Origin of the sequence: Bradyrhizobium huanghuaihaiense, from assembly GCF_007830635.1 — a bacterium.
Taxonomy (GTDB): domain Bacteria; phylum Pseudomonadota; class Alphaproteobacteria; order Rhizobiales; family Xanthobacteraceae; genus Bradyrhizobium; species Bradyrhizobium huanghuaihaiense.
The window spans coordinates 219,173-546,052 of record NZ_VLLA01000003.1; the positions used below are offsets into that span (position 1 = coordinate 219,173).

Here is a 326,880-nt window from a genome sequence, read left to right on the forward strand (position 1 = left end):
TGCGTCACGCCATCGGCGTCGGATCAGGCACCGATGCACTCAAGCTGCCGCTCAAGGCGCTCGGCATCGGCCATGGCGACGAGGTCATCACCGCCGCCAACACCTTCATCGCCACGGTCGGCGCGATCGCAGAGACCGGCGCGACGCCGGTGCTGGTCGACTGCGACGATTCCTTCTGCATGAACGTCGACTACGTCGAGGCCGCGATCACTGAGAAGACCAAGGCGATCATGCCGGTCCAGTTGACCGGCGAGGTCACCGACATGGGCAAGCTGATGGCGATCGCCCAGCGCCACAACCTCCCCGTGGTCGAGGATGCCTGCCAGGGCATTCTGTCCGAGTTCGCCGGAAAGCGGTCCGGCACCCACGGCATCGCGGCCGGCTTCTCCCTGCATCCACTCAAGAACCTCAACGTCTGGGGCGATGCCGGTGTCGTCGTCACCAATGACGACGGCATGAACGAGAAGCTCCGCCTGATCCGCAACCACGGCATGAAGAACCGCGACGAGATCGCGATCCTCGGCTGCAACTCGCGGCTCGATTCCTTGCAGGCCGTCGTCGGCAACTGGCTGATCGGCCAGACCAGCGAGATCACGCGCCGCCGGATCGAGAACGCGGCCTATTACGATGCGGGCCTCGCCGGTCTGCCCGGCCTGCGCGTGCCGCCGCGCCGTCCCAACGTGAAGCACGTCTATCATCTCTACATGGTGTTCGCCGAACGGCGCGACGAGCTCTACAAGTACTGCCTGGACAACGGCATCGAGGCCAAGATCCACTATCCGATCCCGCTGTATCAGCAGGAGGGCCTCAAGCATCTCGGTTACGCGCCGGGCACGTTCCCGGTCACCGACCGCCATGCCAAGGAAGTCATCAGCTTCCCCGTCGATCAGCACCTGACGCGCGCCCAGCAGGACCGCGTCATCGAGACCGTCAGGAAGTTCTGCCATGGACGCTGACACCGGCCGCCGGCGCATCGGTTACGTCAATCTTCCCGCGCAGTTCGAGGAAGAGCGCGCCGAGATCATGCAGGCGGTGGAAGGCGTGTTCCAGCGCGGCGATTTCATCGGCGGAGCGGCGGTCGCAAAGCTCGAGGACGAATTGTCGGCCTATCTCGGCTCGCCGCATGTGGTGACGCTGAACTCCGGCACCGATGCGCTGATCCTCGCCATGCGGGCGCTCAACATCGGTCCCGGCGACGAGGTCATCACCCCGCCGAATTCGTTCGTGGCTTCGACCGCAGCGATCATCGCGGTCGGCGCCACGCCGGTCTTTGCGGACGTGCTGCCGGACCAGAATATCGATCCGGCCGCCGTCGAGGCGGCCGTCACGCCGCGCACCAAGGCGATCATGCCGGTGCATCTGACCGGGCGTATGGCCGACATGAACCCGCTGATGGCGATCGCGAGCAAGCACGCTCTCGCCGTGATCGAGGACAGCGCGCAGGCCGTCGGCTCGACCTATGACGGGCGCATGAGCGGCACCATCGGAACGTTCGGCTGCTTCTCCGCGCATCCGCTGAAGAATCTCAATGCCGCGGGGGATGCAGGCTTCCTCGTCACCGCCGACGCCGAGCTCGCCGCACGAATCCGCCGGCTGCGCAATCACGGCCTGATCAACCGCAGCGACGTCCAGGAATGGGGTCTCGTGTCGCGGCTCGACACGCTGCAGGCCGAGGTGCTTCGCATTCGCCTGCGCCACCTGCCCTCGGTGATCGAACGCCGGCGGCGCAACGCCGCGCAATATCGCGCCGAGCTCGCGGGCCTGCCGCTGTTCATCCCGCCCTGCCGCAACATCGAGTTCAACACCTTCCACACCTTCGTCGTGCAGACCGACCGTCGCAACGATTTCCAGACCTATCTGGCCGATAAGGGCATCGAGACCGCGATCCACTATCCGGTCCCGATCCATCTGCAGCCGGCGGCAGCGCATCTGGGTCACGGTCGCGGCGCGTTTCCGGTGACCGAGCGGCAGGCGGACCAGATCCTCACCCTTCCCATCAACCAGTTCCTCTCGGCCGCCGATATCAGCGATATCTGCGCGACCGCCCGGGAGTACTTCGCATGACGGATACGGACTTCCTCGAGGCCGATGAGCAGGCGCTGGCGCAGCGCTTTATCGACAATGGCTTCGTGACCACGCCGGCTGACGACCGCGCCGGGCTCGACCGCATCCAACGGCACGCCGCAGAACTGGCCGCCGACTATCTGAAGCTGCCGCACAGCAACGATCCCTATGCGATGCTCGACAGCATCCATACGCGCGTGAGCGTCGACGATCTCAACGGCCTACGGCTGCACGTCTTCAACGGCCTCAACGCCGAGGCCTGGTTCCGCCCGACCTATTTCCGCCTGGCTCGCTCGACGATCGAAACGATCGTCGGGAACGAGCTCTGCATGCAGCGCCGCGTCAATCTCAGCATCCAGATGCCCGGCGACGATTCCTCGCTGCTCGCCACCCATTCCGATGTCTGGTCGGGCGACTCGCCGTTCGAGGTCGTGGTGTGGGTGCCGCTGGTGGATGTCCACCACACCAAAGCGATGTATCTGCTGCCGCCGTCGCTGAACGGCGACATGCAGGACCGGATGGCAAGCCTGCGCAGCGCCGAGGAGCTGTACAAGACCATCAAGCCCCACGCGACCTTCATCGAGATTCCCTACGGCCACGTGATGCTGTTCAACCAGACCCTGATGCACGGCAATCGCGTGAACGAGGAAGCCGGCACGCGCTGGAGCATGAACTGCCGGTTCAAGAGCATCATGTCGCCGTACGCGGACAAGCGCTTCGGCGAGTTCTTCGAGCCGATCCTGCTGCGTCCGGCGACGCGCGTCGGCATGCAGTACAAGCTGCCGGGAGGTTTCCATGGCTGAGCGAGCCGGCCACCGCGGCTATATCGGCGCCCGGCCGCTGAACGGCAGCCGCACCCCGCAGCACGTCCAGAACATCGTGATCCGCGACTATGCGCGGCGCAAGAACCTGCAATATCTGCTCAGCGCGGTCGAGCACATCATGCCCGGCAGCTACATGGTGCTCGAGGACATCCTGGACGAGCTACCTCGCCTGAACGGCCTGATTCTCTACAGCATCTTCATGCTGCCGCCCGACGAGGCGCGGCGGCGGCAGATCTACGACCGCGTGCTGCGCGAGGGCTGCGATCTGCACGCGGCCGTCGAAGAGATCACGCTCTCGTCGCCGAAGGACATCCAGGCGGTCGAGGACATCCTGCTCGTCAACAAATTCGCGACCATCCTGTGACGATGCCGCGATCCGGTTAACGACCATGGCCGAGGTCAACCTGCTCCAGCCGATGCACGCGTCGACCAAGCGGAACTACGTTCAGCGCGTGGTCGAGCATGACAAGGCGGAATCGGCGACCGTCGCCCGGCAATGGGGACGCGACTATTGGGACGGCGACCGCCGCTACGGCTATGGCGGATATCGCTATGACGGAAGGTGGCGCCCGCTCGCCCAGACCCTGATCGACCGCTACGGCATCAAGCCCGGCGTGAGCGTGCTCGACGTCGGTTGCGGCAAGGGCTATCTGCTCTACGAGTTCACCCAGCTCGTCCCCGACATCACGATCGCCGGCATCGACATCTCCGACTATGGCATCGCCAACGCCAAGGAGGAGGTGCGGCCACACCTGAGGGTCGGCAGCGCCGTCGAGCTCCCCTACCCCGACCACGGCTTCGATCTCGTCGTGTCGCTCGGCGTGCTGCACAACCTTCCGCTCGAGGACGTCTTCCGCGCGGTGCCCGAGATCGAACGGGTCGGACGCGGCACCTCGAAATATCTGATGGTGGAATCGTTCCGCAATGAGCGCGAGAAGGCGAACCTCCTCTACTGGCAGCTCACCTGCCTGAGCTTCCACGGTCCGGAAACATGGGCCTGGATCTACGACAAATGCGGCTATCGGGGCGACCATGGGTTCATCTTCTTCGAATGAGACGGCGCGTTCGCACCCGCCGACCTCGCTGCGCGCGCAAAATCCGGAAGTCTACTATTCCGACGACGCAATCGTCACCGCGGACGATGCCACGATCGCGGAGCTGAAGCGCATCGCCGCCGGCAACCCGCGCCTGCGCAGCCGCCTGTGCACGCATCCCGATCCCGCCTCCGGCCTGCACGAGATGCTCATCGTGCATCATCGCGAGGCCTATGTCCGGCCCCACAAGCATCTTGGCAAACCTGAATCGTTTCACGTGATCGAAGGCACCGCGCAGGTCGTGATCTTCGAGGACGACGGCCGCATTCGCGATGTGCTCGAGATGGGGCCTTATGGCCAGGGCAAGCGCTGCTATTACCGCATGCCGGAAAAGGTCTTCCACTCGATCCTGATCACCTCGGAATGGCTGGTGTTTCACGAAACCACCGCCGGCCCGTTCGACCCCTCCCGCACGGCATTCCCCGATTGGGCGCCTGATGGCAGCGATGTGGCCGCCGTGCAGGACTACGTGACAAGGACTGGTACGCTCGCCACCGAGCATCTGGCGAAAAAATAGACTCCGACCGCTATCGCTGCTCGACGATCCCGCCGCGAATGATCGAGGACGACACCAGCCAATGAAGCCGCCTGCAAAAGCACTGGTTACTCTGGCCAAGTTCGCTGTCTCGATCGGTATTCTCGTATTGCTGCTGCGTGCCCAGGATTTGTCGTCCCTGAAAGCCGATCTTCTCGCTGTCAAATTGGACATGCTGGCACTTGCAGTGCTGCTGCTGTTCCTCCAGACCTTCGCGCTCTGTCACCGCTGGATCCTGATCCTGCGCGCCATGAACGTGCTCCTGGATTGGCTGCCCGGCTGGCGCATTCTCATCATCAGCACCTTCTTCAATCAGGTGCTGCCCGCGGGCGGTGACGCGGTCCGCATCTGGATGCTGCGGCGTCACGGCGTTCAATGGTCGCCAACCATCAGCAGCATCGTGGCCGATCGCTTCCTCGCCCTGTTGGCGCTTGGTGTCGTCATATTGGCAGGAATGCCGTTCCTGCTGTCACGAGTCAGCGATAACTCGCTCCTGTTCGCGATTCTCATCGTTCTCATAGTCGCGTGTTTCGGCCTGATCGCCCTGCTCACGCTGGATCGCTGGCCGCCCCGCATCATCACGGCCCTGCCGGAACGGATCGTGCAGTTTGCAATGCTGGTCAGGGCTCCACTGGCGGCTGAAGGGCGTGGGACGTTGATCGCGGCTGCCATCGTCATCCACCTGATCACGATGGCAGCCTGTTACGTCCTCGCGATCGGCCTCGACGCGCCACTCTCCCCGCTTAGTGCATTCGTTCTTATTCCGCTTGTCATTCTGTCGTCCGCGGTTCCGATCTCGATCGGAGGCTGGGGCGTGCGAGAAGGCGCAATGGTCGCTGCGCTTGGCCTGACCGGGATCGCATCCGACAAGGCGCTCGCGATATCGGTTTTGCTCGGCCTCGGCGGCCTGATCGTGGGACTGTTCGGCGGCCTGGTGTGGCTAGTCGCACCCGAGCGCGCCAATTTCAGCACGGACCACGCAAGGGCCGTCGCCGAACGGACTGACGCCGCGTCGGTTTAGCAATGGGCAACAGCGGACAAGATCAAGCTATGGGAGCTGCCAAGGTGCACTTGCCCACCAGCCTCGAGGCGTGGCTGTGGCGCGTGCTTATCTTCGCGCCGGCCGCTGTTTCGATCTGGTGCCTAAATCGGCCCGATACTTACCGGGCGCTGGTGTTCGAGGGCGGTTGGGCAACGCGATTCTACGTTATCGCCTGGATCATCCTGACACCGTATCTCGGCTGGCTCGTCACGGCGACCGGCCGCCTGACGTTCTCCCTCATCAAGCACGAATCCGCTCGGCTCGTCGACGAATTCTTCGTCGGCGCGGCCACGCTCATATTGACGGGATTTGGGTTCGGCGTTCTGTCACTTCTATATCCGCAAATCGTGCTCGGGTTATCGATCGCTATTCTCTTGTGGGATATGCGAAGCGTCTGGAGACCGCAGAAACTCGCGCTAACTGTCCCGCTGATCGCGACATCGCTGCTCGGTCTTTGGCTTCTGGCAGCGGTGTTTCTGGATCGCGCCGTCATACCTGACGTCATTTCGACCGACGTTCAGCAGCTCTATGCACCCTATCTTGCGGAGGTCGCGAGAAATCACAGCATCTGGCTTGCGGACGACAACCCCATCTTTTCCGACTTCGAGATCGGCCACGGAAACGGGCTGCATTTGTGGCTGGCGACGTTTCTGCCTCCGCACGTCGCCCAGATCATTTCATTTCTCTACTTCGTCGGTATCGGTGCGGTCATTTTCGAGCTCGCCCGCCTCATTCTGCCATTGCAGTTTCTGGGACGGCGGTGGCAAGCCGCAACGGTACCGATTGCACTCGGCCTGGCAATTCTCGGCCTTGCTTGGCCCAGGACCATGCCGAGCGTCACCCCCGGTCTCCACATCATGGAGTTCGGAAAGTACCACCTTCAGACAGCGGCGTTCTTCGTCTATTTCCTGCTGGTTGTCATTCGGTCCTCCCAAGATCGAGACAGGCTTGCCGCCGGCATTTGCGCCTTTGCCGTTGCCGCTTCCTATCCGCTCTACGTCGCGCTTGTCTTCTTGATTTCGGCGTTGGGGGTGCTCGCCAAGGCGCTTCAGCGCGACCTATCCGGCGTCATGACAGGCGCGCTGCTCGGAGTGGGAGCGATCGCTGGGTGCACACTGGCCTTCTCTTTCAACTATCTTTACCTCGGAATCCCGGCAACCAACCCATACTCGCTGTTTCGGAGCATCGCATCGGTAGAGCGCTTCTCGCAATTCGGCAGCCTCGATATTCTAGACTACTTTGTGCTGACGCAGTCGCTGGAGGTCAGCGACTTCCTCGGCAAGGCGGGCTTGTTCGCTTTCTTCAAGCAGATCAAGTCCATTCTCCTGGTTGCTATTCTTCTCGCGACGACGACTTTGGCCGTAGCTTTCATCGACTGGAAGCTGTTTCCCGATCGCTCCGACATCTCGAAGTCGCGGACGCTGCCCAATCCCGCTGGGGCTTTGATCGTTATCGCCTACTTAGCCAGCGTCCGGCTCCTGGATATGACCTTGAACATTCCGAGCCTGACCAGACTATCCATTCATGCCAACGCACTAATCCCGCTTGCGACCGTCGCAATCGCCTGTTGGGCCCTACTCATCGTTCGGCGACTGACCCCGATTTGGTTCGCCGGGCGCCACGCTCCTGATGTAGCTGTCCTGGCGCTCTTGATCGCCTGCGCCTGGACGACCGCTTCGTATCCGTGGCGCAGCTTCAGGGATGACGGTGCCATTGCTTTTGCGACCGGGCGCCCGCTTCGCCAGATGCCGCGTGTTGAGGTAGACTGGCAACGATGTGACGTGCTGCAGCAATCGACGGGCTCTGATCGCATTCTGCCCCTCAACGGCTATCGCGCGATGGTGCCATGCTATTTCTCGCCCCTGCTCACGCGCGGCAAGGTCATTCATACCTATCAGAGCGATGTCGCGCGCAATTTCGAAAAGATCGCGCTGGGAACTGCAGATACGGCAGAGTCCGCACTTCGTGCGTTGAAAGTGAATCTCTTTTACGTCCAGAAGGAGAATTGCGATTTTTGGCTAAATGGGTTCTCTGATCTCTTCCAGAAAGACGAACTGGCGAAGCGCTTTACTGTTCGCATCGAGACCCCGGACTACTGGCTGTTGACGTGGCAGAATGGCGATCAACCGATGCGTCCAGATGCTGAGACCGAAATCTCGACGCTAAGAGCGAGATCGAAAGATATCTACCGAGAAGCTTATGGCGTGGAACCATTTGAAGCAATCAAGCACCGTCTGCCATCAAACAACACGCGCAGAGATCTCAAGCATCTCGAGCAACTCTCTAAGTGCCGCTGAAGGGTTGGCAATTTGACGGCGGGAAGCGATCCTGCACGGAGACTTCGGATGCATTTCAGCAGATACCTGTCTTGGGGCGGGCCCCGCTGGCAAGCGAGTGCGCGGGCCGCCTTGATGACAGCTCCCTTCCTCATCGCCGCGTTCGGCCTTTTGGTGAAGATTCCTCCCGAGGTCCAATTTTTCAGCGGCGGCTTCCTCACAGCGTGGAACAGCTTGTGTCTCGCTATCCTCGCTCCCTATGTCGCTCTCGCGTTTGTCGGAATGGGGGCCCTGCTCGTTAGCCCGCTCGCCGACGAGGATATCTACCTCGACACCGCCGACTTGCTCGTGCTGCAATTCTTCGGCGGCGCGGCTCTCTGCAGCTTGATTGGCGTTTGCCTCGGTGCGGCCGGGTTGCTCTTCCCGTGGATCACCGTCCCATTCCTGACGGCTATCATAGCCTGCTACCTTGCGCGGCAGCTGGCTCGACCATCCAGCGGCCATTGGACACCATCTACGGCAGCCGAATGGCTGCTGGTCGGGATGCTGGGTTTATCCGCCCTCGTACTCCTGCTCGTGAAAGGCGTTGTGCTCGACGCGACCCGCGGTGATATTCCACAGCTTTATCTTCCGCTTCTCGCCGACCTGCAGAACCGGCATACGCTTTGGCTCAATCCCGACGAACCGAAGCTGTTCTGGTTTTTGCTCGGCCGCGGCCATGGGGCCGATATGTTGCTTGTGAGCTTCGCAGGTCCGATGGCTCATCAAGTGCTTTCCGTTGTTTACTTGCTGTCCATCACTGCATTGGTCCATCGCATCGCAGCGCGACTCACAAGGGGCTGGATATTGCCGGGCTGCGCGACCTTGATCGCAATGTGGTCGAGCTTTATCGGACTGGAAACTGGACGCTTTCACTACGAGACAGGAGCCTTCCTCCTGTTTGTATGTTGGGGCGGGCTGCTCTATGCCACCACAAAGGTTCGCGTGATCTTCCGCGCCTTGGTGCCGGCCGTTATATCCATCGCGATCATGATCCCCCAAGCGGCAATCATCGCCGCAGCGTTCTTGATGGCGGGAGCGGGAGCCGGCTGGTTCGCTCACGGCCCACGCGGTATGGTGCGGCCGCTCGTGGTGGCCGCAATCGGCCTTGGCACAGCGGCTCTTAGCCTCCTGGTCAATCAGATCTATCTCGGCATCGCCGAGGTGAATCCGATCGGCGTGTTCATGCCTCTCATCAACGTCGAGCGCTTTCGTCAAATCTCCAGCTTGGACCTCATGGTCTACGTGAACAACGCGCAGGGCATCAAATATGCCGGATTTTCGATGCTCGACGTCGTGGCCGCGGCGCATCGCTTCTGGACGGTGCTCTCCGGCTTGTTTTTTGCGGCGAACTTCTGGGCATATCCTGTCTTCATTGTCGCATGCGCCGCCTTGCTTGGCGTGCGGCGACCACAGGGGAACGGCCCCTTCGCCATCGGCCTGGGTCTCTCTCTGCTCGCCGTAGTCTGCCTCATCACTCTCACTTCGCATGGAAGTCTCGAGCGCATGCTCGCTTTCCGGTCGGTCGCAACGCCTCTGATTGCCATTGCAGTGATAGTGCCCCTTGCCGGCGTCTTTCGACGATACCGATTGCAAAACCATGTCGGCTCCCTGCCTGCTGCGACAATTGCGATCTGTCTGGCGGCCTTGGTTGCAACTGTGGTGGCAAGGTCGCAGGGCGAGATAACCCGGGCGCGCGTCGGGGGTGCCTTGGCATATGTCACTGGTCGCATCGGTTTGGTTGGCACCTCCCCTTCCTTTGACGATCTAGATCCTCGCCGCTGTCTGGAGGTCTCACGCCACGTTCCGTCCGGCTGGCACATCCTGCCCGTCAATTCCGCTCTGCGCTTCCTGCCGACCTGCGCCGAATCCCCTCTCCTGCCATCCGGCCGGGTGGTCGACACCCTGCATCCGGTGTTCCTGCCTGACTATGGAGACGTTCTGCTCGGACCGCCTCCGCTCAGCATCGCCGCTTTGCGCCGGCACGAAGTGAATGCCTTTTACATCGAGAGCAACAGGCTCGATTTCTGGGCACACGGGCAGAGCCCGCTTTTTGATCCAGATAGCATGCAGCGCAATCTAGACGTGCTCCATGTCGGAGCAGACTACATATTGCTGACGTGGAAGGGTTTGGGAGTCCAAATGAGCGACGCACAAGTTGCAGCAATCACCGAGCTGCGGAACCGCAGTCGTGTGACCGGAGGAAGCAAAGAGTATTGGGAGGGTATTGCAGTGCTTGCCGCATGGCGATCCCGGCAACACTCTACCAAGCATGAAGAATAGCGCCTTGCGGATGTGCCGCACGGCAAGGCGACGCCGACGGTTTCGCGAGGCCGGCCTCACGCAAGATTGTCACTGCAAAATCCCGTCGAATCGGCTCTTTTTTTCACGCGTCCGTCGATCGGATAGGGTACTTGCGAACAGTGCGGGACCTTAACTTATCAATTGAGGTGAACGCTGGGGCCCTATATAGCCGTACAATGCCAGTTGCGGGCCGTAATGGCTCGGGGCCACAACTTCAGAACGTTTCCTGCAAAGAGCTAGACCCGTGACCGATCATTGCCGCCTCTGCCATTCGACCGACCTCCGACCGGTCATCGACCTCGGATTGATGCCGATTGCGCATCGGCTTCGACACAGCCGGAACGAGCAGGACGAACGGTACCCGTTCGAGGTACTCGCCTGCGGCGAGTGCGGTCTGCCCCAGATCGTCAAGCCGATCGACCCCGACATCCTGTATCGGCAGTTCAACTACAATTTCAGCAGCTGGAAGCCTGAGCCGCACCAGGTCGACGAGCTCGATACGATCGCGAAATTCTCGAAGCACCAATCCGTGTTCGAGATCGGCTGCAACGACGGCCTGTTCATGGACAAACTGCGCGAGCGCGGCGCGAACGTCCTGGTCGGCGTCGAGCCCAACCCGGTATCGGGCAAAATCGCGCGCGAGCGCGGCATCAAGGTCTATGCCGATATGATCAGCCCGGCGATGTGTCACGACGCCGTGGAGCAGGCCGGCAAGTTCGATCTCGTCGTATCGCGCCAGGTGCTGGAGCACATCGTCGATTTCGAGAACTTTTTCGATTGCGTGAAGATCGCGCTCAAGGACGACGGGCTGCTGTTCATCGACGTGCCGGATTTCGCACCCGGCTCGACGGCCGGAGACCTCTCCGTCCTTTGGGAGGAGCACGTCAGCTATTTCACCGAGCCGACCCTGCTCGCCCTGCTGGCGCGCCACGGCTTCGAAGCGGTGTCCGTGAAGAAGTATAATTTCAGCGGCGGCAGCCTCGCGATCGCGGCCCGCCGCGCCGCGCACCAGGTGACGCCCCCGCCCGCCCCGGCCGGCGTCGGTGAGAAATTCGGTCAGCGCGCGAGGGAGTATGGCGCCCGCCTGCGACCGATTCTCGCCAAGGCCCGCGCCAGCGGCGCCGAGATCGCCATCTATGGCGCCGGCTGCCGCGCCTGCACCTTCACCAATGCGCATGAGCTGGCGGATCTCATCGACCTCTCGGTCGACGACCAGAAGGAGCGCCAGGGGCTGTTCCTGCCGGGCACCGGGATCCCGATCCGCTCGCCGGAGGATCTTACCGGCAAGTCGAACGCGCTCGTCTGTCTTCTGGCCGTGAACCAGGAGAACGAGGCCAAGGTCAGCAGCCGGCTGCGCGAGAACGTGAAGCGCCCGCTGCACATCGTCTCCATCTTCGCGCCCTCCGATATCTGGAGCGAGCTCGATCGCCTCGAAGCGGCCGCAGGGTCGCGGCATGGCTGACGACAAGCTCTTCAACTACTACGAACGTCAGGACGTCCTGCCGACGTTCGGGAATTTCAAATCGGCCGCCGAACTCGACGCATATGCCAGCCAGCGGCGCGAACTGTTTTCGGACAAGCTCGTGCTGCCGCCGCGGCTGTTCCGCGACGCCGAGGTGCTCGAATTCGGTCCTGATTCCGGCGAGAACGCCCTCGTGTTTGCCGGCTGGGGCGCGAACATGACGCTCGCCGAACCGAACCGGCATGCGCATCCGAAAATCGAGGCCTATTTCGCGCATTTCGGCCTGACCGATCGTCTGCGCAAACTCGCGCTGGCCGATGTCGAGGGGTTTCACAGCGATCGGCGTTTCGACATCATCGATGCCGAAGGATTCATCTACACGGTGCAGCCGAGCGAAAAATGGCTCGGCATCTTCCACCGGCTGCTCAATCCGGACGGTTATGCCGTCGTTTCCTATTACGAACGCTATGGCGGCTTCTTCGAGCTCGCGCTCAAGGCGATCCATGCCGCAGGCAAGGCTCTGACGGGCCGACCGGCGCTGGAAACGGCGAAGTCGCTGTTCGAGGCGAAGTGGAACAGCATTCCGCACACCCGCAGCTTCGAATCCTGGCTGATGGACGTGCTCGAAAATCCGTTCGTCCGATACCGGTATTTCCTCGATTCGGGCGCCCTCTGCACGGCGGCGCATGAGCAGGGGTTCGACATCCATTCGGCATGGCCCGCCTATCGTGACAGCCTGGACGTCTACTGGCACAAGAAGGTCCTGCCGGCGGACGAGAAGCTGCGTCGCGCGACGCGCCACCTCGACCGCAGCCGCCTGAGCTTCCTCGGCGGACGGAAGCTTTATCTGGTCGGCCAGGCCGACGCGGTGAGCGCGATCTCGGCTTCGATCGAAGCGCTGGTGCTCGATGTCGACAGGATGATCGACGAGCCCTTCGGCGACAGCCTGCCGCGCGTGATCGCGAGCCTCGCTTCGTTGCGCGAGACGATCCTGACGACGGACATTCTCGCCGACGATGCTTCCGACATCGAAGCCATCACGGCGACGCTCGACAGCTTCCATCGCATCTTCAGCGCGATCGGGCGGCGCGATGCGTCCGCGATCGCAGCCCTCACCCAGTCAGACCCGGCGTTCATCAACACCTGGGGTCAGCCGGCGCATTTCCTCGTCGTCCGGAAGCGCCTCGAGGGATCCTAGCCAGTGAGGCCAGGCATTGGCATGATCGGAACGGGCATGGTCGGCCAGATGTGCCACCTCGCCAATTTCGCTGCCAATCCCGCCTGCCGCGTCGTCGCGATCGCCGATCTCCGGCCCGATCTGGCGGCCGCCGCCGCGCAGAAATTCGGCATCTCGCGGATCTACGGCACGCACCGCGAGCTGCTCGCGGATAGCGAGGTATTCGCCGTCGTGGTCGTGACGAAGCGCCGCGCCACCGGCCCGATCGTGCTGGACGCGTTGAACAGCGGCCGGCACGTGCTGTCGGAGAAGCCGATGGCCTACACGACGGCTCAGGCTGCATCGCTGGTCGAAGCTGCGAGGCGCCAGCACCTCGTCTACAGCATTGGCTACATGAAACGTCACGACGCCGGCGTAGCGCGCGCGCTGGACAAGCTGACGCGCTTGCGCGCAGACGGCTCGCTCGGACGCATCGTCGGAGCAAGAGGCTGGTGCTTCGGCGGCGATACCGGCCGATCGCACGACAACTTCGTCATGACCGGCGAAACCCGGCCGGACGGGCTCGAGCTCTGGCAGGATGGTCCCGACTGGATGCCGGGCACACTACGGCCCGGCTACGACAACTTTCTGAACGTGTTCAGTCATATCATCAACCTCGCGCGCTACCTGCTCGGATCATCGCCGACGGTCGCCGATAGCTTGGTCGAGACCTCCGGCACTGCGACGGTGACGCTCGACTTCGGGGGCGTTGCCTGCGCGCTGCAGCTTGCGAACGGGTCCGAAGGTCCGTGGCGAGAGGGACTGAGGATCGAGTTCGAGCGCGGCGCGGTGACCATTGAATTGCCCCCGCCCTTTGCCGAGCAGGAGGCGGAGGTCATCCTCGACCAGGGCGACCAAATCACGCGCTTGACGGGCGAAGGCAGTTGGGCGTTCCGGCGTCAGGCCAATGCGTTCGTCGCCGACATCGTCGAGCGAAGGACGCCACTTGCATCCGGCGCAGATTCGGTGACCGACATTGCGCTTGCCGAGGCGATCTGGAAGCGGCAGGTCAGCGGCTAGGCATCGCATCCGCTTTCGGGCGATCGAGCGGTACTATGCCCGCGATCGGACCCGGCTTTATGGTCACCTCCGCAAGTTGCCGCAGAAGCTGTGATACGTCGCAACGCGACAGCAGACGGCACGCGTAGTACTTGCGCACCAGAGCCTGGTTCGGCGCCGCGCCGGGACCCGGCTGGAACAAGATCGTCGCCTGCGGCCCGGACGGATCGAAATGACGGAACGCGCTTCCCGGCGCCGTCCGCGCCATTTCCATTTCCTGGAGGATGGTCGGCCGCTCGGCCCGCAACGCAAATCCGAAGAAGGGTTGATCACCCCAGGCCAGGCGGAGCATCCCGGTGACCTCGGCCAGGCCGAACGGCACGTGCCGGGACGGGTAATCGACGAAACCATCATCGATCGCAAAGACCGTTGCTGCCGGCTGTGCGCGGTTCGCAAGATCGTTCGCAAGGGCTTCCTGCTTGAGGGTCCTCGCCTGCATGAAGATGTATGTGTTCAACAGCAGGCCGATCGACAGCACCGATCCAGTTCCGAACACGAGCGCGAAGGCTGCCTTCGGACCGATCACGTGTTCGACCCATCGCTTGAGACCGAGAAGGACCAACGCCGATGGCAGGCCGAACATCAGCAGATGACGGCTCTCATAGAAATGCAAGCTGGAGGGCCGCAAGCCGGCGACCAGATAGGGAAACGACAAGGCGAGAAACAGCACGACGGCGAGCAAGAGCGGCGCGGCAACCGTATACTTCGCGGTGGTCGGCCTCGCCTCGGACCACCACAACAACAAGGCCGCGCCGACGAGGAGCGCGGCCACGACGAGCGGCGCCGGTGCCTGGATTGTCATCTTGAGCGCGCCGACCACGATGTCCCAATAGCTCGTGATGAAAAACGCTTTCCAGCCGTTCGCCAACTCGCCGAGCGTCGGGAAATGGGCGCCATAGTGCTGCGCGTACACGCCGATCCGCTTGAACCAGACGTTGAGCGCGCCCCAATAGACCAGAGGAAGCACCATCAATTCCGGATAGCCCAGAGCGCAGCGCCAGGCTGCGAGCCATGTGCGGCGAACGAAGCCGTGCGTAGCGTCCCCGTTCCGCCATATCGCAACGAAGAGACCGAGCACCACGAAGGCATAGAGGACGATCGTCGAGTTGAGCGCGAAACTCAGAAGGAATACCAGCGCGGCGGCGACGCGAAGAAGAACGCGTCGCAGGCCATGAGCACCGAAGGCGAGCGTCAGGAGCCACGCGCCGACGAACAGGAGCCCGAAGCTGAGCACGTAGACCGCATTCGCCTTGCCCGCCCAGAGCTGATAGCCGGGATAAGTCCAGACGATCAGCGCGAAGCCGACCGCCTCGGCGCGATCGAGCAGATCCAGCCGCGTTGCGGTCAGCACCAGACAGGTGGCGCCGAGGAGAATTCCGGCGAAGGCCAGCGCCACCATCACGGCGACCGGCGCACCGGTCCAGTTGGCGATGGTATCGTAGCTGTAGAAGACCGGGTGGCCGGCACCGGACAGGAGAAAATCGATGTCGATCATGTAGTCCGGACGCGGCTTGAGCACCAGCCAGTCGTCCATGAAGAGGCCGTCGTTCAGCAGCATCGGCGCATGCGCGACCAGCAGCAGCGCCAGCAGAACGACTGTCGCGCGCAGCATTGTGCCGGGAGGGGAAAGGGAACGCATCGGCGGCAAGAATTCGCATGCCTATCTGAGCGCCGCAAGGGCCGAATGACCGGATCTCGATAGGTCATTGACCCCAAAAATCCGACCTCCTATAGACACCGCACAGGCTGGTCGGCACCAAGGCGTCCAAGGCGTCCAAGGCGATTTTCCGCGATGAACTTCCTTCCGGGCCCGGCGCAGACCACTGCGATCTGTCTCAGTGTCGCGCTTCCGCTGCTGTTGCTGTGCTACGCACGTATCACTGCCATTCGCGGAGCTGGCCGCCGTTTTCGGCTCGGCTGTCTCAGCGTGGTGGTACTTTTTGTGATCGCCTGCATCGCAATTCCGGGTCCAAGGCATCTCGACGACGTGGTCAGCGGCCTCTTCCTCCTGGCGACGGCGATGATGCTTTGCTACGTCCTGTTCAGCCTGCTGGCCTGGGGCTTTACCCTGACGCTGCTCACGGCGCTCGCCCGGGCCGGATCTCCCCTCACCCTGGAGCAATGGGCTGCGGCCTACATGCAGGGCGGAGATCTCGGCACCTTCGCGCACAATCGATTGAAGCTGCTGATCGGTTCGGGAATGGTGATGATGGCCGGCGGCAAATTGGCGCCAACGGCCAAGGGGCTTGCGGTGGCGCATTTCGTCAAGTTCGTTCGTTTCTCAACCGGGCTTGGATAACGTCACGATGTCATTCGCTGTCGGTTTCATCGCTGCCGTCGCCTTTGCCGTGCTGGCACCTGTCCTGCAATTCGTCGCGCGCGCTCGGGCATGGTCGCTTGCACCGGTGATCGTGCTCGCGATCACCGCCGTCGCTTCGCATCTTCTCGGCGTGCTGCTCGGCATCTTGACCGTTCCGCAATTCCGCTATTGGGACGCCGCATCGATTTTCGGCTTTGGCGTCATGGGTTACGTTTTCGCTTTCGGCGCAGTCTACAAATCGGTCTCGCTGGACATCCTGCTGGGTCTTGCCGAACGGCCCGAGCGGACGGCTCCGCTGTCGGACGTCGTGGAACGGCAAGTTCCAGCTCTATTCCGGGGGCGGACCGGGATCTTGATGGACGGCGGTCTGGTCGAGCAGGTCGATTCGCGGTTTGCCGTGACGGCGGCAGGGCAGATCATGGCCGGCCGGATCGGGCGCCTGCGGCGTGCCTTTGGCATCGGCGATACCGGGCTATACGATTTTGTCGACTAGTTGTTGCCCGAATGCAACGCACTTGCGTTGACCTGGTTGACGGGACCGATATTGTCGGCCGCGTTTCGATCACCTAGAGTTGTGGGTGGGGTTCCAACAGTACCGAGTGGCCGGCGACGGGTTATATTATGACACCTTCCAGGGCGGCAAAAAGGCTTACGATCGTCATCCCTGCTCTGAACGAGCAGGACAAGATCGCCGACACCATCGACGGCGTGCTGCCGCTTGCACGCGAGCTGCTGGACGATTTCGAGATCTTTCTGATCGACGACGGCAGCACCGACGCCACCGGCGCGATCATGGACGAATTCGCGGCCAGCGACCGCCGGATCATTGTTCATCATAACGCCGAGCGGCGGGGTGTCGGCGCCGGCTTCGAATACGCCCTGTCGCGCGCGAAATTCGATTCCATCACGCTGATCCCCGGCGATCACGCCTTTCAGAACGAAGGCATTGAGAGGATGTTCAAGGCGGTCGGCGCCGCCAACATGGTGATCACCCACCGCGACAATCAATCGGACCGTTCCGTCAACCGCTCGATCCAGTCGCATTCGCTGCGCTTCATCCTGAACTGCCTGTTCGGCTTCTGGCTGTCGGACTACCACAGCATGATCGTCTACCCCGTGAGATGGCTGCGCCAGATCGCGGTCAAGGCCGACGGTTACGGCTATCAGATCTGTGCGTTGATCTCGCTGCTCCAGCTCGGCCTTACCTATGTGCAGGTGCCGGTCAGCCTGAATGCGGAGTTGAAGGGCTCTTCCCGTGCGCTGCGGCTGCGCACCTATTTCGAGCTCGGCGGGACGATCTTCTCGCTGCTCCGCCGCGTTCCCATCCGGGACGTCGATCTCAGCCAGATTCCCGCCGAAGCCGGCCGGACCTCCGCCCGCTAATCCACCGGCAAGGCCTGCTGTGGCGGACAACAGCCGCCACCGGGCTTACTTATCCCTGCCCCGCCAAAATTCGACCTAAGTGATTGATTTTGCTGGCAGGAGTGGCAGGGCTCGAACCTGCGACCCCCGGTTTTGGAGTTCGCGAAGGGACGTTAGGCCTAGTTGGGCCAGGGCCGACCAGTGTGGTTAGTCGCGATTTTCGGACCGAAACGAGCCTTTTGGCACGGTTTGGTCCGTTTAGTTCTTCGGGGCCGGATCGAGTTTGGGTCCAAATTTGGGTCCAAACCCTTGGCGCGTGGCGGGAAGCAGACTTTGCTCTAATTCAGATCGCCGCACAAACAGCGCCCTCTCCCCTTCTCGCTCAAGTAGAACGAAAGTCTCGGATGACAGTTATACGGGTATGCTGGGAGGAATCAGTCGGCTAGGCTATGGAAGCTAGGAAAAAGGGGTCTGGCCCCATTAAGCTAGTTTTTGAACGGGACCTTAAGCGCGACGACGCTTAATCAATACCCCACCGCGGGAGAAGGGAGGAGAACATGTCGACGACAAAGCACTTAGTCGCGCTCCTCAACTCCCATATCGACGGTGATGTGGAGCAGTTCCTTTCGATCGCCCTTCAAGTAGCTGCGCAAGAGGCCCGTCAAGGACGTTCCGAGGAAGCCGACCAACTCAAACGCTTGGTCCAGAAGGCCCGTAACCAGCAGCGTAGCGGTCGTCCGGCCGGCGGCCAGACGCCTATCCCTCTCGCGCGTCCACGCGGTGAGCTACAGGGCCTCGTCGAAAGCACCTATCCGAAGATCACCCTAGCCAGCATGGTCCTGTCGGAGGACGTGCGCGAGCGTCTAAGCCGCATTGTGCGTCAGCAGCATGAGCGAGCCAGGCTGCGCGACCATGGGCAGGCCCCTACTACTCACATGCTGCTGGTCGGGCCGCCAGGCACGGGCAAGACCATGACAGCATCCGCGCTGGCAGGTGAACTGCACCTGCCCTTGTTCACCGTTCGGCTCGAAGCGCTGTTCAGCCGTTACTTCGGCGAGACCGCCGCGAAGTTGCGCCTCCTCTTCGATCAGATCGCGCAAACGCGCGGCGTCTACCTGCTGGACGAGTTCGACGCGATCGGCTCGCGTCGAGGCGATCCGAATGACGTCGGCGAGATCCGCCGCGTACTTAACTCTGTGCTCGCCTTCATGGAGGAGCCGAACTCGACAGATAGCCTCGTGCTCGCGGCCACCAACCACGTTGCGATCCTCGACGAAGCGCTGGCGCGGCGGTTCGACGAGGTGATTGAATATAGCTATCCGGATCGAGCGGGCGCGCGCGCCATTATCGAGCGACGACTTGGCAACTTCAAACTGAACGGCTCATGGGCAACCGTCGAGCCCGCGCTCGAGGGATTGAGCCAAGGTGAACTCGTTCGTGCGGCAGATGCTGTCGTTAAGGACGCTATTCTTGAGGGCGCCTCGAAAGCGTTGCCTGCTGCCCTCGCGCGTGCGCTTCAAAATCGTCAGACCCTCAAGGGCAAATTCCACCGGCGTTAGCGAGACCCTTTGTCTGCCGGACGGGATGAAACATTCATGCTCAAGGGTTAGCTTCAAATGGCGGGGGCCGACGAAGAAGATTACGGGGCGCGCGATCGTCCGCACATCTCAATCAACGCATTTCGTGAGGCGACACAGTACGAATACCCGTCGCGCAGGCAGGAACGAAGGCCGCTGCGGGAGGATTACGCTGCGCACGCAAACGCCCTCCTCAATCAGCTAACGCACGCATTGGGAGGCCTGCCGGCGCCACCCGCCGATACGCGCTTACAAATCGAAGGGCTGAAGCCGGGCACGGTGATTGAAATTTCGACCCGCCCGCCCGAAGACGGGTCACGCACCAAAGCGGCGAAGGTACCGGCAGCGCTGGATTTTCCAACGCAGGACATCGTTGTTCTGCGAACCGAGCGGCGGGACGATCGTACCGAGAGCGCGCTCGTGTTCGTACCTGATGACGCCCGCACCTTTCTCCAAGGACGCATCACGAATTACGGAAGCGATCCAGGCAATGCGCGGCGCCCTGATCTCGATCGTTTTGAGGTCGTCGAAACGATCGCTTCCGTCTCCGTCCGGTCACTTTTCGTCGGTGATGTCGATTTCACTGTCCCGGACGTCGTCTGGTGGGAGTTCTGGGTTCGAAACGGACCGAGCTGGGCCGACAGAGTTGCCGAGCGAGCCCGCGCTGCCGAACTCGATGTGCACGCCGATCGCCTCTTCTTCCCCGATACGACCGTTGTGTTCGTTCACGGCGCAGCGAGCGTGATCGCTGCTTTCGCGTCGCGAGTCCCTGGAGCTATCAATGAAATTCGGCGTGCACTTGGGACTATCGAGCCCTTCTTGGACCGGAGCGGCCCGGGATTGGACCAGCACGATTGGGTGGCTGAACTTGCCCAACGTGTGGTACGGGCGCCAGACGACAAATCTGTAGTGTGCGCGCTAGACACTGGCGTCGCTGCCGACCATCTGCTGATCGTACCAGGTCTAAAAGGCGCATGGGCTTACGACGCAGCTTGGCAAACGGATGACCACGCCCCAGATGGTGGGCACGGAACGGGTATAGCCAGCCTTATTCTTTACGGCGATCTCGAGCCGCATATGAACGGAGCGCAGCCCGTCGAGCTGACACACGGCGTGGAATCCATGAAGCTGCTTCCACCGAAGGGCTTTCCTCCTACCAAGCCGCCGAGCTACGGAGTGGTCACCCAAGGCGCCGTAGCTCAGGTCGAGATCGAACGCCCGGGCGTGATCCGCTCCTTCTGTCTCGCGAACTCAGCGATTGATTTCTCATCGAGCCGGCCATCGACATGGAGTGGAGCACTCGATCAGGTCGCGGCAGGCTCAATGCCTGGCGATGCTGCTCAGGGTCTGCCCGCATCCGCAGCGCCTAAGCGGTTCATCATCGTGGCGGCCGGCAACGTAGCCGGAGGAATGTTGGCTGACGTCGTTCCTTCGCAACCCCTCGAGGATCCGTCACAGAGTTGGAATGCTCTGACGATCGGCGGCATCACCCGCAAGGATCAGATACCGGCACCGCCACCGGCATTGGAGCCCGTCGTTCCCGCCAACCATCGCAGCCCTTTCAGCCGCGGGTCTCAATCGCTTCCCGACGATTTGACACCGATCAAACCAGAAGTCCTGTTCGAGGCCGGCAACATGCTGTCTGACAACAGCGGATTTTGCGGATGGCACCCCGCAGTCTCATTGCTTGCGGCCGGATCAGACGTGGTCGTCGAGCCCTTAGTGCCTTTCTGGGCGACTAGCGCCGCAGCCGGAGTGGCAGGCAACTTTGTTGGTCAGCTTCAAGCAGCCCTGATGGAACTGTGGCCCGAAACGCATCGGGCGCTTGCCATCGATAGCGCGACTTGGCCACAGCCAATCCGGAAAAAGCTTATCGGCACGGGAGCTCACTGGAAGACGACAAACTCGAAGGCTGATAGGCAGAAAATCCTTCGCGAGGTGGGCTACGGCGTGCCGGACATCGGGCGCGCGATCTTATCGGCCCGTAACGACGTGACGTTAGTCGCTGAAGCGGAAATCCAACCTTACGCTGTCGGTAAGGATGGGCGAACCGGCGTGTTCAACGAGATGCATTTCTATGATCTGCCCTGGCCGCGGGCGGCGTTGGAGCAGCTCGAGAACGAGATCGTCACCATGAAGGTGACGCTCTCGTACTTCATCGAACCAAATTTGACGGGTCGCGCAGCCACGCGGCCCGACACCTATAGGTCTTTCGGCTTGCGTTTTGCAATGAAGAAACGCACCGAAACCGACGCCGCATTCCGAGCGCGCATTAACGCTGCGCAAGACAGGGACGGAACGACCGCTGATAAGGAGGCCGACTGCTGGCTACTCGGCCCGAAGGCTGTACAAGCCGGGTCGCTCCACTGCGATCTATGGCGCGGGCACGCGGTCGACTTAGCTGGCCACGATGCAGTTGCAGTTTATCCAGTCGGCGGTTGGTGGAAGTCGCACTTAGGACAGCAACGCGTGACTGACAAAGGACGCTACGCTCTCGTTATATCTATCGCCGCGCCGGAGCATGCGATCGATTTATATACAGAGATCGAGAACGCGGTGCAGCTCAAGGCTGACGTCGAAATACCGGCAGGCTGAACGGAGGATTTCGCGAAATGTCGGCGGCACCATCGCCTGAAAATATTATGGAGGCCCTCAACGACTCCGGCTACCTGATGGAGCAGGAGGTCGCGACTGTACTCGAAGGGCTGGGCTACCACGTGCAGACTAATTTTCCCTTTGAAGATATCGACGAGGGTAAATCGCGCGAGATGGACGTGCGCGCGATCAAGACGATTGCACGCAACGAGGCGCGCAAGCTCTCCTGCGTGTTCGAGATTATTGTCGAGTGCAAGAACAGCAGCAACCCGTTCGTATTCATAGGCCGACCGAAGACCGCAGCGGATCAGCGCTTGGCCCCGGAAGAATACGTGTTCTTCACGCGATGGTACGAGACACACAAACCGGTGGGGAAAGGAGGTAGCAGTGTGCAGTTGACGGAGCCGTTCCATCATCTCGGCTTCCCCAACGTGCACTATGCTTATCAGCGTCCCGAGAAGGCGGTGCAATTCTGTCGGGTTGATCGCAAGGGGAGCGGCTGGCATGCAAACCATGCCGGCCTGTACGACGCAATCTTCTTTCCTATGGCCAAGGCCGTCAGCTCGCGAATGAAGGAGATACCGAGAGAGCCGCGCCACGACGAATGGCGCTATCTATGGTTTTTTGTCCCGCTAGTGGTGGTGAGCAGTGACATTTACTGGGTGGACTCGATGCAGCAAGCCCCAACGCCGGAGGTCCGACCGTACGTGACTTTTAGGCGGCAACTGCGCAGTAAGACGCTCAACGGCTCGTTCTCCGTCGACTTTGTTCGGCAGGACTATCTTGCCTGGTTCGACACCGCATGCCTCGGCCGGATCGCGGAACACGCGGCAATGCTTGTAAACGAAGAGCCGGATCTCGTATTAAAAAAGGAAATTGCTTGGGACGACGCGAGGTAGATGTGGCCGCAACGCAGCGCCACTGCGTACGATCAATCTCCGCGCCTCTCGCCCACAGTGAACGTCGTAGCCAGGAAAGGCCAACAAATGGCAGCGCGCGATCGCTTCGAGCTTAATATCACGTGTCCGAATTGCGGAGCAAACGGTGAAGCCAGGGTGTCCGAAGACGATTATCCGTTCATGCGCAGTCCGCGCTTCAGCGTCGACGAGTTGCCGGCGGAATTCGAGGTGGTTAAACGAGCGGCCCATCGGCAGGACGTGCTCCTTGTTCATACCCCATGCAAGGTGAAGTTCACCTTCTGACGTCACCGAATGCGCCGACAAACCGCTGGTTCGGTTATGGTCGTTTATCCACACCCACCAGCCGCAGTGGCTCTACCGCAGCGTCTCCCCTACATTTCGACAATTTGCCAGCCTTCTCTCAATCCGTCTTTATCCCTCTCATGTCCGCCGCTCGCATTATCAAGCCGCCCCCTATGTCGGGAGGCGATCGAAAGTACTTCGCACGAGAGATCCATAAGGCGGAGATGACCTTTGCACATCTCCTTGAGGAAGCCGCAACGGCTCACGCGGTCGCGGACGCCGCGCGCGCCAAGGCTTACGCCCTCGACTGCGTTGCCTGGAATACAGCCCTTTTTATTGGTGAACTGGACCACACCTCCCCCACGATCGCGGCGGCGATTGAGGGCGGGTTTCCGCTGCTCGAGGTGCGCTGCGAACACTGCAAACACACAGAGATGATCGATCTCGCATTGGTGGTGCAGCCTCGCGATCGGCAGGTCGCGCTAATGCGGAGCTATCTCTACTGCAGTCCCTGCCAGCGCACCGTCGGAAAGAAGTGGCGGCCAGAGCTGATCGGCCTGCGCCCGCTCGGCGATCCGCAGCCCGCCGCCCCATCTAGGCGTACCAAGAAAGCCTCCTGACGATGTGCAACCTCTACAGTGTCACCACCAACCAGGCGGCAATTCAGGCGCTGTTCCGCGTCGTCAATCGCTACGTTGGTAATTTGCCGGCAATGCCGTCTGTCTTCCCCGACTATCCTGCACCCGTGGTTCGCAACGGGGACGGCGGTGAGCGCGAGCTCGCGATGATGCGCTGGGGCATGCCGCCGCCCCCGCGGGTCGGCGGCCCGCCGGTGACGAACGTGCGCAACACCAGCTCTCCGCATTGGCGCGCCTGGTTGAAGCCGGAGAACCGCTGCCTGGTGCCTGCGAACAGCTTTTCCGAGTACGCTCCGGAGCCTAACCCTGCGACCGGCAAGAAGGACGTCGTTTGGTTCGCCCTCGCCGACGAACGACCCTTGTTCGCGTTCGCAGGCATTTGGACGACGTTCAACGGTGACCGCGGGACAAAGTCGAAACCGGTGCCAGGCCCGCATCAAGTTTACGGGTTTCTGACGACGGCACCGAATGCGATCGTCGAGCCGATCCACCACAAGGCCATGCCAGTCATCCTCACCACCGACGAGGAGCGCGACGTCTGGATGCGCGCCTCATGGGACGAGGCCAAGGCGCTGCAGCGCCCCCTGCCCGACGATGCGCTTCGGATTGTGGCGCGTGGAAGCGCCAAGGAAGATGTTGCGACTGGTGCGCAATGACCCGACTGTCCACCGCCTTTATTTTAGGAATTCTGCTTTCTGAGCCGCTCGCGGCTGCAGAGAATATCGTCGGCCGCGCAAGCGTAGTTGACGGAGATACGGTCGAGGTTCACGGCACGCGCATTCGATTGTGGGGAATTGACGCACCTGAGAGCGATCAGCTTTGTCGCGGTGGCGATAGTGAGCTCTATCGGTGCGGGCAGAAAGCCGCCACCGCCTTGGCTGGCATTCTTTACGCGATCCCCCGCCCGCTCACTTGTATCCCGCGGGATCAAGACAAGTACGGGCGCGTCGTTGCTGAGTGCAAGCTCGGAGATCCCGGGCCAGACATCGCGCATTGGATGGTCTCGCACGGATACGCCCTCGATTGGCCGCAGTACTCCTCTGGCCGATATGCACAAGCGCAACGACGCGCGGAGAATGCGAGCGTCGGCATGTGGGCCGGCAGCTTCGTCGAACCACGGCGATATCGGTCCTGTGTTAAGGCGGGCGGACGTCCCTCACAATGCTCGGACTTGCAGCCTTCCGGTAGTCGCGGGCGCACAGGCCGCGTGAACAGTTGGCTGCGCGAAGGAAACCAAAGCGGAGAGATAAAATGAGCACCTGTCCTATATGTGGCACGAAGGCAAACGAACTTCCTAAGACAGGAGATGCAGAGGGTTACGATTGCCCGCGTCATGGACGGTTCAAGGTATCGGACAGAGTACTTCGATCGGAGCAGAGAAGAAGTGTGGGCGAATGGGAAGCAGCATTGAAGCGGGCTACAGATCATGCCAAGCCGGATGAATTACCGCTCATAACGACGTATCATCTGCAGCCATGAAACTTGCGACCGAACGCTCTTTTTCCGACCCTGAAGTTGCGGCCCGCAAGTTGGTCGAAATCGTCGCGGGCATCGAGCCGGTCGATGGACGCATCCATATTGAGAAGATCAACGCGCCGTTTCTGTTCACGCTCAAGGGCCGCGCCAGTGAGTTCGGCGCCGGCCTCGCCTACGCCGTCGACGAAGGCTGGCTGATGCTCCACGAGAGCGGCACCTATGTGAAGCTGCTCGCCCCCGGCGAAGACCTGCTCGCGAAATAACGCCGCCTGTCTGGCGGTGGAACGAATTTTCCGGAGCAGCATTTTACCGCCATGCCGCGCTATTTTTTCCACGTCACTCACGAACATAAGCATATCGACGAGCAAGGAGAGGAACTCCCCGACAAGGATGCTGCATGGAAGGAAGCGACCGTGACTGCTGGTCAGATGTTGCAAGGCCTGGACGGTAGGCTGGCGCCCGGTCGGGAATGGCGGATGGAAGTCACCGACGAATTACAGAACACGCTTTACGTTCTGCACATCCACGCCGAAAAGCCCGGCGACGCCTGATGTTTCGCAGTGGGCCTGATCGATTCTCTCGTAAAAAGCGGAGCATAGCCGAGCGGCGCCGCCATGAAGTTACTGAGGTTATGGGCCCGGGATCCTAGGCACACCGGGCCCGCTTTGTTTCGAGGCCGCCTGTCTCGGATAGCCGCCAGTGGGGCTCGACATCGCCTGCAGACCCGCCTCGATTGCAGCGATGTCGCGGTCTGCCGCGCTATTCAGGAACGAAGGTCTCCTGATCAGATTATCAGTCCCGCCAGGCTCGCCGCCGAGACTGGCGGAGCGGCCCCGGCCCACCTCAAAAAGCCCCCCCCTGCAGCCGGGGCCGTCTCTCCGACCTCAGTAGTATCGGAGTGTGCGTATGCGTTCCTCGCCCTCGATCGTGCCGGCCGATCGCCTAGACCGCGACATCTACCTGGTGCTCGAAGATTTCGGTGCCCGCGCCGGCTGCGCCTGGCGAGAGACCGACGAAGCTGACACGGATCTTGAGACCGTCCTGCAGGACATTCTGTCCGGCCAATATGCCTATCCGCTTCGGATTGTGTGCTTCAATCCGATCGAGGGCTGGTCGCGCGATGCGACCTCGGCCATCGCCGACGCGCTGGCGGAGCGAGCCGCCAATACCGACGCCGAGGTCTCTCCGGCCCTGCAGGACTTCATCCACGCCAACTCGACCCGGCCGTTTAACGTGCAGCTGACCCTCCCGCTGCGCGGCGTCGCGTGATGGCTATCGAAGGCAAGCCGATCGGCCACGCGCAGGATGAGCCCGAGCACTTCATCCGCTGCACGATCTGCGGCGAGCCTCTCGACATGCGCGACCTAGCTCAGGTCCTTGACCATCTGCACGAGCAGAACGTCGAGGAGGAGCCGACGTTCAGTGAACTATTCATCGTCACGAAAGTGGGTTGGTCTCGAAAGCCGACGAAGTAGTGTTCTTAAGCTGGCCACAGCATAAGACTTACCAACCACACCGCGACTGAGCAGCAGACCGCAATTCCAAGGTATGGCAATGCATTTGTCATCGGTGCCTCGCTGCAATCCCGACGCTCAAAAAGCCGACTGCTAGATTGGCATATTCGCGGGCGGATGACTATCTGCTCCGCATGTTAAACGCATTCGAGTTCTGCCTGCCGACGGCCGCCAAGGCCGTGCCTGACGGCCCCGACTGGCTCCACGAAATCAAATATGACGGTTACCGGCTGCGCGTCGAGCGCAAGGGCAAGTCCGTTCGGCTGCTCACCCGCAACGGCCACAACTGGACCGACTGCTACCCCTGGATCCTCCAGGCCGCGCTCAAGAACCGCGAGCAGAACTTCGTCATCGACGGCGAGGCTGTCGTGCTGGGCGTCGACGGTGTCGCCGACTTCAACACACTGCACTCTCGTAATCACGACGACGAGGTGCAGCTCTACGCCTTTGACATCCTGATGCTAGGCGGCGAGGACCTGCGACCCCTGCCGCTCTCGATGCGCAAAAACCAACCTCGCGCGCCTACTGCGCGGTCACCCAGAAGGCATGTTCGTAGCGCCATTTGAGCTTGGCGAAATAGGCCCGGACCTATTCCAGGCCGCCTGTCGCATGGGCCTCGAGGGTCTGGTTTCAAAGCATCGCGATAGGCCATACCGGGGTGGCCGGCAGAAGCACTGGATCAAAGTGAAGAACCGCAGCCATCCAGCAATGGATCGCGAGCTGTAGAAGTTCGTGGAACCGACAAAAGCAGCGCTACGTTTGATTGCCATGGCGATGAAGCAAGTCCGAGGCTGGTTGACCAATATCGGCGTGCTTGCCGCGCGGCCAGCCGCGTTCGTGGTGTTTTTGGCTTATGCCGCGCTTTGGGTCGTCTTCGGCAATGGCCTAGAGTGGCATTCGCCCGCCACTCTCGCGACATGGGGAATGACCCTCGTGATCCAGCGCGCCGAACACCGCGACACGCAAGCCATTCACGCCAAGCTCGACGAACTCCTGAAGGTTCATGGCGACGCCAAGAACTCGCTTATGACCATCGACGACAAGGACGCTGAGGAAATCGAGCGGGAGCGAGCGCTGGTCCGTAGGTCGTGAGCTACTGACCTAACGGATCACGTTGATCGCTCTTCCATTCGGGTTCCAGAATTAACCCGCAACTGCGACATCAAGCTTAATTCGAGACATTGATTGCAGCAAAGCTGCGGGGCGCTAGCTTCTCACGGCCGGACATTGCCCTTGGTCCGGGTCCCCAATGCGAAGCCGTCGCGCCAATATATTCGACGCGGCGGCTTCGTTTGATTGCAGGTCCATTCTATTTGAAACAGCAGTCAGACCGCGGCAAACTTGACCTTATCGAGATGCGTCGGCAACTCACGGCCTTGCGCTCGCAGCACTCCGACAACCTTGCGATAGCATCGCTACTGAACCGCTTCCTCGTGAAGGTTGCATTCCTCTCGGAGCCTACAGACCCGAACCACGAACGGCACCTCCGATCTGAGTTTGCACAGACGCTGACGAAGGTGGAGGCGATCACCTCGCGCAGGCCATCAGCGAAGCGACCAGTAACCACTAAGCGATCCAAGTAACGCTAACGATCGTATCTCATTGCGCTTGCCGGCGGGCGCGCCGATGCTGGATGCAGTCGCGAAGTCGCCCTTGTTTCGCGTATTGGCGCCTTCGCGGCGAGGGGTCACCGGCCCTTCAGCCGGCGACCCCGCCCAGTGCTGCGATTGATGGCGGACGTGTCACGAACCGCGGTCCGGAGCGTAGTTTCAGGGCGGACAGGCCCTCATAGGCTGGTCTTACCGTCGCGATAAACTTGGCGCGTTGAGCCGATGGCTCGTAGGGTATCGCAGGGCAATCACCGACAGGGTCACCCAGACGCGCGTGTTGGGTGCTCGCAGCGGCCCACCTGTTCGTTCACAGACCGTCAACGCTCTGGCATTACTCTGAGCGACTGCCTGAAGGCCACGCGGGTGGTTCATGAGTGAGGCGGAACAGCGATCTGATAGGCGGGTTGTTTTCGAACGGCCAATCGAAGCTCGGTTGATGGCGATCGACGGCACATGGCAGCGCGCCTGCAGAATTCACGATGTTTCCGAATTGGGTGCCAAGCTGGTGATTGATGGTGCGGTGACAGATATCGGACAGAAGGAATTCTTCCTCGTTTTGTCACCCGTGGGCTTGGCTTACCGACACTGCGAACTCTCCTGGGTGAATGGTGAGTTCGTGGGCGTTCAGTTTCTCAACCGGGTTAGAGCTTCGAAACGAGCGCGCCGCGGCGAAACTTTGGTCAAGTAAACATCCGGCATAGGGCTCGTTTTGGTGCCGATCGAGTTTATTAACAAAGGTCGTGCGATGATGCTAGCATTGTGCAAGATCATTTGAAGCAGGGCGTTGCAGAAGGTAGCAGCGCGGGCTGCGCCCCGCGCAGATACACGTTCACACAGCATCACCGACAGTTTCTCTGCTACCTGAAGCTGGAAAACTGGACGCCTGCATCAAGGCTTCCCGACATGCCTCGGACAGCGTTGGCGCTCCTCCGCGATGAACTGATCGAGATCCTCGCGCGCAACGACATCAAGCTGTATCGAATGACGCAAAAGGGCGCAGATCGTCTTGCCGCACACGCCGCTGATAGGGATACCTATGTCGCGAGCCCTCCAATCGATCGTTGCTGGCTACGTCAAAGTTAAAAATCGGCGCGCGCTCGAGGGACTGTTGGCGCATCGCCGTGGGATGCTGGCCCAGCTTCAGGCGGTCACCGCCATCAACGCCTCCGCCTCGGTTCAGACCGTCGGGGACGAGATCTCGATCATTGAGGCGGGGTTGGAAGAGTTGAAGCTACCGCCCGGGTCGCTACCGGAGAACGAATGGGGCTAGTCGGGGTGGGCTGTCCGCGCCCCCTGGGTGACGCATCGGCTGCGTTCAGAACATGTTCGCGAGCCGATCAAGCAGCTCTTCCCAACCGCCCGGGTCATAGACGACCAATTGAAAGTCGCCGGCTTTCGACCATCGTATTTCGAGCACCTTGCGACCGACGTGACGGACCTGAATTCGTGAGAACTCATAGGGTCGCCCAGGTCTTGACGGAGTGACGTAGGAGCCCGACAGGCCGCACGATCGAACTCGCGCAGGTACTTGTTCTCACCCTCGACAGCGATGAAGGGTAACGCCACGAGTGTAGTGCTCCAACAGAAACGCCTGCTACGATTTGTAGGTGTCGAGGACTACAATCTGTAGCGGATCACACATTTCGTAGTATAGCGAAGCTCATCCGCTTTCGTTTAAGACGATGATGCGCGAAAACAATGCCGGGGGTTACATGAGGGCCAATCAAGTTTCCGTTCTAGCGATGATGCTGTTCGCTGGGACCGTCTGCGCTCACGCGAAGGACGAACGCCAAATTGTGGGGTCTTGGATCGTGAGCAACAACGAAGACCGTTTTGGAAAAGGTGGGACGTTCGTCGCTGCGGTGCTAGATCAAAATGGCGGGACAGCTCTGGCAGTTCGCTGCATCGAAAAAGACCTGTCAATCGCCGTGATCGATAGCTCCCAGGATCCGAAACCTCTCAAAGTGGGTACGGCATACGTTGTGAAGATGCGGACCGATAAGGAACCAATCATGACTACGGCTGGTAAGGCGATCGGCGATCGTTTGATCCAGTTCGACACTCAAGCCGACATGGTTCGGACCATACGCAAGGGACGAGAGACAGCAATCCGTTTAGAGAATGACAACGGTGTGTCGCGGACCCTCATCTTTCCGACTAAAGGAAACATGAAGGCTCTCGCTCGCGTTGCAGATGAGTGCAATCTCGACTGAAGGGATCGGTATACCTATCACGGGATGAGCAGTCCACAGAGCTCCAGCAACTCGGGCGGCGCGGTGCGAAGCGAGAGCGCCCCCCTCCACTTTACGAAGGTCAGCGGGTGCGGGTTGCGAAGCACAAACGCAAAGTGATTAGGCGCGTACCAGCGGCTCGGGTGGGGCTGGACGCAATCGACAATCTCGACCATGCCGATGACGCCGCTGCGCGGCTGCTCGCCCGTCAGACGGACGGCAAAGCGCCTCTCGATGTCGGCCGGCGTGATGTCGTCCGGACCCTCGGACGCATGAATGAGCACCGGTCCTCGATAGGAGGTCTTCCAGGAGCGGTTCTCAACGTCTTTGAGCGCGATCGCGCCGGTCTGGACGTCGGTCGCGCCGGTGATGATCAAGCTCGCCCAGGGCTGTCGTATCGAGATAATCTTCATTGAACGAGCAGACTAGCGGCTGACCTCGCGAAGCCAATGGAAAAGCCACAGATTAGACAGAAAAATTTACTACTAATACTTGCGATTGAAAGGTGATGCGCGCTATACTGAGGATTATTCGTCTGGCTCGAAGTAGTCCAAGTCAATCTTCTTGACCTCGACCGTCCGCTCAATTCGGACACCGACGTTGTACTGCACCATGAGCTTCGCGAGCTCTTGCCCGTCGATCAGCACAATGCGTAAGTGTGGGATTGTTCTAGGATAATCTACAGCTCCTCTAGAAAAGGCGCTCGTGGTGACAAACACCCCTTTTGTCGCACCTTTCCCAACTAACGCACCAGCGAATTGCTGAATTTGCTCGCGGCCGATTGTGTTGGCGGCAGCATAACGCTTTGCTTGAACGTAGACGACGCCGAGGCCGAGAGCATCCTCGTTGATTACGCCATCAATGCCTTCGTCGCCTGGTCTACCTAACCGCTGCACGACGCGGCCTCTCGAACCCCCATACCCCATCGCAACCAGCAGATCGACAACGAGCCTCTCGAAAAATGCTGGCGATTGCTGCGCAATCCGATCAAGGAGCTGAGCTTGTAGGTCTTCAGATATCTCAGCCTCGGCCTCCTGAATGAGCTCTTCAGGGGTTGTCCTAGCATCTATCACGTCGACGTTAGTGGCCGCGGTTTCCTCGGGAGCCGCAGGCCCGGCGTCGCGCGGTCTCTGAAACGCCAGGAATTCCGCAAATTGCCGCAGAACCGTATTATCTATCCGCGTTGGATTTTGCTCGAGTAGCTGCTTGCCGCGCGCGGTAATTCGAAAGTGTGACCTTCGTGTACGTTCAAGAGCGGCGGCTTTGACCAAATAGACCTGGGCCCAATATACCCGGTTTGAGAAGACTGTCTGCGACCCACTCCGCAAGGGAGTTAGCCGCTCTTCATCTGTCAAGCCCAACTGTTGCGCTAAGGCTTCAATAGCATCTCGCACGTTCTTTTCGTTCCCGTCGGAGCAAAAAGCCAGTAGCGGTCGCATCAGTGATTGATAGTCCGGAATTGCCACGAAAGCTCACCTATTTGGTGGATAATCGCGATCTCGCTCGAGATCTTTCCGACATGGCGGTATCCACATCAGCCGCGTCGATCGAGAACCGGATTTTTTCCATACCAGCCAAGCATATCCAGTCGCGGTGGACGCCTTGCGATCTAGCCGCCCCTTCACCATCGGAACGCGCTCCGCGTATTGAGCGCAGATAGCCGGGGGCGTCGTCTCGAACAAATTGCGGTATCGGCCGACGCTCTCGATGAAGACCGTGCGGACGAGGACAGCAACCCCTTCCCTGGCGACGATGAGTGAACGCTGGACAAAGTCCTCAGCCAACCTGAACGGCGGGTTGGTGATTACCCAATCCACGGCATTCGCCTCGTAGGGGACGTCGAGATAATTCCTCACCGACCCATAGCCGTACTTGTAAGCGTCGGAGGAGCGCACCTCGCGAAAGTATTCCTTCAGCACCTTGGCCATGTGACCGGCGCCGCACGCTGGTTCGAGGCAGCTCAGCTTCTTGAACGGACCGAACTCGGCCAGCACATGCTCCATGAAGCCGCGCGTGGCCCACGGCGGCGTCGGAAAGTCGTCAGGACTGTCCGCCGCCTCGGTGCGCTGCGCCATGACGGCGTGCGATCGGTTCTGCATCCCCTCTTCTCCCGCCCCTCGACTAGATTCGGTCTAGCAGATCATACAATTGTTGCTTGAAATAGACATTCGCTTCCTCGACCAGATCGTAGACCGGAAAACCGAAGTGATCGTTAAGCTCGGGTCCGACCAGAGAATACGGCCTCGGGATCGAGCGCCGGCTATAATAGAAAATAATCTTCGCTTCGGCCCTTTCAGCCTTGTACCCTGCAAGCTCGCCGTAACTCTTGAGCAGCATCTGAGTGACGATCAGATCCCTCCTGATTGACCGGATCTTGCCGGCGTCGAACTTCCCAAAGCCTCTTTTGACCTCATAAGCTCGGAGCGTTTGGTCAGCGCTGTCGAAGACCATCATGTCAATTTGGAGCGTGCGGATGCTCTCGCCGTACGGCAACAAGGCCATATCCGCCTGGTGCCCGATGAGCTGATCTGCGGCGTGCGAAACGCGGAAAGCATCTTCTCTCCAGACCTTGTGCCGATTGCTTTCGCGAAGGCTCTCCAACATGGCACGCTCGAGGATCGTGCCATGGCGCTTGTAGGCCGAGCTGATGATGCTGGTCTGTCGGGAATACTTCTCGCCGGCGATGGGATCTGTTTCGAAGTCAGCGGACGCCAGCGTAGAGATTGTCTGATCGACGATCGGCTTTACTCGGTCGATATAACTCATGGAAAGATCGCAGGTTCTGAAAAGATGCTGCAACCTTACATTTAGCGGCGACGACCGCGCAGAATTTGTAAAGAGATGGTTAATTACTCTCCACCCAACCCGCGGATGCGTTACCAGGGCCGACGACCCGGTTAAACCTCTATGGCTTCTATCCGGTCCTCCTGTTTCTATCGAAGGCTCAGCAGGCTCACCAATTTGCGAGCCTATCTTTTGTCTGGTCCGAGAGGACGAACTTCCGTTTCGATTGGTCGATCACGTGGTTCGCCGATCTGAGCGGCGCGATCGAGCGCCGCTAGTACCTGACTTGGATGAGTGAGCTCGCTTCCATCGAAGATGAAACCCGGACCCTTGGCATCTGCTAATCGCATTTTCCAAAGCGCGATGGGACGTATCGGAGCCTCGGCAGGATGGAAGGAAATCTGTTCGAATGAGGCTTTGTGACACCGGATGTTTGGAAGCGGCGCCATGCGCCTGATGACCCCGCGCCCATTGCCGACATCTTCGACCGCATCCGGATCGCCGACAACCGCACCGTTGTCGGACCGCACCCACAAACTGAGGCGTTTGGAGCTCAACTCTTGACGTGCTCGTCCTGGATGAGCGCGTGCGAGCACGTGAGCTGAGACCAGCGGTTCAAGATCATCTGGCAAGGCTGCATTGATTGTGACGTCCTCGATCGCTGCAGTCGCTATCTCACGGAGCAACGCGAGGGTTTCACTATTGATCCGTGAAAGCTCGTTGACGATCCGGTTGGCTAGCTCACCGTTTGCTGCCCGCCTTCGCTTGTAAGTCTCGCGGAGTCTGGCGCTCGCTTCAGCAGCGTCCTCGTTCGCTACTTCGCGGCTCAGCTCCTCGATGAGCACCGTCAGGCGATCCTTTTCCATGGTCCGCCAGTCGGAATCATCCTTCCATTGAGCGAAGGCCTCGCGGCCTGCCTTACTGGCTTCGCCCTTGGCTTCCGCAAGCGTAGCGAGGCTGTTTTCATTCTCGATCAACTCGGTGCGCGCTCGCTCGAGGAGCGCCCGCCGATCGTTCAAATTCTCAAGCATCCTAGACACCCAGCGTTGGAGGAAGGGGAAGTCGGCGCCGCCGGATACCACAAGCAACCCGGCGGCGCATTCGACTGCGAGGCCATGACAGTCGGGCGAGCTGCGATCATTGCTTCGAGGCGGACTGTGCTCCGATCGCGCTCAGGCACTGAGGTGATCAGATTTGCGATGCTCGCGGCAAGTTCGTCGTCGCGCGGAAATGCGCGCCGGTCTCTACTCGCAAGCCAACATCGCCGCCAGAAGCTGTACGTCCGCTATGCCCCTGAACCCGGTTCAATAACGGACTTCAGCGAAGGTCCGATTTGGGCCATAACCGGACAACAGTGAAGAAGACGCGACGGTTGATGATCGTTCGTGCAACCGAATCCTTCAGTTCTTCGGAAGCACGCGTGGCGAGGAATGGTGATGGGCGATACACCATTCATTCCCTTCCTTGGTGACGAGCATGCTGAAGCGTGACGGCCCCGGGACTGGCTTGCCATCGACCATACGAGTGAAAGTGTAGAAACCGGCGACCACGGCGGCGTTATCGTTGATTGTTATCGTGCGCCGCTCTTCAATTGTATTCGTATTCCCACTTCCTTTTATCGGTGTGAAATACTTTATTATCGCTTGCGTCCCCTCGGAGATGATCGGGCTGACAGTTCCGAGAAGGATTGCGGTCGGACAATAGGTCCTAGCAATCACCTCTGGATCGTTGGTGCCATACGCTGCTGACCAACGGTCCACCGCCGCGTTGGCATCTTCCAAAGGGCCAGCCAAGGCTAGCGTGGGCGACATCAGCATCATTGCAACAAACGCGACATGAAGAAGTTGTATCACTTCCGTCTCCATTAGCTATGAGTGCGGCCGTCTGTGCGTCATTACAGCACGGGCAGCCGCAACCGGCTAGTCGTTGGCACGCATTCACCATGACTGCTACGGGTCAAGAACGCCGTCTTGAAGGTCGGCCGATTGCTTCTGGTCTACCTCCAAGAGCCGACAACCGGCTACACCGCCCGAACTTCGCGTTCGGGCCAACAGCCGACGCTGATCCGCTCGCTATTCGACCAGTTCATCCGTCGCGGCCAATAGCGTGGGCGGCGGGGTGATCCCGAGCCGCCTTGCAGTCTTCATATTGATGACCAAGGTGTATTTAACTGCTTGCTCGAACGGTAGCTCTCCCGGCTTCGCGCCCTGAATGATCTTCGCGACCTGGAAGCCTGCTCGCCGCAGCATATCTTGAAGATCGTTTGAGTATGACATCAACAATCCGCGTTGCGCCCAGAAGGGATAAACGCCACACGTCGGCTTTTCAGATTTTGTTAGAGATGTCACAACGCGAGGAATATCGAAGTTCATTCTGGGGTCGCCCGAAATGTAAAATGCGCTGACGTTATCCCGCAGTCCCGCCGATACAGCGCTGTCGAAGTCATCGAGTGTCCGGATTTCATAGTTCAGAAACTCGAAGCCAAAATGTTCTGACACCTTTTGCAAGGCTTTACGCTCGGAAAGCGCCAGATTTCCGGCAGTGACCGGGGTTACACTATCCGCGAAGTGGATCATCCCGAGGCGCGCAACGCTCGGCACTAATTCCTTGAAAAAGCCGATGCGTTTTGTGGTGAGGGCCTCTTCGCCGCCCACAGCGTTCATAGTGTTGCCCGTAATCATTCCACCTGGTCTTGCATAGCTTTCAGCAAAGCCCATTGCGATCGGATCGGCAGCAAGACCAGTAACGACCAGTGGGATATCCGGCGCTTCCTTGCGGGTCGTGTTTAGCGCGCTCAGTGAGGCTACAACAACAAAGACCCGAGGCTTCAACTCCAGTAGCTCTCTTGTAAGCTCAGGTATTCGCGACAAATTCCCGTTCGCGAAACGTAGTGCGAGAGTATAGTCAACACCCTCGACAAGCCCGACTTGTTTGAGACCCGCGCGCAGGTCAAGTGTTCTTTCGGTGGCCATTTCTTCTGTGAAGGGTGTTATGAACGCAACGAGAGCCGGGGTTGCGCGCCGCTGCGCCCGCGCAAGCGATGGCCAAGCAAATGACGCTCCACCAGCTAACTGCAAGAATTCCCGGCGCCTCATGGCGACAATCCCCCTGCAACGGTTTTGCCTTGGTCATCAAATCATAGAGAGTGGCCATCTGCCAGCACGGCAGAAGTTCAAATTGTCGGCTTCGGGTCAAGATGCGAAGAACTCAACCTGAGCAAATCTGGTCCGCTGTGCTTCGCTTAGCGGACTGAACCAGGTGCGCTGCTGCTTCGCTGATGGTCACGACCGGTAATGCTCCGACCTGTCGTAAGGTTTCCGTCGACATTTCCTAGTTCCACGTGAGCGTTAGACACCGCCTTGCGCTTCTCGGCCAACGTCGCCGGTGTTTCCCTTCGGCGGTATCACCTCGCGGAAACGAGCAAGATTGCGTATCGGCACGCTCATCAGGAATGGCAGAGCAACGACCTCCCAGAGGTCAGCGTTGCTCTTCTTTTTTCGGCCGTAACCATTTGGGTGAAGTCCAAAGACGTGCGCTTGACAGAGCCTGCGCATTTGGCTCTCGGATACGCCCGCGACGTGCGCGGCCTCCTTTAGCTCCAAGGTATGGAGCTCCCCGGGCGAGGCCTGCTGGCGTGCACGGAGCAGCCCAAGAACTACCTCTAGCTTGGTGATCAGCGTCTCGTCGGACGCCTCGAAACTCATTCCGTAGCCTCCAAATCGAGCTGTGGGAGCGCGGGATGATCGGCTAGCGCGAAGAGCCTGCGCCGCCGATAGCTGCCAATGACGGTGACACGGCCGCTCCCGACGAGCCGCCGCAGGGCTCGTCGGGTGGCCCACAACCGCGGCGGCGGGGCGGTCCGGTGCCAGCCTCGACGCGTCACGAGCCGGGCGTCGTAGACGCTAGCAGCCAGCTCGGCAGCGCTCATTCCGTCGTGCTCAGCGAGAATGGCGAGGATGCGCCTAGGCAAGCGTCGGTTCGGGCGGGAAGCGGTACCGAAACTGACGGAAAGCGCTGACATTACTGGCTCCCCAACCGCGAAACGAAACTGGGATTTTTGAAACCCCAGATACGCTTATTTACCGGGCCCGTCGCGCTCGCATGGCCTTCCAGAGGAATAGAGTTTCTACCTTTTTTCCACATCAGATTGCGGCGTGTTTGCGTTGCCGAGCTCGCTGGTGCGGGTTCGCAGGTCACGGTGGGGAGAGACTGGGCAGGCATCGCACCGCCGCCAGCGAGCGGCTCAGATGTAGACCTGCGATCGGTCGCAGCGCCGCTGGCGGCGGTTTGTTCAACCCGCTGCTCGACAGCTCTCTGCGACCGCGCACCTGTAGGTGCGCGGTCCAGTGACAAATGTGACGCATAATGACAGGTCTTCCGTATAACTCTTATGCGCGCGCGTGAATGTCCGGATAAATGAGGGAACCCGTCACAATCCGTCATCTGTCACCTGATCCGTCATCGTGATGGCTGATCCTCAACCCGCGAAAGAAGCGGACCGCGCCTGAACGGCCGGATTGGAAACCTCGCTTTTGCATCGTCATGGAGAAGGATTTGACGGTGCCGGGTTTCTCGCCGGCCTGCGACGCGAAGGCCTTCCAAGACGCGTAGAGCTTCGCGGTCGCCTCCGTGAGGCGATCGTTGGTTACTTGTACGTCACAGGATGACGACAGCCAGTGCCCGAACAGGTCTTGATCCTCGAAGTAGGCGGCAGTGGCAGCGACTACGCTCTGCGGTCGCGTGAGCCGATTGCGTTGCCAGTCGAGACACCCGTCGATCATCCACCGAAGGATTGCCGGCCATTCGCCGCGGAGCCGCTCAGTCAGTCCCAAATCGGGCTTGGTCGGCTTGTGTAGGAACGGGACGATATTGAAGCGGCGCCGGGTCGCGGCATCAACGTTGGCGAGCGTCGGTTGGTGATTTCCGATGATCGTCAACTTGAATTCCGGCTCGAACGTGAAGAAGTCGCCGCGCATGAAGCGCGCGGTGATCGCATCGCCGCCCGTCAACTGTTTGATGCGGTTCTCCGCCCAGGCGCGACCGTGCTCAGTCTCGCTCGCAGCGACCAACCGTGCACCCCGGAGCATTGCTAGCTCAGTCGGGTGTCGGTCGTGGTTGCTGGCGGTGAATGTGTCGGCAGGTGCGACGACCGCGTAAGCGCCCATGATGCCGACCAGCGTGTTCAGAAAGACACCCTTGCCGTTGCCTCCGTCGCCATAGCAGAACACCAAGGCGTGCTCTGACACGTCGCCGGTGAGACAATAGCCCGCCCACTGCTGCAGAAAGAGAACTGCCCCCGCGTCGCCGTTCGTCGCTTGATTTAGGAAGTCAATCCAGATCGGACAGTCGGCGGTCGCGCTCGGCGCGACTGCCGATATCCTCGTGATCCCTTCCTCGGGTCGACTGCGTCGTAGCGCTCCATTCCTGAGATCTACTGTGCCGTTCGGGGTGCCGAGAAGGTAGCGGTCGATATCCCAGGCAGCAGATGTGACGGCAAAGGCCGGGTCACTTTTTGCGTACCTTTCAACCCCGCTCGCGAAGGCGTTCTTTCTCACCTCGCGGAGCTGCTTCGCCTCACCTGTCTCCGTGATCTCTCGTGCAAGCACGCGCACAAACTCGAAGGCGACATCAGTCTCATCACGTTGCCAATGTGATCCCGACCAACAGTACCAGGCGCGGGCGTGGTAACAGTAGCGGAGGCGCCCGACATATCGTTGAGCAAACACTCGGGCGATGCCGTCTTGAGTGACGGTCCTCTCAAGTTGATGGTTCTCCGCTGCGATTTCGTCCGGCTTGATGTCGCTGATTGGAATGACGACAGGCTTCGCGTTGACGATGGCCTGCGAGAAGCGCGGATCCCGTTTTGTGTTCATGCCGCCCCCGGCGAATTATTGATGTTCGGAAAAGCGCGCGCCCAGAGTTCGCCCGCGAATTCGTAGATTTCAGCCTCGATCTCGCTGCACTCGACGCCGATGTCCTCGAGCCGATCCCACTCCATACCTAGACGGTCCAGGAGGAAGTGCTCGACCGCATCGGGTCCGATACGGGACATTTCGCGAGACAGCCGCGCTACCAGATGGCGGTCGCGCCGCAGCGGGAAAGCGTGCACGCGCGCAGTCATGTCGGCTCAAAAGCTCTCTTCCATGGCAGGTACGTGGTCGGCCGCGCGCTCTTTCGGCGCGCGGGGAGATCCGAGCTGCTTCATCCATCTCGCGACCTCGCCAAGTTGACGCTCGGCTTCGATGACCTCGTCGAACGACAGGCCACCCGCGAGATCGCTCTGCTCGTGTTGTTCACAAAAGGATGAGAGCTCGCGCACCAAGCCGAGCAACTTGCCGGCGCGGCGATAGGGGCTGAGAAGGCGTTCACTCATTCTCGGTCCTTTACTGGCGGAGAGAATGCGCCGCCCCAGGTCGTGGACACCCTGGGGCGGCGCTGTGCCGCGCGCGGCGTACTTCCGGCCACGCGGCGGCTGCGCCTGCGTCGGAGACTGTGACGACGCGGCAGCAATGCTTAGATCGCGCCGATCTCTTTCAGCATCCGGTCGAAAGCGGCCTTCGGGACCTTCATGAGCTTTCCGAACCGAGTGACAGGAATGTCCCCACGCTTCGCAGCTTCGTACGTGGCGTTGCGCGTGAGCCCGAGCATCTGCCCAGCCTCCGGCCAAAGCTCATAGGTGAGACGTGGGACCTCTTGGGCGGGACCGTTCTGGCCCCCCTGCTCCAAGCTCCGTTTCATGCTGGCTGCTCTCGAATTTTGGTGGTTCACCAAATATTCAGTGATTGAGTGGAAAAGCAAGGTTTATTTCTGGGCAACCACCAGAAATCGTGCTAGTCGGGGTTGGCTATGCGCAGTTTGACCAGTTTTCTGCCTGATCTGGTCCCGATATTCGGGATATCAGAACAGGCGATCTATGAGCGCCAGCGCGCGCTCGTCCGGATCGGCATGCTCGCCGCGCCAAAGGGGCGCGGTCGCGGGAGCGGGGTCGAGGCCACCCCGGGAACCGTCGCTCGTCTCCTGGTGGCGGTTCTAGCGACCGATAATCTGTCGGACACGGATGAGCGGGTCCACAAGCTTGCTCTCGCCCCGTTCACTGCAACCGACAAGCGGGCCTCCAAATCGGGCGGCGCCAAGTGGGACCGATGCCCTTGGACCGGTGCGCAGACGTTCGTGGACGCTCTGGCTTTTTTGCTATCGCCGGAAGCCCCTATTCTGCCTGCGCCCAAGCCGGGAGCTCACACATCCGTTCGCGTCTATCGAGGAAGTCTCGGGGCGAGTATCGGCTTCGTTTGGTCTCGCCGACCCGGCAAAGGCCGAAGTGAGTTCGGTCAACCTGATTACGCCGCTAACAATCGGATCAAGGTCGAGGCGCAACTGCCCTTCGAGGCTCTCCGAGCTATTCACCAACGATTGAATTTTGGAGAACGGGATGAGCACGCCTCCCAGCCATAAGCGGCCCTCACGGCGATCCCACGGCGACGGGAGCATCGATCGCCGAGGCGAAGACGTTTACCGGTTGCGATACCGCGTCAACGGGCAGCGGTTCACCAAAACCTTTCACGGCAGTCTGAGCGAGGCGCGCAAGGAATTGCGCGCCCTTCTTCGAGCCGGCGATACCGGACAGCACGTCGATCCAAGCAAAATGACGGTCGGGCAATGGATCGATCAATGGGTCTCCGCCGGCGCGCCTGGTCGAAGGAAGAAGAAGGTCGGCCAGCGCACTCTCGAGCGATATGAAGAGCTGCTCCGAGTTCACGTCAAACCCAAGCTCGGCGAGAAACGGCTGCAGAGGCTACAGGCCACTGAGATTGACCAGCTCTACAATGAACTGGATGCCCTACTCGACGAGGAGGGTGAGCGCGCGATCGCGCCGATGACGCTGCACCACGTGCACGTCACCTTCAATTCTTGCCTTTCGACTGCCGAGCGAAAAGGCCTGATCAGCACCAATCCTATGCGCCGGGTCGAACAGGTGCCCTCAGGCGGCGAGAGCGATCACGGACTTGCTCTCGACGAGGCCGATCTCGCTAAGCTGGTGACCGGCTTCAAACCCACTCCAGCGATGTACGCTCCCGTCGCGGTCGATGCCCAGACCGGCGTCCGCCGGAATGAACTGCTGGCCTTCCGATGGGCTGACTTCAACGAGGAACAGAAGACGCTGAAGGTCGAGCGCGCCCTCGAAGTGACGAAGAAATTCGGGGTACGGTTTAAATCACCCAAAACCTGGCGGGGACTGCGCACCATCGCGCTGGATGACGCGACCGTCGCGGTCTTGGTGGCTGAACGACAGACGCACCAGCGCCTGATTGCGAGCATCCCAGAGGGGACCGACGTCGACCTGTCCTTAGTCCGATTGCCCGATGAGGCATTGATCTTCCCTGCCCTGCCGGAACTCACCAAGCCCCGGGACCCCAGCGCGTTCTCAAAGCAGTTCCGCCGCGGAGCGGATGCGCTCGGGTTTGACGGCTTCGAATTCCATCATCTTCGGGGGACCCATTCCACGCTCTTGCTGGACAAGGGCGTGCCCGTCCATGTAGTGGCGGAGCGCATCGGAGATGACCCGGCGGTGCTGCTTCGAAACTACGCCAAGCGGAAGCGCAAGCAGACCGCAAATACCTCAATGCTGCCGGTCATCAACGCCCTAACGTTGGGAAATTCTGAGACCTGACCGCGCTTGGGTCCAAGTTGGGTCCACGTTCTCAGTGCGTTCGGCAAATATGTCAGCTAAGTTATTGATTTTACTGGCAGGAGTGGCAGGGCTCGAACCTGCGACCCCCGGTTTTGGAGACCGGTGCTCTACCAATTGAGCTACACTCCTACGAACCTGCGTCGCCGCGGCTCAGGGCCGCTTTCAAGCACAGGGCACGACCGGATTGCAAGGGAGAAGCGCACAAGGGCGGCTTGTTCACACCGCGACTTCTGGGCGACAGTCCGTCCCGAACGATAAGAACAACCCGGGAGCCCGCATGAACGCCGCCCAAGCCGCCCATAATCCCGCCGTCGCAGCCCAGACGCCGCCTTTGCCGGAAGCCAGGCCCGAGACGCTGGGGCTGTCCCGCCCCCGCCTCCAGGCCATGTCGGACGCCTTCAAGCGCGAGGTCGACAAGGGGACCGTCCCCGGCATCACGGTGCTGGTGGCGAGGGGCGGCCAGGTCGGCTGGTTCGAGGCGCTCGGCAGGCAGAGCCCAGCGGGCGCGGCGCCGATGGCGCGCGATTCGATCTTCCGGATCTTCTCGATGACCAAGCCGATCGTCTCGGTTGCGGTCATGGCGCTGGTCGAGGACGGCCACCTCCTGCTGGGCGATCCCGTGGCCAAGTTCATTCCGGAGTTCGCCGACCAGAAGGTCGGCGTGGTCAGCGGCGGCAGGCTGGAGCTGGTTCCGCCCAGGCGGGCGATGACGGTGCAGGACCTGCTCCGCCACACCTCCGGCCTCACCTATGAGCACCAGGGTGACGGTCCGGTACACAAGCTCTACCAGGAGTCCCGCGTCCGCAGCCGCAAGATCAGCAATGCCGAGCACGCGGCGCTGGTGGCGAGCTTCCCGCTGGTCTGCCATCCCGGCGACGAGTTCAACTACAGCCGCTCCACCGACATCCTCGGCCGCATCATCGAGGTCATCAGCGGCAAGTCGCTGGGCAGCTTCCTGACCGACCGCGTCCTGGCGCCGCTGCAGATGGCCGAGACCGGCTTTGCGACCTCCGGGGCCAGCGCCACCAGGCTCGCCGAGCCGTTCGCAGCCGATCCCTGGACCGGCGACAAGGTCGCGCTGTTCAACATGCTGGAGCAGCCGGTGATGGAATCCGGCGGCGGAGGCCTGGTCTCGACCACGATGGACTATGCCCGCTTCGCGCTGATGCTGCGCAACGGCGGCACGCTCGACGGCAACAGGATCATCGGCCGCAAGACGCTGGAGCTGATGGCGTCCGATCATCTCGGACCCGGCGTTCCCACCAATGGCACGCTGCTGTCGCCCGGCCACGGTTTTGGTCTGGGCTTTGCGGTGCGCCGCGAGGCCGGCATCGCGCCCTTCCCCGGCAGCGTCGGCCAGTATTTCTGGAGCGGCATCGCGGGCACGTTCTTCTGGATCGACCCGAAGGAGGACCTGTTCGCGGTGTTCATGAGCCAGGGGCCAGGACAGCGTGACTTTACGCGGACCTTGGTGCGGGATTTGGTTTACGCGGCGGTGGAGTGAAGTCTCGTGCCCCGGACGCGCTGCAACGCCCTTAGCGTTGCTGCGCAGAGCCGGGGCCCATGCCTCCGCGATCCCGCCCTCTCACCTTCTGGGTCCCGGCTCAGCAGTGCGGTACTACGCACCGCACTGCGTCCGGGACACGAGGCCATCAGCTGATCGTCGCGCCGCCGTCGATCACCATGGTCTGGCCGGTCATGAAGTCGCCGGCCTTCGAACCCAGGAACACGGCCGCGCCGGCGATCTCGTCGGGGATGCCGATGCGCAAGAGCGGCGAGCGCGAGGTCGAGGCCTTCAGGTTCTCCGGATTGTCCCACAGCGCTTTCGCGAAGTCGGTCTTGATCAGGCCGGGCGCGATGCAGTTCACGCGGATGTTGTGCTTGCCGTATTCGCAAGCGAGGTTGCGCGCGAGCTGCATGTCGGCGGCCTTCGAGATCGCGTAGGCGCCGAGGATGGTTGAGCCCTTCAGGCCGCCGATCGAGGAAACGATGATGACCGAGCCGTCCTTGCGCTCGATCATCTGCGGCACCACCATCGAGATCAGCCAGTTGTTGGCGACGATGTTGTTGTCGAGGATCTTGCGGAACTGATCGTCGGAGATGCCGGCGAGCGGGCCGTAATACGGATTCGATGCCGCGTTGCAGACCAGCACGTCGATCTTGCCGAAGGCGCGGTTGCTCTCGTCGACGAGGTCTTGCAGATTCTCCTTCGACGAGATGTTGGCGGCGACCGCGACCGCGGTGCCCTTGCCGAACTTGTCGTTGATGCCTTTCGCCACCTGCTCGCACACGTCGGCCTTGCGCGAGGAGATCACGACCTTGGCGCCGTGCTCGGCCATGCGCTCGGCGATCGCAAGCCCGATGCCCCGCGTCGATCCCGTGATGACAGCGACTTTCCCCTTCATGTCGAACAAGGTCATGTTTCTCTCCCAGATTTTGATTTTCGTAGGCGACGTCATTCCGGGACGGTCCGTAGGACCGGACCCGGAATCTCGAGATTCTCAGGTGCGCAATTGCGCACCATAGTTCGATGCTTTGCATCGCCCCGGAATGACAACTTAAATCACGCGAGCTTCTTGACCTCCGGTCCTGCCGGCTGATGCATCGCCGCATGCGCGTCATCCGCGATCCACGGTTGCTGATTGACCATCGGCAGCCGCCAGACGGTGCGCTCCGGGCTTGCGAAATAGTCGAGCCGCGTCACCGACACGTTGTCGATATCGAACGCGAGCCCCTGCTCCGGCAAGTCACCGAGCGCGAGCCCCACCGCGGCTTTGATGGTGCCACCGTGCGCGACCGCGATAATGTCCTGCCCCGCCGCCTCGATGTTGATGCGCTCGATGGTACGGCGGGTGCGGTTGTAGAGATCCATGAAGCTTTCGCCGCCGGGCGCCGGCTCGTTGATGTCCGCGAACCAGCTGGTGCCGACGGGACGGCTGGCAATGAACTGGGCGCGGTTCATGCCCTGCCAGCGTCCGAGATTTTGCTCGGCGAGGTCCGCTTCCCATTTCATCGAGGCAGGCCGCGGAAAGCCGGCCGCCCAGATCGCTTCGGCCGTCTGATGCGTGCGCTGAAGATTGCTCGAATACCAGACCGCCTTGCGTGGCAGCACTTTGGCAACAGCATTGAACACATAGGTGTCGCTGGTGTCGCAGGCGATATCGCTCTGCCCGTAGATGTTGCCGCCGTCATTGCGCACCGGCGCGTGACGGACCCACCACCACCGTGTCATGACCACATTCGGCTTGTCTTCGGCTGCCATCGAAACCCTTCCATCCCGTCTGATGTCGCTGTACGTGAGTAGGCAACGTGTCTCAAGACACTTTACCGTTTGAAATCTTGTTTGAAATTCCGCCGCGCGGCAAGCGTCGCGAGGCCACCACAAGGGAGAAGCGCATGGGTCGTCTGCAAGGCAAATCCGTCATCATCACCGGCGCCGGCAGCGGCATCGGTCGTGCGGCCGCGCTGCTGTTCACCAAGGAAGGCGCAAAACTGATCGCCGTCGATCGCACCGAGGCAGTGAACGAGACCGTCGCGGAGATCAAGAAGGCCGGCGGTGTCGCGGAAGCGATGGTTGCCGATGCCGGCTCCGAAAAGGACGTGATCGCCGTCATCGACAAGGCGGTGAAGACGCATGGCCGGCTCGACGTGATCTGGGCCAATGCCGGCGTCTCCGGCGGGCTCGTCCCGCTCGCCGAGCAGACCGTCGAGCACTGGCAGGAGATTTTGCGCGTCAATCTTATCGGACCGTTCCTCGCGGTGAAATACGCGATGCCGCATATGGTGAAGCAGCAATCGGGCGCGATCGTGCTCACCGCCTCCGTCGCAGGCCTCAAGGCCGGCGCGAGCGGGCATCCGTATGCGGCGAGCAAGGCCGGCGTGATCAGCCTGGTGCAGACCACGGCCTATTCGCTCACCGGCACTGGCGTGCGCATCAACGCGGTCTGCCCCGGCCTGATCGAAACCGGCATGACCAAGCCGATCTTCGACCGCGCCAAGGAGCGCGGCACCCAGGACAAGATCGGCCAGCTCAATCCGCTGAAGCGCCCCGGCCAGCCGCACGAGCTCGCGGCGATGGGACTGTTTTTGGCAAGCGACGAGGCTTCGTATGTCAACGGCCAGGCGTTCCCGGTGGACGGCGGCCTCACGGCATCGATGCCGTATACGGGGAAGCCGGTTTAGGCACGTGCTCTCGTGTCCCGGACGCGACGCAGCGCGCAAGCGTTGCGGCGCAGAGCCGGGACCCAGAGTGCCGCAAGCATGGGCCCCGGCTCTGCAGCGCACCGTCGAAGAGACGCTGCGCTGCGTCCGGGGCACGAGAGCGGAGTTGTCGCGCACATCGACCCCGTCATTGCGAGCGCAGCGAAGCAATCCAGAGTCCTTCCGCGGAAAGACTCTGGATTGCTTCGTCGCAAGGGCTCCTCGCAATGACGGAGTGTGGGGTGACGGCATAGCTTCTTCAATTCGCGTTTCCCTCGCAGACACAGCTTCGCATCCTCGCGGCATCTTCCGCCCGAGCTTTGCTTGGCTGCCCCCAGTGAAAGAGGGCGCAGGGAAGACCGGGTGCCGGCCGGGCACCCACGGTCCACTGTGCGAAAGGTGGCAACAAAGAATTTGCACAGCGGCATACAGGTGAAGCCAAACATCCGGCCTTCCCTGCGCAGTGGTTTTACGGCTTATGTCGTGATCTCCCCGGGGAGCGATGCACTATTGCCCCGTCGCCGTGCGGATGACTGATGCGCGGACCCGGTCGGGCCGCAACATCACCGCAAGACTTGACGCACAGACCCCGGGCGTCAGGACCACACGATTTTGCCGTACGTGAACCGCACCTGTCGCTGGCGCGAGGACTTCGCTCACAGTTGCCTGCCCTGCGAAGCTTTTCGCGCCGGTGCAACTCACGTCCACCGCCGCCCGGCCCGCGTTCGTGACGATCGCGATACGCCCCTCTTCCTTGGGCCGGGTTGCGCAAACTATCCGTCAATTCCGAATTTCGGTAAAGTAGAATATTTTCGGCGAGCGGTCTCGACCAATGGATGGCGTGTTTTGCCCGACGGGCAACACAAGGAATTGTAGCCCGGATGAGCGAAGCGACATCCGGGATTCACGGCACGAGCCTTCCCGGATGTCGCTACGCTCATCCGGGTTACGGAACTGTGTTGATTTGCCCGACCGCCCATCGCATTGGTATGGTTCCTGCAGGCAACTCAGCCTCTCCAATCTCCTGACAAGACCGTGACAATGCCAAGCTCAAGACCCGACCGTATCCGAAAACTCCTCGCCGACCTCGTCGGCTTCGACACCATCAGCGACCGCACCAACCTGCCTCTGATCGCCCATATCGAGAGCTATCTTGCCGCGTTCGGCATCAAGGGCGAGCGCATCACCGACGAGACCGGGCAGAAGGCCGCGCTGTGGGTCACGATCGGGCCGCAGGACCAGCCGGGCTTCGTGCTGTCGGGCCACACGGACGTGGTTCCCGTCGTGGGCCAGGACTGGAGCCATGATCCGTTCAAGCTCATCGAGCGTGACGGCAAGCTCTACGGCCGCGGCACCACCGACATGAAGGGCTTTGTCGCGGTGTGCCTCGCCATGGCGCCGGAGATGCTGGAAGCCAGGCTCAAGACGCCGATTCATCTGGCGATCTCCTACGACGAGGAGATCGGCTGCGTCGGCGTGCGGCCGATGCTGCACGAGGTCGCGAAGAAGAAGGTAAGGCCGCTCGGCGCCTTCATCGGCGAGCCGACCCAGATGCAGGTTATCATCGGGCACAAGGGCAAGCACGGCGTCCGCGCCACGTTCCACGGGCTCGCCCGCCACTCCTCGATCGCGCCCGACGGCGTCAATGCGATCGAATATGCAGCCGAGCTGATCGTCGAGATTCGCCGCCGCGCGGTGGCGCTCGCGGCTGCGCGATCGACGGACAGCCTCTACGACGTTCCGCACTCGACCCTGCTCACCAGCATCGTGCATGGCGGTGCCGCGCTGAACATCGTGCCCGACACCTGCGCGGTGGATTTCGAATGCCGCGGCATCGGCATCACCGAGTCGCGCGAGGTCACGGATGCGATCGTCGCCTGGGCCAAGGCGGAACTCGAGCCGGCGATGAAGGCGAGGCATCCGGACTGCGGCATCGATTTCGAGGAGATCCTCGACTATCCCGCGCTCGACACCGCCGCCGACGCGGCCATCGTCACGCTGGCCAAGAGCCTTGCAGGACGCAACGACCACGCCAAGGTCGCCTTCGGCACCGAGGCGAGTTTGTTTGCGAGCATGGCCGACATCCCCTCGGTCGTGATCGGCCCCGGCGCGATCGCCCAGGCGCATACGCCTGATGAGTTCGTGGAGATGGCGGAACTGGAGAAGTGTGCGGGGTTCGTGGAGAGACTGATCGCGCATTGCGCGAAGGGGTAGTCTCGTCATTGCGAGGAGCGAAGCGACGAAGCAATCCAGACTGTCGCCGCGGAAAGACTCTGGATTGCTTCGCTTCGCTCGCAATGACGAGAGTGTGTGGGAACAGAGCGCTGCGCCTCACCGCTCTTGCAAGGCCAGCCTGACACCGACGGCGCAGTAGATGGTCCCAACCACCTTGCCCTGCCACTTCACCACGGCCGGGTGGCGGCGCAGCAGATTGCCGAGACGGCCGGCGCCGACGGCGAACACGACGGTGCTGAGCAGGCCAAGCAGCACGAAGACGGTGCCGAGGATCGCAAGCTGAACTGCGATCACACCGTGCTCCGGCCGCACGAATTGCGGCAGGAAGGCGAGGAAGAACAGCGCCGTCTTGGGATTGAGCACTTCGGTCAGCACGGCCTGCCGGAAGGCGCGGCCCGCCCCGATCGTGGTGGCGCCGCCGTTCAGCTCGATCGGCGCCTTGTCGAGCATGGCGCGAATGCCGAGATAGATCAGGAACGCCGCGCCGGCATATTTGACGATGCTGAAGAGCAGCGCGGATGTCGCAATGATCGCCGAGAGGCCTACGATCGCCATGCTGGTGTGGATCAAGTCACCGGCCGCAATCCCCGCGCCCGTCGCGATGCCCACCCTCGTTCCCGAGCTGACGGCCCGCGCCATGGTCAATAAGGTCGCCGGACCGGGAATGAAGACAAAACCGAGGACGATGAGGACGTACGTGATGAGCGTGGTGTGATCGATCATGCGCGGGTCTCACGTGGCTTGGGCGCACACAGAAATACAAGGACACGGTCGCTTGCGAAAGGCGCTGACACGGCGTGAATTGCGAGTCTCGTATTCCGCCTCCTCGTCATTGCGAGCGCAGCGAAGCAATCCAGACTGCCCGCCGCGGAAAGAATCTGGATTGCTTCGCTTCGCTCGCAATGACGGTGGAACGAGCTCGCCTCATCACAGCTGTCATACCCCGGCTTGACCGGGGCATCCAGTACGCCGCGGCTTCTCGGTTCGTACACTGGCGTCACTGGAATAGTGGATTGCCCGCTTTCGCGGGCAAAATAGCGACGCGCCAAAGCAAAAAAGGCGCGGCCATCGACCGCGCCTTCGCTAGTCCTACACCGCGCCCGCCTTCTGCGCGTACTGCCATGACGCCTGCGACAGCGGCACGGTGCGCTTGGCTGACTCCAGCGCCTTGGCGTTGGCGGCGGTGCCGTCGCGGATGCGGCCGGCGATGCCCTGGGTGATGCCGGCGAGGCGGAACAGATTGTAGGAGAAGTACCAGTTGAGGTCAGGCACGCTCACCCTGGTGACGTTGCAGTAGATCTGCGCGGCCTCTTCCAGGCTCGGAATGTTGAGCGCCTTGAGGTCGACGCCCTGCAAGCCCGGCATGATCCACTGCATGAGCAGATAGGTGAAGTCGGCCATGGGATCGCCGAGCGTCGACAGCTCCCAGTCCAGCACGGCCTGAACGCGCGGTTCCGTTGCGTGGAAAATCATGTTGTCGAGGCGATAGTCGCCGTGGACGATCGAGACGCGCGCCTGCTCCGGCACGGTCTTGGGCAGCCATTCGGCGACCTTCTCGAACTCGGGAATGTGCTGCGTTTCCGAGGCCCGATACTGTTTGGTCCAGCGGTCGATCTGCCGCGCGAAATAATTGCCGGGCTTGCCGAAATCGCCGAGGCCGATCGAAACAGGGTCGAACATGTGGAGTTTCGCCAGCGTCTCGATCTTGCTGGTGAAGATCTTGCGGCGCGCGTCGGCATCCTGGCTCGGCAGCGTCGGATCCCAGAATACCCGGCCCTCCTCCATCGACATGATGTAGAAGGCAGCGCCAATGACGCTGTCGTCCTGGCACAGCGCATAGGCGTGCGCGACCGGAAAGCCCTGCTTTCCAAGCGCCGCGATGACGCGATACTCGCGATCGACCGCATGCGCCGACGGCAGCAGCTTGCCGAACGGCTTGCGGCGCATCACGTAGGAACGCTTCGGCGTGTTGAGGCGATAGGTCGGGTTGGACTGGCCGCCCTTGAACTGCAGCACGACCAGCGGGCCTTCAAAACCTTCGACGTTCTCGCGCATCCACGCCTCGAGGCGCAGCTCGTCGAAACGATGCCGCTCCTCGACCGGCTTGGTGCCCGAGAACTCCTCGTCTTTCCTGACGCCGTCAGCCACGGTGACGCTCCCTCTTCAGTCCTGACCATTTCAGGTCGAGCATGATCCTAGCGGGCCACAGCTGATGCACTTGCGTCAAGCCGTCGTCCGCCGTGGATCATGCCCCGTCGTTTCTTCAAGTCGGGAGCGCCGCTTGGGCTCCCCCTGTCAATGACTGGGAGAGTTTGCATACTTCCGAAGTTCAAGTCTGGCAATGGCGCGATTGTGCACCTCGTCCGGACCGTCGGCGAGACGAAGCGTGCGGATGTGGGCGTAGTCTTTGGCAAGGCCCGCCTCATCCGAGACGCCGGCGCCGCCAAAGGCCTGGATCGCCTGATCGATGATCTTCAAGGCCATGTTGGGGCCTGCAACCTTGATCATGGCGATCTCGAGCTGCGCGGTCTTGTTGCCGACCTTGTCCATCATGTCGGCGGCCTTGAGGCACAGCAGGCGGTTCATCTCGATGTCGGTGCGGGCCTCGCCGATACGCTGCTCCCACACACTGTGCTCGATGATCTTCTTGCCGAACGCGGAGCGCGAGGCGAGCCGCTTCACCATCTTCTCCAGCGCCTCCTCGGCCTTGCCGATGGTGCGCATGCAGTGGTGAATACGGCCCGGGCCGAGGCGGCCCTGCGCGATCTCGAAGCCGCGGCCTTCGCCGAGCAGGATGTTCTCCTTCGGCACGCGCACGTTCTCGAGCAACACCTGGGCATGGCCGTGCGGCGCGTCGTCGAAGCCGAACACGGGCAGCATCTTCTCGACCTTGATTCCGGGCGTGTCGAGCGGAACCAGGATCTGCGACTGCTGCTGGTGCTTGGCGGCCTTGGGATCGGTCTTGCCCATCAGGATCGCGATCTTGCAGCGGGGATCGCCGACGCCGGACGACCACCATTTGCGGCCGTTGATGACGTAGTGATCGCCGTCCTTCTCGATACGCGTCTCGATGTTGGTGGCATCGGACGATGCGACTGCGGGTTCCGTCATCAGGAAGGCCGAGCGGATCTCGCCGTCCATCAGCGGACGCAGCCATTTGCGCTTCTGCTCCTTGGTGGCGTAGCGCATGAACACTTCCATATTGCCGGTGTCGGGCGCGGAACAGTTGAACACCTCGGAGGCCCAGGTGATGCGGCCCATCTCTTCCGACAGCAGCGCGTATTCGAGATTGGTCAATCCCGCGCCGCGGAATTCATCATCTTCATGCTCGTTCGGCGGCATGAACATGTTCCAGAGGCCTTCGGCCTTCGCCTTCTTCTTGAGGTCCTCCAGCACCGGGATGACCTTCCAGCGCTCGCCGCTGCGATCCTGCTCGTCATAAACAGGGACCGCCGGGCGCACGTGCTTGGCCATGAAGGACCGCACGCGGTCGAGCCATTCCTTCTGCTTGGGGGACAGGTCGAAATCCATGGGACGCTCCTCGTTTCTCTCTCGTTGGTCCTTTTGCGCCGGACTGTCCTCCCGCCGCGCGCGGCCCGCAAGCGCGAATGCGCAAACTTGCGAGCGCCCCGGAACCCAGCGCAGTTGCGAACGAGTCCCGATTGCGGATTGACTTTTCCCGGCCTTCAAACGATAGTTTCATACAACTGTTTGAATTGCAACTCCCTCCCCGAGGGCACCCATGGCCAGCGATCATACGAGGTCTGCCATTCTCGCCGCCGCCGAACGGCTCTATGCCGATCGCGGCTTCGGCGACGTGACGCTGCGCGACATCGTCGCGGAGGCCGGCGTCAACCTCGCCGCGGTGAACTATCATTTCGGCTCCAAGGACGAGCTGATCGCAGAATTGTTCGTCACCCGCTCGATCGCCACCAACCGCGAGCGTTTGCGCGAACTGAAGGCGGCGGAAGAAGAAGGCGGCGGCCGCGCGCCGATCGAGGTGATCTTGCGGGCGCTGGTCGGGCCGACCTTGCGGGGCTGCCTGGGGCCTGAGAACCAGCGCTCGACCGCAGCGCGCTTCATGATCCGCGCCTCGATCGAATCCGTGCCGCCGATCCGCCGCATCAAGAACCGCGAGATCGACCATTTGCGCAAATTCGCCGGCGCGATGCGCAGGTCCCTGCCCGACCGCAACGACGTCGATATCTATTGGGGCCTCAACTTCGCGCTCGCGATGGCACACCACACCATTCGCGAGAGCGAGCGCCTGACAAAGCTGTCGGAAGGCAAATGCGACCTCGACGACGTCGAGGACGTGGTCGCGCGCGTCGTCAGCGTTGCGACGATGGCGCTGACGGCGGGACGGGCGGAAGCGAAGGCGCCGTCAAAGGTGGCGGCGCGCTAGACCTCACATCATCGCGATGCAGTCGATCTCGACGTCGAAGGGACCAAACCATTCCGGCGTGCAGACGAAGATCCGTGCCGGCGGATCGTGCGGGAAGTAGCGCGCATAGACCGCGTTGAATGCGGCGAAGTGTTTTGTCGAGGTGCAGTAGACGTTGCACTTCATGACGTTGTCGAGCGAGGCGCCGGCCGTCTCGAGGCAGAGCTTCATCTGCTCCATGATGATCTCGCTCTGGCGCTCGATCGGAGCGGCGGCGATTTCGCCGGTCTCGGGATCGAACGGCGGCAGCCCGGCCACGAAGATCATGTTGCCGGCGCGCGTCACCGGCGAGGTCGGCGCCTTCCAGCGATCGAGAAACGACGAGATCGGTTCGACGCGGAGCGCTTCGCGTTTCATGGCGGCCACCTTCGATTGGAGCGAGACTGACGCCTTGCTACATCATTCTGCAGCCGGCATGCTTCGCTTAGGCTCGAAGTGTGGTTGCGGGAATTACGCCCGCCGCGGCATCTCCTCGGCCTCTTCCTTGGCGAGCAGCAGCAGCATCTCGATGCCCATCTCACCTTCCTGCGGCGAGCGGATGAACTTTATTTCGTCGGCGCTTTGCCGCAGTGCGGCAATGATGGCGACGGCCTGATTGGCGGTTGCCGCCTCAGTCGCCAGAATGGACTTCTGGTTCTTGGACTGAAACCCGATGGTGTAGGACATTCGTTCCCTCCCGCGCTCACGTGAAGAGATCGAATCAGAGTCGCGCGCCGAGTGGAAGCCTGTGCGACTACGGACCGGGATTATCTGGGGATTGCGCGCAAGCTCCACGCAAGGCCGCGCGAACGCCACGTTGTCGTCACCAGTCTCTGGTTAGCGATCCGATGCCGACACAGCGTTATGCCAGCCCCAGCATGGCACGCACATCTTCCGCCGTCGCAACGCTCGCACCGAGGCTCTTCACGATGCCCGCGGCATGCGCGACCAACTCGGCATTGGTCTTCGCCAGCACGCCCTTCGACATATAGAGATTGTCCTCCATGCCGACGCGGACATGGCCGCCGAGCAAATAGGCCTGCGCCACCATCGGGAATTCGGCGCGGCCGATGCCGAAGCCGGACCAGATCGCGCCCGGCGGCAGCAGGCTGCGGGCATAGAACATCGTCTCCGGCGTCGCCGAGAAGCCGTACTTCACGCCGAGCACGAGCGAGAACAGGCCCGGGCCCTTCAGCGTGCCGTCGGCGAACAGGTCGCGCGCCAGATGGCAGTCGCCGGAATCGAACAGCTCGATCTCCGGCAGCACGCCGGCGGCCTTCATCCGTTCGGCCATGATGCGGACGTTGCGCGGCGTGTTGATCACGACCTCGCCGCCGGAATTCATGGTGTTGAGATCGAGCGTGCAGATGTCGGGCTTGAGCAGCTCGATGTGCTCGACGCGCTTCTCAGGGGCAAGCAGCGTGGTGCCCGGGCCGGCGACGCGGGGGTCTTCGTGCGAAGGAACAAAACGTCCGCCGGGACCGGTCGTCAGATTGATGACGAGGCTCTTGTTACGGGCACGGATGCGCTCCATCACCTCGCGGTAGAGATCGATCTCCATCGAGGGACGTCCCGTTGCGGGATCGCGCACATGGATGTGGGCGATGGCAGCACCGGCTTCCGCGGCCTCCAGCGCGGATGTCGCGATCTGCTCGGGCGTGATGGGGAGGTACGGCGACTGCTCGGGTTTTGTCAGGTTGCCCGTGATGGCGCAGGTGATGATGGTTTTGGCGGTCATGCGCAGTTGTCCGATCTTGCCGTAACTTTAGGAGCGCGAGCCTGTCTTACCCTCCCCTGGAGGGGGAGGGTCGGCGCGAAGCGCCGGGGTGGGGTGATCTCTCAACACGGGCAGCGTCCGACGCGGAGAAACCGTCACCCCACCCCGCTGCGCATTCCGCTTCGCTGCATGCGCATCGACCCTCCCCCTCCAGGGGAGGGTAAGAGCGCGTCAGATAATCCCCTGCTGCTTCAATTCCTCGATCTTCCCGGCATCATAGCCGAGCTTGCCGCCGAGCACCTCCTGTGTGTGCTCGCCCAGCAGCGGCGGCGCGCGGTAGTCCTTGACCGGAGTCTCTGAGAAGGTCAGCGCGTTGCGGATCAGCGACAGCTCCGGCTCGAACTTGTGCTCAGTCTTCACCCGCATGCCGCGCGACTGGACGTGCGGGTCGGAGAACACCTGCTCGAAATTGTTGATCGGCCCCGAGGGCACGCCGGCCTCCTCCAGCTTGTCCAGCCAGTACGCCACCGGTTTTTTAAGAAACAAGCCGGCGAAGATCGCCATGATCTCCTTGCCGTGCACGACGCGGTCGTTGTTCTTGATGAAGCGCTTGTCATTGGCAAGCTCAGGCTCGCCGAGCACGGCACAGGTGCGCTGGAACTGACCGTCATTGCCGACCACCAGCATCAGCTCGCCGTCGGTGCAGCGGAATACGCCGGCCGGCATGCCGCCATTGCCCCAGGTGCCGCGGCGCGGCGGGGTCTTGCCGTTGACGAGGTAGATCTGCAGCCAGTGCGACAGCGATGCGATCACGGTATCGAACAGGCAGACATCGATGTGCTGTCCCTGCCCGTCATTGGCGTCGCGATTGTAGAGCGCCGACAGAATCCCGATCGAGGCATTCATGCCGGTCATGTAGTCGACGATCGACGGGCCGACCTTCATCGGGCCCTCCCCCGGCTCGCCGTCGATATGGCCGGTGACGCTCATCAGCCCGCCCATCGCCTGCAGGATGGCGTCATAGCCAGCGCGCGGCGCGTAGGGGCCGGTCTGGCCGAAGCCGGTCACCGAGCAATAGATGATGCCGGGGTTGATCGCCTTGATCGTCTCGTAGTCGAGCCCGTAGCGCTTGAGATCGCCGACCTTGTAGTTCTCCATGAAGACGTCGACGTCCTTGGCGAGCTCGCGGATGATCGCCTGCCCTTCCGGCTTGGCGATGTTGACCGTGACCGATTTCTTGTTGCGGTTGGCGCAGAGATAGAACGAGTTGTTGTTGTTCGACTTGCCGTCGGGATCGGTCAGGTAAGGCGGGCCGAAGGCGCGCGCGTCATCGCCGGTGCCCGGCCGCTCGATCTTGATCACCTCCGCCCCGAGATCGCCCAGCATCTGGGCCGACAAGGGCCCGGCAAGGACGCGCGTGAGATCAAGGATCTTGATGCCTGAGAGCGGCAAGGCCGACATGTCGGTTTCCTCCGGGAACTGGTGTTGGCGCGGTGGCTCCAGCCAGGCCGCGCTCCCTGCGGATACACCATTTTCGCGCCCTGAGCACTGCGCTCCGGGCATAAGGGCATCCGCGCGCCGGCAGCGGGAGCGACCGTGCTGAGAATTTCCGTGTCGCGAATATAGCGTCAGGTCGCTGCTGCGGCCGCGACCTGCGGCCGCCGGCGGCCGAGCAGGACCAGGATCAGCACCGTTGCGCAGGAGCAGACGAAGGTGAGACCGAGCGCACTGCGGCTGCCGTACTGGGTGAGCAGGCCGGCCAGCAGCGGCGGAGACAGCGCGGAGGCGAGATTGAGCGGCAATGCGATCATCGACATCGCCTTGGCGAACTCGGCCTGGTCGTAAAACACCAGCGGGATAGTCGCCCGCGCCACCGCCATTGCGCCGCTGCCGGCGCCGTAGAGCAGGATGAAGACGGCGACTGCCCAGGTCGCCCCTTCGCTCATCATCAGAAGAAGCATGGCGACGGGCAGCGCCGTGCCGGCCACCAGCCCGGTCGTGATGCCGTCCCACCGCCCGCCGCCGAGGAAGTCGAGCCCACGGGCGCTGACCTGGATGACGCCGAGCATCGAGCCGAACGCGACCGCCTGGGCCGGCGCCAGCCCCTCCGCCCGCAGCAGCTCGATGAACACGGCACCGAGGCCGAAATTGACGAAGGCATTGAGGGTGATCGCGGAGACCACGAGGCCGAAGGTGCTGCGCGCAACCGGCGGCGCATCCGCGTGCCTTGCCGGCACCGGGCCCTCGTCCTTCGCGACGCTCCGGCGCGGCGCGGCCAACGCATAGAGCGGGAGCGAGACCACGATCAGCATGGCGGCGTAGACGAGGCACGTCCAGCGCCAGCCAACGAGACCGTTCAGGAACGATGTGGCCGGCCAGAAGATGCTGCTCGAAAGTCCCGTCACCAGCATGAGCGCGCCGATCGCGCTCTTGGCCTGCCGCCCGGCGACCTCGTTGAGCATGATATAGGCACCGGTCGAGAGCGTGGCGCTGCCGGCAAGGCCGAAGACGATCCAGGCGGCGAAATAGAGGGCCGGGTCGCGCGCGAAGAACAGAAGCACGAATCCGGGCACGCTGACGACCGTGCCGATCATCATCACCTTGCGCGCCCCATGCCGCGCGAAAGCCTTGGCGAGCCAGGGCGCGCACAGTCCCATGGTGACGTAAAGTGTCGAGGTGCCCGCAAACACCATCGGCAGGCTCATGCCGAGATCGGCGGCAAGGTCGCGGCCGATGATGGGCGGAAGGCCGATCGTTCCCCATCCAATGAGCTGGGTGATTGCAAGCACCAGCAGGACCCCGATGAGCCTGCCGTCAGATTTCAAGAACCGCATTCCAAACGTCGCCTGCCCCAGCTGCGTGCCTGTGCACAGACCCGTCATAGCGGGAGTCTTGGCGCAGCGGAATGCCGGCCGCCGAATGGCAGTCGGCAGCCTTGAGCATGTCAGGAGGAGGCAGTAGCCCCTATCCCGCGAGCCCGAGCAAGGATCGCGCCTCGGCCGCGGTCGCAACGCGCCGACCGTGGCGCGCGACCGCCTCGCAGGCGACGGTCACGAGCTCCGCGTTGCTGGCGGCGAGCCGCGTCTTGTCGATCCTGATATTGTCCTCGAGCCCGGTGCGAACCGCATCAGCGCCCCGCGCGAGCGCCCAGCCCATGACCTCGGCTTGGTGCCGCCCGATCCCGGCAGCAGTCCACGTCGCTTTCGGAATCAGGCGCTTGAGCTCTGCCAGAAGGATGTCGAGGACGTGCTCGTCGGCCGGCATCGCGTTCTTGACGCCCATGACGAACTGCACATGCGGACGTGCGTCCATCAGCCCCGCCTCGATCAGGCGGCGGGCGCCATGCAGATGCGACAGATCGAAGATCTCGATTTCCGGCCGGACGTCATTCGCCTTCATGCCGGTGGCGAGAGTCTCGACCAGGGCGGCGCTGTTCTCGTAGACGATGGTCGGAAAGTTCACCGATCCCGTGGACAGCGAGGCCATGTCCGGCTTGAGATAGAGCGATGAGCCGCGCGCCGAGGGATCGCGTCCGCGCCCGCCGGTCGAGAACTGAACGATCATCCCCGGACAATGTATCCTGATGCCCTCCTGCACCAGCGCAAAGCGTTCAGGATCCGAGGACGGCGTCTCGTCATCGTTGCGAACATGAATATGGGCAAGCGTGGCGCCGGCCTCGAAGGCCTGGTGGGTCGATTCGATCTGTTCGGACGGCAGGATGGGCACCGCCGGATTGTCCTTCTTGCGCGGAACGGAGCCGGTGATAGCGACAGCAACGACGACGGGGTTCATCCCTGGACCTCATGATGATCGCGCTCGCGCGCGCCGAGTTCGACTAGGCAGTTACATAACAAGTCGAGCCCTGCCGCTGCAAACATCATCGCTCGCAGCGGCAGGCTTTCTTACGTCAGCGTCAGGTCTGAACTGCGGCCGCTCCGCCCGCAGCTTCCGCACGCTGCCGCTCATAGTCGGCCTGTGGCATCGGAACGGCCTTGGGGTTGCCGAGATCGTCGATGCGGATCCGATAGGTTTCCCGGGCCGAGACGGCCGCCAGCGCCGCGATGACCGTGATGCCGAAGGCGATCGCCCCCACCGTCAACGGGATGTTGTCCGAGCCGGGAGGCGCCACGGTCGCAAACAGGGCGGGAAGCAACGCGGTGATGGTCGTACCGATGTTCTGCGAGATCGCCATCGCCGACACCCGGGTGCGGGTCGGAAACAGCTCCGGGTAGAAGCTCGGGAAGATCGCGTTGTAGCCCTGGTAGACGACGCCCCACATCAGCAGCGACAGCAGGATCGCAAGCGGCACGTTCCTGATGCTGATCGCATAGAGATAGCCGAAGGCCAGCAGGCCGGAGAGGAGCGCACCCACGACGATCGGAGGCTTGCGGCCGACCTTGTCGGAGAGATTGCCGACGAAGGGAATGACGAAGATGGCCAGCATATTTCCGAGGACCGGGATCCACAGATAGACGTCCTTGGCAAAACCGATGCCATAGGCCGGCTGGACCGCATAGGCCGCACCGAAGATGGTCGCAACGACGGGGATGACGTTCATCAGGGCCATGCAGATGACCCTGAGCATGTCGCGCCAGCTCAGCTTGATGGCCTGGACGATGGGCGACCGTGGCGTTTCTCCCCGCTCGCCCTCTCGGGCGAAGGCGGGGGTTTCGTCGACTTCGCGGCGAATGATGTAGCCTGCGACGATGACGAAGAAGCTGAGCAGGAAGGGAATCCGCCAGCCCCAGCTGTTGAAGGCCTCGGTCGGCATGTAGGCGGCCAGCGGCAGGAACACGGCTGCCGCGAGAATCTGTCCGGCCTGCACGCCCTGAAGGGCGAAGCTCGCGTAGAAGCCGCGCCGACCGAACGGCGCGTGCTCCAGGATCATCGAGCTCGCGCCGGAGATTTCACCGGCAACGGCAAATCCCTGCACGAGGCGCAGGATGACGAGCAGGATCGGCGCGAGGATGCCGACCTGGTGATAGGTCGGCAGAAGGCCGACGGCCATGGTCGAGATGCCCATCAGGAACATGCAGACGATGAGCACGGTCTTGCGGCCATGGGTGTCGCCCCAATGTCCGAGGACGAAGGCGCCGATCGGACGGGCCACATAGCCGACGCCATAGGTCGCCAGCGAAGCGATGATGGCGACGGTGGGATTTTCCGACGGGAAGAAGATTTGCGGGAAGATCAGCGAGGCGGCAGTCGCGTAGATGAAGAAGTCATAATATTCGAGAGCCGAGCCAATCCAGCCGCTCGCAGCAGCCTTCTTGGACTGACTCCTGTCGTGGATCGCGCGAGTCGTGGTCATCTCAGAAATTCCTCCACTGGGTTTATCGACGTCCCGTTGGCGGGCTTCGGTCGAAATCGGACAGCACTCTCCGGACGCTCCGCGGAGCTTCGCGGAGCGCTTGTCATTGCCGATGGCTGTCTGATTGGTCCCAACAATAGGCTTTCGCCGGGCTAACACAATTACCCAGTTATGCGATAAACCTAACATGATGTTATCAAGGCCGGAGCGACCGTCGGGGCGGCGATAGGCGCGCGGACCCCCATTGGCACGCCGCCGCGAGAAATCACTCCGGCGGATTGAACAGCGTGGGTGGTTTGGTCGGGTGATGCGCTTTGAACGAGCTGGCCGTCGGGGATCGCAAGCGGCGTGCTCGCCGGTTGTGTCTTCGGTCGCGGCAGAGGTCGTTGACCTTCGCCGGATGCGCGACATCAGGAGCTCCGCCGAGGCCATCGAGACGCCGACCCGCTGCGGCATCCAGATCTCGCGCTCTTGGCGCCGGTCTATCCGCTTGATCCCTTGAAAGCGGCCCGAGAACATCTATATGACCTCCATGCACCATCCAATGGGATGGTTAGAATGGAAGTTTAGCTATGGCCAATAATGTGCATGAGCTGCGACCCAAGGCTCCCGACACCGAGAAAATCACGATCAACCTTGGCTATGTCGACCTCGGTCATGTCGATCTCATGGTGCGGGAAGGGTTCTATTCGAACCGGACCGATTTCATCCGGACAGCAATCCGGAACCAGCTCGAGCGCCACGTAGAGGTCGTCAGACAATCCACGGCCCGGAAGAACTTGGACCTCGGGCTGCGCAACTACACTCGCGAGGATCTCGAAGCGGCGCGCCGCGCCGGCGAGATGCTGCAGATCAATGTTTTGGGCTTAGCCACCATCGCCCAGGACGTCACTCCCGAGTTGGCTCGCGCGACAATCGCGTCGGTCTCGGTGCTGGGGGCCCTTCACGCCACTCCCGCGGTCAAGGCCGCTCTCGCCGACAGAATGAGGTGAACGATGCTGAATCAAGACATAGTCCGCGAAGCAACCCGCCTTACGCGTGCCGGCCAACTGGTCGAGGCCACCGCGCTCCTGCAGCGCATGCTCCAGGGCGGTAGCGCTCCAAGACCGGAATCTCGCAACGCCGCTCAGGCTCGGCTTCCGCCGCTCGATCCGCTTACCATCGACGCCACGGCCGACGTCGTCGAGGAGCGGGAAGCTCCGCAGATATCGCCGGCCCGCTCTGCTCAGGGACGCAGACGCTCCTTACCGCTCGACGGCATGCGAGATTTTTCCGGGCTTGGCCTGCGAAGTCCGATCACGCGCGCTCCTCTGTCCTCATCGGACATCGCGCCCGAGGGCACACGGTTTATCGCCGGTACCTTCAGCAACGCCGCGGGAAGCCGGACCTACAAGCTGTTCATCCCAAGCCGCTGTCAGGGACAACGGCTTCCCCTGATCGTCATGCTTCATGGCTGCACCCAGTCGCCGGACGATTTCGCGGCCGGCACCCGGATGAACTTCCTGGCGGAAGAGCAGAATTGCTATGTGGTCTATCCTGAGCAGCCGAGCGGAGCCAACCAGTCGAAGTGCTGGAACTGGTTTCGCACCGGCGATCAGCGTCGCGGCGGGGGCGAGCCCTCGATGATCGCCGGTATTACCCGCCAGATCATGCGCGACCATGCGATCGATCCGAAGCGCGTATACGTCGCGGGTCTGTCGGCCGGCGGGGCCGCCGCCGCGATCATGGGCGCAACGTATAGCGACCTGTACGCGGCCGTCGGTATCCATTCAGGCCTCGCGTGCGGGGCCGCGAGCGATCTTCCCTCCGCGTTCGTCGCCATGCGACAGGGAGGCGGCTCCAAGGCAAACGCGGATGGCAAAACTTCTGTGCCGACCATCGTTTTCCATGGCGATCGCGACACTACGGTGCATCCAAAGAATGGTGATCAGATTATCGAGCAGTCCGCCAGGGCAACGAGGCCGACGACGAAGGTACTTCGCGGACGCATACCCCACGGCCATGCCTATACTCGCACCGTCCTGATCGACGGGGCCGGTCGGGCGATCTCCGAACACTGGAACATCGATGGCGCCGGACACGCGTGGTCAGGCGGCAGCCCCGCCGGGTCCTACACTGATCCGCAAGGGCCGGATGCGACGAGGGAAATGCTGCGCTTCTTCCTCGAGCATTCGCTCGGTGGGTAGTCTGGCTTCAATAAGGGGCGCTCAGGTTGTCCTCGAGCACGTCGCAGAGCTTTCGGATCAGCTTGGCGTCGCCGAAGCCGGCCTCTATCCGCCAGCGCGGCGCGCCACAAAGCTCGATTGATCAAGGCGACGCCTCCGCCCGATCCGATGCTACCGGCACCGACAATGTCCTCCGGACGATAGGGCTGCTGCAACATCAGGGGCACCGGGCGGGGCGCGACGGGCGAGGAAACCGGTCGCATAGATCACCGGGAGTTTGGTATATCCTCTCGGCAACGTTCGGCGATCTACAATCCGTCGATGCCCCGTTCAGCTTGAGGTTCGGTCACATGGTTACCTATGCAGATGCGCCGGGAATGGCGGATGCCGTGGCGGCGCTGGCGCTCGCCGCACCGGTGAGGACCGCGTAGGCTTTCTTGTTGCAATGCGGGCGTCCAATGGCCCACAAGCGAAGTCAGGCTATGTCAGCTTCCCTACCGCCGTCGGGAGCATAGCAGACATCCAGTGCAGCGTGATTGACGGGTACACGCCCTAGCTTCCCAGCGCATTCTCGCCGGCTTCGCGACCGGGCACGCTGACATGCACCTCATGTCCCTCGCGCAGTGCCAGCGACGCCGCCGCGACCGCCGACTCGAAAGCGGCTTCCTTGGTGGCGTATCTGCTCTTGACGTCGCCGTCATGCAGCACGCCCCATTCGTCCTGCACCGGCACGATCGCGTATTGAGCAAGGCCCATGGTCTCCTCCTCCAGCTCTCCTAATATCCAGGCACTATCGCTGCGTGAGCTGCGGATGCGTCGCGCTCACCCGCCACACCGTGTTGCCGCTGTCGTCGGCGACCAGCAGCGCGCCGGTCTTGTCGATGGCGACGCCGACAGGACGGCCGCGCGCGTGGTTGTCGCTGTTCAGGAAGCCGGTGACGACGTCCTGTGCCGGCCCGCTCGGCTTGCCGTCGCTGAACGGCACGAACACGACCTTGTAGCCGTTCAGGTTCTGCCTGTTCCAGCTGCCGTGCTCGCCGACGAAGGCGCCGCCGCGATAGGCGCTCGGCAGGCTTGTGCCGGTGTAGAAAGCCATTCCCAGCGGGGCGACATGCGAGCTCAAGGCGTAGTCGGGCACGATCGCCTTGGCGACGAGATCGGGCCGCTCCGGCTTGACGCGGGGATCGACGTGCTGGCCGTAATAGCTGTAGGGCCAGCCATAGAAGCCGCCGTCCTTCACCGAGGTCATGTAGTCGGGCACGAGGTCGGGGCCGAGCTCGTCGCGCTCGTTCACGACCGTCCACAGTGCGCCGGTCTGCGGCTCGAAGCTGAGGCCGTTCGGATTGCGCAGACCGCTCGCAAAGATGCGCCAGCGGCCGCTGTCGCGATCGACCTCGAGGATGGCGGCGCGATTGTGCTCGGCTTCCATGCCGTTCTCGGTGATGTTGCTGTTGGAGCCGACGCCGGCATAGAGCTTCGAGCCGTCGGGGCTCGCGACGAGGCTCTTGGTCCAGTGATGATCGATCGGGCCGCCCGGCAGCGGCGTAAGCACCGTGCCCGGCGCGGTGATCTTGGTATCGCCTTCGGTGTAGGGATATTTGACGATGGCGTCGGTGTTGGCGACATAGAGATCGTTGCCGACCAGCGCGACGCCGAAGGGCGAGTTGAGATGGTCGAGGAAGACGCTCTGCATATCGGGCACGCCGTCGCCGTTCGTGTCACGCAGCAGCGTGATGCGATTGCTCTCGCCGGTATCGCCGCCTGACGTCGCCCAGGCCTCGACGTAGCCGATCACGATTTCCTTGGGCCGCTTGATCGGAGCTCCCTTCGGCGCCTTGGATTCCACCACCAGCACGTCGCCGTTGGGAAGCACGTAGAGAAAGCGCGGATGCTGCAAGCCCGTTGCGAAGGCCTTGGCCTGCAAGCCCTGTGCGACCGTGGGCGTCTCATCCTTCTTCCAGCCGACGATGCGCGCGATATGCATCGGCGGCAGCAGGTATTGCTGAATCTCGGGGAGCTTCGGGTTGGCGCCGATTTGCGCATTTGGATCGCCGCTGCCGTCATTGCAGCCGGCGAGGCACAGCAGCGAGGCGCACCAGAGCGCACGGGCAAGCATGGACGTCATCGCGCAACTCCCACGCCGTGACGATAGACCATGGCCCAGCCGAGCCAGCCGGTGACGGGCAGGATCAGCACGGTGATCACCGAAAGGATGAGCCCGGTCGGCCACACCGAGGTCCAGCCATCGCGCGTGTGGATCAGGGCATTGAAGGTCGCGAGAACCAGCGCCAGCGCGTTGCCGAGCAGATGCGGCCAGGCCGGCGGCTGCGCGCGCACCAGGCGGTTGCCGAGGAAATCGGTCAGGCCCGCGATCGCCGCCAGCACGCCGAAGATGACGCCAACGAGCAGCAGCCAGGCGGAGAAATTCGCCCACATGATCTCGGCGCTGACGACATAGGCAATGTCAGTCAGCAGCGCCCCGATGAAGCACGCGATCGGAATCGGCACCAGCATCGGATGAATCGGATGGCCCGCGATTTGCGCGGTGCTGCGCACACGCACGTCTTGCTGCACGGTCGGCCTCGTGTGACTCTCGCCCTGCCCGACCGGCCAACTCGCGCTTGCGGCGAAGGTTCCTGCTGCAGCGCGGTCACTGCGCGCCCGCCTGATACGCCGCATATGCGCGCGTCAAGCCATCGTGAAGCGACGTCGTCGCGCGCCAGCCGAGCTTGTCGAGGCGGCTGACGTCGAGCAGCTTGCGCGGGGTGCCGTCGGGCCGCGACGTGTCGAAGGAGATCTCGCCGCTGTAGCCGACGATGTCGGCGACGAGGCGCGCGAATTCGGCGATGGTGATGTCCTCGCCGGTGCCGATGTTGACCAGTTCCGCGCTGGAATAGGTCTTCATCAGGTGCACGCAGGCATCCGCCATGTCGTCGACATAGAGGAACTCGCGCCGCGGCGTGCCGGTGCCCCAGACCACGACGTTCTTCGCGCCCGACACCTTGGCCTCGTGGAAGCGGCGGATCAGGGCGGCGACGACGTGGCTCATTTCGGGGTGATAATTGTCGCCGGGGCCGTAGAGATTGGTCGGCATCACGCTGATGAAGTCGCAGCCGTACTGGCTGCGATAGGCCTCGACCATCTTGATGCCCGCGATCTTGGCAATCGCATAGGGCTCGTTGGTCGGCTCCAGCGGACCCGTCAGCACCGAGTCCTCGCGCAAGGGCTGCGGCGCCAGCTTCGGATAGATGCAGGAGGAGCCGAGGAACATCAGCTTCTCGACGCCGTTCTGATGCGCGGCCTGGATCACGTTCGCGGCGATCGCGATGTTGTCGTAGATGAACTCGGCGCGCAGCGTATCATTGGCGACGATGCCGCCGACCTTGGCGGCAGCAAGAAACACCACCTGCGGCCGCAACCGCGCGAACCAGTCGAACACCGCGGCCTGGTTGCGCAGATCGACCTCGCGCCGACCCACCGTGACAAGCCTGACGTCTTCCCGCTCGAGCCGGCGCACAAGCGCGCTGCCGACCATGCCGCGATGGCCGGCGACGTAGACGCTTTTGCCCTTGAGCTCAAACGGTAGGCTTGCCATGGCCTGCATCCCGCTTCGCCTCGGCCAGATCGCTTCTCATCATCTCCGCGACGAGCTCCGCGAACGTCCGCTTCGGCGTCCAGCCGAGCACCTCGCGCGCCTTGCTGGCATCGCCGATCAGGAGATCGACCTCGGTCGGGCGGAAATAGGTCGGATCGATCTTCACGACCGTCTTGCCGCTCTTCTCGTCGATGCCGGTCTCCTCGACGCCCTTGCCGCGCCAGACGATGCGGCGACCGACCTGCGCGAACGACAGCTCGACCATCTCGCGCACCGAGTGCATCTCGCCGGTGGCGAGCACGAAATCATCCGCCTTGTCGGCCTGCAGAATCCTGTGCATGCCCTCGACGTAGTCCTTCGCATGGCCCCAGTCGCGCTTGGCCTCGAGATTGCCGAGATAGAGCGCGTCCTCGAGCCCGACCTCGATGCGCGACACGCCACGCGTGATCTTGCGGGTCACAAACGTCTCGCCGCGGATCGGGCTCTCGTGGTTGAACAGGATGCCGTTGCTCGCGAACATGCCGTAGGCTTCGCGGTAGTTCACCGTGATCCAGTAGCCGTAGAGCTTGGCCACGCCATAGGGCGAGCGCGGATAGAACGGCGTCGTCTCCTTCTGCGGGATCTCCTGCACGAGGCCGTAGAGCTCGGAGGTCGAGGCCTGGTAGAACCGCGTCTCCTTCTCCATGCCGAGGATGCGGATCGCCTCCAGCAGGCGCAGCACGCCGATGGCGTCGGCATTCGCAGTGTATTCCGGGCTCTCGAAGCTGACGGCGACGTGGCTTTGGGCTGCGAGATTGTAGATTTCCGTGGGGCGGATCTGCTGCACCAGGCGGATCAGATTGGTCGAATCCGTCATGTCGCCATAGTGCATCAGGAACGGCACGTTGCCGACATGCGGATCCTGGTAGAGATGGTCGACGCGCGCCGTGTTGAACGAGGACGAGCGCCGCTTGATGCCGTGCACGACATAGCCGAGCGACAGCAGATATTCGGCGAGATAGGCGCCGTCCTGGCCGGTCACGCCAGTGATGAGAGCGATCCGCTCAGCCATATGTGCCACCCACTCCCAACACACCTCGAGGGGCCGCCGGCTTCCCGTTCCGGCCGCTGTCCTTCTCTGACAGATCGGCCGCCGGGGTCAACCCAATATGGGGAAAGGGTTACCGGCCTTCTTGGCCTGACGATGGTCCCGGATCGCCGCTTTCGGCATTTTAAGGCAAGAGCTTCGGCGCGTGAGGACGGCCCGCAGGCTCAATGCGCGCCGCGACAGCCGCCACAGCGGGCGAGATCGCCGCCTTCGATGATGTGATGCTGATATTCGGAGATCGCGCGATTGGCCATCCGGATGCGATTGGTCTGTCCTTCGTCAACCATCGTGGCGACGCGCTGCGCGAGGAATACGCACGCCTCGAATTCATCCCGGATCGCCCCCGTGCGCGCGAGAAAGTCCCACGCGATATCATATGCCTGCTCGGCGGCCGCATTGCGGTAGTCGCTGAAGATGATATGCGTCATCAAATCACACTGTCATTCGACTGCCTTCATTGCCGCAACCGCAACCCGGCCCGATCGTTCCTAAGCTGCCTCCGCCCTCAACCTCCATTGTCCCGTTGCAACAAGTGTGTTCCGAGCGTGGACCCGGCTGACGATTAGGAACGCCCCGCCGGTCCCCACCGTTCAACTGGATGACGCGATATTCCTTCAAGATCTCGAACGGCGGTGACTTCTCTGACAGCGAAGAGCTGCCGAATGATCAAGAAGCCTGGCATCAGGCGCTCCGCACCGTGAGGGACATTGAATCCACGCTCAACCCCAACGGAGGCGATTGGTCCCTCGTTGTCCACCGGGAGGGTGATCCGCTCTACCGCATCGATGTGCGGGCCCAAAAGCTCAATTAAGTGCTGGGACTGAGATGCAGATAGGTCGGGTCGAAGCCCGCCAGCTCTTCCATCTCCCTGGGCTTGAGGATGTGAAACTCTGATCTGCTCACCGTTACCAATCCCTCCTTCCGGAGGTTTTGGAGCACCCGGTTGGTATGCACCACCGACAATCCCAGGCAATCTCCAAGGTCGGCCTGAGTAATGGGCAAGCCGAACTCCCCATTTCGCGTATGACCGATTGCCGTGAGCCTCCGATGCAGTTCAATCAACAGGTGGGCCATTCTCGGTGTCGCCTCCCTTCGTCCGACATTGACGATCCATTCCCTGAAGATCGCCCCGTCGATCAGCGTTTCGCGCCACAGGGCCGCTGCCAGGTTCGGGCGTCGTTGATTGATCACCCTCAGATCGTCGTGGGAGATGAAACCCAGGTTGCAACGCGTGACGGTGACAAGGTCATGATCCATGACCTTGAGATGAAGGCTTTGAAGGTCAGGGATTTCTCCCGGGATGTGGATGGAGAGAACCTGTCGTTCTCCATCCGCCGTCGTCTTCGAGCGGAACGCGAATCCATCCGCGATCAGGCAACAGTCAGTGGGCCGCTCTCCGTCGGCCACGATGATCTGGCCAGCGTCGAGATGCCGCTCGCGAATCCGAAGGCTCTGAATGGCGCGGATGTCATCGGCATCCAGGTCGTTGGACACGGTCAGCTTCGTGATCAATGCGGCAGCGAGGTTTGCCGGCATCGGATGCTCCTTTTCGAGACCCGACATGGTGCAAACCACTCCGGCCTGTCAGGGGGGAGCGCTACACTCTCAGCACCGGCGCCCGAGACTATCTGCCGATGATGTAAGACAACGCAACGTTATAAGATCGTTCCAAAATGCCCCATCGAGCAAGTTTTGGAGCAAAATCATAACTTTGATCTGCCTCTGGCTAGGCCCCACCGAGCGTGTGCATGACCGGCCGAAGTTCGGCACCATCATCGAGGTCGAGCGTCGCCAGCGTGATCGGGAGCTTGAAGCGTCTCGGTCCGGCGCTTCCGGGATTTAGATAAAGGATGCCGTCGGCCGTCCTGATGCTCGCGCGATGCGAATGGCCGTAGATCACGGCATCGATGCCGTCGGGGGCAGGCTTGCTCTCGAGTTCGGTCAGATCATGCAGGACATAGAAAACGTACCGGCCGAGGCGCACGGTTTCCGTATCCCGATAGTTCCGTGCCCAATCGCCGCTATCGACATTGCCGCGGATGGCCGTGACAGGCGCGATCCTGCGCAGCCCCTCGAGCACATGCTCGGCGCCGATATCGCCGGCATGAATGATATGCGCGACCGCGGCAAAGCAATGCTCGACCTCCGGCCGCAGCAGCCCGTGCGTGTCCGAAATCACCCCGATTGTCGTCACAGCACTCTCCTGGCGTCCTGCCGATGCCCTGCCCGCGCTTAGGAACCACGACAGCGCGCCCGCATTGCCCGCACATCTAACGGGAGCACACGGATGGGCAATAGCGGTGTTGGCATGTTTTTGGGAGACGTCTCGGCCACGGCGTTGTGGCTTTGGTTCATCGGCGCGTTCGTCCTTGGCGCTGTGATCTGGTACGGCGTCAGACGATCGGGACATCTGCGCCGCAGCGAGCGGGCGCAACTGGACCGGAACACGGAAGCGGCGCAGCGCCGCGATGATCCACAAAAGCCGATGGCAAGGTGATGGAGCCCCGAAGCCGGGGACGGTCCAATGCGTGAAGACTTGCGCGATCGCAACGGGCCGCAGTAGCGCTGCGAGCAACCAATCGAGACAGAATAAGCAGTTGAAATCATTGGAGCGGGTGAAGGGAATCGAACCCTCGTATTCAGCTTGGAAGGCTGCTGCTCTACCATTGAGCTACACCCGCGTTGGCGATCCCCTAACACGGCCGGGCGGCGGTCTCAACTGCCTCTGGACGGTCTTTCCCGCGTCAAGAACGATCCTGTTCCCGGCTCTTCGCCTCACCCCTTAACGGCCGGGTGATCCCGCCCTATATTGAAATCTCCCGAAACCAACGAAAGGAGGTGATCCAGTGTCTTATCTCAAGCGCTGTCACCTCGCTGGGATCGCCCGCTAGGCTTTGAAAAGGGCTTGGCATCGGGGCGTTCTCAGCCCTGGACCAGCGAGCAAGAAATCGGGCGCGACGGGGCCTCCCCGCCGCGCCTTTTTCGTGCGCCGGCGCCGCTCAGGCCGCCGGCTCGCCCGCAAGGACCTCGCGAATCTTCTCCGAGAGCTCCGACTTCCTGTATGGCTTCTGAAGCAGCGCCACGCCGGGATCGAGATGCCCTTCATGGACGATGGTGTCGTCGGTATAGCCGGAGGTGTAGAGCACCTTCACCCCCGGCCGGCGGAGCCGGACGGCCTCGGCCAATTCCCGGCCATTCATGCCGCCGGGCATGATGATGTCCGTGAACAGGAGATCGAATTTGGCGCCCTGGTCGACCAGTGCAAGCGCGGATGCGCCGTCCCCGGCAGCGAGCGTGCGATAGCCGAGGCTGCCGAGCTGGGCGATGACATAGCCCTGCACCAGCGGATCGTCCTCGACCACGAGGATCGTCTCATGCCCGCGCGCTGCGGCGAGCGCGTGAACCGGCGCCGTCCTGGCCGGCGCCTCGCCCTCCGACCGCGGCAGGAACAAGCGCACCACCGTGCCGCGCCCCTCCTCGCTCTCGATCGCGACGGTGCCGCCGGTCTGGCGGGCGAAGCCGTAGACCATGCTGAGCCCGAGGCCGGTGCCGCGGCCGACGCCCTTGGTGGTGAAGAACGGCTCGAACACGCGCTCACGGATGTCGGCCGGAATGCCGTGGCCGGTGTCGCTGACTGCGACCATCACGAAGGCGCCGCGGACGACATCGCCCTCATCGGCCCCTTCCGTGCCGTCGAGCTCCCGGTTCGCGGTCTCGAGCGTCAGCCTGCCGCCGCCGGGCATCGCGTCACGCGCGTTGACCGCGAGATTGACGATCGCGGACGAAAGCTGCGACGGATCGACCATCGCCGACCAGGCGTCGTCCGCGAGCCGGGTCACGATCTCGACATGCTCGCCCAGGATCGGCTTCAGCAGCTTCGCGGTCTCCAGCACGAGGGCGTTGACGTCGATCTCGCGCGGCTCGAGCGGCTGGCGGCGCGCGAAGGTCAGGAGCTGCGAGGTGATCTCGGCGCCGCGTGTGGCGGCATCGTCGATGAGCTGCGCGATGGCGGCGAACTGGGGCCTGTCCGCGAGCCCCTCCTGGATGATCTCGATGGTGCCGGTGATGACGGTGAGCACGTTGTTGAAGTCATGCGCGACGCCGCCGGTGAGCTGGCCGATCGCGTCCATCTTCTGGGATTGGCGAAGCCGCTCCTCGGTCTCGTGCTGCGCAGTGAGGTCGGTGGCGGAGCCGCGATAGCCCATGAAGCGTCCATCTGACGCGAACACCGGCTGGCCGTTGACGCTGAAATGGCGCACGCGTCCGCTCGCATCACGACCGCGATATTCGAACTTCCGGAACGGCTCGTGACGATCGAGCATCGCCACGTGCGCGCGCCATTTCTCCGGCTCGGCGTCGCGGTCGAAAGCGGCGTCGATGCGGCGCTTGCCGATCAGCGCCTTGTGGGCCATGCCGAAGGCGCCGGCCCGCTCCGATATGTAGGTGAACCGATGATCCGGTCCGGTTTCCCAGAACCAGTCGGAGGCGGTCTCGGCATAGTCGCGGAAGCGCTGCTCGCTCGCGCGCGCGTCTTCTTCGGCGCTGCGGCGGATCTTCAGGTCACGCTCGAGATTGGCGTTGGCCTCGCGCAGCTCGTCATAAGCGCGCTCGAGATTGGCGCACATGGCATTGAAGGCGACGACCACCTTGTCGAGCTCGTCGGGATCGTAGGTCGGACGGCGCTCCAGGTGCAAAGCCGGCGGCGGCCGCGCCAGATTGTACTTGCTGACGAAGTCGGCGATGGCAACCAGATGCCGCGTCACCAGCAGATGGAACATGTAGATGATGAACAGCGAGACGAGAAACGTCTTCGCCGCCTGGCTCGCCAGGATGATCAGGGCACGGTTCATCAATTGCTGGTAGACCTCGCTCAGCGTCGCCTCGACGTGAAGCACACCGATGGTGCGCACGGCCCCCTGCATGGTGGTGGTCAAAGGATAGTCGCGCGTCACGATCGAACGGGTGTTCGGCTCGCCGACCGCGACACGGATCGGATTGGGACGATCGGCGATCTCGCGCACCTCGGCGGCGCGGATGTCGGGCAACCGCAGGATACCGTCGAGCAGGAGCCTGAGCTGGTTCTGATCGAGATTCCACAGGCTCTCGCCAAGGCTGCCGGTGGTGCTGCGGCCGATCTCGTCGAGCCGCGTCTCGATGACGCCGACCTCTCGGTTGTAGTCGAGATAGAGCTGAAGCGCGGTCAGCACCAGCGTGACGACCGAGGAGAACAGCAGCACGGCGGCCAGCAGGCGCGGCCCGACGCCGCTGCGCGACCAGTTGAAGATCCGCGACAGCAGCGCTCCGATCATCGCCGGCGCGAATGCCGCGCCGATCCCGCTCAAATCCTGCTTCGCGGCTGCCGGGGCGACGGCGCGGCTGCGCTTGGAATCCTCATTACCTGAGTTACCCATGCACCATGTCCCGGAAATGGCGGCACTGCTCCGGCCGGCCGGCCGCGGCCGCGAGCAATTCGACAGTTGAGATTCTCTTCACGCGAGGCGCGTTGCAATCCTGTCGGCCCATGGGCGGCTTGAGGTCGGCAGGGTCATATCTTGCGCCCAGCAGCAGGATTCCCGCGCAAGCTACCACTTCGCGTGCTAGAATGACATCGGTGAAAGTCCGGAGTCGCCTCACCTCGCAGGCGAGCGTTGATCGTTACGGCCGGGCTCCCGCGCGACCCCCGGTAGATCGCGCGGGCCTCCGAATCCAGCGGTAGCAAGGCCCGACCAAGGAGAAGCGTGATGTGGCGGATTGCCGTCGCCTGGCTGTCTTTGCTCGCAGCCGCTCCATCGCAGGCGCAGGACCTGATCCGGCTGGCGCGCATCGCCGACATCCCCGATCAATATGTCGGCGGCGAGATGCTGCGGGCTGTCTACGCCAAGCTGAACATCAAGCTCGAATTCGAGGACGTTCCCGGCAAGCGGGCGCTCGCACTGTCGAGCGCGGGCGAGGTCGACGGCGAGATCCAGCGGATCGGGACGCTCTCCCGTGACTATCCGACGCTGGTCCAGGTCACGCCGGCGATCAACTACATCGAGCCCGCGGTGTTCACGACGAAGCTCCATTTCGATGTCGCCGGTTGGGATTCAATTCGAGACTACAGCATCGGCATCGTTCGCGGCGTCGGCTCATCGGAGGCCGGCACGCGCGGCATGGCCCGCGTTACGGCGACGACCAGTCTGGAGAGCATGATCAAGATGCTCGACGCCGATCGCTTCGACGTGATGGTCACCGACCTCTTCAGCGGGCTCGTCGCCGTGAGGAAGCTCAACCTGCAGGCCAGGATCTACCCGCTCTCGCCACCGCTCGGGCGCATCCACATCTATCACTATCTGCACGAACGCCATCGCGCTCTGGTGCCTGAGGTCGGCAAGGTGATCGCGCAGATGGAGGCGAGCGGCGAACTGGCAACGCTGCGTGAGAGGCTGGTCAAGCAGATCCTGAGCGCACCGTAACGGTGCCGGCTCAGGTTGCGCGAAGCCGTTCGCGAAAGGCGACGGCGGCAATCAGTACGCCGACGCACCAGGCCACAACTGCCCGGTGAGGCTCTTCGCCGAGCAGCACGGTGAATATGCTGGTGATCAGGCATGGCGCGATCGCGCTACCGTTCCGGCTCGCCAGCGAGAGCAGGAACGGCATCGCAGCAATCGATATTTGCAGGACGCTCATTCGCGAAGCCTGTCTCGCCAGAGACTTCAGAAGCCGCAGACATTGCGCGGGTGCTTGCCGCGGCGGCTCTCGACAATGCGCTCGCCACCATTCTCGGCCGAGCTGCCGTAATAACGGTGGTGACCGCTCTGGTCGTGCAGATCGGCCGGTGCCGATTGGGGCGCCCGCCGCGCGTCGCAGATGATCTTGATGGACTGACCGGACATTGCCGCCTCCAAATTCCTCAGCCTTCTTGGTGGTCATCAGTCGCATCGGCTTCAGGCGGCGTTCACACCGGCCGGTCGCAATCGGGTTTCAGGATGGTTTCGTCGAGGCCTGCGCGACGCAATATTTTGTTGAGGGGGATTGTCGGCCGCGGGCATGGTGGTACGTCCTTTGGACGCGCGCAGCAAAATCAACGAGGTGACGATGTTTTACGCGATCCTGGCCTATCATGTGGAAGACGAGCTTTTGTCCTGGACGCCGGAGCAGGATGCCGCGGTGGTGGCCAAAGTCATCGAGGTTCAGGCGCCGCTGCGGGCCAGCGGCCACCTTGGGCCCGCCGCCCGCCTGGACGACACAAAAAAGGCTCGCACCTTGCGCGGCCCCGGCGCGGGCATGGTGCTGGACGGCCCGTTTGCCGAGACCAAGGAGCAGCTTCTCGGCTTCCACCTCGTCGAATACGATACGGATGAGGAGGCGATCGCCGCGGCGCGGAAGCTGCGCGAGGTCAACCCGACCGCGGTCTACGAAATCCGCCCGGTCAAGCTTTACGTGCCGTCCGATGGGTTCGGCGCGACAAAGGGGTGAGCCAGCGTCTTACACGTCCGTCCTGGCCGGCGCGGCATAGAAGCGCTGGATCAGCAGCCCGCCGAAAGCGATGAACCATACGAAAGGCGCGACATGCGGCGCGAATGCCGCCACGATCGTGCCCGGGATGAACACGAGCAGCGGAAACAGCGAGGCCATGATCTCGTGGCGCCAGCCACCCAGGATCGTCCACCACAGCCAGGCATTAAGCCCGGCGATCGCGGTCAGATGCAAACCGTAGAGCACGGCGACCGCACTGCTCATGCCGTAATTGGTGTAAAGGCCGTTGGTCACCGGTAGCAGCACGATCGAGAGCAGGAAGAACAGGTTGAGGATCACCACGCCGCGGCTGCCGACCGGCTGGCGCGCCAGCCGCCGGTGATGACTGATCCAGAACACGCCGGCGATGATGAAGCTGAGCGCGAGGCCGGCGAGCTTGCCGGAATAGACCTGGGCAAGATCGCTCCAGCCGGGTGCGCTGGTGAACACGGCGGCCTTGGGCAGATCGTAGGCCAGAAGCGTCATGGCGACGCCGAAAATGGTGTTGCTGAGTGACTCCAGCCGTCGCATCTCGAATTGGTCGGGCTTGAGCTCGGTCATGCCGGGCATGCTCTTCTCGGGCTGGAACCTTGGGCCGCCTTTCCCCCTAAATCCTAATTCCGGTTCCGTCCAGCCGCATTGCGATTCGCGCCGGGATCGCCGACTCTTGGCCTTTCACCGGGGCGATTCGTGGCAACATATCTGGACACGCTCAATGCGGAGCAGCGCCGCGCCGTCGAGCATGGCGTGGCCGATGGCGCGACCGTGGGAAGCCCCCTGCTCGTCATTGCCGGCGCCGGCTCCGGCAAGACCAACACCCTGGCGCACCGGGTCGCGCATCTGATCGTTGCGGGTGCCGACCCGCGCCGCATCCTGTTGATGACGTTCTCCCGCCGTGCCGCAGCCGAGATGGCCGGCCGGGTCGAGCGTATCGCCCGCAAGGTGTTAGGGGAGAACAACGCCGCGATCATGCGCGACGCGCTCACCTGGGCCGGCACCTTCCACGGCATCGGCGCGCGGCTCCTGCGAGAATATGCCGAGCGGATCGGTGTCGATCCCGCCTTCACCATCCACGACCGCGAGGATTCCGCCGACCTGATGAACCTGGTCCGGCACGAGCGCGGCCTGTCGAAGACCGAGAGCCGCTTTCCGGCCAAGGGCACCTGCCTGTCGATCTACTCGCGCTGCGTCAACGCCGAGATGGAGATCGAGAAGGTGCTGGGGGTACACTATCCCTGGTGCGCCGGCTGGGCCGCCGAGCTGAAGGGCCTGTTCGCGGCTTACGTCGAGGCCAAGCAGGCCCAGCACGTGCTCGATTACGACGATTTGCTGCTGTACTGGTCGCAGATGATGAGCGATGCGCTGATCGCCGACGAGATCGGCGGCCGCTTCGATCACGTGCTGGTCGACGAATATCAGGACACCAACCGCCTGCAATCCTCGATCCTGCTGGCGCTGAAGCCGGACGGCCGCGGCCTCACCGTCGTCGGCGACGACGCGCAGTCGATCTACTCGTTCCGCGCCGCCACCGTGCGCAACATCCTGGAGTTTCCGCAAAGCTTCTCGCCCCGCGCGGAAATGATCACGCTCGACCGCAACTACCGCTCGACGCAAGCCGTGCTCGCGGCCGCCAACGGTGTCATTGGCCTGGCGCGTGAGCGCTTCACAAAAAATCTCTGGACCGACCGCAACTCCGGACAGAAGCCGCAGCTCGTCACGGTGCACGACGAGGCCGACCAGGCCCGCTACATCGTCGAGGCTGTGCTGGCCAACCGCGAGCAAGGCGCGCTGCTCAAGCACCAGGCGGTGCTGTTCCGGACGTCTTCGCATTCGGGGCCACTCGAGATCGAGCTGACCCGCCGCAACATCCCGTTCGTGAAATTCGGCGGGCTGAAATTCCTCGACGCTGCCCACGTCAAGGACGTGCTGGCCTTGCTGCGCTTCGCCGAAAATCCGCGCGACCGCGTCGCCGGCTTCCGCATCCTGCATCTGTTGCCCGGCATCGGCCCTGCGACCGCACAGCGCGTGCTCGACCAGATGGCGGAGAGCATGGACCCACTGCACGCACTCGGCCAGCTCCCGGTACCGCCGCGCACGGGCGCGGACTGGACCGACTTCGTCCGCACGGTCGAAAACCTGCGCTATTCGGAATGGCCTGTAGATCTCGAACGCGTGCGGCTCTGGTACGAGCCGCATCTGGATCGCATCCACGAGGATTCCGAGACACGCCGCGCCGATCTGATGCAGCTCGAGCAGATCGCCAGCGGCTATGCCTCGCGCGAGAAGTTCCTGACCGAGCTCACGCTCGATCCGCCGGATGCGACCAGCGACAAATCAGGTCCCCCCTTGCGCGACGAGGATTACCTGATCCTCTCCACCATCCATTCCGCCAAGGGCCAGGAGTGGAAGTCGGTGTTCGTGCTCAACGTCGTCGACGGCTGCATGCCATCCGATCTCGGCGCCGGCACCAGCGCCGAGATCGAGGAGGAGCGCCGCCTGCTCTATGTCGCGATGACGCGCGCCAAGGACGATCTCCACCTCGTCGTGCCGCAGCGTTTCTTCGTCCACGGCCAGGCCGCCAAGGGCGACCGCCACGTCTACGCCTCGCGCACCCGCTTCATCCCGGAATCCCTGGTCTATCTGTTCGAGCGCAGCGCCTGGCCGAAGGCCGCTCCGGGCGCGGCGCGCACCGCGGCGCAAGGGCCGAAGATCGACATCGGGGCGAAGATGCGCGGGATGTGGCGGTAGTTACGCGCCCAGCCTGTCGAACTGGACCTTGCCTGCCTTCATCACCAGCGGGATGTGCTCGCCCTGGCCGAGCAGGCAGGCGACGTCGCGCAGCGGGTTGCCGTCGACGACCAGCAGGTCCGCCAGCGCCTCGGGCACGATACGGCCGAGCTTGCCCTCCATGCCGAGCACCTCGGCGCCGATCAATGTCGCGCTGGCGATGACGGTGCGCGGGCCGAGGATCTCGGCGCGAATGCGGAATTCGTCGCTCTGCAGGCGCTGCGACGGCCCGAGCAGGTCGCTGCCAAACCCCATCTTCACGCCGGCGTCGCGATAGATCGCGAGCGAGCGCAGGCCGGCGTCGCGGACATCGGCGATCTTGGCCACGCTCTCCGGCGGCAGGCCATATTGGGCGCCCTCGTTGGCCAGCGCCTCGTAGGTGACGAGCGTCGGCACCACATAGGCACCCTGCTCGGCCATCAGCCGCGCGGTCGGAGCATCAACCAGATTTCCGTGCTCGATGGTGCGCACGCCGCAGCGGACCGCGCGCTCGATCGCCGCAGCGGTGTAGGCGTGGGCAAGCACATAGGTCTGGCGCCCGCGCGCCTCCTCGACGATGGCGCGGATCTCGTCCTCGGAGTAGCCGAAGGCGCCGACCGGATCGGTCGGTGACGCGACGCCGCCGGAGGCCATGATCTTGATCTGGTCGGCTCCCATCTGGAGCTCTTCGCGCGCGGCCTTGCGCACACCGTCGACACCGTCGGCAACGCGCGCCAGCGCACCGACACGCACGCAGCAGGGACATGGCGCGTCGCTCGCGAGGTAATCGGAACGTGCCCGCATGTCGCCATGCCCGCCGGTCTGGCTGAGCGCGCGGCCGGAGACGAACAGCCGCGGTCCGTCGGTCAGGCCGGTGTCGATCGCCTGCTTCAACGCGTGGCCGGCGCCGCCGGCATCGCGCACGGTGGTAAAGCCCCGCCGCAACATACCGCGCAACAGCAGCGTCGAGCGCAGCGTTACCAGCACGTTCGGCATGTGCACCTGTTGCGCCAGGTTGAGCTCGACCGCGATGGCATGCACATGCAGGTCGATCAGGCCAGGCATCAGCGTCTTGCCCTTCAGATCGATGGTGCGATCGGCAGCCACCTGGATCGGACGGTCCGAGACCTCCTTGATCAGATTGTCTTCGACCAGCACGTGCTGTCCCTCCTGCAAGTCCGGCTGGAGCGGGTCGAGCAGAGCGGCGTTCTTGAAGTGGATGCTGGGCATCGCGACAGTCCTGTCAGAGATCGGCCGGCGCGAGCAGCGCCGGCAATGTGAGCTGGGCAAAGGGAAGGCACGCGGCGACATCATCTTCGCCGTACCACCCCGCCTCGTGAAGCAGATTGAGGGAGCCGAGCGTGCGCCCGCGCCAGCGCACGGGCATGTTGAGCACACTCTCGCAGCCCAGCGAAGCGATCAGCTCGTGGTCGGAGAAGACAGTGCGCAGATCGTCCCGCGTATAGCCGATATAGGCCTCGCCACGGTCGAGCACGGCTTCGGTCCACGGGCCCAGCGCGAGGCGCTTGCGTCCGCCGGTCGGATAGGGACCGGGCAGATTGGAGTAGAGCCGCGCCACCTCGCCGGTCGCCTCGTCATAGGTCAGGATCGTGAACAGCTTGTGCCCGATCGCCGACTTCATGGCTTGGTCCAGCGCCACGAACAGCGCATCCGGCTGATCCACCCTGCCCTGCGCCGCCGCGACGGCGCAGAGGAGCGGATCGGCCTTCAGTTTCGTCCGCGTCATGCCACCTCACCCGCCGCAATTTCCTCCAGCGAGCGGCCGCGCGTCGGCACCCCCATCAGCACGACGGTGACAGCCCCGAGCAGCAGCACGGTAGTCGTGACGCCGAACACGCCGCCGAAGCCGAAGTTCGGATAGAGATAGCCGACCAGGATCGGCGAGACGATCGCGCCGATGCGGCCGATCGCGGAGGCGAGCCCGGCGCCAGTAGTCCTGACCGGCGTCGGGAACACCTCGGCTGTATAGGCATAGACGCCCGCATAGGTGCCGTTCATGAACAGGGACAGGAAGATTCCCGCCGCCATGATCTGCTGGTCGCTCTGCGCGAAGGCAAGCCCGAGCGCGCTGATGCCGCCAAGCACCATGTAGGTCGCGATCGTCGCCTGCCGGCCGATGCGCTCGTTGAAATAGGCGGCGCTGAAATAGCCGGGAATCTGCGCGCAATAGATCGCGATCGAATAGGCGAAGCTCTTGGTGATGCTCATGCCGTTCTGGACCAAGAGGCCGGGGATCCAGACGAAGAAGGAATAATAGCTGAAGGTGATCGCCAGCCACATGATCCAGGTCATGACGGTGATGCGCGCCTGGCGGGGCGCCACAAGCGCCGCGAAATTGGCCAGCAGCGTGCCACCGGTCCCGGTGGGTGCCGCGACTTCGACGACCGGCGGCGGCAGGGCACGGCCTTCGCGCGCAAAGCTCGCCTCGATCCGGTCGAGCACGGCTTCGGCTTCCTTCTCCCGTCCCCTGCTCTCCAGCCAGCGCGGCGATTCCGGCAGCGCCCGGCGCCACCACAACAGCATGACGACCGGCACCGCGGTGATCACCAGCACGATGCGCCAGCCGTTGTCATACGAAGGCACGATGAAGTAACCGAGCAACGCGGCGGCGACGAAGCCGAAGGAGAAGAAGCCGGCGAGCGCGCCGGTGAAGCTGCCGCGGTAACGCCGCGCCACGAACTCCGCGAGATAGGGCGCGATGATCGCGCTCTCCGCGCCGGTGCCCATGCCGGCGACGACGCGCGCGGCGAAGAAGGACGGCCATGCGTCGACCATCGCGCTGACGATGGAGGCCGCGCAATAGAGCGCCAGCGCCGACATCATCACCGCACGGCGGCCGATGAGGTCGCCCAGCGTACCCGCCAGCAACGCGCCGAACAGGAAGCCGATATAGGTGCTGCTGCCGAGCACGCCGATCTGCACGCTCGTCAGATTCCACGCCGTGCGCAGCACCGGCAGGATGAAGGCCAGCACCGCCGCGTCCATCGCGTCGAACATGTAGCCGAGCCCGCCCATCAGCAGCAGATGCGTGTGGAAGCGTGCGAACGGAAGGCGCTCGATGCGCGCCGATATCATCGACATGAAAGTCCCCCTCTGATGTCACGGGCCCGGCGCGCCGCTCGGGAGGGAACCATAGACAAAGTGACATTATCGTCATAATTTATAATCATGATCTGATATATCACCATGGTGAATGTTCGTGTCGTTCCGCGCGCTCGACCTCAACCTTCTGAAAGTCTTCGAGGCGCTGATGACCGAGGGCAGCGTCACGCGTGCCGCAAATGCGTTGCGGATGACCCAGCCCGCCGTCAGCAACGCGCTCGCGCGGCTGCGCGATGCGCTCGGCGATCCCCTGTTCGTGCGCGCCGGCACCGGCATCCGCCCGACCCAACGCGCCGTGGTGCTGTGGGAGCCGATCGGCGAGGCCCTGGAAAGCGTCCGCGGTGCGCTCGACGAGCAGGTGTTCGATCCCGCACGTGCACAGACCGAATTCAGCCTGTCGATGTCGGACTACGTCTCCTCGCTGGTGATGCCGAACCTGCTCGCCCATCTCGGCAAGGTTGCGCCGAAGTCGCGCGTCCACACCGTGCCCAACACCGTCGTCGAGATCGCCGACCAGCTCGAGGACAACAGGGTGGACTGCGTGCTCAGCGTCTATGTCAACGAGGCGCAACAGCCGGCCGCCATTCGCTCGCGCTCGCTGTGGACGGTCGACTACGCCTGCTTCATGCGACGCGGCCATCCGCTCGCCGCCCAGAAACGGCTGAGCACGCGCACCTTCCTCAACGCAGGACATGTCGACGTGAGCCTCGCCGGCAAGACCATGCCGTCCTACGACCTCTTCCTCGCCTCGCGCGGGCTGTCGCGCAATCTGGTCGCGACCGTCAATCATTACAGCGCCGCCTACGAGGTCGTGCGCCAATCCGACCTGATCGCCGTGCTGCCGAGCGACCTGCGCTCGCAATCCCGGCACGCGCCACAGCTGCACGCCATGCCGCTTCCGCTCAAGGCGCCGCCGCGGATCGTCAGCCTGTTCTGGCACCAGCGCAACGACACCGTGCCGGCGCAGCGCTGGCTGCGCGAAACCCTGGTCGAGATGTTCGCCAGATCCGACTGAGCCCACCGGTTCGATGAAGAATCGGAAACGATGGCTTTCCCGGATCAGCATTGTCGGAGCCGCCTCCCCGCCATAGCTGCACGGCGACTATTTCCCTCCCATGACGGGCCTTTCGCGCCCCGCAGAGACCTCACCGATGACCGCACCGCTCGAATTCGGACTGGACACCTTTGGCGACGTCACCAGGGACGCCTCCGGCGCGATGCTTCCGCACGCACAGGTGATCCGCAACGTCGTCGACGAAGCCGTGCTGGCCGACGAGCTCGGGCTCGACTTCATCGGCCTCGGCGAGCATCACCGCGCCGATTTCGCGATCTCCTCACCGGAGACCGTGCTCGCCGCGATCGCCGCGCGCACAAAACACATCCATCTCGGCTCGGCCGTGACGGTGCTGAGCTCGGACGATCCGATCCGCGTGTTCCAGCGCTTTGCAACGCTCGACGCGCTTTCGAACGGCCGCGCCGAGGTGATCCTCGGCCGCGGCTCGTTCACTGAATCCTTTCCGCTGTTCGGCTTCGACCTGCGCAAATACGAAGAGCTGTTCGAGGAGAAGCTCGACCTGTTCGCGGCACTCTTGTCGCAGCAGCCGGTGACCTGGCAGGGCAAGCTGCGTCCGCCGCTGAGGGACCAGCTGGTCTATCCGCCGGTCGAGAACGGCCGGCTCAAGACCTGGATCGGCGTCGGCGGCAGTCCGCAATCGGTGGTGCGTGCCGCACATTACGACCTCCCCCTGATGCTCGCGATCATCGGCGGCGATCCCGCGCGCTTTGCGCCCTACGTCGATCTCTATCACCGCGCCTTCAAGGAGTTCGGCCGCCCGGCGCAGCCGATCGGCGTGCACTCGCCCGGCTACGTCGCCGAGACGGATGCACAGGCGCGCGAGGAGCTGTGGCCCGATTACAAGGCCATGCGCGACCGCATCGGCAAGGAGCGCGGCTGGCCGCCGATGGGCCGCGACGAATTCGTGAACGAGGCCGAGCACGGCTCGCTCTATGTCGGCTCGCCGGAGACGGTGGCGCGCAAGATCGCGAAGACCGCGAAGGCGCTCGGCATTTCGCGGTTCCAGCTGAAATATTCTGCCGGGCCGTTGCCGCACGAGAAGCTGATGAAGAGCATCGAGCTCTATGGGCGGAAGGTGGTGCCGCTGGTGCGGGAGATGATGGGGTAGCCCTCGAGGCTACTTCATCAGCCCAAGCCGGCTTGCGCCGACATAGAGCGAGAGTACGGCGGCGTTGGAGACGTTGAGGCTCTTGATCTCGCCCGGCATGTCGAGCCGCGCCACGACGCTGCAGGTCTCGCGGGTCAATTGCCTGAGGCCCTTGCCCTCGGCGCCGAGAACCAGCGCAAGCGGCTCGCGCAGTGCGACGTCCGAAAGGTTCTCGGTGCCTTCGCTGTCAAGGCCGACGGTCTGGAAGCCGCGCTCGTTGAGCGCGGTCAGCGCGCGGGCGAGGTTTTGCACGGTCACCATTGGCACGAGCTCAAGCGCACCCGAGGCGGCTTTCGCGAGCACGCCGGTGGCTTCCGGACTATGGCGCGCCGTGGTGACGATCGCCTTCACCGCGAAGGCTGCGGCCGAGCGCAGGATGGCCCCGACATTGTGCGGATCGGTGATCTGGTCGAGCACCAGCACCATGCCTTCCTGCTTCAGGGTCTCGATGTCGGGCGAAGGCAGCGGATCGGCTTCGGCGAGCAGGCCCTGATGCACGGCGTCGGGCGACAGCAGGCGGTCGATCTCCTGGGGCCGGACGATCTCGGGCGTGACGCGGGTCTCGATGTTCTCCTCCGCGAGCCGCCGGGCGGCGTTCTCGGTCAGCGTCAGCTTGCGGATCCGCCGCGCAGGATTGGCCAGAGCCATGGTGACGGTGTGCCAGCCATAGAGGATGACCGGTCCCTCGCCGTGCGAATCGCGGTCGCGCCAGGCCGGGCGGCCGGCCGATTTTCCGGGCCTGTTGAAGGGCTTAGCCCCGCCGCGGGAGCCCCTCGGGGCGAATTTTTTGTCCTTCATGGGCTCGCTTGTGTCACGGGTGCCGGAATATGGCAATTTGGGTGCCTTCAGGGGCGATTTTAGCTGTTCGCCTCGGTTGACTTTGCCCCACCGCTTCGCCCATAAACGCGCCCGGTCGCGCCCCCATCCGGGCTGTCGCGGCCTTCACGTTCCATGGCCGTCTTCGGTCCGCCGGCAAGGTCCGGCCCGATTGTGCTGCCGTCGAGCGGGGGAGTGTCCCGAGTGGCAAAGGGAGCTGACTGTAAATCAGCCGCCTCATGGCTTCGCAGGTTCGAGTCCTGCCTCCCCCACCAGCCTTCGCTCGCTTCGCGAGCTACGGCTAGGCAAGCCAGTTCAGAACATCATTGAGCGAAGCGAGCGAAGGCTGCCCCGCCGTAGCCGGTAGGCGTAGGCGGGCTGACGGCCAAGCGCAAAACAGAAAAGCAAAACGCCCGTCCGCATCGTGCGAACGGGCGCTTCGCAAATCTCAACCGATCAGACGATCAGTAGTAGCGGCGCAGCACGCGGTGACCGCCATAGTACGGCGCGTGACGGTGGGCATAGCCATAGCGCGGGCCGTAGCCGTAGTGCGTGCGCGGCAGATAGCCGTAGCGCGGGCCGTAGCCGTAGCGATACGGACGGTAGTACGGGCGGTGATAGGACGCGGCGCGATAGCCATAGCCGTAGCCGTAATTGGCGGGCGCGACGACCGCGTCCTCACGATAGGTCGGATACGGCGCGAAGGCGCCCGGGCCGGTGTAGGTCGGGCCCTGGTTGACGTAATAGTACTGCGTGGTCGGCTCAGCGAGACGCTCATAGGCGCCATAGCCGTAGCCATAACCATAGCCGCCGCAGCCGGTGTTGCAGCCGGTATAGACCGGTGCAACCGGCGCGCACGTGCTGAAGCCGCAGGCCGCGGCAGGCGCAGCCCCGACGAACATCACGGCAGCCGCCGCGACCAGTCCCGAAATCATTTGACGCATTACTCTCTCCTGTTGATATCCGTTTGTTGGATTTTGTCTTGGATCTTGTCTTGGATTTTGACGCTTCTTAACCCGGCGGCTTGCCGGGGATCTCTACATGCGGCCGAGGCCGGGGACGCCGCGGACGGTCGTTGATCTCAGGCGCGTAGATCACCGGCGGCGGATCGACGGGCACGTCCATCTGTGCCGGCAGCGGCGCGGACGATGCGCCCCAGCTCTGGTGGTAGCTCTCGGCAGGCTTGGGCAATTTGCGGTTCGCGGGCGGCTCGACCTCGAGCCGGCCGTAGCCGGGCCGCAAGCCGAGCGTCGGATAATAATGGCCGACGTCGGAGGGCTGCCGCTCGGCGATATAGCGTCCGCCATAGATCGTCGGCTGCACCTGGATGTTCTTGCCGAGGCCCCAGACACCTTCGACGACGGTGTAGGACGCATCGATATTGTTGATGATGATGGGCACGCCGGGACGGCCGGGCACGACAATGTCGAAACCGCCGCCGGCCAACGCCGTCGCGGGCAGTCCGATCAGAATGGCAGCGAGCGCCACAGCGCGCATGAGAAGGCCCCGGTTATCCGGAACACAACCTAACCGATCGCAACAGGGAGAGGGTTAAGGCCTGCTCACCAAATTCCGGTAAGCCTAACGCGTAAGGATCGAGAGCTGCTCAAATGCCGAGAGGCACGCTAGCGAAGCGTTAACGGGGCGCAAACTCACGGCACGCGCCGGAGCGAGCAAGGTTGCGCGGCCCAAATCTCACATCCTGGGCGGGCTCACGTCGATGTGACCCTTCGCGCGAGAATCCGCGGAACGACTGCCAGAGGTCGCACTTAGCACAGGTCTCAACAACATGGAGAAAATGCCATGACGAGCCCAAGGCTTCTTGGCTTGGCCGCAATCGTCGCGTCCACGCTGGCAACACCGGTCTTCGCGCAAACGACGGTTGACAATTCGGGCCGCTGCACGGGGCTATTCCAGGATCCCAATTGCCAGAATCTCGGTCCCGCCAATTCCACCACCGACCGCGCCTATCGCCGCCGCCATATGGCCCGCAACCAGGTGAATCCGAACGATGGACGTCAATCGGGCTTCTGGCCGCTCGATACGGCGGGCGCAGTGGCTGGCGCGGCGGTCGGAACCGCAGCAACGGTCGCCGCCGCGCCATTCCAGGGCTGGGGTAACTCCTACGCGAGCTACGACCGCGGCGGCCCCGGCTGGAACGGCAATTGGGACGCCTATGCGGCCCGTAACGGCATCGTCTGCAGGCCCGGCACCTGGGTCAAGGGCGAAGACGGCCGGCGGCACCTCTGCCAGTAAGGCCCTTCTCCATCGGGTTGAACGATTTCAGGCGGCCCGATGGGCCGCCTGTTTCATGCCGGTGCGATGCCGCCTTCGGGTTCTGGCACTTTCCACCCAAGTCTGATATTGCGGCGCGCACAGGCGGACGGCCCCGGCGCATGCCGGCCCTGCCCGCTTTCCAGCGTCGCCGGCTTAGCTCAGCGGTAGAGCAGCGGTTTTGTAAACCGAAGGTCGGGGGTTCAATCCCCTCAGCCGGCACCATTGGTTTAGCCGACACCTCGTCGTGCCCTGACACAAGAACTAAATCATCAGTCCGGCGTTATCCTCGAACATAGAGCCGTCTCGCGGAGGTCTAGCGATGGACCCGAATGATCGAGCAGCCTTAGCCCTATCCGCTGTCGCCTTGGCCATCGCCATCGTGGTTGCATCGACAGTGACGTTGGAGCGCGTCAATACCCGCACCGCCAGCAACGACGCACCTCCCGGAACGGTCGGACTTGCCAGGCCTCACCCGCCGCTGGACCGTGCTCCCGGTGAACCGATACAGACAACAGGAACGCCGTCCAACGCAAGGCAGCGTCCGTGACCGAACACCGGCCGCGCCGGCACCAGCGCTCGATACCCGCGCCTCAGCCTGAACTCTTCCGCGCACTGCTCTGTTCGAAGTGCTCGACGGCCGTGCCGCCGATCTCGACCCAGGCTCGAACACCGATCTGACGGGCGCCGGAAAATCCGGGTCCGCGATGACGCCGACGGCGACGCCAATCATCGCCGGCAGATTGTCGGCTTGCCAGTAGACCGTTGAACCGCAGTCGGGACAAAAATGGCTCCGGACCTTGCCGCCGCTTGCGGCGGCGCGAACATATTCCTTCGGTGCGCCGGAGATCGTGACGGCTTCGACCGGGTAGAACGCACCGACACCGAACGGTGCCCCGGTTCGCCGCTGGCAGTCGATGCAATGACAGGCCGCGACCAGCCTGGTCGGTCCCGGAAGCGAAAGTGAAACAGCGCCGCAACTGCATCTGGCCTCGATCATCGAATTTGCCTCCCTTTGCCGAATGCAATTTGAAGGAGCAGCGCCGCTCACCCTCCGTCGTCGATGAGGCAAGCTCGAGCCGGGTCCCGGACGCAGCGCTGGGAAAGACCCCGTGACGCCCTCACTCCGTCCCCACCTCGAACGCCAGCAGCACGTTGCCGGCGACGCCGCTCCACTGGCCGTAGCCGGCATTGGTGTAGAGCATACCGCCTGCGATGACCGGCCCGGGGCCGTCGATCGCGCCACCATGGGCGGGGACGCCGTTCACGGCCTTGAAATCCTGCGCGGTGTCGAACTCCCAAAGCAGCTTGCCGTCGGTGGCATAGGCGCGCAGGAAGCCGCTGACGCTACCGGAGAACACCACGCCCGGGATCAGGCTCACCGCCGCCGAGAGCGCGGGACTGCATTGACGACGGTCGCCGCAGGGGACCGGGGGCACTTCCATTGCGATCTTCCCGCTGGCGAGGTCGAGGCCGAACAAACCTCCTCCTTGCGTGGAATCGAGTTGCCGCGTTCCGTCGCGGGTAAAGCGCACGTCGGAGTTGGCGACATAGATGCGCTCACCATCCGCGGCCGAGCCCCACTCGCTGCCACCGAGCGCTCCGCCCTTCCCGATCCGCGTCTGCCACAGGATCTTGCCGCCGTCATCGGGATCGAGCGCGTGCACGACGCCGGATTTCTGCGCGATGGCGAGCACGCGCCTGCCGTCATGCAGGGTCGCGAGGATCGGCGACTGGCCGAAATCGTGATCGGGTCCGTGATCGTCGGGACAATTGGTCTTGTCTGCGCCGTAGCATGCCACGACATAGGCGTCCTTGGGCGTTGCCTGCTGCTTCCAGAGCAGTTTCCCGGTCCCGAGCTCGAAAGCGAGGATCGCGTCTGCGGTTGCGGCCGGCGGGTTCGAATAAGAATTGCTGGTGGCGACATAGACGGCGTTACGCTTCGGATCGATCGTCGGCGCCGACCAGATGGCGGCGCCGGACGGACCGAACAGCTGCGTGCCCCTCGCATTCTTGCTCGTCGGATGTGGCACCTCGGGAATCGTATAGGCCTGCCACACCAGCTTGCCGGTCGCGGCCTGCAGCGCCACCACACTGCCGCGGAAGGTGCAGCATTCGTAACTGGGTTGCGAGCCGGCGGCTTCCTCGAGCGAGGACACCGGGACGTAGAGCACGCCGGAATGCAACGTCGGCGCGCCGGTGATGCGCGCGGCGGCATGCTCCTCGACCTTCGTCTTCCAGATCAGCGCGCCGGTCAGCGCGTTCACGGCATAGGCGTTGGCGCGCAAATCGCCGAAGAAGACGACGAACTGGTCGGAGCCTGGAAGCTGCGCAAAGCTGATCGCGGCGCGCACGGCCCCGTCTGTCGCGAATGTCCACAGCGTGCAGCCGCTTCGCGCGTCGAGCGCATGCACCTTGCGATCGGTGCCGCCGATGAACAGCACTCCGCCCATGATGGTCGGCGGCGCAAAGGACACCGAGGCGCCGGGAAAGGCATAAGCCCATTTCAGCCGCAGGTGCGGCACCTGCTCCGCCGTCAGCCCTGCCATGTCGGCGGGCTGGAAGCGGCTGTTGTTGAGGTCGACGCCCCACCCGTTCCAGTGCGGACCATCGAGCGCCTGCGGAAAGCCGCTGAGCTGCTGCGCGCAGCGGCCTTCCGCGTCGGCTGCAACGCCGCCACCTGCGGTCTTGCCGGTGACGAAGGCGGCAATCGCGCGGCGTTCCGCCTCGCTACGGTCCGTCGCCATCGCCGCCATGCTGCCGGAGGTCAAGGTCCCCAGCACATGATCGAACGACATCGCCTGCATGGCGGTGCGGCCCGGGACACGGCTCTGCGCATCGCCCTCGTGGCACTGCGCGCAATGCGCGGCGTAGAGCGCGGCGCCGTCCTGCTGCTGCGCCAGGGCCGGAGCGCAGCACCAGGTCAACAACGCGGCCAGGACGGCACTTGCTCTCATGGGTGAGCTCCGGCGGGGTCATCGCGATACGAGATCGCTGCACAACCGAAAGTCTATCGCCGGGACGATCACCTGCGCAATGGACGTTCGACCTGCGCCTGTCACACATCCGTGGCAATGCCGACATGATCGGGCAGTCGATCGAGCTGCCAGAGGCCGAGGCTCTTGTCGCGCCAGCCGCCATTGCCCTCCTCGCAGCGCTCGTTGATCAGCTCGCGCGGCGACGGCCAGTTGAACGGCGCCTGCTCCATGTTCAGGGCGCGCCAGTCGCCGTCCTCGCAATCGCGATTGCCGTCCCATTCGGGAAACGTCGTGACAAGCAGGAAGCGCGCGCCGCTCGCACGAAAATTCCGTAATGCCCGCGCGATGTTGGCGAAACTCAAATGCACCAGGCAGTCGCGGCACAGGATCAGGTCGGCGGGCGGCAGCGCATCGCGCGTGATATCCGCGACGAGGAAACGACCGGAAAGCTCACCACGCGCCGCGCGCTCGCTGTTGGCCGCGATCAGCGACGGCACGATGTCGATGCCGGTGTAGTCGAGATCGAGCTTCATGTGGCCGATCCAGCTCGCATCGCCGCAGGGTGCATCGAGCAGCGAGCGCACGCCGAGCCGTTGCAGCAGCGCAGGAAGCGCCTCCCGGATCGCGCTCGTTGCGACATCCTCCGAGCCGAGGCCCGAGACCGAACTCGCCGCGCCCCAAAGGTTGGTCCGCTCGATCCGCTCGAACCGGGCGGCGAGATCGAGCCCCGCGAAATTGTCGCGGTCGGCGACGAAGCGTTCGTGGGCGAGCACGGGAGGACGATCGGGGATCATGAGAGGATTCCGATTCCAGTTTCCATGGCGAGCACAGTCTACAGGTCAAGCCTCAGAAATCACCGGCCTCGCCGCTCAAGCCGGCTTCCGCCATTCCATCACGTGAAAGTAGGGCACGCGGCGATGTAAGGCGTTCCTGCCGGGGTCACCGCCTGTCGGCTCCGGCTCGACGAACAGGCGCAGCTGGAGCCCTTGGCCGAGCAGCAGCGTCATGTAGGTGCTGAGCGGACGATGCCAGTTCTGGATCCGGATTCCGCTCCAGCTCACCCAGATCGGGCGCTCGTCCATGTAGTGATCGATCGCGAAGCGCATGTCGCCCTCGCGGTCGCGTGTCCAGCCGTCGGGCTGGCCCGCGGTGTTGAAGCTGGTCAGGTTGGCAATGAGGAGCGTGCCGCCCGGCCGCAACGCCCCCACCATCTTCGCGATCGCCGCGGCGAGATCGGGCATGTCGATCAGGCTGAGATAGCTGACGACAAGATCGAAGGACGCATCGAAATCCATCGCCTCGGCGCGGTCCAGCCGATAATCCCCGCCGGGGTCCAGCTCCCTGGCGCGCGCGAGCAGCGCCTCGGTCGGATCGATGCCGGTGGTGCGGATGCCGGCGCGCTGCATGATGCGGCAGAAGCGTCCTTCCCCGCAGCCGACGTCGAGCGCATTGCGGAAACCGCGTCCTTCGATCCGCGCACGCATCGGCGCATCCAGCACGAAGCGGCGGCCATAGTCGCCGTCTTCGCCCTGCTCGATGATCCAGGCGGCCGCAGACGCGGCCCAGCCGTCGCCAACATCTTCGGTCATGGGCTGCCCTCGAGGGGGCGCGGCGCGTAGCGCCGCGGGGACGGCTACAGACCACAGATTGGACCGAAGTTCAACATGAGGTAGCATGCGCATCCATGCGCCTCACCACCGCCAAGGAAAAGGCCAAGATGGTCGCTGGTGCGGCTACGGCCGTCATCATGACGGCCATGCTGTTCGTTATCGTTCTTGCACTACTGCTGCCGCAATAGGCGCAATCGGCGCGGCGGGCGACAGCCGCCGCGCTGGGCTTACGCCGCGCGCACCGTGCGCAGGAATTTTCCGACTTCGTCCTTCAGACGATTGCTGTCGCTCGCCAGCATCTTGGCGGTCGAGAGCACCTGCGAGGAGGCCGAGCCGGTCTCGGCGGCGCCGCGCTGCACGTCGGTGATGTTCGAGGAGACCTGCTGGGTGCCGTGGGCCGCCTGCTGCACGTTGCGCGAGATCTCCTGGGTCGCCGCGCCCTGCTCCTCGACGGCCGCAGCGATAGTCGAGGACACTTCCGAGAGCCGCTCGATCGTCGCGGAAATGTCGCGGATGGCGTTCACCGATTCCTGGGTCGCGGTCTGGATGCTGGAAATCTGCTGGCTGATCTCGCCGGTCGCCTTCGCGGTCTGCTCGGCCAGCGTCTTCACTTCGGAGGCAACGACCGCGAAACCGCGGCCGGCCTCACCGGCGCGCGCCGCCTCGATCGTCGCATTCAGCGCCAGCAGGTTGGTCTGGCCGGCAATGGTGTTGATCAGCTCGACGACGTCGCCGATGCGGGTGGCGGCGACCGAGAGCTCACTGACGCGCTCGGTCGTGGTGCGTGCCTGGGTGACGGCTTCGCCCGCCATCCGCGCCGATTCCTGCACCTGGCGGCTGATCTCGTTCACCGAAGACGACAGTTCTTCCGTCGCGGTCGCAACCGACTGCACATTGCCGGTGGCTTCGCCCGAAGCGGCGACGACGACCGAAGTCAGCTCCTGCGCGCGATGCGCGGTGGTGGCCAGCGTCGAGGACGATGCCTCGAGCTCGGTGGACGCCGATCCAACCGTCTCGATGATCTCGCCGACCGCCCGCTCGAAGCCGTCGGCAAGGTTGATCATGTCGCGGCGGCGCTGCTCGGCCGCCTGCTTCTCGGCTTCGGCCTGCGCCGCCTTGAGCCGCTCGACCTCGAGCCCGTTGGTCTTGAAGATTTCGACGGTCCTGGCCATGTCGCCGATCTCGTCGCGGCGCTCCTTCTCGGGCACCTCGATCTTGAGATCGTTGCGGGCGAGACCCTCCATGGCGAGCTTGAGGCGAGCGATCGGCTGCGACATCGCCTTGAGGCCGATGAACAGCGCGATGGCAATTCCGAGGATCAGGCCGCCGCCGCTGACGCCAATCACGGTCCAGGTCGCAGACCGGGCATCGCGGTTGATGGCTTCCTTGCGCTTGCCCGCCGCCTGCGCGGTGTCGGTCACGAACTGCACGATGCGTGCGAGTGCTGCGTCCAGCACCGGATCGCACTCCTTGTGCGCGCGTTCGGCAGCCTTCGCGTTCTCCTCCACGCTGCTCGCCTGTGCGCCGGCCTGGAGCACCGGATCGCAGCTGACGAACGCGGCCTTGAGCTGATCCCCGATGCTCTTGATCTGGCTCGCGCGGGACGGATCGTCCTTCTCCGCCGCGTCGAGGTATTGACCGATCTCGTTGCGGTTCTGGTTCGCGGTCTTCAGGCGGGCGCCGTTGCCCGCTTCCGTCGCCTCGGTGAAGACCGCATAGAGCGCCGCGTGATAGGTCTCGGCGCGGCGCTGGGCGCGGGTCAGGTTGAGGGCGGAGGATTGCGCGGCAGCGAGCTCGCTGAACCCGTCGACGGTCGCGGAGAGTTCGCGCGTGCCGAAGCCCGCGACGGCGATAATTGCGCAGCCCATCACGGCCACGATCAGCGCAACCTTCCACACGATCTTCAGATTGTTCAAAAAGCTCATCTCAGCCGTCCAATGATTCTTCGGGCAGGGCGTAATCCCAGCAACGTGCATTGGAACCCGGCGGACGTTAAAATTTGATGCCAAATGGCCGGGTCGTCTTACGGAAAAATAACCTTCCGCTGCCCATCCGTAAGCTTCGCGTAAGCTTGGGCGCATTTTGCCGGCATCTGGTGGCCCCCAGCCGACCGGAACCAATCCTCCGTGTCGATCGTTTTCGGCCCGATGCGAATCCGGGAAGAAGATCGAAACATGTTTCTGTTGGGAGCGGTGACGCTTTGCTGCGCCATCGTGGCCGGCACGCTTGCGCTGCTCGAGCCCGTCTTTGGACGGGCGCCGGAGAGGCAGGTCGCGGAGAGCAAATCTGCCGATGTCGCTGCGCCGCCGGAGGTCCGGGTGGTCGGCGCGCCCTTCGTGCCGAACGTCAAACCGCGCGAGCGATAGAGCTCACCTCGCTGGCGTGCCTTCGGCCTCCTCGGCCTGGGCATGAATACGGGCCAGCTCCTCGACGAATGCGATCACCTCCGCCCGCTTGTCGGGCGGCAGCGAGAGGAAGGCACGCACAAGCCTCAAGCCCTCCACTTCGAGCGACTCTTCTTCTTTCCCGGCATCCATCCGCCCACTGTCGGGCGACCGGGAAAATTATGCAATCCCCTTGCAGGATTACCTCCTTGATTCGATCCTCCAGCTTTGATGGAATGGTCGACAGGGGTCGCCCATGAAGTGGATCGCGGAGCGCGACGCACTGATCGCGCAGACACTGGCCTTCGTCCAATCCGTAACCGGCAAGAAGGATGAGCTCCATCCGCCGGAGCACCCGCCTGTTGCATTCGCGGTCACCACGGAGATCGTGACCGTGCAGGCTGCTGCGATCGAAACCGACCTGCCACCGGCCGTAGCTCCGCCCGTCCCCCAACCTCAGCCCGTCCAGATCCCGCCGCCCCGCCCCGGTGGCGATTTCCGCACCGAGATGCAGGCCAGGATCGCGAATTTCCGCAAGCATCAGGAGCGGTTCGAGCGCGAACGCGAGGAATATTGCGCAGCGACCCTGACAAAGCTTCGCGCCGCCCTCCGTGACGTCGGCCCTCCTCCGCCGGCCAAATAGTAGGGCAAGCGGGCGTCCTTCAAGGACTTACAGCCAGGACCACACCAGCCAGAGATTGGCTGCGCAGGCGGCGAACAACGCCAGCGTCAACGGCAGGAGCATGTGCCCGCAGGAGGTTTTGAGGTCGCTCGTCATGGCCGAAACATCCGCTGATTCCGGCCGGAGAGTCCCAGGGATTCTTTTTTTGGGGATTCAGGACTCGTTTACGACTCAAGGCCTGACCGCCCCGATCACGGCCCCGTGATCGCATTGCCGGCCGGAACCCCTCGCCGGGGAATTCGTTAATGCGCTTTCCGGGAGCGGAAAGAGAAATGCCCTACGCCCTGTTCTGCAACGACGCTCAAATCAGCAAGGCCTACCCTGACGAGTCCGACGTCTGGGGGTTGGCGCAGCGGAGTGGTCTGGTCGTGGATGTCAGCGCAGATGACGAGCGCGCCGGACCGCGCCGGGTGCTCGACAACGACTACGAGATCAAGCCCTGCCGCGCCGCCCAAGGTGAGGACCCCGTCAGGAACAAGGCCGAGGCCGAGCGCGAGTCCAGGATGGAGCTCGAGCTGAATTCCTGAGGTCGGGCGGAAGGCGGGATCAGGGCGTCGCGGTCGCGAGGGAGGCCTGCTCGCCAGCCAGCACCACGCAGGCCTTGCGCCGATGCAGCCCGCGGATGGCGCCGGTCACTTTCAGCACCTTGCCGGACGGACAGGAGGCGTCCTTGACGAAGGCCACCTCATAGGGTGCCAGCATCAGAGGCTCGGATTTGAGGATTGTTTGAGCAGAGCACGGCAAGGCGACGAAGCACGCGAGCCCTACTACCGACATCAAGATACGCATGACCGTCGTCCCACCAGCCCGGGAAGTCCCATAATAACGCGTTCCGGAGCGCGAGTTCCGTAAGCGGCAAAAATTATTTTTGCTTTACGCCAGCCCCATGACACGCATGAGAAAGCGCGTGCCGGAATGTTTGCTTGCAAATGACGCGCCAGATGGTTCACGCAAGGCAAACAGCGGACCGGCAAGCCGGAGCCGGCAAACGAAAGGCCGGCGGGAAGCCGGCCTTTGTCAGATCTGCGGATCTCGCCTTTGGCGGGTCAGTAGCGCGTGGCTGCCGGTCCGCCCCAGCCGAAGCGGTAGTTCACACCGACCTTGACGGTATGCTCGTCTTCCCGGCCGCGGACGCCGACGATGTCGGCCGGCCCGGAGGTGAAGGTCGTGCTGCCAAAGTTGTAGTACTGGTACTCGGCCTTGGCCGACCAGCTCGGCGCGAACATGTATTCGAGGCCGGCGCCGACGGTGTAGCCGTCCTTGTTGTTGCCGGTCGCGGTGAAGGTCTGCGGGACACCGGCGACGTTGACGCCAAGGCCGCCGTTGCGCCAGGCGTAACCGCCCTTGGCGTAGAGCAGCGTCGGGCCCCAGGTGTAGCCGATCCGGCCGGTCACCGACCCGAGCTGGTCGGTGTTGGATGTCACCTGCGTGCCCAGCGGGAACGTGACACCATTGTTGTTGGTCGGCAGCCAGGAGTACTGGGCCTCGACACCCACGACCCAGTTGGGCGCGAACTGGTAGTCGAAGCCGCCCTGCACGCCGCCCAGGAAGCGGGCGTCGCTCGACTGGAAGCTGCTGTCGCCGGCAAACGCACCACCGACGTGGCCGCCAATGTAGAAACCGGTCCAGTTGTAGATCACCTGCGGCGGCGTGGGGGCCGGAGCCTTGGTATAGGGGCGCGGCTGCATGTCGGCCGCTGCGGCCGGCGCTGCCAGCGCAAGCAAGGCGACTGCGCCCAGCAAAATCGTCTTCATGTCCATCCCCGTTCTTTCAAAATCGACCCTCAGCAAACAACGTGGCGTGAATTTGGTTGCTTCGCGGCGATGCCGGAACGTTGATCGTTCGCACCTGTGACGGGGTGGCAACATCGCGATTTTGTTCCGCCACGCCGCCTTGCACCGACCGATTTTGTCGTTTGCACAAGGGCTGCCGTAACAATTAGTCGCAAGGCAAATCCGCCCCGTTCAAAGCTCGCCGAAATGTGATCCAGCGGCTCCGGCGGTCCTCGTTCTAGCACCCGGCGATGAAGGCGAGCTTTGCGCTAACGCGCCATCTTTTCCAGTTCCGGAAAGGGTGCGTAAACCGCACCGGCGCAGAGCTCGCCGGCTTTGTCGACGACGCGATCAGCTCGTCCATTGACAAAAATCACCGCGCGCTCGCGTGCGCCCTTGTAGCTGCCGTCGGTCTCACGCGGGTTGAAGCGCAGGCAACTGACATAGAACTGCCGGCCGCCGACCGGCCGCTGCACCGGCTCGGCCATACTGGCCTCGCGCACGCCGACCGGATTGTTGAGATAGGTGCGCATCAAGGCGAGCGTGTCGCTGCGGAAATTGTCGGGAAAGGGCTGCGGTCCTCCGGCCTGGGTCCCATCCATCAGGCTTGGACGGTCCCCGTCGCTGCCAAAACACGCCGCGAGCACCAGCGGCAATGCCAGGACCAATGTCGCGCTCACTGCACGTCTCGCCAACCGCCCCACAGGTCACGTTCTCCGCTCGCCCAGACTCGGAAGACGTTCTAGCCCCAAGGTCGCGCGAAGGGAATTCGCCTGCAGGCGCACCGGCCCGCTGCCGGTGCCTTGCGCTATCACGCAAGACGCCGAACGGCGGGCCGGGCCTGAATTCCGCACGCGGCAGCAGGGCAATGCCAGGGATGCCGCCGCGCGGGATCAGTCGTTAGCTGCGCTTCTCGGTCGTCACCGGCTTGGTGACGTCCGGCTGCGTCTTCAGCGACTTCTTCGCCGACAGATGCTTGTGGTGATGACGATGCTTGCGCACGGTCTTGTGCTCGTCCGGCGTCACGGCTGCGTTGGCATTCATCGCCTTCGACTTGGTGTCGACCTTGGCATCCGCCTTGACGTCGGCCTTCGCACCGGGAGCCTTCGCGTCGGAAGCCTTGGCACCCGAAGTCTTGCCATCGGAAGTCTTGGCATCGGCCTTGACGCCGGCATCCGGCTTCGCGGCGGTGGTCGACGCCTTGGTCTGGGTCTGATCCGCCTTGATCACCGGCGCGGTCGTGGTGGTCTTGCCGGCTTCAGCGGCGAAGGCCGGGGCTGCGATCACGGAGGCGGCAAGCAAGGCTGCAGAAATGGTCTTCAACATGGTGGTCTCCTCTTGGAAGGATCTTGAGGCGGCGCCCTCTCGCCGACCCTTCGATCGTAGGTGGGAGCCTAGGCCCCGCGCACTGAACCCATTCTGAAGCCGATTGCAGGCTTCCGTTCATCTGGATGACAAGTTTGTCATCTGCCCCAAGGCGAATAGATCGTGCGAAGCGGGAATGTTTCCTGCTCCTGGGTGTTCCGGTCTTCGGGCAATCGTGTAGGATCGCCACGTTCCATACGGGAGAACTTAGATGCGCAAACTCTCAATGCTTCTGCTGCCGGGCCTCGTTTCCATGGCGCTCGCAGCCGGGCCGGTGCTGACCAGCGCCTATGCCGCGGGCAGCGACGAGCCGTCCTCGCCGCCGAAGTCGGACTCCTCGAGCAAGAAGGGCAAGAAGAAGAGCTCCTCCGTCAGCGATCCCAAATTCCTCGCGGCCTATCGCACCGCCTACACGGCGATCTACGACAATCACGACTACACCGGCGCGATCGACCAGCTGAAGTCGCTCAAGCGCGACGATGTTGCCGACGTCGCGAACCTGATCGGCTATTCCTATCGCAAGCTCGGCGACTACCAGTCGTCCAAGGTCTATTACGAGCTGGCGCTAAAGGACGACCCGAACCACGTCCGCACCTGGCAGTATTACGGCCTCTGGCAGCTCGAGCAGGGCAACCGCGAGCAGGCGCAGTATCACCTCAACAAGATCGCATCGCTCGCCGGCACCGACAGCTCCGAGTATCGCTCGCTGGCCTCAGCGCTCGACAAGCCGACCGGCGCGACGCTCGTCTACTGAAGACTGCGCATCTTCGATCGATGCGAACGGGCACAACCCAGGGGTTGTGCCCGTTCTGCTTTCTCGGCTAGCCTCGCGCACGAATCCTTCCCTCACAATCGGTGCGCAATGGATACGTGGCTGCGATCCGCGATCGACTACATCGGCTCCTGGATCGAATTCCAGCAGACGACAATCCAGCAGCCCGGCGTCATCGTCGCCTTCGCCCATCGCGGCGAAATCGTCGCCGAGCACGCATTCGGCCTCGCCAACCTCGACACCGGCGAGAGGCTCACCCCGCGCCACCGCTTCCGCATCGCCTCGCACTCGAAAAGCTTCACCTCAGCCGGCATCATGAAGCTGCGCGAGCAGCGCAAGATCCGGCTCGATGACGCGGTCGGCCAATATGTCGGCGGTCTCAACCCGCGCATTGCCGAGACGACGATCGCACAGGTGCTCTCGCACAGCGCCGGGCTGACGCGCGACGGCGCCGATTCCGGCCAGTTCATCGATAGCCGCCCCTATCTCAACGCCAAAGAGCTGCTCGCGGAGCTGAAGCTGCCGACCGCGATCGAGGCCGGCACGCGTTTCAAATATTCCAATCACGGGTTTGCCCTGATCGGCCTCGTGATCGAAGCCGTGACGAAGGAGCCCTACTCCGTCTGGATCAAGCGCGAGATCATCGAGCCCGCGGGGCTGCGCGAGACCGAGCCGAATGCACCGCTCCCGAAGGGTGCGCTATTCGCGCGCGGCCATACGCGAAAACTGCCGTTCGGCGAGCGCTGCGTGATCCCCGGCGACAATCCCGCATACGCCATGGCCTCGGCCGCAGGCTTCGTCGCGACCGCCGCCGACACCGCCCGCTTCTTCGCGCAGCTTGCACCCAACGCAAAAAAGAGCGTGCTGTCAGTCGCAAGCCGCCGCGAGATGACGCGGCATCATTGGCGCATCCCGCAAAGCCTCGAGGCCTATTACGGTCTCGGCGTCAATGCCGGCAAGACCGACGGCTGGGACTGGTTCGGCCATAGCGGCGGCTTCCAGGGCTACATCTCGCGGACCTGCACGATTCCGGCCTGCGAGCTCGCGATCAGCATCCTCAGCAACTCCCTCGATGGCGCCGCGCCGTTCTGGATGGACGGAGCGATGCAGATCCTGCGCAGCTTCAACACCCGCGGTGCGCCCGACCGCCGCGTGCGCGGCTGGACCGGCCGATGGTGGACGATGTGGGGCGCAACCGATCTCGTACCGATGGGCAACCGCGTGCTCGTCGCCAACCCGCAGTTCAACAATCCGTTCATGGACGCCGGCGAGATCGAGGTGACCGGCCGCGACACCGGCAAGCTCGCCTGGGCCGCCGGCTACTCCAGCCACGGCGAGCCGGTGCGCCGCGTGCGCGACAAGCGCGGCAAGGTCAGCGACATCTGGATCGCCGGCGCCAATGTGAAGCCGGAAAAGGTCGTCGCACGCGAGATCGCGCGCCGCTATCCGCCGCGCAAGCGGCGGCCTATTCCCTGATCAGCGCCTCGACCTCACCGCGCAAGGCCTGCCGCGAGCCGTCGCGCGAATAGAACATGTGACCCCCGGGATAGACGGCGAATTTCACGCGCCGGGTCGCGAATCCAGGCAATTGGTCGAGCACCCGCTTCGTTCCGAAATAGGGCGTGGCGAGATCGAACAGGCCGTGTGCGACCAGCACGTTCAGCTTGGCGTCGGTGGCGAGGATTTGCCGGAGCTCAGACACCGATTGCGGCGGGTTGATGCCACGGCCGAAATCCCAGTTGCCCTCGACGCTACCGTTCAGGACCTCGTAGGAGCCGTCGGGCCGCCAGTTGAGCTTGCGCGTGAGGACATCGACCGCGGCGCTCGTCAGCGGCGCCTGGAGCGCATCGCCGGAAGGGTCGCCGAAACGGGAATTGCCCGAATCCGGATAGGGATCGTAGCCGCGCACCGAGCCGTCGTAACGTCCCGTCACCTTGCCGTTCTTGCGGTCGAACTCGCGGCGGAACTCGCCGACATCGAAGCGGCCGGCGAGCCTGCGGCTCACTGCCTGGTCGATGCCGGTGAGCTCGGCGACCTTGTCGGCCAAGCGCGTGGTTGCCTCCTTGTCGGCCTCGCCCTTGACGAGATCGGCCAGGAATTCGCCGCGCGCGTAAGCCTCGACGTCGGCGAGGTCGGCGCGCTTGACCGGACCTTTGGCTTCGCGCGCCACCGCCACATAGCTCGGCAGCGTCGCGACATATTGCAGGAGGCTCGTACCGGTGAACTCGCGGAAGTCGAGCAGCGGCGACACCAGGATCAATCCCCTGACGCCGACGCCGTGCTGGAGCTGCAACTGGCGCACGACCTTCGGCCCGCGAATGCCGCCATAGCTTTCGCCCGCGACGTATTTCGGCGAGGTCAGCCGGTCGTGCTTCTCGAGCCAGCGGCGGATCACGAGCGCGATCGAATTGACGTCGCCGTCGACGGAGTAGAAGGATTTTCGCGCGTCCTCGCCGCTCGCCACGAACCGGCTGTAGCCGGTGCTGACGGGGTCGATGAAGACGAGATCGGTGAAGTCGAGCCAGGTCTCCGCGTTCGGCTTCACCTCGGGTGAAGCCGACGGCGACAGCGCTTCGCCGTCGAGCGGCAGCCGCCACGGACCCGCGGCGCCGAACTGGAGCCAGGCCGAGGACGCGCCGGGTCCGCCGTTGAACAGGAACGTCACCGGGCGCGTCGCGCGGTCGGCCCCGTCGAGCTCGTAGGAGGTGTAGGCGATGTCGGCCAGCGGCTCGCCCTTGCCGTCGAACACGCGGATCGAGCCCGCCGTCGCGGCGAAGTTGAGGGCACGGCCGGGCAGGTCGAGCGTTTGCTTCGTGGTCGAATCCGGCGGCAGACGGTGCGGCTCGGCGGACGGCGAATTCTGCGATGCGCCTGGCGCGCCACCACCGCGCCCACCCTTCTGGCCGGCTGGCGCCGTCGTCTCGGAGCGCGGCTGCGGCGGATCATCCGCGCGCGCAAATCCTGCGAGTGCGAAAGCCGACACCGCCAGCACCAAGGCCGTGCAACGCAGCGCCGACAAGCCCGTGACCATAATCGTTCTCCCTGCTCGGCTGTGAGAGCCGGTGAGGCCGAAAGCTTAGCGCGGAATTGAGACGGTTTGGGGGATCATTGACGAAGCCCCCTGAGAGGCCGATTGGGCTCGAAACGACCCGGTTTGCCCCGAATCCGGCAGTGCCGTTTGCCTTGAAGGGTGGTCATCCTCGACAATGGAGCCCCACCTCGTATAGACGAACCCGGCGGAACTTTCTCGAGCCAGCGAGCCTGCCCGAAAAGCCATGACCAAGCCATCGCGATACGACCGGATCGCCTTCGTCGCCAGCCCGAGCAGCGAGGCCCGGGCCGCTTTCGGCCAGCTCACCGCGCAATATGGCAATTGCGATCCTGACGAGGCTGACGTCGTGGTCGCGCTCGGCGGCGACGGGCTGATGCTCCAGACGCTGCACCACCACATGCGCACGGGAAAGCCGATCTACGGCATGCACCGCGGCACGGTCGGCTTCCTGATGAACGAGTACTCGACGCATGATCTGCGCCAACGGCTCGAGACGGCGCATGAATCCGAGATCAATCCGCTCTTGATGCGCGCGACCGACGTCAACGACCGCGTCCACCTGCACCATGCCATCAACGAGGTCTACCTGTTCCGCCAAACCTCCCAGGCGGCGCGCTTGCGGATCCTGATCGACGAGCGCGAGCGCATGCCGGAGCTAATCGCCGACGGCATCATCGTGGCGACGCCGGCCGGCTCGACCGCCTACAACCTCTCCGCCCAAGGCCCGATCCTGCCGATCAACGCCGCCCTGCTGGCATTGACACCGATCAGCGCCTTCCGGCCGCGGCGCTGGCGCGGCGCCCTGCTGCCCAACACGGCCTATGTCGTGATCGAGGTGCTGGAAGACGACAAGCGCCCCGTTGCCGCGGTCGCCGACCACGAGGAGGTACGCAGGGTCCGGCGCGTCGAGGTGCTCTCGGACAAGAGCATCTCGATGCGGATGCTGTTCGACCCCGGCCACAGCCTGGAAGAGCGCATCTTGCGCGAGCAGTTCGGCTACTGAGTCCCTGCCCGGGACTGCCGCCGGGCGCCCGCCGGCAACCCTTCGTTAACCCCCGCCACGATATGGTTAACGAAGGTTGACCGCTTTGGCCCGGGCGTCATGTTCCGCATCGACTTCAACAAGCTGCGCTTCCTCGTCTGCGACGACAATCCGCACATGCGCCGCATCCTGCGGACGCTGCTGCATTCGTTCGGCGCGCGCGAAGTCTATGAAGCCGAGGACGGCGCGACCGCGCTGGAAATGTACAGCCATTACGTGCCCGACATCGTCATCACCGACTGGGCGATGCCGATCTTCGACGGGCTCGAGCTCGCGCAGATGATCCGGCAGCCGGAATCCAAGGGCAACCCTTACGCGCCGATCATCATGCTGACCGGCCATTCCGAGAAGCGCCGCGTCACGGTGGCACGCGATGCCGGCGTCACCGAATTTTTGGCCAAGCCGATCTCGGCCAAGGGGCTCTACCAGCGCATCCTCAACGTCGTCGCCAATCCCCGCCCCTTCATCAAGACCAAGACCTATTTCGGGCCGGACCGGCGCCGCAACACCAACTCCGCCTATATGGGTCCCGAGCGCCGCGTCGGCGAAAAGCACGAGGTGCTGCAGCAGCCCTCGCTGCTCGACAAGGCCCGCTCCTCCATCTAGCGCAACGTCTTCAGACGAGGCAGGCATCATGGCGAAGAACAGCGCAAAGGACATCGAGGTCAAAGCCTTCGCCACGCATCAATTGATCACGCAGCCCAATCCGCTGCGCAAGGTTCTGCGCCGCGTCGAAGAGAAGGACATGGACGATCCGGTCAGCCGCGCCGAGCAGGCGCTCGCAGGCCTCTCCGGCGAGTTCAAGGACTGGATGGCAACCGAGGTCAACCGTCTGTCGGCCGCCTACGTCGCCATCCGAAATGACGGCTTCACCAAGGAGCGGCGCGACGAGCTGTTCCGCGCCGCACACGACATCAAGGGCGATGCCGCGACGTTCGGCTTCCCGGCGGCAGCGGGAATCGCCGAGAGCCTGTGCCGCGTCATCGAGCACGCGCCGGATCTGGAGAAGGTGCCGGCCGAGCTGTTCACGCACCACATCAATGCCATCCTGGCCATCGTGCACGAGAACACCAGGCTCGACAGCATCAGCGTCTCCGCCGAGCTCAGCCGCCGCCTGCGCAAGGTCGCCGACGACTATCTCACCCAGGTCAACCGCGACCGCCCCGAGCATCTCGAAGCGATCCTGGCACCGAGCATCGTGCCGGCGGAGTAAAGGCCGAGCTCTCTCCTCTCGTCATTGCGAGCGCAGCGAAGCAATCCAGACTGTTCCCGCGGCGGGATTCTGGATTGCTTCGCTGCGCTCGCAATGACGAAGTGCTCTAGCCGTACGATAAGTATCGTAGGGTGGGCAAAGCGGAGCGTGCCCACCATCTGATCGTTGATGGATGGTGGGCATGGCGCTGTGCGCCTTTGCCCACCCTACGGCATCTTGCTAGGCCGCGATCAGAACCGGATCGATCGCATCATCCGCAACGATCTCGTCGCAGAACAACCTTGCCTCTTCGCGCGCGGACTCTGTGGCAAAGCGGCGGAGCAGGACCATCAGCGGCTCGGTGGCGCCGCGGTCGGTCTCGCAATGGGTGAGCACGCGCCCGACCATGCGACGGCGCAGCCGGGCCGCGCCGTCGTCGCTGTCGACAAAGCCCTGCTCGTGGCAGGCATCGAGCGCGACCTGGAACGCCGCGAACGTCGCCTCGGGCAGGCCCGCGCGGCGCAGCAGCGCGTGCAGGCTGTTGCCGCCGCGGTCGTGCAGCAGCGCGGTGACGCGCGCCAGCGGCATGTCGGCGAGCTCGGCCAGCGCCGCGTCGAACAGGTCGAGATTGCTCGACAGCAGCGCGCGCAGGATGAGGCCGGCGGTCAGCTGGCCGGTGACGCGCAGATGATGCACCAGGCCCTGCATGTCGTCGCCGCGCGAGCGCGCCGCGATGTTGATGGTGGAGCGGTCGCGCGCCTCGATCGTCACGCGCTCGGCGCGGTCGGCGCTCAGCCAGTTCCGCGCCACGACGAATTGCGCCAGCGTCTCCGAGAGCTTTGCCACCAGCGCGGCGCGCGTTGCGGCAGGCAGATCGTCCAGCACCAGCATCGCCTCGCGGATCGCGGCGAGATGGCCGTGGCGTTCGACGATGCGATTCCATGAGAACGGCGCGAGCTCGGCATGCGGATTTTCGATCAGCTCGAGCGCCGACGCCGCGCAGCCGACCTCGGCGATGGCGGCGCAAACCGACACCGGCAGCGCGATGCGGCGGGCGACCGCGCACTGCACCTCGTCATTGCCGGTCGCAACGATGTCGACGAGATCGGCATCGATCAGCAACGGAGAATGTTCGAGCACGGGCAGCGCGACGGTCGGCTGGTCCGCTGACAGCGCCCGCACGATCGACGCCGGCGCATCAGGGCTGCGCGCAAACGCCTCGGCCATCGCCTGCCGCACCAGCGGCGAGGGATCGTCGAGCAGCATCAGAAGCGCGCCTTCGGCGGCGATGCGGTCGTCATGGGAGAGATCCGAGATCAGCCAGGCCCGGGCCAACGCCCGTGTCGCCTCGGCCCGCTCGCCGGCGGGGGCCGTCCTGATCCAATTGATGAACTGCCGAACAATCATGCTGCTTCCGGCTTACACAACAAACGAAAATGGTGACGGCTCGTCACCTGCAACACAAAATAAACCACGACGCTTAACAAAGCGTTCACCATAACTGGCTGGTTTTATTGACGTTTTGTTAAGGGAACCGAGACGCCTCGGTTCGCGTGCCCCGGACGCTGCGCAGCACGAAGTGATGCGCTGCTGAGCCGGGGCCCATAAATGTTGGAGAACAGTGCTTGTTGCGTGGGTCCCGGCTCTGCGCAGCAACGCTACGCGTTGCAGCGCGTCCGGGACACGAGATCTCGACTAGCTCGAGAACGTGCCGCTGCGATCGCTGAAGAGATCGAGCGGCTGCGGCGGACGCACGTCCGGCGTCGCTGAGGCGACTGACGTAAGCGAGGCGTTGTTGCCCCACAATTTCTGCACCGTCGCCGAGACCGGCTGCGTGACATCGCCAGGCTGATAGATCGAGCGAAACACCGGCGTCGACGGCGCATTGTCGGCGACCGTCGTTGACGACGTCGCGCTGACAGGCGTCACGGCGCGCGTATTCGGGAAGGTCTGGAGATAGGCCGCGTTGTCGACCACAGGCATTGTGGGCTGCACGCCATTGGCGCTGGCAACCTCAGTGGTCGAGGGCGCGCCGCCATACATCGCCATCGCGCTGCGCGTGACCTTCGAATTCGCCGCGCTGGCATAGCGCGCATCGAGCACCGAATAGACCTCGGAGACACTGCGGGCGCGGCCGTCCTTGGCATAGAAGATCGAGCGATTGGCGGATGCCGCGTTGGGAAACAGCCGCGCGCCGACGGCTTGCGGATTGTCCTCGGCATTGGCGATCAGCTTTGCCGCCCCGCCGACGCCCATGAAGTGCGCCATGTAGAGCTCGCTGTCGCTCGGCCTGCGTCCGAGCAGGCCAGTGAGCTTGAAGCTGTTCGACTGCGTCAGCGCCGCGGCCATGCTGGATGCGGCCTCCGGATCGTCGCGCAGCTTCATGATCGACCGCTTCATGAAGGGATCGTCAACGGTGTAGGTGCCGGACGACGTCCTGGTGATGGCGTCGGCATAGTTGCCGTAGCCGAGCTGGCTCCCCGCCTCCTTTACGGTGCCGAGCCAGGTCTGGTCGATGAACTGGTAGAGCCCGTGCGCGGACGAGGTGGTGGCGCCTGCCGTCGGATCGAAATCCGATTCCATCTTGGCGGTGGTCAGCATGTACTGGAAGCTGACGCCGGAGATGTTCGAGGCCTGCTTGATCGCGCCGGCGACACGCGCCCGCGTCGGATCGAGAACCGCCGTCTGCGAGGCACTGGAATTGTCGACCGACATGATGGAGTGCCCGCCCCGCGCGGCGTTGAGCGACGCCGGCAATTCGGCGCCCTGTCGTCTCACCGTGGGACAGGTATGGTTAATGCGGGGTTAATTTCGGCTCTCCCTGCCCATCCCCGAGTCATTCCGGGGCGCGCGAAGCGCGAACCCGGAATCTCGAGATTCCGGGTCGGCTCTTCGAGCCGCCCGGAATGACAGGTTGCTACTTTTTATAGACCGCATTCGGATCGAACAGCCTGTCCGCGTCGGTGAACACCAGCCTCGCTCCCCCGCCCTCGGCCTCGACCTTGCGGTAGAAGCACGACCGGCGGCCGGTGTGGCAGGCTGCGCCGATCTGCTCGACGCGGATCCAGACCGCGTCCTGATCGCAATCGGTGCGCATCTCGACCACGCGCTGGGTCTGACCTGAGGTCTCACCTTTTCGCCACAAGGCATTGCGCGAGCGGCTGAAGTACCAGGCTTCGCCGGTCGCGATGGTCTTGCGCAGCGCCTCGTCGTTCATGTGCGCGACCATGAGCACGTCACCCGTAGCGACGTCGGTCGCGACGACCGTCACGAGGCCCGCGGCGTCGAACTTGGGGAGGAAGGCAAGGCCTTCCTCGATCTCATGGGAGTGAGCGGACACAACAAACCTCGCTGGTCATTCGCGAGGTCAGCGCTGCAGGCCTCGCACCATGGACAGGAAACGGGCCTGCTCCGCCGGATTGTCGCGGAACATGCCGGTGTAGCGGCTGGTGAAGGTGGAGGCGCCATGCTTGGCGACGCCGCGCACCGACATGCAGGTATGCTCGGCCTCGATCAGCACCGCAACGCCGCGGGGTTTCAGGATCTCGTCGATGGCCGCTGCGATCTGCGCCGTCAGATGCTCCTGGGTCTGGAGCCTCCGGGCGAAAATGTCGGTCAGGCGGGCAAGCTTGGACAGGCCGACGACGCGCTCCACCGGAGTGTAGGCGATATGCGCCTTGCCGTAGAACGGCATCATGTGATGCTCGCACTGCGAGGTGAACTCGATGTCGCGCACCAGCACGAAATCGTCATAGCCGGCGGTCTCGCCGAAGGTGCGGTCGAGCACCTCGGCCGGGCACTGGTGGTAGCCCTGATAGAGCTCGTCGAAGGCCTCGACCACGCGGCGCGGCGTGTCGAGCAAGCCCTCGCGATGGGGGTTCTCGCCGATATAGGCGAGCAGCGTCTTCACGGCCTGTTCAGCCTCGGCGCGCGCGGGGCGCGGCTGATCGGCGCGGACGGCGGCCGCGAGGAATTCGGCAGGATCGAGCTCGGCCGGGCGGCTCTCGAGCTGCTTATTGGGGCGGATCGGCTTGATTGTAGCGTCCATGTCTACTCCGTTCGACGGCCTTGTGGCCGGAGTGTCACCGGCAGACGGGGCGGCAAGCCGCCGGACGCCTGAAGAGAACAGTTTTGGCGAAAAGGCCCTTCGGTCACAACGTCGATAGCGCAGATCGGGATCACCGCCGCCGCACCGCTGGACTGTTTTTCCACCAGTTCCGACCCTATATAGGACCGTGGACCGCGCCCGCCAAGGCCGATCCGGCCCGGAAGTGGTGTGGACGTGTTGGACTCCATCACATGCTGAACGACATTTATAACAAGCGAATCATCGAGCTGGCCGGGAATATTCCGCGCCTCGGGCGCCTGTCGGCCCCCGATGCCAGCGCGACCGCCCACTCCAAACTGTGCGGCTCGACCGTGAAGATCGACCTCAAGATGGATGGCGACACCGTCACCGACTTCGCCCATGACGTGAAGGCCTGTGCGCTGGGACAGGCCTCTTCATCCATCATGGCAAGTCACGTGGTCGGCTCGACTGCGAGCGAACTCCGTGAGTTACGCGAAACCGTTCGCAAGATGCTCAAGGAGAACGGCACGCCTCCTCAAGGCAAATGGGAGGAGATCAAGTTCCTCGAGCCGGTCCGCGACTACAAGGCACGGCACGCCTCGACGCTGCTGACCTTCGATGCGGTGGTCGATGCGATCGGTCAGATCGAAGCCAAGGCCAAGCAGCCCGCCGCGGCACAGGGCTGAGCCCAAACGACGTCATTCCGGGCGCGCGCCAGCGCGAGCTATGGTGCGCAAGTGCGCACCTGAGAATTTCGTGCGACAACATCTGGATTCCGGGTTCGTCGCTTTGCGACGCCCCGGAATGACAGTGTGGGGAGCTTACTTCTGCGCCGCGGTAGCCGGCGCCGCCGCGCTGCCCGTGGGCACCACGGCTTCCGCCGTCTTGGTCGATTTGGCCGACTGCTCCAGTTCCGCACCGAACCTCGCCTGCGTCTTCGGCCCGAGTTCCGCCATCGCCGGTGCCGTGACGTCCACATGCGGCAGCACGTCGGCGACGAGATCCGTCGTCACCAGATTGGTCAGCTTCAGCTCGCCTGCATCGAGCTCGTGCAGATCTTCCCAGGGGGGAACGCTGAGCGCGAGCGACAGCAGGTCTCCGGCGCCGCCCATGTCGAAGGTGTATTTGGCGAGGCGGCCGATGTCGCGTTCCACGATCATCAGGTCCTGTGCGCTGTAGCTCGCGGCCTTGGCATCGTCGGCGCGGTCACCCATCCAGATCTGGTGGACCCGAACATGCGCTGCTTCCGGCACATAGCGCTTCTTGCCGGCCAGCAGCAGGAACACGCACATGGACTCGCAATAGGCCTCGGGCGCGACCGAAGGACGGGCCGACTGCCCGCCGCGGTTCTGAAGGCTGATTCCGACCGTCGTCAAAAGTCCGAGATTGCGGAAGCGCCGGCCGAGCGTGATCGCGTCGTTGACGGAACCGCCGCTGGAATCGAGCACCACGGTGGCGCCGCCGAGCTGGCGTCCGCGAGAAAACTCTTCGAACTCCTTGGGCGTATCAGCGGTGATGATGCCGACCGCGCTGACCCAGCCGCGGCAATTCGGTTCGCAAGCGACCCAGCTGAACTTCATCGGCAACTTGCGCTCTTCGAGAGCGCTACCCGCTCGGGCCGATGACCCGAATGTCGCGACGGCGCCGGCCAGCGCGACTCCACAGACGGCGGTTCCCACCAGCAACCAGCCGCGAACATCAAGGGAGTTCAGAAGTTTCAATCTGGTTCCTTCCCCAAAGCCCCAAGGTCGCCAAACAATCCCCGGTAGCGCCCTCTGAGTCCATCATACAGGCGTATGTTTTCTACACACGGCCGTCATAAAAATGGTATCCGGGCGAATACAGATCGTCCACAGATACTTGCTGCACTGCTCCCAGAAAGCAGGCAAAATATGGCGCGCAAACAACACCTTACAGTTCCCTGCGCCGGAACCGGGCAACACTTCGCTTAACGTCGCAGCAACGCGCCCATGAAGCATTCAACCTGCGAGCATTGTTCCACTCCCGTCGAGGGCGTCCTTCGCCTTCCGCGAAGATTTGGCCGCGCGCTGATCTGGCTCTATCGCCACACGCTCTCGCCGCTGGTCGGATACAATTGCCGGCACCTGCCGACCTGCTCCGTCTATGGCGATGAGGCGATCGAGCGCTTCGGGCTCTGGGCCGGCGGCTGGATGACGCTCGCGCGCCTGCTCCGCTGCAATCCGTACGGCACCTCGGGCATCGACAATGTGCCGCTCGTCGCGCCGCAAAACGCGCGCTGGTATCTACCCTGGCGGTATGCCCGCTGGCGCGGCGTCAACGCGTCCTGAGCTTGCTGCAGCGCTTTGCGCATCGCTGACCTCGGGGGAACTGGAACCGTCGCCTCGCGTTGTTGTGATGCTCCCGCGGGAGGAAACAACAATGCGCTGGAAAATCAGCCCTCATTTTCACCTCAGGCCGGGGCCCGACCCTGGTCCCAGGAAGCCTCACGATCCCAGAACCCTCGATATGCTCGCCATCATTGCACTGCTGGTGCTCGCGGCCGGCTCCGGCTGGTATCTGGCGACGAGCCTTGCAACGCCGCCCAGCACGACGGCCTTCGTGGTGCCGAGCCAGAGCGTGCACTGGTAGCTAGCGGAACCAGAAGAAGCGTCCCGGCGGCGGGATCGGCTCCGGCGGGCGCGGTCGCTTCGGCCGCGGCGGTCGTGGCGGCTCGGCGGACGAAGCGGTCTCAGCCGCCGGCGCGCTCTCGCTTCCCGGCACTTTCACCGCCAGCAGAAGATTGGATTCATGCATGCGCCAGCGATAGCCGACGCCGAAGTCGATCGGCTGGGCGCGCGTGAACAGTTCGGCGTAGCGCTCCTGGTAGCGTCCGGGGAACTCATCGATCGGCCCGAGGTAGCGGCCGAACGGGAAGAAGCGCCACTGCCGTGCATTGTAGTTGGCAAGCGGAATGCCTGAATCGTCCTGGACGATGGTGGCGCTGTTGGCGAGCAGCCAGTCGCGGACGACCGTGAAGTTGCCGGAGTGCATGAGATAGGACGCGCTCTTGAGCAGGCTGTTGCCGGGGCCTAGCGTCTCGCTGAACTTCAGGAAACCGGTCGCGCGCGCGCCGGAATTCGAGAGGTCGGTCGAGAAATAATACAGCGTGCGCACCTCGCCGTCGCTGCCGGCGAAGGTGATGCGGACACCGCGCGTCGCGTTCGGTCCCGGATTGTCGTTCCCCACATGCATGCCGCCCTTATTGTCGAGCGCGACCATCTCGACGTTGCGGATAGTCTTGCCGGAGCGGGCGAGGAAGACATAGAGAATCGGCAAGGTGCCGTTGACCTGGTTGGCGTGCAGGTCGACCTTCATCTGCTTGGTGATGAAGAAGGAGAAGCTCAGGATCGAGCCGAGCGAGCGCTCGACATTGTAGAGCGCGGCGCCGACCGAACCGCGCGGCACCTTCGTCAGGTCGGGCACCGCGCCAACCGGCTCCAGCGCGCCGAGCACGTAGGTGCTGGCCTTGGAATAGAAGGCATTGGCGTAGAGGAAGTCCGGGCCGCTGAACATGTAGAACATGGTCGGCCGGGGCGCAGCCAGATTGACGTCGGCCCAGGCGCGGATCTTCGATATTTGCCGCTGCTCGAGCTGGGCGAAGGCGTTGTCGAAGAATTTTGCGTGATGCTGCCAATTGGGGTCCCTGGTCAGCGGCACCAGCGGCGAGTCCGCCGCAGGCTGCATGCCCGCAAGGAAGCGCGCGGTATCGTCAAAGGTGACGTCGGCGGCAGATGCGGACGAGACGGCCGCAGCCAGGAGGGCAAGAGCGACTGCCGCAATTCTCATGGATCGAAACATGTCTATTCGCGGTGTGATGAATTGCCAGCGGCGACCGGCCGCCTGCGGAAGACAGCATAGATCAACAGGCCCGAGACCATGACGAGCATCCCCGAGAGCGACTGCACCGGTCGCTCGGTCAGCAGGTAGTACATCATGAACGCGGTCACGAGCAGGAAAACGAGCGGCGTGAACGGGTATCCCCAGGCGCGATAGGGTCTGGGCAGATCGGGATCGGTGATGCGCAGCTTGATGACACCGGCGACCGTGAAGAACGAGCAGAACAACAGCGCGAACTGGATGAAGTCGAGCACGGCCTCGAAGCTGCGCGTGAACAGCAGCAGGGTCGCGACCGCAAGCTGGAACAGGATGGCATAGGCCGGCGCACCGCTGACCGATCGCTTCGAGAACACGCGCAAGGCGGGAATGTCCTCCCCCATCGTCATCATCACGCGCGGGCCGATCCACATCATCGCGCTGATCGAGGAGATCAGACCGACGCAGATCATGGCGCCGACGATCCGGCCGCCGAGGCTGCCGAAGATGGCGGTGCCGGCGACACTGGCGACGTCGAGCTGGCCGGCGAGCGCGCCGACGGGCGTGGAATAGAGGAACACCGCGTTCAGCGCGACATACAGCACCAGCACGATCAGCGTGCCCGCGAGCAGTGCACGCGGCAGGCTTTGTTGCGGCGTGTTCATCTCGCCGATGATGTAGGTCGCGGCATTCCAGCCCGAGAACGAATACATCACGAAGACGAGTCCGATCGCAAACGGCGCGCTGACGATATGCGCGAGGTCGCCCGGCTGCGGCGTGAAGGCGATCGGCTGCGGCGCGCCGATGATGAAGCCGGCGACCAGAAAGGCGACGATCAGCACGACCTTCAAAATGGTCGAGATCAGCTGGAAGGTCGAGGAGTGCCTGACGCCGGTCAGCTGCACGATCGAGACCAGCCACACCACGCCGAGGGCGAGCGGGATCGGCGGCAGATCGGGAATGACCGACTTGGCGTATTCGCCGAAGGCCATCGCGGCAAGCGCGACGGGCGCTGCAAAGCCCACCGTCGCCGAGACCCAGCCGGCGAGAAAGCCGAAGGCGGGATGATAGGCGCGGCCGAGGAAATTGTACTCGCCGCTCGAGCGCGGAAACATCGCGCCCAGCTCGCTGTAGGAGAACACGCCGCACAGCGCGACGATGCCGCCAACGGTCCAGAGCAGGAGGATCGAGAAGCCGGACGGGATGTCCTTGACCTGGAAGCCGAGGCTGGTGAAGACGCCGACCCCGATCATGTCGGCAACGACGATGGCGGTTGCGACCAGAGCGGAGACCCCGGGCCCGCTCCCGGTCAGCCGGCCAGTCCAGGGTGCGGTACCCGCATCTGATGCCGTCATCGGGGTCCTTAACCTCAGGCGTCTCGCCTCACGGGGAGCATCGTGCAGTTTGCTTCAGTCAATTCAAGCAGGGTTAACAAGGGCTAAATGAGGCAAAGGGCATCGGTATTTTCGCACCGCTTATGCATGGTCGTGGGCGATAAACCGACCCAGACACCGGAAAATCCCGTTCCCTACCCCCACAATCACGACACGATTGCGTGGTCCTTTTGAGCGTTCCGGATGTGGGGAAGTTTCTCCGGACACTTAACGTCGCCTAAACGCCAGTCGGCTCAATTGTCTAGAGATTGCCGATGGACGTGACTTTGGGGTCATGGGTGGATGGTCGGGGCCGTTCCGAACATGAGAGCTGACATTCGTGCCGACCGGGCATCGTCCGGTCGACACGGTCGTGCGCTCCGTGTCGGCCTCGTCTCAGCCTTGGTGCCGCTGTCGCTGACGCTGGTTCAATGCGGCAAGGCGCCCAATCCGGCAGCGCTCGCTGCGAACTCGCAGGCCAATGTCCAGGTGGTCGCCAAGACCAACACCCAACAGATTGCCAGCGCCGACACATTCGAGGATCGCTTCCCCGCCCCGCAGTTCAGGGAGCGTTTCCCCTCTGCGAGCGAGAGCTTCCTGCAACGGCAGATGTCGGACTTCTCGCCCAAGCGCGCCGTGCAGCAGCAGCCGGAGCAGCCGCCCTACAAGGTCGCCTCGCTCGCGCCGCAAGTCCCCTACCAGCGTCCGCCGCGCGACGACCTGACGACCCTCGTCAGCATGAAATCGTCCGCCTTCCCCTATTTCGGCAACAACCCCGCCTCCGACGCGCCGTTCCTCAACATCTCCAAGGGCGACCGCCGCGGCCACCGCAGCTATTCCGGACGCGTCTACTGGCAGGACGAGACCTACAGCGACAGCCGCGTGCTGGTGCACGTGCCCGAGCATTTCGACGTCCGCAAGCCCGGCGTGATCGTGGTGTTCTTCCACGGCAATGGCGCGACGTTGGAGCGCGACGTGCGCGACCGGCAGCTGGTGCCCAGGCAGATCACCGATTCCGGCGCCAATGCGATCCTGCTTGCGCCGCAGATGGCGGTCGATGCCGCCGATTCTAGTGCCGGCAAGTTCTGGCAGGCCGGCGGCCTCAAGCGCTTCATGGAGGAATCGGCTAACCACCTCGCCCGCCTCACCGGCGATCCCGACAGCGCGCGCGCCTTCGCCAACATGCCGATCGTCATCGTCGGCTACAGCGGCGGCTTCCTGCCGACGGCCTGGAGCCTCGAGGTCGGCGGCATCAGCGACCGCGTCCGCGGCGTGGTGCTGCTCGACGCCGTCTATGGCGAAATGGACAAGTTCGCTTCCTGGATCGAGAGCCACCGCTCCGGCTTCTTCGTCAGCTCCTACACCCGTTACACCGCACGGCGTGACCGCGAGCTGATGAGCATGCTCAGGCAGAAGGGCATCAGCGTCTCCGAGGACATGGACGGCCCCTTGCGCCCCGGCAGCGTGGTGTTCGTCGAAACCGGCGACGGCATCACCCATCGCGACTACGTGACCCGCGCCTGGACGCGGGATCCGCTCAAGGACGTGCTGGTGAAGATGTCGGCGACGCCGGCGCTGGCCCTGACGCGCGTTGCGTCAAGCCGTTAGGATATTGCGCCAGCCGGTATTTGCCCGCGCTTGCCTGCAATTGTCTCACCAGCTGATCAAAATGTGATGTTGATGGGCTTTCGTTCCCGGGAGCCAACGGATTGCGCTCACTGCCAACGACCATAATTTGCCAGCCGAGTTGCGGCCGGAATTCTGCGGGGACATGCGGGTGCGTCAGGGACTGTACAAGGCCGACTTCCACACGGTTCACGGGACCGGGTGCGGCGTCGTCTATGTGATGGATGGCAAGATGCGCGGCGGCAATTCCGCTTTCGCCTTCATCGGCACCTACACGGGCGAAGGCGACAGCATCAAGGTCAAGATCTCGACCCAGCGCTACAATGACGATCCGTCCTTCAAGGCGCTGTTCGGCATCGACCGGATCACGCTGACGCTCACTGGTCGCGAGGACGGCGACACGGCGGAGTTCGAAGGCAGCGCGCTGCAAGTGCCGGGCGTTGCCTTCAGGGCCGTGCTGAGCTGGATCAGCGATTAGCCGCCCGGCTCAAAGCGTTAGGTCTTGGGCAGCTTCGGAATGCTCTCGGCAAAGCCGTTGAAGCAGGCCAGCCGCTCGTCCTCTTCCTTGAAGAAGCGGCAATCGGCGTACCCCTTGGCCTTTGCCGGCTTCGGCTTCGGCGCCGGCGGGATCACCGCGTCGTAGCAGTTGAGACGGTCCTTGGTGCCGTCATCGATCTCGAGACAGGCCTGGAGCCGCGCCGCGATCGATTGCGGCTTGCCCTTCGGCGCCGGAGTAGCCGTCGCGGCCGCCGCCTTGGTCCCCTCCTTCGCCCCCTTGGGCTTGACCTGCACCAGCGGCTTGTCCCCGATCATCGGTGGCTTGTCGGCTTGCGCGAACGCGGAGGTGGAATAGAGCACCGCAGCAACCGCCAGAATCATCCTCATCTCTGTCAACTCTCTTTGGTCCCCATGACCGGCCTTCTAGCGCTGTAGTGCGCCGTTTGCCAAGCACCTTGCGCACACGAACACGCGGGATGTCAGGCCGTCGCAGCCGCAGCCGGCCGGGGCCGGGTCAGAATCACCAGGACCAGCGCCAGCACGACGAAGCCGACCGCCACGAAGCCGATCGCATGCAGGAGCTCGCGGGCGAACAGCAGTCCGCCGGTGGCGGACCCGACGGCCTGGCCGATATAGAGGACGGAGGTGTTGAGCGCGACGGTCGCCGGCGCCAGCGGCGGCGCGGCCGCGACCAGCCGCACCTGCTGCATCGAATTGGTGGAGGCAAAGCCGAGCCCCCAGATCGCGACCGCGCTCGCCATCAACGCGATGGTACCCGCGCTCAGCGCCCACACGGCGATGCCCGCAAGCACGAGGCAGGTGAACAGCAACGAGGTCCGGTAAGGCCCCCAGGTGTCGACGATACGCGTGGCGATGGCGACTCCAAGGAAGCCGCAGATGCCATAGATGGCGAACACCATGCCGACCGCATCGGGACTCGCCCCGGTCAGCTTCTTCAGCAGCGGGCCCATGAAGGTGAACACCACGAACTGCCCGGACATTTGCAGCATGGTGATCGCCAGCAACAGCAAAATCGTCCTGCTACGGCCGACCGCACTCCAGGTCTTCAGATCCACCGGCGTGCCCTTCAAGCCCGCCGGCAGGCGCAGCAGCAGCAACAGGAAGCTGATGCAGCCGAGCGCGCCGATCCCGCCATAGGCGGCGTGCCAGCCATAGCGGCTGGCGATGAAGGTGATCAACGGCAGACCGACGGCGGCCGCCAGCGACCAGCCGAGAAAGATATAGGCGATCGTGCTGCCGCGCCGCTCCGCCGGCACGATCAGTGCCGCGGTGCCCGCCGCCTGCGGCGTGTAGAGCGCACCGACCGCGAGCATGACCAAGCGGATGACGAGGAGGCTCGCATAGTCGGGCGCAAACGCCGAGGCGAGATTGCCGAGTGCGAGGACCGCTAGCGTCCCGGTGAGCAGAGTCCGTCGCTCGATGCGGCTGGTCAGCCATGCCGTCAGCGGCGAGCCGATGCACAGCGTCACCGCACCGAAAGTGATCAGGAGCCCGGCCGCGTGGATGCTGATCCCAAGCCCCGCCGACAATTCCGGCAGCATGCCCGCCGGCGCCAGCACCGAGCAGCCGGTGACGAGATTGCCGAGCATCAGGGCAGTTGGCGCGAAACGGCCGGCGGCCGGGGGATTTTCCATGCAAACGCATGTAGCGGCGGCGTGTGACGAGTTAAAGGGCACAACGCCAAATAGTTGGGGCTGCGCCGCGGGTTTTGCGCCTCACTTTCTTGGAAATGCCGGATTGCACAGGCCGAATCGCCTGATATATCGCTCGTTCCCGCTTACCTGCGCTCGTTCGCAGGAGTGAGCCTCAGGAGAAAAGCAATGACCGACCAGCCCAAATCCGAGTCCGGCTTCCAGTATAGCCTGTCCAACCTGAAGCCCGTGACCCCCGCTCCCAAAGTCACCCTCACCTTCCCCGACGGCGCCCGGCGCGAATACGACAAGGGCATCACCGGCCTCGATATCGCCAAGGGCATTTCCCCGTCGCTGGCCAAGCGCACGGTTGCGATGGCGCTCGACGGCGAGCTCGCCGACCTCAACGATCCCATCGAGGCCGATGCCAAGATCGAGCTCGTCAATCGCGACGACCCGCGCGCGCTCGAATTGATCCGCCACGACTGCGCGCACGTGCTGGCGGAAGCCGTGCAGACGCTGTGGCCGGGCACCCAGGTCACCATCGGTCCGGTGATCGAGAACGGCTTCTACTACGACTTCTTCCGCAACGAGCCGTTCACGCCGGAAGACTTTGCCGCGATCGAGAAGAAGATGCGCGAGATCATCGCGCGCGACAAACCCTTCACCAAGGAAGTCTGGGATCGCGAGAAGACCAAGCAGGTGTTCCGCGACAAGGGCGAGGCCTTCAAGGTCGAGCTGGTCGACGCCATTCCCGGCACCGAGCCGATCAAGATCTATTACCAGGGCGACTGGTTCGATCTCTGCCGCGGCCCGCACATGACCTCGACCGGCAAGGTCGGCAATGCCTTCAAGCTGATGAAGGTGGCCGGCGCCTATTGGCGTGGCGATTCCAACAACCCGATGCTGACCCGCATCTACGGTACGGCCTTTGCCAAGCAGGAGGACCTCGACGCTTATCTGAAGCAGATCGAGGAAGCCGAGAAGCGCGACCACCGCAGGCTCGGGCGCGAGCTCGACCTCTTCCACTTCCAGGAAGAAGGTCCGGGCGTCGTGTTCTGGCATCCGAAGGGCTGGACCATCTTCCAGCAGCTGATCGCCTATATGCGCCGCCGCCTGACCGGCGATTACAGCGAGGTCAATGCGCCGCAGATCCTCGACAAGGTGCTGTGGGAGACTTCGGGCCATTGGGGCTGGTACCGCGAGAACATGTTCGCGGCGCAGTCGGCCGGCGACGAGGCCGAGGACAAGCGCTGGTTCGCGCTGAAGCCGATGAACTGCCCCGGCCACGTTCAGATCTTCAAGCACGGCCTGAAGAGCTATCGCGACCTGCCCTTGCGCCTCGCCGAGTTCGGCGTGGTGCATCGCTACGAGCCGTCCGGCGCCATGCACGGCCTGATGCGCGTGCGCGGCTTCACCCAGGATGACGCGCACATCTTCTGCACCGAGGACCAGCTCGCCGAGGAGTGCCTGAAGATCAACGATCTGATCCTGTCGACCTACGCGGATTTCGGCTTCACCGGCGACCTCACGGTGAAGCTGTCGACCCGTCCCGACAAGCGCGTCGGCACCGATGCGATGTGGGATCACGCCGAGCGCGTGATGGCCACCGTCCTGCGCGAGATCCAGACGCAGAACAATCACATCAAGACCGAGATCAACCCGGGCGAAGGCGCGTTCTACGGGCCGAAGTTCGAATATGTGCTGCGCGACGCCATCGGCCGCGACTGGCAGTGCGGCACCACGCAGGTCGACTTCAACCTGCCGGAGCGGTTCGGTGCGTTCTACATCGACCATGACGGCGGCAAGAAGCCGCCTGTCATGGTGCACCGCGCCATCTGCGGCTCGATGGAGCGCTATATCGGCATCCTGATCGAGCACTATGCCGGCAACTTCCCGCTCTGGCTCTCGCCGGTGCAGGCGGTGGTCACGACCATCACCTCGGAAGGCGACGAGTACGCCAAGCAGGTGCTGGAACAGGCGCGGCGCGCGGGGCTTCGGGTCGAGATCGACCTGCGCAACGAGAAGATCAACTACAAGGTCCGCGAGCACTCGCTGGCCAAGATCCCGGCGCTGCTCGTGGTCGGCAAGAAGGAGGCCGAGACGCAGTCGGTCTCCGTCCGCCGGCTCGGCAGCGACGGCCAGAAGGTGATGACGACCACCGAGGCGATTGCCGCCTTGGTCGACGAGGCGACGCCGCCCGATGTGAAGCGGGCTCGCGGCGCGGTCTGATCCCTGAAATCGATCTAAACTCGCTTCCGGTTGCGGGCGTGCATGCTTATCTCGGTATGGCACGCTCGACGACCAGCTGAAGAGGACCTTCCCGTGCCCGACGCCATCGAACTCCTGAAGACCCGCCGCTCGGTCAAGCCGCGCGAGATGACCGGACCCGGCCCGTCGGCGGCCGAACTCGAGACGATCCTCACCATCGGCGCCCGTGTGCCCGATCACGGCAAGCTCGCGCCCTGGCGCTTCATCATCTTCGAGGGCGATGCCCGCCAGCGCGCCGGCGAGGTGATCGCGAAGGTGTTTGCCCGCAAGAATCCGGGCGCGCCGGCCGCCGACGTCGAGACCGAGCGCAAGCGCCTCATGGACGCGCCACTGGTGATCGGCATCGTCAGCTTCACCAAGCCGCATCCGAAGGTGCCGGCCTTCGAGCAGGAATTGTCGGCGGGCGCCAGCGCCATGAACATCGTTACGGCTGCGACCGCGCTCGGCTATGGCGCCTGCTGGCTGACCGGCTGGTTCGCCTTCGATCGCGACGTGCTTGACGGCCTTGGCCTCAAGCCGGACGAGAAGCTCGCAGGCTTCGTCCATATCGGCACGCCGACCAAGCCGAGCGAGGACCGTCCGCGCCCCGCGCTGTCCGATATCGTGACCAGGTTTTAAGCCCGGAAAGCTCGCGCCGCCGGGCTGAGGAACTCATCTCGGCTCGAAGAACAATGATCCCAGCTGCTTCGTGAGTTCAGCCACACGCGCGTTGCCGAGACTCGCTCTCACGCACATGATCCGGCGTATGGTCGGCAATTCAGGAAGATAATAGTCCCTGGCGACGATCACCGTGTCGGGCACCTTGCTGGCAGGCACGGCGGTGAATCCCATGCCGGCCTCCACGGCTCGCAGCTTGACCTCGAAATCGGGGCTGTTGAAGACGATCTTGTATGAGATCTCGTGACGTTCGAGCGTTCGTACCATCCAATCGTCGCCAGGCCATGTCAGGATCGGAATGGGAGATCCCGGACTTACCACAAACTGCTTCGCCCTGACCCAGACGAGCGGCTCTTCAATTCCTGCTACGATCATTTGGCGGATGTCGCCATCCATGCGCGGCTGATCAAACATGCAGGCAATGTCGAGATATCCCTCGATCAAGGCTTTCGCGAGGGTGCCGGACTGATCGACCTGGACGAAAATGCCGGAAAGACTGCCGGCAGATTGCTGCGCCTTGAAGAAATTGGTCGCGAAGAGCGAATTGAGCCCCAGCCTGACCGGCTGCGAACGATCAGTATTGCCGGACAGTCTCAGTAACTGGTCATTCGCCTCGATCATGCGTCTGGCTTGTTGCAGGGCAAGCCTGCCGAGATCGCTGAGGGCCGTACCGGCCGAGGTCCGCTCAAACAGCGGTCCGCCCACCAGGTTCTGAAGCCTCTTCATCTGGGAACTGATCGCCGGCTGGCTCAGGCCCAGCAGTTCACCTGCCTTCGACAGGCTCCCGGTCTCGGGAGATCGCAATCGCAGTACGCACGATTTCCGTAGGAATATTTACGTACCCCCTGCGTTGATTCATTTAATTAATCTCCCTTAAAGGGATTAACTCCTGGTTGTCCTCGTTAAATATACCCTACAACTCTGAGATGTTGACCTAAAGCAAGCTTTCTATAGCCCCATAAATTTTTTGGGGGCCAAAGCCCGCAATAGCACCCGCAAATATACGGAACGATCCATAAAATAAGCCGTAACGAGCGTGCCCGCATCCTCGACCACAACAAAGGGTTGAGGTCCGACATGCTTCGATTCGTGCTCTGCCTGCGCGGCGCTTCCGCCGTCGAATTCGCGCTGATTACGCCTCTCTTTCTATTGATGCTGTTTGGGATCGTCATCTTCGGCGGCTATCTCACGATGATCCACGGGGTCCAGCAGCTTGCCGCGGAAGCTGCCCGCTCGTCAGTCGCCGGCATCTCCGACAGCGAGCGCAACACGATTGCAACCGGCTACGTCTCTGCAAACGCCGCGACCTACCCGCTGCTCGATCCGGGCAAAATTGTCGTCAGCGCCGCTCCATCGAGCAGCTCCACGAACGTGTACGTGGTGACCGTGACATACGACGCGTCTAGCAGCATCATCTTCGCGCTTCCACTCGCACCGGCTCCCTCCTCCACGATCGCTCGTTCCGCCAGCATTCCCTATGGAGGGTTCTAGGATGAAATCGGCACAGCACCTCGTGCGCCGGTTTGCCTCCGACGATCGGGGCAACGTTGCGATCCTGGGAGCGATTGTGATGACCCTGGTCATCGGCTTCGCCGCGCTTGGGGTGGATCTCGGCGCGATCTTCGCCGACAGGCGCAAGGCCCAGAGCGCAGCGGACCTCGCAGCGATCGTCGCTGCCGGCAACCTGAACAACGCCACCAATGCCGCCTCTGCGACCGTCGTGCGCAACAACTATCCGGCGAACGCGCTGGTCGGCGTCGAGCTTGGAAATTACACGGCCAATGCTGCCGTAACGCCGGACAAGCGCTTCGTCACGCCGGCAACAGGAACGCCGACGGCCGCGCGGGTCACCCTCGAAACAAAGACACCGCTCTATTTCGCCCGTTACATCACCGGTTCGAGCCAATATACGATCAAGACCACAGCAACGGCATCGAGCACGGCCCTTGCTTCGTTTGCGATCGGCTCACGCCTTCTTGCGGTCAACGGCGGGCTGATCAACGCCATGCTTGGGTCAATGCTGGGCACAAACCTTTCACTGACGGCCATGGACTATCAGGCACTCGCGAACGCGCGCATCGACGCGCTCGATTTCCTCTCTGCGGTCGCGACGCGGGCCAATGTGACCGGCCCGACTTACGACAATGTCCTGAGCAGCAACATTAAGATGGCCGACTTTCTTGCGGCCATGCTGACGACGCAACAGACCGCCAATGGCAACAACGCGGCCACGATCACCTTGTCGAGCATCGCCCAGGCCACATCCGCACAGTCAACCCGGATTGCTCCGGGATCGCTCCTGGATCTTGGGCCTTACGGCAGCCTCGCAATTGGCCAGAAGCCGAAGGTCGGAGCCAGCCTCTCGCTCTTGAGCTTGCTGGCCGGCACCGCCGCTGTTGCGAACGGAACCAATCAGATCGCAACCAGCGTGAACCTCAACCTGCCTGGGATCACGCAGGTTTCCGTCGTCGCCACGGTCGGCGAACGTCCCGTGGGCTCGGGCTGGTTCGCCGTCGGTGCCCAGGGCGCAAGCGTCCACACGGCCCAGACGCGCGTCCTGATCACGATCCAGCTCGCAGGCAGCGGCGGCATTCCTTCAGTCAATCTGCCGATTTATGTCGAGGTGGCACCGGGTACGGCCACGCTGTCCGGCATCTCCTGCGGACGGCCCGACATCAGCAGTTCGACTGTCACGCTCGGCGTTACCCCTGGCGTCGTCGACGCCTGGGTCGGCAACGTTTCGATGGCCGACATGACCAATTTCAGGACCAAGCCGAACCCTCCGCCCGCCGCATTGGTCAACCTATCTGGCGTGACCATCACCGGCCGCGCTCATGCTGAAATCAGCAATACCGCGGCAAAGCAGGTCGACTTCAGCTACGCCGACATTCAGGCTCAGACAATCAAGACAGTCACCACGACAAGTTTCACCTCATCGTTGATGTCGAGCCTGCTCAGGGACATGAGCTTGACAGTCACGACCGGCCCCCTCGCGCTGCCGCTGCCCGGCGCCGGCTCGACGATCGCCAATATCCTTTCCGGCGCCACGAGCTCGATCGATCAGATACTCGCATCCACGCTTGCCGCACTCGGCGTCGGAATCGGGCAAGCGGACGTATGGGTTTCCGGCGTGCGATGCGACGGTGCGGTGCTCGTCAACTGATCGAGTTGCCGCAATCCGCCCCAGGGGATCAAGGTCCAGGTCGATAAATTCCTCGCCAGCGTTCGTGCCATGTAGGCGGCTGCTCCCAATTGCGAGGCCGGCCAAGCTCGGCGAGGACCGGCCGCGACCGTTCCTTTCGGAAATCGTGACGCGATTTTAACCGATGGCTTGTTGACGCCTTCGGCATCTTGCGGCTTTGATCCCGCAGAGGGAGGAAGCCCGGATGAAGCGTCGTGAATTTCTGGTCGGAGCCGCACTGCTCGCCGGCACGATGGCACGGGGCCGTGCCGCCAACATCCCTGCTCCGTCGCCCGACGGGCTCGAGCGCATCACCGCCTATTTCAACAACGAGGTCACGAGCGGCCGGCTGCCGGGCGCCGTGATCCTGGTGCAGCAGCACGGCAAGCCGGTCTATCTCAAGACCTTCGGCGTGCGCGACACCAGGACCGGCCTCGCGATGACGCCGGACACGATCTTCGCCATCCACTCGATGACCAAGCCGATCACGTGCCTCGGCGCGATGATGCTGATCGACGAGGACAAGCTCGCGCTCACCGATCCCGCGTCGAAATACGTCCCGCTCTTTGCCGACACCAAGGTCGGAATAGAGCCGGAGGGGACATCGACGGTCGAACTCGAGCCGCCGATCCGTCCCGTCAACATCGAGGATCTGCTGCGGCACACCTCGGGCATCAGCTACGACTATATCGGCGCCCCCTGGGTGATGCAGGTTTACCAGGCCGCCAATATTTTCGAGGGCCCCTTCAACAACAGACAGTTCGCCGACCGTATCGCCAAGCTGCCGCTGACGCGCCAGCCCGGGACGCTGTGGCGCTACGGCCATTCCACCGACGTGCTCGGCGCCATCATCGAGATCATCTCCGGCCAGACACTGTACCAGTTCCTCAAGCAGCGCATTCTCGATCCGCTCGGCATGACCAGCACCAAATTCGTGCTGACGACACCGGAGGAGCGCGCGCGGATGGCGCGGCCGCTGCCGAACGACCCGATCCTGCTCGCCGGCGAGCGCGACCGCCTCGCCCATCCCGAATGGGAATCCGGCGGCGGCGGGCTGTTGTCGTCCATCACCGACTATCAACGCTTCTCGCAGATGCTGCTCAATGGCGGCGAGTTCGAGGGCAAGCGTTACCTCAGCCCCGCCGCGTTCAAGGCGATGACGACCGATCATATCGGGCCCGGCTCGGGTGTGGGGCGCGACTATTTCTATTTCCCGGGTGACGGCTTCGGCTATGGCTACGGCATCGGCGTACGCACCGATCCCGGCAACGCGAAGCCGCCGCCGGCGGGATCGATCGGCGAGTTGAAATGGGACAGTGGCAGCGGCACCTATTTCGGCGTCGATCCCAAGCTCGACATGGTCTACCTCATGATGCAGCAGACCCAGAACGAGCGCAGCCGCATCACGCCCGCCTTCAAGGCGCTGGTCTACGACTGCTTCCCCGAGGCGCTACGCCGCCCGTGAGGCGCGCTGGCCGAACTTGGCCAGCAATGTCGCGATCTCCGCGGCGGGCCGCGCCGCACTGAACAGAAAGCCCTGCACCTCGTTGCAGCCTTCGGCGCGCAGCCAGTCGAGCTGATCCTCGGTCTCGACGCCCTCAGCGGTCGTGGTGATGTTGAGGCTGCGGCCGAGCCCGGAGATCGCGCGCACGATCGCGCCGCAATCGGGACGCCGCGCCAGATCCTTCACGAAGGAGCGGTCGATCTTGATCTTGTCGAACGGGAAGCTTCTGAGATAGCTGAGGCTGGAATAGCCGGTACCGAAATCATCCATGGAGATGCCGACGCCGAGCTCGCGCACCTGGTGCAGGATCGCGAGATTGGCGTCGGTCTCGGCCAGGAAGATCGACTCGGTGATCTCCAGCTCCAGCCGCTTCGGCGACAGGCCGGACTGCGCCAGCGCCGAGATCACGACCTGGACAAGGTTGCGGCTGCGGAATTGCGCCGGCGACAGGTTGACGGCGACCTTGACGTCGACGGGCCATTTCACCGCTTCGGCGCAGGCCTCGCGCAGCACCCATTCGCCGAGCTGGGTGATCAGGCCGATGTCTTCGGCGACCGGAATGAACTCCGCCGGCGAGATCATGCCCTTGTCGGGGTGGCGCCAGCGCAGCAGCGACTCGAAGCCGGAGATGCGGTCGGAGGCAATCGACACCAGCGGCTGATAGTGCAGCTCGAACTCGCCATTGGCGAAGGCCCGGCGCAGATCGAGCTCCATGTCGCGGCGCTTCTGCGCCTGCAGGTCCATCTCGCGCTCGAAGAAATGATGCACGCCGCCGCCATCGGACTTCGCCCGGTACAGCGCCATATCGGCGTTGCGCATCAACTGCTCCGACGTCACGCCGTCACCAGGCGACAGCGCGATGCCGATGCTGGCGCCGATCACCATCTCCTGCCCGTCGATCTCATAGGGCGCCTTCAGCATGTCGATCAGCAGGCTCGCGCAGGCACTGGCCTCGTTCGGCGAGACGTCGGCGGCCAGGATCACGGCGAACTCGTCGCCGCCGAGCCGGGCCGCGAGATTGGCACCGCGGACGGCAATGGTCAGGCGCTCGGCGACCTCCTTGAGCAGACGGTCGCCCGAGGGATGTCCAAAGGAATCGTTGATGTTCTTGAACAGGTCGAGGTCGATGTAGAGCACGCCGACGCGCTTGCCCCCGGCCTGGTCGAGCGCCTGCTTCAGTCGCTCCTGGAAATATTCGCGGTTCGGCAGGTCGGTGAGCCCGTCATGGTGCGCCATGTGGGCGATGCGCGCCTCCGCCTTGCGCCGCTCGGTGATGTCGACCACCGCGACCAGGTAGCCGTCGCGATCGTTGAATGCGACGCGGCGGCCGAAGGTGAGCACCTCGATCTCGCTGCCGTCGGCGCGCAGATGCCGCCAGTTGCGCGGGGAGTGATAGGTGTCGCCGACGCGTTCGAGGGCCTCGGCGTGACTGTCCCACTCGTCCTGCGGCCAGATCTCGTGCAGCTTCATGCGCAGGAAAGTGGCGCGGCTGTAGCCGTAATGCTGGACCGCGGCATCGTTGACGCTGAGAAACTCCTTGCTCTCGGCGTCGAACACCCACATCGGCATCGGGTTGTTGTCGAACAGCAGGCGGAACGAGGCGTCGCGCCGCTTCAAGGCGGTGACGTCGGAGATCGTCAGCGAGACCACGTCGGCGAAGGCAGTGGCGCTGAGGCGGAGATGGCGATCCTCGTGCTCGATCTCGAGCTGTTCGCCGCGGCCGCCGGAGATGGACCTGAGCAGGAATTCCATGACATCGGGCGATGCCAGCAGCGTGCCGCCCTCGCCGATCCGGCGCCACAACAGGCTAGCGCCTGCGGCCTCCAGCAGCACGCCTGCGCTCTTGTTGTGGTGCACGATCTGGAGATCGAACGGCTTGCCCCCGGCGTCGCGCAGCGTCGCCAGCGAGATCACCGCATCGTCCGTCGCGGAGAAGATCGCATCCAGCAGATTGTATTGCGCGCCGCGCTCGTTGACATAGGCGCCGACCAGCGTGGCGCCCCAGCGCGAGGCGGTCGGCAGCGCCAGCACGTCATAGGTCCTGACCATGCCGTCGCGTACGCAATGCGCGCTCGCCTGGTGCGGCCGGCCGTTCGCCAGCGCGCTCGCCGCCGCTTCCGACAGCGCCGTGGCGCAATCCGGCGAGAGCTCCTCGACCGGGATGTCCCAGCGCTCCTCGCCGAGCCATTTCTGCACGTAGCGGCCGCTGCGCGACAGTTCGAGCGCACCGTCGTTCTTCAAGAGCGCGATGTGGTCGGCGAGCCGGCCGAGGCTGCCGAGCATCACGTCCTCATAGCGCGGCAGCCGCTCACCCGGCTTCAACGCGGCACGCCATTTGCGCTGAAGCACCGGGATGTCGTCGAACATTTCGGCGGCCGGTTTTCCCGGCATCTTCTTTGCGGCAGTCATCGCAGTCCCCAACGCACTTTCCCGGCGCATCCAATGCAGGTGCACTTAATGACGTGTAAAGAGCGCGCGGGCGCAGGTTCCATTCAGTGATTATGACAGTTTTAAGTCAGGTGTTGGTTAGTGCGCGTTAGAGACTATGACGGCTGTGCTTTGCGTATGCGTGATGAGATGGCGACAGCGTCGCGTCACTCTCGGTGTCGTCCTGGCGAAAGCCAGGACCCATAGCCACTGAACTTCGTGGTGGCGAACGCTGGTGGCCACGCTGAACTTTGACGACGCCGACCGGGGTAATGGGTCCTGGCTTTCGCCAGGACGACGTTGGAGAGGTTTGGCGCGCCTGCATCAACATCGTCATTGCGAGCGCAGCGAAGCAGTCTTTCCGCGGATACATTTCTGGATTGCTTCGCTGCGCTCGCAATGACGGAATGTGCAGGAGCGCCGTACATAACTCTCGTGTCCCGGACGCGCCGCAGCGTTCTTACGCTGCTGCGCAGAGCCGGGACCCAGAAGGCCACACCGCTTGCTGCTACATGGGCCCCGGCTCTGCAGCGCATCACTTCGTGCTGCGCAGCGTCCGGGGCACGAGACCGTCGTTCGATGACCAACATAGGTTCGCGTCCTCGCGGCATGTTTCGCCCGAGCTTTGCCTCGATGCCTCACCCCCAGTGAAAGAGGGCGCAGGGAAGACCGGGTGCCGGCCGGGCACCCACGGTCCACTGTGCGAAAGGTGGCAACAAGGAATTTGCACAGCGGCATACAGGTGAAGCCAAACATCCGGCCTTCCCTGCGCAGTGGTTTTACGGCTTATGTCGCGCTCTCCCCGGGGAGCGATGCACTATTGCCCCCGTCGCCGTGCGGATGACTGATGCGCGGACCCGGTCGGGCCGCAACATCACCGCAAGACTTGACGCACAGACCCCGGGCGTCAGGACCACACGATTTTGCCGTACGCGAACCGCACCTGTCGCTGGCGCGAGGTCTTCGCTCACAGTTGCCTGCCCTGCGAAGCCTTTCGCGCCGGTGTGGCTCACGTCCACCGCCGCCCGGCCCGCGTTCGTGACGATCGCGATACGCCCTCTTCCTTGGGCCGGAGTGCGCGCACTATCCGCCAATTCCGAATTTCGGTAAAGTGGAATATTTTTGGTGACGTGGATTGACCGACAATTGGGGTGTTTTGCCCGACGGGCAGCGCAAGGTCTCGTAACCCGGATGAGCGAAGCGATATCCGGGGCCTCACGGCACCAGCGGTCCCGGGTGTCGCTTCGCTCATCCGGGCTACGAGGCAGTGCGCCCGGCTAGTCCTCGCTCGACGCCGCGGAGCGTTTGCGCAAGTGAGCTTGCGACAGCAGGAAAAACAACGCGCGCTCGCCGTGATATTTGGCGGCCGGCCGGGTGCGTTCGAACCCGTCGGCAAAGATCTTGCCGGACTGGTCGCACACCTGCCACCGCCAGCCGAACCGTTTGCGCCTGGTAAGGATCACTTCGAACATGCCGACGGGCTTGGTCCCTGCTCCTCCGGTCTCGCAGGCCACCAGCCTGCCCCGGCGTCCCCCATTGGACGGATGCTCGACATATAACGCAGCAGGATGGAAAGAGAATAAAATTGATTATCGGAATTACGTATCTTCCACCGGCCGTGACGACGTCGCGACGTCCGCGGAATAAGCCGACGCTATCGGTGTTAACCGGCCTTGCGGTGACGCTTGATAGCGCTCGCACGCGTATTCAAACCGGAACACAAGACGTAAAGCACGGTAAGCAAACGCTCACCGAGGCCCACATCAACATCTGTTAGCGGCCGACTCGCGCCTGGAGATGGGCGGGATAGCGGTCACCTTGCACGGCCACCTGGCCAGCACCGCTGCAATCGCAGCGAGATCGGCCTCGGACAACGTTACCACCGTCTGCGCCAGCAGCCTGCCAGCGCGATCTGCGCCGGCGTCGCCTGCTTCGCCGCAGCGATCTCGCCGAGCAGTTCGACCAGCGTCTGCTTGGCCTTTCGTGCGCTGGATGAGAAGCGCGGTACGATGTTGCGGAAGTCGCTTGCGTCAAACGTCGTTCGCTCGGTGATCGCGCCGGTCAGAAAGCCCTTGCCGAGGGGACTGAACGGAACGAAGCCGATGCCCGGCCTGGATAACCTCTATTATCCGAGCCGGCGGCAGCCTCCTCGTCATTGCGAGCGCAGCGAAGCAATCCAGAGTGCCTCCGCGGAACGATTCTGGATTGCTTCGCTGCGCTCGCAATGACGGTGTGGGGAGATCCGACGCTACATCCATCAGAGCAACTCGTGGAGAGTCCCCCTCACCCGGATTCCGCGCTTCGCGCGCATTCCAGGCCTCTCCCCGCAGGCGGGGAGAGGCGAAGGACTACCGCGCCACGACTTCCACTTCGCCGTCGACGCCGTTCACGACGTTGAAGCCACGCTCGTAGACCTTGCCCTCGTTCTTGGCGATGGCGCGGTATTCGCCTTCGGAGAGCACGACGCGCGGGAAGGCACCGATCGATTCCTTGATGACGTCGCCGCCGGGCGTTAGCACCGACCAGGCGGTGTTGGCGAGCGCCTCGCCGCCCCTGTCGCTGACGAGCTTGAGCGTGATGACGGCGGCGCGGTGGGTGATGGTGACGTCGGTGAGCTTGCCGGCCTGGACGCGGATGTCCGAGCGCACCACCGAATTGGCATCGCCATAGTTGGAGACGATGTAATAGGTGCCCTCCGGGATCAGCACGACGTCGCCGGCGGCGACGTTGGGCACCAGCGAGGCACGCTCGCCGGATTCGAACTGGCTGCCCTTGTAGATCGCAAACGAGATCTGGTTCTGCGGAATGCGGCTGGTGCCGACGCGGCCTTCGATGCGTAAGCCCCCCGCCGGCAGCACGAAGGATTCGCGATCGGTCTCGGCCTTGAGGCTGACGGTGCGCACCGCGCTGACGAGGCCGAAGGCGACGTGGACGACGTAGTTGCCGGGCGGCAGCACGATGTTCGGCGTGGCGCTGCGGTCCTCTTTGATCAGCTTGAAGGTGCCGTTCTCGTCGGGACGGTCGGCAAACACCCGCCAGACCAGGCCGCTGCTGATCGGAGCGGAATCCTTGCCGTATCTCGCGGTCAGCGACAGCACACCCTGGCCGGGCACGGCCGCATTGAGCGGCGCGGCGGGTGGCACGGTCGTGACCGCGGGCGGCGGCATGCTGGGCGTCACCGGCTGGGTCAGGGTGGGCGGCAGACTCGGCGGGCCGGCCCCCGGGCCGGAAGGGGGCGCCAAGCTGACGGCGCCACCGGGATCTGGCACCGAAGCCGGGGGCACCGGCGGCGGGCGATCGGAGAAAAGCTGCGCCTGCGCAGCGTTTTGGCCTGATGTCACGAGGCAGGCAGCAAGGATCAGCGCCGGCAGCAGCCTGCCGCTGCGCCGCCATCCGATGATGCCGTCACCCCCGCGTGTCATGTTCCCTGCTTTTCACCGAAAACGCGGCAAATTCAAGCCTCGGATATCCCAGGAAATACGGCCCCGATCCAATCTTTGGAACCCGGCTGACGCCGCATGATTAGACTTAAGGCAACAGCCCTCGCCATACTCCTGCCCAGCGCCTTTTCCAAAGCGGCATAAACCATGCTTCGCCCCTGATATGGCGGAGCGCAAGTGGGATGCCTAGTCTGGCGGCGGGCTGTCCCAGCGTAGGAGAGTTTTAGTGCTGGAGATCTTGAAGGGCCGCGGCTCGAACGGCTCCAACGGCGAGCAAGCCGGCGAAAAAGTCGGCGAAAAAGTCGGTGAGAAGGTCGGCTTGGGGAGCATCCGCCGGCCGGTCATTGGCCTCGCGCTCGGCGGCGGCGCGGCGCGCGGCTTTGCCCATATCGGGATCCTGAGGACCCTGATTGCCAACGGCATCGTGCCCGACGTCGTGGTCGGTACCTCGATCGGCGCCGTGGTCGGCGGCCTCCATGCGGCCGGTCGGCTCGATACGTTCGAAGAGTGGGGGCGCAGCCTGCAGGGCATGCGCAACATCCTCGGCTATCTCGACATCCGCCTCAACGGCTCCGGCCTGATCGGCGGCGAGAAGCTGGCAACCCGGCTCGAGAAGGCGATCGGCCAAACCCTGATCGAGGACCTGCCCGTCAAGTTCGCCGCTGTTGCGACCGAGGTCCGCACCGGCCACGAGATCTGGCTGACGCGCGGCCGCATGGTCGACGCGATGCGGGCGTCCTACGCCCTGCCCGGCATCTTCTCACCGGTCCTGATCGGCGACCGCTGGCTGGTCGACGGCACGCTGGTCAATCCGGTGCCGGTCTCGGCCGCCCGGGCGCTCGGCGCCGAAATCGTCATCGCCGCAAATCTTTCCAGCGACGTCTTCACCCATTCCACGACGATCCATGCGCATGGCGCGGCGCCCGCCCCGGTCGTCTCCGAGGCCGAGGCGACGCCGACCAAGCGGCGCTTTCCGCGCCTGTTCTCGCCCGAGAAGACCATGAAGCGCGAGTTCTTCGGCGGCGGCGGACGGCCCGGCATCTCCTCGGTGATGGTCGATGCGTTCAACATCATGCAGGACCGCATCACCCGCGCGCGCCTCGCCGGCGATCCGCCCGATATGTTGATCACGCCGAGGGTCGGCCACTTCGGCTGGTTCGACTTCCACCGCGGCGAGGACCTGATCGCGCACGGCACGCGCGCCGCCGAGCGCGCGCTGGAGTCGATCCAGGAGGCGATCGATGTGCTCGCGCCGGCGCCCGCGGGCCACGCGCCCAAAGCGGGCGAGTAAGGCGGACGCGTGGGGCTCGTCAGGCCGTCTTGATGTAGTCGCGCAGGGCTTCCTGCTCGGTCTCGTATTCGCGAACCCGCCATTTGACGATGTCGCCGATCGAGATCAGGCCGACCACCTTGCCGTTGTCGAGCACGGGCAGATGGCGGAACTTGCCTGTCGTCATCGTCTCCATCAGCTCGGCGACGGTGTCGGTCTCCTTGCAGGTGACGACCTTGCGGGTCATGACCTCCGAGACCGGCTCCTCCAGCACGCCGGCGCCGCGGTCGCCGAGCACGCGCACGATGTCGCGCTCGGACAGGATGCCTTCCAGCCGGCTCTGGTTCATCACCAGCACCGCGCCGATTTTCTTCTCACCGAGCAGCTTGATCGCGGCCGACAGCTTGACGTCGGGCTCGACGCTCATGATCTGGTGGCCCTTGGTGTTGAGAATGGAACGTACCGTCATTGCCGCCTCCCTGAATCGGAGCCGTCCGCTTTTGGCGGTCCGGACTTGTTCGCGAGTCTTCAACTAACAGTTTTGGCGCGGGTTTCACGCTCGCGCACTTGTCGAAGCGCTGCCTCTATCGGCTTGTCGCTTCGGAACATTCTTCACGCGAATGATGGATGAATTCGGGCCGGGCCGCAAGCACAGCTTCAAATGCGGTCTGAAACGTCCTGTGATGACGCATCCGCAGCATCGTTTCGCACGCGCGGCACGGGATCGAACAGCGCGAACAGCAACAGGCCGGCGAAGAAGCCGCCGATATGTGCCTGCCAGGCGACGCTCGTGGTTTCGGCATCGATGCCGATCGCGCCGACGCCAAAGATGATGTTGACGCCGAACCAGACTGCGAGGAAGCCGACCACCCGCCCGTCGCGCAGCGCACACGACAGCGGCAGCGCGGGAACTTTTGCGGCGGTATCGGCGTCCGAACGGCTGAAGGAGAGGAAGCTGCCGCGGGCGAAGGCGAAGCGGATCGCGGCTGCCATCGCGCCCGACACCGAGGCCGAAGCGCCGATCATCGGCGCCACCGCATGCTCATGGGTGACGAGATGGGCAAGCGCGCCGGCCGCCGCCGTCACCGCCATGAAGACGAAGAACCTGACCGCGCCGAAGCGCCGCGCCAGCGCGCTGCCGAACGGCAGCAGCCACAGCACGTTGAAGCCGAGATGGGTCAGGTTGGCATGCAGCAGCGAATAGGTGACGAAGCTCCAGACCTTGGCGCCGGCGCCGCCGGGGATCTGCAGGTTGAGCAGCGAGGAATCGTAGCGCTTCGGGATGAAGCCGAAGACGTCGATGGTCCAGTTCTCGAGCTCCGGAGGCAGCAGCACCCGCAGATGGATCAGCGCCAGCAGGGCGATATAGGCGGTCAGCGCCACCGGCAGCGTCAGGATCGGCTCGCGCGGAGCCTCCTCATGGACAGCCGGCACGTCCGGCGACGAATCTTGCGGGGAATCCAAGGCAGCTTCGCTTTCAGGCGCGATCGGAGCGACAGGCTTGGAGATAGTCGCCTTTGCAGGCCTTGCGCAAGTGCACAAAAGGAAAAGGTGGGATGGGGCTCGGCCAACACTGGGCCCCGGCTCAGCAGCGCACCGCTGAAGAAGCGCTGCGCTGCGTCCGGGGCACGGATAGCTGCCAGCCGGCTTCATCTCGTGTCCCGGACAAGGCGCGGCACGAAGTGACGCGCCGCAGAGCCGGGACCCAGATTGGCGGCACGTTCGAACCGTGCAATCTTAGGTAGTTCAATTTTCGGACTTGGCCGATGCAAACTGCCTTCTTCGTCTACATCCTGGCGAGCAAACGAAACGGCACGTTATATGTCGGCGTCACCAACGACCTCGTCCGCCGGATGGTCGCCCACAAGGCCAAGCTCGTGCCCGGATTTACAAAGCAGTACGGGGTCACATTGCTCGTCTATTTCGAGACCTATGGTTCCATCCTCGAAGCACGGGCGCGCGAACATTCGCTGAAGCGTTGGCGCCGCGCCTGGAAGCTTAAACTGATCGAAGATCTCAATCCGGACTGGCGCGATCTGACCGACGAACTGAGCTTTTGGGCTGGCTGACTGGGTCCCGGCTCTGCAGTGCATCGCTGACGCGCTGCACTGCGTCCGGGACACGAAAGAGTGCACAAAAGGAAAAGGCAGGGCCCTGGGAAAGCCCTGCCTGTCCGTGTCGGCCTTCCGATGCCCTAGGGAATGAAGGTGTATCCCCACCCCTCCCCGGCCCGTGGCCAAACTGTTTGACGCCCTGTGTACAGACCCCGCCGAGAACCTGGAGAAAAGCGGCGAGGCTTGCGACCGCGGTCACCATAGCAGGGCCGCGCGAGGCGCAAAGCGCATAGTTAATTTAACGTTAACGACGCAAAGACCGCCTTAACAGGCGCGAAAACGCCCCCGCGGCATGGACGCTGCAAATCCCCTCCTGCACAACAACAGAAGGGATCGCGGGTGCACTGAAGCGGGACAGATCTGTCCCGCGAGGTTGCGCCCCGGGGTTAGCGTCAGCCATGAAACATCCGTCGAGCCGCGCATTTTTCGCGTATTGGGACAAGAAGCGCGGTACTGCGCGGGCCCCTGACCGGGCCGACATCGATCCGGCCGCGGTGCGCGGCCTGCTCGGCGACATCTTCGTGCTGTCCTGCGAGCCCAATCTCGGCTTCCCCTTCCGCGTTGCCGGCACCCGTGTCTGCGCGCTTGCCGGGACCGACCTCAAGGACCGGAGCTTTGCGGCGTTGTTCACGCCAGCCAGCCGCAGCGAGATCGAGGACATCGCGACCATCGTCGCCGACGAGACGCTTGGTGCGATCGCCGGCGTCACCGCCACACGCGAGGACGGTAGCAAGGCGCATCTCGAACTCCTGCTGCTGCCCTTCAACGCCCGCCCGCATACGCCGGTGAGCGTCACCGGCGTGCTCGCGCCGTTCGACGACGAATGCGGCGCGCTTTCAGCCTTCACCCTCACCTCCTGGCGCTACCTGCACCAGCCGGAGAAGCTGCTGCCGCGCGCGATCCGCAAACTGCAGATCGCCCGCGGGCTGATGGTGTATGAGGGGCTGCGCTAGGAGCGGCGCTCGCGTCAGACGCGCAGCTTTGCACACGGCCGGCCCGATCTTCGAAGGCTTGATCGAGATCAAACGCATTCGCGCACCGGCTTGCCAATACGTCAGCGGAACCTTAGCTTTTAAGACGAGTTTATTCGTTTGCCGTGGCAAGCGGCAGCGCAGCTCGATTGGTGAAGATGCGTCTGCCGGGCGTCCGTCCAGGGAAAATTCCCGTGATGGAGCACGCGAGAAGAGTTGGTAATCGGTTGTTAGCTGCGTTACCGCCGGCCGATTTCGCGTTGCTTGCACCTCATTTGCGAAAAGTAGAGCTTCAGCACGACGCAGTCCTGGTTCGATCGGGCGACAAGATCGAGCACCTCTCCTTTCCCTGCAGCGGCGCGATCGCCCTCATCATGGAGCTGCCGAACGGACAGACGGCGGCAACTGCCGTGATCGGCAACGACGGCGCTGTCGGACTTATGACGGCGCTCGGCCCGATCCGATCGCCCATGACTGCGGTCGTCCGCGTGGCCGGGACGGCGCTGCAGATTTCGCCCGCACGATTTCACAATGCGCTCGAACGCAGTCCCGCCATTGCAAGCTCGGTTCAGCTTCTCACCAGGACGCTGCTGACGCAATTCCAGCACGTCGCAGCCTGCAATGCTCTGCATTCGGTCGAGGCCCGCCTCGCCCGCTGGCTGCTGCACATCCACGACCGGACGGATGGTGGTGACATCCTGCCCTTGACACAGGAGACGCTGTCGGAATTGCTCGGCGTCCGCCGCACCACGGTCACGCACGTGGTGAGCGCGTTGCGCTCATCACGGGCAATCAAATCCAACCGGCGCGGCCAGCTGGAGATCGACAGGCACCGGCTCGAGATCATCGCCTGTGAGTGCTACAAGGTGATGAGCCGCAGGATCGATCGGATCGTTTCGCAGGATGCGCCAAGGGTCCTTCACGCCGCACCGGCGCGGATTGGCTGCCTCCCCCCGGACCCGCCCTTCGCCAAGACCGACTCGTAGACCCACGCCTCTCTGGCGAACCATTCGTGCGTCGCGGCGCACATCCTGCAATAGGTGCGCGAAAAGAACACCGCACTGCACCGAAACCTCTCGCCATCCATCTCGATGCCCGTCGGAATGGCATCTCCCGTTTCCGGGCACTTGATCATCACCATACCCATCGTGATTTCCTCCAGCTTGGAATCACCTCAGCAGTGAGGGAGGCCGCAATCGGCTGGACGGCTTCTCTTCTTGTGGAGACGCTCGTCCAGCCGATCCGCGCGGCCAACCGCTTCGATTCAAGCAGCGCTACGCAATACCCGGTTGAAGCTCTGCTTGATCGGCTCGGCCGTTTCCGTCGCGACCTTCTGGGCGAGGTCCCAGAGTTCGCGGTTCTGAGCCGAAGTTGCTTCGAAGGTCTTGCGACTGTGGGCGGTGGAGAGATTGACGAGATCGGCAAACGACCTCGCATCGGCGAGCTGGGAAATGAAGTCCAGCGTGGAGGTAGTATTGATGTGGGATATTTCGACGAGCTTGATGCCGTAGTCGGCGGCACGCTTGGCATTGGTCGAATAGGCATCGCAGAGAGCGGTGGTGACTTCCTCCGAAGTCGCCCTCACCTTCGCAAAATTTGCCTGGGCCCGCGTGGCGCCCTGCTCGGCGAAACTGCCGAACATCGTCTGCATGTTGAAGAACGGTACGTCGAACTGGAACTTTGCGCTTCCGTTGGCCCCCACGTCTTGCCGAGCGGCATTGGTCTCGACTTTCACATTGGCATCACTCACGGGCTTTCATCCTTTCAAGCGAAACTAGATCACGGATTGAAGATTCCCCGCAGCGTCGAGGTGCGTGCCGCACCAGGACACCAATACTGCTACTTTCAATGCGGTGGGATTGTTGCTGCGGATAACCGCCCCCGTCCCCTTGCAGGACTGACTATGACCGAAGAAACTGCCCGGTTCGGTTCGCTTTCAGACTCTCAGCGCGAATTTGTTCAATTGATGCGGCGAAGCGGCGCAGACCGCGCTTTGCATCTTTGAAGTTGTTGCGATCGCGTGCGCCAACTTGAGATCAGCGCAGCAGCGCCCTGCTGCGAGGCAAATGATCGCGCTATCAACGTGATCTTTTTTGCCGGATTTACACCGTTTCCCTCCCCGCGGCGGCCCGCCTTCGCTCCGGTGCACCTGCCTCCATAAGACGGCGCACCGGATCTGTGCCGCGCACCCGTCAGGGCATCGCCAGATGCCAGGCACCGTTCAAGAAGCCGTCGCCGGTGATGTCGCCGGGCTTCTGGTCCTTGGCGAAGGTGTAGAGCGGCTTGCCCTTGTAGGCCCATTGCCTGGAGCCGTCGTCGCGCGCGATGATGGTGTAGCCGTCGCCGGGGGCGTCGGTCGCCTCTGCCTTCAGCACCGGCCAGTTGGTCGCACACGGCCCGTTGCAGGCCGACTTGCCGTCCGCATCCTTGTCGAAGGTGTAGAGCGTCATGCCCTTGGCGTCGGTGAGCACGTTGCCCTTGTCGGTCTTGCCGGTCTTGGTCGGCGGCGCGGCGAACGCGGCGGGAACGATCGCGAGTGAGACGGCGAGCGTGAGCGCGAGGCGGATCGAGGACGTCATGGTGTCTCCTGTCATGCAATTGGCTTGCATGGATAGGACGCCGCGCCAGGGGCCGTATTCCTGCGCGCGCGGCAAAGATATTTTTCGCTGCGCGGACCGGCGCGGCGGAATAAACTGGAATGAGTGAGACGGAACGACGACCGACATGAGCAAGCCGCATTGGCGTCCCGCGCGCGCCTCCGACCTGCCCGCGATCAGCGCGATCGCGGCGCGCATCCATCCCGACCTTCCGGAACGACCCGAGGTGCTCGCGGAAAAGATGCGGCTCTATCGCGACGGCTGCCGCGCGCTCATCGCGGACGACGAGACCGTCGGTTACGGCCTCGCGCATCCCTGGAAGCGGCACCGGATTCCACCGCTTGATGCTTTCCTCGAACTCATCCCCGCCGATGCCGATTGCATCTATGTGCACGACGTCGCCGTGCTGCCCGATGTCCGCGGCGGCGCGTCGCGCGCTTATGTTGCTGATATCGAGAAGCTGGCTCGTGCGTCAGGCATAGCGGCGCTCGCGCTGGTCTCGGTCTACGCCACGCGGCCGCTGTGGGAGCGGTTCGGCTTTCGGCCGGTATCGGCGGATGCGGAATTGCGCGCAAAGCTCGCCTCCTACGGCGACGGCGCGACCTACATGCTCCGCGACCTCGCCGCGACGTAACGTCCCAGGACCATCCGGGCTCACGCGGGCGTGAAGCCGCGCCTCGAACCGCTTCCGGCGAGCTCCCGTCGAAGGACTGTGCGGGCCGTTCCGGTCTCGCCGAACCGAGACTGGAGAAAGTCCATGAAACTCACATTGTCGAAAGTTGCCTTGATTGCATTCGCTGCGACGGCTGCGTTCAGCGCGACCAGCGCCAACGCGGCGCAGTATCGCACCTATGGCTGCGAGTTCGCCTTCTTCGAGGGCTGTGCCGGCCTGATCGATCTGCCGAACCAGGGCGGCGGACGTCGCGTCGCTCGCCCCACCCATGATATCTCACCGATCTACATGAAGCAGACCGATCCTCGCTACAATACGTCGCTGCGTGATGCCGGCGGCGGTGGTGGTGGCGGCGGAGGTGGTGGTGGCGGTGGCGGCGGCGGCCGCTGATCTCACACCTGATCTATCAAGTGATGCCGCCGGAGCGATCCGGTGGCATTGCTCATACCAGTGCTGTCAAACTGACGTTCAGCCCCGACGCTTCTTCTTTGGCTTCTTTCCCGGCGCGCCCTTCGCCGGCCAAGCCGTGACCGAAGGCTCGGCGTGGCCCGGCTTGTTCTTGTGTTTCTTTCTCTTTCCGAACGACGGAGCCTCGTCGAATTTCGGCTTGCGCTCGCCGTGCCCCTTGTCTCGCGGCTTGAATCCGCCGGCCTCACGCACGCGGTCGTCGCGACGCTCACGATGGTCGCTGTCGCCACGCTCACGCCGAGGCGCGTGTGATCGCTCCTCCGAACGCTCTTCTCGCTGCGGTGCCTCCGCCATCGGCTCGATGCGGATGCTGTCCTCCTTGTCCGGACGCTTGACCTTCGCGGCAAAGGACTCCGCGACCCGCTCGGAAATCTCGAACTCGGTGGTGGTGTCCATGATCTTGATGGCGCCGATGTCGCGCTTGTCGATGCCGCCGCGGCGGCAGATCATCGGCAGCAGCCAGCGCGCCTCCGCATTCTTGCGCCGCCCGATCGCGGCGCGGAACCAGACGCTGCCCTCCGCCATGGCGTGCTTCGGCGACGCCTTTCCGGATTTCGCCCGAGGCTTGGCGGGACGATCGTCACCGCCTTCAAACCTGTCGCGACCGCGATCGTCGCGCGGCCGGCCGGTCCGCTCGCCGGGATCGATGATGTCTTCGGGCGACGGCAGCCGCGCGCGATACAGCCGCGCGAGCGCCGCGGCGATGTCCTCGGCCGATCGCTCGGCCAATAGCGCCTGCGCCAAGGCCAGATCGTCGGGAGCCGTCTCCTCGGTGAACAGCACGTCCTTCATGCGCGCGTGATCGAGCTTGCGGATTTCATCGGCCTGGGGCGCCGTGCCCCAGTCCGCGTCGACGCCCGCGAGATTGAGCAGCAGCTCCGCACGCCGCCGCCGCGCGGGCGGCACCAGCAGGACGCTCGTCCCCTTCCGGCCTGCGCGCCCAGTGCGGCCCGAGCGATGCTGCATCACCTCGGCGTCATTGGGCAAATCGGCATGGATGACGAGGTCGAGGCTCGGCAGATCGATGCCGCGGGCGGCAACGTCGGTCGCGACACAGACGCGGGCGCGACCGTCGCGCAGCGACTGCAGCGCCAGGGTGCGCTCGTTCTGCGTCAGCTCGCCCGACAGGGCGACCACGGCAAAACCGCGCTCCAAGAGCGCCGCCTGCAAATGCCTGACGTGATCGCGCGTGCTGCAAAACACCAGCGCGCTCGGCGCCTCGTAGAAGCGCAGCACGTTGACGACCGCGTGCTCGGCATCGGCGGGCGCGATGCGGATCGCCCGATACTCGATATCGGCATGACCGCCTTCGTCGCCGGCGACCTCGATCCGGAAGGCGTCGCGCTGATACTGCTTCGCGAGCGCGACGATGCCGCGCGGAAATGTCGCCGAGAACAGCAGGGTGCGGCGCGTCTCCGGCGTGGTCTCGAGGATGAACTCCATGTCCTCGCGAAAGCCGAGATTGAGCATCTCGTCGGCCTCGTCGAGCACGACGGCGGCGAGTTCGGAGATGTCGAGCCGGCCGCGCCGAAGATGATCGCACAGACGCCCGGGCGTGCCGACCACGATGTGCGCGCCGGCGGCGAGTTCGCGCTGCTCGCGCCGCGGATCCATACCGCCGACACAGGAGACGACGCGCCCGCCTGCGTGGCCATACAGCCAGGCCAGCTCGCGCTGAACCTGAAGGGCGAGCTCGCGGGTCGGCGCCACGATCAGGGCGAGCGGCGCACCGGCCTGCTCGAACTGCTCGGCATCATCGAGAAGATTTTTGGCGATCGCCAATCCATAGGCGACCGTCTTGCCGGAGCCGGTCTGGGCCGAGACCAGAAGGTCGCGGCTGGTGGCTTCGTGGGCGAGCACCGCGAGCTGGACGGGCGTCAGTGAATCATAGTTCCGCTCGGCCAAAGCGCGGGCGAGCGGCGGGGTCAGGGCCGGAAGAGACACGGGATGGGAAACCTTGGTTAATTCAGGCGCGGAACGATGACACCGGCGGTCCTGAGCTGGCGTGCGCGGCAATGGGCCTGGCCGCACGCTGGCGATTTGATTGGGGGCTCTTTACGCCAAGTGCTGCCAAATCACCATGCCTTTGATGCATGGCTTTCCGGAGAGAGCCGCGCCTGAAGGTTGCAGCGGATTTTTGCGGCCACCTCCATTAACCTTGGGTGCAGCCGCATCTGACCCCTTGCCACGCCCGGGACACGAGAGAGATGGATTCCGATGCCATAAACTCCGTCATTGCGAGCGCAGCGAAGCAATCCAGACTGCCACCGCGGAAAGATTCTGGATTGCTTCGCTGCGCTCGCAATGACGATGTTGAAGCACTGTCGGGAATGACCGCGTGACGTCCTCCATCAAACGCACCTGCGGCGACTGCACGCTCTGCTGCAAGGTGATGGCCATCGAAGTGCTAGCCAAGCCCGCGATTGACCGGCTGCGAGCCCTTGCCGCGCCGGATCTTCGATCCCAAATCGTGCCTCACTGAAAACAAACTGGAGGACACATGGCCGACGGAATATCGCTTGCCGACAAGCTCGCGACCTTTGGGGATTATTGGTCGCCGCGCACGATCACGACCTTCAACGATTGCGACGTGATGGTGGTGAAGGTGAAGGGCGAGTTCACCTGGCACAAGCACGATGACACCGACGATTTCTTCCTGGTCCTGAAGGGCAGTCTCGACATCGAACTGCGCGATCGCACGGTGAGGCTCGGTCCGGGCGAGCTCTACGTCGTGCCCAAGGGTGTCGAGCATCGCCCGGTGGCCCGCGAGGAGGTTCATCTCATGCTGATCGAGCCGACCGGCACACCGAACACCGGCGACAAGGCAACCGCGGCAGCGCGCAAGCTCGCATAGCGAGCAACGAGCCTGGCGCGGCCTAATCCCTGGAGGCGGCCAGCTTGCTGAAGCTGCCGACCAGCCTGGCTTTTGCGCGTACAACAGTGTCCTTGGCCGCGCGGGCCAGGGCCCGGATGGCGCGCCAGGCTTCGGTCGCCTGCAGCCACGCCTTCGCCGCGGCGTATTTTCCGTAACCCCAGGCAAAAGCGGGAATTCGCATCAGCTTGTCGCGCGTGAGATGAAACAGGCGCTCGACCAGCACCAGTTTGAGCAATTCGCCGACGATGAATGTCGCCGCACCGCTCACGAACTGACCGGTCGCAGCGAGGTAGGCTGCCAAGGGCTTGATCGGCTCCAGAATGATGACGGGTACGGAAAACAGGGCGAGCGAGGGATACGGCGGCAGCGATCTGATCCAGCCGCGCAATCGCCTGAATTCGAAATGCCGCCCGATCCAGCGCGCAATGGGCCTTGCCACGGCCATGAAGACCGCATCCACCAGGAAGTAGATCGCAGCCAGGACGTAAGTAACCGGTTTCAGGACTCGTTTCACGGCACCTCTCCCGCGAAATGAAAGCCGGAACTTGGGCCTAAGTTTCACCTCGGCGTGAATAGTTCGGGGATATCGGATGGAACTTTTGAGGCATCGGCTCCCGCTCAGATCTCCGCATAGACCTCCAGAAGATTGCCGTCAGGGTCGCGAAAGAACAGCGTGCGATGTCCGAAGGACTGGTTTGTCGGCGGCGAGAGCAGCGCCACACCCTGCCGCACGAGCTCGTCGGCGCATTGATCGACCTCGGCTGCAGAGACCTTGAAGGCCAGTTGCAGCGAGGCGCTCCCTGCCGGGATCGGCGGATCGGACGCGGTCCGGCTCGGTTTTGCCAGAGCCAGGGTATTGCTGCCCAGGGCGTACTCGATCCAGTTCGGCGAAAGCTCGCGCGAGAGGGGAAAGGCGAGGATGTCTTCGTAGAAGCGGCGCATCGCGGCCATGTCGCGCACGAAGATGACGGTGTAGTCGATCGCACGGATGGCGTTGAAAGGTGAGTGCCGGGCCGGATCGGTAGTCTGTGCGTTTGTCATTTCGTGCCTTATTCCGAACTCCGCCTCGTAGCCCGCATGAGCGAAGCGATATGCGGGAAAGTCTTTGAAAGGCCCCGGATGTCGCTTCGCTCATCCGGGCTACACGCCCTCATTCCACCAGCTCCGGCCATGGCACGATGGTCGACTTCACCGTCTTCATCGCCATCGCGTCCTTCACTGCCTGCGCGACCCCCTCTTCGGTGAACGGGTAGATCGTCTGCATCTTCAGCCACGGATATTTGTCACGCGTGCGGTAGAGCATGTCGACGCCGAGCGGCAGATCGTTGCCGGTAAAGCCCCAGGATCCCAGCACGTTGAGGTCCTTGGTGCAGATGCGGTGCCATGAGGTGTCGATCGAGCCGGCGTCGGTGAACTGGCCCATCTCGACATAGGTGCCGCCGTCGCGCAGCATCTCGATGCCTTCGGGGCCGGCCGTGGGATGGCCCGAGCAATCCATCACGAGATCGGCGCCGAAGCCGCCGACGATTTTCCGCACGCGATCGATGCGGTCCTGCGGCGACTTGAGCTCCTCGATGTTCACGGTCGCCTCCGCGCCGAACTCGCGCGCGAGCTTGAGCCGCGGCTCCTCCGGCGCGCCGACGCAGCTCACGCGCCCTGCCCCCATCTCCTTGGCGGCGGCGACTGCGAGAATACCGATCGGGCCCGAGCCCTGGATCACCACGGTGTCACCCCAGCTGAATCCGCCGGCGCGCGTGGCACGGTTGAAGGCCCGGATGCAGGAGGTCAGCGGCTCGGACAGCGCGCCGAGGCGCAGCGACATGTCGTCGGGCAGCTTGTAGATCTTGGTGCCCGGCAGCATCTCGAGATCGACATAAACATATTCGGCCCAGCCGCCCCACATGTGCGGCGCCTTGTCGAAGCCGAGATAGCGGCCGTAATAGACCGGCGTCAGGCATTTGTTCGCGGTCTGGGGATAATGGATGCAGTAGTAGCAGCGCCCGCACGGCATCAGCGGCGGGATCATCACCTTCGAGCCGACGGTCAGCGGCTTGCTCATGAAGTCCTCGGTGAACTCGTCGCCGCATTCGACGATGACACCGCCGAGCTCGTGGCCGAGCGTGAACGGCCATGGCAGCGGCTTCGGCCAGTGTCCCTTGAGGATATGCAGGTCGGTGCCGCAGACCCCGCAGGCGCCGACTTTGATCAGCGCGGCCTTGCGGCCGACCTTAGGCCACGGCACGGTGCGGATGACGGGCTCGCTGCCGGGGCCTGCGTGGGTGCAAACGCGGATCTGTTGCATGGCTGTTTCCTCGGTGCCCGCTTTGTTATGGTTGATGGTGCGGGCTGATGACAAGCGTATGTGAGATGGGCGATCGTGCCAAGCGGACCGTCTCGTAGCCCGCATGGAGCGAAGCGTAATACGGGAACGCCTTTCCCGGATTTCGCTGCGCTCCATCCGGGCTACGGGTCGAGGATGATGCCAATGCTGCGCGATTATCAGCCGGCGGATGCCGAAGCCATCACACGCGTCGCGCTGGCCGCATTCGCCGAATTCGAGCCGCACTTCTCCGACTGGCCACTGTTCACGGCCAACGTCGCGAAGATGCCGCTGCTTGCCAAGACAGGCGAGATCATCGTTGCCGAAGACGGCGGCCGGATCGTCGGCGCGGTCGCCTATATCGGCGCGCAAGCGCCGAAGCCGGAATTCTTCGATCCGGCCTGGCCCGTCATCCGCATGCTGGTGGTCGATCCCGCTGCGCGCGGCAAGGGCATCGGCCGGCAATTGACTGAGGAATGCCTGCGCCGCGCCGAGCGCGACCAGTCGCAGGCGATCGCCCTGCACACGACGCCGATCATGACGGTCGCGCTGCCGATGTATCTGCGCATGGGATTTGCGAGGATTGGCGAGGCGCCGGATATTCTGGGCGTGCCTTATGCGGTTTACGTGAAGTCGCTGGGGTAAGACCGGTTCGTAGCCCGCATGAGCCAACGGGTCGGCGCGAAGCGCCGCCCGATGACAGGCTCAGCAACATGCGGGAAACAGCGGCCCCGGATGTCGCTTCGCTCATCCGGGCTACGGGACACACACCCAAGCGTCTTGAGCACCGGCCGGCGAACGTGTAAGGCCCGAACAGTCCCACCCAGGTGCCCGCTTGAACCCCCTCCCCCAAAATCCCGTGGTCGCGTCCGGCTCGTTCGCGGCGATGAGGTCCGTGCCGTATCGCCTCCAGTTCACGGCCTATGTGCTGGCGATGATGGCCGACAATATCGAGCATGTGATCAGCTATTGGGTGGTGTTCCAGAAATTCCATTCGCCGACGCTGGGCGGCTTTGCCGTGCTGTCGCACTGGCTGCCGTTCCTGCTGTTTTCGGTCGCCGTCGGGGGGCTGGCCGACCGGTTCGATCCGCGCCGCATCATCCAGTGCGGGATGCTGCTGTTCATCGTCGCTTCCGCCGGATGGGGCTTCTTCTTCCTGACCGACACGATCCAGATGTGGCACGCGATGCTGCTGCTGGTGATCCATGGCTGCGCCGGCGTGCTGTGGCAGACGCCGAACCAGCTGCTGCTCTACGACCTCGTCGGCCCCGCCGACTTGCCGAGCGCGGTGCGGCTGAACGCGATGGCGCGCTATCTCGGCATCCTGGTCGGGCCTGCGGTGGGCGGAATCATCATGCTGACGCTCGGCGCCTCGCACGGCATCATCTTCAACACTCTGTTCTATCTGCCGATGCTGCTCTGGCTGTTCTGGGCCCGGTGCGGGACAAGAGCCTGGCTGCGCGACGCTTCGCCGTGCGCGGCCTTGCCGACATCGTGCTCACCATCCGCGCCATTGGCACGCAGCCGGTGCTGACGGCGATGACGTGGCTTGCCGGCCTCACCTCGTTCATGATCGGCAATGCCTATCACGCCCAGATGCCGGGCTTTGCCGGCGATCTTGGCCATGGCGATCCCGGCGTTTCCTACAGCGTGCTGCTCGCGGCGGATGCGGCCGGCGCGCTGCTCGCCGGCATCGCGCTGGAATCCTGGGGACGCCTCAAGGGCACGCCGCGCACCGCGATCACGCTGGCAATGCTCTGGAGCGTGGCGCTGCTCGGCTTCGCCGCGGTGCGGATCTACCCGGTCGCGATCGTGCTGCTGTTCTTCGCCGGCTTCTTCGAGCTGTCGTTCAACACCATGGCGCAAGCGCTGGTGCAGCTGAACGCGCCGCACGATATCCGCGGCCGCGTCGTCGGCCTTTATAATATGGCCGGGCTGGGCATGCGGGCCTTCAGCGGCATCACCGTCGGTGTGTTCGGCGCCGCGATCGGCATCCACTGGTCGCTCGGGCTGTCGGCCGCCGGGCTGCTGACGCTGCTGTTCCTGCTGCATCGGCGGGGGACACGGACGGCTTGACCGGTTCCCCTCGGGATGTGGCTTTTCGATTGTGTCTGTCCGTAACCGGCGCGCCCGATCCTAACGCGGCATTAACCCTATGCACCTTAGGGTCGTGCCGGACTCCGCCCGGGCGGGGGGTCGGGTGTTGAAAATGGCGTTGGCGAACAAAAAATTTCTTCCGGCCGCCGAGGAGCGTCGGCGTTTCCAGCGGGTGAAGGTGCACCTGCTCGGCCGCTATATGCTGCCGGACCGCCGCGAATTCCCCTGCCAGGTGATCAACATGTCGCCGGGCGGCCTTGCCTTGCTCGCCCCCGGCATCGGCAATGTCGGCGACCGCGTGGTCGCCTATCTCGACCATATCGGCCGCGTCGAGGGCAAGATCACCCGTATCATCGACAATGGCTTTGCCATGACGATCGGGGCGACGCCCAGGAAGCGCGACAAGCTCGCGGCACAGCTCACCTGGCTCGCCAACCGCGACATCCTCAACCTGCCGGAGGACCGCCGCCACGACCGTATCGTGCCGCGCAACCCGATCGCGGTGCTGACGCTCGAGGACGGCACCAAGATGACCTGCCGCATCATCGACCTCTCGCTGTCGGGCGCGGCCATTGCCGCGGAGAACCGCCCGCCGCTGAAATCGACGGTTTTGCTCGGCCGGGTCCAGGGCCGCGTGGTCCGAAACCTCGAAGACGGCTTCGCGCTCGAGTTCATGCACGAGCAGCCGGCGGAGACACTCGAAGAGAGCGTTACCGCGCGGTAAAGCGCAATCGCGGCAAAACCACTGATTTTCCAGCCCTGAAGGCGGCCTCCCCGACACGGACGCCGCCTTTCTCATGCGTTGTGACGAGCTTTGCGCGGGTTAACGCCGGGCCGTTTGCGCGCCGAAACGGCGGTTCCGTCAGCGTTTCCGCGTTAATCGATAAAGTTTGAATCAATTGCAGTAATCTCCAATTTTACGCGAATTCTATTCAAGTATAGATCGAATTCGGTGCGCGTTTTACTTGTATTCGTCTCGACTTGACTTGGTCGACTTAGCGGCAACTCAAAAGCTCCGTGCGAAATGTGGTCCCAACAAGAAACGGGGGCCGCAATGTTTGATTTCAGGGGACAGGGGAAGGGACTGGCGATCGCCGCCATGCTCTTCGGAATCAGCGCGACGGTGCAGGCCGGCGAAGGCCGTCTGCTCTACGCGAGCCTCGGCGACACCACGCGTGCGCCGATCGGCTGGGTCGAGTTCTGTGCGGACAATGCCGCGCAGTGCCAGGGCGGGCCGACGCAGCCGCGCGACATCGTGATGTCGCAGACGGCATGGCGCGACCTCGTCAAGGTCAATCGCTGGGTCAACGAGACCGTCAAGCCTTTGACCGACCAGGAGCACTGGGGCGTGATCGAGAAGTGGTCGCTGCCTTCGGACGGTTACGGCGACTGTGAAGATTATGTGCTGTTGAAGCGCAAGATGCTGATGGATGCCGGCTGGCCGCGTGAGGCCCTGCTCATCACCGTCGTGCGCGACAAGAAGGGCGAAGGGCACGCGGTGCTGACGGTGAAGACCGACAAGGGCGAGTTCGTTCTCGACAATCAGAACGAGAACGTCGTTGCCTGGACGGAGACCGGTTACCGCTTCGTCAAGCGCCAGTCGCAGAGCGATCCCAACGTCTGGGTCTCCCTCGGCGACACCAAGCCGGCGGTCTCCACCGCCAGCGCAAGAGATTAGGAACGAGACAACAGGTTACGCGACCCGGTCACATCCCCACCCCTCCCCGTCCCAGACCGGTTCGCGCGCGGCCAGCCATCCCCCAATGGCTGGCCGCAACTTTTTTGGGGACACGCGATCAGCCCTGCGACGACCAGGGCACGCGCGCGGCAGTGAAGTCCCGCCAGCTGTCCTGCAACGACCGCTGCGCGCCGATCGATGCACGCGCCTGCCAGCCGGCGATCGCGGCCGCTGCAACAGCGCTGTCGCGATCTTCAGAACCGAGCCCGTCGAGCAATGAGGCCGTCACCGCCATGTCGTTGAACGCGCCGAGCTCCTCCTGCAGGCCGGCGAGCCTGCGGGCGAATTTTCGCGCGGACTTGCGATCGGCAAACAGCGGCAGCAGGAACTCGCCGAGATAGCGCAGGCGTTTGGCCGCGAGCCGCACCCGGTGCACCTCGTCGACCGTGAGCGATCGGAAGCGGCGGCCGCGCTTGAGCACCTTGGCGTGCTGCTCCGACAAGACACGCCGGGCGAAATTGACGGCGGGCTCGGCAAGCCGGCCGAGATCTTCGGGCGCGACGTCGTTGCGCCAGCCGCGCGTCTCGATCCAGCCGCCGAGGCTGATCAGGAAGACGGCGCAGCGGCGATCATCGAGCGCGAGGTGCGCCTTGCGATAGGCCTCCGACTGACGCTGCGCTGCGACCCGCTCCAGCGCATCGAAGCCGGCGACCGAAGGACAGGCTCTTGCAATCGTCGGCAAGGTGTCGAGCTGGAACACGTCCCAGTCGCGCGCAGCGGACAGGTCCTGCGCCAGCCATCTGGCTTCCGACCGCAGCGAATCGAGATTAGAGAGCGCGCCGGCCGATCGCATCAGGTCGAGCGCCGAGCGTAGCCGGCGCAGCGAGACACGCAGCTGATGCACGCCTTCCGGATTGCGGCCGTCCTCGGCCGCCGGCAGCGATTGCAGCAGATGGAGGAAGCACGAGCGCAGGATCGTCGCGAAGGCCTCGTCGAGCGTGACGGACGGATCGAGGCGAATCTTGCCCGGCCGGCGCGCCGACGGCGCCTTGTTCGCAGTCAACTCGAAGCCACGCGCGGACTTGCTGCGGATCGACGGCTTCACCGCGCCATGCTCCGCAAGCCGCAGCGCGATCTCGTAGATCGTGCTCGCGCTGCCGCTCTTGAGCTCCAGCTCGATCTCGCTCACCGGCAGCGACCGCTCGCCGGCCGTCAGCTCGCCCTGGTCGAAGGCGATCTCGACCGTGCCGGATGGCAGGTCGACAATGCGCGTGTGCCGATGAATGTCGGCCGTGAAGACCGCTTCCAGCGGCTGCGCGCCGAGATGGCTGCGCAGCTTCTCCGGGATGAATGGCAATGCCAAAGCGAGATCGGGCGCCAGCGATGGCACGCTCGCCTCCCACTCGCCGCGGCGCAGCGGATCGTCGGCGGCGTCGGTCTTCACGGTCTGGACGAAGCGCGTGCCGCTCTGGCGAACGCGCAAGCTCAGCCCGGCGCGACGAAGTGTCCGCTCGGGCGTGTCGTAGTAGACGGACTTGAGACGTTTTTTCGTGCCCTTGTTGCGTGCGTTCGCCGCGATGACCGGCGCAGCGCTGAAATGGGCCATACGATCTGCATCGATGAGAAGCTTGAGCTCGATTTCGCCGGCCGGACGCGCCGCAGCGTTCGACGGGGTCGGCCCCGGTGCAGGCGTTGCGTCTTGCGACGGCGTCTGATCAATCACAGCGCCCTCGACAATCGCAGGTTCCGCGCCAGACTCGGCTGCGTCACGCTGCCTGAGGAAGCCGGCAATGACTTGCGTTCGCTTACCATCCTTCGGGACAGGATTCCCGTCCGGCACGCTCATGGTTTTGCGAGCCGACGTCGCGTCTGATTTTAACATTTCCGGTGACATGACAGTTCTATGACAGAGCGCCAGCATATAACCGGTGCGGCTCGCGAGGAATAGTCACGTTACGTCGCGGCGTGTCATGGTCCACATGCACGTGCCGCACGGCAGATATCGACGAGGATTGTCATAATTCGCTGAGCGCGACGAATTAAATTGCCGCGACGCGTAGTTAGTGATCGAATTCGATAGCGAATCGTTCTCGAAAGCGAGATGGACGCGTCAGCGAGATTGACTCATGCTTGCCGAGAAATTCTTTCTGGTTCTGGAGACGCTTAGAAGTCACGCCGCCGATGACGGCCCCGGAATTGTGACAAGCCCTGTTGCGACGAGCCCCGCGCGGCCTGCCGCGGTCCCGGACGTCGCAAAGGGTTCGCTGCGCGAAAGGCCGGTTCCCGACGATCGGGGCTAGAAGCGTTTCAATTCGCCAGATCGCACCACGCGATGCGCGTCAGCGCGGCACGATGTTCCTGTAGATCTTGCCGCCCTTCATGATCACGACGAAATTCTTCGCGGGATCTTCGACGAGGGCGATGTTGTCGAGCGGATTGCCGTCGACGAGCAGGAGATCGGCCAGCGCGCCCTCCTCCACCACGCCGAGCTTGCCGGGATAGGGATTGCGCAAGCCCGACAGGCTCAGCAACTCGCCGTTCGCGGACGTCGCCATGGCCAGCGCTTCGGCCGGCGTGTACCAGCGCGTCAGCGCGGCCAGCATCGAGCCCTGCTTGTCCGCCAATGCCTGCGAGAACAGGACGTCGGTGCCGAACGCGGTCTTGATGCGGTACTTCTTCGCCAGCGCATAGACACGATCGGTGCCGGCAACCACCTGCCGCAGCTTGTCCTGCTCCGCTGGTCCCAACGCAGCCGCGGCGGACGGATCCAGGAACGGCTGCGTGCTGAGCCAGATCCCCTTCTCGGCGATCAGCTTCGCGCTCGCCTCGTCCATGAGATGACCGTGCTCAATGCATCTGACGCCGGCTGCGATCGAGCGCTGGATCGCGACCGGCGTGTAAGCGTGCGTGGCAACGTAAGTTCCCCAATTGTCGGCGGCTTCGACGGCCGCGCGCAGCTCGGGCTCGGTGAAGGTGGAGACGTCGAGCGGGCTGAAGGGCGAGGCGACGCCGCCGCCGGCCGTGAGCTTGACCTGCGAGGCGCCCTGCATCAGCTGCTCGCGTGCCCGCACGCGCACCTCGTCGGGACTGTCGGCGACCATGCTGCCTCCGACCAGTTCCATGCGGCTGAGCATGCCGCCGATCGTTCGCGGCAGATCGGAGAGCTGCCGGAAGTCGCCATGGCCGCTGGTGATGGTGATGATGGCACCGGAGGGATAGATGCGTGGACCGGCGACGAGGTCCTCGTCGATGGCCCGCTTGAGGCCGAAACTGGGCCCGCCCATGTCACGCACCGTAGTGAAGCCGCGCATCAGCGTCGCGGTCGCCTCAGCCGCCGCAAGCAGATTGTTGTAGCCGATATCGCCCGTAAGCGCAGCCATCGGCGTCGGCCGCACCAGCATCGCGTGCCAATGCGCATCGATCAGCCCCGGCATCAGCACGCGTCCGCCGCCGTCGATGACCTGAGCATCAGCCGTGATGTTCGCGGTCGAAATCTTCTCGATCTTCCTGTCCCTGACGAGGACATTGGAGGCGGCCGAGAGCGCACCGTTCTTTCCGTCGAAGATCCGGACGTTGCGGAACAGAACGGCGGAGTCCTGCTGGGCCCGTGCTTGCGACGGAAGACAGATGCTCGTTCCAACCGACATGAGCAGTGCGGCGGCTCTGAAGAGCCCGGCCGGCGTGGTCAAACCCCACATGTCCAACCTCCACGCAAGTTGCCGGACACCAGCCACGCTGGCGTGCCACGCGCCTGCGGATTGATGCCTGCAAACCGCATCAAGTCAATTTGCAACCACGGGGAGATTTTGCAAATCAGCCATACGACACGACGCGTGAGGCGTCGGCATCGAGTTCCATGGACGAATGGTAAGTGTGACTGCCGCACTCGCGTCGAACTCAAATCAAAGTGGAGAAACCGGCGCGGGCGTGCTCGCAACGATAGATTGCCACTGCCTCGATCAGGAGTACGATCCCGCGCGGTCTACGCGACTTGAGACACCGGGCAGGAGGGGGCTCGCGAAGATCTGTAGCATCTGAAAAAAGAAGAGGCGTAACATGGTGGCGCAAACAAGTGATGGCCACGTTCTGCTGGCCAAGAAGCTCGGCGGACTCGTCGCGATCATACTGGGATGCCTGTTGACGGCCGTCGGCGTGACGTTCGAATCCGGCGGCACGACTTTGGTCGGCGTGCTGTTGCTGATCGTTGGAGCCGGACTGCTCGTGCTGAAGATCGTCAGGCGAAACGAACGACCTTCGTAGCCGGCGGCGCGATGCAACTACGCTCCCTGCACGTCTGGGCAGGATCCGGCGGGACCAATTATTCCGCGAGATGAAACGATATTTCCGTTTGTTGACCTCCTCACTTGCTCGCGTGACACCTCGTTCCGGCGGCTGATCGCCGCCCAACGACGTAGAGCAAAAAAGGGAGGACGATGTGTTGAGATCTGCCAGAATTGGCGGCGCCGTGGCTGCTGCGATTGCGTGCCTGACACTGGCCGCGGCAGAAACGGCTTGGGCCGACGCCTGGCCGACCCGTGCAATCAAGATCGTCGTCTCCACGCCGGCAGGCGGTATCACCGATGCGTTCGCCCGCGCCTATGGGGAGCACATTTCGCAGAAACTCGGCCAGCCGGTCATCGTCGAAAACAAAACCGGGGCCAGCGGTGCGCTGGCGGCGCAATCAGTGAAGGATTCCCCGGCGGACGGCTACACGCTGATGTACACGATCTCGTCCACCCTGCTCGGCAACAGGCTGCTGCTGAAATCGCTGGCCTATGATCCGGACAAGGATTTCGCGATCGTCGCGGTGACGCCTTCCGGACACCTGCCGCTGGTGGCCCATACGGCGACCGGTGCAAAGACGCTGGAAGAGCTCGTGACGTATGCGCGTCGCAACAAGGTCACGGCCGGGACGTATGGCATCGGCTCGTTCGCGCACATTGCGGTTGCCGAGCTCAACCGGCAATACGGCCTCGACATTTCCATCGTGCATTACCGCGGCGAGGCGCCGATGTGGCAGGATTTTGCAGCCGGGGTCATCCAGGTGGCGGTCGGCAGCTATCAGGCCGCGCTTCCGGTCCTCGATACCGGCGTCGGCCGCGCAATTGCGGTGCCGACACCGGTGCGCATGAAGAAGCTGCCCGAGACCAGGACGTTCATCGAGCAAGGGGTCAACGGGAATGTCTTTCAGCTCACCAGCTTTACGACCTTGGTGGCGCCCGCTGCCACGCCAACAGACCGGATCGAACTGCTGGCCAGGCTGATGGTCGAAGGCGGCAAGAAGGAGCGTGTGCAGAAGCTGCTCGACGCTTTCGGGGTCGACTCACCGGCGATGGACCGCCCATCCTCGATTGCGCTCTACGAAAAGGAAGGGCCGGTCTGGCTCGAGTCGATCAAGAATCTCGGGTTGGAGCCGCAATAGGATCCGGGCCCAGCTCCTGCGTGCCGGACGCCTCGTTGCGCTTACGCGCCCAGCACGTCGGCGAGCCGCAGTTCGTCGGCGGCGGGATCCTTCAGGAACAGCTCGGCTTCAATCTCGTTCAGATGCGACAGCATCTGCGCGCGGGCAGCCTGCTTGTCGCGCTTGCGGATCGCGCTGACGATGCCGGCGTGGTGGTCGGTGCCGCAGGCCGGCGTGTCGTGGCGGCGGTAAAGCAGGATGATGAGCGAGGAGCGCGCGATCAGCTCCTTGAGGAAACCGAGATAGATGCTGTGGCCGCTCATCTCGGCGACGAGACGATGAAACTCGCCGGAGAGCCGGACCGAGGCGCGTGCGTCGCCGCGCAATTCCGCTTCGCGCTCCTCGGCAAGATGTCCCTGGAGGCGATCGAGCCAGGCCGGTGACACCGCGTCGATCGCATGGTCCACAATGGTAGGCTCGATCAGGCGGCGCGCCTCGAACACTTCGCGGGCATCGGCGGGCGTCGGGCGCGCGACGAAGGCGCCACGGTTCTTCTCGATATTGACGATGCCCTCATGCGCGAGCTGCTGCAGCGCGGTACGCACCAGTGTGCGGCTCGCACCATAGATCTCGCCGATCTCGTCTTCGCCGAGCTTGGTGCCCGGCAGCAGGCGATGCTCCAGGATCGCGGCGGTCACACCCTCCCTGATACGGCTGACGCGATCGCTCGCGTCTGGCGCATCGGGTTTTTGGCGGGTCTTGGCGGCCATGGATGTGAGGCTCAATCGGCGAACGTTCGGCCTCGAATGTTAGTCGACGAGCTGTATCCAATCACAGGCGAAACTTTATACAATCTTCGCCCATTTTGTGTGCAGGTGATTGCACGAGCGGCGGGCGGCCGAATTGCCCCGGATTCGATCTAACGATCTGACTCCGCTGCACAGTTTGGGGATTTTGCCGACCGACGGCTGTTGGCACGGACCTTGCGGAGAGACGCGGAAGCACCGCCCTCCTCTCGGACACGCCATGGCCACTCCCGCCGCTCTCGAACTGGTCGCCGTCACCAAGCGCTATGACACCACGCTGGCGGTCGATGACGTCAACCTGAAGATCCCGGCCGGGACCTATTGCTGCCTGCTCGGCCCCTCCGGCTGCGGCAAGACGTCGACCCTGCGCATGATCGCCGGGCACGAGGCGGCCAGCGCGGGCGACATCATCCTGGGCGCGCAGAACGTCACCGACCTCGAGCCCGCCAAGCGCGGCACGGCGATGATGTTCCAGTCCTACGCCCTGTTTCCGCACCTCTCCGTGATCGACAACGTCGCCTTCGCCCTGAAGATGCGCGGTGTCGACAAGCCGACCCGCCACAAGCGCGCCGGCGAACTCCTGGAGCTTGTCGCCATGAGCCCCTATGCGGGCCGGCTCCCGGCGCAGCTCTCCGGCGGCCAGCAGCAGCGCGTGGCGCTCGCCCGCGCGCTGATCACCGAGCCGCAGATCCTGCTGCTCGACGAGCCGCTCTCGGCGCTCGATCCGTTCCTGCGGGTGAAGATGCGCGGCGAATTGAAGCGACTGCAGCGCGAGCTCGGCATCAGCTTCATCCAGGTCACCCACGGCCAGGAAGAGGCGATGGCGCTCGCCGACCACATCGTGGTGATGAACCACGGCAAGATCGAGCAGCAGGGCGCCGCCCGCGACATCTTCCATCATCCCCGCACCGAATTCGTGGCGCGCTTCATCGGCGGCCATAACGTCCTCAGCGACGCCGGCAACCTCATCGCCGTGCGCGCCGATCAGCTCGGCATCGTGCCGTTCGCCGACGGCGCATTCGGCGCGCCGGCGCTGCTGACCCAGACCGAGTACCAGGGCTCCTACATCGCCGTCTCGCTCACGCTCGACGACGGCACCGCCCTGTTCTCCCACGTTCCGGAAGCCACCTTCGACGTTCACCCGTTCCGTCCGGGCGATCGCGTGCTGGCAACCTGGGATCCCGCCAAGGCGCAGCGCCTGCAATAGCGCCGATCGATCACTGGAATGCGCAACAGAGGAGTGACTGATATGACCGAGACCACCAGGACAAAGGGCGTCAGCCGCCGCACGCTGCTCAAGGGCACCGCGGGTCTCGCCGGCCTTGCCGCCGGCTCCGGCGCCATCACCGGCTTTCCCTATGTGAAGTCGGCCGACGCGAAGGTGCTGCGCTATCTCGGCACCGCCGTGAACGAGGGCGACGACATCTCCAAGCAGTGCCTGAAGGATACCGGCATCAAGATCGAATACATCACCGCGACCACCGACGACGTCACCAAGCGCGTGATGACCCAGCCGAACTCCTTCGACGTGCTGGATACTGAATATTTCTCGCTGAAGAAGCTGGTGCCGTCGGGCAACATCCTTGCCCTCGACGCCAAGAAGATCAAGGAATTCGACAACATCACGCCGGTCTTCACCAAGGGCGAGACGCCCGGCGGCAAGAAGATCGGCGGCCAGGGCACCGCACCCTGGAAGGTGCTCTATCTCGAAGGCAAGGACTCCAAGAAGTTCGCGACGTCGGCGACCGAGTTCGTCACGCTGATCCCGACCGTCTACAACGCCGACACGCTCGGCATCCGCCCCGACCTGATCAAGCGCCCGATCAGCACCTGGGCCGAGCTGCTCAACCCCGAGTTCAAGGGCAAGGCCTCGATCCTCAACATCCCGTCGATCGGCATCATGGATGCCGCGATGGTCGTGGAAGCCACCGGCAAGTACAAATATGCCGACAAGGGCAACATGACCAAGGAAGAGATCGATCTCACCATGAAGGTGATGACCGAGGCAAAGAAGGCCGGCCAGTTCCGCGCCTTCTGGAAGGATTTTAACGAGAGCGTCAACCTGATGGCATCAGGCGAGACGGTGATCCAGTCGATGTGGTCGCCGGCGGTCACGAAGGTGCGCTCGATGGGCATCCCCTGCACCTTCCAGCCGCTCAAGGAAGGCTATCGCTCCTGGGCGTCGGGCTTCTGCGTCTCCAAGGGCGTGTCGGGTGCCAAGCTCGAATGGGCTTATGAGTTCGTGAACTGGTTCCTGTCCGGCTATGCCGGCGCCTATCTCAACCGCCAGGGCTACTACTCCGCCGTGCTCTCCACCGCGAAGGCGCACATGGAGCCCTACGAGTGGGCGTACTGGATGGAAGGCAAGCCGGCCGAGAAGGACATCAAGGCGCCCGACGGCTCGCTGCTGGAGAAGGCAGGCGCGGTGCGTGACGGCGGCTCCTACGAGGACCGCATGGGCGGCGTCGCCTGCTGGAACGCCGTGATGGACGAGAACGACTACATGGTCCGCAAGTGGAACGAGTTCATCGCGGCCTAAATTGATGGACACGTCAGAGGACATCCTGCATCAGGCATCCCCGGACCTCGTCCGGGGATCGGAGACGAAGCGCGCCGCGAAAGCGGCACGCCTGTCGCCGTCCTTCATCTCCTGGCTCCAGGCCGGGCCGATGATGCTGGTGTTCCTCGCCTTCTTCCTGATTCCGCTGGTCTTCGTCGTCATCGTCTCCTTCTGGGACTACAACGAATACCAGTTGCTGCCGGCCTTCTCGGGCCGCGGCTACACCGACACGTTCGAAGGCTGCATCGCGCAGCTTCCCGAGCTCTGCACGATCGGCAAGACCTATCTGATGACGCTGAAGCTCTGCTTCATGGTCTGGGCGATCACGCTCTTCGTCGGCTTCTGGGTCGCCTACTTCCTCGCCTTCCACGTCAAGTCCAAGACCTGGCAGATGGGACTGTCGCTGCTCTGCACGATCCCGTTCTGGACCTCCAACGTGATCCGCATGATCGCCTGGATCCCGCTGCTCGGCCGCAACGGCCTCGTCAATTCCGGCCTGGTCAAGACCGGCTTGATCAACCATCCGCTGGAATGGCTGCTGTTCTCGGAATTCTCCGTGGTGCTGGCGCTGGTGCACCTCTTCACTTTCTTCATGGTGGTGCCGATCTTCAACTCGATGGTGCGCATCGACAAGTCGCTGATCGAGGCCGCCTATGACGCCGGCGCCACGGGCTTCCAGACCCTCGTCAACGTCATCATTCCGCTCGCCAAGCCCGGCATCGTGATCGGCTCGATCTTCGTCATCACCATCGTGATGGGTGACTTCATCACCATCGGCGTGATGGGCGGCCAGCAGATTGCGGCTGCCGGCAAGATCATCGAGACGCGGGTCAACGCGCTGCAGTTCCCCGCCGCCGCGGCCAATGCCGTGATCCTGCTCGCGATCACCTTCCTGATCATCACCATGATGTCGCGCATCGTCGACATCAAGAAGGAGCTCTGAGCATGAAGGAAGGACGCCCGCGCTCTTTCTACGTGCTCGCGGTCTTCTTCGCGGCCTATGTGCTGTTTCTCTACGGGCCGATGATCGCGATCTACGTGCTGTCGTTCCAGGGACCGCAGGGCGGCCTCACCTTCCCGATGAACGGCGTGTCGACCTTCTGGATCGCAAAACTGTTCCAGGGCACCGGCATCGTCGATCTCGGCGCGGCTTTCCGCCGCTCGCTGCTGCTCGGCGTCATCGTGATGATCGTCACCGTCGTGCTGTCGGTCGCCGCCGGCATGGCCTTCCGCAGAAAATTCAAGGCGCAGAGCATCCTGTTCTACTCGGCGATCGCGAGCCTCATCGTTCCCTCGATCATCACCTCGCTCGGCATCTCGCTTGAATTCCGCATCATCGACGACCTGATCAAGGCGCATTGGAACGAGAATTTCGAGACCTCGATGGGCCTGCTCACATCAGGGCTCGGCGCGCACCTGACCTGGACGCTGCCGTTCGGGCTCTTGATCATGTTCGCGATCTTCAACCGCTTCGACCCGCGCCTGGAAGAAGCCGCGCGCGATCTCGGGGCGACGCCGTGGCAGACCTTCCGTCATGTCGTGCTACCGATCATCCTGCCCTCGGTGATCGGTATCGGCCTGTTCGGCTTCACGCTGTCCTGGGACGAACTCGCGCGCTCCAGCCAGGCGATCGGGGCGGTAAACACGTTGCCGCTCGATCTCCAGGGCCTCACCACCACCGTGACCAACCCCGACATCTATGCGCTCGGCACCGTGATCTCGGCGGTCTCGTTCACAGTGATCACGCTTGCGCTCGGCACCATCCACGTGCTCAACAAGCGGCAGGCGGCCAAGGGCTCGGACGCCGGCAAAGGGCTCGTCTGATCTGATGCGGCTTCACGTCGTCAATCCCAACACAACGGCGTCCATGACGGCGAAGATCGCCGCCGCGGCGCGCAGCGTCGCCCTGCCCGGCACCGTCATCGATGCGCGCCAGCCCGCGATGGGCCCGGTCTCGATCGAGGGCTTTTACGACGAGGCTTTTGCCGTTCCCGGCATGCTCGGCTGCATCCGCGACGCGGACCGCGACGGTGCAGACGCCCACATCATCGCCTGCTTCGACGACACCGGCCTCGATGCCGCGCGCGCCGCCGCCAAAGCGCCGGTGATCGGCATCGGTGAGGCCGGCTTCCACATGGCGAGCCTGATCGCCGCGCGCTTCGCCGTGGTGACGACGCTCGGCGTTTCCATCGTGCCGATCGAGCATAATCTGAAGAAGTACGGCCTCGCCGAGCGGTGCGCCCGCGTCCGTGCCGCCGAGGTCCCGGTGCTGGCGCTCGAGGAGCGCAACACCGACGCGCTCGGCAAGATCTCGGCGGAGATCACCGCTGCCATCCGTGACGATCGTGCCGAGGCCATCGTGCTCGGCTGCGCCGGCATGGCCGATCTCGCCACTGAACTTGCCGCAACCCACGGCCTGCCCGTGGTCGACGGCGTCGCCGCCGCGGTGACGCTGGCGGAGTCGCTGGTGCGGCTGGGGCTGACAACGTCGCGGCTGGGGCCCTACGCACCGCCGCGTCCGAAGACCTATTCCGGGCCGTTCTCACCGTTCCAGCCCGAAGCCTAGTCACCTCGCTGCCGGGCGGCGTTCCCTTGACGCAACTGCTGACGTCCGATGCATCCCAGGGCGACGCAGAGGATACGGGATGCCGCGAGGACGCCAAGGCCCCTCACATCAGCATCGGGCACCAGTTCCACGAGGTCAAAGCCCACGATCCGCGCGCGCCCGGCCACGCCATGCAGCAGCTCGACGATGTCGAGATAGCCGAGGCCGCCGGGCTGGGGAACGAGCACCGCGGGGATCACGCCGGGATCGAGGCCGTCGCAGTCGAGCGTGACGATACAGCGGCTGCCCGGCACGATCTGCTCGACGATCGGCTGCACGCCATGCCGCCGCACCGATGCGGCGTCGAACAAGTGCACACCCCATGCGCGCGCGTCAGCAAGATCACCGGCGCGCGAGCCGCCGACACCGCGTTGCCCGACCTGGATGATCCGCTCGACCCACGGCATTTCGCTGGCGCGGCGCATCGTGCTCGAGAATGTGTGCTTGAGACCACCACGCTCGTCACGCCAGTCGAGATGTGCGTCGATCTGCAGGATGGTGACGGGACCGCAGGGCTCGAAAGCGGCGAAGAAGGGAATCGGGACGGAATCATCACCGCCCAGCAGCACGGGCACGGCCCCGGCCTTCACAATGGACACCGTCGTGGCGGCAATCAACGCGCGGTTCTCCAGCGGCGCTGCCGGGCTCGTTGCGAGATCACCAAGATCGACCACACGCAGTTCGGGCGAGAGCAGAGGTCCATCCTGATCGAAATCCCAGCGCAACGGATCTGACGCGATCGACCGTGTGCCGTCGCGAAGGGCGGAAGGCGCACGAGCCGCATGGCTGGCCTGGCCGGGCAAGTGCGGCGTCGCCTCGGCTGCGCCGAAGATCGCGATATCGGCGCCGGACAATGCCTGTTGTCCGGCTGCGGGGACATCGAGGAAGGTGGCGGGGATGCGACCTTGCAGGTGTTTGTCCATCGATATGAACCGGTCCGCCCCGTCCTGTCCACATGCCGCGGCAAGCGCAGCGGCATGTGGCTCTGGCTGGAACAGCGTGGACGATGCTGGTCGTCCTACTCTGTTTGCTCGACCGCAGCCGGCATCTTCGCGACCGACATCAGGGAGCGGGCGACCTGGTTGAGCAACTGATCCGCATTTTCCTCCTCCGCGAGCGACTTCGACAGCAGCGCGACGACGGCGCTGTGGCGGAGCTGCTGGGCGAGGTTGCGTGCGGTGGTGTAGCCGGCGATCTCGTAATGCTCAACCCGCTGCGCCGCTCCGATCAAGGCGAGGTCCGCGGCCGCGTCCTCCTTGTCCTCGCCTTCGCCGATGATCTCCTGCCCCTCCTCGACGAGACCCATCATGCCCTTGCATGGCTTGGCCCGCGCGGACTTGCCGAGCAGCTCGAAACATTCGTTGATGCGTTCGACCTGGGTTTCGGTCTCGCCGAGATGTTGCTCAAACAGCTCGCGCAATTGATCGAAGCGGGCCGCTTGCGCCATTTTCGGCAGCGCCTTGGTCAGCTGCTTCTCGGCATGCAGAAGATCGCGAAGCTCCTCGATCAGGAGATCGCCGAGGCCGGCTTCGTCCATCGGCGGTGAGCTTTCGGTCACGATCGCGGTTGCCGGACCTGGTTCACCGGCCTGGATGGCCGGCGATTCCGTGAAGACCCAATCGCCGCCTTCGTTCCACGGACCACGGGTGTCGATTTCGCCGTGATCGCCGGTGCCGGTGGAATCATTGAAGAACTGATCGACGAGCCCCGGCGTCGGCGCCACGCGACCGATGCTGAAGGCCGGCTTGGCCATGCTCTCGAGCGCCAGCGTAAACGCCTTCATGTGGGTGATTTCGCGCGTCATCAGGAACTGCAACGCGTCCTTGGTGCCGGCGTCGTCGCAGAAATTGATCAGCCGCTCGTAGACGATCTTTGCACGCGCTTCTGCCGCAATGTTGCTGCGCAGATCGACGTCGAGCTCGCCGGTGATCTTCAGATAGTCGGCGGTCCAGGCGTTGCCTTGCGAATTGAACAGATTGACGCCGCCGCCCCCGGCGATAGCGATCAGCGGATCGGCCTCGGCCGCCTGACGATCGAACTTTGCCGGCTTCAAGTGCATGCGCGCCAAGGTGCCGACGACTTCAAGATGGCTCAGCTCCTCCGTGCCGATGTCCATCAAGAGGTCCTTGCGATCCGGATCCTCGCAATTGAGGCCCTGGATCGAATACTGCATCGCGGCTGCCAGTTCGCCATTGGCGCCGCCGAACTGTTCAAGCAGCATATTGCCGAAGCGAGGATCCGGCTCGTCGACGCGAACGGTGAACATCAGTTTCTTGACGTGATGATACATGGAGGGAGGCCCTGGGGTTGGAAGTACATCCCTCCCCGAACGGACCGGCGTTTCAGTTGTTCCTACGGCGATGAAGACCTGCCGCCGCCAACGCCGATCGAGTGAGCACGCGATTGACCAAACAGAGTGGAGCACGGTGTCGGCGACGCCCCGCCCGCAGTCCCGATCAGCGCCTCGCCCGCCCCGGATCGGAGGGACGTTTTCGGCGCTCCTGACCCCGCCCCCGGAAGCGCCAAGGGCCCTGTCTAGACCTTTTTTGGCCCTTAGCCTCTTTTTGGTCCCAATTGTTGCCGAACAGTAACACTTTCGGGACATCCCGGTCGCCGTTTCAGGCTGCCGGTCTTCGCCACTCACCAAGTTTCAATTTGGGTTTTGTCAGCGATGATCGATCTCGTGGAGGACACACGGTCCACCCCCCTGTTTCGCCTTGGCGCCCAGCCCATCGCGCTGACCGCCGTCGCCCTTTTCTTGCTGATCGCCGGCGTGACTTCGATCGCGATCTGGCGTGCCTATACCGGCTCAGCGCCGGAGACCGACCGGGTGGTGGCATCGCGGCAGCTGCAGGCCCGCACCGCCCAGGCCTCCGAGCAGCTGGTCGAGAAAACCAAGGGATTGGAGGCGACCCAGCAGGAATCGATCGACCAGCTCCAGGTCGTGCAGGACCAGCTCCAGACCGTGAAGCGGCTGCTCGCGGCCCAGCAGGCCGATACCAAGCGCCTGTCGGAGCAGGTGGCGAGCCTGAACGAATCCATCGACGGCTTGCGCCAGTCCTTCGCCAGCGCCCGCGCCACCGAGGCCGAGACGCCCTCGGTTACCCGCAGGAAACCGGCTCGTTACCGCCATGCCAGCGCGCGCAAGCGCTCGCGCGGCTGAACTGGCCCTTCACCCGCGGCTTTAATTTCTCCACTTGTGAACTGGATCACATTCGCCCGTATGATTCCGCGCGATGCTGGCCGTCACCGGATGGCGTGAGCCGATTTCAATATCCGGGGCTGGCAAGGTCGTTGACGGTATACTGCGTCAACGGCCTTGTTTTTTAGTGGGCCGGCAGATCTTCCACCCTCATTCGCAGACGTCGACGCGACGGTATCGCCACCCCGAAGGCGTCATCACGCGCTTGCGTACGACGTAGCAGCCGCCGTAACCGCCATCGTCATAGCCGGTACCATAATAATAGGGATTGCCGTAATATGGGGAGCCATAGCCGTAATAGGCGCCGTAATAGCCGGCGCCTGCGAGGCCTGCGCCGATCGCCACACCGGGCCAGAAGCCGCCACCGTGCCAATGGCCGTGACCGCCATGGCCCCAGCCGCCACCACCATGAAAGCCGCCGCCATGTCCAAAACCGCCCCCTGCCTGGGCCGCCTGCGGCATCGACAGTCCGACCGCCGCGACCGCCAGCGCCGCCATCATCGTCTTCCGTAACATCACTCGATCCTCCGCGTGGACACGCTCCACGCTTCAAGCGGGGATCAAGCTAGCGTCGTCGGGGCAATCCGGACAGCCACACTGTCTCACTTCCGCGCGAGCATCAGCAGCCGCGACAGATGCTCTTCATCTTCTTGTCGAGCTGCCGGTTCTCGGCATTGACGGTGGCGTCGGCGGCTCCGCCGGTGCCGGAGCCGGTGGTCACTCCGGAGCCCGGGCCCGACGATTGCGCCGTCCCCAGGCTGTTGGTGCCGGGCGGCGGTGCCGGCGCGTTGGCAACACCTCCGGCCGGTCCCGAGGAAGTGCCGGTCGATCCGGAAGAGCCGCCGGTCGCTTGCGCGAAGGAGACGGCCGGCATCGCCGCTAAGGCGAAGATCAAGACCAACGTCTTCATTGAAGCGTTTGCGCGCGGTGGGGCCATTGGGGTGCTCCTTTATCCGTCAACGGTCCCGACCAGGACCCGTTCCGGAACCAATGCCGTCACATCGGCTTGAAAGCGAGGAGGCCCATCACGATGACCGATCGCGATCCCTTTGCAGAGGGCGAGCGCGCCGCGCGCGAAAATATCCCGGCGGAAGCCAATCCATATACGGACGGCAGCGACGAGCATGCGCTCTGGGCCGCCGGCCACGAGAAGGTTGCAGGCGCGATCGAAGCGCGTGAATCCGAGGGAGGCTGAGCTCAGCCGATCCGCTTCAGGCCCTTCTTGAAGCGCGGGCCGTTGGCGACGTAGAACTTCGCCGCGCTTCCCATTCTCTGCACCTGCGCGTCGTCGAGCGTGCGGATCACGCGCGCGGGCGAGCCGATGATCAGCGAGCGTTCGGCAAACTCCTTGCCCTCGGTGATGACGGAACCGGCGCCGACGATGCTGTTGCGGCCGATCTTCGCGCCGTTCATCACGATCGAGCCCATGCCGATCAGCGCGCCCTCCTCGATGGTGCAGCCGTGCAGGATGACGTTGTGACCGACGGTGCAGTTCCTGCCGATGACCAGCGGAAAGCCGAGATCGGTGTGGCAGGTCGAGCCGTCCTGCACGTTGGCGCCCTCGCCGATCTCGATCCACTCGTTGTCGCCGCGCAGCACCGCGCCGAACCAGACGCTCGCCCCCGGCTTCAGGCGCACGCGGCCGATCACGGTCGCGGTCTCCGCGATGAAGTAATTGCCGTCGGCGGGAAGTTCGGGCGCCTGCCCATCGAGCTCGTAGATCGCCATCAAGGTCTCCTGTCAGGTTGACCCAGCCATAGCGAAACGGCGGCCCCGACGCAAAGGGCCGCGCGGCCTGCGAGCCCGGTCTCAGGTCAGGACGCCAGCGGCGCGCAGCGTCATCAGGAAGAAGGTGCCGCTCATCATGCTCCAGAAGCCGGCGATGACGGTCGCCATCATCACGAATTCGACGCGGCGGCTTTCCACCTGCATGCCGCGCAGCGTGTTGCGCATGATGATGAAGGGCGCGGCGAACACCAGGAACGGCACCGCCGCGAAGGTCTTCGGCGCCACGCCGTCCTGCAACAGGCCGAAGCCCGCGGGCCGCTGCGCGACCGCCTGGTACCCGTTCACGAGGGCGCCGGCGAGCGCGAAACCGATGCAGATCGAGAAGAAGGAATTGAGAGCTTCAGGTGTCATCGGAAACTGTCCGCACTTACGCAACGCCGGAGCCTTCCTGTGACAAATCGTGCTGGTTAACGCTACATTATCCTTAAGAGAAGGTTAACGGCGCCCGCCAATCAGCGCAGGGCCCTCCTCCCTTCCCCGCGGCCGGCAAGGCCTAAGCGAATTCGCCGCCGCATGGCATATTCGCCGCTGATTCGTCGGCCATCGGCCGACTTCGGGTCTTTTACGCGCGCGCATCATGACGGTGTTTTCGGCAGTTCCCCTCAGGTCCTCCAGGACGCGCACTTGGGCGCACGTCGTCCCGATCGTGCTCGGCGGCGCTGCCGCGCTGGGGGCGGTCGCGCTGGTCGCCTATCTGCTGTGGCCGACCTGGGGGAGCGGCGGCGCCAGCGCCCCGGACAAGCTGCCGGTCAGCGTCGGCGGCACATTGTTCAACCTGCCAGTGGCTGCGATCCGGATGAAGATCCAGCGGCACTCCGGGCCGCAGGAGCGCATCGATCTCGACTTCCTCTATCCCTCGCTGGAGTCGCCCGGCGCGCCCAAGCACGTCACCGCCGACACGGTCGAGACGGCGGTGCAATCGATCGACCGCATCTTCCTGTCGATCGCGGCCCATCACGATGCGCTCTCGCCCGAGCAGCGAACGGCCACGATCTATCCGCGCTATCTCGACCAGGCCGCGATCCAGCCCGAGGACGGACTGACGATGCGGATGTTCCGGTCCGACACGCCTTACGGCAGCGAGGATCTCTACTCCGCCGCAAGCCCCGCGCTGACTGCGCGCTGCACGCGCGATGCGGCGACCCCCGGCATGTGCCTCTCCGAACGCCGCGTCGGCGGCGCCGACCTCACCTTCCGCTTTCCGCGCAGCTGGCTGTCGCAGTGGCGCGAGGTGGCCGAGGCGATGGAGAAGCTGACGGCGCAATTGCGCGGGCCGAGGGGCTGAGCGCGGCCCCACTGCGAGATCTGCTTGCGGGGATGGGCTGGAGCTCCCCGACAAAAAACATCGAAAACAACCCCATGCACAGTAGCCAGGCCTCGGGCACGACTTCGTATTTTTCGAATCCAAGTTGATCCGTCGGGCAAAACAGGGCTATGATGTCATCATGGGGCGATCGGGTCGGATCAATCAACCTACGACGTCGTTGTGCGGACCGAAGGGGGAGCGGGGGTTCGTCAGCGGGCCCTGAACCTCATGCTTGGGAATGACGACAAATAGGGCGAATTGTCCCGGGGTTTCCGATGTCGACGTTGAGGGTGTTGCTGCTGGCTCTGGCTGTCGCCTTGTCCGCGCTGGCGGCGCTGGTCTTCTGGTTGGCGACGACACCCGCCGTGGCCGACGATGTCTACACATGCGGAAAGGCATCTGGCGACGAGGCCATCGCCGCGTGCACACGGGCGATCGATTCCGGTCAATATGGCGGTCATCGGCTTGCCGCCCTCCTCAACAATCGTTGCTCCGAGTGGAACGGAAAGCACGAAAGCGACAAGGCCATTGCGGATTGCAACCAAGCGATCGGGCTCGATCCGAACTACGCATTGGCGTTCTTCAACCACGGCAACGCCTATTTCAATAAGGGCCAATACGACCGCGCCATCGAGGATTATGACCAATCGATCCGGCTTAATCCGAACTACGCACATGCGTTCAACAACCGCGGCAATACCTATAGCAACAAAGGCCAGCGAGACCACGCCATCGAGGATTACAACCAGGCGATCCGGCTCAATCCGAAACAGGCAGACGCGTTCTACAACCGCGGCACCGTCTATGACGCCGAAGGCGAACACGACCGCGCCATCGAGGACTTCAACCAGGCAATCCGGCTCAACCCGAACCGCGCGGATATGTTCTACAACCGCGGCATCGCCTACAAGCAGAAAGGCCAATACGACCACGCCATCGAGGATTACAGCCAGGCGATCCGCCTCAATCCGAACTACGCAAGCGCGTTCAACAACCGCGGCAACACCTATAACGCCAAATGCGAATTCGACCGCGCCATCGAAGATTTCAACCAGGCGATCCGACTTGATCCGGGCCACTTCGATGCATTCAACAACCGCGGCGGCGCCCATAACGCCAAAGGCGAATACGATCGCGCCATCGAGGATTTGAACCAGGCGATCCGGCTCAATCCAAACTACGCGATCGCATTCTATAACCGCGGCATATCATGGGAACGGAAGAACGATCCGCAACGCGCGTTGGCAGATCTCAAACGGTTCTCCGAATTGGCCCCGTCCGATCCGGATGGCCAAAAGGCAATTGAGCGCGTCACGAAGACGGTGAGCGGTCTGTGACCTTGCCTTTGGCGCGCCGTCTCGCTTGCACGACATGGACCGGCTGACAGGCTCGTCGCCGACACATCAAGCGCGGTGACCGACGTGACAGATGCGGCGGTAACTCTTCCACCTGGCGCCCAACTGTTGGGGCGCGAATGGCTTGGCTTTGACGAGAGCGGTCATGTGCTGATCCGCTTCCAGGCCCAGCCCGCGTTCACCAACAGGCATGGCACGATCCAGGGCGGATTCCTTGCGGCAATGCTGGACTCCGCCACCGGAATTTGCGCGCTCGCGGCGCTCCCGCCCGATCAGACCGCGGTGACCAAGAGCCTCGATACACGCTTCCTCAAACCAGCCGGTGTCGGGCCGATCACGGCGCGCGCACACGTCGTCGAACGGACGGATCGCGACATGGTCGTGCAAGCCGACCTCGTCGAGGCCGCCGGGGTGACGGTCGCCGACGCCACTGCGAAGCTACGCATAGGTCTCGAAGCCGCAGGGGCAACCAATGGCAAAGGCATAGCGACCGCGCTGCCGGACGAAAGGCTCCTCCGAAGGCCGGGGGCAAAAACGTCACTGCCGTGAAGCAGGAGGCTGCTGACAGCATGCTGTCAGCAGTGGGGCGATACTGCTCGACGGAAGCGCTGAAACATTCAGAAGGAACTGGGTTTATGAAATTCGCCTCAATACGTCTGATCGCCCGCGACATCAAAGCCGTGGTGGGATTCTACGAAGAGGTAACAGGCAAGAGGGCCGATTGGCTCGCGCCGGTCTTCGCTGAGATCGTGACGCCAACAGCCGCAGTTGCCGTCGGAAGCGCGGAGACTGTCGCTCTCTTCAAGGAAGGAAGCGCCGAACCCGCCGCCAACCGTACGGCAATCATCGAATTTCAAGTGACGGACGTTGATGCCGAGTTTGCGCGATTGAAGGGCCAAGTCGAAGTCGTTCACGAACCGAAGAATTTGCCGTGGGGCAATCGCGCAGTTCAATTCCGCGACCCCGAGGGCACGCTGGTCAGCTTGTATACTCCCGTTACCGACGCTGCCAAACAGCGGTTTGGATCTCGATGAGCGACAAGTCGAGATGATTTTGCTGCGTATCGATCGATCACGTCATGGGCGCCCGTCGATTGCAGTCCCCGAGACTAGCCGCACTTCTCCGCGTTCGATCAAATGGGCGCACGCATGCAACATCTGTTCGGGGGCATCCTCGTCGATCAGCCGGGACCATGACCAGGGCCGGTCTACGCCAAAGAGCTGACGCCAAGATGAGGATTTAGGTTCGACGCTAAGGGCCATTTCCGGACATGGCGCAATCCTCGGTCGCCGACTCATGGATTCAACCAATTGGCCGCCAGCATTTTGGTCTTGTTAGGCAACGATGCTTATTGCCAAAATCGAGCGTCTACAGTTGTTCTCATCATGCCATGCGCTTCTTGGTGGCGAAAATCCGTACTGACGCACCACCTTGGCAAGATAGTCGAAGGCCGATGTCGGCGAATCGCTGCAAGCCAGACGTGCTATCCCGGAAACATTGGGATAACGTTTCTTCGCCGTGGGTCTGAAATTCGGCCGGCCGTCAACCCGATGTCAGTGGGGCCAATGCAGCAGATTGCGGAGTGGCTCGAGAAGCTTGGCTTGGGGCAATACGCGCAGCGCTTTGCCGAGAACGACATTGATCCGAGCGTTCTGCGCGATCTGACCGACCACGATCTCGAGAAAATCGGCGTCTCGCTCGGCCATCGCAGGAAGATATTACGCGCGATTGCGGAGCTCGATGAGGCCGAACCGAGAGCTGGGCCTGCTCCTCGGACCGAGGCCGAGAAACGTCAGCTCACGGTGATGTTCGCCGATCTCGTTGGTTCGACAGCGCTTTCGACAAGGCTTGACCCTGAGGACTTGCGTGAAATCATTGGCGCGTACCACCGCTGCTGTGCCGAGCAAATCGAGAAATCTGGCGGGTTCGTTGCCAGATACATGGGCGACGGCGTGCTCGCTTATTTCGGCTATCCGCGGGCGGATGAAGACGATGCAGAGCGCGCGGTATACGCCGGGCTAACATTAGTCGCGGCAGTGGCCGGACTTGCTGCCGGTCCAGAGACAAGATTGCGAGCGCGAGTTGGCATTGCCACCGGTTTGGTGGTTGTCGGTGATCTCCTCGAGGAGGGCGCGTCGCGGCAGCATGAGGTGGTCGGTAAGGCCGCCAATCTGGCCTCGCGACTTCAGGCCCTGGCCGAGCCGGACACGGTGGTCATCGACGGCAGCACCCGCCGCCTCATAGGAGGGTTCTTCGAGTATCTCGCTCTCGGGAGCGTTTCCATCAAAGGCTTCAGCGATCCGGTGCCGATCTGGCAAGTCATCGGTGCGAGCGCGGTCGATAGCCGCTTCGAGGCCTTGCGCGTAGGCAGAACGCCACTGCTCGGCCGAGCTGAGGAGATCGGGCTGCTGATGCGCCTCTGGCAGGAGATAAAACGCGGCAATGGCTCGGTCGTGCTGATCTCGGGTGAGCCGGGCATAGGCAAATCGCGCCTCGCCGAGACGGCGCTGGAGCGGCTGAGCGATGATCCACACATCCGCTTGCGCCGCTTCTGCTCCCCGCACCACCAGGACACCGCGCTTTTCCCGACCATCTCACAGCTCGAGCGGGCAGCGGGATTCCGGCGTGACGATACGGACCAGCAACGGTTGGACAAGCTTGAGGCGTTGCTTGCGGAGGCAAACGCTGACCTTAGCGAGGCCGTCCCTCTGATCGCGGACCTGCTGTCCGTGCCGATCGGGAATCGCTATCTACCGCTCAACCTCACCCCGCAGAAGCGCAAGGAGAAGACGCTGCGGGCCCTCCTAGCCCAACTCGAGGGACTGGCAGCACGCCGGCCTGTGCTAATGGTGTTCGAGGATGTGCATTGGATCGACCCCACCTCGCTTGACCTGTTGGACCTCATCGTCGATAGGGTCTCCACTCTTCGGGTTTTGCTGATCATCACGTTCCGGCCAGAGTTCGTGCCGGCCTGGATTGGGCGCTCGCACGTGACATCGATCAGCCTCAGTCGTCTGCCGCGTCGACAACGCGCCGAAATGATCATGCGGGTGACCGGCGGCAAGGCGTTGCCTCAGGAGATCGCCGAACGGATCATCGATCGAACCGATGGCGTACCGCTGTTCATCGAGGAATTGACCAAGGCGGTAATCGAGAGCGGTATGCTGACCGACGCTGGCGACCGCTTTGATGCGAGTGGGCCCGTGCCTCCGCTTGCCATCCCTACCTCGCTCCAAGCGTCGCTCCTGGCACGGCTCGATCGCTTGGCACCCGTGCGCGAGATGGCGCAGATCGGAGCAACCCTTGGGCGGTCGTTCTCGCATGAGCTGATCAGCGCCGTCGCGGCCATGCCGCAGCAACAGGTGGACGGGGCCTTGGCGCAGCTCGTACGCGCCGAGTTGATCTTCCAGCGGGGCACCCCGCCGGACGCAGAGTACACGTTCAAGCACGCGCTGGTACAGGACGCAGCCTATAGCACCTTGCTGCGCGGTCGACGCCAGCAGATCCATGCCCGCGTTGCGACGACGCTGGAGAGCCAGTTTCCTAAAATCGTGGCCGCTCAGCCGCAACTCATGGCCGACCATTGTGCCGAGGCCGGTTTCACCGAGAAGGCGGCCGGCTACCGGCTCAAGGCCGGCCAGCAGGCGCTCGCGCGGTCGGCGATGGCGGAAGCGGTGGCGCAGTTGCAGCGGGGGCTGGAATTGGTGGCGAAAATGCCCGAGGAGTCCCGGCCCCTTCAGCACGAGCTTGACCTGCAAATCGCCCTCGGACGGGCCCTTATGGCAACTCGTGGGTATTCGGCGCCCGTGGTGGCCGACACCCTCGTCAGGGCGCGAACGCTCGCTGAGCGGTTCGATCGACCGGATCGTCTCGCTCCGCTGCTCTATTTCCAATGGGGTTTCCACATGGTTCGGGCCGAGCACGAGCTGGCGGTGTCCCTTGCCGAACAGTTGGAGACATTGGGCCAGACAAGAAAAGATCAAACCATTCGGTTACTGGGCCACTATATCCATGGCGCCAGTTGTTACTTCCGCGGGGAGTTTGTGACAGCGCGCGCCCTTCTTGAGCTGTGCGACGGCTTGAGAAATCCGGCCGCTCGCGCGACTTGCGCCGCCATAGCGGTGGCCGATCCGCACGCCGCGAGCCTGGGTCACCTGGCGTTGACATTAGCGTTTCTGGGCTACATCGATCAGGGACGCGCGCGCGTGGGCGAAGCGTTGTCGGAGGCCCGCGGGCTCGATCATCCGTTCACGGTGGCCTTCGTGTTGAGCAAGGTGTGTGCGGTGATGGCGGCGGCCGGCTTGTGGCATGACGTACGATGGCACGCCGAGGAGCTGGTGGCCCTCTCGAACGAGCACGGTTTTCCACTCTGGTTGGGACTCGGACTTCTTCAGCACGGTCGGTCATTGACGGAACTTGGACAGGCGCAAGATGGCCTCGCTGTGCTCAAGAGGGGGCTCTCGGTGCTTCGCACTGCCGGAGCCGTGGTGCATACGCCGCACGCGCTCTGCTTTCTCGCCGCGGCTCTCACTAAGATCGGGCATCTGCAGGAGGGGCAGCATTGCCTCGTCGAGGCTGAGCAGCTCATCGAGACGACCCACGAGCGGTGCGGTGAGGTCGAGCTGCATCGGCTTCGAGGCGATGTGACGAATGCGAGAGGCGACCGAGCCGCTGCGGAGCAAAATTATCATCGAGCGCTCGCTGTGGCGGAGCGCCAGAGCGCGAAGACATTTGGGCTACGCGCTGCGACGAGCCTCGCCTGCCTGTGGCGCGACCAGGGCAAGCGCCCGGAGGCTCGCGACCTCCTCGCGCTCGGGTATGGCCGGTTCACCGAAGGCTTCGACACGCCGGTCCTGCGGGACGCCAAGGCGCTACTCGACCAGCTGGCCTAATGCAGTTCACCTCTTACATGGCGGGATAGCTGCTCGTCGCCACCGGCGCCGAGTGTGAGGATGGGATGCGATTGCCACCGCATGCGCCCCAATGCCGTCGGAATGTCGGCATCGGGTCACAAGCGTCGTTTGGAAAGTTGGCCATCACTTCTGGTCTACTCCGATGAGCGGACCACTTCACGGTTCGCCCGCACTTCGCATGAGGGTCAATTGCAGACGTCCGCCGTCCGTCAGTGGGGCTTGTCAGAGGTGGCAACACGGCGTTCGGACTGGCTCGGCTGGACGACGTCTTTGAGTGCGTATCGTAAGGTTTCGAGGCTCGAAATAACTCGACCGTCGGGCCCCTCATCAATCATCCAGACGTCTTCCATCCCCTCGGCCGCCATCTGTTCGCCCAGTGCAAGGGCGTCTTGCGGTGTAGCGGCCTGATAGACCTGCAGTCCCGACCTGATGATGTATCTCATTCTCTACCTTGTGCCGAAAGCCGCGAAGGCGTTTGGCCAAAGCCTGATGCTAAACAGTGAATATCTCGCCGTGCTTGGTTTAGCATTGGTTGGGGCGATTGCCCAGAAGCATCAGAGTCGATGGGACCTGAAACTGGCGGAAGAAGCATGCACTCTCTTTCGTCTACAACGGGTCAATGGCGTCGCTCTGGCCCGCCGCCGTTCACGTCCGGTCTACTTGGGTGATCGGACTTGCTCAGGCTCGGTTGTCACTTCGCCGACGGGCCAATAGGCGAAGTGCTGGGCTGCGGTCGGTTGCGTTAAGCTTATCCATCCAATTTGAGTATTCTCGACAGTGCCATCTACAGAGTTGCGTGAGAGAAGCTTGGGATGTCCTGGATCATTGCGCTCGCCTCTTTCGGCTTTTACTGGTGGCTCACTAGGCGCGCGACGGACCGTGCGAAGGAACTCGCGCCAACCGGGCTGTTACGCTCTCCCCTTTATTGGTTGTCTAACGCTCTGGCGCTCGGTCTGTTAGCTCTTGTGATGTACATAGCCTACGTCCACCATCAATCGCCGGTTTCGCCCTTCGTCTGGTTCACCGTTTTTGCAGTCATTGTGGTCCTGCTTGTCATGCGGCGCGCTTTGAAGTGGCGTTATCCCGTCTGAATGGCGCCGAGATTTCCTCATGGCTGCGTTCTTTACCGACGAGCAGATACAGGAAGCGATTGCGGCCTTGGAGAAGTACTCTCCCGGCATTTGGGAGACTATGAAGAAGATGGCATTGGTCACAGACCCTTCCACCGACGAACATGCAACAGAGCAAGCCGCCATCGTCCGCGCACTTACGGTGGTCTTGCCCAAGGTAACGTTCGTCGTGCAGGCCCAAAACCCATTCGAAGCCCAAAACCTGCTGCTGATAGACGTGCGCAAGACCATTTGGGCCGAAGTTGATGCCGCCAAGGGCAGTTCCTAGAGCGCAACTAAACGTCTGCTCAGGGTCAAAATGCGAAGAACTCAACGTGAGCAAATCCAGTCCACTATGCTCCGTTGAACGGACCTGAATGGGGCGCTACGTGGGCTTGTAGGTAATTCGGCTCTGGAAACGCGTGGGAATAGCGATGACGATCCAGCCAGGCAATCTATTCGCGGATGTGGCGGATGTTTCGGCCGCCAACATAGGGGAAGAGACGTTCAGCGAAATCCTCGCGCGGCCTGGCTTGAAGATCGAGCGCATTGTATCGCAGGGGCAAACTAGTCCGCCGGGCTTCTGGTATGATCAGGCGTGGAACGAGTGGGTGATCGTGCTGAAAGGGCGCGCCACATTGCAGTTCGAACATGAGCTTGCCGCACGATCGCTGGGCGTGGGGGATTACGTCTTCATCCCTGCAAGGAAACGCCATCGCGTCGAGTGGACGGAGCCGCAACAGCCAACGGTCTGGCTCGCTGTCCATTTCGAGTGAGCGCTTGTCGCAATCGGTGGGGAGATCGACCAGCCTATTGGTCCGCATCCGCGCCACCGTGATGCACCTCCGTGGATGAGGACCGCTTCGGGCCACAAGCGGTAAGACTCAGATCGAGCATATGATTTCTGCTTCGACCCAAAGCCCGACATCTGCGCGTTAGTCGGCACACGTCCTAGTCCCGACCCTTCTGCGCCCGATACAGGCTCGGCGTCGTCCCGACCGCCTTGCGGAAGGCGCGGTTGAAATTGGCCTGCGACGAAAATCCCGCGGCATAGGCGATGTCGACCAGCGGACGGTCGCTGGTGGACAGCAGCCGCTTGGCGAGATCCAGACGCTGACGGCTGACATATTCATGCGGCGCAGCTCCGGTCGCGGCCTTGAAGCTGCGGGAGAAATGCGCCGGGCTCATGCACGCCACCGATGCCAGATCCTTCACCGTGACATCTTGCTCGACGGACGCGTCGATGAACTCGGTCACGCGCGACAGGCGCCTGGCGTCGAGCGGCTTCTGGACGGCATAGGACTGCTTCAGCCGGACTGACGTGGCCGCATAGCTGTGCACCAGATGGGCCGACAAGGCGCGTCCAAGGCTCTCGACCAGGAGGCGGCCGGTCGATGTCTCCTGCTCGAGCTCGGCAAGGATCCGTTCCGCGACGTGCTCGATGAAGCTGTCCCGGTCGATACTCTCGTAGCGGATGGACATTCCCGACGGATCGATGTCGAGATCCCTGAGCATGGTGTCGTCGAACGGCTGTCCGGGAAGGAAGATATGCAGGCATTCCTGCATCTGGTTCTCGACGCGGATGAAATCCTCGCGAATGCCCGCCGGACAAAGCCACACGGTGCCTCTCCTGCCGAAGGTGCGCTGCCGCATGCCCGCGCCTTCCCGGTCAACGACGGAGTTGCCGCGCAGCAGGATCGCGATCTCGGTGTCGCGCGGCAATTGCGGCGGCAGATCGCCCGGCTCATGGCTCCAGCGCTCGGCAAGGAGATGCCCCCACCGCCGGTCATTGGACGTCTGAAGCATTCTGCCGGTAACATATTTATCGACAGAGTTGCCAAGCATACCCATCGTGAATCTCCGCCAGATAGCGCGATGTGGGTAAAGAGGTATTGCCGGGTCCAGCAATTAGCATGCCAGACATCCGGCCGGCCGTCCACGGGCCGCGAGCAGTCCGGGACAACAACACCGCACATTTTGAAAAGCCAGACCGCAGCCCGCCGCCGCATTCTCGGCCGTCTTGAATCAGGAGACGGAGAGATCCATGGCCCGGACCACGGTCATCGGCGCATGCCCCCACGATTGCCCGGACACCTGTTCCATCCTGACCACGGTCGAGGATGGCAAGGCGATTGCCGTCCGCGGCAATCCCGATCATCCGTTCACGCGTGGACGGCTCTGCGTCAAGGTCAACAACTATGAGGAGCGCGTCTACAGCGACAAGCGCATCCTCCATCCGCTGAAGCGGGTCGGCCCAAAGGGCTCCAGGCAGTTTCAACGGATCTCCTGGGACGAAGCCATCGAGACCATCGCATCGCGCTGGAAATCCGTGATCGCCGAGCACGGGGCGCAGGCGATCCTGCCCTACAGCTATCTGGGCACGCAGGGCATCATCAACGGGCTCAACGTCGGCGATCCCCTCTTCAACAAGCTCGGCGCGACGGTGCTCGAGCGCACGTTCTGCGACTCTGCCTCGTGCACGGCCTACATGATGACGATCGGGCACACGCCGGGCGTCGACCCCGAAAGCTTCGTGCATTCGAAATACATCATCCTGTGGGCCTGCAACACGCTGAGCACGAACTCGCATCACTGGCCGTTCATCGAGCAGGCGAAGAAGGCCGGCGCCAAGCTCGTGGTGATTGATCCCGTCCGCACCCGCACCGCGCGCCTCGCCGACTGGCACATTCCGATCCGGCCCGGCACCGACGCCGCGCTCGCGCTGGCGATGATCCACGTCATCATCAAGGAGAATCTGGTCGATCGCGACTACGTCGACAAATACACCGTCGGCTATGACGAGCTGGCGGAACGGGCGTCGAGCTACACCCCCGAATTCGCGGCGGAGGAAACCGGCATTCCCGTCAGCGACATCATCAAGCTGGCCAGGGAATTCGCGACCACGCCGCCGGCCGTCGTGCGCATCGGCGTGGCGGTCGAACGTCATGCCGGCGGCGGCCAGACCGTGCGCGCGATCGCCTGTCTGCCGGGATTGATCGGCGCCTGGAAGCATGTCGGTGGCGGCCTGCTCCAGCTTCCGATCTGGGCATTCCCGGTCCGATGGGACGTCTTGATGCGTCCCGATCTGCAGCCGGAGACGATGCGCGTCCTCAATTCGTGGCGCCTTGGAGCGGCGCTGACCGGCGAGCTCGGCTTCGATCCGCCGATCAAGGCGCTGTTCGTCTACAACGCCAATCCGATGGCGATGGTGACCGAACAGGGCAAGCTCGAAAAGGGGTTGGAGCGCGAAGACCTCTTCACCGTCGTCAGCGAGCACTTCCTGACCGACACCGCCAGATATGCCGACATCGTCCTGCCCGCGACCACCCAGCTCGAGCAGAAGGACATCATGTTCTCCTGGGGACATCTTTACCTGTCCTACAACAACCAGGCGATCGCGCCGCTCGGCGAAGCCGTCGCCAACACCGAGCTGTTCCGCCGCCTCGCGCGCGCAATGGGCGTCACGGATCCGTCCTTCTTCCGCAGCGACGACGAGATCATCGAGAACTCGCTGGACTGGACGAGCCCGGTGCTATCAGGCATCACGCTCGACGACGTCAAGACCAAGGGCTACGTGCGCCTCAACATGCCGGCGCCGGCCGACTGGGCTCCGCATCGCGAGGGCAATTTTCCAACCGCGTCCGGAAAGTGCGAGTTCAAGTCGACGATCGCCGGCGGCGGCAACTTCGTGGTGCCGCTGTTCCGCCAGGGCTACAACGGCGACCAGGATGGCGCGCCGGTCGATCCCCTGCCCCACTACATCCCACCGAACGAGAACGCGCGCACGGCGCCCGCGCTGGCAACGCGATATCCGCTCAGCCTGATCTCGCCGAAGAGCCACGCCTTCCTGAATTCCAACTACGGCAACCTGCCGGCCCAGACCGCGCAGGCCGGCGAGGAGCAGGCCGTGCTGCTCAACCCGGACGATGCGGCAAAGCGCGGGATCGTCGCGGGCGCCCCCATCCGCGTCTTCAACGATCGCGGCTCGTTCGAGGCGCTCGCCACCGTTTCGCCCGACATCATGCCGGGCGTCGTGGTGGCACCGTCCGGCTACTGGCAGCGCTCCAACCGCAAGGGCGCGACGGTTCACGTGCTGACGCCGCCCGCCTTCGCCGATCTCGGCCGCGCGCCGACATTCTCCGACATCCTCGTTCAGGTCAGCGGGGCCTGACGATGACATATGTGGTCACCGACAATTGCCGCGGCTGCCGATACACCGAATGCGTCACGGTCTGCCCGGTGGAGTGCTTTCACGTCGACGACGCCATGACCTATATCGATCCTGAAAACTGCATCGACTGCGGCGGCTGCGCACCGGCCTGCCCGGTCGGTGCGATCGAGCCGGACTATCGCCTGGCCGCCGACAAGAAGTTCTGGATCGACGTCAACCGGAAACGCGCGGCTGAGACTCCGGTGCTGAGCGCACGTCTGGCGCCGCTGCCGGGCGCCGACGCGCGCAAGCTGGCACTGGGCCGATGACGGCTTCTGCTGCGAACGAACCCCGCATCGCCGTCGTCGGCAGCGGACCGAGCGGCTTCTACACGACCGAGGCCCTGTTGCGCTCGGGCGCAGCCGTGACCGTCGACATGTTCGAACGGCTTCCGGTGCCGTATGGGCTGGTGCGGTTCGGCGTTGCCCCCGATCATCCGAAGCTCAAGCAGGTCACGATGGCCTTCGACAGGATCGCCGCCATGCCCGGATTCCGGTTCATCGGCGGCATCAAGGTCGGAGACGACGTCACGATCGACGAGCTCCGCGAGGCCTATGACGCCGTTGTCCTCGCGACGGGCGCCGAACTGAGCAGGCCTCTCGGCATTTCGGGCGAAGCTCTGCCCGGGAGCCACAGCGCAGGTGATTTCGTCGCGTGGTACAACGGTCACCCGGAATTCCGCGACCTCCAGTTCGATCTCGACCATGAGGCTGCGATCGTCATCGGTCATGGCAATGTCGCGCTCGACGTCGCACGCATTCTCGCCAAGACGGCCGACGAGCTGCGCCAGACCGACATCGCGCACCATGCGCTCGAGGTTCTGGCGGAGAGCCGGATTCGGGAGATCTCCATCGTCGGCCGCGGTGGGCCGGCCCAGGCGAAATTCAGCGCGAAGGAATTGCGCGACTTCCTCGAACTCGGCGCGTGCGTCACGGCTGTCGACGGCCGCGACGTCGCGCCGGCCGAATTCGAACCGCAGAATCCCGGAGATCCGGAGCTGATCGAAAAGTTGTCGCTGCTGCGCGGCTTCTCGCAGCATGCCGTGACCAAGCCGCGGCGCTGTCTCGTTCGCTTTGGCCTGTCGCCCCTCGCGATCAAGGGTCGCGGCCGGGTCGAAACGGTCTCATTCAGGCAGCGGTCAGGCGCCGTCGAGGACATTGCTTGCGGCCTCGTCTTCAGCAGCGTCGGCAGACGAACGACGCCTGTCGCCGGCGTTCCCTACGATGACGATCGCGGCGTCCATGCCAACATGGATGGACGCGTCGCGAACGGTGGTTCGGTGATCGAGGGGCTCTATGTCTGCGGATGGAGCAAGCGCGGACCGAATGGCACGATCGGCACCAATCGCGGCTGCGGGATCGCCACCGCAGAGGCCGTCCTGGCCGATCTCGTCCACCCGCGGACGCGTTCGGACACGCCCGAGGCATTGCTTTCGCGCCTGGTCAACCGCGTCGCACGGATCGTGAGCTATCCGGACTGGGGCACGATCGACGCCGCCGAGAAACGCCGGGGAGCCGCGCTCGGCAAGCCCCGGGAGAAATTCGTCACGATCCCCGACATGCTCGCAGCGGTGGGCGCGTGACGGAGAACCGTGCACGCGAAGCTAAACGGTGTCGTTGCGGGAGAGTGTGCCTCGATCTTCGTGCGTGCCCCGGACGCAGCGCAGCGTCTCTTCGACGGTGCGCTGCTGAGCCGGGGCCCAAGTCGCAGATGCGCTGCGTGGCTTCTGGGTCCCGGCTCTGCACTGCAACGCCGTAAGCGCGTTTACGCGCGTCTTCGACGCGCTATGGAGCGTTGCAGTGCGTCCGGGACACGAGAGGACGCGGCCTTATTGTCTGGCGAAGACTCTGCTTCGCCCGCAATAAGTGTGGCACCTATTCCTGATCGACGAGATCGTCCTCGAGGATCGCCATCTGGAACTGGAACGAGCGATCATCGTCCTCGTCGTCGACGAAGAGCACGCCGATGAATTCCTCGCCGATATAGACCTCGGCGGAATCATCCTTCTTCGGCCGCGGCACGACGCGGATCTTGGGATTGCCGAATACGCGCTTCAGATACGCGTCCAGCTTTCTGACTTCTTTGACGTCCACGGCAAGTCTCCGATCGAAATTGGTCGGCGGGTTTTAGGACGAGACGCGACGAACCGCCAGCATGAATTGCCAAAGAATTTGGGGACGGCACGGGCCGGAGAATCCGGCCCTTAACTCGCGAGATCAAAGCCCCATCGCGTTGATCATCTGATCCATGGTGCGCGACGGCTCGGCGCAGCCGGCTTCGCCGACGATCTTGGCCGGCACGCCCGCGACCGTGACGTTGTGCGGCACCGGCTTGACCACGACCGAGCCCGCTGCGATGCGCGCGCAATGGCCGATCTCGATGTTGCCGAGAATTTTTGCACCCGCGCCGATCAGCACGCCGTGGCGAATCTTGGGATGGCGGTCCTCGTTCTCCTTGCCGGTGCCGCCGAGCGTGACGCCGTGCAGGATCGAGACGTCGTCCTCGATGACAGCCGTCTCGCCGCAGACGAAGCCGGTGGCGTGATCGAGGAAGATGCCGCGGCCGATGCGCGCGGCCGGATTGATGTCGGTCTGGAACACCGCCGAGGCGCGGCTCTGGAGATAATACGCAAAGTCCTTGCGGCCCTTCAGCCAGAGCCAGTGTGCGAGGCGATGGGTCTGGATGGCGTGGAAGCCCTTGAAGTAGAGCAAGGGATCGATGAAGCGCGAGGTGGCGGGGTCGCGATCGTAGACGGCGACGAGATCGGCGCGGAAGGCGTTGCCGAGATCGGGATCGTCGCGCAGCGCCTCGTCATAGGTCTGGCGCACGAGATCGCCCGACAGCGCGGAGTGATCGAGCCGGTCGGCGAGACGGTGGATCACCGAATCCTCGAGACGGCTGTGATGCAGCACCGTCGAGTAGATGAAGGTCGCAAGCTCGGGTTCGCGATGGACGATGTCCTCCGCTTCGCCCCGGATCCGGTCCCAGATCGGATCGAGCGATGCGAGCTTTCCTCCCGGATTGACCTGATGCACTGCCATGGGATTTGCTCTTTCGAATTGGCTCGTTTTGCGGGCTCTATAGCACAGTCTAGACGACAAAGTCCTGACCGGCTTGCCTGAGAGTGAACAGCACCTTGCCCCGCGAAAGCATGCCAACGCCTTGAAACACAACGATTTATTCTGGCGCCCCCAGGCGACAAGGTTGGCTCAAAGTGGTCAGGGTTTTGCCAAATTCAAGCCGGGGCGCGTCAAACTATTGGTGAATTCTCTCCCAAGCCTTATTGCGGGCAGGGTCCGGACGACGACGGAGCGGTTTTGAGCATCACCACCGAACAATTGCGCGTAGGCGCCGCGGGATCGCTTTGGCTGCGGCTGGCGGCCGTCACCCTGCCCCTCCTGATGATCGCGCCGGCGTTCTGGAACGGCTATCCGCTGTTGCAATGGGATACCGGCGGCTATCTGGCGCGCTGGTACGAAGGCTATCTCGTCCCCAGCCGGTCCACCGTGTTCGGCCTCTATCTGCACTATGGCGAAGGCTTCGGCTTCTGGATCAACCTCGCGGTCCAGTCGCTGGCGGCGCTGTGGCTGTTGCAACTCACCTTGCGCGTGCTCGGCTTGATGCAGACGTCCCGCTTCGTCGCGATCAGCCTGCTCCTGATGGTGTCGACGGCGCTGCCCTGGCTCGCCAGCATGCTGCTCACGGACATCTTCGCCGGGCTCTCGATCCTGTCGCTGTTTCTGCTGGTCATCGGCGGGAAACGGACATCGACGCTCGAAAAGATCTCGCTGTTCGGCTTCACCGCCTTTGCCGCCGCAACCCACAGCGCCACGCTCGGCGTGCTGCTCGGCCTCTGCGCCGCGGGCTGGATGGTGCGGCCGTTCGTGGGCCGCAGTCTTCCGCGCGCAGGACTGGCGCAGGCGAGCATGACCATCGTCGCCGGCGGCCTGATGCTGGTGTCGGCGAACCACGCGCTGTCGGGGAAATGGGCCTGGACGCCCGGCGGCTACGGCGTCGCCTTCGGCCGCATGATGCAGGACGGCATCGTCACGCGGTTTCTCAACGACCATTGCCCGCGTGAAAACTTCAAGCTCTGCCCCTATCGCAACCAATTGCCGGCGACCGCCGACGAGTTCCTGTGGGGCAAGAGCATGTTCAACACGCTCGGCCGTTTCGAAGGCATGAACGAGGAGATGGGCTACATCGTCGTGCATTCGCTCACCGACTATCCGGCCTGGCAGGCCGGCGCGGCCTTGCGCGCGATGGGCCAGCAATTGCTGCATGTGGCGACCGGCGAAGGCACCAATGGCTGGATCCCGCACACCTATGGGATCATCGAGCGCTACATCCCCGCGCAGGTCGCGCCGATGCGCGCCGCGCGCCAGCAGCACTGGAGCGTCGATTTCGACTACATCAACTGGCTGCATGTGCCCGTCGCGCTGGCCTCGATGCTGGCGCTGGTCGTACTGCTCGCGCATGGGCTCGCGAACCGCCGGCTCGACGACCTGACGCTGCTGGCGGGGACCGTCACGCTGGCGCTGCTCGGCAACGCCTTCATCTGCGCCGTCATCTCCGGCCCGCACGATCGCTACGGCGCGCGGATGGCCTGGGTCGCGACCTTCGTGGTGCTGATGGCCCTGTCGCGTCGCTTGGGCCCCGAGCCGGCGGACGAACCCTCAGCCGCGGCGTGAGAGGAAGTCCAGCACGCCGGTCTTGTAGACCTTGTCGCCGACCGCCCGCATGTGGTCGCGGTTCGGGATGTCCAGCACTTCCGAGCCGGGGATGATGGCCCCGAGCGCGCTGGCCGATCCCGCGACGTCGTCGGTGGAGCCGACCGCGATCAGCACGGGCACGTCGATCCGCGCGGCCTCCTGCCTCGTCATGAGATCGCGCGTGCCGCGCAGGCACGCGGCGAGCGCCTTGCGGTCGGACCGGGTCTGATCGGCGAACGCACGAAACGTGCGGCCGACGGGATCTGAGACGTCGTCGAGCGAGGGTACTTCCAGCGCCTTCGCCACGTTCTCGCCGGGACCGGTGCCCTCGATCAGGCCGCCGATGCCGATCCCGCCGAGGATCGCCGAGCGCAGCCGCTGCGGCTCGTTGAGGCCGAGCCAGGCCGTCATCCGTCCGCCCATGGAATATCCCATGATGTCGGCCTGCGGGATGGCGAGATGATCCATCAGCGCGAGCACGTCGCCGGCCATGGTCGGGATCGAGTACTGCGCCGGCTCGTAGAGCTTTGCGCTGTCGCCATGGCCGCGATTGTCCAGCGCAATGACCCGGCGGCCGTTCTTGCGCAGCTCCGAGACCCAGGTCGGATAGACCCAGTTCACGTTCTTGCTCGAGGCAAAGCCGTGCACCAGGATGATCGGATCGCCCTCGCCTTCGTCGAGATAGGCAATTTCAACGGCGCCGTTGTGAAAGCTCGGCATCATCAGTTCCAGAGGTCTTGAGGGGGGACAAGCGATCTTAGAGCATGATCCGGAAAAGTGTGCAGCGGTTTTTCCTCGCGGCAAACGCGGAACGCGCTTGCGCGGAGATCATGCCCAAACAATAGCCCAGGCGGGTCGACGAATGACCTCAATCTCGTCGCGCTTTAGGCCTTAAGGGCCGCATCCGCCAGAGCGGCTTCGGCGGCGATCTGGGCACGGCGGAGTCGCCGCGCACGTTTCCGATCGCACCAGGCCTGGGTCAGGCGTTCGGTGGTGGCCTTGATCGATGACAACAGGCCGAACAGCGTCAAGACCGCGCCAAACAGCCACATCGCCAGATCGAACACGCCGCCGACGAGCAGCAGCGCGCCGCGCCCGAGCAGCTTCATGATCGCACGGGTCTTGCTGCCTTGCGCTTCGGCCAGCCGCGCCGCGCGCGCGACGTCCTTGGGGCCTTCGGCAATCCGCAGCGTGTCCATGGCACCGCGCGTGCCGGTCTTCCCGGCCACGCGCGTGACGTCCTTGCCGAGCCGGACCAGCGCGCCCGCCTTCTCGGCGCGGAACGCGGCCCGGATCGCGCTGACGGTTTCGCCCGGGCGGAACACGGAACCCTTGGCGACCGCGTTCTGAAGCATCGGGGTGTCGACGATTTCGCGTGCGGAACGGCCGGCCCATGCAGCCAGCCCTTCGCCCAGCCGTCCGACCTTCCGCGCATCCTTCACCAGCGTCAGCCCGGCCCGCACCGGCGCGGCGCCGCCGACGGAGACGTAGGTTGCCGCCGTCACCGCAAGGCCAGCGGTCGCAAGGCCCAGCACCAGACGGTCGGTCTCCTCGCCCATCGCCAGATGCTTGCCCTCACGCACGACGTCCCTGACGTCGCCGATCACGAAGAGGTCGCCGGCAACGGTTCCGGACAGGCTCGCGACATCGTCGGCGTTGCCGGTGACGAGGCCGGTGGCGAAACGTTTTGCGAAATGCGAAGTGGAGTTCTCCGCCTTGACCGCATCGCTCACGCGATTGAGGAGGTCGTCCGGAAGCGCGATGTTACGGTCGCGCGCCAGCGCCACGAAACTGTCGGCGAGATCGGCATCGCCCGATGCGAGCGCGGCCTCGATGTTGTCCTGGACCAATCGGTCGTTCTGCCGCAGCAGCGCGTCGAGCCTGAGCTCGGAGAGCAGGTGCGGATCGTCCTGGGCGGCGAGGATCGCACCGGCGTCGCGGGCCTGCGGCGCTACCTGCGCGAGCAAAAGGCTGCAAGCCGCAATACCGGTCAACGCTGTGCTGATTCGCAGCCATTTCATGCGGAAAAGCCCGGAGGGTCCCAAGATCGCCAGCGCCCGATGATTCGTCTTTCGTCTCAAATTGCGCGCGTCCCCAGACATAGTATGCCAAAATTGCGACACAACGTCCCCGACGAAAGAAGGGCTTCTCTGGGACGACAAGATTGTGTCGAATTTGGATGAGCAAATGAGCATGGGGCAGTTGCAACCTTTCGGTTCCACTGGACTAGCAATCATCCGTACCCCCCAGTATGGTCCGCGCGTCTCAAAAGATACCCGCGTCAGCGTTGATTGTGTCTGCCGCCACTGCCACTCCAGGATGAACTACGATGTCCGACCATGTCGTCCCGCACTTCCATAACGATGCCGGTGTCCCCGTCATCGAGATCGGCTCGCAAGAGTTCATGTGCGTTGGCGCCAACCCTCCGTTCGATCATCCGCACGTCTTTCTCGACCTCGGCAACGACAACGAGATCATCTGCCCTTACTGCTCGACGCTGTACCGCTTTGCGGCCGACCTGAAGGCGGGCGAAGCCCGCCCGCCGGAATGCGTCCTGAAGGACAAGGTGGCCTGACCGCGTCCATCGGTCAGGGGTGGCGCTCTCCCGAACGATTGTCATCGCCGGTGCCGGCATCGGTGGACTGACGGCGGCGCTTGCGCTGGCCGCCCGCGGTTTCCGCATCGTCGTGCTGGAAAAGGCCGAGCGCCTCGAGGAAGTCGGCGCCGGCCTGCAACTCTCCCCCAATGCCAGCCGCGTGCTGGTCGAGCTCGGCCTCTCCGACCGCCTCAGGCTGCGCGCCGTCGTTCCCGAGGCGGTCTCGATCATGAGCGCGCGGGCCGGCGGCGAGCTGCTGCGCATGCCGCTCGGCGAGGCAGCCTCGCTGCGCGCCGGCGCCCCCTATTGGGTGGTGCATCGTGCCGATCTGCAATCCGCGCTGGCCGGCGCAGTCGCCGACCATCCCGATATCGACCTGAAGCTAGGGGCAACCTTCGAGGACGTCGCGCCTCATGCCAAGGGACTGACCGTGGTCCATCGCAGCGGCACCATCCGCCGCAGCGATCTCGCCAGCGCCCTGATCGGCGCCGACGGCATCTGGTCGACGGTACGCCAGCATCTGTTTCCCGAGGTGCAGCCGCACTTCTCCGGGCTGATCGCCTGGCGCGGCACGTTCGATGCCACGCAGCTGCCGAAGGACTACACCGCCCGGCGGGTGCAGCTCTGGATGGGGTCGAACGCTCATCTCGTCGCCTATCCGATCGCAGGCGGACGCCAGATCAACGTGGTCGCGGTGCTGCCGGGCACCTGGAACAGGCCGGGCTGGAGCACGCCCGGCGATCCGCGCGAGGTGATGGACGCGTTCGCCGCGCCGCGCTGGCCGCCGGCGGCGCGGATGATGCTATCCGCGGTCGACGGCTGGCGGAAATGGGCGCTGTTCGGCGTGCCCGACGGCTGCCCCTGGAGCAAGGGCCCGGTCGCCCTGCTCGGCGACGCCGTCCATGCGATGCTGCCCTTCGCCGCGCAAGGCGCCGGCATGGCGATCGAGGATGCCGCCGTGCTCGCGCGGCTTGTGAGCCTCGAGGTAGCCGAGAGCACCGCAGGCATCACCGCCGCACTCAAACAATATGGCGCCGCGCGCCAGGCCCGCGTGCGGCGGGTGCAGCGGACCGCGCGGCAGCAGGGCCGCATCTATCATTTCAGCGGGCCGCTCGCGATCGCGCGCGATCTTGCGATCCGTGCGCTCGGCCCGGACCGCATGCTGGCGCGGCAGGACTGGATTTACGGCTGGCGGCCCTGAGGCCGATGGAGTCTCAGCGCGCGGTGCTGCCGGATCTCGTCGGGGCGGGCTTGATCACCGGCGGCTGCGGAGTCGTGGCCGCCGGCTTTGCATCGGGCGGCGTCTCCCGGCACCTGTTGCGGCGCCAGGCGTCTTCGGCAAGCTGCGCCTGTCCGCGCACCGCGACATAGTCGTTGCGATAGGCGAGCTCGGACACGACAGCCCCGCCGGCCCCGGTCTGCGCCTTGTCCATCAGTCTCTGCAAATCGGCCGTGCGAGCGGCGAGCCCCTTGCGCTCGGTCTCGAGCTGCTTGCAATCGTACAATTCGTACCTGGCGGGATCGGCAAAGGCTGGCGCCACCGTCTCGCTGATACCGGCGCAGCCGGCCAGGACCGCGCCGCCCGCGAGCAGCACGAGAAGCGCGCCGCAGAAGCGCAGGGAAGCGGAAAGCGAAGCAGCCATGCCGGAAGAATAGTCCCCGTGGATTGAGAATGCCTAAAGCAGCAACAGATGTCCGGATTGAGGCTTTGCCTTGTGCGCCCGGCTCGCTTAAGGAAGAACACCCGCCGGGCCGGCAAGACGCCAATTCCAGACGGCCGCAGGTGGACTTAAGTGTTTGATCTCGTTGGATCAAGCGGGCATGGCGGAATTGGTAGACGCAAGGGACTTAAAATCCCTCGGTGCGCAAGCGCTGTGCCGGTTCGACCCCGGCTGCCCGCACCATTATAAATCAACACCTTAGACAGCTCTGCTGCCGCCATCTTGCTGTGACGGCAAGTGCGCGTGTCCGCACTGTGTCCGCAAAAATGAAAATGCCCGGGACTGGCCCGGGCATTGGGGTAGGTGGCGCTCTCAGTTGACCGTGCCGCGGTGCTCGACCTGCTCCGCGGCGCCGTCGATCTCGCTGGCGATCGCACGGGCTGCCTGCACGGCAAAGCCGAGAGTACCATCGACCGCGGCGCAGGGCATTAGGATCGTGACCTGGGTATCCCAGGCCGCGGCGCGTTCGACGCTAAAGTGCAGGCGAACGAGCCCGGCGCCGCACGGCTCGACCTTGTTAAGCTGGGTGGCGGTGAACTCCGGCGCGCGCCGGCGGGTTGTGCTCTTCATGACAGGTCCCCCGTGAGGTCGTCCGCGAGCGACAGGGCGATGTCCTGGTGCCGGTGTGGTTCGGCCGTGACGCTGACGACCTGCAGGGTGCGGGCCTTGGCCAGCAGTCCGGCGGTGCCGATGGCCGGCACTGTTGCGAGGGTTTCGAGGTAGCCGTAGCGCTGGGCCTCGGTGGCCATATAGTCGGGACGGCTGTCCGCGTCGTCCCCGTGCGCATCCAGAAGTGCGTTCATCGTGCGGTCCGCCTCCAGCACCCCGGCCGCGGCGTCGACCAGGGCGGTGTCGTCCGTCTCCGCAGCCGCGGCGGTGGTTGTGTTGGTGGTGACAAGCGCGGCGGCGACGGCCGCCCCGGCGAGAAACCGCCGTCTCGATGTGGTATCTGTGGTCTCAGCCTGCGTCATGGACTCCTACTCCGTGTGCGGGTTAGGCCCGGCGCGGTGCTCCTAACCACCGTTCCGGGCCGCTTGTTTTTCAAGCAAGATAAATGTAATACGTTTTTATGACGACGTCAAAGAAAAACGTAGTACGAAAAAGGCCGGGCCGTCCTGCTACCGGCCAAGACCCCGTGACGGCCATCCGCCTGTCAAAGGAACTGCGCGCTGACGTCGACGACTGGGCCGCGAAGCAGGAAGATACTCCCGGCCGCTCCGAGGCTATCCGCCGGCTGGTCGAGATAGGGCTTAAGGCGAAATCAAAATGAGCACTTCCGATCCGAGTTTCTACGGCATCACTGTCCCGGAGATCTTCGGGCTTTAAAGGCGTATTGCTCTCTTGCTGGCGTTCAGGTTGTGGGTTAGCCTCCCGTGTTTTCGGGTGAGGATTTTTCATGAAACGATTTACCTTATTGGCAGGGCTTATGCTGCTCTGCGGAAACGCGCTCGCTCAAGAACAGAACCCTTCGGAACGCCGAGGTCCGACGACGAGCGGAGATATCTTGTCGCAATCGGTCTCACCGGAGCCGGAGAACGGCAACATCATCCTGAAATTCGGCGATACCGTCCAAATCTACTTCAAGCGACCAATCAAATCAGTCCGGGTCGAAGATAACCTTCTAGTGCGCGTAGACCCGACGAGCGACCACATCATCGCCTTTACGGGCCTGTCTCCTGGCCGATCGAAGGTCACCATTGAATCCACAAACGGAAGGACGGAGACCTATGCAATGGTGACCGTCGCGCGCGAGCCGCACACAGTGCGGATCTACCAGCGCGCCCAAATCAATCCGCAAACTGGCGAACGGCGGTCAGACAGCAGTTCCGCCATAGGCGGCTATGTCGCACTCAACTGCAACGAGATCGGGTGCACCGAACTAGAGCCGGAACTCCAGCCGAAATTGCCGCGATGAAGAAATGGCTGTCGGCCATCTTTGTCATCATGGTGACACCGCAGGCGTGGGCAGGCGATTATATGGGTTTTGAAAAGACCTGTCCGGATCAAGATCCGCATCTGCGAAAGCCATATGCTTGGGAAACGTGCGACTACGTGACGATCATCAGGCGCTGCGATGGCGATCTATCGGAACGCGTATTCCGACAGCCGCGTCACCCTGCCTACCTAGCATCAGAGAGAGTGAAAGAGATGGAATGGAAGCCTGTTTCAGAGCGCCCCGAATGGGACATGCAGCCGGGGCGACAATTCATACGCATCGAAGGCTCGCGTCATCACAGCGGTGTCAATTGGCATCGCGTGTACTTCGGCACCGCATTCATCCGTAAGCCTGGCGCGATTGATGAATTGCACGGGTATCGCGATACTGACATCATCCAGCTATGCGATGAAGGAGACATGGATGTTGAAACGGTCAAGGTCACGCATTGGGCGCCCGCAAAGTTCTCCTTGCCGACTGATGAAAAGTTATGCGCCTTCTCTAGGGTCGTAATTGAGTTGGCAAACGCTAGCCAGTCGGAAGCAACTTCGCGTCTACGTCAGATGGCAAAGGCGGCAATTGAGGAGCGGCGCAATGGTTGATTGGAAATGTAGTGGCTGCGGTAAGCCGACCCCGGATCGCATTCGATGCTGCGAATGTCCAACAAATTGCGTGTCAGGTAGCCAAGGTAGTGCATGGAAGATTGAGCCAGCACCACACCTTTTAGCCGAGACGATCAGGTCAAAAATTCTTGGTGTAGCGCCGGAAGATCAAGACACGGTACTTGAAGACTCCGATTGGCACCTCATCCTAAATGCGCTTGCTTCTTACGGGAATTATTGTCCACGGGCCCCGTGGTGCGCCCCGCTACAGCGATCCTAAGCGATGAGTTGTTATGTCCCGGAGGCTGGTGCCAGAGAAGGCGGTTCGATTCCGCTGGGGAAACGCGGGTTCGAGTCCTGCGCCGGGACGCCACACTTTCTATGATGAGCAGAGAACGGGCGAGATCATCCTCGACGTCTTATTTGCCACGAGTGACGTCTCACCGCGGCAAGCGCCTAAGCCGTCCCTGCCGGGGTCGCCGCCTGCAGCGATTGCTTCGCTTCCGCTTCCTGCTCCGCCTGGATGGCGTCGCACCATTCAAGGCAGTCGGTCACGAACTTATCCGCTGATTGAACGAGATCGGCACTGACCTTTACGGCCTCGCCGATCTGCCGAATCTCCTCACGAAGCATCAGCTCTTTTTCGCGAGAGCCGTTGCGCTCGCGCTCGACAAGGAAACACTCTGCGAGCCCGCGGGGATGCGACAGGGTTAGCGACTTCAGAACGAACAATCGCTCACCGAGCAGCCGCCACGTCTCGATGAATTGCTGGTGGTCTAACATTTTAGCTACCTTGATACCAGCCCGGACGGGGCCCGGTTTGCGATACACCCGCGTCACGCGCGGCCGATGTCATCGACTTCACGACATCCCGATGTGCAATTACGCTAAATGACCCGTGCTGCGTTCCCAATTCGACATGTCCGTAGTCTGATAGATCGGGTGCTCCGCCGGACGCGATCGGCGCCGATGGCACGCTGGGCAGGCCAACATCCCCCATGACGCCGACCGGGCCACCGATGGCGAAATGCTTGAAACCGATCTCTTTTCCAGCATTGAGTGCCGTCAACAGGCCGAGATGCTTCTGCGTGGCATCGGCATTGACCACAAACTCCTTATTCGACAGCATCGCCGGAATGCTATCAGAGGTGGTCGAGCCGGGGCCTGTGATCAGACCGCCCGTTGCCGCATATGTCGGCTCTCCCTCCGACTTTCCTTCAATGTTGCTAGCCGCATCGCCGACTGAGGTGGCGAGTTCGTCAAGCGCACCATCTACCTTTTCAACACTGTCACCCAGGTCTGATACTTGTGATGAGCCCTGCTCTCCTTCACCCTGGATTCCCTTGCTCTCCGGGTTCGTATCCGTGCTGCCCTTGGCAGTGTTGATCGAAGCAGAGATACTCTCGATCAGACTCTGGAACGCACTACCGAGACTGGCCACATCCTGCGTCGAGGGCAGAGAGCTCTGCTGCCCGGGCCCCGCTTCTGGCGGCCGCGGCTGGGGCAGAGGCACGCCATCCGGATACTCAGATGGCAAGTTCTGAAGCCGATCCTTGTTATACTGAGGAAACGAGAGCGGTGCAGAAATGCCTTCTTGGTAAGGACCAGCCGGATTCTTTCGGCCAGCAAACTCATAGTCGTTCGTTGCAGGAATAGATGCGCCAGTTGATCCAGGCCCAGCAATGCTCCCAGGGCCTAAACCATTGTATGTCGGAACGTCTGGAACAAATTGGTAATTCTCGTCGTAATGACCTCGAACAGGCGGCGGATAGACCTGAGACACGCCAGAAGGTGTACGCGCCATCGGAGAGTTCTGCGTTCCAACAGTCCTCGACTCGAAGCTGCCATTGTGCAGCTGAGCATTCATCTCGCGCTGCGATTTCCAATCGGCCTTCAGATCCTCGACCGACTGATCCAGATCAGCGCGGAATGCTTCCTTTGATGCCAGATTTGGCTGCCCAACGTCGGCGGATCGAGCCGCGCGTTGTTTCGCGAAAGCTCTATCGATCTCGTCCTGACTCGCTCCCTGCGGGATGTTGACGACACCGTCCTTGCTCAAGAGATCACGACCAGAGACTTTGGCCGTCGAACCGGATGCAGTGGAAGTGGCGCCAGTAGACAGAGCGTTGGCCGCGTCCGTAAGCTTGCTGCCAGCGTCGTCTAGCTTAGTTGCGGCGTCGGTTAGTTTGTCATCGGCCCCAGTCTCTTTGCCATATGACGAACCGCGCTCCTTCGATAGGGACTGGAGAATTTCTTGAAGCACATCTACTTGCTTTTCGGTCAATGAAGATAGCTTCTTTTCTTCCTCAAGCTGCGCGTCCATGTAGCGCAACGACGTCACATCACTCGATAGTTTCCGCCCCTCATTGTCCTTCGTGAACTTGAGGTTTGATTCCCGCGCAAGGTAGTTAGCAGACGTGATCTCCGACTGTGCCTTCTCTTGGGCAAGTTCAGCTTTCTGCGGCTCCAGATATGCATAGCGGCGATTGACGTCAGCAACCTTGCGCGCAGTGTCGGCATCCTTCAGTTCATTACGAGCGTCCCTGAGCGGATTGACCTCATCGATGGCGCTCGTGTCGTATCCCTGCAATCGGCGCAGGTTTGCGAGTGCCTTCGAGTATCGGCTTTCCGCGTTACGCTGCGCACTCTCGGCCTGCTCCGGCGCAAGGTCGGCAAGCTCCTTGTTCTTTGCTGCATCTTTAATGCCGATCTGCGCGCTCTGCTTCGCAAGAGCCGCATTCTGAACGGCAAGCCGATCGCGACCAAGCTGCAGATCCAATTCTTCTGGCTTGTATTTGTCGTCGATGCGCGCCTGCGCTGCAGTGAATTTCGCGCTCGCGGCGTCAATGGCCTTATCACGGTTCAGAGCCCTGTCGCGATCGAACACCTGCTGCGCGCCCGCCGCGCTCTCAGTCGTCTTATCCAATGCGCTGGAGAGGTTCTCTGCTGACTTCGATGTTCTATCCAGATTTCCAGCAACAATTTGGTCGCCCTCACCACCCTGAATTTTGTTGGTGAGCTGCTCACCCGGAAAGGAGAGTGGCGCTGCTCTCAGGCCAGAGAGCCAGCTGAAGAACCGTGAAGCAATAGTCGGCCCTTCCTCAGTTGTCGAAGGCGGCCGTCGCAAAAAATCATATTGCTGCGGCCCTTGTACGGGGCCGATGCCGCGCCGATCGCGAATGCGGTTCGCCTGATCAATCGGCAGCGTTGCATCGGGGGCCGGGGCGTTATTCGCCGTTTCCTTGATCGCCTTGATACCTTGCGCAGTGGCACCCAGAAATTTCGCAGCACCTTCGATCGCTGTAGATACGATCTGCGTACCGTTGAGCGAATCTCCGAGGTTCGATGCCTCTGCCTTGAGGTGCGAAATCGATTGGCTGATAGCGGTGCCGAAAGTCGTTTGCGTGGTCCGCTGATCTTCCTCCAACTGAGGAAGAATATTGCCGAGCGACTTCAACGTCTCCGGCGCGCTGTAGACAGTAGCGTTGGGCAGCCTGGTTTGAAGATCCTGGAGCAGACGCTTCATCAGCGTCGGCATGATGTCGCCAAGCCCCGCCGTCAGCTCCGGCGTCAACCGGCCACCCTCGCGCAATCCAGTCAGGAACGATTTAATGGCCGGGCTGGCCTTCTCATCTTCGACGCGGTCGGCTTCGGCACCGGTGAACAATGACTTAAGCGCGCTCGTCTGCTCGCCGCCGGAAAGCTTGCCGCCGAAACGCTCGTTGGTGCGCGTGATCTGCTCGAACGGGTCCGTTAACGTCGATGTGGGGACCTTTAGCTCCTGCGCGGTCTTCTGCAGTTCCTTATAGGCAGCGACGCCATTTTGAGCCGAACCGGTAAACGCGCCGAGACGCTGGGCCTGCGAGCGCGCGGTGTCTCCGGCCTTCTCCATCGCCGTAACGAACGTGGTGGTGATGGCTGCGCCCAAAGCGATGATATTGCCGCGGCCGAGCTTGCCGAACTCACCGAGGCCATCGAGCTCGAGGCCGGCTTTTTCCGCCGCCGGCCGGATGGTTTCGACCACCCTTTTAACGCGCTCGATGTTCTGTTTAGAGCCTTCCGTCTTGCCGTTTAGGCTCGCGAAAACATCGCCGTACTTGCCGAGGCCAGAGTTCGAATCCTCAATCGTCCGGTTGGTGGCGGCGAGCGCCTTCGCGCCTGTCTCACCCACCTTCTTAAGGCGCGCGACGACGTCTTCGCTGCCTTCCAAAGAAATTCTTTGAACGATCCGATCGACCATTGACGCCTCCTATTGCGGTCTGCTGCTGAGCAACGCTCGGCCTGCGTCGCGCGCGCGGTCTTGCTTAGCCATTTAAATCGCTCCACTTCGTCGACGATCTCGCTCTGTCCAGACCGGCAGAGGCAGCCTTTTCGAAAGCTTCCCTCGATCGCTGACGCAAAAGCTCGCGAACGTGTTTCTCCAAAGTGATGATCACCTTGGGAATCTCGGGGATTCCGAGCTCGCTAGCCAATAGCGGGCCTACCTGTGCCGGCCAGTTCAACCAGGCGTCGCGATCCTGGCGAGCGATGTTGAAGATCTCAGCCTCGATCGTCTTACCGTCCACAAGCCGTCCTGATGCGACCTCGATCCGAAGATGGCGCTCACGAGCGCGGAGGATCGTCTCGGCCGTTCTAGCAACATTTAGATCGACCACGGACGCGGCCGAGCCTTCCTGTTCGAGGATCTGCTTGATGAGAGAAACCGCGCGCTGAGCGTCCTCAGGCGTGGCTATAGGCGCGGCCGACGGATGTAGACCAGTTGTAGACTTGCGCGTAGACGTAGACGGCATGTCTACATTGGCGCCGATCTTAGGCCGCAAAGCCGCGTCGACCTCTTCTTTGTCGAACTTGTCGTCAGACTTTCTTGATATCCCTAGCTTTTTCAACTTACGGCCAAGGCCCGACGCGTCCTTCCCGTAGGCCTTCGCCAACTCCCTCAATGAGAGAAGATCACCCAAAGTGTAGACCTCCTAAAAAAGTTCTGACGCTAGCGAAGTCGAGCTCTTTGCCTCCCCGTATCGCTGCGAGTCGCCGGGAGGACCCGGGAACGCTCAGCCGCCCGCTGGCTGTTTGCGACAGCGGCCCATGACCTTGAGCTGCACGCGCACGCCCTGGCCGATCGCCATGAACCCGTTGCCAGTCGATGCGAGTTCCCGGTTGACGGTGTCTGGGGTATCGGCCTCCTGAAGGTCCACGCCACTGACGTCGACTTCGAGGATGACCTTGCCGTCCTTGATGGATGCAGTGAGGTTGTCAGACATCGTCGGCCTGTCCTTTCGGGGTGTGGATACTGCGGGCTTGCCTGCGCTGTGCGTAGATCGCCGCGGCGCCTTCGGGGGTGAAGGGGCTCCCCTTTGCCGCAGGGACGCTTGGCGCCGTCCGCGCGGGCCTGGAGATGGCCTCGCGCTGCTGACGGCGCTGGTCGAAGATTGCCTTGGCGTCGATGGTCATTTCGTCTGTCCTTTCCGTCGTGATCCGTAGATGTCCGCAGCGAGATTGTTCCAGCTCATGCGGCTGTTCATGCCCGCAGCTTCCGCTTGCGTAACGACGCCGATGGTGCCGACGGCAGTGCTGCACCGTTCAGCGAGGGGTGGCGCCTGCTGTGCCGTCGACCGGCTGGCGATGCTGAGGCAGGCGACGGCGTCCTTCGCAGGCATGTCGGTGTGGTCTGCAAGGTGCTCAGCAGCCGCCTTCATTGAGCCAGTGGCGAACATGGAGCGGGTGATGAGGTCACGACGCTCGGCCGCTGCCTCGATCACCGCTGCGCGTTCCAGCTGTTCGCGGTCGTGCCAGTCGAGGTGCAGGGTAGCCGCTACCCAGTCGACCGACCCCGGGCGGGCCCGCTGCTTGCGCGGTGGCGAAGCCGGCCTGCTCTTCCGCTGCATGTAATATCCGTCAAACATCTCAAACCCCTTCCTGTGTCAGAGTGTCCGGGAGCGCGCGCCAATGGAGCCAAACACGCGCTCCCGGAAATGCCGGCTGAAACACCGCGAAAGCTCGGTGCGCCCGACGGCCGGCATAGCTTTCAATCCCTCTTCGGTGCAGGCATGTCGGCGTGCAAACTCAAAGCCGCACGCGGATCCAAATCAGCCCGCGGCAGGAGCCCGGCAAGCTCGCTGTAGGACGCTTCGTCGCGCTCTGATGCCAACGTGTCAGCGTCGACCTCGGCGAGCTTGGCGATGCGTTGTTCAACGGTCAGCGCGTGCTCGTCATCACCGGCCGCGGCAAGTTCGCGGTCGATCGCCGCGGTGAATTCCTTCGGAAACAGCCAACCGAGCAACCCGACGGGGTCGATCATGTAGACCGCGCTCGCGCTGCCGCCATGTGCCGAGACGCCGACGCGCTTCTGCGGAAACTCGATCGGCTCCAGGCGGTCGATCAGCGGCGAGACGTCCGGCCGCGCGGCCTCGATGCGCTCATGAAGATGTTCACGAAAGAGCTTCTTTGCGACGGCCACAGGGAACGCCGATGCCAAGACTTCCTGCCGGTCGGCTTTCAAGGTGCGGGTCCGCCGGGCCGCGCGTTCGAGCGCATCGATCGCGGTTTCGCCGGCCTTGAGGGGCGAAGCGTCGCCCTCATGCAGCCGAATGCCACCATCCTCGACGTCGATCAGGTACTTCTCCAGCGAGGTCAGGAGCCGCGCGGCGGCCTGCCATGACGTGGTCAGTTCGGCGTTGCGCTCGGTCAGCCTGGCAAGCTCGGCACTCGCGTTCTTGATCTCCGCCTCCACCTCGATCACCGCGGGGTGCTTTTCGCTGATGTGATCACGGCTATCAGCCTGAAGCTGGCGCAGCCGGCCTTCCCAATTCTGCAGCCGCTGATGGACGTCGAGCCGGCGGTCGGAGACGCTGCGCAGCATCGCGTGCCGGTCATTCTTCGTATCCCGAAGGCTGATCAGCTTGTCGCGCACCTGCACGGGCATCCGGTCGGCGATGTCCGCGACCAGGCGCAACGGCGATTCCGGCTCCGCGCGTTCCGCCCGGACCTTCGCCTCGACTCCCTCCGACAATGTCGCGCCGCGAATGATGCTCATGTTTTTTTACTCTCCCAAATCAGTTGTTGAATTCGTCGCGCACCGCGTTGCTCACCTCAACTTGGCAAGAATTCGCCTTATCGTGGATGGACTTGGCGTGTGTGGATTGGGTGGCGCGGTATTGAGAATGAGCCAGTACATCTCTGTTCGGGTGCCTTTCCCGGGAGGTGCGACAGCAGCGCGATCGCGACGCCAACCCGAGGCTGCATACCGGCTCAGGCCGCGGGATATCTCATGCGCGGCGGCATGGTCGGCGAGATCGGCGAAGTAGCGACGCCGGCAGTCTTGGATTAGCGCGTCCCGCTCGGCGTGCTTCGCCGGCATCACCGCGCGCAGCGCCTCCGCTGCCGCGATCCTGTCTGCCTCCGTCAGCTCGGCGCCGGCCTCGAGCGCAGCGGCGAGACGGTGGAGGTCCGATGTCGCGGTCACGATTAAGCCGCGGTCCTGGGCGGTCACAGTGGGACACCGGGACATTGCGGGACATTGCGGGACATTGTCCGCGACATGAGGGTGGGACGGACAGGGACACACCCCTTTAGGGGTGTCCCGGATGTCCCACTGTCCCGACCGGCTCAAAGAAGCCATATGATCTCAGCCCCGTCTTTGACTTCGCCGCCGATCAGGGGGGCCTGCTGAGCCGCCTTGAAATTCCGGGTCCATGCCTTGCGCTCGGCTTCGCTGCGCTCACCATCACCGCTGCTGACGTATCTGGCCTTGTGGATGTTGCGGACGGCTTCCAAGCTCACCGCCCGGACAATGGGCCCGTCGCCTCCGACGGAATGCTCAATCGCGGCTTCGGTCAGAGCGGCATCAATGCAGTCACGAACGAGCCGGAGGCCCTTCGCCCATTTCTTCTCGGTTGACGTCGCGGGGATGTCGGCCGGGACGGCTACCGCGGCGGTGGTGCCGTCCGGAGCGATCTCGACACCCTCAACTGTGAAACTTATCCCTTCGCCTTCCTCGCCGTCGTTAGCCTTGACGACCTTGGCTGTGCGAACGCTCCCGGCATTCACAACCGCGACGGTAGTGTCGACCGCACCGAGCAGCGCGCCGTGCCCCCGCATTCGTTCTGCATCATGCGGAATATGATGCACGAGCAGCACGTGGGCTTTCGTGCTTTCTTGGATCCGCGCGGTGACCGTGACCAGCGCGCCCATGTCCTTCGGCGAGTTCTCATCGCCACCCGCCAGCGCACGGGACACGGTGTCCACAATGATCAAGACGACCCTTTCGCCGGTTTGCCGCTCTACCTCTCGGCAGATGTCTAGAATCTGAGCCGCGGTGGTCGGGTTGCGGAAATCATAGACGCCGCCCGCAATGGCGAAGGGGAGATCCTGAAGGCCATGCTTCACGCGGAAAGCGATTGCTCGCCGCTCAACCAATTTCCTGCGTTCCAGCGCCACGTAAAGCACCGCACCGCGGGTAACGGGCTTGCCGTGCCATTCCAGCCCGGCGGCTATATGCAAACCCATGTCTTCGATGATCACGCCTTTGCCGCAGCCGGGAGGGCCGTAGAACGCGCTCAGCTCCCCAGCGCCCAGCATCCGGTCGACCAGCCATGCCTTAGAGCAGTCGGTTTCCAAGTCGGCATAGAGCACGAATAGACGCTTGCGGTCGGCGTGAAGCGCCTTGAGATCGAGAACCTTATTTTCCTCCGCGATGCTCATTTCTCTGCGCCCTCCAAAATCGAGAGCGCCACAACATCGATGCATCCGGGCGCGACTTCGTTGACCATCTCCCGCGCCTGCTTGGCGTCGATCAGGCCTTGGCTGAGCGCAACACCGGTCGCGATCACTTCTTCATCGATGTGTTTCAGCCTACGGCTGACTACGCGGATCAGCGCCAACGTGTATTCTTTGGACGGGGTGCCGATCATGGTGCCACTGCCATTTCGAGAGCTGTCGCGATCGGACCGCGGACCGAATGCAAGATGGTGTCGGCGTCGACGCCGTGCTGCAGGAGCAGGCTGACGAGCACTGCCGCCGTTTCGGCGTTCTGCTGCAAGGGGCTGTTAAATTTGCCGACGTCCAGAAAGATCTCGGCAAGGCGGCCATCCGGATAGCGGCTAGCACTAGCCCGGTAGAGGTGCCCCTCATGCGTGAAATTGAACGCGAAGCAGCGCCTCTTATATGGAGGAGGTTTGCGGGTCATCTCACAATCCCCCACGCCAAGCTTGCGATCACAGCAGCCGCGCTGAAGGAAAGCCCGAACATCCGGCGGAGCCGCTGCGCTTGCCGTTCAAGCCGAGGTTCGGTATTGTTGTCGTCGAGCTCGCCGCCAAGCTGCTCGAAATTCAGCGCCGGTTCACTGCACGCAGTGGCCGGCGTTGCCGTTTCTGGTGATGCCATTGGTCAGGCCGCCCTCCGTCCCGGGTTGCGGCGCTTGACGCGATTGTTCAGCCAATCCCTGGCACCGGCCAGTGGGATAAAGATCTTCCCCCCGAATTCGAGGAACGGCAGGCCGTCCGGCATGTTCCGGTATCGAAGCGAGGTGCGGAGCGAAATGCCGTTGTCGGCAGCAAAGCGGCTTTCTTCAGCGAAGCCATCAAGGATGCTAGCAGTAGGCTCAGTCACGGTGCCATCTCCTGTTTAGCTGGCGACTGCCAGCGACAGGTGGAGACTTACTCAGCCACAGAGCCTCGGAAAATTAGTGGGGATGTTCTGTTGTCTAGTGGGCGAATGCTCCCCACTAGTCAGACTTGGGGAATGGCGGCCTTGTAGGATTGCGCCGCGGCGAGCAGCTTCCCGGAAAGTGGCGCCGGATCCCTCAGCGAGCTATTCACCCTGGCATCCTCTGGGATTCGCCAAACTTCGTGCGGATCCAGCAGCTTTTCCGCCGATCGAGGAGCTGAGTAAGACACGCCGAAATCTAGGTATGCCTGAGCCTCTCCGAGAAAGCACATGACGTCATCCAGTGGGCCGCCCTCAATGTTGCCCGCTGTTTCGTTAGCCAGCGACCTCGTTACGGCATCGAACAGAGCAGCGCAGAAGTGAGCGACAGGCCGATATCCTGTCCAGGCCTTGAGTAAATCCTTCCTGTTTCGCAGCACTAACGGAAAACCAGTTTTCTCGACGATGTGGACCGCCTTATTGACGCTCGCGCCTCCGGCTAGCTCATGGTTTTGGTGCATGCGTCTAATCAGCGCAAGGATTAGGCCAGCGCTAAACCAGCCTTTCTCGCACTTCCTGATGACGGCCTCGATGCTTGCCAGCCCAGATGCTTGCGCGACGGCGCGATAACTTCCCGCCTCATCAAACCGCCTACGTGTAACGTCGAGGGCATTCGACCATTCTTCGTGATTATAGATTGCATCTATTGTCTCCGCCCAGTCGGCGGCTGCCGCAGGATCGGGCAAGGCTTCGGCCGATGATTGCAGCTCGCCGAGATTGGCAGCCATGACCGAGGCGATGAATTGGTGTCGCGCCACTTCGTCAGATCGATTCGGCCACGCCATGACGGAAACCAATTCGACCTTAGTTTGGTAACATCCCATGACGGTTAGATGATCGCCACATCCAAGGATTGGCATCAACGCACCTTCCCACCGACGACTTCGCCGACGCGCTCCGCAGCCGCGCGCTGCGCCTCATCGAATATGTGTGAATAGCGGGCCGTCGTGCTGGGCTGCGTGTGCCCTAGCAGAGCGCCGATCAGAGGCAGACTCGCTCCACCGGTTGCGAGGATTGACGCAAAGGAATGACGCAGGTCGTGAAGGCGCAGGCTCTCAATCTTCGCGGCTTTGCAGAGGGCTGCCCAGCTATCCTTCACATCCTTCCTGTGGCCGCCGTCACGCGATGGGAATAGGTGTTCGGCTCTACCAGCCACCTTTTTCAGTTCCTTCAGCAATTCCATTGCTGGTGCTGAGAGCGGTACGACGTGGTCGGTCTTTTGCTTGGTGGTCGCGCCGGGCTTGATCCACTCGGAACGTGTGAAGTCAAACTGATCCCATCTTGCCGCTAGAACCTCTCCACGGCGCGCCCCGGTCAACAAAAGCAGGCGTATGATATTAGCGCTCTGCTCGTCCGGCAGACCGTCCAAGGCGGTCAACAGCCGTTCAAGTTCTGCCTGGGTAAGGTAGCGCTTCCGCTTGTGTTCCGGATTGCGCTCCACGCCACGGCAAGGGTTGTCGGTCCGCCAGCGCCAGAGAATGGCGAGGCTGAACATCTTGGAGACCAGCGCCAGTACTCGGTTCGCATGATACGGAGCTCGCTCACTGATGGTCCGGTGCAGTTCGTCGACGTCAGCATAGGTGACCGCAGCAACCTTGAGCTTCTTCATGGCCGGCAAAATGTCGGCCGCGATCTGCTGCTTGTAGCTCGCCTGCGTGGAGGGTCGTTTTCGAGACAGGTATTCCTTCTCGAAACGGGTGCACAGATCAGCCATCGTGGGCGCTGAGCGATCCGTTTGCTGTTGCCCTACTGGATCCGCCCCCCGGTCGATCTCTCGCTTCAGGCGCTTCGCCTCGTCACGGGCGGCGCCTGCAGTCCAGTCCGGGAACGACCCGATGGTCCAGCGCCGCTCAAGCCCGTCGATCTTCCGGCGATAGTTTAGGATGAAGGCCTTTGCTCCGGCCTTGGTGACCCGCACGCCGAAGCCTTTCACCTCACCATCATAGGTGATCCGATTCCCGCTCGGCGGCGCAGGAAGGTTTCGTACATCGCGATCTGTGATTTTGTCGGCCATCGGAGGTGTCGTGTCCGCACTGTGTCCGCAGTCGTTGCGGTCACCCCTGTCGCAGCGTGTCCGACTATGGCGCTTCACGTCAACGGTTGTCCGTTGTTTTCCAACAGGTTTTTGGCTCAGTCGCCAAATCCTGAGTCAGTCCAATGGGTTGGAAAATAGCGCTAGAACGGACTTAAAATCCCTCGGTGCGCAAGCGCTGTGCCGGTTCGACCCCGGCTGCCCGCACCATCCGGCTGTTTGGCCGCGAGGCTCGCGCCGCGGCTCCTAGCCGCCTTTGGCTTTCCGGCCGCGTGAAGTTGGTTTTCGCGGCAGACTTCGACCGTACTCTTTCCACCAAGCCGTGAGCGCTTCCATCGCGGGCCCAAGTCCACGGGCTTTTTCAGTAATCTTGTACTCAACCCGGAGCGGTACTTCTGCGAACACGGTGCGCGATATCAGACCGTCTGCTTCGAGTTCGCGGAGTTGCGCCGTTAGCATGTGCTGGGTGATGCCGGGGATTGCTTTGCGCAGCTCCCCGAAGCGATAGACCCGCTGATTGAGCAGCCACATGATCTCCAGCTTCCACTTGCCTGAGAGCAGCGCGAACGCGCGCCGCATTTCCTCGTGCATGTTGACCTCTTTGCCGGCCATAGTCTGCTCTTCCATACTTACTGCAAGTTATTCATCCTACTTGCGAATATCAGTCCTATTCTACATCTTCCCTGCAGACAGCGTGCAAGTGCAAGCGCGCATCCACACAAGCAAGATGAAAGAGAGATTGCTGCTCCAACGGCGATCAACGACAACTCATGACTCCAATCTACATCTACTGGATCAGCACGGCGCTTTTGTCCCTGCTCTATCTGACCTCCGCCTTCATGTACCTCACCAAGGGAGATTGGGTACGCAAGGCCCTCGGCGAGCTTGGCTATCCGTCCCACCTCGTTCCCTTGTTGATCACCGCGAAGATTTTGGGCACGGCCGCAATCCTGTTGCGCTTCAACGTGGCGCTTAGCGACCTCGCCTATGCAGGGATGTTCTACCACCTGCTGCTGGCGTTCCTGGCGCACATCGCTGACCGGAAGCCCAGCGCCGCCATGCCAGCCGTGGTGGGTCTCATCCTAATGGCCACGTCCTTCGTCACGCAGAACGCCGCTCGCCAAGTTCCGTCGCCTTATCTCCAGGAAGCGGCGAACATGGTCGCACGAGGTGCAGCATGAAAGTCACCCTGTTTGGTGCCACCGGAACGACAGGCAAATACTTGATCGACGAGGCTTTGAAGCGCGGAATCGACGTCACGGTCTTTGCGCGGTCAAGCAGCTCTTTTGAGAACGCCAAGGTCAAGATCGTTCGGGGTGAGCTGACCGACAATGCTCTTTTGCGGGAAGCCGTCAGCGGATCAGATGCCGTCGTATCAGCGCTTGGGCCGACGAAACTGCGCCATCCGAAAGACTTGCCGATCACTCGGGCCACGGAAGCGATTATTTCAGCGATGAAGCAGGTGCATGTGCAACGCCTCATTGCCATCTCAACCGGCATGGCTGTCGATCCCGGAGATCGATTTGACTGGAAGATCAGGCTTCCCGCGACGCTCATCAAGTACTTGATGCGCAGCTGCTATAACGACATCCTTGCGCTCGCAAAGGTCATACGAGCATCAGGGTTGGATTGGACGATGGTCCGTGTGGCTTTCTTGCGGAATGATCCCGCGATTGGCCATCTCAACGTAGGCCTGTATGGCGTTTCCAGACATTCGCTGGCCGTCAACCGCGAAGACCTTGCCAGATTCATGTTCGATCAGATCACCGAGCGCCGTTATATCCATCAAGCGCCGGGGATCAGTACGAAATAGGTCGCCGACGGGACCAGCGATGGCGGATGCGGCGCCTGCAATCGCATCGCTTCCGTCGCGGTAGTCCCCGCATGCTCAGACGGCGACATTCCGCTCGACCCGTAGCTCCCTGAAAACCTTCGTGACGGGCAGGTGAAACGGCAAATCCGTGTTGGTGTGGTGCCAGCGGAACGGGCACGTCTTCTCGATCGAGATTCCCGGCGTCGAGTTGAGCGCGCCGAAGCCATCGATCGTGCCCATCACGTCGATGATCTTTCTGTATCGGGGCGGCATCGCGACTGCCGCGGACACCGTGATGATCCAGAACTTGTCGGCGGGAATGGCCTGTTCGACCGCCGGTGTTTCCTTCAGCTCGTACAGCGCTTCCGAGATCACGAGGTTGCCCTTGGAGTGGCCGGTCACCAGCGAGAAGCTGAAGCGGCCATCGCTCAGCAAGGCCATGACCGTCCTTGTATCCAGGCTGATGCGGCCGAGTTCGATCGGTGACGTCGGCGGGCTCAGGGTCTCCGGACGGTTGAGCGCCCGGCTCATGTCGTCGAGCTCCTCGAACTGATGGCGCAGGCGATTGAGGGTGCCGAACCAGAACCAGCCGCCGAGCGCCTCGGTCATGAGGTCGGCAAGCCCATAGCCCGACACCACGGCCGCGACCGCGACGCCAAACGCGTCGGCGACATTCCGCGCGAAGGCCGCCGCCCCCAGCGCCGAACTGCCGACACCCGCCACCGCCAGGATGCGGACATCGGCGCCGCCGGAATCGGCGAAGTCTTCCACGGTGTTGCAGAGCTTGAGCGTTCCGGCGCCGGATGGCGGGACGATCAGGATGGCGCCCTCGCGCGCCAGCCAAGGGGCCGTCTCGCGCGCCTCCTCATGGGTCACCTTGCCGATGTCGTAGAAGATTCCGTCGAGGACCGCGTTCCTGCGGCGAAATGACTCCAGGGCGGCCTCGCGCAACGGCGTCCGGGATTCGAATATCTCCTCAAAACTGTTGCGGCCAAGCTGGGCCGTCGCGAGCGAACGTTGCGTAGAGAGCATCACGGTTCTCCGCAGGCAGTCGAGCGAAGGTTACCGTAGCAAGAACCTTGCCACCTTGGGTGGTATCACTGCGCCGTTCAGACGAACCCAGGCTCGCCACTGGATCCCGAAGCAGGACCGCGGCCACGCCCGTCGCGCAAACCATTCGTTTACCAACTCGCCCGTCGCCTTGCGGAACCCGCCCGCGACAACTGGCCTTTACTCGACCTTAGACCGTCTTCCCCTAAATCGAACGATGTCTGCCGCCATCGCCGCAGACGTCACGGAAAACGCTAAGGCCCGCCGCGGCCGGCTTCGATGGTGAGAGCTCTCATGGACGCGCGCGAGAATTGGTCCCGGTCGGGGATTGGCGGAGCGCCGACGGCGCTCGGACGCCACTTGCACGGGCGTGAGATCTACCTCGTCCTGATCGCGTTCCTGTCGGTGTTCTACATTTCGAACGGACCGGTGCAGCTCAGCCATTATGACCTCGGCTGGCACATCGCCGCGGGAGACCTGATCAGGGAGCGCGGCGAGATTCCATTTCAGGATCCATGGGCGTTCACGCTCGCAGACAAGCGCTGGTATAATCTGTCGTGGCTGTGGGACGTGATTGCCAGCGTGCTTTATCAGCACACGGGGCTTGCCGGGATCGTCCTGCTGGTCGTCGCCTGCGGCGCGGTCATCGTCGGATACCTCACCTCATGCGGCCTGCGCAGCGGCGCGTCGGTCCCGGCGGTCTGCGTCACTGTCTTCGCCGCATGCCTGCTCTACCCCTGCTACGAGGCGGCGCCCAACACCTATCTGGCGGCCTCGCCGAATATCGCGACCATGCTGTTCGCGGTGATCTTCTACGGGGAATGCCTGCGGCGGCGCAGATGGTTGCTGCTGCCGGTGATGATGGTGCTGTGGGTCAATCTGCATGGCGGCTTCATGCTCGCCTTTCCGATCATCGGCGTCTTCGCCGGCGTCGCCTTGCTTCGGCGCGACTGGACGAGCTTCAGGAATTATTGCCTCGCGGGCATCGGATGCGTCGCTGCGATCTTCGTCAATCCGCTGGGCTGGCACATCTATGACGGCGTGATGGCGACGCTCGGCCATTTCATCCAGGCCAATATCGGCGAGTGGCGTCCCTACTTCCACAACATGGAGCTGCCCGGAAGCATTCCCGCCATCGCCTATGCCTTGACGTTCATTGCGCTCGAGCTGCGCTACCGCAACTCAAGACCCATTCCGCTGGAGCCGCGCCTGCTGGCATGGCTCTTTCTGTTCCTGGGCCTTTACCAATTCAGGTACATCGCGTTCTTCTTCATCTTCTCGGCGGTCCCGATGGCGCTTCACGTCGACCGCCTGCTGCCCGAGCGGCTGGCGAGGCTCGACATCCGCCGCGCGATGCTGGCGGCCGGGATCGTCGGTGTCTTCGTGCTGCCGCTCAGCTTCCTGCAGGTAAGACCGGCGCTGGCGCTGCCGGACATGCTCTCGGAGGAGGATGCCGGCTACCTGCTCGCGCATTCCACGCATTCGCGCGTGCTGAACCACTGGAATTCCGGCGGGCTCCTGATCTTCCGCACCCACGGCGCGGTGCCCATGTTCGTGGACGGCCGGGCCGCGACCGCCTATCCGGACGAGCTGCTGCGCGACTATCTCAAGCTGGTGCGCTGGGACATCGACGAGGCCGCCTGGGACACGGTGATCCGGAAATACAAAATCGATGCGGTGCTCTGGGTCAGAGCCCATGAGCAGCTGAGGCAGTTCCTCGTCGGCCGGAGAGGCTGGAGAGAAGACTACACCGGCGCCTATATGAGCCTCTACACCGCGCCGCCAGCCTCATCGCCCGAGGGTGCGAACGCGGCGGCGTCGAGATAGGATCACGCCCGCTGCTGTTGGTGCGCAAGCAGGATCCAGAAACAGATCAGCGCCAGCGTGAGCTGGCCGTAGCCGCCCATGAACGCGGTGACCGAGGCTGACGCCAGGATCGGAAGGGCGACCGCAACCGTCAGCGCAGCGACCATCATCACCGCAGGCAGGTCGACGACGAGAACGGCCGCGTAGAGCGCCACCTGGAAGAAGGTGTACTCCTTCGGTCTGGGCGTGCAGAGATAGAGCGCGTACATCGCGAGCACGGTGATGCGCATCGCCGCGGCGGGATGATCGACCAGCCAGTCGTCGAGCGCCTGCAGCAGCGAGGCCTTGCCGGCGCGGCCCTGCCGCTTGACCATGCGCCACACCGAGACCGCGAACGGCGCGAGCACGAGCGTGATCGCGATGAGCCCGTAGAGGCCGACGACGAACAGCTTGCTGCCGGCAAGTCCGATGTGGCCTGCAAGTGTCGAGGCAATCAGGAGCAGCGACGGATTGACCTCGCTCGCGGGCGAATGCTGTCCGGGAATCTGGCCGGTGATCGCGCTGAGCCAGCTCCGCGACAGATCCGGGTAGAACGCCAGCGACGCCAGGATCGGCAGGGCAAACATGCCCGCCGCCACCGCGATCAGAAACAGCTTGCGACGTCTCGGCTGCGGCAGGAAATAGAGCGCGGCGAGGATCGGCAAGAACACCAGCTTGAAGGCAGTAACGAGGCCGAGCACGGTCGCACCGGCGAGCTGCGGCACGAGGCTCACCTCACCCTGCTCCCCGGACTGCACGGGGCGCAGCAACAATGCGAGCGAGGCCGCCGTCAGCAGGCCGCTGAGTATCTCGAAATTGCCGGTCGCAACGACCCAGTCGAAGCCGAGAAAACCACCGAGCACGAGCACAGCCCGCAGCACGGCGTCTTGCCAGCGCCCTTTGGCCGTGCCGAGGCCGGGCAGCAGCAGCGCGCAGATCACCGCAAGGACGAGATAGATCGGCTTGTAATGGGCGACGAGAAAACCGCCGGTGCAGAGCGGCCGAAAGGCGTCGAGGGTGACCGGAAGATAGGGATAGGAAAGTTTCGTGTCCTTCAGGTTCTTGACGAAATAGGGATCAAGCCCCTGGAGGTGAGCATCCACCGCAGCGCAATTGATCCGCACGTCCCAGCCAAAGGTATTTTCCGCGGCGAGGTCGACGGTAACGGACATGGCGACCAGCGCCGCCGCGAGCAGGATCAACCAGGTCAGCCAGCGGCTCCCTGACCCGTTCGCGGCCAAGGATCCGGCATCTGCGGACGAGGCGAGGCTCGTCATGAACGCACGTCCTGCGCCTCAAGTCGCATCGGCTCCGCGCGAAAATCGAGCAGCAGGATCCAGAAGCATGCCAGCGCGACAATGAGGAGGACAAAGCCGCCCTCCACCGTGTGTCCCGAAATCGAGACGAGGCCCGGAGCGATGAAGCCGACGGCGAGCATGGCGGCGAGTGCCAGGGCCGGAAGATCGGCGATGAGGACAGCGGCATAGACCGCAAGCTCGAAGAAGGCATATTCCTTGAGGCGCGGTGAGCTGACGTAGAGCGCAAACATTGCGAGCACGGTGACGCGCGAGGCCACGTGGGGATGGTCGATCAACCAGCGATCGAGCCGCGACAGAAGCGATCCCCCTGCCCGAGCCGGTCCGCTGCCGACCGCGCGCAGGACGGACAGCACGAACGGCACGAGCACGAGCGCGAGTGCGGCGAGCGCATAGGTTGCGAACATCACAGGCTTGCTGTCGCCGAGCCCGACCTGCTCCAGGAGGCTGCGCGCCAGCAGCAGCAGCGACGGATTGGTTTCCATCAGCTCGACGGCATGCTGATCCGGGATCTGCTTCGTCAGCACACCCACCCAGCTCGAGAACAGGTCGGCGTAGAACACCCTCGAGATCAGGATCGGCCATGCGAAGCCGAACGCGGCCACCGCGATCAGCACCAGCTTGCGCGCGCGCGGCAGCGGCAGGAAATAGAGCGCGGCGATCATGGGACAGAACACCAGCTTGAACGAGGTCACGAGACCAAGCAGCGCGGCGCCGCCGACGCGCAAGGCGAAGCCGCGGTCCCCAGCGGCGGATGCCGTTGGGCGAAGCAGCAGCCTCAGCGCGACCGCCGTCAGCACGCCGCCCAGGATCGCGAAATTCCCGGACGCCCAGACCCATTCGAAGCCGATGAACGCGCCGAACACGCAGAGCAGCCTGAGCGCGACATCGCGCGGGCTGGTTTGCGTTCGGCCAAGCCCCGGCAGGAGCAGGCCGCAGAGCACGGCGAGCACGAGATAGACGCCCATGTGATGAGCGACGAGGACGCCGCCCGCGCACACGGGGCGAAACACGTCGAGCGTCACGGGCAGATAGGGGTAGGAGAATCTGGTGCCCTTCAAATTCTTGACGAAATAGGGATCGAGCCCGTCGGCATGGGCATCGACCGCGGCGCAATTGACGCGAACGTCCCAGCCGTAGTTCAGGGGAAGCGTGCCGTCGCTGACGAGATTGCCGAGCACCAGCAGCGCCGTCAGCCCGATCAGCCAGGCAAGCCAAGTGTTTCGCCTTGCGGTCATGTCGACCGAGGGGCCCAACCATCGTGCTACGTCGGACACTGCGAGATACCTGCCTTGCCGGATTCCTCCGGGGCGCGCCTGCGCGGCGCCCCGTCGGGCCACAATGGACAGGATGAGTTGCGGATTCATCTCCCCGGTGCGGCGTGCCCGGTCTTATGGTGAATGGCTGGTTGCCGGCGCGCCTCCGGGGGCCGGTGGGGACCAACAACCCCTTGACGCCGCCGCCGGGGTGACAGGCTACCTCACCAACTCGTGTCCGCCTTCGCCCCGCCTGACAGCCATCCCGAAACATGGGTTGTGCGCCGCAGCATGGGCGCTAGAAAAAGCCCTGATTTCTAGAGGTGAGCTTCTTGTCCGACGTCAATGCCGACGATTGGGTGTCCTCCGGACACCGGCCCATGGGTTTTCCCGAATTCGTCATCGTGATCGCGTCCATCATGGCGCTCAATCCGCTCGCGATGGACATGATGCTGCCTGCGCTGCCCAATATCGGGGCGGCATTCAGTATCCCCGTCGCCAATCATCTCCAGCTGGTGCTGTCGACCTTCCTGATCGGCTTCGGCGTCGGCCAGTTCGTCATGGGCCCGTTGTCGGATCGCTTCGGCCGCCGCCCGGTGCTGCTCGGCGGCATGGCGGTCTATGCGGTCGCGAGCGTGCTGGCGGTCGCCGCGCCCTCGTTCGAGACGCTGCTGCTGGCGCGCGCGCTGCAAGGGCTCGGCACCTCGGCAACCCGCGTGATCGCGACCTCGATCGTGCGCGACTGCTATGTCGGCCGCCGCATGGCGAGCGTGATGTCGCTCGCGATGATGGTGTTCATCGCGGTGCCCGTGATCGCGCCGTCATTCGGACAGGCGGTGCTGCTGGTGACGGCCTGGCGCGGCATCTTCGTCGTGCTGATGCTCTACGGCCTGCTCGCGCTCGCATGGTGCGTGCTGCGGCTGCCCGAAACGCTCCCCGAATCGGAACGCAGGTCGCTGGCGCCCGCCGACGTGCTCTCGGCCTTCCGCCAGACGGTGACCAACCGCCAGACCATCGGCTATGCGACGGCTGCCGGCAGCGTCATCGGCGCGCTGTTTGCCTATGTGTTCTGCGCCCAGCAGGTCTTCACCGGCGTCTATCATCTCGGTCGCTACTTTCCGCTCGCTTTCGCCGCGATCGCGGCAGGCACCGCCGTGGCCGGCTTCCTCAATTCGCAGCTGGTCGGACGGCTCGGCATGCGCGTGATCTCGCATGGCGCGCTGACGCTCTATACCGTGGTGGCGGGCGTGATGCTGCTGACGGAGATTCTCGGCGTGCTGCCGCTCTCCCTGTTCATGGTGCTCTCGGCGCTGATGATGTTCTCGTTCGGCATGATGGTCGCGAACTTCACTGCGCTCGCCATGGAGCCGCAGGGCCACATCGCCGGCACCGCTTCATCGCTCTACGGCTCGATCACGACCCTGATCGGCATCGTGGTCGGCATGGCGATCGGCCAGAGCTTTGACGGCACGCTGCTGCCGTTCTCGGTCGGCTTCTTCCTGTCGACGCTGGCTGCGCTCGCGATCGTGCTGGTGGTGGAAAAAGGACGGCTGTTCAGGCCGCATCATCGTCCCGTGAGTTGAGGAACTTCCCGGCGGCCTCGATGTTGTACTGCAGCAATTCGAAAGGCCTCTGCCATGGAACTGGAACTCCGCAAAGACCACCACGCCTCGGAGCCGAAGGACTTGAAGCATTCCGAGCCGAATGCGGAGCAGGCCGCGTTCACCGCACCATTTGCCAGCGAAGGGCTGGAGCAAGTGCGCGACAGCCATTGCTGAGCCCGCGCCCTACTCCGCAGCCCGCCTGCTGGCGCTGAATTCTTCGGCAGCGCCCTCCGGTGCCGAGCTTCTTCCGCGCGGCGGCACCATCAATACAACCACCTCACGCGTCACGCCGGGCTTGCCCCAAAGCATTGCCTGCACCGTGAACTCGCGCTTGACGAAATGCTCGGCGCGCGAAGACACCCCCTCCATCCAGCGGATGCAATAGTCCTGGCCGCGGAAACAGAGCGCGGCCCAGCCGCGGTCCAGCGTCGTCTTGCGCGGCAGGCCCCAATTATACTGATACGCGAACGGCCGTGCATAACGCGGATGGTCGGGGCTGTAGAATGCGGTCGCAAACGCCAGCGAATCGTCGCCGCTGACGGCGCTCAGAGGCTCGCCGGTCAGCTCGCGCCATTCGCGGGTCAACTCGTTGGCCGCCTGCGCGTAGAAATTCCGGCCTTCTTCATAGCCGTGGTCGTTGCGATAGGCGGCATGGATCGGGGCTGCGACCAGAACGGCGGCAAGCGCGACGCCGGCCACGATCACCGTGACGTTGACGGTGTAGAAGCGCTCGATCGGATAGCGCGTGCCGCAGACCACGAGAACTGCGAACAGGAACAGCCCCTGCAACGCCCATAGCGACGGCAAATCGGTCCCCATCGCGAGCGAAATCAGCACCGGCAGCGCGATCGTTCCGACCGCAACGTAGAAGAGAAGTCGCAGGCCCGCGCTCATCGCGGCAAAGTCGGCCGGAAACTGCTTCAGCCGCGTGCCGGCGATCAACGCCCAGAACACCGCCGACACGCTCGCGGCGGCCGCCAGCCCCAGCAGGAAGTTTCTGACCTCACTGAGCGAGCTCACCACATTGCCGTTTGCGTGGGCCAACGCATAGGTGAAGGTCGATGCGCCGGTCGTCGCGAGCCAATACAGATGCGGCGACAGCGCTGCGAGCCCGACGATGACCGAAATCCAGGGCGATGCCGAGAAGAAATAGGCGCGCCGCTCCGGGTGCGCCAACGCGGCAAAGGCGAAGCTCGCGACGAGGAAGATCGAGTAATATTTGCCGACCATCGCCAGCGCCGTCGTGAATCCGACCGCAACCGCCCATGGCGCGGTGCGCGTCTCGAACGCGCGCAGGAAGCACCAGGTCGCCAGCGGCCAGATCGCAAGCAGCACCGCATTGGCGTTGAAACGCTGGGCGTGGAATTGATAGGCCGGCGTCAGCATCAACAGCAGCAGCACCAGCACGCGCTTGTGCCCGGTCACGAACCGCCGCGAGATCAGATCGACGAAGAACAGCGCGAGCCCGGCATTGGCCATCGCCATCAATTGCAGCGACCAGTCGCTGAGCGCAAACACCGAGGTCCAGGCTGCCGTAACCCACCCCATCAGCGGCGGATGCTTGTGATAGCCGAAGGCGAAATTCCGTCCCAGCGCCCAGGCCTCAAGCGTATCGGGGTGCAGGCCGCTACCGGCATAGGCAATGCGCAGATAGAGCGTCCAGATTGCAACGAAGCAGGCGATGAGAAGCGGCACGGCCCAGCCCGCCTCGACGTGGTCGAGCCAACGCAGGAAAGGCCGGCGCCAGCGCGCCGGCGCGCGATCGGACCGTTCGGCCATCGCCTGGAATGCAAAATCGAACGGCACGGGAAGCAACTGAGGACAGGAAAGTGATGCGAAGACGCCACATCTATTTCAGGATGGAAACAAATAGCAACAATTGGAAACTGGAAAAATTAAAAAGCGGCCCGCCCTCTCACCCCACGCAAGAATAACAAACAAAAACGGCGCCGCTGACGACAGCGGCACCGCGGCGTAACGTTGGCGTAACGTTCGGAGCGAAAGGTGCGAGGCCGCACCCTTCCCTTACTCTGACTTGTCGATGTTCCAGAACACCGGGGTTGCCGGGCCGTCGAGCACGCCGGTGAGCGACTTCCGCCACGCGCTCGGCGCCTGATATTGACCCAGCGGCATGTAAAGCACCTGGTCATAGGCTTCCTTCTGGATCTCGGCCGCGATCTTCTTCTGCTCCTCCGCCGAGGTCGCGCGAACGAAGGCGTCCTTGAGCTGCTCGATCTTGGCGTCCTCAGCCCAGCCGAACCAGCCGCCCTTCCTGCCCTGCCCGCCGACGGCGACGTTGGAGATCGGGTTGTCCACGTCGGCGCTGACCCAGTTGGTGATGAACATGTTCCAGCCGCCCTCCTTCGGGGGCTTCTGGCTGGCGCGCCGGCTCACCACCGTCTGCCAGTCGGTCGCCTGCAGGTCGATCTTGAAGCCGGCTTCGCGCAGTTGCTGAGCCACCACGATCGGTTGCGCCTTCAGCAGCAGCACGTCGCCCGGCGCCATGAGCACGACCGGTGTCCCATCGTAACCGGACTCGGCGAGCGCCTTCCTGGCCGCAGCCATGTCGCCGCCCTTCGCGAGGGTCTCGCCGCCAATGTCCGTCGCGAACGGCGTGTCGCAGATGAAGGCCGCAGCACAAGTCTTGTAGTATTTGGGATTGCCGATCAGCGCATCGAGCACGTCCTTCTGCTTGACCGCCAGGAATGCGGCGCGGCGGACCTTGACGTTGTCGAACGGCGGATGGAGGAAGTTCATCCGTGCGCCCGTCTGGAATCCGAACTTGTTCAGGATCTCGATCTTGAGCTCCTTGTCGGCTTCGATGGCGGGCAACATTTCGATGGCAGGAAATTCCATGAAATCGACGTCGCCCGACTGCAGCGCGTTCAACGCCGTCTGCGCGTCCGGCATCGTGATCCATTCGACGCGGTCGACCTTCACCACCTTGCCGCCGGTGGTCCAGCTCGCCGGCTCCTTGCGCGGCACATAGTCGGCGTTCTTGACATAGACCGACTTCACGCCTGGCTGGAATTCGCCCTGCACGAATTTGAAGGGGCCGGAGCCGATCTGCTCCGGGATCTGCTTGTCCACCGGCGTCTCGGCGAGACGTTTCGGCATCATGAAGGCGACCCGCGAGGACGGCTTGCCGATCGATTCCAGCACGAGCGCGTACGGCTCCTTCAGCTTCAGCGTGATGGTCTTGGGATCGGTCGCCTCGATGCTCGCGGTGAACAGCATCATCTGCTGCCCCATCCCGTCGACAGCGGCCCAGCGCTTCAGGGAGGCGACGCAATCTTCCGCGGTGACGGGCGCGCCGTCATGCCACTTCAGACCGTCGCGGAGCGTGAAAGTGTAGGTCAGCTTGTCGTCGGAGATCTTCCAATCCGCCATCTGCGGCTGGATCTTGAAGTTCGAATCCGTCGCGATCAGCGTGTCGTAGACCATGTAGCCATGGTCGCGCGAGATGTAGGCGCTGGTGAAGATCGGATCGAGGATGCGCAGATCCGAATGCATCACGGCGGTGATGGTCTTGCCTGCGGCAAGAACCGGCGAGGCCAGCGCGGAAAGGGCCACCACCGAAAGCGCAAGTCTTGAAGCAAACGCGAGACGTCCCCGGCGCATCATTTCGAACATCGAAGGTCTCCTGACGGTTCTTTTGGCAATTTTCTTGTAAGTTCTTTTGGCAGTTCTCCAGGCAAGCGGCGCCGCTGATGACAGCGGCGCCGCTTAACGTTCGGGACGAAAGGCGCGCGATGCGCCTTTCCTTACTTGGACTGGGGTTTACTCAGACTTGTCGACGTTCCAGAACAGCGGCGTTGCGGGGCCGTCGAGCACGCCGGTCAGCGATTTGCGCCAGCCGCTCGGCAGCAGGTACTGCCCGAGCGGGATGTAGATCACCTGCTCATAGGCTTCCTTCTGGATGTCGGCCGCGATCTTCTTCTGCTCGTCGATCGAGGACGCGCGGACGAAGGCGTCCTTGAGCTGCTCGATCTTGGCGTCTTCCGCCCAGCCGAACCAGCCCTTCTTGCCCTGGCCGCCGATCGAAAGATTGGCGATCGGGTTGGACACGTCGGCCGCGACCCAGTTGGTGAAGAACATGTTCCAGCCACCCTCCTTCGGCGGCTTCTGGCTGGCGCGGCGGCTCACCACCGTCTGCCAGTCGGTCGCCTGCAGGTCGACCTTGAAGCCGGCCTCGCGCAGCAGCTGGGCAGCCACGATCGGCTGCGCCTTGAGCGTCGTGACGTCGCCAGGCGCCATCACCACGACCGGGGTGCCGTCGTAGCCGGACTCGGCGAGCGCCTTCTTGGCTTCCGCCATGCCGTTGCCCTTCACCAGGGTTTCGGCGCCGACCTCGGTCGCGAACGGCGTGTCGCAGACGAAGAACGCGCCGCAGATCTTCTGGTACTTGGCATTGCCGACGAGCGCGTCGAGAACGTCCTTCTGGTTCATCGCCAGCAAGGCAGCACGGCGCACCTTCACGTTGTCGAACGGCGGATAGAGGAAGTTCATCCGGCCGAGGGTCTGGAAACCGAACTTGTTGGAGACCTCGATCGTGAGCTCCTTGTTCGCTTCCAGCACCGGCAGCATGTCGTAGGGCAGGTTTTCCATGAAGTCGATGTCGCCCGACTGCAGCGCGTTCACCGCGGTCTGCGAGTCCGGCATCGTGATCCACTCGACGCGGTCGACCTTCACCACCTTGCCGCCGGAGGTCCAGCTCGCCGGCTCCTTGCGCGGCACGTAATCGGTGTTCTTGACGTAGACCGCCTTCACGCCGGGCTGGAATTCGCCCTGCACGAACTTGAAGGGACCCGAGCCGATCTGCTCGGGGATCTGCTTGTCCGGCGGCACCTCGGCGAGACGCTTCGGCATCATGAAGGCGACGCGCGAGGACGGCTTGCCGATGGAGTCGAGGACGAGGCCGTAGGGTTCCTTCAGCTTCAGAGTGATGGTCTTGGCGTCGGTCGCCTCGAGGCTCGCGGTGAAGTCCCAGAGCTTCTGGCCCATGCCGTCGACCGCGGCCCAGCGCTTGAGCGAGGCGACGCAGTCTTCCGCCGTCACGGGCGCGCCGTCATGCCACTTCAGGCCGTCGCGCAGCTTGAAGGTGTAGGTGAGCTTGTCGTCGGAGATCTTCCAGTCCGCCATCTGCGGCTGGATCTTGAAATTCGAATCGGGGGCCACCAGCGTGTCGTAGACCATGTAGCCATGGTCACGCGTGATGTAGGCCGTGGTGAAGATCGGATCGATGATGCGAAGGTCGGAATGCATCACCGCGGTAAGGGTCTTGCCGGCCGCAAGCACCGGCGAGGCCAGTGCCGTTGAAAGCGCGACGACCGACAGCGCAAGTTTGGAGGCGAACGCGCGAGGCCCCCGGCGCATGAAGTTGGACATAAAAAGTTTCTCCTGACGTGAAACTGTTCAAAGGCAGGTTATTGGTTGAGCATCCGGTTCGTTCCTTGGGCGAACTAACCTCATGCAATGCCTTTATCTTTTCGAGACTTGCAGACAGTGTTGAGCGCGTCAATCCGGTTTCGTCGCAAGCCCTCGCAGCGCGCGCACGGGCTCCACAAAGATCGGATTGGCTCTACAACGCTCTCCGCTTGTCCTGCCCCGCGCCGATGCAATGCGCGTTCCATCTTTCGCAGCTTGAGAGACATTAAGATGAATCCAGCCAATCTTCCCTTCGATTCCGAGGCCATGCTCGAGGGCCTGCGCACCTGGGTGGAATGCGAGAGCCCGACCTGGGACGCGAACGCGGTGAACCGCATGCTCGATATCGCAGCGCGGGATATGGCCATCATGGGTGCGACGATCGAGCGCATCGCCGGCCGTCAGGGTTTTGGCGGCGTGATCCGCGCGCGTTTTCCGCATCCGAAACAGGGCGAGCCGGGAATCCTGATCGCCGGTCACATGGATACCGTCCATCCGGTCGGCACCATCGAGAAGCTGAAATGGCGGCGCGAGGGCAACAGGTGCTACGGCCCCGGCATCTACGACATGAAGGGCGGCAACTATCTCTCGCTGGAAGCGATCCGGCAGCTGGCGCGCGCCTCGTTCACGACGCCGCTGCCGATCACCGTGCTGTTCACGCCCGACGAGGAAATCGGCACGCCTTCGACGCGCGACATCATCGAGGCGGAAGCCGCGCGCAATAAATACGTGCTGGTGCCCGAGCCCGGCCGCGCCGACAACGGCGTCACCACCGGACGTTACGCCATCGCACGCTTCAATCTCGAAGCGACGGGACGGCCGAGCCACGCCGGCGCGACGCTGTCGGCGGGCCGTTCGGCAATCCGCGAAATGGCACGGCAGATTCTCGCGATCGACGCGATGACGACGGAGGACTGCACCTTCTCGGTCGGCGTCGTGCATGGCGGACAATGGGTCAACTGCGTTGCCACGACCGCGACCGGCGAAGCGCTGTCGATGGCCAAGCGCCAGGCCGATCTCGACCGCGGCGTCGAGCGGATGCTGGCACTCTCGGGCGCCAACAACGACGTCACCTTCAAGGTCACCCGCGGCGTAACGCGGCCGGTGTGGGAGCCGGATGCCGGCACCATGGCGCTGTACGAGAAGGCGCGCGGCATCGCCAAATCCCTCGGCGCGGAATTACCGCATGCGAGCTCCGGCGGCGGCTCCGACGGCAACTTCACCGGTGCGATGGGAATCCCAACTCTCGATGGCCTTGGCGTGCGCGGCGGCAACGGCCACACGCTCGAGGAGTTCATCGAGATCGATAGCCTCGTCGAACGCGGGCGCTTGATGGCGGGATTGCTGGCGACGCTGGAGTGACGCGCAGCCGTCATTCCGGGGCGATGCCACAGCATCGAACTATGGTGCGCGATTGCGCACCTGAGAATCTCGAGATTCGGGGTTCGCGCTACGCGCGCCCCGGAATGACTGCGACAACATCGCACTGCACAATGCGTTGGCAGTCGCGGTCTAAATTTAGCCTTGTCTAAAAATGAGGCGTATCGTACTGCTCGATCGTCCACGCGACGATGCGGGAGAGATCGCAACGAAGGTTTTCGGCTTTCGTTGCGGCGCCGACGGAGCAACCGCCCCGGAAACTCTCAGGCAAAAGGACCGTATCGTCAGGACGATCTGGAGAGAGGCGGCGCGATTTCAGGCAATCGTGGCGTCCACCGAAGGGGATAGTCCGTTGCGTGATCCGCAGCGGATCAAGCTCTCAGGTAACCGTGACAGATGGGGCGCCGCCAACGGCCTTTGGCCGGCGGTCAGCCTATCCTAACTCACGGGAGCCCCGAACCTGCCATGACCCATATCGCCATCATCGGCGCCGGCATCACCGGCGTGACGACTGCCTATGCCCTGCTCGAACGCGGCTTTGAGGTGACGGTGCTCGACAAGCACCGTTATGCCGCGATGGAGACATCATTCGCCAATGGCGGACAGCTCTCCGCCAGCAATGCCGAAGTGTGGAACAGCACCGCGACGATCCTGAAAGGCCTGCGCTGGATGTTCCGGCGCGACGCGCCGCTGCTGATGAACCCGCGGCCGAACTGGCACAAATATTCGTGGATGAGCGAGTTCGTCGCCAACATCGGCAACTACCGCGCCAACACGATCGAGACTACGCGGCTCGCGATCGAAGCCCGCAAGCATCTGTTCGAGATCGCGGCGCGCGAAGGCATCGACTTCGATCTCGAGCGCCGCGGCATCCTCCACATCTATCACGACAAGACGGGTTTCGAATCCGGCCTGCGCGTCAACGCGCTGCTGCAGGAAGGTGGCCTCGATCGCCGTCCGGTGACGCCGGAGGAGATCCGCGCGATCGAGCCGACGCTGCGCAAGGCGTATTATGGCGGCTTCTACACGCCGTCGGATGCGACCGGCGATATCCACAAGTTCACCCGCGGGCTGGCGGACGCCTGCAAGCGGCGCGGCGCGACCTTCATCCACGAGGCCAATATCGATTCAATCGCGCGCGTCGGCAGCGGCTTCGTGCTCGGCTGGGCCGATCTTGCTGCAAGCGATGCCCTCGCCTCCGCGCGCGGCATGCTGAAGGCGGACGGTGTCGTGGTCTGCGCCGGCGTCGCCAGCCGCCACTTCGCGGCCCTCCTCGACGATCGCATCAACGTCTACCCGGTGAAGGGCTACTCGATCACCGTGCAGCTCGACACCGCCGAGAGCCGCAACGCGACGCCGACCGTGAGCCTGCTCGACGAAGCCGCCAAGATCGTCACCAGCCGGCTCGGTGCCGATCGCTTTCGCGTTGCCGGCACCGCCGAGTTCAACGACTTCAATCGCGACATCCGCGCCGACCGCGTGCAGCCGCTGGTCGACTGGGTGCGCAGCAACTTCCCCGCCATCGAGACCTCGCGCATCGTGCCCTGGGCCGGGCTGCGCCCGATGATGCCGAACATGATGCCGGTGGTGCGCGCGGGGCGGATTCCGGGCGTGTTCTTCAACACCGGCCACGGCCATCTCGGCTGGACCCTTTCGGCCGCCACCGCGCAGATGATCGCCGGGACCATCGACGGTTGGCGCGGGCTCAATGCGCCGCCGACCGTGCCTTCACTTGGGGTTGAGCGCGAGTATCGCCATGCATCCTGAGTGGTTTCCATCGGGCGCGGGGCGGCCTCTTGCGACTGCCCTGCCCTTGGCACACAATTTGCCCCGAAAGACCGGCATCTCCGGCCGGCTTTCCCAGCCCGAGTGACAGGCGCGCATGATAGACACGTTCGAATCCACGGGCGCTCCAGGGCCCCACAAGTTCCGCAGCCGGAGATAGGTGCATGCTAGGTTATCTCATTCGCCGCGTTCTGGCCGCGGTGCCCGTGATGGGCGTCGTCGCGCTGTTCGTGTTCCTGCTGCTGCGGCTGACGCCGGGCGATCCCGCCGCGATCCTCGCCGGCGACAATGCGACGCCGGAGCGGCTCGAGCGCATCCGCGAATCGCTCGGCCTCAACGAGCCCCTGATCGTGCAGTTCATCACCTGGGTGAACAAGCTGCTGCACGGCGACCTCGGAACATCGCTGATCTCCAACCTGCCGGTGATGAAGATGATCGGCCAGCGCGTCGAGCCGTCGATCTCGATCGCGCTGTGCACCATCATCCTCGCCGTCATCGTCGCGGTTCCCTTGGGGGTGATCGCGGCGTGGAAGCACGGCACCTGGATCGACCGTTTCGTGATGGGCCTGTCGGTCCTGGGCTTCTCGGTGCCGGTGTTCGTGGTCGGCTATGTCCTGATCGAGGTCTTCGCGATCGATCTGCGCCTGGTGCCGGTGCAGGGCTTCCGCAGCATCTTCAACGGTTTCGGGCCGTTCTTCGAGCGCATGATCCTGCCGACCTGCGCCCTGTCCTTCATCTACATCGCGCTGATCGCGCGCATGACGCGCGCGGCGATGCTCGACGTTCTCGGCGAAGATTACGTGCGAACGGCACGTGCGAAAGGCATCAACGAGGTTGCCGTGATGATGCGGCATGCGCTGCGCAATGCCGCCGTGCCCGTGATCACCGTGATCGGCACCGGCTTTGCGCTGCTGATCTCCGGCGTCGTCGTCACCGAGAGCGTGTTCAACATCCCCGGCATCGGGCGCCTCACCGTCGATGCGGTGCTGGCGCGCGACTATCCGGTGATCCAGGCCATGATCCTGCTGACGTCGCTGATCTACGTCGTCGTCAATCTTCTCATCGACGTCGCCTATACCCTGCTCGATCCCCGGATCCGGTACTGAGGCAAGGACAAGAACAAATGTCGGTCGATACCCTTCCCCAGTCGTCCATTCCGATCACGTCGCCGCTGCGGCCGCGCTTCGGATTCCTGACCTCGACGCCGATCATCGCGACGGCGACGTTCCTGCTCGCCCTGATCGTGGTGATCTCGATCCTCGCGCCGCTGATCGCGCCGCATGATCCGATCCAGCTTGCGCCGTCGCAGCGATTGAAGCCGGCTTCGGCGCAATTCCTGCTCGGCACCGACGCATACGGACGCGACCTGTTGTCGCGCGTGGTCTATGGCGGCCGCATCTCGCTTCTGATCGGCATCGGCTCGGCGATCCTGTCGATCGTCATCGGCCTTTCGATCGGCCTCGTCTCCGGCTTCTTCAAGCTGGTCGATTCCGTGATGATGCGCATCATGGACGGCCTGATGGCGATGCCGAGCATCCTGCTCGCGATCGCGGTGGTCTCGCTCTCCGGCGCCAGCATCTGGACCGTGCTGATCGCGATCACGATCCCCGAGATTCCACGCGTCGCGCGCCTGGTCCGCTCGGTCGTGCTGTCGGCACGCGAGGAGCCTTACGTCGAGGCTGCGATCTCGGTCGGCTCGAGCCTGCCGAAGATCATGTGGCGCCACCTGATGCCGAACACGATCGCGCCGCTGATCGTCCAGGGCACCTATGTCTGCGCCTCCGCGATCCTCACCGAGGCGATCCTCTCCTTCCTCGGCGCCGGCATCTCGCCGGAGACGCCGACCTGGGGAAACATCATGGCCGAGGGCCGCCAGTACTTCCAGATCAAGCCGTCGCTGATCTTCTGGCCGGGCCTTTTGCTCTCGATCGCCATCCTCAGCATCAACCTGATCGGCGACGCCGCCCGTGACGCCCTCGATCCCCGCATGAAGCAGCGGGAGGGGAAGTGATTTGTTTCGCCGACCCATCCCCTTGTTCCGTCATTGCGAGCGAAGCGAAGCAATCCAGTCTGCCTCCGCGGAAAGATTCTGGATTGCTTCGTCGCCAGCGCAAAATTGCTCTGCAATTTTGTCGCGGGCTTCCTCGCAATGACGACGGAGTGACCTGATGACCAACCCTGTTCTCGACATCAACAACCTCGTCGTCTCCGTCGGCAAGAAGCCGGGCGGTGCGAAGATCATCGACGGCATCTCGATCCAGGTGCGCGAGCGCGAGACGCTGTGCCTCGTCGGCGAAAGCGGCTCGGGCAAATCGGTGACCTCGCTCACCACGATGGGCCTGTTGCCGAAGGGCACGCTGGTGCCGACCTCCGGCAGCGTCAAGCTGGTCGGCGAGGAGCTGCTCACCGCCACCGACCGCCGCCTGCGCCAGCTCCGCGCGACGCAGATGGCGATGATCTTCCAGGAGCCGATGACCGCGCTCAATCCGGTGGTGCCGGTCGGCCGCCAGATCGACGAGGTGCTGCGCGCCCACACCAAGCTCGATGCGAGGGCGCGCAAGAAGCGCATCCTCGACATGATGGAGCAGGTCCGCCTGCCCCAGGTCGAGCGAATCTTCGCCTCCTACCCGCACCGCCTCTCCGGCGGCCAGCGCCAGCGCATCATGATCGCGATGGCGCTCGTGCTGGAGCCCAAGCTGCTGATCGCCGACGAGCCGACCACCGCGCTCGACGTCACCACGCAGAAGCAGATTTTGACCCTGATCCGCGACCTCCAGCGCGATCACGGCACCGCCGTGCTGTTCATCACCCACGACATGGGCGTGGTGGCCGAGATCGCCGATCGCGTCGCGGTGATGCGGCAGGGCCGTCTCGTCGAGACCGGTCCGCTCGAGACCGTGCTGCGCAATCCGACCATGGAGTATACCCGCAACCTGCTGGCCTCGGTGCCGAGCCTGGTGCCGCGGCCGCCGCGCGAGGAGAGCCGCGAGCCTGTCGTGCTCGAGGCCAACGACCTCAGCAAGGTCTACAAGGAGCGTGCGTTCTTCGGCAAAGGCCGCGAGGTCGTCGCCGCCGACAAGGTCACTCTGACGCTGCGCAAGGGCCGCACGCTCGGCATCGTCGGTGAGAGCGGCTCGGGCAAGTCCACTGTGGCGCGCTGCATCGTCCGCCTGATCGATCCGACCTCGGGCGGCGTGCGCCTGGCCGGCCGCGAGATCTCCGACATCTCGCGCCGCCTGCTGCAGCCGCACCGGCAGAAGATCCAGATCGTGTTCCAGGATCCCTACCGCTCGCTCAACCCGCGCGTGACCGTCGGCGAGAGCATCGCCGAAGGCCCGATCAATTACGGCACCTCGCATGCGGACGCGATGAAGCGCGCCCGCGAGCTGCTCGAGCTCGTCGGCCTGCCGGCCGACGCGGTGTCGCGCTATCCGCACCAGTTCTCCGGCGGCCAGCGCCAGCGTATCGCGATCGCCCGCGCCCTCGCGCTCGATCCGGACGTGCTGGTCGCGGACGAAGCCGTCTCCGCGCTCGACGTCTCGGTGCAGGCGCAGGTGCTGGAACTGCTCGACGAGATCCAGAAGCGGCTCGGCATCGCCATCCTGTTCATCACCCATGACCTGCGCGTCGCAGCGCAGATCTGCGACGAGGTCGTGGTGATGCAGCACGGCCGTGTCGTCGAACAGGGCCCCGCCGCCGAAGTGCTGACGCATCCGAAGGAGGCCTACACCAAGGCGCTGCTGGATGCGGCGCCGGGACGTGACTGGGACTTTGCGAACTTCCGGCCGGTGGCGGAGGGTGTGGGGGCGACGCTGTAGCTACGCTCTCGGTGTCGTCCCGGCGAACGCCGGGACCCATACCGCGTGATTTAACGATTGCGGATGGTGAAAGTACCGGACGAGTCTTCGCCAAACATCTCCCTGGGGGTATGGGTCCCGGCCTTCGCCGGGACGACACTGAATTTGTGGAAGCGCCTCCTCTCACAACACCCACCGCATCCGCAGCATTCCCAAAACGTCTTGACCCTATGCATGGCGCGATTGCTTCTCGCCTTGCTCTCCTCGCAAAGCCGGGGCTAACGTCGCGCACTCCTGATTGACCGGACTTGAATTGATGACACGTATCGCCGTCGGCGGCTTCCTGCACGAGACCAACACTTTCGCCCCGACCAAGGCGACGTTCGCGGATTTCCAGCATGGCGGCGGCTGGCCGGCGATGACTGAAGGTGCCGACGTCTTGAGGGTGATGCGGCGCATCAATGTCGGCCTTGCCGGTTTCGTCGACAGCGCCGAAGCGAACGGCTGGGAACTCATCCCGACCATTGCCTGCGGTGCGAGCCCGTCGGCGCATGTCACCAAGGATGCGTTCGAGCGCATCGTGAAGGTCATGGTCGACGGCATCAAAGCCGCGGGCCCGATCGACGCGGTCTATCTCGACCTGCACGGCGCGATGGTGACCGAGCATCTCGACGACGGCGAAGGCGAGATTTTGGCGCGTGTGCGGCGCGTCATCGGCAAGGATGTTCCGCTGGTCGCAAGCCTCGACCTGCACGCCAATGTCACGCCCGCAATGATGGATCATGCGGACGCGCTGATCGCCTATCGCACCTATCCGCATGTCGACATGGCCGACACCGGCCGCGCCTGTGCAAAGCATCTCGCGCTGCTGCTGAAGACGAAGCAGCGCTTTGCAAAGTCGTTCCGGCAATTGCCGTTCCTGATCGCGATCAGCTGGCAATGCACCAACGACTTCCCCACCAGGGGCATCTACGAAAAGCTCGCTGCGCTGGAGAGCGATGCGGTTCCGACACTGTCCTTCGCGCCCGGCTTCCCCGCCGCCGATTTTCGCGACTGCGGCCCGAGTGTGTTCGCCTATGGCAAGACGCAAGAAGACGCGGACCGGGCGACGGACGCGATCGTCAAGCTGATCGAAAGCCACGAGGACGATTTCGACGGCAAGATCTGGACACCCGACGACGGCGTGCGCCATGCGATGGAACTTTCGAAGGGCGCGAGCAAGCCGATCATCATCGCCGACACCCAGGACAATCCCGGCGCCGGCGGCGATTCCGACACCACGGGCATGCTGCGTGCGCTGGTGCGGAACAAGGCGAGTGCCGCGACCGGCGCCATCTACGATCCGGAATCGGCGAAGGCCGCGCACGCGGCCGGCGTCGGCGCCACCGTGACGCTGTCGCTCGGCGGCAAGTCAGGCATCCCCGGCGACGCGCCCTATACCGAGACCTTTGTCGTGGAAAAGCTCTCCGACGGCCGCTTCATCGCGCCCGGTCCCTATTACGGCGGCCGCGAGATGGAGATGGGTCCCTCCGCAGCCTTGCGCATCGGCGACGTCCGCGTCGTCGTCTCCTCGCACAAGGCGCAGCTCGCCGACCAGGCGATGTACCGCTATGTCGGCATCGAGCCGACGCAAGAGAAGATTCTGGTCAACAAGAGCTCGGTGCACTTCCGCGCCGATTTCGAGCCGATCGCGGAGAAGCTGATGATCTGCGCCGCGCCCGGCGCGATGCCGGCCGACACCGCGTCTCTCCCCTGGACGCGCCTGCGCCCGGGCATCCGCATCAAGCCGAACGGCCCCGCTTTCAAATCCCCTTCACGCTAACCGGACAGGACACATGCCCACCATCGACCGCATCGACGGCTATGCCGACGAACTCACCGCCATCAGGCGCGACCTCCACGCCCACCCCGAGATCGGCTTCGAGGAAGTACGCACCTCCGGCATCGTTGCCGACAAGCTGAAGAGCTGGGGCATCGAGGTGCATCGCGGCCTCGGCGGCACCGGCGTGATCGGCGTCATCAAGGGCAAGGGTTCGGGCGGCAAGCGCATTGGCCTCCGCGCCGACATGGACGCGCTGCCGATGGAAGAGAACACCAATCTGAAATGGAGCTCGAAGATCCCCGGCCGCTTCCACGGCTGCGGCCATGACGGCCACACCACGATGCTGCTCGGCACCGCGCGCTATCTCGCCGAGACCCGGAATTTCGACGGCACCGTGCATCTGATCTTCCAGCCGGCCGAGGAAGGCCTCGGCGGCGCCCGCGCCATGATCAAGGACGGGCTGTTCGAGAAGTTCCCCTGCGACGAGCTCTACGGCCTGCACAACGCGCCCGACCTCAACCATGGCGAGATCGCGATCCTGCCCGGCCCGGCGATGGCCAGCGCCGACTTCTTCGACCTTCGCATCACCGGCTACGGCGCGCATGGCGCGATGCCCGAACGCTCCAAGGACGCGGTGATCATCGCCACGACGCTGGCTCAGGCGATCCAGACCATCGTCAGCCGCAACGTCGAGCCGCTGCAGGCCGCCGTCATCTCGATCACCCAGATCCATGCGGGTTCCGCCTATAACGTCATCCCCGGCGAAGCGCATCTGTGCGGCACCATCCGTACGTTCTCGAATGAAGTCCGCGCCCTGATCGCCGAACGCATCCGCACGATCTGCGCCGGCATCGCGGCCGCCTATCAGTGCACGATCGAAGCCGACATCCGTGACACCTTCGGCGTGCTGGTCAACCAGGTCGAGCAGTCCAAGGTGGTCGAGGAGGTCGCGCGCACCATCGTCGATCCCGCCAACGTGATCACCCGCGCCCAGCCGAAGATGGGCAGCGAGGATTTCGCCGACATGCTGGAGACCATTCCCGGCGCCTATTTCTGGGTTGGTCATGACGGCTCGGTGCCGGTGCACAATCCCGGCTTCGTGCTCGACGACAAGATCCTCCCGATCGGTGCCAGCATGTTCGCCCGCATCATCGAAACGCGCATGCCGGCGGGCTAGCAATGCATAAGAAGAGCCCTCAGGAGACGGTCACCTCGCTGCACGATCTGTCCGCGGTCGATCTGATCGCGGGCTATCGCGCAAAACAGTTCTCGCCGAGCGAGGTGCTGGAGGACGTGCTCACGCATGTCGCTGCGTGGGAACCGCATCTGAAGGCGCTCTATGCGTTCGACCCTGACAGCGCGCGCGAGGCCGCAAAGGCCTCGACCGCGCGCTGGACCGGCGGCGAGCCGGCAGGTGCACTCGACGGCGTGCCTGTCACGGTGAAGGACAACATCGCGACCAGGGGGGTGCCGGTGCCGCTGGGCGCGGCCAGCGTCAAGCTGGTGCCGGCCGAGAAGGACGCCCCGCCAGCCGCGCGTCTGCGCGAGGCCGGCGCGATCATCTTCGCCAAGACCACGATGCCCGATTACGGCATGCTGTCCTCCGGGCTCTCCAGCTTCCATGCGCTCGCGCGCAATCCCTGGGACCTCAGCAAGAACCCCGGCGGCTCCAGCGCGGGCGCAGGCGCCGCTGCCGCGGCCGGCTATGGTCCCCTGCATCTCGGAACCGATATCGGCGGCTCGGTTCGGCTGCCCGCAGGCTGGTGCGGCCTCGTCGGCCTGAAGCCGAGCTTTGGCCGCGTGCCGATCGATCCCACCTATGTCGGCCGTGTCGCCGGTCCCATGACCCGCACCGTCGATGATTGCGCGCTGATGATGAGCGCGATTGCAAAACCCGACCGGCGCGACGGCATGAGCCTGCCCGCCGAGCCGCTCAACTGGAAGGGACTGGAGAAGTCCCCGCGCAAGCTGCGCATCGGGCTGATGCTCGATGCCGGCGTCGGCCTGCCGGCAGAAAGGCCGGTCCGTGACGTTGCCGTGAAGGCCGCAAAGGCGTTCGAATCCGCAGGTAGCGTCGTCACCGAAGTCGACGGCATTTTGACGCGCGAGATGCTCGACGGCCTCGACAATTTCTGGCGCGCGAGGATGTGGGACGATCTGTCGAAGCTGACGCCGGCTGAACAGGCAAAGGTGCTGCCCTACATCTTCAAGTGGGGCGAGTCCGGCGCGAAGCTCTCTGGTGTCGACGTCATCCGCGGCTTCAACCAGACCATGGCGATCCGCGCGGCGGCATCAAAGTTGTTCTGCGAGCTCGACTACGTGATCTCGCCGACCGCGTCGAACGTGAACTATCCGGCGGACTGGGCTTCACCCACCAATGATCCCATGAGGCCGTTCGAGCACATCTGCTATACCGTGCCGTGGAATATGTCGGAGAACCCTGCGGTCTCCCTCAACGGCGGTTTCGACGCCAACGGTTTTCCCATCGGCGTGCAGATCGTCGGCCGCCGCTTCGACGACATCGGCGTGCTCGGCATGGCCAAAGCGTTCGAGGGCCTGCGCGGCGCGCAGAAGCCCTGGCCGAAGCCGCCGGCAAAGTAGCTTGAATTCAAGTCATTCCGGGTTGCGCCCTCTTGGCGCAAGCCCGGAATCCATTCATCCGCACAAGTGGTGTGGACAAATGGATTCCGGGCTCGCGCTTCGCGCGCCCCGGAATGACGTGCTACAGAGAGAACAACAAATAACGGAAGGAAACCCCCATGGCGTATGAGACGATCAAGTACGAGGTAGCCGAGCAGATCCTCACCATCACGCTGAACCGGCCCGACAAGCTCAACGCCTTCAACGCGCAGATGCAAGGAGAGCTGATCGACGCGTTCGACGCCGCCGACAAGGACGACAATGTCCGCGCCATCATCGTCACCGGCGCCGGCCGCGGCTTTTGCGCCGGCGCGGATCTGTCGTCGGGCGCCGACACCTTCGATCGCGACGCGCGACGCGGACCCGTCAAGCGTTTTGCCGACGGCAAGGTCGACTACAGCGACCCGCAGGTGCGCGACGGCGGCGGCCAGGTGACCTTGCGCATCTTCAAGTGCCTCAAGCCCGTCATCGCCGCGGTGAACGGCCCCGCCGTCGGCATCGGCGTCACCATGCAGCTCGCGATGGACATCCGCATCGCCTCGGAGGCCGCGCGCTTCGGCTTCGTGTTCTCCCAGCGCGGCATCGTGCCCGAGGCCGCCTCGAGCTGGTTCCTGCCGCGCATCGTCGGCATCTCGCAGGCGCTGGAATGGTGCTATTCGGGTCGCGTCTTCCCGGCGCAGGAAGCGCTGGCGGGGCGTCTCGTCAGCAAGGTCGTGGCTCCCGACGATCTGCTCCCGACCGCCCGCGCCCTCGCCAAGGAGTTCGCCGCCAAGACCGCGCCGGTATCGGTTGCGCTGATCCGCCAGATGATGTGGCGCATGATGGGCGCCGATGATCCCATGGAAGCCCACAAGGTCGACAGCCGCGGCATCTACACCCGCGGCCGTTCGGAGGATGTGAAGGAAGGCGTGGTCTCGTTCCTGGAGAAGCGGCCGGCGCAGTTCAAGAACAAGGTGTCGAGCGATATGCCGGACTATTTCCCGTGGTGGACGGAGCGGGAGTATAAGTAAGGCTCTCGTAGGGTGGGCAAAGCGAAGCGTGCCCACCATTCTTGCTTTGCTTCCCGATGGATGGTGGGCACGGCGCAAGAGCGCCTTTGCCCACCCTACGGCACCGTCACTACAGCACCGTCACTCCATCACCAGCGCCACGCGCCCGATCGCCTTGCGGTCGATCAAGAGCCGCATCGCCTTCGCATAATCCTCCAGCGGCAGGCGGTGCGAGACGTTGGGGCGCAGCTTGCCCTCCTCCGCCCATTGCAAGAGCGCCTTCAGGCGGACCTCGCCGAGCGCGGGGTTCTTCCGTACCGCTTCGCCGGCGCGCACGCCGAGCACGCTGGCGCCCTTGATCAGCAAGAGATTGGTCTTGGCCGAGCCGATGCCGCCCGTAAAACCGATCACCAGCAGCCGCGCGCCCCAGGCGATGCAGCGCATCGAGTCTTCAAAGACCTGGCCACCGACGGGATCGAACACGACATCAGCGCCGCGACCATCGGTGATGCGCTTGACGGCGTCACGAAACGGCTCGCGGTCGTAGCGCACGAGATGATCGGCGCCGCGCGATTTCGCGATCGCGAGCTTTTCATCGCTGGAGGCGGTCGCGATCACGGTTGCACCCAGCATCTTGCCGATCTCGACGGCGGCAAGGCCGACACCCCCGCCGGCGCCGTGCACCAGCAGCACCTCACCCGGCTCGACCCGGCCGCGATCGATCAGCGCGTGATAGGCCGTGCCGTGGCCGGCGAGATAGGTCGCGGCCTCCGCGTAGTCGAACGTCGACGGCTTAGGGGTGAGCTGCGCCGGCGTCACGACGGCTTCGTCAGTAAAGGCGCCATGGCGCATCTTGACGATGACCTTGTCGCCGATTGCGACGCCCCTCGCCTCCGCGCCAACTTCGGCGACATCGCCGGCAGCCTCCATGCCCGGCGTGAACGGCAGCTCGGGCTTGAGCTGATATTCGCCGGCGGCCATCAGCACATCAGGAAAATTCAAGCCAGCGGCGCGGATCGCGACGCGCACCTCGCCGGGCCCCAGGGCGCGCGACGGAGACTGCTCCAGCCGCAGCGTTTCGGGCGCGCCGAGCGCGCGGCAGACGACAGCGCGCACCATCAGGCCGCGCTCGCCTTGCTGCGCTCAAGGGCCTCGCGGATCAGCGGCAGGCGGTCGTTGCCGAAATACATGTCGGTCTTGCCCACAAAGATCGTCGGCGAGCCGAAGCCGCCGCGCGCGACGACCTCTTCGGTGTTGGCCTTGAGCTGGTCCTTGATGCCCTGCTCGGAAATGCCGGCGAAGAATTTCTGCTCGTCGATGCCAACCTTTTTGCAGATCCCGGCGAGCACCGCGTCCTGCGAGATGTCCTTGTCCTCGCCCCAATAGGTCTCGAACAAGGCGGTCGCGAACGGCACCATGTCTTTGCCGAGCCAGATGCAGCCGCGCATGGCCTTGACGCTGTTCACCGGGAACACCGTCGGCGGCATCTTGATCGACAGGCCCGCCGAGCGCGCCCAATCGGCAAGATCCTTTTTCATGTAGCGCGCCTTCAGCGGCACCGGCTTCTCGCGCTGGGCGTAGACGCTGGGGTTGACGGTGTTGAAGATGCCGCCGACCAGGATCGGCCGCCAGACGATCTCGGCGCCAAGCTCTTTCGCCAGCGGCTGGATGTTGTGGAAGGCGAGATAGGTCCAGGGGCTGGAGCAGTCGAAGAAGAATTCGATCATGACGTTTCCTTGTGGCTTGTTTGTCTCGATCTCTCCCCGTCATTGCGAGGAGCGGAGCGACGAAGCAATCCAGACTCTTTCCGCGGAACCAGTCTGGATTGCTTCGCTTCGCTCGCAATGACGAGGAGGCAGCAGTGCCTACCTCTTTCCCAACACTTCCTTAGCCCTCTGGCCGAACATGATCTTGCGTGATTCCTCGTCGAACGGCTCTTTCACGAATTTTCCGATCGCAAGGCCCGCCTGCACCTGTGGCCGCGCCCGCACCTCGGCGTACCAGCGTTTGACGTTCGGATAGTCGTCGAGCGTGAAGCCCTGCGCCTTGTGGGTCATGGTCCAGGGAAAACAGGCGATGTCGGCGATGGAATAGTCGCCGGCGACATAGGCGCCGGTTTTGGCCAATTGCCGGTCGAGCACGCCATAGAGCCGCGCCGCCTCGTCGCGATAGCGCTCGATCGCATAAGGGATCTTCTCGGCCGCATAGAGCGCGAAATGGCCGTGCTGGCCGAGCATCGGCCCCAACCCCGCCATCTGCCACATCACCCATTGAATGGTGGTGGAGCGCCCGCGCAAATCAGCCGGCAGCAGGCGGCCGGTCTTCTCCGCGAGATAGATCAGGATCGCGCCGGTCTCGAACGCCGAGAACGGCGCGCCGCCGTCGGCGGGCTCATGATCGACGATCGCGGGAATGCGGTTGTTTGGACTGGTCGCCAGAAACTCAGGCGCGAACTGCTCGCCAGCGCGGATATTCACCGGGATCACCTTATAAGGGAGCCCGAGTTCCTCCAGCATGATCGAGATTTTCCAGCCGTTTGGCGTCGGCGCGTAATAGAGGTCGATCATGACCTTTCCATTGGCCTTTCCTCTGGCCCTTTCTTGGGCCTTCGCTGTCGCCGCCGCTGGAATAGAGAGCGACTTTCGTTGTTCTGTACCTCGACGTTAGGACATGGCAGGAAGGGGCGCAACTCAACCTGCCGGGAGGCCGCCATGCTGTTTCCAACCACGATCGCCGGCTCCCTGCCGAAGCCGGAATGGCTCGCCGAGCCCAACATGCTCTGGGCGCCCTGGAAGTCCGAAGGCGACGAACTTGCCCGCGCCAAGCGTGACGCGACGCTGATCTGGCTGAAGATCCAGGAGGACGCCGGCATCGATATCGTCACCGAAGGCGAGCAGTCCCGGCAGCATTTCGTGCACGGCTTCCTGGAGAAGATCGAGGGCATCGATTTCGCCCACAAGGTCGAGATGGGAATCCGCAAGGACCGCTACAAGGCAATGGTACCGCAAGTGGTCGCGCCGCTCCGGCTAAAGGACCGCGTCCATGCCTTCGAGGCGCGCGTCGCGCGCACGCACACGAAGAAGAAGCTGAAATTCACCCTGCCCGGCCCGATGACCATCATCGACACCATCGCCGACCGCTACTATGGCGACCGCGTCAAGATGGCCTTTGCCTTCGCCGAGCTCCTGAACGAGGAGGCCAAGGCGTTGCAGGCCGACGGCGTCGATCTCGTGCAGTTCGACGAGCCCGCCTTCAACGTCTACATGGACGAGGTCAACGACTGGGGCATCAAGGCGCTGGAACGCGCCGCGCAGGGCCTCAGCTGCACCACCGCCGTGCACATCTGCTACGGCTACGGCATCAAGGCCAATACGGACTGGAAGGAGACGCTTGGGAGCCAATGGCGGCAATATGAGCAGATCTTCCCCGCGATCGATGCCAGTCCGATCCAGCAGGTCGCGATCGAGTGTCGCAATTCCAAGGTGCCGCTCGACCTGCTCGCTCTGCTGAAGACCAAGATCGTGCAGGCCGGAGTGATCGACGTCGCCAGCGACACGGTCGAGACCGCCGAGGACGTCGTGAAGGTGATCGAGGCGGTGTCGAAATTCGTGCCCAAGAGCAACATCATCGCCACCACCAATTGCGGCATGGCGCCGATGCGGCGCGAGATCGCGGAAGCCAAGCTGATGGCGCTCGGCGCCGGCGCCGCGCTCGCGCGCGAGAAGCTGGGATGACGGGGGCGATCCGTCTGGTCCTCGTCGTCGCGGGGCTCGCAGCGGTCGCGCTGCCGGCGCACGCGGAGGATCGCTCGGTGCTGTTGAATTGCAAAGCCATGGTGGAGCGCGCGTCGAAGGATGCGAATGCCGCGAGCGAAGCCGAGCTGACCCGCTGCCGTCAGGTCATCCGCGAATGGGCGCTGCGCGACGCCCGGACGACAGTGGATGAACAGGGGCGGCCGCTGCGCTAGGGCGCGTACTCATAAACCCGAGGTGCGAGGTCCGCTCTGAGCCTGATAGCGGCGCATCAGCCGACCGCACCAGAGGTCTAGGTTGGGCCAAAAGCCGCCACCCCCACCAAATGCAATTTGTCCCTTATCGGCCCAGAGCGACGTCCGAGACCGTATCGCGTCGTATCAGCGCCGATATCCTGATGCTAGATTTCACAACAGCAGGGAGCACCTGCTTCCTGCTTCATACCGAACAGGAGGACGACATGCCTGATAGCGTCTACAAGGTCATTGAACTGGTCGGTACCAGCAACGACTCATGGGAGAAGGCGGCCGCGAATGCGGTCGAGCAAGCTGCAAAATCTCTACGAGATCTTCGCGTTGCAGAGGTCGTCAAACTCGATATGCAACTGGATGCCAAGGGAAAAGTAGAGGCCTATCGCGCCAAGCTCAACGTATCGTTCAAGTTCGACGGTTCCTGAGCCTCAGCATCTCGCCCCGCTTGCGGGGCGAGATTGGCTCACTGGAGAAAGGCGCGTCGCGCGGCCCGCCGACCAGCCGATCGCGCATGCTTTTCGAGGAGTAAAAACAACATGAAGCAACACGCCTACGAATCATTTTTCACCACAGCGACCGACTGGAGACCGCTCGTGCCCATGGGCGCCGTGATGCCGCCCCGAGATCCTGATGAAGACGAGGAGAACGAAGAGGACGACGAAGAGGAGGATGACGCCGACGAACCGGCAGTCGTACGCGAGCCGGACGAAGACTAGACTAGCCGGTGTCTGGCAGTCAGCGCTATAATATCTCCCATGGACTGGGGTGCGAAAGACATAGCACTGCTCAAAAGGCTCTGGACCGCAGGACAGAGCGCGGCACAGATTGCGCGCCGTCTCGGGTGTAGCCGTAACGCGGTCTGCGGCATGCTAACCCGTTTGAGCCTGAAGCGTGGCCACAAGCCGCCAACAGCAAGACCCAAGATAAGGCCGAACCCGAAGCCAAGGACGACGTCGTCGGCCGCCTCCACGCGTCCAGTGGCAAAGAAAGTGTCGCGGAGCACAGCAGAGAGGCAGCAGCCTAGGGAATTCAGCAAGCAGCAGCTTTACGCCATTCTGGCTGAGGCCGTCAGGAACACTGGCTAAGGGGTCACCACGAAGGCCGTTACGCTCCGCGTCCGTGCCTAGTTCAGCTCGAACGGGTTCGGCTGTCGTGAACATTCCCCAAGCCTTGATCCGCTTTAGGTCATTAGCGGTAATGCTCTGACTGATCGTAAGAACTCCGCTTGGCCGCCAGAAGCTGACATCGGTGCCCTTATGAGTACATGCCCTAGGGCAACGCGGTCGGATGCATGACCGGTCGATAACCCGCATGCAGCGTGCGGAGTGTCGATGGTGGCGTCAGCAGCGTTACTTCGCCAAGCTGACGCTCGACTGCGGTATAACCCGCCGGCGACCATAAGAGCACTCCGCCCTGCATCACCAGGAAGCTCTCCTCGCCCTGCTGCACCATCGCGCCGTCGGGAAGCTGGTCGAGCGGCACCAGCAACACGTGCAGCCGCTTCTTGCCGTGATCGAGCCGTTCGTGGTGCAGCACGGTATCGATGTCGTGCATGCGGACGTCATGCACGCGGTTGCCCTTCTCCCATGCGCCACGGAAGCGATTGGCATCGTCGCGGCGGCAGTAGAAGCACGGGCGATGGCCGGCGGCGAGCGCGGTGGCCTCGTCGAGGAAGAACAGCTCGGTCCAGCTCCGCTGCGCCATCACTTCGCGGCGACGGCCGCGGAATTCGCAAGTACAGGTGAGCCAGGCCGGCGACGACCAACGTTTTCTGAGCAGCGTCTTCGTCGCGGGATCGTGGATGATGCCGCGATTGCCGGTGAACATCCCGCGATGCGGCGTCGCGATGATCTCGCCGGTGGGTGTGACGCGGTTTTGCAGGGGCAAAGCTGCCTCCACCCGTCATTGCGAGCGCAGCGAAGCAATCCAGAAATGTATCCGCGGCAGCAGTCTGGATTGCTTCGTCGCTTCGCTCCTCGCAATGACGGCGGCGCTCACGCCGCCCCGTCGCGCAGCGGCGGCTGGAACGACAGCGCGGTGTCCCAGGGGAAGAAGATCCAGGTGTCCTGCGAAACCTCGGTGATGAAGGTGTCGACCAGCGGGCGACCCATCGGCTTGGCGTAGACGGTGGCGAAATGCGCGTCGGGCAGCATCTCGCGGACCAGCCTGCCGGTCTTGCCGGTGTCGACGAGGTCGTCGACGATCAGGAGGCCCTTGCCGGTACCGCCGCCGAGCTTCATCGCGGCTTCCGAGATGCCCTTGAGCACCTGAAGCTCACCCTGCTTGTTGTGGTCGTAGCTGGCAATGCAGACCGTATCGATGACGCGAACGCCGAGCTCGCGCGCGACGATCGCGGCCGGCACCAGGCCGCCGCGGGTGATCGCGATCACCGCGTGGAACGGGCCGACCTCGTTGAGGCGCCAGGTCAGCGCCCGGCAATCGCGGTGGAACTGGTCCCACGAAACCGGAAAGGCTTTGCCTGCCCGCTCCTGCGCGCTCAGTTCCGGTGCTTCACCAGCCATTGTCGTCTCCTGCTTCGTCTGCCGGCAAACTCTCTGCTAGCGAGTGATGTTCAATCCCGCGAGCATTTCCTTCACCGCCGCCATCGCGGCCGTCAGCTTCTCCGGATCGCGCGAGCGCACGACCAGATTGGTGTTTGGCTTCTGCTCTTCGTCCATGAAGGGATAGCTGCCGATGATGGTGTCGGGATGGGCGGCGGCAATGGCCCGCAGCGGGCTGCCGATGTCACCCTCCCGCGCATTGGCGCGGACCGATTCGGACAGCATGCGCACGCCCGATTTGAGCTTGGGCGAGACGATGTCCATCATCGCCTGCATGATCGAGGGCACGCCCGCCATCACGATGACATTGCCGATCTTGAAGCCCGGGGCGAGGATGGTGGCGCTCTGGATCAGTTCGGCGCCGTCGGGAATGCGGGCCATGCGCAGGCGGGCCTCGTTGAGATCCTGCTCGCTCCAGCGCTCGCGGAAGCGGGCGACCACCTCGGGATGATGGTCGATGCCGACGCCAAAGGCCTTGGCGACGCTGTCGGCGGTGATGTCGTCATGGGTCGGCCCGATGCCGCCGGTGGTGAAGACATAAGTGTAGCGATGCCGCAGTGCATCCAACGCGGCGATGATGTCAGGCTCGTCGTCCGAGACGACCCGGACTTCCTTGAGGTCAATGCCGATATTGGTCAGGTACTCGGCGATGAAGCCGATATTCTTGTCCTTGGTCCGGCCGGACAGGATTTCGTCCCCAATGACCAGAATGCCCGCCGTGACGATCTCGCTCATGCCTTAAGTCCCTCACCAATGCGCCGACTTTGCCGAGGTAACGCGTTGAAGTCACGCGGTTTTGCTGCCGAAATAAGCAGTCCTCAGCCATTTTTTCAGGCAAGCCCTCGGCCATCCCCGGTAAATCCTGCCAGTCCATGCTTATCGCGCTGGCCCGGCCCTTGCTACCACATGAAAGTCATGCACTGTTGACGCATGGCCACGGAGAACAGTCGGGATCTATGGCAGTCGCGTTTGATGAAATGAACATTCCCGGCGGGGACCTTCGCCCCGCCTATCAGGAGCTGGCACGCTGGCTCAAGGAGACGCCTCCCGAGGCGCTCGAATATCGCCGCCAGGAAGCCGAGCTCCTGTTTCGGCGGATCGGCATCACCTTTGCAGTCTATGGCGATTCCGAATCCACCGAGCGTCTGATCCCGTTCGACGTGATCCCCAGGATCATGTCCGGCAAGGAATGGGCACTGCTGGAGAAGGGTCTGAAGCAGCGCGTGCGCGCACTCAACCTGTTCCTGCGCGACATCTATCACGGCCGCGACATCCTCCGCGCCGAAATCGTGCCCGACGACCTGATCTTCCAGAACCCGGTCTTCCGCCCCGAGATGAACGGCCAGCAGGTGCCGCACGACGTCTACGTGCACATCGCCGGCATCGACATCGTCCGGGTCGATGCCGAGGACTTCATCGTGCTGGAGGACAATGCGCGCACGCCCTCGGGCGTGTCCTACATGCTGGAAAACCGCGAGATCATGATGCGGCTGTTTCCGGACCTGTTCGCCCGTCACCGGGTGGCACCGGTCGAGCGCTATCCGGACGAGCTGCTCGCGGCCTTGCGCTCGGTCGCGCCGCAAAGCGCCTCGGGCGAGCCGACGGTCGCCCTGCTCACGCCGGGCGTCTACAACTCCGCCTATTACGAGCACTCGTTCCTGGCCGACAAGCTCGGCATCGAGCTGGTCGAGGGCCGCGACCTCATCGTCAAGAACAACGAAGTGTTCATGCGGACGACCGAGGGCGTGAAGCGGGTCGACGTGATCTATCGCCGCGTCGACGACGACTTCCTCGATCCGCTCACCTTCCGACCCGATTCCGTGCTCGGCGTGCCCGGGCTGATGTCGGCCTATGCGGCCGGCAACATCACGCTCGCCAATGCCGTCGGCACCGGCATCGCCGATGACAAGGCGATCTACTCCTACATGCCTGACATCGTGAAATTCTATCTTGGCGAGGAGCCGATCCTGAAGAACGTGCCGACCTGGCGCTGCCGCGAGCCGAAGGACCTCGCCTATGTGCTGGATAACCTCGGCGAGCTCGTCGTCAAGGAAGTGCACGGCTCCGGCGGCTACGGCATGCTGATCGGCCCCGCCGCGACCAAGGCGACGATCGAGGCCTTCCGCGAGAAGCTGAAGCGCGAGCCGGAAGGTTTCATCGCCCAACCCACGCTGGCGCTGTCGACCTGCCCGACCTGCACGGCCTCCGGCCTTGCGCCGCGCCACGTCGACCTTCGCCCCTTCGTGCTCACCGGCAGCAAGAGCACGACGATCGTGCCGGGCGGGCTCACCCGCGTCGCACTGAAGGAAGGCTCCCTGGTGGTCAATTCGAGCCAGGGCGGCGGCACCAAAGACACCTGGATTTTGGACGAGTAGAGAGAATGCTGTCGCGTACCGCCGAAAACCTCTACTGGCTCGCCCGCTACGTCGAACGGGCCGAATATCTCGCACGCACCATCGATGCGACGCTGCGTGTCACCGCGCTTCCCGCCGCCTATATCGGCAAGACCAATGAATGGGACTCGGCGCTGCTGACCGCCGGCGTCGCCGCCAGCTTCTATCAGGCTTATGAGGAAGCCAACGAGCACAACGTCGTCGAGTACCTCTCGTTCTCGGCGAACAACCCCTCCTCGATCCGGAACTGCATCGAGGCGGCGCGGCTGAACTCGCGCTCGGTGCGCACCGCGCTGACCAGCGAGATGTGGGACACCATCAACTCGGCCTGGATCGAGCTTCAGGCGGTCTGGAGCAAGGGCACCTCGACGCGCGAGGACCTCGCCAAATTCCTGCGCTTCGTGCAGGAGACCTCGCTGCGCTTCGACGGCTCGGCCTACCGGACCATGCTGCGCAACGACGCCTACTGGTTCTCGCGCATGGGCGTGCACCTCGAGCGCGCCGACAACACCGCGCGCATCCTCGACGTGAAGTACCATGTGCTGTTGCCCGAGGAAGAGCATGTCGGCGGCCCGCTCGACTTCTATCAATGGAGCTCGATCCTGCGCTCGGTCTCGGCGCTGACGGCCTATCACTGGGTCTATCGCGAGACGCTGAAGCCGTGGCTGATCGCGGATCTCCTGATCCTCAACGACACGCTGCCGCGCTCGCTGGCGAGCTGCTACGGCAACCTCGTGCGCAACCTCGACCAGATCGGCGTCGCCTATGGCCGCCAGGGCCCGGCCCAGCGCCACGCCCGCGGCATCCGCAACCGGCTGGAACACAGCAATATGAACGACATTTTCCAGCATGGCGTGCATGAATTCATTCAGGAATTCATCGCGGACAATTCCAGGCTGGGCGAAATCATCACGAAGCAGTATTTGATCTAGTCGAACAGGGACCTACCTCAGCCTTCGTCATTCCGGGGCGCGCAGCGCGAACCCGGAATCTCGAGATTCCGGGTTCGGTCCTGCGGACCGCCCCGGAATGACGGAATCAAAACACCATGCGCCTGCGAATCCAGCACACCACGACCTATCGCTACGAGCCGGCGGCCACCAGCGTGATCCAGATCCTGCGCATGACGCCGTGCAGCCATGACGGACAATATGTGGCGGAGTGGCAGATCGATGTTTCCACGGACACCAAGCTCGACATGCATGAGGACGCCTTCGGCAATGTCACCCATGTGCTGTCCTGCGGCCCCGTCGGCGACATCAGGATCTCCGCCGAGGGGCTGATCGAGACCCACGACACCGGCGGCGTGTTGCGTGGCGCCGACGAGCGCTTTCCGGCCGGCATGTTCTTGCGTCCTACCGATCTCACCACGGTCAATCCGGCAATGGCCGCGGTCGCAAGGCAGCTGCGCAGCGAGTCCGAGAGCGACACGCTCGGCTTCCTGCACACGCTGATGAGCGAGATCAGCGACCACATGACCTTCGACGAGGACCCGACCAACAGCGGCACCTCGGCGGCCGAGGCGTTCACGCTCAAGCGCGGCGTCTGCCAGGACTACGCACACATCTTCATCGCCTGCGCCCGCACCGGCGGCGTGCCGGCGCGCTTCGTCTCCGGCCACTTTTTGCGCTCCGACGGCACGGTGCACCAGGATGCCGGGCATGCCTGGGCGGAGGCGTATGTCCCCGATCTCGGCTGGGTCGGCTTCGATCCCGCCAACTGCATCTGCACCACCGATGCCCATGTCCGCGTCGCGATCGGCCTCGACTATCTCGGCGCCGCCCCCGTGCGCGGCACCCGCTATGGCGGCGGCGCGGAGACGCTGACGGTCGCGGTCAAGGTCGAGCAAGCCGGCCGCGGCGGGCAATCGCAGTCGCAGTCCCAGCGGCAGAGCTAGCAGCGTTACAGCCGTAACCGAGGACTGCCGCGCTGAAACCGCGCCGTAGCGCGGTCCGTCCAATTCTTGTTGCGATCCGTTCCCGCAACAGAGGTTGAGACAGATGCGGCTTCAAGAAAGACTCAGCGATCATTTCGCACTGCGCGATCCCCACAAAGCCATGCTTGTGGGCATTCGGGAATTGGCACCCGAGATCATGGCACGCGCCGCCGAGATCGAAGCTGCGCGCCGCATCCCGCCCGACTTGGTGGAGCGGCTGAGGTCGATCGGAGTCTTCCGGATGTTCGTTCCGCGGAGCCATGGCGGGCTGGAGCTCGATTTTCCCGATGGCCTCGAGGTCATCAAGGCACTGACCCGTCTCGACGGCTCGGTCGGCTGGGTCTCGATTGTCGGCGCAGTCGGCAGCCTGTTCGCCGCCGCGTCTCATCCCGACCTGTATCAGCGAATCTATCAGGACGGACCGGACGTGGCGATCTGCGGCTCATCCCAACCGGGCGGAACGGCAGAGCGTGTGGCGGACGGCTACCGCGTCAAGGGCCGCTGGCCGTTCGCCAGCTCTTGCACGCATGCCCAATGGATCGGCGGGTTCTGCATCGTCACCGAGAATGGCAAACCGGTCCCCGGGCCGCAGGGCAAGCCGCAGATTCGCGTCGTTGTGCTGCCGGCGCACGACTGGGAGATCGAGGACACCTGGTACGCGGCGGGGCTCGAGGGCACCGGCAGCCATCACATCGTGCTGCGGGAGAGGCTGGTTCCGGACGTGCATCTCTTCGACCTCGAAGCTCCGCCTCGCATGGCGGGTCCGCTCTATCAGGCGCTCCGGCAATGGCTGCCATTGTTTCACGGCGCATTCTCGGTCGGCCTCGCCGAGGGCGCGGTCGATGACCTGCTCGCGCTGGCCCATACCGGGCGGCAGCAATTGTATGCGGCCGTGCCGATGCGGGAGTCCGAGACCTTCCAGTTCTGCCTCGGCCGGATTTGCGCCGACCTCAGGGCTGCGCAGGCGTTTCACGAGGTCCAGGTTGCCAGCCACTGGCGCCGCGCGCAGGCCGGCACGTTGAACGACGAAGACCTCATGATCGAGGGGGCCCGATCCGCGGTCTGGCTCGCGACGACCTGCGTCGGCATCGCGGATGCCTCCTTCGCGCTGGCCGGAAGCAGCGCGGTCTACGACAGCTCGCCGCTGCAGCGGCGCCTGCGCGACCTTCACGTCGGCGCGCAGCACGCTCACGCGCAGCAGAGGCAATATGTCGACGTCGGCAAGCTAGCCTTGCGCCGTTCGGCCGAGCCTGCCGCCTGACCGCATGAGCCGTGCTACACTCGCGGGATCAGACCTGATCCCGCGAGGCCCTCATGGCGACTGTAAAACTGCTTTCGGACGATGAACTCTCCACCGAGGCGCGCGCCGTTTTCGACGACATCCGCAAGGTGCGGCAGTCGGATTTCGTCAACAATTTCTGGCGCGCGCTGGCGCATGATCCGAAGACGCTGCGGCGGACCTGGGAGAGCATCAAGGAGGTGATGGCTCCGGGCGCGCTCGATCCCAAGGTCAAGGAAATGCTCTATGTCGCGGTCTCGATCGCGCATGGCTGTAGCTATTGCATCCACTCCCACACCGCTGCCGCCCGGGCCAAGGGCATGACCGCCGCCGAATATGGCGAGCTTCTCGCCATCGTCGGCATGGCGGCGGAAACGAACCGGCTGGTCACGGGCCTCGGCGTCCCCGTCGATGAGGCATTTTTGGTCGATAGCGCGGATTGAGGTCGGCGCGGAGAGCCAAGCCGTTTCCTCCCGTCATTCCGGGGCGCGCGCCCGGGAATGACAGCCTCCCCCCGCGGGAATCGGGGGTTGGAGCGGCCGGCGAAATTCGCTAGTAATTCCGCGCAAACGCGTTCGGGGACTGGAAATGACCTATTGTTGCGGAATCCTGGTTCGGGACGGTCTGGTGATGATCGCCGATACCCGCACCAATGCCGGCCTCGACAACGTTTCGACCTTCCGCAAGCTGCATATCTTCTCCAAGCCCGGCGACCGCATCATGGCGATCGCCAGCGCCGGCAACCTCGCCATCAGCCAGTCGGTGCTCTCGACCCTGACCGAAGGCCTGGAGGACCCGAACACGGGCGAGGTCGAGACGCTGATGAACGCGCCGACCATGTTCCAGGCCGCCCAGCGCATCGGCCGGGCGATCCGGGCGGTGCATGCGACCGAGGGCCCGGCGCTGAAGTCCGAGGACGTCTCCTTCGACGTCTCCTTCCTGTTCGGCGGCCAGATCAAGGGCGCGCGCATGCGCCTGTTCATGGTCTACACCGCCGGCAATTTCATCGAGTGCACCACCGACACGCCCTACCTTCAGATCGGCGAGCACAAATACGGCAAGCCGGTGCTCGACCGCGCCATGCATTACGACGTCGAGCTCTACGAGGCGCTGAAGACCGGCCTGATCTCGATGGACTCGACCATGCGGTCCAATCTCGGCGTCGGCCTGCCGATCGACGTGCTGGTGGTGCGCACGGACGCCTGCGAGGCCGATCTCAACCACCGCATCGAGGCGGGCGAGCCCTATTTCCACGATCTGCGCTCGCGCTGGTCGGCGGCATTACGCGCCGCGCACCAGAACATCCCGCGCCCGCCCTACAAGAACGAAAAAGAACCCAAAACCTGACAGCTTAAGAGAAAAGGCAGGAAACGATGAGTGAAGCGAAAAAGATCGCAGTGGTGACGGGCGCCGGCACCGGTGTCGGGCGCGCGGCGTCGCTGGCGCTGATGAACGCCGGCTTCACCGTGGTGCTCGCAGGCCGCCGGCTCGACATGCTCGAGGAGACCGCAAAGCTCGGTCCCGCGGGCAAGAGCCTGTGCGTCACCGCCGACATGACCAAGCCGGACTCGATCGCCGCGCTGTTCGACAAGGTGAAGGCGACCTATGGCCGCCTCGACGTGCTGTTCAACAATGCCGGCATGGGCGCGCCCGCCGTGAACTTCGAGGACCTCAGCCTCGAGCAGTGGCAGGCAGTGGTGAACACCAACCTGACGGGTCCGTTCCTGTGCACCCAGCACGCCTTCCGCATCATGAAGGACCAGACCCCGCGCGGCGGCCGCATCATCAACAACGGCTCGATCTCGGCGCATGCGCCGCGGCCGTTCTCGGCGGCCTACACCTCGACCAAGCACGCCATCACCGGCCTCACCAAGGCCAGCAACCTCGATGGCCGCATGTATGACATCGCGGTCGGCCAGGTCGACATCGGCAACGCCGCGACCCCGATGACCGACCGCATGGTCAACGGCCCCGGCGTGCTGCAGCCCGACGGCACCACCAAGCACGAGCCGCGCATGGACGCCAAGGCGGTCGGCGATGCCGTCGCCTACATGGCCGACCTGCCGCTCGATGCCAACGTGCTGACCATGACGGTGATGGCCACGAAGATGCCGTTCGTCGGGCGGGGCTAGCCGATCGTGTGCCCCGGACGCTGCGCGGCATGAAATGACGCGCTGCAGAGCCGGGGCCCAATCTCTCGCCGACATCACTCGCGGCAACATGGGTCCCGGCTCAGCGGCGCACCGCTTGTGCGCTGCGCCGCGTCCGGGACACCAGACCTTCCCCTATTCCAGGCTCTCCACCTTCCGCAGGCTCGGGAACAGCTTCATCCAGAGCAGCGCCACTGCGACCGTGCAGACGCCGCCGAGCACGGCGGCGGGCATGGTGCCGAACAGGGCGGCCGTGAGGCCGCTCTCGAACTGGCCGAGCTGGTTCGAGGCGTTGATGAAGAGGAAATTGACCGCGCCGACCCGGCCGCGCATCTCGTCGGGCGTCGACAGCTGCACCAGCGAGAAGCGGATCACGACGCTGATCGTGTCGGCTGCGCCGAGGATCGCGAGCGACAGCACCGACAGCCACATCCAGGGGGACAGTGCGAACACGATCGTGGCGATGCCGAACACGATCACGGCCTGGAACATGCGCAGGCCCACATGCTTGGAGATGGCGTGGCGCGCCAGCACCATGGTCATCAGCAGCGCGCCGACCGCAGGCGCCGCGCGAAGCACGCCGAGGCCCACCGGGCCGGTCTGAAGGATGTCGCGGGCATAGATCGGCAGCAGCGCTGTGACGCCGCCGAACAGCACGGCGAACAGGTCGAGCGAGATGGTGCCGAGAATCGCGGGATTGCTGCGGATGAAACGGACCCCGGCAAAGATGTTGTCCGCCTCGTCCATGTCCTTGGCGACGGCCTGCGGCCGCGGCCGGATGAAGCCGGTCAGGATCATCCCAAGAATCCAGAACAGCAGCATCACGGCGTAGGCGAGATGCGGCGCGATCGCGTAGGCGAAACCGCCGAGCGCGGGACCGGTGATGGTCGCGACCTGGCCCGCACCGCTCGCGACCGCGGTGGCGCGCTGCAGCGATCCCTGCGGCGCGATCAGCGGCAGCAGCGCCGCGGTCGTCGGGCTCTCGAAGGCGCCGGCAATGCCGAGCACGAAAGTCGCGATGAAGATCTGCACCTCGCTGACCGCGCCGAGATAGGTGATGGTCGCGAGATAGAGCGCGGTCGCGGCTTCCACGAGCTGGCAGAGCTGGACCACGCGCTTGCGCTCGAAACGGTCGGCGGCGTGGCCGGCGACGAACACCAGGAGCGCGGTGGGCAGGAACTGCACGAGCCCGACCATGCCGAGGTCGAAGGCCGAGCCGGTGAGATCGTAGATCTGCCAGCCGATCGCGACCGCCGCGATCTGGCTCGAAAAGCGCGACAGGCTGCGCGAGAGCAGGAAGTACAGGAAGGCGCGGTGAGCGAGGAGCGCGCCGGCGCTGACCGGCGGATTACGGGATATTGGCTGCTCTGGCATCGCCGCTTCGGTCACCTCGGACTGTCCGCCCCCTGATCTGATAGGCTTCCCGCGTGGCTGAGACGGGTCCGCTTGTCAACAACGGACACTTCCGGGGCCGGTCGGCATTGCCTTTGCAACGCACGCGCGGCCATAATCATTGGGGGTTTTGGGGACATCATGCTTCGCCTGCAATCGGCACTCGGCATTTTCGCATTGCTGCTGATCGCCTTCGCGCTCGCGGAGAATCGCCGCGCGGTCTCGCTGCGCCAGGCGGCGATCGGCCTCGCCGCGACCTTCGTCACCGCGGTCGTGCTGCTGAAACTGCCGGTCGTCGCCCATGCCTTCGGCACCATCAACGACGCGGTCGGCGCGATCTCGGCGGCCTCGCGCGCCGGCTCCGCCTTCGTGTTCGGCTATGTCGGCGGCGGCACCCTGCCCTTCGACCTGAAGGTGCCCGGCGCCGACTTCATCCTGGCGTTCCAGGCGCTGCCGATCGTGCTGGTCATGAGCGTGCTGACGACGCTGCTGTTCTATTGGCGCGTGCTGCCGCCGATCGTGCGCGGCATGGCCTGGCTGCTGCGGCGCACGCTCGGCGTCGGCGGCGCGGTCGGGCTCTCGACCGCCGCCAACATCTTCCTCGGCATGGTCGAGGCGCCGCTGTTCGTGCGGCCGTATCTGGCGCAGATGACCCGCAGCGAATTGTTTCTGGTCATGACCGGCGGCATGGCCGGCATCGCCGGCACCGTGCTGGTGCTCTATGCGACGCTGCTGGCGCCGCTCATCCCCGACGCGGCCGCGCATTTCGTGATCGCATCCGTGCTGGGCGCGCCGGCCGCGATCCTCGTCAGCCTGATCATGGTGCCCGAGACCTCGGACAAGCGCACCGGCGGCGCGCTGGAGGATCCCGAGATGGACGTCGCCAGCACGATGGACGCGATCGTGAAAGGCACGAGCGCAGGGCTCGAGCTGCTGCTCAACATCGTCGCCATGCTCTTGGTGCTGGTGGCGCTGGTCTATCTCGTCAACGCCATCCTCGGCCTGTTGCCAAACATCGGCGGCGCCGCGATCTCGCTGCAGCGCCTGCTGGGCCTCGTGATGGCGCCGGTGTGCTGGCTGATGGGATTGCCGTGGGACCAGGCGGTGACGGCCGGCAGCCTGATGGGCACCAAGACCGTGCTCAACGAGCTGATCGCCTATGTCGACTTCTCGAAGCTGCCGCCCGACACGCTCGATCCGCGCTCGCGCCTGATCATGCTTTACGCGATGTGCGGCTTCGCAAACTTCGCCAGCCTCGGCATCATGATCGGTGGCCTGGGAGTGATGGCGCCGGAGCGGCGCGAGGAGATCAACGCGCTCGGGCTGAAGTCGATCGTGTCGGGGACGCTGACAACGTGCTTGATTGGAGCGGTGGTGGGGGTGTTGGCGTAGCAACGGCTCCGTAGCCCGGATGAGCGCAGCGAAATCCGGGACAGCGTCGCTGCGGAGAGAGTGTCCCGGATTTCGCTGCGCTCCATCCGGGCTACGAGCTGTCATTGCGAGCGAAGCGAAGCAATCCAGAATCTGTCCGCGGAGACAGTCTGGATTGCTTCGCTGCGCTCGCAATGACGACGGAGAGAGCCTACGCCTTCAACTCCACCGTCTTGAATTCCGCCGGCAGGATCACCTCCAGCAGCTCGACGTCGTCCGAATAATCCAGGATCATGTGCTTGATCTTCGGCGGCTGGGTCCAGGCGCTGCCTTCCTTCATCAAGGTCTCGCCCTGCCCGTCCATGTAGGTCTTCACCCAGCCCTTGAGCACGTAGACCATCTGGAACTCGACGTCGTGGAAATGCAGCTTCGAGACCTCCGCCGGATCGCAGGGGCCTTGCAGCCGGATCACATGCGCCTGCGCCAGGCCATGGGTCGCATCGGCAATGCCGAGGTCGCGGTATTTTGCGTAGGCGCGCAGGCCGTCGGCCTTGAAGTCCTCTTCGCGGTGATGGCTGATCGCGATGCGCTGCCTCCGGCGTGCGGGCTTCTTCGGTGCCGCCGTGCGCGCCTTTGCCTTGACCGCCTTGCGTGCCGAGGACCGCGCCGCGGCCTTGGCGCCGCTCCGCTTCTTCACCGCAGTCTTCGATGCGGGTCTTGATGCCTTTTGCCTGGCCATTGTCTGCCTCCCTGATCAGAGCCGCGCCCGCCGGACGGGTGCAACCCGAAGGCAGATTAGCCAGTCCTGGACCGGGCAGCAATTGCGGGGCTGGATCAGCGAACGACATGACCCGATCGCTCGTAGCTTGTCCGAAGCTGTCGCGGCGAACGGCAGTCGTCTCGTATTCGTTCCCGCGCCGATTTAGTCTCGCCGGGAGATTCTGGGGGATTGATTCATGAGCAACAGCGTAGGTCAGCGTGCATTCCACAATGCCCGGCTTCGGAAGCGGCAGCAGGCCGAAGTACTGCCATTGCTCGGGCTGGCCCTCCAGTTGCACAAGCAAGGGCTTCTCCCCGAAGCCCGGAATGGCTATCGCCAGGTCCTGCAGCTCGAGCCCAACCAGTTCATTGCGCTGCATATGCTCGGCAGTTTGGAGTCTGATGCCAAGAACTATCAGGAAGCCGAAACCCTGCTGAGCCGGGCGGTTGCCGTGGATCCGAAATCTGCCGACGCTCACATGAGCCGAGGCGTCGCGCTGAACAAGCTGCGACGTCACGATGAGGCCCGCGAGAGCTATCGAAGGGCCCTCGCCTTGCGCCCCAACTACGCCTTAGCCCTGTCCAATCTCGGCAACGCGAGCGTGACCGTCGATCTTCAGCAAGCGCTCGAGTGCTACGACAAGGCGCTCGCAATCGACGCAAATCTTGCCGAAGCCCACAACGGCCGGGGTTGGGTGCTCTGCCGTCTGCGCAATTATGACGAGGCCATCGCAAGCCTGAACCGCGCGCTGTCGATCAAGCCCGACTATGCCTCGGCACTGGCGAACCGCGCCATCGCATTGCAGGAGCTTCTGCAATTTGACGACGCCATGGCGGATTGCAATCAGGCGATCGCCCTGGCGCCCGACGAGATGAACGGGTGGCTCGGGCGCGCCAATGTCTGGCTGCAGATCCAGCAAATCGCCGAAGCATTGCACGATAGCGAGAAAGCCATCGCGCTCGATCCCGATGCCGCTCAAGCTCACCTGGTCCAGGGCGTTTGTCTCTCCACACTTGGGCGGGTCGACGAAGCTCTGGCCAGTTACGACAGAGCGCTCGAGATCGAGCCTAGCTTCCCGGGCGCGATCTCCAACAAGATATTCACGCTCGATTTCGTGGCGGATGCCAGCGTTGAGCAGCATCAGCAAGCGCGGCAGCTCTGGTGGGAGCGGATCGGCACGACGTTCGCTTCAGAAGTGGCGGGACCATACGACAACAGCCGCGATCCGGATCGCCCTCTGGTGCTCGGCTACGTCTCGTCGGACTTCAACGCGCATTCGGCCGCGTTCATATTCAAGCCGGTCCTGCAATACCACGACCGGGCACAGTTCGAGGTCGTGTGCTACTCTTGTTCGTCGAAAGTGGATCCGGCCACCGCCGAATTTCAAAAGATCGCCGATCGCTGGCGCGACGCCTCGCAATGGAGCGACGATCGCCTCGCCGATCAGATCCGCGCCGATGGCGTCGATATCCTGATCGATCTGTCCGGCCACACCAAAGGAAACCGCCTCAGCGTGTTTGCGCGCAAGCCGGCGCCGATCCAGGCCCATGGCTGGGGGCACGGCACCGGCACCGGGCTGCCGACGATCGATTATCTGTTCTCGGACCCGGTCGCGATTCCTGCCGCGGTCCGGCATCTGTTTGCGGAAACCATCGTCGACCTGCCGTGCTTCGTGACACTGGAGCCGCTGCCAATGGAGCTTGCGGGGGCGTCAACACCGGCGATCTCGAACGGCTTCATCACATTCGGTGTGTTCAACCGCATCAGCAAGATTTCGGACCAGGCCGCGCAGGCCTGGTCAAGGATTCTCGAGCGGGTGCCCGGATCACGACTGCTGATCAAGGATGTTGCGCTGGACGATCAACTGGTCCGCGACAATCTGCTGGCACGGCTTGCAGCTTGCGGCGTTCCGGCCGAACGCGTCGAACTGCTCGGCACCACCTTGCGGGTCGATCATCTGGCGGCGTTCAATCGCGTCGATATCGCCCTCGACCCGTTCCCGCAGAATGGCGGCGTCAGCACGTTGGAAGCCTTGCAGATGGGCGTGCCCGTGGTGGCGAAGCTCGGGAACAGTCTGCCCAGCCGTGCCGCCGGCTCCATTCTCACCGCGCTCGGCTTGCCGGACTGGGTGACGGACAGCGAGGAGGCCTATGTCGACATCGCGGTGAGCCGTGCGGCTGAGATCGGCGATCTCGACAAGTTGCGCGGCGAACTGCCCGGACAGGTCCGGGCTGCGGCCGCCTGCAACCCGGTCGCCTACGCGCAAGCGGTGGACGAGGCCTATCGCGCGATGTGGAAGCGCTATTGCAGCAGCGACGTCTGATCGCGTGTTCGTAGGCTTCGCGTAGCCGCGCTCCAACGTAGATATCGTAGGGTGGGCAAAGCGACTTGTCCGCCGTAGCTCGAAGAGCGAAGGCGGAAGCGTGCCCACCATTTTCAGATGTGGTCGCGGAGAGATGGTGGGCACGGCGCTAACGCGCCTTTGCCCACCCTACGAGACCGGCGCTCGCTACGAGACCGGTGCTCTGCTCAATGCAGCCGGAACACGCCGTCGACGGCGCGCAACTCGGCGGGCTTGATCAGCTTGGAATGCGCGACGGTCACCGAGAACAGCGGACCGTCGAGCTTTTCCTGCCAGAAGGCCAGGAAGTCGGTCAGCGCCGGAAATTTCGGAAACATGTCGTAGTTCTGCCAGACATAGGTCTGGAGCAGCGAGGGATGATCCGGCATCCGGTAGAGAATTTGTGCCGTCGTCAGCCCGTAGCCCAGCATCTGTTTCCGGAAGTCCTCGGAAACGCCCCCAACCCGCAATCCCATGCCAACCTCCTTTGCAGGAGCGCATTCAGGGGGCGGCTTTCCGGGTACGCGTACGAGCCACCCGATGGAGATGCGCTCACATGAGAGAAATGTGACGCAAACTGACAACCCATCTCAAGCTCAAAAGTTTAACAAGCTGTTGAAATTCAATGCGTTAGCAGCAGACAGGACTCCGTGCTAATACGGTCTCCCATGGAGCCTCGAAGAGGCCTCCGAGGCTGGTTAACGATGGAAAAGAGAATCTGGCAGTCCACGCTTCCGGGTGCCGATTTTTCTGCTAGAAGCCCTTGCCCCCGCAAAATTCCTGTCCTATTTCAACCTCGCCTGTGCTAGCACTCGCGGGCACAGACTGCTAATGCCAAAAAATTCCCATATCGTGCAACTACTTAGGAGGACTGCATGAAATTCCGTCCGCTTCACGACCGCGTCGTGGTCAAGCGCATCGACGCAGAAGAGAAGACCGCTGGCGGCATCATCATTCCCGACACTGCCAAGGAAAAGCCCTCCCAGGGTGAAGTCGTCGCCGTTGGCCCGGGTGGCCGCGACGAAGCCGGCAAGCTGATCCCGATCGACCTCAAGGTCGGCGACCGCGTGCTGTTCGGCAAGTGGTCCGGCACCGAGGTCAAGATCGACGGCGTCGATCTCCTGATCATGAAGGAAAGCGACATCATGGGCGTCCTCGACGTCCCCGCTTCCAAGAAGAAGGCGGCCTAAGAGCCCCTCTCTCCCTCCAGTCAAACATACCTAAGGAAAATTCCAGATGGCAGCCAAAGAAGTCAAATTCTCGGTTGAAGCGCGCGACAAGATGCTGCGCGGCGTCGACGTTCTCGCCAACGCGGTGAAGGTCACGCTCGGTCCGAAAGGCCGCAACGTCGTGCTCGACAAGTCGTTCGGCGCTCCCCGCATCACCAAGGACGGCGTCACCGTCGCCAAGGAGATCGAGCTCGACGACAAGTTCGAGAACATGGGCGCCCAGATGGTGCGCGAAGTCGCCTCCAAGTCCGCTGACGCGGCCGGCGACGGCACCACCACCGCCACCGTGCTCGCCCAGGCGATCGTGAAGGAAGGCGCCAAGTCGGTCGCCGCCGGCATGAACCCGATGGACCTCAAGCGCGGTATCGACCTCGCTGTCGAGGCCGTCGTTGCGGACCTCCAGAAGAACTCCAAGAAGGTCACCTCGAACGAGGAGATCGCCCAGGTCGGCACCATCTCGGCCAACGGCGACCAGGAGATCGGCAAGTTCCTCTCCGACGCCATGAAGAAGGTCGGCAACGAGGGTGTCATCACCGTCGAGGAAGCCAAGTCGCTCGAGACCGAACTCGACGTCGTCGAGGGCATGCAGTTCGACCGCGGCTACATCTCGCCCTACTTCGTCACCAACGCCGACAAGATGCGCGTTGAGATGGACGACGCCTACATCCTCATCAACGAGAAGAAGCTCTCCTCGCTGAACGAGCTGCTGCCGCTGCTCGAGGCCGTGGTGCAGACCGGCAAGCCGCTGGTCATCGTCGCCGAGGACGTCGAGGGTGAAGCGCTCGCGACCCTGGTCGTGAACCGCCTCCGCGGCGGCCTGAAGGTCGCGGCCGTCAAGGCTCCGGGCTTCGGCGATCGCCGCAAGGCCATGCTGCAGGACATCGCGATCCTGACCGGCGGCCAGGCGATCTCGGAAGATCTTGGCATCAAGCTCGAGAACGTCACGCTCAACATGCTCGGTCGCGCCAAGAAGGTGATGATCGACAAGGAGAACACCACGATCGTCAACGGCGCCGGCAAGAAGGCCGACATCGAGGCGCGCGTGGCCCAGATCAAGGCGCAGATCGAGGAGACCACCTCGGACTACGACCGTGAGAAGCTCCAGGAGCGTCTCGCCAAGCTCGCGGGCGGCGTCGCGGTGATCCGCGTCGGCGGCGCGACCGAGGTCGAGGTGAAGGAGCGCAAGGATCGCGTTGATGACGCGATGCATGCGACCCGCGCGGCTGTCGAGGAAGGCATCGTCCCGGGCGGCGGCGTCGCCCTGCTCCGTGCCTCCGAGCAGCTCAAGGGCCTGCGCACCAAGAACGACGACCAGAAGACCGGCGTCGAGATCGTGCGCAAGGCGCTGTCGGCTCCCGCTCGCCAGATCGCGATCAACGCCGGTGAAGACGGCTCGGTGATCGTCGGCAAGATCCTGGAGAACAAGGCCTACAATTACGGCTTCGACTCCCAGACCGGCGAATATGCCGACCTCGTCAAGAAGGGCATCATCGACCCGACCAAGGTGGTCCGCACCGCGATCCAGAACGCTGCCTCGGTTGCCGCGCTCCTGATCACCACGGAAGCCATGGTCGCCGAGCTGCCCAAGAAGGGCGGCGCCGGTCCGGCGATGCCTCCGGGCGGCGGCATGGGCGGCATGGACTTCTAAGTCCGGCCGTTCAGGCACAAATACGAAATGCGAAACCCCGGCAGCGATGCCGGGGTTTTTGTTTGGGGGAATGCAGAAGCAGTGGCCTCGTAGCCCGGATGGAGCGCAGCGCAATCCGGGACAGTGCGTCCATCGCGGGCAGTCTTCCCGGATTTCGCTGCGCTCCATCCGGGCTACGAAGGTGCCCGAGAGGCGCCCCGGAATGACGGGATGAGACCGCGCCCCTCACTCCACCTTGCCAAGCCGCTCCATGTGCGGATCGCCGTTCTCGTCGAGCGACCAGAAGATCCGCGTCACCTTGCCGACGAGGTTGTCCATCGGCACGAAGCCGAACGCCGACATCATGCGGCTGTCGGTGGAGTTGTCGCGGTTGTCGCCGAGCACGAAGACATGGCCTGGCGGCACGGTGTAGACGCTGGTGTTGTCGAGGAAGCCATTGTCGACGCAATCGTAGGTGACATAGCTCGTGCCGCTCGGCAGCGTCTCGCGCCAGCGTTTGGCCTTCGCCTCGTCATCGCCTCCGCAGGCAGCACCGGCAAACACCTCCTTCAATGCCACGCGCGTCACCGCGCGGTCGTTGAGGATGAGCTGCCCTCTCCGCATCTGGACCCGGTCGCCGGGCAGGCCGATTACGCGCTTGACGTAATCGACCGAGGTGTCCTTCGCCGTGCGAAACACGACGATGTCGCCGTATTCGGGGTCGGCGGCAAGGATGCGGCCCGACGGTGCGAAGGGGAAGGAATAGCGGCCATAGCCGTAGGCGTATTTGGCGGCGAGGACATAGTCGCCGACGACCAGCGTCGGCGTCATCGAGCCGGACGGGATGTTGAACGGCTTGTACAGGAAGAAGCGAACCAGGAACGGCGGCGACCACAGCACCGGGATCAGCAGGATCAGGACGACGATCGCCTTCCATTCGCTGGACCGCGCCGAGGGACGGATCGTTTGCTCAAGAGTGGTCATGCGCCTGCCTGATCAAGATCGTTATCGTGAGATTACGCAACCTGCGCGCGCGTGCAATCCCCTGCGAACATGCGAATTGGTCGCGCGTCGCGCGGATCGCGTTCAGCGCAAGCGACGCGGATGTGAAGGGCCGCCCGTGGGCGGCCCTTCCGTTTCATGCGCTCTCGGGCGCCTTCAGGCGCACGAGCCGGGTCAAGAGGGCATCGAGGCCCTGACCGTCGCCGGCATGGAGGTCGATGCGGCCGACCTTCTCGACCAGCCGCTCCAGAGACTCCAGCTCCTTGAGCCGCAGCAGCAGGGGGTTCTCCTCCATCAGGCGGGCGGTGTTCAGGAGCGAACGCGTCGCCGCGGTCTCCTCCTGCCGGCGGATCAGGTTCGCCTTCGCGACCCGCTCCGCCTCCACCACCTTGTTCACCAGCTCCCGGATCTCGCCGGGCAGGATCACGTCCTTCACGCCGAGCTCGGTCACCTCCACGCCGGACTCCGCGACGCGTGCACGCACATAGTCGCGCAGCTCCGCATCCAGCGCCGCCTTCGCAGACAGCACCTCGTCCAGCGTCCGGCCCGCGACCGCTTCGCGGATCGCGAACTGCACCAGGCGGTACAGCCACGCATCCACGTCGGGCACGGTCGCAACCGTCCGCTCGGGATCGACCACCTTACGGAACGCCGTCAGCGTCACCCGCAGCGCGATGCGATCCTTGGTCAGCATCTCCTGCGCGGTGATCTCGACCGCCTGGGGCCGCAGGTCGAGGCGCTTCACCTCGATCTTGCGGCCGACGGTCCAGAAGGCGTGCCGGCCGGGCGCGAGCCGCTCCACGAGCCGGCCCTCGACGTAGAGAAGACCCGCCTCGTGGTTCTCGACCACCGTCTCCGACGTCACGGCCGAGCGGTTGCGCTCGATCATGGCGAGGTGCCGCGCGCTGACCTTGGGATCAGCGGACACATCGATGCGCTCGACATCGATGCTCGTTGCGACCTTCCAGTAGACGCGCACCTGCCAGGGCGTCATCAGGTGCACGGGCCGGCCGTCGAGGCTGACGATGGCGACCTCGTCCGCCCTGGTCTCGACCGCCTCGAACAGCTCGGCGGCCAGATCGGGCCGCGCGGCCTTCAGCACGGCGTAACGATCCGCAGGGAATTCAGTCCCCACGACGTTGAACACGACAGCCGTCAGCTCGTTGCGCAGATCGAACAGGCGATGCCGGCCAGGCGCGAGCACACGCTCGAGCTGGCCGTTCCGCGTCAGTAGCGCGCGCTCACCGTCCTTCACGGTGATCGTGGTCGTCAGCAAATGCCAGGTCTTTTCAGACGCCATGGCACGCCTCCTTCGTTTGCGTCCGGCCGGATGCCGGACAACAGGTTTCGTTTGCAAAGGATGTGAGGACGCGGACGACGCTTCCCATGACATCGGCGGACCGGGGCTTGAGCTTGCGTGATGGCGGGCGCACGCGCGCGATCGCGCGAGGTGTGTCGCGCGGTCATGCGGAGCCACCCGGCATCAGCGCAAGCGGTATCGACCCGCGGCGCAAAGCCGGTCTCACAGTGTCGTTGTTCGGACGAAAGCCTTTTGGGCAATGCAGCCGGACGGCGACTGAAGCGCGCGTCCGGTCCCCTTCAGAGGTATCAGCTTTTCAGGCTGAAACGGAGCGCTGGAGCGGGATTCGAACCCGCGACAGGATGATTAAAAGTCATCTGCTCTACCAAACTGAGCTATCCTTTGTGCAAGAGACCGGAATCGAACCGATGCCTTCGGGTGTTCAGCCCGACGCTCTCCATGAGCTACGTCCTGCGTTTCTCCTTCATTCGGCGGAACACGAAGCCGGAGACCGGCCCGCGCCAGTCGGGATCTCAGAGAGCCCGAACCCATGGCCTAGCGAAGGACGGCGCTAATAGACCAGGCACGTTCGGGTTGCAAGGGGGATGGCGCAAGATTTTTTCTTGTCATTCCGGGGCGCGGCGAAGCCGCGAGCCCGGAATCCATAACCACAGGCCTAACTGGAGATACCGCTATAGAGGTCATCCCAATTCGGATTCTGTTCGTCGATCAATCGCGTCTTCCAATCCCGCCGCCATTTCTTGAGCTCCTTCTCGCGAGCGATCGCGCTTGTGGGGTCGTCGAAAATCTCAAAAAGAACCAGCTTGTCGACGCCGTATCGCTTGGTGAAACCTGGAACGACCTTCGTCTTGTGCTCGTACACGCGTCGAACAAGGTCACTCGTTACGCCAATGTACAGCGTGCCATATTTCCTGCTTGCCAGGATGTAGACGTAGTACGTCATTGCATCCGCCTGTGGTTATGGATTCCGGGCTCGTCGCTTCGCGCCGCCCCGGAATGACGACCGAATGTTAGGATCAGACGGAGATCCCATCAACCAAAAGCTGCAACAGCAATCTGCGATCGTCACACCGAGACATCGCCTCAACTGCGCGACATCTCCTGGAAGCACGCCCTCACCCAGTCGATCGTCACGCGCGCTGCGGCGTCGCGCTTGAGATGGTTTTGTACCAGCAGCCAGACGTCGCGGCGCTTCTGCAGCGGCGTGGCGCGCAGGCGGCGATCGCCGAGCAGGTCCGCGCAAACATACTCCGGCAACACACCGGCGGCCTGATGCGCGCGGATCAGATTACGGATGACGCGAACGTTGTCGGTGACGCAGCGCGCGCGGGCTTTCTTCGTGCGCAGGAATTGCATCTCGGGAATGGCCCCGAGCTCGTCCGGATACGCACACAGCATCGGCTCGCCCTCGGTCGTCACAGGCTCGAAATAATAGATCCGGATATCGCCGAGCTTTGAGATTGCGAAGTCGCCCTTGTCGGGTTTGCGCAGGCGGATGGCGAGATCGGCCTCCCAGCGCGAGAATTTGACGTTCTCGCTCGAGGTGAGGAATTGCAGCGTCAGGCCGGGATTGGCACGCAGGAAGCCGCTTGCGCGCGGCGACAGCACCTCCTCGGCGACCGTGTTGGTGGAGGCGATGCGCAGGCGTCCCACCGGACCTTCCAGGCTCTCGCTGAGGCGACCGATCTCGGCGGCATGCGCGGCCATCGCCTCGACATGCGCCAGCACCGCCTCGCAACTCCGCGTCGGCCTGCGGACGCCGTCGGCGGCCTCGAACAAACGCAAACCGAGCGCACGCTCGATGCGCGACAGCCTGCGCCCGACCGTGGTCTCGTCGATGCGCAGCCGCGCGCTGGCGCCCGCGTAGGTGCCCTCGTCCCTGACGGCAGCGATGATGCGCAGATCGTCCCAGTTCATCGTGTGAGGTTATACCGACCGGGAGGTGCCTGCAATATCGCAGCCACCCGCTGCAATATCCCTGCATATCGGCAGGCGTTGCCGGAGCTATGTTTGTTCAGCCTTTTTGCCCCGGAGATTGCCAAGACCATGACGACCGCAAAGACCCTGCTGCAGCTCGCCGGCGCCGATCTCAACCCGCCGCGTCTTGCCGACGCCGCGCTGGTGCTGATCGATATCCAGAACGAATATCTCGAAGGTCCTCTCGCCTTGCCCGACGCGAGACCTGCGATCGCGCGGGCGGCTGCGCTCCTGGCACGGGCTCGCGAGAGCGGAGCCGCGATCACCCATATCGCCCATCGCGGCAAGGCCGGCAGCCTGTTCGATCGCGGCGCCGAGCGTGGCGCCATCGTCGCCGAGCTGAGCCCCCAAGCCGGGGAGCTGGTGATCGAGAAGGAGTTGCCGAATGCCTTTGCCGGCACTGATTTGCGAGCGCGCCTTGCCGCAACCGACAGGAAGAACATCGTGCTGGCCGGCTTCATGACGCATATGTGCGTCAGCTCCACCGCGCGCGCCGCGCTGGACCTCGGTTTTCGCACCACGATCGACGCCGATGCCTGCGCCACGCGCGACCTGCCGGACGGACGCGGCGGCACCTTGGACGCCCGGACCATCCATGAGGTTGCACTCGCCGAGCTATCCGACCGCTTCGCCATCATCGCGCGCGGCGATGCACTGAAATAATGGAGCAACGCGATGCTGCAACTCTATTTCTCGCCGATGGCCTGCTCGCTTGCGAGCCGCATCGCGCTGATGGAAGCAGGCCTCGACGCGCGCTATCATCTGGTGCAGCTCAGGACCAAGCAGGTCGTGGGCGACGACAGCGACTTTCGCGGCGTATCACCGAAGGGGGCGGTGCCGGTCCTGGTGCTGGAGAACGGCGAACGGCTGACCGAAAGCGCGGCGGTGCTGCAATACATCGCCGATCTGAAACCGGACACGGGTCTTGCGCCGCGGCTCGGCGATCCCGATCGCTATCGCCTGCAGGAATGGCTGAGCTTCATCGGCGCAGAGATCCACAAGGCGTTCCTGTTTCCCACCTTCTGGTACAGCGACGAAGGCTCGCTCGCCAAGCCGCGCGCACGGATCCCGCAGACCCTGTCGGTGCCGTCAGCGCACCTTGCCGACCACGAGTTCCTCGTCGGCAACGGCTTCACCGTCGCGGATGCCCATCTCACCTGGGCCTTGCTGCTGCTCCGTCCCGCAGGGGTCGACATCGCACAATGGCCGTCGTTGTCGGCCTATCTCGAACGCATGCAGGGGCGGCCCACCATAAAGGAAGCGGTCACAACCGAGATGGCCTTGCGGAAGACGCTTGCGACGGGCCCGGCGTGACACGCCACTGGCACAGAGGTTGGCGATTGAGCTAGATCTTGCGACCGACTGGCATTGCACGACGGAGCAAGATCATGGCGCCGCACGACATTACGAGGGTATTGGCCGGCAAGGTCGCGCTGGTGACCGGCGCAGGACGCGGGCTCGGCCGCGCCTTCGCGGAGAAACTTGCCGGGCTCGGCGCTGATGTTGCCGTCCATGGCATGCGCGAGAACGGGCCGGCGGAATATGGTGAGGGCACCACCCTCACTGCGGTGGCCGCAGAAATCGGCCAGCAATTCGGCGTCCGCAGCCAGCGCGTGCTGGGCGATCTCACCAAGGGCGAGGACATCGCGCGCGTGATCGCCGAGACGGAAGGCGCGCTCGGCCCGATCGACATCCTCGTGTACAATGCGGGCGGCGACATCGCGGCCGCCGGAGGCAAGCCCGATCCGAACGACGCGGTGAACATCAAGGAGGCCGACGTACGCGCGGTGCTGGAGCGCAATCTGCTCTCGACCATCCTGACCTGCCAGGCCGTCGCGAAGGGTATGATGGAGCGCCGGCGCGGACGTATCGTCACGCTCGGCTCGGTCGCCGCTTTCAAGGGGCGCACCCAGGGCTCGATCTATGCGGTGTCGAAGGCCGGCGTCACTCATTACACGCGCTGCCTCGCCGATCAGCTCCGCCCCTACGATATCGCCGTCAATTGCATCGCGCCTGGCGATACCCGCACCGGCCGTTTCCTCGGCACGCGCGCAGTGGACCCTGGCAGGATGGTCGAGACCGGCACGCTCGACCGGATCGCAACCGTCGACGAGATCGCCCGGGTCGTCGAATTCTTCGCAGGCCCCATGGGCGCGTTCGTCTCCGGCCAGGTGCTGAGGATCGACGGCGGAGGACAGTGCTGGCCGGGCTGACACGTCGCGCAAAAAGAAAGGGCCGCTGCGAGCGGCCCTTTCGATCAACCGGTATCAACGAAGATCAGTCCACCCGCGCCAGCACCGCGAGCTTGCGGATGCCCTTGTTGCGGTAGGCGTCGAGGAACGCGTAGTAATCCCTGAACGACACGCAGCCGTTGGAATCGCCGTTCGGCCCGAGCATGAAGGTGTGCGCGAGCAGGCCGTCGCGGCCGTAGATCGCGCTCTCGCCGCCGATCGGGGTCAGGCGCAGCGCCGGCACGCCGTGGAACAGCGCTTCGCGCGGCTTCAGCGTGTAGATGTGCGGCGGCGTCACGCCGCGCATGCGGGTGCGCTGCGAGCGCGGATCGTCGAGATTGGAGCCGAGGCCGGAATGCGCCTCGAGCCTGGTGCCATCGGGCAGATACACCATCTTGGCGGTGATGTCGTAGACCGCCGTGTCGCGCTCATAGGGCGGCGCGCCGCCGAACATCGGGTTCTGCTCCTTCGGCGCGATGGCCGAGGTCACGCTGGCATCGGCCGAGGCATAGGCCAAAAGCCCGCCGGACGGCTCACGCTTGCCCCAGAGCTTTTCCACCATCGACTGGCGCGGCCCGGTGATCGACATCACCGCGGCCTTGGCGCGATCGGCGAAGGATTTTGGCTTTGCCTCGGGCGCCGGCACGATCTCGGCGGGGTCGGCCGAGGCCAGCTGCATCTGGCCCTCCGGCGCGCGCTTGGCCTTGTCCGCAGTCTTGTCGGTGGTCTTGTCAGTGTTCTTGGCCGCCGGCTTCAGTGCTTCCGCGACCTTCGCGATCACGCTCTGCTTCGGGGCGTCTTTGGCCGCAGCAACCTGGGTCGCAGGCGCGGCGCTCGGCGCATTCGAAGGCACGCCCTGCGTCGCGGCGGCGGCAAAGCGCTCGTTGAACATCTCGCGGGAGATGGGGGCTGCGACCTGGAGCCGGTCGGGCAGCAGCAGGGCAAAGGTCTCGTTGATGGCGTCGCTGGCCTCGCGCAGCACCACCTTGGGCGCACGCTTGATGACGGGCTCGTCGTAGCCGATGCTGCCGACGGTCGGATAGACGCTCGCGCCGAAGACGTTGCTGTAGATGGTCCAGCCGGCGCCCATCACGACGCAGCCGATCGCCGCGGCGCCAAGCCAATTGGTGGTGGTCATTTTCCGGGAAGGCTTCCGAAGAAAATTCTTACCAAGATTTTTGGACTTCCGTGCCGCGTTACTCTGCGCAGCGATACTCGTACTCATTCGCCTTGCGTCCAGGACGGTGTCACTCAGTCCCCCTTCGAAGCGCCGCTGGTCACGATCCGGGAACAGCATCTCGCAGAGGGTCGGAGCGTCATTAAGGCGACTTTTAGTTAAATGCGGATTAAGTTCGGGCAGATGTGGGGCAGCTCGTTAACGCTGTCTCATTCTGAGAAAAAAGCCCGCAGAACTACGGACTTAGTCGCGTTTGTTAACCATAATTCTCGGCTGGATCGGGCGATCAGCGAACGTCTTACGGCCGCCTCTCTAAGTACATCCAACCAAGTCATTTTCGTGGTCTTCAATGCCCTGATGATAACGGGGGAGCATTGCGCGAGGCTGGTGCGCGCCATCTCCCATTCGCCTCTCTCCGCTCGCGATGAGAGGGAGAGACTTGGCGCTCACGCGGCACGGCGCCCTGACTGAAAGTTGATCGCATCGGATCTGGAAAATGCCGCAGCGCGAAAATAGCTGCGAGAAGCGGCACTATTCAGCAGCCTCTGCGTGTGATACGGTACCGTATCAGCATCGCCTTGAACTGTGCCGAGCACGCGAACGGAGGCTGGCATGAGAGGGATCGCACCCGCCGGATTTTTCATTCTGGCGTGGTCGTTGTTGTTGACGGGATACGCGGCCGCGCAGCCGGCCAATGCGGGCTGCGCGCCGTCGCCATCAGCAGCCGGGACACAGACCTGGCGCTGCGACAACGGGATCACGATCGTTGCGGAGAATGGCGCCAGGTTTGAACTTAAGGACGCCAACCGCGACGGACATATTGACTCCGTGGAGTTGAGCAGCAAGGCGCTGCTGGTCGATGTGCCCAAGAAGCCCCGCGGCAATCCTTTCAAGGTGCTGACGCCACGGGCGATCGCCGCGGTGCGCGGCACGAAATGGGCCGTCGATGTCGCAGAGACCAAGACCGCGGTGTTCGTCGCCGATGGCCGTGTCGGCGTCTCCCGCAGGAGCGGCGGACGCGGCGTCGTGCTGGGACCGGGCGAAGGCGTCGATGTCGAGGTAACAGGCCCGTTGACCGTCAAGACATGGGGCCAGCCGCGCGTCGACGCGCTGATGGCAAGACTAGGCCAATAAGACTGGGTCAATAAGACTGGGCCGATAAGGCTCCGATAATACGATTAAGGCTCGCGCAGCAAGGCTCGGGCGACAAAGAAGATTGCAGTACGTAATGACTAGACGCGTTCAGATCCTGGTGGCTCTCGTCCTCACCGCGCTGTGGGGTGCCGGCATCTATGTCGGTCACGCCAACGGCCATCTGCGCTTTCTCGACCGCCTCGAGGCGACGCTGACGGATTGGCGGACGCAGGTCCGCGGCGTGCAGGCGCCGCCAGATCTCGTCACCATCGTCGCGATCGACGACACCGTGGTGAAGCGCGGTGGCAGCTATCCGCTGCCGCGCGCCGATCTCGCCCGCGTCGTCGATACCATCGTGCAGTTCAAGCCCAAGGTCGTCGCGATCGACCTCTTGCTGGTCGACCGCAGCGCCGCGATCGGCGATGCGACGCTCGCCAGTACGCTCGCCACCGGTCCCATGGTGCTTGCCGCCGCTGCGATCTTCCCGTCCGCCAGCGAGACCGTGGCGCCCAGCAGCCAGGGTCCCCTCGCCGTGCTGCCGCAAGCCGAGCGCTTCCTGCTGCCGCTGCCGGCGTTTGCCGACCATGCCGATGTCGGCGTCGTCAACGTCGCCACCGGGCAGTCGGGCTCGCCGCTCTCGGTGCCGATGCTGTTCCGGACCCACGACAAGGTCGAGCTCTCATTCCCCTTGCGCGTCGCGACCCGCGCGCTCGACAAGCCGCTGACGATCGCGCCGGACCGTCTCATGCTCGGCGATCGCGCGGTGCCGACCGACAGCGACTTCGCGCTGCCGATCACCTATTACGGGCCGCGCCGCACCATCCGCACCGTCAGCGCGCAGAGCATCTTCGACGGCACACTCGCGCGCGCGGCGATCGAGAACCGGATCGTGGTGATCGGCGCCTCGGTCGCCGGCGGCGGCGACTTCTATCCGACGCCGTTCGATTCCCTCATGCCGGGCGTCGAGGTGATCTCCACTGCGATCACGCATCTCGTTGCGGGCGACGGCATCACGCGTGACCACAAGGTTCATATCGCCGATGCGCTCACCGCGATCCTCTTGCCAGTGCTGCTGGTGGGCCTGCTCGCCTGGCGACGCAGCGCGCTCGGCATTGTCGCAGCAGCCGTCGTGATGATCGCCTGGGCCGGACTCAATTTGTTCGCCTTCACGCACGGCCTCTGGCTGAACGCTGCGACCACGCTTGCAGCAACGGTGCCACCGGTTGCGGTCTTTGCCGGCGTGCAGCTCTGGGCTGGCGGCCGCAAGGCGCAATATCTCACCGCCAAGAGCAGGTCGCTGGCGCAGTTCCAGGCGCCGGCGGTGCAGGAATGGCTGGCGCGACATCCCGATTTCCTGGCGAAGCCGGTCCGGCAGGATGCGGCCGTCGTCTTCATCGATCTCTCGGGCTTCACCGCGCTGAGCGAACGGATCGATCCGGACGATCTTCAGAATATCCTGAAAGCGTTCCATGTGCTGATCGACAAGACCGCGGTCGATTGCGGCGGCGTGATCATCAGCTTTCTCGGCGATGGCGCCATGATCCTGTTCGGCCTGCCAGAGGCGACGCCGGATGACGCGGCACGCGCGCTGAAATGCGCTATCGACCTGCATCGCAGCGTCGAGCGCTGGATGGCATCACTGCCGCCCGCGATTGGCGGCCGCCTCGGCTTCAAGATCGGCGCGCATTTCGGCCCGATCGTCGCCTCCCGTCTCGGCGAGAGCCACCAGCACATCACGGCAAACGGCGATACCGTCAACGTCGCGAACCGGCTGATGGAGGTCGCGGCCCAGAACGGCGCGCAGCTCGCGCTGAGCGATACGCTGCTGGATGCGGCCGACTATCTCGGCGATCCCGACAGCACGTTGAGGGGCCCGCTGCGCACGCAGGTCCGCGGCCGCTCCGGCACGGTCACGGTCTGGTTCTGGCGCGACGAGAGCAAGCCGGGCGCGGCGGCCACCCAAGCAGAGATATCCGGCTGAACAGCCACCGCTCGCTGCTCAACACTCCGCCGTCGTCCCGGCGGAGGCCGGGACCCATACTCCCGGGAGAGGTTTGGCGAAGACTAGTCGTGAACAGATCTTCGCGCGGTACGGGTACCTGCGCTCATCGATAAATCACGCGGTATGGGTCTCGGCTTTCGCCGGGACGACGATGAGGAGGAAGTTGCGGCTTCCTCACAACCTACTACCGCGCTTCCGGCGGCGGCGAGCGGTCGAGCACATCGCCACTGGCGCCTTCCAAGAGATCGATGCCGTAGGTTTCGACCACGAGCGGGCCGCGCTTGCGCTGCAATTGCGCGATTTGCGTCACCTTCGCAAAAAGGCCGTTGAGGGCGGGGTGCCCCTCGCCGCGCAGCTCGTCGACATAGAGCAGCTTGCCGGCGAGCAGCTTGGGATCGGGCTCGGGCATGTTGACCCAGCGGATGCGCTGGTTCTGCTGCACCACGCAGGTGCCGCGCGGCAGATAGAAGGCGAGCCAGCCGGTGGTGCCGTAATCCGGCGCAAGCACGCAGGTCGCACCATTGCGCGCGCGCTCGGCTTCGATTGCCGCGGCGAGCTCGCGCCAGCCGACGCCGACGCTGCGCACGGTCGCATCGCGGCGATAGCCCGACAGCCAGCCGGTGTTGGCCTGCACGATCAACGCTGCAAACATCACGATGCCCACGGGTGCGGCCCAGCGCAGGCAGAAGTCCGCCAGGCGCCGCTGGCGCGGCTTCCACTGCACGAGATTGGCGGCGGCCGCGGCCGCGATCACGAAGGGTGGATAGACGGGCGCAAACCAGTTGGCCTCGACGCGGGCATGCAGCGAATGCCAGACAAAATAGACGACGATGGTCCAGAACATCGTCTCGATCAGCACGCGCGAGGCCAGCGCGCCGGCCCGGTGCCAGGTCAGCGCGTGCAGGCCCATCGCGCCGAGGATGAAGACCAGCGGGGTCGCGAACGCGACCTGGGTCGGGATCAGCTCGGCGATGAAGACCGGACGGAAGTCCTCGATCTTCGCACGCCCGAGCTGCTTTGCGAACGAGACCCATTGGTGGTCCGCGTTCCAGAGGATCACCGGCGAGAACAGCGCCAGGGCCACGAGACCGCCGAGATAGGGCCAGGGGGAGAGAAACCACCGCCTGAGCTTCGGCACGGACGCGAGCCAGATCAGGATGGCGGCGCCAAAGAACATCGCGGTGTATTTCGACAGCAGCGCCGCGCCGACCGCGGCGCCGACCGCAAGCCACCAGGCGCCGCGGCCGGTCTCGAGCACTTTTGCGAGGAAGAACAGCACGAAGCTGGAGGCGACCAGCAGCGGCGCATCGGGCGTCACGATCAGCGTGCCGACCGAGGCCAGCAGCGTCACGTTGAGAAGGATGGCGCTGGTCGCGGCGACACGGGCGCCGCCGAACAGGATCGCCGCGGAGCGGTAGACCGCGTAGCTCATCGGCAGCGCGAGCAGGATCGAGACCAGGCGGACGCCGAGCTCGGTATCGCCGGCGATCATGGTGCCGGCGCGAATGACGTAGGCTACCATCGGCGGGTGGTCGTAGTAACCACCGGCCAGGTTCTTCGACCACATCCAGTAATAGGCTTCGTCGAAGGTGATCGGCGTGAAGGCGGCCGCGACGAGCCGCAAAGCCACCAGCGCGACAATCGCCAGCGCGGTGTTGCGGACGATCCGCGCGTCAGCTCCGCCCATCTCGCGCTATTTCTTGCGCCAGACGAACAGTCCGGACATCGCGTAGTTCCACACCACGCCCATCAGCGCGCCGGCCATACCGGCCAGCCACCAGATCGGCTCCTGGTCGTAGACCGAGAAGGCGACGCCGACATTGGCGAGCAGACCGACGCTGCACACGATGTAGAAGGCGATCAGGCCGCGCAGCAGCGCAAAGCCCTTCAGCCGCTGGTCGCGATAGGTGAGGAAGTTGTTGAGGATGAAGTTGCTGGTCATGGCGACGATGGCGCCGGCGGCCTGCGCCTCCGCGAACGGCGCCTTGAACAGCTGGAGGGCGATGAACAGCGTGGTGAGGTGCACCACGAGGCCGATGCCGCCGACCATCGCGAACAGGATGAAGCGCAGCGAGACGATGTCGTTGGTCAGCTTGGCCAGCACCAGGCCCAGGAAGTCGAGCGCGACCATGGAATCGAGCTTGCTCTCGCCATGCTGGCGGGCGCCGAACGTGTAGGGAATCTCGACGGCGCGCAAGCCGCCATGGGCGGTCGCGACGACGTCGAGCAGGATCTTGAAGCCGTGCACCGACAGCTTTGGCGCGAGCTGCTCGAAACGGTCGCGGCGGATCATGAAGAAGCCGCTCATGGGATCGGCGATCTCGACCCGCAGCATCTTCCTGGCGACCTCGGTCGCCAGTGCGCTGGCGCCGGCGCGCTGCTTGTTGAAGCCTTCGCTCTTGTAGCCCTCGATATAGCGGCTGCCGACCACGAGCTCGGCCTGGTCGCTGGCGAGCAGCAGCAGCATCTTCGGCAGTTGCGTCTCGTCGTGCTGGAGGTCGGCGTCGATCACGGCCACATAGGGCGCGCTGGAGGCCAGGATGCCCTCGATACAGGCGCCAGACAGGCCACGGCGGCCGATGCGGCGCACGCAGCGCACGCGGCTGTCGCGCTGCGCCAGTTCGCGCACGACGTCCCAGGTGCCGTCGGGCGAATTGTCGTCGACGAACACGACTTCCCAGGCGACGTTGACGAGCGCCGCCTCCAGGCGCCGGTACAGCACCGTGACGTTGTCGCGCTCGTTGAAGGTCGGGACGATGACCGACAGTTCCGGCCCCTCTTGAGCCTGCGGCGGATGGTCGGAGCCCGGTCTGATCGCTTCATTCATGACGGCAGCGTATATCCGCCGCGTCCTGCGCTGCCAAGCCGGGGTTTTGAGGGGGGACGGGCCAAAACGGGCCCTAAAATGCCAACGACCCCGGAACGGCGGACCGCGCGTACATCCGGCGCAGGCCCAAGCTATTCCAAGGTCGTCCCAGCGCCGGAGTATTTCTCTCAACGTCGCCGTTAGAAGCTAGATGGGGACGGCAAAACCGCTTTTCAAGGGGACAAAAGCCCCTTTCCGGGATTAGTTCGGGACTTCCTTGATTACCGGGCCCCGCGGCGCGGGCGCGGCAGGGGCTGCGGGTGCCGCAGCAGGAGCCGGCTCGGCCTTGGCCGGCTTGGGAGGCTTGCCGTACTGGCCGATCGGCCCGAAGACCACGGCGACCGCAAGCACGACCGCCGCGACGATCGCGCCCAGAATGCCCCCCACCGACTCAGACGACATGGAAACCCATCCCTGTTCCAGATGCGGCGAGTGATACCACGGATGAACACGGCGCCGGAAGGCCCCCGGGACTGCGGCGGTCGATCGAGCTATTTCTGCGGCGGCCTGTGCTTGACGAAGGCCGTCACGATGTCCTTCTGCGCCGACTCCACCGCCCTGTTCGCGGTCGCGAGATGGGCGCCGGCATCGATGTTCGGATATTGGGTGGTGAGATAGTCCAGCAGGGCCACACGGTAATATTGCCGCTCGGACGGACAGGCCCCTGCGACCGAGCGGCCGAATTCCTGCTCCGACAGGCCTTGATTCGAGTCGCGCGAATATTCCCGCGCCAGGCAATGCCAGTAATCGTCGCGGCCCTGCATGGCGAGCTTCTGCGCGTTCTTGTCGTCGTCATCGTCCGCCATTGCACTAGAGGTCATGGCACCAGACGTCATGGCAGCAGATGTCATCATCATGAGCGCCGCTCCCACCATCAGCATCCGCATCTTGTTCTCCTTCTGCGCAGACGATCTTCGCGAGCTTAGACGGGACGCGGCAACTGGCCAATCACAACTGGTTTGATTAGGATGCCGGCCTCCCCTCCACGTCGATGCGAGATCCTTCCGTGGCCAAAGCAAAAACCGTGTCCAAAAAATCCGGCAACATCTTCATCGGCATCGGCGGCTGGACCTTCGAGCCCTGGCGCGGCGTGTTCTATCCGGAGAAGCTGACGCAGGCCAAGGAGCTGTCCTACGCCGCTTCGAAGCTGACCTCGATCGAGATCAACGGCACCTATTACGGCTCGCAGAAGCCGGAGAGCTTTCGCAAATGGGCGAGCGAGGTGCCTGATGGCTTCGTGTTCTCGGTGAAGGGACCACGCTTCGCCACCAACCGCCGCGTGCTGGCCGAGGCCGGCGACTCCATCAAGCGGTTTTACGATTCCGGCGTGCTGGAACTCGGCGATCATCTCGGCCCCGTGCTGTGGCAGTTCGCGCCGACCAAGAAATTCGACGGCGCCGATTTCGGCAAGTTCTTGGAGCTGCTGCCGCGCAAGCTCGACGGGCGCGCGCTGCGCCACGTGGTCGAGGTCCGCCACGACAGCTTCTGCACGCCCGATTTCGTCGCGCTGATCCGCGAGTTCGAGACGCCGGTGGTGTTCGCCGAGCACGGCAAATATCCGGCGATCGCCGACGTTGCCGGCAATTTCGTCTATGCGCGGTTGCAGAAGGGCAATGACGAGATCAAGACCTGCTATCCGCCGAAGCAGCTCGATGCCTGGGCGGAGCGCTTCAAGGATTGGGCTTCAGGCAGTGAACCGGACGATCTGCCGAAGGTTGACAAGACCAAGCCCAAGAAGGAGCCGCGCGACGTATTTGCCTACGTCATCCACGAGGGCAAGGTACGCGCACCGCATGGCGCCATGGAACTGATCGCGCGGGTGAGCTGAGGATGGTTCATGGCAAGGGCGAAGAAGCTGTTCACCATCGGCTATGAGCAGACACCGCCCAAGGCGGTGCTCGACGAGCTGGAAGAGGCAGGCGTCAAGCTCGTCGTCGACGTGCGCGCGGTGACGTCATCGCGCCGGCCGGGCTTTTCCAAGAAACAACTGTCCGCCGGACTCGACGAGCGCGGCATCGCCTATGTCCATCTCGCAGCCCTCGGCACGCCGAAGGAGGGCCGCCTTGCCGCGCGCAGTGGACAATACGGCGCGCTGGAGAAGATCTATTCAAAGCACCTGAAGACGCCGCAGGCGAAGGAAGAGATGGACGAGCTATCGGCGCTGGTGAAGAAGGCCGGCCCGGTGTGCCTGCTCTGCTACGAGCGCGACCACACCCACTGCCACCGCCAGATGATCGCGGAGATCATCGAGGAGCGCGATGGGGTGACGGTGAAGAATCTGGCGGGGCGGCAGGTGTAGCTGGCTCGTTCTGTAGCCCGGATGGAGCGAAGCGTAATCCGGGACCTTTGTCCCGCGCAGGGATCGCCCCGGATTACGCTTCGCTCCATCCGGGCTACGAATCTCCTACCCTTCCCCCGCCAGCTTGAACGTCCCCTCCATCATCTGCACGCAGCTGCCGCCGACATGAGCGGACACAACCTTGCCGCCCTGCTTGCGCACGCGCGTCAGCAGCAGGCTCGGCCGGCCCATGTCAAACCCCTGGCCGACCGTGAGCTTCAGCTCGCCGTCGCGGGTGGGATCGAGATCGGCGAACAGTGCGGCTGCGGCTACCGTGGCGCTGCCGGTGGCGGGATCTTCGGCGAGACCGCCGGCGCCGCGCATGAACATCCGCGCCTGCCGCTCGCTGGGCGCCTCCGCTGCGGGCACATCGCGCGTGTAGAACCACACCGAGCGGGCGTCGTCGCGCGGCAGGACCCTGCCGAACGCGGCCGCGTCGGGCCTTGCCCGCTTGAGCGCATCGCGCGAATGCACCTCCGCCACCAGGAACGGCGTTCCGACGCCGACGACCTGCGGCGCATGGTGATCGGTCCTGATGTCGTCAGCCGTCAAGGAGATGCAAGCCGCGACGTCAGCGGCTGAAACCTCCGCCAGCCGCGACAGCGGCTGCGGCGCGGTGAGCTCGGTACTGATCACCCTGCCCTGCTCGCGCACGATGTCGACCGGTACCAGCCCCGCCTTCTCCTCGAACAGAAGGCGCGGTTTCGGCTCCTTCGCAAGACTCGCCAGCACGAAGGAGGTGCCGACATTGGGATGGCCGGCGAACGGCATCTCCCTCACCGGCGTGAAGATGCGCACCTCGGCATCATTGGCCTTGTCGCGCGGCGGCAAAACGAAGGTCGTCTCGGAATAGTTGAACTCGGTGGCGATCGCCTGCATCTGCGCGGTCGACAGGCCGCCGGCGTCGAGCACCACGGCGAGCTGGTTACCGCCGAAGGCGCGGTCGGTGAACACGTCGACGGTGATGTAGCGGCGCTGCATCTTTCGCTTCCCCATGCAAATGGCGGCCACGACCGGCCGCATCGCGCAGCACTCTACAAGCCGAAAACATCGCTCGTCATGCCCCAAAATTCGGAGCAATCGGAGCAATGGCATTGACGTGTTCGAAGCTGACGAGCCGCAGCAATTCGCGAAGCCGGGCTAGCGATTTCGCCAGCCCGACATCGTCGGTCGTGATCGTTAGTAGGCGTACGAGTAGCCCGTGTTCGGCAGGCAGGGGGGCTGCGTGTAGGGCGCAGAGGCAAACGAACCCTCTGCCGGAGCCCTGACACAGGAGTCGGTCGCTGCTTGGGTTACAGCAGCGCGCGGCGGGGTAGCGTGGCGCACCGATGCGGCCTGAGTCTGGGTGGCGGCGGCGGCGATCAGGACGGCCGCAACAAGGATCAATCGGGTCATTGGCTTTCTCCGGGTGACAAATGAAAGCCGAGACGTTTCGGCTTCCACAGTGCAGGACCCGGAAGCTAGCAGGGATATTTCATCACGCGTCTTCAAGGCAGCGCGACTACGCTTCAACGCAGCGCGACTCACATTTGAAGGCGCCCTACCCCAGCTGAAACACCGCGACCTTCTGCTCGTAGCCGCGCACCTCGACCTCTCCGAGCGCGACGGCATCGTCGCCGTCCGCGCCCAGCGCGTCGCGCACGGATGCGGAGATCAGGAGCTGCGAGCCGAAATCCTTGTTCAGCGCCTCCAGGCGCGAAGCAAAATTCACGGTGTCGCCGATCACCGTGTATTCCTTGCGCCGGGGCGAGCCGATGTTGCCGGCGACGACCTCGCCGAAATGGATGCCGATGCCGATCCGCAGCGGCCAGCTCGTCTCCGCGTTGATGTGGTCCATGGCGGTCAGCATCTCGCGGCCGGCGGCAACCGCGCGGTGAGCGGCGTCGGAAGCCTCCAGCGGCGCGCCGAACAGCGCAAGGAAGCCGTCGCCCAAAAACTTGTTCACGATGCCGCCCTGGCGGTCGAGGATGTCGACCAGCACCGCGAAGGCGCCGTCGAGCCGGTCGACGACCTCTTGCGGGGTGCGCGACTGCGCCCCGGCGGTGAAGCCGCGGAAATCGACGAACATCACCGCGACGCGGCGGACATCGCCGCCCGCGCTGGTTCCTGCAGCCATCAGCCGCTCCACCACTTGCGGGGACACGTGCTGGCCGAACAGGTTCGTCACCCGGTCGCGCGCGGTGGCGGCTGCAATGCTCGCGGCAAACTGGCGGCGGAGCTGTGCGCCGACGGAGCCCGCGAGCACGCCGCAGATCAGGATGATGGTGCTGCGCACCGCGTGGAAATAGGTCTGCGGCTCGCCGAAGCTCGAGGAATCATAGATCGAGGCGACGACGAACAGCTGGGCGGCCGCAACGAATCCGGTGAAGGTGGAGAGCCAGAAATCGAGCCGCAGGGTCGAGAGGATGACGAAGATGAAATAGATCAGCGGCACCGCGAAGCCGAGCGCCTGGGTTGCGCCCATGGTCCGGATCTGCAGGATCAGGATCACCGTGGGCATCGAGGTCTCGATCAGCGCGCCGATATAGCGCCTGACAACCGGCAGGTCGCGGTCGAGCTTGAGGTTCTTCCTGATCTGGGTATGGATCCAGACCTCGAACAGAATGAAGCCGACGAGCAGACCGTAGACCTCGGCGAGCCCCTCGGTGCCGCGCCAGACCCGGTTCACCACGACGGGATCGACCAGGTAGATCGCGGTGAGGAACAACATCATGACGCAGCCCGTCATGATCAGCGCCCTCACCCGCAACAGCTCGGTGCGCAGCACCTCGCGCGTCAGCTCGCGCTCGAAATCCTCGGACAAGGCGGCATGCTGCCGCATCTTCCTGCTCGCAAACCGGACCATTCCACCCCCTGGTCATTCCGGGGCGCGACGCAGTCGCGAACCCGGAATCTCGAGATTCCGGGTTCGCGCCACGCGTGCCCCGGAATGACTCTCAAGGGCCAGTTTGCCTCAATCCAGCGTGCGGCGGAAGCGCGTCACGGCGATGGTCATGGCGATCAGCATCAGGGCCGCCAGCGCCAGCGCGTCGAAGCGCAGGTTCTCCATGGTCGCGCCTTTGAGCATGATGGCACGCACGATGCGCAGGTAGTGGGTCAGCGGCAGGGCCTCGCCGACATATTGCGCCCAGGCCGGCATCCCGGCGAACGGGAACATGAAGCCGGAGAGCAGAATGCTCGGCAGGAAGAACATCATCGACATCTGCATCGCCTGGAGCTGGTTCTGCACCAATGTCGAGATGGTGTAGCCGATCGACAGATTGGTGGTGATGAACAGCGTCGAGAGCAGCGCCAGCAGGAACAGATTGCCGAGCACGGGCACGCCGAACAGGCCGACGCCGATGCCGATGATCAGGAAGGCCTGGACGAATCCGACCAGCACGTAAGGGATGATCTTGCCGAACATCACCTCGACCGGCTTGATCGGCATCGACAACAGGCTCTCCATGGTGCCGCGCTCGACCTCGCGCGTGACCGAAAGCGCGGTGAAGATCAGCATGGTCATGGTGAGGATGGTGCCGACGAGGCCCGGCACGATGTTGAGGCTCGAAGCTGCGGCGGGATTGTAGCGGGCATGTGCGCGGATCTCGAACGGCATCTCCGGGGGATCGCCGATGTAGAGATCGTGCTTGAGCGCGGTCTGCACGACCATACCAAGCGAGCCGATCGCCGAACTCGCCGCAACCGGATCGGTGGCGTCGGCCGCGACCAGCAGCGCCGGCTTGTCGCCGCGCCGCACCGCCCGCTCGAAGCCGCGCGGGATCTCGACGCCGAACAGCACCTTGCCGGACTTCAAGAGATTGTCGAAATCATCGACGTCGTGCACCTCGTAGAGGAAACGGAAATAGGCGGTGTTCTCCAGCGCCTTCAGGATCGAGCGGGCGAGATCGCTGTCTTCCTGCAGCAGTACTGCGCTCGGAAGACGGTGCGGCGTGGTGTTGATGGCATAGCCGAACAACAGGAGCTGCATCACCGGCAGCATCACGATCATCGCGAACGAGACGCGGTCGCGCCGGAGCTGGATGAATTCCTTGATCAGCATCGCGTATGAGCGCTTCCAGAAGCCGAAGCGTTCGCGGATTTCGTGCGTTGGGGCGGGTTGATCGGCTGCGCTCATTGGAAATTGTCCCTGGAGCGGCTCATCAGCTCGATGAACACGTCTTCGAGCGACGGCGACGATTTATGCCAGTGCAGACCGCCCTTGTCGCGCCACGGCGCGATGCTGGCTTCGAGAGCGGCGACGTCGCGCCCCGAAACGTGCAGCGAGGTCCCGAACGGCGCCACCATGTCCACGCCCGGCTTGCCGGTGAGCGCGGCCGTGAGCCCGTTCAGGTTCTCGCCCGTGACGGTGTAGGTCGTGAGCGCCGATTTCGCGATCACCTCCTCCACCGTGCCGTGCGCGAGCAGATGGCCGTAGGCGATGTAGGCGATCTCGTGACAGCGCTCGGCTTCGTCCATGTAGTGGGTCGAGACCAGCACGGTGAGGCCGTCGGCCGCGAGCGCATGGATCTCGTTCCAGAAATCGCGCCGCGCCTTGGGATCGACGCCCGCCGTCGGCTCGTCCAGCAGCAGCAGTTTTGGGCTCGGCAGCGTGCAGGCCCCGAGTGCAAGCCGCTGCTTCCAGCCGCCGGAGAGTTCGCCGGCAAGCTGCTCCTCGCGCCCCGAAAGCCCGAGCCGCTTGATCATGTCACGTGCCGCGCCGCGCGCGTCGGTGAGGCCATAGAGCCGCGCGACGAATTCGAGATTCTCCCGCACCGACAGATCCTGGTACAGGCTGAAGCGCTGGGTCATGTAGCCGACCTGGCGCTTGATCTTCTCGGCATCACGCCGGATGTCGTAGCCGAGACAGGTACCCTCGCCGCTGTCGGGCGTGAGCAGGCCGCAGAGGATGCGGATGGTGGTGGTCTTGCCAGAACCGTTCGGCCCGAGGAAGCCGTAGATCGAGCCGCGCTTCACCTGCATCGACAGATCATGCACGACCTCGCGGCCGCCGAACGATTTCGTCAGCCCCTTGACGTCGATGGCGATGCCGCTATCGCCGTTCATCGCTTGTCCGCCACGGGTGTCTTGGGGTTGAGGTAGACGTCGATCGGCTGCCCGACGCGAAGAGCGTCGGGACGCGAGGGCCGCGCCTGGATCAGATAGACGAGCTTGTTGCGCTCCTCGAGGCTGTAGATGACAGGCGGGGTGTATTCCGCCGAGGTCGCGATGAAGTAGATCTTCGCGGTGAGATCGGCGGCGCAATTGTCGCAGGCGATCCGCACGGTATCGCCGATTGTAAGCTTCGGCAGCTCGGTCTCCGGCACGAAGAAGCGCAGCTTCATGTTGCCGGGCGGCATGATCGAGAGCACCGGCCGCTGCGCCGCCACCATCTCGCCTTCACGGAAATAGATCTGCTGGATGGTGCCGGCAACCGGCGCAAAGCCCTTGCGCCGCGCCATGCGCGTCTCCGACGTCGCCACCCGCGCTTCGGCCACGCGCAGGGCGGAGACGGCCGAGTCCAGATTGGCCTGCGTGCCGGAGCCGGTCTTGTTCAACGAGGCTGCACGGTCATAAGTCTGCTGCGCATTCGCCAGCGTCGCCTTGTTCTGGTTGAGATCGGCAAGCTGGAGGTCGTCGTCGACCGAATAGAGCTGATCGCCGACCTTGACCTCGTCGCCCTCGCGCACGCCAAGCTTCGTCACCCGGCCCGCTTCATCGGGGCTGACAAAGATCATGTCGGCCTCGACCCAGCCTTGGAAGCCGGGATCGCGCTTCTCCTTGCATCCGGCGAGGCCGGTTGCGAGCACGAGCGCCAATGCAAATGCAGAAAGTACCCGCGACGACCTCATGTCGTCCTCCGTTCGCCAAAAATCAAATCAAGATGGACGCGCAGCATGTCCTGCGCGTCGAGCGGCGCATGCCGCGCAAACAGGCTCTGCCAGATCACCGCAATCATCGCGGGCGCGACCAGGATCTGCGGATAGCGTGCGAGATCCTTCTCGCGGATCTCGCCGCGGGCGATCCCGAGCTCGATCAGCGCGCGCATGGCGGCGATCCCGCGCGAGACGACCTCACGGTAGTAGAAGTCGGCGACCGCTGGGAAACGCGGCCCCTCCGCCACGATCAGGCGCACGAGATCGCCACGCTTCGTGCCGATCACCTCCTTGAGGAAGTTGCCGGCGAAGGCTTCGATGAGGTCGCGTACCGAGCCCGCCGGGGGCGGCAGCGCCGTCAGGCGCGCCACGACAGGCACGATGACGATGCGCACCAACTCCTCGAACATCGATTCCTTGTCCTTGAAGTGCAGGTAGATCGTTCCCTTGGCGACGCCTGCGCGCTTGGCGATGTCGTCGAGCCGGGTCGCGGCAAAGCCGCGCGCGATGAATTCCTCCATCGCCGCCTCCACGATCGCCGCACGCCGCTCCGCCGCGCGCGTGGCGCGGTTCGAGGCGGGTACTTCCACGCTGCCAGGCGCAGAGCCCTTAACGCTGGCGTGCGTTGCGGACGCTTTGGTCGGCTTCTTGGTCATTCGCAATATATGACTGACTGGTCAGTCATAGTCAAGACAGTGCAGCAGTCCTATTCCAGCCGATGAATTAGCCTTGACTAATGCATTAGCCATTGCTAATTGAATTGCATGATTGAAGCCGCCCCAAACCCCGTCACCACGGTGATGCGCGCCCTCGCCGATCCGACGCGGCGCGCCGTGTTCGAGCGTGTGTTCGAGAGCAAGGAGATCAGCGTTGCCGACCTGACGCGCGGCAGCGGCGTCACGCAAGGAGCGATCTCGCAGCACCTGAAGTCGTTGAAGCAGGCCGGCCTCGTCGCCGAGCGCGCCGAGGGCCGCAACGTCTACTACCGCGCCGCGCCACAAGGACTCGAGCCGCTGGTGACCTGGATGGATCATTACGGCGTTTTCTGGCGCGAGCGCTTCCAGAACCTGCGTGACCTCTTGAAGGAGATCGATCCGTGAGTGCAGCCGCGTTGAAAGCCGAAACAAGAGACATCGTCATCGACGAGGTCTTCCCTCACACCGCCGAGACAATCTGGAAGGCGCTGACCAGCGCGCAGTTGATCGCGCGCTGGCTGATGCAGCCGACCGGCTTCGAGGCCGTCGAAGGCAACGCCTTCACGTTCCAGACCAAACCGGGCGGCAACTGGGACGGCGTGATCCATTGCCGCGTTCTCGAGGTCGTACCGAACCGCCGCCTCGTCTATGCCTGGAACGGCGGCGATGAGCGCAACACCGGTTACGGCGCGCCGCTCGACACCGTCGTGACCTGGTCCCTCATCCCGGTCGAGGCCGGCACGCGGATCCGCCTGGTTCACGCCGGCTTCGTTCTGCCCAGAAACGAGTCGGCCTACACGGTGATGAGCGGCGGCTGGAAGAAGGTCGTGCGCCAGCTCGACGAGATCAGCGGCGAAGAGTGAGGAGATATCGCGATGGACAAACCCTATACCGGCGGCTGCGCCTGCGGCGCGATCCGCTATTCGATCCTCGGTGAGCCGCTGTTCAGCAATCACTGCCAGTGCCGGGACTGCCAGCGGGAAAGCGGCAGCGGCCACGGCTCCTATGCGACCTTCGCGCGCGCCGGCGTCACGCTGAGCGGCGAGGCAAAGCACTGGGACATGGTCGGCGACAGCGGCAACGTGAAGTCGCGCGGCTTCTGTCCGCAGTGCGGCCTGCCGGTCTACCTGACCTTCGCCGCCATGCCCGACATCTTCACCATCCGCGCCGCGAGCCTCGACGAGCCCGCCCGCTACAAGCCGCAGGCGGTGACCTACGCCGCGCGCGGGCATGGCTGGGATCAGCTCGACCCGGACTTGCCGAAGTTCGAAGGCATGCCGCCGGGGTGAGGTGCTAGCCAAAGTCCAGTACCATGCGACCGTCGATCTTGCCGGCCTTCATGCGATCGAAGACGTTGTTGATCTCGGCGAGCGGCACCTTCGTCACTTCGGCCTTGACCTTGCCGTCGGCGGCGAAGGCGATGGCTTCGTCGAGGTCGCGGCGGGTGCCGACGATGGAGCCGCGCACGGTGATGCGCTTGAGCACGACGTCGAAGATCGGCGTCGGGAATTCGCCCGGCGGCAGGCCGACGAGGCTGACGGTGCCCTTGCGCCGGACCATCTTCAGCGCCTGGGCGAAGGCCGGGGTCGAGACCGCTGTCACCAGCACGCCGTGGGCTCCGCCTCCGGTTGCCGCCAGCACCTTGTCCACCGCATCGGCTGCAAGCGCGTTCACAGCGAGATCGGCGCCAGTCTCGCGCGCGAGCTTGAGCTTGTCTTCGGCGATGTCGACGGCGGCGACCTTGAGTCCCATCGCCTTGGCGTACTGGACCGCGACATGGCCGAGCCCGCCGACGCCCGAGATCACGACCCACTCGCCGGGCTTTGCCTCGGTCTCCTTCAAGCCCTTGTAGGTGGTGACGCCGGCGCAGAGGATCGGCGCGACGCCGGCGAAATCGATCGTTGCCGGCAGCTTGGCCGCGAAGGCGGCCGAGGCAATGACATATTCGGCGAAGCCGCCGTTCACGCTGTAGCCGGTGTTGTGCTGGTGCTCGCACAGCGTCTCCCAGCCGGTCTCGCAATATTCGCAAGCCATGCAGGCGTCGTGCAGCCAGGCGACGCCGACGGCATCGCCGACCTTTAGATTCTTCACGCCGGGCCCGAGCGCTGCGACGATGCCGGCGGCTTCATGGCCGGGGATGAAGGGCGGAACCGGCTTCACCGGCCAGTCGCCGGACGCCGCGTGCAGATCGGTGTGGCAGACGCCGCAGGCCTTGACCTTGACCAGAACCTCGCCGGGACCGGGCTGCGGCACCGACACCTCCTCGATCACCAGCGGCTTGCCGAATTGTTTGACGACTGCGGCTTTCATGGTGGGCATGGGTCTGCTCCGTCTAGATTGCGGAAACAGACTAGCGGCGACGGGCGCTGCGCCCTTGATTGGAGTCAAACCGCACAAAGTTTACGCAAAGCGCTCGCGCGATCGTGACATGGCGATGACAACGCGGCGCAAAGCGTGACAGGCCTATCAGCTGTGGAACTTGAGGCCGTCGACGATCTTGTCGATCACCTTGCGCTCGGCACGCATCGCGATGCCGACGAGATTGAGATCGTTGCGGGCCACCGCCCTCACCGCCTCGCGATTGGCGGCGTCATGCGTGGTCTTGAACATGTCCTCGGTGTAGACGGCAGGCTTGACGTTGCGCGTGAGCGCGCGGTCGAGCGCGCGCGACAGCGCGGGGCCATCGGCGCCGTAGATCAGGATCGGCTGGCCGATCAGCGAGAGATATTTCGTGCTTGAAGCGTCCTCATAGGGCTCGCCGATGCATTCAGGAAACGCAGCCGCGATGCCGCTGGTGAGAAAGGCCGCAACGTTGAGCTTCTGCCAGGCCTGCAGGTCGGTGCGGATCACGACGGCGATCTTGGTGTCGAACTGCATGCATGTCTCCACAAATTGTCATTCCGGGATGCGCCGTCAGGCGCAGACCCGGAATCTGGAGATTATCGCACGAGATTCCGGGTTCGCGCTACGCGCGCCCCGGAATGACTGAGCCAGAAATCAACCCTTGGCGTCGCAAGCCCAGGCGCGGATCACGCATTCCTTGCCGCCGTATTTGTAGCATTCGCGCGTTGCGGCGTTGAGCGAGGCCGAGATCTTCGGCTTGACGGCATAGCCGTAAGCGCCGCAGGGGTTGGTCATGTCGACCGACATCGCGGCGCAGGCGCGCTTCATCGTCACGGTGGTGCAGTCGCCCTTGCACTGCTTCTGCGCCGCGGCGCGGGCCTCGTGCTCGGCACCATAATCAAAGGCCTGGCCATAGGCGCCGCACTTGCCGACTGCAAAGGCGCCGGCCGCGTGAGCATTCGTGATGTGGCGGGCACCGGCAACACAGACCGACAGCGCAAAGAAAAACATCGCGCAACGGCGCGCGACGACGTTCGAAGCCATGGAAAAAACCCCTCACCCCCAAGGCAGGTGGAGGGAACTCTAAGCGCCGGTCGTTTCGACTTGGTGAACGAGTGGTTGAAAAGCCATGCCGGAATAGTGATGCACTTTATAGTTGTAATTCCAAACTGCGTTATTTAAGGTCGTGGAGCGCCAAGCAGAGAGCCGGAGGAGACGATCATGCGTCCAATCAATGCTGTGCTGTTCGGAATCATTACGTCGGCCTGTCTGATCGGGCCCCTGCCTGCGCATGCGCAGTCGGTGAACTGGACCTGGACCAACCAGTACGGCTCGACGCTGGCCATCACCAGCTTCAACCAGAACACGGGCGCGATCGCGGGGACCTACACCAACAATGCAGCGAGCAGTTGCGATGAGGGCAAGCCGCAGGGCGTGACGGGCTGGCTGGCCTACGGCAACACCGGCACCGCCATCAGCTTCTCGGTGAACTTCCTCGGCTGCGGCTCGACCACCGTCTGGACCGGACAGCTCAATAACTCATCTGGATTCCAGGGACTGTGGTATCTGTCCCTCGGCGAGGCCGTCGCATGGAACGGCATCAGCGCGGGCGCCGACACCTTCACGTTCTCAAGCGGCGACAAGGCCCTGCTGACGAAGAGCGGCGTCGACCTGAAGGCCGCCAGCGAGAAGCTGTCGAACACGAAAAAATAGGCGAGCAACGCACGCCGTGCGTAGGGTGGATTAGCTCGCGGCTGCGCGAAGCGCAGTCCGCACGGCGTAATCCACCACCTTCGTTCGGCAAACGCGGAAACATGGTGGGTTACGCCCAGCGCCCGCGCTTCGCGCAGCCGCAAGGCTAAGCCACCCTACGGCAGCTTCATCCCCGTCTCGCCGCTTCCAATGCCTGCGGCGTGTCGATGTCGAGGAAGGCGCTCTCACCATCCACCGGCACTTCGGCGACCGCCTCGGTGTGCTTGGCGATCAGATGCCGCGCGCCGACATCGCCGTCGAGCGTCATCAACTCCTTGAAGAAACGGCGCGACCACAGCACGGGATTGCCGCGGCGGCCTTCGCTGACGGGCACGACGATGAGGTTGCCGCGGTCCGGCGCAAAACTGTCGATCAGGCGATCGATCAGACCGGCATCGATCAGCGGCATGTCGCCGAGGCAAACCAGGGCGCCATCGCAGGTCTCCGGCACGGCCGCGATGCCGGCCTTGACCGAGCTGGCGATACCGCCGGCGAAATCCGGATTCCTGACGAATTTCACCTTCAGACCTTGCAGCGCCTGCTCGACCAGCTCGGTCTGGTGGCCGGTCACGACGATCACCTCGGATGCTTTCGAAGCCAGCGCCTGCTCGGTGGCGATCCGCACCAGCTTCTTGCCGTCGAGCTCGGCGAGCAGCTTGTTCGGCCCGCCCATGCGCGTGGAACGGCCGGCCGCGAGCACGATGGCGGCGACCTGGCTGTTGCCCTCGGGCTCCGGCTGGGCGCGGGGCTGCGGTCGCGTCACGATCTCCATCAAGAGGCCGCCGACGCCCATGCCCATCAGCTCGGACCGCGTCACCTTGATGCCGGCGAGGAGCCGCATCAGGACCCAGTCGAACCCGTTCTCGACCGGCGAGCGCGCGCAGCCCGGCGCGCCCAGCACCGGCACATTGCCGGCGCGGGCGATCAGCAAGAGATTGCCGGGATCGACCGGCATGCCGAAATGCTCGATCTCGCCGCCGATTCCGGTGACGGCCGCGGGGATCACGTCACGACGGTCGGCGATCGCGGAAGCCCCGAACACGATGACGAGCTCGGCGCCGAGGCCGAGCAATTCCTTGATCGCGGCCGACAGCGCGCGCTCGTCGTGCTGGACCCGCCGCTCGGCGATGATGCTGGCGCCGGCCGGCGCAAGGCGCTCGGCGGTGACGCGTAGCGTCTTGTCGATCACCTTGGACGACAGGCCCGGCAGCAGCGTCGAGACGACGCCGACGCGCTGGATCACGTAAGGCGCGATCTTCAGGACGTCCTTGCCCGCAGCCTTCACCGCAGCATCGCGCAGGCTTCCTTCGACGCCGAACGGGATGATCTTGACGGTGCCGACCATCTCGCCCTCGACCACCGGCTTGTAGGCGGTGAGCGTCGCAAAGGTGATGGCCTCGTCGATATTGTTGATGCGGTCGACCGCGGCGCGATCGATCACCAGCACGCCCGGCTGCGCGGCGAACAGATTGGCGCGGCCGGTGAAGGCGCGCTCGACATGGATGCCCTCGCCGCCGACGGCAAGCGCGATGCTGGCGGCCGCGACGTCCTCGGAGACGTCGCCCGCCTCCATGCGCACCACGACGATGTCCTTGATGCCGGCGCGCTCGAGCGACTCGACCTCGGCAGGGCCAATCGTCGTGCCCTTCTTCAGCACCAGCGGTCCCTGGCGCAGGGTGTGGACGGTCACCCCGCCGATCGCATCCCTGGGGCTCGCCGGGCCGAACTTCATGCCGCTTCTTCTTTTTCTTTGGGAGGCAGGCGTAGCACCGCCGTGATCTCAGCCATGATCGACACCGCGATCTCGGACGGCGAGACCGCACCGATCGCAAGGCCAATCGGCGCGTGGATGCGCGCGATGTCGCTTTCCTTGGCGCCCTGCGCCCGCAGCCGGTCGCCGCGCTTGGCATGCGTCTTCCGCGAGCCGAGCGCGCCGATATAGAAGCAGTTGCGCTCGAAGGCGTGCAGCAGCGCGGGATCGTCGATCTTGGGATCGTGCGTCACCGCGACGAACGCCGTATAGGCATCGACATTGAGCGGCGGCAGCGCGGTGTCGGGCCATTCGGCAACAAGCGGAATGTCGGGGAAGCGCTCGGGGCTCGCAAACGCGGTGCGGGGATCGACGACGGTGACGTCATAGCCGAGCGAGCGCGCCAGCGGCGCCAGCGCCTGGCTGATATGGACCGCGCCGATGATCACGAGCTTTGCGGTCGGCGCGTAGACGTTGAGGAAGAGTTTCTTGCCGCCGACCTCGACATTGGCGCTCTTGCCCATGCGAAGCTGCTTTTCCAGTTCAGCCCGCAGCGGGTCTTTTGCGAAGTCCGCAGCCTTCACCAGGCGCTGCTCGCCACTCTCGGTGTCGGTGACCAGGATCACGGGCCGACGCGCGGCGCGCTCGGCATTGAGTTCGTGCAGGATCGCGAGCTTCACGGCTAGCCGACCTTCTCGACGAAGACGCGGATGGTACCGCCGCAGGACAGCCCGACATTCCAAGCGGTCTCGTCGGCGACGCCGAATTCCAGCATCTTGGGCTTGCCGCTCTCGATCACGTCCATGGCCTCGGTGACCACGGCGCCCTCGACGCAGCCGCCCGAGACGGAGCCCAGGAAGGTGCCCTCGTCGTTGATGACGAGGCTGGAGCCCGCCGGGCGCGGGGCCGAGCCCCAGGTCTCCACAACCGTCGCCAGCGCGACGCCACGGCCGGCCTTCTGCCAGTCCTCCGCCGCCTTCAGGATATCCTCGTCGCGATCGAGCATGGCTGGCCTCTCAAGCTGCGGAGCGGATCAGGCTGCGATGATGCGGCGGCAGCGGCTGGGAGAGCGTGGTGATCAGCTCCTGGATCGAACTCAAATTATGTACCGGGCGGAATTCGTCAACGTGCGGAAGCATCATTTTGATGCCCTGGGCCTTGGCCTCGAAGCCGCCGAACCGCAACAGCGGGTTGAGCCAGATCAGCCGCCGGCAGGACCGGTGCAGCCGGTCCATCTCGAAGGCGAGCCTGGAATCGGCCTCCCGCTCCAGCCCGTCGGAGATCAGGAGCACAATGGCGCCCTGGCTCAGCACCCGGCGCGCCCACAATTTGTTGAAGTTGTGCAGCGAGGCCGAGATCCGCGTGCCGCCGGCCCAGTCCTCGACCGAGGCCGAGCAGCTCGCCAGCGCCTCGTCCGGATCGCGCTGGCGCAGCGCGCGGGTTACGTTGGTGAGGCGCGTGCCGAACAGGAACACCGAGACGCGTTTTCGCGCATCCGTGATCGCATGCAGGAAATGCAGGAACAGGCGGGTGTATTCGCTCATCGATCCCGAGATGTCGAGCAGCGCGACGATCGGCGCCGGCTTCTCGATTCGGCCGAGGCGATGGATGTCGATGATTTCGCCGCCGGTGCGTAAAGATGCGCGCAGCGTGCGGCGGAGGTCGAGGCGCAGGCCGCGAGCGTCGGGCCGATGCCGGCGCGTCAGCAGCTCGGCCTGCGGCAGATGCATCCGCTCGACGGCATGGAGCGCCTCGGTGATCTCCGCCGCGCTCATCTGCGCGAAATCCTTCTTCTGAAGGATCTCCTTGTCCGAGACCGACAGGCGCAGATCCTGCTCCTGGTGCTGCGGCGTCTCGGTCATGCGCGGCTGCGACATCGCCTCCTGGACGCGGCGCGCGCCGGCCTGCGGCTTCTTCTTGGCCTGCTCCGGCAGCGGCACCGAATCCAGCATGTGCTTCCATTCTTCCGAGGCCCGGAAGAACAGGTTGAAGGCCTGCTTGAAGATCAGCGCATGCTCGTGGCGCTTGACGAAGATCGCCTCGAGCGTGGTGAAGACATCCGACCGGTTGCCGATGTCGATCACCTGCAGCGCGCTCATGGCATCGATGACGGCGCCGGGCCCGACCGGCATGCCCGCAGAGCGCAACGCGCGGGCGAAGCCGACGATGTTGTCGGCGAACTGCTCGGTCTGCTCGGGGGCAAGGTGGTTGATGGCCATGGTCTCGTATCCATCCCCTCGTCATTCCGGGGCGCGCCACTTGGCGCGAGCCCGGAATCCATACTCCCGATCGTGGTTATGGATTCCGGGCTCGACGCTTGCGCGTCGCCCCGGAATGACGGGAGCAGTGATGACGCGCGCGCGTCAATTCTCGCTCGTCGCTTCCTTCAGCACCTTCTGCAAGGCATCGCCCTGCATGCGGGTGATGTCGTCCTGGTACTTGAGCAGCGCGCCCAGCGTGTCGCCGACCACTTGCGGCGTCAGCGAGCGGGCATCTAACTCGGACAGCGCGGTGGCCCAGTCGATGGTCTCGGCGACACCCGGCGATTTGTAGAAGTCCTGGTTGCGCAGCGCCTGCACGAAGCGCACGACCTGCTGCGACAGCTTTGCGGAGATGCCGGGCACACGCGTCTTGACGATCGCAAGCTCGCGCTCGGCGGCGGGATAATCGACCCAGTGGTAGAGACAGCGCCGCTTCAGCGCATCGTGGATCTCGCGGGTGCGGTTGGAGGTGATGATGACGATCGGCGGATGCGGCGCCTTGACGGTGCCGAATTCGGGGATGGTCACCTGGAAGTCACTGAGGATCTCGAGCAGATAGGCCTCGAACGCCTCGTCGGCGCGGTCGAGCTCGTCGATCAGCAGCACCGGCGGGCCGGCGACGTCGGGCTCCAGCGCCTGCAATAGCGGCCGCTTGATCATGTAGCGATCGGCGAAGATGTCGCTCGAGAGCTGATCGCGATCGGTGTCGCCGGCGGCTTCCGCCATCCGGATCGCGATCATCTGCGCCGCGCTGTTCCACTCGTAGACCGCCGAGGAGACGTCGAGGCCTTCATAGCACTGCAGGCGGATCAGCTTCCGCCCCAGCGCGGCCGACAGCACCTTCGCGATCTCGGTCTTGCCGACGCCGGCCTCGCCTTCCAGGAACAGCGGCCTGCCCATGCGCAGCGACAAATAGGTCACCGTCGCCAGCGACCGCTCGGCCAGATAGCCGCGCGAGGTCAGGAGTTCGAGCATCGCGTCGACCGATGCCGGCATGGCACCGGAAGTATTGGCCGCTGAAGTCATGAAAGGCCAGTCTCGTTTGCGCCCTCACACGGGGCAAGTCTTGTGCCGAGGAGTGAGCTCACCTCACCCCTTGGCGTTGGCAGCATCAAGGGCGCGCCGTGTCAGCACGCCGATGAGATGCGCGCGGTATTCGGCACTGCCGTGGATGTCGCTGTTGAGCCCTTCCGCGGGCACCTCGATGCCTTCGATCGCCTTCGAGGCGAAGCGCTTCTTCAGCGCTTCCTCGAACGCCTCGACGCGGAACACGCCGTCGGAGCCAGCGCCGGTGACGGCGACGCGCACGTCCGACGGACGCCGCGCCACGAACACGCCGACCAGCGCGTAGCGCGAGGCCTGGTTGCGGAATTTGACGTAAGCGGCCTTCTTCGGCAGCGGGAACATCACCTTGGTGATGATCTCGTCGGCTTCCAGCGCGGTCGAGAACAGGCCCTGGAAATACTCCTCGGCCTTGAGGCGGCGCTTGTTGGTGACGATGGTGGCGCCCAGCGCGAGCACGGCAGCCGGATAGTCCGCGGTCGGATCGTTGTTGGCGAGCGAGCCGCCGATCGTGCCTCGGTGGCGCACGGCAGGATCGCCGATCCCGCCGGCAAGGCTCGCCAGCGACGGGATCGCCTCACCGACGATCGCGGAGGTCGCGACCTCCGCGTGCTTGGCGGTGGCGCCGATCACGAGCGAGCGGCCCTTCATCTCGATCGTGTTGAGCCCTTCGATGTGGGAGAGGTCGACCAGATGCGGCGGGCTTGCGAGGCGCTGCTTCATGACGGGAATCAGCGTGTGGCCGCCGGCGATCACCTTGGCGTCCTCGTTCTTCACCAGGAGGTTGGCCGCCTGGCGCACGGTGCCCGGGCGATGATATTTGAATTCGTACATCTGAATGTCCTGATCGCGGGGTGCGCGTTACGCGAGATCGGATTTCGCCATCGCCTTGGCGCCGGCGGAGATCGAGGCGACGATGTTCTGGTAACCGGTGCAGCGGCACAGATTGCCTTCCAGCTCCTCGCGGATGGTGTGGTCGTCGAGCTCGTTGCCCTTGCGGTGCACGATGTCGATCGCGGTCATGATCATGCCGGGCGTGCAGAAGCCGCACTGCAGGCCATGGTGCTCGCGGAAGGCTTCCTGCATCGGATGCAGCGGCGCGCCGTCGGCGGCCAGTCCCTCGATCGTCTTGACCTCGTGACCGTCGGCCATCACGGCAAGCGTGGTGCAGGACTTCACGGCCTTGCCGTCGAGATGCACGACGCAGGCGCCGCACTGCGAGGTGTCGCAGCCGACATGGGTGCCGGTCAGGCGCAGATTCTCGCGCAGGAACTGCACCAGAAGCGTGCGGGGATCGACGTTGGCCGTCACAGGATTGCCGTTCACGATGAGGGAGATTTTTGCCATAAGCACTCTCTATCAGCGCCCCGACGGGTCCCGTCGAAGCGGTTCTTATAATTATTCCAACCCATCATATGGGCCATTGTCCCCTGGGGCAACATCACCCCGGACGCAAGGCGCCATGCCGAAAGGCGATAGGTTTCAGCCCTGTACCGCTAGCCCTGTACAGCTTTGGCGAAGTTCGCGAAAAACTCGTCGGCCAGCTTCTTGGCGGTGCCGTTGATCAGGCGCTGTCCGAGCTGCGCCAACTTGCCGCCGATCTGCGCCTCGACGTCGTAGGAAAGCAGCGTGCCGCCGTCCTTCTCCGCGAGCTTGACCGCGGCCCCGCCCTTGGCGAATCCGGCCACCCCGCCCTCGCCTTCGCCTGAGATCTTGTAGCCGTTCGGCGGGTCGAGATCTGACAGCATCACCTTGCCCTTGAAGCGCGCCGACACGGGTCCGACCTTCATTTTTGCCGTTGCACGGAAGCCGCCGTCGTCGGTCTTCTCCAGCTCCTCGCAGCCGGGGATGCAGGCCTTCAGCACCTCGGGATCGTTGAGCTTGGCCCACACGGCCTCGCGCGGCGCTGCGAGCTGGACTTCGCCGTTCATTGTCATGGCCATGGGGTGCCTCCCGAGATCGCGTCAGAATAATATTGCTCAAGTAACGCACGGACGCCGCAAAGGAAAGGGCGCCCCCGGTCACGTGCAATGCATATTCGCAACTGCAAAAAGCTTGCGCGAGCGGTTTTGGATTGGCAGAGCCGGGCCATGATGGTTAGGTCCCGCACGATATGAGCACATCCCTCTCCCCCCTGCTCGCGCCGATGCTGTCGAGCGCAGCCATGCGCGCCGTCTGCGACGACCAGTCGACCCTGCAGAACATGCTCGATTTCGAGGCAGCGCTGGCACGGGCCGAGGCCGCTACCGGCGTGATTCCCGCGGCCGCTGTCGGGCCAATTCAAGGCGCCTGCAAGGCGTCTTGGTTTGACGTTGCAGCCCTCGCCGACGCCGCAACGCGATCCGGCAATCTCGCGATTCCCCTGGTGAAGGCGCTGACCGCCAATGTCGGCAAGGCCGATGCGGAGGCCGCGCGCTACGTGCATTGGGGCGCGACCAGCCAGGACGTCATCGACACCGCGACCATGCTCACCCTTCGCGCCGGCATCGATGCACTGGATGCCGACCTCAGCCGCGCCATCAAGGGGTTTGCGGCGCTCGCCCGCGCCCATCGCAACACCGCGATGGTGGCGCGGACCTGGCTCCAGCACGCGCTGCCGATGCCGTTCGGGCTGAAGGCCGCCGAATATGCCGCAAGCCTCGCCCGTGCCCGCTGTCGCCTCAGGCGGCTCCGTCGCGAGGGGCTGGCACTGCAATTCGGCGGCGCCGCCGGCACGCTCGCCGCCCTCGGCGACAAGGGGCTCGTCGTTGCGGAAAGATTGGCGCAGGAGCTGAACCTTCCGCTGCCGGAAGCGCCCTGGCACACCCATCGCGACCGTATCGCGGAGGCTGCTTCAAGTTTCGCGATCCTGGCTGGAAGCTGCGGCAAGATCGCACGCGACGTCTCGCTGCTGATGCAGACCGATGTCGGCGAAGCGTTCGAGCCCGCCGGCGAAGGCCGCGGCGGCTCCTCGACCATGCCGCACAAGCGCAACCCGGTCGCGGCCGCAAGCGCGCTCGGCGCAGCCACCATGGCGCCGCAGCTCGCTGCCACGATTTTTGCAGCGCAGGTGCAGGACCATGAGCGCAGCGCCGGGCCCTGGCACGCGGAATGGCCGACGCTGCCGCAATTGATGCTGGTGGCCTCCGGCGCGCTCGCGGCGATCGTCGACATCGCCGAGGGCCTCGATGTCGATGCGGCGCGCATGCGCAGCAATCTCGATGCGACGCACGGGTTGATCATGGCCGAGGCCGTCACCTTTGCGCTGGCCGACAAGATCGGCAAGAGCGATGCGCATCATCTGATCGAGGCCGCGAGCAAGCGTGCGGTCGCCGAGAAGAAGCATCTGCGCGAGGTGCTGTCAGCCGATTCGCAAGTCACCGCGCATCTGCCGCCGGAAAAAATTGCGGCATTGTTCGAGCCGATGGCCTATCAAGGGGCTTCGCAGGCCTTGATCGACCGCCTGCTCGATTCGTTGGATCTCTCCTGATGTCATTGCCGGGCTTGACCCGGCAATCCATCATCCTGGATAGATTCCGCTTCTCAGATGGATGCGCGGGTCAAGCCCACGCATGACGAGGAACATGCCATGCCCATGATCGATGCCGACGGTTGCCTCATCAACGTCTCCGTCGAGGGCCGCGACGGCGGGCCGACCCTGATGCTCTCCAACTCGCTCGGCTGCACGCTGCAGATGTGGGAGCCGCAGATGAAGGCGCTGACGCAGATCTTCCGCGTCATCCGCTACGACCGCCGTGGCCACGGCAAGTCGAACGTTCCGCCCGGCCCCTACACGATGGAGCGCTTCGGCCGCGACGTGCTCGCGATCCTCGACGACCTCAACATCGAGAAGGTGCATTGGTGCGGCCTGTCGATGGGCGGCATGGTCGGGCAATGGCTGGGCGCGAATGCGCCGGAGCGCTTCGGCAAGCTGATCCTCGCCAATACCTCCTGCTATTATGCCGAGCCGACCAAATGGCTGGAGCGCATCGACGCGGTGAAGAAGGGTGGCATCGCAGTGGTCGCCGATGCCGTGCTTGCGGGCTGGCTCACGGCCGATTTCCGCGAGCGCGAGCCTGAGATCACCGCGAAGATGAAGGCGATGCTGCTCGCTTCCCCCGTCGAAGGGTATCTGGCCTGCTGCGAGGCGCTGTCGACGCTCGACCAGCGCGCGCTGTTGCCGAAGATCAAGAGCCCGACATTGGTGATCGCCGGCCGTCACGACATGGCAACCCCCATCTCGGCGGCCGAGCTGATCCGCTCCAACATTCCCGGCGCCAGCATGACCATCATCGACGCCGCGCACATTTCCAATGTCGAGCAGCCGCATGCGTTCACGGATGCGGTGGTGGGGTTCTTGACGCAACGTTAGCCACAGCCGTCATTGCGAGCGCAGCGAAGCAATCCAGACTGCCTCCGCGGAAATATCCTGGATTGCTTCGCTGCGCTCACAATGACGAAGGAGGACATCATGGACGACCAGAAGCGCCGCGATGCCGGCATGAATGTGCGCCGAAAGGTGCTGGGCAATGCCTGGGTCGACAAGTCGATCGCCAACCGCAATGCCTTCAACACCGACTTCCAGGACCTGATCACGCGCTACGCCTGGGGCGAGATCTGGACGCGGCCGCATTTCGACGAGCGCACGCGGCGGGTGCTCGTCATCGGCACCATGGTCGCACTCGGGCAATGGGACGAATTCCGCCTGCACGTGCGCGCGGCGCTCGCAGAGGGCGGCTTCACGCCCGATGACATCAAGGAAATCCTGCTCCAGCAGGCGATCTATTGCGGCGTTCCGGCGGCGAACCACGCCGTCAAGGAAGCCTCAGCGATTGTGCAGGAGCTCGGCCTGCTCAAGAGCTAGCGGCGCGGCGGCCGCGACGGCCTTGGGCGCCGCCTCCGGCCGCTCGATCACCAGCACGATCGCGGCCCCCAGCAGCAGCAGAAGCTCGGTGGCGTGCAGACGGAGGGCGGCCATCTCGCCGACCTTCGAGGCCATGACCATGCTGGCAAACGAGATCAGGCTGCCGATCGCCAGCGCAATGGCGAGCGCCTCGTCACTGCCGCCGCTCTTGCGGGTCCGGGGAATGCATAGCAGCGCGAGGTAAATCGCAAAGAACACCACGACGGTCAGCCGTCCCAGCGCCAGCAGCCAGGCGGCACGCACCGTGTCCATCCCCGCCATCTGGAGATGATCGCTGAGGAACAGCGCCACCGCGACGCTCGGACGCTCGTAGAGGCCGTGCACCGGTGCAACAAAGATGTTGAAGGCGACCAAGGCCCAGGCCGGGATGAAATAGGCCGCCAGCAGCGCGCCATTCACCGAGCCGATCCGCCAATTCCTGAACATGCCGCTACCCGCTTCGCCTGCCATCCGCCTTCGGGGGGAAGGCTTTGCGGGGAGCTAACTCGCATGAGACTGTGGCGGCAATTTAAACCCTTTGTTTACCTTAACCGGCTGACCCACGCCGTCATTCCGCGGCGGCTCGCAGAGCCGAACTATGGTGCGCAATTACGCACCTGAGAATCTCGAGATTCCGGGTCTGGTCCTTCGGACCATCCCGGAATGACGGAGCAAGACGCCAAAGAAAAAAGGCCCCGCCTTTCGGCGAGGCCCTCCCACTCCCGGGCTCCCTACTCGTCCTGGCTGCGCTGGCCACCCTGCTGCTGGCCGGGACGATCGCCCTGGCGCATCGGGTCCTGCTGCTGCTGTCCGGGTTTCTGGCCGCCGCCCTGTTGCTGCCCTGGTTTCTGGCCGGGATTCTGATTTTGCTGACCCGGATTCTGGTTCTGCTGCTTCGTCATCGGGGGAAACTCCCTTGTTGGACGTCAGAGAACGGTGATAACGGCCGATCCCGACTTTGGTTGCCCTGGGAACCCGGTTCCTCGCAGGTGCGGAACCCGGAAACGAAAAATGACCTCTGTACAAGACCTTCTGCCGAGGCGTGAGCTGTTGCGGCGGCCAGTTCCCTCCTGTTACAAAACCAGCAGAACGCTCAAGGGCTGCCGGGGCCCGAGAAGAAACTCAATCACTCTCTCTCGAAGAGCTCCCTTTGAGCCGCGTCAGGTTTGGTAACGGCAGCCTATGGATTATTTCGCCCAGCAGCTCATCAACGGCCTCGTGCTCGGCTCCATCTACGGCCTGATCGCGATCGGCTACACGATGGTCTACGGCATCGTCGGCATGATCAATTTCGCCCACGGCGACGTCTTCATGATCGGCGGCTTCATCGCCCTGATCACCTTCCTGATCCTGGTTTCGCTCGGTCTCACCGCGATCCCCGTGATCCTGCTGGTCGTGCTACTGGTGTCGATGGCGATCACCGCGCTCTACGGCTGGACCATCGAGCGCATCGCCTACCGGCCGCTGCGCCATTCCTTCCGCCTCGCCCCGATGCTGTCGGCGATCGGCATGTCCTTCGTGCTGACCAACTACTCGCAGGTGGCGCAGGGCGCCCGGGTCAAGCCGATCCCGCCCTTCATCACCGGGGGCTACACCTTGCATGAGAGCACGGACGGCTTCGTCATCCAGCTCTCCAACATCCAGATCATGGTGGTCCTCACCACCATCGTGCTGTTGGCGATCTTCACCTGGCTGGTGTCGCGCACGCGGCTCGGGCGCGACATGCGCGCCTGCGAGCAGGACCAGACCATGGCGGCGCTGCTCGGCGTCAACGTCGACCGCACCATCTCCATGACGTTCGTGATCGGCGCGGCGCTCGCCGCGGTCGCCGGCCTGATGTACCTGCTCTATTACGGCCTGGTCGACTTCTTCATGGGCTTCGTCGCCGGCATCAAGGCGTTCACCGCCGCTGTGCTCGGCGGCATCGGCTCGCTGCCGGGGGCCATGCTCGGGGGTCTTGCGATCGGCCTGATCGAGACGTTCTGGTCGGCCTATTTCTCGGTCGAATACAAGGACGTCGCGGCGTTCTCGATCCTGATCGTCGTGCTGATCTTCATGCCGACCGGCCTGCTCGGCCGTCCCGAAGTCGAAAAAGTCTGACGGTCGCGCGTGACAGCTCCCTCGACCAACACGGCCAAACCTGCAACGGGCATCCCAGCCCTCTTCAAGACCGCCTTCATCAACGCCCTCGTCGCGCTGGTGCTGTTCTCTCTGATGGTCGGCATCCGTACCGAGGCGGGCTCCGACGGCCAGCTCACCTATTGGACGCGCTTCGGCGAGCTCGCCTCCCTCGTCGGCATCGTGTTCGGCGGCTCGATCGTGATGGAGCTATTGCGGCAATGGATCGGTCCGACCGGCACCGAGAAGCTGGTGCCGCCGGCGATACGAAGCGGAATGTCGTTCGTCGGCCGCTACCTCGCGCCGGCGCTTCTGATCTTCACGCTGCTGGTACCCGTCATTTTCTATAACCAGCGCTACATCCTCGATCTCGCGATCCTGGTGCTCACCTATGTGATGCTGGGCTGGGGATTGAACGTCGTGGTTGGCCTCGCCGGCCTTCTCGATCTCGGCTATGTCGCGTTCTACGCGGTGGGCGCCTATTCCTACGCGCTGCTCGCCACCAATTTCGGCTGGTCGTTCTGGGTCTGCCTGCCGCTCGCCGGCATCCTCGCCGCGTTCTGGGGCGTGCTGCTCGGCTTTCCCGTGCTGCGGCTGCGCGGCGACTATCTCGCCATCGTGACGCTGGCCTTCGGCGAGATCATCCGCCTCGTCATCATCAACTGGCAGAGCCTGACCGGAGGCCCGAACGGCGTCTCCGGCATTCCGCGTCCCACCTTCTTCGGCATCCCGCTCGACAACAGCGATGACGGGTTAGCGGCAAAACTCGGCATCGAGTACTCCTCGACCCACCGCATCATCTTCCTGTTCTATCTCATCCTGGCGCTGGCGCTGCTCACCAACTGGGTGACGATCCGCCTGCGCCGCCTGCCGATCGGCCGCGCCTGGGAGGCGCTGCGCGAGGACGAGGTCGCCTGCCGCGCGCTCGGCATCAACACCACGACGACGAAGCTCACGGCGTTTGCGACCGGCGCCATGTTCGGCGGCTTCGCGGGCGCGTTCTTCGCCACCCGCCAGGGCTTCATCAGCCCGGAATCCTTCACTTTCCAGGAATCGGCGCTGGTGCTCGCCATCGTCGTGCTCGGCGGCATGGGTTCGCAGCTCGGCGTCGCGCTCGCCGCGCTCGCCATGATCGGCGGCTTCGAACTGTTCCGGGGCCTGGAGGGCTACCGCATGCTGGTGTTCGGCATGGCGATGGTCCTGATCATGATCTGGCGGCCGCGCGGCCTGATCGGCCATCGTGCCCCGACCGTGTATCTGACCAAGGCGCAGGCGATCTCCTCCGACCTCGTCAAGGAAGGGCACGGATGAGCGGCGACAAGACTGGCGATAAGATTCTTGGCGTCGACCGGCTGACCATGCGCTTCGGCGGCATCGTCGCCGTGCAGGACCTCTCCTTCGCCGCCGAGCGGACCAAGATCACCGCGCTGATCGGGCCGAACGGCGCCGGCAAGACCACCGTCTTCAACTGCATCACCGGCTTCTACAAGCCGACCGGCGGCACCATCCGCCTCACCCATGACGACGGCCGGGTCATCGCCCTGGAGCGGCTGAACGATTTCCGCATCGCCAAGCAGGCCAAGGTCGCGCGCACCTTCCAGAACATCCGCCTGTTTCCCGGCATGACCGCGCTGGAAAACCTGATGGTGGCGCAGCATAACGCCTTGATGCGCGCCTCCGGCTTCACCCTGCTCGGCCTCGTCGGCGCCCCCGTGTACCGGGACGCCGAGAAGCACGCGATCGATCTCGCCACCGACTGGCTGAGGCGCGTCAACCTGCTCGACCGCGCCGACGACGCCGCCGGCAACCTCGCCTATGGCGACCAGCGCCGGCTCGAGATCGCGCGTGCGATGTGCACCGAGCCCGCCCTGCTGTGCCTGGACGAGCCCGCCGCCGGCCTCAACGCGCGCGAGAGCGCCGCTCTGAGCGAGCTGTTGCTCTCGATCCGCAACGATGGCACCTCGATCCTGCTGATCGAGCACGACATGTCGGTGGTGATGGAGATCTCCGACCACATCGTGGTGATGGACCACGGGGTGAAGATCGCCCAAGGCACACCGCGCGAGGTCCGCGACGATCCCAAGGTGATCGCCGCCTATCTCGGCACAGACGAGGAAGAGGCGGCGGCCGTGATGGAGGGCGGGACGTGACGGCGGCACCCACTCCCCTGCTCGCGATCCGGTCCTTGCGCGCCGCCTACGGCAAGATCGAGGCGCTGAAGGGCGTCGACGTCGAGATCAATGCCGGCGAGATCGTGGCCCTGATCGGCGCCAACGGAGCCGGCAAGTCGACGCTGATGATGACGATCTTCGGCAAGCCGCGGGCCCGCGCCGGCCAGATCCTGTACGAAGGCCGCGATATCACCGACGTGCCGACCCATGAGATCGCGCATTTGCGCATCGCGCAATCGCCGGAGGGCCGCCGCATCTTCCCGCGCATGAGCGTGGCGGAAAACCTCCAGATGGGGGCCGATGCCACCGAGTGCACCGATGCGGAGCGCGAGGCGACGCTCCAGCGCGTCTTCACGCTGTTTCCGCGGCTGAAGGAACGCTACGCCCAGCGCGGCGGAACCCTGTCCGGCGGCGAGCAGCAGATGCTGGCGATCGGCCGTGCCTTGATGAGCCGCCCCCGCCTGCTCCTGCTCGACGAGCCCTCGCTCGGGCTCGCGCCGCTGATCGCCCGCCAGATTTTCGACGCGATCCGCACCCTGAACCGGCAGGACGGCCTGACCGTCCTGATCGTCGAGCAGAACGCCAACCATGCGCTCAAGCTCGCCCACCGGGGCTACGTCATGGTCAATGGCCTGATCACGCTGGCCGGGACCGGCGCCGAGTTGCTGCAGCGCCCCGAGATTCGCGCCGCCTATCTGGAAGGCGGCCGGCACGGCTGAGCGCGGCCATATGCAGCGCAATGGGGCTAGATATCTCGACCAATGCCCGTATTTTGCCGGTGACTTCTCCTCGAATTCATTCAAGAATGGCGCCGGTTTGGACCGGGCATGCCCGGCGACTTCCACAGGCGACCACCCGCGAGGTATCTCATGAAATCACTGAAGCTCATCGGTCTGGCATTTGGCGCGTCGATCGCGCTGTCGAGCGCGGCATTCGCGCAGGATGTCACCATCGCAGTCGCAGGCCCGATGACCGGCGGCGAGTCCGCCTTCGGCCGCCAGATGAAGAACGGCGCCGAGATGGCGGTGGCCGATATCAACGCCGCCGGCGGCGTCAACGGCAAGAAGCTTGCGCTCTCCGTCGAGGACGATGCCTGCGATCCGAAACAGGCACGCTCGATCGCCGAGAAGATCGCCGGCGCCAAGATCCCCTTCGTCGCCGGGCACTATTGCTCGTCGTCGTCGATCCCCGCCTCGGAGGCCTATGCGGACGGCAACGTGCTTCAGATCACCCCGGCCTCGACCAACCCGCTCTTCACCGAGCGCAAGCTCTGGAACGTGGCGCGCGTCTGCGGCCGTGACGATCAGCAGGGCCTGATCGCGGCGCAGTACATCGCCAAGAACTTCAAGGGCAAGAACATCGCGATCCTCAACGACAAGACCACCTACGGCAAGGGTCTTGCGGACGAGACCAAGAAGGCGCTCAACAAGGCCGGCATCACCGAGAAGATGTACGAGTCCTATAACAAGGGCGACAAGGACTTCAACGCGATCGTCTCGCGCCTGAAGCGCGACAACATCGACCTCGTCTATGTCGGCGGCTACCATCAGGAGAGCGGCCTGATCCTGCGCCAGATGCGCGACCAGGGCCTCAAGACGGTGCTGATGGCCGGCGACGCGCTCGCCGACAAGGAGTACGCCTCCATCACCGGCCCCGCCGGCGAAGGCACCCTGTTCACCTTCGGCCCCGATCCGCGCAACAAGCCGACCGCCAAGAAGATCGTCGATGCCTTCAAGGCCAAGAACATCGACCCCGAAGGCTACACGCTCTACACCTACGCCGCGATGCAGGTGTGGTCGCAGGCGGCCAAGAAGGCCGGCACCACCGACGCCAAGAAGGTCATGGAGGCGATGAAGGCCGGCAAGTGGGACACCGTGATCGGCCCGATCGAGTATGACGCCAAGGGCGACATCAAGCAGATCGACTACGTCGTCTACAAGTGGGACGCCAAGGGCGGCTACTCCGAGATCAAGGGCAACGGCACCTAACGCGCTTGCCGGGCCTCAAGGCTGCCATCCAACCCTCACAACGCCCCGGCTTGCGCCGGGGCGTTTCTTCTTGCGCCAAGGTCAGACGGCTGCGGGCAGCTCGCCGCCCGCAGCCGTCTGGGCCTTCCGCAGTGCTTGCAGGAGATCGTTCGGCCGAAACGGCTTTTGCAGGCAAACCACGTTGGCGAGGTGAGGCGCTTGGTCCAGGAAATCGAGCGTCGTCATTCCGGACACCGCAATGATGGGAAGTCCCGGCGCACGCTCGCGCAGGCTCGCGATGACGTCGACGCCGCTGGTGTCGCCAAGGAAGATATCGACGATTGCCGCGTCACACGGGCTTTCCGCGAAAGCTTTCAGCCCGGCCGCGCCGCTTTCGGCCTCCACGACCTCGAAACGATTGACCCGGAGCACGATCGCGACCATCGCGCGGACGTCCTTCTGGTCGTCGATGATGAGAACGCGGGGCATAGGGAACAACTCCCGGATATTGAGATCAAATCGAATGATTCAAACCTGGAACCCACCACGGCGGAAGGGCATTATGGCACCGTTCAGTAAAGCGCATCTTACCCGACCCTATTCCGCGTCCCCACCAAAATTAAGTAAGCTGTAACCTTCGGTTGAGTCGCGGCCGTAACGGTACACGATGCGAGCCTATAACCCGCTACCATAGAGCTGGCCCACGGCAATCCGAATGACGTCGATGACGATGGCGAAGACCGGTCTGCGAGAGATGGACGTGCCCGCAACGATCGACCGAAGCACATTCCTTTCGACCCTGCCGGCCACCCCGACCGACCGCACCGCCGCATTGGCGATCGTCGGCGTGTCCGCAATCCTGTTCGCGCTGGCCGTCCCGTTCGCAGGTATCCCGCTCCTGCCCGTTCCCGCCTTTGTCGCGAGTTATCAGTCCGCCCTCGCCGTCAGCGACACCGTCACCGCGGTGCTGCTGCTGTCGCAGTTTTCGGTCTTGCGGACCCGCGCGCTGCTGTGGCTCGCGACCGGCTATCTGTTCACCGCCGCCGCCGCGCTGGTCCATGCCCTCACCTTCCCCGGCCTGTTCACGCCGACTGGACTTCTCGGCGCGGGCCGGCAGACCACGGTCTGGCTCTACATGATCTGGCACGCCGGCTTTCCGCTCTGCGTGCTGGGCTATGCCTGGTTGAAGGAGGCCGATGGCGGCGCCAGGATTCGCGGCACGACGGTCAGCGCGATCTGCACCGTCGTGTTCGGCGTCATCGCCGCCATGGCCTTCTTCGCCTGGATCGTCACCGCCCAGCACGACCTGCTCCCGGTCCTGCTGCGCGACGGCCGCTACACGCCGACCATGATCGGCGTCGTCTCCTTCGTGTGGTCGCTGAGCTTTGCCGCGCTCGTCTCGCTCTGGTTCCGCAAGCCGCATACGGTGATCGACATCTGGCTCATGGTCGTGATGTGCGCCTGGCTGTTCGACATCGCGCTCTCGGCGATCGTCAACGTCGCGCGCTTCGATCTCGGCTTCTATGCCGGCCGCCTCTATGGCCTCTGCTCGGCGACCTTCGTGCTCGCGGTGCTCCTGGTCGAGAACGTCCGCCTCCAGGCCCAGACCGCGGGCATGGTCGGCGCATTGAAACGAAGGTCGGACGCCGAACGCGACTATCACGCCGAGCGCGAGCGGCTGTTCACCGCCGTCGTCGAATCTTCCAACGACGCCATCATCACCAAGTCGCTCGACGGCACGATCACGACCTGGAACAACGCGGCCGAACGCGTCTTCGGCTACTCCGCGGGCGAGGCGGTCGGCCGCTCCATCGACATCATCATGCCGGACGACCAGCTTGAAGACATCGCCGAGAACCTGGCGCGCACCCGCAATGGCGAGGTCATCGACCAGCAGGAGGCGGTGCGGCTGCACAAGAACGGTCAACCGATCGACGTGGTGCTGAGCCAGGTCCCGCTGCGCTCGACCGACGGCAAGATCATCGGCGCGTCCAAGGTGGCGCGCGACGTGACGGAGCGGAGGCGGGCCGAGATGGCTCTCAATCGCGAGATCGAGGAGCGCCAGCGCATCTTCGAGACCTCGCAGGACCTGATCCTGGTCACCGACGGCTTTGGCAATTTCATCCAGGTCAGCCCCAGCGTGAAGACCATTCTCGGCTTCAGCCCGGAGGACATGGTCGGGCATAGCGCGATCGAGTTCATCCACCCCGACGACCTCGAGAAGACCCGGGGCGAGATGCGCGCGGCGCGGCGCGGGGCGGTCAAGCGCAGCTTCGAGGCGCGCTACTACCACCGCGACGGTCACGAGGTCACGCTGAACTGGATGGGCACCTGGTCCGAGCCCGTGAAACGCCATTTCTTCATCGGCCGCGACCTCACCGAGAAGCAGGCGGCAGAGGCCCAGCTCAGGCAGGTCCAGAAGATGGACTCCATCGGCCAGCTCACCGGCGGCGTCGCCCACGACTTCAACAATGTGCTGACCGTCATCACCGGCACGATCGGCATCCTGGCGGATGCCGTGGCCGACCGGCCGGAGCTTGCCGCCATCACCAAGCTGATCGACGATGCCGCCGAGCGTGGCGCGCAACTGACCAAGCATCTGCTCGCCTTCGCCCGCAAGCAGCCGCTCCAGCCCCGCGAGATCGACGTCAATGCGCTGGCGCTCGAGGCCGCCAAGCTGCTGCATCCGACGCTGGGCGAGCAGATCACCATCATGCCGCAGCTCACCGAGGATGCCTGGCCGACCCTGGTCGATCCGGGCCAGCTCTCCACCGCGATCCTCAATCTGGCGCTGAACGCGCGCGATGCCATGCCCGACGGCGGCACCCTGGTGCTGGAGACCCGCAACGTCTTCCTCGACGACGGCTATGCCAGCATGAACCCCGACGTCACCGCCGGCAATTACGTGATGATCGCGGTCAGCGACACCGGCAGCGGCATCCCGGCCGATCTGATCGATCGGGTGTTCGACCCGTTCTTCACGACGAAGGAAGTCGGCAAGGGCACCGGCCTCGGGCTCAGCATGGTGTTCGGCTTCGTCAAGCAGACCGGCGGACACATCAAGATCTACAGCGAGGAAGGCCACGGCACGAGCGTGAAGATCTACCTGCCGCGCTCGACCGGCGTGCAGGAGACCGAATTCGAGGTGCTCCAGAACGTCCCCATCACCGGCGGCGACGAGAAGATCCTGATCGTCGAGGACGACGCCTTGGTGCGGCAATATGTGGTGACCCAGGTCAAGAGCCTCGGCTATGCCGCGCTGGAGGCCGCCAACGCGGCCGAAGCCCTGATCATCATCGATGCCGACAAGGAGATCGACCTGCTCTTCACCGACATCATCATGCCGGGCGCCATGAACGGCCGCCAGCTCGCCGACGAGGCGGCCCGTCGCCGCCCCGACCTGAAGACGCTGTTCACCTCGGGCTACACCGAGAACGCCATCGTCCATCACGGCAGGCTCGATTCCGGCGTGCTGCTGCTGGCAAAGCCCTACCGCAAGTCCGAGCTCGCCAAGATGCTGAGGACCGCGCTCGCCAGTTGAGCCGGCGGCATCCCTGCGCTATCGCAAAGACGAACTCCTTCAGCGCACGAGGCCTGTCTTGAAGAATCTGCTCACCGACATCGCCGGCGTCCGCGTCGGCCATGCCGAGGACGCCAAAGTCGCCTCCGGCACGACCGCGATCATTTTCGACCAGCCCGCGGTCGCGGCGATCGACGTCCGCGGCGGCGGCCCCGGCACGCGCGAGGACGCACTGCTCGATCTCGCCAACACGGTCGAGCGCGTCGACGCGATCGCGCTGTCGGGCGGTTCCGCCTTCGGCCTCGATACCGGCGGCGGCGTGCAGGCCTGGCTCGCCGAGCAGGGGCGCGGCCACCGAGTCCGCGAAGCGCTGATCCCGATCGTGCCGGGCGCGATCCTGTTCGACCTCCTCAATGGCGGCGACAAGGCCTGGGGACGCTTCTCGCCCTATCGCGACCTCGGCTACGCCGCGGCGGCCGCGGCCGGCGCGGACTTCGCGCTCGGCAGCGTCGGCGCGGGCTTCGGTGCCACCACGGCGACGTTCAAGGGCGGGCTCGGCTCGGCCTCGGCGATCACGCCTGACGGCGTGAAGGTCGCGGCGATCGTCGCCGTCAACGCGGTCGGCACTGTCACCGTCGGCGACGGGCCATGGTTCTGGGCGGCGCCGTTCGAGGTGGGCGGCGAGTTCGGCGGACGCGGCCTGCCCGAGAAGTTCACCGAAGACATGCTGCGCATGCGCATCAAGGGCGGTCCCGCGGCGACCGCGCGCGAAAACACCACCATCGGCGCCGTCGTCACCGACGCGGTGCTGACCAAACCCCAGGCCAAGCGGCTGGCGATGATCGCGCACACCGGCTTTGCCCGCGCGATCTATCCGGTTCATGCACCGACCGACGGCGACGTGCTGTTTGCGGCGGCGACCGGCGAGAAGCCGATCGAACCGCTGGCCGGCCTCACCGAGCTCGGCACGGTCGCAGCCAATGTGGTCGCGCGCGCGATCGCCCGCGGCGTCTACAGCGCGACGGCGTTGCCGTTCCCCGGCGCGCAGCCGGCGTGGAAGGATCGGTTCGGCTAGAAACGAAGCGGCGGGTCCGGCGTTACCTTGAGGGCCAAGGTGCACCGTCATGCCGTCTTCCGTGATCCGCTTCTTTCGCTATGCGCCCGATCGTCGTGAGCTGAAGGTGACGTTCGTCAGCGGTCGCGTCTATGTCTATGAGGACGTTCCGGCCGAGCTCGCCGCCGCCTTCAAGGACGCGCGCGCGAAGGGAACGTTCTTCAACCAGCACATCCGTGACCGCTATGCCTGTCACGAGATCACGCGTGAATACTCCGGCCAGGCCGGATCCTGATCACACGCTCATCGACATCGAAGAGGACGCGGTCGCGGAGGCAGCCTGCGACTGGCGCTGCATCATCTGCCCGAACCAGTCATAAGGCGAATTGCCGCCGCCGTTCGCCTTCGAGCTGCTGGAGGCGCCCGGCACCGTGGTCGACATCTTGAAGCCGTCGGCATAGGTGACGGTGGTGGTGGTCGAGCCGTCGGCGTTGGTCGTCGTGGTCGAGGTCGATCCGCCGCTCGATGACGACGAGGAATCCGAGCCGCTGCCGGACGCATCTTCCGCGCCGTTCGCGCCATGGGCATGGCGGTGACCGCTCTTCAGCGCCTTCGACATCTCATCCAGGCTGACGCTGCCGTCCGCATTCGAATCCAGCTTCGAGAACACGTCGTCGGCCTGCGCCAGGTTGGTGCCGCCGGCACCGAGCGCGCCCTCGAATTCCGACTTGGTGATGTTGCCGTCGCCGTCGGCATCGATCTGCGAGAACAGGTGCTTCAGCGCGGCATCGCGGCCCGACGAGGTCGAGGACGTCGAGCTGGACGAGGTCGAGGTGGTCGCGCCGCCGGTGCCGGCCGAGGACTGGCTTTGCGCAGCGAACAACGCGTTCATCGTCTCCGGCGAGATCTGCGGATATTTGCCTGCATTGACCGACGAGGTCGTCCCACTGGTCGTGCTGCTGCCGCTGTCGATCGCGAACGGATTGGTCGGCGCGCTCTGCGAGGCTCCCGTCTTCTGCGTCGACGACGACGATTTCGAGTTCGTCAGCGACTGGATCGCGTCGAGCGCACTCGAGACGGCACCAAGAGCGAACAACATTGCACAACTCCAACCGATGCGGCATGCCGCAGCCAATGTTCTGCAGCTGAAGTCAGCAAGCGTCGTGCCAGCGCGAAAAGTTCAATGAAATCCGCGTCCGTCACGCTGTGCAGGTCGCGGGAACACCGGCAATTCATGCCGGTCGCGGCAGAAATTTCCGCCCACAGGAAGCGCGCCGCTGCTGCATTGCCCGCCACGGAAGCCCATGTTAGGCGAGGCCCATCGTCGTCCGGCCGCCACGGGAAACAGCGCCATGACCCAAGCCTTTACCCCCCGCCCCCTGGCCATCGCGCCCTCGATCCTGGCCTCGGATTTCTCCAGGCTCGGCGAGGAGGTGCGCGCGGTGGACGCCGCCGGCGCCGACTGGATCCATCTCGACGTGATGGACGGGCACTTCGTTCCCAACATCTCCTACGGCCCCGACGTCATCAAGGCGATGCGCCCGCACACCAAGAAGATCTTCGACGCGCATCTGATGATCTCGCCCTGCGATCCCTATCTTGAAGCCTTCGCGAAGGCCGGCTGCGACCACATCACGGTGCATGCGGAAGCCGGTCCCCATTTGCACCGCTCGCTCCAGGCCATCCGCGCGCTCGGCAAGAAGGCCGGCGTCTCGCTCAACCCGGGCACGCCCATCAGCGCGCTCGAATACGTCATTGACCTCGTCGACCTCGTGCTGGTGATGTCGGTCAATCCGGGCTTCGGCGGCCAGGCCTTCATTCCCTCCGCGATCAACAAGATCCGCGACATCCGGGCGATGGTCGCGGGCCGTCCGATCGACATCGAGGTCGACGGCGGCGTCGGCCCCGACGTCGCAGGCCCGCTGGCAGCTGCCGGCGCCAACGCCTTCGTCGCCGGCACCTCCGTGTTCAGGGGCGGCACGCAGGACTCCTACAAGACCAATATTGCCGCGATCCGCAACGCGGCGCTCGGGGCACGCGGCGAGGCCATCTGATGGCTATTCGCGGTCCGAACCGGCCTTGCGGCCGCCGCGACCAACAGGGATGGACGACATCCGCGCCACTCCGTTTTCCGCAGGCCTGCAGCGCCTGCGCGCCGAGGCCCTGCAGGACGGCGAAAAGGTGATCTGGCAGGGCCAGCCCGACGGCGTCGCCCGCATGATGATGTGGCGATTTCTTTGGTGGATCGGATGTCCCTGGCTGCTGCTGACCGTCGCCGCCGTCAGAGCCGATTGGATCGACCAGGCGGCCCATCCTCTCGCAATGCTTGGGGTTGCGATGGTTGCGGCCCCGCTGGTGATGCTGCTGCAAGATCTGCAGACGCTCTATCTGATCACCGATCGCCGCGCGCTGATCCTGCGAACGGCCTGGGGCCGACGGACGGTCAGCCAGACGCCGTTCGAGGCCATGGACGCCGTCTTCGAAATCCTCGACATCGGCGCCGGCGCCGGCCACCTCAACTTCGCATCAAGGCGATCGCCCCGTTCGCCCGATACCGACTACACCGGCCGCTATGGCTTCCGCTGTGTTCGCGACGCTCCGCGCCTGCGTGACATCCTCGAAGCTGCGCGCGCAGGCAAGTCACGGCGGCCGCCCCAGGAAAAAGCTGCGGTTCTTACGGGCGCTGCGGAGCGAACTGCCTAAAATTACAACCGCGACCCGTACTCATCCGGGCTTCACTGATTCGCGCAAATCACTGCAAGTGATTCCCGCCTGCTTTTGACGGGAGCACATCATGACGACGACCCTGGTCTGGACTGGCGTGGCGTTGTGGATTGGTTTCAGTGCATTTGTCGTGTTCGGCCCGTCGGCCGGACCGGTCGAGGCCCCGGCACGTTCGGCCCGCAGCATCCGTCGCGACCGCTATCGGGCCTGACGCCCATGCAGATCGCCCTCGTGAAGCGCCAGCCGAAACGCAGGTGCCGGATTCCGGGGCGCCCGCATCCGAGCCTCGACTATTTCTTCGGTCGGCTCGAACGCACTGACGGCGCGCCGGTCGACGATAACAGGCTCGACAATTCGGACCTGGACCTCCGTCTCAGCGCCACCACTGACGATCTCCTTTTTCGGAACGACCCGATGAAACCGCATTGCCCGAACTGCCTGAAGGAAATGACCAAGGCATCCGCCTCGCGTAACCTGTTCAATTGCGAGCCCTGCCGCGAGATCATCCAGTATTTTGGCGGCAGCGCGGACCACGGCGAGCCGGGGCCGCAATTCTCCTGGCCCATCCGCCGCAAGCGCGGCGCCCACACCGCTCACGCGGCCTGATTTCGTCTAAAGCGCGATGTGATCAGGATGAATCGCCATCGCGCTTTAGGTTATTGTTTGAGCATGATCTTTCCGGAAAACCGCTGCACACTTTTCCGGATCATGCTCTAGCCAATCTCCTCTTCATCCGCAGCCATCCGCGGCGGCCGCACCACGGTGACGGTACAGGCCGCCTCCGCGGCCACCTTGGCCGAGACGCTGCCGAGCAGCGTGCGGCGGAACGAGCTCTGCCGCGCGCCGATGATGACGTGGTCGACTTGGTTGACCTCGGCGAATTCCAAGAGCGCCGCCGCGGGATCGACGGCCTCCAGCACGTGAACCGACAGCCGGCTTTCGTCGAGCTTCAGCGGCGTCGCCCAATGCCGGAGCGCGACCAGGCGGTCGATATGCTTGTTCGAGCCTTGCTCATCCAGCGTCCGGTCGATCGCGATGCGGTTCAGCTTGAGCACGTTGACGCAGGCAAGCCGCGCCGAGGGCAGCGTGGCGAGAATGCGCTCGGTGGTGACGCGCAGCGCTTCGTTCAGCTCCGGCGCACCTTCCGCCGTGTCGAGTGCGACGGCGAGGATCGGGCTCGATGCGATCTGAGCTGCGACATCCGATTTCGCGCGCGGGGCCATGACGCCCTGGTTGAAGCGCCGCCGCCAGGCGACGCTGAGCGGATCGCGCTTCAGCCGCTCCGAACGCGCGGTGAGCCTGACCTGGTCGGGATAAGCGAGATCGAAGGCGAGCTGGGATGCGGTCGGATAGCGCCACACCGGCTCGATCTCCAGACACCGCAGCACCACCTCCTGGAGCCAGGGCGGATAGTCGGCGCGAAGCGAACGCGGCGGGCGCGGATCGCGCCACAGCCGGCGCCGCATCGCGCGCAGCGTCTCGCCCTCGCCGAACGGCCGCTCGCCGGTGGTGAAGAAATAGAGCAGCACGCCGAGCGAAAACAGGTCGCTGCGCGGATCGTCGCGCACGCCCGAGAGCCGCTCCGGCGCCATGTAGGGCGCGGTGCCGTAAGGCAGGCGGAACTCCTCCTGCAGGAGATCGGGCAGATGGTCATGGTGCGACAGGCCATAGTCGATCAGCACCGCCTCGCCGCTCTCGCGGAACATGATGCTGCTCGGCTTGATGTCGTGATGGATCACGTTCTGCCGGTGCAGGTCGGCCAGCGCGGTCGCGACCTTGGCGACGAGCTGCCGTGCCTCGTCATACGGCAGCGGCAGATCAGGCAACCGCTTGTAGAGCGTGGTCCCGGGGATGCGCTCGATCACGACATAGGCCTGGTGCGCGAAATCGCCGGTGCCGAAACAGGTGGGCACGTGCGGCCCCGCAAGCCGCGGCAGGATCATCATCTCCATCTCGAAGGAGACGATCGCGGCGGGGTCCTCGCCCTCCGACACCCGCGGGATCTTCATCAGCAACGGCACGTCGATGCCGGGATGGGTGACGGTCCACAGCGTCGCCATGCCGCCGGCATGGACGCATTCGCCGATGGTGTAGCCGTCGATCACCGCGCCTGACTTGACCAGGGGTTTCGGCATCGGCTTCTAGCGTCCCTGCGACAGGCGGTCGGCGAGCCAGTGCGGCAGGCCGTTCTCGCGGATCCGGCTCGCGGCCGTCTCGATGTCATAGGGCGCGCGGCAATAGGTGATCTGGCACGACACCGTGTCGAACAGCACGAAGGCCGCAGACGGATCGCCGTCGCGGGGCTGACCGACCGAGCCGAGCACGGCGAGCCATTGCCGTCCGCGCAGCAACGGCACCGCGACATCGGTCTTGGGCACGAGGCTCGTCATCTTCGCCGTCACCGACATCGAATAGAGCGCCGGACGATGGATATGGCCGCAGAAGGTGACATGGGCGGGTGTCGAGATCAGGCTCTTGGCGGCATCCGCCGTCGAGCGGACGTAATGCCAGCGCTGCGGGCTGGAGGCTTCCGAATGCACGAACAGGCGATCGCCGTCCTCCACCAGCATCGGCAGTTCGGCCAGGAATCGCCGCTGCGCGGCGTCGAGCCGGCCGCGGGTCCATTCGATTGCGATCTGCGCCTCGGCGTTCATGGTCTCGGCCGAGGAATTGACTGCCTGGTCGTGATTGCCGCGCACGGCGACGGCCCCCTGCGCGACCAGCTCCATCGCGGTATCCACCACCCATTCCGGATCGGCGCCATAGCCGACGAAGTCGCCGAGCAGGATGAACCGCTCCGCCCCCTTGGCGCGGGCAACCTTCAGGCAGGCCTCGAACGCCTGCCTGTTGCCATGGATATCCGAGAAGACAGCGAGAAGCACGCACCCTCCACCCTCAAATTCTTATTGGAGGCCGATAAGGCCAAATTGAGGGAGGTCAACAAGATGCGTCAGCGCTGCGCCGTTTACCAGCGCAGTCCTGCAGCGATGGTGAAAGGCCTATTGCTCGTCCTTCGGCGGCATCCGGGGCGGCGGAATCGGGGTGAACACCGCGCCCTGGGCACCAGCGGGCGGGGCATTGAACTCGCCGGTGGAGGAATCGCCGCCGCTGGTCTCCAGAATGGTCTTCGGCGTCACATACTCCCGGACCATGTCGATCAGGCTGCCGTCGCCACCGCCGAAATCCGCCGCGCGGCCGCCTTGCGGATGTCCGAGCGCGATCTCGTTCTCCGCGGCATGGGTCTTGTCGGCGAGCCGGTCATTGTAGGGCACGCGAAAGGCGCGCGGGATGCCGCTCGGACGATTGTCCTCGTCCAGCGCCTCGACCCAGAGATAGATCGAGCCGGAATCGCCCTCCAGCGAATGCGGCTCGACGATGCGGGCCTTCAGCAGCTTGAAGGTAGCCGGCAGCCGGTCCGTGCTGGCCCAGCCGAGCAGGCCGCGCATCTCGGTGAAGCTGACGACATAGAAGGCGCTGGTCACGACCACCGCGACCGCCTTCAACGACCAGTGCAGCCGCGCGTAGACCAGCACCACCAGCAGCAGCGCGCCGATGACGGCGTAGGCGACCGACAGCGTGAGGATGACCGTCTGCAGGCTAGTCACGACGTACCCTCGCAGTGTTCCTGCTGACACCGGTCCGCGGATCGAGATCGGCGCCGTTGCGCCAGCTGCTGCGGAACGTCTCCAGCAGCGATTTCGGCCGCTGATCGACATTGACGACCTTGCCTTCCGCATCGATGCGGAATCGGACCGCGGTCTTCTCGTCGCCGGTGTGGTCGAGCGTGAACTTGTTGTCGAAGACCACCTGCGCGGTTGGATTGAGCTTCTGCACCTTCACATTTGCCGTCACCGGCTCGCCGGTCGTGGCGACGAAATGGGAGACATTCACCGTGTATTCGCCGGCAAGGATGCCGCGTATCGTGACGATCTCCTCGCGGATGGGCGAAGCGATCTTCTTGCCGGCGACCATGATGAAGTCGTTGGCGCCGCCGCGGTCGTCGCGGTCGAGCGTGAGGAAGCCGGCCTCGCGGTGGCGATACCAGGCGATATTGCCGGCAGGATCCTGCACGAACAGGTCGAGATCGTCGGGGTGGTTGTCCGGCCAGTCCAGCGTGATCATGAACTCCGCCTTGGAGTCGATCTTGCCGTCCTTGGCGTCCGGGGACACCGCGAGCAGCGCGAGGAAGAACAGGAAGGCGATCACCTGGAGCGCCTTGAAGAGCATCACGCCGAGCGGATCGAACGGCTCCTCGCGTGGATAGAGGCCGAAATCATCCATCATGACGGCGTTCCGGCGCCTTTGATTCCAGCGCCTTTGCGCTCCAGCACCGGCGTCACATAGGTCTCGGTCAGCACCACCGCATCGGAGAACACCCGCTGGGTCGCGGCATCCAGCATGTAGTATTGGATGCGGACCAGGATCGAGCCGACGAGGCCGGCCAGCGTCGTGTACATCGCGACCGCCATGCCGTCGCTCATCAGCCCCATCGAGGAGCGCATCGCGACCTTGTCGGCGGCATCCAGCCCCGCGATCGGCGCCAGCATGATGATGAAGCCGATGATGGTGCCGAGCAGGCCGAGCTTCATCAGCGTGTCCGAGACGAAGGCGCCGAACCCGTTGGAGCCGCGCAGCCGGTCAGCCAGCGTCCGCAGCAGCAGCGTCTGGTCCACGGGGCGGTAATCCTGCGCCGCGGCCTTCGTCACCAGGCTCTCGATGTGATCGCGCACCAGCCCGCGCGGCAGCGCCGTCGCACGGGCATCGAGCACCCTGCCGCCGTCAGGCGCCGCGAGCGCCGCCCGGCAACGCCGCGCCGCCGCCCCTTCCCGCGCGATCGCCCGCGTGCGCAGGAAACAATGGCCGCAGGTCAGGATGTAGAGCACCGCGATGATGCTGGAAATGTAGGTGCGGTCCGAGGTCAGCATCAGATGGATCAGGCCGAAGCGCCAGAGCAGCACGACGGCGAAGATCGACAGCCCGGTGAAGATCATCCAGAACAGCAGCGCGCTGCGCTCGGATGGATCCGCAGCAGACCCGGCGATCGGTCCAATCGTCATCGAACTCATGCTGCACCGCTCCTCGCTCGCAACGATTGGTCTGGAAAGATTCCTGCCCGATTAGATCAAAGTCGCCGCGCTTGGTCCAAAGACCCATGCCCAATCCGGCTTGGGAAATTTGCCCGAGCTGCAATCCTGCCACACCCCGCAATTGGCAAGGCGCGGCGGCGTTGTTAGGCTGATCCTACCAAACGTCGGGGGTGATCGCATGCGCCTCGTGCTTCAGCTTGTTGCCCGCCTGCTCCTCATCGTGGCGCTCTGCCTCGGAGCCGCGGCCGTATGGGCCACTTTCGACGCCTATCGCAGCATTGACCGGGCGACCGCGGCCTCGGCGCAGCGGGTCGCGCAGGCGCTTCAGGCGCTGTACTGGCACGAGCTGTTGTTGCGCAGCAGCAGAGCGCGCGAGCACCTGCTGCCGGTTCCGGAATGGCGCACGCTGGAGACGATGAAGCTGATCTCGCCCGGCGTCTGCGTCGAGTTCCAGCCGGCGACCGCATTCGAGAAGCCGCTCTGCGGCCAGAGCGAGGGGCTGGGCAAGACCCCGCCGCGCTGGTTCGCCGCGATCGTGCCGACCTTCCTCGGCAGCCATGCCGAGGTGGTGCGGCCCGTCAGCCCGCGCGCCGCTGCCGCCGGCACGGTGGTTGCGACGCCCGATGCGGCCGCCGCGATCTCGCTCGCCTGGGAATACATCCTCAACGTGATCGACGTCGCGCTGCTGATGGCGGCGGCGATCGCCCTGCTCGCCTCGCTCGCCATCGCCCACGCGCTGGCGCCGGCGCGCGCGATCGTCACCGCGCTCCAGCGCATGGCGCGCGGACAGTATCGCACCAAACTGCCGCGCTTCCGCTCGATGGAGCTGGCGATGATCGGGGGCGCCGTCGGCGAGCTTGGCGGCCGGCTGGAGGAAGCGACCGAACAGCGCGCGGCGCTGACGCGGCGGTTGATCGAGATCCGCGACGACGAACGCCGCGCCCTCGCCCGCGAGCTGCACGATGAGTTCGGGCAGAACCTTTCCGCCATCCTCGCCTTTGCCAACACCATCGAGACGGCGAGCGCGAAGCAGAACAAGGACAATGGGATCGCGCAGGACGCGCGCATGATCTCGCAGGCCACGCATCATCTGATGGCCTCGCTGCGCGATGCGCTGAAGCGGCTGCGCAATCCGCTGCCCGAGGAGCTCGGGCTCGAGGCAAGCCTCGTCAATCTGGTCGACAGCTGGCGCTCGCACAGTACGGCACGGCCGACGATCCAGCTCGACCTCAGGGGCGACCTCACCGACATCAGCGGCCCGGCCGCCACCACCGCCTACCGTGTCGCGCAGGAATGCCTGACCAACGCGCTGCGTCACGGCGCGGCGCGCGAGATCTCGTTGCGGGTCGAGCGGCGCGCGGGCGAGGACGATGCGCTCGTGATCCGTGTCGAGGACGACGGCGGCGGCGATGCGGAGCGGGTCGCGCAGTCGGCCGGCTTCGGCCTCACCGGCATTCGCGAGCGCGTCGCGGCGGCCGGCGGATCGCTGTCGATCCTGCCTGCATCCCGCGGCCTCAGCGTCGCCGCCACCATCCCGCTCGCCGCGTGAGGCCGACGTGAACGATGTCGCGGCAACAGGTATCTCCGTTCTGCTGGTCGACGACCATCCGATCGTCCGGCAAGGCTACCGGCGTGTGCTGGAGAGCCAGGGCGATCTGCACGTCGTGGCGGAGGCCGACAACGCCGCGGATGCCTACGGCGCCTTCAAGGCGCACGATCCCGACGTCGTCGTGCTTGATATCTCGATGCCCGGCGCGAGCGGGCTGGAGGCCATCCGCAACATCCGCGCCCGCAGCCCGCGGGCCCGGATCCTCGTCTTCACCATGCACAACGAGGCCGTGCTGGTGAAAGCAGCCTTCAGCGCCGGCGCCTCCGGCTTCGTCACCAAGAGCAGCGAGCCGTCCGCCGTCGTGAATGCAATCCGCAGCGTCGCTCGCGGCGAGCGCGCCATGAGCGATGACATCGCGCATATCCTCGCCGAGGACAGCCTGTCGCCGACCGGCTCGGTGCTGGACCAGCTGGGCGAGCGCGAGATCGAGATCCTGCGCCAGTTCGCCGGCGGAGCTACCACCGAAGAGATCGCGACACATCTCAATCTCAGTGTGAAGACGGTCCAGAACTATCACTATCTGATCAAGACCAAGACCGGCGCGCGCACGGATGCGCAGCTGGTGCGGCTCGCCGCGACGTGCGGGCTGACCAGGATCTAGCAGCGGGGCTGCCGGATTCCTCGAGCGAGGTGGCGCTTGTGAATCTGCCGAGCGGGATGGAACGGAGGCCATCCAGCCCCGGTTAATAGTGGAGTGGAGGAGTAAATCGCCATGAGTAAGGCTCATCACAAGGCAATCGACCATCCCCCGATCATTACCGTAGGCGAGCTCATCGACGAACTTTGCCGCCTGCCGGATACGGCCGTCGTCCACTTCCGCTGCCCCATGCTCGAGCAGGAGCTGACGTTCTACCGCCTTCGAAAGCGGTCAAAGGATGTCGTCGAAATCGCGGTCAACACATATCCGGAGAGTCCGCCGGTCGTCCCGTCGGCCAACGGCGGATTGCACCCGCGCAGACACGCGACCACCTCGCCCTCCCTTGGGGAGAGCGCGCTTCTTCACAAGGCAAGAGGGTAAGTCAGGCGTCTAGGCCGCCTTTAAGCCTCGCAGCACCAGCGCGAGCGTCGCATCTACACGCGCCGGCAAATCGGCGTCCTTCCATTCGTCGGCATGGGCCGGATGGTGGAAGCGGCAGGTCGCATCGAAGATCGCGCGCGCGGTCGCCTTGACGTCGTCCACGGCGAACACGCCCTGGCTGACGCCATCGGTCAGGATCGCCGCGATCTGGTCGATCATGGTGTCCTTGTGGCACTTGACGGCCGCACAGGCCTCGCGCGCCAGCGTCAGATAGGTTTCGAACATCTCGGGGTCGTCGAGCACGCGCGAACGCTTGGCTGCGAACAACGTGCGCAGCCAGCGATCGAGCCGGTCAGGCGCCGGGCCCTGTTCCCTGGCGATCGCCAGAAGCGGCGCGTCGATGCGATCGAGCCAGCGTTTGGCAACGGCCTCCCGCAGCGAGGCCTTGCTCGGGAAATGGCGATAGACGCTGCCGTGGCTCACATCGAGCGCACGGGCAACGTCGACCACGGTGGCCTTGGCAAGTCCGTAGCGCCGCAAGACGTCCTCGGTGACTTCGAGGATTCGCTCCGGCGTCAGGATAACGGCTTCATTCATGCCAGCACCTTGTTCCCGTTCAGGGTTCATCCGGCGACGGCGCTGATTCCGAAGCGCCCCTCACCGGTCGTTCGGAAAGCTCTCGCCTTAATGAGGCAGTTTTGCAGCCTGCGCCGCGATCTGGCGCGCCACCAGCAAATTGAGCCAATGCCCAATGGTGCCGGTGAAATTGAGGATTTCGGTCGTCATTGTCTTAAGTCTCCATTCGTCCACGGCTCCCACCCCTTAATTACGTCCCTCGATCCGCTGGTTTTTCGGACCTCGGGCTCCCCTGGCAGGATGGCCGCGGGACGCCCAATCGGAGCGTCCGGGAATGGATATACACGTCTCGCTGACAGATTTCAATATCTGTCAGTCAATGATCCGTGATTGACAGTTAATATTTGCGGCCCCCGCGCCGCCCCCTGCCGGCCGGTCCGGTGGATAGGTCGGCGATCCCCCTCTTCCTGGGCCCAGACCGTTTGTTTCGCCCTGCCCGCTCTGTTAAATCACGGCGTAAAAAGCATTTTGGCCGGCGCCCCCCTTGAGGACCGCCCGCCCACCTTCCTGGAGCCGTCAGATGATCCCCCGCTATACCCGTCCCGAAATGGCCTCGATCTGGGAGCCGCAGACCCGGTTCAAGATCTGGTTCGAGATCGAGGCGCACGCGGCGGACGCGCTCGCCGAGCTCGGGACCATCCCCAAGGAGGCCGCCAAGACGGTCTGGGCCAAGGCCAAGGACGCCACCTTCGACGTCGCCCGCATCGACGAGATCGAGCGCGAGACCAAGCACGACGTCATCGCCTTCCTCACCCACCTCGCCGAGATCGTCGGCCCCGAGGCGCGCTTCGTGCACCAGGGTATGACCTCCTCCGACGTGCTCGACACCTGCCTCAACGTCCAGCTCACCCGCGCCGCCGACCTCTTGCTCGCCGACCTCGACAAGGTGCTGGCCGCGCTGAAGAAGCGCGCCTTCGAGCACAAGATGACGCCGACGATCGGCCGCAGCCACGGCATCCATGCCGAGCCCGTCACCTTCGGCCTCAAGCTCGCTTATGCCCATGCCGAGTTTTCGCGGGCCAAGGAGCGGCTGATCGCGGCGCGGAAAGAAGTCGCGACCTGCGCCATCTCCGGCGCCGTCGGCACCTTTGCTCAGATCGACCCGCGCGTCGAAGAGCACGTCGCCAAGGCCATGGGCCTCGTGCCGGAGCCGATCTCGACCCAGGTGATCCCGCGCGACCGCCACGCCATGTATTTCTCGACGCTGGGCGTGATCGCCTCCTCGGTCGAGCGCATCGCGGTGGAGATCCGCCACATGCAGCGCACCGAGGTGCTGGAGGCCGAAGAGTTCTTCTCCGAAGGGCAGAAGGGTTCCTCCGCGATGCCGCACAAGCGCAACCCGGTGCTGTCGGAGAACCTCACCGGCCTGTCCCGCATGGTGCGCGCCTATGTGACGCCGGCGCTGGAGAACGTCGTGCTCTGGCACGAGCGCGACATCTCGCACTCCTCCGCCGAGCGCATGATGGGCCCCGATGCCACCGTGACGCTCGACTTCGCGCTGGTGCGCCTCGCCGGCCTGATCGACAAGCTCTTGGTCTATCCCGCCAACATGCAGAAGAACCTCGACCGCCTCGGCGGCCTCGTGCATTCGCAGCGCGTGCTGCTGGCGCTGACGCAGAAGGGCGCGAGCCGCGAGGACGCCTACAAGCTGGTGCAGCGCAACGCCATGCCGGTCTGGCGCGGCGAAGGCGACTTCCTCCAGCTCCTGAAGAAGGACGCTGAAGTGAAGAAATATCTCAGCGACGCCGAGATCGAGGAGCAGTTCGACCTCGGCTATCACCTCAAGCACGTCGACACGATCTTCAAGCGCGTGTTCGGAGAGAGCTGAGGCGTTGCTTCCGTAGCCCGGGTGAGCGCAGCGATACCCGGGACTTCTCTCGCAAAGACCCGGATGTCGCTTCGCTCATCCGGGCTACAAAAGAACGGATCACCCCATGCCCATCGTCAACCGCATCGCCGCCCTCTCCGACGAAATGGCCGCCTGGCGCCACGACTTCCACGAGAACCCGGAGCTGCTCTACGAGGTCCACCGCACCGCCGGCATCGTCGCCGACAAGCTCAAGGAGTTCGGCTGCGACGAGGTGGTGACGGGCATCGGCCGCACCGGCGTGGTCGGCGTGATCCGCGGCCGCAAGTCGGCCTCCGGCAAGACCATTGGCCTGCGCGCCGACATGGACGCGCTGCCGATCATGGAAACCTCGGGCGTGCCCTACGCCTCGAAGGTGCCCGGCAAGATGCACGCCTGCGGCCATGACGGCCACACCGCGATGCTGCTCGGCGCGGCCAAATATCTCGCCGAGACGCGCAATTTCGACGGCACCGCGATCATGATCTTCCAGCCCGCCGAGGAAGGCGGCGGCGGCGGCAAGGCGATGGTCGACGACGGCCTGATGACGCGCTGGAACATCCAGGAGGTCTACGGCATGCACAACATGCCCGGCCTGCCGGAGGGCCATTTCGCAACCACGCCCGGCGCGATGCTGGCATCCTCCGACAACATCCAGATCACGGTCCACGGCAAGGGCGGCCATGCCGGCGCAGGTCCGCACAAATCGGTCGACAGCGTGCTGATCGGCTCGCAGATCGTGGGTGCGCTGCAATCGATCGTCGCGCGCAACGTCGATCCGCTGAAATCGGCCGTCATCTCGATCACCCAATTCCACTCCGGCACCGCCTTCAACATCATCCCTGAAGTCGCCGAGCTCGCCGGCACCGTGCGCACGCTCGATCCTGAAGTGCGCGATCTCGTGGAGCGCCGCATCGGCGAGGTCGCCGAGAGCGTCGCCCGCGCCTATGGCGGGTCGGCGGAGACAAAATACACGCGGATGTATCCGGTGACGATGAACCATGCGCGCGAGGCCGGCCTTGCCGCCGACGTCGCCCGCGACATCGTCGGCACCGAGCGCGTCAACGACAAGTTCATCCCGATGATGGGCGCCGAGGACTTCTCCTTCATGCTGGAGGCGCGTCCCGGCGCGATGGTGCTGGTCGGCATGGGCGACGGCAACGAGTGCCACCACCCGGCCTATGTCTTCAACGACAACATCCTCGGCCACGGCGCCTCGTTCTGGGTGCGCATGATCGAGACGCGGATGCCGGCGTAGAAGGTCCGTAGGGTGGATTAGCCCGCGGCTGCGCAAAGCGCAGTCCGCTGGCGTAATCCACCTCTTTAGTTGCTGCGGAGACGAACAGTGGTGGGTTACGCCTTCGGCTGACCCACCCTACGATACTTCGCAAGGTGAGTTCGCGTAGCTCACCTTGAGAAGGCAGAGGCAAAGAGGTCGCTGCGCTTAGCCAACCGATCTTACGAGCTGCACGTTGCTGCGGAAGGGCGGTCTCAGTTGCATACCTCGACTTGCCCCACACCTCCGCTATGGCTGTCGAGGCGACATCCCTTGCGGACGGGCCGGCAGCCGCCGCCTGCCGTACAGATGATCTGTCCTGCAACTTGCGGCTTAGACGGCGCAGCTTCGGTTGCCTTCCGGTCTGCGTCCCGCTTCCGCGAATCCTCGCGCGTTGCGACCGGCTTCTTCTCCTGGATCTTCTCGCATTCATTGTCATCGCTGACGCGATAGCCGGGGCGACAGACAATCTTCGTGCAGACATCGCCGTCGGCCCTGAAGCCATGGTCGCAGACCAGCGGGCAAATGCGTCCCGACTTGGCCTTCAAGGCATCGAGCACATCAGCATTCGCAAGCTTCACGTCGAATTTCGTGCCGGCGTACTTGTTGTACAGCGTCAGCGACCGCTGCGCGGTCTCGCTCCAATCGGTGTTCGGCTCGGCCTTCATGCAGCCGACGCGGCGCAGTTCGAGCTGGACCGATCTCGGCAGATCGACCGGCGGTGGGGAGTCGGGCGGCGGCGACAGCGCGGCAACCTTCTTGCTCTCCGCGTCGGCAGCTTGCTTGTCCGCGGCCTGCTTCGCCTTGGCCTCAGCCGCCGCTCTCTCAATTGCCTGTTTCTCCGCGAGCGCCTTCGCAGCCGCCGCCTCGGCCGCCTTGCGCTCGCGTTCGGCCGCTTCCGCCTTCGCCTGCTCGATCTGCCTTTGCTTCTCCGCAGCGATGCGCGCATCTTCGGCGGCTTTGGCGACCGCGGCGGCTTTTTCCAGCTCCGCCTTCTGGGCACGTTCGGCGGCGAGCTTCACCTTCTCCTGCTCGGCCAGCCGCGCCTTCTCCGTCGCCTGCGCACGCTCCTCCTCGGCGGCAATCTTCTTCAACTGCACGCGGGCGAGATTGGCATAGAAGCCGTCCGGATAGGTTTGCAGGAATGCTTCCCACGCCTCTCGCAGGCCGGCCTGAAGGGCAAGCTCGTAGTCCCTGCGCACGCTCTCCTGCGGATTGGCCTGCGGCCCGGCAACGGCCGCCGGCTTCGCCGGCACCAGCGGCACGTCGTCGCCGCCGAGGGAGCCATAGACATACGGCTCCTGCTTGTAGCCGGTGGCCTTGAGCACATCGTCGCGGACGAACCCGAACGCCTTGCGCAGGTCGAGCCCGGGTTTCGGCAGATGGTCGCTCAACGCTGTCGCAAAGGGGCTGTTGCGGGAATCGCCATCGGACGCGGTCGAGCCCGCCTTGGCCGCGAACGCGATCATGGTGTTCGGGCTGGTCGGCTCGACCTTGGCAAGGCCGCGACCGATCGCACGCGAGGCCACCGTGCGCTTCATCGTCTTCGAAAAGGGATTGTCGCGGCAGGCGTCGAGGATGACGAGCCGAAGCTGCTTGGCGGCCTCGATGCTCACCAGCACGCGATCGATCGGCAAGGCTTCGTCGTAAACGTCGGTGTCGGTCTCAAGGGCCGCATCGGTCGGAATCAGGTAGTTGGTGCCGTCCACTTCGAGGCCGTGGCCTGCGTAGTAGATCACGGCGACATCCGCATCGCGCGTCCGCGCGCCGAACTCGCGCAGCGCCTTGCGCATTTCGGGCGCGCTCAGGTCCTGCCTGACCTCGACCGTGTCGAAGCCGGCTTTCCGCAGCATGCCGCCGATCAAGCCGGCGTCGTTCACCGGATTGGCAAGCTTCGGCACACTCTTGTAGGCGGAATTGCCGATGACGAGCGCGACACGCTTGTCGGCAAGACAAGGGCTGCCGCCGAGGCAGATTCCAAGAACAAGAAACAGTGCTCTGAGCACAAAGGAGGAAGTCCGAACGGTATGCGTCATATCAGTTGCATATTTCGGTGGTCGGCGACGCACCGTACATGTTCTTCACCGTTCCGAGACGGCATCCCTTGCCAACCGGCCGGCAACCCGCGCTGTTGCAAATCATCTGTCCGGATGCTTGCGATTTCGGTGCGGCGGACTCCGCGTCTTTCCGCTCCTGGTCCCGCCGCCTCGGCTCTTCACGGGCCGCGGGCTTTCTCTCCGGAATCTTCTCGCACTCGTTGTCGTCGCCGACGCGATAGCCGGCGCGGCAGGTGATCTTCGCGCATTGATCGCCGTCGGCCTTGAAGCCGAAATTGCACACCAGCGGGCACACCCGTCCCGGCTTCGCCTTCAGCGCATCGAGCACATCGACGCTGGCGAGCTTCGCATCGAACTGGGTGCCGGCATATTTGTTGAAAAGCGTCAGCGAACGCTGCGCGGCCGAACTCCACTCGCCTTCCGCAGCCGACGTGAGGCAGCCGACACGGCGCAACTCGCTCTGCACGGATTTCGCGAGGTCAGCCGCGGATAATGGCGATGTCGGCCCGGGTGACAGCGCCGCGACTTTTTGCCCGGCCTCGGGCAACTGGCGATCCGCCGCCGGCTTTGCAGCCTGCTCGGCCCTCTCGGCCGCCTGCTTGGCGGCGAGCTCGGCCTTGGCCTTCTCCGCCGCCTGCTTCTCGGCCAGTGCCTTTGCAGCCGCCGCTTCTGCCACCTTGCGCTCGCGTTCGGCCGCTTCAGCCTTCGCCTGCTCGATCTGCTTCTGTTTCTCCGCCGCGATGCGCGCCTCTTCGGCCGCCTTGGCGGCCGCGGCGGCCTTCTCCTGCTCGGCCTTCTGGGCGCGCTCGGCAATCAGCCTCGCCTTTTCCTGCTCGGCCGCCTTGGCCTTTTGTTCGGCCGAAGCACGCGTCTCTTCGGCAGCGATCTTGTTCAGCTGCCCCTTGGCGAGGTTGGCATAGAAGCCATCGGGATATTGCGTCAGAAACGCCTCCCAGCCGTCGCGCGTCGCGAGCTGGAGCGCAAGTTCGTAGTCTCGCCTGAGTTCTGACTGCGGATTTGCCTGCGGACCCGTCGCGGCCGGCCTGGCAGGAACCAGCGGCACGTCATCGCCGCCCAGCGAGCCATAGACGAAGGGTTCCTGCTTGTTCGCGGTGCTCCTCAGCACATCGTCGCGGACGAACCCGAAGGCCTTGCGCAGGTCGAGCCCGGGTTTCGGCAGATGGTCGCTCAACGCCACTGCGAACGGGCTGTTGCGGGAATCGCCATCGGACGCGGTCGAGCCCGCCTTGGCCGCGAACGCGATCATGGTGTTCGGGCTGGTCGGCTCGACCTTCGCAAGGCCGCGACCGATCGCGCGCGAAGCCACGGTGCGCTTCATCGTCTTGGCAAAGGGATTGTCACGACACGCATCGAGGATAACGAGGCGCAGCTGCTTGGCGGGCTCGATGCTCACCAGCACGCGATCGATCGGCAACGCCTCGTCGTAGACGTCGGCGTCGGTCTCCAGAGCGGCGTCTGTCGGGATGAGATAGTTGGTGCCATCAACTTCCATGCCGTGGCCAGCGTAGTAGATGACCGCGACATCGGCATCCCGCGTCCTGGTGCCGAATTCGCGCAGTGCCTTGCGCATTTCGGGGGCGCTCAGGTCCTGTCGGACATCGACCGTGTCAAAACCGGCCTTCTTCAACATGCCGCCGATCAAGCCGGCATCGTTCGCCGGATTGCCAAGCTTCGGCACGCTCTTGTAGGCGGAATTGCCGATCACGAGCGCGACACGCTTCTCGGCCTGCGCCGGCGCGCAAGTCACGAGAGCTGCAAACATCAATGCGTAGAAATATCGAGCTATGGTCACGCCATTCATCCGCGGCTTTGATCGACGACACGATTCAGTTGCAGACCTCGTAATTGCCGCTTCCTATGGCGGCGTTATACCTTCCGGGCGTAGCCCCGGACACGAGCCTGCAGCCTTTCTGCACCGGGCGGCATCCCGCCGAGTTACAAAAGATCTGCCCGCTCGCTTCCGGCTTGGACGGCGCAGCTTCGGTCGCTTTCCGGTCTGCGTCCCGCTTTCTCGAATCCTCGCGCGTGGCGACCGGCTTCTTCTCCTGGATCTTCTCGCACTCGTTGTCGTCACCGACGCGGTAGCCGGCACGGCAGGTGATCTTCACGCATTGATCGCCGTCGGCCTTGAAGCCGAAATTGCAGACCAGCGGGCAGACCCGTCCCGGCTTCGCCTTGACCGCATCGAGCGCGTCGACGCTGGCAAGCTTCACGTCGAACTGGGTGCCGGCATATTTGTTGAACAGTGTCAGCGAGCGCTGCGCGGCCGACGTCCACTCGCCTTCCGCAGCCGACGTGAGGCAGCCGACGCGGCGCAATTCGCTCTGCACGGATTTCGTGAGATCAGCCGCGGATAATGGTGATGTCGGCCCGGGCGAGAGCGCCGCGACCTTTTGCTCGACTTCGGGCAACTGCCGGTCGGCCGCCGGCTTTGCAGCCTGCTCGGCCCTTTCCGCCGCCTGCTTTGCGGCGAGCTCGGCCTTGGCCTTCTCCGCCGCCTGCTTCTCGGCCAGCGCCTTTGCAGCCGCCGCTTCTGCCGCCTTGCGCTCGCGTTCGGCGGCCTCAGCCTTCGCCTGCTCGATCTCCTTCTTCTTTTCAGCCGCGATCCGCGCCTCTTCGGCCGCCTTGGCGGCCGCGGCCGCCTTCTCCTGCTCGGCCTTCTGGGCGCGCTCGGCAATGAGCCTTGCCTTTTCCTGTTCGGCCGCCTTGGCCTTTTGTTCGGCCGAAGCGCGCGTCTCTTCGGCGCCGATCTTGTTCAGCTGGCCTTTGGCGAGGTTGGCATAGAAGCCGTCGGGATATTGCGCCAGAAACGCTTCCCAGCCGTCGCGCGTCGCAAGCTGGAGCGCGAGCTCGTAATCCCTGCGAATGGCCTCCTGCGGATTTGCCTGGGGACCGGCCGGGGTTTGCTTCACGACCAGGGGCACGTCGTCGCCACCGAGCGAGCCGTAGACATAGGGCTCCTGCTTGTAGCCTGTCGCCTTGAGCACGTCGTCGCGCACGAACCCGAAGGCCTTGCGCAGATCGAGTCCCGGCTTCGGCAGGTGCTCGACCAGCGCGGCGGCGAACGGGCTGTTTCTGGCATCGCCGTCCGATGCGGTCGATCCCGCCTTGGCTGCGAACGCAATCATGGTGTTGGGGCTGGTCGGCTCGACCTTGGCGAGGCCGCGTCCGATCGCGCGCGAGGCCAGCGTGCGCTTCATCGTCTTCGCGAACGGGTTGTCGCGGCAGGCATCCAGAATGATCAGGCGCAACTGCTTGGCCGGCTCGACCGCGAACAGCGCACGCTCGACCGGAATGGTCTCGTCGAGCACGTCGCCGTCCGTCTCCAGCGTGGCGTCGGTCGGAATGAGATAATTGTTGCCGTCCAGCTCGATGCCGTGGCCGGCGTAATAGATCACCGCCATCTCCGCATCGCGCGACCTGCCGGCAAACTCACGCAGCATGCGCCGCATCTCGCTGGCGCTGAGATCCAGCCTGACGTCGACGGAATCGAAGCCGGCCTTCTTGAACATGCCGCCGACCAGCGTGGCATCGTTCACGGGATTGCCGAGCTTGGGCGCGCTCTTGTAGGCGGAATTGCCGATGATGAGCGCCACCCGCCGGTCGGCATGCGCCGATCCGCAGGCAAGGCTCATCGCAAAAATCACCAAAGCAAATAGCCGAACCGGAATCACTTGCGTCCCCCCGGATGCAATTCCATGAGACTATTCGGAGCATGGCCGAATGCCAAATCCTCCCTATGTGATCATCCTCACACAAAGCGTCGCGGACAGCTCGTTGATCGTGCGGCGAAGCGCCGCTGTAAGGTCCGGCCAAGCCGAGGTCTGATGGCCCCTTACCTCCTGCGGTTGCACCAGGGCCCGGATCGCGAAAGGCGCGTGCTGCGCAGACCCCGTCAGCGGGCAACAGAGCGCAGGCCCGCTGGCTCGTCCGCCTTCAACATGCGGGATGTGGCCTCGTCCGAGGCCAGAGGCAGGGTGAACTGAAAGACGGCGCCCCGAGGCTCGTTTGCGCCAGCCCACATCTGTCCGCCATGCGCCTCGATGATCGAGCGGCAGATGGCGAGGCCCATCCCCATGCCTGTCGGCTTGGTGGTGTAGAAGGCCTCGAACAGGCACTCGACATTCTTCGGATCCAGTCCTGGACCGGAATCGCGCAAGGTGACGTGCACGCCGTTCGATACATCCCGATCGGTGCTGATCAGCAACTCGCGTTTCCCTTCGCCAATCGCGGCCATCGCCTCGATCGCGTTGACAATCAGGTTGAGCACCACTTGCTGAAGTTGGACACGATCTGCCTGAATGGTCGGCAGGCCTTCGGCAAGTTGCGTTCGTACTGCGACGCCGTTCTTGAATGCTTCGCTGCGGGTCAGCGCGATGACCTCGAGCACCGCCTGGTTGATGTCCATGTCCTCCTTTTGCGGCGCCGCCTTCCTTATCAGCGCCCGGATCCGGCCGATGATGTCGCCGGCGCGCATGCCATCGCCGGTGATCCAGTCGAACGTCTGTCGAACCCGCTCCAGATTTGGCGGTTGAGCCTCCAGCCAATTCAACCCGGCCTCGGCGTTCGCCACGATCGCGGCGATCGGCTGGTTGACCTCATGGGCAATCGAAGCCGTGAGCTGCCCCATCGTGGTGACGCGATTTGCGTGCGCGAGCTCCATCAGGGCTTCGCGGTAGAGCCGCTCGTGCTCGCGAGCTTCGGCCTCTGCCCGCTTGAGAGGCGTCAGATCGAGGACAAAGCCGACCCCTTGATCCGCACCTGGTGCAAACATCGTCCCGCCAATCAGCACGGAAACACGGCTTCCATCCTTCCGGACATACTCCTTCTCGAACGGCTGGGCCGTCCCGACCCGCTTCAATTCCGCCACGGTTTTTACGTCGCGGTCGCGCCATTCCGGCGGCGTCAGGTCGTATCGATGCAGGCGACCCGAGGCGAGATCGTCCCGGTCGTATCCGACGATGCGCAGGAACGCGTCATTGGCCTCGAGAATGCGCCCCTCGACCTCCCAGATGATGATCCCGATGATGTTGGAGTCGAACAGGCGCCGGATCTTGATATCCCGCGCTGCAAGATCGCTCTGCAGTTGAATGTTCTCCTCGGTCGCCTGTCTCCGCCGTTTCGCTTCGAGCCGCGCGAACGCCAACGCCGCTCCCGCCAGCGCGACGACGAGGACGACGGCGCCGGCCATCAGCCAGGTCCAGCGCTGCTCGAATGCTTCGGCATGCGTCTCCCGGTCGGCGAGCCGAAAGCGCTCGTGATCCACCATCTGGTCGATTTGCGAGCGGATCTCGTCCATGCTGCGGATCATCGCCAGCGCCGCCTGCCCGGACGTGCCGGCGGTCTTCACCATCTCGTCGATCTCGCGCAGCTTGGCCGAAACGGTCAGCGCCAGGTGTTGCGCGCGCAGACTCTGCAACGGATCGTCCGCGACCAGCACCAGCAGCGCCTGCGCCTCGCGCCGCACACCTTCGTCGGAGACGCCGTAGGCTTTGAGATAGGTGGGGTCGAGGGTCATTAGATACCCGCGCCGTTCGGTCTCCAGCTCGGCGGTGATCGAACGCAACCGATCGAGTGTTTCGAGCACCTGGCGGCTATGCCCAAGCAGGTCATGAGCCGCCTGCCGCTCCTGCTGATATTGCAGGCCGAGAAAGCCGGTCGCAGCGAACAGCGTCAGAAGCGCCACGACCGCCACGATCAGCGGACGAGCCAGCCATCGCAAAGACGGGACCAGAGCAGGAACTGACATCGGCCTTGGGTCTTTGATGCTCGTGTGACAGCGCGTCTTCTGGTGTCGACGCCTGAGCGTGATAGAATAATAGCATGGTTAGGTGGGGTGGAACCCGACATTCTCGCCCTCCAAGGTTACACCGGTCTGGCCAGTCGTCGCGCGAAGGCCGCAACATCACCGGTATGGCTCGTGTTGCGAATGATTGCCCGTCGCAGGGAGAGGCAACATGACGTACGCACAGAGCGGTCGGAGTCCGACCAGCCGTCGCAGCTTCGTCAGGGGATTGGGGGCGGCGGGCGCAATCTTGCCGGCGCTGGGCGCGTTGCCACGCTGGGGCTTCGCCGAGGATCGCGCAGCGACCTACGCCAACGCGAACATCGATTGGAAGCAGTTTGCGGGGCAGACCATCTCTCTTTCGGGCGCCATCCATCCCTGGTCGAATGCGATCACGCCGCTGCTGCCGGAATTCACCCGGCTCACCGGCATCAACGTCACGATCGATTTCCAACTCGAAACCACATTCCTCGGCGCCTTGCCGATCAAACTCGCCCGCGGCAGCGCGACGCCCGACGTATTCATGTTCACGACCTATGGCCAGGGCATCTCGGGAGGATGGCTCGAGCCATTGAACGGCTATTATTCCAATAGATCGCTGACCGATCTCAGCTGGTATGACGAGAGCGACCTGCTCAAGACGGCTCGGGCCTTCCCGCTGTGGTCCGACGGCGAACGGTACGCCATACCGATCACCTCCGAAGCGATGACCATGTTCATCAACGGCGACGCGCTGGCAACCAAGAACCTGCCGGTTCCGCAGACGTTCGAAGAGCTGCTTGTGACCGCCAAGGCGCTCAAGTCCAGCGAGATGTCGGGGATCGCCATGCGGGCCCAGGCCAGCGGCAATTCCTCTCCGCCGGCCATGGGCTTCTTGTTCTCTTACGGCGGCGCCATGATCAAGGACAACAAGGCCGTGTTCGCAAGCCCCGAAGCGATCGCGGCCGTCGAGATGTACGGACGCCTGCTCAGCCAGGCCGGGCCTGGCGGCGTCGGCAGCTATGAATGGTACCACGTGCTGGACGACTTCCTGCAAGGACGGACTGCCGTCGCGATCGACAGCAGCAATTTCGCGACCGACATCTCCAATCCGGCCAGGAGTCGCGTCGCGAAGCAGGCCCAGTTTGCGGTCTTTCCGCATGTCCCTGGTCGCGCCCCCGTGCCCTTCATGTCGCACTGGCAGGCCTGCATCAATTCAAAATCACGAAACAAGCGGGCAGCTTTCCTGTTCCTGCTCTGGGCGACAAGCAAGCCGACATCGCTGCAGACTGCGGCAGCAGGGCTGGCGACGACACGCGTGTCGGCGTGGTCCAGCGAGGGCTTCAAGAAGGCATTCGGCCCGCAAGCCGCCGAGGCGGCGCTGACCAATTTGCAAAATGCCGATGTCGACCGCGCCAAGGCGATACTCTTCCATCCGCAATCGCGACCGATCCTCGATGCGTTCATGATCGGCGTCAATGAAGTGGTCAACGGCGAGAAATCGGCAAAGGACGCCATGACCGGTGCAGCCGCGCAGGCCAATGCGGCGATCCGCGGCTAGCGGCTGATCGAAACGACGATGCTGGCTGGGAAGGTCGGACTCGTAGGGTGGGTTAGCCGAAGGCGTAACCCACCACTGTCTATCTCCGCGGAAGCAAAGGAGGTGGGTTACGCCCAGCGGACTGCGCTTCGCGCAGCCGCAGAGCTAACCCACCCTACGCGTTGCTCACCCCTGATATTGCAGCACGTGCATGCCGGCGTTCCAGTCGGAGACGAACATCAGCCCGTCGGGCCGGACGTAGGCGTCGCAAGTCTTGGCTGCGAGGGCGATATTCGGCCGTGGGTCGATGAGCTTCTTCGGCGTCGGCGGCACCCAGTACGCGATCTCCTTGGGCGCGAAGGCATCCTTGACGTCGAACACTCTCACACCGGCATTGTTGTAGGTCGCGAAGATCGTCTCCTCGCTCTGGAACGAGCCCGGGCGGTTCTCGTGGAGATTATGCGGGCCGAAGGTGCCGCTGGTGCAGAAGTCGCGCTCGCGCGGGGTCGGCAAGGTTGCGATCGGCACCGGGTTCTCGGGCGCGCGCACGTCGAGCACGAAGGTGTGGAACAGGCCCTTGGCGCATTTCTCCGCGTTGGCTTCGTCCGCGACGATCGCAAGCTGTCGCTTGGGCAACGGCAACGGCGTATGCGTGCCGCCGGCGAAGGGCGGCGACCAGTTGATATGGGACAGCAGCTTTGGATTGGCGGGATCGCTGATGTCGTGGACGGTGAAGCCGCCATCGCGCCAGGCCGCATAGCCGCGATCGCCTGCCGTGATCATATGATGAAGCGCGAAGCGCTTGCCCTTGGGCGTCGGCGGCTCGCCGGCCGCGCGGTTCATACCGGGCAGCCACCATTTCGCGACGACCTCCGGCTTCGTGATGGTCTTGAGATCGACCACGCACAGGATGTGGTCGGTGAAACCGTCGAAATGCGCCGACACATAGGCATAGCGGCCGCCGGGCCACCACAGCCGGTTGATGCCGAAGCCGGGCATTTCGAGGAACGCGATCTCGCGCATCTCGCCTGGTGTCGAGATGTCATGGATCGACAGGCCGGAGCGGAATTTCTTGGCCTTGGTGATGCTGTCGACCAGCGTGTTCTCGAAATAGCCGCGCATGTTGTCGTAGGACTGCATCGCGACGATGTTGGCGCCGTTGGCAACCAGCAGCAGGTCCTCCGCCGCCTGCAAATGATGGGTGCGAGTGTATTGCCCCGCGGTGAAGAAATTGACCGGCTTCAGCGCACGCGGATCGGAGGCGTCCAGGATCGTCACGCCGTCGCTGAACATGTGCCCGACATAGACGTGCTGCCGGTTGAACATCACCTGCACGCTGTCGGGCCGGCCGCCGATGTCGCTGTAGGAGACGTGCTGGATGCCCTTGCCGATGCCCTCCGGCGGAATGTCAGGCTCTGAAGCCGACGCGGATTTCGGCCACCCCGACAGCGCGGCGGCTCCGAACACACCCGACAATTGCTGAAGGTGGCGGCGGCGAGAGACTTGAGGCATCGGTTTCCCCCCATTTTTTTGAAGGGATGATGCTCGCATGACGCGAGGCATGCAAGCCTCGCGTCGCCCGACCTCGCCTAGACCTGCACCACCTCGTGCCGCATCACGAACGGCGCCAGCAGCGTATGCACCTCGCCGGCGACGATCTCGCGCTGGTCCGCCGGCACGCCTGCAAGCGTCACGGTGGCGATCGAGCCGTGGCTGCCATGCGCACCGACCTTCACCTTGCAGTCGATGCCACGCTCGGCGAGCGGCGCCAGCACCTTGGTGAACACGCGCTGCGCCGCGTCCCAGCGCAGCTGCGGCTTGAACACCTTGCCGACGCCGGTCACCGGCATCGGATCGATCGGGATGACCTGCACCGGAACGGCGGCGCGCTCCGGCGTGCGCTCGCGCACCCACGTCTCCAATTCGCCCGGCTCGACGCTGGCGCCTGGTTTCAGCTGCACGTAGCCCACGGGGAGTTCACCCGCGTAAGCGTCGGGCTGGCCGACCACCGCGGCGAAGCCCACGGCGGGATGGCGGAACATGATCTCCTCGATCGGCGCCGGATCGATGTTGTGGCCGCCGCGGATCACGAGGTCCTTGGCGCGCCCGGTGATCCAGAGATAGCCGTCGGCATCGAGGCGCCCGAGATCGCCGGAATTGACCCAGACCTCATCGACGAAGGCGCCCTTGTTGTGCCCGTCGTTGAGGTAGCCGCCGAAGACGCCGGGTCCCGCCATGATGACGACGCCGATCTCGTCCGGTGCGCAATCGCGGATCAGGCGGCCGTCGGCATCGAGCTGCACGATCCGCACGCGCGCATAAGGCATGGGAAGGCCGACCGAACCGAGCCGGATCGGCCGCCCCGGATAGGCCAGCGTGTGCACGCTCGAGGTCTCGGTCATGCCGTAGACCTCGACCACCGGCAGCTTCAGCTTGTCCTGGATCGCCGAGCCCACGGCGACCGGGATCGCCGAGCCGCCGCCGGCGGCATATTTCAGGCTGGAGATGTCCGCATTGCCCGGCGGCACGGCAAGCGTCGCAGCCAGCACCGTCGGCACGCTCGACAGCGCCTCGGGCTTATAGCGCTCGACCAATCCCCAGATGTTCTTCACCGAATTCGGATTGCGCCAGCCGCTCGGCGACAGCACGACCAGTGAGCCGCCGCTCGACAGCATCAACAGCACCTGCGTCAGCGATCCCCCGACATGAAACAACGGCATGCCGAACAGCAAATTAGAGCCGGGCTTCGACTTGAGCAGCAGGCTGAGCGCCCAGGCCTGGTAGACCTGGTTGGCGTGGGTATGCCGCACCAGTTTTGGCGTGCCGGTGGTGCCGCCGGTGTGGAAATAGGGGGCTATATCGGCCCCCGAAATCTTGCGCCCGCTGATAAGCCGGTCCGCCGGCTGCTGCTTGATCAGGTCGTTGAACGCAAAGATGCCCTTGTCCGGATCGCCGCCACCAAACACCTGCACGATCGCCTTGAGGTGCTTCAGCTGCGGGCGGATCTGCTCGACCTTCTGCCAGATGTCGGTGCCGGGCATCGGCCCGAGCGCCACCAGGATCTTCGTATCCACCGCCTCCAGGATCTCCGCGATCTGGTGCGGCTCCAGCAGCGGATTGACGGGATTGGCGATGCCGGCAGCTTCCGCACCGAACAGCGTCACGAAGGCATCAGGCACCAGCGGCAGCATGAAGCTGATGACATCGCCCTTTTCCGCGCCGAGCGCGTGAAACATGTTGGCGGCTTGCGTCACACGCGCAATGAAGTCGCGGTAGGTGACCACGACCGGCGTGTCGGACGGATCGGCATTCTGCAGGAACTGGATCGCCGCACCATCAGGGTTGCGCGCCGCACCGAGCTTGATGGCGTCGTACGTGCTCTCGGCCGCGACGCGGTCCGCGTAAGGGACCTGCTCGAAGGCCCGGACCTCATCGTCGGTCAAAAAGTCCGGATAGTCGTTGCCGATCAGCCGATCGAGCGCATGGATGCCCGCCATGGAATTTCGTCCTCCCTCAGATTTCTCGCCCCTTTGTCTTTTGACATTTTGGTTTGGCGAGACCCGGCCGATGGCCAGCCGAGCGGGACCACAATGAGGGATGATTTGGCGCTCGTCCATGGCCTGGGCGGCTGCGGCGACACCGCCGGATCGAACGGAATTTGAACCTCCGCACCCGATCGGGGGACCAAGAACTGGCATCAGATTCGCCTGCCAGCGTCCTGCCGCAAGACTTAAGGTGATCATGATCACGCCCCTGTGGAATCGCATTGCACCGCTGATCGTCGCGTTTGCGATGGCGTCGGCGATCCCCCTGCCCCGCACAGCGCTCGCCGCGGATAGCCAGCTCGAGAAGATGCGCGCCAAGATCGCGGCCTTCATCGGCGACAAGATGGAGAAGCTGGGCGGCTCGCGCATCGTTTACAAAGTGGACGCCGATGGCTTGCACGAGAGTGCCGTCACGGACCTCCGCGACGACGTCTACAAGACCCTGCGCGAGGGCAAGATCGCCTTCTCGGGTCTTGCGATCCGCGACGGTGGCGTCGAGGTGAAGGTCGCAGACGCCAAGGGCCGCGAGGAGCTGAAGCGCAAGCTCGCGGCGGCCGCGGAGGGGTTGCCCGCGCATGCCCTCTCCGTGACCGACGGCGGCGACGGGCAGGTCAAGCTCAAGCCGACTGACGCCGCATCCGCCGCAGGGCTGCGCGACCTCGTCGAAGATTCCATCGCGATGATCGAGCAGCGCCTCAAGGATGCCGGCATCAAGCTCGCCAGCGCCCAGCCTGATGGCACCGACCGCATCCGCATCTTCGTCCCAGGGATGATGGAGCCCGAGCGCGTCACCGCGATCTTCGCCACGAAGGTCAAGGTCAGCTTCCGCATGGTCGACATCTCAATGCCGGCGGAACAGGCGCAGTCCGGCACACCGCCCGCGGGCACGGAAGTCCTGCTCGGCTTCAAGGACAGGCGCCCTTATCTTGTTGCCAAGGACAGTGCGCTCGACGGCGACGACATCAGCTATGCGGGCCCGGGGTTCGCGAGCAGCACGAACGAACCGATCGCCTCGTTCCGCTTCAACGGACGCGGCGCGCGGCGTTTCGCCCACATCACCGAAGAGAACATTGGAAAGCCCTTCGCCATCGTGCTCGACGACAAGGTGATCTCCGCCCCGGTGATCCGCGAGCCCATCACCGGGGGCTCCGGCCAGATTTCAGGCAATTTCACCCTGGAGGAAGCAAGCAGCGTCGCCATGTTGCTGCGCGCCGGGTCGCGGCCCGGTCGCCTTGCCCTGGTCGAACAGCAGGTGATCCAGCCCGCCGCCAAGCCCTGAGGCGGTGACCGCCCCGTTCCCCTTATCAGGGCCGTCCGAATCCGTCCACGACGCCAAAGCCGCACCCCGCGCCCCCGAATCACGGGCGCTTCACGGGTCATACGCACAACCAACGGGCAATTGCCGAAACGCCCGATCAGGCTAAAATTTGCCTCTTGCGGCATGACGGCTGAACGCTTCATTTCAAGCGGTCGTCATTCGATTTCGGCTATACGAATACCGAGCAGGACTGAAGGCCTTACACGGGGTTAGTACCATGCCGTCCGGCAGCGCAGACATATCCTCGATCCTCGACCGCATTCTCGATGCGGCCACGGACAACCTCAGGATCGCCAAGATCCTGGTCCAGATGGGCCTCGATCCCGACAACGTCACCTACGACGCGATCTTCAACCGGCTGCTGGAGATCTTTGTCCACAACATCACGTTCGCCAATTTGTTCGCCGCGGTCGGCGCCGGCTTCTTCGTCGCCACGCTCCTGATGCGGACGATGGTGCCCCTGCGGGTGGCCAACATGATCGGCTGCGCGTTCTTCGCCGCTTTCGGCGCACTCACTGCCAACGTCTCGACGTTCCTGCTCTATCTTCTCTTGCTTCCGATCAACGCTCTTCGCCTGCGGCAGATGCTCAAGCTGGTCAAGAAGGCGCGCCATGCGGCCGAGGGCGACATGTCGATCGAATGGCTCAAGCCGTTCATGACCGAGCGCAAATATCGCCGCGGCGACACGCTGTTCAAGCTGGGCGATCCGGCCAAGGAGATGCTGCTCACGGTCACCGGCAAATTCCTGGTCAAGGAGATCAACGTCGAGATTCTGCCGGGAGCGCTGATGGGCGAGCTCGGCTTCCTCACGCCGGACAACCGCCGCACCGGAACGATCGAATGCATCGAGGACGGACAGGTGCTGACGATCACCTATGATCGGCTGCTCGAGATCTACTTCCAGGACCCGCAGTTCGGCTACTACTTCCTGGTGCTGACCAGCCAGCGCCTCCTGCAGAACATCGATCGCCTGCAGAAGCAGCTCAACGCGGCGCGGGCGACGACCACCAACAGGATCGCCTGATTTCCGTTCAGCTCAACAGCAGCGCCATGCCGGGATCGCCCTTCTCCATCGCGCGTCGATAGGCCGCCCGTGCACTGACGCGGCCGAGATATTTGACCACGTTCGGGCAGCGCGACAGATCATAGAGCTGGAAGTAGCGCATCGTGGTGAGCGAGAAGCCCGTCATGATGTCGGCAGTGGTGAAGGTCTTGCCCGCCAGATATTCGGCATCGCGAACGCGCGCATCGACCAGATCGAAGGCGCGGTCGACGCGCCCCCTGGTCGCGACCAGCATCGGGTTGTCCTCGGCGAGCTTGAGCCGGTTCAGGATCATAAGCCGACCCATGCCGGCCTGCAGCGTGCCGTTGGCGAGTGAAACCAGTACAGAAACTGCGCGAAGTCAGGATCGTCCGGGCGGAGTGCGAGGCGGCCATTGCCGTATTTCGCCATGAGGTAATCGACGATGGCGCCGGATTCGGCGAGCACGAGATCGCCGTCGGTGATGACGGGCGCGGCCCCGATCGGGTGCAGCGCCTTGTAGTCGGGCGGCGCCAGCATGGTGACGGGATCGCGGGTGTAGCGCTTCAGCGCGTAGGGGATTTCGAGCTCTTCGCACAGCCAGACGATGCGCTCGGACTGCGACTTGCCGAGATGATGGACCGTGAGCATGGCGCCTCCTGTGACCCGCGAGTTGAACTGGTTGCATATTAACCGGTGGAAAGAGCGCGCACGAAACTCCGCTCTCGTGCCCCGGACGCTGCGCAGCACGAAGTGATGCGCTGCAGAGCCGGGGCCCATGTTACAGCGGGCACCGTGGCCTGCATGGGTCCCGGCTCTGCGCAGCAACGCTAAGGAGCGTTGCAGCGCGTCCGGGACACGGGACCGAGCCTACCCCGCCTCGTCCGTCACCATCCGCGCCACCACGCGGTCGCGACGGATGAAGTGGTGCCAGATGGCGGCGACGACGTGAACCGCGATCAGGGCCAGCAGCACATAGGCAAAGAGGATGTGGCGATCCTCATAGGCGCGCGCGGCCTCGCGGTCGGGAGAGGTGAATTGCGGCACGCGAAACAGGCCGAAGAAATCCGAATAATCCGGCGTGTGCGCGCCGGAATGCGCCCAGCCAAGCAGGATCACGACGATGACGGCAAGATACAGCGCGCCATGACTGATGCGGGCGAGGAGCTTCTGCCAGGGCTGGCTGTCGGCCGGCAAAGCCGGCGTCGGATTGGCGACGCGCCAGACCAGGCGCAGCACGGTGAGCAGCAGGATCGCATAGCCGATATCGGCGTGGATCGAGCGGTAGAAGAAGCGGTCAGGGCGCGCCGGGATGTGGTTCATCCACCAGCCGAAGCCGATCATGCCGATGATCGTCAGCGCCAGGATCCAGTGCAGCCAACGGGAAATGCTGCCCCAGCCGGCATTCGTGTTTCTGATCATGTCGGCTCCCCGGAATTTTGCGGACATGCCCCTGCCCGCAGCGCAGCAATGCTGCTGATAGCGGGAACTGGCGGCCATCGTGAAATTGAATCGTTCCAAATTGACCCAAATGTATGGTCCGGCCGTGCGTAGCAAGAGGTTCGTCGATCAGGTGGTGAGTGGTCTTGCATCAATGTATCCGGCCTTTGATTGGAGCATTCTCTCCGGGCCATCATGGATATCAGCGCGCGTGCGTTCTCATTAGCGGACAGGCCTCGATTGGGCCATTTGGGTCACCAGTGTTCGCATGCGCCGGGAAGACCGAACCTCCATCTCGTCTCATCCTCTCGCAGACCTTGGCTGGAACCTGTTGATGGGGTTACGTCATCGCTTGCTCCTCCTACCTCGCAGTTCCTGTGTTCGAGCCGG

General features: G+C 64.0%; 332 protein-coding genes, 8 tRNA genes, 4 pseudogenes and 2 riboswitches (1 of these 346 running past the window's edge). Of the genes and pseudogenes, 170 read left to right on the plus strand and 174 right to left on the minus strand.

Translation table 11 applies throughout. The annotated features are described in order from the left end of the window. The 12 genes from IQ16_RS08735 to IQ16_RS08790 form a co-directional block, all read left to right on the plus strand. Positions 1–956, plus strand: the 3' portion of a protein-coding gene (locus IQ16_RS08735) for a DegT/DnrJ/EryC1/StrS family aminotransferase (protein WP_018647218.1). 151 nt of this gene lie to the left of the window's left edge; only the last 956 of its 1,107 coding nucleotides appear in the window; its start codon lies off the left edge, out of view; it ends in the stop codon at positions 954–956. Next, entirely contained in the window at positions 946–2,064 is a 1,119-nt protein-coding gene (locus IQ16_RS08740) for a DegT/DnrJ/EryC1/StrS family aminotransferase (protein WP_018647217.1), read from the plus strand. Before IQ16_RS08735 ends, IQ16_RS08740 begins: the two co-directional genes overlap by 11 nt. Continuing rightward, entirely contained in the window at positions 2,061–2,867 is an 807-nt protein-coding gene (locus IQ16_RS08745) for a sporadic carbohydrate cluster 2OG-Fe(II) oxygenase (protein ID WP_018647216.1), read from the plus strand. Before IQ16_RS08740 ends, IQ16_RS08745 begins: the two co-directional genes overlap by 4 nt. Next, complete coding sequence (locus tag IQ16_RS08750) at positions 2,860–3,252, plus strand: LIC12192 family sporadic carbohydrate cluster protein (protein WP_018647215.1); 393 nt, start codon at positions 2,860–2,862, stop codon at positions 3,250–3,252. The genes IQ16_RS08745 and IQ16_RS08750 overlap by 8 nt, the downstream gene beginning before the upstream one ends. A 25-nt stretch (positions 3,253–3,277) precedes the next feature. Further along, positions 3,278–3,943, plus strand: coding sequence for a class I SAM-dependent methyltransferase (locus IQ16_RS08755; RefSeq protein ID WP_018647214.1), 666 nt, complete (start codon positions 3,278–3,280; stop codon positions 3,941–3,943). Next, positions 3,921–4,499 carry a WbuC family cupin fold metalloprotein gene (locus IQ16_RS08760; RefSeq protein ID WP_018647213.1) on the plus strand — a complete coding sequence of 193 codons (579 nt, stop codon included), beginning with the start codon at positions 3,921–3,923 and terminating at the stop codon, positions 4,497–4,499. The genes IQ16_RS08755 and IQ16_RS08760 overlap by 23 nt, the downstream gene beginning before the upstream one ends. Positions 4,500–4,560: 61 nt before the next feature. After that, the gene (locus tag IQ16_RS08765) at positions 4,561–5,538 is read left to right on the plus strand and encodes a lysylphosphatidylglycerol synthase transmembrane domain-containing protein (RefSeq protein ID WP_018647212.1); all 978 of its coding nucleotides are present in this window, start codon (positions 4,561–4,563) and stop codon (positions 5,536–5,538) included. A 29-nt stretch (positions 5,539–5,567) separates the two neighbouring features. Further along, positions 5,568–7,856, plus strand: coding sequence for a hypothetical protein (locus IQ16_RS08770; protein ID WP_018647211.1), 2,289 nt, complete (start codon positions 5,568–5,570; stop codon positions 7,854–7,856). 48 nt (positions 7,857–7,904) lie between these two features. Continuing rightward, on the plus strand, positions 7,905–10,157 hold the full coding sequence (locus tag IQ16_RS08775; RefSeq protein WP_018647210.1) for a hypothetical protein: 2,253 nt from the start codon (positions 7,905–7,907) through the stop codon (positions 10,155–10,157). 265 nt (positions 10,158–10,422) lie between these two features. Further along, positions 10,423–11,640, plus strand: coding sequence for a class I SAM-dependent methyltransferase (locus IQ16_RS08780; RefSeq protein WP_018647209.1), 1,218 nt, complete (start codon positions 10,423–10,425; stop codon positions 11,638–11,640). Next, the gene (locus IQ16_RS08785) at positions 11,633–12,838 is read left to right on the plus strand and encodes a class I SAM-dependent methyltransferase (protein WP_018647208.1); all 1,206 of its coding nucleotides are present in this window, start codon (positions 11,633–11,635) and stop codon (positions 12,836–12,838) included. Before IQ16_RS08780 ends, IQ16_RS08785 begins: the two co-directional genes overlap by 8 nt. A gap of 3 nt (positions 12,839–12,841) precedes the next feature. Then, on the plus strand, positions 12,842–13,876 hold the full coding sequence (locus IQ16_RS08790) for a Gfo/Idh/MocA family protein (protein WP_018647207.1): 1,035 nt from the start codon (positions 12,842–12,844) through the stop codon (positions 13,874–13,876). Here the strand turns inward: IQ16_RS08790 and IQ16_RS08795 are convergent. Further along, positions 13,866–15,554, minus strand: a complete 1,689-nt coding sequence (locus IQ16_RS08795) for a hypothetical protein (RefSeq protein WP_145831367.1) — start codon at positions 15,552–15,554, stop codon at positions 13,866–13,868. The genes IQ16_RS08790 and IQ16_RS08795 overlap by 11 nt on opposite strands. Before the next feature lie 153 nt (positions 15,555–15,707). On the opposite strand from IQ16_RS08795, the gene IQ16_RS08800 reads away from it, so the two are divergent. The 19 genes from IQ16_RS08800 (at position 15,708) to IQ16_RS08895 (ending at position 30,422) form a co-directional block, all read left to right on the plus strand. Beyond that, on the plus strand, positions 15,708–16,214 hold the full coding sequence (locus IQ16_RS08800) for a hypothetical protein (RefSeq protein WP_018647205.1): 507 nt from the start codon (positions 15,708–15,710) through the stop codon (positions 16,212–16,214). A 7-nt stretch (positions 16,215–16,221) separates the two neighbouring features. After that, positions 16,222–16,728: a hypothetical protein gene (locus IQ16_RS08805; RefSeq protein ID WP_026312663.1), complete on the plus strand. Its 507-nt coding sequence runs from the start codon at positions 16,222–16,224 to the stop codon at positions 16,726–16,728. 128 nt (positions 16,729–16,856) lie between these two features. Next, entirely contained in the window at positions 16,857–17,618 is a 762-nt protein-coding gene (locus IQ16_RS08810) for a glycosyltransferase family 2 protein (protein ID WP_018647203.1), read from the plus strand. Between the two features lie 536 nt (positions 17,619–18,154). After that, entirely contained in the window at positions 18,155–19,156 is a 1,002-nt protein-coding gene (locus tag IQ16_RS08815) for an AAA family ATPase (RefSeq protein ID WP_145831369.1), read from the plus strand. 57 nt (positions 19,157–19,213) lie between these two features. Next, on the plus strand, positions 19,214–21,769 hold the full coding sequence (locus IQ16_RS08820) for a S8 family peptidase (protein ID WP_145831370.1): 2,556 nt from the start codon (positions 19,214–19,216) through the stop codon (positions 21,767–21,769). Positions 21,770–21,786: 17 nt separating this feature from the next. Further along, the gene (locus tag IQ16_RS08825) at positions 21,787–22,668 is read left to right on the plus strand and encodes a hypothetical protein (RefSeq protein WP_145831371.1); all 882 of its coding nucleotides are present in this window, start codon (positions 21,787–21,789) and stop codon (positions 22,666–22,668) included. Between the two features lie 87 nt (positions 22,669–22,755). Next, positions 22,756–22,971, plus strand: a complete 216-nt coding sequence (locus IQ16_RS08830; protein ID WP_145831372.1) for a hypothetical protein — start codon at positions 22,756–22,758, stop codon at positions 22,969–22,971. Between the two features lie 224 nt (positions 22,972–23,195). Next, positions 23,196–23,591, plus strand: a complete 396-nt coding sequence (locus IQ16_RS08835) for a hypothetical protein (protein WP_145831373.1) — start codon at positions 23,196–23,198, stop codon at positions 23,589–23,591. 2 nt (positions 23,592–23,593) lie between these two features. After that, a complete protein-coding gene (locus IQ16_RS08840) occupies positions 23,594–24,265 on the plus strand; it encodes an SOS response-associated peptidase (RefSeq protein ID WP_145831374.1) in 672 nt (223 codons plus the stop codon). Next, complete coding sequence (locus IQ16_RS08845; protein WP_145831375.1) at positions 24,262–24,864, plus strand: thermonuclease family protein; 603 nt, start codon at positions 24,262–24,264, stop codon at positions 24,862–24,864. The genes IQ16_RS08840 and IQ16_RS08845 overlap by 4 nt, the downstream gene beginning before the upstream one ends. A gap of 220 nt (positions 24,865–25,084) precedes the next feature. Continuing rightward, positions 25,085–25,348 carry a hypothetical protein gene (locus IQ16_RS08850; protein WP_145831376.1) on the plus strand — a complete coding sequence of 88 codons (264 nt, stop codon included), beginning with the start codon at positions 25,085–25,087 and terminating at the stop codon, positions 25,346–25,348. Between the two features lie 51 nt (positions 25,349–25,399). Continuing rightward, positions 25,400–25,636, plus strand: coding sequence for a DUF6894 family protein (locus tag IQ16_RS08855; RefSeq protein ID WP_145831377.1), 237 nt, complete (start codon positions 25,400–25,402; stop codon positions 25,634–25,636). Positions 25,637–25,991: 355 nt separating this feature from the next. Continuing rightward, on the plus strand, positions 25,992–26,354 hold the full coding sequence (locus IQ16_RS08860; RefSeq protein WP_145831378.1) for a hypothetical protein: 363 nt from the start codon (positions 25,992–25,994) through the stop codon (positions 26,352–26,354). After that, positions 26,354–26,560 carry a hypothetical protein gene (locus tag IQ16_RS08865; RefSeq protein ID WP_167526313.1) on the plus strand — a complete coding sequence of 69 codons (207 nt, stop codon included), beginning with the start codon at positions 26,354–26,356 and terminating at the stop codon, positions 26,558–26,560. The genes IQ16_RS08860 and IQ16_RS08865 overlap by 1 nt, the downstream gene beginning before the upstream one ends. Positions 26,561–26,733: 173 nt before the next feature. Then, positions 26,734–27,165, plus strand: coding sequence for an ATP-dependent DNA ligase (locus tag IQ16_RS08870; protein ID WP_244635597.1), 432 nt, complete (start codon positions 26,734–26,736; stop codon positions 27,163–27,165). Between the two features lie 166 nt (positions 27,166–27,331). Beyond that, positions 27,332–27,691: a low affinity iron permease family protein gene (locus IQ16_RS08875; RefSeq protein WP_347340197.1), complete on the plus strand. Its 360-nt coding sequence runs from the start codon at positions 27,332–27,334 to the stop codon at positions 27,689–27,691. 954 nt (positions 27,692–28,645) lie between these two features. Next, positions 28,646–28,897 (plus strand): PilZ domain-containing protein, encoded by a 252-nt coding sequence (locus IQ16_RS08885; protein WP_244635599.1) that lies wholly within the window; start codon positions 28,646–28,648, stop codon positions 28,895–28,897. Positions 28,898–29,245: 348 nt separating this feature from the next. Next, a complete protein-coding gene (locus IQ16_RS08890; RefSeq protein ID WP_145831382.1) occupies positions 29,246–29,479 on the plus strand; it encodes a hypothetical protein in 234 nt (77 codons plus the stop codon). 412 nt (positions 29,480–29,891) lie between these two features. Continuing rightward, entirely contained in the window at positions 29,892–30,422 is a 531-nt protein-coding gene (locus IQ16_RS08895) for a hypothetical protein (RefSeq protein WP_145831383.1), read from the plus strand. A gap of 17 nt (positions 30,423–30,439) precedes the next feature. On the opposite strand, the gene IQ16_RS08900 is transcribed toward IQ16_RS08895, so the two are convergent. The 12 genes from IQ16_RS08900 to IQ16_RS46470 all read right to left on the minus strand — a co-directional run bounded on the left by IQ16_RS08900 (position 30,440) and on the right by IQ16_RS46470 (position 39,872). After that, the gene (locus IQ16_RS08900; RefSeq protein ID WP_145831384.1) at positions 30,440–30,853 is read right to left on the minus strand and encodes an ASCH domain-containing protein; all 414 of its coding nucleotides are present in this window, start codon (positions 30,851–30,853) and stop codon (positions 30,440–30,442) included. Between the two features lie 114 nt (positions 30,854–30,967). Next, positions 30,968–31,906, minus strand: a complete 939-nt coding sequence (locus tag IQ16_RS08905; protein ID WP_244635603.1) for a restriction endonuclease — start codon at positions 31,904–31,906, stop codon at positions 30,968–30,970. A 6-nt stretch (positions 31,907–31,912) separates the two neighbouring features. Beyond that, a complete protein-coding gene (locus IQ16_RS08910; RefSeq protein ID WP_145831385.1) occupies positions 31,913–32,539 on the minus strand; it encodes an SAM-dependent methyltransferase in 627 nt (208 codons plus the stop codon). Positions 32,540–32,561: 22 nt separating this feature from the next. Further along, positions 32,562–33,206 carry a hypothetical protein gene (locus IQ16_RS08915; protein ID WP_145831386.1) on the minus strand — a complete coding sequence of 215 codons (645 nt, stop codon included), beginning with the start codon at positions 33,204–33,206 and terminating at the stop codon, positions 32,562–32,564. A 203-nt stretch (positions 33,207–33,409) separates the two neighbouring features. Further along, positions 33,410–34,255, minus strand: coding sequence for a hypothetical protein (locus IQ16_RS08920; protein WP_145831387.1), 846 nt, complete (start codon positions 34,253–34,255; stop codon positions 33,410–33,412). Positions 34,256–34,624: 369 nt separating this feature from the next. Continuing rightward, complete coding sequence (locus IQ16_RS08925) at positions 34,625–35,077, minus strand: SgcJ/EcaC family oxidoreductase (RefSeq protein WP_158646917.1); 453 nt, start codon at positions 35,075–35,077, stop codon at positions 34,625–34,627. A 219-nt stretch (positions 35,078–35,296) separates the two neighbouring features. After that, positions 35,297–36,319, minus strand: a complete 1,023-nt coding sequence (locus IQ16_RS08930; RefSeq protein WP_145831389.1) for an ABC transporter substrate-binding protein — start codon at positions 36,317–36,319, stop codon at positions 35,297–35,299. Positions 36,320–36,571: 252 nt separating this feature from the next. Further along, positions 36,572–36,928, minus strand: coding sequence for a hypothetical protein (locus IQ16_RS08935; protein WP_145831390.1), 357 nt, complete (start codon positions 36,926–36,928; stop codon positions 36,572–36,574). Positions 36,929–37,663: 735 nt separating this feature from the next. After that, on the minus strand, positions 37,664–39,097 hold the full coding sequence (locus tag IQ16_RS08940) for a phage/plasmid primase, P4 family (protein WP_145831391.1): 1,434 nt from the start codon (positions 39,095–39,097) through the stop codon (positions 37,664–37,666). Beyond that, positions 39,094–39,345: a DUF6074 family protein gene (locus IQ16_RS08945; RefSeq protein WP_145831392.1), complete on the minus strand. Its 252-nt coding sequence runs from the start codon at positions 39,343–39,345 to the stop codon at positions 39,094–39,096. The genes IQ16_RS08940 and IQ16_RS08945 overlap by 4 nt, the downstream gene beginning before the upstream one ends. Before the next feature lie 6 nt (positions 39,346–39,351). Continuing rightward, the gene (locus IQ16_RS08950; protein WP_145831393.1) at positions 39,352–39,597 is read right to left on the minus strand and encodes a hypothetical protein; all 246 of its coding nucleotides are present in this window, start codon (positions 39,595–39,597) and stop codon (positions 39,352–39,354) included. Positions 39,598–39,737: 140 nt separating this feature from the next. Then, entirely contained in the window at positions 39,738–39,872 is a 135-nt protein-coding gene (locus tag IQ16_RS46470; protein WP_244635605.1) for a MerR family transcriptional regulator, read from the minus strand. A gap of 198 nt (positions 39,873–40,070) precedes the next feature. Between IQ16_RS46470 and IQ16_RS08960 the strand changes: the two genes are divergently transcribed. Together IQ16_RS08960 and IQ16_RS08965 are read left to right on the plus strand one after the other, a co-directional pair. Continuing rightward, positions 40,071–40,676: a hypothetical protein gene (locus tag IQ16_RS08960; protein WP_145831395.1), complete on the plus strand. Its 606-nt coding sequence runs from the start codon at positions 40,071–40,073 to the stop codon at positions 40,674–40,676. Continuing rightward, on the plus strand, positions 40,654–41,892 hold the full coding sequence (locus tag IQ16_RS08965; protein ID WP_145831396.1) for a tyrosine-type recombinase/integrase: 1,239 nt from the start codon (positions 40,654–40,656) through the stop codon (positions 41,890–41,892). Before IQ16_RS08960 ends, IQ16_RS08965 begins: the two co-directional genes overlap by 23 nt. A 74-nt stretch (positions 41,893–41,966) precedes the next feature. On the opposite strand, the gene IQ16_RS08970 is transcribed toward IQ16_RS08965, so the two are convergent. Continuing rightward, positions 41,967–42,042, minus strand: a tRNA-Trp gene (locus tag IQ16_RS08970). 148 nt (positions 42,043–42,190) lie between these two features. On the opposite strand from IQ16_RS08970, the gene IQ16_RS08975 reads away from it, so the two are divergent. Beyond that, positions 42,191–43,417, plus strand: coding sequence for a serine hydrolase domain-containing protein (locus tag IQ16_RS08975; RefSeq protein ID WP_018647202.1), 1,227 nt, complete (start codon positions 42,191–42,193; stop codon positions 43,415–43,417). 148 nt (positions 43,418–43,565) lie between these two features. On the opposite strand, the gene IQ16_RS08980 is transcribed toward IQ16_RS08975, so the two are convergent. Both IQ16_RS08980 and IQ16_RS08985 read right to left on the minus strand, forming a co-directional pair. Next, positions 43,566–44,333: an SDR family NAD(P)-dependent oxidoreductase gene (locus IQ16_RS08980; protein ID WP_020608099.1), complete on the minus strand. Its 768-nt coding sequence runs from the start codon at positions 44,331–44,333 to the stop codon at positions 43,566–43,568. 143 nt (positions 44,334–44,476) lie between these two features. Then, entirely contained in the window at positions 44,477–45,175 is a 699-nt protein-coding gene (locus IQ16_RS08985) for a histidine phosphatase family protein (RefSeq protein ID WP_018647200.1), read from the minus strand. Positions 45,176–45,309: 134 nt separating this feature from the next. Between IQ16_RS08985 and IQ16_RS08990 the strand changes: the two genes are divergently transcribed. Then, positions 45,310–46,095 carry an SDR family NAD(P)-dependent oxidoreductase gene (locus tag IQ16_RS08990; protein ID WP_026312662.1) on the plus strand — a complete coding sequence of 262 codons (786 nt, stop codon included), beginning with the start codon at positions 45,310–45,312 and terminating at the stop codon, positions 46,093–46,095. 1,059 nt (positions 46,096–47,154) lie between these two features. Next, positions 47,155–48,327 (plus strand): acetylornithine deacetylase, encoded by a 1,173-nt coding sequence (gene argE / locus IQ16_RS09005; protein ID WP_018647198.1) that lies wholly within the window; start codon positions 47,155–47,157, stop codon positions 48,325–48,327. Positions 48,328–48,444: 117 nt separating this feature from the next. Here argE and IQ16_RS09010 read toward each other — a convergent pair whose 3' ends face one another. From IQ16_RS09010 to IQ16_RS09020, 3 genes are all read right to left on the minus strand, one after another. Further along, a complete protein-coding gene (locus tag IQ16_RS09010; RefSeq protein WP_018647197.1) occupies positions 48,445–49,071 on the minus strand; it encodes a LysE family translocator in 627 nt (208 codons plus the stop codon). 366 nt (positions 49,072–49,437) lie between these two features. Beyond that, on the minus strand, positions 49,438–50,496 hold the full coding sequence (locus IQ16_RS09015; protein WP_018647196.1) for a phosphotransferase family protein: 1,059 nt from the start codon (positions 50,494–50,496) through the stop codon (positions 49,438–49,440). 147 nt (positions 50,497–50,643) lie between these two features. Further along, positions 50,644–51,879: an acyl-CoA dehydrogenase family protein gene (locus IQ16_RS09020; protein WP_145831399.1), complete on the minus strand. Its 1,236-nt coding sequence runs from the start codon at positions 51,877–51,879 to the stop codon at positions 50,644–50,646. 211 nt (positions 51,880–52,090) lie between these two features. Between IQ16_RS09020 and IQ16_RS09025 the strand changes: the two genes are divergently transcribed. After that, complete coding sequence (locus IQ16_RS09025; protein WP_018647194.1) at positions 52,091–52,753, plus strand: TetR/AcrR family transcriptional regulator; 663 nt, start codon at positions 52,091–52,093, stop codon at positions 52,751–52,753. A gap of 3 nt (positions 52,754–52,756) precedes the next feature. On the opposite strand, the gene IQ16_RS09030 is transcribed toward IQ16_RS09025, so the two are convergent. The 7 genes from IQ16_RS09030 to IQ16_RS09060 form a co-directional block, all read right to left on the minus strand. Then, entirely contained in the window at positions 52,757–53,149 is a 393-nt protein-coding gene (locus tag IQ16_RS09030) for a RidA family protein (protein ID WP_026312661.1), read from the minus strand. 93 nt (positions 53,150–53,242) lie between these two features. Then, on the minus strand, positions 53,243–53,458 hold the full coding sequence (locus tag IQ16_RS09035) for a hypothetical protein (protein ID WP_018647192.1): 216 nt from the start codon (positions 53,456–53,458) through the stop codon (positions 53,243–53,245). Between the two features lie 175 nt (positions 53,459–53,633). Beyond that, complete coding sequence (locus IQ16_RS09040; RefSeq protein ID WP_018647191.1) at positions 53,634–54,509, minus strand: beta-keto acid cleavage family enzyme; 876 nt, start codon at positions 54,507–54,509, stop codon at positions 53,634–53,636. Positions 54,510–54,719: 210 nt separating this feature from the next. Next, the gene (locus IQ16_RS09045; RefSeq protein ID WP_018647190.1) at positions 54,720–55,949 is read right to left on the minus strand and encodes a CaiB/BaiF CoA transferase family protein; all 1,230 of its coding nucleotides are present in this window, start codon (positions 55,947–55,949) and stop codon (positions 54,720–54,722) included. A 167-nt stretch (positions 55,950–56,116) separates the two neighbouring features. Next, positions 56,117–57,322: an MFS transporter gene (locus IQ16_RS09050; protein WP_026312660.1), complete on the minus strand. Its 1,206-nt coding sequence runs from the start codon at positions 57,320–57,322 to the stop codon at positions 56,117–56,119. A 130-nt stretch (positions 57,323–57,452) separates the two neighbouring features. Beyond that, positions 57,453–58,280: a 3-oxoadipate:acetyl-CoA acetyltransferase gene (locus IQ16_RS09055; protein ID WP_018647188.1), complete on the minus strand. Its 828-nt coding sequence runs from the start codon at positions 58,278–58,280 to the stop codon at positions 57,453–57,455. Positions 58,281–58,401: 121 nt separating this feature from the next. Further along, the gene (locus IQ16_RS09060; protein WP_018647187.1) at positions 58,402–59,799 is read right to left on the minus strand and encodes an MFS transporter; all 1,398 of its coding nucleotides are present in this window, start codon (positions 59,797–59,799) and stop codon (positions 58,402–58,404) included. A 572-nt stretch (positions 59,800–60,371) separates the two neighbouring features. On the opposite strand from IQ16_RS09060, the gene IQ16_RS09065 reads away from it, so the two are divergent. Next, entirely contained in the window at positions 60,372–60,791 is a 420-nt protein-coding gene (locus IQ16_RS09065; protein WP_018647186.1) for a CopG family transcriptional regulator, read from the plus strand. Positions 60,792–60,794: 3 nt separating this feature from the next. Next, positions 60,795–61,985 carry an extracellular catalytic domain type 1 short-chain-length polyhydroxyalkanoate depolymerase gene (locus tag IQ16_RS09070; RefSeq protein WP_018647185.1) on the plus strand — a complete coding sequence of 397 codons (1,191 nt, stop codon included), beginning with the start codon at positions 60,795–60,797 and terminating at the stop codon, positions 61,983–61,985. Positions 61,986–62,516: 531 nt separating this feature from the next. Here IQ16_RS09070 and IQ16_RS09080 read toward each other — a convergent pair. The 6 genes from IQ16_RS09080 to IQ16_RS09105 all read right to left on the minus strand — a co-directional run bounded on the left by IQ16_RS09080 (position 62,517) and on the right by IQ16_RS09105 (position 67,074). After that, entirely contained in the window at positions 62,517–62,720 is a 204-nt protein-coding gene (locus tag IQ16_RS09080; protein WP_018647184.1) for a hypothetical protein, read from the minus strand. Between the two features lie 34 nt (positions 62,721–62,754). Then, positions 62,755–64,089, minus strand: coding sequence for a PQQ-dependent sugar dehydrogenase (locus IQ16_RS09085; RefSeq protein ID WP_018647183.1), 1,335 nt, complete (start codon positions 64,087–64,089; stop codon positions 62,755–62,757). After that, positions 64,086–64,538 (minus strand): DUF2231 domain-containing protein, encoded by a 453-nt coding sequence (locus tag IQ16_RS09090; protein WP_026312659.1) that lies wholly within the window; start codon positions 64,536–64,538, stop codon positions 64,086–64,088. Before IQ16_RS09090 ends, IQ16_RS09085 begins: the two co-directional genes overlap by 4 nt. A 76-nt stretch (positions 64,539–64,614) precedes the next feature. Continuing rightward, the gene (fcl, locus tag IQ16_RS09095; RefSeq protein WP_145831401.1) at positions 64,615–65,559 is read right to left on the minus strand and encodes a GDP-L-fucose synthase; all 945 of its coding nucleotides are present in this window, start codon (positions 65,557–65,559) and stop codon (positions 64,615–64,617) included. Continuing rightward, on the minus strand, positions 65,540–66,610 hold the full coding sequence (gmd, locus tag IQ16_RS09100) for a GDP-mannose 4,6-dehydratase (protein WP_145831402.1): 1,071 nt from the start codon (positions 66,608–66,610) through the stop codon (positions 65,540–65,542). The genes fcl and gmd overlap by 20 nt, the downstream gene beginning before the upstream one ends. A gap of 200 nt (positions 66,611–66,810) precedes the next feature. Then, positions 66,811–67,074 carry a hypothetical protein gene (locus IQ16_RS09105; RefSeq protein ID WP_018647179.1) on the minus strand — a complete coding sequence of 88 codons (264 nt, stop codon included), beginning with the start codon at positions 67,072–67,074 and terminating at the stop codon, positions 66,811–66,813. A gap of 170 nt (positions 67,075–67,244) precedes the next feature. Between IQ16_RS09105 and IQ16_RS09110 the strand changes: the two genes are divergently transcribed. After that, entirely contained in the window at positions 67,245–67,457 is a 213-nt protein-coding gene (locus IQ16_RS09110; RefSeq protein ID WP_018647178.1) for a DUF6894 family protein, read from the plus strand. Here IQ16_RS09110 and IQ16_RS09115 read toward each other — a convergent pair. Both IQ16_RS09115 and IQ16_RS09120 read right to left on the minus strand, forming a co-directional pair. Beyond that, a complete protein-coding gene (locus tag IQ16_RS09115; RefSeq protein WP_018647177.1) occupies positions 67,454–68,209 on the minus strand; it encodes a Crp/Fnr family transcriptional regulator in 756 nt (251 codons plus the stop codon). The two genes, IQ16_RS09110 and IQ16_RS09115, sit on opposite strands and share 4 nt — an antisense overlap. 163 nt (positions 68,210–68,372) lie before the next feature. Continuing rightward, the gene (locus IQ16_RS09120; RefSeq protein ID WP_145831403.1) at positions 68,373–68,840 is read right to left on the minus strand and encodes a metallophosphoesterase family protein; all 468 of its coding nucleotides are present in this window, start codon (positions 68,838–68,840) and stop codon (positions 68,373–68,375) included. A 93-nt stretch (positions 68,841–68,933) separates the two neighbouring features. On the opposite strand from IQ16_RS09120, the gene IQ16_RS09125 reads away from it, so the two are divergent. Then, the gene (locus tag IQ16_RS09125) at positions 68,934–69,143 is read left to right on the plus strand and encodes a hypothetical protein (RefSeq protein ID WP_018647175.1); all 210 of its coding nucleotides are present in this window, start codon (positions 68,934–68,936) and stop codon (positions 69,141–69,143) included. Positions 69,144–69,253: 110 nt separating this feature from the next. Here IQ16_RS09125 and IQ16_RS09130 read toward each other — a convergent pair. Next, positions 69,254–69,327 (minus strand) — tRNA-Gly (locus tag IQ16_RS09130). A 318-nt stretch (positions 69,328–69,645) separates the two neighbouring features. After that, positions 69,646–72,057 (minus strand): ATP-binding protein, encoded by a 2,412-nt coding sequence (locus IQ16_RS09135; RefSeq protein WP_018647174.1) that lies wholly within the window; start codon positions 72,055–72,057, stop codon positions 69,646–69,648. Positions 72,058–72,387: 330 nt separating this feature from the next. Between IQ16_RS09135 and IQ16_RS09140 the strand changes: the two genes are divergently transcribed. Continuing rightward, positions 72,388–73,101: a substrate-binding periplasmic protein gene (locus tag IQ16_RS09140; protein WP_018647173.1), complete on the plus strand. Its 714-nt coding sequence runs from the start codon at positions 72,388–72,390 to the stop codon at positions 73,099–73,101. Positions 73,102–73,111: 10 nt separating this feature from the next. On the opposite strand, the gene IQ16_RS09145 is transcribed toward IQ16_RS09140, so the two are convergent. Together IQ16_RS09145 and IQ16_RS09150 are read right to left on the minus strand one after the other, a co-directional pair. Next, positions 73,112–73,315, minus strand: a complete 204-nt coding sequence (locus tag IQ16_RS09145) for a hypothetical protein (RefSeq protein WP_018647172.1) — start codon at positions 73,313–73,315, stop codon at positions 73,112–73,114. Positions 73,316–73,341: 26 nt separating this feature from the next. Continuing rightward, on the minus strand, positions 73,342–73,521 hold the full coding sequence (locus tag IQ16_RS09150) for a hypothetical protein (protein WP_026312656.1): 180 nt from the start codon (positions 73,519–73,521) through the stop codon (positions 73,342–73,344). Positions 73,522–73,723: 202 nt separating this feature from the next. Between IQ16_RS09150 and IQ16_RS09155 the strand changes: the two genes are divergently transcribed. After that, the gene (locus IQ16_RS09155) at positions 73,724–74,104 is read left to right on the plus strand and encodes a YciI family protein (RefSeq protein WP_026312655.1); all 381 of its coding nucleotides are present in this window, start codon (positions 73,724–73,726) and stop codon (positions 74,102–74,104) included. Positions 74,105–74,113: 9 nt separating this feature from the next. Here IQ16_RS09155 and IQ16_RS09160 read toward each other — a convergent pair whose 3' ends face one another. Continuing rightward, positions 74,114–74,704, minus strand: a complete 591-nt coding sequence (locus IQ16_RS09160) for a TMEM175 family protein (protein ID WP_026312654.1) — start codon at positions 74,702–74,704, stop codon at positions 74,114–74,116. Positions 74,705–74,833: 129 nt separating this feature from the next. On the opposite strand from IQ16_RS09160, the gene IQ16_RS09165 reads away from it, so the two are divergent. Beyond that, entirely contained in the window at positions 74,834–76,891 is a 2,058-nt protein-coding gene (locus IQ16_RS09165; protein WP_018647168.1) for an ATP-dependent helicase, read from the plus strand. On the opposite strand, the gene IQ16_RS09170 is transcribed toward IQ16_RS09165, so the two are convergent. From IQ16_RS09170 to IQ16_RS09180, 3 genes are read right to left on the minus strand one after another with little or no spacing between them, the layout of a single operon-like run. Beyond that, positions 76,892–78,139, minus strand: coding sequence for a metal-dependent hydrolase family protein (locus IQ16_RS09170; protein WP_018647167.1), 1,248 nt, complete (start codon positions 78,137–78,139; stop codon positions 76,892–76,894). Between the two features lie 13 nt (positions 78,140–78,152). Further along, positions 78,153–78,656: a GAF domain-containing protein gene (locus tag IQ16_RS09175; RefSeq protein WP_018647166.1), complete on the minus strand. Its 504-nt coding sequence runs from the start codon at positions 78,654–78,656 to the stop codon at positions 78,153–78,155. Then, positions 78,653–80,011, minus strand: coding sequence for an MFS transporter (locus IQ16_RS09180; protein ID WP_018647165.1), 1,359 nt, complete (start codon positions 80,009–80,011; stop codon positions 78,653–78,655). The genes IQ16_RS09175 and IQ16_RS09180 overlap by 4 nt, the downstream gene beginning before the upstream one ends. A gap of 112 nt (positions 80,012–80,123) precedes the next feature. Here IQ16_RS09180 and IQ16_RS09185 point away from each other — a divergent pair, with 112 nt between their 5' ends. Together IQ16_RS09185 and IQ16_RS09190 are read left to right on the plus strand one after the other, a co-directional pair. Next, complete coding sequence (locus tag IQ16_RS09185) at positions 80,124–81,047, plus strand: LysR family transcriptional regulator (RefSeq protein ID WP_018647164.1); 924 nt, start codon at positions 80,124–80,126, stop codon at positions 81,045–81,047. A 136-nt stretch (positions 81,048–81,183) separates the two neighbouring features. Continuing rightward, positions 81,184–82,215, plus strand: coding sequence for an LLM class flavin-dependent oxidoreductase (locus IQ16_RS09190; protein ID WP_018647163.1), 1,032 nt, complete (start codon positions 81,184–81,186; stop codon positions 82,213–82,215). Between the two features lie 9 nt (positions 82,216–82,224). Here the strand turns inward: IQ16_RS09190 and rlmB are convergent, their stop codons facing one another. After that, the gene (gene rlmB, locus IQ16_RS09195) at positions 82,225–83,052 is read right to left on the minus strand and encodes a 23S rRNA (guanosine(2251)-2'-O)-methyltransferase RlmB (RefSeq protein ID WP_026312653.1); all 828 of its coding nucleotides are present in this window, start codon (positions 83,050–83,052) and stop codon (positions 82,225–82,227) included. Between the two features lie 207 nt (positions 83,053–83,259). On the opposite strand from rlmB, the gene IQ16_RS09200 reads away from it, so the two are divergent. Next, a tRNA-Tyr gene (locus tag IQ16_RS09200) sits at positions 83,260–83,345 on the plus strand. Between the two features lie 189 nt (positions 83,346–83,534). Here the strand turns inward: IQ16_RS09200 and IQ16_RS09205 are convergent. Both IQ16_RS09205 and IQ16_RS09210 read right to left on the minus strand, forming a co-directional pair. Then, positions 83,535–84,014 (minus strand): hypothetical protein, encoded by a 480-nt coding sequence (locus IQ16_RS09205; RefSeq protein WP_018647161.1) that lies wholly within the window; start codon positions 84,012–84,014, stop codon positions 83,535–83,537. 67 nt (positions 84,015–84,081) lie between these two features. Beyond that, positions 84,082–84,567 (minus strand): hypothetical protein, encoded by a 486-nt coding sequence (locus tag IQ16_RS09210; protein WP_018647160.1) that lies wholly within the window; start codon positions 84,565–84,567, stop codon positions 84,082–84,084. Positions 84,568–84,873: 306 nt separating this feature from the next. On the opposite strand from IQ16_RS09210, the gene IQ16_RS09215 reads away from it, so the two are divergent. Continuing rightward, a complete protein-coding gene (locus IQ16_RS09215; RefSeq protein WP_018647159.1) occupies positions 84,874–85,326 on the plus strand; it encodes a hypothetical protein in 453 nt (150 codons plus the stop codon). A gap of 168 nt (positions 85,327–85,494) precedes the next feature. Next, a tRNA-Thr gene (locus IQ16_RS09220) sits at positions 85,495–85,569 on the plus strand. 368 nt (positions 85,570–85,937) lie between these two features. Here IQ16_RS09220 and IQ16_RS09225 read toward each other — a convergent pair. From IQ16_RS09225 to IQ16_RS09245, 5 genes and pseudogenes are all read right to left on the minus strand, one after another. Next, positions 85,938–86,344 (minus strand): annotated as a pseudogene (locus tag IQ16_RS09225) (GFA family protein). A 121-nt stretch (positions 86,345–86,465) separates the two neighbouring features. Further along, entirely contained in the window at positions 86,466–88,301 is a 1,836-nt protein-coding gene (locus IQ16_RS09230) for an outer membrane protein assembly factor BamB family protein (protein WP_026312652.1), read from the minus strand. Positions 88,302–88,402: 101 nt separating this feature from the next. Then, positions 88,403–89,116, minus strand: coding sequence for a class I SAM-dependent methyltransferase (locus tag IQ16_RS09235; protein ID WP_018647158.1), 714 nt, complete (start codon positions 89,114–89,116; stop codon positions 88,403–88,405). A 75-nt stretch (positions 89,117–89,191) separates the two neighbouring features. Continuing rightward, the gene (locus tag IQ16_RS09240) at positions 89,192–89,911 is read right to left on the minus strand and encodes a class I SAM-dependent methyltransferase (protein ID WP_018647157.1); all 720 of its coding nucleotides are present in this window, start codon (positions 89,909–89,911) and stop codon (positions 89,192–89,194) included. Between the two features lie 248 nt (positions 89,912–90,159). Further along, complete coding sequence (locus IQ16_RS09245) at positions 90,160–91,857, minus strand: methyl-accepting chemotaxis protein (RefSeq protein ID WP_018647155.1); 1,698 nt, start codon at positions 91,855–91,857, stop codon at positions 90,160–90,162. 249 nt (positions 91,858–92,106) lie between these two features. Here IQ16_RS09245 and IQ16_RS09250 point away from each other — a divergent pair, with 249 nt between their 5' ends. Beyond that, the gene (locus IQ16_RS09250) at positions 92,107–92,298 is read left to right on the plus strand and encodes a hypothetical protein (RefSeq protein WP_018647154.1); all 192 of its coding nucleotides are present in this window, start codon (positions 92,107–92,109) and stop codon (positions 92,296–92,298) included. 3 nt (positions 92,299–92,301) lie between these two features. On the opposite strand, the gene IQ16_RS45530 is transcribed toward IQ16_RS09250, so the two are convergent. Continuing rightward, a complete protein-coding gene (locus tag IQ16_RS45530) occupies positions 92,302–92,469 on the minus strand; it encodes a hypothetical protein (RefSeq protein WP_018647153.1) in 168 nt (55 codons plus the stop codon). 103 nt (positions 92,470–92,572) lie between these two features. Here IQ16_RS45530 and IQ16_RS09255 point away from each other — a divergent pair, with 103 nt between their 5' ends. Together IQ16_RS09255 and IQ16_RS09260 are read left to right on the plus strand one after the other, a co-directional pair. Then, the gene (locus tag IQ16_RS09255) at positions 92,573–92,959 is read left to right on the plus strand and encodes a hypothetical protein (RefSeq protein WP_018647152.1); all 387 of its coding nucleotides are present in this window, start codon (positions 92,573–92,575) and stop codon (positions 92,957–92,959) included. Positions 92,960–93,270: 311 nt separating this feature from the next. Beyond that, complete coding sequence (locus tag IQ16_RS09260; protein WP_026312651.1) at positions 93,271–93,525, plus strand: hypothetical protein; 255 nt, start codon at positions 93,271–93,273, stop codon at positions 93,523–93,525. A 19-nt stretch (positions 93,526–93,544) separates the two neighbouring features. Here the strand turns inward: IQ16_RS09260 and IQ16_RS47480 are convergent, their stop codons facing one another. From IQ16_RS47480 to IQ16_RS09280, 4 genes are all read right to left on the minus strand, one after another. Continuing rightward, positions 93,545–93,787, minus strand: coding sequence for a DUF6719 family protein (locus IQ16_RS47480; RefSeq protein ID WP_018647149.1), 243 nt, complete (start codon positions 93,785–93,787; stop codon positions 93,545–93,547). Positions 93,788–94,044: 257 nt separating this feature from the next. Further along, on the minus strand, positions 94,045–94,752 hold the full coding sequence (locus tag IQ16_RS09270) for an outer membrane protein (protein ID WP_026312650.1): 708 nt from the start codon (positions 94,750–94,752) through the stop codon (positions 94,045–94,047). A gap of 287 nt (positions 94,753–95,039) precedes the next feature. After that, the gene (locus IQ16_RS09275) at positions 95,040–95,474 is read right to left on the minus strand and encodes a hypothetical protein (protein ID WP_208751630.1); all 435 of its coding nucleotides are present in this window, start codon (positions 95,472–95,474) and stop codon (positions 95,040–95,042) included. Between the two features lie 196 nt (positions 95,475–95,670). Continuing rightward, complete coding sequence (locus IQ16_RS09280; protein ID WP_018647146.1) at positions 95,671–96,096, minus strand: His-rich protein BRANT; 426 nt, start codon at positions 96,094–96,096, stop codon at positions 95,671–95,673. Between the two features lie 250 nt (positions 96,097–96,346). Here IQ16_RS09280 and IQ16_RS09285 point away from each other — a divergent pair, with 250 nt between their 5' ends. Further along, on the plus strand, positions 96,347–96,889 hold the full coding sequence (locus IQ16_RS09285; RefSeq protein ID WP_018647145.1) for a tetratricopeptide repeat protein: 543 nt from the start codon (positions 96,347–96,349) through the stop codon (positions 96,887–96,889). Between the two features lie 108 nt (positions 96,890–96,997). Then, complete coding sequence (locus IQ16_RS09290; protein WP_145831405.1) at positions 96,998–98,383, plus strand: serine hydrolase domain-containing protein; 1,386 nt, start codon at positions 96,998–97,000, stop codon at positions 98,381–98,383. On the opposite strand, the gene IQ16_RS09295 is transcribed toward IQ16_RS09290, so the two are convergent. Then, positions 98,373–99,938 (minus strand): S10 family peptidase, encoded by a 1,566-nt coding sequence (locus IQ16_RS09295; RefSeq protein WP_018647143.1) that lies wholly within the window; start codon positions 99,936–99,938, stop codon positions 98,373–98,375. The two genes, IQ16_RS09290 and IQ16_RS09295, sit on opposite strands and share 11 nt — an antisense overlap. A gap of 244 nt (positions 99,939–100,182) precedes the next feature. Here IQ16_RS09295 and IQ16_RS09300 point away from each other — a divergent pair, with 244 nt between their 5' ends. From IQ16_RS09300 to IQ16_RS09310, 3 genes are all read left to right on the plus strand, one after another. Beyond that, positions 100,183–100,962 carry an NAD kinase gene (locus IQ16_RS09300; RefSeq protein WP_018647142.1) on the plus strand — a complete coding sequence of 260 codons (780 nt, stop codon included), beginning with the start codon at positions 100,183–100,185 and terminating at the stop codon, positions 100,960–100,962. Between the two features lie 99 nt (positions 100,963–101,061). Then, positions 101,062–101,607, plus strand: a complete 546-nt coding sequence (locus IQ16_RS09305; RefSeq protein WP_008549760.1) for a response regulator — start codon at positions 101,062–101,064, stop codon at positions 101,605–101,607. A 28-nt stretch (positions 101,608–101,635) separates the two neighbouring features. Further along, on the plus strand, positions 101,636–102,214 hold the full coding sequence (locus IQ16_RS09310; RefSeq protein ID WP_018647141.1) for an Hpt domain-containing protein: 579 nt from the start codon (positions 101,636–101,638) through the stop codon (positions 102,212–102,214). Between the two features lie 219 nt (positions 102,215–102,433). Here IQ16_RS09310 and IQ16_RS09315 read toward each other — a convergent pair whose 3' ends face one another. The 4 genes from IQ16_RS09315 to folE form a co-directional block, all read right to left on the minus strand. Beyond that, on the minus strand, positions 102,434–103,600 hold the full coding sequence (locus tag IQ16_RS09315; RefSeq protein WP_145831406.1) for a DUF2336 domain-containing protein: 1,167 nt from the start codon (positions 103,598–103,600) through the stop codon (positions 102,434–102,436). Positions 103,601–103,888: 288 nt separating this feature from the next. Further along, the gene (locus IQ16_RS09320) at positions 103,889–104,950 is read right to left on the minus strand and encodes a transglycosylase (protein ID WP_026312649.1); all 1,062 of its coding nucleotides are present in this window, start codon (positions 104,948–104,950) and stop codon (positions 103,889–103,891) included. A gap of 160 nt (positions 104,951–105,110) precedes the next feature. Further along, positions 105,111–105,533 carry a phosphoribosyl-AMP cyclohydrolase gene (gene hisI / locus IQ16_RS09325; protein ID WP_018647138.1) on the minus strand — a complete coding sequence of 141 codons (423 nt, stop codon included), beginning with the start codon at positions 105,531–105,533 and terminating at the stop codon, positions 105,111–105,113. A 27-nt stretch (positions 105,534–105,560) separates the two neighbouring features. Next, positions 105,561–106,241: a GTP cyclohydrolase I FolE gene (gene folE / locus IQ16_RS09330; protein WP_018647137.1), complete on the minus strand. Its 681-nt coding sequence runs from the start codon at positions 106,239–106,241 to the stop codon at positions 105,561–105,563. Between the two features lie 251 nt (positions 106,242–106,492). Here folE and IQ16_RS09335 point away from each other — a divergent pair, with 251 nt between their 5' ends. Further along, positions 106,493–106,948 (plus strand): iron-sulfur cluster assembly scaffold protein, encoded by a 456-nt coding sequence (locus IQ16_RS09335; protein ID WP_018647136.1) that lies wholly within the window; start codon positions 106,493–106,495, stop codon positions 106,946–106,948. Between the two features lie 135 nt (positions 106,949–107,083). Here the strand turns inward: IQ16_RS09335 and IQ16_RS09340 are convergent, their stop codons facing one another. Further along, entirely contained in the window at positions 107,084–107,983 is a 900-nt protein-coding gene (locus IQ16_RS09340) for a COG3904 family protein (protein WP_026312648.1), read from the minus strand. A gap of 249 nt (positions 107,984–108,232) precedes the next feature. Here IQ16_RS09340 and yidD point away from each other — a divergent pair, with 249 nt between their 5' ends. Both yidD and IQ16_RS47485 read left to right on the plus strand, forming a co-directional pair. Further along, complete coding sequence (yidD, locus tag IQ16_RS09345) at positions 108,233–108,571, plus strand: membrane protein insertion efficiency factor YidD (protein ID WP_018647134.1); 339 nt, start codon at positions 108,233–108,235, stop codon at positions 108,569–108,571. Positions 108,572–108,662: 91 nt separating this feature from the next. Continuing rightward, positions 108,663–108,872 (plus strand): hypothetical protein, encoded by a 210-nt coding sequence (locus tag IQ16_RS47485; RefSeq protein ID WP_026312647.1) that lies wholly within the window; start codon positions 108,663–108,665, stop codon positions 108,870–108,872. Here the strand turns inward: IQ16_RS47485 and IQ16_RS09355 are convergent, their stop codons facing one another. Beyond that, entirely contained in the window at positions 108,873–110,081 is a 1,209-nt protein-coding gene (locus tag IQ16_RS09355) for a hypothetical protein (RefSeq protein WP_018647132.1), read from the minus strand. It abuts the gene before it with no gap. Between the two features lie 2 nt (positions 110,082–110,083). Next, positions 110,084–111,451, minus strand: coding sequence for an APC family permease (locus IQ16_RS09360; protein ID WP_018647131.1), 1,368 nt, complete (start codon positions 111,449–111,451; stop codon positions 110,084–110,086). Between the two features lie 321 nt (positions 111,452–111,772). On the opposite strand from IQ16_RS09360, the gene IQ16_RS09365 reads away from it, so the two are divergent. Both IQ16_RS09365 and IQ16_RS09370 read left to right on the plus strand, forming a co-directional pair. Then, positions 111,773–113,077 (plus strand): alpha/beta hydrolase, encoded by a 1,305-nt coding sequence (locus IQ16_RS09365; protein WP_145831407.1) that lies wholly within the window; start codon positions 111,773–111,775, stop codon positions 113,075–113,077. 163 nt (positions 113,078–113,240) lie between these two features. Further along, entirely contained in the window at positions 113,241–113,573 is a 333-nt protein-coding gene (locus IQ16_RS09370) for a GrlR family regulatory protein (RefSeq protein WP_244635607.1), read from the plus strand. A 17-nt stretch (positions 113,574–113,590) separates the two neighbouring features. Here IQ16_RS09370 and IQ16_RS09375 read toward each other — a convergent pair whose 3' ends face one another. After that, positions 113,591–113,980: a hypothetical protein gene (locus IQ16_RS09375; protein ID WP_018647128.1), complete on the minus strand. Its 390-nt coding sequence runs from the start codon at positions 113,978–113,980 to the stop codon at positions 113,591–113,593. 92 nt (positions 113,981–114,072) lie between these two features. Then, the gene (locus IQ16_RS09380; RefSeq protein ID WP_018647127.1) at positions 114,073–115,248 is read right to left on the minus strand and encodes an MFS transporter; all 1,176 of its coding nucleotides are present in this window, start codon (positions 115,246–115,248) and stop codon (positions 114,073–114,075) included. A gap of 186 nt (positions 115,249–115,434) precedes the next feature. On the opposite strand from IQ16_RS09380, the gene thrS reads away from it, so the two are divergent. Together thrS and IQ16_RS09390 are read left to right on the plus strand one after the other, a co-directional pair. Next, entirely contained in the window at positions 115,435–117,477 is a 2,043-nt protein-coding gene (gene thrS, locus IQ16_RS09385) for a threonine--tRNA ligase (RefSeq protein WP_018647126.1), read from the plus strand. Between the two features lie 93 nt (positions 117,478–117,570). Further along, entirely contained in the window at positions 117,571–118,134 is a 564-nt protein-coding gene (locus tag IQ16_RS09390) for a nitroreductase family protein (protein ID WP_018647125.1), read from the plus strand. A 33-nt stretch (positions 118,135–118,167) separates the two neighbouring features. Here IQ16_RS09390 and IQ16_RS09395 read toward each other — a convergent pair whose 3' ends face one another. After that, positions 118,168–118,977 carry a LysR family transcriptional regulator gene (locus IQ16_RS09395; RefSeq protein WP_020608097.1) on the minus strand — a complete coding sequence of 270 codons (810 nt, stop codon included), beginning with the start codon at positions 118,975–118,977 and terminating at the stop codon, positions 118,168–118,170. A 273-nt stretch (positions 118,978–119,250) separates the two neighbouring features. Between IQ16_RS09395 and IQ16_RS09400 the strand changes: the two genes are divergently transcribed. The 3 genes from IQ16_RS09400 (at position 119,251) to IQ16_RS09410 (ending at position 122,819) form a co-directional block, all read left to right on the plus strand. Next, complete coding sequence (locus IQ16_RS09400; protein ID WP_018647123.1) at positions 119,251–119,664, plus strand: TadE family protein; 414 nt, start codon at positions 119,251–119,253, stop codon at positions 119,662–119,664. Between the two features lies 1 nt (position 119,665). Further along, complete coding sequence (locus IQ16_RS09405; RefSeq protein WP_018647122.1) at positions 119,666–121,336, plus strand: pilus assembly protein TadG-related protein; 1,671 nt, start codon at positions 119,666–119,668, stop codon at positions 121,334–121,336. 223 nt (positions 121,337–121,559) lie between these two features. After that, complete coding sequence (locus IQ16_RS09410) at positions 121,560–122,819, plus strand: serine hydrolase domain-containing protein (protein ID WP_018647121.1); 1,260 nt, start codon at positions 121,560–121,562, stop codon at positions 122,817–122,819. On the opposite strand, the gene IQ16_RS09415 is transcribed toward IQ16_RS09410, so the two are convergent. The 4 genes and pseudogenes from IQ16_RS09415 to IQ16_RS09445 form a co-directional block, all read right to left on the minus strand. After that, positions 122,805–125,267, minus strand: coding sequence for a putative bifunctional diguanylate cyclase/phosphodiesterase (locus tag IQ16_RS09415; RefSeq protein ID WP_026312644.1), 2,463 nt, complete (start codon positions 125,265–125,267; stop codon positions 122,805–122,807). The genes IQ16_RS09410 and IQ16_RS09415 overlap by 15 nt on opposite strands. A gap of 1,295 nt (positions 125,268–126,562) precedes the next feature. After that, on the minus strand, positions 126,563–126,757 hold the full coding sequence (locus IQ16_RS09430) for a hypothetical protein (protein WP_035667931.1): 195 nt from the start codon (positions 126,755–126,757) through the stop codon (positions 126,563–126,565). Between the two features lie 301 nt (positions 126,758–127,058). Beyond that, a pseudogene (locus tag IQ16_RS09435) lies at positions 127,059–127,404 on the minus strand (aldo/keto reductase); the annotation flags it as partial. Between the two features lie 229 nt (positions 127,405–127,633). Beyond that, the gene (locus IQ16_RS09445) at positions 127,634–128,707 is read right to left on the minus strand and encodes a hypothetical protein (RefSeq protein WP_018647117.1); all 1,074 of its coding nucleotides are present in this window, start codon (positions 128,705–128,707) and stop codon (positions 127,634–127,636) included. A gap of 244 nt (positions 128,708–128,951) precedes the next feature. Here IQ16_RS09445 and IQ16_RS09450 point away from each other — a divergent pair, with 244 nt between their 5' ends. After that, the gene (locus IQ16_RS09450; RefSeq protein WP_018647116.1) at positions 128,952–130,016 is read left to right on the plus strand and encodes a patatin-like phospholipase family protein; all 1,065 of its coding nucleotides are present in this window, start codon (positions 128,952–128,954) and stop codon (positions 130,014–130,016) included. Between the two features lie 19 nt (positions 130,017–130,035). Here the strand turns inward: IQ16_RS09450 and IQ16_RS09455 are convergent, their stop codons facing one another. Both IQ16_RS09455 and IQ16_RS09460 read right to left on the minus strand, forming a co-directional pair. Further along, positions 130,036–130,464, minus strand: coding sequence for a CBS domain-containing protein (locus IQ16_RS09455; RefSeq protein WP_018647115.1), 429 nt, complete (start codon positions 130,462–130,464; stop codon positions 130,036–130,038). A gap of 188 nt (positions 130,465–130,652) precedes the next feature. Beyond that, positions 130,653–131,459, minus strand: a complete 807-nt coding sequence (locus IQ16_RS09460; protein ID WP_018647114.1) for a rhomboid family intramembrane serine protease — start codon at positions 131,457–131,459, stop codon at positions 130,653–130,655. A gap of 302 nt (positions 131,460–131,761) precedes the next feature. Between IQ16_RS09460 and IQ16_RS09465 the strand changes: the two genes are divergently transcribed. The 3 genes from IQ16_RS09465 (at position 131,762) to IQ16_RS09475 (ending at position 134,066) form a co-directional block, all read left to right on the plus strand. Next, entirely contained in the window at positions 131,762–132,064 is a 303-nt protein-coding gene (locus IQ16_RS09465; RefSeq protein WP_018647113.1) for a GIY-YIG nuclease family protein, read from the plus strand. A 443-nt stretch (positions 132,065–132,507) separates the two neighbouring features. Next, entirely contained in the window at positions 132,508–133,062 is a 555-nt protein-coding gene (locus IQ16_RS09470; protein ID WP_018647090.1) for a PAS domain-containing protein, read from the plus strand. A gap of 212 nt (positions 133,063–133,274) precedes the next feature. Continuing rightward, on the plus strand, positions 133,275–134,066 hold the full coding sequence (locus tag IQ16_RS09475; RefSeq protein ID WP_035667869.1) for a Crp/Fnr family transcriptional regulator: 792 nt from the start codon (positions 133,275–133,277) through the stop codon (positions 134,064–134,066). A gap of 278 nt (positions 134,067–134,344) precedes the next feature. On the opposite strand, the gene IQ16_RS09485 is transcribed toward IQ16_RS09475, so the two are convergent. Both IQ16_RS09485 and IQ16_RS09490 read right to left on the minus strand, forming a co-directional pair. After that, positions 134,345–134,830: a phasin gene (locus IQ16_RS09485; protein ID WP_018647087.1), complete on the minus strand. Its 486-nt coding sequence runs from the start codon at positions 134,828–134,830 to the stop codon at positions 134,345–134,347. A 442-nt stretch (positions 134,831–135,272) separates the two neighbouring features. Further along, entirely contained in the window at positions 135,273–135,659 is a 387-nt protein-coding gene (locus IQ16_RS09490; protein ID WP_018647086.1) for a COG4315 family predicted lipoprotein, read from the minus strand. A gap of 145 nt (positions 135,660–135,804) precedes the next feature. Here IQ16_RS09490 and IQ16_RS09495 point away from each other — a divergent pair, with 145 nt between their 5' ends. Both IQ16_RS09495 and IQ16_RS09500 read left to right on the plus strand, forming a co-directional pair. Next, positions 135,805–136,311 carry a GNAT family N-acetyltransferase gene (locus IQ16_RS09495; RefSeq protein WP_018647085.1) on the plus strand — a complete coding sequence of 169 codons (507 nt, stop codon included), beginning with the start codon at positions 135,805–135,807 and terminating at the stop codon, positions 136,309–136,311. Between the two features lie 123 nt (positions 136,312–136,434). Further along, positions 136,435–136,740 (plus strand): hypothetical protein, encoded by a 306-nt coding sequence (locus IQ16_RS09500; RefSeq protein WP_018647084.1) that lies wholly within the window; start codon positions 136,435–136,437, stop codon positions 136,738–136,740. 78 nt (positions 136,741–136,818) lie between these two features. Here the strand turns inward: IQ16_RS09500 and IQ16_RS09505 are convergent, their stop codons facing one another. Then, on the minus strand, positions 136,819–138,762 hold the full coding sequence (locus IQ16_RS09505; RefSeq protein WP_051123056.1) for a DEAD/DEAH box helicase: 1,944 nt from the start codon (positions 138,760–138,762) through the stop codon (positions 136,819–136,821). 288 nt (positions 138,763–139,050) lie between these two features. Beyond that, positions 139,051–139,218, minus strand: coding sequence for a hypothetical protein (locus IQ16_RS45535; protein ID WP_018647083.1), 168 nt, complete (start codon positions 139,216–139,218; stop codon positions 139,051–139,053). Positions 139,219–139,318: 100 nt separating this feature from the next. On the opposite strand from IQ16_RS45535, the gene IQ16_RS09510 reads away from it, so the two are divergent. Then, a complete protein-coding gene (locus IQ16_RS09510) occupies positions 139,319–139,672 on the plus strand; it encodes a cupin domain-containing protein (protein ID WP_018647082.1) in 354 nt (117 codons plus the stop codon). Between the two features lie 22 nt (positions 139,673–139,694). Here the strand turns inward: IQ16_RS09510 and IQ16_RS09515 are convergent, their stop codons facing one another. From IQ16_RS09515 to IQ16_RS09525, 3 genes are all read right to left on the minus strand, one after another. Further along, positions 139,695–140,207 (minus strand): hypothetical protein, encoded by a 513-nt coding sequence (locus IQ16_RS09515; protein ID WP_026312637.1) that lies wholly within the window; start codon positions 140,205–140,207, stop codon positions 139,695–139,697. A 104-nt stretch (positions 140,208–140,311) separates the two neighbouring features. Then, positions 140,312–140,734 (minus strand): VOC family protein, encoded by a 423-nt coding sequence (locus tag IQ16_RS09520; RefSeq protein ID WP_026312636.1) that lies wholly within the window; start codon positions 140,732–140,734, stop codon positions 140,312–140,314. Positions 140,735–140,843: 109 nt separating this feature from the next. Then, positions 140,844–141,995: a zinc-binding dehydrogenase gene (locus IQ16_RS09525; protein WP_026312635.1), complete on the minus strand. Its 1,152-nt coding sequence runs from the start codon at positions 141,993–141,995 to the stop codon at positions 140,844–140,846. Positions 141,996–142,178: 183 nt separating this feature from the next. On the opposite strand from IQ16_RS09525, the gene IQ16_RS09530 reads away from it, so the two are divergent. From IQ16_RS09530 to IQ16_RS09545, 4 genes and pseudogenes are all read left to right on the plus strand, one after another. After that, positions 142,179–142,658: a GNAT family N-acetyltransferase gene (locus IQ16_RS09530; protein ID WP_145831413.1), complete on the plus strand. Its 480-nt coding sequence runs from the start codon at positions 142,179–142,181 to the stop codon at positions 142,656–142,658. A gap of 241 nt (positions 142,659–142,899) precedes the next feature. Further along, positions 142,900–144,089, plus strand: a pseudogene (locus IQ16_RS09535) (MFS transporter). A 133-nt stretch (positions 144,090–144,222) separates the two neighbouring features. After that, positions 144,223–144,834: a PilZ domain-containing protein gene (locus tag IQ16_RS09540; RefSeq protein ID WP_026312634.1), complete on the plus strand. Its 612-nt coding sequence runs from the start codon at positions 144,223–144,225 to the stop codon at positions 144,832–144,834. Positions 144,835–145,164: 330 nt separating this feature from the next. Next, positions 145,165–145,788, plus strand: coding sequence for a transglutaminase-like cysteine peptidase (locus IQ16_RS09545; RefSeq protein ID WP_026312633.1), 624 nt, complete (start codon positions 145,165–145,167; stop codon positions 145,786–145,788). Between the two features lie 118 nt (positions 145,789–145,906). Here IQ16_RS09545 and IQ16_RS09550 read toward each other — a convergent pair whose 3' ends face one another. Both IQ16_RS09550 and IQ16_RS09555 read right to left on the minus strand, forming a co-directional pair. Beyond that, the gene (locus IQ16_RS09550; RefSeq protein WP_026312632.1) at positions 145,907–147,670 is read right to left on the minus strand and encodes a CYTH and CHAD domain-containing protein; all 1,764 of its coding nucleotides are present in this window, start codon (positions 147,668–147,670) and stop codon (positions 145,907–145,909) included. Positions 147,671–148,127: 457 nt separating this feature from the next. Next, positions 148,128–149,486, minus strand: coding sequence for a metal-dependent hydrolase family protein (locus IQ16_RS09555; RefSeq protein ID WP_018647076.1), 1,359 nt, complete (start codon positions 149,484–149,486; stop codon positions 148,128–148,130). Between the two features lie 358 nt (positions 149,487–149,844). Between IQ16_RS09555 and IQ16_RS09560 the strand changes: the two genes are divergently transcribed. Together IQ16_RS09560 and IQ16_RS09565 are read left to right on the plus strand one after the other, a co-directional pair. After that, positions 149,845–150,048: a hypothetical protein gene (locus IQ16_RS09560; RefSeq protein ID WP_018647075.1), complete on the plus strand. Its 204-nt coding sequence runs from the start codon at positions 149,845–149,847 to the stop codon at positions 150,046–150,048. 205 nt (positions 150,049–150,253) lie between these two features. Further along, on the plus strand, positions 150,254–151,210 hold the full coding sequence (locus IQ16_RS09565; protein ID WP_018647074.1) for a Bug family tripartite tricarboxylate transporter substrate binding protein: 957 nt from the start codon (positions 150,254–150,256) through the stop codon (positions 151,208–151,210). A 41-nt stretch (positions 151,211–151,251) separates the two neighbouring features. Here the strand turns inward: IQ16_RS09565 and IQ16_RS09570 are convergent, their stop codons facing one another. Next, entirely contained in the window at positions 151,252–151,959 is a 708-nt protein-coding gene (locus tag IQ16_RS09570; protein WP_018647073.1) for a GntR family transcriptional regulator, read from the minus strand. Between the two features lie 256 nt (positions 151,960–152,215). Here IQ16_RS09570 and IQ16_RS09575 point away from each other — a divergent pair, with 256 nt between their 5' ends. Genes IQ16_RS09575 through IQ16_RS09595 form a run of 5 tightly spaced genes read left to right on the plus strand, consistent with a single transcriptional unit; the run spans position 152,216 to position 157,121 of the window. Beyond that, positions 152,216–153,202, plus strand: a complete 987-nt coding sequence (locus tag IQ16_RS09575) for an ABC transporter ATP-binding protein (RefSeq protein WP_018647072.1) — start codon at positions 152,216–152,218, stop codon at positions 153,200–153,202. 42 nt (positions 153,203–153,244) lie between these two features. Continuing rightward, positions 153,245–154,534 carry an ABC transporter substrate-binding protein gene (locus IQ16_RS09580; RefSeq protein ID WP_026312631.1) on the plus strand — a complete coding sequence of 430 codons (1,290 nt, stop codon included), beginning with the start codon at positions 153,245–153,247 and terminating at the stop codon, positions 154,532–154,534. 4 nt (positions 154,535–154,538) lie between these two features. Next, entirely contained in the window at positions 154,539–155,498 is a 960-nt protein-coding gene (locus IQ16_RS09585; RefSeq protein WP_018647070.1) for an ABC transporter permease, read from the plus strand. Positions 155,499–155,500: 2 nt separating this feature from the next. Continuing rightward, complete coding sequence (locus tag IQ16_RS09590) at positions 155,501–156,379, plus strand: ABC transporter permease (RefSeq protein WP_018647069.1); 879 nt, start codon at positions 155,501–155,503, stop codon at positions 156,377–156,379. Between the two features lie 4 nt (positions 156,380–156,383). After that, complete coding sequence (locus IQ16_RS09595; RefSeq protein ID WP_018647068.1) at positions 156,384–157,121, plus strand: aspartate/glutamate racemase family protein; 738 nt, start codon at positions 156,384–156,386, stop codon at positions 157,119–157,121. Here IQ16_RS09595 and IQ16_RS09600 read toward each other — a convergent pair. Then, the gene (locus tag IQ16_RS09600; protein ID WP_020608094.1) at positions 157,118–158,083 is read right to left on the minus strand and encodes an arginase family protein; all 966 of its coding nucleotides are present in this window, start codon (positions 158,081–158,083) and stop codon (positions 157,118–157,120) included. The two genes, IQ16_RS09595 and IQ16_RS09600, sit on opposite strands and share 4 nt — an antisense overlap. Before the next feature lie 95 nt (positions 158,084–158,178). Then, entirely contained in the window at positions 158,179–159,450 is a 1,272-nt protein-coding gene (locus tag IQ16_RS09605) for a DUF892 family protein (protein WP_018647066.1), read from the minus strand. A gap of 381 nt (positions 159,451–159,831) precedes the next feature. Here IQ16_RS09605 and IQ16_RS09610 point away from each other — a divergent pair, with 381 nt between their 5' ends. Next, positions 159,832–160,323 (plus strand): hypothetical protein, encoded by a 492-nt coding sequence (locus IQ16_RS09610; protein WP_018647065.1) that lies wholly within the window; start codon positions 159,832–159,834, stop codon positions 160,321–160,323. 189 nt (positions 160,324–160,512) lie between these two features. Here IQ16_RS09610 and IQ16_RS09615 read toward each other — a convergent pair whose 3' ends face one another. Further along, positions 160,513–160,878 (minus strand): hypothetical protein, encoded by a 366-nt coding sequence (locus IQ16_RS09615; RefSeq protein ID WP_018647064.1) that lies wholly within the window; start codon positions 160,876–160,878, stop codon positions 160,513–160,515. A gap of 103 nt (positions 160,879–160,981) precedes the next feature. Further along, positions 160,982–161,299 (minus strand): hypothetical protein, encoded by a 318-nt coding sequence (locus tag IQ16_RS09620; protein ID WP_018647063.1) that lies wholly within the window; start codon positions 161,297–161,299, stop codon positions 160,982–160,984. 93 nt (positions 161,300–161,392) lie between these two features. On the opposite strand from IQ16_RS09620, the gene IQ16_RS45540 reads away from it, so the two are divergent. Then, positions 161,393–161,557: a hypothetical protein gene (locus tag IQ16_RS45540; RefSeq protein ID WP_018647062.1), complete on the plus strand. Its 165-nt coding sequence runs from the start codon at positions 161,393–161,395 to the stop codon at positions 161,555–161,557. A 2-nt stretch (positions 161,558–161,559) separates the two neighbouring features. On the opposite strand, the gene IQ16_RS09625 is transcribed toward IQ16_RS45540, so the two are convergent. Next, positions 161,560–162,090: a gamma carbonic anhydrase family protein gene (locus IQ16_RS09625; RefSeq protein ID WP_018647061.1), complete on the minus strand. Its 531-nt coding sequence runs from the start codon at positions 162,088–162,090 to the stop codon at positions 161,560–161,562. Between the two features lie 81 nt (positions 162,091–162,171). After that, positions 162,172–162,501, minus strand: coding sequence for a DUF6949 family protein (locus IQ16_RS09630; protein WP_018647060.1), 330 nt, complete (start codon positions 162,499–162,501; stop codon positions 162,172–162,174). Between the two features lie 226 nt (positions 162,502–162,727). Between IQ16_RS09630 and IQ16_RS09635 the strand changes: the two genes are divergently transcribed. The 5 genes from IQ16_RS09635 to IQ16_RS09655 all read left to right on the plus strand — a co-directional run bounded on the left by IQ16_RS09635 (position 162,728) and on the right by IQ16_RS09655 (position 169,703). Then, positions 162,728–163,435, plus strand: a complete 708-nt coding sequence (locus tag IQ16_RS09635) for a hypothetical protein (protein ID WP_018647059.1) — start codon at positions 162,728–162,730, stop codon at positions 163,433–163,435. 296 nt (positions 163,436–163,731) lie between these two features. Beyond that, on the plus strand, positions 163,732–164,793 hold the full coding sequence (locus IQ16_RS09640; RefSeq protein ID WP_018647058.1) for a tetratricopeptide repeat protein: 1,062 nt from the start codon (positions 163,732–163,734) through the stop codon (positions 164,791–164,793). Between the two features lie 84 nt (positions 164,794–164,877). Next, the gene (locus IQ16_RS09645; RefSeq protein ID WP_283812176.1) at positions 164,878–165,360 is read left to right on the plus strand and encodes a PaaI family thioesterase; all 483 of its coding nucleotides are present in this window, start codon (positions 164,878–164,880) and stop codon (positions 165,358–165,360) included. Positions 165,361–165,446: 86 nt separating this feature from the next. After that, positions 165,447–165,845: a VOC family protein gene (locus tag IQ16_RS09650; RefSeq protein ID WP_018647056.1), complete on the plus strand. Its 399-nt coding sequence runs from the start codon at positions 165,447–165,449 to the stop codon at positions 165,843–165,845. 531 nt (positions 165,846–166,376) lie between these two features. After that, a complete protein-coding gene (locus IQ16_RS09655) occupies positions 166,377–169,703 on the plus strand; it encodes an adenylate/guanylate cyclase domain-containing protein (protein WP_018647055.1) in 3,327 nt (1,108 codons plus the stop codon). Between the two features lie 230 nt (positions 169,704–169,933). Here the strand turns inward: IQ16_RS09655 and IQ16_RS09660 are convergent, their stop codons facing one another. Then, on the minus strand, positions 169,934–170,167 hold the full coding sequence (locus IQ16_RS09660) for a hypothetical protein (protein ID WP_018647054.1): 234 nt from the start codon (positions 170,165–170,167) through the stop codon (positions 169,934–169,936). Between IQ16_RS09660 and IQ16_RS09665 the strand changes: the two genes are divergently transcribed. The 4 genes from IQ16_RS09665 (at position 170,154) to IQ16_RS09680 (ending at position 171,609) form a co-directional block, all read left to right on the plus strand. Beyond that, a complete protein-coding gene (locus tag IQ16_RS09665; RefSeq protein WP_145831414.1) occupies positions 170,154–170,438 on the plus strand; it encodes a hypothetical protein in 285 nt (94 codons plus the stop codon). The two genes, IQ16_RS09660 and IQ16_RS09665, sit on opposite strands and share 14 nt — an antisense overlap. A gap of 98 nt (positions 170,439–170,536) precedes the next feature. Continuing rightward, on the plus strand, positions 170,537–170,815 hold the full coding sequence (locus IQ16_RS09670; RefSeq protein ID WP_018647053.1) for a hypothetical protein: 279 nt from the start codon (positions 170,537–170,539) through the stop codon (positions 170,813–170,815). 19 nt (positions 170,816–170,834) lie between these two features. After that, complete coding sequence (locus IQ16_RS09675) at positions 170,835–171,122, plus strand: hypothetical protein (RefSeq protein ID WP_018647052.1); 288 nt, start codon at positions 170,835–170,837, stop codon at positions 171,120–171,122. Between the two features lie 145 nt (positions 171,123–171,267). After that, positions 171,268–171,609, plus strand: coding sequence for a cupin domain-containing protein (locus tag IQ16_RS09680; RefSeq protein WP_018647051.1), 342 nt, complete (start codon positions 171,268–171,270; stop codon positions 171,607–171,609). 175 nt (positions 171,610–171,784) lie between these two features. Here IQ16_RS09680 and IQ16_RS09685 read toward each other — a convergent pair whose 3' ends face one another. Further along, complete coding sequence (locus IQ16_RS09685) at positions 171,785–172,639, minus strand: AraC family transcriptional regulator (RefSeq protein ID WP_018647050.1); 855 nt, start codon at positions 172,637–172,639, stop codon at positions 171,785–171,787. A 238-nt stretch (positions 172,640–172,877) separates the two neighbouring features. Between IQ16_RS09685 and IQ16_RS09690 the strand changes: the two genes are divergently transcribed. The 3 genes from IQ16_RS09690 to IQ16_RS09700 are packed head-to-tail and all read left to right on the plus strand — an operon-like array spanning position 172,878 to position 176,625. Next, positions 172,878–175,004 carry a molybdopterin-containing oxidoreductase family protein gene (locus tag IQ16_RS09690; protein WP_145831415.1) on the plus strand — a complete coding sequence of 709 codons (2,127 nt, stop codon included), beginning with the start codon at positions 172,878–172,880 and terminating at the stop codon, positions 175,002–175,004. A 2-nt stretch (positions 175,005–175,006) separates the two neighbouring features. After that, positions 175,007–175,312 carry a ferredoxin family protein gene (locus IQ16_RS09695; RefSeq protein ID WP_018647048.1) on the plus strand — a complete coding sequence of 102 codons (306 nt, stop codon included), beginning with the start codon at positions 175,007–175,009 and terminating at the stop codon, positions 175,310–175,312. Beyond that, a complete protein-coding gene (locus IQ16_RS09700; RefSeq protein ID WP_018647047.1) occupies positions 175,309–176,625 on the plus strand; it encodes an FAD-dependent oxidoreductase in 1,317 nt (438 codons plus the stop codon). Before IQ16_RS09695 ends, IQ16_RS09700 begins: the two co-directional genes overlap by 4 nt. 292 nt (positions 176,626–176,917) lie before the next feature. Here IQ16_RS09700 and IQ16_RS09710 read toward each other — a convergent pair whose 3' ends face one another. Both IQ16_RS09710 and cysE read right to left on the minus strand, forming a co-directional pair. Further along, entirely contained in the window at positions 176,918–177,136 is a 219-nt protein-coding gene (locus IQ16_RS09710; protein WP_007602550.1) for a DUF3126 family protein, read from the minus strand. Between the two features lie 123 nt (positions 177,137–177,259). Further along, a complete protein-coding gene (gene cysE / locus IQ16_RS09715; RefSeq protein ID WP_018647046.1) occupies positions 177,260–178,084 on the minus strand; it encodes a serine O-acetyltransferase in 825 nt (274 codons plus the stop codon). A gap of 276 nt (positions 178,085–178,360) precedes the next feature. Here cysE and IQ16_RS09720 point away from each other — a divergent pair, with 276 nt between their 5' ends. Next, positions 178,361–179,734, plus strand: a complete 1,374-nt coding sequence (locus IQ16_RS09720; RefSeq protein WP_018647045.1) for a hypothetical protein — start codon at positions 178,361–178,363, stop codon at positions 179,732–179,734. Here the strand turns inward: IQ16_RS09720 and IQ16_RS09725 are convergent. Both IQ16_RS09725 and IQ16_RS09730 read right to left on the minus strand, forming a co-directional pair. Then, positions 179,720–180,475 carry an alpha/beta fold hydrolase gene (locus IQ16_RS09725; protein ID WP_026312628.1) on the minus strand — a complete coding sequence of 252 codons (756 nt, stop codon included), beginning with the start codon at positions 180,473–180,475 and terminating at the stop codon, positions 179,720–179,722. The genes IQ16_RS09720 and IQ16_RS09725 overlap by 15 nt on opposite strands. Before the next feature lie 164 nt (positions 180,476–180,639). After that, a complete protein-coding gene (locus tag IQ16_RS09730) occupies positions 180,640–181,776 on the minus strand; it encodes a hypothetical protein (protein WP_018647043.1) in 1,137 nt (378 codons plus the stop codon). 308 nt (positions 181,777–182,084) lie between these two features. On the opposite strand from IQ16_RS09730, the gene IQ16_RS09735 reads away from it, so the two are divergent. Further along, a complete protein-coding gene (locus IQ16_RS09735; protein WP_007602543.1) occupies positions 182,085–182,330 on the plus strand; it encodes a zinc-finger domain-containing protein in 246 nt (81 codons plus the stop codon). Between the two features lie 19 nt (positions 182,331–182,349). After that, positions 182,350–183,552, plus strand: a complete 1,203-nt coding sequence (locus IQ16_RS09740) for an FAD-dependent monooxygenase (protein WP_018647042.1) — start codon at positions 182,350–182,352, stop codon at positions 183,550–183,552. A gap of 13 nt (positions 183,553–183,565) precedes the next feature. Here the strand turns inward: IQ16_RS09740 and IQ16_RS09745 are convergent, their stop codons facing one another. Next, positions 183,566–183,994: a twin-arginine translocation pathway signal gene (locus tag IQ16_RS09745; protein WP_018647041.1), complete on the minus strand. Its 429-nt coding sequence runs from the start codon at positions 183,992–183,994 to the stop codon at positions 183,566–183,568. A 172-nt stretch (positions 183,995–184,166) separates the two neighbouring features. On the opposite strand from IQ16_RS09745, the gene IQ16_RS09750 reads away from it, so the two are divergent. Continuing rightward, positions 184,167–184,255: transfer RNA gene (locus IQ16_RS09750), tRNA-Leu, on the plus strand. A 129-nt stretch (positions 184,256–184,384) separates the two neighbouring features. Here IQ16_RS09750 and IQ16_RS09755 read toward each other — a convergent pair. Both IQ16_RS09755 and IQ16_RS09760 read right to left on the minus strand, forming a co-directional pair. Further along, positions 184,385–184,642 carry a hypothetical protein gene (locus IQ16_RS09755; protein WP_145831416.1) on the minus strand — a complete coding sequence of 86 codons (258 nt, stop codon included), beginning with the start codon at positions 184,640–184,642 and terminating at the stop codon, positions 184,385–184,387. Next, on the minus strand, positions 184,639–185,043 hold the full coding sequence (locus IQ16_RS09760) for a hypothetical protein (protein WP_018641984.1): 405 nt from the start codon (positions 185,041–185,043) through the stop codon (positions 184,639–184,641). Before IQ16_RS09760 ends, IQ16_RS09755 begins: the two co-directional genes overlap by 4 nt. Before the next feature lie 425 nt (positions 185,044–185,468). Here IQ16_RS09760 and IQ16_RS09770 point away from each other — a divergent pair, with 425 nt between their 5' ends. The 3 genes from IQ16_RS09770 (at position 185,469) to IQ16_RS45070 (ending at position 186,983) form a co-directional block, all read left to right on the plus strand. Continuing rightward, positions 185,469–185,987 carry a pilus assembly protein N-terminal domain-containing protein gene (locus tag IQ16_RS09770; RefSeq protein ID WP_035666014.1) on the plus strand — a complete coding sequence of 173 codons (519 nt, stop codon included), beginning with the start codon at positions 185,469–185,471 and terminating at the stop codon, positions 185,985–185,987. After that, positions 185,984–186,610: a hypothetical protein gene (locus IQ16_RS09775; protein ID WP_145831418.1), complete on the plus strand. Its 627-nt coding sequence runs from the start codon at positions 185,984–185,986 to the stop codon at positions 186,608–186,610. Before IQ16_RS09770 ends, IQ16_RS09775 begins: the two co-directional genes overlap by 4 nt. Positions 186,611–186,905: 295 nt before the next feature. Beyond that, positions 186,906–186,983 (plus strand) — tRNA-Ser (locus IQ16_RS45070). 83 nt (positions 186,984–187,066) lie between these two features. Here the strand turns inward: IQ16_RS45070 and IQ16_RS09780 are convergent. From IQ16_RS09780 to IQ16_RS09855, 16 genes are all read right to left on the minus strand, one after another. Beyond that, positions 187,067–187,393: a hypothetical protein gene (locus IQ16_RS09780; protein WP_145831419.1), complete on the minus strand. Its 327-nt coding sequence runs from the start codon at positions 187,391–187,393 to the stop codon at positions 187,067–187,069. Position 187,394: 1 nt separating this feature from the next. Beyond that, positions 187,395–190,850: a coiled-coil domain-containing protein gene (locus IQ16_RS09785; protein WP_145831420.1), complete on the minus strand. Its 3,456-nt coding sequence runs from the start codon at positions 190,848–190,850 to the stop codon at positions 187,395–187,397. Between the two features lie 64 nt (positions 190,851–190,914). After that, positions 190,915–191,568: a hypothetical protein gene (locus tag IQ16_RS09790; protein ID WP_145831421.1), complete on the minus strand. Its 654-nt coding sequence runs from the start codon at positions 191,566–191,568 to the stop codon at positions 190,915–190,917. A gap of 93 nt (positions 191,569–191,661) precedes the next feature. Next, a complete protein-coding gene (locus tag IQ16_RS09795; RefSeq protein ID WP_145831422.1) occupies positions 191,662–191,871 on the minus strand; it encodes a hypothetical protein in 210 nt (69 codons plus the stop codon). Continuing rightward, complete coding sequence (locus IQ16_RS09800) at positions 191,864–192,061, minus strand: hypothetical protein (RefSeq protein WP_145831423.1); 198 nt, start codon at positions 192,059–192,061, stop codon at positions 191,864–191,866. The genes IQ16_RS09795 and IQ16_RS09800 overlap by 8 nt, the downstream gene beginning before the upstream one ends. Further along, positions 192,058–192,513, minus strand: a complete 456-nt coding sequence (locus IQ16_RS09805; RefSeq protein ID WP_145831424.1) for a hypothetical protein — start codon at positions 192,511–192,513, stop codon at positions 192,058–192,060. The genes IQ16_RS09800 and IQ16_RS09805 overlap by 4 nt, the downstream gene beginning before the upstream one ends. Before the next feature lie 122 nt (positions 192,514–192,635). Continuing rightward, positions 192,636–193,520, minus strand: coding sequence for a hypothetical protein (locus IQ16_RS09810; protein ID WP_145831425.1), 885 nt, complete (start codon positions 193,518–193,520; stop codon positions 192,636–192,638). Between the two features lie 174 nt (positions 193,521–193,694). Beyond that, positions 193,695–194,099, minus strand: coding sequence for a hypothetical protein (locus tag IQ16_RS09815; RefSeq protein WP_145831426.1), 405 nt, complete (start codon positions 194,097–194,099; stop codon positions 193,695–193,697). A 116-nt stretch (positions 194,100–194,215) separates the two neighbouring features. Beyond that, positions 194,216–195,310, minus strand: a complete 1,095-nt coding sequence (locus IQ16_RS09820; protein ID WP_158646919.1) for an AAA family ATPase — start codon at positions 195,308–195,310, stop codon at positions 194,216–194,218. Further along, positions 195,307–195,519, minus strand: coding sequence for a hypothetical protein (locus IQ16_RS09825; RefSeq protein WP_145831428.1), 213 nt, complete (start codon positions 195,517–195,519; stop codon positions 195,307–195,309). Before IQ16_RS09825 ends, IQ16_RS09820 begins: the two co-directional genes overlap by 4 nt. Continuing rightward, positions 195,516–195,794, minus strand: coding sequence for a TSCPD domain-containing protein (locus tag IQ16_RS09830; RefSeq protein ID WP_145831429.1), 279 nt, complete (start codon positions 195,792–195,794; stop codon positions 195,516–195,518). Before IQ16_RS09830 ends, IQ16_RS09825 begins: the two co-directional genes overlap by 4 nt. Further along, positions 195,791–195,991, minus strand: a complete 201-nt coding sequence (locus IQ16_RS09835) for a hypothetical protein (protein ID WP_145831430.1) — start codon at positions 195,989–195,991, stop codon at positions 195,791–195,793. Before IQ16_RS09835 ends, IQ16_RS09830 begins: the two co-directional genes overlap by 4 nt. A 3-nt stretch (positions 195,992–195,994) precedes the next feature. Next, positions 195,995–196,216, minus strand: coding sequence for a hypothetical protein (locus tag IQ16_RS09840; RefSeq protein WP_145831431.1), 222 nt, complete (start codon positions 196,214–196,216; stop codon positions 195,995–195,997). Between the two features lie 119 nt (positions 196,217–196,335). Further along, positions 196,336–197,175 carry a hypothetical protein gene (locus tag IQ16_RS09845; protein ID WP_145831432.1) on the minus strand — a complete coding sequence of 280 codons (840 nt, stop codon included), beginning with the start codon at positions 197,173–197,175 and terminating at the stop codon, positions 196,336–196,338. Next, the gene (locus IQ16_RS09850; RefSeq protein WP_145831433.1) at positions 197,172–198,326 is read right to left on the minus strand and encodes a tyrosine-type recombinase/integrase; all 1,155 of its coding nucleotides are present in this window, start codon (positions 198,324–198,326) and stop codon (positions 197,172–197,174) included. Before IQ16_RS09850 ends, IQ16_RS09845 begins: the two co-directional genes overlap by 4 nt. 264 nt (positions 198,327–198,590) lie before the next feature. Continuing rightward, positions 198,591–198,971, minus strand: coding sequence for a winged helix-turn-helix transcriptional regulator (locus IQ16_RS09855; RefSeq protein ID WP_018647040.1), 381 nt, complete (start codon positions 198,969–198,971; stop codon positions 198,591–198,593). Between the two features lie 143 nt (positions 198,972–199,114). Between IQ16_RS09855 and IQ16_RS09860 the strand changes: the two genes are divergently transcribed. After that, a complete protein-coding gene (locus IQ16_RS09860) occupies positions 199,115–199,525 on the plus strand; it encodes a DoxX family protein (RefSeq protein ID WP_018647039.1) in 411 nt (136 codons plus the stop codon). Next, positions 199,522–200,157 (plus strand): NAD(P)-dependent oxidoreductase, encoded by a 636-nt coding sequence (locus IQ16_RS09865; protein ID WP_018647038.1) that lies wholly within the window; start codon positions 199,522–199,524, stop codon positions 200,155–200,157. The genes IQ16_RS09860 and IQ16_RS09865 overlap by 4 nt, the downstream gene beginning before the upstream one ends. Positions 200,158–200,232: 75 nt before the next feature. On the opposite strand, the gene IQ16_RS09870 is transcribed toward IQ16_RS09865, so the two are convergent. Next, the gene (locus tag IQ16_RS09870; protein WP_026312627.1) at positions 200,233–201,189 is read right to left on the minus strand and encodes a hypothetical protein; all 957 of its coding nucleotides are present in this window, start codon (positions 201,187–201,189) and stop codon (positions 200,233–200,235) included. A gap of 312 nt (positions 201,190–201,501) precedes the next feature. On the opposite strand from IQ16_RS09870, the gene IQ16_RS09875 reads away from it, so the two are divergent. Beyond that, the gene (locus IQ16_RS09875; protein WP_020608093.1) at positions 201,502–203,034 is read left to right on the plus strand and encodes a hypothetical protein; all 1,533 of its coding nucleotides are present in this window, start codon (positions 201,502–201,504) and stop codon (positions 203,032–203,034) included. Between the two features lie 2 nt (positions 203,035–203,036). Here the strand turns inward: IQ16_RS09875 and IQ16_RS09880 are convergent, their stop codons facing one another. Beyond that, a complete protein-coding gene (locus IQ16_RS09880; protein WP_018647036.1) occupies positions 203,037–204,329 on the minus strand; it encodes a hypothetical protein in 1,293 nt (430 codons plus the stop codon). Continuing rightward, a complete protein-coding gene (locus IQ16_RS09885) occupies positions 204,326–205,645 on the minus strand; it encodes a hypothetical protein (protein ID WP_145831434.1) in 1,320 nt (439 codons plus the stop codon). Before IQ16_RS09885 ends, IQ16_RS09880 begins: the two co-directional genes overlap by 4 nt. Before the next feature lie 311 nt (positions 205,646–205,956). Here IQ16_RS09885 and IQ16_RS09890 point away from each other — a divergent pair, with 311 nt between their 5' ends. Continuing rightward, a complete protein-coding gene (locus IQ16_RS09890; RefSeq protein ID WP_145831435.1) occupies positions 205,957–207,207 on the plus strand; it encodes a multidrug effflux MFS transporter in 1,251 nt (416 codons plus the stop codon). A gap of 54 nt (positions 207,208–207,261) precedes the next feature. Further along, positions 207,262–207,402, plus strand: a complete 141-nt coding sequence (locus IQ16_RS45545) for a hypothetical protein (RefSeq protein ID WP_018647034.1) — start codon at positions 207,262–207,264, stop codon at positions 207,400–207,402. Positions 207,403–207,411: 9 nt separating this feature from the next. On the opposite strand, the gene IQ16_RS09895 is transcribed toward IQ16_RS45545, so the two are convergent. The 3 genes from IQ16_RS09895 to IQ16_RS09905 all read right to left on the minus strand — a co-directional run bounded on the left by IQ16_RS09895 (position 207,412) and on the right by IQ16_RS09905 (position 212,616). Continuing rightward, the gene (locus IQ16_RS09895) at positions 207,412–209,043 is read right to left on the minus strand and encodes a glycosyltransferase family 39 protein (RefSeq protein WP_018647033.1); all 1,632 of its coding nucleotides are present in this window, start codon (positions 209,041–209,043) and stop codon (positions 207,412–207,414) included. A gap of 210 nt (positions 209,044–209,253) precedes the next feature. Further along, the gene (locus IQ16_RS09900; RefSeq protein ID WP_018647032.1) at positions 209,254–210,861 is read right to left on the minus strand and encodes an ABC transporter substrate-binding protein; all 1,608 of its coding nucleotides are present in this window, start codon (positions 210,859–210,861) and stop codon (positions 209,254–209,256) included. A gap of 147 nt (positions 210,862–211,008) precedes the next feature. Continuing rightward, positions 211,009–212,616 carry an ABC transporter substrate-binding protein gene (locus IQ16_RS09905; protein WP_018647031.1) on the minus strand — a complete coding sequence of 536 codons (1,608 nt, stop codon included), beginning with the start codon at positions 212,614–212,616 and terminating at the stop codon, positions 211,009–211,011. A gap of 270 nt (positions 212,617–212,886) precedes the next feature. Between IQ16_RS09905 and IQ16_RS09910 the strand changes: the two genes are divergently transcribed. From IQ16_RS09910 to IQ16_RS09950, 9 genes are all read left to right on the plus strand, one after another. Further along, on the plus strand, positions 212,887–214,017 hold the full coding sequence (locus IQ16_RS09910) for a M20/M25/M40 family metallo-hydrolase (protein ID WP_018647030.1): 1,131 nt from the start codon (positions 212,887–212,889) through the stop codon (positions 214,015–214,017). Positions 214,018–214,219: 202 nt separating this feature from the next. Next, positions 214,220–214,324, plus strand: a riboswitch (glycine riboswitch). Positions 214,325–214,327: 3 nt separating this feature from the next. Continuing rightward, positions 214,328–214,433: riboswitch (glycine riboswitch) on the plus strand. Positions 214,434–214,500: 67 nt separating this feature from the next. After that, positions 214,501–215,802: a D-amino acid dehydrogenase gene (locus IQ16_RS09915; protein ID WP_018647028.1), complete on the plus strand. Its 1,302-nt coding sequence runs from the start codon at positions 214,501–214,503 to the stop codon at positions 215,800–215,802. A gap of 182 nt (positions 215,803–215,984) precedes the next feature. Then, a complete protein-coding gene (locus IQ16_RS09920) occupies positions 215,985–216,926 on the plus strand; it encodes an ABC transporter permease (RefSeq protein ID WP_018647027.1) in 942 nt (313 codons plus the stop codon). A gap of 17 nt (positions 216,927–216,943) precedes the next feature. Next, positions 216,944–217,831 carry an ABC transporter permease gene (locus IQ16_RS09925; protein ID WP_018647026.1) on the plus strand — a complete coding sequence of 296 codons (888 nt, stop codon included), beginning with the start codon at positions 216,944–216,946 and terminating at the stop codon, positions 217,829–217,831. A 157-nt stretch (positions 217,832–217,988) separates the two neighbouring features. Beyond that, positions 217,989–219,638, plus strand: coding sequence for an ABC transporter ATP-binding protein (locus IQ16_RS09930; RefSeq protein ID WP_018647025.1), 1,650 nt, complete (start codon positions 217,989–217,991; stop codon positions 219,636–219,638). Between the two features lie 295 nt (positions 219,639–219,933). Then, positions 219,934–221,439, plus strand: a complete 1,506-nt coding sequence (locus IQ16_RS09935; protein ID WP_018647024.1) for a M81 family metallopeptidase — start codon at positions 219,934–219,936, stop codon at positions 221,437–221,439. Between the two features lie 13 nt (positions 221,440–221,452). Beyond that, a complete protein-coding gene (locus tag IQ16_RS09940) occupies positions 221,453–222,616 on the plus strand; it encodes a M20 aminoacylase family protein (RefSeq protein WP_018647023.1) in 1,164 nt (387 codons plus the stop codon). Between the two features lie 2 nt (positions 222,617–222,618). Beyond that, the gene (locus IQ16_RS09945) at positions 222,619–224,040 is read left to right on the plus strand and encodes an amidase (RefSeq protein ID WP_018647022.1); all 1,422 of its coding nucleotides are present in this window, start codon (positions 222,619–222,621) and stop codon (positions 224,038–224,040) included. Positions 224,041–224,198: 158 nt separating this feature from the next. Beyond that, on the plus strand, positions 224,199–225,089 hold the full coding sequence (locus tag IQ16_RS09950) for a crotonase/enoyl-CoA hydratase family protein (protein ID WP_018647021.1): 891 nt from the start codon (positions 224,199–224,201) through the stop codon (positions 225,087–225,089). 120 nt (positions 225,090–225,209) lie between these two features. Here IQ16_RS09950 and IQ16_RS09955 read toward each other — a convergent pair whose 3' ends face one another. The 3 genes from IQ16_RS09955 to IQ16_RS09965 all read right to left on the minus strand — a co-directional run bounded on the left by IQ16_RS09955 (position 225,210) and on the right by IQ16_RS09965 (position 227,635). Next, entirely contained in the window at positions 225,210–226,187 is a 978-nt protein-coding gene (locus IQ16_RS09955; protein WP_018647020.1) for an NADPH:quinone oxidoreductase family protein, read from the minus strand. Continuing rightward, positions 226,187–226,795, minus strand: coding sequence for a 2-hydroxychromene-2-carboxylate isomerase (locus IQ16_RS09960; protein WP_018647019.1), 609 nt, complete (start codon positions 226,793–226,795; stop codon positions 226,187–226,189). Before IQ16_RS09960 ends, IQ16_RS09955 begins: the two co-directional genes overlap by 1 nt. Positions 226,796–226,933: 138 nt before the next feature. Continuing rightward, a complete protein-coding gene (locus tag IQ16_RS09965; protein ID WP_018647018.1) occupies positions 226,934–227,635 on the minus strand; it encodes a glutathione S-transferase N-terminal domain-containing protein in 702 nt (233 codons plus the stop codon). A gap of 144 nt (positions 227,636–227,779) precedes the next feature. On the opposite strand from IQ16_RS09965, the gene IQ16_RS09970 reads away from it, so the two are divergent. The 5 genes from IQ16_RS09970 (at position 227,780) to IQ16_RS09990 (ending at position 230,156) form a co-directional block, all read left to right on the plus strand. Continuing rightward, on the plus strand, positions 227,780–228,802 hold the full coding sequence (locus tag IQ16_RS09970) for a methionine synthase (protein ID WP_018647017.1): 1,023 nt from the start codon (positions 227,780–227,782) through the stop codon (positions 228,800–228,802). Then, a complete protein-coding gene (locus IQ16_RS09975; protein WP_018647016.1) occupies positions 228,799–229,035 on the plus strand; it encodes a hypothetical protein in 237 nt (78 codons plus the stop codon). The genes IQ16_RS09970 and IQ16_RS09975 overlap by 4 nt, the downstream gene beginning before the upstream one ends. 245 nt (positions 229,036–229,280) lie before the next feature. Further along, positions 229,281–229,496 (plus strand): dodecin family protein, encoded by a 216-nt coding sequence (locus IQ16_RS09980; protein WP_026312625.1) that lies wholly within the window; start codon positions 229,281–229,283, stop codon positions 229,494–229,496. Positions 229,497–229,607: 111 nt separating this feature from the next. Further along, positions 229,608–229,787 (plus strand): hypothetical protein, encoded by a 180-nt coding sequence (locus IQ16_RS09985; protein ID WP_018647014.1) that lies wholly within the window; start codon positions 229,608–229,610, stop codon positions 229,785–229,787. 39 nt (positions 229,788–229,826) lie between these two features. Next, entirely contained in the window at positions 229,827–230,156 is a 330-nt protein-coding gene (locus tag IQ16_RS09990) for a GcrA family cell cycle regulator (RefSeq protein ID WP_018647013.1), read from the plus strand. Between the two features lie 184 nt (positions 230,157–230,340). On the opposite strand, the gene IQ16_RS09995 is transcribed toward IQ16_RS09990, so the two are convergent. The 3 genes from IQ16_RS09995 to IQ16_RS10005 all read right to left on the minus strand — a co-directional run bounded on the left by IQ16_RS09995 (position 230,341) and on the right by IQ16_RS10005 (position 232,367). After that, complete coding sequence (locus IQ16_RS09995) at positions 230,341–230,958, minus strand: hypothetical protein (protein WP_018647012.1); 618 nt, start codon at positions 230,956–230,958, stop codon at positions 230,341–230,343. A gap of 107 nt (positions 230,959–231,065) precedes the next feature. Further along, positions 231,066–231,593, minus strand: coding sequence for a xanthine phosphoribosyltransferase (gene gpt / locus IQ16_RS10000; protein WP_018647011.1), 528 nt, complete (start codon positions 231,591–231,593; stop codon positions 231,066–231,068). Positions 231,594–231,629: 36 nt separating this feature from the next. Continuing rightward, positions 231,630–232,367, minus strand: a complete 738-nt coding sequence (locus IQ16_RS10005; protein ID WP_018647010.1) for a competence/damage-inducible protein A — start codon at positions 232,365–232,367, stop codon at positions 231,630–231,632. A 221-nt stretch (positions 232,368–232,588) separates the two neighbouring features. Between IQ16_RS10005 and IQ16_RS10010 the strand changes: the two genes are divergently transcribed. The 7 genes from IQ16_RS10010 (at position 232,589) to IQ16_RS10040 (ending at position 239,372) form a co-directional block, all read left to right on the plus strand. After that, positions 232,589–234,007, plus strand: a complete 1,419-nt coding sequence (locus tag IQ16_RS10010) for a circularly permuted type 2 ATP-grasp protein (RefSeq protein ID WP_018647009.1) — start codon at positions 232,589–232,591, stop codon at positions 234,005–234,007. A gap of 5 nt (positions 234,008–234,012) precedes the next feature. Then, entirely contained in the window at positions 234,013–234,957 is a 945-nt protein-coding gene (locus IQ16_RS10015; RefSeq protein ID WP_018647008.1) for an alpha-E domain-containing protein, read from the plus strand. A gap of 116 nt (positions 234,958–235,073) precedes the next feature. After that, a complete protein-coding gene (locus tag IQ16_RS10020; protein WP_018647007.1) occupies positions 235,074–235,922 on the plus strand; it encodes a transglutaminase family protein in 849 nt (282 codons plus the stop codon). A gap of 160 nt (positions 235,923–236,082) precedes the next feature. Beyond that, positions 236,083–237,222 carry an acyl-CoA dehydrogenase family protein gene (locus IQ16_RS10025; protein ID WP_244635612.1) on the plus strand — a complete coding sequence of 380 codons (1,140 nt, stop codon included), beginning with the start codon at positions 236,083–236,085 and terminating at the stop codon, positions 237,220–237,222. A gap of 53 nt (positions 237,223–237,275) precedes the next feature. Continuing rightward, positions 237,276–237,683, plus strand: coding sequence for a carboxymuconolactone decarboxylase family protein (locus tag IQ16_RS10030; RefSeq protein ID WP_018647005.1), 408 nt, complete (start codon positions 237,276–237,278; stop codon positions 237,681–237,683). Between the two features lie 145 nt (positions 237,684–237,828). Further along, positions 237,829–238,587: a proteasome-type protease gene (locus IQ16_RS10035; protein WP_018647004.1), complete on the plus strand. Its 759-nt coding sequence runs from the start codon at positions 237,829–237,831 to the stop codon at positions 238,585–238,587. A 26-nt stretch (positions 238,588–238,613) separates the two neighbouring features. Beyond that, a complete protein-coding gene (locus IQ16_RS10040; protein WP_018647003.1) occupies positions 238,614–239,372 on the plus strand; it encodes an SDR family oxidoreductase in 759 nt (252 codons plus the stop codon). A gap of 153 nt (positions 239,373–239,525) precedes the next feature. On the opposite strand, the gene IQ16_RS10045 is transcribed toward IQ16_RS10040, so the two are convergent. Next, the gene (locus IQ16_RS10045) at positions 239,526–240,764 is read right to left on the minus strand and encodes an MFS transporter (RefSeq protein ID WP_035668571.1); all 1,239 of its coding nucleotides are present in this window, start codon (positions 240,762–240,764) and stop codon (positions 239,526–239,528) included. Positions 240,765–240,923: 159 nt separating this feature from the next. Between IQ16_RS10045 and IQ16_RS10050 the strand changes: the two genes are divergently transcribed. Continuing rightward, complete coding sequence (locus IQ16_RS10050; protein WP_018648589.1) at positions 240,924–242,174, plus strand: NupC/NupG family nucleoside CNT transporter; 1,251 nt, start codon at positions 240,924–240,926, stop codon at positions 242,172–242,174. A 190-nt stretch (positions 242,175–242,364) separates the two neighbouring features. Here IQ16_RS10050 and IQ16_RS10055 read toward each other — a convergent pair whose 3' ends face one another. After that, positions 242,365–242,892: a cupin domain-containing protein gene (locus tag IQ16_RS10055; RefSeq protein WP_018648590.1), complete on the minus strand. Its 528-nt coding sequence runs from the start codon at positions 242,890–242,892 to the stop codon at positions 242,365–242,367. A gap of 217 nt (positions 242,893–243,109) precedes the next feature. On the opposite strand from IQ16_RS10055, the gene IQ16_RS10060 reads away from it, so the two are divergent. Next, complete coding sequence (locus tag IQ16_RS10060) at positions 243,110–245,236, plus strand: tetratricopeptide repeat protein (protein ID WP_018648591.1); 2,127 nt, start codon at positions 243,110–243,112, stop codon at positions 245,234–245,236. A gap of 206 nt (positions 245,237–245,442) precedes the next feature. Here the strand turns inward: IQ16_RS10060 and IQ16_RS10065 are convergent, their stop codons facing one another. Beyond that, positions 245,443–245,730 carry an usg protein gene (locus IQ16_RS10065; RefSeq protein ID WP_018648592.1) on the minus strand — a complete coding sequence of 96 codons (288 nt, stop codon included), beginning with the start codon at positions 245,728–245,730 and terminating at the stop codon, positions 245,443–245,445. 399 nt (positions 245,731–246,129) lie between these two features. Between IQ16_RS10065 and IQ16_RS10070 the strand changes: the two genes are divergently transcribed. Together IQ16_RS10070 and groL are read left to right on the plus strand one after the other, a co-directional pair. Beyond that, positions 246,130–246,444: a co-chaperone GroES gene (locus IQ16_RS10070; protein WP_014494241.1), complete on the plus strand. Its 315-nt coding sequence runs from the start codon at positions 246,130–246,132 to the stop codon at positions 246,442–246,444. A gap of 46 nt (positions 246,445–246,490) precedes the next feature. Next, complete coding sequence (gene groL, locus IQ16_RS10075) at positions 246,491–248,131, plus strand: chaperonin GroEL (RefSeq protein ID WP_027560140.1); 1,641 nt, start codon at positions 246,491–246,493, stop codon at positions 248,129–248,131. Positions 248,132–248,356: 225 nt separating this feature from the next. Here groL and lepB read toward each other — a convergent pair whose 3' ends face one another. The 6 genes from lepB to IQ16_RS10105 all read right to left on the minus strand — a co-directional run bounded on the left by lepB (position 248,357) and on the right by IQ16_RS10105 (position 252,350). Beyond that, positions 248,357–249,094, minus strand: a complete 738-nt coding sequence (gene lepB, locus IQ16_RS10080) for a signal peptidase I (RefSeq protein WP_026312863.1) — start codon at positions 249,092–249,094, stop codon at positions 248,357–248,359. Between the two features lie 154 nt (positions 249,095–249,248). Beyond that, complete coding sequence (locus IQ16_RS10085) at positions 249,249–250,412, minus strand: SPFH domain-containing protein (RefSeq protein ID WP_035668385.1); 1,164 nt, start codon at positions 250,410–250,412, stop codon at positions 249,249–249,251. 335 nt (positions 250,413–250,747) lie between these two features. Next, positions 250,748–250,813: transfer RNA gene (locus IQ16_RS10090), tRNA-Lys, on the minus strand. Positions 250,814–250,817: 4 nt separating this feature from the next. Further along, positions 250,818–250,887: transfer RNA gene (locus IQ16_RS10095), tRNA-Phe, on the minus strand. 201 nt (positions 250,888–251,088) lie between these two features. After that, positions 251,089–251,376 carry a GIY-YIG nuclease family protein gene (locus IQ16_RS10100; RefSeq protein ID WP_018648263.1) on the minus strand — a complete coding sequence of 96 codons (288 nt, stop codon included), beginning with the start codon at positions 251,374–251,376 and terminating at the stop codon, positions 251,089–251,091. 140 nt (positions 251,377–251,516) lie between these two features. Next, positions 251,517–252,350: a LysR family transcriptional regulator gene (locus tag IQ16_RS10105; RefSeq protein ID WP_018648262.1), complete on the minus strand. Its 834-nt coding sequence runs from the start codon at positions 252,348–252,350 to the stop codon at positions 251,517–251,519. A gap of 129 nt (positions 252,351–252,479) precedes the next feature. Between IQ16_RS10105 and IQ16_RS10110 the strand changes: the two genes are divergently transcribed. From IQ16_RS10110 to IQ16_RS10120, 3 genes are all read left to right on the plus strand, one after another. Beyond that, positions 252,480–253,073 carry a cysteine hydrolase family protein gene (locus tag IQ16_RS10110; protein ID WP_026312861.1) on the plus strand — a complete coding sequence of 198 codons (594 nt, stop codon included), beginning with the start codon at positions 252,480–252,482 and terminating at the stop codon, positions 253,071–253,073. Positions 253,074–253,085: 12 nt separating this feature from the next. Further along, positions 253,086–253,724, plus strand: a complete 639-nt coding sequence (locus tag IQ16_RS10115) for a glutathione binding-like protein (protein WP_018648260.1) — start codon at positions 253,086–253,088, stop codon at positions 253,722–253,724. A 74-nt stretch (positions 253,725–253,798) separates the two neighbouring features. Beyond that, on the plus strand, positions 253,799–254,623 hold the full coding sequence (locus tag IQ16_RS10120) for an SDR family NAD(P)-dependent oxidoreductase (RefSeq protein WP_018648259.1): 825 nt from the start codon (positions 253,799–253,801) through the stop codon (positions 254,621–254,623). A 64-nt stretch (positions 254,624–254,687) separates the two neighbouring features. Here the strand turns inward: IQ16_RS10120 and IQ16_RS10125 are convergent, their stop codons facing one another. Then, the gene (locus IQ16_RS10125) at positions 254,688–255,779 is read right to left on the minus strand and encodes a DUF2778 domain-containing protein (RefSeq protein WP_018648258.1); all 1,092 of its coding nucleotides are present in this window, start codon (positions 255,777–255,779) and stop codon (positions 254,688–254,690) included. 651 nt (positions 255,780–256,430) lie between these two features. Here IQ16_RS10125 and IQ16_RS10130 point away from each other — a divergent pair. Together IQ16_RS10130 and IQ16_RS10135 are read left to right on the plus strand one after the other, a co-directional pair. Next, positions 256,431–256,952: a FecR domain-containing protein gene (locus IQ16_RS10130; RefSeq protein ID WP_026312859.1), complete on the plus strand. Its 522-nt coding sequence runs from the start codon at positions 256,431–256,433 to the stop codon at positions 256,950–256,952. 94 nt (positions 256,953–257,046) lie between these two features. Then, the gene (locus IQ16_RS10135) at positions 257,047–258,933 is read left to right on the plus strand and encodes a CHASE2 domain-containing protein (RefSeq protein WP_018648256.1); all 1,887 of its coding nucleotides are present in this window, start codon (positions 257,047–257,049) and stop codon (positions 258,931–258,933) included. Positions 258,934–259,138: 205 nt separating this feature from the next. Here the strand turns inward: IQ16_RS10135 and IQ16_RS10140 are convergent, their stop codons facing one another. From IQ16_RS10140 to IQ16_RS10155, 4 genes are all read right to left on the minus strand, one after another. Next, positions 259,139–260,641, minus strand: coding sequence for a glycosyltransferase family 39 protein (locus IQ16_RS10140; RefSeq protein ID WP_018645821.1), 1,503 nt, complete (start codon positions 260,639–260,641; stop codon positions 259,139–259,141). Positions 260,642–260,647: 6 nt separating this feature from the next. Next, positions 260,648–261,781: a glycosyltransferase family 2 protein gene (locus tag IQ16_RS10145; protein ID WP_018645822.1), complete on the minus strand. Its 1,134-nt coding sequence runs from the start codon at positions 261,779–261,781 to the stop codon at positions 260,648–260,650. Between the two features lie 240 nt (positions 261,782–262,021). Next, the gene (locus tag IQ16_RS10150) at positions 262,022–262,222 is read right to left on the minus strand and encodes a hypothetical protein (RefSeq protein ID WP_018645823.1); all 201 of its coding nucleotides are present in this window, start codon (positions 262,220–262,222) and stop codon (positions 262,022–262,024) included. Between the two features lie 89 nt (positions 262,223–262,311). Then, positions 262,312–262,707 (minus strand): hypothetical protein, encoded by a 396-nt coding sequence (locus tag IQ16_RS10155; RefSeq protein ID WP_018645824.1) that lies wholly within the window; start codon positions 262,705–262,707, stop codon positions 262,312–262,314. 104 nt (positions 262,708–262,811) lie between these two features. Here IQ16_RS10155 and IQ16_RS10160 point away from each other — a divergent pair, with 104 nt between their 5' ends. Both IQ16_RS10160 and IQ16_RS10165 read left to right on the plus strand, forming a co-directional pair. After that, positions 262,812–263,648, plus strand: a complete 837-nt coding sequence (locus tag IQ16_RS10160) for a DUF72 domain-containing protein (protein WP_018645825.1) — start codon at positions 262,812–262,814, stop codon at positions 263,646–263,648. A gap of 9 nt (positions 263,649–263,657) precedes the next feature. Beyond that, positions 263,658–264,119: a DUF488 domain-containing protein gene (locus IQ16_RS10165; protein WP_018645826.1), complete on the plus strand. Its 462-nt coding sequence runs from the start codon at positions 263,658–263,660 to the stop codon at positions 264,117–264,119. A 105-nt stretch (positions 264,120–264,224) separates the two neighbouring features. On the opposite strand, the gene IQ16_RS10170 is transcribed toward IQ16_RS10165, so the two are convergent. The 6 genes from IQ16_RS10170 to IQ16_RS10200 form a co-directional block, all read right to left on the minus strand. Next, positions 264,225–265,139, minus strand: coding sequence for a PhzF family phenazine biosynthesis protein (locus IQ16_RS10170; RefSeq protein ID WP_026312437.1), 915 nt, complete (start codon positions 265,137–265,139; stop codon positions 264,225–264,227). Between the two features lie 559 nt (positions 265,140–265,698). After that, entirely contained in the window at positions 265,699–267,003 is a 1,305-nt protein-coding gene (locus IQ16_RS10180) for an adenylate/guanylate cyclase domain-containing protein (RefSeq protein WP_018645829.1), read from the minus strand. 108 nt (positions 267,004–267,111) lie between these two features. Further along, positions 267,112–268,275 (minus strand): ABC transporter permease, encoded by a 1,164-nt coding sequence (locus tag IQ16_RS10185; protein WP_018645830.1) that lies wholly within the window; start codon positions 268,273–268,275, stop codon positions 267,112–267,114. Beyond that, positions 268,272–269,204, minus strand: coding sequence for an ABC transporter ATP-binding protein (locus IQ16_RS10190; RefSeq protein WP_018645831.1), 933 nt, complete (start codon positions 269,202–269,204; stop codon positions 268,272–268,274). The genes IQ16_RS10185 and IQ16_RS10190 overlap by 4 nt, the downstream gene beginning before the upstream one ends. Then, entirely contained in the window at positions 269,201–269,989 is a 789-nt protein-coding gene (locus tag IQ16_RS10195) for an HlyD family secretion protein (protein WP_018645832.1), read from the minus strand. The genes IQ16_RS10190 and IQ16_RS10195 overlap by 4 nt, the downstream gene beginning before the upstream one ends. Further along, complete coding sequence (locus IQ16_RS10200; RefSeq protein ID WP_018645833.1) at positions 269,986–270,669, minus strand: TetR/AcrR family transcriptional regulator; 684 nt, start codon at positions 270,667–270,669, stop codon at positions 269,986–269,988. The genes IQ16_RS10195 and IQ16_RS10200 overlap by 4 nt, the downstream gene beginning before the upstream one ends. A gap of 108 nt (positions 270,670–270,777) precedes the next feature. Here IQ16_RS10200 and IQ16_RS10205 point away from each other — a divergent pair, with 108 nt between their 5' ends. The 3 genes from IQ16_RS10205 to IQ16_RS10215 are packed head-to-tail and all read left to right on the plus strand — an operon-like array spanning position 270,778 to position 271,997. Beyond that, positions 270,778–271,113: an ArsR/SmtB family transcription factor gene (locus tag IQ16_RS10205; protein WP_018645834.1), complete on the plus strand. Its 336-nt coding sequence runs from the start codon at positions 270,778–270,780 to the stop codon at positions 271,111–271,113. Next, complete coding sequence (locus IQ16_RS10210; RefSeq protein ID WP_018645835.1) at positions 271,110–271,571, plus strand: SRPBCC family protein; 462 nt, start codon at positions 271,110–271,112, stop codon at positions 271,569–271,571. The genes IQ16_RS10205 and IQ16_RS10210 overlap by 4 nt, the downstream gene beginning before the upstream one ends. A gap of 12 nt (positions 271,572–271,583) precedes the next feature. Then, on the plus strand, positions 271,584–271,997 hold the full coding sequence (locus IQ16_RS10215; protein ID WP_018645836.1) for a GFA family protein: 414 nt from the start codon (positions 271,584–271,586) through the stop codon (positions 271,995–271,997). A gap of 4 nt (positions 271,998–272,001) precedes the next feature. On the opposite strand, the gene adhP is transcribed toward IQ16_RS10215, so the two are convergent. The 3 genes from adhP to IQ16_RS10230 form a co-directional block, all read right to left on the minus strand. Beyond that, the gene (gene adhP / locus IQ16_RS10220; protein ID WP_018645837.1) at positions 272,002–273,027 is read right to left on the minus strand and encodes an alcohol dehydrogenase AdhP; all 1,026 of its coding nucleotides are present in this window, start codon (positions 273,025–273,027) and stop codon (positions 272,002–272,004) included. A 147-nt stretch (positions 273,028–273,174) separates the two neighbouring features. Further along, positions 273,175–273,585: a DUF2000 family protein gene (locus IQ16_RS10225; protein ID WP_026312438.1), complete on the minus strand. Its 411-nt coding sequence runs from the start codon at positions 273,583–273,585 to the stop codon at positions 273,175–273,177. 120 nt (positions 273,586–273,705) lie between these two features. Further along, complete coding sequence (locus tag IQ16_RS10230) at positions 273,706–274,095, minus strand: DUF4189 domain-containing protein (RefSeq protein WP_018645839.1); 390 nt, start codon at positions 274,093–274,095, stop codon at positions 273,706–273,708. Between the two features lie 177 nt (positions 274,096–274,272). Between IQ16_RS10230 and IQ16_RS10235 the strand changes: the two genes are divergently transcribed. After that, positions 274,273–274,764, plus strand: coding sequence for an avidin/streptavidin family protein (locus IQ16_RS10235; RefSeq protein ID WP_018645840.1), 492 nt, complete (start codon positions 274,273–274,275; stop codon positions 274,762–274,764). Positions 274,765–274,930: 166 nt separating this feature from the next. Here IQ16_RS10235 and IQ16_RS10240 read toward each other — a convergent pair whose 3' ends face one another. From IQ16_RS10240 to IQ16_RS10275, 8 genes are all read right to left on the minus strand, one after another. Then, positions 274,931–276,535 carry an NTP transferase domain-containing protein gene (locus tag IQ16_RS10240; protein WP_018645841.1) on the minus strand — a complete coding sequence of 535 codons (1,605 nt, stop codon included), beginning with the start codon at positions 276,533–276,535 and terminating at the stop codon, positions 274,931–274,933. Continuing rightward, positions 276,532–277,233: an XdhC family protein gene (locus IQ16_RS10245; protein ID WP_018645842.1), complete on the minus strand. Its 702-nt coding sequence runs from the start codon at positions 277,231–277,233 to the stop codon at positions 276,532–276,534. The genes IQ16_RS10240 and IQ16_RS10245 overlap by 4 nt, the downstream gene beginning before the upstream one ends. Before the next feature lie 2 nt (positions 277,234–277,235). Further along, on the minus strand, positions 277,236–277,559 hold the full coding sequence (locus IQ16_RS10250) for an XdhC family protein (RefSeq protein WP_008564652.1): 324 nt from the start codon (positions 277,557–277,559) through the stop codon (positions 277,236–277,238). A 10-nt stretch (positions 277,560–277,569) separates the two neighbouring features. Then, on the minus strand, positions 277,570–278,772 hold the full coding sequence (locus IQ16_RS10255; protein ID WP_018645843.1) for a vWA domain-containing protein: 1,203 nt from the start codon (positions 278,770–278,772) through the stop codon (positions 277,570–277,572). A gap of 144 nt (positions 278,773–278,916) precedes the next feature. Then, positions 278,917–279,840, minus strand: coding sequence for an AAA family ATPase (locus IQ16_RS10260; protein ID WP_018645844.1), 924 nt, complete (start codon positions 279,838–279,840; stop codon positions 278,917–278,919). 63 nt (positions 279,841–279,903) lie between these two features. After that, complete coding sequence (locus tag IQ16_RS10265) at positions 279,904–280,710, minus strand: FAD binding domain-containing protein (RefSeq protein WP_018645845.1); 807 nt, start codon at positions 280,708–280,710, stop codon at positions 279,904–279,906. Positions 280,711–280,737: 27 nt separating this feature from the next. Then, complete coding sequence (locus tag IQ16_RS10270; RefSeq protein ID WP_008137528.1) at positions 280,738–281,223, minus strand: (2Fe-2S)-binding protein; 486 nt, start codon at positions 281,221–281,223, stop codon at positions 280,738–280,740. Positions 281,224–281,372: 149 nt separating this feature from the next. Then, positions 281,373–281,819 (minus strand): SRPBCC family protein, encoded by a 447-nt coding sequence (locus IQ16_RS10275; protein ID WP_018645847.1) that lies wholly within the window; start codon positions 281,817–281,819, stop codon positions 281,373–281,375. A gap of 170 nt (positions 281,820–281,989) precedes the next feature. Here IQ16_RS10275 and IQ16_RS10280 point away from each other — a divergent pair, with 170 nt between their 5' ends. The 3 genes from IQ16_RS10280 (at position 281,990) to IQ16_RS10290 (ending at position 284,719) form a co-directional block, all read left to right on the plus strand. After that, positions 281,990–283,345 carry a 3-carboxy-cis,cis-muconate cycloisomerase gene (locus IQ16_RS10280; RefSeq protein ID WP_018645848.1) on the plus strand — a complete coding sequence of 452 codons (1,356 nt, stop codon included), beginning with the start codon at positions 281,990–281,992 and terminating at the stop codon, positions 283,343–283,345. A gap of 99 nt (positions 283,346–283,444) precedes the next feature. Beyond that, on the plus strand, positions 283,445–284,227 hold the full coding sequence (gene pcaD / locus IQ16_RS10285; protein WP_026312439.1) for a 3-oxoadipate enol-lactonase: 783 nt from the start codon (positions 283,445–283,447) through the stop codon (positions 284,225–284,227). 99 nt (positions 284,228–284,326) lie between these two features. After that, positions 284,327–284,719 (plus strand): carboxymuconolactone decarboxylase family protein, encoded by a 393-nt coding sequence (locus tag IQ16_RS10290; RefSeq protein WP_026312440.1) that lies wholly within the window; start codon positions 284,327–284,329, stop codon positions 284,717–284,719. Here IQ16_RS10290 and IQ16_RS10295 read toward each other — a convergent pair. Both IQ16_RS10295 and IQ16_RS45550 read right to left on the minus strand, forming a co-directional pair. After that, complete coding sequence (locus tag IQ16_RS10295) at positions 284,681–285,205, minus strand: hypothetical protein (protein WP_026312441.1); 525 nt, start codon at positions 285,203–285,205, stop codon at positions 284,681–284,683. The genes IQ16_RS10290 and IQ16_RS10295 overlap by 39 nt on opposite strands. Positions 285,206–285,489: 284 nt before the next feature. Further along, a complete protein-coding gene (locus IQ16_RS45550) occupies positions 285,490–285,660 on the minus strand; it encodes a hypothetical protein (protein WP_018645852.1) in 171 nt (56 codons plus the stop codon). A 280-nt stretch (positions 285,661–285,940) separates the two neighbouring features. Here IQ16_RS45550 and IQ16_RS10305 point away from each other — a divergent pair, with 280 nt between their 5' ends. From IQ16_RS10305 to IQ16_RS10325, 5 genes are all read left to right on the plus strand, one after another. Further along, positions 285,941–286,858: an ABC transporter permease subunit gene (locus IQ16_RS10305; protein WP_018645853.1), complete on the plus strand. Its 918-nt coding sequence runs from the start codon at positions 285,941–285,943 to the stop codon at positions 286,856–286,858. A 9-nt stretch (positions 286,859–286,867) separates the two neighbouring features. Next, positions 286,868–288,187: a high-affinity branched-chain amino acid ABC transporter permease LivM gene (gene livM / locus IQ16_RS10310; RefSeq protein ID WP_018645854.1), complete on the plus strand. Its 1,320-nt coding sequence runs from the start codon at positions 286,868–286,870 to the stop codon at positions 288,185–288,187. Next, positions 288,184–289,026 (plus strand): ABC transporter ATP-binding protein, encoded by an 843-nt coding sequence (locus tag IQ16_RS10315; protein ID WP_018645855.1) that lies wholly within the window; start codon positions 288,184–288,186, stop codon positions 289,024–289,026. The genes livM and IQ16_RS10315 overlap by 4 nt, the downstream gene beginning before the upstream one ends. Then, complete coding sequence (locus IQ16_RS10320; RefSeq protein WP_018645856.1) at positions 289,023–289,766, plus strand: ABC transporter ATP-binding protein; 744 nt, start codon at positions 289,023–289,025, stop codon at positions 289,764–289,766. The genes IQ16_RS10315 and IQ16_RS10320 overlap by 4 nt, the downstream gene beginning before the upstream one ends. A 150-nt stretch (positions 289,767–289,916) precedes the next feature. Continuing rightward, on the plus strand, positions 289,917–291,035 hold the full coding sequence (locus tag IQ16_RS10325; protein ID WP_018645857.1) for a branched-chain amino acid ABC transporter substrate-binding protein: 1,119 nt from the start codon (positions 289,917–289,919) through the stop codon (positions 291,033–291,035). An 81-nt stretch (positions 291,036–291,116) separates the two neighbouring features. Here the strand turns inward: IQ16_RS10325 and IQ16_RS10330 are convergent, their stop codons facing one another. Then, positions 291,117–291,503 (minus strand): response regulator, encoded by a 387-nt coding sequence (locus tag IQ16_RS10330; protein ID WP_018645858.1) that lies wholly within the window; start codon positions 291,501–291,503, stop codon positions 291,117–291,119. A gap of 226 nt (positions 291,504–291,729) precedes the next feature. Here IQ16_RS10330 and IQ16_RS10335 point away from each other — a divergent pair, with 226 nt between their 5' ends. Genes IQ16_RS10335 through IQ16_RS10345 form a run of 3 tightly spaced genes read left to right on the plus strand, consistent with a single transcriptional unit; the run spans position 291,730 to position 295,883 of the window. Beyond that, positions 291,730–294,555: a PAS domain S-box protein gene (locus tag IQ16_RS10335; RefSeq protein ID WP_018645859.1), complete on the plus strand. Its 2,826-nt coding sequence runs from the start codon at positions 291,730–291,732 to the stop codon at positions 294,553–294,555. 58 nt (positions 294,556–294,613) lie between these two features. Next, positions 294,614–295,609: a P1 family peptidase gene (locus IQ16_RS10340; protein WP_018645860.1), complete on the plus strand. Its 996-nt coding sequence runs from the start codon at positions 294,614–294,616 to the stop codon at positions 295,607–295,609. A gap of 49 nt (positions 295,610–295,658) precedes the next feature. Continuing rightward, on the plus strand, positions 295,659–295,883 hold the full coding sequence (locus IQ16_RS10345; protein WP_018645861.1) for a KTSC domain-containing protein: 225 nt from the start codon (positions 295,659–295,661) through the stop codon (positions 295,881–295,883). Here IQ16_RS10345 and IQ16_RS10350 read toward each other — a convergent pair whose 3' ends face one another. Continuing rightward, positions 295,884–296,687, minus strand: a complete 804-nt coding sequence (locus IQ16_RS10350) for an EF-hand domain-containing protein (RefSeq protein WP_018645862.1) — start codon at positions 296,685–296,687, stop codon at positions 295,884–295,886. It abuts the gene before it with no gap. Between the two features lie 253 nt (positions 296,688–296,940). Here IQ16_RS10350 and rpe point away from each other — a divergent pair, with 253 nt between their 5' ends. The 4 genes from rpe (at position 296,941) to IQ16_RS46490 (ending at position 298,918) form a co-directional block, all read left to right on the plus strand. Continuing rightward, positions 296,941–297,642 (plus strand): ribulose-phosphate 3-epimerase, encoded by a 702-nt coding sequence (gene rpe / locus IQ16_RS10355; protein WP_018645863.1) that lies wholly within the window; start codon positions 296,941–296,943, stop codon positions 297,640–297,642. Positions 297,643–297,691: 49 nt separating this feature from the next. Then, a complete protein-coding gene (locus IQ16_RS10360) occupies positions 297,692–298,291 on the plus strand; it encodes a hypothetical protein (protein WP_018645864.1) in 600 nt (199 codons plus the stop codon). 91 nt (positions 298,292–298,382) lie between these two features. Then, on the plus strand, positions 298,383–298,523 hold the full coding sequence (locus IQ16_RS45555) for a hypothetical protein (protein WP_167526316.1): 141 nt from the start codon (positions 298,383–298,385) through the stop codon (positions 298,521–298,523). Between the two features lie 5 nt (positions 298,524–298,528). Continuing rightward, complete coding sequence (locus IQ16_RS46490) at positions 298,529–298,918, plus strand: hypothetical protein (protein ID WP_018645865.1); 390 nt, start codon at positions 298,529–298,531, stop codon at positions 298,916–298,918. Positions 298,919–299,025: 107 nt separating this feature from the next. On the opposite strand, the gene IQ16_RS10370 is transcribed toward IQ16_RS46490, so the two are convergent. From IQ16_RS10370 to IQ16_RS10390, 5 genes are all read right to left on the minus strand, one after another. Continuing rightward, positions 299,026–300,447, minus strand: a complete 1,422-nt coding sequence (locus tag IQ16_RS10370; RefSeq protein WP_018645866.1) for a serine/threonine protein kinase — start codon at positions 300,445–300,447, stop codon at positions 299,026–299,028. A gap of 6 nt (positions 300,448–300,453) precedes the next feature. Then, positions 300,454–301,194 carry a metallophosphoesterase family protein gene (locus tag IQ16_RS10375; RefSeq protein WP_018645867.1) on the minus strand — a complete coding sequence of 247 codons (741 nt, stop codon included), beginning with the start codon at positions 301,192–301,194 and terminating at the stop codon, positions 300,454–300,456. 117 nt (positions 301,195–301,311) lie between these two features. Next, on the minus strand, positions 301,312–301,917 hold the full coding sequence (locus IQ16_RS10380; RefSeq protein ID WP_018645868.1) for a hypothetical protein: 606 nt from the start codon (positions 301,915–301,917) through the stop codon (positions 301,312–301,314). Continuing rightward, the gene (locus tag IQ16_RS10385; RefSeq protein WP_018645869.1) at positions 301,910–302,596 is read right to left on the minus strand and encodes a DUF2135 domain-containing protein; all 687 of its coding nucleotides are present in this window, start codon (positions 302,594–302,596) and stop codon (positions 301,910–301,912) included. The genes IQ16_RS10380 and IQ16_RS10385 overlap by 8 nt, the downstream gene beginning before the upstream one ends. After that, positions 302,593–303,378 (minus strand): MotA/TolQ/ExbB proton channel family protein, encoded by a 786-nt coding sequence (locus IQ16_RS10390; protein WP_026312443.1) that lies wholly within the window; start codon positions 303,376–303,378, stop codon positions 302,593–302,595. The genes IQ16_RS10385 and IQ16_RS10390 overlap by 4 nt, the downstream gene beginning before the upstream one ends. A 199-nt stretch (positions 303,379–303,577) precedes the next feature. Between IQ16_RS10390 and IQ16_RS10395 the strand changes: the two genes are divergently transcribed. The 3 genes from IQ16_RS10395 (at position 303,578) to IQ16_RS10405 (ending at position 306,026) form a co-directional block, all read left to right on the plus strand. After that, complete coding sequence (locus IQ16_RS10395; RefSeq protein ID WP_018645871.1) at positions 303,578–304,948, plus strand: sensor histidine kinase; 1,371 nt, start codon at positions 303,578–303,580, stop codon at positions 304,946–304,948. Positions 304,949–304,955: 7 nt separating this feature from the next. After that, on the plus strand, positions 304,956–305,609 hold the full coding sequence (locus IQ16_RS10400; RefSeq protein ID WP_018645872.1) for a response regulator: 654 nt from the start codon (positions 304,956–304,958) through the stop codon (positions 305,607–305,609). A 111-nt stretch (positions 305,610–305,720) separates the two neighbouring features. Next, the gene (locus IQ16_RS10405; RefSeq protein WP_018645873.1) at positions 305,721–306,026 is read left to right on the plus strand and encodes a hypothetical protein; all 306 of its coding nucleotides are present in this window, start codon (positions 305,721–305,723) and stop codon (positions 306,024–306,026) included. A 9-nt stretch (positions 306,027–306,035) separates the two neighbouring features. On the opposite strand, the gene IQ16_RS10410 is transcribed toward IQ16_RS10405, so the two are convergent. Beyond that, the gene (locus tag IQ16_RS10410) at positions 306,036–306,623 is read right to left on the minus strand and encodes a TetR/AcrR family transcriptional regulator (protein ID WP_026312444.1); all 588 of its coding nucleotides are present in this window, start codon (positions 306,621–306,623) and stop codon (positions 306,036–306,038) included. 559 nt (positions 306,624–307,182) lie between these two features. Here IQ16_RS10410 and purB point away from each other — a divergent pair. Together purB and IQ16_RS10420 are read left to right on the plus strand one after the other, a co-directional pair. Beyond that, the gene (gene purB / locus IQ16_RS10415) at positions 307,183–308,490 is read left to right on the plus strand and encodes an adenylosuccinate lyase (protein ID WP_018645876.1); all 1,308 of its coding nucleotides are present in this window, start codon (positions 307,183–307,185) and stop codon (positions 308,488–308,490) included. 106 nt (positions 308,491–308,596) lie between these two features. Further along, a complete protein-coding gene (locus tag IQ16_RS10420) occupies positions 308,597–309,766 on the plus strand; it encodes a M20 aminoacylase family protein (protein WP_018645877.1) in 1,170 nt (389 codons plus the stop codon). 233 nt (positions 309,767–309,999) lie between these two features. Here the strand turns inward: IQ16_RS10420 and IQ16_RS10425 are convergent, their stop codons facing one another. The 4 genes from IQ16_RS10425 to IQ16_RS10440 form a co-directional block, all read right to left on the minus strand. After that, the gene (locus IQ16_RS10425; protein ID WP_035667347.1) at positions 310,000–311,820 is read right to left on the minus strand and encodes a caspase family protein; all 1,821 of its coding nucleotides are present in this window, start codon (positions 311,818–311,820) and stop codon (positions 310,000–310,002) included. 1 nt (position 311,821) lies between these two features. Further along, positions 311,822–313,624 (minus strand): caspase family protein, encoded by a 1,803-nt coding sequence (locus IQ16_RS10430; RefSeq protein WP_018645879.1) that lies wholly within the window; start codon positions 313,622–313,624, stop codon positions 311,822–311,824. Between the two features lie 64 nt (positions 313,625–313,688). After that, positions 313,689–315,497 (minus strand): caspase family protein, encoded by a 1,809-nt coding sequence (locus IQ16_RS10435; RefSeq protein ID WP_051123042.1) that lies wholly within the window; start codon positions 315,495–315,497, stop codon positions 313,689–313,691. Between the two features lie 260 nt (positions 315,498–315,757). Then, positions 315,758–317,611: an ATP-binding protein gene (locus IQ16_RS10440; RefSeq protein WP_167526317.1), complete on the minus strand. Its 1,854-nt coding sequence runs from the start codon at positions 317,609–317,611 to the stop codon at positions 315,758–315,760. A 208-nt stretch (positions 317,612–317,819) separates the two neighbouring features. Here IQ16_RS10440 and IQ16_RS10445 point away from each other — a divergent pair, with 208 nt between their 5' ends. After that, on the plus strand, positions 317,820–319,187 hold the full coding sequence (locus tag IQ16_RS10445) for an ABC transporter substrate-binding protein (protein ID WP_018645882.1): 1,368 nt from the start codon (positions 317,820–317,822) through the stop codon (positions 319,185–319,187). A gap of 165 nt (positions 319,188–319,352) precedes the next feature. On the opposite strand, the gene IQ16_RS10450 is transcribed toward IQ16_RS10445, so the two are convergent. Next, entirely contained in the window at positions 319,353–320,678 is a 1,326-nt protein-coding gene (locus IQ16_RS10450) for an LVIVD repeat-containing protein (RefSeq protein WP_018645883.1), read from the minus strand. A 77-nt stretch (positions 320,679–320,755) separates the two neighbouring features. Continuing rightward, positions 320,756–322,663 (minus strand): acyl-CoA synthetase, encoded by a 1,908-nt coding sequence (locus IQ16_RS10455; RefSeq protein ID WP_145831440.1) that lies wholly within the window; start codon positions 322,661–322,663, stop codon positions 320,756–320,758. Positions 322,664–322,907: 244 nt separating this feature from the next. Here IQ16_RS10455 and IQ16_RS10460 point away from each other — a divergent pair, with 244 nt between their 5' ends. Both IQ16_RS10460 and IQ16_RS10465 read left to right on the plus strand, forming a co-directional pair. After that, positions 322,908–323,990 carry a SecDF P1 head subdomain-containing protein gene (locus tag IQ16_RS10460; RefSeq protein WP_020608019.1) on the plus strand — a complete coding sequence of 361 codons (1,083 nt, stop codon included), beginning with the start codon at positions 322,908–322,910 and terminating at the stop codon, positions 323,988–323,990. Between the two features lie 256 nt (positions 323,991–324,246). Next, on the plus strand, positions 324,247–325,053 hold the full coding sequence (locus tag IQ16_RS10465; RefSeq protein ID WP_018645886.1) for a Crp/Fnr family transcriptional regulator: 807 nt from the start codon (positions 324,247–324,249) through the stop codon (positions 325,051–325,053). A 7-nt stretch (positions 325,054–325,060) separates the two neighbouring features. On the opposite strand, the pseudogene IQ16_RS10470 reads toward IQ16_RS10465, so the two are convergent. Then, positions 325,061–325,701: pseudogene (locus IQ16_RS10470) on the minus strand (glutathione S-transferase family protein). Between the two features lie 219 nt (positions 325,702–325,920). Continuing rightward, positions 325,921–326,472, minus strand: coding sequence for a cytochrome b (locus IQ16_RS10475; RefSeq protein ID WP_026312446.1), 552 nt, complete (start codon positions 326,470–326,472; stop codon positions 325,921–325,923). Between the last annotated feature and the right edge of the window lie 408 nt (positions 326,473–326,880).

Excerpts from the sequence above, each read along its gene's own strand:
- IQ16_RS08740 (WP_018647217.1), top strand. The coding sequence starts at position 946 with ATGGACGCTGACACCGGCCGCCGGCGCATCGGTTACGTCAATCTTCCC.
- IQ16_RS08745 (WP_018647216.1), top strand. The coding sequence starts at position 2,061 with ATGACGGATACGGACTTCCTCGAGGCCGATGAGCAGGCGCTGGCGCAG.
- IQ16_RS08750 (WP_018647215.1), top strand. The coding sequence starts at position 2,860 with ATGGCTGAGCGAGCCGGCCACCGCGGCTATATCGGCGCCCGGCCGCTG.
- IQ16_RS08755 (WP_018647214.1), top strand. The coding sequence starts at position 3,278 with ATGGCCGAGGTCAACCTGCTCCAGCCGATGCACGCGTCGACCAAGCGG.
- IQ16_RS08760 (WP_018647213.1), top strand. The coding sequence starts at position 3,921 with ATGGGTTCATCTTCTTCGAATGAGACGGCGCGTTCGCACCCGCCGACC.
- IQ16_RS08765 (WP_018647212.1), top strand. The coding sequence starts at position 4,561 with ATGAAGCCGCCTGCAAAAGCACTGGTTACTCTGGCCAAGTTCGCTGTC.
- IQ16_RS08770 (WP_018647211.1), top strand. The coding sequence starts at position 5,568 with ATGGGAGCTGCCAAGGTGCACTTGCCCACCAGCCTCGAGGCGTGGCTG.
- IQ16_RS08775 (WP_018647210.1), top strand. The coding sequence starts at position 7,905 with ATGCATTTCAGCAGATACCTGTCTTGGGGCGGGCCCCGCTGGCAAGCG.
- IQ16_RS08785 (WP_018647208.1), top strand. The coding sequence starts at position 11,633 with ATGGCTGACGACAAGCTCTTCAACTACTACGAACGTCAGGACGTCCTG.
- IQ16_RS08795 (WP_145831367.1), bottom strand. The coding sequence starts at position 15,554 with ATGCGTTCCCTTTCCCCTCCCGGCACAATGCTGCGCGCGACAGTCGTT.
- IQ16_RS08800 (WP_018647205.1), top strand. The coding sequence starts at position 15,708 with ATGAACTTCCTTCCGGGCCCGGCGCAGACCACTGCGATCTGTCTCAGT.
- IQ16_RS08805 (WP_026312663.1), top strand. The coding sequence starts at position 16,222 with ATGTCATTCGCTGTCGGTTTCATCGCTGCCGTCGCCTTTGCCGTGCTG.
- IQ16_RS08810 (WP_018647203.1), top strand. The coding sequence starts at position 16,857 with ATGACACCTTCCAGGGCGGCAAAAAGGCTTACGATCGTCATCCCTGCT.
- IQ16_RS08815 (WP_145831369.1), top strand. The coding sequence starts at position 18,155 with ATGTCGACGACAAAGCACTTAGTCGCGCTCCTCAACTCCCATATCGAC.
- IQ16_RS08820 (WP_145831370.1), top strand. The coding sequence starts at position 19,214 with ATGGCGGGGGCCGACGAAGAAGATTACGGGGCGCGCGATCGTCCGCAC.
- IQ16_RS08825 (WP_145831371.1), top strand. The coding sequence starts at position 21,787 with ATGTCGGCGGCACCATCGCCTGAAAATATTATGGAGGCCCTCAACGAC.
- IQ16_RS08830 (WP_145831372.1), top strand. The coding sequence starts at position 22,756 with ATGGCAGCGCGCGATCGCTTCGAGCTTAATATCACGTGTCCGAATTGC.
- IQ16_RS08835 (WP_145831373.1), top strand. The coding sequence starts at position 23,196 with ATGACCTTTGCACATCTCCTTGAGGAAGCCGCAACGGCTCACGCGGTC.
- IQ16_RS08840 (WP_145831374.1), top strand. The coding sequence starts at position 23,594 with ATGTGCAACCTCTACAGTGTCACCACCAACCAGGCGGCAATTCAGGCG.
- IQ16_RS08845 (WP_145831375.1), top strand. The coding sequence starts at position 24,262 with ATGACCCGACTGTCCACCGCCTTTATTTTAGGAATTCTGCTTTCTGAG.
- IQ16_RS08850 (WP_145831376.1), top strand. The coding sequence starts at position 25,085 with ATGAAACTTGCGACCGAACGCTCTTTTTCCGACCCTGAAGTTGCGGCC.
- IQ16_RS08855 (WP_145831377.1), top strand. The coding sequence starts at position 25,400 with ATGCCGCGCTATTTTTTCCACGTCACTCACGAACATAAGCATATCGAC.
- IQ16_RS08860 (WP_145831378.1), top strand. The coding sequence starts at position 25,992 with ATGCGTTCCTCGCCCTCGATCGTGCCGGCCGATCGCCTAGACCGCGAC.
- IQ16_RS08865 (WP_167526313.1), top strand. The coding sequence starts at position 26,354 with ATGGCTATCGAAGGCAAGCCGATCGGCCACGCGCAGGATGAGCCCGAG.
- IQ16_RS08870 (WP_244635597.1), top strand. The coding sequence starts at position 26,734 with ATGTTAAACGCATTCGAGTTCTGCCTGCCGACGGCCGCCAAGGCCGTG.
- IQ16_RS08885 (WP_244635599.1), top strand. The coding sequence starts at position 28,646 with ATGGCGATCGACGGCACATGGCAGCGCGCCTGCAGAATTCACGATGTT.
- IQ16_RS08890 (WP_145831382.1), top strand. The coding sequence starts at position 29,246 with ATGTCGCGAGCCCTCCAATCGATCGTTGCTGGCTACGTCAAAGTTAAA.
- IQ16_RS08895 (WP_145831383.1), top strand. The coding sequence starts at position 29,892 with ATGATGCGCGAAAACAATGCCGGGGGTTACATGAGGGCCAATCAAGTT.
- IQ16_RS08900 (WP_145831384.1), bottom strand. The coding sequence starts at position 30,853 with ATGAAGATTATCTCGATACGACAGCCCTGGGCGAGCTTGATCATCACC.
- IQ16_RS08910 (WP_145831385.1), bottom strand. The coding sequence starts at position 32,539 with ATGCAGAACCGATCGCACGCCGTCATGGCGCAGCGCACCGAGGCGGCG.
- IQ16_RS08915 (WP_145831386.1), bottom strand. The coding sequence starts at position 33,206 with ATGAGTTATATCGACCGAGTAAAGCCGATCGTCGATCAGACAATCTCT.
- IQ16_RS08920 (WP_145831387.1), bottom strand. The coding sequence starts at position 34,255 with ATGCTTGAGAATTTGAACGATCGGCGGGCGCTCCTCGAGCGAGCGCGC.
- IQ16_RS08930 (WP_145831389.1), bottom strand. The coding sequence starts at position 36,319 with ATGAGGCGCCGGGAATTCTTGCAGTTAGCTGGTGGAGCGTCATTTGCT.
- IQ16_RS08935 (WP_145831390.1), bottom strand. The coding sequence starts at position 36,928 with ATGAGTTTCGAGGCGTCCGACGAGACGCTGATCACCAAGCTAGAGGTA.
- IQ16_RS08940 (WP_145831391.1), bottom strand. The coding sequence starts at position 39,097 with ATGAACACAAAACGGGATCCGCGCTTCTCGCAGGCCATCGTCAACGCG.
- IQ16_RS08945 (WP_145831392.1), bottom strand. The coding sequence starts at position 39,345 with ATGACTGCGCGCGTGCACGCTTTCCCGCTGCGGCGCGACCGCCATCTG.
- IQ16_RS08950 (WP_145831393.1), bottom strand. The coding sequence starts at position 39,597 with ATGAGTGAACGCCTTCTCAGCCCCTATCGCCGCGCCGGCAAGTTGCTC.
- IQ16_RS46470 (WP_244635605.1), bottom strand. The coding sequence starts at position 39,872 with ATGCTCGGGCTCACGCGCAACGCCACGTACGAAGCTGCGAAGCGTGGG.
- IQ16_RS08960 (WP_145831395.1), top strand. The coding sequence starts at position 40,071 with ATGCGCAGTTTGACCAGTTTTCTGCCTGATCTGGTCCCGATATTCGGG.
- IQ16_RS08965 (WP_145831396.1), top strand. The coding sequence starts at position 40,654 with ATGAGCACGCCTCCCAGCCATAAGCGGCCCTCACGGCGATCCCACGGC.
- IQ16_RS08975 (WP_018647202.1), top strand. The coding sequence starts at position 42,191 with ATGAACGCCGCCCAAGCCGCCCATAATCCCGCCGTCGCAGCCCAGACG.
- IQ16_RS08980 (WP_020608099.1), bottom strand. The coding sequence starts at position 44,333 with ATGACCTTGTTCGACATGAAGGGGAAAGTCGCTGTCATCACGGGATCG.
- IQ16_RS08985 (WP_018647200.1), bottom strand. The coding sequence starts at position 45,175 with ATGGCAGCCGAAGACAAGCCGAATGTGGTCATGACACGGTGGTGGTGG.
- IQ16_RS08990 (WP_026312662.1), top strand. The coding sequence starts at position 45,310 with ATGGGTCGTCTGCAAGGCAAATCCGTCATCATCACCGGCGCCGGCAGC.
- argE (WP_018647198.1), top strand. The coding sequence starts at position 47,155 with ATGCCAAGCTCAAGACCCGACCGTATCCGAAAACTCCTCGCCGACCTC.
- IQ16_RS09010 (WP_018647197.1), bottom strand. The coding sequence starts at position 49,071 with ATGATCGATCACACCACGCTCATCACGTACGTCCTCATCGTCCTCGGT.
- IQ16_RS09020 (WP_145831399.1), bottom strand. The coding sequence starts at position 51,879 with ATGGATTTCGACCTGTCCCCCAAGCAGAAGGAATGGCTCGACCGCGTG.
- IQ16_RS09025 (WP_018647194.1), top strand. The coding sequence starts at position 52,091 with ATGGCCAGCGATCATACGAGGTCTGCCATTCTCGCCGCCGCCGAACGG.
- IQ16_RS09030 (WP_026312661.1), bottom strand. The coding sequence starts at position 53,149 with ATGAAACGCGAAGCGCTCCGCGTCGAACCGATCTCGTCGTTTCTCGAT.
- IQ16_RS09035 (WP_018647192.1), bottom strand. The coding sequence starts at position 53,458 with ATGTCCTACACCATCGGGTTTCAGTCCAAGAACCAGAAGTCCATTCTG.
- IQ16_RS09040 (WP_018647191.1), bottom strand. The coding sequence starts at position 54,509 with ATGACCGCCAAAACCATCATCACCTGCGCCATCACGGGCAACCTGACA.
- IQ16_RS09045 (WP_018647190.1), bottom strand. The coding sequence starts at position 55,949 with ATGTCGGCCTTGCCGCTCTCAGGCATCAAGATCCTTGATCTCACGCGC.
- IQ16_RS09050 (WP_026312660.1), bottom strand. The coding sequence starts at position 57,322 with ATGCGGTTCTTGAAATCTGACGGCAGGCTCATCGGGGTCCTGCTGGTG.
- IQ16_RS09055 (WP_018647188.1), bottom strand. The coding sequence starts at position 58,280 with ATGAACCCCGTCGTCGTTGCTGTCGCTATCACCGGCTCCGTTCCGCGC.
- IQ16_RS09060 (WP_018647187.1), bottom strand. The coding sequence starts at position 59,799 with ATGACCACGACTCGCGCGATCCACGACAGGAGTCAGTCCAAGAAGGCT.
- IQ16_RS09065 (WP_018647186.1), top strand. The coding sequence starts at position 60,372 with ATGGCCAATAATGTGCATGAGCTGCGACCCAAGGCTCCCGACACCGAG.
- IQ16_RS09070 (WP_018647185.1), top strand. The coding sequence starts at position 60,795 with ATGCTGAATCAAGACATAGTCCGCGAAGCAACCCGCCTTACGCGTGCC.
- IQ16_RS09080 (WP_018647184.1), bottom strand. The coding sequence starts at position 62,720 with ATGGGCCTTGCTCAATACGCGATCGTGCCGGTGCAGGACGAATGGGGC.
- IQ16_RS09085 (WP_018647183.1), bottom strand. The coding sequence starts at position 64,089 with ATGACGTCCATGCTTGCCCGTGCGCTCTGGTGCGCCTCGCTGCTGTGC.
- fcl (WP_145831401.1), bottom strand. The coding sequence starts at position 65,559 with ATGGCAAGCCTACCGTTTGAGCTCAAGGGCAAAAGCGTCTACGTCGCC.
- gmd (WP_145831402.1), bottom strand. The coding sequence starts at position 66,610 with ATGGCTGAGCGGATCGCTCTCATCACTGGCGTGACCGGCCAGGACGGC.
- IQ16_RS09105 (WP_018647179.1), bottom strand. The coding sequence starts at position 67,074 with ATGACGCATATCATCTTCAGCGACTACCGCAATGCGGCCGCCGAGCAG.
- IQ16_RS09110 (WP_018647178.1), top strand. The coding sequence starts at position 67,245 with ATGACGCGATATTCCTTCAAGATCTCGAACGGCGGTGACTTCTCTGAC.
- IQ16_RS09115 (WP_018647177.1), bottom strand. The coding sequence starts at position 68,209 with ATGTCGGGTCTCGAAAAGGAGCATCCGATGCCGGCAAACCTCGCTGCC.
- IQ16_RS09125 (WP_018647175.1), top strand. The coding sequence starts at position 68,934 with ATGGGCAATAGCGGTGTTGGCATGTTTTTGGGAGACGTCTCGGCCACG.
- IQ16_RS09135 (WP_018647174.1), bottom strand. The coding sequence starts at position 72,057 with ATGGGTAACTCAGGTAATGAGGATTCCAAGCGCAGCCGCGCCGTCGCC.
- IQ16_RS09140 (WP_018647173.1), top strand. The coding sequence starts at position 72,388 with ATGTGGCGGATTGCCGTCGCCTGGCTGTCTTTGCTCGCAGCCGCTCCA.
- IQ16_RS09145 (WP_018647172.1), bottom strand. The coding sequence starts at position 73,315 with ATGAGCGTCCTGCAAATATCGATTGCTGCGATGCCGTTCCTGCTCTCG.
- IQ16_RS09150 (WP_026312656.1), bottom strand. The coding sequence starts at position 73,521 with ATGTCCGGTCAGTCCATCAAGATCATCTGCGACGCGCGGCGGGCGCCC.
- IQ16_RS09155 (WP_026312655.1), top strand. The coding sequence starts at position 73,724 with ATGTTTTACGCGATCCTGGCCTATCATGTGGAAGACGAGCTTTTGTCC.
- IQ16_RS09160 (WP_026312654.1), bottom strand. The coding sequence starts at position 74,704 with ATGACCGAGCTCAAGCCCGACCAATTCGAGATGCGACGGCTGGAGTCA.
- IQ16_RS09170 (WP_018647167.1), bottom strand. The coding sequence starts at position 78,139 with ATGCCCAGCATCCACTTCAAGAACGCCGCTCTGCTCGACCCGCTCCAG.
- IQ16_RS09175 (WP_018647166.1), bottom strand. The coding sequence starts at position 78,656 with ATGACGCGGACGAAACTGAAGGCCGATCCGCTCCTCTGCGCCGTCGCG.
- IQ16_RS09180 (WP_018647165.1), bottom strand. The coding sequence starts at position 80,011 with ATGTCGATGATATCGGCGCGCATCGAGCGCCTTCCGTTCGCACGCTTC.
- IQ16_RS09185 (WP_018647164.1), top strand. The coding sequence starts at position 80,124 with ATGTTCGTGTCGTTCCGCGCGCTCGACCTCAACCTTCTGAAAGTCTTC.
- IQ16_RS09190 (WP_018647163.1), top strand. The coding sequence starts at position 81,184 with ATGACCGCACCGCTCGAATTCGGACTGGACACCTTTGGCGACGTCACC.
- rlmB (WP_026312653.1), bottom strand. The coding sequence starts at position 83,052 with ATGAAGGACAAAAAATTCGCCCCGAGGGGCTCCCGCGGCGGGGCTAAG.
- IQ16_RS09205 (WP_018647161.1), bottom strand. The coding sequence starts at position 84,014 with ATGCGTCAAATGATTTCGGGACTGGTCGCGGCGGCTGCCGTGATGTTC.
- IQ16_RS09210 (WP_018647160.1), bottom strand. The coding sequence starts at position 84,567 with ATGCGCGCTGTGGCGCTCGCTGCCATTCTGATCGGACTGCCCGCGACG.
- IQ16_RS09215 (WP_018647159.1), top strand. The coding sequence starts at position 84,874 with ATGACGAGCCCAAGGCTTCTTGGCTTGGCCGCAATCGTCGCGTCCACG.
- IQ16_RS09230 (WP_026312652.1), bottom strand. The coding sequence starts at position 88,301 with ATGAGAGCAAGTGCCGTCCTGGCCGCGTTGTTGACCTGGTGCTGCGCT.
- IQ16_RS09235 (WP_018647158.1), bottom strand. The coding sequence starts at position 89,116 with ATGATCCCCGATCGTCCTCCCGTGCTCGCCCACGAACGCTTCGTCGCC.
- IQ16_RS09240 (WP_018647157.1), bottom strand. The coding sequence starts at position 89,911 with ATGACCGAAGATGTTGGCGACGGCTGGGCCGCGTCTGCGGCCGCCTGG.
- IQ16_RS09245 (WP_018647155.1), bottom strand. The coding sequence starts at position 91,857 with ATGAGCTTTTTGAACAATCTGAAGATCGTGTGGAAGGTTGCGCTGATC.
- IQ16_RS09250 (WP_018647154.1), top strand. The coding sequence starts at position 92,107 with ATGTTTCTGTTGGGAGCGGTGACGCTTTGCTGCGCCATCGTGGCCGGC.
- IQ16_RS45530 (WP_018647153.1), bottom strand. The coding sequence starts at position 92,469 with ATGGATGCCGGGAAAGAAGAAGAGTCGCTCGAAGTGGAGGGCTTGAGG.
- IQ16_RS09255 (WP_018647152.1), top strand. The coding sequence starts at position 92,573 with ATGAAGTGGATCGCGGAGCGCGACGCACTGATCGCGCAGACACTGGCC.
- IQ16_RS09260 (WP_026312651.1), top strand. The coding sequence starts at position 93,271 with ATGCCCTACGCCCTGTTCTGCAACGACGCTCAAATCAGCAAGGCCTAC.
- IQ16_RS47480 (WP_018647149.1), bottom strand. The coding sequence starts at position 93,787 with ATGCGTATCTTGATGTCGGTAGTAGGGCTCGCGTGCTTCGTCGCCTTG.
- IQ16_RS09270 (WP_026312650.1), bottom strand. The coding sequence starts at position 94,752 with ATGAAGACGATTTTGCTGGGCGCAGTCGCCTTGCTTGCGCTGGCAGCG.
- IQ16_RS09280 (WP_018647146.1), bottom strand. The coding sequence starts at position 96,096 with ATGTTGAAGACCATTTCTGCAGCCTTGCTTGCCGCCTCCGTGATCGCA.
- IQ16_RS09285 (WP_018647145.1), top strand. The coding sequence starts at position 96,347 with ATGCGCAAACTCTCAATGCTTCTGCTGCCGGGCCTCGTTTCCATGGCG.
- IQ16_RS09290 (WP_145831405.1), top strand. The coding sequence starts at position 96,998 with ATGGATACGTGGCTGCGATCCGCGATCGACTACATCGGCTCCTGGATC.
- IQ16_RS09295 (WP_018647143.1), bottom strand. The coding sequence starts at position 99,938 with ATGGTCACGGGCTTGTCGGCGCTGCGTTGCACGGCCTTGGTGCTGGCG.
- IQ16_RS09300 (WP_018647142.1), top strand. The coding sequence starts at position 100,183 with ATGACCAAGCCATCGCGATACGACCGGATCGCCTTCGTCGCCAGCCCG.
- IQ16_RS09305 (WP_008549760.1), top strand. The coding sequence starts at position 101,062 with ATGTTCCGCATCGACTTCAACAAGCTGCGCTTCCTCGTCTGCGACGAC.
- IQ16_RS09310 (WP_018647141.1), top strand. The coding sequence starts at position 101,636 with ATGGCGAAGAACAGCGCAAAGGACATCGAGGTCAAAGCCTTCGCCACG.
- IQ16_RS09315 (WP_145831406.1), bottom strand. The coding sequence starts at position 103,600 with ATGATTGTTCGGCAGTTCATCAATTGGATCAGGACGGCCCCCGCCGGC.
- folE (WP_018647137.1), bottom strand. The coding sequence starts at position 106,241 with ATGGACGCTACAATCAAGCCGATCCGCCCCAATAAGCAGCTCGAGAGC.
- IQ16_RS09335 (WP_018647136.1), top strand. The coding sequence starts at position 106,493 with ATGCTGAACGACATTTATAACAAGCGAATCATCGAGCTGGCCGGGAAT.
- yidD (WP_018647134.1), top strand. The coding sequence starts at position 108,233 with ATGAAGCATTCAACCTGCGAGCATTGTTCCACTCCCGTCGAGGGCGTC.
- IQ16_RS47485 (WP_026312647.1), top strand. The coding sequence starts at position 108,663 with ATGCGCTGGAAAATCAGCCCTCATTTTCACCTCAGGCCGGGGCCCGAC.
- IQ16_RS09355 (WP_018647132.1), bottom strand. The coding sequence starts at position 110,081 with ATGTTTCGATCCATGAGAATTGCGGCAGTCGCTCTTGCCCTCCTGGCT.
- IQ16_RS09360 (WP_018647131.1), bottom strand. The coding sequence starts at position 111,451 with ATGACGGCATCAGATGCGGGTACCGCACCCTGGACTGGCCGGCTGACC.
- IQ16_RS09365 (WP_145831407.1), top strand. The coding sequence starts at position 111,773 with ATGGTCGGGGCCGTTCCGAACATGAGAGCTGACATTCGTGCCGACCGG.
- IQ16_RS09370 (WP_244635607.1), top strand. The coding sequence starts at position 113,241 with ATGCGGGTGCGTCAGGGACTGTACAAGGCCGACTTCCACACGGTTCAC.
- IQ16_RS09375 (WP_018647128.1), bottom strand. The coding sequence starts at position 113,980 with ATGAGGATGATTCTGGCGGTTGCTGCGGTGCTCTATTCCACCTCCGCG.
- IQ16_RS09380 (WP_018647127.1), bottom strand. The coding sequence starts at position 115,248 with ATGGAAAATCCCCCGGCCGCCGGCCGTTTCGCGCCAACTGCCCTGATG.
- thrS (WP_018647126.1), top strand. The coding sequence starts at position 115,435 with ATGACCGACCAGCCCAAATCCGAGTCCGGCTTCCAGTATAGCCTGTCC.
- IQ16_RS09400 (WP_018647123.1), top strand. The coding sequence starts at position 119,251 with ATGCTTCGATTCGTGCTCTGCCTGCGCGGCGCTTCCGCCGTCGAATTC.
- IQ16_RS09405 (WP_018647122.1), top strand. The coding sequence starts at position 119,666 with ATGAAATCGGCACAGCACCTCGTGCGCCGGTTTGCCTCCGACGATCGG.
- IQ16_RS09410 (WP_018647121.1), top strand. The coding sequence starts at position 121,560 with ATGAAGCGTCGTGAATTTCTGGTCGGAGCCGCACTGCTCGCCGGCACG.
- IQ16_RS09415 (WP_026312644.1), bottom strand. The coding sequence starts at position 125,267 with ATGACTGCCGCAAAGAAGATGCCGGGAAAACCGGCCGCCGAAATGTTC.
- IQ16_RS09430 (WP_035667931.1), bottom strand. The coding sequence starts at position 126,757 with ATGTTCGAAGTGATCCTTACCAGGCGCAAACGGTTCGGCTGGCGGTGG.
- IQ16_RS09445 (WP_018647117.1), bottom strand. The coding sequence starts at position 128,707 with ATGACACGCGGGGGTGACGGCATCATCGGATGGCGGCGCAGCGGCAGG.
- IQ16_RS09455 (WP_018647115.1), bottom strand. The coding sequence starts at position 130,464 with ATGACGGTACGTTCCATTCTCAACACCAAGGGCCACCAGATCATGAGC.
- IQ16_RS09465 (WP_018647113.1), top strand. The coding sequence starts at position 131,762 with ATGCAAACTGCCTTCTTCGTCTACATCCTGGCGAGCAAACGAAACGGC.
- IQ16_RS09470 (WP_018647090.1), top strand. The coding sequence starts at position 132,508 with ATGAAACATCCGTCGAGCCGCGCATTTTTCGCGTATTGGGACAAGAAG.
- IQ16_RS09490 (WP_018647086.1), bottom strand. The coding sequence starts at position 135,659 with ATGACGTCCTCGATCCGCCTCGCGCTCACGCTCGCCGTCTCACTCGCG.
- IQ16_RS09495 (WP_018647085.1), top strand. The coding sequence starts at position 135,805 with ATGAGCAAGCCGCATTGGCGTCCCGCGCGCGCCTCCGACCTGCCCGCG.
- IQ16_RS09500 (WP_018647084.1), top strand. The coding sequence starts at position 136,435 with ATGAAACTCACATTGTCGAAAGTTGCCTTGATTGCATTCGCTGCGACG.
- IQ16_RS45535 (WP_018647083.1), bottom strand. The coding sequence starts at position 139,218 with ATGGCCATCACCTTGCAGCAGAGCGTGCAGTCGCCGCAGGTGCGTTTG.
- IQ16_RS09510 (WP_018647082.1), top strand. The coding sequence starts at position 139,319 with ATGGCCGACGGAATATCGCTTGCCGACAAGCTCGCGACCTTTGGGGAT.
- IQ16_RS09520 (WP_026312636.1), bottom strand. The coding sequence starts at position 140,734 with ATGACAAACGCACAGACTACCGATCCGGCCCGGCACTCACCTTTCAAC.
- IQ16_RS09525 (WP_026312635.1), bottom strand. The coding sequence starts at position 141,995 with ATGCAACAGATCCGCGTTTGCACCCACGCAGGCCCCGGCAGCGAGCCC.
- IQ16_RS09530 (WP_145831413.1), top strand. The coding sequence starts at position 142,179 with ATGCTGCGCGATTATCAGCCGGCGGATGCCGAAGCCATCACACGCGTC.
- IQ16_RS09540 (WP_026312634.1), top strand. The coding sequence starts at position 144,223 with ATGGCGTTGGCGAACAAAAAATTTCTTCCGGCCGCCGAGGAGCGTCGG.
- IQ16_RS09545 (WP_026312633.1), top strand. The coding sequence starts at position 145,165 with ATGTTTGATTTCAGGGGACAGGGGAAGGGACTGGCGATCGCCGCCATG.
- IQ16_RS09550 (WP_026312632.1), bottom strand. The coding sequence starts at position 147,670 with ATGTTAAAATCAGACGCGACGTCGGCTCGCAAAACCATGAGCGTGCCG.
- IQ16_RS09555 (WP_018647076.1), bottom strand. The coding sequence starts at position 149,486 with ATGTGGGGTTTGACCACGCCGGCCGGGCTCTTCAGAGCCGCCGCACTG.
- IQ16_RS09560 (WP_018647075.1), top strand. The coding sequence starts at position 149,845 with ATGGTGGCGCAAACAAGTGATGGCCACGTTCTGCTGGCCAAGAAGCTC.
- IQ16_RS09570 (WP_018647073.1), bottom strand. The coding sequence starts at position 151,959 with ATGGCCGCCAAGACCCGCCAAAAACCCGATGCGCCAGACGCGAGCGAT.
- IQ16_RS09575 (WP_018647072.1), top strand. The coding sequence starts at position 152,216 with ATGGCCACTCCCGCCGCTCTCGAACTGGTCGCCGTCACCAAGCGCTAT.
- IQ16_RS09580 (WP_026312631.1), top strand. The coding sequence starts at position 153,245 with ATGACCGAGACCACCAGGACAAAGGGCGTCAGCCGCCGCACGCTGCTC.
- IQ16_RS09585 (WP_018647070.1), top strand. The coding sequence starts at position 154,539 with ATGGACACGTCAGAGGACATCCTGCATCAGGCATCCCCGGACCTCGTC.
- IQ16_RS09590 (WP_018647069.1), top strand. The coding sequence starts at position 155,501 with ATGAAGGAAGGACGCCCGCGCTCTTTCTACGTGCTCGCGGTCTTCTTC.
- IQ16_RS09595 (WP_018647068.1), top strand. The coding sequence starts at position 156,384 with ATGCGGCTTCACGTCGTCAATCCCAACACAACGGCGTCCATGACGGCG.
- IQ16_RS09600 (WP_020608094.1), bottom strand. The coding sequence starts at position 158,083 with ATGGACAAACACCTGCAAGGTCGCATCCCCGCCACCTTCCTCGATGTC.
- IQ16_RS09605 (WP_018647066.1), bottom strand. The coding sequence starts at position 159,450 with ATGTATCATCACGTCAAGAAACTGATGTTCACCGTTCGCGTCGACGAG.
- IQ16_RS09610 (WP_018647065.1), top strand. The coding sequence starts at position 159,832 with ATGATCGATCTCGTGGAGGACACACGGTCCACCCCCCTGTTTCGCCTT.
- IQ16_RS09615 (WP_018647064.1), bottom strand. The coding sequence starts at position 160,878 with ATGTTACGGAAGACGATGATGGCGGCGCTGGCGGTCGCGGCGGTCGGA.
- IQ16_RS09620 (WP_018647063.1), bottom strand. The coding sequence starts at position 161,299 with ATGGCCCCACCGCGCGCAAACGCTTCAATGAAGACGTTGGTCTTGATC.
- IQ16_RS45540 (WP_018647062.1), top strand. The coding sequence starts at position 161,393 with ATGACCGATCGCGATCCCTTTGCAGAGGGCGAGCGCGCCGCGCGCGAA.
- IQ16_RS09625 (WP_018647061.1), bottom strand. The coding sequence starts at position 162,090 with ATGGCGATCTACGAGCTCGATGGGCAGGCGCCCGAACTTCCCGCCGAC.
- IQ16_RS09630 (WP_018647060.1), bottom strand. The coding sequence starts at position 162,501 with ATGACACCTGAAGCTCTCAATTCCTTCTTCTCGATCTGCATCGGTTTC.
- IQ16_RS09635 (WP_018647059.1), top strand. The coding sequence starts at position 162,728 with ATGACGGTGTTTTCGGCAGTTCCCCTCAGGTCCTCCAGGACGCGCACT.
- IQ16_RS09640 (WP_018647058.1), top strand. The coding sequence starts at position 163,732 with ATGTCGACGTTGAGGGTGTTGCTGCTGGCTCTGGCTGTCGCCTTGTCC.
- IQ16_RS09650 (WP_018647056.1), top strand. The coding sequence starts at position 165,447 with ATGAAATTCGCCTCAATACGTCTGATCGCCCGCGACATCAAAGCCGTG.
- IQ16_RS09655 (WP_018647055.1), top strand. The coding sequence starts at position 166,377 with ATGCAGCAGATTGCGGAGTGGCTCGAGAAGCTTGGCTTGGGGCAATAC.
- IQ16_RS09665 (WP_145831414.1), top strand. The coding sequence starts at position 170,154 with ATGATGTATCTCATTCTCTACCTTGTGCCGAAAGCCGCGAAGGCGTTT.
- IQ16_RS09660 (WP_018647054.1), bottom strand. The coding sequence starts at position 170,167 with ATGAGATACATCATCAGGTCGGGACTGCAGGTCTATCAGGCCGCTACA.
- IQ16_RS09670 (WP_018647053.1), top strand. The coding sequence starts at position 170,537 with ATGTCCTGGATCATTGCGCTCGCCTCTTTCGGCTTTTACTGGTGGCTC.
- IQ16_RS09675 (WP_018647052.1), top strand. The coding sequence starts at position 170,835 with ATGGCTGCGTTCTTTACCGACGAGCAGATACAGGAAGCGATTGCGGCC.
- IQ16_RS09680 (WP_018647051.1), top strand. The coding sequence starts at position 171,268 with ATGACGATCCAGCCAGGCAATCTATTCGCGGATGTGGCGGATGTTTCG.
- IQ16_RS09685 (WP_018647050.1), bottom strand. The coding sequence starts at position 172,639 with ATGCTTCAGACGTCCAATGACCGGCGGTGGGGGCATCTCCTTGCCGAG.
- IQ16_RS09690 (WP_145831415.1), top strand. The coding sequence starts at position 172,878 with ATGGCCCGGACCACGGTCATCGGCGCATGCCCCCACGATTGCCCGGAC.
- IQ16_RS09695 (WP_018647048.1), top strand. The coding sequence starts at position 175,007 with ATGACATATGTGGTCACCGACAATTGCCGCGGCTGCCGATACACCGAA.
- IQ16_RS09700 (WP_018647047.1), top strand. The coding sequence starts at position 175,309 with ATGACGGCTTCTGCTGCGAACGAACCCCGCATCGCCGTCGTCGGCAGC.
- cysE (WP_018647046.1), bottom strand. The coding sequence starts at position 178,084 with ATGGCAGTGCATCAGGTCAATCCGGGAGGAAAGCTCGCATCGCTCGAT.
- IQ16_RS09725 (WP_026312628.1), bottom strand. The coding sequence starts at position 180,475 with ATGCCGAGCTTTCACAACGGCGCCGTTGAAATTGCCTATCTCGACGAA.
- IQ16_RS09730 (WP_018647043.1), bottom strand. The coding sequence starts at position 181,776 with ATGAAATGGCTGCGAATCAGCACAGCGTTGACCGGTATTGCGGCTTGC.
- IQ16_RS09735 (WP_007602543.1), top strand. The coding sequence starts at position 182,085 with ATGTCCGACCATGTCGTCCCGCACTTCCATAACGATGCCGGTGTCCCC.
- IQ16_RS09745 (WP_018647041.1), bottom strand. The coding sequence starts at position 183,994 with ATGGCTGCTTCGCTTTCCGCTTCCCTGCGCTTCTGCGGCGCGCTTCTC.
- IQ16_RS09755 (WP_145831416.1), bottom strand. The coding sequence starts at position 184,642 with ATGAAGAGCACAACCCGCCGGCGCGCGCCGGAGTTCACCGCCACCCAG.
- IQ16_RS09760 (WP_018641984.1), bottom strand. The coding sequence starts at position 185,043 with ATGACGCAGGCTGAGACCACAGATACCACATCGAGACGGCGGTTTCTC.
- IQ16_RS09770 (WP_035666014.1), top strand. The coding sequence starts at position 185,469 with ATGAAACGATTTACCTTATTGGCAGGGCTTATGCTGCTCTGCGGAAAC.
- IQ16_RS09775 (WP_145831418.1), top strand. The coding sequence starts at position 185,984 with ATGAAGAAATGGCTGTCGGCCATCTTTGTCATCATGGTGACACCGCAG.
- IQ16_RS09780 (WP_145831419.1), bottom strand. The coding sequence starts at position 187,393 with ATGTTAGACCACCAGCAATTCATCGAGACGTGGCGGCTGCTCGGTGAG.
- IQ16_RS09785 (WP_145831420.1), bottom strand. The coding sequence starts at position 190,850 with ATGGTCGATCGGATCGTTCAAAGAATTTCTTTGGAAGGCAGCGAAGAC.
- IQ16_RS09795 (WP_145831422.1), bottom strand. The coding sequence starts at position 191,871 with ATGTCTGACAACCTCACTGCATCCATCAAGGACGGCAAGGTCATCCTC.
- IQ16_RS09800 (WP_145831423.1), bottom strand. The coding sequence starts at position 192,061 with ATGACCATCGACGCCAAGGCAATCTTCGACCAGCGCCGTCAGCAGCGC.
- IQ16_RS09805 (WP_145831424.1), bottom strand. The coding sequence starts at position 192,513 with ATGTTTGACGGATATTACATGCAGCGGAAGAGCAGGCCGGCTTCGCCA.
- IQ16_RS09820 (WP_158646919.1), bottom strand. The coding sequence starts at position 195,310 with ATGAGCATCGCGGAGGAAAATAAGGTTCTCGATCTCAAGGCGCTTCAC.
- IQ16_RS09825 (WP_145831428.1), bottom strand. The coding sequence starts at position 195,519 with ATGATCGGCACCCCGTCCAAAGAATACACGTTGGCGCTGATCCGCGTA.
- IQ16_RS09830 (WP_145831429.1), bottom strand. The coding sequence starts at position 195,794 with ATGACCCGCAAACCTCCTCCATATAAGAGGCGCTGCTTCGCGTTCAAT.
- IQ16_RS09835 (WP_145831430.1), bottom strand. The coding sequence starts at position 195,991 with ATGGCATCACCAGAAACGGCAACGCCGGCCACTGCGTGCAGTGAACCG.
- IQ16_RS09850 (WP_145831433.1), bottom strand. The coding sequence starts at position 198,326 with ATGGCCGACAAAATCACAGATCGCGATGTACGAAACCTTCCTGCGCCG.
- IQ16_RS09855 (WP_018647040.1), bottom strand. The coding sequence starts at position 198,971 with ATGGAAGAGCAGACTATGGCCGGCAAAGAGGTCAACATGCACGAGGAA.
- IQ16_RS09860 (WP_018647039.1), top strand. The coding sequence starts at position 199,115 with ATGACTCCAATCTACATCTACTGGATCAGCACGGCGCTTTTGTCCCTG.
- IQ16_RS09865 (WP_018647038.1), top strand. The coding sequence starts at position 199,522 with ATGAAAGTCACCCTGTTTGGTGCCACCGGAACGACAGGCAAATACTTG.
- IQ16_RS09870 (WP_026312627.1), bottom strand. The coding sequence starts at position 201,189 with ATGCTCTCTACGCAACGTTCGCTCGCGACGGCCCAGCTTGGCCGCAAC.
- IQ16_RS09875 (WP_020608093.1), top strand. The coding sequence starts at position 201,502 with ATGGACGCGCGCGAGAATTGGTCCCGGTCGGGGATTGGCGGAGCGCCG.
- IQ16_RS09880 (WP_018647036.1), bottom strand. The coding sequence starts at position 204,329 with ATGACGAGCCTCGCCTCGTCCGCAGATGCCGGATCCTTGGCCGCGAAC.
- IQ16_RS45545 (WP_018647034.1), top strand. The coding sequence starts at position 207,262 with ATGGAACTGGAACTCCGCAAAGACCACCACGCCTCGGAGCCGAAGGAC.
- IQ16_RS09900 (WP_018647032.1), bottom strand. The coding sequence starts at position 210,861 with ATGTTCGAAATGATGCGCCGGGGACGTCTCGCGTTTGCTTCAAGACTT.
- IQ16_RS09905 (WP_018647031.1), bottom strand. The coding sequence starts at position 212,616 with ATGTCCAACTTCATGCGCCGGGGGCCTCGCGCGTTCGCCTCCAAACTT.
- IQ16_RS09910 (WP_018647030.1), top strand. The coding sequence starts at position 212,887 with ATGAATCCAGCCAATCTTCCCTTCGATTCCGAGGCCATGCTCGAGGGC.
- IQ16_RS09915 (WP_018647028.1), top strand. The coding sequence starts at position 214,501 with ATGACCCATATCGCCATCATCGGCGCCGGCATCACCGGCGTGACGACT.
- IQ16_RS09920 (WP_018647027.1), top strand. The coding sequence starts at position 215,985 with ATGCTAGGTTATCTCATTCGCCGCGTTCTGGCCGCGGTGCCCGTGATG.
- IQ16_RS09925 (WP_018647026.1), top strand. The coding sequence starts at position 216,944 with ATGTCGGTCGATACCCTTCCCCAGTCGTCCATTCCGATCACGTCGCCG.
- IQ16_RS09930 (WP_018647025.1), top strand. The coding sequence starts at position 217,989 with ATGACCAACCCTGTTCTCGACATCAACAACCTCGTCGTCTCCGTCGGC.
- IQ16_RS09935 (WP_018647024.1), top strand. The coding sequence starts at position 219,934 with ATGACACGTATCGCCGTCGGCGGCTTCCTGCACGAGACCAACACTTTC.
- IQ16_RS09940 (WP_018647023.1), top strand. The coding sequence starts at position 221,453 with ATGCCCACCATCGACCGCATCGACGGCTATGCCGACGAACTCACCGCC.
- IQ16_RS09945 (WP_018647022.1), top strand. The coding sequence starts at position 222,619 with ATGCATAAGAAGAGCCCTCAGGAGACGGTCACCTCGCTGCACGATCTG.
- IQ16_RS09950 (WP_018647021.1), top strand. The coding sequence starts at position 224,199 with ATGGCGTATGAGACGATCAAGTACGAGGTAGCCGAGCAGATCCTCACC.
- IQ16_RS09955 (WP_018647020.1), bottom strand. The coding sequence starts at position 226,187 with ATGGTGCGCGCTGTCGTCTGCCGCGCGCTCGGCGCGCCCGAAACGCTG.
- IQ16_RS09960 (WP_018647019.1), bottom strand. The coding sequence starts at position 226,795 with ATGATCGAATTCTTCTTCGACTGCTCCAGCCCCTGGACCTATCTCGCC.
- IQ16_RS09965 (WP_018647018.1), bottom strand. The coding sequence starts at position 227,635 with ATGATCGACCTCTATTACGCGCCGACGCCAAACGGCTGGAAAATCTCG.
- IQ16_RS09970 (WP_018647017.1), top strand. The coding sequence starts at position 227,780 with ATGCTGTTTCCAACCACGATCGCCGGCTCCCTGCCGAAGCCGGAATGG.
- IQ16_RS09975 (WP_018647016.1), top strand. The coding sequence starts at position 228,799 with ATGACGGGGGCGATCCGTCTGGTCCTCGTCGTCGCGGGGCTCGCAGCG.
- IQ16_RS09980 (WP_026312625.1), top strand. The coding sequence starts at position 229,281 with ATGCCTGATAGCGTCTACAAGGTCATTGAACTGGTCGGTACCAGCAAC.
- IQ16_RS09985 (WP_018647014.1), top strand. The coding sequence starts at position 229,608 with ATGAAGCAACACGCCTACGAATCATTTTTCACCACAGCGACCGACTGG.
- IQ16_RS09990 (WP_018647013.1), top strand. The coding sequence starts at position 229,827 with ATGGACTGGGGTGCGAAAGACATAGCACTGCTCAAAAGGCTCTGGACC.
- gpt (WP_018647011.1), bottom strand. The coding sequence starts at position 231,593 with ATGGCTGGTGAAGCACCGGAACTGAGCGCGCAGGAGCGGGCAGGCAAA.
- IQ16_RS10005 (WP_018647010.1), bottom strand. The coding sequence starts at position 232,367 with ATGAGCGAGATCGTCACGGCGGGCATTCTGGTCATTGGGGACGAAATC.
- IQ16_RS10010 (WP_018647009.1), top strand. The coding sequence starts at position 232,589 with ATGGCAGTCGCGTTTGATGAAATGAACATTCCCGGCGGGGACCTTCGC.
- IQ16_RS10015 (WP_018647008.1), top strand. The coding sequence starts at position 234,013 with ATGCTGTCGCGTACCGCCGAAAACCTCTACTGGCTCGCCCGCTACGTC.
- IQ16_RS10020 (WP_018647007.1), top strand. The coding sequence starts at position 235,074 with ATGCGCCTGCGAATCCAGCACACCACGACCTATCGCTACGAGCCGGCG.
- IQ16_RS10025 (WP_244635612.1), top strand. The coding sequence starts at position 236,083 with ATGCTTGTGGGCATTCGGGAATTGGCACCCGAGATCATGGCACGCGCC.
- IQ16_RS10030 (WP_018647005.1), top strand. The coding sequence starts at position 237,276 with ATGGCGACTGTAAAACTGCTTTCGGACGATGAACTCTCCACCGAGGCG.
- IQ16_RS10035 (WP_018647004.1), top strand. The coding sequence starts at position 237,829 with ATGACCTATTGTTGCGGAATCCTGGTTCGGGACGGTCTGGTGATGATC.
- IQ16_RS10040 (WP_018647003.1), top strand. The coding sequence starts at position 238,614 with ATGAGTGAAGCGAAAAAGATCGCAGTGGTGACGGGCGCCGGCACCGGT.
- IQ16_RS10045 (WP_035668571.1), bottom strand. The coding sequence starts at position 240,764 with ATGCCAGAGCAGCCAATATCCCGTAATCCGCCGGTCAGCGCCGGCGCG.
- IQ16_RS10050 (WP_018648589.1), top strand. The coding sequence starts at position 240,924 with ATGCTTCGCCTGCAATCGGCACTCGGCATTTTCGCATTGCTGCTGATC.
- IQ16_RS10055 (WP_018648590.1), bottom strand. The coding sequence starts at position 242,892 with ATGGCCAGGCAAAAGGCATCAAGACCCGCATCGAAGACTGCGGTGAAG.
- IQ16_RS10060 (WP_018648591.1), top strand. The coding sequence starts at position 243,110 with ATGAGCAACAGCGTAGGTCAGCGTGCATTCCACAATGCCCGGCTTCGG.
- IQ16_RS10065 (WP_018648592.1), bottom strand. The coding sequence starts at position 245,730 with ATGGGATTGCGGGTTGGGGGCGTTTCCGAGGACTTCCGGAAACAGATG.
- IQ16_RS10070 (WP_014494241.1), top strand. The coding sequence starts at position 246,130 with ATGAAATTCCGTCCGCTTCACGACCGCGTCGTGGTCAAGCGCATCGAC.
- groL (WP_027560140.1), top strand. The coding sequence starts at position 246,491 with ATGGCAGCCAAAGAAGTCAAATTCTCGGTTGAAGCGCGCGACAAGATG.
- lepB (WP_026312863.1), bottom strand. The coding sequence starts at position 249,094 with ATGACCACTCTTGAGCAAACGATCCGTCCCTCGGCGCGGTCCAGCGAA.
- IQ16_RS10085 (WP_035668385.1), bottom strand. The coding sequence starts at position 250,412 with ATGGCGTCTGAAAAGACCTGGCATTTGCTGACGACCACGATCACCGTG.
- IQ16_RS10100 (WP_018648263.1), bottom strand. The coding sequence starts at position 251,376 with ATGACGTACTACGTCTACATCCTGGCAAGCAGGAAATATGGCACGCTG.
- IQ16_RS10105 (WP_018648262.1), bottom strand. The coding sequence starts at position 252,350 with ATGAACTGGGACGATCTGCGCATCATCGCTGCCGTCAGGGACGAGGGC.
- IQ16_RS10110 (WP_026312861.1), top strand. The coding sequence starts at position 252,480 with ATGACGACCGCAAAGACCCTGCTGCAGCTCGCCGGCGCCGATCTCAAC.
- IQ16_RS10115 (WP_018648260.1), top strand. The coding sequence starts at position 253,086 with ATGCTGCAACTCTATTTCTCGCCGATGGCCTGCTCGCTTGCGAGCCGC.
- IQ16_RS10120 (WP_018648259.1), top strand. The coding sequence starts at position 253,799 with ATGGCGCCGCACGACATTACGAGGGTATTGGCCGGCAAGGTCGCGCTG.
- IQ16_RS10125 (WP_018648258.1), bottom strand. The coding sequence starts at position 255,779 with ATGACCACCACCAATTGGCTTGGCGCCGCGGCGATCGGCTGCGTCGTG.
- IQ16_RS10130 (WP_026312859.1), top strand. The coding sequence starts at position 256,431 with ATGAGAGGGATCGCACCCGCCGGATTTTTCATTCTGGCGTGGTCGTTG.
- IQ16_RS10135 (WP_018648256.1), top strand. The coding sequence starts at position 257,047 with ATGACTAGACGCGTTCAGATCCTGGTGGCTCTCGTCCTCACCGCGCTG.
- IQ16_RS10140 (WP_018645821.1), bottom strand. The coding sequence starts at position 260,641 with ATGGGCGGAGCTGACGCGCGGATCGTCCGCAACACCGCGCTGGCGATT.
- IQ16_RS10145 (WP_018645822.1), bottom strand. The coding sequence starts at position 261,781 with ATGAATGAAGCGATCAGACCGGGCTCCGACCATCCGCCGCAGGCTCAA.
- IQ16_RS10150 (WP_018645823.1), bottom strand. The coding sequence starts at position 262,222 with ATGTCGTCTGAGTCGGTGGGGGGCATTCTGGGCGCGATCGTCGCGGCG.
- IQ16_RS10155 (WP_018645824.1), bottom strand. The coding sequence starts at position 262,707 with ATGCGGATGCTGATGGTGGGAGCGGCGCTCATGATGATGACATCTGCT.
- IQ16_RS10160 (WP_018645825.1), top strand. The coding sequence starts at position 262,812 with ATGCGAGATCCTTCCGTGGCCAAAGCAAAAACCGTGTCCAAAAAATCC.
- IQ16_RS10165 (WP_018645826.1), top strand. The coding sequence starts at position 263,658 with ATGGCAAGGGCGAAGAAGCTGTTCACCATCGGCTATGAGCAGACACCG.
- IQ16_RS10170 (WP_026312437.1), bottom strand. The coding sequence starts at position 265,139 with ATGCAGCGCCGCTACATCACCGTCGACGTGTTCACCGACCGCGCCTTC.
- IQ16_RS10180 (WP_018645829.1), bottom strand. The coding sequence starts at position 267,003 with ATGGTCCGGTTTGCGAGCAGGAAGATGCGGCAGCATGCCGCCTTGTCC.
- IQ16_RS10185 (WP_018645830.1), bottom strand. The coding sequence starts at position 268,275 with ATGAGCGCAGCCGATCAACCCGCCCCAACGCACGAAATCCGCGAACGC.
- IQ16_RS10190 (WP_018645831.1), bottom strand. The coding sequence starts at position 269,204 with ATGAACGGCGATAGCGGCATCGCCATCGACGTCAAGGGGCTGACGAAA.
- IQ16_RS10195 (WP_018645832.1), bottom strand. The coding sequence starts at position 269,989 with ATGAGGTCGTCGCGGGTACTTTCTGCATTTGCATTGGCGCTCGTGCTC.
- IQ16_RS10200 (WP_018645833.1), bottom strand. The coding sequence starts at position 270,669 with ATGACCAAGAAGCCGACCAAAGCGTCCGCAACGCACGCCAGCGTTAAG.
- IQ16_RS10205 (WP_018645834.1), top strand. The coding sequence starts at position 270,778 with ATGATTGAAGCCGCCCCAAACCCCGTCACCACGGTGATGCGCGCCCTC.
- IQ16_RS10215 (WP_018645836.1), top strand. The coding sequence starts at position 271,584 with ATGGACAAACCCTATACCGGCGGCTGCGCCTGCGGCGCGATCCGCTAT.
- adhP (WP_018645837.1), bottom strand. The coding sequence starts at position 273,027 with ATGCCCACCATGAAAGCCGCAGTCGTCAAACAATTCGGCAAGCCGCTG.
- IQ16_RS10225 (WP_026312438.1), bottom strand. The coding sequence starts at position 273,585 with ATGCAGTTCGACACCAAGATCGCCGTCGTGATCCGCACCGACCTGCAG.
- IQ16_RS10230 (WP_018645839.1), bottom strand. The coding sequence starts at position 274,095 with ATGGCTTCGAACGTCGTCGCGCGCCGTTGCGCGATGTTTTTCTTTGCG.
- IQ16_RS10235 (WP_018645840.1), top strand. The coding sequence starts at position 274,273 with ATGCGTCCAATCAATGCTGTGCTGTTCGGAATCATTACGTCGGCCTGT.
- IQ16_RS10240 (WP_018645841.1), bottom strand. The coding sequence starts at position 276,535 with ATGAAGTTCGGCCCGGCGAGCCCCAGGGATGCGATCGGCGGGGTGACC.
- IQ16_RS10250 (WP_008564652.1), bottom strand. The coding sequence starts at position 277,559 with ATGCTCGATCGCGACGAGGATATCCTGAAGGCGGCGGAGGACTGGCAG.
- IQ16_RS10255 (WP_018645843.1), bottom strand. The coding sequence starts at position 278,772 with ATGGCCATCAACCACCTTGCCCCCGAGCAGACCGAGCAGTTCGCCGAC.
- IQ16_RS10260 (WP_018645844.1), bottom strand. The coding sequence starts at position 279,840 with ATGACTTCAGCGGCCAATACTTCCGGTGCCATGCCGGCATCGGTCGAC.
- IQ16_RS10265 (WP_018645845.1), bottom strand. The coding sequence starts at position 280,710 with ATGTACGAATTCAAATATCATCGCCCGGGCACCGTGCGCCAGGCGGCC.
- IQ16_RS10270 (WP_008137528.1), bottom strand. The coding sequence starts at position 281,223 with ATGGCAAAAATCTCCCTCATCGTGAACGGCAATCCTGTGACGGCCAAC.
- IQ16_RS10275 (WP_018645847.1), bottom strand. The coding sequence starts at position 281,819 with ATGGCCATGACAATGAACGGCGAAGTCCAGCTCGCAGCGCCGCGCGAG.
- IQ16_RS10280 (WP_018645848.1), top strand. The coding sequence starts at position 281,990 with ATGAGCACATCCCTCTCCCCCCTGCTCGCGCCGATGCTGTCGAGCGCA.
- pcaD (WP_026312439.1), top strand. The coding sequence starts at position 283,445 with ATGCCCATGATCGATGCCGACGGTTGCCTCATCAACGTCTCCGTCGAG.
- IQ16_RS10290 (WP_026312440.1), top strand. The coding sequence starts at position 284,327 with ATGGACGACCAGAAGCGCCGCGATGCCGGCATGAATGTGCGCCGAAAG.
- IQ16_RS10295 (WP_026312441.1), bottom strand. The coding sequence starts at position 285,205 with ATGTTCAGGAATTGGCGGATCGGCTCGGTGAATGGCGCGCTGCTGGCG.
- IQ16_RS45550 (WP_018645852.1), bottom strand. The coding sequence starts at position 285,660 with ATGACGAAGCAGCAGAACCAGAATCCGGGTCAGCAAAATCAGAATCCC.
- IQ16_RS10305 (WP_018645853.1), top strand. The coding sequence starts at position 285,941 with ATGGATTATTTCGCCCAGCAGCTCATCAACGGCCTCGTGCTCGGCTCC.
- IQ16_RS10315 (WP_018645855.1), top strand. The coding sequence starts at position 288,184 with ATGAGCGGCGACAAGACTGGCGATAAGATTCTTGGCGTCGACCGGCTG.
- IQ16_RS10325 (WP_018645857.1), top strand. The coding sequence starts at position 289,917 with ATGAAATCACTGAAGCTCATCGGTCTGGCATTTGGCGCGTCGATCGCG.
- IQ16_RS10330 (WP_018645858.1), bottom strand. The coding sequence starts at position 291,503 with ATGCCCCGCGTTCTCATCATCGACGACCAGAAGGACGTCCGCGCGATG.
- IQ16_RS10335 (WP_018645859.1), top strand. The coding sequence starts at position 291,730 with ATGACGTCGATGACGATGGCGAAGACCGGTCTGCGAGAGATGGACGTG.
- IQ16_RS10345 (WP_018645861.1), top strand. The coding sequence starts at position 295,659 with ATGCCGTCTTCCGTGATCCGCTTCTTTCGCTATGCGCCCGATCGTCGT.
- IQ16_RS10350 (WP_018645862.1), bottom strand. The coding sequence starts at position 296,687 with ATGTTGTTCGCTCTTGGTGCCGTCTCGAGTGCGCTCGACGCGATCCAG.
- rpe (WP_018645863.1), top strand. The coding sequence starts at position 296,941 with ATGACCCAAGCCTTTACCCCCCGCCCCCTGGCCATCGCGCCCTCGATC.
- IQ16_RS10360 (WP_018645864.1), top strand. The coding sequence starts at position 297,692 with ATGGACGACATCCGCGCCACTCCGTTTTCCGCAGGCCTGCAGCGCCTG.
- IQ16_RS45555 (WP_167526316.1), top strand. The coding sequence starts at position 298,383 with ATGACGACGACCCTGGTCTGGACTGGCGTGGCGTTGTGGATTGGTTTC.
- IQ16_RS46490 (WP_018645865.1), top strand. The coding sequence starts at position 298,529 with ATGCAGATCGCCCTCGTGAAGCGCCAGCCGAAACGCAGGTGCCGGATT.
- IQ16_RS10370 (WP_018645866.1), bottom strand. The coding sequence starts at position 300,447 with ATGCCGAAACCCCTGGTCAAGTCAGGCGCGGTGATCGACGGCTACACC.
- IQ16_RS10385 (WP_018645869.1), bottom strand. The coding sequence starts at position 302,596 with ATGATGGATGATTTCGGCCTCTATCCACGCGAGGAGCCGTTCGATCCG.
- IQ16_RS10390 (WP_026312443.1), bottom strand. The coding sequence starts at position 303,378 with ATGAGTTCGATGACGATTGGACCGATCGCCGGGTCTGCTGCGGATCCA.
- IQ16_RS10395 (WP_018645871.1), top strand. The coding sequence starts at position 303,578 with ATGCGCCTCGTGCTTCAGCTTGTTGCCCGCCTGCTCCTCATCGTGGCG.
- IQ16_RS10405 (WP_018645873.1), top strand. The coding sequence starts at position 305,721 with ATGAGTAAGGCTCATCACAAGGCAATCGACCATCCCCCGATCATTACC.
- IQ16_RS10410 (WP_026312444.1), bottom strand. The coding sequence starts at position 306,623 with ATGAATGAAGCCGTTATCCTGACGCCGGAGCGAATCCTCGAAGTCACC.
- purB (WP_018645876.1), top strand. The coding sequence starts at position 307,183 with ATGATCCCCCGCTATACCCGTCCCGAAATGGCCTCGATCTGGGAGCCG.
- IQ16_RS10420 (WP_018645877.1), top strand. The coding sequence starts at position 308,597 with ATGCCCATCGTCAACCGCATCGCCGCCCTCTCCGACGAAATGGCCGCC.
- IQ16_RS10425 (WP_035667347.1), bottom strand. The coding sequence starts at position 311,820 with ATGACGCATACCGTTCGGACTTCCTCCTTTGTGCTCAGAGCACTGTTT.
- IQ16_RS10430 (WP_018645879.1), bottom strand. The coding sequence starts at position 313,624 with ATGTTTGCAGCTCTCGTGACTTGCGCGCCGGCGCAGGCCGAGAAGCGT.
- IQ16_RS10435 (WP_051123042.1), bottom strand. The coding sequence starts at position 315,497 with ATGAGCCTTGCCTGCGGATCGGCGCATGCCGACCGGCGGGTGGCGCTC.
- IQ16_RS10440 (WP_167526317.1), bottom strand. The coding sequence starts at position 317,611 with ATGTCAGTTCCTGCTCTGGTCCCGTCTTTGCGATGGCTGGCTCGTCCG.
- IQ16_RS10445 (WP_018645882.1), top strand. The coding sequence starts at position 317,820 with ATGACGTACGCACAGAGCGGTCGGAGTCCGACCAGCCGTCGCAGCTTC.
- IQ16_RS10450 (WP_018645883.1), bottom strand. The coding sequence starts at position 320,678 with ATGCCTCAAGTCTCTCGCCGCCGCCACCTTCAGCAATTGTCGGGTGTG.
- IQ16_RS10455 (WP_145831440.1), bottom strand. The coding sequence starts at position 322,663 with ATGGCGGGCATCCATGCGCTCGATCGGCTGATCGGCAACGACTATCCG.
- IQ16_RS10460 (WP_020608019.1), top strand. The coding sequence starts at position 322,908 with ATGATCACGCCCCTGTGGAATCGCATTGCACCGCTGATCGTCGCGTTT.
- IQ16_RS10465 (WP_018645886.1), top strand. The coding sequence starts at position 324,247 with ATGCCGTCCGGCAGCGCAGACATATCCTCGATCCTCGACCGCATTCTC.
- IQ16_RS10475 (WP_026312446.1), bottom strand. The coding sequence starts at position 326,472 with ATGATCAGAAACACGAATGCCGGCTGGGGCAGCATTTCCCGTTGGCTG.